Source organism: Salipaludibacillus keqinensis (assembly GCF_003226325.1).
GTDB classification, from domain to species: Bacteria; Bacillota; Bacilli; order Bacillales; family Salisediminibacteriaceae; genus Salipaludibacillus; species Salipaludibacillus keqinensis.
This window is the reverse complement of sequence record NZ_PDOD01000001.1, coordinates 1095756-1442008: the sequence shown is the minus strand read 5'-3', so window position 1 is coordinate 1442008 and position 346253 is coordinate 1095756. Positions and strand designations below refer to the sequence as shown.

Genomic DNA, 346253 nt, shown 5'->3' with positions numbered 1-346253 from the left:
AAGACACAGGCACCCGCGTGAACGAAGCGAGAACAGAACAAGCTCTTGCTACCTCTTCAAGCGTAATCGGCAGTGCTTGTCCATACTGTCTCACGATGTTAAGCGATGGAACAAAAGCGAAAGAAGTAGAAGAAAACGTTCAGACACTTGATGTTGTTGAAATTCTGGAAAGATCATTTGTGAGAAAAAAGGAAGCTACAGCAGTGTAAAGTAAAGGGCCCCGAAAAAACGGGAGACTCTGCGGAAGAAGCAATTGCTAGATCCCCGTCGTGCAGAGCTAAGCGCATTTATATTAATTCAATTGCACCTGCAATTTCCTAGAAAGATGACTAAGTCCATGAAGTCGTCTCACATATTCCCGCTTAAACGAATTGGAGACAAAAATATGTTAAAATGGGCAGCGTTATACCTCGGATCAACTGCAAGTGATTTTGTTACTGGGTCATACAAGTGTCGTCGTTGTTGGTTCTCACTTATAAATGTGTAACCAGAGTTAAAACGGAAAGAACTGAATTATAAAGGAAAGAGGTCATAACGTTGCAAACCGTGCGATCAAAAAGAGGGAAAGAAATTAAGCCCACATTAAAAAACGAAAATTTATTTTTTGGCGCACTGTTTTTAAACGTATTAATTACTGTCATGAATACAACGATGTTTAATGTTGCCATACCATCGATTACTACGCAGTTTAACTTAACGGCAACATTGGCATCTTGGGTGGTAACAAGTTATTCTGTTGTCTTTGCGATAGGAACAGTGATGTATGGCAGGCTAACAGGTTTGTATCCAATTAAAAGGTTGTTCACAATTGGTTTAATTTTACTAGGGATTGGCTCAACCATTGGTATATTGGCAGATTCCTATTATTTATTAATAGTTGCCAGATTAATACAGGCAGCAGGGACATCATCAATCAGTGCATTAGGTATGATAGTAATTACCCGCTATATTCCAGAGGGAAGGAAAGGAGCAGCTATGGGGAAGGTAGCTGCTGCTTCCACATTAGGATTCGGTTTGGGGCCTCTTGTCGGTGGTCTACTTACTGAATACTTCGGTTGGAGATTTTTATTTGTTGTCAGTCTTATCGGTGTCTTAATGATTCCTTTTTACCGTATGAATGTCCCCAATGAGGAGCGACCTAAAGAACACTTTGACTTTAATGGATTATTTTATTTATGCATTGGTGCTATTTCTCTTTTACTTTTTATCACAACTGAGAATGTAGTCTTTCTTCTGGGAATTGGCTTTCTTTTGATATTTTGGTATCATATTCAAAATACTCAACAACCATTTATCGCACCGAGTTTAATGAAATCAAAAACATACTTAACCATTATAGCTATAGGATTTTTAATCTTTTTTATTAATTTTTCAATTTTGTTTATTAGTCCATTGTTGTTAGCAAGTGTACACGAAGCATCCGTGGCTAGAATTGGATTTATCATTTTTCCTGGAGCGATCTGCTCCGCACTTTTATCGATATTAATTGGCAAATTGCTTGATCGCATCGGTGTGATTCCTATCATTGGCGGAGGAATATTATTGATGTTTCTTGCTGTATTTCTGTTTTCGAGCTACAGCTATCTTTCTGAATGGACAATTCTTTTTTTCTATCTTCTCTCGAGCTTAAGCTTTGCTTGTATAACAATGGGACTACCGAACTTTCTATCTAATTCATTAAAACCAGACCAATTCCCTTCAGGGTTTGGAATCCTGCAATTGTTACAGTTTTTCGGTGGAGCCACGGGTGTATCTGTTTCCGGGAAAATACTGGATATGGGAACAAGAGAATCACTTCAAATTAATTTCATTTGGAAAAGTAGTAATTATGTATACAGCAATGCGTATTTTTTATTAATGATTTTAGCACTCATTGCGGGTATCGTATTTTATTTTTTAAAAAAACATGAAAGTAGGAGCACTCTTCTATCGAAGGAAATGTGACTGTGGAAAAGAGAATTTTTGCTGGCCTTGCGGAGATTAGTTTAATAATCATGATTTAATAATATTAAAGGGTGCTCAATATTTTAATTTAGGCTTTTTATGTTTTAGAAAGGGTAAGAAACACTTTCAATTCAATTTTTTTAAAGGATGTAATTTATAAGAATTAATTTTACAAAGAGGTGCTTATCTATAATTACTTATTAATCAAATGTAATATGATGAAATTCAATTCAGGATATTATGGTAAGAGTTAAAATTATAACAATAGATGGTACTCAAACACTTGGAATAATGATATAAATATTACGGAAACAACAAGAATTTTGGATGAGGGGCAGACCTTTATCTCATAACTATTTGATCCCTTCCCTGACCTGATCCCCAGTGTTTTAAAGTACCAGGGGCCAGCGATCTTTACTTCAATATATTAACTAAAAGGATATAACCTTTGTAAATCTTTTATAAACTCTGGATGAATTTCACTTTCAGGACGAATTTCTTTCATTAATTGAATGCCTTTCTCTATTGAATCAACTATGTTGAATTCTAATAATACTCCTAATGCCACACTTCCAGTGCGGCTTTTACCACCTTTTCAATGAAGGACTACTTGTTTGTCCCCCTTATAAAATTGTATTACTTCAGTTACTGCTTCTTTAAGGAGCTTTGTTTGGTTAGGTTCTCCGTCGATTAAAGGGACATTCCTATAGATAACGTTACCTGGAATAGTATCTTCTTTTGCCTCTGCTCGTAAATCTACAATAGCCTTTACATTTTCATTCTTTATCACATCATTAACCGCAGGTAAACCACAAACAAATATGCCATTTATCAATGTTTGATAATCAATATTCATTTTCTCCCTCCAATAATATATAATTTTCTCTTTACTTTAAATAAACCAATTCCATTTTGCAAATATGTACACTGTTCTCTTTCATAAACTTTTTAAAACTGTAAAGGTTTTAATTATTTCCTGTTCGTTTTTGTTATTAGTCCATGTTGAATAACATACATTGACAGTAAACTTTATGTTACATGGAAGGAGAAGACTGCCTTGAATAGATCATTACTAAGTTCTCTTAGAGAAGGTGGATTGATATTCTATGCAAGGCATGGGGAAGCGACTGTAGGCATGGATTTACCCTCTTTCCATTATCAAAACTGCTTAGCCCAAAGAAATCTTTCTGAAGAGGGACGTAGGCAGGCTATTTACTATGGAAAAATTCTTCGCGCCCTACAAATACCTATTCAATCCCCTGTTTCGACTAGTCCATTCTGTAGGACAATAGAAACTGCACAGTTAGCATTTGGAAGTGGTAACGTTATAGTTGATCCTTTTTTGGCTGATTTATATAGGTTAAGTGGGGATTTATCTAGTAGAGATAGACAAAGAATCTTGGATAATCTTCAGGCTATGTTGGAAAAAAATCCAGAAGGAGGAGGCAATAAAGTTATTGTTGCTCATAGTTTCCCAGTAGGAGTTGGTCTAGGTCAAATACCTGATATGGGAACTGTGATTGTAAGGCCCAAAGGAGAAGGACACGGTTATGAAGTGATTAGTCAACTATCTCTAGAAGATTTTAGTATATTATGTAGTTAGTAAGAAAGTCTCTTTACCAGAAAAACATAGTTGAATCGTATTATATAGGGTAAACAAGAAAGTAGAAATAACAGTACATATAACTCTTAGGTGCCTGACCTTCATTATTTTAAAGCACTGGGGGTCAGGCACCTTTACTACGTTTGAGAGAAATGAAGAAGAAGCTTCATTGATGAGACAAGTAATAAGCATATTCCAATGGCTTTTTATAAACGGGTTCTATGTCAATACTGTCTTTATCTACTAAGAGATGATACATTGATTTTTGGATTTTTCCGTTTACTTCGATGATCCAGATGCTGCCGCTTTCATCTATGGCTAGGTCAATTCCTGTTTCGCCAAGCAACCCTGTCTTCGCCTCAAGGGCTTGACTTGCTGTAATACAAATTTGGTGAATTTCCTCAATGACGGAATTTCTCACTGTCGGGTCACAAAATAAAGTGCTGAGGACTTTGTTCATCTCTACTATTTTTTCACTGCAGTTTGTAATAAAAAAGCTGTAAAAAGCGATTCGACTGATGCCGTTTGTAATCCCCCAGTCGCCATTTCTATTCTTTTGCACGAGCATTCTTATATCCACAAACTTTCCATCCGCCTTTGCAAAATTAATTTTCTCCTGAATCAAATATTTCCTCTCGTTGGTAATTTCAACGATTTTTTCTGAAAAGGACTGCTCATCACGGTAGGTGTACCTTGGTTTTAACGTGTTCTGATAGATCTTATACTCGTTGTAATCTGTGACCTCCAGTAAATAGATGTGTTTTCCCTGGTAGCCGTAACACGGCTTTAAGATCAAATGCTTGTTTTTCCTCAGCTGTTTCATTAATTCTTCCGGATCATATAAACGTGTGCCCGGCAGGTGTTTTTTCAGGCTCGTTTCGGTAAGAAGCTTGTAGACCTTCCATTTATTAAAATACGTAATGCAGTTAAAGCATTTTTTTTCGCCAATATATTTTTCCAGGCGCTGAATGGTTTTCCCCTGTTTCCGGTAACAGCGGTTATATACCCCATCCGGGAACGGAAAATTCTTCGTTATCCACTCACTTTTTTCAAAGCTTCCACCGGAAATTCTCTTCTTCTTCCAGTCGATATCCTTTGGAGTGAACGAAAAGAGCTCAATATTTAAATCCCATTTAAAACGGTCATATTTTTTCAAAAGTTTTCTCCGCTGATTCCTCTTCAGAACCATAATACCGATTAGCGGTATCTTTTCCATGCGGGCATCACCTGCCTCTCCATTACTGAGTTCGTATATTATATGAAGGGGAAGGGGAAGTCGTATGGGGCAGAGAACATAAACATTTGCCGGGTTCAAAAACACCGTATTCATCATCTCTTATAGTAAGGACAAAAAGGAGCTGAGCATAATGGGGTTTACTGGAGTAACTGCCCGGGCGTATGTCACAAACCTTGGCAGCGGTGATGTTTACGTGTTCAATACATCAAATAATGCGCTCATTGGCATCATTGACGTTGACGATGGGCCATATGGCGCAGCGGTCACACCAGATGGCTTAAGGGTGTATGTGACAACGATTGTAAATGGCACTGTCAATGTGATCAGTACAGCCACAAACACCGTCATTGACACTATATTAATCGGCTTTTTTCCCGGCGAGCTGGTTATTACACCTGATGGCACACGAGCTTACGCCGTATTGATTGGGGAAGATGCTGTGGCTGTAATTGATACAGAAACAAACACTGTAATTGAAAAAATAGAGGTCAGGGACGGTCCATATAGTATAGCGGTCACTCCCGACGGCACACGAATATATGTTTCACATTTTGGCGACGATTTTGTTTCCGTGATCGATACAGATACAAATACTGTCGTTGACAGTGTTACGGTTGGTACCTTCCCGACTGGTATAGCGATCACACCTGACGGCACGCGCGCTTACGTCATAAACGGTGGGGATGAAAATGTATCGGTGATCCAGCTTGACGACAATACGGTTTCAGGCCCCACGATACCGGTGGGATTTGATCCAAGGCAGATTGTAATTACGCCTGATGGAACGCGGGCGTATGTGACAAATTTCAGAGACGATACGGTAACTGTGATCGATACTGTAAACGATCTGGCTATAGACACGATACCAGTTTTAGACGGACCATTGGGCGTGGCCGTCGCACCGGATGGAACACGTGTATATATAACCAATGCAAACGCAGATTCCGTTTCGGTCATAAGAACAGCTGACAATACTGTGATTGATACAACGGGGGTGGGGGATGACCCTAATTTCGTTGCCATCAGTCCACCGATATTGGAGTGACTTTTGGTGCCTGGAGTTACTTGAAATTTGTGAAAGGTCAAAAGTGATAATTGCAAGTGGCTGACCCCTGGGTCCAGTGAATTAAAAAAGTCTAAATATAATATTTCGTTGTAGAAGTCAGTAAAATTGTTAATAGACATACATTTACCGTCTGAGCCGAAGTGGTCTATAACTTTAGATTTTCAGCCTCGTCAGGAGGTTAAGTGTTTAGCTCTGGAGTGTGGCTGTGGGGGACTAAAATAGTTCATAAAAAATACCTTCTACAAATTTATTGTAGAAGGTAGATCTGTAACGGTACTCCCCAGTGGTCTCATTTAATAGCTCCAAAAGGTTTATAGTTATTTCAATTTAAAGACCTTTGGGGATAGCTTGTATAGTTTCACTTAAAAAGTAAGTATTTGGCGGGACCGTGTGGGAATCGAACCCACCGGAGACGGCACGCGCCTCCCTGAAGGTTTTGAAGACCTCGGCAAGCACCAGCTACACATCCGGCCCCATGAATGTGATATTTGCTTAAATGAGTAAATGTTTTTGACCAACAAAAGATATTATATCACGAGAACGAACCCGTTGCCTATACATAGAGCCGAAGATTTTCGGGAGTGGGTTAGCTTTGTCAGAAAAACTCTCCTGATTTCCCTAATGACGCGTCAGTTTACGATATCTTCAATCGTGATATGTTAAAATAAAAGAAGATAAGAGTGCATTATGTTAGGGAAATTGGAGGGGACAAGATGTCAAAACGATTTTATACCATTGGTATGGCAGGACATATTGATCATGGGAAAACGACATTAACTAAAGCGTTGACAAATATAGATACAGATAGATTAAAGGAAGAAAAAGAGCGGGCCATTTCCATTGAGTTAGGCTATGCTCCTTTGACATTAGATGATGAGTCACAAGTGTCGGTCATCGACGTCCCAGGACATGAAAAGTTTATTAGGCAAATGATTGCGGGAGTGGCGGGGATCGATTTAGTTCTTCTCGTCGTGGCTGCAGATGAAGGTGTCATGCCTCAAACGGTGGAGCACTTAGACATTTTGAATCTGCTTGGAATTCATCAAGGACTAATTGTTGTCACAAAAATGGATCAAGTGGAAGAAGAAATGATTGAACTCATTGAAGCAGACATTTCAGATCAAGTTGAAGGGACATTTTTTGAAGGGTCTGAGTTAGTCTTTGTCGATAGTCTTTCACAAAAAGGCATCCCCGAACTGCGTGAAATCATTAAGCAAAAACTATCGACAATTCCGGTGCGAGATGCCAAAGGGGCGTTTCGACTGCCTATAGACCAAGTATTTTCCGTTCACGGCCAGGGCACAGTAGTTAGAGGTACGGTGTATGAAGGGGAAGTACGTGAAGGAGACACATTGGAAATTCTTCCACAACAAAAGAAGGTTCGTGCGAGGCAGCTTCAAGTTCACCATGAACCACAGAAATCAGGCCGAGCAGGCCAGCGTGTTGCAGTGAACTTGGGCGGGATATCGAAACATGAATTAAATCGCGGAGATGTGCTTGTTTCAACGCAACATTACAGCACGACGAATACTATTGATATTTCCTTGGACACGGTAGATCAATTAAAATACCCTGTGAAACAACGAGGCTATATCAAATTACATATTGGAACTGCAGAGGTTTACGGAAAGATCGTTTTCTTCGATCGAAATGAGTTATCAGAAGATAAGAACGTCCTCTGCCAACTTCGACTAGATGACCCTGTTGTAACAAAACGGGGCGACCGCTTTATTTTACGCAGACCATCTCCAATGGAAACGATTGGCGGCGGGGTGGTGATTGATCCTCAAGGGGAGAAATATAAATTCGGTGAAGCGACGATCGAAAAGTTGCAGCGTAAAAAAGAAGGTTCTCCAGAAGAACGACTGATGGACTTATTGAAACTTAAAAAGGCATTGTCCAAAAAAGAAGTATGTGCAGAATTGTCACTGTCTGACGATGATTTCAATGAATTCGTTAACCCCCTTTTGGAAGAAGGAACTCTCCTTCGTTTTGGCAACCATTACTTATTAGCGAAGACTTATGAAGAAATGCTTGAAATCATCGAAGAGGAATTACTCACGTATCACAACGAATTTCCATTAAGAGACGGCATGGAGTTAGCTCAATTAAAGCAAGATTTAAATCCATACGGGAAAGAGATAGCCTCATCAGTCATTGATCAAGCAATTACCGACGGTCGTATGAAAAAAAGAGGCTCCGCTGTCGCTTCGACCACATTTGAGCCGGGATATCCTAAACAGTGGGAGAAACGAATGAAGCAAGTGGAGGAAACACTAATGGATCAACAGTTAGAAGTCGAACCCTTCAGTGTCATTTTGGAGCGTGCAGGGCTTCCTGATCAATGGGCGCAAGAGTTAAAACATTTCCTCGTTCGTCAGCAATGGATGAAGGAATTAGATGAAAAGCATCTAGTATCGGCTAAGTCATTTACCAAAGCGTTAAGTGACTTGTATGACCAGACAGGAGAGCGATTTACTCTACAAGAAGCAAAGCAAACGTTAGGTTTGACTCGCAAGTACTTAGTGCCTTTAATGGAATTGGTCGACAAAAGCGGCTACACAAAACGAGAGGACCAGGAGCGTGTTTGGGTCAAAGAACCAGGGAAGTAATTGAGAACGAGTGGGATAAGCTTAATTTTTCCAGGGAAGAGGTGGAGTAAAAAGTATAACTCGCTTCCAAAATTTATCGTCTTTTCTAGTAAAACTGGTATAATGTAAGAGTAATTGTTCATGAACTCATAGGGGTTGGCTTCATCTCCGTGAAAGGGGGTGATGCCTATGGTTACATTTGCAGAGACGTTAACGTTAATGATCTCTTTTGGGATGTTAATTGTTGCCGTTCTGGCATTTAACCATAAAAAATAAGCCCCTCTGAGTTAACGGCTCAGTAGATCAAGGGCTTATTTTATGGTCACCATCTACGCCAATCCCCTTTGAAGGGAACTGAACGATTACAGACCGTTAGTGTTACAGCACTAGCGGTCTTTTCTTAGTATTATTATACACTGGTTTTGTTAATTTAATCAACGATTTGTTGACATGATAGCAAAGAGGAAAAATGACCCTGACGAGAAGCGTTTAAATTTATAGCGGGGTGTCTTCTTCTATTATAGAGGCATCTCCTTCCGTATCAACGTCTATCTCTTCTTTTTTTATCGTTTCAGTTACTTGTTCCACGTCGTGGACTTGACGTTTAGAGAGGGTCACTTCATTCACTTTTACCGGCTGTTTGTTTATTTCTATCTGTTCTTCTTTTAAAGGAATTCTGTATTCTTCTTCATCGCCCGCTTCAACGACTAATTCTTGACGTTTAACAGGAATAGTAAATGTTTTATCTTCCTCTACGACTTCTTTATGAACATTTACTTCACCTGTTTGAATACGATTTTTTCTTATGTCTAATTGTTCTTCTTTTAATTGAATCTTCTCCTCATTAGCCTCAGTTATATCTCCATTAGAGGTATTTCTTTTCGTTGTGAATGTATAACTCATTCCTCCAACAGCGGCTCCTAGAACGGCCCCACCTGAAATTGGAACATTCATGAGCCAACCAATGACAGCACCTATGATCGCTCCGATGATCAAATATTTAGCCATATGTCCTCCTTAAAGGCTGCTTTAAAAGTATCGAATGGAAAAAGAGGGTGACTAAAGGGTTGAGGCACCTTTATGTCACCCTCAAATAACCTATCTTCTATCAATAGTTGTATCACCTTTCGCTTCAACGTCTACCTCTCCGTTTACATCGATATCTGCAACTTCTTTGTGGATGGTATCTCTGACTTGTTCGGTTTCTTCAACAGACCGCTTTTGGGCAGTAACTTCACCAGTAACGACCGTATGCTTATCGGTTTCTACGGCCTCGGCAGTAACCGGGATGTGGACCTCTTCCTCTTCCGTGATCGGTTCATTTGTAGGTTGATGATTGATTTCTCTTTGCTCAATGACGACTTGATCATGTGAAACGGGAACATTTACCGTTTGTTCTTCCTCAATGACATCTTTGTGAAGAGTCACATTACCCGTTTCATTGCGATGTTTGTCAATATCCAGTTCTTCTTCGCGAAGGTCGAGGTGCGCCGCCTCGTCCGCAAATTCTGTATCTGCCTCTTGATCACCTTGACGCCTCTCTTTACGCGTCTCTTCTTTTCCATAAAACCAGTCAAAAAAGCCCATAGCGAAATCCCCCTAAGAATTGAATTTAAAAAGGTGTACAGCCATTATCATTCCCTTTGTAAAGAGAGATATCCTTGGAAGAAAATTCTGTGTGAATCAATTTCCCAAAGGACATATAAATGAGATGGCGTTCATTATAGAAATGGAGAACATTTATGTAGAAAATATGGTATAAATAAAGCGAGAGACATGATGAATGGTCAGGTGGTGAAATCCATGGATCAACAAAAAAAGCAAACGACAGATCATGATAAGCTTGTTCGAGAATGGTTTCAAACTAAAAATGTAGAAGTTACTTTATCTGTTCCTGTAAAAATAGGGAAAATAAAAAAAGGTTCTTTTTATGCCGTTTTTTCAGATATCTATTTATATTTGTTCGAAGTGATTGATGACCGGGACGTGAACCTTTTAGAAAAGCATCCATGGGAAGATTTTGAACATGTGATGATGAATCCTTCTTGGTTCAAGCTGCGCGTCATGTTGGACCAAACCGTTGATCTTTCTTTTTCTAAAAATCAAGACCGGGTGATGAATTTCTTGACTAAAAAGCAGGAATTGAAAACATGGGAATTCGAACGGAATTGGTGGAGCAGAATGTTAGGAAAGTAAGCCAAAAAAATAAAACCAGCATATAAAAAATACCTCTACTCATTGTCCACTGAATAGGGGTATTTTTGTTACGCTATGATCGATTTTTCCGAAAGTTTCGACAAATATTTTCTAGAGCTTTAATGACCGGATCATTGGCCTGTTTCTTCCGATAAATAAATGAAAATTTCCGAGAGGGAGTAAATTCATGGATCACTTGGACTCTTTTATCTTCAACCGCTTTATGTACAGATAAATACGACATAACTGAAAAACCAAGTCCGTTTTCTACAAAGGCCAGCACCGCTCCTGAGTCTTGCACAGTAGCGACTGGCTTCAAGTCTTTGATGTTTTCTTTTGTGAGCAAACTTTCCATTTCTTTTCTCGTGGCACTATTTTTCTCGCGAGAAACGAACGGCATCTGACAAATGGTCTTGATATCAGTATCTTTATCCCATTGAGGTGGTGCGATGAGAACGAGCCGGTCATTATAAATGGGGAGACTGGCTAACGTTTCTGGAACCTCTTCAGTTCCTACGAAGCCTACATCACATGTTCCTTTTGAAACAAGATCTATAATCGACATCGTGCCACCAGTCTGGATATGATAAAAAAGGTCTGAATACGTTTCGCTTACATGCTTAAGAAAGGATGGAAGTAAATGGGTGATAGGAACAGTACTAGCACCTATTTTAACAAGACCTGACACTTTCTCTTCTGCAAGCTTTACTTCAGCCTCTAAGCTATCTAGGTCTTTTAATACTTTTTTTCCACGATCGTACATGATCTGTCCAGCTCTAGTTAAGGAGAATTGGTCTCTTTGGAGAAGGGTAGTACCGACTTCGCTTTCTAACAGTTTTAATTGTTGACTGACGGCCGGTTGACTCATACCTAATTTTTTTGCAGTCAAGGAAAAACTTTGCGTTTCCATCAGGGTAATAAACGTTTCCATGCGTTTTAGGTTCATGGGGGAGACTCCTTGTATAAAATAATTGAAGAAAAAGACCGCAATGAAGCGATCTTTTTTATTTTGGCTACCTAGATTTAACAGCTGGGTTGGCTTCATATCAGATAAAGCTAATCGTGTTTTATTTCAAGACGTAAATAGATTTCTCTTTTTTCTCTGTGACTCTTCCAATAATTTCAGCACTAAAAGGAGATTTTTCCTTCATTTCACTTACGTATCTGTCTGCTTCTTCCTCAGGCAGGCTAATCAGAAGTCCTCCACTAGTGATTGAATCACAAAGGATGAGTTGGTCGTGCTTTTTTAGCGATTGATCGTACTGGATATTGTCGTCCAACCATTTATGATTATCTCTTGCTCCACCGGGGATCACACCATTCTTAGCATGATTCACAGTTCCGTCAATCAGTGGGATATTCTTATAGTCAATTTCGAAACTAACATCGCTACCATTAGACATCTCATATCCATGACCGAGTAATCCAAACCCTGTTACATCAGTTACGGCATGGGGATGATAGTTCTTGAGAACTTCAGCGGCCACTTTATTCAAGGTAGCCATCGTTGTTGTTGCTGTTTCTTCTTCTTCTTTAGAAGCTTTTCCAAATTTTATTGCTGTAGTAAGGATACCAACACCTAAAGGTTTCGTTAAGATTAATTGATCTCCTGGCTTCGCACCAACATTTTTGAATATTTTGTTTGGATGAACGACACCCGTACAGCTTAATCCGAATTTAGGCTCTTGATCGTCGATGGAGTGACCTCCAGCAATGACCGCTCCTGATTCTTTAACTTTATCAGCAGCCCCTTTTAAAATCTTCGCAAGCATATCGTGTGGAAGCTTTTTAATTGGGAATCCAACAATATTTAATACCGTCTTTGGTTCACCACCCATGGCATACACATCACTCAATGCGTTAGCTGCGGCGATTTGTCCGAACATATATGGATCGTCGACGATAGGCGTGAAATAATCGACCGTTTGCACTAATGCAATATCGTCTGTTAATTGATACACACCGCCATCATCTGAAGTGTCAAGCCCGACGAGGAGTCGCTCGTCTTGATCTTTTGAAGGTAAATGACGCAAAACTTGCGCCAGGTCGTCAGGACCAATTTTGCATCCTCATCCTGCTTTTTTGGTCATTTGCGTTAACCTTTTTTCTGAAGAAAATAGATTTTTTACCATGTTCTGAGCCACCTCCTTTTTTCTAGTTCTCATTATAAACCTTTTTATTGACCTCCGACAAATGATCTTTTAAAATGAGTTCAAATCAACAAAAATTCACAAAACTTTCACAAAGGAGTTTTTCCAATGAAATTAAAGGTTACAGTAGAATTTTGCATGCAGTGAAACTACGCCCCTAAAGCTGCGAGTTTCGCAGAGGACGCGTTTGAGGATTTAAGAACAGACATCGAATCAATGGAGCTAATCCCAAGTTCGGGTGGAGCTTTTGAAATTTCAGTGAATGGAAAGAAGATATACTCCAAGTGGGAAACAGACCAATTCCCTGATCATAAGGAAGTCATTAATCAATTAGAATCCATCAAGAATTACGGGAGTTAATCGAATAATAGCGAGCGCAACAACAGTAAGAAGGAGCGCCACAGATCGAGTGGAGAGCGCAACATAAATAAGAAAGAACGCCACAAATCGAGTAGCAAACACTACAAAAGAAGAAGAGCGCCACAAAGCGAAGGAGAACTAGGCTCTTTTCAGTGGCGCTTATAATTGGTTTTCAACTTGTCCTACTTTTTGTATAATAAGAATTGGGAGTTAATAAATGCATCGATGAAAGGGGAGAGGGAAACATGGTGAAAATCTTTATTAAATGGCTAAGTGTCGGGATCGGCATTGGAGTTGCTATTTATGCTGCCGGATTTGCGAAGGATTACAGGGAACAGCAAGAAATTGCCCGCGAAAGAGAAACGTTTGGTAAAGGGGAATAAATATTACATATTAGCACATATATGTAAGCGTTTTGAGTTATGATCGTCACAACTAAAATTTTATATGCATGCAAATTGAAAAAGGTGGTCTCTAAAGACCACCTTTTTCTCGAGTGAATTTGTGTTTCTTCTAGGGTAAAGTCGATGTTTATCTTTTGTTAACACCTCATTACTTTCGTTTAGTTACATTCCTTGCCGATGCTGTTGCTTTCATACGTTATTCAAGCGAACCACCCCTCAAGGTACATATAAACGAAACCTTCAAAAACATTCACTCGTTTGAAGAAGGTCATTGACCTGTCTTCAGTAAATAGAATAACCAGATTAAGTAACGTTTATAATAGGTAATTATAGGAAAGTGAGGCTGCTTATGAGCTTATTAAAAAAATTGCCACCTGTTCATGAAGTGCTAGACTCAGAAGAATTGTCCATAATCCATCGCACATATGGTGTTCCGAAATCGCTATTAAAAGAATGGACTAATGAAGAGTTAGGTCAACTTCGCCAACAATTATTGAACGAAGAAAGTACATCTTTTCGGTCTTGGTCTCGAGAAGAATATACGTCATTTATTCATAAGCAACTTCAACTTCGAGCGAAGAAGTACCATCCTTACATACTCAGAAGAGTCATTAACGGTACTGGTACGGTTTTACATACAAACTTAGGGAGAGCTCGCCTGAGTGAGAGAGCGATGAATCAAGTCATACAATCGTCGAAATACTACTCAAATTTAGAATACAACATCAGTTCGGGAGGTCGCGGTTCTCGGCACAGCATTATTGAAGATCTTCTCATAAAAGCTACGGGTGCCGAAGCTGCCATGGTGGTAAATAATAATGCTGCAGCGGTTTACTTGATATTACGTGCATTGACAAAAGGCTCGGAAGTTGTTGTTTCAAGAGGAGAATTAGTGGAAATAGGTGGCTCTTTCCGTGTTTCTTCCATAATGGAAGAAAGTGACGCCACTCTCGTTGAAGTAGGCACTACGAATAAAACTCACCCTTATGATTACGAGCATGCCATTACAGACGAGACAAAAATGTTTATGAAAGTCCATACGAGTAATTTCAAAACCATCGGGTTTACTGAAGAAGTGTCTGTTAAAAAACTAAAAGAAATTGCCCGTGAAAACAAGGATCAGGCCCCGATTATCGTTTATGAAGATTTAGGAAGCGGATCGCTTTTTCCTTATATGAACGAAGGCATCGGTGATGAACCGATGGTTAAACAATCGATGTTGAACGGGGCAGATTTGATTTCTTTTAGTGGTGACAAACTTCTAGGTGGACCTCAGGCTGGAATTATCGCAGGTAGCAAAGAACTCATCACTAAGCTGAAAAAACATCAGTTAGCACGTGTCTTGCGTGTTGATAAAATGACGTTAGCAGCTCTTGAAACGACACTGTTTGATTATGTCTATGACCGTGACGCCATGAAAGACATTCCTGCGATCCGCGATATCATGAAAACACAGCAGGAGATTTCCACTCAACTGGACCAATTTATCACTCGTATCCAAAAAAAATACGATACCCTTTCGTTTTCAAAAGAAAAAGACGTTTCGAAAGTAGGCGGAGGAACCATGCCCACAGAAGAGCTACCTACATGGGGATTCACTGTGGAGAAACAAAGGACGTCGGCTAATGATGTGGAGGCTTTCCTAAGAAAGGGAAAGATTCCTTTGATCGGAAGAATTAAAGAAGACAGGGTTTTTATTGACTTTCGAACGATCACTGAGGAAGAGATGGTGATCATGGAAACACTTCTAGCAGACTTAGATAGACATAAGTAAAGAGAGGGATTATCCCTCTCCATTTGTCTGTGACACGTGGTTTTTCTTCTTTGTTTTGTGAGATCCTTTCATTGGTGCCGGTTGACCAGGTTGTTCTCCTTCAGATTTAGGGTTTGACCGTCGCTGGCTTTTGAACGTGTTTTTCTCCAAGACATAAACCTCCTTTATGGTTTTTCATTCTTTTAGCATACTCTGATCATGAAAATCCATACTATAAATGATCGCCATGAAAATAAAGGGGGAATGCATCTATGCCTTATGAGAAAAACAAACGGCAAGCGTTTGAACACGCCCAACAAGCATATACACAATTAGAAGAAGCCGTGACTCAACTGGATCCTTATTCGCCGGAATTCGGGCACCAAGTCAAATTGGCTGAACAGGAAATAAATGAAGCAACCCAAATCATTAACAAAGCTTATTCCGTTGCTTCAGAGCATCAAAAAAGGCAGCTTGATCAATATGCTCAAGAATTGGAACAGTTTAAATTTGAACTTAAGAATTGACTGTATAAATTGTCGATCCAGCTTCGTTTAAGAAGCTGGATTTTTTTGTTAATATCCATGAGGGTTCAGAGAGTTGCTAAGCGTAATGAAAGCAAAGTGAGCGTTTTCATATACAGGTATGAGGGGAAAGTGTTATAGTGTTATAGTGAAAATGTGACAAATTTTCGAAAAAAGGTTTTAGACAATTAAGAAAATGTATTATATGATAGTACTTGAAGGAGGGAATACATATGACAAAAGAAAATCAAGCATTGTATAACTCAAAGAAAACCTTTGATGTGAATGGAGAAACGTATCATTATTATGACCTAAAGGCGATTGAAGACGCCGGACTTGGAACCGTTACCAACCTTCCTTATTCAATAAGGGTCCTTTTAGAGTCTTTACTAAGACAATATGATGGTAAAGTCATAAAAGAAGAACACGTGGAGAATCTGGCTAGATTTGGTACAGATAAAGTAAAAACGATTGACGTACCTTTTAAGCCTTCTCGTGTTATTTTGCAAGACTTCACTGGTGTTCCTGCCGTCGTTGACCTTGCCTCTTTACGTAAAGCAATGGCAGACATGAATGGTGATCCAAAAGAAATTAATCCAGCGATTCCAGTGGATCTCGTTGTAGACCACTCTGTCCAAGTAGACGCTTTCGGGGGAGCCAATTCCCTCATGCGTAATATGGAATTGGAATTTGAACGGAATGAAGAGCGTTATAAGTTCTTAAACTGGGCTCAAAAATCCCTTGATAACTATAGAGCAGTGCCACCTGCTACCGGTATTGTTCACCAAGTGAACTTGGAATACTTAGCAAATGTGGTTCAAGAAGCGAAAAACGAACAAGGTGAGAAAGTGGCCTATCCTGACTCATTAGTTGGAACGGATTCCCACACAACGATGATCAATGGCTTAGGTGTTCTAGGCTGGGGTGTTGGTGGAATTGAAGCCGAAGCTGGCATGCTGAAGCAACCATCTTACTTCCCTGTTCCTGAAGTTGTAGGTGTGAAGTTACAAGGGGCTATGCCTGAAGGCGCTACTGCAACTGACTTAGCTTTGAAAGTGACGCAAATTCTTCGTCAACAAAGTGTTGTTGGGAAGTTCGTAGAATTCTTCGGTCCTGGACTGGCTGACATGACATTAGCTGATCGCGCAACTATCTCCAACATGGCACCTGAATACGGGGCAACTGTTGGTTTCTTCCCTGTTGACGATGAAACATTAAATTATTTACGTTTCACTGGTCGAAGTGAAGAGTTGGTTCAGCTTGTTGAGAAATATACGAAGGCAAATGGAATGTTCTATACTCCTGGTGAGGGAACTGATCCTGAATTTACGAGAGTTGTAGAGGTTAATTTATCTGAGATTGAGCCGAATTTATCTGGTCCTAAGCGTCCACAAGATTTAATTCCATTGTCTCAAATGAAACAAGAGTGGCAAAAAGCATTAACTGCACCTGTTGGAAACCAAGGTTTTGGCTTATCTCCAGAAGAAATTGCCAAACAAACTGTGGTTAAGCATCCAAATGGTAAGAGTTCTACGCTAAAAACTGGTGCTGTAGCTATTGCTGCGATTACAAGCTGTACAAATACATCTAACCCTCACGTTATGTTAGGGGCAGGTTTATTAGCGAAGAAAGCGGTAGAAAAAGGCTTGAATGTTCCTGATTATGTTAAAACAAGCTTAGCACCAGGATCTAAAGTTGTAACAGGTTACCTAGAGAATGCAGGATTAATGTCTTACCTCGATCAACTTGGCTTCAACCTTGTCGGGTACGGCTGTACAACGTGTATCGGAAACAGTGGTCCTCTTCCAGAAGAGATTGAAAAGGGAATTGCTGATGAAGATTTAACCGTTTCTTCTGTATTAAGTGGTAACCGTAACTTCGAAGGACGTATTCACCCATTAGTGAAAGCGAACTATTTAGCATCTCCTCCGTTAGTTGTGGCTTATGCATTAGCAGGTACGGTTGATATTGATCTTTATAATGAACCACTAGGTCAAGATCAAGATGGCAACGATGTATTCTTCCAAGATATTTGGCCGTCAAATGCTGAAATTCAAGACATGATGAAGCATGCGGTAGATCCAAAGTTGTTTAAGAAGGAATACGAACGAGTATTTGATGATAACGAAGAATGGAACAAATTAGATACTCCTGAAAGTGATCTTTATACTTTCGATTCCGATTCAACATATATCCAAAATCCGCCGTTCTTTGAAGACTTATCTCCAGAGCCAGAAGATGTGAAGGAGTTAAAAGAGCTTCGAGGCGTAGCGAAGTTTGGTGACTCTGTTACTACGGACCATATTTCACCTGCAGGCTCTATTGCGAAAAATAGCCCTGCCGGAAAATATCTTATCGAAAAAGGTCTTTCGCCAGCACAATTCAACTCATACGGTTCTCGTCGAGGAAACCATGAGGTGATGATGCGTGGTACGTTTGCTAATATCCGTATTAAAAACCAACTTGCTCCTGGAACAGAAGGCGGTTATACGACGTTCTGGCCAACAGGTGAAGTCATGGCCATTTACGATGCATGTATGAAGTATAAAGAAACAGATACAGGCTTAATCGTTCTTGCAGGTAAAGATTACGGAATGGGTAGTTCTCGTGACTGGGCTGCAAAAGGAACAACGTTATTAGGAATCAAGACAGTTATTGCAGAAAGCTTCGAGCGTATTCACCGCAGTAACCTAGTTCTTATGGGCGTTCTTCCATTACAGTTCAAAGCGGGTGAAAATGCCGATTCACTAGGTCTTACAGGAAAAGAGCACTTCAATGTGAAGGTGACTAACGATATTCAACCTCGTGATCACTTAACAGTAGTGGCGACAAATCCTGAAAATGGTAAAGAAACAAGCTTTGAAGTATTAGCTCGCTTCGATAGTGAAGTAGAAATTGACTACTATCGTCACGGCGGGATCTTACCAATGGTTCTTCGTAACACATTGGCAAAAATTAAAAAGTAACTAATAAAAGGTGTCCCATTACGGGGCACCTTTTTTGTATAATCATAGGGTTGATTTGAACTTAATTCTGCTCAAAATTAAATGAATTATGCTAAATCACAATTCAGTGAATGCGGATCGTATAAATCTCTCTTATGACGATATACTAACTCGTAGCATGTTTATAAGAAGTAGGTGATGAGAGTGTTTGATTTTTGGCAAGGTGCTGAAGGTCTTTCGATTTCGGGCTTTTTAATAAGAGCAGGAATTGTCTACATATATATTTTTCTTCTGATCAAAGTGTTAGGGCAACGCTCGATGACAACAATGAATCCGATTGATTTTCTATTTGGTGTCATCATAGGTGATGTTGTGGGAGAACCGCTATCAGATGGAGAATTGCCACTTGCAGGTCCTCTTTCTGCGGCTGCTTTTATTGCTGGTATTCACTTGTTTTTATCTTATATCGCGTTAAAAACGCCTCGATTCCGCCGAATAATAGAAGATGAACCAATCATACTCATGGAGAAAGGAATCATTCTTCATAAGGAAATGTCTAAAGCCAAAGTGACGGTCGAATCGTTAATGATGGATTTAAGGTTAAATAATTCCATCGATTTAACAGAGGTTGATTATGCCGTGTTGGAGTCAAATGGACAAATTAGTGCCATCAAAAAATCAAAGTATGACTCGTTAACACCTGATGATGTAAATAAGGAAATTGCGGATAAAGGCTATCCAACAGTACTCATTCAGGACGGGCATTACATTGACGCTAATATCGAAAAAGTGAAATCAAGAAAATGGGTGGATGAACAAATTCAATTACATGGCTTTAATCATGTGAAAGAGATATTTTTGATGACTTTAGATGGGGCAGGTAAAGTTTATTTAAGTAAGAAGAATCCTTCTATGTAAAAGGCTATAGTATAAATGGTCTGACATCTGGCTGATAATGTAAATGATGATCTAAGTGGAAGGAGGAAGAGTGATGAGGAAAAGAATGAAACAGAAATACGAAGAATTATTTAAACAAAACGTTTCTACATTGATGAAAGATGAGAAGGAAATGGCCAAGATCGAGGAACGAATTGATAAGCGCCACATGGACCGGTTAGGGAATGAATAACATAAGCCGAAAAGGAGGTGTTATTTTTGGGAGGAAATCGAAATAAGTCCGAACAATATAGACCTGATCATTTAGGTACACAACCAAGAAAAAGCGATTCCAACAAAGGAAAGAAAATGAATACTAAAGGCTCTGAACAACCAGATTACGTACCTGAAAAAGGGAAATAATAGCGGGTCTTTCGTTACAAAGGAACAGGACTTTCTGTTCCTTTTTCTTGTGTTCTCAGCTTCAATTCGGTTCCTTTCTTTAAACTAACGATGGGGGCGGAGAAACTTTACTTGTCAAACCTTCAATCCCGTATGATAATGGAGCAATGGAACGTAACATTGTAAGGAGTGCACCCATTGGCCAATTATCAGAAAAAGAAGCAAACCTTTCCAACCCCATTCATTGTATTTACTTTCATCGTTTATATGTCGATGTTGTTCTATGTTACATTATTTGCATGGAATTTTGGATCATCATTCGGTCCTCATGGCCCTGGCGGAAGAAACTATAATTTAGAACCATTTTTAAGTATTTACAACATTGCTGTATATAGTGAAAATTGGGTTGCTCCATTCAGAATTTTAGGCGGAAACGTGATTTTGTTTATTCCATTTGGATTGCTTTTTCCTATCGTCGTGGAGCGTATCCGCAAATGGAAAAGGGCTACAAGTATAATATTAACAGTTATTCTTGCTATGATGCTTTCCGTGTTTATTGAAGTGAACCAATATATCTTTACATACAGGGTAGCGAATGTAGACGATGTGATTTTAAATACGTTAGGTGGACTAATCGGAGCCGTAAGTTACAGGATCTTAAGGTTTGTTAAAATTGTTTAATTAAGAAGAAAAGCATTCTCACGTCAAAACATGAGAATGCTTTTATCTATTTATTTTTCATTTTCGGTTAGAGGTTGATTGTTTATCGCTTGTTTCTCAACTTTTCTAAGCCAAAGCTTGTACCCAGAATAAACAATAGCTAGAAAGATTGTGTAAATGACAATCATATAAATCAATTCGATTGGATCAGTCACAATCGTGTGACCGACAAAGGCAAACAGTGTCATAGAAGGGATTTTTCCAAGCCCAGAACCTATGGCGTAGATGACAAACCTTACACGACTCAAAGCGGCATAGGCGTTAATGATAATGGACGGAATGACTGGAATCATCCTCATAATGGTGATGGACATAAAGGCATTTCGCTCAAATAATAAGGTGAGCTTCTTTGTTGCTGAAAACTTCAATAAAATTTTTGTGCCAAGAGTATGAAAGCCGCCATAGCGAATAAGTGAAAAGAATAAGATGGACGCCAATGTAGAGCCAACCCATATAATAACTGCTCCTAGTCCAGGTCCGTATACTGCGCCGATCACACTCCCAACTAAAGGGTATGGAATGACCGGGAACAATGACATGGTTGTGGCGATGATGATCGTCAGAAAGACATGGTCTTGTTCATTATTTTGAATCCAATGGAGTAACGACTCATGATAAAATACAAGAGCAAGTATGACGAGAGTACTTCCTAATAGAACGAGGCCTTTTCGGTACATAACAGATCTCCTTTGCATAATGACAACAGCATTATTATACACGATGATACGAGTGGTTGTCATAACAAGAGAACAAACCTATTTATTTTCAGGTTACTCTAATTTCAATGTAGATGTTATTCTATGAATGACGATAGCCATCTTCAAATAGCCAAAATAAGATATATTTCCATTAGTGGAGAAAAAGGGGAATCGATTCATGAAGCGTTTATTAATTAACAAGCCTTGGCTTGTTTATGTGATGCTTGCCCTATCAACAAGCAGTTGGGGAAGTGCATTTATAGCAGGAAGTTATGCTACGGAAGATTTAAGCCCATTAGTTGTCGCTTTTTTCAGGTTCTTTTTTGCTGCGATTTTACTCATTCCAATTATGCTTTTCATGGATAAGGGAAGTCGGAGACCACAAGGGAAAGAATGGATTCTTGTCAGTTTGCTTGGATTAACAGGCATTGCTCTTTATAATATTGCCTTTTTTATAGCTACACGTGATGCTCCGATTGTGAAGAGTTCATTGTTTATTGCTTCAAACCCTATATTAATTGTCGTTCTTTCAGGGCTTTTTCTAAAGGAAGCCATTACTAAACGGAACATTATAGGGTTAGTATTGGCATTAACAGGGGCAACGATCATTATAACGGAAGGACAGTTCCAACAAATTATTGAATCAGGATTGGCACCAATTGACTTGGTCTTATTGCTGGCTGTTGTCTGTTGGGCATTGTACAGTGTTTTAGGAAAAGTTGCCTTGCAAAAGCTGAGTTCAATCACGACTACGACCTACGCCGTAGTTATTGGAACGTTGATGCTTTTTCCGTTTGTTTTTGTGGAAACAACTATTGAGGAACTACAGCAAGCTAGTCTGTTAACGTGGGGATCCATTCTACATATGAGTTTGATTGTTTCCGTCCTTAGTTTTATCATGTATTATCAAGGAATTAAAATGATTGGTGCTGCTAGAGCGTCTATTTTCATTAATCTCATGCCGTTGTCGGCAGTTATTTTAGCTACGATCCTTCTAGGTGAAAAGTTATTACTTGTACATATTGTAGGTGCTCTATTAGTGATTAGCGGCGTAACCTACGGCACGTGGAAAGTGAGACCAAAGGAAAAACGAGGTGAAAAATATGGAACAATCTCTTCAAGGTTTTGAGCATTTAAAATCCTCTTTAATAAAATGGCAAAGGACTCCTTCCCATCAATGGAAAGAAGGAGAATTGGCTCGTCTGTTAGATTCGTTTCAACAATTTTATGATGAGGAAGATAAAGAAGTTAAGCAGTTAACTGGTGAGCTTAAAGCGATGGTTGCAGCTGCAAGATTTCTCCGGAAAAAGGAGTGGGACACTCGAGTGGATCAAGAATTGATAGAGGCATTTGAACAATCACCTTCTTCTACGTTCGTGTCTGAGTTGTTTATTCATTTAGTATTAGATTTAATGAACGAACCTTGGTTTGACGAAGAGTTACCTAAAATTAGAGAAACAGATCATAGCCAAGGGAAGCGAAAATCTATCGACCATTTATTGATGTTGTTACACAAAAGCAAAGCGTGGCACCAACAACTTTCAACGAAACAAGACAGAATGAAACAGGCATTAGAGAATCAAGTAAGCGATCAAGATGTTGAAAATGCAGCTCTTTCATTGAAATTATTGAATCAAATAGGGAATTCAATAGATGCGGTGATCGCTTCAGCTGAAGGGTATCGCGAGACGATCAGTGGCATTTATTCTTCAAAAGACAAAAAGTCTCAAATGACTGAAAAAATAAAGGAATTGCAGCAACAGATCGAAAAATGGGAAGAATGGCGTCAATCTTTAGGAGAATCGGAAAGCCATGCCCTTGATGAATTGACTTCGATGGTCGGCATTGAAGAGGTCAAAAACAAAGTGAAGACGTATTATTACTATTTAGAATATCAACGTGAACGACAGCGACAAGGATACCATTTTGCTAATGAACGCAACTTGAATATGATTTTAACCGGAAATCCCGGAACTGGGAAGACGACCATTGCTCGACTTTTAGCTAAGATTTATCATCAGCTTGGCGCCTTGCCGAGAGAAAATGTTGTCGAAGTGGATCGTTCTCATCTTGTAGGAGCCTATGTAGGTCAAACTGAAGAAAAAACAATGAATGTAATACAGGAGGCCGTTGGTGGTATTTTATTTATTGATGAAGCTTACAGTTTAAAACGTGAAGGAGCCAGTGGAACTGATTATGGACAGACGGCCATTGATACGATCGTCTCAGCTATGACGAGCGGAGAGTATGCAGGTCAATTTGCTGTAATCTTAGCAGGATATCCGGATGAAATGCGAACCTTTCTCTGGAGTAACCCCGGTTTGCGAAGTCGGTTCCCGGAAACTAATCATATCCATCTGCCTGATTTTTCAATGGAGGAACTAGTGGAAATCGCTGAGCATGTGGCGTTAGATAATGACTATTCTTTAACTGAATCTGCTTTGAAACAACTGAGAAAACAAATCGATAAAGAAAAAGTAGATGAGAACTTTGGTAATGCACGAACGGTCAAGAATTTAGTTTTAGACGCGATATTCCAACAAGGATCCAAAGCTGCTCAAGAAAAGGATTATTCGAAAGACACCTTTACCATTCTTGACGAAGAAGCCTTTTTAATGGATGATCGCGCGGAGACGGATGAAAGTCAATCGGGTGAGAATAAATTACATCAATTAATTGGTTTAGACAATGTGAAGGAAGAAGTGAGAAAACTTGCTTCCTTTGTGAAAATACAAAAAGAACGGGAGGCGAAGGGTCTTCCTATCGTACCTGTTCAACTTCATGCTGTTTTCTCCGGCCCTCCCGGCACGGGGAAAACGACCGTTGCCCATATTTACAGTCAAATTTTGCACGAATTAGACTTGCTAAAGCGGGGACATGTGGTGATTGCTGGCAGGAGTGATCTGGTCGCCGGTTACGTAGGTCAAACGGCGATCAAGACAAAGAAAATCATCCGTGAAGCTCTGGGTGGAGTTCTATTTATTGATGAAGCTTACTCGTTGATTCATCAGGGAGAACAAGATTTCGGACGAGAAGCGATTGATACGTTAGTGGAAGAAATGACAAAGCACGAAGAGAACCTTGTCGTCATTTTAGCTGGTTACTCAAGTCCAATGAGTGCATTGTTAAATAGTAATCCTGGTCTAGCTTCACGCTTTAAAAAATCCATCTCATTTGCAGATTATAAAGGATTGGAACTGGTGGAAATCCTTGAGTATTACATTGAATCATTCGGATATGAACTAGAAGATCAGGCGCGAACTTTATTAAAAGAGAAATTAAGTCAAGATCCTCCAGAAGGAAATGCAAGAGCAATGAAAGATTTAGTAGAAGACGCAATCCAAAATCAAGCTTACCGATTGATTTATGATGAGAATCATCGAGGAGCCCTTTCTAGTTTAACGTCGAAAGACTTTTCCATCATTAACGAAGAGGAGAGAAATTAAATGATTACTACAACAGTTGTCCCAGTAAGGTATGCTGAGACAGATCAAATGGGTGTCGTATATCATGCTAATTACTTAGTATGGTGTGAAATTGGTAGAACTGCGCTCATCGAAGAATTAGGTTTTCGATACGCAGATATGGAAAAACGAGGTGTCATGTCTCCAGTGACCAGTTTGCAAATGAATTACAAATACCCAGCTAAATATGGTGAATCTGTCACAATCCATACATGGATCGAATCATATAACGGCTTTCGAATTAAGTATGGTTATGAAATTCTAAATAGTGAGGAAAAACCTTGTCTAAATGGGACGAGCGAACATGTGTTAGTGAATGCTGAAACATTCAAGCCCATCAAAATAAAGAAAAACTTTCCCGAATGGCATGAGGCCTACGAAAAACACAAGAAATCAACAGACGAACCACATACAAAATAAGTGTGAATGATTTTCAAGATGACGAACAGACTATGGATGTACAATCTATGAAGGAGGAGTTCGTTATGGCTAAAAAAGACGATCGTTCAAACAATGTTGAAAGGTTACAATCAATGGTAGAGAATACCGAAGAAAATATTAGAGAAGCACAATCAACGATGGAGAATGAACATTTATCTGAACAGGATAAACAGGCGATTCAAGCGAAAAATGAAAAGCGAAACCAAAGCATTGAAGCATTTAAAAATGAAATCGCCGACGAGCAAGGAGATCGGGAAAACGGAAGAATTTAATTCTAAAGATTACCTAACCTGAATGCTACAGCATTCAGGTTTTTCTCTAGTTTTTATATAGATAAGAAACACGTGTAAAAGGGAAAAAACAGGGGAAAACATGTAACATCAGCTGACAATTGAGGGGATAAGTCTTGAATCCATCTGGATTCTATTATTAAATAGGAGTGTGAAAGGAGATTCGAGATGGCATTTGGAGTATCAAAACACGAATTATCCCTTTGGAAAAAACAAGCAAGTGAAGGCAATATCTCATTTTTAACTCATTTCTGGTATGATGCCCGTTTTCCCCAATATAAAACAGTGACGAAAGCCGCCTGTTCTAATCGAGAAACATTGGTCAGCTGGGGAAAAAATCACGGTTTAAAAGAATCGTGGATTCATGATCGGGACCCCTTTCCTCATTTCGATCTCATCGGAGAAACAGAAAAAGTAATCTTAAAAAAAGAAGGGTGCGAGGAGAAACTAATCCGTTTGGAAGAAAAATTGAATTCCAACTACACCCGTTAGTATGTAATTAACTTTGAAAGGAATGGTAAGGAATGCTTAATCTTCAACAAGATATTATTGCGACTTTAAAAGTCAAGCCATCGATTGATATTCAAGATGAAATAAGGACTAGAGTCGATTTTTTAAAGGCGTATTTAAAGAAAACGGGTTTAAAAGGATACGTTCTAGGAATTTCAGGAGGACAAGATTCCTCTTTAGCCGGTAAATTGATCCAACAAGCAATGGAAGAGCTAAACCAAGAAGAAGATACGGATCACTATACATTTATTGCTGTTCGTTTACCTCATGGTGTTCAAGCAGATGAAGATGATGCGCAAATGGCTCTTGATTTCATTAATCCGTACCAACGGGTAAGAGTGGATATTAAACCAGCTGTGGACGCCTCCTTTGACCAATTTCGAGATGGGACTGGAGAGGCCATGAGTGATTTTATTAAAGGGAACACGAAGGCGAGAGAACGAATGAAAGTCCAATATGACTTAGCGGGACACTACCAGTGTTTAGTCGTTGGTACGGACCATGCAGCTGAGGCAGTGACAGGTTTCTTTACGAAACATGGAGACGGCTCCTGTGATATTGCTCCTCTATTCGGATTAAACAAGCGACAAGGGAAGGCGATATTAAAAGACTTAGGCGCACCAGAAGCACTATATGAAAAAGCACCTACAGCCGATCTGGAAGACGACAAGCCTTTATTATCTGACGAGGAAGCATTAGGGATTACCTATGAGCACATAGATGATTATCTTGAAGGAAAAGACATCCCCGACGATGCTAAAGCTAAGTTAGAAAAACAGTATAAAATAACTGAACATAAGCGTCAGCTTCCTGTAACTCGATACGATCACTGGTGGCAATCATAATATGATGAGTGAATACACAAATCAAAAGGCAGATATTCATATGCACTCCACAGCCTCAGATGGTGGCTACAGACCGGATGTGTTAATGGAATTGTGTGCAAAAGCAGGTCTTAATATCGTTTCTTTGACGGACCATGACACTACTGCTGGTCTTGAGACGGCTCGTTTAGTTGCCGAAAAGCACGGACTGCAATTTATTGATGGAATTGAACTGTCCACCAGGACGAACGGAGTAAGCGTAGATATTCTAGGCTATGGCTTTGATATTCATAATAAAGTACTGCAGGATAACTTGGCTTTTCACCGCAATATGAGACAAGAACGAATGGACCGGATGATTGAGAAATGTCAGGAGAATCATTTAAATATCTCGATTGAACAAGTGAAAGCCGAAGTAACAGGGGAGACCTATTCTCGTCCTCACTTGGCCAAAGCGCTAATAAAACAAGGGTACGTAGAATCTGTTCATGAAGCTTTTGACAAATACTTAGGCTATGGAAAGCCTTGCTACGTGTTTAAAGAAAACGAAATGAATCCTCAAGAGGCCATTTCTTTGATTCACAAGGCGGGCGGAATAGCTGTCGTTGCTCATCCTATTTATTACGACCTAGACGATCAGATCGTTCAATGGTTTGAAGAAGAAGATTTAGACGGAATAGAAGTGTATCATCGCGATCATCAACCAGAAGATGTTGAACGGTTCTTACAACTTGCTTATCACGCAGAAAAGCGTTTAAACAGAACGGTCTTTAAAACAGGCGGATCAGATTTTCATCATGAATCGTTTGGAAGAGCAGGGGAACAGTTAGGATTAACGAAACTCCCTTATGAACAAGGATTAAGAATTTTAGATTTTGCACAGAAAGCCTGATTTCTTCAGGCTTTTTCTGTTATGTTGTCTATTGTGAAGCCTCTTTTTATCGTTTGAAGAATTTAGCTCAATCTGGCGAAGTTCAAAGACCGTGGTATAATATTAATAGACAATAGAGAAAACGTTTGAAAAAGGGGGGCTTTTGATGGACCCATTAGACATCATTGAAAATGTATCTCATGTGTTTCCACATTTTCAACCAATTATGAATTCTGAAGAGTATAAAGTGATCGGGTACGAAGTTTTAGGTCAGATAGAGATAAACGGAGAAGCTCAATCATTAGCGCCGTTTTTTTTGGATGCAAATGTTCCCGTGGATTATAAGTGGGAAGTAGATAAAGAGATTTACCATAAAGCAGTCAAGCAAGCTCTAGACGATCCAAGTCAACCAAAGCTGTTTTTTAATATCGATCCTACGACCTTAGTCCAACTGGATTGTCTCGAGGAACTAATGGAGACTTTTGAACGCTTCACAAAACAAGGTCTTAATCCGAACAGGGTTGTTTTTGAGTTTAGAGTAAATGATTATAGTGGAGATTTCAATGATTTAAGCCACATGCTTTTATACATAAAAGCTAGCGGTTACCAAGTGGCCTTGGATGATATACGAACACATGACACAAATTTAGATTTTTTCTCTAAATTGGAACCGAATATGATTAAAGTTGATTTATCTGATTTAAAGGAAGGAATGAACTTTTTCTCCTACAAAGATGTCTTAAATGCTTTAGCTACTTTCTCAAGAAAAATAGGAGCTGCACTTCATTTTAAAGGCATCCAAAGTTTTCACCAACTCCATACGGCTTGGAAACATGGCGGTAGATATTTGCAGGGGAGCTATTTACAAAATCCAGCAAGTCATTTTATTGATCCTTTTTCCTCTAAGGCCATATTGGAAGAAACGATTCATTCTTTTATTGACATGGCTCACCGCAAACTTCAGCGACAAATTGATTTTATTCGCTCAATGGATAACGATATCGCTGTGAACTTAAAAGGTAAACAATTGACTACGGAAGAATTGGTTGAAGTGATCGCCCGAGCGACCCAAGCCGTTTCTTTCAGAGTCTATATTTGTGATTTATATGGCTATCAAAAAAGCGCCAACTGGCTGAAACTCGAAAACAATCAGTGGCACCAAGACTTACAAGCTAAAGGAAAAAATTGGAGCTGGCGAACCTATTTCTTAGATCAAATTATGCAAATGAGACATAGGAAAATGGGGATGCTGTCAGATAAATACCGCGATATTGAAACCAATGATCTTATTCGAACGTATTCGTATCCTGTAGATGACCAGCAATATGTATTTATTGATTTGGATCCGGACTTTCTATATGAGAACGATTGGTTGCGATAATTTGGTATTTCCGATGTATTTTCTGATTGGGAAAGGGATTATTGTATGAAATCTGTTTGGAAACTTAAAGGAATGTTGTTCTTTTTTCACTCGTCAATGACGATTATGATTAGTTATTTACCTGTTTATTTTCAATCTCTTGGTCTTACGGGCAATCAGATTGGTGTTCTCCTCGCTGTAGGGCCAGCTGCAGCGATAATTGCCCAGCCTTTTTGGGGATTTATGAGTGATCGCTTGAAAACGGTGAAGCGTATTTTATTGCTTTGTTTGTCCAGTGCTTTAGCGGTTGGATTTATCGTGTTTCAAGTGGCTGAATTTATCTTATTGTTGCCCTTGTTATATATGTTTTTCTCTTTTATGTCACCTGCAGGGGGACTAGGAGACAGCCTCGCTCAAAAAGTGTCGATTCAAAGAAGTGTGTCATTCGGAAGTATTCGGATGTGGGGCTCGTTAGGGTTTGCTTCGGCTTCTTTAGTGGGCGGATATATTTTAAGTGCCATTGGCATTGCTAATATCTATTACGTATACGCCTCCTTTCTTGTCGTTGCTCTTATCTTTACATATTTTGCGCCAGACAGTGTGCCGTCGAAAAAACCGGTTAAACTATCTAGTGCATTTAAATTAATGAAAAACAGGCAATTAGTTATTTTCTTTTTGCTAATTTTATCAATCAGCTTAACTCATAGGATGAACGATTCTTTCTTAGGATTATATATCATTGAATTAGGCGGAAATGAATCAATCATAGGTTTAGCTTGGTTTATTGGCGTAGCAACAGAGGCAACTGTATTCGCTTTTAGTGTTTATTGGTTAAGAGGCTATCATCCTTTAACTTACATTTCTATTGCTGCTTTTATCTATGTACTAAGGTGGCTTCTTATGTCGTTTGCTCCAGATCCTACTTTTCTTCTGTTTGTCCAAGTTCTGCACGGGCTAGCGTTTGCAACATTTTATTTAACTGCCTTCCAATTTGTTTCTAAATTGGTACCGGAAGAATTAGAGTCAACGGGACACTTGTTATTTATTTCAGTGTTCTTCGGTATTTCTGGCGTCATTGGTTCTATTCTTGGGGGAGTAATTATTAACTCCTTTGAAGTTCGCAGCCTTTATTACCTCATGTTCGGCTTGGCACTTGTTGGATTATTCAGTTCGTTGATCTACCGTTATTTTTATTTTAAACGAATCAATAGGGAAGCGGCTGTCGGTAATTAACGGCGAAACGTGGTCAGTTGAATGAACATGGTTTGCGCCAAGACGGTACCAGCCCTTCACTTGACTATAAAATGTAACAAACTATATAAGGAGGGAACGGTAATGATAGGATGGATTGCGATAGGTGCGTTGGTAGTTGTTGTCTTGCTTTGGATTTCAGGTTACAACAAGTTAGTTAAATTTAGAAATTGGGTGGAAGAGTCGTGGGCGCAAATTGATGTTCAGTTGAAACGTCGTTATGATTTAATTCCTAACCTAGTAGAAACGGTCAAAGGCTACGCGAAACATGAAAAAGAAACGCTCTCTCAAGTGGTGGAATTAAGAAACCAATTAGGGAAGCCAAACATGGATCGAAAAGACCAAATGGAAGTGAATGATCAACTAAGTGGTGCATTAAAAAACTTATTTGCTCTTAGAGAAGCTTACCCGGATTTGAAAGCAAATCAAAATTTTTCGATGCTTCAAGAGGAATTGACGCAAACGGAAAATAAAATCGCTTACTCTAGGCAACTTTACAATAATACGGTAATGAAATATAACACGAAAATTCAAACGATCCCAACAAACATTTTGGCTTCTGTCCACGGTTTTGGTAAGCGAGATATGTTAGAAGCAACAGCTGAAGAACGCCAAAATGTCCAAGTGAAGTTTTAATTGCAGGTGGTCATATGATTTTATATGAACAAATCCAAAAGAACAAAACGAAGACGGTGTTTATCGTTATTGTTTTCATTGCCTTTCTTCTAGCCGTAGGAGCAGCTTTTTCTTATGTGATGTATGGAGATTTCGTCATGGGGATGGTGTTATCCAGCTTACTCTCGATCGTCTATGTATCGATTATCCTTGCCTCAAGTACAAATGTTGTTATGAGAATGAATCATGCAAAAGAAATTAAATCAGCTGAAGATCACCGTTTTCTGTGGCACACAGTTGAAAATATGGCAATGGTTGCAAGAGTACCAATGCCAAGAGTGTTCATCATTCGAGATTCGTCTCCTAATGCCTTCGCAACAGGCTTATCGCCTAAAAGTGGAGCCGTAGCCGTTACTTCAGGTTTAATGGAAACGTTAAACCGTGAAGAACTAGAAGGTGTCGTGGCACATGAAATCGCCCATATAAAAAATTACGACGTAAGGTTATCTACTATAGCGTTAGCGTTAGTATCGGTGATTGCAATTATAAGTGACATAGGATCAAGAATGATGTTCTTCTCGCGAGGGAGCAGGAATCAAAAGCAAAGTCCAGTTATCTTAATTATAGCCCTTATACTCTTGATCGTCGCGCCGATTATAGCGATGATGATCAATATGGCTATCTCGCGAAATAGGGAATATTTGGCGGATGCCAGTGCGGCAGAATTAACTCGAAATCCGTGGGCGCTTGCTTCAGCGTTGGAAAAAATCACTGGTGTAAAGACTCCTGTGAAAGAAGCGTCTAACTCGTCAGCGCCTCTTTATTTCTCAGATCCAATGAAGAAAGGCTTTAAAGGGTTATTCTCTACCCACCCGGATCCAACAGAAAGAATTCGCCGCCTTAAAAACATGTAAATAAGAAATTTCAGGAAGGCCTATGTGAAAACGTAGGCCTTTTATCTATTTTTCGTCTATTCGATTTATCTAATTCAAAAGTCATGTGATATATGATATATTAATAATGGTCTGAATATCGAGGAATTCAGATAGTGCATAAAGCAGGCGAAGCTTTTGAGAGAATTAATCAGTCTATTGTGGATGTGTCTTCACAAATTCAAGAAGTCTCAGCGATATCTGAAGAAATGTCCGCAAGCTCACAACAAGTTAGTGCAACCGTAGAGGATCTGGCCAAAATGGCAGAAGAAACATCTGGACAGTTCCAAGGGGTTAAAACGAGAACAGATCATCAATTAGCCTCCATTCAAGAAATATCTTCTTCCGCAGTAGAATTGCATCAATTATCTCAAGAGCTCAAACACGAAGTAGAAAAATTTAAAGTTTCATAAAAGAAGCAGGCACAAGCCTGTTTCTTTTTCTTTTTAATAGCAAGTTAGTTATAATGAACAAAAGAACCCGTTACCAACTTTTTAATAGGTGTGATGTGATGAAAAAAGTATTCATAATATTCTTTGTAGCAATAACTATTCTAGTGATCCTGTTTAATTGGGAATGGGTCGTTCAACTTAGAGAAGACAATTTAAGCTATTTTACAGAAGAATTATTTCCTGAGTTAGGCTGGCGTATTTTATTAATCACCCTTCCGCTCATGATCGTTCAAAATGTAGTCACTTTATTCCCAATTCTCATTTTAATATTAATACATTTTATCTCTTTTGGTATGGTACCTGGTTTTATCATTAGTTTAATCGGAACGAGTTTAGGAGCTTTTGTCTGCTTTTGGCTCACAAGGTCGGTTAGCGAAAAGAAGGTGCAAACATACTGGGAAAAAAATGAAGAAAAACTGTCCTATATTTTCAAGTTAATCTCTTCCTATGGCGTCTTTATGCTTGTGGTGTTGCGAAGTATTCCCGTTATGCCTAGTAATTTAATTTCTATCGCTGCGGCAGTAAGCCCCATAAGTACTCGAGATTACGTGTGGTCTACGGTTTTAGGAAATATATCTATGGTTTGGTTGCTAAGCTTACTGTCTGCCCCTTTATGGATGATCGACAATCATTATCTAGCTTATTTATTAGGGTACGTCTTTTTTGCTTTAGTCGTTTCTATGTTTTACTTTATTAAATTTTATCGGCAGAAATTAAAGGGTTATTAGCATCAGAGAATAACTCTTATGGAGGTGACAGGGAAATGAGTCTACTTGGCATGTTTACTCCGTTTGAAAGTGGATTTTTTCTGTTTTTTATCGTTCTAATTATTGCCGTAGCGAGCTTGTTTTATCGAGAACGGTGGAATAGAAAAGTGGTTATTCACAAAAAGGCAGCTAATCAGATTTTATCTGAACATGATTTCCAATCATTCTCTCCGCCAATGATTTCTCAATTAATTTACGGAAGAGGAGCATATACTCGTCATATTACTGCGGGCTTGTTAAATTTAGTGCGTAAGCAAATACTGACATTAAATAAGGACGCTCGTGGCCCAACGTATTATTTTTCTGTAGATGCTGCCAAAGAAAAGCCACATTCTTTAGATGAAAAGTATTTATATGACTGGATCCTTTATGAAGTAGGGAATGATGGAGTGTTTTATGTTGACGATCTTTATTTCTATACTCAAGATGATGAGAAACGAGAGCAGTTTCTTCATCGGTTATCCGATTGGGAACAGACAATGCAACATGAACTAGAAAAAAAGAAATTCATCGTTAAGTTCCCAGTCTTTAAAAAAGTTCTTTTCGCTCTCTCTATTCTGATGATTTTACTTGGAAGCGGATTGATCATTTCGTCTCCCTTTCTTAGTATCTTGTATCTTGCGGCAGGAGTTACAACGTTTATTACGATGTTGGTCTCCTCTTCAAGGACTCATAAGGGTCTTTTAGAATATAATAAGTGGAGGCCTTTTGTTGAAGACTTGCAGACTTCTTCTGATTTGAAAGTGGAAGATGAAAATAAACTTACTGCCAGTTTCGTCTATGCGATTGCTTTTGGATTAAAAGATTCCTATGTGAAAAAATTCCCAATTAGGGAAGCAACTCAGTTGTCATTAAAAAATGATCAGTTCCCCCTCTACTTTGCAGCAGGATCGGGAACAACGATATTTTCTTTAGAAGGAATAAAGTTGGTCGATGATTTAGAAGCATCCTTGGATCAAATCGTCTCACCTGTTGGATTTAATGATGGAGAGGGGTCAGATGGATCGAGCCAATTAGTTGATTAGAGAGAATGTCTTATCGACATGATTGTTTTTTAAACTGATTCATCACGTAAGGGTGAAGGACCCCTTGAGTAAATTTGTAAATAGTCCAAGGGAGTCTCGGTCTGAAATGGGTAAGAGCAGTAGCTATCGTTTTTTTCGAAGGATCACTAGATAAGACAAACCAGAGCCTCCCCACGGGGGCTTTTTGTTTATCTGTTTTATTTAATACCCCTCTTTTAATGATCCATTCACTAATATACATTTGCTCAGTCACATTCGTTTTTTCTAAAACTAAAAGAGGAAAAGGGATTCCTCGTAAGTGAAAGTGAGCTTCTTGCCCTTTGATTTTCACCTTAATCAACTTTTTCGTGAATGAAGAGAGCCATGAAAAATAGTGATAAGCCCAATCGTCAGCTTCTATAGATCCATACGTGTCCCAACATTGAACGGACGTAACTGTATGTTTAGATCGTTGGATGGCTACTTCGAATTTATCATTATCCGAATGAACAAATGAGACCGGGTTAGTCAAAGAGCCTTGGTGTAGATGTTCAAGTGTGTCGTTGCTGTGAATAGAGAGAGCCGTGTTTGTCCTTTTAGCCACAGTTAAAAAAAGGTCGATCATGAACTGATTAATGGTCTTCTGGCTGCCTTGAAGGAGAGAGTCATTTGTATAGACGGGCTTCTGAAGAATGATCGCGTCGTATAATTTCATAAGATGATAAATTCCTTTTAATGAGATTGGGATCCCATTATCAAGGTCATGAGCATGAAAATGAAGGGAATTTACAACAACATCTGGTTCGGATTCTATGTAAATGGAGGGGGTAGATTTCTCTCCTATAATCAATACGTTCGTCATCGTTCCTCACCTCACCTTTTTTGATCAATATATCACAAAATAACGTCAGAAATATCCTTTTTAAAGAATTAACGACTGTTTTTTCAAGGAATAGAAAGGAAATGGGTGTGACGTTGAAGAAGAAGTAGTAAGATAGAAGTGGTAAGATTTTTTTGTTGAGGAAGGAGTTCTAATTATGAAAACATTTCGATTGTGTTCGTTAATGATTTTATTTGACGAAGAGATCGTCAAAGATAAAAACATGAAGGGGAAAGAAGTTCCACTTGTTGAAGGGTTAATCATCAATAAAGAAGAAGCAGAAAAAAATTGGCTTTTAGAAGCCGTTCTAGATCCTGAATGGGAAGCATTCTTTACAAATTATTTAAATACGAAACAATCATTTATGACGGAAGTAACGATTACGAAAAGAACCAATGATCCAGCTACCCTTGTGTGTGATGTGAATTCTATTCATAAGTTAGAAGATCACATTGTCGTTCATTTAGAGGGCATGCTCGTTGTAAAGAAAGATGATCTCTCTGATATGCTCATAAAAAACCTTATCGACGAAGGATATCAAGGAGATGAATTATATACAGAATATCGGCGCAGAAAGAAAGACCGCGGGAGGGCTATTCAAGGAATTCTATCTAACGCATACGAACAAGTAAAAGAAAAAGGCTTCTACAAAAGTGATGCCGAAAAAGAATAGCGGGTTTACAACGCCTCCTTATTGCTTAAGGCGGCGTTTTTGAAAGGAACCGGCGAGGGGAGGAGGGGATTTGCTTGAAAATTATTGATGCCCATGTTCATTTATCTCATATTGAGTCATTTCATCACACAGCGAAGAGACTATCACACATTGATTATTCCTATCGAGGATTAAAAAAAGAGATGAAAGAAAATAATATTTCTTTAGCTATTGGAATGGGTCTTCGTGAATTAGAAGGAGGGGAAGGTTTTCCCGATTCTGCTCCTTCCTCTCCAATGGGGCTTGATATGCTGCCTTCAGAAGGAACTGACGTCGTTTATTGCGCGGGAATTAACCCATATCGTTTGAAGCGGGCTGACCTCAATCAATTAACAAAAGAACTATTAAAACCGGAAGTGGTCGGCATTAAAATATACTTAGGTTATTATCCTTTTTATGCATACGATAAAGTATACGAACCGGTTTATTCACTGGCGAAAGATTTCAATGTTCCTGTTGTTTTTCATACAGGGGATACATACTCTGAACGCGGGCTCCTTAAATACGCCCATCCATTAACTTTGGATGAGGTTGCTGTAAGACACAGGCAAGTGACCTTTGTCCTTGCTCATTTCGGAGACCCTTGGATGCTTGATGCAGCTGAAGTGGTTTATAAGAACCGTAACGTATTTGCAGATCTATCAGGGCTCATCGTGGGAGATGAGAGAGAAGTGACTCGTATTGTGAATACCCCACATTTTTTTGATCATTTTAAAAACGCCTTTGCCTTTTGTGATCACTACGATAAATTTATGTTTGGTACAGACTGGCCGTTAGTTCGAATGGAACCGTATATTGAGTTTATTCAATCGCACATCCCTTCGTCGGCGTGGAATGATGTTTTCTATAATACTGCTCTTCACGTGTTTCCGAAAATCAAATCACATCCGTCTTTGAAATAAGCGAACTACTGTACTTCTTTTTTTCCATAAGTAAACAGATCTTCAATTTGCCGACTGACTTGATTTTTCAAGTGTGCATTTAAATACTTAGCGGTAAGGACGTACCCTCTAAAAAATATAGTGTATTCAGAGAAGGTTGCATCGTATTCATTAAGTTGAATTTTAAGCCCAAGACGCTTCATTTCAAGTTTAGTTGAATAAAGCTTGCGACTAAGTCGGTGCAAAGTGATTTCCAACAAACGAATATAAGGATCTTTCAACTTTAATGGAGTCTGGTCCATTCGTGCCAAGTCGATCTCCAACACTTTACGAGCCATCTCAAGCAAGATGTATGATTCTGTGAGCCGTTCTTCTGATGCTGTGAGTTTGGCCATTGACAGTACCTCCTTTTGTTCTTATATTTCCATTATGCGAACATTAGTTCTTATTATTATTCTACTCCATTCTTTAAAATAGTCAAGAAAAATACGAACAGAAAAATCACGAGAAAAAAGGAGCACCCTTTATCTCGTGATTCCACTAACTGATTATCGTTCATTCATTAGCCAACTGTGGAATCTTGCTGGTCAAATTCTAATTTCAACTGTGGGAATAAAATATTATTTTCCAGGTGAATATGTTGGAACATATCTGATTCCAATGCTTCTAGCCGTGTAAATGTTAATTTATAGGTTGTGCATGCCCCTTCTGGTAAGGTAAAATCATTGGTGATATGTCGAATCTTTTTTAATAAGCTACCTGCAGCCTCGTGCTCAGCCTCCAGTTCATCTATGCGCTTCACGGCTTCATCATAGTCGGATTGCGTTTGGCTTTGTTCGTATTGGTAAATAGCCGGAAATACGATCTGCTCTTCTTTGACCATGTGCTGTTCTAGTTCCAATTTTAAATGATGGAACAATGTGTGCAGTTCTTTTAGTTCAGGATGAGAAGATCCATGAACTCTGAATATTTTTGTTACATAAAAACTAAGATCTGGTAATTCTTCAGCTAAGTAACCGTGATGCTGTTTAACAACATGATTGATTAGTGACCCGTAAGACGCTGTCGTCCAATCTTTTCGGTCGTTTTCTGATCGTTCTTTGGCGTTCTCAAAGAGTGTCTGTAAAGCTTGAAGGATCGTTGCTTCATCTAGATTTTTTTCAGCAATTACTTCGTTAAGCGGACGTTTTCCACCGCAGCAAAAATCGATGCGATATTGCTTGAACAATTCGTCTGACCGGGGGATTTCAATGACTAGATCTCGGACCATAGCTTCTCGGTTAATGGTTGTCTTCATAAGTAATTCCTCCTCTATGTGATCTGCTTTCATTGTAGTAGAACGTGCCAAGTTCCGCGGTGATATGTATCACCATAAATAAAAACGATCATGATTTTTGAAGAAAATAGGTAAATAATTCTTTACAAAAAATGTTGCACATGGTTTAACAATAGAAGAGGGTTGCGCTAAAATGTAAAGTTCGACAGGCTTTCAAGGTGAAAATAGGCTTCAGAACCTTCTAAAGTAAAAGTAAATAGAAAAAGAGGAGTTTTAGAAATGAAAAAATCAACGAAGTATCTCGCAAGTTTAGGGATTAGCACACTTGTCATCTTGTCCGCATGTGGTGACAACAATGATAATAATGAAAACCAAGAGATGAATGAGGAAACAACTGAGCAAACAGACGTAAATAATGAGCAATCGGATGAGAACAATCAATCCAGTGAAAATAACGAAACAGCCATGGATGAAGAGACTCCGTCAAGAGACGAGACACCGGATGATTACCCTCAATTTAACGATGAAGTCGCTGAAGACGAAAGAGAAGCGATTATTTCAACGAATATGGGGGATATTCATATTAAGTTGTTCCCTGAAGTGGCTCCAAAAGCAGTAGAGAATTTTCTTACGTTAGCGGAAGAAGGCTATTATGAAGAGGTCATCTTCCACAGAGTCATTGAGAATTTCATGATTCAAGGTGGAGACCCTACAGGAACTGGCTCGGGGGGAGAAAGTGCCTTTGGTGGTTCCTTCGAAGATGAGTTTGATACGTCTGTCGCTCATTTCCAAGGGGCATTATCGATGGCGAACAGTGGACCGAACACAAACGGAAGTCAATTTTTCATTGTACATGCTGATTCAGAGGGTCTAAATGAAGAAGCCTTTGAAGGAATGGCTAGTCAAGGAATGACTTTTCCAGAAGAAACAGTTGAGAAATATTTAGAAGTAGGTGGCACGCCGCACCTTGATTTTGGACACACAGTCTTCGGCCATGTTATCGGAGGCATGGATGTTGTGAATGAGATTGCCACAGTTGAAACAGAGCCAGTGGATCGTCCCGTAGATGAAGTGTATATTGAATCTGTTGAAGTGATTGATTAAATCAAATAAAGCGTTGAGAAAAAGGCTGGTCCTAGCGCCAGCCTTTTTTTCTATGCTATTTTAGCTTGATCCGCGGAGCTAAGGTCTTATTCGTTATTCGTTCGTTAATATTACCGAAGAGTATGAGTCTATCTGTAACGTTCCATCTTCTTCTAAAGAAGATGTATCAGACTCACTGTAATAGAGGACATTGGCTTCGTCCTGTTTAGAAATATCTACACTCGTTAACTCACCACTTAAATTATGAATAACAAGAAGCCTTTGATCCCCAGATTCACGAATAAATGATACGATGCCATTACCTTCCGTTTCAGATTCAAGAAGTTCACCATACAGAAGCGCGGGTTGGGAGCGTCTTAAATGAATCCACGTTTGATAGTGACGCCATAAAGACCCATCATCTTCTTTCATTGACTCAACAGAAGGGGGATCGTCACGGTTGTAACGAGGTTGAATCCATCTCGTCTGACCTTCTGAAGGTTCATCATACCAAAGCATCGGTTCACGAATGTGCTCATCGGGCTTTTGACCTTCCATGCCAATTTCCTCGCCGTAATAAATAAAAGGAGAGCCAGGTAAGGAAAGAAGGAGAGAGGCAGCCATTTTGGCTCGTGAGTCATTTCCTTGTAGTTGACTCATGACGCGATCAATATCATGATTCGTTAAAAATGTGGCATCGATATAATCTTCGGAATAAGAATCATAGCGATCAAGCACCCCTAGTAATGAGGAGACAAGTCTCGATCCTCGCTCTTGTCTGACAGCCTGAATCATGTCTTCTCCTAAGTCGAAGTTAAATGTTGCATGAAATCCCTCTTCCAAATAGGGTCCAGTAACTTGAGGAATATCCCAAACCTCACCAACGAGAAAAACGTCTTCCTTTACAGCTTCCATTTCTGAACGAAATTCAGCCCACCATTCCAAGTTTTTATCATTTTCTCCTGGATAAATATGCTTAGCGGCATCTAAGCGAAAGCCATCCACACCAACATCTTCTAACCAAAAGCGCCCAATATCATAAATTTTTTCTCGGACGTCTGGATGGTCCATATTTAAATCAGGCATTCCTTCCCAAAATACACTCATATATTGGTTTGGTTCTTCGCCGTGCCAAAGGTTTTGTCCCCATTCTCCTCGATCATTAACATTCGTGTCTTCATCAGCCCAAATGTACCAGTCCCTATAAGGACTTTCTTTATCATTCAGCGCTTCCTGGAACCATTCATGTTCGTAACTGGAATGATTGACGACGAAGTCCATGATCACTTTGATATCCCGTTCATGGGCTTCTTCTATAAACTCACGAAAATCCTCCAATGTACCGTAATCGGGGTTGATATCATAATAATCTGTCACATCATAACCGTGGTACGTAGGTGACGGATTGATTGGCATGAGCCACAAAGCCTCCGCTCCCAGCTCATCTAAGTAATCTAACTGTTTCGTCATCCCACCGATGTCGCCAATCCCATCTCCTGAAGAGTCATAAAAGGCCCGTGGGAAAATTTCATAAAACACAGTCTCAGGAAAATAATCAATAAGTTCAATGGAATCAGATGGAAAGTCTACAGGAGTGTAAACTTTGTTGTCTACCTCATTTTCAGGTTCTACGTCATTTTCATCAACAGGCTCACTACAAGCTGATAAGAATATCACTGCCATTCCAGTGAAAAAATACGGTCTTATGTTCTTCAATAATACCACCCCTTATGAAAGCGTTTGCTCTATCTATTTTAGCCTAGTATAGGTGTGTAATCAATTTATTTCCAACTAGTAAGTTATGTTTTTACAACCGATTGCGCTAAAATGCAGCAGCTAGATCAACGTCTCTTAAATAAATTTTAATTGACACTCCTTATGTACCGGTGTACTATTTATCTAGTACACTAGAACATATGAAAGAATGGGGGGGATTTACATGAAACCTGCGATTGAATTAGCTCATGTAACGAAAAATATTGGGAATAAAACGATTATTGACGATGTGTCACTAATGATGTATCCAGGAGAAGTTTATGGACTTTTAGGTCCTAATGGAGCTGGGAAGACGACTACAATCCGGATGATGGTGGGCTTAATGAAAACAACGAGGGGAAAGATTACGATCTCAGGCAAAGATTTGCACGAGGATTTTGAAGGAGCGGTCTCTAAAGTAGGGGCGGTTGTTGAAAACCCTGAAATGTATGACTACTTAACGGGGTATGAAAACCTCATTCATTATCAGAGAATGTCAAAAGGCGTTTCAAAAGAAAGACTTCAAGAAGTCGTTAATCTTGTTGATCTCTCTAAAAGAATTCATGAAAAAGTAAGGACCTACTCCCTTGGAATGCGACAACGTCTAGGGTTAGCTCAAGCCTTATTGCATAAACCGGATTTATTGATTTTGGATGAACCGACCAACGGATTAGATCCTGCAGGTATAAGAGAAATTCGTTCGTACTTAAAAAAATTAGCCCATGAAGAAGGGATCTGCGTCGTCGTTTCTAGTCATTTACTTTCAGAAATGGAGAAAATGTGTGACAGAATAGCTGTGATTCAAGAGGGAAAAATTATTCAAGTGTCTCACGTAAACGATTTCGTTAAACAGGTGGAAGATCAGTGGTATTTAGAAGCTGAACCAAAGGAAAAAGTGATAGCACTACTGAAAAAAGATCATCATCTTGAAATGAAGACGAAAGATAAAGGATTTCATTTAAAAATAAAAAGAGAAAACATTCCAGCGTTGTTAAATCGCCTTACCTCAGAAGAAATTTCTGTCTATCAAATAAGAGAAGCAGATAAAAACACATTAGAAGAGCAATTCTTGATGTTAACAGGAGGGGGTCACTCATGAATATATTCACAAACTTAGTTCGAAATGAATCGATGAAAATTTTCAAGAAAACAGGAACAAGAGTCATGTTTGTCATTCTATTCGTGTTAATCATCGTGGGCGGCTTAGTGACAAAATTTCTTGATAACGAAGCGCTTGAAGGAGGAGATTGGCAAACAAATCTACAACAACAAATGGCTATGATTGAACAACAAATAGAGAGTGGGGAAGTTCCTCCACAGGCGGTGGAAGAGTTACAAGAACAATACGAACTTTACACGTATCATTTAGAAGGAGATATTGAACCGTTAAATTCGTCTCACCCTTGGAATTATGTCGTGACGAATCCTCCATTTGTCACATTTATAACAATGTTTACAGTGATTGTTGCAGCTGGAATCGTAGCCGGTGAACATAGTAACGGTACCGTGAAATTATTGCTCATTAGACCGGTTAAACGATGGAAAATCCTTTTATCGAAATGGATCGCTACGATGTTCTTCTCCATTTCGATGTTGATAGCCCTTATTATCTTTTCGGTCATTACTAGTTTTGTCATATTCGGACTGAATTTAGAGCCGAATAGGGTTGTTGATATAGTTGGAGGAGAAATTCGTGATATGCATGTATTCAGTTATGGTGGAGTGCTGTATGGACTTTCGTTTATTGAATTAGTAATCTTGACGACCTTTGCATTTATGATTGGCACAGTTTTCCGTAACCAGTCTCTATCTATCGGCCTCTCACTCGTTCTATTATTTACAGGCGGACAAATTACATTTTTACTAAGCAGTTATGATTGGATGAAATACTTTTTGTTTGCTAATACGTATTTGGCTCAATATTTCAGAGATAGTCCGATTATTTCGGGGATGACACCGCTTTTTTCAGTTACAATCCTTCTCATTTATTTTGTTCTATTCATGCTTATCTCTATCGTCACCTTTACGAAAAGAGATGTGGCCGATTAAAAGTTTTGATAGAATAGGGAGGGATGTTAAGAAGTAACCTCTTAAGGAGGGGAACGCCATTGGGGCTTAAATTTGATCATAACCGTCCCATCTATATTCAGCTGATGGAGTATTTATATGGGCAAATATGCCGATCTGAAATGAAACCGGGAGAGAAACTCCCTTCTGTCCGGGAACTAGCTGTTAAAGTGGGGGTTAATCCCAATACAGTATCAAGAACGTACATGGAAATGGAACGTACTCATATCGTGGTCACAAAAAGAGGCCAAGGGACGTTTGTTACTGAAGACGCAAAGACTATTCAGGAACTGAGAAAAACAATTGCCGATCAGCAAATTGATGATTTCATAGTCATGATGAATCAAGTAGGACTGAGTAATGAAGAAATTTCTCAATTAATGCTTGAAAAGCTGAAGAAACGAAGGGAGGAGAAGGAATGACTCCGCCTCTAATAAAGTTGAATCAGGTGAGTAAAAAATATTTAAATCAAACAGCGTTAACAAATATCACCTTCCAATTAACAAAAAGCGGTATTTACGGGGTGATTGGCCCGAACGGAAGTGGTAAAACGACCCTTTTGAAAATAATGGCAGGACTTTTAAGGTCGTCTAAAGGGACTGTAGAAATCATGGAGAAACCAGTGACTAGGCTTTCCTCACAGCATATCGCATTTTTATCAGAGGCTGATTCACTCTATTCATTTCAAACCGTTAACCAAATGGTTGATTTTTGCCACAATGTGATGCCCGACTTTTCTAAAGATAAAGCGTTGAATATGATTCAGTCGCTAAACATTGAGAAAGACAAGAAAATAAAACATCTCTCAAAAGGGAACAGGGCTAGGGTGAAAATTGTCCTTACTCTTTCACGACAAGTTCCGGTCCTTCTTATGGATGAACCGTTATCGGGCCTTGATCCGTTAGTGCGTGAAGATATTTTACGTATGATTGTGATGAATGTAGATGTGGAAGAGCAAATACTTGTTTTATCTACTCATGAAGTATCAGAAGTGGAACCTTTCTTGGACCATGTCATTTTTATGAAGAACGGAACATGCTTGTTAGAAAAGAGTGTAGAGCAATTAAGAGAAGAAAAAGGTCAATCAGTCGTTGAAGCGATGAGGGAGGTGCTCTCTTAAATGTGGTTAGCTCTAGTAAAAAAAGAGTGGCAGGAAAGCACTTTTCGATTTTTAGTATGTTTAGCGCTCTTGACGATTGTCTATGTGTTCATTTATACGATGATGGCAACGGCTACCCCATTAGTTGTCTTCATAGGTGTTGTCGTTGTCCTTCTACATGTTTTTTATTTGTTTTTGACCTTACTGGCTTCGTTAATTAAGGAATGGAAAGAGCATACGAGTCACTTATGGATGAATCTTCCTGTGCCTGGGTGGAAATTATTATCTGCTAAAGTCGCAATAGGATTTAGTCAGTTCATGATTTTAATCATCTATGGCATGGTTGCAGTAGATATAATGTTGCAAAAGCTTATCAATTTAAGCTTCGCTGGTTCAGGAATTGATTATACTGAATCATTGAACATTGGCTTGAACTTGTACAGAGAGTTAAGCCCTTGGATAGTATTAATGATTTCTCAGGGGGCCCTTCAATTAGGATTAGCAGCGTTGTTTATTTTTGTCTTCTCGAAAGTGATTCGACCTTTTGGTTGGCTTATTGCTATTATTATTACATTTGCCGCAAATCATCTATTATCTGCAGTGAAAAACACCGAAGGATACCAAACGATCACCCAGTGGGTTCCACTTCTAGATGGACAGCAAGTTCATGAGAAAGTAGCTATACATTTGCTTCAGCCCGTGGAAGCTGAACTGAATGAACAAATTATTCAAACCATTTATCTTGGTCAAGTTGTTGCAGAAGTTTTGTTTATTCTCGTTGTCTTCTGGATGATTACGTGGCTATTTGACCAAAAAGCAGAGCTATAATAAGAAAAAAGAAGAGGGCGTCCCTCTTCTTTTTTCTTATGTACCTATTAGTCTCGAATCGCATAATAGACCATCAAAATGAGTGTAGCAAAAGCTAAAATAATAAAAGGCCCTTCAAGTAAAGACGCTCCATTATCTCCATTTTCCTCTGCAAATACTTGAGTCACAGGAGTAAGAAGAAGAAATAGTGCTAAAAATCCTAAAGAAAACATTTGCTTAAACATCTTTAATAACCCCCAATCTAACAAACAAGTCTCACTATATATTATAGAAGGATTGTTCTAAGGAAGCAATTGAAATCTATCAATCAATTAATAAGGACTTTAGTAACAGGTATTATCAAGGTATTTAGAAGGAAATCATGGAAATTAGCAACTAATAGTGGTAATCTGTTCTTATGATGTTTTCTACATGTATTGACTGGGGCCACTGGCTAGAGGAGGAGCAACAATGAACGAAGAACATAAAGGAATTTTATTAGAAAGTGGAACGAATGAACTAGAAGTGATCGTTTTTGAAGTAGGAGCAGGTATATTCGGGATTAATGTGATGAAAGTCCGAGAGATTATTCAGCCTTTAGATGTAACCATTATGCCTCATTCTCATCCCAATGTGGAAGGGGTCATTAGATTAAGAGATGAAATCATTCCTGTCATCGATTTAGCAAAAGCCATAGGATTCCAACAATCAGAAAATCCAGGACAAGATAAATTAATTGTATCAGAATTAAATCAAGTCAAAGTAGCTTTCCATGTCCATTCAGTTTCTCGCATTCATCGTATTTCATGGGAGCAAATTGAGAAGCCAAATAAACTTAGTCAAGGGTTACAGGATTTAACCATTGGTGTCATTAAAATGGATGACAATATGATTTTATTGCTGGATTACGAAAAAGTGGTTTATGATATTATGCCTGAAGCAGGAATCTCATCAAAGAAATTAGAAGGAATCGAAACAAAGGATCGCTCGAATAAAAAGGTCCTTATAGCGGAAGATTCCCCGATTTTAAGACAATTATTAAAAAATACACTCAACGAAGCAGGGTACAATCAATTAGTCTTTACAGAAGATGGTAAAGAGGCGTGGGAGTACCTAAAAGATGCTTCAAAAGAAGATGTAGAATTATTAATTACTGATATCGAAATGCCTTTAATGGACGGCCACCATTTAACAAAGAGGGTTAAAGAACATGCTGAACTAAAGAAGCTGCCAGTGATTATCTTTTCTTCTCTTATTTCAGGTGATTTGTTCCATAAAGGGGAGCGAGTCGGTGCTGATGCCCAAATTAGTAAACCTGAGGTGGGAAAACTCGTGCAAAAATTAGACATGTTATTACAACTATAAGAACTATAAGAATGAAAAGACGGTCCTTCTCAAGGCTGTCTTTTTTTGGGTTGTCTGTTATATAATACTTTGTATTTTTCAGACACATTTCATGTCCTATTAGAATAATATAAGATAAATAGAAGATAATATGCATATAATGATAGGGATAAGACCAATTATCATATAAATAAACAGAATTGTTTTAAAACAATGGTTGTATTTGAAATGTTGTTATAGTACAATGAAGTCAAATAAACAGATGGAGGGATTTTACCATGTTAATGTCCAGTACAGAATTTTTCAGCAACCTGCCCCCGAAAGAATGTTCTAGATGTGGTGAAGTAGTCGACGAAATGCACGAGTGCTATTCGAATGAATGTCTAGAGTGTGAATCTGAAATTAGATAACAAACTATTCCGCTTTCTTATGAAAGCGGTTTTTTGTTGTAGCTCAACGTCGTCAACATGAGAGTTTGGAGACGAACAGAAGAGGCGTCTCAGCTGAACGTCGTCAACATGGCAGATTGGAGACGAAAAAGGAGCGCGTCTCTGCTTTTAAACATTTTCTCAATTAACATAGTGTAAACACATGAAAATCGTCAAATTCTCAAAACGCTTTAATATAAATTCTATCTATCAAACAATAAGGATGCTTTTGACATATGGCCTCATGTATAGAGGGAGTCCCAAAAGATTTCGGGACTCCCTCTTCGGTCAAATTTATGCTTTTTCAAGGCTAAGCATCGCTTCCATATCCTCCCTTGCGTTACTAATAAGTTTTAAGCCAAATGTCTCCACAAGGTGGTGCAGGACTCCTTCTGAAATGAAGTCTGGAGGCGTTGGTCCAATTCGGACATCCTTGATTCCTAAACTGAATAGTCCTAAAAGAATAGCGACCGCTTTTTGTTCGAACCAAGATAGAACGATGCTAACAGGTAATTCATTGACGTCGCATTCGAAAGCTTCAGCTAATGCTTGGGCAATCTTAATTGTCGAACCTGAATTGTTACACTGACCTAGATCGATATACCGTGGAATATCAGTTCCTGGAACGGTTCCATAATCAACATCATTGAATCTGAATTTCCCACAAGAAGTGGTTAAAATCACCGTTTCAGGTGGCAATGAGGTGGCTAACTCTCGATAATATTCTCCACCTTTTCCGGGGGAGTCACAGCCAGCGATCACGAAGAATCGTTTGATTTTTCCAGCCTTAATAGCATCAATAATTTCTGGTGCCAGTCCAATAACCGTTTCATGATGGTATCCTGTTGAGAGGGTAGCATCTGATTTCATGTCTGCTTCAGGCAGTTCTAATGTTCGCTCAATTAACGGGCTGAAATCGTTTCCTTGAATTTTAGTAACGCCTTCTAACCCTGCCACGTTATATGAAAAGAAACGATCAGCATAGGAACCTTTAATAGGCATTACACAATTTGTTGTAGCGAGTATTCCTCCAGGGAATTTTTCAAAAAGGCGACGTTGATCAAACCAGGCTTTACCGATATTCCCCTTTAGATGTGCATATTTATTTAAATGAGGATACCCATGGGCGGGCAACATCTCTGAGTGCGTGTATATATTGATCCCTTTTCCTTCAGTTTGTTTCAACAATTCTTCTAAAGCAAATAAATCATGTCCTGTGACGACAATCGCTTTACCTACGACATGGTTTTGTGAGACAGATACAGGGGATGGGACTCCCAAACGGTCAGTGTGCGCTTTATCAAGGAGATCCATGACTTTAACCGTTGCAGTTCCCACTTCCAAAGCCATATTAATATTCTCTTTCATATTGAAATTTGAATTGGTTAACGTAGTATAAAGGGCTTTTTGCGTAATCCCATCTACCTCGGGATCTATGTAACCTAAAGACCTAGCATGGGTGGCGTATGCTGCGACCCCTTTTAAACCATAAATAATTGTATCCTGAATACTGGCTAAGTCAGGATCTTTTCCACAAACACCCATGATCGTGCAGCCACCTGTGGGTGTTTGTTCACATTGATTGCAAAACATTTCAAAATCTGTCTGTTTCATATTGTGTACCTCCTTCTTTGCTTATCTATAATCATCTTATAACGGTTAGAGCCACTTCACAGTGATACAAATCACTAATAGGGAGGGTTCATAAATCTGTCAAAACTTCCTTTGGAAAATGAAATAGACAATGTACGTGACAAATACAAACTGAACAAAGAGACATGGAGAAGAACGAGTTTAGCATAAAATAAGAGGAGGAAAGGGAAGAAAAAGGAGCGAGGTCCATGATCATAAAAGAAGACAAAGATAATATTATCTGTATCGAACAACATGAACATGCTCTTATTTCAGGTCAATTTGTGCATAAATGGAATGAGGGGCTTTTCCCTGGGCTTCATTTGAAGTCATCTGTAGAATATGCCATTACGAATCATGATCGCAGTTGGATCCCGTTAGATCGAAAACTGGTGTACTTGAAAGAAAAGGGAAGCATGGCATCATTTATTGATTATCCTTTAAAAAAGAAAATAGAAGCATATAGACGGGGAATAGAGCAATTGTTAACAGAGGATATCTATGCAGCATATTTAATCAGCTGTCATTATGCCAGTTTCTTTAAAGGAAAAAAAGATATTTTAGGAAAACAATTCATGGCGTCTGAAGAGGCAAGGCAAGAACAATTACTTGAAAAAATGATCTTGCAAGACCCGAAGCTTAGTAAAGAAATGCTAAATTTTCATTTTGAGCTCCTTCAACTTTGTGATAATTTATCTTTATATTTATGCATGAACCGCTGGGGAGCAAAGAAGCAGGAAGAAGTTGAATGGTTTAGAGATGGTTTTTCTCAACAACTAGCTCCTGTATCAAATGAAGTCTTTCAGGCAAACTGGGAATCGGAGACCCAAGTGAGACTAAGCCCTTTTCCTTTCAAAACGGAAACGTTACATGTCTCCATCCCATATAAAGTGTTGAGTAAACAAGACCTCCACCGCAAAGATTTACAAGAAATCTATCGAAAGATTCCCTATGACTATCACGCTGTGATTATAAGAAATTAGCTGTCACGAAATCGAAAATAAATATTTATATAAACAAAAAAATATGAACCTAATCTTCATAAAGGGGATTAGGTTCATTTTCATTCAGTTCATTAAATGTAAGGTGTTGCGTGTTTTGTTTTCAATGTCACCCAGCGTCGTTCCACTTCATTTTCAAATTCCGTTAGCATGTCTTTGTTTTCTTCTTTCAACATATGCTTGGTTTTACCCATATAGCTTAGCCATTCAGAAAGGTCAATTCGTTTTTTCTTTGCGTCTGGGTTATACGTGATAGTTGTTTCGCCACGCTCCACTTCATAAAGAGGGAAGAAGCAAGATTCTACAGCGGCTTTCATAATTTTTTCTCCGTCGCGATCTTCAGACTTCCAGTTTAACGGACAAGTGATCAAGATTTTACCATAAACCATGCCTACATTTTGAGCATACCATTGGGCTTTTGCGGCTTTCTTGATCAAATCTTGCGGATAGGCTTCTGTTCCCGTAAATACATAGGGAATGTTTGTAGATGCCATGATTTGTGCAGTATCTTTATGGTGGAAAGGTTTCCCTTGCTTTTCTTTTCCTACAGACGTTGTACTTGTCATGTGACCGAGAGGTGTAGAATAAGACATTTGCGAACCGGTGTTCATATATCCTTCATTGTCATATTCTAAAATAATCATTTTATGATTCCTTAGCGCTGTCCCGATCGCCGATCCCATCCCAATGTCCATCCCACCGTCACCAGTAATCATTACAAAGGTAAAGTCCTCGTCAATATCTACTTCACCGCGGTCTTTCATTTCGAAAAAGGCTTCGACGGTTCCAGATAATGTGGCTGGACCATTTTGGAACAAGTTGTGCAAGAATGGCTGTTTATGAGAACTGTATGGGTAGGCACTAGTTACAACATAGCCACAACCGGTGTGGAATAGAATGACGGCGTCCCCTTCGATCCCCTTGAAAAAGAGTTCCAACCCTGGGAAAATACCACATCCAGGACAGGCGCCGTGCCCAGAGGCAAAACGCTTCGGTTTGGACGTTAATTGGCGAAGAGGAGGAATTCTCACCTTCAATTTATTTGTTTCCTCATCTTCAGTGACGTTAATTAATCCAGTTTTGTAAGTGTCACCTGTCATAGGTTCAATGACTTGCTCCAGTTTCTTTTCAGGATCTCCAGGCTGGACACCGTAATAATCAAAAGGTTTTTTGATCGTGCCAGTTTCTGCCGCTTCCATTGCCATATCAAAGAATGCCTCTGCATCGTCTGCATAGAAATCTTTTCCACCCATTCCAAAGGCACGGCTTAAGACGAGGGTATTGTTTTCTGGATCTTCTTGAAGGGCGGACTTTAGCTCATGAGTTAAGTTCGCACCTTTTGCGCCGTAAGAATCAGCTCGTTCGCCTACTAAAACAGCCTTTACATTTTTTAGCGCTTTGCGAATATCTTCAGCAGGGAAAGGTCGAATGATATTAGGGCTGAGTACGCCGGCTTTCACGCCTTTTGCTCGCAAACGATCGACTACATCTTTGGAAGATTCCGCAGCTGAATTCAAGAGAAAAACAGCGACTTCCGCGTCGTCCATATCGTATTGGTCTAAAATCTCATATTTTCTTCCTGAAAGTTCTTCATAATCAGCCGCTATTTCTTGATAGACGTCATAAGCTTTGTAAAGGGCTTCTGACTGTTGAAAATGATTATTCATTAAGTCGTCGCCATTCATATGTGCACCAATTGTTACTGGTTTTTCTTTATTAATTGATGTTGGATACCCTTTTGGTGCTTCTCCTACAAACCCTTGAACGGTTTCCCGATCTTTAAACAAGTCCACTTTACGTTTCTGATGGGAAGTGTAAAATCCGTCATAAGCAACAATGACTGGCAAGCGGACATCTTTATGTTCAGAAAGCTTTAAAGCCATAATATTCATATCATACACTGCTTGAGGAGTGCGAGCGGTTAAGATGACCCACCCTGTGTTTAAACCGTAATACAAATCGGAATGGTCGCCACGAATGTCTAAAGGTCCACTCACGGCACGGGTAACTAAGTTCATCACCATTGGAAAGCGAAGGCCAGATTGAACAGGGAGCTGCTCAATCATATATAGAAATCCATTGGCACTAGTAGCATTAAAGACTCGGGCACCTGTTGTGGCTGCGCCGAAACAAATACCGGCTGATCCATGTTCACCATCAGCGGCAACTAATTCGATATCGTGCATGCCTTTGGATTTCATCATATCTAAATATTGTGCTACCTCTGTTGAAGGGGTGATTGGAAAATACCCCATAAGATGATAATTTATTTGAGCGGCGGCCATCGCAGCCATTTCGTTTCCTGATTCAAATGTTGAAATTTGCACGGCTTTTGTTTGGTTTGAGATGTTTTCTTCGGTCATCGCCATTATTTAACGCCTCCTGTTACAAGTGGGAATTTTTGACTGACACGGTTTGCTTCAGCATAGCCTTTTATTTCTTCCATATCAGCTAACGCATCTGTAGGACAGGCATCTACACATTTTAAACAACCTTTACAGTATTGGTAGTCGATTCCCTTTAGGAACATTTGAGGGCGCCCTCGTTTATCTTCCCCTTTTTCCCATACGAAGCAATAATCAGGACAAACTGTGTCGCAGGCGGCGCAATGAATACAACTATCAGATTTATATTCAGGTAAGAAACCTATTCTAGATCCACTTAAATCTTTTTGGATACTATTGGCTTGAGCAGAAATGATGCCGCCAATTTCTTGCGTTTCGTAACCAAGTCGAGGCTGAACTCTCTTAAATTCTTTGCTTTTTGCTTCACTAGGTACATCGTATTTTTTGAACTGAACTTCCTCATATCCACGATTGAATGTACGAATATTCGGTTCCACCAAATGAGGGTATTTCTTTTCAAATGTTGTTCGAATGACATTTCGCATATGATCTGCATCTAGAAAATCCAGAATACGATAGAGAGCACCGAGCATAGCCGTGTTAACTTTTGTTTTTTCTTCATGAGCAATTTTCAAAGCATCTACAGCAGCAAGTGTGCCGTAATCTAAGTTTAAATCTTCTTTAATGATGTCAAAATCACTTTTTGTATTTACTAATACGACCCCATCTGCATGCAAACCACTGACTACATCAACCATTTTGTACAGAGCCTCATGAAAAACGCCAATCACATGAGGTTGTTCAATAGGTGAGTGATCTCTTATGTCAACATCAGGATCACAAAAACGAACAAATGATTTCACTGGCGACCCTTTTTTCTCTGATCCGTAAGACGAGAAATTAGAGCCATTTAAGCCTAAGCCCAGTACCCCCGCTTCAGCTAACATTTTCCCCGCTAAGTTAGCTCCGAGACCTCCAATAGATTCGAGCCGAATTTCAAAGAAACCGAGCTCATTCTTTTTTGGTAAAATAGACATTACGTAATCCCCTTTCAAAGAAATTGACTAACTCCCTAGGTTCAAGTATAGAAAACGATTGTATAAAAAGATATGATATAAGTCACAAATTCACAGAATGTTTGAATTTAGAAAATGCTACACTTTTTTTGAAAAGGATAAAACCTTTGATTGTTCTAAGTTTCACATAGTGGTTTTTTGTATAACAGGTCTACTGGGAGTATTAGTACAGGATAATACAGATTTCATGATTGAATAAATATTAATATATAATAATAATTATACAATTATTAGAAGGAGAATGAGTATGACGGATATGATTAGAAAAGCAGAAAATTGGGTCATGCAGTTATTTGAAGGGGATTCCACGGGCCACGATTGGTACCATACGGACAGAGTGAGAAAAAATGCTTTGAAAATAGCAGAAGAGGAGGGAGCAGACCCTTTTATTTGCGAATTAGCGGCTCTGTTACATGACGCTGGTGATGATAAATTTCACCCTTCAGAAGAAGAGGGGAGAAATTTCGTCCTAAACTGGCTTTCACAACAGGATCTATCTATGAAACGAGTTCATCAAGTGATGAGCGTAATGGATACGGTATCGTTTAAAGGAGGCCATAATTCACCTCCAGCTAGCCTTGAGGGAATGGTAGTGCAAGACGCGGACCGCTTGGATGCAATTGGTGCAATTGGTGTAGCCCGGTGCTTTATGTTTGCAGGGCATAAAGGAGATGCGATGTATTTGCCAAGTGAACAACCGAGAGAGGATATGACGAAGGAAGAATACAGACTGGGAGCGTCAACGGCGATTAACCATTTTTATGAAAAGTTATTGACGCTGTCTTCTCAGATGAAGACAAGCACAGGAAGAGAGATGGCTCAACGTCGTCATGCTTATTTAGAACATTTTTTAGAACAATTTTATGAAGAGTGGGAAGGACTGAGATAAGCACTAACAAAAAATAGATTGAAATAAATCGTTAAAGGGTAGATTACAACAGAAAAAGTTTTTAGGAAGAGGTGTTAAGGATGAAATTGCAAGGAAAAAAAGTACTCACTGTCATTGAGCATGAATTTGAAGACTCTGAGCTGATTTATCCACATTATCGTCTTCAAGAAGAAGGAGCGATCTCTCACATTGCGGGAAAAGAAGCAGAAACAACTTATACAGGTAAAAACGGAGTGCCAGTCGTTTCGGATTATTCCTTTGAACAAATTAATATAGAAGAATATGATGCCATTCTCGTGCCAGGGGGATGGGCGCCTGATAAACTAAGAAGATATAAAGAAGTTCTTGCTATGGTTACGTACATGCATGAACAAAAAAGAGTCATCGGTCAAATTTGTCATGCAGGATGGGTGTTGATCTCTGCTGATATATTGAAAGGTAAAAATGTGACCAGCACGCCAGGAATTAAAGACGATATGGTGAATGCTGGAGCTACGTGGCATAATGAAGAAGTGGTTGTAGATGGACCGCTCGTTTCAAGTCGCAGACCGCCTGACCTTCCTGCTTATGGAAGAGCGTTAGTTGAGGCGATAGCTAAATAGATGTGTTTGAAGGAGGCAGGGATCCTGTCTCCTTTTCCTTATTCTTTCAGAGTTTCCTTAATTACAGTAGAATAGGATATAGAAAAGATAGTTGACCAAATTAACGGAGGATTTCAAGATGCAGCCAACGACCGAATGGATAGACAAAATGAATGAAGCCACTTTTAATCTTGATGAACGAAACCCTCATATGAACCATCCCTGTATTCACGAGTATTTGGATTACTACTCATTTAATCTTGTTAACTTTGATTTATATCAATGTGGGCACGTGTGTTCTCATGAGAAAGATATCTTTATTCAGGCATTTTTGAAGACAAAAGCGAAAGGGACGGTGTTATTTGTTCACGGGTATTTAGATCATTCTGGGGGTTTAAGCCGCACGGTGAATAATTTATTAGCCAATGGCTATGAAGTCGTCACGATCGATTTGCCTGGACACGGGTTTTCTCAAGGGGAATCAGGAACCATTGCAGCCTTTGATGAATATGTTGAAGCTGTTGAAAAAGGGGATCGATTTATTCGTGATAGACTGCAACGGTCAAGAGTGATCGGATTAGGGCATAGTACTGGCGGCGCCATTTTGTTTCATGCCGCTAGTGAAAAGAAGGTCTTACTAGAGAGGTTGATATTAGTCGCGCCTTTATATTTTCCTTATCGGTGGAACTTAGTCAAAGGCACGCTGAAGATGCTTGGGAAGTATATTCCTAAGCAAAAAAGACGCTTCAAGAAAAATTCCCAAGACCTTCTGTACCAGAAATTCATTAAACAGGATCCTTTGCAAGTTAAGTGGTTGAAGTCGGACTGGATGAAAGCAATGGAGCAGTGGCAGCACTATATTATCAAATGCCCAGTTCTGACAATACCAGTCTATTTCTTGCAAGGTGAGAAAGATACCACCGTTGATTGGAAGAAGAACGTACACTTCTACAAACATAAGTGCCAAAATTTACAAGTGGCTATCTTTCCGTCTGGTCGCCACCAATTATTAAATGAACGAGAAGAAATCAGAATTCTTGTTCATGAACGGATGAGATCTTTTTTAAATAGCGTGTGACCTGTTTTGGCCATAAAAAATAATATCCCTCCTATTATTAGTACGATAAGGGAGCTAACTAGAAATGGCAGGCCCCAAATTTCAGCGACGGTCCCTGAAATAAACGAACCCGCTACTACCCCTAAAGAAAAGCAGGCATAGAAAATACCGTATGCTTTCCCTCGGTCAATTTTAGTCGAAACGTCTGCAACAATTCGATTCATTGACGGGAAGATAAAAGCAAAACCAAGACCATACACAATCATTGCGAATGTAACGATGGTTACTGAATGAAAGATACTAAGAGCAATTAGTGAGGCCCCTATGAGGGCTATCCCAGTTATAATCAACATCATCGGCTGAAAACGATCAAACAATTTGTTTATTGGAGTTAAGAAAACAATTAAAGCTACGATGCCAAAAATACTTAACAAAAGTCCTGTAGTGGAAGAAGTTAATCCCATAACCTCAACTTTTAAAGGTAGCGCAAAGGCCAGTGTCCCATTACTTACCATTAGGGCAAAAGCCGAAAGACAAGCTTGAATCAACAAAGGCTGTTTTAAAAGAGGTATAAAGTGGGACAGGGACATACTTCCAAGCTCCGGAGCTGAGTAAGACTCTTTGACATACTTCACTATTAGAATCGAAGTTATGATGAACAGAGATGAAACAAGGATAAATACATAGTCAATGGATGAGACAGAAGCAATGACCCCACCTAAGGCAGGTCCAATAATTGCAGCCGTTCCTATGCAAGCACCTGTATAGGCCATGGTCTTCCCACGCCCTTCTTTGCCTGTAGAATCTCCAATGTATGCGAAAGCTGCAGGAATTAAAGCCCCTCCAGCTAAACCGTGAATGAGTCTTACTACAAATAGTTGTCCCCCTGATTGTGCTAATGGATAAAAGCATAAGATGACCGCAACGAGGATCATGGCCGTTAAAAGTATTTTTTTCCGTCCGAAGCGGTCAATCCAATGTCCACCTAAGACATTACCGATCATATTGGATAGGGAATAGACGGCGATGATCCCCCCTGTAAGAATATGAGATGCTCCTAACTCTTGGGCGTAAGGTGTGATAATTGGTAATTGAATAAAAGTATCTAAAAATGCTACAACAATAATAATGTATAAGAATTTCGTCATCTCGTTTACCTCTCTTTCTTTCTCTACTATACAATGATTAAATTTCCATAGTAAAGAAACCTGCAAAACACAAGATTCTAAAATATGTTAAAGTAAAAGGATCAATGGTTTACATTCAAATGTAAATCTTGTTGAAGTATTCCTTTATGAGGTGATATGATTGATGCAAAAGACAACTGAAACATTTGTCGATGCGCTACTAAAAGGTGATCATGCTGCCTCTTTGCGTATTGTGCAAAATCAACGAGAACATCACTCGAGATTTACTATATATAACGAATTGATTACACCTGCTATGCACGAAATAGGTATGCTGTGGCAACAAAACAAAATTACCGTTGCTGATGAACACCTTGCTACGGCTGTGTGTGATTTTGTGTTATCGCAAACGGAGTATGACCTCGTTCAACATTCCGACTTTCAAGAAACAACTCCTAAAGCGATGTTTTTCACCGTGCAAGATGAGTACCACTATCTAGGTTTAAAGATGGTATCTATCTTGTTTCGCGAAAAGGATTGGAATGTAAAGTACTATCAATCCAATCTATCCATTGATCATGTCATGGAACAAGTTGAAACATGGAAGCCGGCAGTAATTGGTCTATCCTTTGCTCTCGCTTATCGAATTGAGGCATTAACAGCATATTTAAAGAAATTCAGTGAACTTGATTATGAGCCTGAAATCCTTGTGGGAGGTCGCTTAATGCATCAGTATGACTTCTCATCGATTGGACCGCCTAACACCACTTTCATTGAAAATTTAAATGAACTACAAACTTGGTTTAACAAAGATAAAACGATTAGGCGGGATGACTCGGATGGAAAAGCGAATACCTCTTCCGTTATTTAGAATAACTCAAGACTTTCAAATCGTTGAAAGATCTGATCAAGCAGAACATACTTTCCAATACACGAATGATTTACTGGACATTGTTGATGCTGATAGCCACGATAAGTTAAAGGCGATGTTGGCTCACGATGTTGAACAGTTGGATTTCGAACTGAATCTGATCACAAAGCATTCACCGCTTGCATTATACAAAGCATTTATTCAGAAGAGCGGGGAAGAAGCTTTTTGTCTATTTGTCCCTATAGAGGAACAATATCAGCTTGTTCAAAACCAATTAACAGACATGCAAAACAGACTAAACGATACGAACTTCCAACTATTCGAGAAGAAAGAGAAATTCTCTAAAATGGTTGACCGGTCAAATGAATTATCGGGTCCCTATATTGAATTGAGTGATAATCTTGGATTATTACCAGTGTTTGGAGATTTGTCCGAAGAAAAACTTGTCGCCATAAAAGATAATGTTTTTAAGAGGGCGTATGTCAGCCAGCCTGAAAGAGTTTTAATCGACTTTACGGGAGTTGGAAATATTCAAGAAGAGGGTGTAAGGGAATTAAAAGACTTAATTCTTGTCTTTGAACAAATGGGCATTCATGTTGTTATGATCGGTTTATCGCCTAGACATGCTCTGCACTTAAAACCATATCGAAATGAATTACAAATTGATTTCGCTCATTCAGCAAAAATCGCCATTAAAAAATGGCTCATAGCAGAATATTTATAAAGGAGCTGTCCCAAAAGTACAACTTTTGAGGACAGCTCCTTTTTGTATTGTCAAAACTGTCATTAGAAATTCACTATCTGCGACGTTTTCCGCATCATAAAAGCAAATAAATTGTCAGTATTGTAGGAGATAAACACATGGTTTGTAGAAACTTATTGACTTTTTATCAGAATTTTTGAAATAATGTGATAGTAATAGTGCAATTACATAAAATTGGGAACTGAAAGTGTTGCTATGATCAAAAGTGTAATTAAAATTTCTAAAATAAGGAGGAAGGAAAGTGTCGACACTCATTATCTTTTGGATTTTTGCGATAGTAACGGTTGTATTAACTATTAAATATAAAAAGCCGATTTTACTTATGCTACCTTTTTTTGCGATGGGTGCTTATTTAGTCATTCAAATTGCACTGGTTCCTTTACCATTTATGGAAACGGTAAGGTTTATTTTTAGCTTGAGATAGGTGAAGGGAGGATGAATAAATGTCCCACACAGTAGAAAGTGAGAAACAGGCCTCTCTTCGATGCAGAGCATGTGAAAGTGGACAAGTTATGATTATTTCAAAATATCGTTACTTTATCATGACGTCAATTTTTCCTGTAATCGTTACAGTGGCGATAGCATTCCTATTCGATTTACTCTTTTTGTTATTTATTCCGGCACTCCTATTAATGAACCTGATGATCGCTGAACGAAAAACTCCGTTACTTATTTGCCAAAATTGTCGAAAGCGATCGAGAGGGCATCTCACAAAAACAGCTAATCCCCATAACTGAATTAACGGAGTAGATATTTATTACATAAAATGAAAGCGTTTACTTTATTCCTCGATAACATAGTTGAGTCTAATGAAAATGGGAGGGGATACATGCCATATTTAATTGATATCAGTTCCTATAATATTCGTTAATGATGGACTAAAAAAGTATTAAGGAGGTTTTGGTCGATGAGAAAGATTGAAAAGGATGTAGCGGATAGATATTTTAGGGCACGAGTGAAATTAATAGTGACTTTTTTAACGATCGGTTTTCTCGTTTCGTTTGGTATTGTGTTCTTTGCGGAACCTCTGAATCAAAGTGGTATTTATATTTTGGGAATGCCTGCACATTATTACATGGGGGCTCAGGGAGCCGTCGCAACGTTTATTGTTTTGTTATTTTTAAATGCTGTGATCAACGATCGAGTAGATAGGAAATTCGGGATTGATGAGTCTCGTAACGAACAAATCAGCGGAGGGGGATCAGACCATTAATTGAAAAAAACATTTTCGACTTGATGGATAAAATAGTTGAATTTTAAGGAGGTAACCTTTAGATGGATCAACAAGCCTTAGTTTCTCTCACGCTGATTATTTTGACATTTGCTCTTTACATTGGCATCTCGGTATATCACCGTGCAAAAGTAACATCTGACTTCTACGTCGCAAGCCGGGGAGTCCCTGCATTTTGGAACGGGATGGCCATCGGTGGGGATTGGATGAGCGCAGCGTCATTTATCGGGATGGCAGGAACGGTCATGCTGATGGGCTATGACGGGTTAGCTTACATTATGGGGTGGACCGGAGGATATTTGCTTCTAACCTTTCTCCTTGCGCCACAACTTAGGAAATTCGGTCGTTTTACAGTACCAGAATTTATCGGAGACCGGTTTGATAGTAACGTGGCTCGATTAATTGCAGCAATTGCAACGATTATCATTAGTTTTACTTATTTAATCGGACAGTTGGCAGGTTCGGGGGTTGTGATAGGCCGACTACTTAGTATACCTTCTTGGATTGGTGTATTAATCGGTGTATTTATTATAGCTATTTATGCTACTCTCGGGGGAATGAAGGGGGTAACGTGGACACAAGTTGCCCAATATCTTATTTTAATTACGGCATATGTCATTCCCATTGTGTTTATGTCATTACAAATAACTGGTAATCCTCTTCCTTGGCTTACATATGGAAGTGTCGTCGATAATTTAGGGGCGATTGATAGAGAGCTTGGCTTATCTGAATATTTTGCCCCTTTTGATGAGGGCAGTCGCGCCCAATTTTTAGCTTTACTCTTTACGTTAATGGTAGGAACAGCGGCCCTCCCACACGTGATTGTAAGGTTCTACACGGTCTCGACGATGAAAGCAGCTCGCTGGAGCGGGGCATGGGCATTATTATTCATCGGGATTCTATACTTGTCGGCTCCGGTTTACGCAGCTTTTTCTCGCTTTGTCATTATGAACGATGTTGTCGGGCAGCCCCTTGATGACCTACCTGCTTGGACAGAAGCATGGGTGAATACTGGGCTGCTTGAAATAACTGCTTCAGGTGAGCAAGGCGAGCTCATGTGGGAAGACCTTATTATTGATGCTGATATTGTCGTCATGGCCACACCAGAAATTGCTAACCTTGGTACATTTGTTATCGGGATGATTGCAGCAGGTGCGATGGCAGCCGCTTTATCAACTGCGGGCGGATTGCTCATCACCGTATCATCCTCCTTTGCTCATGACATTTACTATCGTCTCGTTAACCCGAAGGCGACGGATGCAAGGCGCTTAAAAGCAGGTCGAATTGCTATCTTCGTTGCAACTATAGTCGCTGGTATACTTGCCCTTGATCCGCCGGGAGTGATCACTCAAATTGTTGCATGGGCTTTCGCTTTGGCAGGTGGCACATTCTTTCCAGTACTATTCCTTGGAGTGTGGTGGTCAAGAATTAATTCAAAAGGTGCCGTTGCTGGTATGCTAGGCGGATTGTTCACTACGCTCATTTATATCTTCTTGGCGATGAACGGCTTTATCCTCTTTGGGATAGAAGATACAGGTGCGGGTGTGTTCGGTGTTACCGTTAACTTCATTCTCGTATTTGTAGTTTCACTATTGACAGAAGATCCACCGCAACACTTGAAAGATGAGGCGATTAATTTAAGGTACCCTGAGCAAATGACGTATGAAGAGGGAGAGGTATGGATGGATGATTCTTCAGGAAAATAAAGAATTTATGAGTATGGTGGAGAACCATCCGATTTTTAGCGGCGCAGATGCCGCTGAATTTCGGTTGTTACTTGAACGTTGTATCTTATATTCCTATCGAAAAAATGAAAAATTACTGTATGCAAAATCTCCTCGAGAAGGACTTTTGCTAATTTTAGAAGGAATTACAGAAGTCTGCGTACATACGGGATCACGGCGAGAAAACCGAGAAGTCCTCGAAGTACTTGAAAAAGGAGAAATGATTGGATTTTCCAGCCTTGCTGATTTTCTAGGGGAACCTAATCCACATGAACATACGTTTACAGTAGAAGTCCATGCGTTCGAACCATCGGTCTGTCTACACATTCCATATGAAGTGCTCGAAGCTAGGTGGCATGAAGAAGACGTGAGAGAATATGTCCTTCGTCAAGTGGCTGTCAGGCTGCGTGAAATTTATTCATCACTAGCTGAACAAGTGAAACTTGCACACCAGTGGGGGGAAAGTGAGGCTTTTATCCGGCGTGTTCAAGACTTAATGAGCGAGCCTGCCTTAAGTGTGGTTGAGACAACACCGGTTCATGAAGTGGCGAGAAAAATGGTTGAAGCAGGAACAAGCTCCATTCTTGTTATAGATAAAGAAGGACATTTGTTCGGGATCATTACCGAAAAAGATCTCGTGCAACGTGTCGTTTCCGTAGGTAACAGCGATTTTAAAACCGCAGGTGAAATCGCTACAACCGATTTGGTTACGATTCATCGCAATTCCTACTACTATGAAGCGATGTCCAGTTTTCTCATGAATAGCGTTAAACACTTACCTGTAACTGACGATGATCTTCGTCCCGTAGGTATGGTGACATTATCAGACATTCTACGAAAGAAAAATCGTGGTCAATTTAATATATTACAAGAAATCGAATCTGCAGACGAAGAGACGTTACCTGAAGTGAAAAATGCTATATATAGCGTGTTACAAAATTTAGTTGAAGACGAGATGCCGACACTTCATATAATGGATGCTATAACATCGCTCTATGATCGTCTTGTGCATCGCTGTGTTGATCTTGCTCTAGAAGAAGTGAAAAAAAAGCTCGGTCCCCCTCCTGTAAACTTCGCCTTTTTCCTCATGGGCAGTGGCGGTCGTGCTGAGCAATTTCTATTGACGGATCAAGACCACTTTCTTGTTTTTGAAGAAACTGAGGATTCTGAGGAAGAAAGTGTAGATATGTACTTTAAATTTTTTGGTGAGAGAATTACCGCCTGGATGGAGCATGCTGGATACAAACCTTGTGATGGGGGAATGATGGCAAGCTTTTCAGCTTGGCGTGGGAGCATTACGAGGTGGCAGAAGCGTTTGAGAACATGGGGTCTTCGTGCCACAAATGATAATATTCTCCTTGGTCACAACTTCTTGTCTTTTCGCCACCTCTATGGGGATGAAAAGGTTCATGATCACTTTACAAGAATGGTCAACGATCAATTGGAAAAATCAAGTATTTTCTTGTATCGGGCAGCGGTGGAAGAAAAACAAAGACCTGTTCCAACATTAGATCATCCGATTCGTGCTCTGTTTCGTATGAAAAAAGAAACAATTGATATTAAAATGAGTGTGCTTTTTCCGTTCCACCATGCCCTGCAAATCCTGAGCGTTAAACACGGCATAGTCGAAGGGACTCCTACTCAGCGAATAAAGCGCCTAACTGAAGATGGCCTCTTCAGCGAAACCTTTGCCGATGAACTGCAATTTGCTTATGAGGTTATCCTTCGAATTCGTGTTTCACAAGCTTGGACCGTTTACATGCAAGGAGAGAAACTTTCAAGTAAAGTCTATTTTCGGCAAATGAAAACACGTGACAAAGAAGAACTAATGCTTGCATTAAAAACTATTCGTTCTTTGCAAAACCACTTGCTCGCATCTTACGGAATGCAATAAATGTAATAATTAGCGACGCAGAGGAGAGAGCCCCCATGATGTTTTGGAAAAAGAAAAGGCTAAGTTACCAGCTAACGTATGAGCAACCGCTAAATACACCCATTCGTGATCTGTCAATCATAGTTTTTGACACCGAAGCGACAGGATTTGCCGTCGGCGCTGATGACAGGTTAATAGAAATTGGTGCGGTTCAAGTTGACGGGCTGACCGTCACCGATCAAACTTTCCAAACGTACGTGAATCCAGAACGGGACATTCCAAAAGATATTACAGAACTGACAGGTATTCAAATGAAAGACGTAGAAGGCGCTCCTACTGCTATTGAAGCGATTGAATCGTTCTATCAATACATGGAAACATCCAATAGCATCGGATGGGTAGGGCATTACTTAGCCTTCGACGTCCTTGTCTTGAAAAAAGAACTTAAGCGTGAAAAATTCAGTTTCGATGAACCACTTGGGATAGATACTCTTGATTTGATTGGTTATCTTAGCCCCTCATGGGATATGCAGGATCTTGAACATTACGCGCGCACCTTTGGTACCAACATTTACAAGCGTCATAGTGCGTTAGGAGACGCGCTGACTACCGCAAACCTATATGTCGAATTGTTACTCTACTTGGAAGACCGTGGTAAAACGGTTCTTGGCGATCTTATAGTGTTAACAAAAAAAGACGGAATTTATCCAGTTTGATAGTTCATATATTTAGACCGGACTGGCCGTTCTCTTGAGTAGAACGGTCACTTTTCTTTTTTCCTTTATAGTTCATGATATTTTCTATGTATATTTGTGGATTGCAGAACGTATATTCGCTATACTATACGAAGAGCGGGAGGGAATAACATGTTTGGTAAAAAGACATTAGTTGAACTAATTGAGGAGTTGCGAAAAGATTCTCAAGTGACTCATTGGCACGAGATTCCAGAAGAGAATGCGAAGTCAGTGGAGATGCCAGCTGATTTGGATGATAAAATTACAAACGCATTAAAAAATAGATCCATCTCTCAACTATATACTCATCAGAAGAGTGCTTATGAACGAGTGATGGCTAAAGATAATGTTGTAGCCGTAACCCCGACTGCTTCTGGGAAAACGTTATGTTACAACTTACCGGTTTTGCAACGACACATGAATAACCCTGAAGGAAGAGCTCTTTATATTTTTCCGACGAAAGCGTTAGCGCAGGACCAAATGGCAGAATTGAATGAAATCATTGATGAGATGGAAGTGAATATCAACAGCTACACGTATGACGGGGATACACCAGCCAATATTAGGCAAGTCGTACGAAAAGCAGGGCATGTGGTCATTACCAATCCCGATATGCTCCATGCGGCCATTTTACCTCATCACACGAAATGGATCTCTTTATTTGAAAATCTAGAAACAATTGTGATCGATGAATTACATACGTACCGTGGAGTTTTTGGCTCCCATGTAGCCAATGTCATTCGCCGGTTAAAACGAATATGTGCTTATTATGGCAGTAAACCTACGTTTATTTGCACTTCGGCAACGATCGCAAATCCTGAAGAGCTTGCTTCTGAGCTCATTGGTGAGCCTGTTCGTCTTATAAATAATAACGGTGCACCTAAAGGGAGGAAACACTTTGTTTTCTATAATCCGCCGATCGTTCATAAACAATTAAATATTCGAAAAAACGGAACGAAAGTGGTCAATGAATTAGCCTCCCGTTTTTTAAAGGAGAAAATACAAACGATAGTATTTGCTAGAAGCAGAGTTCGAGTGGAGATCATTCTTAGTCATTTGCAAGAACTCGTTAAAAATGAAATCAACAGGCAATCTATTCGTGGATACAGAGGTGGATATTTACCTAAGCAACGCCGGGAAATTGAGAGAAGTTTAAGGAGTGGAGAGACTATTGGGGTTGTCAGTACAAATGCCCTTGAGCTTGGAGTAGATATTGGTCAACTTCAAGTATGTGTGATGAACGGCTATCCGGGGTCGATTGCCTCTAGTTGGCAACAGGCAGGCCGTGCTGGCAGAAGACAGGATGAGTCCATGGTGATTATGGTCGCGAACTCCAGTCCTCTTGATCAATATTTGTTTCAACACCCTGAGTATTTCTTCGAAGGGTCTCCAGAAACGGCAAGGATTAATAAGAATAATTTAATTATTCTTGTGGATCACTTGAAATGTGCAGCTTATGAATTGCCGTTTCATCGAGGGGATACGTTTGATGGGGAAGATGTTGCTGAGATCCTTGAATACCTGACTGATGAACGGGTCTTGCACGAAAACAATGAACAATGGTTCTGGATGAATGATGCCTTTCCTGCTCATAATATTAGCCTTCGTTCTGCTGCCCAAGAAAATGTGGTCATTATCGATCAGTCCGTTGTGGAAAATCATCGTGTGATCGGGGAAATGGATACTTTTAGTGCAATGACTCTTCTTCACGATGAAGCGATCTATTTACACGAAGGAACGCAATACCAAGTGGAATATTTGGATTGGGATGAGAAGAAAGCCTTTGTTCGAGAAGTGGATGTGGAGTATTTTACGGACGCTAATTTAGCAGTGAAGCTCAAGGTGCTAGAAATTGATAAACAGGATGATGTGGGCCAATACTCCATTCAATATGGTGATGTGATGGTGACAGCGATGGCAACAATCTTTAAAAAGATCAAACTTGAAACCTTTGAAAATATTGGCTCAGGACCCATTCATTTGCCTGAGCAAGAGCTCCATTCAAACGGGCTGGCCTTGACTCTTTCAAAGGATGCTTTTGCCAGTGAAAAAGAAGACCATATTGAACAAGTACTCATGGGTATGGCCCATGTTCTTCAACACGTCTCTTGTGTTCATGTCATGTGCGATCGGAATGACCTCCATGCTGTGCCTGAAGTGAAAGCGATTCATTCTGAGCAACCTACCGTGTTTTTATATGATCGGTATCCTGGGGGAGTTGGTTTGAGTGAGAGTGTGTATGGACAGATAAATGAAATCATAAAAGAATGTCTGGATTTTGTCTGGAATTGTGCTTGCGAAGGCGGTTGTCCCTCGTGTGTGGGTGTTGCGTCAGTTGATCCAGAGGCAGAAGTGAAGAAGTGGGTATTAAAGATACTAAGTCAAACGGTTACGTATGAGTAATGATCAATAGACCTTTCTGAGTGAACATTTAAAAAATGATAGGTCATTGCACGGTTTTCGGAGAAGAGCTAAACCTCTTACGACAGTTACTTAAAAAAATCAAAGGATATAGATATCTTACTAGAAAGCTTTGAGACCATTCTCGGCTTTCTTTTTCTCTATTATTTTATGATAAACTATACATAAATGTACATGATCAAGTGAGGTAGGTGATCTAATTGAGTATTAAATCAAAACTATTGCGAATGAAAAATCATTTGCAAGTTGAGGATAAAATCGAACGACCGGTTGAAGAGTTAAAAGAAAGGATAGAAGTTAAAAAATTTGACCAGGGAAACGGTATGGAGACTGAGTTTAAAGAAATGGGCTTTGAACCGTTCTACTTTGATGGTGAACGATCCTATAGAAAAAGATTGTTATATCCTTTTGACGGAGAAAGAGACCGTTTGTTAGTAGATTCATTTCATCGGCTGAAATCATTTTGGGAAGAGAACGACCATGATCACCCTCTATCTTTTCGTGGAAAGTCTTTGGACCGCTTGTTGTTTTTTGATACGGAAACGACTGGTCTGTCTACAGGAGCCGGAAATGTCATCTTTTTAATTGGATATGCCAGACTAACAGAAGAAGGAATTGAAGTGACGCAGCATTTGCTAGAAAGTCCATCAGATGAAGCGGCATTTTTGTCAGGCTTCCTAGAGGATTTCGCTGAAGATGATTACTTAGTCAGTTACAACGGAAAATCGTTCGACTGGCCTCAAGTCAAGTCCAGACATGCCTTCATTCGAAAACAATTACCAAAGCTCCCTTCCTTTGGACATATTGACTTACTTCACAGTGCTAGAAGGTTATGGAAGCATGAGCTACCTTCATGTAGGCTGTCCATAGTAGAAGAACACAAATTACATATTTATCGCAAGCATGACATTCCAGGGAGTATGGCCCCTATTTTATATTTTGATTATTTACATGATAAAGACCCTCTTCATCTAAAAGGGGTAATTGATCATAATGACCAAGATGTCAGGTCATTGGTGTATCTATATGAGGAAATTGCAAGGAAACTGTTCTTCTCGAAAGAGGTCAGGTCTTCGTCTATGGAACACTTTTATATAGGAGATTGGTTCGAAAAGCTGTCTATGTATGAGTGGGCTGAGACCCATTACAAAAAGGCGATCGAATGTTCGACTCAGTCATTTTCCCAAGGATATTTCCGCCTAGGACTACTTTATAAAAAAATGGGAGAAAAGAAGAAGGCGATTGATAATTTGGAAACATCTATTGACAAGTCAGCTTTTCCTCCTGTGGAGGCGTGGATAGAGCTTTCTAAATACGCTGAACACGATGAAAAGAACGTGGCTAAGGCGCTGACCTATGCTAAAGAAGCTTATTCTTTATTGAAAAAAGCAAATCGAGTGACGGAGAAGAAGAAAATAAAGCAGGTTGAAGATTTAAACAATCGTTTAAAAAGATTGGAAATGAAAAAGGCTAAACAGATGGGAGGTTGAATAGATGGGTGAACAAGAAAGATACGAAGAAGTCATACGAAATTCTTTTCCTTTTGATCTTTTAAGTGAAGATCAATTTAAAATGATGATCGAAAAATCAGAACGTAAGTCTTTTCAAGAAAATGAATATGTCTTCCATGAAGAAGATGAAGAAGTAGAGGTGTTCTTTTTATTGAAGGGGTTAGCTAAAAATGTCCTTCACCGAGAGAACGGCAAAGAATTTTCGGTTCGCTTCTACTATCCTGGAGACTTAATTGGATTAATGATTTTGCTTGCAGGAGGACAAATGAACTTCTCAGTGCAAGCTCTTGAAAATTGTGAGACAGTGAAATTTAGAAAGAGTGTTTTCTTAAAGATCATGACCGAGAACGAATCTTTCTCTGAAGTTGTTTTAACAGGAATCGGAGAACGTATGAAATCGTTGTATGATGAAATAAAAATAGAACGCAACGAGACAGACGCCGAAAACATTGGTTTGTTCAGGACGAGAGTCCATACAATCATGGAGCGGGCAAGATTGATTAACGAACATCGATCATTAAAAGAGAGCGCTCGGTTGATTACAGAATGGAATACAGCAGGTCTAGTCGTAGTTAATCAACAAGAGGAACTAAAAGGGGTCATCACTCAACAGCATATTATTCGCGGATTACTCCAAGGTGATGGTGATAAACCAGTAAGAGATTGGATGGAAAAGGAGCCTCATACAATTCAAGAATATGCATTCAGCTATGACGTCCTAACTTTCTTTAAAGATGATTATATTGATTTAGTCCCTGTCATGAAAGGTGAGCGCGTCGTCGGAATATTAATGGCTGAATCATTCTTGCAATTGCAGGATTCTAAATACTTAAACCTCTCCTATCGTTTACAGCATGCAAAGAAAGTAGCTGAAATCATTGCTCTGGCACCTAAAAACAGCGAAGATTTCCTTTTATTTACAGAAGCGTTGTTAAATGAACGGACACACCCGACAGAAGTGTGTGAGTTCATCTCTAATTACAATGATCAAATTCATCGTAAAGTCATCAAATTCGCCTTGAACGATATGAGAAACGAAGGGTACGGAAAACCTCCTGTGAATTATTGTTTTATCGTCATGGGGAGTCAAGGGAGAAAAGAGCAAGCGTTTAGTACAGACCAAGACAACGGGCTCATCCTTGGGAATTACCAGCACCTAGCGAATAAAAGGGAAGTAGAGGAATTTTTTCATCGGTTTGCTGCTAAAGTGAATCAAGGATTGGCAGACTGTGGATTCCCTGAATGTACCGGAGGCATTATGGCAAGGGAGCGGAAGTGGTGTCGGGAGTTGAATGAGTGGAAGGAAGAAGTAGGAAAATGGATTAAGCAAGCAGATGCTCAAGAAGTCCGTGATTTCACTATTTTTATTGACTATCGACCAATATATGGAGACTTCACTCTAGCTGAAAAGCTGAGAGATGAAATTACGAAACCTGTCCAACAAGGAAAGTTGCTTCATGCGATGTTGATGAAAGATACGATCCGATTCCGTGTGCCTATCAATCCACTAGGTAGAATTTCAGTTAAAGGGAAGAAGAAAACGATCGATTTAAAAAAATCAGCTCTTATGCAAATCGTTAACGGAGTGAGAATTTTCGCGATCCGTTATGGGATCAAAGAAGTCAGTACGTTTGCGAGACTAGATATGTTAGAGAAATTGGAAGTCTTTCATCCTAGAGATGTTAAGAATGCCAAGCTTGCCATGGATTACTTGCATTTCTTTCGAATTCAGGCAAATATCACTCAACTTAGAGAGGAAGAGTTTCTTTCTAACATGATTGCTCCGTTATCTTTAGAAAAAGAAGAGAGAAAACAACTGAAAGAATCGCTGTTTATCGCTAAACGACTACAGCAAATGAGTGAACTTAGCTTTGCTAAGAATCGGGGAATTTAAAAATGGAAGCATCTGTCATACAAATTTTCAAGTATCTATTATACGATTGGCATCAATTTAATTATTCTCAAAAGCAATGGGTCAAACAAAACCATGATAAATTCCATGACATTCACGACCAGATGGAGCAAGGGTTACTCAATTCAGATTTAATAAAAAAGCCGATAAGAGATATCCCCTTCACGGTGTTTGATCTGGAAACAACGGGTTTTTTTCCTAAAATAGGGGATGAAGTTATCTCTATAGGTGCGTTAAAAATGAACATGAATCAAATGGAATTTCCAGAAAGTTTTTATGAAGTGATCTCTCCAATCAAGATGGCTTCACTCAATATTCGGACTTTAACGGGGTTATCAATGTCAGAAATTCGGTCAGGAAAACCGTTCCCCGTAGGTTTTTTAAATTTTTGGGAGTTCTCTCGATCATCTGTTGTCGTTGCACACCCAGCCAGCTTTGATGTGAATTTTCTTAAGGAGATGGCGCATCGATGGAAGTTACCTCCCTATAATCCTGTTTCGATTGATTCTTATGAAATGGCGAATTTTTTGTATCCCAATAACAGAAACAGTCTTGATGAGCTAGTACACCACTTTGGAGTAGAGGAGAAATTAAGGCATCATGCCTTAAATGATGCACATATGACAGCAGAAGTGTTTCAATATCTTGTTAATGAATTAGAAAAGAAAGGGATTTATACGATCGATGATTATTGGCAGGCATGTAAAAAGCCTCGCTCATAAGCGAGGCTTTAAAGAAAAGTTATTTATCAGGTCTTGGGCCAGGATCTAAACCGGTTGAAGAAACGGTCATTTTTGGTTTAACTACCACATCATTTGTTACACGCACTTGACATGAGAGGCGACTCGATTCATCTAGGCCTTTTGCTTGGAAAGCTTTTTGTTCCACTTCTGTGAGGGGGCCAAATTCTCCGCTTGTCACATCTACTCGGCAAGTGGTACATTTCGCTTTTCCGCCGCATCGGTGGAGAATATCGATGCCATGATCTTCAAGGGCAAGCACTAGTTTTGTTCCGGATTCTGTTTCAAATGGTTCGTAACCTTCCACAATGATTTTTGGCATATCAAGGCCTCCTTTTATTTATTTAAATATTCCCTAGCTACAGAGGAAATAAACTTAAATATATTTCCCGGGTAAGCGCATAATATATGATTTTTCGCGGGAATTCAAACGAAGACAACAATAAAATGAAAGAAATATCATCTTTTTTGTAAAAACTTGACGTTTCTTCGAAAAAATGATTGATCTTTTGTAGATTATTCATTATATTATTCCATGGAGCATCTTATGACTGATGCATATAAGAGAGAGTTAGGGTGGGGAATAAATTATGGTAAAGATTTTTCTAGGCTTATTTTTTGTATTAATTGGAAGTACTTTTGTTCTTTTTCAGTAAAATTAGGTTATTACACTAGTACATGTTCGGTTAGGTAAACATAAGTTGATATTGAACCTATTTTAAAAGGAGGATATCATATGTTTGGACATCGCTCATGTAAAAGACCACAAGTTTTAAACACTCAATTTTGCCCAACTCAGCAAAGTGTTCGGGAATTCAATTGTGATTACATTGTACCTGTTGTGCATCCACGACATACAACGAATGTTGTAAATCACCGCTATAATTTCCAACACAGTTTCCCACAGACTGAATCTACCGTGAATCGTATTTTTAATACGCAGTCGATGGCAGGCCCTGGAGGACCTGGCCAAGTAGCTGGAGCGGCTACAGGCCCAGGAGGCTTTGGAGGCCCAGGTCAAGTTGGAGGAGTTGGAACTGGCCCTTGGGGACAAGGACCAGGCTGGGGTCACAAAAAGTCTTGCTGGTAAGATTTTCAATCCTTAAGGCGAATCAGTGCAAACTGATTCGCCGTTATTTTTAGTTAAGGTGAATAAAGAGAGGAGTGTTCGAACATGTATGAAGTACTGGCTATTACCGGGTACAAACCTCATGAAATTGGTATATTCAATGAAAAGCACGAACAACTTCCTTATTTAAAAAAAGCCATATCTAAAAAAATCCAACAATTAAAAGAAGAATTTGATATAAAATGGATCATTACAAGTGGGCAACCAGGTGTTGAACTTTGGGCAGCAGAAGCGGCTATCAATCTCAAAGAACACTATCCTGACTTGAAAGTAGCTACTTTAGCTCCGTTTCATGAGCAAGAAGAACGTTTTTCAGAACCTGTTAAGAAATTATATTTAAACGTTTGGAATTCCAGTGACTACCGTGATTTTATCACTAAGCGTCCGTATGACAATCCTGCACAACTAAGGATGAAAAATCAGTTTATCGTTGGGAAAAGCCACGCAGCACTTGTTTTATTTGATGAGGAAACAGATGGAACGCCTAAATTCTTTCTTTCATACGCTCTTAAAAAACATGAGAATCAGGACTATCCTATCATCTATTTAACCCCTGATGATATTGAGGAAATGATCCGTGAGGACATCAGTGACCAAAGCTGGAATTGACAAGTGAGCTTTATTCTGAAAAAATGGAAGGTAAATGAATGTACATATGAGGTGAACAACTGTGGATAAAAAACAAGTTTCACAATTAACTAAAAATGAGATATATGAAAAAGATTTTAAATCAAGTATGCGTGGATATAATCAAGATGAAGTGGATCAGTTTCTAGATGAGATTATCAAAGATTACGAGGCGTTTGAAACGCGTATTCAGTGGTTGGAAAAAGAAAACGAGAGATTAAAAAAAGAAACGACAACTTTAAGTGAGCAAACCAAAAAACAGCCTGCACAGCCTTCTACGGGGAATACGAATTATGATATTTTACGGCGTTTATCCAACTTGGAAAAACATGTCTTCGGTAGTAAACTATACGATTGATCAAGAGTATAGCTTTATGGAAGGAGCTCATTTGATTGATTGAAGTCTATATTGATGGGGGAAGTGCTGGTGACCCTGGTCCTTCTGGTGTAGGGGTTTTTATTAAAGGAAACGGCCACGTCATTCGTCATTCCTTCTCTTTGCCTAACATGTCTAATCACGAAGCTGAGTTCCATGCGTGTATTAAAGCGTTAGATGTTTGTATAGATCATGGTTTTAAATTAATTTCTATTCGATCGGATTCCAAGGTCGTGGTGGATGCCATTGAAAAAGAATATGTGAAAAACACGAAATTCAAGCCGTTGTTGGAAAAGATCTTAGCGGATATGACTAATAATTTCGATTATGCCTTTATTAAATGGATTCCAAGTAAACAGAACAAAGAAGCAGATACTTTAGCGAAAGAAGCGATTCAACTTTCATTGGGAAAATCTTACGATTGATAAATTGGTGGCTCCTATGTTATGATAAATCATGTTGTTTTAAACGACATCTATTTGTGTTTGGGTAATCGCTGCATCGTTTAGATGTAGAGGAAAGTCCATGCTCACACAATCTGAGATTGATTGTAGTGTTCGTGCCTGACGAAGTCATAAGTCAGGGTAGTCTTTTATAAAGGCTAACGGCAGGTGACTTACCTACGTTCTTTTGAATACGGTATGCGAACCTTGAAAGTGCCACAGTGACGAAGTCTGACTGGAAACGGTCAGAGTGGAACGAGGTAAACCCCACGAGTGAGAAACCCAAAATAAGGTAGGGGCACCCTTGAGAAGGAATTGAACGGATCAAGGGACAGATGAATTCTGTAGACAGATGATTACCACCTCCGTACGAGGGATGACCCCCGTTTGCAGTACAAGAGGTACAGAACATGGCTTACAAAACACAAATGGCGTCTTTTAATGAATACTATGGCTCCACGATGGAAATTCATCGTGGAGTTTTTACTTTCTTACAATACATACGGTATAATATGAGTGGATCTAGAAAGGGTTGAATGAGATATGACTAAAGTAAAATTAATCGCAACAGCCGCAATGGGTTTAGAAGCAATTGTTGCCAATGAAGTGCGTAAATTAGGATATAAAAATGTCATCGTTGAAAACGGAAAGGTTATTTTTGAGTCGGATCTGAAAGGAATTGCCAGAGCAAATTTATGGCTACGATCTGCTGACCGTGTCAAAATTTTAGTAGGGGAATTTCGGGCAGAGAGTTTTGACGAACTGTTTGAGAAAACCAAAGCCCTTCCATGGGCAGATTTCATTTCAGAGGATGCTGAATTTCCTGTTATTGGTCGTTCTGTAAAGTCAGCTTTGTTTAGCATCTCTGACTGTCAGGCTATCGTAAAGAAAGCTGTTGTAGAAAGTTTGAAACAAAAATACCAAATTCAATGGTTTGAAGAAAAGGGAGCTTTCCAGAGAATAGAAGTAGCTATTCACAAAGATATAGCAAGCTTAACGATCGATACAAGTGGGACGGGCTTGCATAAGCGTGGCTACCGGTATCTTCATAATGAAGCTCCGTTAAAAGAAACGATGGCAGCAGCCATGATTCAGTTAACGAACTGGCATGCTGATAAGCCTTTTTATGATCCGTTTTGTGGCTCTGGCACCTTGCCTATTGAAGCAGCGATGATCGGGCAAAATATAGCCCCTGGGATCAATCGTTCATTCGCGTATGAAGAGTGGAATTGGTTCGAGCAACAGTGGATTGATGAAGCTCTAGAGGAAGCTGAAGATTTGGCAAATTATGATCAACCTTTGGAAATTTTAGGTGGGGATATTGATCATAAAATGATTGATCTTGCTAATAACAATGCGATGGAAGCAGGCTTTCCTGACCAAATTACGTTTAAACAAATGCAAGTGAAAGATTTTACGACCAAAAGAGAATCAGGCGTTGTCATTGGGAACCCACCTTATGGTGAGCGAATGCAAGAAAAAAATTATGTTGAGAATTTATATCGGGAATTAGGAAAGACGCTTCGTCCACTTGAGACTTGGTCGGTATACATCATTACCTCTTATCCTCACTTTGAGAAGCTGTATGGAGATAAAGCGACGAAAAAACGAAAACTTTACAATGGAAATATAAAAACAGACTTTTATCAATATTGGGGCAAGCGACCGCGTAAATAAAATGATACTGATCAAGACCAATTAGGAATCTTCCTTTTTGGTCTTTTTTTATGGACTGAAGTCACCCTCTGGCATTTCTTCTGTGATGCAATATTATTCTGAAGATTATTCTTAAGAATACCTTTGTTGTAACCATCATATACTACATACGAATACAAAATGTAGAAAGGGTGATTTGAATGACAGAGGATTATCAAACTATAGAACAAATTGAACTAGCGATCAAAGCTGCTGAAAGAACGGTTGGGCAGGCAACCATGAGTATGGATGAGGACCAATTAAATAATGCAACGATGGCATTAGAGCAAGCAAAAAAGCAGTTAGAACAGGCTAAAATGCAAAACATGAATCACGAAACGTGGCAATATTCCACTGCCATGATTAATCGTCTGTCTCATCAGGTAGAAGAGGCAAAGGAATAATTACAGGTTAATCCCTATAAATATGTATCTATTTTTCGAATCTTGATCCGAACCCCTTGTACTTCAAAAACGGTACAACGTATAATGGAAGTATTAGGGGGTTGGTTGAATGGATCATTCCATGAAAGATAAATTAGGACGACCTTTAAGGGATTTACGTATTTCCGTAACGGACCGCTGTAATTTTCGCTGTCGGTACTGTATGCCGCCGGAGATTTTTGATAAAAATTTTAAATTCTTACCTAAAAATGATATTTTAACATTTGAAGAAATTACTAGAGTTTCAACTCTATTAACAAACCGGGCAGGAATTCAAAAGCTTCGAATCACTGGTGGAGAACCATTGATGCGACATGAGGTCTCACGCTTGATTTCGATGCTGAATCAGATTGAAGGTATTGATGATATTGCTATGACAACAAATGGTGCTCTCTTACCAATGCATGCAAAGAAGTTAAAGGAAGCAGGATTGAAAAGAGTGACCATTAGTCTAGATTCGTTGGATGACAAAAAATTTCGATACATCAATGGTAGAGATGTTGGTGTAGATAAAGTGCTAGAAGGAATTGAAGCTGCGCAAGAAGCAGGCTTAGGCGTGAAAATGAACATGGTTGTAAAAAGAGGCATGAATGAAGAAGATATTCTGCCGATGGCCCGATATTTCAAGGATACAAATGTCATCCTTCGCTACATCGAGTATATGGATGTGGGAAATTCTAATGGGTGGAAGCTAGATCATGTAGTCAGTAAAAAAGAGATCTACTCGATCATTAATAAAGAATTACCGATTGAACCTGTTGATCCAAACTATACTGGTGAGGTGGCAGATCGATTTAAATTCAAGGATAGCGGCCATGAAATTGGGATTATATCCTCTGTTACAGATGCTTTTTGTTCCACGTGTTCAAGAGCGCGTCTATCGGCAGATGGGCACCTCGTGACATGTTTATTTGCTTCAGGGGGCCATGATTTACGTGATATATTAAGATCTGGAGCTAGTGATGACGAAGTGGCAGATGAGATTCAACAGATCTGGGAAAACAGAGACGATCAATATTCAGTTGATCGACTGCGCCACACGGACAAAACCCAAATGAAAAAAATTGAAATGTCTCATATAGGTGGATAAAAAAAGCAAGAAGAGAACTTTCTCTTCTTGCTTTTTTAACTAGGATTCGTTACATCTTCTATTCGTTTGTTTTCAAAGGTTACTTCTCCATAATCTTCGTTGTAATCGATGATCATGCCATCAAAGTACCATTGATCGTCTTCAGCAACACAGAAGTTCAGACCTCTTTTTTGTAAGCTTATATAGTCATGATCAGGAATACCAAGATACAGGCCAGCTGAAAACCCTCCCGAACCAACACCGCCAATTCTCACGAAAAAAGAAAGACTATCTCCATCAGTTAAATTTAGTTCATTTTTATAAAAGTCTATTGCTTGATCTGTAATCGTAAATTTCACTTTGATTCATCCTTTCACTAAATCGTTTTATCCTTTTAAGTATATCAAATGAATAGTTGACCTGCTTTAAAATGAATTTTAGTGAATTTTCAGTTTAGACAAGGTATGATAGAAGTTGGGGACTTTAATAATGATGTTCCTCAATACATATTACTAAAATTCGAAAGGGGTTTGACACATGACAACAAATGTCACGTCTTTAGAACAAGATTTTCTAGATTATGTGAAGAAAATAAGTCATTACAACGAAGCTGTCGGTTTAATGGCTTGGGATTTACGTACGGGGGCACCAAGCAAAGGAGCTTCCCAACGGTCCGAAGTGTTAGGATCGCTCTCCTCTGAAATATTTAGAATGTCTACTTCAACCGAAATGAAGAACTTTCTAACGGCTTTGCGCAAAGATTCTGAGTGGGGAAAATTAGGTGATATCACGAAGGCCACTGTTGAAGAGTGCGAGAAACAATTGAAGAAGTTTGAAAATATTCCTCCAGCTGAGTACAAAGAATATGTCATTCTTACTTCCAAAGCTGAGAAGGCTTGGGAGTCTGCGAAGAATCAAGGGGATTTCAAATCTTTTCAACCTTATTTAGAAAAAATTGTTGCCTACAACCGTAAATATGTAGAATGGGTCGGATATGAAGGAAACAAATATAATGCTCTTTTGGATGATTACGAACCAGGATTAACCGTCGATGTGATTGACGAAGTTTTTGGGAAATTAAAAGAAGCTCTCGTTCCACTTGTTAAAGAAGTGACTGAAGCTGCGGATCAACCTGAAACATCCTTTCTCTTCAAAGATTTCCCAGCTGGAAAACAAGAAGCATTAAGCAGAGAAATTTTAGAGAATATGCAATATGATTTTGATGCTGGACGCTTAGATACGACCGTACACCCTTTTGCAATAGGATTAAATCCTGGAGACGTTCGTGTGACAACTAAATATGATGAAAAGGACTTCCGAACAGCCGTATTTGGAACGATTCATGAAGGTGGTCATGCATTATATGAACAAAATGTAGATGAGAAATATGTAGGAACGCCGTTATGCACGGGGACTTCTATGGGGATTCATGAATCTCAATCATTGTTTTGGGAAAACTTCGTTGGACGTCACCACTCCTTTTGGGAAAAGTATTACGACTTATTGAAAAAATACTCAGAAGGTCAATTTGATGAGATAGATTTAGAAACGTTTTATCGCGGAATAAACGTTGCAGGTCCATCGCTTATTCGTATTGAAGCTGATGAAATGACGTACTCTCTTCACATTATCGTTCGGTATGAGCTAGAGAAGGCTCTCATTAATGGGGAGCTGGAAGTTCAAGACTTACCACAAGCCTGGAATGACAAAATGGAGGAAATGTTAGGAGTGCGCCCATCTCATGACGGAGAAGGAGTTCTACAAGATGTTCACTGGCCAAGTGGTGCGTTCGGATATTTCCCTTCCTATGCTTTAGGTTACGTCTATGCTGCTCAATTAAAGCAGGCCATGTTGAGAGATCTTCCTAATTACGATTCATTACTTCAACAAGGGGAATTGGCTCCAATTAAAGAGTGGTTTACAGAGCATGTACACCAATTTGGAAAAAGCAAAAAACCTTTGGATATCTTACACGATTCTACAGGCGAAGGGGTAAACCCCAACCATTTAATTTCGTATTTACGAGATAAATACCGTAAAGTTTATCGTTTAGACTAATAGATACAAGAAAGAAGTTACCATTCATTTGTGTGACTTCTTTTTTTTATTTTCAAGAAAGCCCCCATGCATAGAAGAAAGGCTCTTCTGTTCGAAAGCTGATATTTCATCGGTGGAGACAAGTTTTCCTCAACATATTCTAAATGAAAATAATCAGTTGCTCTATTTTTATTTTTAGGCTACCAAATAAGCAGGTTTAAAGATGACGAAAAAAGAGAAGATAGGTAAGTACTTCTGTGTTTAAAATCATATATCAGGGGATCCAGTTTACGTTGAAATAGGAGAAGGAGTTGAACATATGCATGATCAAATTTACTAATGTCTCAAAGATTTTCCCAGATGGGACAAAGGCAGTTAATGACATCAGTTTTGACGTGGAAGAAGGCGAGTTTTTCGTCATTATAGGTCCAAGTGGTTGTGGGAAAACGACTACAATGAAGATGATTAACCGGTTAATTGACTCATCGAAAGGATCCATTCATATTCAAAACAAAAATATTCTAGAAATGAATATTAAAAAATTGCGCTGGAATATTGGTTACGTTTTACAACAAATCGCCCTTTTCCCTCACATGTCTATCAAAGAAAACATCGCGATCGTTCCGGAATTAAAAAAATGGTCCAATAAAGATATTCATAAACGAGTAGACGAATTACTAAATATGGTAGGTCTAGACCCTGATACATACAGAGACCGAAAACCTAGTGAACTTTCAGGAGGCCAGCAGCAACGAATTGGAGTCATACGCGCTTTAGCAGGAAATCCTGATATCATTCTTATGGATGAGCCTTTTAGTGCGCTTGATCCTATTAGCAGAGACCAACTGCAAAAAGATATTCAGTCTCTCCAAAAAGAGATCAAAAAAACGATTGTTTTTGTTACTCATGACATCGATGAAGCCCTTGCATTAGGAAGCAGGATTTGTGTCATGAAAGATGGAGAAGTCGTTCAAATTGATACGCCTGAGAAACTATTAAAAAAGCCAGCAAATGACTTTGTCCGCGAATTCCTAGGGGAGAGACAAGATCCTTGGGCAGATGAAGTCTCTGAACTATTACCTGCTAGTTCCCCTGAATCTAATCATGAGACACATGAGGGGCCTTATGTGGCTTACACGGCATCCATTCGGGAAGCTCTAGAAAGATTAAAAGAATCTAACGCTGATTCAATACCTGTATATGATGAGAAAGATTACAAAGGACAGATAGGTTATAAAGATATTACACTTTATTTGGAACAGAGTAATACCTCGGTGAAAGGAGGGGATTCTGCGTGATAAATGGATCTATTCAACCTTTCTTTCAACTGGTTCAGCAAAGACAGGACCTTCTCCTAACAGCTTTATGGGAGCATATTCAAATGTCACTCATTTCGTTACTGATTGCTGTTTTCATTGCCGTTCCCCTTGGAATTATATTGAGTCATTACAGAAAAGGGGCGGAACCGGTTATTGGAACGACAGCTGTGTTGCAGACGATACCGAGTCTGGCTTTATTAGGCTTTCTCATTCCCTTCTTGGGGATTGGAACAACTCCCGCTATTGTCGCATTAACGGCGTATGCTTTAATGCCTATATTAAGAAATACTTATACTGGCCTTAAAGAAGTAGACCCCGCTTTGATGGAAGCTTCACGGGGCATGGGAATGGGGACATTGCAGCAACTGCATAAAGTGCAATTACCATTAGCTATGCCAATGATTATGGCTGGGATACGGACAGGTATGGTTCTCATCGTTGGAACGGCAACCTTAGCTGCATTAATCGGTGCCGGTGGACTTGGGGACTTGATTATGCTAGGAATTAATCGCAGCAACAATTACTATATCTTAATGGGCGCAATTCCTGCAGCACTGTTGGCACTTGTCATAGATACGGTCTTGAGAATTACAGAGAAAAAGTCCAGAGGGTCTACTCTCATGCCAATATTTGTTGTGATTGGTGCAGCGTTACTACTTGTGATCACTCCGCCAATTCTTAATGCAATTGGTAGTTATGGCGATGAGCAGTCTGAAGAGATTGTTATTGCTGGCAAATTGGGCGCGGAGCCTGAGATCATTATAAATATGTATAAACTTTTAATTGAACAAGAAACAGATTATGAAGTGATTTTAGAGCCTGGAATCGGCACGACAGATGTTGCCTTCCAAGCATTGTTAGCCGAAGATATAGATGGATATTTTGAATTCACTGGAACGGCTATAGCTGATTTATTAGGTGAAGATCCAGTGAGTAATGATGAACGTGAAGCCTTTGAGCAAGCAAGGGAAGGAATGTATGAAGAGTATCAATTAATATTCCTTGAGCCTATGGGGTACCAAAATACTTACGCATTAGCTGTGACTGAAGAAATGGCTGATGAGTTAGGTCTCGAAACGATCGCTGATCTCCAAGAATACCAAGATGATCTAACGGCAGCATTCACTGTGGAGTTTGCTGATCGTTCAGATGGATATCCCGGAATTCAAGATGTGTACGGCATAGAATTTTCGGACGTGCAAACCATGGACCCAGGATTAAGACTAGGAGCTTTAGTTTCAGGAGATGCAGAAGTGATCGATGCTTATTCTACAGATTCTTATATGCGTGAGTATGACCTTGTTGCATTAGAAGACACGGAAAGTCTGTTCCCACCATTTAATGGGGCACCTTTATTTAGAGAAGATGTCATTAACACCTATCCCGAAATTGAAGAGATTCTTAATCAACTGGAAGGCATGATAACTGAAGAAGAAATGCAAGATATGAACTATCGTGTAGATGAAGAAGATGAGAATGCTTCTGATGTTGCTAGAGATTACCTTGAGAATGAAGGATTATTAAACAACTAAGTAGAAAAAGGAAGAGAGCAGACTGTTGCTTTTTTCCTTTTTCTCTGTTTATTAGGTATAATGGGAGGTAAAAGATCATTGGTTTGTCAAATTGGGGAGGGTGATAGAATATGTTTAAAAAAATTCTATTAGCAGGGGATGGTTCGCCACATTCCATTCGAGCTTGTGAGAAAGCCATTTATTTAGCAAAACACACAGAAGGTTCATCCATCACATTTATTCACGTTGTCGATGATGTTCCATCCCAGGCGGATGTTATGGACGCTGAAATGAGACCTCGTGACATACCGGATCACCGTAAAGCAAGAATTCTTCCACTTCAACAGAAAATTGAAAGCGAAAATATTAGTTTAAACGTTAAACATGCTTTTGGAGAACCAGGTCCAACGATTGTTCGAGAAGCTAATGATGGAAACTACGATGTAGTCGTAATAGGAAGTCGTGGACTCAACCAATTTCAACAGATGGTATTAGGTAGCGTCAGTCATAAAGTGGCCAAACGAGTCCATTGTCCTATTCTTATTGTGAAATAGAAGCAAATTACTGGAGGGAAACATAATGGAAAATCCAACACAAAACCAAATCAAAGAGATATTAGAGCAATCAAAGAGAATTGCGATTGTTGGCCTTTCAAATAGGCCGGATCGAACATCTTACCAAATCGGGGAAGCCTTATTACGAGCAGGGTATGAAATTATTCCTGTTAACCCGACTATTGATGAAGTATTTGGTATTAAAGCAGTTTCGTGCGTAACAGAAATTCAAGGTTCGATAGATATAGTGAATGTATTTAGACGAAGTGAACATTTAGTAGATGTAGCTAATAAGACTGTAGAAACGGATGCGAAAGTTTTCTGGGCTCAATTAGGGTTATCTAGTGAGGAAGCATATACCATCATTAAAGATGCGGGTAAAACGGCGATTATGGATCGATGTATAAAAGTGGATCATGCTATCTTAGTTAAATAGATGGATGAAAACAGCCTGAAAAGGGCTGTTTTTTTACTCTTAATGTGTGGTGAAAATCCCTAATAAAGTTGACATAACGATAGTAACCCTTTAATTTTAGTAATAGTCATTAAATTGAATTAGCCATAATTTTCATTAATAATTATCGAAACAACGGATTAGTTGTGTTATGTTAGATAATAGCCTAAGAACGGAACGAATTAGAGAGGGGTTAGAAGCATTGTCAACAAAACGAGGATTTGAGTATAACGATGATGCCATACAAGTACTAGAGGGATTAGACGCTGTTCGCAAACGACCAGGGATGTATATTGGAAGTACGGATCACCGCGGACTACATCACCTCGTATTTGAAATCGTTGATAACTCAGTTGATGAAATTTTAGCTGGTTACGGAAACACGATCACAGTTAAAATACATAAAGATAACAGTATTAGTGTCATAGATGATGGAAGAGGTTTTCCAACCGGAATGCATAAAACGGGAAAGCCCACTCCAGAAGTTATATTAACAGTCCTCCATGCAGGAGGGAAATTCGGACAAGGTGGATATAAGACGAGTGGAGGTCTTCATGGTGTTGGGGCTTCTGTTGTTAATGCATTGTCCGAATGGTTAGAAGTGACCATTCACCGTAACGGTTCTATTTATCGTCAGCGATTTGAAGGAGGCGGTAAGCCTGTTACCACGTTGGAAACAGTCGGTAAAACACGTAAAACTGGAACGACCGTTCACTTTAAACCGGATCCTACGATATTTAGTACGATCTCATATCATTACGATACGTTAGCTGAAAGACTTCGGGAAGCAGCATTTCTTCTTAAAGGAGTTAAAATTGAACTCATTGATGATCGTTCTGATCAAGGTGTTGATAAGGAAACCTTTCAATTTGAAACGGGATTAGAAGCTTTCGTAGGTTATTTAAACGAAGAAAAAGAAACATTGCACCCTGTTGTCTCATTTGAGGGACAACAAGATGAAATAGAAGTAGACTTCGCTTTTCAATATAATGACGGATTTACAGAGAACACGTTATCTTTTGTTAATAATGTTCGAACAAAAGATGGCGGGACTCATGAGCTAGGCGCCAAAGCCGCTGTCACAAGAGCAGTAAATGAACATGCGAGAAAACTTCAGTTGTTAAAAGACCGGGACAAAAACCTCGATGGAAACGATATTCGAGAAGGATTTACAGCGATTATATCTGTTCGTATTCCTGAGGAGATTCTTCAATTTGAAGGTCAAACGAAAGGAAAACTAGGCACACCAGGGGCTCGCTCTGCTGTGGATGGCGTGATTTCCGAGAAATTAGCTTATTTCCTAGAAGAAAACCCGGATATCAGTAACAATTTAATCCGCAAATCAATCAAAGCCTCTCAAGCAAGAGAAGCAGCTAGAAAGGCAAGAGAAGATGCCAGAAGCGGAAAGAAAAATAAACGAAAAGACGCTATGCTTAGTGGAAAGCTAACCCCTGCTCAGTCGAAAAATCCTGCAAGAAATGAATTGTATCTTGTGGAGGGGGACTCTGCTGGTGGTTCAGCCAAACAAGGACGAGACCGGAAATTCCAAGCAGTTCTGCCACTTCGGGGAAAGGTCATCAACACTGAAAAGGCAAAACTGGCCGATATTATGAAGAATGAAGAAATACGGACAATTATCTATGCAATAGGCGGAGACGTCGGTCCAGACTTTGATTTAACGAATATTAACTATGATAAGATTGTCATTATGACCGATGCAGATACCGATGGAGCACATATTCAAGTTCTATTACTAACGTTCTTCTATCGCTATATGAGGCCGTTAATAGAAGCGGGAAAGATTTATATCGCGCTACCTCCACTATATAAGGTGAGCAGAGGAACAGGAAAAAAAGAGAAAATTGAGTATGCGTGGGATGAAGGTGGCTTAAAAGAGGCTATTGGAAAAGTTGGTAAAGGCTACATTTTACAGCGTTATAAAGGTTTAGGGGAAATGGATGCTACTCAGTTATGGGAAACGACGATGGATCCCGACACAAGAACGTTAGTTCGGGTGACGATTGATGATATAGCTAGGGCTGAACGGCACATTTCCACGTTAATGGGGGATAAGGTCGAGCCTCGTAGAAAATGGATTGAGCGTAATGTCGCTTTTGGTTTAGACGAAGAAACAAACATTTTAGATAATGATCACTTATTAGTGACAGAGGAGGAGTAATCCTTGGAAGAAAAAGAGCGCTTTTTGGACCTTCCTCTTGAAGATGTTCTAGGGGACAGGTTTGGACGATACAGTAAATATATTATACAAGATAGAGCTTTGCCAGATGCTCGAGACGGATTGAAGCCCGTTCAGCGAAGGATCCTTTTTGCGATGCATGTGGATCGTAATACTGCAGATAAACCGTTTAGAAAATCTGCGAAAACGGTTGGTAATGTTATTGGTAATTATCATCCTCACGGGGATTCCTCTGTATACGAGGCAATGATTAGACAAAGCCAAGACTGGAAAATGAGACATCAACTTGTACAAATGCATGGGAATAACGGTTCTGTGGACGGAGACCCGCCTGCTGCTATGCGTTATACAGAAGCAAGACTTTCTAAAATTGCTTCTGAAATGCTTCTAGATATTGAAAAAGACACCGTCGATTTCATGCCTAACTTTGATGATTCTCAAGAAGAGCCAGTTGTATTACCAGCTAGTTATCCTAATTTACTGGTGAATGGGTCGACAGGAATCTCAAGCGGTTATGCGACAGATATCCCACCTCACCACTTGGGTGAAGTGATAGAAGCTGCTATTTATCAGATGGAACACCCTGAGTGCACCGTCGATGACTTGATGCATTATATTAAAGGACCTGATTTCCCAACAGGGGGAGTTCTTCAAGGCGTTGAGGGCCTTAAAAAAGCTTACGAAACAGGAAAAGGAAAAATCATTCTTCGTGGAAAAGCGGAAATTGCAAGCTTACGTGGAGGCAAAGAACAGATTGTTATTACAGAAATTCCTTACGAAATCAATAAAGCTAATTTAGTAAAAAAAATGGATGAGCTGCGCTTAGACAAAAAAGTGGACGGCATCGCTGAAGTAAGAGATGACACGGACCGAACAGGTTTACGGATCGTTATTGAACTGAAAAAAGAAGCAGACGGGAAAGGGATTCTTCACTTCCTTTACAAAAACACAGATTTACAAGTGGCTTATAATTTCAATATGGTGGCTATTTTCAAAAAAACGCCTCGCTTACTCGGTTTGAAACATATGCTAGACGCCTATATTACCCACCAAAAGGAAGTTGTCACTAGACGAACAAATTACGATTTAACGAAAGCGAAAGAACGAGCTCATATCGTTCAAGGGCTTATTAAAGCCATCTCCATCTTAGATGAAGTGATTGATACGATTCGTGCGTCAAAAGACAAGAAAAACGCAAAGGATCGTCTTCAAGAAAAGTTCCAATTTACTGAACCACAGTCCGAAGCGATTGTGAACTTGCAGTTATATCGTTTAACCAATACTGATATTACTACTTTACAAGAAGAAGCAGACGAATTAACGAAATTAATCGAAAAGCTAGAAAAAGTTTTAGCTAGCGATAGGAATCTGATTAACGAAATAAAAAAAGAGCTCAACAAGATCAAAAAGAAGTACGATAACGATCGAAAAACAGTCGTTGAAGCTGAAATAGAAGATTTGAAAATCAATTTAGAAGTAGTAGTTCCTTCAGAGGACGTGAGAGTGACTGTAACGAAAGAAGGATACGTTAAACGCTCTAGTCTTCGTTCATTCTCTGCTTCGAATGGAGAACCACCGGGAATGAAGGAATCAGATAGACTTCTTCATTCCATGGAAATTAACACGACGGATACGTTGTTGTTATTTACAAAAAAAGGGTCTTATCTTTACTTACCTGTCCATCTTTTACCAGAGATCCGTTGGAAAGATAATGGTCAGCATGTCGCTAATTTAGTTTCGATGGATCAAACGGATGAAATACTTAGGGCTATTCCTGTACGACAGTTTGAAGAGGATAAGTATTTGTTGTTTGCAACTAGGAATGGCATGATTAAAAGATCTTTATTGAAAGATTACAAAGCACAGCGACATTCGAAAGCATTAATGGCAGTGAAGCTTAAACAGGAAGATGAAGTCATTCACGTGTCCATGACAGACGGCAACCAAGATATTTTTCTTGCTAGTAAATTTGGCTATGGCCTGTGGTACAGTGAAAGTGAAGTAGGTATTACAGGACAACGAACAGCTGGTGTCAAAGCGATTAACTTAAAAGAAGGCGACCAAGTAATGAGTTGCCATACATTTGGGAGTGAACAAGTACCATGGGTGTTTTTATTAACACAACGGGCAGCATATAAAAAGATGAGTTTACGGGCATTTGAGAAGTCAACGAGAGCAAAACGAGGGGTGGTTATGCTGAAAGAATTAAAACGGCAACCTCACCAAGTAGCGTATGTTCATTTAGTAAGCTCTCAAGACATTGTCCATGTTCAAACAGAAAAGGGTTCACACGACTCAATCGAGGTACGCTCAGTACGAACAAACGATCGATATACGAACGGTTCTTTCTTATTTGATACGAACAACACGGGGGAAGTAAAAGATTCCTGGGTCGAACCAGGAAACCAACCTGATAAACCTGCACGAGATTCTTTGGGGGGAAGGTTAGCCTAGCCTCCAGAAACAATAAATACCATGACACCGCCATACTTTTGGCGGTGTTTTTTATAATAAAAGAAGTTGATTATAATTTTATTATGTAAACTAATAATGCTAAAAACGAAGGGAGGCAGTGATCATTTGAAGTTAGAAAGTAAAACAGCAAAAGATCCTTCTGCTGTAGTTGAACAGAAGATTGTAAGACTTCTAGGTAAAGGTCACCGGAAAGCCAGCAGTTTGATATTTTTGACGATGCATGGCGAACCGTCCTCAGGAAGGGAGTAAAACTAGTTAAAAACATATTGAGGTTGAGCAAAAAAGAAAAAAATGAACAAGGTAGTTAGTTTGTATAAAATAGACCAAATGATTTCATTGATTCGTTTTATAAGAAAAGAATCATACTTGCTAAGATATTATAATCGAGATGAAAATATCAAAATTAAATAAAAATAGAAATAATCATAAAAAATTTAATTCTGTCTCAAAACATTAAGTTTACTTAGTCATTGAGACTAAAGATTTGTTTTGTTCAATTGGTTCCTATAATTTGTGTTATGTAAACTAGGATTAAATTTTAAAAGAACCAAATAATCTTCTTGTAGTTTACAATGAAGTTAATCCCCTCATTAAGTATTGATTAGCTTTTTCTTGAACAAAATCAGGTTTATCTATTTACTGTCGATGTCTTCATTTTCTGTTCCTTAACCTGTCCAAGGTGCCTCTTCAGACAAGTTTTTGAGCCACCTTGGACAGGTTTTACACCTACTAATTGGAACCTGGAATTCTACATCCTTCAGGTCCACAGTCATCCCTTTCAACATCTCTTTCTTTCTTTAATTGTTCGTTTTGCCATTCAATATCGATCGTTGGTTCAAACTTTTCTGGATAACGTATATACCATCGCTGTTTTCGAATGAGGAAATTGTCAGGATCGTACCGTAACGCCTCGTCTAACTCTTTGAGTGCTAGTTCTCTTTTGTGTTGATTCATTAGTTCCATTGCTAATTTAAATTTTGTGATCGCAAGCTCGATTTCTAGAGGATTTTCTTTTTCAATCGGTTCATAATAAACATCGTCCAAGGTTACTGTATCGACTTTCTCAGTGATAAGATCTTCAAGCGCTTCCACATGCTCTTCGTTCGTCACATGGAATCCTTGTTTAATGAGCCGAATAATACCGTTTTCGTCAATGAATATCCCATTAGGAATAATTTTCATGCCAAAAAAAGATGATAATTTATTTTCTGTGTCGACGACCGTTTTAAATGGCATTTCATCTACATAAGGTTTAACAACATTTGGACCTTGAATGTCTACTGAGACCGAGAGAATCTCGAAATTTTGTTCTTTGTACTTTTCATAAAATTGCTGCCACCCTGACAGCTGTTCACGACAACGTCACCAAGAAGCCCACATGAAAATGAGTGTCTTCTTTCCTTTCAGCTCATGTGAAGAGAACGTTCCCCCATCTAATGTTTGTAACTCTAAACTTGGAAATGTATTTAATAACACAAATGACTCCTCCTTATTCCTTTTCTAATTGTATTCCTAATCCATCTGCAAGCCTATTTACAAAGTTAAAATAGGCTGTAATTTGACACATATCTAATATGGCACGATCGGAATAGCCTTTTTCTTTTAATACGTTTACATCTTCATCTGTTATACTGTTAGGTTGCAAGGTAAGTTTTTCAGCATATAGTAATATTGCCATAGTTTTTTCATCTAAATCGGCCCCAGAATAGTCTTTTTTCAACTGTTCGACTAATTCATCATCTTTCGTAAGCATATGGAGCGCCGCCCCATGATGGGTCATTCAATAGTGACAGCCATTTATTGAAGATACGGTTGTAGCAATCATTTCTCTTTGTGATCGGCTCAACGGTGATTTTTTGAACATCAAGGTTTTATATAAACTAAGATGCGCTTCCAAGGATTCAGGAAATAAACTAGAAGCTTTCAATATATTCGCAACCCTTCCACCTAGCTTGTCATAAATCTCTTGCAGTTGTCCTTCTGCGTCGTTCTCATCAATTAATTCGATATAACTCACAATACCACCACCATTCCTTAATCTAGTATTAATTTATATAAGTTAGTCACTATGATACATGTCTTAGAGATTATTTAAAACTATCGATATACTTTTTATCTATATAGTTTTTTAATCGCCATGGAAATTTTCCTGATAAACTCATTCCACCATACAGAAGAAGGGCACGTCTATTTCCTAATGACAAGATCGATAAAAACCGGTTCTGTGGTTTAAAATACTCGAAAGGTTCCCTCTTGATATAACGAAGCACATTTTTATAAAGGATGGGAGCTTGTTTTATCGCATATACGCCATTTTTAGGTAAGTTGGGATAGTCTATTAATGTAGCGCAGTCTCCAGCTGCAAAAATGTTTTCGTAATCCATTGACTGTAGTGAATTCGTAACCATTAAAAAACCTTTGTCATCCGTTTCAAGTTCACTTCTTTTAAACAGGTTAGAAGATTTGGGGCCTGTCAGCCATAAGATTTTCTCATAACTTAATTCTTTGCCATTGTTAAAATGAATAGCACGGTGATTAATAGAATCAACTTTTGAATTTGTTAATAGGTTAATGTTTGTTTTCTTGAATTTTTCAAACAGTTTTTCTGATGTCTTTTTGTCTTCGCTTTCTAATAACCGTGATGCGGTGACTAGAGTTATAGGAGATTGTATTTTGCGATTATTTCTCCAAGCATGAATAGAGAAACTTAACTCAATCCCAGCAATTCCGCCACCTACAATAACGGGTTTAGAAGCTGACCGAACATGTTCTATTGTTTGAGTAAACCGATTATTTGGTTTAATGAATTGTGCATGACTCATAATATCCGATTTTTCTGACCCTAATGTTTCAGAACCAATATCAAACGAGATGATATCATAATTAACCGTTTCTTCCCCTTTTAATGTTACATAATTTTCGTTCGGATGAATTTTCACAACGGCATCTTCTATAAATGTGACTGTTGCTTTTTTTGATAATTTCTGTAAATCTAAACGAATATCCTCCTCTTCATAAAGCCCCTCTGCGTATCCCGAGAACATTCCAGAGTAATATTGATAAAGACTCGGCGAAATTAGAATGACTTCTAACCCATCGAGACGATTGTTGCTAAGTTGTTTAATAAAATGAAGGTGAACATGTCCCCCTCCGACTAATACGACTTTAATCATAAACTTCAGCCTTTCCCGTATTGATCACTTTAAATCGGATATCATCTTAAATTTGTCTTTTATAGACTAAAACACCAATTGGCTCTAACATGTTCAACGGAATGAATTTCGCAGTAGTTTAAAGTTATCTTACCATCAAAGACAAGCATCGGTGTAGTTATCTCCCCTCTAATCTTCATGAGTTCTTGAGCACTGGTGAAATCATGTAGTATATTTTTTTCTATATACTTCATACCAATACTTTCTAATTTTTTTTTCGCTAATTGGCAGTGACTACATCCTGTTATTGTATATAGGATTGGTTTATTCATGATCAAGTCCCTCCAATAAATTTTGTACAATTACCATTTCTTAAACTACCAATTTTCCTAGCCAGTTAATTAAAATAATTACATCACATTCCTTTAAAAATCTCTGTAGGAGAAAGTACTTTTTAAATCCTCTAATTGCGGTATAATGAGCTTTATTCGATCTTTGATTAACAAGAGGTGAAATTAATGGATAAATTATCTTTATTATCACAAATTAGTTTATTTGATGAACTTCCTTTGGAAGAATTGAAAGTCATAGACAACATGAGCGAAATGAAACCAATAAAAAAAGGTACTATGATCTTATCTCCCGATCGCCCAATTGAAGCGCTGTTTTTACTTAAACAAGGACAAGTTCGGCTTTTTCGAAGCAATCAACACGGAAAGCAGTTTACTGTAGATGTACTTGTTGATGGTAATATCTTTGGTGAGACCTCTTCTTTAACATTAACAGACGATCAAATATATGCCGAAGCTATGACTGATTCTTACGTATGTATTATTAGTAAGAATCAATTTGAAGACTTTATTGAAAAGAACCCCAAAATAGCGCTGAAATTAATAAAGATCCTTTCCTCTCGCTTAAAAGAACTATACAGCTTAAGTGAGAAAATTGCTTTGAGTGATGTAAAATACAGACTTTTATATTTACTATTACATTTAAGTGAGAAGACTGGGAAAAGAAAAAACGAGTGGCAATCCATAAATATGAAGTTAACTCACCAGGATCTTGCTAATATGATTGGTTCGACTAGAGAAACAACAAGCGCTGCGATTAGTCAGATAAAAAAAGAAGGATTTATAAAGAAAAAATTACTAATACACGTAAATGCCGATAAAGTAAAAGTATTTTTAGAACGATATTAACAGTTATTATTACGTATAAACTCTGGTGCATTGCTTGCTCTAATGTTTAAATACTCTGTCGACCGGAAATGGTAAAGAAGTATAAAGGAGTAACAAAGCAAATTTAATGAAATATTTCTCAACAACGTAATTTAGCTTACGTTAAAAGAACATTTATTTTGTTAAGCTCTAAGTGTAAGTAGTAATGAAGGAGGATTATTCAATGAGCAAAAAAATGACATTTCAAGTAACTGGTAAGACGGAAAACATGAGGGCCGACTTACATTCGAACCAACATCAAATTACAATAGATGAGCCTGCAGAAATGGGTGGAACCGATAAAGGTCAAGATCCAATGTCTAATTTATTAGCTTCCCTAGCCGGCTGTGAAAATGTGATTGCCAATATGGTTGCTAAGGAAATGGATTTTGACCTACAGTCAATTGAATTTGATGTACATGGAGAATTAGATCCTAGAGGTCTTATGGGTGATAAAAATGTACGCCCTTATTTTGAAAAAGTACAAGTTAATGCAAAAGTGTCTACTGAAGAATCTCAGGAACGTATCGATGAGCTTAAAGAGAAAACAGATGCAAGATGTCCTGTTTTCACAACTCTTAAAGCAGCGGGCGTTGATTTAGATGCAAATTGGACTAAAGCTTAATACACCATTGAAAACCAGATGCATAAAGCACCTGGTTTTTTGTATTTAATTTATATCTATACATAATATGCACTTAAGTAAAATTCTCCATTATACCTGTATGAAAAAAGTAAATTTGTGTATAGATAAATCGATTATAAAAGAAATGAAGATTATACCTTATGATTACATTACAATTTTATTGCAAAAGGTTTAAACCTGCCATTGTTCGTACTATCTCCATTTATTTGTCTATATGGATACCCTAAGAAGGTAAATTTAAGGGGGATTACAACAATGGATGTAATTATTCACTCAAAACTTAAGAATTTTGTCGTGGCTCTCTGTGCGGTGTTGCCCTTTTTCTTTTTTTATCCTGTATTTAGTGAAGCTGCTAATGAAACGAACTTAGGAGATAAGTTGTTAGGTAATGGGAAAGTTCATTCTGATGTTGCTGAATTACAAGAACTCCTTGATGATAGAGGTTATTTAGAAGAAGATGCTAAAGAAGGTGCATTCGACCGCACAACAAGTGAAGCAGTGAAGACCTTCCAAGAAGAGACTGATATTTTCGTAGATGGATTAGCGGGTCCTCACACCATTGGAGCATTATTAATTTTGCAAGACGGTGATCAAGGGTCTGTCGTCGAAGCATTACAAGAAGATCTAAATAAACTTGGGTATTACCAAGGGCAGATCGATGGAAAGTTTGGTCCTATTACCAACAAGGCAGTCAAAGACTTTCAAGCCTCTCATAATATTACCGTAGATGGATTAGCAGGCCCTGAAACGTATGGTGCTATACATACCGCTGTATTACAGACTGGTTATGTAGTTACTGAAAATGAAGATGATTCCGATCAGTCCTCCTCTTCCCCACTTTCAAACAAAACTGAATCTAAAGAAGAGTCAGTAATTGAATCGTCAGTGAGCGAGTCGGAAGAACTAGAACAAGCGGATGAACCAGTGACTACTGAAACGTCTTCTGAACCAGAAGTGGAACAAACTGTGGAGGAATCTGAAGATAATAAATCAGACGAATCTGAATCCGCTGAGACAGAGAATGCTGAGAATGACGTATCGACGGAGCAATCTTCGTCTATGAAAGGTGTAGATATGACTGTCGAAGCAACTGCCTACACAGCATATTGCAATGGATGTTCTGGAATTACCTATACTGGATTAGATTTACGAAATAATCCTGATAAAAAAGTGATTGCAGTAGATCCCAATGTAATTCCTTTAGGCTCTAAAGTTTATGTTGGAGGTTATGGGACAGCGATAGCAGGAGACACCGGCGGGGCCATTAAAGGGCACAAGATTGATTTGTTTATGCCAAATCAAAGTGATGCACTTAGTTTTGGACGACAAACAATCCAAATCACGATTCTCGAGTGATCAGCAAATAACTGCTTAAATATAGAAAGAGGCAAATAGCGGGCTCATTTAACCCACTATTTGCCTCTTTTCACAATTTCTTTCAGTTTGTGAATTTTTGATATCTCCACATTTTATACCGATAACGAATCGTGCACCCTATACAGTAACCCATTAATGCTAAAGTGGCAGCAAGTACCACCATTATGCTAAATACATATCCTAGTAGTGTAAATTCAATCTGGAAAAAGAGGATAGAAAGGCCAATGCTTATCGTTGCAATCCATTGATTAAATAATTGTTGATCTCGATCTTCCATATCATACTCTTTAAATGGTTTTTTTAACAAGCTTTTTCCCACCTGAATGATGGGGCTTTTCTTTGTTATTAAAGTAATCACGCCTATTAAAAACGGAATAAGTAATATCCAATTGGAAAATATTAAACCAGTCATTACGCTAATGATAATGAAAGACTGATTGAGCTGAACGAGCGGTTTTGGGATATTCACAGAAAACGCCTCCTTTACTAATTTAATTATACATAAATTCAGATAAGATAACTAGGGATTTAAGTCCTGATTTACTGCCCCCTCCCCCTTATACCAAAAGAAAGTACTAAGAAAATTTCCAAAAAAGTATTTAAAAAGCAAACCTGTGCACACAGGTTTGCTTCGATGATACAAGAGTGAGTTTATAGAGGTTTTCGACCTGCAAATCCTTCACTTTCCCCATGATAGTGAGTAATTTCTTTCTCTCCCTCTTTCCAGCAAAGTAAAATTTCTTCGTCTTCTTTTACGGACAAAAAGTCAATCAATCCAGGGTCAATTCCTTTTAATTGTGCACCTGTATTTTGAATATTGTTCACGTGCAATTGGGCCTGCATTTCCAAAAATTCAAGTTCACTTTCCATCTTGAACAGGGATCCAGTATCGGTTTGAACAGACTCATTTGCAGTTTTCAATTTATTTAAATGGCTCAATTTATCATCAAAGTCACCTTGTAATTCTCTTAATTTAATTAATTCTTGCTCCATTAACGGAATCAAGTGGTTGGCTTCTTCTAGAGTAAAGTATTTTTTAGCCATGTTTACACCTCCAGTTCATTTCAGTATAGTAGATATTGAACATTCAATAAAGAAATATGCATAGATTTACAAAATTTTTCAGAAAATGACCTTTTGTTATCTGAAACTACATTTTATCTAACTTTAAAAGGAGTGTTTCGATGGCTGAATGCAATCTAGATCATTCGTTAGAAGACGTGAAAAACAAGTTTAATAACCAACAAGAGTTTCTGCCAGATTACTTAGTTAAAGAGTGGCATCAATTCTTAAAGAAAAGTCTAACTCAACCAACTTTGAACGAAGCTTTCCATTTATTAAAAAAATATGATCTAATTACAAAAAAAGAGCAGGAAATTAGAGATAAGCAGATGATAGAATTATTCTCCAAGCACAATATGTAGAAATAAATTAGTGTGAAAAAGGAAGCTCCTCTTTACGAGAGCTTCCTTTCTTTAGACATATCTTCTTTTAACTTATTGATCAAATATAGTTTAGAATTTCAACGATAAGGTATAGATCTCCGCCGAACCAAATGAAAAGTGCTAATGCAAACGAGACGGTTCCTTGAAAAAGAAAGAGGAATCCCCAGATGAAGGATGGAACTTTCGTTTCTTTTTCCAGTAAAGCAGCATCCCCTGCAGAGTGTCTATCTTTGATACTGATAACAAATATAATCCAAGTACTCAAGAAAGCTTGAATAACGATGACCCCACCGATAAGTGTGAGTACGTGTTCAAATACACTCATAAATCCATTTGTATAAATGAAATAAAGACTTGCCAAGACAGATAAAACCCATACCCACCCAACGGCATTACGTACCCAAAACAATAAATTATAGACTAGGATCACAGCTAAAACCATAGCTAATTGTTCGTACCAGTCTTGTGTCAGACCATAAATGATAAACACGCTAAATAAGGATGCCGCAGGATAACCTGAAAGTAAAGTTAAAATTCTTCCTCCTACACTTCTATGCCTTGTAATCGCTAAGCCTCCAGTGTTCGAGAAAAGGGAGATTGATTCAACTCTTCCACCAGTAAGAATAGCCGTTACTGCATGTCCCGTTTCGTGAATCATTGTGTTAAATAGTTTAATGTACGGTCCAACTAAAGGTATATAAGATAATATGGCAATAAGAACGACAAGAATGAAGAATTCTACTATAGGATCCAAAAAAACACTCCAGTCTACCTATAATTCCTTGAAAAGTAATTAAGAGAACAAAACAAATTGTTTTTTCATTATGATGAGAAACAGAACTTCTCTATCGCTCTGGCTACTCCATCTTCATTATGTGAAGTAGTTACCCAATTAGCTTGATCTTTAACGATTTGCTGAGCGTTGCCCATAGCCACACCGACACCCGATTCTTTAATCATAGCCATATCGTTTAAACTATCCCCAACTGCTAAGACATTTTCCATTTCGCAGCCTAATTTTTCACACAGCTTAGTTAACGCAACGGCCTTGTTGACTCCTGCAGCGTTTATTTCGATGTTAGTTAAACTTGAGTTACTTACTTCTAATTCGTCATGCTGAGATAACAGATCAAAAATAGTCTTTCTGACTTCGTCATCCTCTATGTCAAAACCAAATTTTAACCAATCGAAATTAGGAATATCTTCGGGCATCTCATTTTTCCAAACTTTATCTACAGACGCAGCCCAATGGTTTGTCTGGTGTTTGTTTCTCAACTCCCACATCATTTCAATGAGTTCACTCTTTAACTCACTTCGATCCACAAGTTCGCCTGATGTATGCCATATTTCACTACCATTTCCAGTAACTAAGTAAGATGTTAGATTTAATTCTTTTGCATAATCTTCGCAAGCCATCAATGAACGACCAGTGCACAGAACTACATCGATCCCCTGTTTCTGGGCTTCTTTAATCATACTGCGATTCAATTCAGAGACTTCATGATGCTCATTGAGTAACGTGCCATCCATATCTAAAGCAATTAATTTAATTTGAGGGCTTGTCATATTGATCTCCACACTTTCTAATACGAGAGGATTACCCGTAAATAAAATAAAGTATTGTTAATATCAACGCTGGAATAAAAGTGGCGGCATATATTATTGAAAGGTTTGTAAAATGTTTCTTTCTTTTCTTATCATAATTTTCGTCACTTGGATTCATTCCAACTAAAATTGTACCGATTAATGCACCGATACAAACAATACCGGCGATAACCAAATAAGGGGTCATGTTCACCGTTATCACAACCTTTTCATATGGTGAAATAAACTAATATGAATTACAGAAGCAAATAAATAAAAAGCAGGAACCTAAAATAGATACCTGCCTTAGCTACCTGAGATCAAGCTAATTGTTACGCCCGAGTAATATTTCTCCCATAATAAATTTCATCCATTTCATGTTTTAACTTTGCAGCAATTTCTTTTTGCTCATCGTAATATAATTCGTTTTTCTTGTAACCAAACAAATAGTTATCTAAGTCAAACTTTTTAAGTTTACATTTCGTATGAAAGATATTCTCTTGATAAATATTTACATCAATCATATCAAACTCATCTTTCACTTCATCGGGAATGTAATTTTGAATAGAATTAATGTCGTGGTCTATAAAAAGCTTATTCCCGTTAATATCTCTTGTGAATCCTCGTACACGATAGTCCATTGTCATAATATCTGTGTCAAAGGAATGGATCATGTAATTGAGAGCTTTAAGCGGAGAAATTTCCCCACAAGTAGACACATCGATATCAGCTCTAAACGTGCTTATTCCTTCTACTGGATTGTATTCAGGATACGTATGCACAGTAATATGACTCTTGTCTAAATGCAATACTGCAGCTTCAGGTAAGGGTCCTGGGGATTCTTCAAAGGCAGAATCGGGCGCTTCTTCCACTGGCCCTTCTGAAACGAGCATGGTTACACTTGCTCCTTGAGGTTCATAATCTTGTTTAGCAACATTCAGAACATGAGCGCCAATAACACTGGCTACATCTTTTAAAATGGAAGTTAAACGCTCGGCATTGTATTGATCATTAATATACCGAATGTAAGCTTCTCGTTCTTCTTTCGTTTTAGTAAAACACACATCATACATATTGAAGCTTAATGATTTTGTTAAGTTGTTAAAATCGTGTAATTTAATTCGTTGTTCAGGAGTTAATTTCAAGAGTTCATTCCCCATTTTTTTAAATAATATATGTACCATTTATTATATGATGTTAGGAGTTATTATTGATCATTGGACTATTTGTTCTGACAGTCTGCAATCAAACACCAAGTAATAACTAATCCCATAGAAATAAATCGTACTCGGTCATTTCCAGCTAGTTGTACAAGTTAAAAGTCAAAAGGATGAATTTCAACTAATCACTATTTATAGTTTACTTTAACCATGAGTATTATATCAAATACAATGGGAAATGAGAATATTAGATACGAATTATTTGAAAGAAATGAAAAGAAGAGGTTTGTTCTTTCTGGGAGTATATATAGAAATGCGCGTGATGATTTTTTTGTGGATGAATATAAGCTACTTTTCTTCCCAATTTATATCAGGAAAAAAAGTAGCCTCAGTTTCTGTAGAAGAATTTATTGAGCACAGTGTGAGGTGTTCGCTAAAGGGTTACAAAGGTAATAACAGTCATTTCTACTCTGCAATAGGTGTATTGATTCCAGGAACAGTAGGTGGCCTGTCAATCAAATGGGTTAAATGACTAACAGCTTCCTCTGCATCTTCTCCCGTAGCTACAACAGTAATTGTTTCATTTTGCTTCATCCCGATTAATCCGTTGACTAGGCCAAGAACGCATTTAGAGTTATAAGCTGTATTGTTTTTGTAGATATATACATCACTCGTATATTCACTACTCGCATGTACCAGTGCCAATACCTGTGTGATCGTGCACAATTCTTGCAGTCTAAGTTCTTTTGTTATTTTCATCACACTGCCTCCTTATCACTCTATGATCGTTCTTAACGTTATTATAATGTGTTCCGTGTTTTATTACCTGTTTTTGTTAGACAATATACCAGACTTATTCATCGGGACACTTTTAAGGGTAAGAGGTGAGCCCCTTCGCTTCCCTTGAAGGAGCTCTTCTGAATAACTAAATAAAGCAATTAAATCCAAGAAAAAGGTGGGGGCTGCTTATCATCACTATCTTCTTTCTCGTCGCTACTTTTTAACTCCTTCGAATTTTCTTCTGTATCACTTTCTTTTGGCTCACTATCTGCTACTGGTCTCTTACCAAACATAATCTCTGTCCACGGATCTACAGAAGGTTTATTATTTTCGTCCTTTTCAGGTTGATTAACTTGGTCGGTCTCGTGATTATCCATTGTTCGTCCCTCCTCCATTCAAAGTAATCTCCTTCATATTGTATTCGATCAAGTACGGTCTGATTGGGCTCTTGGGATGAGGATTGATCTTGAGAAAGTGTATATAAAAAAAGGATAATTGAGGATTTCCTCAATTATCCTTTCAACTTATTCTTCTTCAAGTATCTTGTCTAAAATAGAAGTATCGACAAAACCATCGAGATCTGGATCTTCATCCATAAATTCAAGTTCATAAGAGGCGTTAGCCCATTCTTGAAGAGCATCAGCATGAGTTTCTGTTGTTACTTCCATACGCTGCCAAGCTTTTTCTAAAACATGCTCAGGTAAACGAGTTTGAGTAAGTCCATAGATCAAATCATTTACCGTTTCTAACGTATCTTCTTCATTATTTTGTGCAAATTCAACTGATCGGTTGTGAGCTCTTAACGCTTGTTCCACTTGTTCCGGATTTTCGTCGATAAATTCTTGGGTTGTAACTAAAACGACGCTGGCCAGTTCTTCACCTAGAAAAACTTCATTCCACTCTGTAACAACATTAGCATTGTGTTCTTCCACAAGAAGAGTTCCCCAAGGTTCAGGTGCCGCTGCGGCATCAATTTGTCCTTGTTCAAACATAGCGACCATGCTTGCAGGGTTTACTCTTGATTGATGTTCCACTTCTCCATTACGGCGATTTGTTTTCATCCCTTTTTCTTGAAGCATAATTTCCAGTTGGACATTATGGGTGCAACCATTACCAGGTGTGCAAAATGATTTTCCGGGAAAGTCTTCTAAACTGTGAATACCTGAATCTTCTCTCGAAACAATTAATGTAGCTCCGTTCGCTGCAGCACCAATGACTACCACATCTCCACCAGACAAGTAATAGTTAATGGCAGGACCAGGGCCAACATATCCTAAGTCAATAACACCTGTATCTAAAGCGTCAATAAAATCATTCCCATTAGGATAGTTCAAAAATTCTACTTCACCATCTATTTCATCTGAAAAATACCCTTTTTCTTTACCAATAATCCCGGCTGCATGATCCAAGTTAGGGAAATAGCCAATATTGACCTCGCCGCCCCCACTTTCTGAACTACCAGTTGTTTCATTACCTGAATTTTCTTCGCCAGCCCCACATGCTGAAACCACCAATATTGACGCAGTTAGAGCTAAACCACTTAAAATCTTTTTCATCCATTTTTCCTCCTTGTTTTATGAACCTGAATTTGTTAAACCCCAACGTGATAATACTTTTTTTTCAATTTTGCTAAATAGAAAATATTCTACAATTAATCCGATACATGAAATGATGATCATGATCGCTACGACCAAATCCATATTAAAGAAGTCTCTGGCGTCCATCAATGTTCGCCCTAATCCCCCCCGACCGATAAGTTCAGCGGCCATGAGTGCTCTCCAACCGAATGCCCATGCTAGTCTTGCGCCAGTAAGTGCAGAGGGAATGGAAGCGGGTAACATTACTTTCCAAATTAATTCAGTGTTTTTATAACCCATTGTCTTAGCGGCCCTTAATAGTATTGGCTGGACGTTCTTAATTCCCATTCGAACGTTTAAGGTCATAGCCCATGTACCACCAAGAATAACTACGAAGTAAATCGCTCCTGCCCCACCTTGGAAGACCACGAGGGCAATTGGGAGCCATACAATACTAGGAACAGATTGCAAAGCAATAACAAGTGAACCTAAAGTTTCATCAGCGATCTTAGAAACACCTAGTAAAACGCCTAAGAATCCTCCAATTAAAACCGCTAAAGTAAATCCAATAACAATGCGTTGTAAACTTTCCGCTAGCGCAGTCGCTAAAATCCCTGTCTCAAATAATCCTATATATAGTTGCTGCACCGAGCCAGACGGAGAAGGAAACAAAGAAGTTTGTTGTGAATAAATTCTAAATATGATTTCCCATATTACGATCAGTGCCGTAAAGAAGGCTAGCCTTCTGAGAGTTGAAGTCATCTCCCATCTCCTCCTTCATCACTTTTTCGATTTCTCCACCTAAAATAGCCATGATGTCCTGTTCTAGTTGAATGAATTCTGGAGAAGCCGGCACACGAGGTCTCGGTAAGTCAACCGTATATATTTTTCTAATGCCACCTGGACGTGTGCCCATCAATACAATCCGATCGGAGAGTAAGATGGATTCACGAATATTATGAGTGACAAAGAGGATGGTTTTCTTTGTTTCTTCCCAAATATACTGAACTTCCTTATGAAGCATCATTCTCGTTTGTTCATCTAAAGCACCAAAGGGTTCATCCATAAGTAATACTTTCGGATCCATTGACAATGCTCTGGCAATGGCTACTCTTTGTTTCATGCCTCCTGATAGTTCATGAGGATATGAATGCAAAAATTTACTTAAATGAACAAGCTTTAAGTATTTTGTTGCGTGTTCTTTTGCTTCTTCTTTTTTCATTTTTTTATTAATGGCAAACATGACGTTTTCTAATACGGTAAGCCAAGGCATTAATGCTGCTTCTTGAAATACGACTCCCCTGTCAGAGCCTGGCTCCTTGATTGTCGTATCACCAACTTTGACCTTCCCACTTGTAGATTGGTCTAGGCCAGCGACAATATTTAATAACGTAGACTTACCACATCCAGATGGTCCTAATAAGGAAACAAATTCTCCAGGTTCAACAGTGAGAGACAAATCTTTAAATACTGTGAATGATTGATTTTTTTCTTTATTAGGGAAGGTTTTTTCTACTTCAGTAATCATAACCCGTTCCATTTTTCTCCCCCTATAACGACTAATATTATTTATCCTATAATCTTACTCGGAATTAATAGTATAAGTATATGATGAAGACATAAAGAGTGTCAACGATTTTTTGTGAATTACTTAAACTGTCTCTCCTGTATTGAAAATGTGCACATGAAAAGACCATAGCATACTAGCTACGGTCTTAATTTCAAATTGATCATTGATAAGATTTTTTTGATTCACACTCGTTTTTGTAGTTATCCCGCTCCAGTTTATAGATTTGTCTTCGTATAGCATTCCAATCTTCATTTGCAAGCGATGACTTTCGTAGCTTTTCAGTGATATCCTTTAATTCATCGAAATCTATTTGCTCTCCATCCTCTAGCTGATGTTTCATCTCACAAATTTCTTCTTCAATCTTCTGAGTTGAGTCATCCCATGAGAAAAACAAATTTTCCGGCTCGATTTCTTCTGATAAAATATGTTTCACTTGAAGGACCTCTTTCTTAGATCCTACTATGGAGATGTCCGTAGCATGTAGGGTCACTTCTACGGACGTATCTTCTACCTCAACCGTAAGATACTTCATTTTTTTTGCGATTTTTTTATTAAATATGTGCTCTAATACATAGGATAGTGCGATAAAACAATACCAGACAGGTTTTTTAGGATCATGGATATGAGCTGGCAAGTCATAGTCAGATAAAATCGTTTTAATTTCTTCTAAAACATCATCATATTTGCCTTTCCGGATCATGACAGCAAATTGTTCCTGAGTGTGCATCTTTATAATACTAGGTAATTTAATTAAAGGGATAATAATAACCAATAACATGGATAAAGAACCTAGCACCAACGCATAAGGATAGCCCATCACCATTTGTTTCAGAATGGAATAATCTGGATCTCTGTTTTCAATCTTTGTTGATGCGTAACCTACCGCAAGGGGCAAGAGAACCGCTAAACTAATGGAAACAATGCGAATAATGGTCTCGTCATCAGGTATAAACGGGATAAACATTTCGGCTAAATCTGGGAAAAAGACAGAGATTGCTATGTAAATCCAATACAACGATACAATACCCATAAAACTCATAACTGAACTGTCCTGGGTAGGAATTCTCCCAAAAAATGTGAGAGTAGCCATGCTAAAGAATTTACTTAGAATCTTAGCAATGGCAGTCATAATAATTCGAATATACGGCATTCTTTCCACCTGTTTCTTTGTAAGATTTAAAATTAATGGCTTGAGTATCAGAGGCAGCAAACTACCTCTGAATATATAAGGTCTTATTAGATGTACCCTTTTCTCATGAGGGTAAACACATAAACGGTTCATATTAAAACTAATTAACAATTATTTTGCGCACTTTAAAATCACGTATCCTAACTGATCTTTGTATCGCTTCGTTAATTTCATATGTTCATCTAACGTGTTTAAACATTCTTCCTCAAGGTTCACACTAAGGGACAGGTCATATAATGGATCGTCAAGATCTAGTTGTTCTTTTGCTTCGATTAATTCAATATTTAAAAATCCGGCTACTTTCAATTTTTCAATCCACTCATTTGCAGTGAAACAAGAATGCAAATTATAAAACGATTGAACCTCTCGCATTTCTTGGTTGGACAATAAGTCCAACAAAGCCATTTCATTCATGATGAAACAGCCATCTTTTTTCAGCACGCGGTATATTTCTTTTAATACGATATCAGTATTCAAGAAAGTTAGCACAGATTCAGACAGAACGAAGTCAAATTCATTTTCGGAAAAGGGTAAGTTTTCTAACGACCCTTGATGAACTTTCGCATGACTGAACTCTTTTAATTTTTCTCTGGCTTTTGAGACCATCCCCGTGTGTTGGTCAATAGCTTGCACCTGACAGCGATAAGTCTTTGCTAAAAAAACCGACGTCTCCCCAAGACCACATCCTGCATCTAATACATGAGATTCAGGTTGAATCGCTTCCTTTGATAAGAGTGATCTTGTTAAAGGCATCCCTCCAGGGTGCGCACCTGTTACTTCTAATTTGGCCAATACATCTAAATAAGAAAACTTTGTCATCCGTCTCCCCTCCCTGCTGTACGATATTCATATTCATACAAGGAGGTTACGTAAAAACCGTCCCGAATCCTTGAATTTTAAAGGATTCGGGACGGTTAACTGTAGTTATTTTGTGTTTTTCTTCTTTGCGCGATTTTGTTCTTCAGATAAGACTTCTCCTGAATCAGCGTCTCCTGGTGACTTTCCTAAAGGATTCACACTTCCTGTTTTAGTTGAAGAACTCTGTCGCCCTTTTTGGTCATAAGGTTTCCCCAATTTGATCACCTCCATCGTCACCTTTAAGGTAACCAGAGGATGATCCATTTATGCCGTGGTGATCATTCCAACGCTTTAAGAGCAGATAATTCCTTTTTCATGCCATCTTGTTCGTTCTTATCTAGAATAGCATCAAAACGTAAACTTTCTTCTTCGATTCCTTTTAATAACCGATCTTTTAACCGGGCTTCCATCATTGCTAACGAGTCTTTTGCTGCGTTTTGGAAGAGACCGTCATAATGGTTTATAAAAGAAGAAGCTTCTTCGGCCCCGATTGAAACTAGCTGTTCTTTTAATTCTTTTATTTTCCCATTCTCGAAGAAATCTTTTTTAGATTTCAAGAAAGGAAAATAAGATTTCCCGTCGATCATAAAAGTCACATCTGAAATTTTCACATCTAGCTCCATATGCTCTACGTCTTCTTCTACATATAAATAAGGCAACTGCTCGGTAATCTGTAGCTTCTCAGCTGATAACCACCGTTTGCTAGCTTGTTTCATCGCATTTTCTAACCGAATGGCTACAGCTTCTAGCTCCTGTTTTAAAAATCGTTCACCAAGGCCACGCCATTCTTGGATAGCGCTTATCAGCTGATTGTGAAGTTCTTTCTTGTTATCACCTGTTAATACTGAAACATTAATGGCTACTGGGAAGTAATCATTTAAAACAAATTTTATTCGTTGACGAAGGTATAATGAGAATTGGTCTAATTCGTGAAGAACTTCCTCGACAGTTTGGTTCATTATCAGCGATTCCACTCGATTCGTTTCATCAGAAGCCAATTTTTTAACCCTCTTTTGCTTCTCCACCTGTGCTTCCTTGTCTTGATTCATAAACGTTACAGTATCTGAAATTTTATTGGTATATTGCTGAACTTGATGTTGAAGAATTTCGAAACTTAATAGCTTTAATTCTAAGATCGTCCGTTCGTAAAATGTTTTTTCGAATGATGCAAAGCTTGATTGGCGCTCTAGGCCTGATTGTTTTTCTTGTAATCCCTCTCTACTAGAAAGGTCATACAATCTAGGGTGATCAATCCCATTTCGCTTTAATTGTTCTCTTACATGGTGCTTAACCCCTTGTAATTCCCCTTTTGTTTCAGAAAGGTCAGAGGCATTGATAATAAAATAAAGTTTATCTTGCCCGAAGCTTTCATTCACTTTTCCCATTTGTTGGAGGAAATAGTGGTCTGCTTTTGAAAAAGCGTGATTATAGTATGTTAAATAAAATACAGCGTCTGATTGTTTTAATTGCTGAAAAGCAACATTTGTATGTCTGGCATGGATGGAATTCACTCCGGGAGTGTCCACAAGCACAATCCCTTGGTTTGTTAGTTGACAATCATAATATAATGTCACTTTCTCAACTAAACAGGCGTTTTTCTCCTCTGCTACATATGGCTGCAGCTCATCCAAGGAAACGGTCAACGTTTCTCCAAAAGTCATGGAACTGTTTTTCAAACTGGATTGAATGACGGACAAATAGTTCGCACTCGTTTTTTGCCAGTTGGACACAAACGTTTGTTTATTAGGGTTCCATTGGTCCTTCAAAGAAATTAAGTCTAATTCTAGATCAAGCGAGTGGCTAATTGATTTTACCTCGTCTGTCAACGATTCTTTACTTTTAATAGAGATGACAGCTGTCCCATGGGGATAATTAGTTTCGGACTGTTTGACAGTTATCACGGTTGCAGTGGTCGGATGAGGAGAGACCGGCATGACGTCCGCTCCTAATAGGGCATTTGCGAAACTGGACTTTCCCGCACTAAAGGCACCGAAAAGAGAGATCACATACGTTTGATCTTGATTCCGTTGAATTCGCTCGAGTAATTGTCTTCTCTCGTTTTGTAACAATGGCGAGTCAGCCCTGTACTGTAATATTTCTTTCACTTGCTTCATCCAAGTGGTGCTTTCTTCTTCAGAGAACTGCATGAGATAACTATCAGGATCATTTTCTTCCTGTCGATCAATAACGGACTCGGAAGGCATCTCTACTTGATCAAACGTTTCGCTTACTTCTAATGGATAATCAAGGTTTATCGTATGAGAAAGTTCTTTATAGAAGGATTCGTTAATTGAAAGATCTTGAATCCGTTTATCCATTTCATGAAGTAGTTTCTCATAAGTTTGATTTATATGATTGATTTTCCGTTCATAGGGCTCTAATTCTTTCAAGGTTTCCAACTTCTCTTCAATGTTTTTTTGTTGGATGGCATAGGTTTCTTCCAAACCGTCAATTTGTAGCTCTAACGCTTTGTTCGCTTTCGTTTGAATCTCTTTCACAATTTTATTTGTGACTTCTTTCGTATAGGTGTAAACATAGTCCCTATTAAAAGGGCCTGTCTTTACCTGTTTATATAGCCATTCTCCAGACATGTTGATATTCAAATTTCTGACTGCTTGATTAAATTCGTCTTCATTAGTTAATTGTTTACGATCCACAGCATAGAAATACTGTTGCACATGGAATAATAATTGTGATTTTATTTTGTCTTGTAGTTCTTGCAACAACAAATCTAAGCGGCGCTCTTGTTCTTCTTTCGTTTTCTTTTTTGAAAAGAGCAACCCTTGTTTAAATCCTGGTTGGACCGATTCCAACCAATTTCTTACAAGTTCTGTCGTTGTATAAGGAAATAACGTAACGTTTTTGTATAAACGATTCATTTCTTTTTGATACGTCTCTCGAATAACGCCCTCATAATTTTTCGTTTCAGCTAGTTGTCTATATAGGGATTCTTGTTTATCTAGATCACTCGCTTGATACCCGGCTGACTCAAGTGTTTCGTGAATTTGCCTGACTTCCTCTTGTCCATCTTCTGAGATCCGGTTTTTTACAGATTGGTAAAATCCTTTCTCAAGGAGGACGTGAGAACTATTCGTAAGAGTGTGGCTATGATAAAGCAATGACTTCAAATGCTGTTCAAAAGTCGAAAATTGATTGGCAGGATGGTCCATATATTTCATGGAAGTAAAGTATAAATCGATAAAGTCAATGTTCCATTGAGTTAACATTTGCTGAATCGACTGTTTAAACGCCTCTAATGATATTTCAGATTCTTCGTGCTTGTCTATTTGGTTAATAATAATGAAAATGGGCTTTTGTAAAGAGGAAAGTTGTTTCAAAAAATAAATATTTGTTTCCGATTGCACATGGTTGTAGTCCATCACATAGACAATTAAATCTGTCGTGTAAAGTTGTTCCACGGTGACAGCTTCATGATTATCATCTGTAGAGTCTACTCCTGGAGTATCGACAATACTTCCTGCTGATCCTAAGAAAGGTAGAGGAGCATGGATCGTCATTCCGGAGGATCTATTACCATCCATTCCCCATTGGCGTACTTTCTCCCAAGGGATATCACCGTCAAAGAACAAGTCTTTTTCTTTTTCGTGCGTATGTAATGTCAACGACAGATCTCCTTGACGAATATGAATCAAATTGGCGCTTGTAGGTATTGGGCTCGTTGGCAAAACCTCAGCTTTTAATAAATGATTAAGAATAGTGGATTTTCCTGCTGAAAAATGCCCACAAAAAGCCACTTCAAAATGGTCTTGCAACTTTTTTTTGTTTATACGATCATACCGAAATTTCTCTTCTGTTGAAAAAGGCACGATACTTTGGGTGTCTGAAATCTTTTCTGTCGATGTTTTCACTATTTTCACCGTCCTTGTCACTTTTACTATAACGAAATTTCTGACAGAAAGGAAGGAAAAAACCAACCACTCAAAAGTGGTTGGTTCGTAAACATTAAGAATATTTTCTGAATACTAACGAAGCATTGTGTCCTCCAAAGCCTAGAGAATTAGAAAGTACCACGTCTACATTGGCTTCTCGGCCTGTATTTGGAACATAATCAAGGTCCACACCTTCATCAGGGGTCTCATAATTTATAGTAGGAGGAATCAATGAGTCTTTAATTGTTAATAAAGAAAAGATGGCTTCGATAGCCCCTGCGGCACCTAATAGGTGACCGGTCATTGATTTCGTCGAACTGACAGCTAAATGATGAGCATGTTTACCAAATACTTCTTTAATAGCGATCGTTTCATATCGATCATTATAGGACGTTGAGGTGCCATGGGCATTAATATAATTTACCTCATCAGTAGAGACCTCTCCGTCATTTAAGGCTAATTTCATTGCTCGCTGGCCGCCTTCCCCATTGGGAGCAGGAGTTGTAATGTGATGAGCGTCACCCGTTGCCCCATAGCCAACGATTTCACCATAAATATCAGCTCCTCTTGCTAGAGCATGCTCTAATTCTTCTAATATGACAATGCCTGAACCCTCTGCAATAACAAATCCATCACGATCTTTATCAAAAGGACGGCTGGCCTTTGCAGGATCGGGATTAGTAGATAAAGCCGTCATATTTGAGAAACCTGCTAGAGTCATTTCGGTGATGGAAGCTTCTGCCCCACCTGCAACCATGATGTCAGCATCCCCTTTTTGAACAACTCTGAAAGCATCCCCGATAGAATTAGCTCCTGAAGCACAGGCCGTCACGGAACAATTGTTCATTGCCTTAGCTCCAAGCTCTATAGAAACTCGACCTGCTGCCATGTCAGGAATGAACATTGGGATAATAAATGGACTGACACGTTTAGGACCTTTTGCTAAAAACTTTTTGTGCTGTTCCTCAAACTCATCTAACCCACCAATACCTGAACCAATCCATACACCGATTCTTTCTGCGTCTACATTTTCTCCTACATGGATACCGGCATCTTTGACAGCCATTTTACTCGCAGCGACCGCGAATTGAGTGAACCTAGCCATTCTCCGTGCTTCTTTGAAATCCATATGATCTTTTGCAACGAAGCCCTTCACTTCTGCTGCTACTTTTACTTGATATTGACTCATATCAATTCTTGAAATGGTTTCGATTCCCGATTTTCCCTGTTTAATATTTTTCCATGTTGTATCTACATCATTGCCTAAAGGACTGACCGCCCCTACTCCTGTTACGACGACTCGTTTTTTCATGTTTGCTCTCTCCTTGCTGTTCTGAATTAAATACTGTCAACATACAATTAGATTTTCGTTTCTCCGTAAAATACTGCTAGCATAATGATGTAAAAAAGAATTTAAGACTTAGTCATAATATCTACTATCTATTATCTTAACGCAAGTAAAGAAGATAATGAAGATGATATTGCAGAAAATCTACTTATGTTTTTTGTTGAAATCTTGAAAAGGAAAGAATGAGCATAGGAAGTGAGTACCGTGTAACCACGGGGCAAGAGATTAAGTGTTATCTATTTTCAACTTCTCTCTTCAATTTAGGCCATGTAATCTCTTGTGTATTCACGACGTGCCAATCTGCTTTCATCACTGCTGAATCACGACCGACACCTATAGAAAACATCGATGTTTCCTTAATCGCCTTTATCCCAGCCTCACTATCTTCTATCGCTGCACATTCAGAAGGATCTATGTTTAGTTCCTGAGCTGCTTTCAAGAAAATTTCAGGGGCAGGCTTCATATTCTTTACCTCTTTAGCTGGTACGATGGAATCGAAATAGTCGATGATTTGCAAATTCTCCAAAACGGTTTGAGCGTTTGAACTTGAAGAGGCTATAGCAGTAGAGATATGATTCTCTTTGAGCTCGTCCAAAAAAGAAATCATTCCTGGAAGAACGTCCTCTTTAGTTAAGGTCTGTATATACGATTGATAATGTTTGTTTTTAAGATTGCCTAAATGTTCTATGTCTTTCTTGCTATAGGGTTGCTCTGTTTGCTTGAGCAGCTGTTCAATCATATGCCCACGGTTCATCCCTTGAAACTGTTGGTTCATTTTTCTTGAAAATGGGACATTTAGATGTTCGGCGACTTTTTTTGTGGATAAGTAGTGAAATTCCACTGTGTCAGCTAACACCCCGTCTAAGTCAAAAATGACTGCGTTGATCGAAGTCATATCATTTTCCTCCTTAAAGGACGAACCCTTTAAGTTAGAGCAGCCAACTTGAATATCGACTCTCGCTCTTTTCACTTAGAAGGATCATCGTATATACTAACATTATCTTTTTATTCACTAATTTCTAGATGGAGAGGATTATACCGATGGAAAAAGAAAAATGGATAATGGTTGCAATTACAATGGGACTTGTCTTATACCTTGCTTTCTCCTTTGAACTAAGTCACCAATATCCTTATCTCATGACAGTCCTGATCATTTTTTCTTTCTCATTAATAAGTTTCTTTGCATTTATGAGAGAGATTAGCCGGTCATGGCTATTAAAAGGTTTTATAGTCAATGGAGTCCTTGCCATGCTTTTGCCTTTTTTTGAAGGTATGGGTCTTCTCTGGGTAACTATGTTAATGTTGGCTATTTTAAGCTTGATCTTATGTGCGGTGTATCTATTAAAACAAACTAATTGAGGAACGTAATCATATGATTCAATAATAGAAATCCTGTACTGAGCATATCGGCGCAAGTGATATGTTATTCATTATCAAATGTTGGATTCAATCTTTTTTCTTTAATTGTCTTTCTAAGATCTTCTCTACAATCGACCAAGGGAGAACAGATTTCAAGAAAATAGCTAATTTAATTCCTTTTCCTACTGGGTATCGGAACTTTGGTTTATCTTTTTGGCAAACGTGACATAGGAGGTCTACCACTTTTTCAGGTGGCTCAGAAGACAGTCCTTGTTCTGTAGCATATTCGTTCATAAAAGCCATCAGTGACTGGTATTCTTGTAAATCGGAATGAACGGCGCCATCGATTCCTTTTTGCCAAATCGATGTTTTAAATGAGCCTGCTTCAATTAAAGATGTGTAAATGTTAAATGGCTTCAGTTCAAACCGAAGGGACTCGCTGAATCCTTCAAGGGCAAATTTTGATGCGGCATACGGACCTAAGCCTGGTAAACCAATACGCCCACTGATGCTTCCCAGTAAGATGATCTTTCCGCTTCTCTGCTTTCTCATGAGGGGAATAAATGCTTTTGTGACTGCCACAGATCCAAAGAAATTCGTTTGAAATTGTTTCTCCCATTGCTCTATCTCCACTTCTTCAATAACTCCCCCCTGAGTAAATCCGGCATTATTGATTAGTATATCCAAGCGTCCATAGGTATCTTGAATATAGTTCTTAAGTTCTTCAATGTCAGTTGAATCCGTTACATCTAGACGGTGAATGTGAAGGTTTTTCTCAGAAATCTTTTGTTTCCGAGCTTCGTTCATTAATAGGGCTGACCCTTCTACATTCCGCATGGTTGCTATGACTGTGTAATGTTTTTTGGCTAAGGCTAAGGCTGTAAGAAAGCCGAAACCGCTGCTCGCTCCAGTAATCAACACGATTTTACTGGTCATTTTGAATTCCTTTGTTTGAAGCTGTTGTCGATTTATGCTTTTGGACCCATTGTCTTTCAAAGTCTTCATGGGGGATTATTTGTTTAGCTAAGTCTCTTATTAATGTGATTTCTTCTTGTTTACACAGGTTGACATTTTTTTGATACATGTTTAAGTGATCCACTTCGGCTAAATATTTAACGGTTATATTCTTGACCCCTTGCTGATCAGCCAAAAAAGCTTTCGTATGACCATCAATTAACACTAGTTCTCCGTTGTATTTAATTACAGGTAGAGGATCACTCTCTATTTCTTCCGCTTGAAATCCTTCCATAATAAGCGTTCTTAACTTATTTCGGTTCAAATACAATTGACTCGGTTGTAAATCTATTAACTCAACACTAAGTCTCATCTCTTATACACCTCAAGTCTGTTTATTTAATCTAAAACTAGTATAATATGAATTGGTCAAGGGGAAAAACTTCTGTATCCACCCATGCTCTTTTATATAATTTGAAAAGAGAGAATTCTATCTTCAATTAAATGATATTCCCAACATCTAACTTGTCTAAGTAAATACCACTGCATAGTAATGAAATTCAAATGTAAAAACAGATAGAATGACAATAAGGAGGCGGTTCCTACGGCACAGCAATGGTTATATCGAAGTTTAGGAGTAGTTTGCTATGTGACGGCTCTCCTTTATTTAGTTGGTCAATTCAATGATATCACTTGGTTAACCACCTTTTATAGTACATTAGCGGCGTTGTTGCTCATCTTTGCAATTTACAGCATCTCTATATTAAATCGGCTCGTTGTCATCGTGCTAATAACAATAGGTACAACCATCTTTTTCACTGAAGGGGCCTCACTTCAAACGTCTATCCAGGGTTTTGGACAAAATATTAGTCTATTAGCCTTGTTTGTCTTGATTCCATTAATAGGTACATTTATGTCAACAGCAGGATATTTATCGGCTTTAAAAGAAAAAGTGATAGAGCGTGAACAGTATGGAGGGAAGCATCCTTACCGATTGAGTTACATTCTTGTAGCAACCATCGGAACATTATTGAATTTTGGAACGTTAGCCATAGTGAAGCGAATTGCCGATGAAAGTTTTTCCTCATTTAAAGAACGGAAACTTATGTTACATATGATGAGAGCCTTTGCCTTTTGCATGCTTTGGTCTCCTTACTTTGTAAATGTGGGTCTTGTCTTGGTTCTCTTTGATGTGTCTTGGTTTGACATTGGTTTATTTGGATTTATTTTTGCTCTTATTTACATGGGCATCAGTGTGGTTATGCTACCACGCATTTCTTTTAAGGATGATCCTAATGTAAATTCTCCGGTGAAAACGAAAAAATTCAAACAAAAAAAATTATCATTAATTCCATTTATCACATTTTCGACCGTGCTGATTAGTTTTTCTTTAATCCTAGACTATATTCTTGAGGTGAATATGCTTACCGTAGTTTCACTAACTGCTGTTGTTCTACCTCTTATCTGGTCTGTATTCTTTGGATTATTCAAAGAATTTGTTCAAGAAGTCTATGGGCAGGTTCTGATCTCCTTCCTGAAATTCAAAAATGAGTTAGCGATTTTCATAAGTGCAGGATATTTTGGAGTGGCGATTTCTTTAACAGATCTTGGAGAAGTGATCTCAGCTATGCTATTTACATTTTCCCTTGGTTCGGTTTATTTATTTACACTTTTTATAATTATCATAACGATTTTCATGGCTCAAATTGGCGTTCACCCAATTATCATTGTCATCGGTATAGGCAGTGCCCTTTCTCCGCAAACTTTTGGAGTTAGTTCAGAATACTTAGCGTTAACCCTGCTTCTTGCATGGACGCTAGCCACTCAAGTTTCACCTTTTTCCGGTCAAATGCTTATGGTCTCTCAATTAATACGAACACCTGCGGGAACGATTGCAAAACAAAATGCTTTCTTTATATTCGTTTGTTTTTTAATACTCCCGTTTGTTTTATTTATCTTTCATAAACTTCAGTTGCTTACATTTTAAACTTCTTGGCAAAGTCGACCTCGATTTACCGGTCTCACTGACTTCAAAGGAAAGATTCCATAATCTACTTTCTACTAAAGATCCTGTGTTTAAATAAATGTCAGACTGTATAACTAATAAAAAACTGATCCCTTAATTGCGGAATCAGTTTTTATTAGTTTATTTTTCTTCAATGACGTCGTACTCGCTATGTTTGAGGACGGTTCTTGGCTTTGTTCCGTCTTCTAGTCTAATATCAAATTCCACAGAAATTGAATTGTTGTAAGCTGAAATAACTTTTGCTTGTTTTCCTTTGAATTCTCCTGCGGTCACTTTCACAGTATCTCCAGAATTCAACAACGGTTCTTCTTGCTCTGGCATAATGTTTCCTCCTTCAAAAATCGATCATTCATTTATGATCTTTTCATCGAAATAAGTTGTTCTAGAATGTGATAATAACCCCTCAGTATGCTGAGGTCAAGAACTTATAAAAAAAATCTTAGAACTTATGTTCTTGAACTTGAAATCGTCATTGAATCTAGGTTGATCTTAGCGCCTACTTTCATTAAGAAATCAACGCCAATGACACCATCTTCATTAATAGAGCTAATTCCTAATGGGAATTCACTTACTTTCAATGGTCCCACGCTGATTGAATCCATTGTTTCAGTTTTCTCGTAAGTTTGTGGATCCATTCCCAGTTTCTCTGCTAATTCATGAGAAATTATCGAACTGGGCGAACTTGTGTCGATAAGCATTCTCTCTGTTGTATGTACTTTCCCCTGGAATTTCAGTCTCATTTCAGTATATAATTTTCCATCATGACATTGAATACCTTTCATTAAATTCACCCTCTTTCTCTCAGTTTGCTTACGTTATATTTTACCACATTGTGAGTTAACTGAGATGATAAAAATTTGCATCAGGCTTTTACGGCATTTCTTCATTCTTAACCCAAGAAACAGAATCCCCTTCTTGAATTTCTCCACTGTTTAAAACCACGCCATACGCTCCTCCACGCCAATGCTCTTTCAACGCATTTTTCAATCCAGGAAGAGCTTCGTCCATTCGGTAACACGGTGTAGTTTCCCCATAAATCTTAATCTGACACGGACCTACTTGTAATGTTTTTCCTTTTGAGTGTGCTAATCGAATCCCTTTTAGCATCAAATTTGCTCTCCGTGTGGCTGGAGATAATTTTTCATTAAATTGATCCATAAGCTCAGTCCACACTTCTTCTTCCATTAAAGTGATTTGTCTTTTTCCTCCTTGATCTGCATTGTTTTCAAGTCCCTGATTTTCGACCAATCTACCGGAAATTTCTTTATCCATCGGTCCTCTACTCATTTGTTTTATCCATATAGCACGCAATTCTCCCATGCGCTCCCTCCTGTTCCTCGTTGAATTCTTTGTTTAATTCGTGTATCCATAATAAGATAATACCATGTTATGCTTTACGAGCACATTTATGATCATACTAAAGGTGGGAAGAAATGAATGTAAAAATGATGGCAAGTTTCGGATTCTTTATTCTAATCTATTCATTATTGAATGGCTATATTGGTTGGAACCTTTTCGTGTGGATGGAAGCGACTTTTCAATTGAATACCTTGTGGCCTCTTGTAGTTTTAATGATATTTTTATCATACGCTTATTTGTTCGGTCAGGTATTTAAATCTTTATCTTTATTGAAAACGATAGGAGCTTGTTGGTTTGCTTGTTTTCAGTTCGGTTTAATTGTCTTTCCTATTGTTAATCTCCTATATTGGATCGTAAGTTTATTTGCCGTCCCTGGCGAACAATTTGTTATCATCGCAGGTTTCATTGTTTTCTTATTGTTTTTAAGTTACATCGGTATTGGTTTGTATAATGCTTACCAGCCCATTGTGAAAACATACCAATTTCAGGTTCCCCGAAAAAACGCAAAACGACGGTCTTTACGTCTGGCGATTGCTTCAGATATGCATTTTGGAGGCTTGTCTGGCAAGAATCATGCTAGAAGACTTGTACGATCGATCAACAAAATAAATGCAGATTTAGTGTTGTTTCCTGGGGATTTGGTAGATGATGATCCTGATGTGTTTAAACAGAAGAGGATGGATCGAACACTTAAACAAATTAGATCAAAGTTAGGGATCTATGCTGTTCTAGGTAATCACGAATACTATGGTGGCAAAATCAAAGAGTTAACAAAGATCATGAAGCATATAAACGTGCATATCCTGCAAGACGAATCCGTTTTAGTGGATAATAGCCTTCAAATTATCGGAAGAAAAGATAAAACCGATCGAAAGCGAAAAACGATTGATGAACTTCAGTTATCTGCAGGGCAGTCTCACCCTGTCCTTGTTCTTGATCATCAACCTACGGATTTAGAAGCGATTATGAAAAGTGGCGCGGATATTTTATTGTCTGGTCATACTCACCGCGGACAAATCGCCCCGAACCAGTGGATTACAAAAAAAATATTTGAACTGGATTGGGGCTATAAAAAGAAGGAAAACTTACATGTGGTTGTGTCTTCTGGTTTTGGGTTTTGGGGTCCGCCGATTCGAATCGGCAGCCGATCAGAGGTGGTACAAATTGATGTCACATTTATTGATTCCCCTTAGCATTCTTAGAAAAAGAAAAAATGATTTTTTTCTGTTCATTATTCCATTGCAATGCAGCTGTGAATATTTTATCGTTTTTACGAAAGCCTTCAATCATTTCCGTTTCACCTTTGCTCAACAATAACTTCACCTGCTTCACAGGAATCGTTTGATGTAAGATCGTTTTAGAGAGGGTGAACTTGCAAGCTCCCTTCCTATACTCTGAACAGCCGTAAAACTTTCCTTTATCGATGACATGACCTTTGCATACTGGACAAGAGCCTACCTTGGAAGAGGAGGTTCTTTTTTTTCCTTTCCATGCTGGTTTGCTTGATTGAATCTTTTCTAAATGCTCTTTACTAAACGACCACTCAGGTGATCTCGCTAAGGCGTCATTAATGATCGACGAACAAAGTTGTTTCGCTTGCTCCAAGAAAGGTTCCATGGCGGCCTTCCCATCACCTATTTCAGCTAGACGTTGTTCCCATTTAGCCGTCATTTCAGGAGAAGCTAAGATAGATTGACCAACCGCTGCAATTAAAATACGTCCCTTTTCCGTAGGGTAGACCTGATTTTTTGTAACTTCAATATAAGAGCGATCCTTTAAAATTCCGATAATTCCTGCTCTCGTTGCCTCCGTACCTAACCCTTCTGTTTCAGCCATGACTTTAATGAGACTTTCATCATCCATATGTTTCCCCGCTGATTTCATCAGAGTAATTAAATCGCCTTCAGTAAAGCGTTTAGGGGGCTGAGTTTTGCTCTCTTTGTGATATACCTTGCCCACAACACCTTGGTTGCCTTCTTCAAGCAAAGGGAGTGTTGCTTCTTCCTTCGAATGTTTTGTTCTGTCTTGCGAAAAAGGAATCACCTTTCGCCAACCTTCTTTTTCTACTTGTTTTCCTTTTGAACGAAATGTTGCTCTTCCATCAACCAATGTTTCTATTGTCGTATAGTTCATTTTGCAAGGATCATAATGGGCTGCAATGAATTGATCAATAATCATTTTATAAATTTTTTTCTCTTCATCGCTAAAGTTGTTAGGGTCAATCACTTGTTCTGTTGGGATAATGGCGTAATGGTCCTTTACTTTTTTCTCATTTACATAACGCTTATTCCCATTAAGTGAAGGAACAGGTAGAGGGAACAAAGATTGATAGCTAGGAAGATCTTTTATTTTAGACAAAATTTCTGGAAACATCGAAGTCTCTTCTCTCGTAATGAAATTAGAATCTGTTCTAGGATAAGAAATATATCCTTTTACGTAAAGTTTCTGAGCGATATCCAACGTTTTTTTGGGTGGAAATTTAAACCGTTTATTTGCAAGCGATTGTAAGGATGACAGATTAAATAAATAAGGAGGTAAAAGATCCTTCTGGTTTTTAGAAACCTTTTGAACTTCTGCTTTCTTTCCTTTACAGAAAGCCGAGATTTTCTCAGCCTTGCTTGATTCGGTCAACCGAGAGTCTCCTTCTTTGTGCCACGTTCCTTCATATAAATGCTCATGAACCGAGAATGTTGCTTTTACTTCCCAAAAGGGTTCAGGCTTAAATCGTTCAATTTCTTCTTCTCTTTTGACAATCAATGCTAGTGTTGGCGTTTGAACTCTCCCTGTCGAGAATACATCTTGTGCACCATGTTTCTGGAGGAGAAGTGTATAAGCTCTGGAAGCATTCATTCCTATTAACCAATCCGCATAGGCGCGACTTATGGCTTCGTTAAAGAGAGTACGCGTTGTTTCTTCATCAACCAACTGAGCGAATCCCTTTTTAACTGCGTTGGCTGTTAACGACGAGATCCAAAGTCGTTTCATCGGTTTGTTATTTTTACTCTGTTGCAAGACTAAACGAACGATGGCTTCCCCTTCCCTCTCAGCATCACCTGCAATAATGACTTCCTTAATATCAGGGTGATGTACAAATTCTTTAATGACTTTAAACGCCTTCCATTTACTTTTAATCACGCGATACTTGAATTGTTCTGGAATGATGGGGAGTCCATCGATGTGCCACTTCTTCCAAGAGGAATTATATTCTTCTGGAGGAAGCAACTCACACAAATGTCCGATCGCCCATGTAACTATAGCTCCCTCAGGAAAGAGTTCACACTTTTTAACTTGGATATGATCTCTTTTTTTTTGACTGGGAAAGGGAGCAGCCAATTTTTCTCCTTGATCAGGCTTTTCAGCGATAATGAGTTTCATAACGTTTCACCTATTCTTGAGTATTTTCATTTTGCATAGTTGTGTACGGCCGATTCTTTTTTTAAGGGAGGTGTGCTTAGGAAGTGGATTGCTAAGGGGGATGTTTCAAGTGTTGTCAGAACGTATGTTTCATTTTATCACACTGATACGTTTATTTCCACGAAAAAAAGGGAGAATATCCATCCTCCCCACTCTTTTCCATATCCTTAATCTTCTTGTGTTAAATAAGTCATGCCATCTTTTTGAGTGACCTTTTTCTCTTTTATTAATTTACCCATCGCTCTTTTAAAGGCGGCTTTACTAAGCTTAAAGGTTTCACGAATCTCGTCCGGAGACGATTGATCACTAAATGGGATCTGCCCATTATTGTCCCGCAAAAAATCAAGGATTAGTTCTGAATCTTGATCACGACTTTCTAAAATAAGTGGACGGAGCGATACGTTTAACGTTCCATCGTCCTTTACGTCAATAATGCGACCATTGACTAATTGTCCAAGTCTCGGTTCTTGTTTTCTTTCATTTTGGTGGATAAAGCCTCGAAATCCCTCTTCAGTAATAAGAAAAGATCCTATCTTAGAAGCTCTGTAAATGTATCCCGTGGCCGTCTTATGAAGCAACTCTTTTGGTGCTTGATCTCTTTCTTGTTCTATAATGTCTTCGGTTACCGGCTTAGCAATAAGTTTCCCTCTTCGATCATGGTCTAATTTAACAAACAAATGGTCTCCACGTTTCGGCCACACCGATAAATGGAGGGGCAAATCGTCCTTTGATACTAAGATATCTTTTGGCAATCCGATATGTACGAAAACTCCTAATTCCTCAACCACATCTACTACTTGTACCCAATCGTAAGTTCCTAATGTAACTTCGGGGATCGTCATCGATGCTACAAGTTGATTTTTTTTATCTTCATAAACAAAGGCTTCGATCTCTTGACCGATGGATAGTGTTTCTTTCGCTTCATTTTGATGAAGCAACACTTCTCTGTTTCCTAATTTCAACACATACCCTGCTGGAGTTGTACGGGCGACTGTGAACTGATCAATCGTACCCGGTGTTAATTTATACATTTAAACATGCCTACTTTCTTTTTTCATTTCTGTTTATTATAGCTGATTATCGAGCTATATGAAAATATTATAATAAGTATAGGATTAATCTTCTGCTAATCCAATTGAGCCAATCCGATATTGAACGATTTGTTCAGATTTTGATCAATTTTAAAGACTGAAGAAAGGTGTCCTCTCCTCAGTCTTGAAAGTCATTATATTAACAAATTAAACAGATCTTGATCTTTATTAATTTCGATATAAGAAAACCCGTTCTCTTCCATCCTATGAATGAGTGGAAAATAATCTTCCTTTTGTTTTAATTCTATTCCAACTAAGACGGGCCCTTTATCACGGTTGTTCTTTTTCGTATATTCAAAACGGGTGATATCATCTGTTTCACCTAAAACTTCCGTTAGAAATTGTCTTAATGCTCCGGCCCTTTGGGGGAAATTCACGATGAAATAGTGTTTAAACCCGTCATATATGAGAGATCGCTCTTTAATTTCTTGCATTCTATCAATATCATTATTTCCACCGCTCACAATACAAACAACATTTTTGCCTTTAATCTCCTCACGATATTCATCTAAGGCAGAAATAGATAGTGCTCCGGCGGGTTCCGCGACAATCGCATTTTCATTGTAAAGGTTTAACATCGTTGAACAAACTTTTCCTTCAGGGATCACGACGATATCATCGACAACTTGTTTAGCGATATTAAACGAAATCTCTCCAACCCTTTTTACGGCAGCCCCATCTACGAATTTATTAATCTTATCTAACGTCACTACTTCACCTTTTTTGAGTGACTCTTTCATTCCAGGTGCTCCCTCTGGCTCAGCTCCAATGACTTTAGTGTGTGGGCTAATGTTCTTAAAATACGTCCCTACACCAGAAATGAGACCGCCGCCGCCGATACTCATGAAAATATGTGAGACAGGTTCATCCATTGCTTCTAATACTTCCATACCAACAGTACCTTGCCCAGCGATGGTACGGCAATCATCGAAAGGGTGGATAAAGTTCATATCATGTTCTTCACAATAAGAAATGGCCTCTTTAAAAGAATCGTCAAATGTATCACCAGTTAACACGACTTCAACGAAAGGATCACCGAAGAATTCCACTCGGGATACTTTTTGACGAGGGGTAGTACTAGGCATGAAAATTCTTCCTTTAACACCGAGGGCTTTACACGAATAAGCAACCCCTTGAGCGTGATTACCAGCACTTGCACATACCACACCATTTTGTAAGTCTTGGTCTGACAATCCTTGCATTAAATGATAGGCGCCTCTTAATTTAAATGAACGGACAACTTGAAGGTCTTCTCTTTTCAAGAAAACATTGGCGCTATATTTTTCAGAAAGGATTGAATCTCGTTGCAACGGTGTATTCACAACCACGTCTTTTAAGACCTGATGAGCAATTAATATATCTTTTACTTGAACGGTATTAGTCACTGTTTTCTCCATTTCCAGAACCCTTTCTTTCCTCAGAATATTAAAACTAATCTTAACACATTCTTAAACAAGAAAAAACAATCATAATCGAAACATTTTAATTAAATTGAATATTTCGTCAATTTGTATGCGCTTACATTTTATTATTTTAAAAATCCCCTATTCTTATGTTGCTGTACAATCTTTCTTTCGAAAAGTTCATAAGGATTAACGCCCTAACTATTATTAAAATTTGGCTAATTTTAAAAGTATAGGAAAGAGAGTGTCAGCCAAATAATGAATTAGTCTGTTTCGGTAAGAATCGGAATATGACGATTTTTTCCACTATGGATTATTTCTGCTTGCACGTTGATATCCTTTAACGATTCTTTTGTTAAAGATAATTCTTCTTCTTCTGTTAATTTGTGCCATGCTTTAGGGTCCTTTTTAAATAATTCATTACTAAAATGATAAATATCTGCTTTATTTTCCAACCCTTTCTCATAGGTCATACGGATTTCATTTTCAATCGTTTTTGTGGCTTCTTTTTTAATAAAATCAAGGGATTGTTGTTTATCCATCTCAAGAATTCCTCCTGATACCTTTACTTCTATGGTAAAGAATACTTGCCCATTTTCTATCGTAGAGGTTATTTTATGCTCTGGATTTTTCATCATAACGACAGCGAAAGATTCGTCCTCTTTCTTAATTTGAACTGGCGTTCGTTGCGTCTCTTCTTGCATCCACCTTAATCCGTACATATCACCGCCTTGAAGAGTACCGCGGTACTCTTCACCAAAAAGACTACTCACCCCTAGAATATTTAATGTAGGATGCTGTCCATCGTGAGAGTGCCAGCGCTCTTCTACCGTTAAACAAGGGATATTTGCAGATTTCCCAGGTTCATTTAGTTCGAGAATAAAGCGATGTTTTCGTTTAGGGGCTACGTAAGAGCTTTGTGAATACCCATCTGTAGGGTTTCCTAAAGTCCCGAGAACAGGTGAAGCCTCTAAAAAAGGGGATACGGTTAAAATGTCGTCAATATTAGATTTTGTGGAAAAGACCCATGGTGTATAGCGTATTTCATTAAATCTTAAGAAATCATCTAAAAGTTCAGTCATACCGGTATTCAACGCCGCTTCTGTAAAAACGACCGCTGATAAATGGCCCCAGTAAATCCGTTGAGGAGTCGACCTATATAATTCGTGTATGGCTTTTACAGGAGTTGATCCAACTCCTTTGGCAACAACTGTTTCCGCCGTCTCCCCTGTGGGTTCCACTTCCTTCGCCATTGTACTAAAGTTCATTATTTGAATGTAAACTTCATATTTTTCATCAACATAATCAAGCCCCACCCCATGAACATAGTACATTCTTTCTATCTCGTTTGCATTTAAGCACCCTGTTAAGAATAAAAATAAAAGTATTATAGGAGTGATCTTTCTCATCATTGAACCTCATTTCCTAGTAGAATCTTTTGTATTTAAAAAATCAGGCCTAGCCTGCTTCTTTTTCGCTGAAGAATTTAATATAGTGTCCTTGAAATCTCGGAAAGAACTGAGAGGTGATAAAGGGACTAAATAAGGTATTCCGAAAGACCGTAAATTAGCCATATATAACAAAATGGAAAAAGCACTAATCAAGAAACCAAAAATTCCTAAAAAGCTTGATATGAAAACAACAATAATCCTTAAAATACTAAATACGCCTATCATGGATTGATTTACTAAAGTAAATGTGGCAACTAAAGAAGTAGCAATGACAACAATAAGTCCTGGATTGGTAAATCCAGCCCTAATAGCAGCATCTCCAATAATTAACCCTCCTACAACGGTTAACGTTTGTCCTATTGCTGAAGGCATTCGTGAACCGGCTTCACGGAACAACTCAAATAAACCAAGCATTAGAAGCGCTTCAACGGCTGTTGGAAATGGTACCCCTCTCCTGGAAGTTGACAGGGTTGCTAGTAAAAGAACAGGAATTTGATCTTGATGATACGTTGTTATTGCAACCCAAAACCCTGGCAGAAAAATAGCTATCGATAAGCCGATAATGCGAAGAATTCTTTCAAAGGAATTATAAAACGAGATATATTCCGCATCTTCCCCACTTTTTAAAAGCAAGAATAAATTAACTGGTCCAACTAGAACAGTAGGTGCGCCATCAATTAACAAAATAAACCGTCCTCTAAGAAGGGCATTTGCTGAATAATCTGGGCGTCCTGTATATTGAAGACTAGGTAATACTTGAAATCTTTCAGAAGACAACATTTCAACGAGTGTATTCGAGTTCATTAAGCCATCAATTTTCAATGTTTTAAGTCTTTTTTTCACTTCTTTAAGAATAGCGGGGTTAATAATATCATTGACATACATAAGACCAACTTCTGTATGAGACCTATCTCCAATCGTAAATGATTCATATTTTAACGACTCTGTAGGAAGTCTTTTTCGAATAAGCGCTACATTCACTTTGATATTTTCAATAAAACCGTCTCTTGCACCTTTTACAGAAACTTCTGCATTCGTTTCTTCTGGATTTCTCCCTGGAATTTCAGAAATATCAATAGATAAGGTATATCCATTTGAAGGGAAAAAAACTAATAAATTTCCTTTAAAAAGTTTGATCGGTAAGTCTTTTCTTTCGCTTATTTCAACAATGGCAGAGAGTTTCATTTTTTCGATCATTTCTTGTTTGTCGAACTTCTGCGCTGTTCTAAAATACCTATCTAGTCTTGGTATGATGTCATCTTCTATCAAATGTGTGTTCGTTAATCCTTCAGAATATAAAAATATAACCTTTTCTTCATTGCTAGGTGATGTAAACGTCATTTCATCTACACTTACGTCACCACAAGACTTAAATGTTTCTTTGATAGTATCTTCTGTAATGAGTTGTGACTGAGAAGAATGAGAATGTCTTTCGTTTTTTGATGAGTTTGTTAACCAATTAAGCAGTTTCATGACGTTTCACCTCTTTTTTACTTCCTGGAATAAATGAAATGACTAATAGAATTACCGTTAGGACAATGAAATAGATAAGGGTTCCAGGTAAAAAGAATTGATTTATGAACGAGAGATATTCCATGTCACTTTTTGGAATTTGAGTAATCCATAGCATGGTAAGATACAATCCGATAACGATCATGGTTTTCCATTTCCTGTTATAGATCGGGATAATTTGAGTAATCAAATAGATTAAAAATGAAACTCGAATAAAAGTTCCTGATAACCATTGGAAAATGGAAAGGAAGTCAATTTGCTCAACAAACCGCCCCATAGAGACTATAGCCCATTGCTCATATGTTGGAAAACGAAGCCGCTGCATTTCTTCTACACCGAATTCCATGAAACCAGCTGATAATGGGCCAATAATTAAAACTGATACCAAAAATGTAAATAGAAGTAAATGCCAATATTTGATTTGATTTTTAATTCGATGTTGAATACATACAATTATTACCATTTCTCCTAAACCTGCACTAGGATAAACCATACCGGAAAAAACAGGGGAATAACCTTTCTCTAAAATAGGTAGTAACAAAGAAGCATCTTTATTTGGCATATTCGCCAACATCACAAATAACCCTAGAAGGACAATGACAGGTAATAAAACCCCATTTAAGATAGCAATTGTTCTTAAATTAGTGAGACTCGTGAGCAAACATAAAATAGCAATTGAACCCATAATTATTAGATCAGGTGTTAATGGTAAATACGTAATGGAAGTCCACTTTGCTAGTTCTGTCGTACTGTGCGTTGCAAGAAGCAACAAAACGCTGCATATCGATAAGCAGGTTATTATTGCTATCACCTTCCCTACTCGCCTAGTTATCCATTGATAAATGGGTACTCCATTCATTTTATTCAAGAGATAATAAATCAATAGAAGCCAAATAGCATGTAATGCAAAGGAGAAAATAACAGAAATCCATCCATCTCTTCCAGCCGTTACACTTAATGGTGGAATAATAACCAAGTGATTTTTCAATCCAATTGTTGTGTAGAAAATCAATAGTAGATATAGACGACTTACCTTATCTTCGCCCATAAGACATTCACCTCTATCTATTTGCTTCAGCTTATCCTTTCCTATATAGGATAAAATTATCACTATTTGTTCAATCAACTTCCCTCTTATTCTTTTCTCATGTATGCTGATAATAATAACTATCACTCTAGGAACCGGAGGAAATGACGATGAAAAAATGGGCATTTATTTCAGACTTTGACGGTACGATATCGAAAAAGGATTTTTATTGGATCATTATTGAGAAGTATTATCCAGAAGGAGAAGCGTTATTTCACCAATGGAAAAATGGCGACATGAAAGACATTGAGTTTCTAGCGACAATATTCGGTTCGATTAATCAAACAGAAAAGCAAACGTTGAAAGATATTCATGAGATACCGATTGATGAACATGCAATCCCTTTCATTCGAGCTGTTCAAGAAGCGGGTGGTGACTTTTATATATTGAGTGCGGGGACTGACTTCTATATTCAACATATTTTAAATGAAAAAGAGCTAACCAATGTCCAAGTTTTTTCAAATAAAGGATACTTTAAAGAAAATAATGTTCACATGGATATAGATCCTAATGAGTGGCATTTCTCTGATAGGTATGGGATTGATAAATCGGTCGTTATTCAACACATTAAAGAAAGTTACGACCACGTATTTTATTTCGGAGATAGTGAACCGGATTCCCATCCAGCGAAATATGCAGATACGATGTTTGCTAAAGATGCGTTAATTATGATCTTAAAAGAACAAGGAGTTCCTTATATTCCTGTGCGTGATTTCAAGGACGTCAACAGATTTTTGAGCGAGGAAGGCTGGTTGAAAGATGAGTAATCAAGGGATAAGTATTCCGATTCCAAGTATTCTAAACATCGCTCACGGGTCTCTTGAGCAACTTGAATCGCACTTGATGAAGCATCATTTTCATAAAGTGGTCATCTTGTTTGACCAGTTTTCTTCCGATCATTATCAACAGATGATAGTTGGGAATCTTTCTAAAGTGGAAGCGGATTGTTTAACATTACAGTTGGATTCTGACATCCAGCAACTGATAAACAAGGCCTTTGAGATGGAGAGATATGATGCTGTGATTGCCTTGGGCGGAGGTTCCATTATTGACTTTGGAAAGTATATAGCCTTTTCTAGAAGAAGTCCGTTTATAAGCATCCCGATCTCTCCTTCCAATGACGGGTTTGCCAGTAGCAACTGTTCTTTAATGGTGAACGGGAAAAAAACGACCGTTCCTGCCCAAGTCCCATTTGGTATCATAGCGGACTTATCTATTATAAAGACAGCTCCAAAACCTTTTATCTTAGCAGGCATAGGGGATTTAATGTCCAATATCACGGCCCTTTACGATTGGACATTTGAAGAGGAAAGTGAATGCAGTCATGTGAATGCCTTTTCTGCCATGTTAAGTAAAAAAGCAGTCAATAGTTTTATTCGAACACCTATGAATGATCTCAGTGATCCGGTTTTCTTGAAAGAATTAATGAGTTCTTTAACCATGGGAGGCGTATCTACGGTCATTAGTGGGAATAGTGCTCCTATTAGCGGCTCTGAGCATATGATTTCCCATGCCCTTGACAAAACTTCTAAGCAACCACAAATGCATGGGATTCAAGTAGGAGTGTGTACGTATTTAATGTCTTTGGTTCATGAACACCGCGTAGATAGGATGAGAAAGGTGTTCAGTCGGACAGGCTTCTTTGATTATGTAAAGGAGTGCCCCTTTGATCTAAAAGAATTCCAGCACGCCATCCAAATTGCTCCTACGATGAAGCCAAAGCGATATACATATCTACACGAGAACAAATACAGAGAGAAAGCTTGTGAATTACTTGAGACAGATTCCTTTCTTCAAGAAATAGTGATAAGCTCGTGACCATTATGGTCTCGGGCTTATCTCATCTTGGCAAGGTGTGCGTAGACATCTTTTAAGTTAGTGAATCCTAACTGGGTAACTTGATCCACACACTTCGCCCACATTTCAGCAGTCATCTTGGCATCATACAAAGCGTGATGGCGGTTTGCAGCGTTAATTCCATAATGCGCACAACATTCTTCTAATGTAATCAATTCACTCATGGGCTCAATCAGTTTCGTTAAAAATGAGGTATCCAGTAATCGATGTTCAAACCTCGTTTTAAATAAAGACCATGTCATGTGTTGCATGAACAATTTTTCGTGACTTGCATGGTGTGCTACTAGGGAATGGTTATGAATGTACTTGAAAAAGTCAATTAATACTTCTTCAGCTGGCGGAGCATCCATCAGTTCATTTGAAGTGATCCCGGTTATTTTGTTAATCTTTTCTGACACAGGCTCTTCACTTTTAATAAGTGAGTAAAAAGGTTTCTCCTCAGATACCTTCGTTCCTTCTACCTTTGTTGCACCGATAGATAAAATTCTGTCTCCTTTTTGAGGGTAAAAACCGGTTGTTTCAATGTCGAATACAACAACCGTTAATTGAGAAAAAGGAATATGGAGATGATCTTGCTGTTTCAAAGATTTCTGTAAACGACGAAGATAGGCCATTTTAGCAGGGTCTCTCTCACTAATGGCATTATTCGTAGTCATCATACCGGATAACTGTTTTAACCACTGACCCATGGGATTCATTGAGAACCCTCTTCTCTACCTTTGTTTTTCAATTGTTTCATGACTTGTTTCATTAAAGAATCACCTTGATCGATCCACTTTTTAATCTGAGTCTTATCTTGTTTGGACAACCTTTCAACTTCAAGAAAATGAACATTATCATAATTTTGGGATACTTTTGTTTTACTCAAACGGAATTGTAACGCCTCTTTAAAAGCTGATAGAGCATCATTTTCTAAGAATGAACAATTTTCTAGAGCTTGAAACCTTCCTATTGTCGAAGGTTCTTCTATTTGTTCGAGATAAGCTGACAGTCTTAATGCATTTACAAATGGAAATAAGACCGTTTCTTTAAAATTAATCATGCCTTTATTTTTCCCTTTTTGTACTGGGATTAATTGTCCGAACCATCCAACGCTTTTTTTTGAGCTTTCTACATTATCGCCCATTCGTTTTAATAGGTGTGGTTGATCTTCCAATCGAGTAAAGATTTGTTGTTTTTTGTTTTGTAGAAACTCTTTATTACCAATTAGCACGCGAGCATCTATGAAGATGGACGTATTCCGCAGACTTTCCCATGATTCTTCGTCTAGCCACTGATCTATTTGTTCTTTCCACTGTTTACAGGAGCGGCACCATAGAGGATTGTTTGCCATGACTTTTCCTTCACATTTCTCGTAACCGCAAATGCTTAACCCTTCTACAATTTCTTCGCCTAATTTCAAGAAATAATCTTTGGCAGCCTCTTCTCCTTCGAAAATAAAGCCATGATCCTGATCACTCCAAATAGATTGTTCACATCTTCCTGCACTTCCCATAACAATAAAAGCGAAGCGAGCAGGTGGTTTCCCCTGCTCACTTTCCAACTTTTTTATAGACGATAAAATTACTTTTGTCATTATCTCGTCGTGAAATCGGTTTAATTCCTCGTGATTCTTGCTTACTCCATGAATCTGTTCATCTCTCCATTTTCTTAATTCTTCATATGTTTTAAACTCTTCGTCAATCTCTTTAAAAGAATTCTTATTTGAATACATTAAGCACCCGGCTTTTCTATTTTGTCATTAGACTCCTTGATATTTTCAGGATAACCGTAGCTTCCGTGTTCACTTAAATCAAGTCCAACAATTTCTTCTTCTTCTGTGACACGGATCCCACCCATCACTTTGTCCATCACTTTAAGAATAACAAATGCAACAACAAAAGCGTAGATACCAGAAACGGATACACCGATAAATTGAACGCCTAACTGAGTGAATCCACCGCCGTAGAAAAGACCAGCAGATCCTCCATTCATTTCTGCCAATGCTGTTGTAGCAAAGAACCCTGTCGATAATGTTCCCCAGATACCAGCGACACCATGAACAGATAAGGCGAAGATTGGATCGTCAATTTTCGCTCTGTCAAAGAACACCATACTGAAGTGAACGATAAATCCGGCAATTAAACCAATGATTACTGCGGCCCATGGAGCCACAAAAGCGGTAGACGCGGTAATTGCAACAAGCCCCGCCAGTGCACCGTTTAACATCGTAGGAACATCTGCTTTACCAGTAATCATTGATACGATTAACATGGCTGCGATGGCACCTGCTGCTGCTGCAAGTTGAGTTGTTAATGCCACATATCCGAAAAAGGCTCCGTCTACTTCAAGGGTACTACCACCGTTGAAACCAAACCAACCTACCCATAAAATCAATACGCCTAAAGCTGTGTATACTTGGTTGTGACCTGCTAAGTCATTTGATGAGCCATCTTTATTGTATTTACCAATACGAGGCTTTAAAATGATCGTTGCAGCAAGTGCTGCCATGGCCCCAGTTAAATGAACTACTGTTGACCCAGCGAAGTCTTGTTTTCCAAGTCCTGCTAACCAACCGTCTCCCCAAATCCAATGAGCTACTACAGGATAAATAAGTGCTGAAAATAAGATGGCAAACACGATATAAGCAGATAATTTCGCTCTTTCAGCAAAACCACCAAAGGCGATTGTCAATGCGATGGCCGCAAAAGCCAATTGGAACATGAAGTCTACAGATCCAGCTAAACCATCAACTACAGAATCAAAATCACCATAAAAGAAATCAGACATTCCAATAAATGCGTTTCCTTCTCCGTAAATAAAACCGTAACCTACTGCCCAGAAAACCAATGAAGCAATCCCTACCGTGAAAATTGTTTTACCGGCAATGTGACCAGCGTTCTTCATTCGGGTCGAACCTGCTTCAAGGAGAATGAACCCACCTTGCATTAATAGAACCAAAGCAAAACATACAATAATCCAAACGTTATTCAGTAAAAAAATCTCATCCACTTTCATCACTCTCCTCAAAAGATTGTGTCAGTTTATTTGCCAACTGATCATAGACTTCAGTATACAGACAGAAAATTCTGAAACAATGAATTTGTCAGATAATTTAACACACTTTATAAAAGTAAGCGTTTTCTGTGTTTTTAAGTTAAAAAAAGCTGGACTTGAGCGAATTAGCCAAGTCCAGCACTTTGAAACTTAAATACATAATCTTATTTATGAAAGTGACACGCAGTTTAATGATGGAACACTTCTAACACAGCTAACGAGAGAAGTCTTTTTGATAGTCTTCCATTCTATTAGTATAGGCTCTTCCTTTCTTCCTTCTATTCAGCCATTGTTGCTCTATATATCCTGTTCCTAATAAAACACCTGATACGATCAAGGTAAAGCCGATTAATTGTGAATAATATATCGGTTCTCCAAGTAAAACAAATGACCCTATAAGTGCAAAAAAGGGTACAAAATTATTGAAAATGGCTGTTTGACCAGCCCCTATTTTCTGAATGGCAGCGTTAAACAGAAAATGACCTAGACCGGTAGCGATAATTGCAGATGAAAAGAAAACGATCCAAACGAGTGGTTGTGATACTGCCATTGAAGATGCACTGGCAGGTTCTATTACCCAGCTCAGTACAAGTAAACTTCCTGATCCGATTAATAACATCATTGCTGTTAGTTGTCGCGACGAAAGAGTCGATGTCACTTTCTTAATCAGAATAAATGAGAAAGCTTGCGACACCATAGACATAAACACAAAGAGATCCCCTTGTGAAACACTAGTCACCCCTTGTTCCGGGTTTAATACGACAAATGACACGCCCCCGAACCCTAGTAAAATACCAATAAATCGAATCTTAGTTAAGCGGTCACCAAGAAATAACATAGCGAATATGGCTGTAGTAAGTGGGATAAGCCCTAGGATGAGCGATGCGTTTGAGGCCGTCGTCTCTACTAGACCAATAGCTAACATGGAATGATGAGCAATTTGCCCAAAAACAGCAGCAAAGATTGTGAATTTCCATTCTCTTTTTGTTAGTTTTCTTAAATCTTTCATAAAATAGAGTATGACCAATGCAAATAATCCAGCTGTACCGATCCTCAGGCCTTGCATCATTACTGGAGAAAAAAATTCTACTAAATACTTAATTGCGACGACATTAAGACCCCATATGATCATGACCATCATAAGGAGCAAATATGTACTTAAACGATTCAATGCTTTCCCTTCTTTCTATGTATCAAAGTAAACCTCGAAAGATCATACCACACTTTTACTCAATTTGTTTTCTGAAAACTATCGAAGCTGATATGTTCACGTGATAAAATATATGATTGGATTTACTTCCTCACCATTAAGGAATAGAGGGACTATAAAGACAATATAACTCATGATTAAGCTGGAATTGGTGGGATTAACCTATGAAAAGTCCTGGAATGATTAAAGAAATATTTATTTTGCGAAGTATTGGTTGTTTAAGCATCGTCTTACTTCACAGCATTCATATTGCATTAACCACTGTCCCTATTAGAGAAATGGGGGAACTGGCTGCGATTTTTTTCGATTCAATACAAATGATTTTATACTATGGGACACCAATGTTCATTTTCATATCTGAGTTTCTCATTTCGTACTCTTACCGAAACCGAGAAATTCCCGGCCATTTCTTGAAAAAAAGAGTCCGGTTCATTCTCGTACCTTACTTTGTAATGGCTATCTTCTATTCCCTGCCTTTTTTAACAAACGGTTTAGAGGCTTGGTCGATTAAGCTTGCTATAAACATCCTTATAGGAGATTACCACGGATATTTCATATTAATTATTTTTCAGTTTTATCTTTTCCATTATTTCTTTCATCGGTATTTGAAAAACTTGAAACCGATTCTTGTTCTATCTGCGGCTTTGGTTATTAATGCTTCCTATTTAATGATTTTTAACTTTACTCCCCCACCTGAGACTATACCGTTTTCTACATATATTTGGGAGCGGTTCTATTGGGTTCCCCTATTCGGATGGATTTTCTATTTTGCTTTAGGGTATTATTCAGGTTTGTATTATGAAGCCTTTATTCGTTCTCTAGTCAAGTTTCGATATCTCATTATTATTGGGCCTTTATTAACAAGCATTTTACTACTTTATTTGTATCACTCTGGCTTAGTATCTGTCCATAGTTCCAAACGGACTGACATCCTACTTCATACGACAATGTTCAGTTTGTTTTTGTTTTATGTTACATCTAAAATAAAAACACCACCGAAGGTCCTTGTATTCATTAGCCAATATTCGTTTGGTATTTACTTACTACATTATTTTTATATTTTCTTGGCTGACTACGTGTTTCGTTTATATCCTATTGATATTGGCGTGACCTACATTCTATTGCTATTTACCTTTAGTATTTTCAGTTCAATTATAACGATCTTTTTCATGAATAAATGGAAATACGGTTATTTAATTATAGGTAAAGTCGGTGCACCTTACGTGACGCCTGACAAATAAACAAAAGGAGCATCTAGCAGGATGCTCCTTTTGTTTATTCAGATCTTTTCGCGTCCAAAATTAACTGTAAAAGCTGTAATCGTTGCAAATCATTGACACTGCTTCTTGTAATCCCGAAAGTGAGCCTGTTTGAATCTACTCTATTGACGAATACAAGATCCAATTCTGGAATGATGTCAATCGATTGACCATATCTTCCAACGGCGGAGTACATTTTCAAATCACTGAAAGGGGATTCGGTGGCTACCCACCATAAATATCCATAATCAAAGATTCCGTTGGAAGTAACTTCTTGATGAGGGGACGTACTCTCCTCAATCCATTGCTCAGGTATAAGTTGTTCCCCTTCCCATTGGCCTTTTTGTAAATACAGCTGGCCGAACCTTGCGAAGTCACGAGCCGACATTCTAAACAAGTAGGAAGGGTGCTTGGAGCGGCGATTTTCGTACTTATAGTTTGTATGACTAAGCTCAAAATCTTCCATTCCGATCGGATCAGCTATTTTAGTTTTGAAATCTTCAAATACATCTCTTTCTGTCTGTTCATTGTAAATCGTACCTAATACATTAAAGTCCCAATTATTGTAATAATAATATTCACCAGGAGAATAAGCCCCACGATTTGGTCTGGCTCTTCTCATTCCCCACGACTCTTCTCCTGCTGGTAAATAGACACCAGATGTGGCGGTTAATAGATGATTAACTTGAGCCTGCTTCTCCAATGGATTCAAAGGTGGTTCATCGTCTATCTCAAGTTGACCCAGTGTTTGTTCCAATGATAAATTTCCCTTGTAGTGTTCAATTCCTATTAAGGCACTTAAAAAGCTTTTGCGGACTGAATGGGCATTTGTACTTTTCGTTACATCACCCCACGCGAACAATACTTTTCCTTCGTGTATGACCATGGCAGCTGTTGAATTAATGGAATCATAGTACCTGCGAGCTTGCTCTAAGGCCTCTGGATTCCAGCCCGCCTCCTCCACACTGTCATGAAATTCCCACGTTGTTGTTTGATCTGATTCTATAGAGTAATACACGTAAATAAACAACCCCACTAGTATAATAATGATGATAATTAACAGAGCTATAATTTTGTTGAACAAATCGATCATCCTTTAACTATGCGTTCACCTATGAACAATATACCATGTTATACTGTCATCTACCATGAATATCACGGAGAGAAAGGAATGTTCACAGAGTCACAATTTTAATTGACTCCAATGAAAAAAACTGATAGGATCATTTTATTCATAAATAAAAAGCAGGCAATGATGGTTATGGGTCAAACTATAGCAAGAGCCGCTTCTGGAGAGTCCGTAGACATTTGCGGCGCCGAAGGATTCACAATCTCAGGCAAAAGGACAGAAGATTACGATGTTTCTACAGACGTCGTTATATCATTCTTTGCCCTTTGAGATTGGAGCCTACTCCAATCTTTTTTTCATTTTTGATGATCTTCGCTCCCATCAAGGAGATATCATGTAGCTCTCCAAAAGTGATTTTTAACTTGTTGAAGGAAAAGGTAGTCAAATTTTTTTCGATTTACTCTACTTAATTACAATCGAGGTGAGAATATGGAACAAAAAAGAGCAGTTGTCAGTGTCGTTGGAAAAGATCAAATTGGTATTATTGCTAAGGTGACCACTTGTTTGTCAGAAAATAAGATGAACGTCCTGGATATTAGTCAAACCATTTTGCAAGATTTCTTCACGATGATGATGATCGTCGATGTATCTGAAGCCGAGGATTTAGCTAAACTTCATGATGATCTGGATAAAGTGAGTCAAGAACTCGGATTGAAGATTGACATCCAATTAGAAGATATTTTCCAAACGATGCATAGAATATAAAAGGAGCGTTCCCTAATGAATTTAGCTTTTACTGAAATTCAAGAAACCATTCGAATGGTTCAAATGGAGAGTCTGGATATACGAACAGTTACCATGGGCATTAGTTTGCGTGATTGTATAGACTCGGACTTTGACTCTATGAACAACAAGGTTTATGAAAAGATAACTAGCTATGCTGGTCAACTTCGGCCAGTAGCAGAACAAGTAGAAAAAGAATATGGTATTCCAATCATTAATAAAAGAATTTCGATTACTCCTGTTGCAGAACTATTAGGACATGCTTCTAAAGACCAAGCTGTTCAGCTAGCTAAAACGTTAGATAAAGCTGCCCGAGATTTAGGAGTGGATTTTATTGGTGGTTATTCTGCTCTTGTACATAAAGGGATTACAAAAGGCGATCAAACCCTTTTGGAAGCCCTACCTGAGGCTCTAAGTGTTACAGAGAGAGTATGCGCTTCGGTTTCTGTAGCGACAACAAGAACAGGAATTAACATGGACGCTGTGAAACAAATGGGTGAAATTATCAAAGAAGCGTCAGAGCTTACGAAAGACGCCAACGGCATCGCTTGTGCTAAACTCGTAGTATTTTGCAACCCGGTTGAGGACAACCCCTTCATGGCTGGTGCCTTTCACGGAACTGGCGAAGGTGAAGCAGTGATTAATGTCGGCGTAAGTGGGCCGGGTGTCGTATTAAATGCATTAAAAAGGCATTCAGATGCGGATTTAGGAGAAATTTCAGAAGTCATTAAACGTACGGTTTTCAAGATCACCCGAGCAGGTGAAATGATTGGGCGTGTCGTAGCAGAACGATTAAGCCTGCCTTTCGGAATTATGGACCTCTCATTGGCTCCCACTAATGCCATGAACGACAGTGTTGCAGAAATTCTAGAGGAAATAGGTCTGGAGCGTGTAGGTACTCATGGTACGATTGCAGCGCTTGCTCTTATGAATGATGCCGTGAAAAAAGGCGGCGCTATGGCAAGTTCATATGTAGGTGGTTTGAGTGGTGCATTTATTCCTGTAAGCGAAGATAACGGTATGATTAAAGGAATTGAAGATGGGGCCTTAAGTTTATCGAAATTAGAAGCAATGACTTGTGTGTGCTCTGTTGGTTTAGACATGATTGCGTTGACAGGTGACGCTTCGGCCTCTTCTCTTTCCGGATTGATTGCAGACGAAATGGCTATTGGTATGATCAACAAGAAAACCACAGCAGTTCGTGTCATTCCAGTGCCCGGTAAAAGTGAAGGAGAAATGGTTGAATTTGGCGGACTATTAGGGCGAGCCCCGGTTATGGGTGTGAATCCATTCAGTTCAGAGAAATTAATTAATCGTGGAGGAAGAATTCCAGCTCCATTGCAAGCACTAATAAATTAGCCGCTTCACGTAAAGTAAGTAGTAAGTTGTAACTTAGGAGCTAGACCATAGCGTTTAATAAGAAAAAACGCGCCAGTCTTGGCGCGTTAACTTTCTTCAATCCTATCGAGCACTTCCCCACCATGGTCTTCCACTATTTGAAATACTATCTGTCTGTACTGTAAAAACTCATGCGATGCTGGCATGTCAACTTGACGCCCATCTTGAGTTGTCAAAGTGAAATGTGAAAAATATTGATTGTTATCTTCATCTGAATAAGGTTGTATCTGAATGATCTCTTCCCATAAGTATGAAGTCTCAGACGTTTGAAGCGTGTGATTGTAATGGACCCCGTTGTCATCTAAATAATAATAATTCATTACACCGAGGGCACTCATTGGAATAACAGCCAAAGAAATAATCACGAAAATCCATCCGATTCTTATTGTCATATTTTTCTTATCCATGACATATTTGATGATCATATACAAAACGGAAGCAACAGGAATCATTAACATCCCACCAATGAAAATCACATACGCGCTTGTAGGTGTTGTTCGAAACCAATAGTCTCTAGAGAAATAAAATACATCTTGCAATATGTAAATGATTATTATCGGTAAAAATATAGCGCTCACTGTAACGATAATACTGATTACAATTAGTCCCTTCTGCAAATCATCCTGATCAATCTGCAATTTACGAAACATGGTATCACCCCCTAATCCTTTTCCATTTTACAATTATTTACGTATATTTAAAAGAATAGTTTCAATTTTATTAAATTTCTATAAATTGATTGACAACTCATTTTTATTATCAGATAATTGTAAAAACTTCATTCGGGATTGAACACCCTTGCTTCTCATGAGAATAGTAAATGATCTAGTACTAATAGAGATTGGAATCCATCGGCTGAAAGATTCCATTAGCGGCTGCCATTGAACCTGCTCATGCATTTTAGAAGCACGTTTTACTTACGTTACGAGTTTTCAAGAGGACACAACGGATGTGTCAACAAAGGTGGTACCGCGGAGCAAATGCTTTCGTCCTTTCATAGGGTGGAAGCATTTTTATGTTTTCTAAGTATAGAATGACTTATTATAGCCTTTTCTACAATTCCAAGAGGTCTAAGGAGGTTTTATCTCATGAGAAAGTCGAGAATCATCGTCAAAATCGGTAGTAGCTCTCTAACAGAAAAGGCAGGTCACCTTTCCACATCGAAAATAAATTATTACGCCGCACGGATCTCCCAATTAACCAATGAAGGCCATCAAGTGATTTTGATCTCTTCTGGCGCAGTAGCGGCTGGATTTAAATTATTAGGTTATCCATCGCGTCCTGTGACCATTTCCGGTAAACAAGCAGCGGCTGCCACAGGACAAAGCTTGCTTATGCAACGATATGCGGAAGCTTTCCATCAACAAGAGCTCACCTGTGCCCAGTTATTATTAACAAAAAATGATTTTATAAATGAGGAGCAATATAGCAATGCCTCCAATACAATCAACGAACTTTTGAAACGCCGGATTATCCCAATTATTAATGAGAATGATTCGACAATCACGGATGAATTGACTTTCGGAGATAATGACATGTTATCAGCCTTGGTGAGTGGATTTCTCCATGCGGATCGGCTCATCATCTTAACAGATATTGATGGAATCTATAATGATAATCCCTTGAAAAACCCTCATGCAAAAAAATATCATCAATTAAATGAAATCACTGAAGAAATCTTATCGCACGCTCAAGGGTCATCTACAAAAATTGGTACAGGGGGAATGGCTTCAAAGTTACGAGCAGCAAAAACCGCCCTCTCACTAGGTGTACATGTTTTTATTGGGACAGGAAACGATGATCGTTTATTGATTAATATTTTAGAAGGACAAGGAAATGGCACCTATCTCTCCCCCACTTCTTTAAAAGTGATGAGAAATAAAAAACAATGGATCGCCTACCATTCCAAATCTAACGGGAGAATTTACATTGATGATGGAGCGGAAACAGCTATGTTAAAGCGAGGAAAAAGCCTGCTCCCTATAGGAATTACTTCAGTTGAAGGGGATTTCCAGCAAGAAGACGTCATTGAAGTATTTAATCAAAAGGGCCTTATGATAGGCAAAGGGAAAATTAATTATCATGCTAAACACCTTCAGAAGATAATTAGTGAATCTGAAAATAAGAAAACAAAAAGAATCGAAGCCATTCACCGTGATCAATGGATTCCTTATTAATGAAGTGTGTTGTATTCGTTCAGATCAACTCTTAACTCAATTTTCAAATGAATTTTAACCTAAAGTAAAAATGGAGGAATATGAAGATGAATGAAGTTGTTGAAAAAGCGACCATTGCGAAAGAACAAACAGTTCAATTGTCGAACAGGTCATCTAAGGAAAAAAATGATGCTCTCCGGTTTATTGCAACTAAACTCGACGAACAATCTGATTATCTTCTCAGTGAGAATCAAAAAGATGTAGATGCTGCGATTGAAAAAGGTGCCTCAGCAGCCATCGTCGATCGCCTTACTCTTTCTCAAGAGCGAATTAATGACATGATAAAATCTATTCATCTTTTAATCGAACTTGACGATCCAATTGGAAAAATTCAATGGGAAGATATACGACCTAATGGATTGAATATCAAGAAAGTAACCGTCCCTTTAGGGGTTATTGGCATGATTTACGAGGCCCGTCCAAATGTAACCATTGATGCGGCAACTCTCTCAGTCAAAACCGGTAATGCTATCCTTTTACGTGGCAGTACCTCCACTCTTCATTCGAATAAAGCGATCGTCTCTTCAATCCATCAAGGGCTTGAACAAAGTACAATACCAAAAGAGTCCGTGCAATTAATTGAAGAACCTGATCGCGAATTAGTGAAAGATTTGTACCATCGTAAAGACTTAATTGATGTACTTATACCACGGGGAGGCAAGGTGCTTATTGATACCGTTGTCCAGCAGTCCAGTGTTCCCGTTTTAGAGACAGGCGCAGGAAACTGCCACGTGTATGTAGATGAATCGGCTGATGTTGACATGGCTATTGAGGTGATTATCAATGCAAAAACTCAAAGGCCTTCTGTTTGTAATGCATGTGAAACGATTATTGTTCATGAAAAGTGGGCAGAAAGACATTTTAATGCGTTAATCAATGAATTAAAACAGTGTAACGTTGGTTTGAGAGGCGATGAAAAAGCAACTCAATATGATGCTCGAATCAATGTAGCTAACGAGCTAGATTGGGAAACAGAATATTTGGATTTAACACTTGCGGTCAGAATTGTGGAGTCGATCGAAGAAGCGATTGGACATATTCGCGCGTTCGGTACAAAGCATTCAGAAGCTATTCTATCTGACCAGGCAGAGAACGTGGAATTATTTTTCAATAACGTAGATGCCTCAACGGTTTATCACAATGCATCGACGCGTTTTACAGATGGTTTTGAATTTGGATTTGGCGCTGAAATTGGGATCAGTACCCAAAAACTTCATGCTCGAGGGCCTATGGGTCTTGAAGCATTAACAACAACCAAATATCACGTGTATGGTCAAGGTCAGATTAAATAACAGTTACTAAAAGTGTTGGTGTGAAAGATTCTCACCTGAAACTCATCATACTTAGTTTAAATTTATCTGGTGAGAAGAAATCTTAAGAAATGCTACTGGTTTCGATCATCGAGACTTAAAATAATCATAGGTTGGACGTACTCAATCTCACCAGAGATATCTTCAACAAAATAAGTCTTCCCTTCTTGATTATCCAAGTAAGTTAGCAAAGGAGAGAAAGGTTTATCCACAGATACGGCCGAGACTTCGCATTCTCTTCCATCCTTAAGTAAAACTACGGCTCCTTCAGGAAGGGGGACGAAATATTGTTGCCAAAACTCGATAAAACCTTCTGTGGAAGTGCCAATTTTTTCGATACTTAATTGGTAAAATTCCAGAGGGTTTATCGATTTTTTCCAAAAAGCTTCATTTAACCAATAAGCAATTTGTTCGCAAATATACACGAGATGCTCTTTAGAAATATGATCTGGGTGTGGGTTTAGGTGTTCGGTTCTCTTTTCAATAAAGGCATAATTAACTTTTTGAATGAAATCGCAACTCATTTTTTCTTTCCAATTGGGATCAGTTAATGAAGGTTCAGGGAAATAATAATTGTCTCTCATCTCATCTAAATCTATACCTAGCTCCTCAACAAATGTGATTCGTTTTAAAAAAAGAGTTAATTGATTGGCTAATAGTTCCACGTCCCTGGCTGAACTTGTTTGTTGCATCCGATAAATGAAGTAGGTCTGTTGTTCGTTTGTTAATCGTTTCATGTGCTCGGTCGTCAAAATCGTGCCTTTACGAATGAGGAGATGATTAAACTGATCGTAAATGTCACTCTCTAGTTCCATACCTGGAAATAAATCATGAATGGAGATGACTGAATCATGCATAGGCGTTTCCCCTTTTCGTTTGCTTCTATTCCAATGAAGTCTTTTAATTACCGCTAGTATATAAGAATAATCGTCATGGTACACTATAAAACGATTCAGATCGTTAAAATAAAATTATTTTCAGATAAAAGGTGTATAGTAACTTTAAGTATGATACAGTTGTATAGTTGAAATACTTTACACAAGAACAGGAGCGTTTTATTAATGAACAAACGACAAGATATAAGGAACATTGCAATTATTGCCCACGTAGACCACGGGAAAACGACTCTCGTCGATGAAATGTTAAAGCAATCAGGGACATTTCGTGAAAATGAACAAGTAAACGAACGTGCTATGGATAATAATGACATTGAAAAAGAACGTGGGATTACCATTCTCGCTAAAAATACGGCGGTTAATTATGAAGGCACACGAATTAACATCATGGATACACCAGGACACGCTGATTTCGGTGGCGAAGTTGAACGGATTTTAAAAATGGTTGATGGTGTTCTTCTCGTTGTTGATGCATTCGAGGGTTGTATGCCACAAACTCGCTTTGTATTGAAAAAAGCCTTGGAGCAAAAATTAACTCCAGTAGTAGTTGTGAATAAAATTGACCGTCCGATGGCTAGACCTGAAGAAGTTATTGATGAAGTGCTTGATTTATTTATTGAATTAGGTGCTGATGAGAGTCAATTGGACTTCCCTGTTATTTATGCTTCAGCTATAAACGGAACATCTAGCTTGAGTCCTGACCCTGAAAAACAAGAGAATCAAATGAAAGTGTTGTTTGACACAGTAATTGATTCCGTTCCAGCACCAATTGATAATTCAGATGAGCCTTTCCAATTTCAAGTAACGATGCTTGATTACAATGACTATTTAGGTCGTATTGGTGTAGGTCGTGTATTCCGCGGGACTGTCCGTAAAGGGGATCAAGCTGCTCTCATCCAACGTGATGGAACGGTTAAAACTTTCCGTATCTCTAAATTGTTCGGTTTCCTTGGTCTGAAGCGTCTTGAAATTGACGAAGCAAAAGCAGGCGATCTTATTGCTATTGCTGGTGTTGAAGATATCATGGTTGGCGAAACGATTTGTCCTGTGAATCATCAAGACCCTATGGAATTGGTCCGTATCGATGAGCCGACTCTTCAAATGACTTTCCTTGTCAACAACAGTCCTTTTGCTGGGCGTGAAGGTGATCATGTTACGAGCCGTAAAATTGAAGCTCGTTTAATGACTCAAGTAGAAACAGATGTTAGTTTAAATGTTGAAAACACAAGTTCACCAGACGTTTGGAAAGTTGCAGGACGTGGCGAACTTCACTTGTCCATCTTGATCGAGAATTTACGTCGTGAAGGATATGAACTTCAAGTTTCAAAACCCGAAGTTATTATTCGTGAAATTGACGGCAAACGTTGTGAACCATACGAGAGCACTCAAGTAGATGTTCCTGAGGAATATACCGGGGCCGTTATGGAATCACTTGGTGAGCGAAAAGGTGAACTAGTGAATATGGTTAACAAGGGTGATGGACAAGTTCGTATGGACTTCCTCGTTCCTTCTCGTGGTTTAATTGGATATACAACGGAATTCATGGCTCAAACAAAAGGTTACGGGATTTTAAACCATACGTTTGATAGCTATCGTCCAATCGCTGAAGGTTATGTAGGCGGTCGTCGTCAAGGGGTATTAGTGTCTATGGAAAATGGAAAAACGACTCCTTACGGAATGTTACAAGTGGAAGACCGAGGAACTCTTTTCGTTGAGCCAGCCACTGAAATCTATGAAGGTATGATTGTAGGCGAGCACAATCGTGATAATGACATTACTGTTAATATTACGAAGATGAAGCAACAAACGAATATTCGCTCTGCTACGAAAGATCAGACAGTCACGATGAAAAAGCCACGGACTCTAACATTAGAAGAAGCTCTTGAGTTCTTAAACGATGATGAATATTGTGAAGTAACCCCTCTATCCATTCGTTTACGTAAGAAAATTCTCGATAAGAGTACTCGTGAGCGAGAAGAAAAGAAAAAGAAATTAGCAGTTAAAGAATAAATAATGGCTAAAAGCCCTATATATCAAGGACCTCAACAGTTTTGTTGAGGTCCTTTTTTCGCATTCCCTTTCATACCAAGGATAAATGTGGTTTTTTATTTGAAAAGCGGTGGAATATATACGATACAGGAGATATAAATAAGATACTGCCCCTAAGCACCACTTAGCTATAGAGATCCACATATTTCCTCATTCATGAAGATTAACCATGTTTGATTATTTCACACAAAGTCCCTATCATTATTAATGTTCATTGCTTTGGGATGAATATTGCTGAAAAGGAGGAATGCACACCTCTTTTGACAATAAAATAAAAAGGTGGGTATATTACTATGAGTAAAAACACAACGGCAGTATTAGAAACATTATCGTTAGAGCAACCAACGAAAGAAGACGGTCAAGGAATGTGGGCACTGGCCAAAAAGACTTCGCTTGATCTTAATTCAGCATATAAGTATATTATGATGGCTGAATACTTCTCTGAAACATGCGTTGTTGCCAAAGAACGAGGTGAAGTCGTTGGTTTTATCACAGGATTTATTCAGCCGGAACACCCAGATGTCATCTTCGTATGGCAGGTTGGCGTAGATTCATCTCAACGCGGAAAAGGGATCGGCTCCAAAATGTTAAACGAATTGATTTCAAGAGATGGTACGAAAGAAGTTCGCTACTTGGAGGCAACGATTACAGAAGACAATAAGGCCTCTCAGTCTTTATTTAAACGACTAGCTAAAGAAAACGATACGTCTTTTGAAGTATTAGAATGCTTCCCTGCTGATGTCTTTCCAGAAGAAGGACAGGAAGCGGAATATACGTATCGAATCGGACCTTTCAAAAAGTAAGGCGATTAATTAAACTACCTATCGAACATTAAAAAGACGGAGGGAATTTAAGAAATGACTAAAAACGGTTTAGAAATTATTGAAGAACTTGAGTCTTGTGTAAGAAGTTACGTAAGAGCTTTTCCAACAGTATTTACAAAAGCTCGAGGATATAAAATGTGGGATGAAGATGGTAAAGAGTATATCGACTTTTTCTCTGGTGCAGGTGCGCTAAACTACGGTCATAACGAACCGAACATGAAGAAAAAGCTCGTTGAGTATATTTTAGATGATGGAATTACCCATTCATTAGATATGGCTTCCTCAGCTAAAGCAGAATTTCTAGAAAAATTTAACGAAGTCATCTTGAAACCAAGAGACCTTGACTATAAAGTGATGTTCCCTGGCCCTACAGGAACAAACACAGTTGAAAGTGCGTTAAAACTAGCAAGGAAAGTTACCGGTCGTACGGAAATTATTAGTTTCACAAACGGTTTCCACGGTATGACCATTGGTTCCCTATCTGTAACAGGTAACTCAATGAAGCGAAGTGGAGCTGGAATTCCACTGCACAATACAGTTACGATGCCTTACGACAATTTCGTAAGCGATGAATTGGATACACTAGAATATCTTGAACGTTTTCTTGAAGATAACGGAAGTGGTGTTTCTATTCCTGCTGCAATTATTCTTGAGACCGTTCAAGGAGAAGGTGGAATTAATGCCGCTCGCTTTGAATGGATCAAAAAAGTAGATGAAATTTGTAAGCGATGGGGTATTCTCTTGATCATCGATGATGTTCAAGCAGGGGTTGGTCGTACAGGTACATTCTTCTCATTCGAACCAGCTGGAATTAAGCCTGACATTGTATGTCTTTCTAAGTCTATCGGTGGTTATGGCTTACCACTAGCCTTAACGCTCATTAGTCCTGAGCTTGATCAATGGAAACCTGGTGAGCATAACGGAACTTTCCGTGGGAATAACCACGCATTCGTTACAGCTACTGAAGCTTTAACTTATTGGGAAGATCCTACTTTCGAGAAAAGCATTCAAGATAAATCTGCAACGATCACGAAATTTTTGGAAAACATGATCGAAAAGTACCCTGAAATGAAAGGTCATTTAAAAGGGCGAGGATTTATGCAAGGTATTTCCTCTGATGTGGAAGGATTCAGTGAAAAAGTTGCTGAAGAAGCATTTAATCGTTGCTTGATCATGGAAACTGCAGGAGGACACGACCAAGTATTTAAACTCTTCCCACCTATCAACATTGACGAAGCAGGTCTTGAAAAAGGATTTGAATTAATTGAAGAAAGTATTAAAGAAGCGATCAAACAAATGAATCTTGAAAAAGATACAGTAGCAAACTAATTATTGATCACACTTAAGGAGGCTATTTAATCATGAAAGTAGTTAAACTAGAAGATATTATTGGAACAGATCAAGAAGTAAAGGGTGAGAACTGGACGAGTCGCCGGTTGCTTTTAAAGAAAGACAACATGGGCTATTCTGTTCATGACACAGTGATTAAAGCAGGTACAGAGACTCACATCTGGTACAAAAATCATTTAGAAGCAGTATATTGTATTGAAGGAGATGGTGAAGTTGAAACATTAGCTGATGGTAAAATTCACCCTATCTCTGCTAATATGATCTATGCTTTAGATAAGCACGACGAGCACTTACTTCGTGCTAATACAGATATGAGAATGGTATGTGTCTTTGACCCACCCATCACAGGAAAAGAAACTCACAATGAAGAAGGCGTCTATGAATTAGTTGACGACGAAGAGTAATATATATACAACAACCAGCTGCCTTGTGCAGCTGGTTGTTTTCATGTATATGAGAAAGCAGAATGTTCTCTATGAGCGATTACTATACATACTATGATAAACTGGGTAAAGATTGCACAGGAGTTGAAGCAAAATGAAAGAGTGGAAACCGTTTATAGAATCCTTGTTCATTGCTATCTTAGGTGGAGTGATTTTTCATTATTTAACCCTTCCCCTCCCCTGGATGCTTGGACCTCTAACAAGTGTCATGCTATGGCAAGGCTTCACTTCAAGAGCACTTATTTGGCCCATCGCTCTTAAAAATTTCGGGTTAATCATATTAGGAATTTCATTCGGTTTATATTTTACACTAGAGACACTACAAGTATTAGGACCATATTTTATTCCATATATCGTTATTACAATTTTGTTGATTTTAATTAGTATCATTAATAGCTCTTTTGCAGCAAGGTTTATGAATATTGATCAAAAGACCAGTGTGTTTGGTTCGATCCCTGGTGGACTGACAGAGATGGTTATTGTTAGTGAATCTTTAAAAGCGAATGCCGGACACGTCATGGTTTTTCAAACTATTCGCCTTATCATTGTTTTATTTACCGTTCCTTTTATTATTTTATACATGTTTTCAAGTGAACCGAGTGCTGGCTCAATGATTATTGTGGATACGGGGACAGAATTTTTTTCTTGGCATATTTTGTGGTTCTTCTTCCCCATTCTGCTCGCTGTAAAATTTAAAGAGTTACTGCCTGCCGGGATCATGATTATTCCTCTCATTATGACAGCAATGATGAATATAGGACCGATGCAAATACCTTCGATCCCCACAGCTATCTTTCTTGGGGCGCAGCTTTGTGTCGGAGCATCCCTTGGAAAAAGCATCTCAATCAAAGATGTGAAATACGCTGGAAAATTTGGTATCGTTTATGCCGGCTTAGCTTTAATCTTAATAGGTGTCTCTTTTGGTTTTGGTTATATACTTTATATCACTACTTCAATGGATTTAACGACTGCTCTTCTAAGTACAGCACCAGGCGGATTAGTCGAGATGGTATTAACTGCTTCGGTGGTAGGTGCAGACCCAGCTATTGTTTCATCCCTTCAATTAACAAGAATCATCTTCATTATTTTATTTGTCCCTGCTGCTCTCAAATGGTATTTCAATAGAAAAACACACAAAAAAGCAGCATAAATGGATATTCTCTCCTTAAAAAAGATGCATCCTGTCTTCCTTAAGGGGAGTTTTTTATTTTCAGAAAAGCTCCTAAAGTTCGATGGTAAAAAGCTTTCGATCCCTTCTAGAGACTGAAATCGTCAATAGCATCATCGATCTCTTCTTGAGATATACCAATATACTTCAATGTGACGCTTTGGGATGAATGGTTAAAGATTTTTTGAAGCATAGATGCATCATTGTATTTTTTATAAAAGTGATAACCGAACGTCTTTCGCATCGTGTGCGTCCCCACATATTCAGCTCCAGCTTCTTCGGCCGCATATTTCAGGATTTTATATGCCCTGTCTCGTTGGATAGGTTCTTTCGTCATATTAGAAGCGAATAAGTACTCTTCGTCACTCATGGCCATCGTATAGTCCATAATATACTCTCTAATCTCTCGATTTAAGGGAAACCGTTTCGCTTTATTGGTTTTTTCTTCAATGATATTAATGTATCTTTTCCCTCGCAAATCCCCTACTTTCAGAGGAAGGATATCTCCAACTCTCAATCCCGTATTCAATCCAAGCAAAAACATAAAATAATCTCTATACGAACGGCTTCTTAAAATTGTTTTCATCTTTTCAATGATCCACTTTTCCCGAATAGGTTCGACTGTTCGAGGTGTCATGGCAATGAGAGCTTGGAAATCAGATTTCATTTTCAAGGGTCTCTTTCCTCTCATCTTCAATTCGTTTAAGCGTTTCATCCGATGTTTTGTTTGATGGATTCCAAATCTATCTGTTAGCTTTTTAAATTCTCTTTCTGTAAGAAGAATATATTCAGCGTATTTTTTCTTATCTTCTGACTTTAAATCACTCATGAGCAACTCCCCTAGTTTAAATATCTTAAGCTTATCTTATCATACAATGACTCTCATTTAGTATTCTTATTGAACGAAATTTTTCAAGTTATATATCCAGAGTTTATCCTCCTCAAACAATTGATATAAAAGCGTTTATGGCGTTAATTATCACTGATTTAAATTCCCTTAGAATACAAAATGAGTATTTTGTATTCTTAGGGAATTGCGAAAAAATTGAGAGGGCTTTTTTTCAGGTCCCCTCTCAGATTCATTCTATATAGTGAAATTTCAACATTTAAGTAAATGAGACTTGTATAACCAAGTTGACAGAATAACGAGCTTAAATGGGTGCTGAAGTGTCTAAATTTGAGTTATGCTTGCCTCTCTTTAGTTTCATGAATATTCTGTAAAAAAGAAGAGATTTCCTTTTTGTCAGTCAGTCGAAAAACGTTTCGTTGATAAGATGATTTTTCAAACTTGTCTAATCTGACGTTCATTTGCTTTTTTCGTTCGCTGTAAGTTTTAATAATGAATTGGAGGAATTCTTTATCCATTTTTTCTGTGCATCCCTCCCCCATATCTTCTCTGTTGTTTCCTAAATTTGTTAGCCATCTTTTCAATACTCGGTACAGACATGTACGAAGGGGTAACTCTAAATAAATAATCGTATCTGCCTGTGAAGCTCGTATGTCAAATGTAGAGCCGTAATTCCCCTCGATAATCCATGTGTCTTTTTTGACGAGCGTCTGTTGGGCAGCTGAGAATTCATCTATAGTCGCTTCTACCCATCCGGGATTCCAGAAATAGCGATCAAGATGATAGACAGGTATTGTCAGTGTTTCACTTACTTCTTTAGCGAATGTAGACTTTCCAACCCCCGCAGATACTCCTACGACCATAATTTTTTCCATAACATCTCCTTAATTCTAAGTTTATAGAAATAAATACTACTTATCAGTTTATTATATTAAAAACACTTTCGGTAACTCGTACAAAGTGTTTACCTGTTAATTACGCTCTCTAAGATAATAGGTTTCAAATTCTCCATTATTTGAAGAGACTAAGCTATTCAAGTAGAAGGATTACGGAAAAATATTGTAAGATGATACTAATAGAATGTACTCGGAGGTGAGCAAATTGAAAAACATTGTGCTATTTGATGGAGTTTGCAATATGTGTAACGCTAGCGTTCAATTTATTATTAAACGTGATCCGAAACAACGATTATCTTTTGCGTCTTTGCAAAGTGATTTCGGACAAAAGATGCTTAGTAAATATCATTTGGATAAAGATATAGATAGCGTCGTCTTCATTGACGGTCGTGGAAGAATACATGGAGAATCAACAGCCGCCCTCCGAGTCGCTAGGCAACTGAAAGGCGGCTGGAAATTGCTTGCTGTCTTTTTAATCGTTCCTCCTGCTTTGAGAAATGTCATTTACCGTATTATTGCTAGAAACCGGTATCGTTGGTTCGGTAAAAAGTCAGAATGCATGATCCCTACAGCTGAGCAAAAGGAAAGGTTTTTAGACTAATCGACTGGTGAAACTTATTGTCAATGAATGAATGGCCTCTTTCTTCAGACTTCGCTCAAGATCGGATCATAACCCTCTTTAAAAGACGGGTAAATATCTGGGTGTAAAATCGCAGCTATTTTCATGAGGCCAACGAGTAATCTTGGTGAAGGACGACAAAAAAGCGGCTCTTCTAGTATATATAACTGATTATTTTTCATTGCGGTCAGCGATTCCCATTTTGGTCTTTTTTCGATGAGCTTAGGCTGAACTCGATGGTGGTTCACCCCTACCCAGATAATAGCCATCACATCTGGATCGCGCTTATATACTTCATCCCAATTTGTTTGTACACTCGCTTGATCATGATCAGCAAATAGATTCTTACCTCCAGCAAGTTCGGATATTTCAGTAAGCCAGTTGTCTTTTCCAGGGGTGAAGACTGGTTTTCCCCACCACTCCCAATAAATAGACTTAAGAGTAGTAACTTTCTTACATAACTCCTTATATTCATCGAAGCATTGATTAAACTTCTCATAAACTTTAGCTGCTAGTTTTTCATTGTCTGTTTTTTCACCAAGCCATAATAATTGCTGTCCAATCTCTGATAAGGAAGTAGGGTTTGGAACGATCACATAGGGCAACTTAAACTTCTTCAAAGCTTCGATATTCTTTTCCATGCCAGGTACTGTCAGGGAGGCTAAGACTAAATCAGGCTTCAAGGCTTCAACTTTATTCATATCAATGGACAAATCTGGTCCTAGACGTGGCAACTCATTGATAGATGCAGGCCAATCTGAATAGTCATCTACGCCAACCAAATGATCTTTAAGCCCTGTATAAACGACTAATTCCGTGTTACTGGGACATAGTGAGACGAGACGCAAGACTTCACCACCTTTAAGAATGTTTTTTCCGTAAAGCTTTCCTTTCTGCTTGAGGGACGCATTGAAAACAAACTATAACTTCTTCGTCTCTTTCATTTATATAAGTAGTAGGTGAACGTAATCTCCCTCTACAGAAATCGCAAGTACGTTTTCGTTTGAACCATGAAAACATAAACTCTCTCCTTTTTTTATAGATACTTCGTCAAACTTTTATTAAGTGGTATTTGATTTCAATAAACCCTATCTTATTTTTACTCGAATACCGTGTTGATTCATTTCACTTAACACGAGCTCTTCATCCCATGTGATCTTTAATTGATTCGTATCGATCGCTTTTACCTCTTCTATATCAATGACAATTTGTGATAAATCGCGACTAATCCACGTAGATTCCTCGCCAGCAAGGAGTTTCTTTTTGTAACGATTGAATGCTGGGTCTAGTTCGTCAATATTTTTAAACACTTGTTTAAGATCCCCGTATTGTCTGATGAGCGGCAAAGCTGATTTCTCCCCTACCCCTGGGCATCCTGGGATATTATCACTTGAATCTCCTAAAAGGGCTTTTACGTCCACCCATTGAGAAGGGAGTATTTCAAACTCCTCTTGAAAACTATCAGATGAATAGACTATTTCTTGCTTTTTCTTAGACAAAATTTGTGAAGTCGTTGGATTTAATAGTTGAAACAAATCACGGTCATTACTGTAAATGTATGTTTGACCAAATTCTTCTGTACTCCAAATTGTTGAGAACGTTCCAATGATATCATCCGCTTCAAATCCAGGTACATGCAGTTGATGAACACCTAGTTTATCCAGAAGCTCTACCGTTAAATGATACTGCTCAATTAACGGTTCCGGTAAGTCATTTCTCTGGGCTTTATAAAAGGAATATTGCTGATTTCTCGCAGTATCTTCTCTTTTTCCATCCCACGCTACGGAAATATGACTAATGTCATAATGACGGGTCAACTGAAATAACTTCTGAAAAAATACGCGAGCCGCATTTACATATTGCCCTCGATCGTTTTTAGATAATTGATCGTCGCTCCGTCCATAAGATGTTGCAAAATAACCACGACTTAATAGATTGAATCCATCGATCAGTAATAATGTTTGTTGCTTCATGTTATTTCTCTCCTGTCATAGATAAATAATTGGTTAGTTCACGCCAAGATTCAACTTTCTCGTTAAATGTTTTTACGTTTCTTCCTGGTACGGGACTTGAAGAAGGTAGTTTCTTGAAAGGAAGAGCTGGAAGTGTGTGATTTTTACTATACTTTCGAAATGAATCATATGCCTTCGTTCCATTCAATCCAACCCATTGAATAGTCGGGTAATTCTTTAGAAGTGTTCTTATATCATTCATTTTTTCATCACGAATAGCCGAATCTAAGCTACCTTTTCGTTCGCATGATGCTATAACATCCCATAGAGCGATCTTTTTATCTTTTAGAAACTGGCGTTTATCATCGTAATTCCGTGTCGAAATATCTGTTTGGAATAGTTCGTCTAGAATAAACCAAAAATGATTTCTTGGATTACCATAATACTGCTGTCGTTTCAATGATTGTTCTCCTGGCATAGATCCTAAAATAAGAATATTTGCTCCGGGAGCTATAATAGGATCCATTGATTTAAGTTGATTCAACAGTCTTCCTCCTTACTTTAGATCCTTCTCCGTGAATGGGCTCATCTGTGGCGACGGCGTTTTTCAACTTTCTTTGCATATACCCGATTCCTTGGCAATCAAGCAATGGGAAGTCAAGCGCCGCCCCAGGTTCAAGAATAGTATCAAGAATGGGAAGGTACTTCTTCCCTGTTAATACCACATAACGTTCGTATTGATGTAACGATTTAGTGTAGAGTTGTTTTGATAATTGATCGGAAGTGATTACTTCTTCAGTATTCATTGAAAAGCTGACATCGTATGGGCCTGGTACGAGATCTTCCGGACGCAAAAATCCGTGCTTAGCAGAAAGAATCACGTAATCTTGAAGAAATTGATGGGCATACGATTTGCATAAATGATGGAACGTTCCTATGTAGGCTTCGTCTGCAGGAACGGCTTGCTTTTTTGGGTGTTTAGACCATATTTTCTTATTGCCACACGGGATAATGCACAATTCATTCATCTTGACGACACCTTCTTCACGCTTGATCCCTATATCGTATCACATAATATTTAGTGAGACTCATGAAAACCTCTTAAAAAGAATGCAAACAAAGAAGCACAAAAGCCACTCTGTTAAACAGAGCGGCTTGATATTTAATAAACCGAACGAACCTTCTCGCCTGCCGAACAGTCACGCAAATTCGTTCGTTTATTAACTATTTATATGACCATTACTTTTACACCTTGGTTGATTAACTGATGCATCAATTTAGCTTCCACAGCTTGGTCAGTAATAATACAATCGATCTCTCTAAAGTCGGCAATTTTAACAAAATCGGTTTTCCCGAACTTTGTATGGTCGGCAAGCACAAAGACCTCTTCCGCCTGCCTGATCATTTGCTTTTTCATCGCAGCGTCCTCATCATGAGCAACAGTGATCCCGTTATTTGATATCCCTACCACTCCGATAAAAGCTTTATTAACAAAAAATCGGGAGAGAGAATGACAAGCTTCCACCCCATACATATACAGATGGCTTTTATGAAGTTGTCCTCCAACTAAATGAACCGTAACAGACGGAAAAGGCGCTAACACATCAGCTTGATGAATCGAATTTGTAACGACTGTGCACTCTTTTTCACTTAAAGCAATGGCGCACGTTTGCACTGTTGTAGAGGCATCTAAAATAATTCGGTCATCTTTTTCAATTTCTGCCGCGGCCATCTTACCAATTTGTTTATGGGCATCTGTTAATTTTTTTAGACGTTCGTGGTAACTGGCAATCTCTCGTACGATTGGCGATCGCATAGCCCCACCACGGGTTCGGATGATTTGATTATTGTTCTCTAAACGGACGAGATCCCTTCTCGCAGTATCTTTTGAGACTTGAAACATGTCGCAAACCTTTTCAATTTGAATCGAATCGTGCTCAGTTAAATAGTGTTTGATAGCTTCTAATCTTTCACCTTGGTTCACAAGGATCCGCCCCCTTTAGATAAGTAAATTATAAGTTATTTACGCATGTTATTCAATGATTAATAATTAATTATAAGTTTTTACATTATATTAATACTTTTAGAAATGTAATTAATTATGTTGTATGATAAATATAAGGACGAATAAGGAGGTTACATGGATGGATATATCGATCGAAGCTGCAACTTTTTTGCGAAAATTGATGGTGAAACAAAACAAAAATACAATCGTCATCGGCTATAAGAAGAACAAACGGTGAGGAGCATCTGACTTTCGGCTGACTCTGGATGAGTTGCCTGCAACCACGGATACTGAAACACATCATGGAATAACAGTATGGATCGATCCATCTGCAAAAGAACATAGTCATCGTTTAACTATATCTTACACAAACGGGAAGATCGTATTAACAGATGAGAAGTCATAAAAACGTGACGAACAAAACATTCGTCACGTTTCTGAGAGGCTATTTCATTGCTAAACAATCATTTATTTGAGCCGGAATTTCTTATAACTTGTAGTGTAAATAAGATCGCACCAACTAATAAACAGGCAAAACTCACATAGATGAAATTCCATTTTACAAATGTGAAAATAGGAGTTAATTCTGCAATGATAGGCGTTTTTTCAGGATATCTCCACATGACGATCGAAGCCGACATATTTTCCAAAAAATCAAAAACAACTCCTCCAAAAGGAAGCAGATGTAAGTATTGAAATAATGGATAGCGATTCACCTTTCGAAAGAGTACCGTTAAAGAACTGGATAAAAAGAATAAATAGACGAGAGGCCAAACAATATCAAAAGTGAACCTCGATACAACATAATAATTTCTACCTTCTTCCCCGTATTCATCCGCAAGATGATAAAGTTCCGATGCAGAATACCAATAGGATCCATCAGGGGACTCTCCTGTTCCTGTAATGTTTTTCGTATACGCTGCAACTTGAGGAAGAACGAATATCATGAATAATAGAAAAATGATCAGTGAGGCAAGCCAAGTTTTAAGGCCGATTTTCTTATATAAGATCTTTGAAATCTGTGATAATAAGATCAAACTATTCTCCCCCTTTTTTATTCATATTAACATGAAATTCCAGCGTGTTATAATGAGGACATTCGTAATAATGAATAAATGACCTTATATTGGAGGCTTAAATGAAACACATAACAACCATTCCCTATCCAGTTATATTTGGATTGGCAGGAGCGTTTAGTGGCGCAGCTACAATACTTGTCGTTGGTAAACTGCTCATAGGCTCACTTCCTTGGTTGATTGCCATAGGTGTATTTATCGTCTTATTCTGCTTTATTCAACTATTCAATGGCTACTTAAAGAAAAAAATTAATCAATAAAAAATCCCACTCGGTCGTGAGTGGGATGAACGCCTTATTTAATCTGCACTGTCCAGTTAAATGGATCAGGTAGCTTTCCTGTTTGAATACCAGTTAACGTCGTATAGAGAGATTTTGTTAACTCCCCCGTTTGTCTTCCGTTAATAATCAACGTTTCATCATCCCAACTTAATTCTCCTATGGGAGATACGACAGCTGCGGTCCCTGCGCCAAAGGCTTCTTCTAAAATACCATCTTTGTAGGCTTGATGTAATTCCTGCATGGAGATTTTCCGTTCCACCACGTCAACGTTCCAGTCTTTTAATAGCTCAATAATTGATTTTCTAGTGACACCTTCAAGTATACTATCGTTTAATTCAGGAGTGATTACCTGTCCATCAATCTTGAAAAACACGTTCATACTTCCCACTTCTTCAATATATTTCTTTTCTACCCCGTCAAGCCACATTACTTGGGCATGACCTTGATCAGCAGCTTTCTCTTGAGCATTATATCCACCAGAATAATTCCCACCCGTTTTGGCTGTTCCAGTTCCACCGCGGACTGCTCTCGTGAAATGACCTTCCACTTGAATACTGACAGGGTGAATCCCTTCAGGATAATAAGAACCAACGGGTGCTAGAACAATCATCAGTTTATAGCTTTTCGAAGGAGCAACAGATAAACTTGGCTCCGTTGCGATGATGAACGGACGGATATACAACGATGTTCCTTCTGCTCTAGGAATCCAGTCCTTTTCAAGAGAAAGCAACTCTTTTAAATACTCCAAAAGCAGCTCTTCACTTACCGGTGGAATACTTAACCTTGCATTCGAACGATTTAACCTTTTCAAATTTTCCTCAGGTCTAAATAGTTGAACATCACCTTGTGTATTTATATAAGCTTTCAACCCTTCAAAAACAGACTGGCCATAATGAAAAATCATCGCTGCAGGCTCTAGCGTAATAGGGGCATAAGGGACAATTTGCGGTTGAAACCAACCTTTATCTCTCGTATACTCCATCGTAAACATATGGTCAGTGAAAGTTTTTCCGAATTGTAACTTGTCTGGATCCGGCTTGGCTTTCTTATTCGGGTTTTCTTGGATGTCTAGTTTTGTTTCGATCATTTGCACCACTCCTCAATTTTCTTAACGAACCTCATGCGACAAAGAACACTTTACTTATTACGTATTAGTATTCAGAGGGTTTTTAATTACTTCCCTTTAACGCGTTAATGTTCTTTATTTTAACATGATTAGGAGCATAGACAAACCGTTTTTTTAGAAAATTCGCTAATTTTACTTATTCATGGCTTGCATGGCTAATTCCAATTGCTCTTTTACTTGTGTTTGAGAAGTTCCTCCAAAGCTATGTCGATTAGCAACCACTTGTTCTGGAGCTAAAACATGATAAATGTCTTCTTCAAAATGATCACTGAATGTTTTATATTCTTCCATAGATAAATCGAGCAAGTATTTTTGATTATCGATCCCGTATAGAACTATTTTTCCAATGACTTCATGGGCTTGCCTGAATGGAACGCCTTTTGTTACGAGATAGTCAGCAATATCGGTCGCGTTTGAATAGTCTTCTGACACCGCTTGTTTCATATTGTCTTTCTTCACCGTCATTGTTTCAATCATAGGGGCCAGCATCATCAAAGATGCTTCTAACGTTTCGACTGTGTCAAACATTCCTTCTTTGTCTTCTTGCATATCTTTGTTGTAAGCGAGAGGAAGTCCTTTCAACACCGTTAACAAACCAATGAGATTTCCATATACTCTTCCTGTTTTTGCTCTCAGAAGCTCTGGTACATCAGGATTTTTTTTCTGAGGCATAATACTTGAACCAGTGCAAAAGGAATCATCTAATTCTATAAATTGAAATTCTTGACTACTCCAAATGACTAATTCTTCTGCCAATCTGGAAATATGCATCATCATGATCGATGAGACACTCATGAATTCTAGGATGAAATCTCTGTCGCTTACGGCGTCCATGCTATTTGGATACACATAGTCAAAGCCTAATTCATTAGCAACTTGATGGCGATCGATAGGGAACGTGGTTCCAGCCAAGGCTCCTGCTCCAAGAGGGGATCCGCTCACGCGTTTCAAACTGTCAATAAGACGTTCTTTATCACGCTGAAGCATCCAAAAGTAAGCTAGCATGTGATGAGCAAAAGAGATCGGTTGAGCTCTTTGCAGGTGTGTGTAGCCCGGTAGTATCGTTTCCACATTTTCTTTTGAAATAATGAGGATAGCTTCTTGAGTCGACTTAACCAGTTCAATAATCTCTTCTGTATGCTTTTTCAAATAAAGATGCATATCCGTAGCAACTTGGTCGTTTCGACTACGGCCAGTATGAAGTTTCCCACCTAAAGGACCGATTTCGTCTATGAGGAATTTCTCAATATTCATATGTATGTCTTCATGTTCAACAGAGAAAGCAAGCTCATTATTATTTAATTTCGATTGAACACTCTTTAATCCATTCACGATCGTTTCCGCTTCCTCTTGAGTCACCGTTCCAGTAGTAGCAAGCATGTTCACATGGGCAATGCTACCTTGAATATCTTCATTTGCAAGCTTCTGATCGAAGGAAATTGAAGCTGTTTCCTTTTCTACTAGCTTATTCGTTTCCTTTGTAAATCTACCGCCCCAAAGCTTTGACATTTTCTAATCCTCCCTCTATGAATGGATGGCTAACCTTTCCTAAAAGGTTAGCCATTTAACACTAATTATTGATGTGTATTTTGAAATGCTGGTTTCTTATTATTTACTTGAGAATACGTTTTTGTTGATAAGCCCCAAAGTTTGATAAATCCTACAGCGGCGTTATGATCAAATGCATCCCCTTTAGAATACGTGGCAAGTTCTTCATTGTAAAGACTGTTGTCAGAATGTCTAGCGACAACCATGTGTGTGCCTTTCCAAAGTTTCACTTTTACTTTCCCGTTCACATTCTTTTGCGTTTCATCCACAAATCCTTCTAACGCATTTTTCAATGGTGAGTACCATAACCCATCGTAAACGAGCTGTGTCATTCTTTGATCAATTTGCGTTTTATATTGTGACACTTCTTTTGTAAGTGTTAAGAATTCCAATTCCTTATGTGCATTAATTAAAATAAGCGCTCCAGGGTTCTCATATACTTCTCTTGCTTTGATTCCAACTAATCTGTTTTCAATATGGTCAATTCGGCCAACTCCGTGCTTACCGCCCAATTGATTAAGCTGTTGAATGATCTCAACCATAGAAGAAGATTGACCATTAATGGCAACAGGCTTCCCTTCTTTAAACTCTACTTCTACATATTCAGGCTCATCTGGCGCATCAGCAATAGATGCCGTCCACGCAAAAGCTTCTTCTGGAGCTTCTTTCCAAGTATCTTCTAAAACGCCAGCTTCGCACGCTCTTCCCCAAATATTCGCATCTATTGAATAAGGTTTTTCTAAATTCACTGGTACTGGAATGTTCTTTTCTTTTGCATATTCGATCTCCTGCTCTCTATTCATTCCCCATTCACGAACAGGAGCAATAACTTCAAGATCTGGATTTAATGCTTGGATTGAAACTTCAAATCTCACTTGGTCATTTCCTTTTCCTGTGCACCCGTGAGCTACAGCAACAGCACCTTCTTGTTCAGCGACTTCAACTAATAATTTAGAAATCAAAGGTCTTGATAGGGCAGATGATAAGGGATATTTCCCTTCATACATGCAATTGGCCTTTAACGCTGGTAATAGATATTCTTCAGCTAATAACTCTTTAGCATCGATAATTACGGCTTTATCCGCACCGACCTCTAATGCTTTTTCTTTTATTGCTTCTAAATCTTTCCCTTCACCAATTTCTAGGCCAAGAGCAATGACCTCATAATCATATTCTTCTTGAAGCCATTTAATAGAAACGGAAGTATCTAAACCTCCTGAATAAGCTAATACAACTTTGCCTTTACTCATAGCGAATCTCTCCTTGATTTAGTATTTTTATCTATCCTAACGCATCTTTATGCATATGTCTACAAAAAAATAATTATTTCATTAATTTTATTAGCAACGCTTTTTGTGCGTGAAGACGATTTTCAGCTTCGTCAAACACAACAGAGTGCTCTCCGTCAATGATTTCAGCAGTTACTTCTTCTCCGCGATGAACCGGGAGACAGTGTAAAAAAAGATAATCTTTTTTTGCATATGCAGCCAGTTGTTTATTTATTTGATAAGGTTGAAAGTGTTTTTTCCTTGTCTCTTGCTCTGCTTCCTGCCCCATACTTGTCCAAACATCTGTAACGATCACATCGGCCTCTTTTACTGCCTCTTTAGGATCCGAATGGAAAGATAAAATGGCTTCATGTTGTTTTGCCAATTCACTGGCATCCTTGAATATTTGGTTGTCTGGCTCGAAACTATCAGGACTAGAAACAGCCATGTTCATTCCAGTTAATGCTGCCCCTTGTAATAACGAATGGGTCATATTGTTGTTCCCGTCTCCGATATAAGCAAGTTTCAACCCCTTCAACGGACCTTTATTCTCGTAAATCGTGAGTAAATCAGCCAGAACTTGGGTTGGATGATGGGTATCGGTCAAACCGTTAATGACAGGTACGGAAGAGTGTTCCGCAAATTCCTCTATCGTTTCATGGTCAAATGTTCGGATCATTAACCCGTCAACATAACGTGACAAAACCTGTGCAGTATCCGATACAGTTTCTCCACGGCCTAATTGAATGTCTTTAGAACTTAAAAATAAAGCATGCCCTCCAAGCTGCATCATGCCTACTTCAAAGGAAACTCTAGTTCTTGTAGAAGACTTTTCAAAGATCATCCCCAGTGTCTTACCTTGTAGATGAGGATGAGGAATCCCTTGTTTTTGCTCTTGTTTTAATACTAAGGCTTCTTCTATCAATTCGGTGATTTCATCACAAGTTAAATCTGATATTGTTAATAAGTGATTGGTGTTTAATTTCTTTTGTAACGTATTAAGCTGGTCTACATTTCCCATCCTGCATACACCTCTTCTTCCCTTCTCATTTTTTTAACGTATTCTTGGATAGCTCTCGGAGTCTCGTCTATCTCTTCTCCATGGCCCCACATAGAATCCAACGTTTCAAGACTAGTAAAATACGGAACTTGATATTTCACAGATAATTCTCGGATAAAAAATCCTATTTTTTCTTTTTCTCTTCCTTGACTTGGAATGTTTAACACAAGATCAGGAGGAGTTTCCTTCCAAAAGTCTAGTAAATCTTGTTTGTTTTTCGTCATCATCACTACGGAAATTCCTTCTTGCTGTAAATATTGAGCCGTACCCGTCGTTGACGTTATTTCTGCGCCAACCTGAGAGAATTTTTTTATCACGGATATACTCTCTTTTTTCATTCGATCAGATACTGAAACGAATAACTTCAACGACTGGTCTTTTGAATGATTTGGATAAGTCGCACACGAAGAAATTTTATTCATTGCCTCTTGTTTTGTAAATCCAACACCGATAATTTCACCTGTAGACTTCATTTCTGGTCCAAGAACGTGATCAACGCCTTTTAGTTTTGAAGCTGAAAATATAGGTGCCTTAACCGTATAGTAGTCGGGTTCATCCATTAATCCTATAGATGGAGTTAAATCTTTGAGCTCCCAACCTGTTTGTACTTTCACGGCCCAATCAATCATCGGAACTCCTGTTACTTTACTGATGATCGGAACCGTTCTCGAAGCTCTAGGATTCACTTCTAGCACATGGACCGTATCATGATCAATGACAAATTGAATATTCATAATCCCTATGACGGGAACTGTTGATGCGATTTTTTTAGTATGTTCGACAAGTGTATCCTTCACTTTCTTTGACAAGGAGACTGGAGGGAAAATGGTCGTACTGTCTCCAGAATGTACGCCAGCTTTTTCTAAATGTTCAAAAATGCCAGGAATAACGATGTTCTTTCCATCACTTATCACATCTACTTCACACTCAAGTCCGGGCACATATTGATCGATTAACAGAGGCCAGCAGCGATCATTTGTATCTTCTTGCACTCTATTAGCATATTGTTTTAATTCTTTTTCGTTATAACATATAAACATCGATTGACCTCCTATAACGTAGGAAGGTCGGATCAATACAGGGAATCCAATTGACTTGGATAAATGGTCTAAATCTGATGGTTTATAAGCCATATCTCCTGAAATGTGAGGAATATTTAACATGTTTAACAAATGATAGAATTGTTCTCTATCTTCAAGTTGATCAATGTGATCAGGAGTCGTTCCTAATACGTTGACGCCTTCTTCTTCCAATGTATTTGCCAGGTTAATAGCCGTTTGACCACCAAATTGGATCAAAACACCTTCAACACTCTCTTTTCTAATAACGGCTAGCACATCTTCAGCTGTTAAAGGTTCAAAGTATAATCGGTCTGCAATAGAATAATCAGTACTTACTGTTTCGGGATTATTATTCATCACGATCGCCTCGTATCCCATTTCCTTAACGGCGAGTGCTGCATGAACAGAACAATAATCAAATTCTACTCCTTGACCAATTCGGATGGGTCCAGAGCCAAGAACGAGAAGTTTTTTGTTTTCAGGATGAACGACGACTTCATCTTCCCCGTGCCAAGTTGAGTAATAATAAGGGGTGACCGCATCAAATTCCCCTGCACAGGTATCAACTAATTTATAGGAAGGATGCATATTCATCCTTTTATATTCAGATCTTATCGCCTTTACATTCACTTGAAAAATCGAAGCGAGTCTTTCATCGCTAATGTTTAATTTTTTTGCTTTTAGAAATAAATCCGAAGACATGTTGTCCCATCCAATATGGGCTAATGATTGTTCAAACTGAATGATTCGTTCAATTTTTCGTAAAAACCAGTAATCAATTTCAGTTATTTTTTGAATAAGTTCTAATGGGTATTTACGAACAAATGCTTCTCCAATTGCAAATAGTCGCAAATCATTTGCCACTTGTAAACATTGTGTTAATTCTTCATCCGATTTCTTTTTCATACTAGGCCAGTGTAAACTGTGAATATTTAGTTCAAGTGAGCGGACTGCTTTATTCAGTGCTCCTTCAAACGTTCGATCAATGGCCATCACTTCACCAGTCGCTTTCATTTGTGTACCCAGTGTGCGATCAGCTTCAGGAAATTTATCAAATGGAAAACGAGGAAGCTTCACCACAACATAATCCAATGCAGGCTCAAACGATGCATACGTATTGCCTGTGATAGGATTGATAATTTCATCTAGCGGGTAACCGACGGCGCACTTTGCAGCGATTCTGGCAATGGGATATCCTGTGGCTTTAGATGCTAGAGCTGAAGATCTACTGACCCGCGGGTTTACCTCAATAATTGCGTATTCGTTTGAATTTGGATGTAAGGCAAACTGGATGTTGCACCCGCCAACCACATCCAACGCACGAATCACTTTCAGAGAAGCGGTACGTAACATCTGGTATTGGTGATCTGAGAGTGTTTGCGATGGTGCCACGACGATAGAGTCTCCAGTATGAACGCCAACGGGGTCCATATTCTCCATGTTACAGACGATTATACAAGTATCATTCGCATCTCTCATAACTTCGTACTCGACTTCTTTCCAACCTTTAATGCTTTTTTCAACTAAAACTTGGTGAATGGGACTTAAGGTTAAAGCTTGTTTTAATAAATGTCGAAACTCATCTTCATTGTAAGCAAAGCCTCCGCCCGCGCCTCCTAACGTATAAGCTGGACGTAAAATGACTGGAAAACCTATATTCTCGATAAATGCCATGCCATCTTCAAACGTTTCAATGATGCTAGATTCAGGGATCGGTTCATTTAAATCCATCATTAATTGCCGGAATTGTTCTCGATCTTCTCCCTTTTGAATAGATGGAACAGAAGTCCCTAAAAGTTCAACTTGATATTTATCTAATATTCCTAGCTCGTGAAGCTCAACAGTTAAATTTAAGCCTGTTTGGCCTCCTAAACTACCGATCATGCCATCAGGATTTTCAATAGCAATAATCTTTTCGATGGTGGAAACGTCTAACGGTTCCATATACACACGATCAGCAATCTTTTCATCTGTCATGATAGTAGCAGGATTATTATTAACGAGAACGACTTCAATTCCTTCTTCTTTCAAAGCTAAACATGCTTGAGTTCCTGCATAATCAAACTCTGCTGCCTGACCGATCACAATAGGTCCAGAACCTATGACTAATACTTTTTTTAAAGAGTCACGCTTCCACATAATTTTTCCCCTCCTGCTGAAACCACTTGGTCGATGAATTGTTGAAAAATATAAGTCGTATCACTTGGCCCAGGGTGCCCCTCTGGGTGGAATTGTACTGATTGTATTGGTAAGTATTTATGCTTTATTCCTTCGAGAGACTTATCATTGACGTTGCGGAACTGAATTTGGAAAATACTCTCATCTACACTCTCTTCTACAACAACGTAACCATGATTTTGGGACGTCATTGTCACTTTACCTGAAAGAAGGTCTTTTACTGGATGATTCCCTCCGCGATGACCAAAAGGCATTTTCACCGTTTTAGCGCCATAAGCAAGAGCTATCAGTTGATGTCCAAGACAAATGCCAAGGGTAGGATATTTTTCTGTCAATGCTCTAATCGTTGAAAAGGACGAAGTTAGTTTCATCGGATCTCCTGGCCCGTTACTTAATAGAATCCCATCTGGCTCAAGTTCGTCAATCTTATCTAGTGGCGTATTGTATGGGACGATCGTTACGCGACACTGTTTATCCAAAAGAGCATCCAAGATTGATTTTTTATAACCATAATCAACAAGTACCACATGAGGGCCATGCTTTTGAAATGTTTGGAATTCTTTCACGGACACATGATCGACTAGAGGAATGTGTGGATCCTCCAGGACCTTTAAATGGTCGTGACTTTCTTCTTTAGAATGGACTAGCTTGCCTTTGACAGTTTGATGCTTTCGAATTGCTGCAACGAGCGCTCTTGTATCAACATTTTTTAAACCAGGTATGTTTTCTTCTTTTAATTGGTCTTCAAATGAATGAGAAGATTGAAAATGGCTTGGTTCTTCACATAGTTCATTTAAAATCACACCTGAAACAGCTATGTGCTTAGATTCATGGTCTTGCTCATTTAATCCATAATTTCCTATTAAGGGATAACAAAATGAAAGGATTTGACCGGCGTAGGATGGATCAGTCATCATCTCTTGATAACCTGTCATGCTTGTATTAAAGACAACCTCTCCATACATCTCTTTCGTTGATCCTATCCATTCGCCTTCAAATATTTCTCCTGTTTCCAACACTAAATATCCTGTGTTCATAGAGAAACCTCCTTTTCTTGTGCAATAAATACTTCGTATAATGTTGTTAAGAAGTAGTTAACCTCTTCGTCAGAAGTGTTAAGAGGGGGCAAGATTCTTATAACGTTTGGCCCTGCAACGAGAACTAAAATATTGTATCCTCTGAGGGTTTTGAGGAAGTCATGTACCGCACCATCCATTTCAATTCCAATCAGCAGCCCTTTTCCTCGAACGTCTTTGATAAATGAGAATTTTCTATCCCATGAAGCTAATTCCGAGAATATTTTCTCGCTTTGTCTTTGAACATTTTGCAGGATGTTCGGTTGTGAAATTGTTTCTATGGTTGCTAAGGCAGCTGTCATGGCTAAGGGGTTCCCTCCAAACGTGCTCCCGTGTGTTCCTGGTTGAAAGGAAGTGGCTACATGCTCTTTCGCTAACATGGCCCCAACAGGAAATCCTGAGCCAAGTCCTTTAGCGAGCGTCATCACATCAGGTTCTATTTCAAACTGTTCATAAGCAAATAACGCGCCCGTTCTTCCTGCACCTGTTTGCACCTCATCTACAATGAGCAAGATATCTTCTTGCGAGCACAATTTGGCTATTTTCTGTACCCATTCTTTGTTAGCAGGGCGAACGCCTCCTTCTCCTTGAACCAGCTCAAGGATCACAGCGGTGGTTTTTCCATTATGAATCTCGTCTATGGATTCGATGTCATTAAAAGGTAAATAACGAAATCCTGGAGTAATGGGGGTAAAACCTTGATGAATTTTCTCTTGAGCCGTAGCAGCAAGTGTCGTTCCTGTTCGCCCATGAAATGACTCAGTGAAACTGACGATTTCAGTCCTTTCACTGTTCCCTTGATCTTTGGCGTATTTTTTAGCTAACTTAATGGCTGCTTCATTCGCTTCGGCCCCACTGTTACAAAAGAAGGATTGAGTGAAGCAACTTAATTCCGTTAGTTTAGTAGCTAATGCCTGTTGAGCGGGTATATCAAATAAATTTGAGCAATGCCAAAGTTGATCCATTTGTTCCGTGAGTTTCCCATGAACTTCAGGAGGTATGTGACCAAGGTTCAACGTAGCAATCCCTGATGTATAATCAAGAAATTTTTCTTCTTGATCAGTCCATACATAGCTCCCTTTTCCTCTTGTTAACGTAAGAGGGAGCCGCTGATACGTATTCATAATAGAACGATCATTAGCTGTCATTGCCATATCAGACATTGTATACCTCCTCTCGAATGATTCTCGTGCCAGCATCAAGGCCATCCATATAGGTCAGCAGATCTTTCGGCTTTGAGCCGTTTAGAATGACTGCTTCTTTCACGCCAGCTTCAAGGACACTTAAAGCCGACTGTACTTTTGGAATCATTCCACCTGTGATGACTCCTTTTTCAATCAGCCTATTTATTTGTACTTTTGTCAATTTTGGATGAACGATCGAACCCTGTTCTGTTTCTTCCATCACTCCAGGAATATCACTTATAAATGCCAGTTTTCCATTTAAGGCTATGGCAATGGATGCGGCGGCCATGTCGGCGTTAATATTGTATTTTTGTCCAGAGGGATCAATACCAATCGGCGATATTACGGGAATTGCTCCTTGGCCGAAAATAGAGTGTAACCATGCAGGGTTTACTGATTCCACTTTCCCTACAAAACCGAGTCTAGGATCGACTTGCGATACCGTTAACAAGGGACCATCAATGCCGCTTAATCCAATACTTTTGCCTCCTATACGTTGAATATTGGAAACGATTCGTTTATTCAATGAACCACTCAGCACCATCTCAGCTATTTTCAGCACTTCATCTGTAGTCACACGGAGTCCGTTCACGAACGTGGAGGAAATCTCCCATTTTTTTAATGCTTCAGTTATTTCTGGCCCCCCACCATGGACGAGAACTGGTTGATAATCAGTCTCTTGTTTCATTTTCACAAGAGTTTCATAAAATGAATCTGATAATTTATTTAATACACTTCCACCAATTTTTATAATGATAAATGTCATAATTCTCTCCTCACGTGCGATAAGATGCATTGATTTTCACGTATTCATACGTGAGATCGCATCCCCACGCTTTTGCTTCTGCCTCGCCATCTTGTAAGTCGATAATGATTTGAACTTGTTCTTGCAATAAGTAGTTTTTTCCTTCCTCTTCATCAAATTCCACTGGTAATCCATCAGTCACAACAGGAATTTCCCCTAATGAAACACACACTCTGTCAGGATTTACAGGCTGTTCACTGTACCCAATAGCACAAACGACTCTGCCCCAGTTGGGATCTGCTCCGTAAACAGCAGATTTTACTAAGTTTGAGGAGATTACTGCTTTGCCTACTTGATTGGCAGCGATGTCTGAAGGGGCACCTTTCACAATTACTTCTATAAGCTTTGTAGCTCCTTCCCCATCTTTGGCTATTTGTTTCGCTAATTCCTCACTAACATAGCGCAATGCCTCAACAAATAGTGCCCATTGCGGGTGGTCTTCTGAAAGTGGCTGATTTTGTTGCAATCCATTTGCTAGAAGGAGGACTGTATCATTGGTACTGCAATCCCCATCGACCGTAATCATATTAAACGTCTTGTTGGTTATGTGATTTAAAGCCCGTTGTAAACTATCTGGATCTACTTCGGCGTCTGTTGTTAAATAAGCAAGCATCGTAGCCATGTTAGGATGAATCATTCCGGATCCTTTCGCAGCACCGCCAATGGTGATCGTCTTTCCATCGATTTCAACCTCTACCGCAAAATGTTTTGTACACGTATCTGTCGTTAAAATGGCTTGTTCAAACCGATCAGTTGATTGGTTTTCTTTAAGATCCATTGAACGAATGGCAGATGATATTTTCTCCATTGGTAAATGGACACCGATTAATCCGGTGGAGGCCACTGCAACGTGATGAGGTTTGACTGACAATTTTTGAGCAGCTAATTGTTGAGTTTCTAGTGCATCACTCATACCTTGAGCTCCTGTACAGGAATTAGCTACGCCCGAATTGACAACGATTGCCTGCAACTTTTGATCAATGGCGATACTATCTTTTGTCACTTTTAAAGGGGCAGCTTGAAAAGAGTTCATTGTATAAACTCCCGCAGCCGTTGCAGGAACATCTGAATGTAGCCAACCGAAATCTAGCTTTGATTTTCTAATGCCACAATGTAAACCACCTGCCGAAAACCCTTTTGCGCTAGTTACATGACCTTTCTTTACAAATTGAATCTTTGATTTTGAAGTAGTAACCACGGTAACCTCTCCTTTCTTTTATGGGAACACTGGTATTTGACGTAATCCTAGATCAACAGGCCAGCCATTCATCAGGTTGGCGTTTTGTATTGCTTGACCCGCTGCCCCTTTTACGAGGTTATCTATCGCAGAAATGACCACAAGCTGACGAGTCCGTTCGTCAATATACACTCCGATATCACAGTAATTACTGCCGTAGACTTCTTTAGTAGCTGGATACGATTCTAAATTTCTAACTCTAACAAACGGATGAGATTGATAGAATTTTTGATAGATTTCATGAACTTCTTGCACGTTGATAGATTGATTTAATCTTCCATACATCGTGCAAAGAAGCCCTCGTGTCATAGGGATAAGGTGAGTCGTCATATTTATAACCACCGATTGGTTTGCTTCTTTTGATAAGTATTGTTCAATTTCTGGAATATGTTGATGTTTGCCAATCTTATAAGGTTTAACATTTTCATTCGTCTCTGAAAAATGAGTCATGATGGAAGTTTTTCTTCCAGCTCCTGAAACTCCTGTTTTTCCATCAATAATAATGGAAGAAGTGTCGATTAAATCGTTCTGAACGGCCGGGATCATACCTAGCAAACTAGCCGTCGAGTAACACCCTGGATTTGAACAGATGTGAGCACCTTGGATTTCGTTTGGATAGATTTCCGAAAGACCATACACCGCATTGTCTAAAAGATTTTGGCTAGCTGGTTTCCCACCGTACCATTTCTCATAATCGGACGGATTCGACAGCCTTAAATCACCTGACAAATCAATGCATTGTATCGGTGAATCGAGAAATTGAGGTAACATTTCCTTTGTGACACCTGCTGGGGTAGCAAAGAATACGATGTCTATTTTGTCACGAATCTTTATGAAATCGAACGCTTCCAAAGGAGCATCGATGTAAGTTGCTAAATGAGGATACATCTCTTCTAATAAATGCCCTTCTTGAGATTGAGAGATAATTTGAGTTAATTTTAAGTAGTCATGTCCTTCTATAAACCTGATTAACTCAAGAGCGCCATAACCCGTTCCACCTACAATTGCTACGTTCTTCAAAGTGCGACCATCCTTTCGCATATCTATATATGATTTAATTCATTATTATACTTACAGGTACATATATATGCAATCTATTTATGAAATTTATTTAATTTTTATACAAAATTATTTTCAATTAACCTAATAAAATCAACTTTTACAGTTAGTTCGTTGCATAAAAAAACACCAAGTATCAATTATACTTGGTGTTTCCTTGGATATTTTGTTTATAAAATTGGTGAAAGAAGTCTAGAGATAGATTCTTTAAATGAAATCCATTTCGACCGTTTATTATATAACTCTTCCGTTAATCTTGTTGAGTCAAGCATGTCTTTTTCAAATGCTTGGGCTAAAATTTCTGACGTTTCTTGGTCATAGATAAATGCATTTATTTCAAAGTTTAATTTGAAACTCCTCATATCAATATTAGCTGTACCTACGGAGTTCATTTTTCGGTCAACTACAATCGATTTGGCATGAATAAATCCTTTATCATAAATATAAATTTTAGCTCCTGAACCTAACAATTTTCCAATGTGGGAAAGAGTTGCCCAATATATAAATGGGTGATCGGGCTTATTTGGAATCATAATTCTTACATCCTTCCCCGTCAATGAAGCGACTCTTAATGCATCTAATAAACTTTGATCAGGAATAAAATAAGGTGTTTGAATGTAGATCGACTCTTGTGCAGTCATAATCATTTTCATATATCCATTTTTAATTTGCTCCCATTCTGAATCTGGTCCACTGGAGACCATCTGTACGGTAGCATTTCCTTGATTCGTTTTCATTGGGAAGTATCTTGGTTCATAATCAATATCATTCGGTTTTGACGCTTGATTCCAATCCAATATAAACCTCGTTTGCATTGGATCAACAGCATTTCCTTCAATGCGTAAATGAGTATCTCGCCAATACCCGAATTTTTTACTCTTACCTATATATTCGTCTCCCACATTGAAACCACCTACATATCCTATTTGTCCATCTATAATGCACAACTTACGATGATTACGGTAGTTCAGACGAAAGTTCAATAACGCGAAGCGGGACGGAAAGAAAACTCCCACCTCTCCTCCTTCTTCGATCAGGCTTTTAAAATGCTTCACTCTAAGTTTTCGAGATCCGAGCTCGTCATAAAGGATTCGAACGGTAATTCCTTCTCGAGCTCTTTCTGTCAGTGCATCTATCAATTTCTTTCCAAGTTGATCATTACGAAAAATATAGTATTGAATATGAATGTGATCTTGTGCTTGTTTAATGTCTGCTATAAGTTGATCAAATTTCTCTTTTCCATCGGTGAGAACGTCAATCTTATTGTCTTTTGTTAAAATAGCATCATTATTGATCAAATGCATATAAATCAAATCTCGGTAAGGATCAACATTTTCATCATGGTATTTAAACTCAGGGTTTCGGATTTGTTCAATTTGTTTCGTAATGATATCCGCAATACCTACTTTTTTTATTCCTGCCCAGTCAAACAAACGACTTCTCGTTAAATTTTGACCAAGAAATAAATAAATCACAAACCCTAAAAATGGGATGAAAAATAGAATTAATACCCATGCCCAAGTGGCTGAAGCGTCTCTTCTTTCAATAAATATGATAATCCCTGCGAAAAGAATATTAAAAAAGAATAAGACCACTAAAAAAATAGAAAGTATATCCATACGTCCTCCAGTTTAATAAAGCATAAATGCTTTAAGTACTCTATGATGATATTTTTTACTGAAAAGTAGAAAATATCAAGAACAGCCTTTCCCTCACCCCCTCTACCTCTGAGTCCTTGAATAGCTTTTTCCTCATGATTCAACTGATATCCTTTAATAAAATCATGTTTTTTCTGTATGTTTCACTTTTGTATTTTATCTTATTAACCCTCGACCTGTATATGTTTATCTTTTATGTTGTTAGTGGTTTTAACTTTGATTCAATGGATTCTCTTTGATCTTCAAAATAAGGGGGTAAAGCTAAATTTTCCCCAAGTGTTTCAAACGGCTCATCCCCTTCAAACCCTGGTCCATCGGTAGCTAGCTCAAATAATATTCCATTTGATTCACGGAAATAAACCGATCGGAAATAATATCTTTCAACAAAACCAGAATTCATCATTCCATGTGACTCTAAGTGGCGAACCCATTTATGAAGATCTTCTTCATTTTCAACTCGAAAAGCTACGTGGTGAACACTTCCCCTTCCAGGTCTTTCAACGGGTAAATCTTCTCTTCCACTTACGTGCACTTCCGCTCCTGTTCCTCCTTCGCCAGTCGAGAATACGACGACTTCATGCCCCTCTATCTGAAATCGTCCTGTTTCAATAAAGCCTAAAACTTCAGTTAATGTTTTATACAATTTCTCCGGGCGAGGTACGGTTAATTGCACTGGACCAAGTCCAGTGATCCCCTTGTCTGTTGGGACTGGACTTTGATCCCAAGGAACTCCTCCCTTGACCCCTATATTTCGTTCATCGGAAATTAATTGGAGTCGTTGGCCTTCAAAATCTATGAAATCAACAACATTTCGTCCATATCTGTTTTGTATGCCTTCGTGCTTCACCTGATATTTATTGAAACGATCAATCCAATAATGAAGAGCTTCGTCCGTCGAGACTCTTAATGCTGTTTGACTAATACTACGGGTCCCTTGGTAGGTTCTTCCCGCATTGGGTATTTCAAAGAAAGTCAAATCTGTCCCTGGGTTGCCTCTTTCGTCTGCATAAAAAAGGTGATACATGCTCGTATCATCTTGGTTTACTGTTTTTTTAACTAATCGCATACCTAGAATTTTTGTGTAAAAGTCATAGTTTTTTTCTGCATTAGCAGTTAGAGCTGAAACATGGTGGATTCCTTTTAATGGTTTCATCATTTATCCCTCACTTATTGAAATGGTTTCTCTGTAATGTAGTATTCTATAAAAGCATGCCCTGTCACGAGAAATAATGATCACTTAATGTTTGGAAGACTCCTTCTCCTGAGACTCTCGTCGTATATCGAATACTGATCCTTTTTATGACGACAAACCTAATAAGCTCCCTTATTTAAATCCACCTTCAGTTCTCACGAAATAAAGGTGGATTTGAAGATTGTCATCAAATATTAATTTTGTATGCTAAAGTTATTCAAGTTCTTTATCAAGAAATGTATAGAAGTCTACCCATTCATCAATCACTTTCGAAGTAGGTTTGCCTAATCCATGACCGGCTTTTGATTCTAATCGTAAGACAAGCGTTGAAGATGGATCAGCTTGGTCTGATAGGGTAGCAACGAATTTTTTTGCATGGGCTGGAACAACTCGATCGTCACTCTCTGCGGTCGCTACGAGAAGTGATGGATACAACTGACCTTGCTTAATATTATGCAGAGGAGAGTATCGATATAAAAATGAAAAATGATCTTTGTTCTCAGGATGACCATATTCAGGAATCCAATAACTTCCAATTGTAAATTTGTGATAACGAAGCATATCAATGACGGGAACTCGACAGATAACAGCTCCGAACAAGTCTGGTCGCTGAGTCATACTCGCTGCAACAAGAAGGCCTCCATTCGATCCACCCATGATCGACAGCTTCTTCGAATTGGTGTAGCCTTCGTCTATGAGCCATTCACTCGCAGAAATAAAATCATCAAAGACATTTTGTTTGTTTTGTAGCATTCCAGCACGATGCCATTCTTCGCCCAGTTCGCCTCCGCCGCGAAGGTTAGCAACAGCGTATACACCGCCTTTCTCTAACCATCTAAGAACTGCAGGATTAAACGACGGGGTCAGACTAATATTAAATCCTCCATATCCAGTTAAGATCACAGAGTTCTCGCCACTTAGAACTATGTCTTTTTTATGGGTAACAAACATTGAGATGGTCGTCCCGTCTTTTGATTTGTAGAAGACTTGGTTTGTTTCATATTCATCAGTGTTGAACGAAAGAGTAGATCGGGCAAACTCTTCTATTCCTTCATTATCTAAGTTATATTGGTAAATGATTCCTGGATTTAAAAAAGAAGCGATACCAAAATAAACGTATGGATCATCTGCTGAACAAGTTACGCCTGTTAATGAACCTGTTTGTGGAAGAGTGACTTCATGTAAATACTGTCCGTCCGCGCGGATGATATGAATTTCGTGTCTTGCGTTCTTTAAATATGTGACAACAAACATTCCGTTAGCAAATTTTGCATCAGTAATGACGGAATCATTTTCTGGAGCTATTTCTTTTATGAGTGGCTCCCCACTGTCGTCAAGATTAATTGACACAATCTTTCCTTTTGGAGAGTTAAGGTCTGTTTTAAAGAAAAAGGTAGAACCGATATTACCAGCAAATGAGTACTCGGCATCTTGTTGGTCAAATAACCGAAGGAAAGATTGCGTGGGGGCGCCAATCCTCCTAAAATAAAATCGATTAGCTGAAGCCGTTCCTTCACTTATATGCAAACATAGATACTGACCATCTTCTGTTACAAAAGGAGATAAGAGCAACTCATCGTTTTCTGGATGTTCATAAATAAGCTGGTCTTCCGTTTGAAACGTATGAAGAGAATGATAATATAGCTTATTAACATACTTATCATTTCCTAAACCTTCTTGCTCATCAAGATCAAATCGACTATAATAAAAGCCTTTTTCATCAGGAGTCCAAGCAATATTCGTGAACTTTACATGATCAATTTTGTCTGGTAAATCATGTCCCGACTCCAAGTCCTTCACTCGGATTTGCTGCCAGTCGCTCCCATGTTCGGAAGTAGAATAGGCAAGATAGCGACCTTGTTTGCTCACTGCTGTTTGGATCAACGCTACTGTTCCATCCTCTGACAAAGAGTTTGGATCTAAAATAACTTTATTCACGGCACCTCTTTTCATATATAAAGAGGCTTGATTCTGTAATCCGTCATTCTTTTGATAGTATAATGTATCTTTTACTTTAACAGGAACAAAATACTTCGGGTAGTCCCACATTTCAGTTAACCTTTTTCGATCTTCTTCTTCCGTTTCACTCTCTGAAAAGTAGTGAGATGATTTTTCTTTTTGGGTATGACTCCATGCGATTGTATCTTCATCAAGTTCATTTTCAAGCCATCGAAACGGATCTCTCACTTCTTGTCCAAAAATATGATCTGCAGTATCGGTTTTTTTCATATGGTTCTCCATAACAATCCCTCCATTTATAGTAATATTGTTGCATTGAACCATTCGTTCGTACGTTTAATCAAGGATATAACGAACAAACCATTGGTATGGTAAAAGGCTTTCTTTATTAGATAAATTAGCGGTAAATACCACCGCTAATTGCTGTTCAGGAGATATAAATAAAAACTTCCCTCCCCTTCCTGCAGCATAATAAAAAGCTGGTTTCTCATCACTTACCCACCAATGGAATCCATAAGCTTGCTTCCATTTATCCGTTGAAACGTGAGGTCGGGTCGCTTCTTCTATCCAGTCAGCCGGCAGTATCTGTCTGTCATTCCAAATACCCTTCTGTAAATATAATACTGCATATTTCATCGCATCTATCGGAGTCATATAGAGGCCATAGCCTCCGATGGACACATGGTCAGATGATTTCTTCCATTGATAATCATCAATCCCTAACGGCTGAAATAAGTATTCATTTGCAAAGTCTTGTGTCGATTTTCTTGTTGCTACTTGAAGAATCGCGCTCAATAGATGAGAATCTGAATTATTATAAACCATTTTTTCTCCAGGCGAATGTTTTAATGGTTCATTTAAAATAGTTTCAGTCCAATTTTCTGAAGTCGCCACATTCGTCCATTTCCTTGGATCAAATCCTGAAGTCATTGTCAACAAATGACGAAGAGTTATTTGATTCACTTCGCTTGACTGACTTTCTCTAGGTGAAAAAAAATCCGAAAGAGGCTGTTCGAGCGAAGTTAAATAACCTTTTTCCAAAGCAATTCCTATAAGTGAAGACAGGAAAGATTTTGTTACGGAATTCACTTTATGTAGTTGAGTAGCTAATTTAAGTTTTTTCTCAAATGTGTAAACAAGGACATTATCTTGGTAGATCAAGCAAGATTCCATTTGCTCGTGCTCAAACTGTTGTTCAAGTTTGTCTATGTTATTTTCTTTTAAACTTGAATGTGATAAAGATTTAGATGGAAAAAAAGATGAATCAATTTTAGGCATTCCCCATCCTGCTCCCTTCTAAATTAAATGTCTGTTATTGCCATTCCCTGTTCTTTAGTTAGGTAATCCTGCTTCATTAATTCATTGAAAAAGGACCACTCCACTTAGAAGTCGCCCTGTCGGTTTTAATATTATGACCAGTTTTCATAAATAAACAAATCTCTGCCAGATTGGACTCGTTCTTGTTTATATCTTTTCGGGTGTTTCTTATAAAATTTCTGATGTTCTTCCTCAGCCTCATAGAACGTAGTTGCTGGTAAAATTTTAGTCACTATTGGATCTTTAAAAGGACCGTCTGTTTTCATTTTCAATAGAGATTGTTCAGCTAACTGCTTTTGTTCCTCATCATGGTAAAAAATCGCCGAACGATACTGAGGACCTCTGTCTATAAATTGTCCCCCGTCATCGGTTGGATCAATTTGTGGCCAAAAGATTTCCAGTAATTGATGATAAGAAAAAACAAAGGGGTCATATGTAATTTGAATAACCTCATAATGACCGCTTTTTCCAGTTTGAACTTGATTATAAGTTGGGTAAGTAAGGTGGCCGCCAGAATAACCAGAAAGAACTTCCTTAATACCTGGTAACTCGTCGAATGGCTTGACCATACACCAGAAACAGCCTCCGGCAAAGGTCGCTTTTTTGAAATTCTTTCTTGTCATCGATCATGCCTCCTTCGATCACAAGAGCTTTTAAAATTAATCCTTCATCGTCAATTTTTGTCCTTTTTCTAAAAGCTCATTTGATACGTGAGATAAATTTTTAGTCGATCCAGCTAATTCCTTTACAGAGTCAACAATGAGATCCAATTCGTTTTTATTCGTATGAAACATTTCATTGTAGTTTTCCATTTCGATTTTAACACCTGCAAAGCTAGATTTCACGTCATTTAACTTTTTGTCTGATTCACTTGTTGCTTTGTTCATCGTAGATAAGGACTCTACTAGCTGATTTGTATTTTGATTACTTTCAGATGATAAGTCGATAATTGATTGCGTAATCTTTTTAGAGTTTTCGGCTAACTTACGAACTTCATCAGCTACAACAGCAAAGCCTTTTCCTGCTTCTCCAGCTCTAGCTGCTTCTATGGAAGCATTTAAAGCAAGCAAATTGGTCTGATCGGCAATTTGTTCTATCTGACCCGTCATGTTGGATATATCTTCTGAAATTTTCTTCATCTCTTCCACTTTCTTTGTTCCCCGGTCCATTTGGTCCAGTAACACTTTAAACGAAACTGTCATTTCTTCAATATTCTTTTCGCTCGTTCTCGTTAAACTTAAAAGATTTTGATTACTTTTCATCGTCATTTCTGTATCTCGACTAACTTTCTCTGCACGGCCCGCTGCTACTTCTAGACCAGCTTCATTTTCATCGACCATCGCAGCAAGTTGTTGGCTAAGGCCATTAAGTTCTTCCTGAAGACTTCGTTGTTCTTGATTTAAATCGACAATTTGTTGAACTTTACTATCGATATATGTTTCTACAACAAGTTGAGCGTCTAAATTCATGACATCCGTCAAAGCAATAAGAGTGTTAGATAATTTATCTGGATCTTGAATGTATAGTTTCACTATTTGAGGGATTAATAAACTATTAAATGCTTGATAAGTAGCTAAGAACCAACCGACTGGTAGTTCCCCGCGGTTGTGAGTTGCGCCAATTCGTTTTCTTACTTCTATATATTTCTCATCTATACTTCCAGCTAATAAAGTGTCTAAGTACATAGAAAATACTTGCTTCAATCTTTCTCGCGATGAATGAGTTTCAGCAATGACGACCAATTCTTTAAATTGATACACATGATCTAAAACCATATCAAGAAACTGATCTTTCATTTCTAATACATGAGGCTTTAATTATTGTAATACTGCCAATTTTTCTTTTGTTACATTCATATACTTTAAGCGATTTTCAATCGTTTGGTCTTGAAGTGATACCTTTATCCCATTTGAATAATTAAATTCAGGATTATAGTCGGATTTTTTATTACGATTTGCCTTCATAGTAAAAATACCCATTGGTTATCTCCTCTTTTATGTAACTTTTGTTTAAGTTCTTTATACCTATTGTAAACCATTTCATGGATAAATCAACTATGTTTATTTATTAAATTCTTTATGATTGAGGCTTTAGGCAATAAACAGTATATATCTATTATACTTTATTACTTTAACACAGCACAATAAAAAAACACTTCAAGTGAAGTGTTTTTTTACAAATATAGTAAACGATGTTGTGGTTATTTAGTGATTTTTGTATGAATGTGCTAGGTTTTGTTCTGTTGAATCAAAAACCATTTATTCTTCAAATAAATATAAAAATTCTTCGTATCCTTCTTCTTCCATTTCCTCTTTCGGTATAAACGACAATGCTGCTGAATTCATACAATATCTTAATCCTGTGGGCTCTGGTCCATCAGTAAATACGTGACCTAAATGAGAATCTGCGAATTTACTTCTTATTTCTGTCCGTCTTATGAGGAGATGCCAATCATCTTCCTCGACAATCGTTTCTTCTAAAATCGGTTGGGTAAAACTTGGCCAACCTGTATCTGAATCATATTGATGGGTGGAACTAAATAAAGGTTCTCCTGATAAAATATCTACATAAATGCCATCTTCGTAGTGGTTCCAATAAGCGTTTCGGTAAGCTGGTTCGGTTCCATCTTCTTGAGTAACCTCAAACTGAATAGGTGTTAAACGCTCTTTTAATTCTTCTTCATCTTCTTTTTCATATGTTCTCCAAAATGCGATATTCTCCTCTTCAGGCATGGCTACTGTATAATTTCGTTCATGTTCTTCCCAATGTTCATCCAAAAATTCATCTCTGCCTGAATTAGAACGATAAAATTCATATCTAACTGGATTTTCTTTATAGTAATTTTGGTGATAATCTTCTGCACGATAAAAAGTAGTAGCCTCAGAAATGGTGGTTACAATCGGATCACTGAACCGGCCAGATTGTGATAGCTGCTCTTTAGATTCTTCAGCTAGCTGCCTTTGTTCTTCATCGTAATAAAATATCCCTGACCTATAGGGTTCTCCCCGATCAACGAACTGACCTTCATCGTCAGTCGGATCGATTTGTCGCCAAAAAACTTGCAATAAATCTTCATAACTGACCATTTCAGGATCAAAAATGACTTGAACGGCTTCAACATGACCACTATCACCACTCGCAACATCTTCATATGAAGGGTTTTCTATCTCCCCTCCTATATAACCAGCTACAACCTCATTAACTCCTTCAATATTCTCAAACGGTGGCTCCATGCACCAGAAACATCCACCAGCAAATGTAGCTACTTCTCTTGTGTCTTCTTCTGATAATTCTATAGGTTCGCTACCATAAGAACGGGATGTGAAATAGTCGTATACGATAGGAATAAATATTACGCTTAATATAGCAAAGACAGAAACGATGGTGAAAATGACTAGTTTTTTCACCTGCCGACCCCTCCTTCTTGATGTACTTTATTATATTGGCTACGTCTTAGCTATTATTATACTTATTTTCTTTTGAAAACTCATGAATAGCGACTTACCTTCTTTATAAAAGACACTAAAAAGCCTGAAAGCTAAGCTTTCAGGCTTTTGCTATATCAATTAATTTCCTTTTATAACTAAATCCACATCAATATTGCCTCTCGTTGCTTTAGAGTACGGGCAGAATTCATGAGCTTTATGAGCTAATTCTTCTGCTTCAGATTGACTTACACCTGAGATATTAACGTGAAGAGTGACACCAATTTTAAATCCTCCGTCAGAAGGATCTTTAATTAGGCTGACTTCACCAGTAATTTCTGAATCAATTTCTTTCTTGTCTTTGGAGGCCATTAAATTCAATGCACCATCGTAACATGCCGCGTATCCAGCAGCAAATAACTGTTCTGGATTAGAGGCGTTGTTAGGAAGATCTCCTCCCTTAGGCATAGACAAGTCAACATCAATTACACCATTATCTGACTTCACGTGTCCTTCACGGCCACCTTTAACCGTTGCAGTTGTTGAAAATACTTTCTCAGCCATACTCAACACTCCTTCATTAATTTGTTAAATTGTCCTACAACATACTATATTTACTTTTTCAGAGAAATCTAAACCCCTTTTCATTTCGGCCCAACTATAAAGATATAAATGATTACCTATTTTCATTCATAATTCAAGAAAGTTCTCTCCTGTAAACATTCAATTCTTAGTCAAATATTGTACCGACTGTTATACTTAATTTCAGATAATAAACCAATCCATTAATATAAATAAAATCTTCAAAGGAGACATTTTTCATGAGCCACATAACATCATTGTTTACTTTCTCAGACAAGGCAAATATCCCTTACTACGAATTTCCTAGCGAAAGAAAGACGAATAAAGTCCTTCTATGTATTCATGGAATTACTTCTGAATTGGATCAATTATTTAAAATGGCTGAACTCCTACGATCAGAAGTAAGCATTGATATTCATATCCCTGTTTTAAGAGGCTATACATCTTTTGAGTCGGGTAAAGGAGATCTTAATGAACAAGGACGGTATGACCTAGACTTGCAAGAAATGATAGATGAATTATCCAAAGAGTATGAGGAGATCTTCTTGTTAGGGCATTCAATGGGAGCAGGAAATCTTCTCCGGTATTCCTTGGAACAACCGTCTAATCATATAGTTGATATTTTCCTAGTTTCCCCTTTTATACATCCTAGTTTAGATGTGTTTCATGATAACAATGGTGATCAAAAAGAAGGGGATTACGAAATATTTTTCAAACGGGCAGCGGCACTGAGCATGCTTGATCGACTGAACGTTCATTTTTTCTCTTACTTACCCGTGGTAAAAATTCCATTACGTGAAATTCCTTACGACGAAACATCAACTGTCAAATCTTACACTTTAAGTTTCAGGTTGATGATGTCTAGGTTTATTAAAGACCCGTCCATATTGAACTCGGCTCCTCTACACTTTTATCGAATATTCTTAGGCTCCCAGGATGAAGTGATCAGTGGACTAAAGTTCAAAAAGTATTGGGAAACAGAAGTGGGAGGCGATGTTTATCTCGCTAGCACCCATGACCACAATAGTATTTTAACTAGTAGCGAACTGATCAATGACTTGATTCGAAGTGTAAATAAGTCATTCGTTTAAGCTCTCCTTTGTTGAAAAACTTCTTTTCCGTTTTTGACAATTGTAAGAAAGAGGGAAAGTAACGGCGGAAATGTCGGGTTCGTTGCTTTTCCATTAGCTATTCTTTCCAACTGTTGACTGTACCAAGTTAATTCCAGCATGGCTCTTTTATCAATAAAAGGAATTCCAGTCTTGATAGGAGCTAACTCTAATAGAGGAACGTGATTATGTAGCAACTTATTAGGGTAATCTGGATAAACAGCCAAAGGTCTAGCCAATCCAATAAAATCTGTTGCCTTATCTTCCAAAGCTTCTTCCATTCCTTTTAATGACCGAAAGCCACCTGTTACGACTATCGGGATGTTTGATTGCTGCTTCAATTTCTCTGCATATTCTATAAAGTAAGCCTCTCTTTTAGCAGTGGAAGGTTTAATACTTTTCCCTGTCATTTCCGGATTCTCATACGTCCCGCCAGAAATTTCTATCAGGTCAACTCCTAATTGATCCAATTGGTCAATAACATAACTTGATTCCTGCTCATTAAAGCCTGCTTTCATAAAATCAGAACTATTAATTTTCACTCCAATTGGAAAATCACTACCTACTTTTGAACGAATCGTTGAATAAATTTCCTTTAAAAACCTGAATCTGTTTTGAACACTCCCTCCCCACTCGTCTTTTCTCTGGTTATGGTGTGGAGAGAGAAACTGGCTGATTAAATAACCATGAGCAGCATGAATTTGAACACCTGTAAACCCTGCTTCTTTAGCTAATTGAGCTGTTCGTGCAAATTTCTCTATTATTTTTTTAATTTCTTCTGAAGTGAGTGCTCTGCACGTAGGGAAAAAACGTTGTAATGCTGGTTCAAAAGGAATGGCGGAAGGTGCAACGGCTTCTTTAACAACTCCTTTAAATACTTGCTTGCCAGGATGGTTGATTTGCATCCATAATTGAGTACCATTCTTAGTTCCAGCCTTTGCCCAATCTTCAAATAGATTTAAATGATCTCCATTTTCTAGGACGACATTTCGTGGTTCTCCTAAAGCTTTCCTGTCTATCATCACGTTACCCGTCACAACAATACCTGCGCCTCCCTCAGCCCAAACTTTATAAAGTTCAACGATTTGTTCAGTAGGAAGATGATTGCGTGAGGCCAAACCTTCACTCATGGCAGACTTAAATATTCGGTTTTTCACAGTAATATGTTTATTTAAAGCGTACGGTTGGAAAAGATATCTCCCGTCAGACATAATACACCCTCTTTCGAATACGTTAATGAACTTCAACAGTGATCAGATTATATGTTAATAAAACCATTAGATTCTACTTGTTCAGGTATTTCCAGGTGGTCTGTTCCTTCAATTTCTGGCAACACCCCTCTTATCTTTCTAATGACTGTCTTTTTTCCTTTTAGCCAATCTTCGAATGAGAATCTGACTTTCAGGGCATCAACGCCTATTCCTACATTCACTTCTAAATTCTTCGTATCATAAACAGCCGTATGGATTGTACCTGACCAATTCCTATAATCTAATTTACAGATCCCGTATTTTCGATCGTTTAAAAATTGAAAGATATTTTCAGCAGACGGTTTACCCTTTTGAAAACGCTGAAGCTTTACCAATCTAGACTGGGATTCTTCAATTTTATAACGATTTTCATTCAATTTTGTTAACGTTTGAAAGTGATTTGTGCAGGCTCCTAAATGTTCATCCATTACATTAACGCCTTTTGAAGAGGCTTCAACAACCATGCTATTCCCTGACCGATCAGCTAACGAATAATTAAATGCATGTCGATGAGGAATGTCTTTTAATCTTTCGACAGCTTGAGAAACATTTTCGCAAGAATCTAATACAAACCGAGCAATGCTCGTACATATGAAGCCGTCTTCTGGCCTTAATCGATTCACGAAGTGGTAGCCTAAAGCTAATCCTTTTTCATTCATACCATCCATTCTCCCTATCATTCTTTGAGCAAACCCAATATGAGCGAATCCATGGTTAGGTTGCCAGAGAACAAAACGTCCATCATACGTTTTGGGGTGATAATCATAGTTCCTGCCATAGACGCCATCCTTCATAATGGCGCTGCATCCGGATTTTTTCCAGCTTTGCTGATAGCCTCCATACTCATGCATCACATCTTGTACACTCCACCCTAATTCATCTGCTATTCCTTGAACCTCTTCTATGAGAGAAGGAGAGTATGTGTGCATAAACTGTTTAGCGACCTGATAGTCCGACGTATATTTTCGAATGGATTTTTTTCGGCGGTTCAGGTGTTTTTGGAATAGAGGTGTGTCTTTTAATGCTTTAGCTTGGTTCACACCAAATGTATAAGCGTTACCTCGCCCCTGGAGAACGTTCACTTCAATTTTCATCATTTCAATACTCCTCTATATATATGAATAGACAACATTCTCTATATTAATGTCATTTCATTGCCGTTGATGATATTTAGGACAATTATACAGAGAATAACTAGAAAAACAAAAGATTATGAATGAAGAAAAAGCAGGCGCTTTTTGTTATCAGCCCCTACTTTTTATGAATTCATCGAACCACTACAAATCATCAAACCCATTGTCTTCGGATACTTTTGTGTATTGTCGTGATTTTTGTTCGAAAAAGTCCGTCTTCCCTTGATTCACATTTTCGTATACTTTCATCCATTTCATTGGGTTTGACCGATGGCCTTCAAAAGGACGCTCAACGCCTAATTCATTAACCCGTTTATTTGCCATGAATTTAATATAATCCTCTAAATCACTTATTGGAATTTCAGGGATGTTGTTCCCAATAATATGATGTGCCCACTTAATTTCCAACTCGGTAGCCTCTATAAACGTTGATTGGACGAAATCGTCTATTTCTTCCGATTGTAATTTAGGAAATTCAACACGGAGTTCTTTGAATATATTAGCAAATAGATAGACATGGAGCTGTTCGTCTCTATTTATATAATTGATCATCGTTGAAGTAGAGACCATTTTTTGATTTCGAGCCATATGGTAAAAGAAACTAAATCCTGAATAAAAGTTCAGTCCTTCTAAAATGACATCATATACAATGGATTTCAATAGAGTTTCAGGTGTTGGGTTGTTAATAAACGATTCATACCCATGAGCGATAAAATCGTTTCTCTCTCTTAAGACCGGATCATGCTTCCAGTATTCAAAAATTTCGTCTTGTTCATCTTTGTTAACGAGACTAGATAAAACGTAAGAGTAACTTTGATTGTGAACGACTTCTTGAAAGGCCAATACAGTCATGAGTGCATTTAAGCTTGAATCGGTTAAATATTTAGAAACATGCATGGCATAATCGGTTTGAATACTATCTAGAAACGCTAGTAAACCGATGATTTTCTTAAAAGCTTCTTCTTCTTTAGTAGACAAATCGGCAAATTGTTTCACATCTGAATTCATATTAATTTCAAAAGGTGTCCAGAAGTTTCCTAACATGTTTTTATATAATGGATAGGCCCAAGAAAAACGAACATCATCCCAATTTAGCACGTTGGAACTTTCGCCTAAAATAATACCGGTGGAGGCGTTTGGGGCCTCCACATTGTACAACTTTCTTTCAGTTAATTTTGTCATTTTATTCCCTCCTGTTAACTTGAGCAGCTCTCACAATCTTCTAAGTCACTTGAAGTTGATCTAACATAATAAGTAGTTTTCAGGCCGTTTTTCCATGCATCCATATGAAGAGCTAATAACTCTTTCGCTTTAATTGTATTTTTTACGTATAAATTAAACGATACGGATTGATCAATATGTTTTTGACGGGCACCATTTTGCTTTATGCTCCAATGCTGATCAATTGAATGGGCTGGTTTGTAATACCATGTTGTATCTTTATTCAAATTTGGTGCTGTGACAGGAATTTTATAGTTTTTCTTTTCTTCAGCATACTCTTTTCTAAAAATAGGGTCGATGGAAGCCGTAGAGCCCGCAATTAAAGACGTACTAGAGTTAGGAGCAACAGCCATTAAGTAACCATTGCGAAGTCCATATGTTTTCACTTCTTGCTTTAACGCATTCCAACGTTCTGACTGATAACCTCTCTGTTCAAAATACTCTCCTGTGTGAAAAGTGGATCCCTTAAATACAGAATAAGCTCCTTTCTCTTGCGCTAATTCCATACTTGCTTTTACTGTGTAATAATGAATAACTTCGTAAAGTTCATCTGCATATTGAACAGCCTTGTTAGACTCCCACGGTATTCTCATTTCAGTAAGTAAATGATGCCAGCCAAATGTCCCAAGACCGATAGCTCGGTATTTCTGATTCGTTATTTGTGCCTGTGGAACTTCGATTGTATTCATGTCTATGACGTTATCAAGCATACGAACTTGGATTGTAATTAACCTTTCTAGTACATCATCTTTTACCGCTGTAGCTAGGGAGATTGAGCTTAGATTACACACCACATAATCTCCTGACTTTTTCTTTGTGATGATTTCCCCATCAGTTGTCCAATGTTCAGTTATTGTTGTTGAACTCATATTTTGCATAATCTCAGTACATAGATTAGAGGAATAAATCATACCTTTATGACGATTGGGGTTAAGCCTATTTACAGTGTCTCTATAAAACATGTAAGGCGTTCCTGTCTCTAATTGAGCAATCATCACTCGTTTCATGATATCTATAGCCGGCACTTTAATAGAGGATAAGTCTTCATTGGCAACGCAAGCATCGTAAGACCTTCTGAAACTCCCTTCTCCTTCTTCTTCATCATAGAAGTCTTCTAAAGAGAAACCCATCACTTGACGAACTTCATGAGGGTCAAACAAATGCCAATCTTGTCGCGCTTCAACTTTTTCCATAAATAAATCAGGAATGCATAATCCAGTAAATAAGTCATGGGTTCGCTGTCTCTCATCGCCATTATTTAACTTGGCATCTAAAAACGAGAATACATCTTTATGCCACACATCCAAATAGACAGCGACCGCTCCTTGACGCTGACCTAATTGATCTACACTAACAGCTGTGTTGTTTAATTGTTTCATCCAAGGTAGAACTCCAGATGACGTTCCTTTAAACCCTTTAATAGAAGATCCTTTCGCTCTAATTTTACCTAAGTAAATACCTAATCCCCCCCCATTTTTACTGACAGTCGCTGCATCGGTATTACTATCAAAAATACCTCTTAAGCTATCATCGACTGTATCAATGAAGCAACTAGATAATTGACCGTGAGTTTTCCCTGCGTTAGCTAAAGTGGGGGTAGCTACAGTCATATATAAATGAGAAAGAGCCCAATATGCTTCTTGAACGAGTTCAATTCGTTTATTTTCTGGCTCATTACTCATTAAACTCATGGCAATAATCATGAATCTCTCTTGAGGTAACTCTAGTAATTCTCCGGTATGACTTCGAGCCAAATAGCGATCAGCTAGTGTTTTCAGACCGATATATGTAAATTTATCGTCTCGGTCAGCCACTAATGATTCTCCTAGCTTTGTTAATTCTTCTAAAGTGTATTTAGTAAGCAGATCCTTTTTATAAAAACCTTTGTCCACCAGTTGAAGCACTAGTAGATGAAATTTTTCATATGCCTCGACTTGTCTGTTCATGGACACTTCTTCATACAGCTTGTGACAATATAGAGTTGAAGCGACATATGTCCAATCAGCTTCGGCTGCTGATAACTGATCTAGTGCAGTAACAACTGGGATCGTTTCTGCAGTGATGTTATTGTTATTAAGTAAGTTTAGTCTTGTTAAAAATGGTTCCCATGTAAGGTGTGGAAATCGTTCTTTTAATTGTTCAATAATTTCGTTTATTCCCCTCATCTTCAAAGTGCTTTCCATTACGTTCATCATCCTTCCAAAAATCATCTTTAATTGATTAAGACCTTACAATTACTCAACAAAAAAACCTTCCTGATTTCAGGAAGGTTAATAAGAACGGCAGTTTCAGAATGGTTTCCGAAAGATAAGCCCACGTACAAAAAGGTAAGTGGTCATCTACCGTTTCTCATTCTCAACCCCCGAAGATCAGAAACTGGAGAAAATCAAGGCAGGTCTCCTGACTTATGCTTCGTCCTACTTTGAGCCTTCCCGTATAATCGCCATGTCCATGACACTCTTATACAGTGGTTATCTCATTTCGTCCACATTTACAGTTGCGGGGACAGTCCCGGAATTGAACCGGGTTCCCTATTAAGCCTTACTTGAAGGCACCTTGTTTTCTATAATATGAAATTATTCATCTATATATTGATCATTACCGATAAGTTTTATCAATATATCGATATGTTCTAGATTAACTCACTTATTTTATTATTGCAAGTGACTATTTTACATTACTTTGTTATCCGTTGATCAATCCCGATCAGCTAGCATTGAGATTAGGTAGATGAAGATTTTCTACACAAGATTTTTAAAATTAAATGTACTTAAACATATTGAAATTTATCTTTATATTTAGTAGAATATCGAAATTGTGAGTTTCTATATTACAACATTTCGAGAGGAGTCATTACCATGGTCGCCCCTGCATTATTAGATCCTAAGCAGGAAAATAACAAAGAAAAGATAATTGAAGACTATGAGGAATTAGAGTTTCAAATATTTCGTATGCAAGAGAACATGAAAGAAATCGCTAAAAAATGGAATGTACTTGGGATAGATCAAACCCGAAAAGAAAATTGGATTATTATTTATGCCTCGGACGATGGAAATGTATGTAAAATCATGGCGCATGATTGCAATCGTCCATTTTTAGGGAAGTGGGATTTTTCCATTCACGCCCACTACAAAGATGATTATCACGTTCAAATAGATGATATTCGCGGAGAAGAAAATCGCGGATACGGTTCTGTATGTATGAAATTCTTAAAAGAATATACTATGGAACAAAACGTTCATACTATTTCAGGGAATATCTCGGATCGAGATTGGGATCACGTGGATAGACTCGTTCACTTTTACAAAAAGCATCGATTTCATATTGATATTGAACCCACTGACAAATCAGGGAAAATATATTGGACACCTTAGTGAAACTGCCGAGGCTCACCCTCGCCTCGGCAGACACCTATTTAAGCGATTATTAGACATCCCATGGAAATGGATCCTCCATACCTTTCCAGTCTGAGGACAATTCTTCATCGGTTAATAAACACGAATCAAGTGATTGAATAATCGTTTCCTTATCCATATCTATTCCTATGAAAACAAGCTCGTTTTTCCTGTCGCCATACTGTTCACTCCACTCAGCAACCATATCAGGGTTATCTTGAAGGAATTGCGATTGCTTTTCTAATGACATGGATCCTACCCAAAAAGAAACGGGGTCTAAAGAAACGGAAGGTCCAGCTTGAGAAAAGAGCAAAGCTAAATCATTCCTTGTTGCACACCAAGCAATCCCTTTCGCTCTCACCACTCCTTCTGGAAATTGATCTCCCCATTCGAAAAACCGCTGAGAATGGAACGGGCGATCTCGTTTATATACAAAGGAAGTAATCCCATATTCATCCGTTTCAGGAGTGTGTTCTTCTGCCTCGAGCTCTTTTAGCCACCCAGCAGACATACTCACTTCTTCAAAATTAAACAAGCCAGTGTTTAATATCTCGGACGCTGGGATTTTACCGTCTATTGTTTTGAGAAGTTTCGCATCAGGTTGCAACTTCCTTAATACTTTTTCAAGAGATTTTAATTCCTTCTCAGAAATCATACCTGTCTTATTTAATACAAGTACGTCACAAAATTCAATTTGATCAACTAAGAGATCTGAAACATCTCTGATATCATCATCTGAACTTGCTTGCTGTCTCTCCAATAAACTTTCCCCAGACTTATAATCATGCCAAAAACGGTTAGCATCAACAACTGTGACCATGGTATCTAATTTGCAAGTTTCTGTTAAATCAACTCCAACTTCTTCATCAATGTACGAGAACGTTTGAGCAACAGGTACAGGTTCCGAGATTCCGGTCGATTCGATGACAATATAATCAATATCTCCTTTTTTGGCCAGTTTATCTACTTCAAGAAGCAAATCTTCTCTTAAAGTACAGCAAATGCATCCATTGGACATTTCTACAAGTTTTTCCTCTGTTCTGCTAAAGCCATTATGTTCCACAAGTTGGGAATCTATATTGATTTCACTCATGTCATTGACTATTACAGCGACTTTTTTCCCTTCACGATTAGATAGTATGTTATTTAGAATCGTGGTTTTTCCGGCACCTAAATAGCCACTAAGAACGGTTACAGGTATTTTAGAGTTCATATATAACTCTCCTTTTTTAAATCGTAATAATTACTATTTAAATCTTACAAACATATTGTATGATTGTAAAGTGTTTTTACTAACAATCTAAATAAGGTCATGAATTAAATATCTAAAATCATGCTTATATCGGTTCCTGTGGAAAGCTTAGAGTCGGAAAAAAAGGCCAAGTATTATAAAATACCTGACCTTAAAGAAAAGTTAGCTAGAGAATGTAAACCCAACAGAATCCAGTTTAGTTTGTAACTTAACGAAATAATCATTTGAGAGTCTTCCCTTAGCACCTCTTAAAATTTCCGTAGCATAATGCTCAGGTGGTGCTGTACAAGGATGCTTGTCGATCACAGAAAATGTAAGAACATCTTCGTGGATCTCTCCTTTGATTTCAACGTCAATAAATGTCGGTCGATAATTGTTAGAATGAACTCCTTCTCTTACAAACAAGTATTCAACGGCATCACGAGGGATAGTGTACACGATTCCCTCTACATAGTCCTCCCCACTAGCTTCTTTAATATCAGCTCGGGCCCCGTCTGGCCTTGGAAACGAATAAAGAAATTCATATCCTTTCACCCTACCTACAGCCACTTCTTTGGAAAAATGATCCAGCATTCCTGCTTGTTTGATTCTGGCAGTATCCATACAAGATCCATACGCAAAGTATTTTACTTCATTAAAGGACGTGTACCATTGATTGACTTTCCAATCTTGAAAAGGAATGTGGTGAACTAAATGTTCATCGTTTTCAGCATTAAGTACATATACCCAAGCATCAATAATTCCAATATCTGTTTCAACCTGTTTTTCCTGTCGTTCATAAAGGTTATCTTTTCTGCCAGGTGTGTAACCTTCAAGAACATCTAAATTTGCTAGTATATTATCATCTACGTTATAGATTTCACCATAAACGTAAGACTCCCCTTTTAACATTAAGGCTGGATACCCTTGGCCAGTATTAAATAAAGACCCTTTTAATTTAGCTTGTTGAGAAACAAGCTTAGCTCTTTTTAATAATCCATGGTTACTTTCGTTTTTTCTTAAAGTTCCGTAAACAAAAACATTGGTATCCTTCATACTGTCCCTCCCTCTATAAAATCTATCATCTCAACAGACCTTCCCTTTAAGTCTGCTAGCCAAGAAGTTTCTTTCACAGATGAATATAATTAGTCTACTATATATTCTAGACAAGAAAAACATCTCCCCTATTAGAAGGAAGATATTTATCTTTAATTAAAATGACTGTGTGAAGAATGACTTCACTATCTCCATTTCGAAACTATTGATGTACATACTTCAATATTCTTGCAGGATTTCCACCAACTACAGCATAATCAGGGACGTCTTTTGTAACAACAGATCCAGACCCTATAACTGCATTATTGCCAATCGTTACCCCTGGATTAATAATTGCACCTCCACCGATCCACACATCATGACCAATGACTACCGGTTTGCCAAATTCTTTTCCAGAAGACCGCTCTGTTGGATCTAAAGGGTGTGTGGCAGTGTAAATTTGTACTTGTGGTGCAATCATACACCGATCACCAATCGTAATTGAGCAAACATCTAAAAAGGTACAATTAAAATTAGCAAAAAAGTCATCTCCCACGTGAATATTGGAACCATAATCACAGAAAAACGGCGGTTCAAGAAATACGTTCTTACCTGCTGAGCCAAAAAGTTTTCTGAGTAATGATTCTTTCCCCGTATAATCAGTTACCGCTAACTCATTTAGCCATTTCATCATTTCTCTTGCGTTCTCTCTTTCCTTTAATAATTGTGGATCGGCAGGTTTATAAAGAGAACCCTGTAACATTTTTTCTTTTTCAGTCATATCGTTTACCTCTTTCTAAGAGTTTAGTTTACATAATAAAATTATCGTAACCTTTATGCTTTTTCAATTAGCTTGATTCTTTTTAAAGATAATTCTCTTAATTTATGATTCATTTCTTTTTGATCGCTTTGTAATTGGTCCAAGGTTTGACTCACTAATTGGTTCGTTTCTTCAATTTGACTAGCAGCTTGGGAAATCTTATCATGAACCATCCAATTTACAATGATCCCATCAAAGAAATAATCTGCAAATGTTAGTAACTCTCCAATTTCTAAATCTACTTTCATATGGTTTTGGATATCAATCAATTCATCTTGAAATTGTCTTAAGCGCTTTTCGGCTGTATGGACTGTTTTTTTGGCTGAATCTAAATGGCTGTGTTTGACCGCAGTAGTGATTAAACCACCACCAAATATATCGAAAGTTGACCATCCTTTCGCTCTATCAAAAGAGGTTCCAGCTTCGTTTAATGCCCTTTTAGCTATTGTACCGGCTTCAATAGCTTCGTCAAATTCTTGAACTGCGCCCAAAAGCTCAGCCTCTTTATCTGTTATGTCATAGAGCTCTTCACTCCATATGCTTTCACTGTCATGGATTAATTGTTCTTTACGTTCAAGTAAGCTATTATAATCTTTTGCCATATCACCTAATGATGTTATGTGAGATTCATAATCAGCTAATTCTTGTTGAAGTTCTTCTAGCATTTTATAAGCTTCCTGGTATTGTAGTTTCGCAATGATCACTTCTTTTTCATATGTGTTTAATTTTTCTTGTTTATTACCAGCAATCGTAGCGAGAACGTTTGATAACGAGAACCCTTGCAGTTTTTCAACATCTTCTTTTTCAGCGATAAGCTTTTCTTCTAAGTGAAGCACTTTCTTCTCTTTAGAATTTACTTGAGTATGTAATCGTTCAGTATGTTCTTTCCACTTTTTTTCTCTTCTCATTTTCTCTTTCATTTCAACAATTTCTTCATTTAAGCTTTTCATTTTTATCACTCCTAACTTTTCTTTTATACGTTTGCGATTAATATTCGTTTCATTTAAAAAAACTCGCTCCTAATTATCATTAGGAACGAGTTATTTTACATCTTACTTTTCGTATCAAATGCATCCCGCAGTCCGTCACCGATAAAGTTTATCGCTAGAACTGTCAGTAAAATGGCTAAACCAGGAGGTACCCAAGCTTCAGGGTGTTGAGTTAGCACTCGCAAACTTCTTGCTTCTGTTACCATATTCCCCCACGTCGGAGTGGGTTGAGGAATACCAAACCCGATAAAACTAAGGCCTGATTCAATGATAATTAGTGTAGCCATCATAATCGTAGCATTAACGATAATTGGACCAACAGCATTTGGCAAAAAGTGTTTGACAATAATTCTTAAATCAGAACAACCAATAGACCGCGCTCCAATTATATATTCTTTCTCCCTTAAAGATAAGAACGTTCCACGCAAAATTCTCGTAATGTTAGGCCATGTAGTTAAGGCAATGATTGTAATAAAAATACCAATCGTGACTCGGTCTAATATGGCCATTACTGTTAACACTAGTAAAAGGAAAGGGAAGATTAACATTAAGTCAGCAGCCCTCATAATGAAACTATCCACTTTACCACCATAAAATCCTGACAAGGATCCTAAAACTACTCCAATGGCTAATGTAAACAACATTGCGAAGAATCCAATTAATAGTGAAACTTGAGAACCATAAACCAGTCTTGAGAAATTATCACGGCCGGAACTATCTGTACCAAGCCAATTTTCTCCACTTGGCTTCTGCATAACATTGATTAAATCTGATTGCCTTGGATCGTGCTGAGCTAATAGCGGTGCAAATACAGCTATACTCACCATGATAATTATAATGACAATCCCTGCAACTGCCAATCGATTACGAAGGAAGCGACGCATGGCAAGTTGTAAAGGACTTTTGCTTTTTTCTACTTCTGGGGTTGGATTCGTTGACTGACTTTTTTCCAATGCGCTCACCTCAATCGTAACGTATTCTCGGATCGACTATTGCATAAAAGATATCTGCTAGTAGATTTCCGACTAAAATAGTAACTGCTAAAATCAAGTTTATCGCCATTATTACTGGATAATCTCGATTTTGTATTGAATTAAGAAACAGCGTTCCTAATCCAGGATAATTAAATACGGCTTCTGTAATAACCGCCCCACTTAATAATGTTCCAAATTCAAAACCTAGAAGAGTTATGATGGGAATCAACGCATTTCTAAGTGTGTGCTTATATAGAACAGAGCTTGGACCGAGACCTTTTGCTCGAGCTGTACGGATAAAATCGCTACCCATTACTTCAAGCATTTCCGTTCGTAAATATCGCATGTAAATAGCCGTACTAGCTAAGCCTAATGTAAAGCCAGGCAAGATTAAATGGCGAATTTTATCAATGAAATATTCAAAACCGGTGAGACCAACTGAAGAAACAGTCCCTTGTGAAGGGAACCATCCCAATTGAAAAGAAAAGAAATAAATCGCTATAAGAGCTGCGAAAAAGTTTGGTGTTGCAAGACCGAGAAAAGCAAACGTCGTTGCACTATAGTCAAGCAACGAATACGGTTTTTTAGAAGAATAGATCCCAATAGGAATGGCAACTAATATAGTAACGCCTAGTGCAAATAAAGATAAGTATAGTGTATTCATGATACGAGATGTTACCAGATCAGCTACGGAACGGCCGGTATAATGCATTGACTGACCGAAATCTCCAACTGCCACTGAACTTAACCAGTTCCAATATTGAACCGGTATCGGGTCATTTAATCCTAAAGCTTCTCTTCGCTCTTCCAATACTTCAGCTGGAATATCAGGGTCTAAAATTTCCCCACTCAATGGGTCACCAGGTGCAGCTTGTGCTAAACCATATACAACAATGGTAACCAAGAAGAGCATAGGAATAAATTGTAAAACTCTTCTAGTGATGTATTTATACATGCTATGTTCCTCCTACTCAATAAAAGGGGGCGTATGGCTGGTCTCGACCATACGCCCAACACTCATTTATCGTTAGATTGTATTATTGTTCTAACCACCATAGATGTGCATCATCTAGAATTTGGTGAGTTTTAAAAGTAATACCATGTAGATTGGCATTGTGTGCATAGATTACATTTTGAGAGTAAAGAGGGATAACAGGAAGCTGCTCTGAGAAATACTCGCTCCACTCGTTATATTTTTCTTCTCTGTAATCTTGATCAAATGCATCCGGAGCAGTGATTGCTTCTAGCATTAATTGATCAAAAGTTTCATCATCATATCGCGGATAGTTGTATGCCGCAGTTGAAAGGAAGTATCCAGATGGGTCTGGATCTCCAGAAGCTAAACTCCAACCTGCAAGGAACATATCCATTTCTGTATCATTTTCTTCGACTCTGTCAAAGTGAGCACTAGCTTCACGTGGGCTGTTCAAATTCACTTGAATACCAACTTCTTGAAGGTTTTCTTGAATGATTGGTGCAACACGTTCACGAATTTCGTTACCTGTTGGATAATCAAGATTTAATGTGAACTCTCCACCTTCTGGGTTCGTTCTGAAATCTCCATCCCACTCATATCCTGCTTCGTCCAAAATTTCATTTGCACGATCTACATCATAGTCGTATTTAATTGGAGCATCTTCATTATACGCCCATGAAGCTTCAGGGAAAGTGGCATGCATGACTTGTCCTGCACCATACATTAAACCGTCTACAAATCCTTCACGGTTAATTGCATGAGCAATGGCGCGACGTAGTTCTACATCTTGAACTTTTTCATTTGGCACCCAAGTATCCTTATCAAGAAGACTATCGTTAGGTCCGTGATGATGTTTAAATGCCATATATTGGTAACCTAAATCTTGCATTTCTAAAATTTCTACATTTTCCATAGCTTCCACATCATCAGCGTCAGCAGCTGGTACACCACCAGGACGGTTAAGCAAATGTAGTTCATCGTTTTGAAGCATACCAGTCATAATTGCTTCATCCACTACTTGCCAAACGACACTATCCAAGTAAGGTGCTCCTTGCCAATAATCTTCATAACTATCAAGAATATATTGCTCTCCTTCTTGATAATCAGTCAAGTTAAATGGACCTGTTCCAATGATTTCATCAGCAGTGTAAGCACTTGAATGCTCTGCCATTTCACCAACTGGAATATCTCCTAAGATATGTTCTGCTACAATATAGAAGCTAGTATCAGCTAATGCCTTAATATTAGGATCAGTAAAAGTAAATTGAACTGTATGATCATCAATGGCTTCAACACCTTCAAGTGTATCAGCATCTCCAGCTACGTAATCTTCGTACCCTAAAAGAGTGCTTGCATAGTTCGTTCTCACCCCACCAGCAGAAACGTAGTCAGGATCCGCAATAGATGTATAAGTGAATACTACATCATCAGCTGTAAACGGTTCACCATCATGCCATGTGACATCTTCTTCTAAGTAATAAGTTAACTCTGTAAATTCGTCATTAAATTCCCAATCATGGGCTAAGCTAGGAATAAATTCTAAATTTTCATCTTGTTTTACAAGACTTTCAAAGGTAAGATCCAAAATGTTTGCATCATACGCAGTAGTATAGAATAATGGGTTAAACTGATGGTCTGGTGCAGAGTACATACCTGCTGTGATCGTTCCACCAGATTGGGCCTCACCAGCCGGTTCATTATTCTCATTGTCATTTCCGTTGTTATTGCCGTCTTCATTTGACTCATTGTTATTTTGTTCATTAATTGCCTCTTGACCATCTGTTTCGTCATTGTCCGGGCCTTCTGCATTATTATCTCCACACGCAGCTAGTGCCATGCTTGAAGATAAAAGCAGAACGGATATGAGCCATGTACTTTTCTTCATTTCGTCAATTCCCCCTATTTTTTATTCACTTACTGATTCAAAGAAAAACATCCCTGAACGATTCCTTGCTGTTCTAGCCTCACCTCCCTAAAGTCATCTAAATGATGTGTAGCTGTTATACCTTATTCTACTTTCACCACGGGCTCTGGTTCAGTATATAAATGACAAGCTACATAATGTTCTTCTCCCATATGGGTCAATTCAGGACGTTCTACTTTACAACGGTCATGGGCTTTAGGACACCGTGTGTGAAACGCACATCCCGTAGGAGGATTAGAAGGGCTAGGTAAATCCCCTTTTAATGGAGTCTTTTCACGAACGTTAAGGACATCTGTTGAAGGTACGGCTGCAATTAAAGCTTGAGTGTAAGGGTGAAGCGGTTTGTCATACAAAGAATCTTTAGGCGCTATTTCGGCTAATCGTCCTAAATACATGACCCCTACACGATCACTGATATGTTTAACAACACTTAAGTCATGGGCAATGAATAAATAAGTGAGATCAAATTCATCTTGTAAATCTTCCATTAAATTCAATACTTGTGATTGAACGGAAACGTCTAAAGCTGAAACGGGTTCATCCCCAATAATGAACTTTGGTCTTGTCGATAAGGAGCGTGCTATACCAATTCTTTGACGCTGGCCTCCTGAAAATTCATGTGGATATTTGCCCCTTGCTTCTGGGCCTAATCCTACTTTTTCAAGAAGGTCGACAACCATTTTTTTACGATCAGGCTTAGATAACGTATTTTGAACGATCATTGGTTCTTCAATTAGTTCCCCTACACTCATTCTTGGATTAAGTGAAGCGTACGGGTCCTGAAAAACCATCTGCATATCTTTCCGGTACGGTCGAAGTTTTCCTTGCCTTAATCCAGAAATATCTTCGTTGTTATAGATGATTTCTCCATCCGTAGGATCAAGTAAACGTAAGATCGTACGACCTAGAGTAGATTTCCCAGAGCCTGACTCGCCGACAATTCCTAATGTTTCTCCTTTGTAAATCGTAAAGCTAACGTCGTCAACAGCTTTTACGTGGCCAACTGTTCGTTGCAACACTCCGCCTTTTACTGGAAAATATTTTTTTAGATTTTTAATTTCAAATAATATATCTTTTTCAACAATTTCTTTAGACATGAGTAACTCCTTTTCCGCTGCCATCGTACAATACACAGCGGACTTTATGGTTTAAGCCATCCTCAATTAAATCAGGTACAGCTTCTGTGCATTTATCCATAGCATGTTTGCATCTTGGTGCAAAACGGCAGCCTTGAGGGAAGTTATGTGCCGGTGGAACCATTCCTGGTATCGATTCAAGTCTTTCAGAATCCTGATCGATTTTTGGCATACTATTTAATAGGCCAACTGTATAAGGGTGTTTCGGTTTTACAAATAATTCTTTCACCGTGCTGGTTTCTACGATTTGACCGGCGTACATTACTGCGACTCTATCTGCAGTTTCTGCAACCACCCCCAAATCGTGGGTAATCATTAATATGGAGGATCCTGTTTTCTTTTTCATATCTAGCATAAGATCAAGAATTTGTGCCTGGATGGTCACATCTAAAGCTGTCGTTGGCTCATCCGCAATAATAAGTTTTGGAGCACATGATAATGCCATGGCAATCATAGCCCGTTGCCTCATTCCCCCTGACAATTGGTGGGGATATTCATGAAAGATATCCTCTGCTCTAGGAAATCCAACAAGTTTTAGCAGTTCGATCGTTTGTTTTTTTGCTTCTTTCTTCCCTAATTTCTTGTGTTTACGCAAAGGTTCTGAAACTTGAGTCCCAATAGTAAAAACGGGATTAAGGGAAGTCATTGGCTCTTGGAAAATCATTGCCACGTCATTTCCTCGCGTTGCAGTCATTTGCTTTTCCGATAACCCTAATAAATCTACTCCATCTAGCTCTATTGACCCTTCCACAATTTTCCCGGGTGGTGAAGGAATCAGTTGCATGATAGAAAGAGCAGTAATACTTTTTCCACTACCTGACTCTCCTACAATAGCTAGCGTTTCACCTTTATTAATATGAAAGTCTATGCCATCAACGGCTTTTGCCACTTTCTGTTTATCAATTCGAAACTGTGTTTTCAATCCTTTAACATCTAAAATTCGTTCGTTACTCATTCGTACACCTCAAATCAAAAAATATAGTGGAATTCTCTACCTTGTATGAACATTCTTCACGATCTCATTAGTTGGAAATGAAATGGATAATAAAGTTAATATTCGGATAATTTAAATGACAGTGTCATCATTTTCTGGAACGTAAGAAAATGTATCTTTGTATTGTTTCAATTCTACATTGATTTCTTCACTTTCAATTCCCTCTATACTAGCTAGCTTTTTATTTGCAAAATCCATTAACTCTTCATTGCTTTTAAAATAAGCTTGAATAATAAGATCGTGAGTTCCGGAAAAAGCCCCTACAAATCGAACTTGAGGAAATTCTTTTAATTGAGCAGCAATTTCCTCGTGTTTACCTAGTTTTGTTGAAATTCCAATAATCGCTTGAACATTCAATCCGATTTTATTGGGGTTTGTGTGAATGACAAACTCAAATACGCGATCTTTCAACATTTGGTTAATCCGGCTTCGAACCGTCCCTTCACTTACTTTTAACATCTTGGCAATCTGACTGTAAGAATAACGACCGTTATCTTGCAAATAGCCCAAGATGAGCAAATCTTTTTTGTCTAATTTTCTCATATCATCACTTCTTTTAATAAATTCGAATTAATTTAGCTTAACATTTACGATTTTTTTAGAATCTACTACATATTCTGTGTTTTTCGACAATTAATAATAACGTAAGTATAATAGATTGATTTTATAAAAACAATATAAAATTTAAAATATTTTGTAAAATTATCTACCAAGGGTTAAATAAAATGCAATAATTAAGGGGAAATGAAGAGTTTGTGTGGTATTCTACGAATAATCAGTAACATCTACTTAATTTATTTCTTTCATTAAATTAACGTTAGTTAGAGTAGGGAATTCTATAAACAAAAGGTGTGCAGAGTCTTCTGCACACCTTTTGTTAGTTATATTATACCCCTTTATAGGCCAGGCGATATATTTGAGCTAATTCAGTTACAAGAGGTAACTTAGGATTTGCGGTCGTACATTGATCTTCAAATGCGCGGTCTGCTAAATAGTCTACTTTCTCTTCAAATACTTTTTTATCAACACCGCAGGCTTCTATACTCATAGGAATATTTAGTTCTTTCGCTAATTGCGTGACAGCTAGAGCAAGACTCTCCACTCCTTCTTCAGTGGTCTTGGCTGGTAAACCTAGCATTCTAGCAATCTCAGCATACCGTTCATCAGCAATAAAATGGTTGTATTTCGGGAAAGCTGTGAACTTTCTAGGTTTCGTTGCATTATAACGAATCACGTGTGGCATTAAAATCGTATTGGCCCTTCCATGAGCAATATGGAATTCAGCTCCCAATTTGTGTGCCAAACTATGATTAATACCCAAGAATGCATTAGCAAAGGCCATACCTGCTATCGTAGAAGCGTTATGCATCTTTTCCCGCGCTAATTCATTATTTCCATTTTGATACGCTTGAGGTAGATATTCAAATACTAGCTGAATCGCTTTGATCGCTAAACCATCTGTATAATCATTTGCCATAACTGAAACATAGGCTTCAATTGCGTGAGTTAACACATCCATTCCAGTGTCTGCTGTGACAGATGGCGGAACAGATTTGACATACACAGGATCGATAATGGCCACATCAGGAGTTAACTCATAATCAGCTAACGGATATTTCACATTGTTTTCTTTATCCGTAATGACGGAAAAAGAAGTTACTTCTGAACCTGTACCAGAGGTGGTAGGGATAGCTACAAATTGAGCTTTCTTTCCTAGTTTAGGGTATTTAAATACCCGCTTTCTAATATCAAGGAATTTCTGCTTTAATCCGTGAAACTCAAGATCAGGATGCTCATAGAAAACCCACATTCCTTTTGCTGCATCCATGGCAGACCCTCCGCCTAGAGTAATGATAACGTCTGGTTCAAAAGCCTTCATCATGTCTGCTCCAGCCATTACTGTTTCAATAGAAGGATCTGGCTCTACGTTAGAAAAAATTTCGTATTGAACTTTATCTTTCCGTTTATTCAAGTAATAAAGTACTTTATCTACGTATCCCATTTTTACCATGATTTCGTCTGTTACAATCATCGCTCGGGAGATATTAGGCATTTTCTCTAAATATTGAGTTGAATTTTTCTCGAAAAACACTTTAGGTGGAACTTTAAACCACTGCATATTATTTTTTCTCATCCCTATTTTTTTAATATTTACTAAATTAATTGTACCGACATTTTGCGAAACTGAATTATGCCCGTAAGAGCCACACCCTAGCGTGAGTGATGGAATATAGCCATTATAAATGTCTCCAATAGCTCCTTGAGAAGATGGAGAGTTAGAAATGATACGACCAGCTTTCATTCTCATACCGAATTCACGAATCACTTCTTCATTGCCAGAATGAATGACAGCAGAATGACCCAGACCGCCAAATTCAAGCATCTCTTCTGCTCGTTTGAATCCTTCTTGCTGAGAGGAAACTTTGAAACAAGCTAACACCGGACTTAATTTTTCTCTTGATAGCGGTGATTCTGGCCCAACAGTTTTTAATTCAGCAATTAAGATTTTCGTCTCATTGTTTACGTCTACTCCTGCCATATTTGCAATTTTTGCTGCCGGCATACCTACGATGTTTGGATTGACAGCACAAGTATCTTCATTAATTACTAACTTTTCAACTTTCTTCCTCTCTTCGTCCGTTAGAAAATGACAATTATTATTTTTCAATTCTATTTTAGTTTCCTCATAGATATCTTTATCGATAATAACAGCTTGTTCAGAAGCGCAAATCATTCCATTGTCAAACGTCTTAGATAAAATTAAGTCGTTTACTGCTTGTTTTACGTTAGCTGTCTTTTCGATGTAACAAGGAACGTTTCCAGGTCCAACACCCAGCGCAGGCTTCCCTGTGCTATAAGCTGACTTGACCATACCAGCCCCTCCAGTTGCTAATACGACCGCTACACCAGGATGATTCATTAACTGCTGTGTCCCTTCAATAGAAGGTTTAGTTACCCATTGTATACATCCTTCAGGTGCTCCTGCTTTCAATGCTGCTTTGTACATGATTTCCGCTGCTCTTGAACTGCACTTTTGTGCAGAAGGATGAAATGCAAAGATAATAGGATTTCTTGTTTTAATTGAGATAAGAATTTTAAACATCGTTGTTGAGGTTGGATTTGTCACAGGCGTAACACCAGCAACCACTCCTACAGGTTCAGCGATTTCTACCATTTCTTCGTGTTCATTTTCATGAATAATCCCTACTGTTTTATCATACTTAATCGCATGGTAAATGTATTCAGTTGCGAAAATGTTCTTGATAATCTTATCTTCGTAAACGCCTCTTTTTGTTTCTTCCACTGCCATTTTAGCTAGTGGCATGTGTTGGTCTAACCCTGCTAGTGCCATCTCTTTAACAATGTGATCAATTTTTTGTTGGTCAAAATTTAGAAATTCTTGGTGAGCTTCTTTTCCTTTCATCACAAGGTCATTAATCATGCTTACCGTTTCATCTACTTTGCTCATTTTTTTCTCATTTACAGCCATTATAATTCCTCCTAATATATTGTGATATTATTCACAAGTTTTCTTAAAAAAATTGGCCTTTCTCTTATGTTTTGCTTTCTTGATTACAATTGTATTATATCTCGATTTGTATAAAGAGAAAATGACTATTTTGTGAAAAGTTTCACATTCACAATGTTAACGCATTCATTATGACACTTTATTGACGATTATATTTCCTTGTTGATTTAATCTTCTACTCCTGCATAACACTGTTAAATTCAGAAAAACTAGCATTAACAATATTGTAATACATTTCTGTTAAAACCTATTTACCTTCATTTCCGAATAGGATAAGATATTATCTTGTGTGACATATAATAAAGAAGGAGTTTTTCTATGGATATTGTAGATCAAATTACTAATTTACAGCTGTTAAATCAATTTTGGATTCTTTTATTTTTTCTTATACCAATGGTTATCATTTCAAGGACAGTGGTGGCTGGAACCCGGTATTCCCCTATCTTAATTATCGTCATATTCGGTTTAGCCATGGGTTACATCCTCGTTATAAGTGATGTTGCTACCCCAGGTTTAAGTGAATTTCCTTTTGTAAACTTGATGGCTAGTACAACAATTATTGCCCTTACCGTCTCATTCTTTGTTGGTGGTCAGGAATTACGTAAAATTTTAGGGAACAAAAAAGAAATTGAAGATAATATGGTTGTCCCTTCTGAAGAGGAAACGGTTCTTGGTACAACACGTACACAATTTATTTTCATCCTTCGTTCTTTCTTTTTACTACTAGGGATCGAAGGCCTAATTAGACTTATTCTCGGAACTGGTCAAGATGCTATGCTAAGTTCCTACTACCCTCTTATTGCTTACATTGGTTTAGTAGGCGCAATTATATTCATTGATAACAAAGCTCGGATCGAAAATAAACGATTGTATATTCGCAAAGGCCTTTTAGAAATCACCGGTATTGTCCTTGTTCTTTATCTTTCGTATCAAGTTGCGCAATTCATTCAACCGATGATTGCTCTTCCGCAAATCTTCTTTGCTATGATGATTGCCGCTGCCCTAGGTGCTGTGTTATACCGTTGGACGTTTGGCCCGACGATCAGAGCACTATTATTTGGAGGAATTCCAGTTGTTTTAGCCGGTAACTTTATGATTGGTGGTTCTAGGATTGGAGAAGCTTTCACGATTGATGGGATGAATGCAGTTTTAGCTTACGGATTTTTCGGTCAATTGTTATGGATGTTCGGTGGAATTGCTTTGATCATGTATTTCGCTAAAACGGCTCATGCACGAAACTTAGCTCCAGGAATGGCAGGAGCCTTGTCTCATTCGGGCTTAACGGGAGCTTGTACTGCTGGCGATTTCGGAAACACAGCTGCAAAAAGAGCACCAATTATGATTAACATCCCATTCTTTGGTCACATTTTTGTGTTTTCTATTTTAGCTATCAGCGCTGATCGCGGAAGTTTATGGTTACTTCCTTCCATTATATTAGTATCCATTGGTGTGTTATTAACAATCTTAGCTTTACGGAATTTAAGAAAAGCTAATGGAAATGACAAACGAGAAGTGAACGCATTGATGCAGTTCTCATTTGGCTGGCAAATATGTGCTGTTTTCGGAGGGCTAACTCTACTTAGTTTAAGTTCTATGCAAATGGATTATGGGGCGATGGCTCAAACAAGTGCGATCTCTCACTTTGGTTTATTTGCTGCTATTCAAGAAGGAATGTTCGGTGCTGACGCTGCATCTCTTATCCCTTTCATCTTTTCTATGCCATTCCTTGTACATCCACTCGTATTCTTTATGTTCGGGAAAGCAATGGAAAATGATGGTGAGATGCCAATTAAACCTGTTTACATCTTTTGCTTAATTGGTGTGATTGGTGTAGCTGGCGCTTTAATCTTCTTTTAAAAGTTCATAAAAAAACATTCCACTCAACTCAACTCTAGTGGAATGTTTTTTTATATAGGTAGTGAATTATCAATCGTTAATGCTCCTAATTAAACGTATTGGAACACACGCTTTTTTGATGCTTTAATCAACATGCTTAGACTTATGAGTTTCTGAATGAAGTATTCTAAATCACTCGAAGTATATTCATTCAGCCTAAAAATATGATTTTCATGCAGCCCCCATCTTTGCAAAATCAAGCTAATCCTTTGCATATCATTATCATTTATAGAATGGTCCAGGAGGGGGATTTCTGTGAATATTACACCTGTTTTCCAGTCAATACAAGATTCTAAATCCACATTAAAGGCGAATACATTTGAATCAGTTGGTTTTCTTTTCGTTTGATGTAGTTCATCCAGGTAGATCCGAATATAACGAGGCCATTTCAAAGTTTTTGAATCATATTCGTAAGACAAAACGATAGAACCTTCGTACTTCAATTCATGTCTGTAATAAAGTTGAAAATCTCGTTTTTTACAATTTTGTAAATCTTCTTCGTCTTGGCACGTTTCTTCATCTCCGACGAGAAGAGAAAAATCAAACCAACCCGTATTCAAATCTTCGTTTAGCAAACTCTCAGTGAAAAGAATCATTTGCTGATGTACCTCATCTCTCACATCTTGCTCTTCTGGAAATCCTTTTTGCATTTGTCTATCAATTCCAATGACTTCTTGCAATTTATCTTCAGTGATTTCTAGCCACCGAATTTGTAATTGGTCTAATAATTGCTTATATCTTCCAGCGATTTTCTTACTGGATAGAACATAAGACTGCGTGGAATTTTTGTAATTATTTTTAGCTAATTCATCGAAAAATTGGCCAAGCTCAACTTTAGTAATTGACTTATGAAAATAGAATAAGGTCCATTGATTCTGCAAATGATCTTCATAACGTAGTTTTGTGCTTTCTCGATCATAGGAAGTGACTGCGCTTATATATGAAAAGGCTGAATCGATCATTTCTGGATGTTTTTTCATCAGAAGTACGATGTCATGATCTTTGTACATACAAACATCCTTTCTTAAAACCTATTGATTATCATCCACTTATTCATTTAACCTCTTCCATATTTGAATAAACCTGTTTAATTTATCTAATTAAGTTTTTCAAGTGATGGCACAATAGCAAATGAAAATGCTTATTTTTAGATAAGCCTATATTGCTTAAGAAGAGTTAGGGCCTACGCCCTCTTTAAGTAGAAAGTTTAGGATATCAACTTGCTTGCTCATAAGATTTCAGGTCTGCTTCTAAAGGTTTAAGCATGATCCATCTGAAATAAATAAACGCCATAGTAAGGATCAGTGCCGATAACAGAAAAGGTAAATAATAATTTTGTGCGGCTAAGACGAAGCCTGTTAAATAAGCCCCAATGGTGGAGCCTATATTCTTTCCAATCAATCTTAAAGCTGCGTGAAGACTTCTTTCTTCGTCTCCTGTGGCTTCCATGGCTTTACCTTCTACAACGTTATTCAAGGAATTAAATCCTCCATTTCTTAAAAGAAAGAAAAAGATAAAAGCAGTTAAAGGTAAAACTAAAGCTAACAAAATAGTGGTAATAATAGATAGGAAGAACATGGCATAAGCCACTCGTTTAAGACCCCATTTTTCTAAAAGAATAGGTATGGAAAGAGCCGTTAATGAGGCGACAAAACCATTTGCGGTTAATAACCATGCGACAAGTGTATCGCTCCATTCGAATCGAAACGTTAAAATTACGTTGTAATATGGTATAAGTACTGCATGGGACATACCTGCAAATACCGAAAAGCCGACAAAAATAAGTGTATGTTTACTCGGTCGATACTGTAACATTTTTTTGAACCATGAGAGACTATGACGTTCTTTTATTTCTTTCCGAGGTCTATCTCCTTCATACGGCAGAAAAAGACGAGCAGTAGCTACAATCGTCATACTAACAGTCATCACTAAAAGTGTATTTTGATAGTGGTCGTGGTTTGTATCAATTAGCGAAGGGAGGTATCCCCCAAGTAATGTACCAAGGCCGATAAACATCGTGAAAAAGGCGAACATTAAGTTGTATGTCTGGGTTTGTTGTTTTTTGGTCTTACAATAGCGGAAGAGCAAAGGGATTTCAGTACTGATCATCATCGACATACCTAAAGATACGCTGGCTTTTCCTGTGGCAAAATGCGTAATATCTGTTCCTAAAGCCATTACAAGATGACCAATAGCAATGGCATATAAACCGGAGACTAAGACTCGTTTTCTACCGTATTTATCAGCTATGATTCCAAAAGGAATAGCCCCTAACGCTACAATCAATGTCCCCATTGCTAGGATCGTACCAATTTGAACTTCAGAAACACCATGAGAGAGCATATGTAAGTTAAACAGTAACTGGTTCAATCCAAATGCAATTCCTAAAAAAGGTTCACTTCCAAGAAATTTTCTGACGCCAGAAGGAAGTTGCCATAATTCTTTAATGTAAGTTCCCATCAATAGCCGATCCTTTCCTAACTCGCACGATACTTAGTGTTATTTATAGTATCATACTAGAAAGGTCTTCGCTTGATAGACGAATAGCCGTTGATGACCTCTAAATTAATTATTAGTTGTCATTCATTCAAAAATTGAATGTTTCTATGAATACAGTACGTAATATAAGATATTGAACCTCCTCTTTTTGGCTCAGTCTTAGTAACGTATGCACTCTTTAAAACTTTAGAAGTAAGATAATAAAAAAATATATAGTTCAAATGCTTAAGAAACTCGTAATTATGACCGATAGATGTTATAATTTTCATCGTAATTTAACGCAGAGGATGAGATAACTATGATTAATGTATCAAATGTCAGCTTACGTTTTGGAGACCAAAAGCTGTTTGAAGATGTAAATATTAAATTCACTCCAGGAAATTGTTATGGTTTGATTGGAGCGAACGGTGCGGGAAAGTCTACATTCCTTAAAATTCTATCAGGTGAACTAGATTCACAAAGTGGAAATGTCAGCTTACCTCCTGGTCATCGCATGGCCGTATTAAAACAAGATCACTTTAAATATGGTGATGAAATTGTACTTGAAGTTGTCATGATGGGTCATGAGCGATTATTCGACATCATGAAAGAAAAAGATGCTATTTATATGAAGCCTGATTTTTCAGATGAGGACGGAATGAAAGCCGCTGAATTAGAAGGTGAATTTGCCGAAATGAATGGTTATGAAGCAGAATCAGATGCCGCTGTGCTTCTTAAAGGTTTAGGGATTCATGAGTCTCTCCACAGCAAAAAAATGTCAGATCTGACAGGTGGAGAAAAAGTAAAAGTGTTGCTTGCTCAAGCACTTTTCGGTAATCCAGATGTCCTATTGTTAGACGAGCCTACCAACGGACTGGATATTGAGGCTATTCAATGGCTTGAAGAGTTCTTGATTAATTTTGATAACACCGTCATTGTAGTTTCCCACGATCGGTATTTCTTAAATAATGTATGTACACACATTGCGGATTTAGACTTTGGCAAGATCCAAATTTACGTAGGGAATTATGATTTCTGGTACGAATCAAGTCAACTTGCGCAAAAGATGGCGCAAGAGCAGAACAAAAAGAAAGAAGAAAAAATCAAAGAACTTGAAGCCTTTGTTGCCCGTTTCAGTGCGAACGCCTCGAAATCAAAACAAGCGACTTCAAGAAAAAAATTATTAGATAAGATCGAATTAGACGATATCAAGCCATCGTCAAGGAAGTACCCATATGTCGCTTTTAAACCAGAGCGTGAAATTGGAAATGATCTCTTAACTGTAGAAGGACTATCAAAAACAGTAGATGGAGAAAAATTGTTAGATAATGTAAGCTTCACGTTGAATAAAGACGATAAAGTAGCTCTAGTTGGACCTAATGAAAATGCTAAAACATTGTTAATGCAAATTCTTGCTGGTGAAGTTGAGCCAGATAGTGGGTCGTATAAATGGGGAGTAACTACTTCACAATCTTATTTCCCTAAAGATAATTCTGCATATTTTGAAGGGTGCAATTTGAGCCTAGTTGATTGGCTTCGCCAATATTCTCCTGAGGATCAAACGGAAACATTTCTTCGCGGATTTTTAGGTAGAATGCTCTTCTCAGGTGAGGAAGCAAAAAAGAAAGCCAGTGTTTTATCAGGGGGAGAAAAAGTTCGCTGCATGCTCTCTAAAATGATGTTAAGCGGTGCGAATGTATTGCTTCTTGATGAACCAACAAATCACTTGGACTTAGAATCGATTACAGCTTTAAACAATGGTTTAGTAAACTTCAAAGGGTCATTGATTTTCACTACACATGACCACCAGTTTAACCAATCTATTGCAAATCGTATTATTGAGATCCGTGATCAAGGGGTATTCGACAAAGAAATAACTTACAATGAATACCTTAAGTTAAAAACAAAAACAAAATAATTTATACGTAGGTGTCCCTCAAATCTTCAAATAGGGACACCTCTTTTTTTTCAGTTCAATTACTAATATCACTTGAATCTTTCTTGCATTAAAGTAAGTCGCTCATGGTCCATTTCACCAGATTGTACCGATTGCATATCAAAATCAATGCCCAATTTTGTTTGATAATCATCTCTAAGCTCTTCGAACAAAATACCAGTTACGAGACCATGATGTTCCCGCAAACTCTGAATGGCTGCATCTCGCGTGTGGAATGGCTCCTCAATGGATATGAGTCTTTCCTTATAATAATCATACGTATTGACCTTGTTGAAAGTGACGCAGGGGCTGAAGATGTTAACGTGGGAAAAACCCCGGTGTTCAATGGCACGTTTGATGATGTGAGTGAGTTGTTTAATATTTCCTGAATATCCTTGTGCGACAAAAGTGGCTCCATTAATTATTGAGGTACAAACGGGATCCACAGGATATTCTTTGTTTTCAGATGAAGCTGATTTCGTTACAAACCCATGTTCGCTACGGGGAGAAGTCTGTCCCTTAGTGAGCCCGTATATACTATTGTCCATCACAATATAGGACATATCAATATTTCTTCTGGAAGCGTGTACAAAATGACCTAAACCTATGCCATAGCCATCACCGTCTCCACCTGACGCAATGACCTTTAAATTCGGATTACCCATCTTTACCCCTTGGGCAATGGGAACTGAGCGCCCATGAATCGTGTGAAAGCTATTGCTACGAATGTATTCTGATACTTTACCAGAACATCCAATTCCTGATATGATAGCGAATTCATGTGGCTCATAGCCCAATTCAATCATGGATTTTTGAATCCCTGCCATAATACTAAAATGACCACATCCCGGGCACCAAGTCGGAGCGTCCCCACGCAAATCTTTCATCGTAGCCATACTCACACCACCTTCTTCATTTGCTCGAGCAATGTTTTGATCATAAAGGGATTCCCATCAAACTGAACGATAGATTCGGCCTGATTATGAATTGGTAAATGTTGTTTTAACAATATTAATAATTGGCTCGTATAATTATTTTCAATTGTAATGATCCGTTTGTTCTCAAATAGATCACTTAATTGTTCGAGGGGGAGTGGATAAAGCTGTTGAATGTGGAGATGGGCATAGGTTTCTCTTCCCTGTTCATTTAATTTAGTCATAGCCTCATTGATTGCACCGAACGTAGAGCCCATACCTACTAGTAAAATATCAACTTCTTTAGGGGAAATGCCAGTCGAACTTTGCAGCTTGAAAGGTTCTTGAATCATAGCCTCTTTCGTTTTTTCTAAACGTTTCCGCATCATTTTAATTCTTAATTCCGGATCTTCAGTGATATAGCCATCCTCCCCATGTTCATTTGAACTTGTTAAATGCAAACCGTTTTTCATCCCAACTAGTGGCCGTGGAGAAATGCCATCATCGGTAAATCGATAGCGGGAGAAAAAGTCTTCTTTATACAATTTTAGTTCCTCTTCCGTTAATAATTTCCCTCGATGAATCTCAACCCTTTTTGAATTGAACGAAGGCACTGTCATCTTGTTCATGGATAACCCTAAATCTAAAGCAACAATCACAGGGCATTGGTAATACTCTGCTAAATTAAAACTTTCTGCTGCTATATAAAATGCTTCTTCAATTGTGGATGGGTACAAGACGATTCTAGGGATTTCCCCATGAGTACCGTATATCATATGCTGCAAATCACTTTGTTCATGTTTCGTCGGAAGCCCAGTTGAAGGCCCACCTCGTTGGGAATTAACGATCACAATAGGCACTTCGCTCATCCCTGCCATCCCAATCGCTTCTGTTTTCAAACTTATTCCGGGTCCTGAAGTGCTTGTCATTGCTCTGACACCACTGTAATTTGCTCCAATAGCTAAACAAATCCCCGCTATCTCATCTTCAACTTGCATAACTGTCCCGCCCACTGCAGGAAGTTCTTTTGCAAGCCATTCCATAATTTCACTTGCTGGCGTAATTGGATAAGCACTTAAAAACCTGCATCCTGCCATCAAACTCCCAAATGCAGTAGCTTCATTTCCAGACATGAAGAGTTGATCTTTAAGGTCAGCTTTTTCTAGAGGTGAAACAAGATGTGATAGAAAATTGGTTGTTAATTCATAGCCTTTCGCCACAGCCTGAATATTGGTTCTAATGACTTCTTCTCCTTTTTTCTCGAAGATCTCTGAAATAAAATGATTTAACAACTCTTTTGGTAAATCAACAAGTGCTGAGCTAATCCCTATGGCAATCATGTTTTTCGCTAAAGGATTTCCAAGTTCAGAGGCAAGCTTTTTTAAAGGAACGGTAAAAATATCATACTGTTTTTCTTCATTTCTGATAAGATTTTCCACTGTACCTTCTTGGATAATCAAAGCACCTTTCGATAAGTTGGACTCGTTTTTTTCTAGAGACTCTTTGTCTAAGCACAAGAGAATATCAATTTCATCCCCAGCGTAATAGTTCCGTTGTATTGTAGCTTTTAATTTATAATTTGTGTGTCCTCCTTTAATACGAGACATAAACTGTTTGTAAGTTGAAACTGAATATCCATATCTAACTAAAGTGCGTGCAAATAACTCCCCTGTAGAATCAATACCCTCCCCTTGCTGACCTCCAACCATCCATTCAATCGAAGTTCTCATCTTTTCCCTCCCTTTTATATTGAAAATTGCTAATTATCTGAATTTTAACATGATGAACGTACTATGTGAAATAATTCTTATGAATTTAGATGATAGTTTTACACATACATATGAATTCTAGTTTTTCTTAAAGTGAATATAGGACCATAATGTGCGTAGTTTCTTTCATCATAGTCCACTGCTTTTACCTTTTCTTTAACTCTATTTATGTTTATTAATTTTAATACAAAAAACGCTACTCATAAAAAGAGCAGCGCTTCAAGAGAATGATAGAAGCTAAGAAGGCAATGAACGGGGTACCGGTTGATATCGTTCTGAACCAGTGATAGCGTCTATGTTTATATACCCATATATGTGTGGTGACATAATCCCAGATTCATGGACATCTTCATAGATAATCACACTTTCTAATTTATTAGTATCAATAGTTAATAAGATTAAGGGTTCACCAAAGAGCATTAGCTCGTTGACTAGGTCTTTTAATTGTCCAGGATTAGCACAAGGGATATAACCTATCTCATCAAAGTCATCTGGCCAGTACTCGTCATCTTGTTTGGCCAACTCCCATTGATTTTCAGTTAAAACGTAGTAAATCATTATGATCTCCCCCCTTCAATACAACTTGCTCGTCGTTATTTTCTATATTTATTATAACCAACTGAAATCGAAATTTGGTGTCAAACTAATGACATTTAAATATATTGCCAAATTCACGTCCATTTTATGAACACAAATATAAAACACCCTCGCTAATGCGAGGGTGTAATGAAATCATGTCGTTGTAAACTGTTCTTCTTCTGTTGATCCTTTTAGTGCTGTTGTTGAAGACGTTCCTCCCGACACAACGGTTGAAACTGCGTCAAAATAACCTGTTCCTACTTCACGTTGATGTTTCGTCGCTGAATAACCATCATTTTCACTTATAAATTCTGCTTCTTGTAGCTTTGAATACGCTGTCATACCGCTTTCAAGATATCCTTTAGCTAATTCAAACATACTATGGTTAAGGGCATGGAACCCTGCAAGAGTAACGAATTGAAATTTGTAACCCATCTTACCTAACTCTTTTTGAAACTTTGCGATAGTGACGTCATCTAGTTTCTTTTTCCAGTTAAATGACGGAGAACAATTATAAGCTAACAATTTTTCAGGATACCGTTCATGAATAGCTTCTGCAAATAGCTTCGCTTCTTCTAAATTCGGTTCAGATGTCTCACACCAAATGAGATCTGCATAAGGCGCATAGGCTAATCCACGACTAATTGCTTGATCAATTCCCGCCTTTGTCCGATAAAAACCTTCGGTAGTTCGTTCGCCATAAATAAATTCATGATCGTTTGCATCAATATCACTTGTAATTAAATTTGCAGCATTAGCGTCAGTCCGAGCAATGATGACTGTAGGTACACCTGATACATCAGCAGCTAATCTAGCAGAAATTAAATTCTTTACAGCTTGTTGGGTAGGGAGCAATACTTTCCCCCCTAAATGGCCACATTTCTTTTCGGATGAAAGTTGATCCTCGAAATGAACAGCAGCCGCGCCCGCTTCAATCATTCCTTTCATTAATTCAAATACATTCAGCTGTCCTCCGAAACCTGCTTCGGCATCTGCGATAATTGGAGCAAACCAATCTCTTTTTGCTCCTCCTTCACTATGTTCTATTTGATCGGCTCTCATCAACGCTTGATTAATTCGTTTCACAACATGAGGAACGCTATTTGCAGGATAGAGACTCTGATCTGGATACATATGCCCCGAAATATTTGCGTCTGCAGCTACTTGCCAGCCGCTCAAATAAATAGCTTTAAGCCCTGCTTTAACTTGCTGCACTGCTTGATTCCCTGTTAATGCTCCTAGAGCTGCAATATAGTCCTCTTCATGAAGCAAACTCCATAGCTTCTCGGCACCCCTTTTAGCTAATGTATGTTCTGGCTGAATAGATCCAGATAATTTGTAGACATCTTCTTCAGAATAAGGCCTTTCCACTCCTTTAAATCGCTCACTCTTCCACGTGCTGCTTAGTTGTTTAATCATCTCTTCTTTTTTCATTTAAACCCTCTCCTTTAGTTTAATCACTTTTTCATAAGCTGGAATCATCATAAATTCCTACAATTTCTCTTTCATTACTGTTAGGCCAAATCATTTCCACACGACGGTCTCCAATATCGTCTGGGATAGATACAATCTGCCAATCTTACACTCGAATATGTTTTGTTTCAGTTAAGTAATGAGGAAGCAATCCTCCACCGCTTTCAGCTTGCCTATCTTTCTTTAGTTGCAACAATTGATTTCGCTCGTCTCCATAGCGTTTAGGGAGATCTTTCAAAAAACGATCGCTCCTTTCTCAAAAGAAAATTACAATTTTTTGGAGGACGTTCCATAAAAGTAATCTTTAGCATGATGAATCATCCTCCTCTTTACTGTTGTAATACAGAAAGTATTATGTAATGTATTGTATAACAGATAGAATAAAATGCAACCCTTTTTTTGAAAATTTATCCTGTTAATTTGACAAAAAAATCTCAAAGCTTATTACGATAAGCTTTGAGACATTAAAATTCACAAACTATTTTAAAGTTCTTCCAAGGAAATTCGACTTCCTCTGCCTCCTGATTCAGCTTGAGTAACCATGAGTTTTCTCGGTAACCTTTCTTTTAATTCTGGCACATGACTAATCACACCTACTGAAAGTTGATCTGTATGGAGGTGCTCTAGCGCTGTAACAACAGTTTCTAATAACTCAGGATCCAAAGTACCAAACCCTTCATCTAGAAAGAAGAATTCTAGAGCATGCTCCCCTCTTAATTGAATGGAAGCAGATAAAGAAAGAGCTAATGCAAGAGAGGTAAGAAATGTTTCTCCTCCAGACAACGTTGTTACAGGTCTCTTAATACCGCCATTGGCGTCATCTCTCATAATAAACCCGCCGTTTGAATCAACTTCGATAGCATAACGACCTCTCGTTAATACTCTTAATCTCTCAGAAGCTAGTCGGCTCACTTGGATAAGTTGTTCTTCTGCGATAAACTCTACAAATTCTTTCCCCCTGAATACTTTGTCTAGTTTATTTAGTTTTCCATGTAGCGTTTCAAACTCAAGTCTTTCCTTTTCCAATTCTTCATATCTCGCAGCTCTCTTCAAGATTTCATCTAAATGATGCTTGGCCGCTCCTAAATCTGTACGCAATTGTTCTAACTCTTTTTTAGCTAGTCGGTAACTCTTCTCTATTTCAGAGAAAGCATTTTCTGACAAGTCCCCCCTTTTTAGTTGTTGTTGAAGTTGCTTTTGTTTTATAGAAACATCTCTTTGTTTGTTCTCAAATAAAGACACTTCTTCTTCCCATTCATCAATTAGGGAAAGGTCTGTCTTCCAACTTTCAACTTCCGTAATTTCGTTGAAAAATGAATCTTTTATTTGTTCGTCCCAACGGGAAACTGAACGTTCAAAACGATTAAGGGCTTCTTGAAAAGAGTGAGTAGACTCTGCCGACTCGATCTCAGCCAACTTCATTCTCTTTTCTGTTTCTTCAAGCCTTTTGTTCGATTCTGTTACATCTTTGTTAATAGCTGTTAGCTTTGTTTTGTATGACTCAACAAGTTGATCTAAATCTTTTCCTTCCGTAATTTCGTGAATTTCCTTCTCCATATCTTTTATCGTATTCATACGCTCGTTGTGTTCAGATTCATACTTAGAGCGATCGACTAAAGCTTGCTGAAGTTCGTCATTTAATTCATCACGTTTAAGAGAAATTCCCTCAATAATTGGGATACTTTTCTCTATTCTTTGCCTTAGCTCATCTGATTGTTCTTCACGACTTCGAATTTCTTCTGCCAATTGGTCAACCTGATTGTAAGGTATGTTCGGAAATTGTTCTTGCCAAAGGGTTAATTCTTTTTCGAGTAACTGAGACTTGTCCTTTTTGTCCTCTAATAGTTCATTTAAACGATTGTCTAGCTGTTTTATAACAAGATCTAATTTATTTAGCTCTTCTTTAGAAGTTGACCATTCGTTTACTTCATTCTCCCAATGATTTAATAGTTTCTCGATGGCTTCGTGCTCTTTGTTCCATTGTTCTGACCAGTTTTCCCATTGATGAGAAAAGGATTCATCCGAGATAGGGGGTAATTCTAATTGATCATCTATCATGTTATCTTCTTCACTTGTCAATTCAGGTTTAACGGGAGAATGCCTTGCTGTCTGATTTAGTTTCCAAACAACTTCGTCCATGGATTTCTCAAGTTTTTGAGCTTGTTGCTCTTGCTCTTTCAACGTTTCCTCTTTGCGGAAATGGTCAGAAAGATCTTTTTCTAAGGCTCCCACTTGTACTCCACTATGTTCTTGATGAGAGGTGCCACAAACAGGACATGGTTGCCCATCTTTTAACGTTTTTCTCAGATCATGGGCAGCACGCTCTAGGCGTAAAGTATCTTGTTCAGCTTTGATCCTTTCTACACCCTTCACCACTTTATGCAACATATTCTTTTTTTCCATAATGAGGTTATACCAGCGGTTCACTTGAATGAATCGGTTATTCAAATGTTGCTGTTTCCGTTCAAGTTCAGCTTGAACAGTCTTCCATTGACTAGTTAATGTTTGTTTTTCTTTTTTTAGGCTTTCTTCCTGTCTCGACAATTCAGCTATGTTGTCTTCTAAACTCCGAACTTTATGCTTGTGATCAGTAGCTTTCTGCATTTGTTTTTTTTCTTCTGAATTCGGATTAACAGAAGATAATTGACGTTTTAAGTGATTTTGGCCTTCTTCATATTTAGATCGCTTTCTTTTTGCTTCATCTTGTTCTATCTTCAGCTTTTCAATTTGTTTAGATAATGACTGTAATCTTTCGTTGATTCGCGATGCATCGGATTTACGTTTCGTCAATTCTTCTGTCTTTGCTTTCATTTGATTCAGTTTTTCTACTTTCATTTCCAATGGAAGTTGAAGAGATTGCTGCTCTTTGACCGCTCTTTCGTATTCTGATTTAGAGCTGATTAGATCTTTTTCTATCTTAGAAACTAATTCTTTTGATTGCGATTCTTTTACTTTCCAGATATTTATTTGTTGCTTACTTTCTGTCACTTCCTGTACATAAGGATATAAAACATTCGCTTCTGAAGCTTTACGAATGTCGCTTTTTCTATTTTCGATCTCTTCTTTCATTTTCTTTAATTCATTTTGTTCCTTCATAACCGATTGCAGTTGCAAAGACCACTCACGCCATTGTTTTGCTTGATCATACTGCTCTTGTTCATATTCAACTGTGGATTCTTGTTTAGTAATACTATCTCTTAAATGGCTTACCTTTAGTTTGGCGCTTTCCACTGCTTCATTAGAGGCTTCTCCCAGCCCCGCCTGCTCTTTTTCAATTAACTCTTTTTGATGATTAGCAGCAGTCAATCTACGACGAAGCTTGTAATTTAATTCATCTCCGTATTTTTCTAAGTGAAATAGCCTTTGAAGCATTTGTCGGCGTTCCGTCCCTTTTAATGACAAGAATTCTGAGAACTTCCCTTGAGGAAGTACAACGGCCCGAGTAAAATCATCGATAGATAACCCTAACAAAGACTCTACCTCACGAGTGACATCCCCCGCTTTATCTGCTACAACAGAAGCGTCCCCAGTTAAATCTATAAATCTTGCAGTAGCCTGGCGAAGCCCGTCCTCTTTCACCCTTTTAAATGTTCTCTCTACTTTATATCGGTTCTCTCTCTCTCCTCTTCCAAGTGAAAAAGTAAAGGAGACTCCCAATTGATCTTCAGCATGATTTAATATGCCTTGCGTATTGCTTGGAGCTCGCTCCACTTTTCCATACAAGGATAGCGTCATGGCGTCTAAAATAGACGATTTCCCACTGCCAGTAGGACCGAAGATGCCAAACACGCCTCCTTCGCAAAGAGCAGCAAAGTCTACCACTTGCTTCTCTCGAAAGCTATGCAGTCCTTGTATAGTCAATTCTATCGGTCTCATGAAGCTCCCTCCTCTTCATTGACGATTTCTAAAAACAGGTGAGTTAAGTCCTCATCAGGACTCGCCCCACCCGTTTGTCGTTCGTAGAACTGCTTAAACAATTCATCTATCGCCACATGCTTTCTCTCAGGACCTGAAATCTGCTCTTGTTCAGGAAAAATCGGTCGAATATTTAAAAGTCGAGGATAATGCTTTTTTAAGCGATGGATGTCCTCCATCGAAGGCGTGTCCTTCATATGAATATCAAGCTCAATCCACGCATCTGCATCTAATCGTTGGTCCATCCAAGTATGAACTTGTGCCAGTCCTTCTGTCGCTTTCCATTTCACGAGAGGACGACCTGATTGTAAAAATACTTCTCTTATGTCCGCTTTCTCGCCTGGTAGTGCATCAACAATTGTTACCGACTTTGCATAACCTGCTTCTGAAAAACTAAATGCTAAAGGAGAGCCAGCATAACGGGCAGGTGCTTTAGAACGATGAATATTTTGTGGCCGGTGAAGGTGCCCTAAAGCTGTATAATGGACGTTCTCTGGAAGCTGGTTAGCTCGAACGGTATACGCCCCACCCACTTCAATAGGTCGTTCAGATTCTGTACTAGATCCTCCTGCAACAAATAAATGGCTCATAGCCACACAAATATCTTTGTTAGAAAATGATGACGTGAGCTGATTAAATATATCGCTTATCCTTAGATCATAAGCCTCTCTAATGGCTAGTTCGTCATTAATCTCAGTAAAACTCTCTTTCAATCGTGATTCAGACGGATAAGGTAGTCCTGCAATACATAGATCTGCCTCACTACCTTCAATCGGAATCCGAAGAGGATGAATCGTAGGATATCCTTGAATATAAATACGGTGCTTTCTAAGGAGCGTTCTGGCTGCAGCCAACCGCTCAGGATGATCATGGTTTCCTGCAATAATAACGACTGGGCGTTTACCATGATCGGAAAGACGAGCCATACTTTCATAAAACAATTCTTCGCCCTTGGCAGGAGGATTGACGGAATCAAAGACATCTCCCGCCATTAATACGGCATCTATTTTTTCGTCTTCAGCAATCTCGATTAATTCATTGAAAAAGGCTTCGTGCTCATCATGCCTGTCTCTGCCTTCAATCGTTCTTCCTATATGCCAATCAGAAGTGTGTAATAATTTCATCGTTAAGCTCCCCTTACATTTTGATCAAGTAATCTCCATCAAACAAGTATAAATAACACTCACTTACAGGTTCAGACCAGCTATCAGAAAGAGCACGACGATACAATTCAATCTGGTAGCGGTACTTATCTTTGAAGTGGCGTTTGACCTCATCTGCAGAATGATCTTGAAATCTTTGTTTTACATTGTCTGTTTTATAATCTACTAAAATGAGTTGGCCATCTGTACCTCTGAAGGCAGCATCGATCATACCCTGTACAAATACATAGTCGTCTTCTTTTTGTTCCCAAGTAGTATAAGCTTCTGAAGCCGGGATGCGAAAGCTGAACGGGATCTCCCGGTAAATATCGGAAGACGCAGACATAGCCATGCCAATAGACGATTGTAAAAACTGGACAATATGCTCAACATTAATTTGCTCTGCTTCTTCTAACGTGAAGATTTCTTTTGAAACAAGACGGTCTCTTTCGGCTGTCACAGATTCGAGCGAAGCTTCGATAGACAATGGAAGATGTTGCATCATCGTGTGCATGATGGTTCCCATCTCTGCAGATTGAAAAGATTTTTGTTGTAAGAAATTAGGACGATCAGCGTACTTAGACTGAAACCCTGTAGCTAATAATTGTTCACTATATTCATCTTGCATTTCGCGCTTCAGGTCACTTACTGACTGCTTTGCGCGGTGCGTCGTAGCATCCTTATAAGGATAGCGCCACTCCAACTGAGCAGTCACACGCTCTTTATCTTCCGATTCAAGCGGAACAGATTCTAATAACCGAACCTGCCTTTCAGTTTCATGGCTTGGTAAAATCTCTGTTATTCCTTCTTCTTGTAAAACATCCTTATTAACAATATCGATCTGCCATATAGAATCATCACGAAAAACATAATCCAAGATTTCACCCTGATCGATCTCAAGTTTATCTAATAAAGTTTGAGATGATTGATGTCGTAATACGGCTGGAGCAATCCAATCCAAGAATGAAGAGGCTTTTTGCCTGTTTCTATTCGGTAAAAGCCACTGTGGTTGATTGATAGATTCTTGCCACTTATCAAAAGACTTCTCCACGTCTTTGACTGTTCCAATTAAATAAATTTTTTCTTTTGCACGAGTCATTCCTACATATAGAACACGCATTTCTTCTGCCAACGATTCAGCTTTAATTCTTTCTTTTATTACTTGTTGCGGAATCGTTGGATAAGCTAAGCGTAATTGAGGATCAATTCGTTTCGATCCTAGCCCTAGTTCTTTGTGCAGCAAATAATCTCCACGTAAATCTTGCCGGTTAAACATTTTGTTCATTCCAGCCATGAAGACTACAGGGAATTCCAATCCTTTACTTTTATGGATCGTCATCATGCGAACCACATCTTCTTGTTCCCCTAAAGCTCTTGCTGTACCTAAATCATCGCCCCGTTCTTCCATTCGATCGACAAATCGAAGGAACCTAAATAAACCGCGAAATGACGTTGATTCATACGCTCGGGATCGATCGTATAGCGCTCTTAAATTAGCCTGTCGCTGCTTTCCTCCAGGCATTCCTCCGACGTAATCGTAAAATCCTGTATCTTGGTATAACTGCCATATTAATTCTGATAATGATTTTGAACGGGATATCTTTCTCCATTGAATCAATTGTGTAATGAATGAATCACACTTATCTCTCAGAGAGATATCTTCATTTGTGGAAGCTCCTGCTACTTTTAACGCTTCATAGAAAGAGGATCTTTTGGCAAATAATCGGATTTGAGCTAGTTCTTCTTCTGTCATATGAACGATAGAAGAGCGAAGGACAGAGGCAAGAGGTATATCTTGATACGGATTATCAATGGTTTTTAATAACGACAACATCACTCGAATTTCCACGGCATCAAAATATCCAGTAGAAAGCTCAGCATAAACAGGGATCCCTGCTTTTTTACATTCGTCCATAATTGTTTCTGACCAAGGCATAGACCGCATCAAAATGACCATGTCCCGGTATGTAATTGGACGAGTTTCTTTCGTGTTTTTATCGTAAACGGGATATTGTGTTTGAATCATCTTTTTCATTTCAGCAATCATGGCTCTTGCTTCTAGTTGAGAGGTTTCTAACTCTTCTTCCATCGAATCCTCACTTGGATCATCTGTCTCTTCTGTTGACCCTTCAATCGGTTCCCCTTTATTGACGAGAACAACATTTGCTTCCAAACCTGATTGAGTTGGATATTCCATATTCCCGAGTTTAAGTTCAGCTGCATCATCATAAGTGATCTCTCCCACTTCCTCGTCCATGATTTGTCTGAAAATAAAGTTGGTTCCATCCAAAATTTCTGAGCGACTGCGGAAATTCTTAGATAAATCAATTCTCATTCCTTCACCAGAACCATCCAGCTGAAATTGTTTATATTTCTTCATGAATAGCGTTGGTTCTGCTAAGCGAAAACGATAAATAGACTGCTTGACATCCCCTACCATAAATAAGTTATCACCCTTGGACAAAAGGGAGATGATCGTTTCTTGAACAAGGTTCGTATCTTGATACTCATCTACAAGCAGCTCTGAGAAAAAGTCAGCAAATTCTTGAGCAGCTTTAGAAGGTGACACGAATCCTTTCTTTAACTCATCTTGGTCAGTCAGAATTTCTAAGCATAAATGCTCTAAATCACTGAAATCAAGGACACCCTTATCTCTTTTCTCAAACATATACCTGTCAGAAAAACGCTTAACAAGACCCGATAATTTTTTTAAAGTAGGGCCCATTAACTGTAAATCCTCTAATATCACTTGAGGTGGTAGTTGAAAAAAATGATCTTTACATTGAGTAACCATTTCTTTTGCTTCATCTCTGAAATTCTTTGCTTTTTCTTTCAAGGCGTGATCGACGGCATCTTTTTTAGAGATGGAAGGAATCCGTCCAAAATGAATGCTTTGGAATCGTTCATACATGTCTTCCCAAGTTGACGCTGCAGATAAATGTTGGAGTTGAGTTAACTCATCCACGAAAGTATCTGCATATTTATACGGCCCTTCAGGTTCTTTCGTGATCTGAAGCCCTTGTTCAACAGCCGAAGCAGCATAGGACAGTTGATTTCGTACATGGTGAAGGGCTTCTTTTGCCCACGACAATTCTCCAACGTCACTCACTTGTTTCAACTCATAATTATCAATAATCCCGTCTAACCATTGGAAAGGTTGTGGGTGAGATCTTGAAAAGGAGAACAAATGAAGAACCAGGCTCCGTAGTTTATCATCACTTCGATCACCGCTATATTGATCAACTAAATCAAAAAATACTTGGTTGTCATCTTTTCCATACTCTTCTTCAAACATGTCATCAATGACTTCTTCTCTAATCAACTGTCCTTCTGTATCATCCAATATACGAAAATTCGGATCTACTTCTACTTCGTAGTAATACTTTCTAACTACGTTCATACAAAAGGAATGCAAGGTCGATATATTCGCTCGATGCAACAAGGAGAGTTGCCTTCTTAAATGCAAAGAACGGGGATCAGTTGCAAGCTTTTTTTCTATTGCTTCGCCTATTCGGTGGCGCATTTCAGCTGCAGCAGCATTAGTGAACGTGACAACGAGAAGGCGGTCTACGTCTATAGGAATGTCTGTATCCGCTACTTTTCTAATGATACGTTCAACTAGTACCGCTGTTTTACCACTGCCAGCGGCGGCGGCAACTAGGATATTATTTCCTTCTGCAGAAATTGCTTTCCATTGATCATCAGTCCATGTCACATCACTTGGTTTCGGTTGAATCTTCATTGCTCGCTCCTCCCTCGTCACGCAATAACTCTAAAACTTCTTCATTGGATTTGCCTGTTATATAACGGTATTCATTTGTTTCGATACTTGGATCAAACTGACAAAATGATTTGTAAGAACAAAACGTACACGGTACTTTTTGCTTCTTTTTGTAAGGTTTAAGATCAATGTCTCCTTGTAGAATTGATTCGCCTACTTTTTTCACGTGCGTTCGTAAATAGGATCGCAGGATCTCATAGTCATTCTGAGAAATTACTTTCGAATTGGAATAGGGTTGACCATCTTTCTTTAAACCAACAGGGAGAATATCTGATCGACCGCTTTCCAACGTTAAATCCATTTGTTTAATTGCCTGAAGAGACGAAGAAAGTAGACCCTTCATTTTAAATTCTTTTAAAATCTTCGCTTCAATTTGTTCTAAGGAGAGCTTCTGATCCGCTTGAATCATTGGGTTGTGCACGTGGAAATACAACACCCCCGCTGGCGTTACTTCTGTACCTAACCATTGCTTAGAGTAACTGACTACGACATCTAAATAAATCAGCATCTGCAAGGCTAGTCCTTCGTAAACCTCATCGAGCTTGATATCTTTAGAACTAGATTTATAATCTAGAATTCTTACATAGACGCCTTCCGTATCTTCCGCTTTGTCGACTCGGTCAATTCGGCCAATTAACTCTACAAGATGTCCGTTCTCTAATTCAAAGGTGAGAGGTGGTAGCTGTTGCTCGGGGCCAAAACCAACTTCTAATCCCGCTGGTGAGAATCCAGTTTTTCTTGCCTGCTCAGCTAAAACGGTCGAAGCTCTGGCGACCACTTCCTCTAGTTTCTGTTGAATATAATTAAACCGGTTTGAACTAAGTAAGATTTCTCTTTGAATTTTAGGGGCTAAGTTCCCAACGATTTGTTTCGACATTGACTGAGCCATGTCATTAGATAAATTAGCAAAATCTTTCCCCTCTTGACGCAGTGCTTCTGCCATCTCTTTTAATGCAGCGTGAAATAGTGTACCTATATCTGGAGCTTCAAGTTTAAACGTCTCTCTTTCCTTGAGTCTTAATCCATAATTTGCAAATTGTGAAAAAGGACAGCTATTATATTGTTCCATTCTGGAGACGCTTGTTTTCAAAGTTGAGCCATAAAGGGCTTCTGTTAATCTTATTGGTAATTTTGAAGGTTGGTTTTGATAATGTAAGCTTTGCAACACACGAGAAGCCTTCCCCTTCCAAATGGGGTGAACTACATACCAATTGTAAACATCCCACCACATGGTCGATAAAGGATATCCCCGTTTCCACCCTTGAAGTTGTTGCGTTAAATGGGACAACGTTTTTTCTGGGTGAGTAATAAATGAGATTTCTTCATTTTCATTAACTTCAGTAGGTGAATCAAAGGCTACTTCTACTTTCATAGCTGGAAATAGATCATGAATATGATTCAGCATCATTGAGGGCTGTAAGCTTCGACCTTCTTCGTCAGCTAATGGATAGGTCAAGTATAGTTTCTCTTTCGGTATTGCTTGTGTCATATATATTAAGAAAGATTCGTTTAATAATTGACGTTGAGCGCCCGGTGCTAAGTTCAAACCCTGTTGACCTAAAAGTTCTCGTTCGTCTTCAGAGATCATACTGCCTTCATCTGGCTTAGCAGGAATCACTCCATCATTCACTCCCATGATAAATGCACAGCGGATATCAGATAATCTGGACATTTCCATGTCCGCAATCACCACTTGATCAAACGCTGGAGGGACAATTGAAAAATTCATCCCTTCCAATCCGGTATCGATCATTTTCATGAAGAGATCAAATGACACTTCTTCATCTCCGCTAACTTCTACCATCTGGTTAATTAGATGAATGATTTCTCCCCACAATTGATCATGTTCTCTAGCTTGACGCAAATCATTCGCCTCTAAGCTATCATCTCTTAGCTGCTCAAGCTTTTCAGGTGCTTGAACGTCTTCTAACAGTTGAAACACGACTTGACAGTATTGTGAAACCGTTTTGGCCTTTTTCATTCTTTTTTGGAACTGAACTAGTGGAGAAATCAATTGTTCGCGTAATTCATTGATTTCTTTTTCAAACAATTGCTCACTTTTCGTTTTTTCTGCTTCATGTTCTGCAGTCGTAGCCATCCGTTGATAGGTCCAAGGTTCTTTTACGTACCATTTCTTCCCCTGTATACCGTAGGAAAGAACATAGTTTTCCAGTTGATCTACTTGCTCACGCGTGTCAGTATTTCCTAGTGGAAAAAGTATTTCTGTTTTGAATGTGCGGAATACTGCTTCATAACGCCAGTGACGCTGAACAATTTCAAGAGAGGAGCGAATGAACTCGACTAACGGATGATTTAGGACTGATCGCTTTTGGTCTGTAAAAAATGGAATATGTTCATCTTTAAAGATCGTTTCGAAATAATCCCCGTATTCTCCCATATTTCTTAGCAAAATAGCGATTTCCCCGAAACGAAAACCCTCTTCTCTAACTAAGCGAATAATCTCTCTGGAAACCCGTTCCACTTCTCCCCTTCTATGAACAGCACTAATCACGTGAATCCCATCATGGTCCTCTGTTGGAACAGGGGGACGGACATGTTGATTTTCTTCCAAGTAAGCCAAACCGTTAGACTTAAATCTTTTAGAGTGATCAAATACCGAATTAGACACATCTTCTACACCTGTTTCATCGCAAAGGATAGATAACTGCTGGTATGTATTTGCTGTTTCGAAAAATAAGTCTAAAGGATGCAGAATATCACCTTTTCCTACAGGGGCATCCAACGTTAAGGAAACGTTGACGTTTTTCACTGTTATTAGTAAAGATCGAAGTACGTTCAGTTCAATAGGGGTAAAGCTATGAAACCCGTCGATAAAAACAACAGCATCTTTTAAAATAGATGATTCGGGTATTTTTTCCGCTAATAACTGTAAGTAATCTTCTGAAGCAATATATTTCTCTTTTAACTCTTTTTCAACTTGTGACAAAATAATATAAATATCATGAAGCTTGTCTTCAAGCGTTCGTTCCGTAGCAGATTCTTGGTGCGTATCTTTGATTTTCTCCATTTCAACCTGAAGGATTTCCGAGTCTATGTCATATCGTTTAAATTCAGTTAGCATTTGTTCTAATTGATCGACAAACCCTTGACTAACCGTTGCTTTTTGGAATAATTGAAATTGGCCTTTCTCCCGTTCAATGATCTTTCTCAGTAACATGTGAATCCCTGTTTTATCAATATGGTATCGAGTAAGACCGCCTGTTTCTTGTAAAATCCTTAAAGCCAGTCGAGTGAAACTCAGCACTTGGGTTCGTGTTATCCCTCGCCCCATTTTCGTCACAAGGTTTCGCTCTGCCTGAAAAGTCATCTGCTCGGGTACAAGATAAATAATTGGTGGACCCACAGGATCTCTTTTCATTTCGTTTATCATTTCTTCTTGCATTTTAGATGTTTTACCTGTCCCTGATCGTCCAATAAAAAAACGCACTCCCACATTAATCCCCCCTACATTGTCCGTCTACACAATCATATGTTCGTACTCTCATTGTATCAAAAAACAACATGATACAATAGACTCCTTATGAATAAGCTACCATGAAATGAACAATGAGGTAGCTTGTTCATTTATTAATTCATTATAAAACTCATAAATAATTTCGATATGTAAATTTATTTTAATTTCTAAGCTGCGCAAACAAATAATAGAACCTATGATTAGAAATATATCCTTGACAATCTATCATGATATAATTAATAAACAAAGAAGTTGTCGATACGGAGTGAATCCCATATGAAAGTAAAAACACCTAAGAAGCCGTGGATTGGCGGCCGAGTCCTTAAAACTGGGATTGCCGTTTTTATTACATCGCTCATTTGCTTAGCTTTGGACCTGCCGGCTATTTTCGCAGTCATTACGGCCATTGTTACGATCGAGCCTACGACACACGACTCAATTAGAAAAGGTATCATCCGCTTTCCTGCCTCTGCTATAGGCGCTGGATTAGCAGCTAGTACGGTTTATTTTTTTGGCGAAAGTCCACTTACATATACTTTGGCAGCCACTTTAACGATCATTCTCTGTCAAAAATTAAAGCTTTATGATGGCACATTGGTTGCAGCATTAACATCAGTTGCTATGATTCCTGATTTACAAGATTATTTATTTTTGTCTTTTTTAATTCGACTTGGTACAACTTCTATCGGGATTACAGTTTCTACGTTAGTCAATGTTCTCATATTGCCTGCTGACTATTTAGATAATATCGAGCGTCGAAACCATCAACACCTTTTACAAATGAAGAATACGCTTTACGAATCACTAAATCGGCTTTTGAATGTTTCACCACAAGACAAGAAAAATCATTTATCCTATGAAGTCATGCAACGAGAACTAGCTAAAACAGACCAATTACTCCACTATCAAAGAAAAGAGCTCCGTTACCATCGATTTAAATTTAAAAAATATAAGCACTATATCACATTAATGAAAACAATGACTTTTTTGCAAAGAGCCATTTTACATTTAGGTAACCTACAATATTTGCCTAGGAAAATGATATTCTCAGAATATGAACAACTGCTTCTCACTAGAGCTAAAACAGAGTTTAATCAGTTGCTCGACAATATGGACAAACCGATGGAAGATAGCTATTTCCAATTCATCGATGAATTGAATCAACACCTGCGATATGAGTTTTCATACTCCCGCTCCTCACCTAGACTTCAATTGCATGAATATCAATTGAGTGGCAAAGTCATCTTATTCTATGAACTATTAGCCATTCATGACTTACTAGAGGATCTTCATCACCATATTTTAACGATAAGACAGAAAGAAAGGAATGGTCAGTAATTTGACCATTCCTTTCTAACCTCTCTAGGGATATTCTTTATCCTCTGCTCGATTTTCTTTTTTTGTAGAATCTATACAGCATTCTTCCAGCTTTAAGCATAATCAATAACTTTGGAATACGCATCGTTTATCACTCCTCCTTTGAAGTTCCACACTCTCTTGATGATTTATTTCAACCATGGGTAGTCATCTTTTTTATCGAAAATAACACTCCTCTTTTTTTGAGTAAACCAATTATTTACATAAGCATTTCTCGGTCCCAAAAAACGGAATCCGTCTAATAAATTATAAGGCCACCAGCCTACGCCGGAGATATTGAGCATATGTTTATAATGTAAAATCGGATGTCTCTCTAGCCTCTTTAACGCAAACATCCTGCCCTTCTGATACCACTTGTAAGGCCAAGCATAAGCAATGGCAGACATATGACTAAGTCTGGACAGTCGGTCAGATCTTTTCTTTCTGACTTTCTCATAATACTTAAGGTGTTTAGGATTAAGCTGATTTTCTCTGAACATCCATACGTAAAGTTCCCCTAGAACAATTGCGTCTTGTATAGCTAAGTTCATTCCCTCTCCTGCCATCGGATGGACCGTATGGGCCGCGTCACCAATAATAGCAGCATTCCCTTTGACGTATCGGTTGATATTATGTCGAATAGGAATCATTAATTGAATTTGTTTCCAACTTTCAATGGCTCGTACACCATCTTTTAAAGCAGGTTCAAATCGTTCAAATGGCTCGTAAAAACTTTCTAAACCTTGCTTTTTCATTTGTTTATACTCGCCAGGTTTAATGAGCATCACACTCCGGACTTGATTATCAGGAAGAGGAAAGAGGCCGATAAACGATTTATGGGATGCATACATTCTAGCTTCAGTAAAATTTTCTGGTCTGGGAAAGGTAACAGTTAAGAACTGATGATTGTATTGTGTTGTGATTACATGCTGGTTCATTGCTTTTCTCATTAAAGATGACCTGCCCTCTGCCCCTACAAAAAACTTAGCCTCTACCTCTATAACTTCGTTTTCGAACTGCACATTCGCTTTATTAAACTGCTCATTTTTTTCATCCATTTCCGTAAACCCTTCAAACGTAGCAGGGTTCCAATAGTGAAAACTGTCATACTTTCGAGCTTGATCTAACACGAGTTTTTTTAGTTTTTCATGAGGAATCATTCTCGCTTCTGGAAATTGGCTATGCAATCGCTCATATTCAAGGGGAATATAAAGACCTTCTTCCAGAGATCCATCTTTTTTCTCCTTCATTTCATAAGTATGGATGACTGGAAGTGAAAGACTTTCATTAACAACCATGTCTGAAATTCCCATTTCTTGAAACCCTTCTAGTGACTTAGGTTGCAACAATTCTCCTTTATATATCTTTCCAGGTTGTTTTTCTTTCTCTATAACAAGCACTTTTATATTCGCTTGGGCGAGTTTCAAGGATAAGGTTAGGCCACCGATCCCCCCACCAATAATTACAACATCAAATTCACTTAAAATTTGACTCACCTGCCTTCGTCTCTGTACCGAACACTGCTTTTACAGTTTTTCATCTGGCAATAAATCAATATCCATATTTTTCTTTTTCATTATTTTTCTAATCATGACTGGGATTGAAAAAGCAATTAAAAACATAGCTCCTGTAATGATTAACATCGTTGCATTTAATTCTACAAACGAAGCACCGAGAAAATTAAAGGCTAGAGTCCCTGGAATCACTCCCACCATAGTAGCTAAAAGATATCTCTTAAAGGGAATTCGAGATAGAGCTGATAAATAAGTGACAAAATCAAAATTGATCACCGGAATTATCCTAAGAGCCATGACATAGAAAAAACCGTTTTCTTCAATTTTCTTTTGAATCAGTTCTCCCCGACCACGCCATTTCTTTTGTTGGAAATTAGTACCTAATTTCCTAATTAAAAAAAAGGATAAAATAGCTCCTGCCAAGGAACCAATATACGTAACGATGGGTCCTAAAATAGGCCCAAATGATAACCCTCCTGCAATAGCTAGGATAGAAGCTGGAAACAGTACAAATGGACGGAGACTGAAAATAAGGATGAATATTAAAGGTGCCCAAATACCAAAAGACAATACGGCAAATTGGATTTGTTCGGGATGTAAATCGACGTGAGCTTGATTAATATAAAGTAGTAAACCGATTAATAGTGCGAAACTTATAATTTTAATTAGCAATTTTTTGGGCATGTCCTAGATGGCTCCTTTATCCATGTCTTATCTATATCCTCTATATAACCGTTATTAATGATCATTAACCACAGTTCTTTAAAAATCAATTTCTCACTACTGAGACGTGGATTCTGAACAGGCTATTTTCAAACATCAATTTAACTTTTCTATTGCCCCTGCAACATTATAATCTTCAAGACACAGTTCCGTTTCACTCCCAAGAGCTAACCTCGCAAGTTCAGCTCCTAAAAATGGTCCGGAAGTGAGACCTGATGCCCCTAAACCATTGGCAAATAACAATCTTTCTACGTCAGGGACGGCGCCAATAACAGGAAGGAAACCTGGAGTGAACGGTCTAAATCCTACCCTTGTTTCGAGCACTTCTCCATCAGCCAAGCCTGGAGCAAAAGTAAAAGCTTCTCTAAATACTTCTTCCAAACCACCTGCAGTTACTCTGGAGTCAAAACCTTTGTCATTTTCACGCGTAGCGCCAATAACCACTCGTCCCTCTCCAAAATGCAGTAAATAGTAATCGTTCGGAGGTATCACTACTGGCCATCCACTATTCTCAATATCAAGTTTAAGATGAACAATTTGTCCTTTCTGAGGTTTAACTAACACCTTTATGTTTAACTTTTGTAATAAATCATTCGCCCAAGCACCTTCTGTTAAAATTACTTTATCAGATGTTAACTTTGTTTTCCCGACTGTAACACCAGTAACTTGGCTATTTTCAACGATTAATGAAGCATTATCCCTTATAACTTTAACACCTAATTTTTTAGCTGCCTTTAAGAGTGAGTCACGGAGGGCTCTACCGTCTACTCTTGCTCCTCCAGAAACGTGAACTGCCCCATAACCTTCTGCTAGTAAAGGAAAATGCCTTCGCGCTTCTAGAGGTGACAAGCGTGTAATCTCTCCTATTTCAGGGGCGTCCTCCCGTCTTTTAATCGCTCTTTCCTCCATTTTATCTAATTTATTTGTATCGTGATGAAGGCTTAATGCACCCACTTTAGCATATCCTGTGTTCTTTTCATTTACGTCTTCTAACTGTTTAATCAATTCAGGATAATAGCGTGCGCCTGCCTTAACTAGTCTATACCATGGTTTATTCCTACGTTGAGACAACCAAGGGCAAATAATGCCTGCACCAGCACTAGTTGCCTGACCTGTGTCTCGTCGATCGACAAGTGTCACTTCGGCACCTTTTAAAGCAAGGTGGTAAGCAGTAGACGCACCTAAGATCCCTCCGCCAATAACAATAAAAGAATTCATATATAACACCTTTTTCTATTGATTTTCGTTACTTTAAACGTATTTTACATGACGAGTACCTTACTCTCAACGAAGAGGCTTTAAAAGAGTTTGTTCATCAAAATGAATTGTTTCTGTTTCAGCTTATCTATGACGTACTAAAATGGGATTTATGATGATCGATGATCTCTATAAAAAAGATAGATAAGCGACCCGTACACGGAAAAGGAAGGTGAACGATCTCTTAAACAGATGTTTCACAAGCTATTCAACGCTTTATTTCAGGACTGGTCAAAATAATCTCTTCATGTTTAACATTTCCTATTAAAGGAAACAGACACCCATAACTAATTCCAATTAGTTTTCAAGTATTTAGAATTTCTCACTTCAAAAGTATTGCAAAGTTATACGTTCTTTGGTAAGGTGAAGTCAAAGTTCATAATATTTACTTCAATTAATTTGAAGTGAGTTTAGAGGTGCAAAGGTCATCAGTACATGAATTGAGGAGTTTGAGCTCCTACGACATTTGTGGAAAGGGGCAGTTGCCGAAGCAGCGAACAGCTCAAACGTTTGTTGTTGGGTCTGTATTAAATAAATGCAGAACTGTCGTATAGTCAAAAGACTATATGGAGGGCTATCTCACGCTGGATTTCCGTTTAATTACACTTTCTGGCAGCAACGAGACCCTCGTTGTTGCTTTTTATATTCCTTTAAAACGGTTGTTCATGCGATTTAGCTCTATTCAGGAACTTCAAGTCGCCTTTAAGGTGACAAATCTTTTGAATAGAGGTGTTTTACATGAATTTTGGACAAGTATTAACAGCCATGGTCACTCCATTTGACCAAGAAGGAAACGTCGATTTTCAAGCAACAAAGGATTTGATTCAGCACTTATTAGCTAACGGGTCTGATGGAATTGTTGTCGCTGGAACAACAGGCGAATCTCCTACATTATCCATTCAAGAAAAAGCCGAACTTTATGAATTTGCAGTTGAAGTGGTTGATGGCAGAGCTCCAGTCATTGCTGGAACAGGTACAAACAGCACAAGAGCAGCAATAGAATTAACAAAACTGGCTACATTAGCTGGAGTTGACGGTGTGATGCTAGCAACCCCATATTACAACAAGCCAAGTCAAGAAGGTATGTATCTACATTTCAAGGCAATAGCTGAGTCTACTCACCTACCAGTCATGTTATATAACGTCCCTGGACGAAGCGCAGTGAATTTAGTGCCTGAAACGGTCATTAGATTATCTGAAGTTGACAATATCGTATCAATTAAAGAAGCAAGCGCAGATTTAGATGCTATGTCAGAAATTATCGACAACACTCCCGAAGATTTCACTCTTTACAGTGGCGATGACAGCCTTACTTTACCGATCCTTTCTATTGGAGGTCACGGTGTTGTATCGGTCGCATCTCATATTATTGGAAATGAAATGAAGGCGATGGTTTCTGCTCATCAAAATGGAAACCCACAATACGCTGCTTCCCTTCATAGACAATTGCTTCCAATTATGAATGTCCTGTTCAGTGCTCCAAGTCCAACGCCAGTGAAAGCTGCCCTGGAAATGACAGGTGTAAAAGTTGGTTCAGTGAGATTACCGATGGTTCCTCTAACCCAAGAAGAATCGCAACTAGTTTTCCAAACGATCCAGCACAAATTATATTCATCAGCTGTGTAATGTTAAACCTCCACTTTCTAGTGGAGGTTTTTTAATCTTATTGTTTCCTAGCCAACTCTTGCAGCTTTAAAGAAGCAGACCTGCACACATCTTTCGTCTCTTCGATCGTCATTTGAAAATGTTCTGCAGTTGACTCTACAGGTGTTTTCCCGTCAACCACTAGTCGACCAGTTCTTTCAAGGTTGGTTTTTTCTATTCCCCTAAAATAACGATACACTGATTTCTCAGGTTCCGGCAGTCGTTTAATCAATTTATCTCGCAATTCGAAGTAAGCCTCTTTCTCATAATTACTCACAACTACTCCCCCCCACTCTCGTAATAACTTGAAAGTCTAAGGTTACTTTCGATATCGCTTATAAAAAAACCTTCCTTCATTCTATTTTTGGCATTCGCCTCACTGAGGTTCCAGAACAAAATTCTTATCTGTTATAGTCATTTATTAATACACAGACTGACAACTTTTCTATAATTATTGCGCTAACACCTTCTCATTCCCAAGCTTTCTCATCAAATAGCGTTAGTTTAATTATACCTGTATCACTAACTGGATGTTCCTGTTATACATTTCATGAAAGTGTCACATTTATCTCTTGTTGTAAGCGGTTTTAACTTTTATACTTGAATTAGATACAAAGTGTGAACCGATTCACAATACTTCTGCCTAAAAAGACAAGACTTAAACACTTATTTTATGGAGGCGTTAAAAATGGGTAAAACAATGGAAAAAGTTAGTCACCCTGCATGGATGAACTTCAACAGCGGTCATTGGGAAAAAAACATCGATGTTCGAGATTTTATTCAAAAGAATTACACTCTTTACACGGGAGATGAGAGTTTCCTCGAAGATGCTACGGAGGCGACTGATCAACTTTGGGAGCAAGTGATGCAGTTAACAAAAGAAGAACGTGAAAATGGCGGTGTGTATGACTTAGATACAGAAATTGTCTCTACGATCACTTCTCATAAAGCAGGATATTTAAATCAATCCACAGAAAAAATAGTCGGAGTTCAAACAGACGTCCCTTTTAAACGTTCCATGCAACCTTATGGTGGAATTAGAATGGCTAAAGCCGCATTGGAATCTTACGGCTACGAACTTAATGAAGAAGTTGAGAGGATCTTTACCGATTACAGAAAAACTCATAACCAAGGGGTTTTCGATGCCTACACTCCTGAAATGAAACTAGCAAGAAAAGTAGGGATTATTACAGGACTTCCTGACGCCTATGGCCGTGGACGAATTATCGGTGATTACCGTCGAGTCGCTCTATATGGGGTGAATTTCCTGATTGAAGGTAAAAAAGAAGAATTAAACAGCCTTTCAGGGAAAATGTCAGAAGAAGTGATTCGCTTACGAGAAGAAATCGCTGAACAAATTCGCGCACTAGCCGAATTAAAGCAACTAGGGTCCATTTATGGATTTGACATTTCTGAACCCGCAAAGAATGCAACAGAAGCATTTCAATGGTTATACTTTGGCTACTTAGCCGCCATCAAAGAACAAAATGGTGCTGCAATGAGTTTAGGAAGAGTGTCAACATTCCTAGATATTTATATTGAAAGAGATTTAGCTAACGGAACCCTTTCTGAACAATCCGTTCAAGAATTAGTCGATCATTTTATTATGAAGTTACGCTTAGTAAAGTTCGCCCGAACACCTGATTACAATGATTTATTTAGCGGTGATCCAACTTGGGTTACAGAATCCATTGGGGGCGTTGGTGTTGATGGTCGGCCACTCGTCACGAAAAGTTCTTTTAGATTTCTTCATACGTTAAAGAACTTAGGACCTGCACCAGAACCGAACTTAACGGTTCTTTGGTCTCCCTCTTTGCCAGAACCTTTTAAACACTATTGCGCAAAAATGTCGATTGATACTAGTTCTGTTCAATACGAAAATGATGAAATCATGCGTCCTGAATACGGTGATGACTACGGAATTGCTTGCTGTGTATCTGCGATGGAAATCGGCAAACAAATGCAGTTCTTCGGAGCACGTGCCAACATCGCAAAAGCACTTCTCTACGCTATCAATGGTGGCGTAGATGAGAAAATGAAGATCGATGTTGTTCCGGGAATTGAACCGATCACATCAGAGTATCTCGACTATGATGAAGTAAAGAAAAATTATGATGTCGTTCTTGACTGGTTGGCTGACCTTTATATTAATACGTTAAATATCATTCACTTCATGCACGATAAATACAGTTATGAAAGAATAGAAATGGCCCTTCACGACAAAGAAATCCGACGTACGATGGCCACAGGAATCGCTGGTTTATCTGTTGCTGCGGACTCACTAAGTGCCATGAAACACGCGAAAGTGAAAGTGATTCGCGACGAAGATGGCTTAGCTGTCGATTATGAAATCGAAGGAGACTATCCTCAGTATGGGAACGACGATGATCTCGTAGATGACATCGCTAAAGATCTAGTGATTAAATTCTCTAAAATGCTTAAGAAACACGAAACTTATCGCAACGCCGAAACAACTATGTCCATTTTAACGATTACGTCCAACGTCGTTTATGGTAAGAAAACAGGCAACACACCAGATGGACGTAAAGATGGCGAGCCCTTTGCACCCGGAGCTAATCCGCTACACGGACGAGATAAAAAAGGCGCTTTAGCTTCACTGAATTCAGTCGCTAAAATGCCTTACGAACATTCTCTAGATGGCATATCTAACACGTTCTCTATCGTCCCTAAGGCATTGGGAAAAGAAGAAGATGTACAAAAAGCAAATCTCTCTGCTATTCTTGATGGTTATTCTGAAAAACAAGGTCACCATTTAAATATTAACGTATTTAATCGGTCTACACTGTTAGATGCGATGGAACATCCGGAAGAATATCCACAACTAACGATTAGAGTTTCAGGTTATGCTGTCAACTTTATCAAACTCACTCGTGAACAACAAATTGATGTAATCAACAGAACGTTCCACGAATCGATGTAAATGTAACTCGTAAGCTTCGGGGAGGTCTTCTTACAAGACTCTCCCCTACTTTTTTAGGGGGTCATGTTATGGAAGGAAGAATTCATTCAGTAGAAACATCTGGGATGGTGGATGGACCGGGGATCCGTTACGTTATCTTTACTCAAGGATGTTTGTTACGCTGCCAATATTGTCATAATCCTGATTCTTGGGATCGAGATGGAGGAGAAATGAGAAGTGTCTCTTCTTTAGTAGAAGATATTAAAAAATACCTTCCGTATATGAAACATTCCAATGGTGGAGTCACAGTTAGCGGAGGTGAACCACTACTTCAACTGGACTTTCTTATCGAGTTGTTTAAAGAATGCAAAAAAATAGGCATTCATACAACCATAGATAGTTCCGGCGGATGTTATTCAACGGGCGCTGATTTCCAAATAAAATTCAAAGAACTGCTCACATATACAGATTTATTTTTAGTAGATGTAAAGCATATTGATGACAGCAAGCATCGGAAATTGACCGGGGTATCCAACAAACACATTTTAGAATTCGCTAAAAAATTATCAGAAGAGAAAGTCCCAGTATGGATCCGGCACGTGCTTGTACCAGGAGTTTCAGACAATGAAGAAGATTTAGCCAACCTCTCTTCTTTTATTTCTACATTATCAAATGTCAACAAAGTAGAAGTTCTTCCCTACCATAAGATGGGCGTCTATAAGTGGAAAGAGTTAGGTTTAACCTATCCATTGGAAGGGGTTGAATCACCTACTGAACAGGAAGTGAATCGTGCGAAGACTCTCCTTAATGCAAAATAAAGTACTAGTGTATACAACAAACCCAGTCGGAACTTCGACTGGGTTGTTTTTTTACTTTAAATTAGGATAACGTAATCGAAGGAGTCTGTATACATTTTGCACGATAACCTTCGAAACAGCATAAAACGGAATGGCCAATATGAGCCCAATCAAGCCTGCGAGATTCGCTGCCAAAATCAAAAGTAAAATAATCGTTAATGGATGGATACTTAACTTATGTCCCATAACATTAGGAGAAATGAGATTACTCTCAATCTGTTGGATGACTACAATGGCAAGAATAACCCATAATGCCGTGATCGGTTCATTAAAAAAGGCGACAAATACCGCTGGAATCGTCCCAATAAACGGTCCAATAAATGGAATGAGATTCGTAAACATCGCAATCAAAGCTAAAATAAGCGCGTAATCTACTCCGATAATTAAATAAGCAATTAAGGAGAGAATTCCCACGAATACACTGACGATCGCTTGCCCCTGGATGTAAGCACTTAGTGTACTATCCATGTCTTTCATAATCTTCTCGCCTTCTTTAGTTTGCTCTTTAGGAAGAAAATGAAGAATGTTATCCGGTAGTTTATCTCCATCTTTTAACAAGAAAAACAGAACAAAAGGCAATACCACCAGAAGTGTTACAACATTCACTAGCATGCTGAAGAAAGTTAAAAGGTTCCCACCCATATTTGAAAGGATATTCGAAAAGTTATCTGTAATCGCAGATGGATCAAACTCTTGAAACGCTTCTTCATTTTGAATTCTAGTAACCCATTCATTTTCCATCATATTGTTTAACCATTCTTCCATATCATCGATAATGTTCGGCACGTTGTCTACGAAATTACTGATTTGATTAACAAGAATTGGTCCAACAAAAGTAATTAAAGTCGCTGCTAGTCCTGCAAACAAAAGGAAAATGATGACGATAGAAAGAACATGAGGCATCACCCTCCCCATTAACCTGACCAACGGCCTTAATATGTAAAAGAGCACGCCCCCTACAATTAATATTGGAGCCAAGGAAGTAAAAGCAACGGCAATCGGATGAAATAAAAACGGCACTTCTGTTGCTAGATTAACTGCTATTAAAATTAAAACGATACTATATAAAAATAGAAACCACTTAGATTTTGGCATAGACTCCCCCCCTGCTGACTTTATTCTATCTACTATTCCCATGTTTTGTCTATCTTGAAACAACTTTTTTATTTCAATTATGTATGACTTAAAAAGGAAACGAAGTAAGATTAACTACGATCTATTCCTTTTTAAGCGTTAACAGATTTATTTCAGGAGGATTCAAAAAGCGAAAATTCAAGAAACCGACAGCCCTGCTGCTACCTAACCCCGCGCTTACATATTGCTTTAATCCGTCATATTCCCAATAACCCATGACTCTATCTTGAGGGGGAAGAAGACCATAGTTATCGTAATAGGCTTCTGGGACCATCAATGCCCCTAGAAAAGGCAACCGGATCTGTCCTCCGTGATAATGGCCGGCAATGTGCAGGTCGTAGTCTCTAAAATGAACAGAGGGGTCTTTTTGATATATGTCAATTCGTTGATCTACGAGCGGATAGTGGTATAAAGATATGAGAATGTCTTCATTGCTTAAGTCGTTGATCGTCTTCATTTCTTCATAAAGGTTGATAAGGTGCTCATCATCTGGTTCCTTCGCACTTTGAGATGAAGACTCTAATTTAGCAATTTCATCATAGGGATCTTTCAGTGAGATCTCAAATTCTACAAAGTGAACAGAAGCTTCACCAACGTCCATTGGATAGATGGATTCTAACGGTCTCACACCTCTATCAGCCATCCCTTTCACAAAGTCATGCTTGTCACTTGTCCTTGCTGAAATAGGTTCAAAATGATTAGGATCTGTATTTCCAGACACGAAAAGAGCATGATCAAGATTGTTTATACCATCAAGCAAATCATAAGTTGGGTTATAATTTTGACTTTGAGCGTCATCCAACATGTCACCAGTGAATACAATCGCGTCATATTCTAAACTGTTGACTTTATCTATTAATTTCCGTTGATTTTCTCCAAAAGTCTTTTCATGGAGATCGGTTATTTGCAAGATAGTGAATCCATCCAATTCTTCAGGCAAATCATCTATACCAATGTTCTCTTCACGAACAATAATTCTTTGATTATCCCACAGAGTATAAACCATTAAGATACTTCCACTTACAATAAAAAATCCTAAACCCCATTTGATCCATCTCATTTGCATACACTCCATTAAGGTTTTGTCTGTTGAAATCCTTTAAATGGGGATTTAGTGGCATGACCTTGCTGTTGAATTCCCTCACGACCAATCACCTTTTTTATAGTTAACAATAATATTTTTATGTCTAATAATAAACTCTGATGATCTACATAATGAACATCGTAGTTAAACGTTTCCTCCCAGCTCAATGAATTCCGTCCATTCACTTGAGCCCATCCTGTAATCCCTGGCTTCACCTCATGTCTGCGACTCTGTTCTTTCGTATACAAGGGCAAGTAATCCATCAATAATGGACGCGGTCCGACTAAACTTAACTCCCCCTTTACCACATTAATTAATTGAGGTAACTCATCTAAACTCGTAGATCGTAGGAACGCCCCAATCGGAGTCAAGCGCTGCTGATCATTTAACCATTGCCCCTGCTCATTACGCTCGTCGGTCATTGATCTGAATTTCATTAATGTGAAAGGTCTTCCATTTAACCCAGGCCGTATTTGTTTAAACAACACAGGCTTTCCAATTTTCAATCTGATTAAAAGAGCAACCGCAATCATTACCGGAGACAACAAGAGTAATAATGTGATTGATGCAAATAAATCTATTAGTCTTTTAATCATCTTCTTCCCCCCAAGTGTTGTATTTTCACTTAATTATTAGCAAGAGATTTTGTTATCGTTTGATAACCTTCCGGATTTCCTTTTTGCCATCGCCAAGCATCTTCACACATTGTGAAGAGATCTCGTTTCGCGATCCAAAGTAGCTTTTCTTTTGCTTTACTTGGATCGGCATAACTTAATGCTATATCCCCTGCCCGACGATTTATTAGTTTATATGGTATTTCATTTCCAATAACTTGTTCAAAACATTGAACCATTTCTAGAACACTCGTGCCTCTTCCAGTACCTAAATTAAAAACTTCGATACCAGACTGTAAAATATTTTGTTCAATCGCCTTTATATGACCAATAGCCAAATCTACTACATGGATATAATCTCTAACACCTGTTCCGTCAATCGTAGGGTAATCTCCCCCAAAAACTTGTAAACACTCAAGTTTGCCCGCTGCCACTTGTGTAATATACGGAACGAGATTATTTGGAACCCCGTTAGGATCTTCGCCTATTAATCCACTTTCATGAGCCCCTATTGGATTAAAGTACCTTAATAAAGTGATATTCATCTGTGAATTTGCTACACATACATCTCGTAAAATTTCTTCTATCATCCATTTAGTTCTACCGTAGGGGTTCAATGCCCCTAAAGGTAAGTTTTCACTTAAAGGGACCTGCTGGTTATTACCATAAACTGTGGCAGATGAACTAAATACTAAATGATGTATCGCAAATTCATTCATAAGATTCAATAGATTTACTGTGCTCATAAGATTATTTTGGTAATACATTAAAGGATTTTCTACGGACTCCCCAACTGCTTTATATCCGGCAAAATGTATAACACCATCAATCTTTTCTGTCATGAAAACTTTTCTCAATGCTTTCCCATCTAACATATCTGTATCGTACAATGTTAAGGTGCTATTTGTAATTTGTTTTATTCTATTGATCACCTCTCGATGACTGTTTGAGAAGTTATCAACTATGATGACTTCATAGCCTTGATTCAATAATTCAACACATGTGTGACTTCCAATATATCCAGCACCGCCTGTAACTAGGATTTTCATTATTTGCCTCCTTTGCATGTCATCATAAAACTATTTACAAATATGCATAAATACAAAAGATACACAAAAAAACCTTTAGGTATTGTTTCATCCTAAAGAGAAAAGGAATTTCATTTATTATACTGTATATAAAATTCAGTTTTGTGATTTAATACATTTTAATTATCATGCTTTAGTAAACAAAAAAACGATACACATTTCTGGCTGTATTATAAAATGGTTTTGGTAATTTATTTAATTGAGTAATTAAAAACAATGTTCTTTTAGAAAATTTAGAAGTTTCTTCTCCGAAAGAAAGTAACCCCATGGTTTCTTTAGAATACAATTTATTTGTTTCCATGCAATAAACTGGTTTTTGTGTTAATTCATGAATTTTAAATGCTTCCACATGACTGCTCTCATAGAAAAGTTCTTGTTTTGAGTTATTCAATGCCTCTGCTTTATGAATTGCATTCATATTTAGTTTTTGTCTTTCTTCTTTTGATGGAAGGTCTAACATAATTAAAAATTCGTACTCAATTTCGTTTTTCAATAACCAGCTTTCTGTTTCCTTTCGATATTTTTCTAGCCTGCTAGTTACTAAGTATTTAATCTTACCTTTTGGCTTTAACAGCAGGGCTGCATTAATCAGAAATTCTTTATATTTTTCTCCATCATCATCCTGTTCTCCTGATGGATCAACACATAAAACACCATCAATATCAAAACAAGAGTTACTAGTGAAGTTTTCGTGGAATATATTCCATTCAAACGCAAAATCCCCTGGTATATATTCTAAAAAATTATCCACATCATTTCTTAACGGTTTAGATGAATATATACATATAGTTGATATAGCTTTTTTTACTAAATTAGGGACTCTATTTATTTTCTCATTAAAGGAATGACCAGAGTCGTTTGTGTCTTCAACCAATAATATTTTTTTTGCTTCAAAAGGATATTCGATATTCACTTTAGGGTTTCTGGAAATACCAGCTTTCAATTTATGGTTACAGGTAAATGTTTCTAAATCACAACAATGTTTGTTTAAATATAGAGCTATCATATATGCAGGAACCATTCCAGCCTCTGAAACGCCAACAATTAAATCATAGTCTTCCCCTTGCAATAAAGATATTTTATTAAGAATTAGATTACTAAGGTCGCTATATGTCTTGTAAATCATAACTTTTCCTCCTTAACATATAAAAGACGTTACTGTACCAATAAAAATATAAATATACTTATTCTAAATTTAAGGTTATTACTCGTTTTAACTTAAGAATTAGTTCAAATACAATTATTAATTAATTTTAATACTCCGCTTTAAAAATACATAGTAAGTATAAAAATTATAAAATAAATTCCCTAATACATGCCTTCTAATATGAATATTTCAAATATCTATAAAGGTGAGTATCCTTTAATTATGTTGGTCTATAATATAGTTTCTGTTATCTTTATTAGTCAATTTTTTTTATTTCTTTTAACGTGTGATCTCTGGAACCATTGTCAACTACTATTATTTCTATACCTTTGAACCATTGATTTATTATAGAGTTAAAGCATTTTTGAATATTAAATGCTTAAACAATCAAACTCACTTTAGGCACCTTTCAATATCCAATAAAATTATTTTAACTAATAAAACGATATAGACTTCTAAGTGAGACATAAACAGGTTTTGGCAATTTCTTTAACTTACATATCATTAATATAACAAATGCTTTTTTAGATAGTTTTGAGCCGTGAAATGCTGTAATGATATTTCCTTTAGAATATATTTCATTTGTTTCCATACAATAAACCGGCTTTCTTGTTAAATCGTGGATTTTTTGAGATTCTTTTTTATCATATGAAACATAAAGTTCATTTTTTGATTGACTATATATATGAGCTTTATATTTAGTTGCCTCTTCCCAGAAGTTAGCATTAATTTCTGGGAATTCCTGGGACATAATTAAATTATCGTACTCTATTCCTTGTTTTTCTAACCATGAGTGTGTTTCATTACGATATTTTTCTGGTCGATTGGTGATTAAACAATTTACTTTTCCAGAAGGAACAATTAACGGTGGAGCATTTAGTATATATTCAATATAATTACTATTGTTAGTTTTTTGATCATCACTTGGTTCTAAACATAAAACCCCCTCAATATTGATACAATATTTTTTTACGATTCCACAATGAAACAAATGCCATTCCGAAACTCCAGGACCTGGGTGATACTCAAAAAAAATATCAATATCATTTCGAGATTTTTTCGATGAATAAATTGCAAGTGTAGTAATTTTAATTCTTTTATTTTCCGGAATATGTTCTAATGAATTTGCCATGGAACCACCGCTAGATATACAATCATCTACAAGAAGAACGTTTTGACAATCATGTGGATATTGTAAAGGGGAAGTTTCATTTAGTTCCTGTTGAGTATTTCTTATAAATGAATGTAAGTCACAGCATTTAATATTTAAATATTGAGCAATAATATAAGCAGGTACCATACCACTTCTTGGTATACCAACTATTAAATCAAATTTTTTAGTCTGAAGAATTGATAAATTTTTCTTTATTACGTTTCTTAAATCTAAATAACTTGTATAATTCATTCAATTCCCTCCTTTTAAAAGAATTTAGGAAATCACCGTTTTATTTAATTTATTTTCTATAGCAACAAGGTTTGCTTTATTTAGTTTAAATACAATATCGCAGTTTTCAATAGTACTTAATCTATGAGCAATTATTATTAGTGTTTTGTCTCCTTTTAATCCATCAATAGCTTTCATAATTTCTTTTTCTGTTCCATTGTCTAAAGCGGAAGTTGCTTCGTCCATAAATAATATCTCTGGATTATGATAAAGCGATCTAGCAATACCAATTCGTTGTCTTTGGCCACCAGATAGTTTTACTCCTCGCTCCCCTACTTTTGTTTCTAACTGGTCTGGCAAATCTTCTACAAATTGCTTTAATTGTGCTTGTTCTAAAGATCTCCACACTTCTTCATCATTGATCAAGGAATCTTCTATTCCAAACGCAACATTTCCTCTTATAGAATCATCTGACAAAAAAATCACTTGAGGGATATAGCCTATTTTTTGCTGCCAAACTAACTTTTGAACAGCTAATGGTTTATTATCAACAGTCACACTGCCTTTATCGGGTTCCAATAATCCTAAAATAATATCCACTAAAGTGGTTTTCCCAGCACCTGATTCCCCAACAAATGCTACTGATTTACCTATTGGAATTGTTAAAGAGATGTTTTTTATAGATTCTATTGATTGATTTGGGTAACGAAATGTTATATCTGTAAGTCTTATAGCATTTTTATAAATCCGTTCATTACTATTTATTAAAGCTGTTGTTTGTCTAGTTAAATTTTCTTTTGAATTGTTATATATCAAGTCTTCATATATTACTGTTAGTGCTGGACGATTATACCGAATAGCGGTAATCATAGCTACCACTCGATTAATGGAAGGCATTAAGCGAAATGCTGCCATAGCAAAAAGAGACATCGTTGTTATAAGTTCTGTTGTATTTGACCCCTGCATAATAATAATTAGCATCGAAAATAATACAATAGTAACCAGTAAAGTTTCTATGAATAATCGAGGAATTTGCTCCATCATTCTCATGTAAAGGTTATTTTTAGCTTTTAATTGACTCTGTTTACTATAAGCATTTACAAAAAAGCTCTCTTTACCTGAAACTTTAACTTCTTTACTAGCGCCTAGTCCTTGATTTACCCATTTAATCATAGAACCAGTAACTCTTTGTTCTTCAATTCCTAAATCGTTAATTTTCTTTCTAAAATACTTATAAAACAAAAGTACACTAGTAGATAAAAGAATAGATGCAGTTATTGTTACTCCCGGTGCGTTAATTAGTAATAGCAATAATATGCAGCTAATTACTAATATTTCTGTAAATAATTGAAATCCAGACAATACTATCCCTTGAAACACCTTAGGTACTTCCTCATTTACATTACGCAAAAGATCTGAAGTATTTCTTTGTAAATGAAATGTATATGGTTTAATTAAATATTCTCTCAATAATCTTCTAGAAAGCTTTACTTGTTGATTAAATATTACCTTGTATTGAATATAATGAAATAAAAGTAAATATATATTTTTAATTAAAAATGTTAATAATAGTACTAATATAGAAAAAATAATAAACGAAGTTGCCGATTGAAAATTAAAATATTCGTAAAGCGAGTTTAATATGCCTGGCTGATCAATAATTTCGGGATTTGTTACTATGCTAACTAAAGGTACTATTAATCCAATACCAATAGTCTCAAGGAAAGCTGCTACAAACATCATCATTAATAATAATAGTAGTTTTTTCTTTTCTCTTTTATTAAAAAGTTTCAAAAGCTTATTTACATCTCTCATTTTTTCACCTTTAATTTGTGACATTTTTAAATTTTAGATGTTTGCTATTTTGTGAAGTTCAAATTGTGGATTACACGATTCTTCTATTAAATTGTTTGAAAAAACTTTCGATAGTTCTTTATTCATCAATAAAGTTTTTAAAGCTTTATAAATTTCTTCTTGATCAATTTCTACAATTAAGCCAGTTTTATTATTTTTAATTTGTTCCTTTGCCCCCACAAAGTTTGTAGTTACTATCGGTTTATATAAGATTCTAGCTTCATATAAAGTTATACAGTATCCCTCGTGTCTAGATGGTTGAACATATATATCACATTGATTTATATAAGGATAAGGATTAGGATCAGAACCTAATAATATGAAATGTTCTTGAAGATTTCTATCAGATATTAATTTTTCAAATTCACTTCTTGAATTCCCATCTCCTAGGCAATACCAACGAACGTTATAACCTTCCTCAATGAGTTTAGCAAGCACATTTACAGCTAAATCTTGACCTTTCTCAGAAGTTAATCTACCAACAGTAAGAATTCTAATTCCATTAAAATTATCCTTGAATCCGATTCCTAATTTAGCATATTCAAGGATAACTTTAGGAGATACGATGTTATACATAACTTCTGTTTTGTCATATATGTTAGGAACTAAATTTATGAGTTTATCCTTCGCTTCATTTGAGACAACGTAGGTTTTATTAAATTGCTTATAATTTTTATTAGCAAATTTTTTGTCAAATCCGATTTTAGTTATATCAAAATGAATCCATTGTATCTTCTTTTTTGCGTGGATTTTCTCCAAAACAAAATAGCTTATGAAGTCCATTGGACCTGCATAAGCTACGGCTATGTCATATTCCTCTTCTATATTCGGGAATTTTTTTGTTATAAAGTTAAAAAAAATATTTTTATTTTTGCTGACTCTTGAAACAATATAATAACTTATTAATGAAATTCCTTTAATGATTTTACCTTTTTTCATAAGACCCCTTGACGTATTTCTAAGTGGATCATTTAATATTGGTTTGATCTCTTGATAATAATCAATATATTGAACATTGACATCTGAGGGAATTTGGTCAAGAAAGCCTCCATATTTTTCAAGCATTAATATAGTTATATCAAATTGATCCCTCGGTATTTCAGTTATCATATTAAGTAAAGCTTTTTCAGTTCCTCCAATATTCATGTTAATGAGCATAAATAATATTTTCTTTTTCATATTGCACCTTTTTTTTCAATTAAGGGTTTAAGAAAATTTGTCAGTTTATCAAAATGTTTTATTGAAACAGCTGTCATATCTTGTGTATTAATAGTATTCTTAAAAGCTTCATTAATCATTTTTTCTTCATGTTGTAAGTTCAATTCATTCATAGGAACTTTCACTTTATCAATTGAAAGATCTTCAAGTATATTCATCGTTTTCTGACTGTATATGACTGGCATTAATCCAATTCCAAATAATAAAGCAACAATATTAGCATGAAATCTGGCTGCTATGAACAAACTAAATGAAGCTATTGTAGTTAAAGTTTCATTTATATCACCTTTATAAACGTAAGTTGTTACGTATTTTCTTGTTTGAGCACTTAAGTTTCTCTTCACTTTCTCTATCACTTTTAAATCTCCCTCTTTTTTACAAAAAGACATTAGACAGCACATATACCCTTTACTGACTAGCATTTCAATAGATTTCGTTGTACTTAGAATGTATTCCTCGTAATACTGTGATAACCCTAGTTTATGATTTACATCAATTATCGAATACCCTACAACTTTTTTTGGATGTACTTCTCTGTATTTTTCTACATCCATTGAAAATACGATGTCTGGCGCATAACGAACTTGTGGCAGATGTTTAAATAGCTCGAATGAATAATAATCTCTAAAACATACATCTTCACACAGTTTAAATAAATACTCATAATCCTTGAAAAACTTAAATGAGTTATAAGGACCAAAATTTGCTCCTATAATATAAACAGGTTTTTTTCTTTTAGTAAATTCTTCAATCATTTTAAGTCGATCCATGTACAATGACCCATGATAACTTTCTTCTCTAAAAATAGAACCTCCTATAAATAGAAGGCCATCTTGCTCTTGAGCTATTTTTTCATAATTTGTTATCGTATCTTTCAATTTAAGCCGTTGAAATACTTTGTTAATAATAGAATAATCTCTAGTTTGTACATTCTCATATTGAGATAAAAAATCTTGGTATTCTCTACCTAAATAATTCAAGGTCAGAGTTGTCTTGGGATATCTACGGGCGAGTATATCTAAAAATAAATCATCCCCTAAATTAAATTGTAAATATATATCTACAAAGAGTTTTCTCACTTAATCTCCCCCTTTATATTCATCCTTCCGTTAATGCATAAAATTTCTCGATTTGGTCAATGGAACTATAAGGTTTTTGCCTAATTAAATTATCATTTATATTCATGGCAAAATTTGAATCTTCAATAAACCTAAGAACTCCAGTAAATATACTTTCTATGTTATGTTCTACAATTAATCCATCTATTTCATTATTAATAATTTCTTTAGCAGTAGGAAAATTTGTACATACTATTGGCCTTTTTAGTATTTTTGCTTCGCAAATAGTTAATCCGAAACCTTCCTTTATTGACGTTTGAACATAAATGTCACAGTGCTTCATATATGGATAGGGGTTTGATTTTTTACCTAATAATTTAATATTTTCATTCAGTTTATAATCATTGATATACTTTTCGATTCTTTGTCTATCTGGTCCTTCACCTATAATGAACCACTTAAATTTAACACTCTTATCAGATAATAACTTGGCCACTTTGACAGCTTTGTCATAAGACTTCACTTTATCTAACCTTCCAACTGACAGAATATTTAGTTCTGAATGACCATATTCGGGGACAATAAATTTATTTGCTAATTTTATAATGATAGCTGGATCTATGATATCTTTTATTAGGTGAGTTTTATATTTATACTCTGGTCTTAAATTAGCCATTGAATTGTTTGTATTATTAGAAACTGTGACTATCCTGTCTATCTTTTTATACGACTCAAAATCTAATTCTTTATCGTAAAGAGTATTTACATAGTCTGTATTAACCCATGCTAATTTTTTTCTAGCCGAAATTTTATCTGAAACATAATAGGTTGGCATTCCTTGACTGTAAGCGATAGCAACATCGTAAACTTTTGATAACGGCTTTATTAATCTTTTAATATTAGCATAAACAACCTGTTCAGTATGAAGAGGTTTACTTTTTAAATTGTTTAACCGAAGGTTGACTGATGTCTTAATTCTATAACATTTAAATAAAAACTGTTTATTAGAACCTTTTCTTTCTTTCAAGAATTGAAAATACTTCGGTGGTTGGATAAGATTAACTTGTTTAGGCAATAAATTTATCAGATCCCCTTTTCCACTTAATATCATTAGGTCAATTTGATATTTTTGAAAATCTATTTGATTTAATAAAGTTACCAAGCTTTTTTCTGCTCCACCTATGCAGAGAGAATCTATTATAAATAGTAACTTTTTCATACAATCACTTTCTTTCTATCTATCAATTCTCTTTTAATTCTCTTAACCTTAGAAAAATATATACCGTATAAGACAAGCATTTTTAAATAATTTAATTTAATGAAATAGATATAAGGCTTATAAAGATAATGGACAGTTGTAAATTTATCTTTATAAGCCTTTATATATGGTTCATTTAATAGATTAGTCATTAGAGTATAACTCGTATGATAAGTGTTTTCTGGGAGCTCAAGTAAAGAAATAATCAAAGATTGGATCTTTCTAGAAATAATTTTTTTTACAGTTGATTTTTCTATATTCGATTTAAAAAGAATTTTTTCTATTTGTTTCCAAACTGTAAGATAATTTTCAAGATATTCAATGTTAATTTTTGCACTTATACTATTTTGATTTAGTCTGTTATAGTGATATTGAAATTCATCAATATAAGTGAAACACTCACAGTTTGATGCATATTCTAATACAAATACTAAATCTTCGCACATAAATAATTCACTTTTTAATTTCAACCTATGCTGTTCTATTAAATTTCTTTTAAATAATTTACTCCAAAGAACTCCTCCTGTACCTTCACACATTGTGAGCAACATTCTTTTTGCAGAATTTGTATCAGACAAATTAAAATCTGAATGAATTTTAATCCCAAATTGAGACACATCCTTATATCCGCTACAAATCAAATCACTATTAGAGGTCTCCATCTTTTTAACTAATAGTAAAATATAGTTTTGCTCTACTTTATCATCAGCATCAATAAAAGCTATATAATCACCCGTGGCATGCATTAGACCTGTATTTCTTGCATCAGCTGGTCCACTGTTAATTTGATAATAGTACTTAATTCGCTTGTCCTTTTTTTGAAATTCTTGAACTATTGATTCACTTTTATCGATTGAACCATCATTAACAACGAGGATCTCGATATTTGAATATGATTGATTAATGATACTTTCTATACAAAACTCTAAGTACTTTTCTGCATTATATACTGGTACTATAATACTTACTTTAGTGGACATGTACGCCTCCTTTTCTATCCCATCAGCTGATATAAATTTTCTAGCTCTCTACTATTACTATAGTTAGTTTTGCGACAATTTAAGCTCAAGTTTTCTCTTAATTCACTATTTTCAGAAAGAACTTCTAATCCCTCAACGATTCCATTTATTGATAATTCACATATAAGTCCGTCGTATCCATTTTTCACTTGACTAGATGATGTTGAATAATTAGTTATCATTACAGGTTTTGAAAGAATTTGCGCCTCTATGACCGTAACTGATTTTCCTTCGTACCTAGATGGTTGGACATATAAATCTGCAGCTCTAACAAATGGATATGGATTAATCTTTTTTCCCAATAAGATAAAACTTTCAGATAGATCAAGCTCTTCAATTAGCTTTAGTAGTTTTTTCTCGTCCCCACCATATCCTATAATATACCAAACTGCGTCAGTTCCTGATCGATCCCTAAACAATTTCAAAGCCCTCACGGCGTTATCGAGGCCTTTTGCATGGGATAACCTTGCTACTGTAACAATTTTAAACCTTTTATCTTTAGTTAAAGGGTTGCTCACTTCATTAATTGACATTTTTTTAATGAACTCAGGAGATGTGATGTTCTCCATCACACATACTTTATCTTCTAAGAAATTATATTTTTTTAAAAATGAGGTTTTGCAAGAATCTGAAACAGATATTATATGATCAAACTTCATCCAGATGCTCTGGTCTTCTTCAATATCTGTTTCAATATTAGAATAATCTGTATGAATCCATGCTATTTTTTTAGTTGCTTGAACTTTATCTGCAACGAAATAATGTGGCCATAAGTAGCTTATGGCTACATCATATTCTTTATCCAGATCTGGTAGTAATTTCATAGCGTGTTTCCACATTAATTGCATTTGGTAGTATCCTGGCTCTTGAATACGGCTTAACTTCCCTGAAAATTCTGCGCTCAATTTCGCCCTCATTCTTGCGAAGCTTATTCTAAATTGCTTATCTTTAATTAATTCTTTCATAGATTTTCGGAATGTAGTGTATTCTGATATTTCCTTTAAAAGATTCACTTTTCTAGGTATTTGGCTCATGAAATCACCTTGATGTCTAAACAACATTAAATCCACTTGAAATTTATCATAATCAAAATGTTCTAACATACTGATTAAGCTGCGCTCTACTCCACCAACTTCCATATCATATGAAGCTATTAATATTTTTTTCATGAGCGCCTCCTAAAACTTTGATGCAAGTCTTCTGAATTTATAAATGGTGTTTCCCCCGATTACTTTAGATAATCCCAATTTCATATTGCTTTTCAAACGATCTTTAGGTGATAACCAACTTTTATGAAAGTGATGGGTGCAATAACTATCTTTGGTTTTGAAATTCCGGCAGTTAATGTAATCATATGGAGAGAAATAATGTTGGGGATAAAATGCGCCCAGTCCTTCTAGTTCTTGATAGTCTCCATTTTGTTTAAGTCCTAATTCGAGAAGCATCTTTGTAACGATGGCTACATTTGTAGAAGTGTCTTTTGATCCATCATCATTTATAAATCCTTTGGTGTCATAGGAATCTAGAAATGATTTAATGAATTCGTTCCCTTTACTACTGCCAATCGTACTTGTAGCAATATAATTTTCTTGTTCGAAACCCCAAAACGAATGATGATGTAGCAAATCATCAAATGATTTATACACTTCTACATCCGTATCTAAATAGATCCCTCCATCATTGAATAGAGCGTAAACCCTTACGTAATCACTCACAAAAGCGTAATTCTTTGTTTCATATGCTTCTTTTACATACCTGTTTATATTTAAGTTAAAATTTTCTTCATTCCATTCAATTATTTGATAATCTTGTAAATGATTTCTCCAACTCGCTATACACTTTTGTACAATTTGAGGTTTTTCTTTTCGACCAAACCAACAGTAATGAATGATTTTCGGAATACTTGTACTTATTTCTTCCATTCAGAGCACCTGCCCTAGTTTGAGAATTATTTAAATTGAGAAACATTAATGACTATCAATTTTTCTCTCGATTGTCTTACACCCATGATGCTGCCACTCAATAAACTCAATCACTTTCTTGTATTCTTCCAATTGTACTTTCGTAATTCCTTGTTTTTTTAATTTGAGAATGAATTCTGCTAAATCTTCATCAACTATTGAATTTAACTGATTGGAAGGTTGGATTCCCAAAATAGATATTAATTGTTCATCTAGCACACTAGCTAGTTTTTCTAGAACTTTAATTGACGGGTTTTGATTAATATTTCTCTCAATATTACTTAAATTAGATTTTGAGATGTTAGCTCTCTCAGCCAGTTCGGTCAGAGTCAACCCCTTTTTCCTTCTGAAAAGCTGAATATTGTGTCCGATCATTTAGTTGTACCTCGATTTCCAGGATTTTATATAATCGCCTCCCGATCTTTTGAATGAGACAGACATTCGATGACGCACTCTATCACGCGCTGCTGGTCATTCATAGTTAAATTAGATCCTGACGGAAGACAAAGACCACTTTCAAACAACCTTTCTGCTATATTGACACCAGGTTGGTGCGAAAAATATTCTGTTCCTTTAAATAGTGGCTGTAAGTGAAGAGGCTTCCACACTGGCCGAGCTTCAATTTGATGATGATTTAAGTAATTGACCACTTCTTCAGATGTTATCCCGCTAATGAATTCATCTATCGTTATCGCCGTCAACCACCTTGTGGAAAATGATCCTTTGTATTCTGGCATGAAGGAAATACTATCAAGTTCTTTAAATGCTTTTGCGTAATTCTCAAATACTTCACGTCGTTTCATTACTCGGGAATCTAAAGATTTTAATTGTCCTCTGCCAATTCCCGCTAAGACGTTACTTATTCGATAGTTGTAACCTAATTCACTATGTTGGTAATGAATGGCTTGATCTTTTGCTTGAGTAGAAAGAAATCTCGCTTTATCTAATGCATTCAGTGAATTTGAGACAAGCATCCCACCACCAGATGTAGTAATGATTTTGTTGCCGTTAAATGAAAGAACTCCAAACTCACCCATGGTTCCCGTTTGATTTCCATAGTAAGTAGCCCCTAGAGATTCCGCTGCATCTTCAATGACCGGGACTTCATAATGGTGGCAAAGCTTAAGAATTTCTCGCATTTTAGCACTTTGACCATATAAGTGAACGACGATTAAAGCTTTCGGCAAATTACCTTTCATAGAGGCATTTTGTAGTGCTCGTTCTAAGGCTTCAGGTGACATGTTCCATGACTCCAATTCGGAATCAATAAAGACTGGCTCAGCACCTAAATAAACAATTGGGTTTGCGCTGGCTGTGAAAGTCAATGTGGAACAGAAAACTCGGTCGCCTTTTCCAACTTTTAATAGTGACAACGCTAAATGAATGGCTGAAGTTCCGGAGCTTACAGCTGCTCCTCCATTAACACCTAAATAGTCAGCCATTTCTTGTTCAAAAGCTTGTATGTGTGGTCCTACCGGAGCAATCCAATTAGACTGAAAGGCTTCGTCAACGTAAGCTTGTTCTGCGCCAGAGAGATGCGGCGGCGACAAGTAAATTTTACTTAACTTTGTATTTAACAATAAGATCCCCCACTTTCTTTTTCACTTTGGCAGGAACACCGACAGCAGTAATAAACGGTGGAATCGAATGAATAACGGTAGAACCTGCTCCAATAACTGACCATTCACCTATCGTCTTACCAGGAATGACTGTGGAATTCGCTCCTAAATGAACACCTTCTTCTATAACCACATTTCCTGTTAATGTGGCATGAGGCGAGAGATGTACGTAATCTCCAACACGATTATCATGCTCGATAATGGCTCCACTATTAATGATTGCATGATGCCCCACAGTTGAATCTGCATTAATCACAGCGTTTGCCATCACCACTGTCCCAACTCCTAACGTTGCACTAGGACTAATCTCGGCAGATGGGTGAATGAGTGTTGTATAATCCTCTGGCTCTAATTGAAGTGTTTCAACTATTTTCTTGCGAATCTCGTTATGACCTACCCCTATAATCCACTTCACCTCTTGAAATGTTTGTCGGATAACAGGAGCAAAGGAAAGGGGCGCATAAAATACATCTTGCTCTATATACATGCTTTTATGAATGTCATCAAGATATCCAATGACTTTTACAGTCCCATCACGGTTGGCAATATCTGTTAATACTTTACTGTGTCCGCCCTGACCGACTAAGACTAAATTCATCAACGATCTCCCCCCTTAGTCTTGAAAAAAAAGAATATAATCACTTCGGTATTGAATATTCAAGGTGATGATATATTCGTATATAAAAAATCCTAAATACAATAGGACGATCATATAGTAGACGAAAGTCTGCTCTTTTCGAGGAAAGATTTTCACGACCCATGAAAGCAAAATTAAGTTGAATAAATCGAAATAAATAGCAAACCTAGCAAAAATCCAATTCTGAGTTGAGATGAGCATAAACACAGCACATAACATGGACAAGTTGACGATATAATCACTTTTTGGAAACAGTTCTCTCAGGCGGTGCCTGCCAATAAATGCAAGAATCAGTGGAGCAGAGGATACAGCTACTCGTAAGACGTTCGCTCCTCCTTCCTCAAATTCTGAGTAACCACCATATTGAGTGTCTGAAATAGCGGAAAACAATAACTCTGATATTTGATGGTAACCTGCTACAGATATTACGGCTAATAATAAAAAACCCATGGTTCCCCACGACCAAGCTTCCCTTCTCACCAGGAAATAAATAGGAAGAAGAACGAGTGCGCTTTGGTGAAATGTAGATGCTAATAAGACAAGAGCAGTGAATTTAAAAAAGTGCCCGTCTAAAATAAACTTAGTCCCTGCAAAAATGATTGCAGCAGCTATATACTGTCTCATTCCGTTCATAGACACGAGAAACATTCCTGAAGCAATAAACACATATAAACTTAGTTCGAACAACCGTGAATATTTATAAAGGACACCTACGATGAGAGATAATGTGATAAATGCAGAAATAAAAATAAGCACCTGTCCGTCATTAGTGTACTGTTGTAAGATGAGTTGCAAGACACCAAATCCTCGATCCTTCCCTTCCATTACAAAGTTCAATGTAATTTTATTAGATTCGAACATCTGTCTGTAAACGTAGGTGTCGCCAATATTTCTCCTCAGTCCAGATACTAAAACTAAACTAGTCAATGCTAGCAATGCGAAAATCACATTTGGTTTGATTGGTACGCTTCCAGGGGTAGATTCTACGTGTTGAACAGGTCGAGAAAAGTATCTGGCTGTTAAAGAAACTCCAAATACTGTAGCAAGGTTTAACCATAAAATTCCCATAAGAGAGATCCTTTCTACATCTTCAATGTCTTAACATGAATATAAAAAAATAAAGCCGCACCTATTGGCATAGCGGCAATGGTTAGACCCTTAAGTGGTGTCTCCTTTAGAAAATTCTTATTTCGGCTCAATAAAGAGCTGGATACATAATGGATACATTGACGATATTTAAACTTCCACTTTGCACGAGAAAGGAGCATTAATTGCTTACGGTAAAAAGCAAAACCTTTAGGATTTTTTTTATATTGTTTAAACATATTCATGCTAGACCCGTCAGGTCGATAATCAACAATACAGACCACCTTATTCATAAGCAATAAAGGGAATTCCTCATCTAATTTATAATACTTATAAGCAAGACCTACGTACGATTCATCTGCGAATAAAGGATAAGGGTATTTTCTTGTTATGGTCGATCTGTATACGAGTTTCTTATCTCCTGTCACACCATGCGTGTGATAAAGATCAAAGAGCGTTGCTGATGTTAAATGACTAGGAAGTGAAGTTCCGATCACTTTTCCTTGTTCATCTGCATTCAATGCTACAAAGCCACTGACTTTGTCTGAACCGTTTTTCTCCCAGAAAGACACTATGTTTTCAACTGCTTGTTGATGGAAATAATCATCCGAATCAAGACAAACATTCAATTCCGTTTCTATTCGTTCATACGCCGTATTATGGGCACCATGCATCCCTTGATTTGCTTGTTTCACGTATTGGAGATCTATTTTTCCTTCTTGGATCCACGTTTCGATTAATTCACTCGTGTCGTCCGTTGAACCGTCATCAATCACTAACCAAGTAAAATTTTGATTTGTCTGTCTAACAAGACTTTTGTAACATTGATCCAGACAATAAGCGCGATTATACGTGGGCGTGAAGATTGTTAGCTTCTTCAAGAGGAACGACACCTCCTATCTTATTTATATAAAAATTCTCCAGCTCATTTGCTGTAGTAGTAATATCGAACCCTTTACTTGTTAATGAACTTCTTTGATTGAATCTGTTAGGCTGGGTTCTATCAAAACGAGCGATTTCATCCAACCACGATTTTTGATTCTTCAGAGAAAGAAACTGAACTAGATTCAAATTTAAATCAACATCCGGCGTAATCGTTTCTGACGCAAGACAAGTCAACCCTGAGGTCTGGGCCTCAATTAACGCTACAGGCATGCCTTCATGAAAAGATGGAAACAAGAGTAGATCTAAAGCAGATAATACTTCTGGGATGTCACTTCTTACGCCCGTTAAAATAACAAATTCATCTAGATTCAACTTCCTAATTCTTCTCTCAATCCTATCTCTTTCAGATCCATCACCAACTAAAACCAATCTTGCTTGTTTATTTCTCTTTATAACTTGAGAGAATAGTTGCAAACTGAATAAATGGTTTTTTTGATGATTAAATCGACCAATTTGCCCTAATACAAGATTATTTCCATTTAGTCCCAGTTCTTTTCTTACTTTTAGTCTGTTTCTTCGGTTAAATAGATAAGCGTCCACATCAATACTATTGTTAATTAGGAAAAACGTTTTCTTTTTATCTTTAAATAACCATTCTCCTGCTTGCATTGAACAAGCAAAACGATCTGTTGCTGCTTCATTCAATTTATTTCCAATATGCCATTTATAAAGTTGAACCAATCCGTTCCCCTCACTTGATGTATTATGGCTGTGAGCAATCCGAATCGGAACATTGTTATTCTTTGCAGAAGTTAGAATCATTCCGCTCATTTTGTCCATGTGTGAATGAATAATCTTGTATAAAGGATGGTCGTTGAAGAATTTATCTAATAATTGACGATATTTTTTAGGTCCAACCTCTGTAAGATAAGGAATTCTGTGAATGACTCCGCCTAATTTTTTTATCTCTTGATCAAACACTCCCTCTTTAGAGGTTAAAAAATCAAATTGAACTTTTGAGCGGTCGATATGTCGGTAAAGATTCATGAGAAATGTTTCCGCACCTCCTCGATTCATATTCACCACTGCATGCAACACCCTTATTGGACCGCCCATTGTTGAACACCTTCTTCGCTCATATATTTAGAATAAACATCGGTTAATTCTGAGACTACTTGGTCAATGCAATAATAATCAGCCATCATTTTTCGACCAGCAGAACCGTATTTCTTTCTTAACTCGTTGTTAGTGACTAGATGAATTATTTTCTCTACAAAAAGTTCTTCTTGTTCTTTAGGAATGATCCAACCGTTGACGCCATTCTTAATCAATTCTGTATGGCCTCGATTCACTGTTGCTACAATAGGAAGTTCACATGACATGGCTTCCATGATATTGACTGGAAGACCTTCTCTAATGCTCGAAGCCACTGCCAGATCACACGTGGGTAGTAGATAATCAATATCGTCTCTTAGTCCCATGAACGTGACACAATTTCTAATCCCGAGCTTATCTGATAAAAGTTTACAAGCTGAGTCATCTCCATGACCTGCTAACAATAGTTTCACATGTGGAACTCTATGTTTTAATTTAGCCATCACTTTTAACAAAAGCTGTTGGTTTTTGTTTTTGTTAAACTCTGCAGCATAAAACAATAAACAATCGTTAGGATGATATCCTAACGATTGCTTCCTTAACAATTTTTCTTTTTCACTAATTGGTGTAAACCGATCAACATTCACGCCTACACCATGAACATGCTTGATTTCTTTAGCAAAAAAGTGGTGAGATGAAGCCAGCTTAAAATCTTCCTGATTAATTGTAATTAGGGTGTCTGTCAAAGAGGATAAAGCCCATTCTACAGGATAATACAGCATCCAGTTCTTTAATGGAGCGCCTTTACAGAAATGAAAACCATGAGCTGTATAGACACTTTTCGTTCCTTGCGAGATTCTACTTGTTCTTGCAGCTAATCTTGCTAATACTCCACCTAATGGGGTGTGGCTATGAATAATTGAATAATGATTCTCTAACATGATCGATTTCAGTGCTTTATAGGCGTGATAATTGTTTACTTTAAAAGGAGATCGCTCGATAGGGATGGTATATTTTTTGTCTGTATATTCTAAAGGATGATTTCCCGAAGCAGCCACGTGAACTTCCCATCCCCTATCCTTGAACCATTTCATCATAGGCAAGTGAAAAGCTTGGAAGTGATAATCAACAGTGGCACAAAAAAGGATTTTTTTGTGTCCCACAATTATCCCTCCTTTTTCGAGTGAACGGATTGCCTTTCAAGGACCTGTGATAAATAGTCAATGAGTTGGCCCCGGAGCGTATCATCTTTCAAAGCAAAATCAATCGTTGTTTGAATAAACCCGAATTTTTCTCCTACATCATATCTTTTTCCTTCGAACTGATAAGCAAAGACTGATTCAATATCGGCTAACCGGGCGATCGCATCTGTTAACTGGATTTCATCCCCTGCTCCTGGTTTTTGAGTAGACAGTAACTGAAAAATATTTGGTGTTAAGATATAGCGCCCTAAAATAGCTAGATTAGAAGGTGCGTCAAGGGCAGACGGCTTCTCTATAAGTCCGTTTACTTGGCATATTCTATCAAACATTTCTCCAGGGTCTACAATTCCATAGCGATGGATCTCTTTTTCCTCTACGGGCTGAACACCTAATATGGAAGCTTGATGTTGCTCAAACTGATTAATCATCTGTTTTAGACAAGGTTCTTTAGCCTCGACGACATCATCTCCTAATAAAACGGCAAAGGGCTCGTTTCCAATAAACTTACGGGCGCACCAGATAGCATGACCTAACCCTTTCGGTTCTTTCTGTCGAATATAATGGATATCCACGATATTAGAAGATTTTTGAACTTTTTTAAGTAACTCTGTTTTCCCTTTTACAAACAGCGATTGTTCTAATTCAAAGGCATGGTCAAAATGGTCTTCAATTGCTCTTTTCCCCTTACCGGTGACGATAATAATGTCTTCGATACCGGACTCCACTGCTTCTTCAACGATGTATTGAATCGTTGGCTTATCCACAATAGGCAGCATTTCTTTTGGCATAGCTTTCGTTGCCGGTAAGAATCTCGTCCCTAACCCTGCAGCGGGTATTATCGCTTTTTTCACTTGCATTTATAACTCCCCCATTCTTTATCAAGCTTCTACTGATACAATCTCTCCAGACTTTTTCGCTACCTCTTGGGAACCATTTGTTAATAACAGCAGCTCTTGGCGTAAAGTTTCTTTATCATATTTTTCAAAGCTCGCGATGAATTCTTCAATGACTTTCAGATCTATTTCAGAAGACCTTCCTAAATAAATTTTCGGGAAAATTTGTTTTTCATGAATTTCATCTTTGTTTAATAACTCTTCATATAGCTTTTCTCCTGGTCTTATTCCTGTAAAATTTATTTTGATATCATGAAGTGAATTTCCACTTAAGGAAATTAAATTTTTGGCCAGATCGACGATTTTAACTGGCTTACCCATATCTAATACGAATGTTTCTCCCCCATCTGCGAGGCATCCCGCTTGAATAACTAACCTTGATGCTTCAGGAATTGTCATGAAATACCTGACCATTTCAGGGTGAGTGACGGTGACAGGACCTCCCTTTTCTATCTGCTTTTTAAAAAGAGGAATCACACTTCCATTGCTGCCGAGAACATTTCCAAAGCGAACCACGGTAAAGGTAGTACTACTAGAACTGTTCATTTGTTGAACGATCATCTCCGCTAACCGTTTTGTTGCCCCCATAACGCTGGTAGGATTAACTGCTTTATCTGTAGAGATCATGACAAAAGTTCTTACGCCGGCAAGTTTTGCTGCTTTTGCCACATTCATTGAGCCGATTGTATTATTCTTCACCGCTTCTTCAGGGTTACGCTCCATTAAGGGAACATGTTTATGCGCCGCAGCATGGTACACCACTTCCGGCCTCCAATAGGAAAGAATCTTCTGCATTTTTTTGGCATCTTGAATATCAGCAATCTCCGTAGCTATGGTTATATTAGTTCGTTTAATACGTTCTTTTAGTTCCATCTCAATGTGATAAATGCTGTTCTCTCCATGCCCAAGAAGAACGAGAGTCTGAGGGGTATAGTTTATGATTTGGCGGCAAATTTCAGAACCAATAGATCCCCCTGCCCCTGTTACTAATATCACTTTATTAGTGATTGAATCTTGAATTAAAGTATTATCTAACTCAACAGGCTTCCGTCCGAGTAAATCTTCGACAGATACATCTCGAAAATGATTTACAGAAACCTTTCCCGTGAGCAAATCTTCAATCATCGGTAAAATTTGAGTTTTCACTTTCACGATTGAACAAGCTTTGTAAATCTTTTGTAAGCTGTACCTATCTAATGAAGGAATCGCAATAATGATTTGTTGAATTTCATATTTTTTTGCTAATTCAGGGATATCATTTGTTCCACCAGCTACAGGTAAAGAGAAGATATCCAACTTTTGCTTACTAGGATCGTCATCAATAAACGCCACCGGTAATAAATCACAATCCCCGCTGTGTAATAACTGACGAGCTACCATTCTTCCAGCAGATCCCGCACCAATAATTAATGTTCTCTTTCTTCTATCTTTATAATTCTTAATTTTTGACTTAACCATTCGCCCCCAGAACCTTGATCCGCCAATGGAAACCACCATTAACAACCAAGTAACAAACAGAATGCGGTATTGAATGTAGCCGAAGCTCATTAATTGGATGAAACCAATGAAGATAACCGAAAATGTCAGCGTTTTTAATATCATTGTTAGTTCTCCAACACTGGCGAATTCCCAGGCTCGGCGATTTAATCTAAAAAAATAAGAGAAAAAATGATAACTTAGTAAAATAATGAAACAGGATAACCAAAAATTAGTGCTAAAATAAATGCTTGGTTCATTGATGATGATAAAACTTGAAAAGAAAGCACAGAGTATAAAGAAGGAATCCATTAATATAAATAAGCTTGTCCTTTTTTTGTAACTCATATGTCGCCTCCTTTCATAGTAATGGCAAAACAAAACCGTTCTTAATAAAGGACTTATTTTATATTTTCACCCATTTAAATCATGAATTTCTAATAGATTCAAATGCGTGAAAATTAAAATATGGGCCTTAAACCCACCCCCACTCCACACTAACGACGACTGGCGTCTAAGGTTCATAACCCACAGCATGGACGAGTACCTCTATTGATATAGGATAAGAGGTTTTTCCTTTAATTCTTAATAACGAACAAAATAATTAAAAAAATTTACCTGTTTTTCAGACGACTTAATAACCCGTATCTCTTGTCGTTGTAGATGACTCCAAGAACATTCGCTCCATAACTTATAAGAGCTTGTTTAGCTTCGCATAAATCTTGAGCATTTGTTTTTTTATTGCGAACAATCATGATTGTACCATCACATTTACTAGACAGAATTTTGCCAGACTTAGCTTTGAGAATCGGTTCTGTATCGATCAATACAAAATCAAATCTTCTTTTAGCTTCAAGCAGTAAATTATTCATAGCTGAAGAGTGAATAAGCTTCACTATCTGATTCGAATAAGGGCCAGTTGTTAGTAGATGCAACCCTTCAAATTCAGTCGTATTAATCGTGTCGACGAGTTTCTTTTGGCCTAAAATGACATTGCTTAAGCCAATATCAGATTTGATTTGGAACAATTTCTCTAAAGACGGCTTTTTAAAGTTGCCGTCGATCAAAAGCACTTTTTTTCCTTCTCTTGCCATAGTTAATGCCAAATGACATATTGTTGTCGTTTTCCCTTCCCCATCTTCTGGAGAGCTGAACGAAAATGTCCGATAATTTTCTTTAAAGGAAGAAAATTCTAAGTTCGTTTTAATTCGTTGAAATTCTTCATTTAGAATAGCACCTGATTGTTGATAAAAATGTAACATATGCTTTTTAGATTTTGTCCTAAACAATCGTTTCACCCCTTAGTGCGCCTCTTTTAGTCTTTCTCCCACTTTGCTTCATCGTTGACCTGGTCACTTTAGATACAGTTCCTAGGACAGGTAATTCGGATACGCTTTCCACCTCACGTTCAGATCTTAGTTTAGTATCGAAAGTGTTCCATAGGAGGGCGAGCCCAACTCCTAGTAACGCACCTAAGATAAATCCGTAGTAATTTATTCTATTATTAGGTGTAAACACTTGACTAACTCCTTGATTTAAATCAGCTTGTGAAAGAACTTCAATCTCAGAATAGCCTAAAGTATTGTGAACAACCTCAGGAAAGACTGATGTCAACGTATTCGCTATCGTTACTGCGTGTTCTGCAGATAAATCCTGAACACTTACTTTGATGATTTGTGATCCTTCAACAGCTTCTGAAGAAACTTGTCCTGAAAGCTGGCTTACTGATCGTTCAATAGCTAATGTCTCGGCGACCACTTTCAAGACAATCGGTTCACTGACGAGTGCGTTCATCGTATTCATATTCACTTTATCTTCAGACACAATGATAGAGGATGTGGCAGAATATATAGGGACTGGTTGATTATCTGAGAAATAATGATAACCCGCACCACCGATAGTCAATGTCATGATGACGATGAGCCACCATCGCCTAATCAAGGCCACAAAGAAATTTTTAATTTGGATTTCGTTCGTTTTACTAGAATTCATCTAACCCCACCCTCCCGCTCCCGTGCTAAATATGGAACGAATTTTGTATATTTAGCTCGTTTATCACATTTTAATTCTTAATAACGAACAAGTCAATACAATTTCCCTATTTTTTCATTTGAACATAGCAGAACTTGTAAATCATTTGATTTTATTTTTAAAAATTATCTTTGTGTGTTAGTTTTTGTGATAGAATATTCTCTATATTCAGCTAATACATATTTTAGAAAAAAGGAGAAGTGAAAAAGTGGAAACAGTAGAAAACATCATTAATCAAGTTAGCGGTTTAGTATGGGGATTACCTCTCATAATTTTACTCGTTGGAACTGGTCTTTATTTAACGATTCGATTAACCTTTTTCTCTTTTCAACAGTTACCCTATGCCTTATCTTTAGTTTTTAAAAAAGGGGATACGAAATCAAAAGGAGACATCACTCATTTCCAGGCACTTATGACGGCTTTAGCCGCCACGGTCGGGACAGGAAACATAGCAGGTGTTGCTTCTGCTGTCGCTGTCGGAGGACCTGGTGCAGTATTCTGGATGTGGATTACAGCTTTTGTCGGAATGGCAACAAAATATAGTGAAGCCATTCTTGGTGTTCATTATCGTGTGAAGAACGAAAAAGGTGAAATGTCCGGTGGACCAATGTATTATATTGAAAAAGGATTGAAAATGAAATGGTTAGCCGTTATCTTCGCCGGGTTCGCAGCTGTTGCCGCTTTCGGTATTGGAAATATGGTACAGTCTCATGAAGCTGCCGGGGTTGCGAGTCAGAACTTTAATATTCCTGTTTGGGTTACTGGTCTTTTCCTTGCAGTTCTTGTGGGACTTGTTATTATAGGTGGAATTCGCAGCATCGGTAAAGTAGTTGGCGTCGTTGTTCCGGTAATGATTATTTTTTATGTAGGAGCAGGTCTTCTCATTGTTCTCATGAACGTAGCCGACGTTCCAAGTGCGTTCGGACTTATTTTCACGGATGCATTTACAGGGCAAGCCGTCGCAGGGGGCGCTGTTGGAGCAGTTATTCAACAAGGGGTTGCCCGTGGTATCTTCTCCAATGAGGCCGGTCTCGGTACTGGTGGGATTGCCGCCGCTGCTGCAAAAACAGATTTGCCTGCAAGACAAGCACTCGTCTCAATGACTCAAGTATTTATTGATACAATTATCGTTTGTACGATTACAGGGTTAGCTCTTGTTATGAGTCAAATGTATTTAAGAGCAGATGAATTCGATAGTTCAGCCCAGCTCACCTCCGCTGCCTTCGAACAATTCCTTCCAGGTTTTGGCGGTTATATTGTGGCTATTGCTTTACTATTCTTCGTGTTTTCAACTATTATTGGTTGGTCTTACTTCGGAGAGAAATGTTTCACTTATCTATTCGGTGGAAAAGCATCCATGCCTTACCGCATCGTATTTGTTATTGCGCTGTTTGTAGGGGCAGTCGTTTCTCTTGATATCGTTTGGGGCTTTGCAGATGTGATGAATGGACTTATGGCATTCCCGAACTTAGTGGCCCTACTCCTTCTATCGGGTGTAGTGGTTAATGAAACGAAAAAGTTCAAAAAGAAGCGTCAAGAAGAAAGAGAACAAGCAAGACAAGTAGGATAATCACTAAACCGCCTCTTCATTGAATGAAGGGGCGATTTTATTTATTGACCTCAGTATAATTATTACAAGCAATCAATACAAAAGCGACTTAATCGAAAAGGATTAAGTCGCTTCATGAAAGATTATTCAAATAATGTACTAACTGACTCGTTACTTTGCACTCGCATGATTCCTTCTGCTAATAAAGGACCTATCGAGAGGGATGTGATCCGATCATCTTTCTTATTATCTGCTTGATAAATTGAATTGGTTATAATCACTTCTTTTAACTGAGATTCTCTAATTCTTGACACTGCAGGTTCAGATAAAACCCCGTGAGTACAACACGCATAGACTTCTTTGGCTCCGTTCTGTAATAATGCCATAGAACCCGAGGTCACCGTTCTCGCTGTATCAATCATATCATCGAGAATAATCGCTGTTTTTCCTTCAATATCTCCGATCACATTCACTCCATGGACGGAATTGGGATCTTCATTTCTTTGTTTATCTAAAAAAGCAATAGGAGCATCTAACTTATTTGCCAACCCTCTAGCCCTAGCTGTTCCAGCATTTTCAGGTGCGACAACGACAATATCTTGTAACTTCTTCTCTAGAAAATAATTAGCTATAAGCGAATTCGCTTTCAACTGATCTACAGGTATATTGAAAAAACCTTGGACCTGCGGAGCATGTAAATCAACTGAAATAACTCGAGAGGCACCAGCTGATTCTAACAAGTTAGCAATTAATTTTGCAGTAATAGGTTCTCTAGAACGGGCTTTTCTATCTTGCCTTGAATAACCATAATACGGCATAACTACATTAATCGTTTTAGCCGAGGCTCTCTTTAACGCATCAATCATAATAAGAAGTTCCATCAAATATTCATTTCCCGGCTCTCCCGTCGATTGAATAAGATAGGTATCAAAACCTCTAACGGTTTCCTCAATATTCATCTGAACTTCGCCATCGCTAAACCTTTTTATAGAACTTTTGCCTAGTTTGATTCCAATATGTTCAGCAATTTCCTCAGCCAATGGGACATTAGAATTCAGTGTGAAAAGTTTCATTGTTGATGAATCTCTTTCTATGCTCATGATTCCCCTCCATACAACTTAATAAGATAAAGCTATTTTATCACACTGAATGAGATGTGTTGAAGATATCTCGAAATTATTTAGTCGATCCATCGAAAAGTTTGTTCATCATCATTTGGTGTAATTAGGCTAAGTAGAGTAATTCTTTTGTAAGTTCCTGCTCGTTAAATTATGACTTCGCATGGAAGATTCTTCTACACATAACTAAAATACCCCATCTGTTAAACAAATGGGGATGCTTTACTTATTTCTTTTTCTAGCGTCGTCTGGTCCTTCTAATTGAGTTGCACCTTTGTAGTGTATAGATTGATCGCGATCACTCTCAACTTTTTTCGACTGCTTTAGCTTTTTTTCTTGACGGTCCCTGCCCAATTTCACCACCTCCTCTGCAAAATTAGTATGATAGTAATTGTATATACTTATACGAAAAGGTATAATTTACTTTGTATGGTTATCATTTATTTCAAAGAATTTGTTCACACCAACGAATAGCCAACATTTCCACTTCTCTATTATCCTTCCTAACTAAGGATTGATGTACTAAAAAAGATGAAACAAGTAAAGGAAGCAAAAGATCTGCAAACAAAACCACTAACATTGTTTAGCAGACGCAATGTCAAAGAAAAAGCAATTGAATGAGGACGTGATTACTTGTTGAAAAGAAATATACCTAATGGCATCACGATGTCAAATCTGATTTTTGGTTTTTTATCGATAGGCTCTTCGTTTTTAGGGGATTATCAAAATGCAGCAATCTTCATCTTAATTGGGATGATGTTAGATAGCATGGATGGTTGGATGGCCAGAAAACTAGGAGTAGAATCCGCATTCGGGAAAGAATTAGATTCCTTGGCTGATATTGTAACGTTTGGAGTTGCACCAGCCATTCTTATTTTTGGCACGACCTTTTCAAATATGGGCATGATAGGCTTGATTATTGCTGGTATGTTCCCCGTTTTTGGTGCGATAAGATTAGCAAGATTTAATATTGATGAAGAAACATCAACGAAAGGTTACTTTACTGGCGTTCCAATAACTGCCGCTGGTGGAGTGATTGCATTATTGACGATTTTTAATTTTATCGTTCCTCAAGCAGCCCTTTCGGCTATTTATACTTTGTTATGCGTATTGATGGTCAGCAAACTGAAAATCCCCAGTCTTAAAGAAGTTCCAATTCCTAAATATGGAACGATTATCACTGCGTTGCTTATTTCACTCTTAGTGGTAACAAGATACAATGCTTCTATTGAGTACTCTAATTGGATCATCGTTGCTATTTTAGTATATTTAGCGTTTATGCTTATACACTTTTTGCTAAAGAAAAAACGCTTAAGTACGAAATAGCTGATTTTTAAGCCGAGCGTGATAAATTAAATGTAATGGAACCTTTGCTTTCTGAAGAACATCTTCTAAGCAAGGGTTCTTTTTTAAGTAGTTAATCAAACCCGTCAAATTAAATGGACATGTTGGTTTTATGAAGAATTATAGTTTATGCAACCCTCCTTGTAGTTCTTTATTTCTCTCACGAAACAAGTAACTAACCAGAAAAAACATGCACCCAATGTGGATGCATGTTTCCTTTATTTCTCTTAGTAATTTTCTTTCGTATCAAAGCGATCGGCCGGTGAATCTGATGTCCCATGATCATCTATTTTCTCCCAAGAGTCTTGCCTTAGCTCTTCTTTGTATGAGGTATTGTTCGGATCTAACGGACTAGTTACACTTTCTTCTACTGGTCTTTTTTGTGATCTGCTATTTTCTTGAGCATGATCCACACAATATGCAGTCATGGGAATAAGCTCTAAACGTTCAAAAGGAATTTCATTGCCGCACTCTTGACAGATTCCATATTTGCCTTCATCTATCAATGTTAACGCATCGTTTACTTCTTCAAGTTTGTTAGCCGTATTTTGATCTATCGCTAAATCTCTTTGACGTTCGAATAGCTCTGTTCCATGATCCCCAGGATGGTTTGTAGCATGAGAAAGTTCATCCGTTTCTATGGAATTGTCTTGGTCACTATCTGTTTTATTAAGTGTTTCTTCATAATCTTTTTTCACATCTAATAATAATTTGTGTAATTGGTCTATCTGACTCTTTTTCATTGAAATTTCGCCTCCTAAATTCACGACAAATAGTTTAAAATCATTCATATCATGTTATTCACCTATTAAACACTCCTTAAACATAGCTGTTTAATACATAAAATCAGAAAATTGTTGAATTATGAGGAAAAATATTGTAAGATTTATATGATATAAATACTTAAGTAAGTATTTCTATTTTAGGGAAATTAATTATTGGAACGTTTGTGGCAAAACTATGGAAACATAGTGACGCAAAGCTAAAGGGGCTAAAGCAATTCTATTGATTGCTATGCCAGCCAGTTGCCGTTTCAGGATTCACATCCTGTTACTAGGATGTGCTTTTTGTTTTTATAAACATATAATTCCTATGCAGGCAATGAGCTGACATAGTATGATTATTTAATTTGTAATCTATACTTGAGGAGGCTTATGCATGATTAATATTAACGATTCCCGAGTGAACACCTTTCATTTTAATGTCATGTTTAACGATCCGAAAGACATGATCTTTTACTCTTTAAAAGAAAGCATTGATAACTATTTAAATAACTCTCGCGATAATAACCTTATCTCTATTGATAATGTTGAGAAAAAGAACTGGGTCTTTTATGCCGTAGAAGGATATAGCGAGCAAACAAAAGAATTTTTGGAAAAGCAACTCCATTTAACTGATGAACATTCAAAAACTGTCCTCGTTGTTCAAAATACAGATGATAAACAATTGCTGAAATATTTACTATTACCTATTAATGGAATCGTTTCTCTTTCATTACTTAGTTCTCATTCGGACTTTGTACTGGAATCCATTTTAAAAACAGGTGTTTATTTAGATCAAGACTTGCACAAAGATATAAGTTGTGAGCTGGCTTTCTTAAAGTCCTATTCTACGCCTATTAAACAAATGCATTTAAATAAAAATAAAATTACCGTTGACCTTACTGAAAGAGATCATCAAGTTCTTCAACTTCTTTTAGAAGGAAATAACAACTCAGAGATCGCAGAGAAAATGCATTTCGCTCGGTCGACCGTTTCAACCATTATGTCCTCCTTATTAAAAAAGATGAAAGCTAAAGATCGCACAGATGTGACTGTAAAGACGATTCGCAATGGATGGGTCGATTGCTACAGATAAAAATGTATAACCTTCATATAATAAGAGCATGTCTTTTGAGAGACATGCTCTTATTATTGATATTGTTTTTGAAAAAGGACAGCTTACATCCTGGATTGGAGCAAACTGTTCGTAGGCAAAACCTTTGGAATTATGTTGATCTCCCAGATCAAAGCAATCTCACCAATTGTGCATCAACATAAATCTAGAAAATAGTTATAATTTATAAAATCACATCATTCAGCACTGTCTTTCCTCTGAATGCATGTTTCTACCGATTCAAATCTTTCAATATATCTCTGTGTGAGTAAGAATCTTATATTACCAGCCCCCTCAATTTAAACTATTTAATATAAGATAAACCTACAATGATTAACAGTACAAACATCACAACGATGAGGATAAAAGTCATAGTTTTACCACCTGCCTCTCAAAAGCCTTTATGCTTTATTCTATGTCCACAACCTAGTACTGATTGGACAAATTCAAATAGCAGGTGATCATGGCGACTTCTCTTTATAATTTTTAAAAATTAACTTAGAGCGAACGAAAATGGTTTTATAAATTCTTTCTATATAAAAAAAGCAGCCAAAAAGGCTGCTTTAAAATAAATGCTCAAGGATAAAAGTCACCTTAACCAAGTTATCGAACTGTCAGTCAATCTTCCAAATCTACATATTGTTTGAAGTCATCAACAGAAATAGCCAAGCCTACTTTCGTTCGCGATCCGTCATGGTCAACTCTTGTCGTAGCATACACGACGCCAATCACGTTACCATCTTGATTGATAACTGGACTTCCACTGCTCCCTTGATAAATAGGTGCATCTAGCATGATGACTGGTTCTTCTCTACTTTGAGTCGTTGTTGTACCTATTAGAGTCCCTTCATTGGCAATGTAATTAAAGAAAAGTGGATTGCCAATGACATATACACGCATGGTCTCATCCCAAGTTTCTTCAAACTCCAGAATAGGCGGTGAATGATCTGTGTCTTGAATGTCTATTTGTAAAATCGCTATATCAATGTCTTCATTTGATTCGATTACCTCTGCTCGATAACTTTCTCCATTCTGAAAAGTTACTGTCGGTTGAGGATCGTTATTAAGCACGTGTTCGTTTGTCATGATGTAACCGTCATCTGATATGTAAAATCCTGTTCCTTTACTATTTCCAGCTCTAACTACAACAATAGATTCTTTATATAACTGTACCTCCTCGTTATTTGATAGCTCTTGAGAAGTAGCTATAAAGTCGATCGCCGGTAAGTTGAACAATCTTGGCCACATAGCAAATACATTGCTTAATAAGGCAATAGTGAGAAGAGAAGCTATCCCAATTTTCAACCCTCTTCGTTTCTTTTTCGGTTTTTTAATTTCTTGTTCCTCTTCCTCTGGGTGAAAAAATTCTTCTTTTGTATAATACCTTTCGCCATCAAAGAAAAGCTCTTCTTTCTCTTTGAACGTGTGATCATTATCGGTGTTTTGGTTATTTTCATTTTCCTCTTCGTCTCTTGAGTCGTTAATCGGATCTCCCTCCAGTACAGAGCTATTTAAAGTCATAGTTTATCATAAACAATCTAATTTAGCGCGGCTATATTGACTGAAGAGTGACCTTTCATTGTTATCTAGTTCAATTCACTGTAAAATATACCTTTGGATAATATAGTATAAATGAGGTGACCACATGAACAATGAACAACACCCGAATGAGACCATTGCAACAACTACTACCCACGATAATAATGTGAAGGCAATTATTTCAGCTTTTTTAGGAGCACTATCAGTATTATTTTTGCTCTTTATCGTTTTCATTGGAATGATCCTTGGTTTTCTTAGTATTCTCTTCGGTATTATTGCCCTAGTTGAAATGAAGACTACAAAGCAATATGGAAAGGGTATGGCTATCACTGGGATCGTATTAAGCTCCATTACTATAGGTTTACCTTTACTAGTCATTGCCTTTGCAGCTTTTGTGTTATAAACATAGGTCAATGCCAACAAATTATCTCTGTAATTGGTAAGAAACAGCCACACCAAGTCTCAATTGGTGTGGCTGTTTTAACTATTAGAAGTTAAGATTTAGCTTTCTCTCTATCCTTCTTCATTTGTTTACTTCTTAACTGACCACATGCCGCATCAATATCAGAACCTTGTTCATGACGAACACCACATTGAATGCCATTCTTCATTAAAATATCGTAAAAAGTTAGAATGGATCCTTTTTTACTTTGTTTATATTGAATATATTCATCCACCGGGTTATAAGGAATTAGATTTACATAAGAGAGACGTTTCTTATCTTTAATTAATTCCACTAACTGTTGGGCATGTTCTGGCTTATCATTAACGCCATCTAAAAGAATATATTCAAATGTAATTCGTCGATTTGTTTTTTCTAGGTAATAGTCAACTGCTTCCATCAGTTTTTCGATCGGTTGAGCTTTATTTACTTTCATCACTCTTGAGCGTAGCTCGTTATTAGGCGCATGTAACGACACAGCTAAGTTGACCTGAAGTTTCTCTTCAGCGAATTGGTAAATCTTTTTAATAATCCCACTTGTTGATACGGTAATGTGTCTAGCTCCAATCGCCAAACCACGATCACTATTCACAACTCGGAAGAAATTCATCATGTGGGTGTAATTATCGAAAGGCTCACCTATTCCCATCACAACAATATGACTTACTCGTTCCCCGTCGTTTGCCTCATCCATGCTGTGCTGAACATTCATAATTTGCTGAACGATTTCCCCGCTTGTTAAATCACGGTCCTTTGACAGTAAACCGCTAGCACAAAAACTACATCCAATGTTACAGCCAACTTGTGTAGTTACACAAACAGAAGAACCGTAATGAAATCTCATGAGTACAGTTTCGATTAGATTACCGTCACTCAGTCTAAATAAAAATTTTTCTGTACCGTCTTTAGACTTTTGTTTCGAATGTAACTCCAATGTTTGAATTGAAAAATTGTCTTCGAGAAGCTGAATACAATCTTTTTTCAAATTCGTCATTTCTTCAAAGGATTTTACTCGTTTAATATATAACCAGTCCCATACTTGAGTAGCGCGGAAAGCTTTTTGGCCTTGTTCCGTGAACCACGTCTGCAACTGTTCGAATGTTAATCCATAAATGGATTCTTTCTTCATTTAGAAAACCTCATTTCACTTCTTTATCGTTCAGAATATTTTACTCTATAAACGATTTCACTTCAAGCCATCAGATATTATCTCAATTTCTCAATAGAATTTCAAGTATCTCTTCTTATTATCTAAATAAATCTCAAATATTATGGAAAATCACACAAAAAAAGTGCCAGCTTGAGAAAGCCGCACCCTACCTCAGAAAAAAAAAAAAAATTATGTCTGTGTTGCTTCGTTTGGAAGAATATTTCTTCTTGTTATTTCTTCTTCAAGAATTTTAATGAATTCCATGTCTAAATTTAATTTTTTTGCATTACTATAAACCTCAACTAATTGATCATTCTCTAATTCTTTAATCGATGTAGACATCGCACAACCCCTCCACTTGTCTTACTTATGTCGGTTGCACTACTTGCTCCAAACTATTCAAGTGCCCAAATACAAATAGTTTTTCATTGCATCAGTAAGCATGTTAATAGGTAATCATCATCATAATAAATACCACAATGCCTGAAAACCAAACGCAAAATTAAAAAGATTTGCTTGATTGCTAGTATATTTAATTATATTATACTACAATTTTTAAATTTGAAAAGAACAAACGTTTCCCTTTATGGAATTATTTTACACAAATGTTCATTATAAAGATTTCTCCTCTTTTGCATGTTCTATCATATGATTGATTACTTCCCAAACCTTTTCTAGTCTATTAGGATCGATGGCATAAACAGGAAATAGAGAATAGCCAAAAAACTGTTTTATTTGTGTTTTTAAAGAGGGTTTATAACCAGTTGGTTTCATAAGATCAGTTTTATGATTAATATAACAGCCAGTTATTTTACTAAAGCGATCTGAAGTGCATAAATCATAGTATATGTTTGCCATCTCTTCGGTCTCTAGGGCAAAAAAAGTTTGTACCTCGGCCGCAACTCTCCACAAAGACTTTAGATTTTGTTTAGCTTCTTTACTGAGTTTCACTGCAGGAATCTGCACTGCATTAACTTTAATATTATTCATTTTGAATTCTTCGGCCATCTTGAAAGTGAGCATTAGTAAAGCCATTTTTGAATCACCATATTTTTTGTAGGCATTGTACTTCTTTTTAGAAGGGACTGGGCCCGTGAGACCTTCAATGTCAATCGTTCTTTTAGGGTCAAAAAAATGCTTGATATTTGTCGTACAGGCATTAAGAATTCTAGGATCACTTGACCGTCTCATTTTGTTTCGAAAGAGCTGAGACATAAAGTAAGGACCTAATGTGTTCGTAGCAAAACTCAGTTCAATACCTTGATCATTGACCTGGTATATTTTCTCACTATGATTGAAATAAGCTGCATTATGAATAAGGATATCTACTGCATCGTATCGCTTTTCTACAATCTCACAGAATGATCGAATAGAACGAAAAGAAGACATATCTACTTCTAACAAGTCTACTGTGGTTGATTTGGTAGACCTCCGTATTTCATCATGTGCTTTTCTGCCTTTTTCCATATTTCGGCATGCCATGATGACTTGATAGCCTTCTTTCGCAAATCTTTCTGCAGCAGCTTTACCTATTCCAGAATTTGCTCCAGTAATTATGACTATAACCTGTTTCATTCCCCCCTACCTCCTTCTGGTGAATATAACTATGATTTCTATGTAAATTAGCCGAATCCTTTAAAATATTTAGATTCACAGGATCTAATTTTTTTAAAACGGGTATAAAAGAACTATAGCGTACCCCTAATAATTAGATAGAAGGAGGTATAAGTATGGGTTCTGGGCAAGAAATTCAATGCGAGAATTGCTTTTATTCCATTGACACTCGTTTAGGGGTGGATGTAACACATTTCCCCTTTGATGTTTGCCTTAAATGTCTCCCTCGCCAGGATCAACACGGGTTTAAAGAATTGGCTCAGCAACAAACCATTCATCGTTTTGAGTTTTCTTATGAATTATTTCAATGTACAAAGCACCATTTGTTCGAAAAACCTGTGTTGACCGTGATTTATGGTGAAGATCAGACTTTCACTACCTTCAACAGATGCCCATACTGTAGAAGCATTGGATCACGGATAGAGAAAGCTTTAGATTCAATTGATGCCTTATCTTGTCCGTTTTGCAAAAAAAAGAAGCTGCGTACCTCTCAAAAAATTTTATGATTTCCACGCGAACTTTTCTATTGATTTACTAGTCTTTTACTCTTTCTTTCCAGTCTGACTCCTGTTAATCTAATAGAAACATATGTTTGAACTAGGAGGGAATTATGAATTTTTTATCATTAGATTTTGAAACTTCTTCGAGGCAAAGAGGTAGCGTCTGTGCGATAGGGCTAGTGAACGTAGTCAATGACGAAATCGTTGAAGAGAAATATTCTCTCGTTCGACCTAAAGATCCTTATTTTGATCCTATGTGTGAGAGTGTTCACGGGATTAGTTGGGAAGACGTGAAAGATTCGCCCACGTTTGAAGAGCTTTGGCCAGAGTTGGTTGATTACTTTCAAGACAACCTTGTGATCGCGCACAACGCGAGCTTTGATATTAGCGTTCTTCGACACGTGTTAGATCAATATCGTCTACCTTATCCAACGATGGAATATAACTGCACAGTTAGTATCGCCAAAAAAACATGGCCGGAGTTTTACAATTACAAGCTAAATACGATTGCTCATCAGTTGGATTTGACTTTTGACCACCATCACGCTTTGGAAGACGCCAGAGTAGCTGCTAATATATTACTTAAAGCTTCAGAAATTCATAACGCGTTTGAGAAAGAACAACTTTTAGAAAAACTGAACATCAGTAACGGATTATTATCTCCGGAAGGTTACATAACCCCAGGGATGAACAAGAAAAACCAACAAGCGGCGAAAAGAAAGCTGAGTAAAAGAGGCTAATTTCCTCTTGCTCAGCTTTCTTTTTGTAATTTAGTAGCTACATTTTGTAAGCTTATAAAAAGAACACATTGTGTCAAAATCTCATCAATCTCACGTTGTTTCCGTATTTTTCCTCTTTATAAACTTTCCTCCTTGGGTCGTTAACGTCACACCCAAGATTACAATAGCCGTTCCTGTTATATGCATTGTGGTAATCTCCTCTCCTAGCCAAACGTACGCACCGATCATCGTAAACACAGGTAGAAGGTTTAAAAAGACCGATGATTGCGAAGCTCCTAGCTTATCTACTGCTCGGTTAAATAAAATTAATGCAACAAATGATGGGAAAATACCTAAATATAATAATCCCGTGATTAAGTCCGTTTGAAACAACTCGGGTACTCCAAAGATGAGCCATTCACCTACTACAAATGGCAGCAAGACCAAAAGCGATATCCCTGTCATAACAAAAAGAGCGGCAAAAGGAGGAAAACGATACATATACATTTTTACCAGAATGGAATAGACTGACCAAGAAATTATGGCACCAATCATAATCCCATCACCTATATTCCAATCCATTGACGCCAGTTGAAAAAGGCGTCCATCAACTACAACCCAAATGGCTCCCATGACGGACAAAATTACACCGAACCATTGCACATTTAATAGTCGTTCTTTCAAAACAAAGGCACTTAAAATGACGGTTAGTGCGGGAATGATTGTTTCTAATACAGCAACGTTGGAGGAGGTAGTAAATTGAAGTGATCCATAGATGAACGTATTAAAGAACGTCACACCAGCAAGCGTCATCCATAAAAAAGGCCATTTATACTCAAAGAAAACTCCTCTGTTGATCCATGTTTTTTTCCAAGCAATTGGCAGCACGATCATAAAAGCAATGAGTAATCGAAAGAAAGCAATCGTAAAAGGTGGTAGCTCATTAATGGCTTTCCCTACGAGTATGTTCCCTGAATAGAATATAACAACTAAAATCATTAATATGTAGGAATAAAAAATAACATCCCTCCGTTCTTCTTGAATATCTATAAATGAATTTTAAGAACAGTTCTTAATAAGACTGTTAATTAACGATAAACAAAACAGTCATTATACTGATCATTAATCCAACCAAAAGCAGTGAATGAACATGATCTTTGTTGTCGCGTTTATATAAGTATTCTTCTATACTTCTTGATGAAAAGATAAGAAGACCCATGAATGGGATGACGAATTTAGAATAAACGTTAAAAAACCTTTCGCTTGGAAGAGATGCCAAAAGTGGAATGGACAATAGAAGTAGTCCCAATACTGTGATTTCAAACGCCAAAAAATATTTTTGTCTATTTTCGAATACGTCTTTGAAGAAAGTCTCTATCATGGGCTTTCCATGTCTTTTTCGCAAGATCAAATCTATCGTTAAGTATATGAAAAACAAGGTTATGATAAGTAGAATCGTTATATTCAATGACATCACACCTGCCAAACCGGTTAACCATAGCTTAACATACTCATTAGTTAGTTTTCTGCAAGTCTTATTAATTGCGCTCTCAGATTGCTTTTCTTAAACTATAGATACTTAACTTAAGGAGGTTCGTCATGACAACAGTTCACGATTTTTCCGTACAAAAACCGAATGGTGAAGAAATCTCATTAGATTCTTATCAAGGTAAACTATTGATCATTGTAAATACAGCAACGAAATGTGGACTAGCTCCACAATTTAAAGAGTTAGAAAAGTTGTATCAAAAATATAAAGATCAGGATGTGGAAGTCCTTGGTTTCCCTTCCAACCAATTTATGAACCAAGAGCCTGTAGAAGATGAACAGATGGAGGAAACTTGTGAAATGAACTTCGGTGTTACGTTCCCCTTATTTAAAAAAATCAATGTAAATGGTAAAGAGGCACATCCATTATATAAACACTTAAAAGAGAAAGAAAAAGGGATGCTCAGCTCTGAAATCAAATGGAACTTCACTAAATTTCTTGTTGATCAAGAAGGTCACGTCGTCAAACGTTATTCGCCTCAAACATCCCCATCGAAAATAGAAAAAGATCTTCAAGAGAGACTTAAATAGCAATATAGATAAGCCATCCCTTCTTCGTTTTAAGCAACTGAAGGGATGGCTTAATTCACTCCTATATTTCATTACATATCCTAGCTGGATTTTCTAAACCTTGCTCATTAATGGTATTTTCTATTTCAGATTTTAAATGGTAGCCATGAACAATATACCCTTTTCTCTTTAGAAACTTCACACTCATATTTACCTCTACCTTATCAGAGGCAATAATCACAACTTCTCGTTGAGTGATGTCCCTGAAATGCCTTGTTAAATATGCAAGAGGCATATTCAAGCTTCCCTGCACCGGAGAATGATGAGCTGTTTGAAACTGACGCACATCTACAATGAGATATGGTTTCATTGGACCTACTTCTTGCACACTTATTTCTTTTAAACCTTTAACTGGTACATAACGAAGAGCCGCTGCGTAAATCAATACAACGAAGCTTATTAAAAAAATGAATACTGACATTTTTCATCCCTCATTAAAACTAATCATTTGATAAAGTCATTTTAAACTCCTTTTATTTTATACCCATATAGGTATTTTGTCTACTATAAAACTCTCTTCATTAAGTGACCCTTAAGGGCCATTTCTTATATCAAATAAAAAAAGCCTAACAAGCGTAAAAAAACTTGTCGGCTTCATTAGTTTAAAATATTGGCCAGTTTTTCTCTTTGGCGATTTGTAACATGTCATCGTTCGGGTTTACAACAATTGGCTGATTGACAAATTCAAGTAATGGCAAGTCGTGTTCACTATCAGCATAAGCCCATAATTCCTCAAGGGAACCATTTGCTCCATTTGCAGCAGCAGGATTTTGTCCAAGCCAATCTACTATTCTTCTTACTTTTTCTTTTCCATTTACGATGGTTCCAATTTCACCGGTACAGAATCCCTTATCATCGAACAACAACTCTGTACTTATGACATGAACATCTAAATTAAGTTCTTTAATAAAGGCTTGAAGAAATGGATGAAGGGCGCCTGATAATACGACTACTTGATCTCCATTCAATTGATGCTGTCGAATTTTACTAATTAGTTCATGATGAACCTCAGCTATTCCTTCTAAGACAAGAGATTGAAAAAACTGTTCTAATTCTTCTTCCGTTTTATCTTTGAAAGACTTAGCGAAAGATTTAAAGAAAGTATGTCTTAATGCCTGCTTACCTTTCAATACACCAAGTACCACGGATCTCACTAATCCTTGTCCTACAATGAACCAATCTTTGACAGTAAACTCTCTTTTAGCTACTTGAAACATCGCTTTAAAAGAATTCCCACGATAAAGGGTTCCGTCAAAATCAACAGTCACAACAGCCATCCTGATCACCTCATCCCTTATTTTAAATTAAAATGGTTTAATTGTAAATTAATTGAAGGTATAATTGTGCATTATGTAGAAATATGTGAGGAAAGACATAGTACAATATCTACTTAACAAGTGAGCCATCCAACAATTTACTAAAGGACGTGTTACCTTTCATGAGAAACATAATAATCATAAGTCTACTAGGGATTCTATTACTTGCAGGGGGAAGCTTTTATTTCGTTACTCAATATTTGAATAGCGCAGAAACAGAATCAACAGACCAACAGAATACGATTGAAGCGGTTGAAAATGATAATCAGGACAATGAAAATGGTGGTTTAAATGATTCAAATAGTAACCAAGAGGAAAATAATAATGAAATAGAAGACTTTGAGTATGAGGAATATGATGAAGCAGTCGCTTATCAAAGTGATCAAGAAGAGAGAGTAAACAATATTATACTAAAGCAACACAATTACTTGAATGACAAGGCTGGATGGGGTGGCGCTGAGTCATTTGATCATGAAGAATTACAAAATGACGAGGACTGGCAAGCTCTAAGAGACGATATCAACTACTTGAAAAATGATGGATTTGCCGAGTCCAAAATATTAATTGATATGAAAAACGCTCATAGTATGGCCGACCTTGTAGAAAACGGTGACTCCATGGCATTGCGGTTTTTACATCGCATTTTCCATGATTTAGATATGGATATTAATGAGACAGATGCTGATAGATATTGGAATGTCACTCATGCATTCGGAAGTGGAAATAATCATGAAATTATTTATGCATATTTGACAGGTGACCAAGAGTAAAAGGTACGTCTAAAGAAGTTTCTTTAGACGTACCTTTTATAATTGCATGAAAGGATTTTTATTTATATCTACCCACAGATCAGAATTCTCCAAAGCTGCTGCTAATTGAAAGAGTAGATCTTCTCTTCCTCTTGCTCCCATAAACTGAACTCCTACAGGTAATCTCTCTGCTGTTTCATAAATAGGTACACTCATGGCAGGCTGACCAGTTAAATTAGCTAGTTGCGTAAATGGAGTTCTTTTTAAACTTTGCTGAATCAACTGATCAATCATATCCGTTTTCAGTAACACTTTTCCAGCTTGTAGTTTCGAGACAAGTTGTATGAGTATCTGTTCACTTTTCTTCAAATCTAATTCACCAATGTGTGCTTGAAGCATTGCAGTCGTTGGCGTCATGTAAAGATCATAAGTGTCATGGAAAGGCTCCATTTTTATTGCGGCTTCATCCCAAGTCCGTAACCTCAATACAAATTCTTCAGCTGATATTGCTCTCCCAAGCATACCTATTAGCCACGTTACAGGTTCTACATCAGCCATGGTGACTTTTCTTCCGATAGACTTTTCTAGTTCTTTTAGCCGAGCCGCCACTTCTCCAAAATAAAGAGTCATATAGCTCTTAGCTAAGTCTTGTCCATTAACTGGTGCATGACGTTCTTCTACTTCGTGTCCTGCAGCTTCTAACCATTTTGCTGCTTGCAAAACGGCTTGTTTACACTGGTCATCTACAGGAGTACCGATTGGTGATTCTACAGAAAAAGCGATTTTTAACGGTTTCTTCAATGGTCTTTCCAGTGTATCTATATAGCGCTCTTTGAATGGTGGAGCATGGAAAGCCCTTGTATTCTCTTCTAGATTCAGTATATCTAGACATGCCGCACTATCTCTAACTGACTTAGATAAAACATGTTCTGCAGATGCTCCTTGCCACACACGGCCACGTTCCGGCCCAGAGGGTGTTCTACCTCGTGTTGGTTTCAGACCAAATAAACCGCTATAGGCTGCCGGGATTCGAATAGACCCACCTCCGTCATTTGCTCCTGCAATGGGTACCATCCCTGAAGCCACTGCCGAAGCAGAACCCCCACTAGATCCACCTGGGGTTACTCTTAAATTCCAAGGGTTTCTAGTTGGACCATACATAGCTGGCTCTGTAACACCCATAAGAGCAAATTCGGGGACATTTGTAAGTCCTAAGATATTGATTCCTGATTGCTTTAACAATTTAGAGTAAGTGGAATCCCTTGTGGCACGATAACCCTGCAATACTTTAGTACCTTCTGTAACAATTTCTCCTTCTATTTCTTGAGTGATGTTTTTCAATAACATTGGTACACCGAGTAACGGACCTGATTGTTCGCTTAAGTCACAAGAAACAATCGCCTTTTCGTAAAACTTATTGATTACTGCATTCAGCGCAGGGTTAAGTCCTTCAATTCTTGTAATGGCTTTTAAAATGACTTCTTTTCTAGTCACTTCTTTATTCCTGATCAGTTCTGCCAATCCCATTGCATCATATTTTTCATAATGAAAATCCTTCATGACTCTCCCCCTTGTACACTCTCGTACATAGGTTTTCGATACCTGCACCTCTTTCTCCTTCTATATGAAATGGAACCTAAAATAAAATAAAAGAAACTGTACCATTATCAAGCGGTTGATTCTCATGTGCAGGTTACCACCAGCTCGTGTAATACAATTTCTCCTTATTAAAATCAAAAGTAGCCAGTAAATTTCTTAATTCTACTTTCGTTCGTTTAATTTCATAAAAAAAGTATTGATCGTACTCCGTACTTCCAAAAAAGAACCCTTCTTTAGTAGGAAGTAAATAGGGGGCGCGCTCATTTTGTCTTAAGACAGAACGACAACAGTGATATAACTTTGTTAAATCTTGGAACGTAACCTCGAACATGCCACATTCATCTACTCCTTCTTGAATATTCGTAACAAACCAGTGATGAATTTGATTTGCCTTACGCCAATATAACACTACATGTTCATTACTAATTTGATCCGGTTCAACTAGGTCTTTCTTAATTAAATACATATCCAAACCCACAACAATCATCTCCTCTAATTAGCGATCGGACCATTCAAGAAGACTGTTGCTTTAATAATATATTTCACAATCTGTTTAAAATAGAATGCTAAAGAAAGATGTTGAGGTATTATCCTTATGTATATGAAAGTAAAGAGGGTGTGAAATATAGTTGAGGTAAACGTAAAAAGGAATGGGGAAGTCCTGCAACCTATGCAGTATCTTTTGCTAATATAATTTAAATTCAAGCGACCTCTTATGGAAGATCCGTCATTAATAGTATATAGGAGTTTCACTCAAAAGGGAATACACGTTCTTATAAATGATACGATTTAGAGCAGTTTCAAATTATGGAATTGCTTGTAACGTTAATTTCGTAAAGGCGTTACATTCCCCTACCTTCCCGTACATAACCTACCCAATAACTTATACATTGGTATCTTTTAGACTAAAAAAAAGGACTTATATAATAGCAGACTTCAAAATGTGAAATGAATAAAACTTTATCTCTTATATAAATCAGTTTATAATAGTAGAGATATCAATAGAATGTGACATAGATTCTTTACGCTTTTATCCGATTAGCGCTGTAAAATAAAATTGTTTAACAGAGTTTAAATATTGCACAGTATTCAATAGATAGATTTTTCCTCTTCCTGCTCACTCTATTGAGATAAATATTGAAAGGAGAAACTAAGATGAACGATCGAGAAATCCTTGAGCTACTGGTTAAAAAAATGGATGACCTCTCCACTGAAATGAACGGCCTAAAAAATGAAATGGGTTCAGTAAAAGGTGAAGTCGGTGGATTAAAAGATGAAGTATTCAGCATGAATCATCGTCTTTTCAGTTTGGAATCGAAAGTTGGGTCGATTCAGGAGCAAACTGCGGTTAATACCGAGTTACACTCAGCCGTGCATGACCTTCAAAAAAACGTTCAAAATCATGATGCAGATATAAAACTAATTAAAAAGCTACTTATTCAGTAAAACGAAAGGGGAGTCTCTCGGAGAAACCCCTTTCGTTTTATTATTATACGCCTCGTTTGTTTCCCCATAATAATGTGTGCAATTGAGGTAACACTTTGACATCCGCTAATTCACTATCGGCCATCGTTTTATCTGTCAGCCACTCGTACTTGTTCAATAGTTTATATGTTAATTCAGCATCATCTATAGTAGATAAATCATCATTACCTACTTGTAAAAACATCTGAATGTTAGAGTATCTTCTTGCCACCATTTTCGCATACTCATAATCTTTGTTATCGAACACAACGACCTTAAGGCTTATATGAGCTTTCCTTCCTCCATCTTCAAGTCGAGAAATGATCTTATCTAAAACTTGAAAGTCTGTAACCATTTTTGAGCTGGGAGGCTTCGGTGAAATAGTTAAATCATCAATAGTTAAAAACCAATCTTGCCAAACGCTCCCTTGAGTTTCCAATGCTATTCTTATTTGATTGTCATTCAAGATCTTAACAAACTCTTGTAAATTTTTTAATAAAGCAGGGTTTCCACCTGATATCGTCACATGGGAGAAGTTCCCTTTTGCTAGCTCGTTTAACTTCTCCCAAATATCACTAGCAGTCATCGATACAATATCGTCTTTAGCACTTCCGTCCCAAGTGAAGGCAGAGTCGCACCAAGCACATGAGTAATCACAACCAGCCGTCCGAACGAACATGGTTTTCTGGCCAATGACCATTCCTTCCCCTTGAATTGTCGGACCGAAAATCTCTAATATAGGAAACTTATTCACCTTCCATCCACTCCCGCCTAGCTTCAGCATAACTTGTTGGGGTTTCAAACAATCGAACGAATTCAACTCTAGCACCTTGATCTTTTCTAAGAGACTCATTGCTAAAGATAGCGTCAGCCATTTTTTCATAAATCCAGACAACCATATTTTCAGCGGTTGTGTTCATAGGTGGAAGGGTTTCATTAATATACCTGTGATCTAAATGAATTTCAATCTCATCTTTCCATATTTGTTTAATATCACCAAAGTCAATCATCAATCCTACTGAATCCACATAACCACTAATTCCAAAGATTACTTTATACGTATGTCCATGCAAGTTTTTACATTTCCCTTCGTAACAATGCAAATGGTGCGCTGCATCGAACGTAAACTCTTTACTGACTAAGACTCTTTTAGAATGGTACTTTAATTGGTCTTTATGGATATCTTCATTTATCTTTTCAAGATTTTCTACTATTTTAAAACCATACATATACGATGACCTCCTTATCTTTGTAAATACGTTTCTAGTCCTCTTCTTCTTAAAATACAGGCAGGACATTCTCCACAACCGTCAGAAATAATCCCGTTATAGCAAGTAAGAGTTTTATTTCTTACAAACTCAAAGGCTTCAAGCTCATCTGCCAGCGCCCATGTTTCAGCTTTATCTAACCACATTAATGGGGTGTGAATCACAAACTGGTGATCCATAGAAAGGTTTAGAGACACATTAAGAGACTTTACGAATACGTCACGGCAGTCAGGATAACCACTAAAATCTGTTTCGCACACTCCTGTAACTATATGTTTCGCTCCAATTTGTTTAGCTAAAATGGATGCAAACGATAGAAATAAAAGGTTTCGTCCTTCTACAAAAGTCGAAGGAGGCTCACCGTCTGATTCTTTTATATCAATATCATTTCTCGTTAGCGCACTAGGTGCAAGCTGATTTAATAACGACATATCGAGGACAGTATTCTTCACATTCAATTCGTCGGAGATGGTTTGTGCAACATCTATTTCTAATTTATGTCTTTGGTTGTAATCAAAGGTAACAGTTTCCACTTCTTTGAAGTTATTTAAAGCCCAGAATAAACAAGTCGTGCTATCTTGGCCACCACTAAACACAACTAGTGCTTTATCATTTTTCATGAATAAATCCTCCACTCATTTTTATTGCAAAAAAAAGACACCAAACCCCTAAGGATGTGGTGTAACAGACAGTTCCTTAGTTTTTTATAGAGGGTATTAGCTAGAACCTCTCCCGAAATAATCGGATTTTATAAGAGTTGAGTGCTTCAACTTATGATTATATCATAGTTTTATGTTTTCAACGATATTATCCTTTCTCCGGTCCGAAAGTAAAATAAAACGCCCTAAAGATATTTAAAGGGCGTCTATAACTAGTAAGATCATTATTGGTGAACAGGAGATTTTTCCAATTGATGACTGATTTCTTTAGATCGATTCATAGCACCTTCTATGGCAGCTTTAATTGCTTTTCCACCACCATTTTCTGCTAATGCTTCAAGACCAGAAGCAGTCGTTCCGTTTTTGGAAGTAATGTTTTTTCTTAACTGGGCGGGAGACTCTTCACGTTCAAGCATCATTTTAGCAGCGCCAAGAATCGTCTGTGCACCAATTTGTCTAGCTTGAGAAGGGTCCATGCCATTTTCATTCGCTATTTTTTCAATATTTTCCATAAGGTAGTAATAGTAAGCAGGCCCACTTCCCGCAATCCCAGTGAATAAGTCCATTTGGTCTTCTTCAATGACATAGACTTCTCCGATCGCTTTAAGAAGGGCTTTCGCTAACTTTACATTTTTCATTGTTACGTTTTCACCAGGAGAAATTGCTGTCGCAGACTCTTGAATCATACTTGACGTATTAGGCATGACACGGATCACTTGTTGGTCTGCTTGTAAATGTTCTTCCATAAAAGAAGTAGAAATTCCTGCTAGAACACTCATCACTACTTGATTTGGTCGTATTTGATCCTTAATAGATAATAGGCACGTTTCAGCATCTTTCGGTTTCATTGCTAGGATAATAACGTCCACAGAATCGATTGGAAAACGGTCTCTTACCATTCCTTGAATACCATATTTATTATGCAATTCAAGCAAACGTTCTTCATCGCTACGATTTGTCACAATCACTTGTTCTGGTTCGAGTGTTTTCGTTTCAACAATCCCAGATATCATTGCTTCTGCCATATTTCCTGCTCCAATAAAAGCAACACGTAATTTAGTAGCCATTGATATCAAGCTCCTCTAAGTTAATAGTATTTTTCTTACCGTCCATTTAACAATCTGCTTCCTATCGTAACACTTTGAACGATCACTTCAAGGGGTATTTTTAAGCGAATGAGGATCAAAGGCAAAAAGTGAATGAAAGCGTCACCATCTGAGGGTTAACTTACTTAGATCACAATATTTGACGATTAAGAACATGAGAGGAGCTTAGAAGGGAATCAATCACAACAAAAAAAGCCATGATTTCTCATAGCTTTCCCAAATGAAAGTACTTTAAAGTTATTCTCTATACGCCTCATGCTTCACATCCGTCACAAACATCTTGCCCGGTTCATGAGTGATGACGATGGGGAGTTTAGCATGTAAGATTGCCTGTTGTGGAGTAACCCCACAAGCCCAAAAGACTGGAATTTCGTTCTCCCTAATTGTCACTGTGTCCCCATAATCGGGTTTCCTTATATCTACAATACCGATTTCACTTGGGTCGCCTGCGTGAATAGGAGATCCGTGAACAGAAGGGAATTTCCCAGTAATTTTAATTGCTTTATCTACATCGGAAGCCGGAATAGGCCGCATAGAGACAACCATGGGTCCAGAGAAGGGCCCTGACGGAACTGTTTGAATGTTCGTTTTATACATGGGAACTGTAACATTTTCTTCGACATGTCGGAGTGTTATGTTCTCTTCTTGCAAGGCTGATTCGAAAGTGAAGCTGCACCCAATGAGAAATGTAACAAAATCACTTTGCCAATAAGGGCGGATGTCGCTAACAACTTCATATTGACCATCAGACCGATACACTCTGTATTGAGGGACATCAGTTCTTATATCTGCGTCCTTTGCTAAAGCGGGACTGAACTCCCCTGGTGCAAGTTCATCTAAAAGAGGACACGATTTAGGATTGAGCTTGGTAAACTCTCGAAATTCATCAGCGTACTCTTTCGGTAAAATCACCACGTTCGTTTGAATATAAGACGGTAAATAACCACTTGTCGTTCCTTGGTGCTTTCCACTACGGATTAAACGTCTAATTGAATCAGGCAATATGCACACCTCCATAGATATTCTACTAAGTAGTTTTAAGATATCTGTTAATACTATCAATAAAATAATGTAAACACTAGTAACGCGGTAACAACTGTATTTATTAATTAAGTTGGTCTATGTTTATAGGAAATGAAGATAAATCATCCCATCCGTAAGCCCATTCAGTTAGTTCGGTTCCACCTATGGTCGTTTTTTTGTCGTAAACTTTTTCTCCTCCTAAATGATTGTAAAACGAACATGAGTGATGTCCCTTAAATGTCCATAATGCGATAGATGAATGATGTAAAGAGACTAGATGATGAACAACACTTTCGAAAAGCTTCTTGCCGAACCCTTTCTGTTGGTTATTAGGGTGTACATAAAGTCCATAAAGTTCCCCAGTATATTTCATTCTTAATCGGGCATCTCTCATCGTACCTCCTAATGCAAAACCTACAATCTTCCCTTCTTCATTCTCGACGACAAACGTCATCGAACCACCTGAAGTGGACAACGGAATATTTTTAATCCACCTTTGTTCACGATCCTTATAAGAAAGGTTGTTTAAGAGATCAGAAGGCAAAATCCCTTCATATGCAGACCTCCAGCAGTCCACATGCACTCGTGCCATTCCTTTAGCATCTTCAACCGTTGCTTTTCGTATGTTCATTTAATTCACCCCTTTAATAAATAATTTCACCGTTGATGTCTTACGTGTTGAAACCATCTTGGTTTATCGTAACTAAATTAACGTATGTATTAAATTGTAGAGAAAAAAATCCCTCTTTGCACGAGGGATTTCAGTTTCGTTAGGCCTCATCTTCTACAGCACTAAAATCATGAGCCCAGACCTTCATATCGTCTTTCCAAGGCATTCCAGGATGAATGGACAAAATGGATTGTTTATAGGCTTCAAGATTTTCATAACCTTCCTGGTTAGCAATTTCATCGGTCAGATCCCCGAGCGTCTGTCTGTATACTCGTTCTACCCTGAAAGACTTGCCTTCTAAGTGCATAATTTCCCCTGGATCAGCATACCTTCCATTTCTTCTCGTAGCTGTTTTCTTTCCTTGAAGGACTTTCTTTATATCTTCAGGTTTAGTAATCATTCTGTCAATCTCACACGTTTTTGGCGGTAATGGTTCATTGTTTGTCATTTTGATTTCCCCCTTCTTTATCCACCATCTATTTTACTCGAAAACACTCATTTATAAAACCGTCAGCCAGTTAATGTACACTATAATTTCTGAGGATCTGTTTAAAACTTCTAATAACTTTCACTTGTTGGCATAAAATTATTAATTTCGAAGTGATTCGATAAAAAAACACATAAATTTTAAACGATCGTTTAAAAACTGATTTTTCAGACGATAACTGTCATAACATCTTTGAATTGAAGATTCTTTTGATAAAATAAAACGACGCCTCCTGTTAAGGAAGCGTCTTTTAATTGTTCCGGTAACGTGGGCACATTTCAGGCCCGCCTACCTCACAATTCTTACTGTTGATCGTCTTTAAATTGCATATACACTACTTGAGTACTTAGGAAATCTTCTAAGCCATGTTTTCCATCTGCTCCACCGATACCAGATTTCCTAAATCCTGCATGATAACCTTGGACAGCCTCGAAATTTTCCCGGTTAACAAAAGTTTCACCGAAACGAAGACCATTTGTCAGTTTCATCGCTTGATGATAATTCTCAGTATAAACAGACGAGGATAGGCCATATTCCGAATCATTTGCTTTATCAATAACCTCATCAAGAGTTTTATACGTAACAATCGGTAAGACGGGACCAAAAATTTCATCTCGAATAATCGCCATGTCGTGAGATACATTCGTTAACACTGTTGGTTTATAAAAATAACCCTTTTCTGTGTTTGCTGGTTCTCCACCTGTTTCTACTTTTGCACCTTGCTCTATCGCTTCTCTTACCATTTCATCTACGTCTTCCAACCGATCCTTACTAACAAGTGGCCCCATATCCAAACTGGTATCATTTAATGGATCCCCATAGGTCACTTTAGACATAGAATCAGTTATTTTTCTGGTGAATTCTTCCGCAACGCGTTCATGAACATATACTCTTTCGGCGTTAGTACAAGCTTGTCCAGCATTAATAATTCGACTCTTCGTGATATTTTCTACTGCTAAATCGAGATCAGCGTGTTCTGTCACGATGGCAGGTGCTTTCCCGCCAAGCTCTAAATTCACTTTTGTGATATTTTTCGCAGCAGCTTCCATCACCTTAACCCCCGCTGGAATGCTGCCTGTCATGGTGACCATGGCTACTTTTTCGTGTGATGCCATCACGTTTCCAATCGTTGAGCCTTTTCCAGTGATATAGTTATAAACTCCTTTAGGCAAAATGTCCATTTCGTGAACCATCTTCGTGAATTCAGCTGCTGTGTTAGGCGTTTGTTGACTAGGTTTTAAGACAATTGTACAACCGGCAATAAGAGAGGTTGCCACTTTTCTCGCAAGAATAAAGACAGGGAAATTCCATGGAACAATCCCTGCTACCACACCTATAGGGCGTTTATGGATAAAGATATTTTCATTTGGCCGATCACTCGGCAAAATTTCTCCTTCGATTCTTCTTGCCCACTCTGACATGTATTGAAAGTAATCGATTGCTAAATCCACTTCTCCACTAGCCATCTCATAGCTTTTTCCTTGCTCTTCTATTAATAGATCTATGAATCTATCCCGTTGATCTTTAAGTTTCAAACCAATATCACGAACGATTTGGCCACGTTCATTAGAGGGAACCTTCTCCCATTCCTTTTGAGCCTGAAAAGCCGCATCTATTGCTCGATTCGCATCTTCTTCAGTTCCATTAGGAATCCTTGAGATAACTTCCTCTGTAGCTGGGTTGAGAATATCGATCGTTTCACTTGATGTAGAGTTCATGTATTCACCATTAATATATATTTGATGCTGCTTCATGGAAAAAGCCTCCTCTTAATAATATAGAAGACTTTTCCCTAATTTGGTAAGGAACTAAACATTCTCTTTCCAGTCGGCTGAACAAGAGATGTTTTTGGCTGAACACATAGGAAGTTTGGCTGGACAACAGCATACTTTGGTCGAACAACTCCAACACATAAAACGAATGAACAACTTTTGTTCCTTATTTAAAATGTATTTTTATTGATTTGTTACCTACCTAGTTATTATTTCCCCCCACTCATCTACAAGCATGCCATAAACGATATGATCGACATAATGATCATAAAGCCACTCGGCTTGCCTAATACTACCTTCTTCAACGAATCCTAGTCGCTCAGGTATCGCCCTGCTTTTATGGTTACCTTCTGCAGCGCGGATGTCTACTTTATTTAATCTTAGCTCTCGGAATGCGTAGTCAGTTAATGCCCAAACGACTTTTGTCACGAGACCCTTTCCTTGATACCCTTCACCCAACCAATATCCGATGTGAGCTGTTCGATTGGACCAGTTAATCTCATTGTATCCTGACACACCTATAATTTCTCTTTTAAATACAATGGCTGTAATCATTGTTTTCTGTTCGGCAAAACCTGTTAAACACTCTTTAATATAGTTCATCGTATCCTCTAGTTTAGTTACATAATCGATCCAAGGTAGCCACTCTCGCAAATAATTCCTCGATCTGTTCGTTAAATCAAATATGGCTTCTGCATCTTGATAGTTTATTAATTTTAGAGATAAGTCCTCGTCAATATTGTAAACAAACATGTTCTTCCCCCCTGATTTTAAATGATACTCTGTGTTAATTTGACTTTATTTATGTTTGAAAAGCTGGAGTATCGAATATGTAAATAATAAAAAACACCTTAAAATCATGATCACTCATGGAGAATGACCTTGTATTTAAGATGTTTATCCTCGTAGCTATCTTTTTTCATTAGTTTTTCAATTTAGGGTCAAGGGCATCTCGCAGCCCGTCACCGATCATGTTGAAGCCTAATACGACTAGCATGATCGAGAATCCCGGAAACAACACGGTCCAAGGAGCACTTTGAATGTATTGTCTTGAGTCAGATAACATCCTTCCCCATTCTGCAGTGGGTGGTTGGGCACCTAAACCAAGAAAACCTAATGCCGCTGCTTCAAGTATTGCCGTACCAAATCCAAGGGTAGCCTGCACAATAATTGGCGCTAGGCTATTTGGCAGAACATGATGAAAGAGAATTCGACCGCTTTTCATGCCTTGAGCTTTAGCTGCCATGATATACTCTTCTTCTCGAATAGAAATAACTTTTGAGCGAACAAGACGTCCAAAAATAGGAATATTAATAATGGCAATTGCTATTAATGCATTTTGTAAGGAAGGCCCTAATATAGCTACAATTGCAATGGCCAGTAAAATACTTGGAAATGCCAGCATAATATCAAATATTCGGGAGATGAGCATGTCGATCCATCGCCCAAAATACCCGGCCACAATGCCTAATAACGATCCAAATATCAATGCTCCTGTCACTGCGAAGAAGCCAACCATAAGAGATATTCTCGCTCCATAGACAATTCGTGTAAAAATATCTCGCCCTAAATCATCCGTACCAAACCAATATTGAGCTGAAGGTCCTTGTAATCGGTCTGTCGCATTCATTGTTTGATAGGAATTACTTGTTAAAATAGGTGCAAATATCGCAACCAAAATGAAAAATACAATGATGATGAGGCCTACGATCGCAAGTTTATTTTTTTTCAACTGCCAGAAAGCTTCTTTCCAAGGTGAAATTGATTCTTCTTGGACGACTTGTGGGTCTTGATGTTCAGGGCCTGGCATAGGTTGTTTGTTAGTAGGAGTGGTCATTTCCATTTATCTCTTCCCTCCTTTTCTTTAATATTTAATTCTAGGGTCGATATAGCTATAAAGTAGATCGACGATTAAGTTAATAAATACGAACATCGTTGCGATGACGATAATCCCTGATTGGATAACTGGATAATCACGATTGCCAATCGCTTCATATACGTAGCGCCCCACTCCAGGCCAGCTAAAGATAGTCTCTGTTAATATGGCTCCTCCTAAAAGTGTTCCCGTTTGAAGACCTACTACTGTTAACACGGGGATGACAGCGTTTTTGAACCCATGACGATAAACAACAGATAAATCCCTTGCACCTTTCGCCTCAATTGTTCGAATATAATCTGATCGAAGAACTTCAAGCATACTGGATCTCGTCATTCTTGCAATGATCGCCATTGGAATCGTACCGAGAGCTACCCCGGGAAGAATAAGGTGCTTGAACGAAGTCCAAATCTGATCAGGGCGTCCGTTAATCATGGAATCTACGAGATAAAAGTGAGTTACAGTTTCCACTGGATCACGAGGATTCCCTCGTCCGAATGCCGGTAGCCAGCCTAATTCTTGAGCGAAAATCCACTGTTCCATCAATCCGAGCCAGAAAATAGGCATCGACACACCTACCAGTGCAATAAGCATACTAGCATAATCAAAAATAGAATTTTGCTTCCAAGCACTGATTATTCCTGCGTTTACGCCTACGATAATGGCAAAAACCATGGCAAAAATAGTCAATTCAATTGTTGCAGCTAAAAAAGGCCAAATTTCAGACGAAATCTCTCCCTTTGTTCGAAGAGACGTCCCTAAATCTCCTTGGGCAAGTCCCATCATATAATTCCCGTACTGTACAAAATAAGGCTCATTCAAACCTAACTGCTCTTCAAGCTGTTCAATTGCCTGAGGTGTCGCTTGTTCTCCTAATATTGTTTGCGCGGGATTTCCTGGAATAAGATGAATGATCGAAAAGGTAATTAACGACATTCCTATTAAAACAGGTATGAGCATAAGTATTCTTCGAATAGTGTACGAAATCATAGAGATCACCTCTAGCTTTCTTTCATCGTATGTAGATCAAGAGAGAGTTTCACCCGTTTTTTTCTAAAAAAAGGGCAGTCGAGAAGAGTAACGGGAGAACCCGAATGAAATCTCTAACTGCCCTTAATTGAATCGGTGATTACTCTGCTAATTCAACGTGCGTTAATGGCTCACTAGTAGATAAGTGAGGCACATAATTCTTAACTCGCTCATTACCAGCTAAAACAGGAATAGAATGAACTAACGGAATCATCGGAGCATCCTCATGAATGATTTCTTGAGCCTGTTCGTACAATTCTGCACGCTCTTCTTCATCGATGCTTGTTTTTGCTTGGTCTAAAAGAGCATCCACTTCGTCGTTGCGATAGAAGTTTCTATTCCCTCCTGGAATGGCATCAGAATGTAACAAATTTCCAAAGAAATAATCAGGGTCTCCATTCGTACCAGACCAGCCAAGCATGAATAAATCTTGCTCCCCTTGTTCAGTACGCTCTAAATATGTGGCCCATTCCATAGAAACAATATTAGCTGTTACTCCAATATCAGCGAAGTTTGCTTGCATAACTTCAGCAGCTCTTTGAGGATCTGGCATATATGGACGAGCAACTGGCATGGTCCATAAATCAAATTCTAAACCGTCGCCGTAGCCAGCTTCTTCAAGTAATTCCTGCGCCAACTCGGGATCATATTCATATGGTTCAATGTTATCGTTATAGCCTAAATAAAGAGGTGGAATAATATTTTTCGCAGGTTCCGCTAAGCCAGCATAAAGAACGGCAATTAATGATTCTTTGTCAATGGCATGATTCAAAGCTCTTCTTAGAACAGGATCGTCAAACGGTTCTTTATCTGCGTTAAATCCTAAATAACCAATATTGTTTGTAGCACGTTCAAACATAGTTATCCCTGGTTCCCCTTCAATAGCCTCAACATCATCAGGGTTCAGTCCGTCCATAATGTCGATCTCTCCTGATCTTAAAGCAGTCAGACGAGCAGAGTTGTCTGGGATGACTTGGAAAATAACTGAATCAAGCTTCGGTAAACCTTCTTGCCAATAATCTTCATTTTTTTCTAATACGATACTGTCATCCTTGGACCAACTAATAAATTTAAATGGTCCTGTTCCAACTGGGTTTTCGTTAATACTGCTTCCATACTCTTCAAATGCTGCTGGAGATGTGATCGCAAAATAACTCATACCCATGTTTTGTAAGAAAGAGCCTAGCCTTTCTCTTAATACAAACTCTATTTCGTAATCTCCAAGTACGTTTATTTCCTCAATGACGTGTCCATCATCACCTTCAAAACCACCAAATTGTGTTCCGTAAACGCTGTAAGCATAACCTTCATCGGCGAAATGGTATTCGTGATCAGGATTTGCCCAGCGCTCAAAATTTAATTTAACAGCATCAGCGTTGAAATCTGTTCCATCATGGAACGTAACCCCTTCTCGCAAATGGAAAACAAATCGCAGCCCATCATCTTCAACATCCCAATCTTCTGCTAGGCCTGGACCAATTTCAAACGAATCTTCATCGAACTGCAAAAGTGACTCGTAAATTTGTTGCGTGACACGAGAAGATTCTCCGTCGGTTACACTTGCATAGTCAAGACTTACTGAATCTCCCCCTCTGGCAAAGATCAGTGTTTGATCCTCAGCCATTGTTTCATTGTTAGCTTCGTTATTCGTGTTGTTTCCATCGTTGTTAGCCTCATCATTGTTGGCCTCTTCAGCGTTATTGTTCGCTCCCTCAACATCATTGTTGCCTGCATTCACTTCATCGTTGTTTTCTCCTGCATCCACTGGTTCATTGTTGTTGCCGCAGGCGGCTAATCCAACAACGAAGACCAATGCTAGAAGAAGTAACCAAGCCTTTCTCATTCCCATTACTTTTCCCCCTTTAAATTTGTGGTAGTGCTAATGTAAATCTGTAGCTAGTCATTTAGTTATTTTCCTCGCTATATAAATGACAGGCTACAAAATGGTTATCAGAGTATTCTTGAAATTCAGGACGGACTTGTTTGCATATATCCATACAATCCGGACAGCGAGTGTGAAAAGCACATCCAGAAGGTGGGTTGGAGGGGCTAGGAACATCTCCTTCTAAAATCATTCGTTCCTTTTTAACATCTGGATCAGGATTAGGAACGGCAGATAGTAATGATTTAGTATACGGATGAAGCGGATTGTTATAAAGTTCTTCGTTCCCTGTTAATTCAACCATTTTTCCTAAGTACATCACTCCAATGCGATGGCTGATATGTCTAACAACACTTAAGTCGTGAGCGATAAATACATAAGTAAGACCAAATTGTTCTTGAAGGTCTTCCATTAAATTCAATATTTGTGATTGAATCGAGACATCTAATGCGGAAACAGGTTCGTCACAAACGATAAGTTTCGGATTGACAATGAGCGCTCGAGCAATACCAATCCTTTGTCTTTGACCGCCGCTAAACTGATGAGGATAGCGGTTGGCGTGTTCACCAGGCAGCCCGACGATTTCCAATATATCTCGTACTTTTTTTTGCCTTTCCTCTTTGTCACCTATCCCATGTATAAGCAGCGGTTCTCCAAGAATTTTCTCTACTTTATGGCGTGGATTCAAAGAAGCGTATGGATCTTGGAAGATAATTTGCATATCTCGCCTTTTTTTTCTCATTTCCTCATCATCGAGCTTGGTGATATCCACACCGTCGAAAATCACTTCTCCTTCGGTTGGTTCGATTAATCGGAGCAAGGCTTTTCCAGTGGTTGATTTTCCACATCCAGACTCCCCTACAATCCCTAACACTTCTCGTTCATAGACTTCGAAAGAAACGTCATTGACGGCTTTTACTTCTCCAATTTTCCGAGAGAAAACTCCACCAGTCACCGGGAAAAATTTTTTTAAGCCTTTAACTTCTAGCAACGGTTTCGGCATGGACAGTGGCTCCTTCCTTTTCATAGAGGAAGCAACGGCAATGGTGTCCCTCGTTCAATGGTAATAATTCCGGGTTTTCCTTGAGACACCGATCAAAAACGTCACCACATCGTGGAGCAAACCGACACCCATTCTGAATCGACCCCGGTTTTGGTACATTTCCGGGAATAGAATAAAGTCGTTTATCTCGTTCATGCATTTTAGGTAAAGAGCGAATGAGCCCTCGAGTATAGGGATGCTTCGGATCCTTTAAAATGGTTCGAACTGTTCCCTGTTCCACAATCTTACCTGCATACATCACTGCTACTCGATCACACATTTCTGCTACCACACCAAGGTCATGAGTGATCATCATAATCGCCGTTCCTTTTTCTTTATTTAATTTTTTCATCAGCTCTAATATTTGTGCTTGAATGGTTACATCTAAAGCGGTCGTTGGTTCGTCAGCGATCAGAACTTCAGGATCACAAGACATGGCGATCGCAATCATTACTCTCTGCCTCATGCCACCAGATAATTGATGTGGGTATTCGTCAACCACTTCATCTGGACGAGGGATTCCCACCAGTTTCAATTTATCTACAGCTATTTGTCGAGCCTGTTTTTTTGTTACTTTCCGGTGTAACTTCACAGCTTCAATGATCTGAAAGCCGATTGTAAACAAAGGGTCAAGAGAAGTCATGGGTTCTTGAAAAATCATCGCTATTTGGTTTCCGCGAATCCTTCTTAGTCTTTTTTTACTGATTTTAACCAAATCTTCATCTACTTCATTGCCAGCTTTTTGCTGTCGAAACAAAATTTCTCCCGCGACTATTTTACCAGGAGGATTCGGTACAAGACCCATGACTGATAGAGAAGTCACACTCTTTCCACAGCCAGATTCGCCTACTATTCCTAATACTTCTTTTTCATGAATAGCAAAGCTCACATCATCTACCGCAGGTATTTCCCCTCGGTCCGTAAAAAAGTGCGTACTGAGATGGTTTACTTCGAGCACTGGTTTATTCAAAAGTCTCTCCCCCTAACTGTTTGAAGGATATAACGTCCCACTTGAGTGATATAGATTAATAGGTTGATCATGACATAGTCATTCTTAAGATATGTATTGAAATGTCAAAATAGGAAATCTACTGTATAGAAATAAAAATACTATATAATCATAATTAATGCAATACAATTTTTAGAATTTTGAAAAACTTATATACGTTTTATCTTTATACTTTCGGTCTCGATTTTATCCCTGTGTAATCCTATATAAAAAGTATATAATACTGCATAATTAGACAATTTACGGTGTTTTTTCCGCATAAAAAAGGCCTCCTGTTAAATAAATAGGAGACCTAATCACTTTGTTTATATAATAATTGTCGGATATTGTCGAACGAACCTTTTGATCAGTTTTCTTTTTTAGAAATTTTCAATGCTTGTTTAATGCCGTTTTTAAAAGAAAATTTCCCGTACATAAGAACTCCGCCTTTATATATACGTGCCGCAAGTACATTTATTAGAATCGCACTGATTACGAGGATGGCAATAATTAATGTTACTTCCGAGATAGGTACCGTTCCCATCCCTATGCGAAGGAATAAAAGTTGCGGGGTGAAGAAAGGAATATAAGACAAAGCTTGGATAAACATTGTATCTGGTGCGTTCAGTCCATACATGGAAATAAAGAACGCGATCATAGCAAGAAAGATCAATGGTTGAATCGCTTGGTTTACCTCTTCGGCTCGACTGACTAGAGCGCCAAGCATAGCTGCAATTCCACCATAAACAAAGTAACCAAGAATAATAAATACTAGGGCATAAATAATTAGAGAATAATCGATTACTTCAGTGAAAATCATTTGAAGAAATTCTTCCCCGCTCATATAAGAACCTAACCATACAGCTCCAGCAAGGATGGTTAAATTCACCATTCCAGCTAAACCAATTCCCATTAGTTTCCCAAGCATTTGAGTAACGGGGTTAACACTGGAAACAATTAATTCCATAACGCGAGAAGATTTTTCAGTCGCCACTTCTGTAGCGATCATGGAACCAAATGTGATGACAATCAGATAGATCGCAAATACAAGACCATAGACCATCCAATAAGCCTGCATATGTGATTCTTGCGTTTGCACTTCCCCTTGTTCACTTAAAGGGAGTTCAGAGAAAGTGACCGGATTAAAAATCATGGCTAACTCTTCTTCATTCAAATCTAATTCTGAGGTGACTAGCGTTTCTTTGGCACGCTGAACATCTTGGTTCACCTCTTGACCTACTCTGAAATCAGAACCTTCCCCGTAGAACTCTGCTTGTAAATCACTCGGATGGCCAAAAAGAGCCAGGGCATATTCATAGTCTTCTCCAGACGCTTCTTCAATGGCGTCATCAACACTACCGTCAGGAAAATGAACATAATTATATGAACCATCTTCCATGGATTCTAACATGGCTCCAAACTGTCCACCATTCTCTGTTTCATCAACAACGGCAATATTTGGCGTGTCCTCGGTTTCCTCACTTTCGAAATTTCCCAAGATATTGTTTAAATTAAGAATACCAATTATCAACAAAGCCATGATCCCTGTAGCAAATATAAACGCTTTCGATTTCAACCTTCTTGAAGCTGTATGCGTGAAAGTTGTCCAGAAGTTATTCATGAGCGTCTTCACCTGCCTTATCTATAAAAATATCATGGAGTGACGGTTCTTCTACCTCGAACTTCCGAACAAAGCCCTTTTTTGCAATGTGATGAAAGATACTCTCAGCGATATCTTCACTTTCCACTTTCACTATAGCCCCGTCTTTACGTTTATCTAAAGATAAAACACCTGGAACAGAATGAAGGAAATCTAAATCATAGTCGGCTCGAATGCTAATGCTTTTCATTCCATAAGAGCGTTTAATTGTTTTTAAATTCCCTTGAAGAACGGCTTTCCCCCTTTTTAGCATAATGAGATCCTCGCATAACTCTTCTACATTCCTCATCTGATGACTGGAAAAGACGATCGTTGTTCCTTGTTTCTGAATATCTAGAACGGCTTCTTTTAACATATCTGAATTTACAGGATCAAGTCCGCTGAACGGTTCATCTAAAATTAATAGCTCTGGTTTATGAATAACTGCAGCCATAAATTGTATTTTTTGCTGGTTACCTTTCGATAATTCTTCTATTTTTTTATTCTCGTACTCGGGCACTTGAAACCGGTCGAGCCAATGTCGCATTTCTCTCAAGATATCCGGCTTTTTCATGTTGTTCAATCTCATTAAATAGATTAATTGTTCCTTTACCGTCAGTTTAGGAAATAACCCTCGTTCCTCTGGTAGGTAGCCTACTAGATGCGTCCGCTTATAAGACAGACGGTCTTTATCCCATGTTACAGAGCCAGCAGTCGGATCAATTAGACCAAAAATCATACGAAAAGTGGTCGTTTTACCAGCTCCATTAGCTCCAAGCATTCCGAACATATCACCTTTATTCACAGATAGTGAAATATCATCTACAGCTTGGTGCTCATCAAAACGCTTCTTTAAATGATTAATTTCTAATGTCATTATTTCTTTCTCCTCCTTGTTCTTTTACCAGTAAACGTAATATTTCTGAAAAATCTAGTCCCTTTTGCATCACAATCTCGTAATCTTCATTTCTAATACTGTTCACCGTTTTCTCCATGTCTCTAGTGGTAATCTCGCACAAACGTTCATCATGATGTACGTTAACAACCTCTGAGAAGTTTCGAACCTTTTTGGCGTCTCCATGCGCCCAGATTCGGCCATAATTTTGCTTGAGTTGATCTTTTTCGTAAGACCCCGTCAATTGACCTTGATTCATGCAAACGATATAGTCAGCAAATTCTTTTACTTCTTCAGGTACATGACTGGCAAATATAATCGATCTTCCTGAATCTGCTTCTAAGTACGAGACCCATTCATCTCGCATCATTTCTTGACTTTCCATATCGACTCCTGAAAGAGGTTCATCCATGACAAGTACTTTCGAATTGCGAGAAAGAGCTAACATTAGAAGGGCTAGCTTTTGCATACCTACCGATAAAGAATCAAATCGCTTGGTCATTGGTAGTTGAAAACGCAGGGTTAACCTCATAAATTCATCTTCATCCCATGTCTCATAACCAATTTTATACAGATGAGTAAGTTGTTTCAACGTAAATCTTTCAAAACCGATGCTTGTTTGAGGAACATACGCCATCTTTTCTTTCCACTTTGTATCAATTTCCTTTTCATCAAAACGATTGATGCTTCCTCCATCAGGAAAAACCATCCCAGTAAGAAGTCGAATGAAAGTACTTTTTCCAGCTCCATTATTCCCAATTAAAGCCGTAACTGTACTAGGTTCAACTTTAAAATTTATGGGTCCTAGCTTAAACTGATCATCGATATATTTCTCTACTTCCTTAAACTGAATCATCGTCTTTTCTCTCCTTTAATAAGATTTCAAACCAGTTTAATAATTCTTCATCTGTATAGCCATAACTTTTCCCTGTATGGATTGCTTCTTTTAATGCGACTTTTACTGTTTGTTTTTTCTCAGAATCTTGATCTACTAAGTTTATTTCAGCTACGAACGTCCCTTTGCCTTGAATGGTCTTAATGTATCCTTGCTGTTCCAAGTTCTGATAGGAGCGACGTGTGGTAATGACACTGCATGACAACGCCGTAGCAAGTTTACGAATGGACGGAAGACCAGTTCCAGCAGGAAGATTTCCACTTACAATCAAGGTTTTAATTTGAGATTCAATTTGGTCATAAATTGGTGTCCGGCTTTTTTCATTTATTTGAATAGGTAATGAGTTAGACATAATGATCCACTCTTTTCAATCTCGATTGCCTACTACTGTTCCAATATAGAAATCTTAGAATGACGCTGAAATTGCTAAGAAGAAAGGTCACTATCGAACGGGACCAAAACAGTTCTCTCTCAATCTTTACTGCTACGTATTTCAATTGTCATTCTCCTCTCTATACGTGATAATCAGTTTTAAGCATATATTTTTTCATATACAGGCTCCATAGGAATAACATCAGCATACTTACTGGCAAAATCATTAATGGAAGCAAGATTGGCGCTTCAGATACTCCAATTAATATCCATTCTAAAAGGAATTGATCAGTAGAAAATCTAATTAGTAACAAAGCTCCTAAAAGACAAATTAGAACAATGGCATTAAATATGAAAATATATAATTTTGTCATAGTAGCACCTGGTTCAGCTGCTACGATAAATCCTGCATTCCCTAACACCATCAAGATCCAAACCGCTGAAAATGAAAGATAATTTGGAAATAATGTGGCGATTTCTCCTCCTGACAGGAAGAAATAAAAAGAAACTAAGAAGATTAAACTCGAAGTGAAGCTCAGCATACATATCGTTAGAAAACGAGAGATGATGACTGTCTTAATTGAAAATGGGATCTGCCTAAGAAGGATTTGAACAGGGGCCACATAGAAATTACTTTTTACTTCCTTAATGGAAAATGAGTAATATCGAAACAAGTAAATATTTGCTCCAATGCCGATGACTAGTAAAAAATCAACAATCATCGTAGTTGGCTCCTCTAGAAGGAAACCAGGCAAAACTTCAGCGAATAACCATCCGAATATTAAAGCTGTCATGACATTTAATAAATAGTAATGTAAAGGTGTTTCCTTTAATTCAAATAAGATTAATGTTTTACAATGCCGCCAATTCATTTTTAACCCTCCCAGATGTTAAAGTGTGCGCACCAACTGTTTATATCTATATACACACTAACACACCTATATTTGTTTTTACAAGTATCCATTTCACTTTTTTTTGTGAATATAAGATGAGGGAAGGTATAAATGTATAAGTTTTGCTAGCCTAGAATGAGCATCTGTAATACTTTAAGCAAATAGAAAAAGACCTTAAGAACGTGTCTTAAGATCTCTTCCATACAACATTTAATATTGTCCTAGCAGACCTTTCTTCATAGCAATTTTCTCGCACAGGTGGAAGACAAAGAGTCCTATTACTAAGTAAACGGATGAATTTAGGATTAAGACACCAAAATCACTCCACGGCATTTGGGTAAGGGTAAGATTGTTGATCATCACTTCTCTTACCATATTTACCCCTTTTACAAATGGAGCAAAAACAAGCATGGGGGCTACAGATAAAGGGATAAATACGAGGCCCATTAAGATAAATTGAAATATTTGTAAAAATGCTTGTATTTGCTTCACAATAATCGCTAATCCAGCAATCATATAACTAACACCGATCATGCTTACCATGGTAACGAGAATAATTGGTATTGTTGTCATCGGATTTAAATTTAGCCACTGGCCTGAGGTGCCCATGGCGGCAAACAGTAGAAGAGTCATCAAAACCGATTGCAACACAAATTGTCCTATCATTCTAGTAAGCATGATTTTCCATACGCCCATTGGTGACATATACAATTGTTCAAGTGTTCCACGCATGGCCTCAGTCACCACAGAAAAACCAATGAAATTCATCGTCATCATGGTTAAACTCCAGAACACGACACTTACGATCGAATATTGAACATTAGCATCAAAACTAGCAGGGTCACCGACAAACATAATTCCAAAAAAGGCTGCAAGGAAAATGATATAGAAAGTAAGCAACAATGCGAGTGTATTTGGCAAATAGCGTTTCATTTCAATGTATTCCATTCGAACATTTGCTTTCAGTAAATTAAGCCATCGCATAGTTTCTTTCTCCTTTCACGACTTTCATAAACACCTGCTCAAAATCAATGGATGCCCGGTCAATGCTCTCCACGATTGTTCTTTCAGCTTTGAAAATTTCTATGAGATCATAAATATCATCACTTCGTTCTAAATTTACCTCTACAAGTGCTTGCAGTGGGCCCCTCTTATACGTACATAAAGGAAATGTGGATAAAAGCTGACTTTCTTGGTTCTCGGTTAAAGGATTACCTAGTTTAATTGAATATGCTCTAGTTTCAAATAATTCGAGTAAATTGTTGACTTTTTCGTCTACGATAACCGTTCCTTGATTAATAATCGTTACCCGATCGCAAAGTTCTTGAACAACAGGCATATCATGAGAGCTAATGATAATCGTCCGGCGATCCTCTTTTACAATCGTTTTAAGAATTTCGCGTAATTCGTAACTTATTTCAACATCTAGTCCAAGCGTTGGTTCATCAAGTAAGATCACCTCAGTGTTAGCTAATAAAGCTACGGCAATGGCCAGTTTCTGTTGCATACCTCGTGACAACCCATTGACGAGTTCATTTTCTTTTCCTTTAAGCCCAAATTGGATGATGAGCTTCTCAATCTGATTCGTCATTTCCCTTCGTGATCGGCCTCGATTGCCAGCGAAATATTCCATATTCTCACGAACCGTCAATCTCCAATAAAGGTTGCGATTTCCCTCAAGGACAGCACTAATATGACGCAATGCCTTTAATCGATCTTTTCGAACATCCATCCCGTTAATATGGATAGAACCTTGATCCTGGGCTAACAAACCACAAATCATTTTTATCGTCGACGTTTTTCCAGCTCCGTTTGGTCCTAATAAACCTAGAACTTCGCCCCGATAGACGTCAAAGGAAATATCGTTGACGGCAGTAATAGACTCTTTCGTTTTCCTTTTCACATACGTCTTACTAATGTTTTTTACTTCAATGACCTTTTCCACGAGCCCTTCACCCTTTCAAGCATTTTGCGATTAAATCTTTCAACAATCTTAGTATAATTTGAAAAGTCTGAGAATTACACTTGCTTAAGGAGGAACTTATCTCAGACTCCAGATGGAGATTGAATTACGTATCAAGAAGAATTTCAGATAACTATCGTGTTGGGAAAAGGGTCATGCTAGGTAGGTGATAACGTTGTAGCACACCTCTATTAATCAAGACGTAAACCTTTGCAAACTGGAGGAACTTCAGACAAGAAGCAAAAAGAAGGAGCCCCCAAGGTATACTTTTGGAGGCTCCTTCTTTTTTCATCGGGTAAAGACGACTATGCGCCTCTACTGGCTGTATCTTCTTTCTCATTATACTTTTGAAGAAATGAAATGGCTTGTTCGTTAAATTCTGCACTTTTCTCAAGATTGCATACATGACCGCAATTTTCTAACTCTATTAATTGACTTGCTTGATCACTTGGGATATGTTCCTTTAAAAACTTAATAAATAAATGGTCTTCGCTGCCTGAGATGTATAGTCGGGGCACGTGATATTTTTGGATATTTTCAGAGATTGTTTGAACATACTTCGTCATCTCGAACCACCTGAAAAATTCCTCTTGCTTCATTTTTTTCGCCTCTTCTATAAACATTGAACGGGAAACTTTGTGATTATTTCTTGGCATCATGATATGGGCAAACATTTGATAGAGCCACATATATGGCACATATTTTTTTACCATATGACCGGCTGACAGTAGTATTTTAGAAAAAGTGTTGAATTTCAAAATCATACCGCCTAAAACAGCTGCATACATTCGGTCTTGATAGCGTTTTATTAAATGGTGGATGATAACCGATCCTAGTGAAATACCGATAAAATGGGCCTTCTTAATATGATGTTTATCCATAATATTGACAATCATATCGGTGCATAAATCGAATGAATATCCTTCCTCCCATTTTTCCATCGAAGGATTAGGGTAATGTCCTGGTAGATCAATGGTCATGACGTTAAAACACTTTTTGAAATGCTTGATCTGCTTGTACCAAATTCGCGAATTGCCTCCGATTCCATGAAGAAGGACTACCCATGGAGCCTTAGGTAACTTTTTATTTTCAAATATCTGGTGGTTTAGTTCAGTATCAGGTAAAGACATAAGTTCTTCCTTTCTGTTACGCTCATTCAAGTTGTCTAAATAATTTAAATAAATATTCTTTACTCAAATATTAAGTATACCATCCTACTCAAGGTACTAGAGACCGAATTTTATGGTAAAAACAGGGCTCTATCAGCTATCTAATACGTTTCAAGAAAAACCGCACAACAAAAGGCTGTCATTGTTGACAGCCTTTTGGATATTGCAATATCTTCTTTTGTTGTTTTCAAAAAATACTACTCTGGTTTGCGAGTTGGATCTTCCGTAGACGTTAGCGGGACTGTTCCTAAACTTTCAGTGATAATAAGAATTTTCCCTTCGTCAATCCCTGAAGCATATTTGTCAGCTTCGTCGCCACTTAGACCTAATTGGGTTAATCTACTCTTAGTATCATTGGATAGATCTTTATGACCTTTGAACAAGTTCACTACTTTATCCCAAAAACTTTCTTCTTGAGTTTCATCTGTACCGAACTTTTCCATATGTTTCGTATGGGCATCAGTTTTTCTTGCTACCTCCACTAATTTATAATCTTCTTTCGTTACAATCGTGATCTGCTCTGGTTGTTTACCTTCTTCACGTAGGCGTTGAATCTCTTGAATCGTTTCATCTACATTATTGTAAACTCCTACAATATCTGTTCTCATGATCGATGTCCTCCTCTATAACTTCCTTGAATCTAGTACTAGGTAAGCTCTTCCCTTTGTGAGGAGTTTTAAACCAAGACACATTTCACCAACGACTCAACCTTGACCTTAGTCTTTGAACTCCCCTTTTAAAGGTAAAATGTCCTCTATCCATATTTTTTCGTCACGTTCCTCGTTTAGCTTAGGTCTTTTGAGCATTTGTTCGAAATTAGCTGTCTGGCCCTCTGTATGTTCAAATGAGGATAGCTGTGATAACGCAAATTGGGCAAAATCCCGGATCATAAATGTGAAAATATAATCTACTAAATCATCATTCACATCATACAATTTAGCGTTCTCCAACACGAGTTGGGCGTATACGGTTAAAGTAAATAATTCTCCTAAGTGAAGCATGAATGCTTTATCTTGCTGTTGTTGGCTAGTGAGCGGATGTTTTTCAAGCATGCCCCGGAATGTTTTGACTTGTTCTAAGAAAATACGCACATTAGGTAACTCCACTCCCTCATAACAACTTAGATTATTTGGGAAAGTGACTTGTGAAAGCTTCCCTGTCGTCTGGTGGAAAAGATTTGAATCATCTTTGGCATCGCGACGGATTGGAATTTCAGGATAGGTTTCGTCATGAAAGAAATAGTTCTCCATGAACTTAATCACTAGAGCCATATTGACATGACTCGTTCCTTCTAATCTAGGGATCATACCGATATCACGAATAGCCGACTCCATATAGGTGTCCTGCTCGAATCCTTTAGCCGCTACAACATCCAAAAGCATGTCTATGACATTCATACCCTCTTTTGTAACTTTCATTTTTTGAATCGGATTGAATAACAAATAACGTCGATCCTTCTCAGAAGATGAACGGAAGTAATCAACAGCTCGCAACGCAAATAATTTCATAGCACAGATTCTCGCATACGACTCAGTAAACAACTGCTTTACATGCCTGAAGTCCGTCACCTTTTGCCCATATAATATCCTCTCATCCGCATGATTTATAGCCTCATAAAAGGCATGTTGGCATATGCCTGCCGAGGCAAACCCAAGTTGAAATTTGCCTATATTCACCGTTGATAAAGAAGAATCCCACGCATCTTTTCCTGTTGATAAGATATCACTCTCTCGTACGGGATAATCGTCTAGAGCAAATTCACCTACATAGGCGGACCTTACACCTGAAGTATGGATTTTCTTTTTTAGGTGATAATTCGAGTGCTTAGGATCCACGGCAAAGAACACGAACTCATCCGTCTCTGCTATTCTTCCAAATACGGAGACGAGAGCCGCTTCGTTAGCATTGCCAATATAATATTTCGAACCACTCCCTCTATAGAGACCATCTTCCTGTTTATGAAGCTTCATTTGATTCGAGTATAGGTCTGCGCCATGTTTTTTTTCAGACATACCAAAGGCAAAGATCCCTCCATCCTTTAATAATTGTCCTGTTTTCTCTTTCACTGAATCATTGTCTGACATCCAAATAGGTCCAAGTCCTAGAATCGTCACTTGATAACAGTATTGATAAGACAAACCGTAAAATGCTGATAATTCACTGAAGTCACAAATTCTAGAAAGATCAAAGCGGGAATCGTATTCACCTGTCCCCGATGGTGTAAGTAGGGTAGCAAAAATTTGTTCCTTTTTGATAAAATTGATAAAATCCTTATACCATTGTGAACCTTGATCTTCCTCTTTGATTTTGGCCAGTCCTTTACGTTCAAAGAATTCAATCGTTTTGTTCATGACATTCGTTGTTTCGTTATCGTTAGCACGCGATTGATATTTTTGCGGATTGATAAATAACAAACTAACCCCTCCTTATTTATGAATGAATCATCATTCATATCTATTCGATATGGAGGGGTAGAATCTCCTGCTAAATAAAAAAACTTAGAGAATGTCATTCTCTAAGTTTTTTAGGATTATCTAGTTTTTAGTTCTGACCATGTTTCTTTCAACCATGCATCAAATTCAGGTCCTTTTTCACCTTCATACGTATCGTATAAATCTAGTCGCATCTTTTTGACTTTTTCTTTGAAATCCTCGTATGAATGATCTCTAGGTAGACTCTTTTTAATTCTTACTAGAATCTTTTTCGTTCCTTTTATTGGATCTTCATTTTTCCGCTCGGGCATCGATACGTCTTCGCCTATGTCTTGAAGATTGCGATATGCGGCCAAGCGCACGCTATGAACTGGATCACCTTTCATGCTGTGATGCAACAATTCAATCGTTTCGCGGTTCTTCCAATTCCCTAGTTCTTCCACAGCATCTAATCGCTCACGCCAGTTGGCTTTTCTATTTACGGATTTTTTTAATTCGGCGAAATTTGGTGGTAAATCTGTTCTTGTTTCGTTAGTACTCAAACTATTCAATCCCTTTCATCTCATGGTAAAACTCTGATACAGAATTTTCTATTCTCTATTGTACCATCTTTTCATGAATATCAGTCTTATTCATCCTAATTTTGTTTCTAGTTTAATTTTGATATTGATTTGAAAAAAAATAACATAAAGGTCGCGGGTAGGTTTTCTAAATCGTCTTTAGCATAGACTAATCTTCAATAAATAAAAAAGAAGATTCTTCCGTTAACGACAAAATAAATAATTTCAGCAAATCTTTTGTAGCCAGCAAGTCTGTCATATCGATCACTTCAACAGGCGAATGGGCATAGCGAGAAGGTATGGACAGCACACCTGTTGGAATGCCTTGCTTAGACAGACTCATAGCCCCTCCATCGGTTCCTATTCCTGGGAAGATCTCCATTTGATATGTAATCTTGTTGGTGGTTGCTAAATCAACTAGGTGATCTTTCACGGCTGGGTGAGAGATTAAACTAAAGTCCATGACTTTAATACCTGTTCCTTCTCCTATTGCCAGCGTATCGTCCATCGTTTCTTCAGGTGTGTCGCTAACAGCTGTCGTATCAATAGCAATAGCAACGTCAGCTTCCACTTGGTGCGCTGCCACTTGGGCCCCTCGCAATCCTACTTCTTCTTGAACGGTAAATATCGCCGTCAGTTTCCCGCAAAAATCAGCTTGATCTAATTCTTGCAAAACTTGAATTAAAACTGCACATCCGGCTCTGTCGTCAAATCCTTTCCCTACAAATCGACCCGTTGCTTCATTCCCTAAATAATCAATACTCGGCGCCCAAGTAATCGGTGAACCAATTTCTACACCTAAATCCATGGCGTCTTGTTTATTTTTAGCACCTACGTCTATGTATAACTGTCGATGGTTCCTAACACGGCTAGCATCATCAAATTTTGCGAAATGAGCTGAAATGCTTCCGATCACTCCAATGAGCAATCCTTTTTTCGTTCTAATTTGAACCTTTTGCGTTAATAAGTTGCGATCATCATTCCCTCCTAATTTTTCGAAGCGAATGAGTCCACTGCTCTCAATTTTCTTAACGATAAATCCTACCTCATCCATGTGAGCTGTCATCACCATGGAAGGTCCAGGTTGATTGCCGTTCTTTGTAGCGATGACGTTTCCTAATGCATCTACACTGACTTCATCTACTAGAGAAGTCACGTTGTCCCTTATCCATTTGGAAACGGGTTGCTCATGTCCGCATGGCCCGTGTAAGTCAGTAAGTGTTTCAAGTAATTTTTGCATGATTGATCCCCCATTCTGATATTTAGCTAAATTATACCTTTTTATTTAGGAAAACGAAATATTTAACGAAGAATAGAGGCGTCGTAAATTTACGGCGCCTTTAATTTCTAACATGGAGATTCATAAGACTTTACTTAAAAACTCTTTTGTACGTTCCTCCTTAGGATGTTCAAAAAATGCTTTAGATTCGCCTCTTTCTACTATACGGCCTTCATGCATATAGATCGTGTAATCAGCCACTTCTTTCGCGAATCCCATTTCATGGGTGACAATGATCATCGTCATCCCTTCTTTAGCAAGATCTTTCATTGTTTCGAGAACTTCTCCCACCAGTTCAGGATCTAACGCAGAAGTTGGCTCATCGAACAGCATAATATCAGGTTTCATGGCTAGGGCACGGGCGATAGCTACCCGTTGTTTTTGACCTCCTGAGAGCTTTGAAGGATAGACATGATATTTATCACCTAATCCGACCTTCTCTAAGAGGGCTTTCCCCTCTTTTACGGCAGTAGCTTTGTTTGTTTTCTTGACCATCAATGGGGCCTCTGTCACATTTTCCAATACGGTTTTATGAGGAAATAAATTGAAGTGTTGAAAGACCATCCCCACTTTTTGCCGCACTTCGTTTAAGTTGTGGGTCTTTGGTTCAATTTGATCTCCTTCAAAAATAATCACGCCGTCATCTTTGATTTCTAGAAAGTTTAAACAGCGGAGCAGGGTGCTTTTACCTGAACCACTGGCTCCAATTAAACAAAGAACATCTTTTTCATTTACTGTTAAATCAATGTCCTTTAGTACGTGTAAATCTCCGAAGGACTTATTTAATTTTTCAACACGGATCATTTCTTTCATAAAAACTTCCTCCTATTTCTCACTCTTCGCCATACGTTTTTCCACTTCGTTTACAATGACTGTAAACACCATGACTAACAATAAGTAGTATAACGCAACAATGATGTATGTTTCCATTGTATTTAGCGTTCCTGCGGCAATCCCTTGTGCTGTTCGAAAGAGCTCGTCCACTGCCACGAAGGCTGCCAGCGAGGAATCTTTTAAGCCGATAATAAATTGATTTCCTAGCGGAGGTACCGCTCGTCGCAACGCTTGAGGCATGATAATTCGCCGCATGGTCACTCCTTCAGACATGCCTAGAGACCTACCTGCTTCCGTCTGTCCTTTATCAATTGACTGAATCGCTCCTCGGAAAATTTCAGCAATATAAGCTGAATTATGAACTGCTAACGCAAGAGCCGCCGACCAAAAGGCAGAAAGCATAATGATTTGTGAGAACCCATAAAACAACGCAAATATTTGGACAATCAAAGGGGTCCCCCGAATGATGGTAATATACCCATTAGCGATCATCCTAAATAAACGAACAGGCGATAATTTAAGTAATGCAAAAATAATTCCGATGACTGTTCCAATGAGAATGGAAGCTATAGTTAGCTGAATCGTAATAATCGCAGCCTTTATGAAAAAAGGGTACGTTCTCATCAACTCACTGATAAATGTGCCAAAATCGAAAACGCTGCCCACAATCATTTTACTTCACCTCAAATAGTGACTCACATGTACAATCAATTACATCACATGTGAGCCAGCTTTAATGGATTATTCCTGACTTATATCTTCATCAAAATAATGTTCACTAATTTCTAAATAGGTACCATTATCTTTTATTGTTTGTAAAGCTTCATTTATAGCCTCAAGCAACTCTTCATTTCCTTTTTTCACTGCAATACCTACATGCTCAACGTCAACCAACTCTCCTGCCATGACTATATCAAGGTCTTGCTCTTCCAAGTTAATAAGTCCAATTAGCCGATCAGTAACAACGGCATCATGACGCCCTTGATCTAAAGATTGTAAAGCAACAACATCTGAGTCATAGGTGGAAACGTCTGTCGTATAATCCTCAATCATAGCTTCGTAAGTTGTAGCCAAAGCTACTGCCACATTGACGTCTTCTGTAATATCGTCAATTGAAGCAATATCGCTATCTGGCCTGACATACACTTGAGCACCAGAAATGTAATAAGGGTCTGAAAAATCAACCGTTTCTTGTCTTTCCTCGGTAATGCCCATACTTCCAATAATCGCATCATACCGGTCATCTTGAAGACCTGGTATAATTCCAGAAAATGAGATGCGATAAGGTTCTCCCTCGTAACCTAGTTCTTCTGCGATCGCCATACCAATATCTACGTCAAACCCGGTTAATTCCCCGTTTTCATCTACGTAACTAAACGGTCGGTACTCACCTGATAAAGCATAAACAAATGTTTCTCCATCCAACGTTAGATCATCATTTCCCTCGTTTTCATTTCCACCTCCAATCTCATCGTTATTATCACCACATCCTGCTAAGAACACCATGCCTAATACACCAGTTACAAGTGACCACTTTTTCAGACTGTAGTTCATGTTTTATCCCCCTTTTATTTTTTCTCCCTGCGGAGTGATTACTATGAAAAGCGTTGTCTACTTAACAGGATCTACCTATTATTATGATGATAATGTTTCAATTGTCAGAATTGTCCGTATTTTACAAGTAAATAGTACCATTATTACTTATAGAAAACTACATAATCTGGAAAATATTAATTTTCTGTTTCCAATTTGTGCTGTTTATAAATGGTTACAGAGACTTGAAAATCAAAAAAAATAAACCTACTAAACATCATGTGGCATAATCTTACAAGTCACATAAGTTTAATAGATTTACTCAGTTGTTTCCTAATTACTCCTTCTCCACATTCCAGAACAACGCTACAGTTCCTTCACCCGCATGGACGGCAATGGAAGAACTGATTTCACCAACTATAATATCTAGATCAGGAATTTGCTCTTTTATGCTTTTTTCTAGTTCCCTGGCTTTTTCTAGTACATTTCCGTGCATGATCGCTACTTGTTTTACACTTTCCTCGTCGTAAGACTGCTTCAGTAATTCGATCATTCTATTCGTCGCTTTTTTCTCAGAACGAACACGCTCAAGTAATCCTAATTCCCCTTCGGCATTAATAGAAAGAATCGGCTTGATTTTCAGTACGTTCCCTAATAGAAATTGCGCACCGGACATTCTTCCTCCTTTATAGAGCTGCTCCAAGTTCCCTAATAAAATGTAATTACGGGACCTTCCTACTTCTTCTCTTAGTTCATGAGCAATATCCTTTACGTCTCTTCCTGCTTCAGCAAGGGTGATTGCTTTAGTTATTAGCTTCGTCATCGCAAATGACAGGGAATAAGAATCAACAATTTCAACATCAAAGCCTGCTTGGTCCTTGCCGGCGGTTGAACTAGAAATTGTCCCGCTTAATTTGTTTGAAACATGAATAGAAATAGCTGCATCATAATCTTGCTTCAATTTCTCGTATAAATCTTCAAATTTTCCTATTGATGGTTGAGAGGTTTTAGGTACTTTCTTATTATTACGGATCATTTCATATAATTGATTTGAAGATAAATCTACCCCGTCCTCGTATTCTTTTTCATCAGAAATCACTACGATCGGTGCTACATAAACATCGGGGTGCTCCTTTAATTCTTTCGGTAAAAAGGCTGTACTGTCTGTGACAAATGCTATTTTTTTCTCGCTCATTTAAATCCCCCTCGTTTTTAGAATCGTTTGTTTCATTTAAGTATACTTCGAATATGGGACAATACCAAGTGTTAATATCAGGTACTAAATTATTTTGATTGGGGCAAGACAGATTCTTAGTTTAATAATCATTTAGATTAGGGTTGAAAATGATCCAATAGATAGAAAAGTCCAACATCGGAGTTTAACGACGTTCACACAGTGATCGTAGTCTGTTCGTCTCCAACTTGAGAGTTTAGAGACGTTCACACAGAGATCGTAGTCTGTTCGTCTCCAACTTGGGAGTTTAGCGACGTTCTCACAGAGATCGTAGTCTGTTCGTCTCCAACTTGAGAGTTTAGCGACGTTCACCCAGTGATCGTAGTCTGTTCGTCTCTAATTTGAGAGTTTAGCAACGTTCACACAGTGATCGTAGTCTGTTAGTCTTCAACATGGGAGTTTAACGACGAACATGATGCGTTTCCCACACAATAATAAAAACTCTAGACATCCATCTAGAGTTTCTAATAAAGTATCCACTATTGATCTTCCTTTTTACCGCCCCAGCCCTAGCCAGATTTGCCTAAATAATAAAGGAATCCAGCTGCAGAAAGCACGCCTAAGCTTGCTAAGACTAGTTCCAAATCCTATTCCTCCCATTTAGAGTTTAATTAATTTTACCCTAACGAAATAAAATCTAATTCTCCCCAGTTTTCGGAGTCAGTAATGATCTTCTTTAATAGTTCATAGCCTAATTTGAAATCTTCCACATGGGCAACTTCTACAGGGGAGTGGGAATAACGTCTCGCAAACGTAATCGCTCCAGCAAGAACTCCTTCACGTTCCAAATGAACCGCGGCTAAATCTGTAGTGGCACCTGTCATAACCGCTAATTGATACGGAATATTTAGTTCGTCCGCATAACGAAGAAGCAAGTTTTTCACTTGAGGTGACATAATATTACCTCGGACTGAGCCTCCCGCCAAAGCAGGAAATACAGGCCCTTTGCCAATTCCCACAGGATAACCGCTGTTCATACTATCTGGTGTATCAGCACAAGGGATCGTATCTAACACCAACGCGAAGTCTGGGTTTACTTTGTAGGTAGCTACTTTTGCACCACGGAGTCCAACCTCTTCTTGAACCGCGATGACACCTACTAGTGTCCCTGAAAAATCTCTCTGGGTGTAGAGCTCTTTAAAAAGCTCTAAAAGAACCACACAACAAGATCGATTATCTATCGATTTCCCACAAATTAAATCTGGATTGGTAAATGACTCAAGCTCACTAATATAAGAGATCGAGTCCCCTATTTGTATGCCCATCCTATAGACTTCTTCTTTAGACGAGGCACCCACGTCCACGTATAATTCACTCATGGAAGGGATTGTTTTTCTTTCTTCTGGCGTTTGAAGGTGTCCCGCTTTCACTCCGATGACCCCGAAATGACCGTTAACATTTACTTTACGGCCAATGAGCAGAGATTCAATCACGCCGCCAGTTCGTTCAATTCTGATAAACCCTTGATCGTCAATGTCACGGACAACACAGCCAATTTCATCAGAATGAGCTGAAACCATCATTTTAGGACCGGGATGATCCCCGTGAATGTACGCATAAATATTCCCCATATGGTCCACTTCCACCTCATCAGCAACCGGTGTAAATAATTCCACTAACGATTTCACTACGCTCATTTCTTGTCCAGGCGTTCCTTGAATTGAAGCTAAATCACGCAATTGTTCTATAAATGTTTGTTTATTCATGTTTTTTTGCCCCTTTCAGCGCTAAAAATGTATTTGTTCATCATGTGTACGTTTTGATTTCCCGTTCTGTTAGAACCATATCACTTTTACATAAAGGACATTTTTTTCGTTGATCTTCTGTTTTTTCATTAGCATCCTTTCTTTTCCACACAAAACATACAGAGCTTGTACATTCCCAAACAAGTCCTTTAACCATTTTGGCATCACGCTGAGGCTTTGATTTTCTGCCCTGCTGAACTTGAACTCCCTGTTTAGGCCTAACAGTTGTGGTTCCATAGGCTTTCATTAAAAATCTAGAAATAGCTACGGGTTTCCCTCTGTACATGGAGGGTGAACTAATAAACAGTTCCTGCTGCGCCCTCGTAATCGCGACATACGCGAGTCGCCGTTCCTCTTCGAGTGCAAAGTCTACTTTTTGTCTACCTTCTCCAGGCAAGAGCAAGTCTTTTCTCTGATCAGCTTCAAGAGAGGAACTATGGGGCAAAATGGTTTCTGAAGCGCCTATCCAATAAATGACTGGATACTCTAACCCTTTGGATCGATGAATAGTCATTAATGTAACGACGTCAGCATCTGAATCCTTCTTACGACGAGCCATTTGATTATTTTTATCAATAATGTCATCAACAAATTGAAGATATGATTTTACCGTATCGAATTTTTTCGATGATGCCTCTAACTCTGCTAACGTTTCGGTTATCATTTCTTTATCGATCGTTATCGTTTTTCGATCATCCGCTTCTAAATACTTGTCGTAAAACTTTCGTATTTCTTTGATTGCTGACATTGGAGTCATGGAATGAAGTCGCCTCACGATTGCTAGTCGCTTACTGATTTGCTTTCGTTGGAAATCTTTAAGTCTAGGGAGATTTAACAGTTGGTTTAATGGCTGACCTTCAGGATTTATGAGCTCTTGCGTTTCGATAAACTGCATCGTTTTATCCCTACTCAGGTAAAAACTTGGGAGTATACTTGAAATGGCTGCTACATTTTGTGGATTCATCGATAACCTTAAGTAATCAAGAACCGGTTTAACAATACCCTGTTCATAAAATGTTTCGCCTCTCGTAAACGTGACGAATGGAATGTCTTTCAAGACGAGTTGATCAAACATCGCACGACTGCTCGTTGCCGTACGATGTAAAATCGCCATATCCTTGTACTTCCACTTTCCGGATTCTACGTCTTTAATCACCTGCTCAATGATCAAGCTCGCTTCTTCATCCGTCGTATCAGGACGTAAATAAACAGGCTTTTGATCAGCATGTTTATTTGCTTTCAATGTTTTCTCATGCCTTTTTTGATTATGTTTAATCACCTGATTTGCCAGCGTGACAATATTTGCTGTAGATCGGTAGTTTACGTCTAAAGTGATTGTTTTTGCGTTCAAGAAGTCGCGAGCAAAGTTCAAGATAATGGAACTATCTGCCCCGTTAAAACTAAAAATGGTCTGATCATCATCGCCAACGACGAACAAATGGTTAGACGGTTTGGCGATCATTTTCATTAATTCATACTGAATCGGATTCGTATCTTGCCACTCATCACATAAAATAAAAGGAAATCTTTGTTTCATCGAAGTAAGCAATTTGGTGTTTTTTCTTAACAAGAAGTAGGCTTCTAACAACATATCGTCAAAATCAAGATAGTCATAGCTTTGTTTCCACGATTCATAGTCTTTTAGGATGGCTTTGACTTCTTTTTCAACAGGGCGTATGGACGGCATATCTTCCACTGTCTTCATATTATTTTTGAAGGAAGATAAGATCGAAAGCAACGTTTCAGGTTCATAAGCATCCTGCAAACCTCGCCGCTTCAAGATCATTTTCACAGCGATTTGCTTTTGTTTGTCACTGTTTAACACTTTCTGATGAAACCCTTGGCTTTTCAAGAGCCGGTAAAAAATAGAGTGGAAAGTTCCCGTGGTCAGATCATAAACTAGTTGGCGAGAGAGTCCCGGGAAAGAGATCATTCGCTCTTTTATCTCTTCTGCTGCTTTTTTTGTAAAGGTTACGAGGAGAATATTTTTAGGATTCACTTTTTGCACAGAAATTAAATAAGCTGCTCTTGAGGTTAGTACTCGTGTCTTGCCGCTTCCTGCTCCTGCTAAAACGAGCGCGGGTCCCTCTAGGTGACGCACCGCTTCAATTTGCGGTCTATTAAGGTAGGTCCCGGCTGCTTCGAGAGCTCTAAAATAAAAAGCATCAAAATCGTTGTTTGATACGAGTTCAACACTGGTTTCAAACGATGCAGGTTCAGCTGGATCTAGCTCATGTTGCGCTGCTCCATGAGGGAATGGAGTAAAACTAGTTTTATTACTCATATATTATCACCGACTATCATCTAAATTTCTAGGATCGTATTCATTCGCACAGTCTGAGTCTAGTAGACTCAAAATGGAAACACTCCCTAAATGAATGAACGATAAGAAATTATTTTAACACATATATGAGCTTAGCCTGATAAAAAGGATTACGCATTGAACCCTCCATTGTTTTTAACAAGTCGATTTAAAACAAAGACCCGATTTAATAAAAACTTGCACCCTAACTCCTAAGAGCAGGATACAAGTCTTATCCACGTTCTAGTAACTTTTCTCTAGTTCATCGACTAAATGACCAACGTAATCGACAGCTTTTTGGATTGGCTCAGGTGTAGACATATCCACTCCTGCTAGTTTCATTAATTCCAGCGGCTTCAAAGTCCCTCCAGCTTTTAAGGCTGTTAACCAACGATCTACAGCCGGCTGACCTTCTTCTTGAATCATTTGTGCTGCCGCCGTGGAAGCCGTTAACCCTGCAGAATAAGTATACGGGTATAGTCCCATATAATAGTGTGGTTGACGCATCCAAGTCAGTCCTGCACCTTCGTCAATTTCTACAGCATCTCCCCAGAATGATGATAGTAAGTCTTGTTTTTGCTCTGAGAGGAGCTTTGCTGTAATCGGAGTCCCTTTGTCTGCCAAGTCGTACACCCGTCGTTGCAACTCCCCTTCGAGAATGTGCGTTACAAAGTTATGGTAGTAAGTCCCTAATGACTGGAGAATCACCCAACGTCGCATCCGTTCATCGTTTGATTGGGCGATAATATGCTGACTTAATAACATTTCATTCATCGTTGATGGCGCTTCTATAAAGTACCTCGACGGACGAGTATTTGAAATTCGCTGATACCGGCCGGATAAACGAAAGTGTCCTGCATGTCCTAATTCATGAGCTAGCGTAAAGGCGTTTCTCATGGAGTCGTCCCACGTCAACAGAATATACGGATGAACGCCATATGGACTTGAGCAAAATGCCCCTGACCTTTTTCCGATGTTATCTGCTAAATCCACCCAACGATTTTCTACGCCTTCTTTCATAATTTCCATGTATTCCGTACCCATAACTTCCAACGATTCTAATATAAGTTTCGTGGATTCTTCATACGTCGTTTCCGGATCGAAATCTGGATCTAACGGTGCTTTTAAATCGCAATAATACATCGTTTCCAAACCAAGCATCCGTTGCTTTAACTTCGCGTATCTTCTCATGTGTGGAGCCAATTCAGTCAGAATGGTATCCAACTGGTTATGGTACATCTCTTTTGTTACTTGCTGGTCTTGTAACAACATATCCGTCGCTGACTCATAATTTCGAAGACGGGCTTCAACAACTTGTTTTTTAACTTCTGTTGCATAGGTCGCGGCGTAAGTATTTTTATATTGATGCAGGGTGTTCGTAAACACTTCATAAGCTTTGCGACGTAATTCAGTGTCTGGTGATCCTTCGTATGTTGGAAAGGAATTGAACGTCAGGGGATATTCTTTTCCGTCCTCTGTTTTAAAAGAAGGGAACGTCATATCCGACGTTTTGCTCCGTTCGTAAATCATGAATGGTGCATCAAGAACCTCTCCGAATTCAGCTAACACTTCTTCCGCATCATATGAAAGTTTATGTGGTTTTGTTTCTAATAGATCCATGATTGTCTTATGGAATTCTTTCAATTTCGGTTCTTCATTTATGTATCCTTCTGCCTCTTCTACTGTTAATTGAAGAATTTCAGCTTCAATAAATGCTGTACTGGCACTGAATGTAGATAACATCGAACTCACACGAGCGGCATTGGCTTGGTTTGTTGGGTCGGTGCCGTCCTCTGAATTCCGTAAAGAAGCAAACGTCGCAACTCGCATGACACGTTCACTTAAGGCATCTTTTGCAATTAGGCAGGCTAATAATGTCGACGCACTTTCTGTCAACTTACCTTTGTACTTTGTCACTGTGCTCAGATCATTTTGAACGGACTGTAATTCTTTCTCCCACTCATCCTCCGTTTCAAATAAGTCGTTTAGATTCCAAGTGTGTTCAACCGGTACCTCAGATCGTTGTAGTGTTTCTTTATATTCTTTCGTCATAAACTCATTCCCCTTTCTTATTTACGAGCTTAATTATTCTTTCCGTGCACAGGTGCTTCTGTCGACAACAATGTTTCGTTAACCGAAATATACAATGTCATTATATCGAAAAAATCAGAATATTGAAATGGTTAAACGTGATTTTTTTGATATATTCCTGTTTTCATTCCTCTTTAAGATAGCAGTTGGTTATCTTATTACTTCTAATTGTCTTATTGGATTCATTTAATTTAGAGACAAGCTTTCACAAGGGGGAGAGAAATGTTCTTACTATTAATAAGACAAATTGTATTAGGCTTATCGATTGCGGCTCCTATTGGACCGATAAATGTTGAAATTATCCGTAGAGGAATCAATCAAGGTTTTTGGCCGTCGCTCCTAGTTGGTGCTGGTGGAATGAGTGCGGACCTACTCATTATGTTTCTTATGTACCAAGGGTTATCAAGTTTTTTGACATTAAGTAGTGTGCAATTGGTGTTATTAACGTTTGGCGCGTTCGTGTTGACCTACACCGGATTTCAAGGTCTGAAGCCTAAAGGTGATACGTTACACCTTTCAACAGAAGACTTGCGCGATCTTGATGAGAAGAAAGATTTACTCGGATCTTATCTAACTGGAGCAACGATTGCTGCTTTTAATCCGTTAAATCTGCTTTTTTGGCTTGGCATTTACGGCTCAGTGTTAAGTGAGTCTTTTCGTAATGAGAATGTTCTTCAAGCTTTTTATATTAATAGTGCCGTTTTTATTGGGATTGGGTTATGGAATTTAAACTTGGCTCTGTCTGTTTTTTTCGGAAAAAAGATGTTGAACCCGTTCATACTAAAAGGGATCTGTATCGTCGCAAGTGCTGTGTTACTTGGATGTGGCTTATATTTCGCATTGAAAGCGACGATGCAACTGAAAGAACTTATGAGCTGATTGCTGCCGAATACCACTCGTGTATTTTTGGATGTCTTCAATCATTCCAGCACATACTACGGTCAAAAGGCAAAGGAGTGGATAGAAATGAATCTAGACGTATCGACTATAAGCGAGCAGATGCCGGAGTTCGAAAACCATGAGCAAGCTAGAGCTTGGTTTGAAGACCAATTTCAAGAGAGGTTTTCTCTTCAAAATATAGAGGAACGAGACGGTTTGAATGTTTATTCTTATCATCTTATTAAACAACCAGAACTGTATCAGCGTTACATGGAAAGCTTCGCAAAACCTGTTAAACATGAAATCACAAATGCCTCTACGTTTGAAAGTTACGCTACAATTGAAATCACAGAAACTGGAGACACGTATTTTTTAAGTTAAGGAATTTGTCTCCGGGGCACCCCGGTACTGTTAGTCAGACTTTTTTCGATAAATATCATATACATCCCTAGTATCTAAAACGCCTCCAAATATTTATCGTCATTCGAGTATCTGTTGCATACATTTTATAAAGAACTAACACTCGGAGGTGCTCGAAGTGATTCATACAGTGAAACCAGGGGAAACATTGACGCAAATATCCATCGATTATCGTACACCTATAACCGACATCATTATGGCTAACCCTACAATCAATCCGAATGTGATTTACCCGGGACAATCGATTGTTATTCCAGGTTTCCCCCCTATAGAAACGCTCCCCTATCAACTTGAAGTGTCTGTAAGCAATCGTTGGCTAAGACTATTTAGAGATGGCCAATTACAAAAACAATACCCGATTGCCGTGGGAAGAATCCTGAACGAGACACCAATTGGGGATTTTATCGTAATCAACAAAGCCCCGAATCCCGGAGGTCCTTTTGGAACCATGTGGATGAGCTTATCGAAACAATATTATGGTATACATGGCACGAATGATCCCAGCTCCATCGGCCAGGCCGTTTCAAGAGGCTGCATTCGTATGTACAACCAGGATGTAGAAGAGTTAGCGAGTATAATCCCGATCGGTACGCCTGTGTCGATTCGACCGTAAAAATTGAAGATTTAAAGGAAGCTGGTCCAGATCCTCCCCTAAGTCAAATGAGCCTTATTCAAGCTAATTTTCATATGTATACCAATTTATATTAACTTCCCTTTTGTAATTTTCATGGATTGAAGTGTCCATCCAAGCACGATGAGTCTAGTCTACGTTATAATAATAATATATCTTATAAAAGTATACGATGTTCCTATTGAACCATTTCAATTTAGTAACTAAGGAGAGGCTATGATGAGTACAAAAACAAAAGTGGCACAGCGGAGATTAGGTAAATCTAAAATGAAAATTTCTGCTTTAGGTTTAGGTTGCTGGCAATTTAGCAAAGGACAAGGATTCGTCGGACGTTTTTGGCCAGACATGCCACAGGAAGATATTAATGACATTGTTAAAATGAGCCTTGAGGGCGGGATAAACTGGTTTGATACAGCAGAGGTCTACGGTAAAGGACAATCTGAGCAGGCTTTAGGTGAAGCGTTAACGAACCTGAATGTTCCTGAGGACCAGGCGTTAATTGCCGACAAATGGTGGCCACTCATGCGTGGGAGTTACTCGATCACTAGTACAATAGATAAGCGAATAGAAGCACTAAATGGACGAACGATAGATTTATATCAAGTTCACCAGCCCTTCTCACTATCCAGTGTAAAAGCTCAAATGAAAGCAATGGCTGAACTCATTCGAAATAACAAGGTTAGACATGTGGGCGTCAGTAATTTCAATGAATACAAAATGCGAGAAGCACAGCAGGTCCTTCAAGATGAAGGCTACTTCCTTGCTTCAAACCAAGTAAAATATAGTCTACTTGATCGTAGAATTGAAAAAAATGGTGTGTTGGACGCTGCTAAAGAGTTAGGGATTACAATTATTGCTTATTCTCCATTGGAGCAAGGGATTCTTTCAGGGAAATTCCACAAGAATCCAGAGTTAATCTCAAATATTAGCGGTCCAAGAAAATATAGCAGTCTCTTTAAACCTTCAGGGCTAAGGAAAACAAAACCCCTTGTTGAATTGCTTGAACAAATGGCTGAAAAATATGGCGTGAGTGAAACGCAAATTGCTTTGAACTGGCTAATTCATTATCATGGAAATACTGTTGTAGCCATTCCCGGTGCCTCAAAAAAACACCATGCGAAAGAAAACATTGGTGCGCTGCAATTTATCCTGTCGGATGAAGATATGGATGCCATCGAACAAGCCTCAAGAAAAGTAGCTAGATTCTAAAAAGTGCCTGCTCTCCAACCATCTCGGCTGGGGAGAGGCACTTTTTCATGTTAATAGATTACTTTTCCACATGGAATGGGCACTTTCCTATGATCGGCTCTGCGTCGTCACCGATGAAAAATTGCTTCCATTCATTATGAGTCGGATCTCCGTAATGACTAATGTCTGGGTGTTTAGGCAAGTTATCCCACACTTCTACCCTCTCTCTTACTTTCTCTCTCGACATCACGCCACCCTTCTCAGTTCCTTCTAATCCTTTAAATATTCGGCGGGGCTGAAACCCTAGCACAAGGCTGTTACCTAAATCACGGGTCTTTCTTTGCTTGTATGCCGGAGCGTTACCAAATACAAAGATTGGCTCTTTTTGAAAATGAAAATCCCACAAATAGTGCTCCGGATCTTTTGGTTGATCACTCGGCCATGCCGTTTGATCTTGACGATGAAGATATTGCAAGATGTCCCAGAAATAGTCGCGGTAATATTCAATACTTTTTTCTTCTTTTTCCGGTTCAACAAAAACAAACAAGCCGTGTCTTGTCAATTTCGGTTTGTTAAACAAGCTTAAGAAATCACTTAACGTATCTGGAAGTGAGGACCAATCTTGTTGACTAATATAGGAATAGCGGAGCTCTCCTTTATTTTCTCCCGTCTGTCCGAAATAGCACGGGAAGTCTTTCCGAGTAACGATATCATGAAACGTAGCGTATTCTTTATGAAACCAATCGGGATGATGACCCGCTTGTTGAATATCTGTTTGTGTCAACAGACGTGAGTATGTCGTTTTCATATGAACCTCCTGTGTTCTTTTAACGTTTGTATTCAATTCACATATTCCCATTGGTTCTTACAATTAAACAGGAGTATCCAAGTTCTTTAGGTTGAGGACTATCTTTTCAGATTTGCTAACTTGATGATCCCCTTCTATGGTCGAATGATTACTTCCACTTCCGCAGCATCTCTTCCCGTTTTGATCACTGAAAGAATTTGTTTGGCTACTGTTTCAATGGTTAATCCCGATGTTTTTTTGGCAGCTGAAACACCGCCAAAATCTGTTTGAACAAGTCCTGGAGACACGGTCGTCACTCGTATACCGTATTCTTTCCCTTCTATGTTCATCGATTGAGATAACCCTAAAAGGCCAAATTTACTTGCGCAATATATAGTTGCCTTCTCTCTCCCATGATAAGCAAGGTCTGAAGCAATATTAATGATTTGACCTCCCTTACCTTTCATCATAATTTTATAAGCTGCTTGGCTGCATAGAAAGGCTCCCTTTAAGTTGGTGTTTATTTGCGTGTCCCAATCTTCCTCCGTCATATCCTCTACAGGCTTAAACACTCCGACACCGGCATTATTTATAAAAGTATCAATACGTCCATAAGTCTCATAGATTTCATTTATAACTTGGGAAACTTCGTTCATAGAGGTAATATCGCATATGTAACAATCTAGATCACCTGACGAGCCTAATTTCTGTTCAAGATTTCCTATGGATTCTCTTGTTTTTGCTAAAACGATGGTTTTTGCCCCTTCTTGAAGGAGAAGATTTACAACTCCTTTGCCAATGCCTCGCGTTCCTCCTGTGATCACAATCACTTGGTTTTCAAGCATCTAACCCACATCCTTTTCATTGAAATGACAGATATATCCTTCAATTATAAAATATTTAGCGATGATTTTCTTAAAAGTCAATTTTCTCCACTAATTATATCAAACTATCGTTAAAAAAGATCATTTGAAAGCGGCCATGAAATGTATATCATGCATGGCTAAATTAATTTTTTATTCATTTGTGAAAGCGTTATATGTATATACATATCAACCTTCTATCGTCGAACAAATTAGACTATATAATGTTTTCTGAAAATAACGGTTGTCTTTCTTTCTTTAAATAGTTAAACTATTCCCTATCGTGTAAAAATTGAACAGCGTTGAGGTGACTTATTATGATGACTTTTTTATTAGCAGTAGTACTTCTAATTGTCGGGTATATCGTATATTCGAAAGTAGTCGAACGAATTTTCGGTATAAACGACCAGCAACCCACACCAGCGTATGCTAAAGGGGATGGCATGGACTATGTTCCCATGAGTTGGTGGAAAGGCAGTTTAATTCAATTATTAAATATCGCCGGACTAGGTCCGATATTTGGTGCTATTTTGGGAGCCCTATATGGCCCAGTAGCATTTATCTGGATTGTGATCGGGTGTATTTTTGCGGGAGCCGTTCATGACTATTTCTCAGGAATGTTATCCCTGAAACATAACGGCGAACAATATCCATCGCTAGTAGGTAGATACTTAGGCAAGCCAATGCAAGCATTTATCAATATTGTTTCGATCTTACTGATGATTCTTGTTGCTGCCGCTTTTACAGCAGGACCTGCGCAGCTTATTTCAGAACTGACACCACTTAGTTTTATTGCTGCAATCTTCATCATCTTCGGCTATTTCTTGATGGCGGCTCTATTTCCAGTGAACAAAATCATTGGAAAAATTTATCCCATTTTTGGCGCAATATTAATTTTTATGGCTGTATCAGTTGGGGCTGCCTTGCTACTCAGCTCACATCAAGTACCGAACTTAACATACGCCAATCTCCATCCGGAGAATTTGCCTGTCTGGCCATTGTTGATGGTGACCATCTCCTGTGGCGCTATTTCAGGCTTTCACAGTACGCAAAGTCCCATCATTGCTAGGACACTGAAAAAACAGTCTGACGGCCGTAAAGTGTTTTATGGAGCTATGATTGCTGAAGGGATTATCGCTTTAATTTGGGCTGCTGCGGGGATGACATTCTTTGGGGGCACGGACGGTCTACAAGGAGCATTAGCTGCTGGCGGACCTGCTGGAGTTGTCAATGAAATTTCCATTAGTCTCCTTGGTACGCTTGGTGGTATTTTAGCCATTCTAGGTGTGATCATCTTACCAATTACAACTGGGGATACAGCGATTCGTTCCTCTAGAATGATGGTCACTGCTCTTTTAAAGAAAGGCATAAAACATACGAAAGGCAAAGGAATCATTATTATTGCTACAATTATCGTCACTGTGCCTGCTTTCTTGTTGTCTACCATTGACTATACTTTCTTGTGGCGTTACGTTGGCTGGACAAACCAGCTAGTCGCCACTGTCATGCTTTGGACGGGGGCCATTTACTTGCTTATCAATAACAAATTCCACTGGATATGCAGTGTTCCTGCCATGTTTATGACAGGTGTCGTTTGCACGTATATCTTTTATGCCCCTGAAGGGTTTAATATGGATTACACCCTGTCCATGATTTTAGGAGCCTTTTTCACCATAGTGATCGCCGTATGGTACGTACGAAAGATCATTTCTCATAGCAAAGATCAGAATCGTTTTTCGAAAGCATCTTAATTTCTAGTATTTTAATACAAAATTGATTTAGTTTGAGTCGGAAGAATCCTATTAGTTTCTAGGCACTTCCGACTTTTTTACTATTAACTTTAGAGAGTTTCGACTCCGAAGAAATTTCACAATTTTCTAAATGAGAGCATTTAAATTTAGGTTTTTTATGTTAAAATAAGTAAAATAAAGTCATGAAATGTCGTTCAAATAAAACAAAGGAGGGTTACATTATTCAACCTAATAGAGAAGAATCATCTTCGAATGCAGTGAGTGTGGATAGAAGAGCAGGTGGATTTATAAGGATGCTTGCCTTCTTTTATGATTTGGTGGTGCTCGCTATGGTGTTGTTTATGTTTGGCGCGGCTTCCACATTGTGGATGATGGTTTCTACTGACAGCCCGTTTATCTCTGACCCGGTGGGAACACGAGAATTTATCTTTGAAAACGAATTCCATTTATACTTAATCAATTGGGTTGTGCTAGGAAGTGTCTTTTTATTTTATCAATACATATATCCAATGTTTAAACGGCAAACGATTGGCATGCAGATTACAGACATTACGATTGTAGATGAACATGAAAGAAAAATCTCCAAAATAAAATATGTACAGAGAGAATTATTGAAAATCCTCTTATGCCCTGGATTTTTCTTTTCTTTTGGAAAAGACAAAAGAGCGCTGTATGATAAATTAAGCAACACGTACCTGATGAAATAATTTGGCTATTTAAAAAGGACAGGTCTTGAGATTAAAAACATTCAAGTCCTGTCCTTTTTATTGTAATAATACTAAATCAGCTTATAGTTTAAAAACCTTTGCTTAAATCCACTTCGTTCAAAAGAGGTTGATCCTTCTCCAATCGATCTAACGTTTCTAGAAAACAATCCACCCCTTCATTAGGTGTTGTCACAGCGGAGATGTGGGGTGTGACGGTTACTTGAGGATGCGCCCAGAAGGGATCTTCTTTCGGAAGCGGTTCTTCGTGGAAGACATCCAACACGGCAAAGCGAACGTTCTTCTTCGTTAATGCTTCTAATAAGTCTTGATTTGAAACCGATTCTCCCCTGCCAACATTGATAAACATGGCCTCGTTCATATGACTAAAAAGAGTGGAATGAAACATCTCTTTTGTTTTCTCAGTTAACGGCATGGTATTGATCACATACTCTGTTTTTGCCAATATGTGAGTGTAGTCCGATTCAGATGAAAAGACATCTTGAAAATGATCTTTCTTATTCCCACTCAAGGATACTCCATACACTTTCACGCCAAAGTAGGATAAAGTTTTAGCTACTTCCTGACCGATCACTCCTGTTCCATAGATAACTGCTTGTTTTTCGTGTAAGGGAATAGGTACCAGTGGATTCCAATCTTTCTCGTTCTTTAACTCCTCGTACGTATCGTGTTTCTGTACGTCACCTAATATGTAGCTTAAACAATACTCGCTAATCTTCTGACCGAAGGAACTGATCGTTCTCGTTAACACCACATCTTCTTTCCATGGCTCACCTTGAAGGATTTTGTCTACACCCGCTCCAAAGGAATGAACCCATTTCATATTTGCAAATGAAAAATTATCAGGTCGTTTGAATGAGACAAATCCATCTGCCCAGAGATAATCTTCCTCAACAACATCCTCTTCTGATCTGAAGCGGAATTGTTTCTCCTCGTTCACTCTCTTGTCATTTAAAATAGACTGGATGTCTTTATACATTGGACTAACGAATAGAATATTCTTGATATCCATGAATGGTTTCTCCTTATATGTTTCTAGTATTTTCAGGTTTCTTTTCTAATCTTGAAACGATTTGCCGACATTCATCAAGAGAATCGTATTCTTCATTTGACAGTGTTCTTATATGAGCCACTTCGTTTCTTACGGCTCTTAATTGAAACAACTTGTCTAATTCATCTTTCGTGAAGGTGTGATTAAACATGGGGCTACTGAAATAAAACGAAACTGTATCAAAATAAAACATTTCGTCTAATGGCATGGACAATTCAGACGCTCGATCCCAGTTCATCCCATACTTTTTATATAGCTTTGATTGTATATTAGCTTTTAAGATTGTTTCGATTTCATAAAGCTTTTTGTAAGCCGAAGTCATATAATCTACGTCATTTTCAAACATCACTCTAGCACTCCTATGCATTCAATTTCCGGGCCCTCTTTGTACTATTTAACTTTGAGTCTACTATACAACCATACTTTTGTATCAATCTCTTATTTAAGTCTAGCAAATATGAGCGCTAGATGGTACAAAAGCGAACGATGTTTTACCATCATTCGCTTTAAAGTGAATATTATCCTCTTCGTTCCATGAGATTAACTCCAATTCCCATACAAACGACACCAAAAAGGAGTAGAAAACTGAGAGGCTGGGCGATCTCTTGAAATGTTCGATCGTAAATTGCCAGTCCTTTCAAAGCCTCAAGTGCGTAGAAAATGGGCATGCCTTGTGAAAAAAACAAGACAATGTCATTCGTCACAATTTCAACTGGCCAAAATGCTCCACCTAACATAGCGATTGCTGTCGCTACAATAGGAATCACTGCTTGGAGCTGTTGTGACGATTTAACGAGCCCCATGAGAAGCATCCCAAGGGCCACAATCGCAAAGGCATAACAGCCAATGACAAGAAGCATTGTGCCAAAGCGCTCACCTAAATCAAATCCTAACCCAAATTTAAAAAGTAAAAATACGACAAGAATTTGAGCATAGCCGATTGTAAAACAATAGAGAAGGTGACCGATGTATAACTGCCACTTTCGAAGAGGAGAAATGATTAACCTGTCCCACGTCCCCCATCGTTTTTCTTCAGCAACATTCAATAAGCTAAACATCATTGTGTAAATTGAAAAGAATAGGGTCATTCCAAACAGCGTCTGTAATTGATTATCGTAAATAAATGCTTCTTCATTTCCAGCTAATGCTTCTGTATTCACTGTAAGAACTGGAGAGTCTTTAGCCTCTTCTACCTCATTGCGAAAAGACTCATCATCAAACGCTTCCTCTACTTCTCGTAGCCGTAATTCATTTCGGAAAACTTGATGCACATGCCCTTCCAAAGAAACACGCCTAGGATCATCAGTGGCTACAATCATTTGAAAATTGTCGTCATCAATGGATAAGGCAAAATTTACTCTTCCTTCCTGTAGTTCGTTTTGAACATCTTGTTCACCTTTGAGGATAAAGTGATATTCACCCTCCTCGTTTAGTTGTCCAATCCAGGCCTTTACCTTTTCTTCATCAGCTGATTCATTAGCGAAGGTCGAGACCGTCTGCTGTTGGTTACGATCAACTCCGGCCAGTGTGAAAACGAATAACACGGTTAGTAAAAAGAACGACACGACCATCACTGGCGTCCTTCTGAATCTTTGCCATTGTAATAAATAGACTGATTTCATGACGGTTTCGACCTCCTTTTTGGAAAGATGACAATGCTAAGCAATACGACCCCCGAGGTAATCATCAAAATACGAACTAATGAACGTATCACAGTCGTTCCTTCATAGCCTTGTAACCATTGCAAATATGCGGTAAGCCCCGCTCCATTAGGAGTCCAGCTTCCAAGGAATGTGAAAAATTCAGGCATATTCTCAGTAGGAAAAAAACTTCCTCCAACAAACGCAAACAGGGAAACCACTCCCCCTGAAAATATAGCCGATACTGCATCACTATCATAACGGACAGAGATGGACGTCAATAGCATCGACAGTCCTCCGACACAGAGAGAAAGTATGGCAGAAATCCCGGCAATTCCGAGCCAAAAATTTACAGACACAGGGTTGAATGCTTGGAAGACAAAGGTTGATAAAAGAAACAGGATAACAAGTTGCAAAAAGGAGATAAGCGTTCCAGAGACAAACTTTCCACTTAAATAAGTCATAGGGTGCGTTCCTGATAACAATATACGGTGGAAAACATGTTGCTTTTTTTCTACAAAAGCTTTACTCGCTAAGGTTGAACTCACATATAAAATGAACATGACTGCTATACCTAAGGCATAATATTGCAAAGAGCTCACAGGCTCCCTCGTGGAAATCGTATCAATTCCACCAAGAGAAACTTCTTCTACTTCGCTTAAATTCGTTCCTTCGCTCCCTGAGGCCATAGCTATGGCATACTCAAAATTTAGCTCTTTTACAAACTGCTGGATGATGTCGTGAAAAATATTCGCATGAAGGGAACCACTTTCATTCATCAAAATTCTTAGTTCACTCCCCTCCCCTTCATCAAGAAGCATTTTCTGCAAGGAGTCAAAGGTAAACCCATCAGGAATCGTTAAAGCGGCGACAATTTCCTCTCGTTGAATGAGCTCTTTTGCTTCATCTATATTTGTCACGTCTTTCACATTAACCATTTCAGAAAGATCACCTTCTTCAAGCATCGTGTAAAGGAGCTGAGTTGGACTGGTCTCCCGTGCCACATCTGTAAGTGAAGCTATGGACTCAAATGGCAGGGATTTATTTTCCAATTCTTCAATAAATAAAGCAATTCCCTCTTCTTCATGGTCTTCTTGTAAGATCGCCACGTCCATGTGTAAAGCAGCAGTATCACCTTCAAAAATCCCCCTTAAAGCGAACCCTAAAATACCTATCAAAATAAAGGGCATCAATAGGAGAACGATCAACTCGGTACGATCCCGCATCATAATTTTTAAGTCTTTTAAGATAAATGGAATCATATCAAATCCCCCTAATCTCGAAGCTTTCGACCTGTTAGATGAAGGAACACGTCTTCTAAAGTTGGCTCTTGGACGGAAATGTTTATAACTTGTGCCTCGTGTCGTTCGGCGATGTGAAAGACCTTCCCTAATAGCCTGCTACCTTTAGGGACGATCAATTTCAACCCCTTGTTTGTTTCAAGGGTCTGTAAAATAGTTTCATCCCCCTTTAATTCTCTCGTTAAGGAAGGGTATTCTCGGTCCAGTTCAATTAAAATGGCTTCTTCGCTAGATAGGATACTTTTTAATTCATTTTTTGTCCCGGACGCTATCACTTGGCCGTGATCCATTACATACACTCGGTCACACAACCGCTCTACTTCTTCCATGTAATGACTTGTATAAAGCACCGTTATCTCTTTTTCTTCGTTTAGCTGACGAACCATATCGAGAATATAGCTTCGAGATTGGGGGTCAATTCCTACCGTTGGCTCATCCATAATGAGGATTTCAGGATTATGAAGAAGAGCCGCGCCAATGTTAATTCGGCGCTTCATTCCACCAGAATACGTATTCACAATGTCCTTTTGCCGATCTGATAAACCTAGTAAACTCAAAACTTCTTGCACGCGAGATTCTAATTTTTTCCCTTTCAATCCATAAATACGACCGAAGAACTTCAAGTTCTCATAAGCAGTTAACTCTGGGTACAGCGCAATCTCTTGAGGAACAATACCGAGAACTTCTCGAATCGTATTTGGGTTTTTCAGGACGCTTTTTCCATTTAATCGAACGTCTCCCTCAGTGGGTGACACGAGTGAAGCGATCATGGAAATGGTCGTCGATTTCCCTGCCCCATTTGGTCCTAACAGACCGACCGATTCCCCTCTCTCCAAAAATAAATTCACCCCGTTCACAGCAACTTTCCCTTTATATACTTTGCGCAATTCTTCTGTTTCTAACATGAGCTACTCCTCCTGTCTATCGCTTTGATTGGTTCATTATATAAAGAAAGAGACAGCGCCTCCACTGTCTCTAGTCACGTATTTCCAATTAATAAATGACTTTAGTCATATTATATTATTTCTTTGTTAAACAAGATGATGCCGGATGGCGTAAATGGCTAATTGAGTCCGGTCTCGCAGCGCTAATTTATCTAAGATGACACTGATGTGATTTTTTACGGTCCCAACTGAAAGACATAGCTCCGACGCAACTTCCTGATTATTACGTCCATTGCCGACTCTTACAATAATCTCGACTTCACGAGGCGTTAAACTAGGATCCACTTCTTCTTTGACTGGAGCTTGATTTAAAAGGCGTGGTAGTACTTTCGCGGCTACATGATCTTGTAAACTTACCCCCCCTGCTAAACAGCTTCGAATGGATCGAATCAGTTCGTCGGCTTCCGCATCTTTTAACATATATCCACTAGCTCCGGCTCTTAAAGCCTCCAAGGCATAATCATCATCATTGAAAGTAGTTAACATGAGAATTTTCCTGTCAGGCCAAAGCCGATGGATTTCTCGTGCAGCTGTTAACCCGTCCATAATTGGCATGCGAATGTCCAAGATCACCATATCGAAATGATGGGTTTCACAAAAATCCACTGCTTCTTTGCCGTTTTTTGCCTCTTTTAACACTCGAATGTCGGTGTCCGTTTCAATCATCATTTTCAAGCCTTGACGCACCATCCCTTGGTCTTCAGCTAATAAAATATCAATCACCACTTCTCACCTCTTTTGCTACTACTGGGAGAATTCCTTCTACAATAAACCTTCCATCGTATACTCTCACGTTCAATGTACCTCCAGCCTGTTCGATTCGTTCTCTCATCGAGGTGATCCCGAAACCTTCTCGGAAGGATATGTCCTTTGTCGTGCGATGACTGACTTCAAAACGGAAAACAGTCCCCCCAAGTGACTCAAACATGATCATCACATCTTTCGTTTCACTATGTCTCATCATATTCGTTAATGCCTCTTGGACCGCTCGATAAACGGCGATAGATTGATCGTTTCGAAGGGGAGCTGATAAGGCACCATGTTTAACTGAGAAATGAACTTGTAAAAAACTTTCCGCTTCTAGTTTACGGATAAGCCTGATAATTGCCCCTAATCCTCCCACTTCATCTTTTTTCAACGCCTTAACCGCACTTCTCGTTTCCTCTAGGCTGTCCTTCGCCAATTGCTTTAAGCTAGCAATCTCAGAAGCATTTTCTTCATTTGCTTGCATTCGATAAACCTCAAGTTGCATAAGAAGAGCCGTGAGTTTATGACCGACTGAATCATGGATTTCGCGGGCAATTTGCGTTCGCTCCTCACGCCTTGCCATGCTCTCCCCAGCCGAGACCGCCCGCTTCAGTTTACGAAACTCTGTCAGGAGGGCCTCATGCTGATCAGCAAGTTCACGTTCCCGGTGAAAACTCTTGTAATATATCACCGACATCATGGCTAAAAAAAGCGAATATAGTGTCAAAAATATTGGAGGGAGTGATGGTAGATTTAGAAATGCCGGGAGATATAATCCGACAAGAAGAAGAGAAGCGACTACATAGATATGGTAGGAACGCAGCCGATAGACAGCTTCGCCTAAAATCATCGTCGTTAAAATGAGAGGGTAAGGATTAGCTTCACCCCCCATGTGAGGCCAAAATATCACCGTTAATCCGACGCTCATGCAACTTAATAAGACCATCTGTAAAAATTTATTCTTATTAAAAAGAGGTAACAAAAAATATAATGTGAAAAATACGGCACTTAGTGCTATGTTAAAGGGGTGATCTAGGATACCATTTGTCCCGTGGGAAAGCGCTATAATCCAAGTCACGAATAATAATCCAAACCATACCCAAAAATATCTCATTTATAGACCCCATCCCTGTACTTATCTATTTCTCATCATAGCAAAAGCTCTTTCTAAAGAACACTCCCTTTAGCAAGTAAAAGTCAATTCGAAGTCATTCAAAGAATATAATTACAGCTACTAAAGGATCTAATTACATTTGTTAAATCGTCATGAATGACAAAATCCTTTGACAAGATCATCATAATCCTGTAAATTATCCTATGGACGAACAATTAAAAAGTAATTCGACTATAACATTCGTTTTTAGGAGTGAAAGTAATGGATAATGCCTTTGATTACGAAGATATTCAACTAGTTCCAGCAAAATGTGTGGTAAAAAGCCGATCAGAATGTGATACGACTGTGACATTAGGTGGACGCTCATTTAAACTTCCTGTAGTTCCTGCAAATATGCAGACGATTATTGATGAGAAAATAGCCATATTTCTAGCTGAAAACGATTATTTTTATATTATGCATCGCTTTGAGCCTCAGAAAAGACTTTCCTTTATTCAGGATATGAATGAACGGGGCCTATACACGTCTATCAGCGTTGGCGTGAAAGAAGACGAATACACTTTCATCCAACAGTTAGCTAAAGAACAGCTTTCTCCTGATTATATTACTATTGATATTGCTCACGGTCATTCTAATGAAGTGATTGAAATGATTGGCTTTATTAAAGAACATCTACCTGAAAGTTTTGTGATTGCCGGAAATGTAGGCACACCAGAAGCGGTGAGAGAATTAGAACATGCTGGTGCAGACGCCACGAAAGTGGGAATTGGCCCAGGTAAAGTGTGTATTACAAAGATTAAAACAGGGTTTGGTACTGGAGGTTGGCAACTTGCTGCTCTTCGTTGGTGCGCAAAAGCCGCATCGAAACCTGTCATTGCTGACGGCGGGATTCGAACTCATGGAGATGTAGCTAAATCGTATCGGTTTGGTGCTACGATGGTGATGATCGGTTCGTTGTTTGCCGGGCATGAAGAATCACCTGGAGAAACGTTCGAAAAAGATGGAAAGCTATTTAAAGAATATTTCGGATCTGCTTCCGAATTTCAAAAAGGCGAAAAGAAAAACGTAGAAGGTAAAAAAATGTATGTGGAGCATAAAGGCTCGTTAGAAGATACGCTGCAAGAAATGGAACAGGATCTTCAATCGTCTATTTCTTATGCCGGCGGCAGAAATTTAGAAGCCATCCGACACGTGGATTATGTTATTGTGAAGAATTCGATTTTTAATGGAGACAAAGTCTATTAAATGATTGTCTCGACTAATAAAGTATTTATTGAGGGTGTCCCCATGAGTCTTACTTTGGGGGCACCCTCTAAACATGAGGTCATATGTGAAAAGTAATGAATCTCTTTGTTCGGGGCCAATCTCTCATGTTAGCGACGTTCAGCTACAATTCTTCCTCTGGTCGTCGCCAATCTCTCATGTTAGCGACGTTCAGCTGCAACTCTTCCTTTGTTCGGTGTTAATCCAATCGCTCGTTTTATACACTTTTTCATCAATGTAACCCACAGCTTGATAATTAAAAAAGGCTGCCCCCTATCTAAGCCAATTTTACACGACTATGGGACAACCTTTTATTGTTTGGATTTAGCTAAAAAATACTTTGTCTACGTTGTATTTTGCTTTTAGAGTATTGACCAAGTATGTTTCGTAGATCTCTCGTTCCATCGGATCATCGATGATACATACCTCAATTTTTGTCACTTCTTTGCGGTGGTTTTTTATAACCGATACATTGTCGTCAAAATGCTTTTTGATACGTTGTCTTAACTTTCTTGCTTTTCCTACAAACAAAAGCTCATCCTCGGCATTATAAAACATGAAAATGCCGCCTTTTTCTCTTGTGATCAGGTGAAATTCAGTAAATCCGTATGTGTGGCTTCCTTCAGGATTCTCTTTTTTAGTAATGGTGAGATCCGGCTTTGGTATGGTGATGTTAATCATTGTACGCTCACTTCCTCTATCATTATTCTTATAGCATCCTATCACACATTGTTCTCCCATGCCAATCAGGAATTTTAGGTGATGAACTTCCAAACAAGGTTCCACTATTTTCTGATTACCTTTATGTATCGTAAGAATGATTCTATTTTCAGCATAGGACGAAGAAATTTGTGCATAGCCCCACTATTTTTGTGCATAGATTCTCCATTTTTCATCATAGACCACTACTTTTGTGCATAGAACCGATGCGTGACCTCTGCCGCACAAAAAAAGCAGCCAAATCGACTGCCTTTCCTTCAATTACATTAAATTTTGTAAAAACAGGCGGATGACTTCCGCTCCACCGATCATCGTTCCAATGGTGCTCCCGATATTAGTTAAAACAACGACAAGTAATATGCGCGTCACTTTGTTGTCTCTAAAGCCTTTGAAGTTATAGACGTCATCTTGCAGACTTTCAAAGTCGCTCACATTTGGGCGCCTGAAATAAGTCTGGGCAATTCCTGCAAACCAACCGGCAGCTAGAAGCGGACTTAATGAGCTAAGTGGTGCTACCACTAGAGCTGTTAATATAGCCATGGGATGACCAAAAGCAATCAACGCACCTAAAGCTGAAAAAGAGCCGTTCCAAAGCACCCAACTGATGATTTGCTGCAATCCGGCAGCGGGATTTGCGTACAACGTATAGGCAATGATACTAATAATTGCTAGTGGAATGGACCAAGCCAATATTTTTGGGACGACCGATTTTGGTGGTCTCTCTTCTAAAGCTTTTAGATCATGATCCTTCTTAATTTCTTCCTTTATACCAGGAACATGAGCCGCTCCTAGAACAGCGACAATTTTTTTCCCTGGTGCATCTTTAATCATCTGAGATAAATATTGGTCTCTTTCATCAATAAGAGGGACCTTTAATTTTGGAAATGACCTGGTGAACTCTTCAAGAACAGAGTTCAACATATCTTCGGATTTCATCCGTTCTAATTCTTCTTCTGAAACTTTCTCGTTGTTGAAAATACTTGCAACGGTAGAAGTGATTAATTTTGCCTTTCCCCATAAGCCGATCCCTGACCAAATTCTTGCGAAGGTAATTTGAATATTCCGATCAGCAAGAACGACTTCACTTCCTAATTCATTGGCCGACTCAATCCCTTGAATCATCTCAAGCCCTGGCTTGATGCCTAGCTGTTTAGCCATTCGTTTTTGAAAAGCAGAAATAAGCAAATTCATTAAGAGTAACGAGGCTTTCTTTTCTTTAATGACTTTGAAAATATCCATGTCCTTCCACTGACTATCTTCCATGACTGCTTTATATCGTTGTTCATCTAGTTCTACACAAACTGTATCTGGTCTTTCAGCTTCGATCACTTCTTTTACTTGCTCCGCACTGTGCTTTGAAACGTGAGCTGTTCCGATAAGGATTAATTCCTTACCGTCCATCGTTAGTCTTGTAATGTTTTGTTCTGACATAACTACCCTCATCTGTTCGTTAAATTTTGTACCATATTCGTTTATCCTTCTTCATTATATCGCTAACCTTGTCCAACTGTTAGTATTATATGAAAAACGATCATTGTCAATCACCCACTTCGTGAACTTAACATCCCTTGCCCTGCGTCAACCTTCTCTGAATTCCTCTTAATCAAAAAAAACTACATCATTTGCTCCACAATTCTTTCTATTAAAAATCGAATTCACGGTCCCCTAGTGTAAGTTCTCCATGTAAAACTTTTGTAAATTTTTCTAGCCATGGAGGAGAATTCCCTTGGACAATCGTATTATGTAGGATAGGACTATCATTTATAGGAGGTTATTTAATTATGCCAGAGCATACTAAGATTTTTGCTCACAGGGGATCTGCAGGGACCCATCCTGAAAATACAATGGTTTCATTTGAAGCGGCCTTGAATGCAGGAGCTGACGGCCTGGAATTTGACGTTCAGTTAACGAAAGATCAAGTCCCCGTCGTGATTCATGATGAAACGGTCAATCGTACGACGAATGGAAAAGGCTGGGTTAAAGACTTGTCTTATGAAGAGTTAAAAACACTCGACGCAGGGAGTTGGTTTGATTCAACTTTTAGTCACGCTACAATTCCTTCCCTTGAGGAGTTGTTTCAATGGGCCTCTCATAACTCGATGGCTCTAAATCTAGAACTGAAGAGCGGTCTTATCCGCTATCAAGGAATAGAAAAAATCGTAGTAGACCTCATTCATACATATCATTTAGAAAAACGAGTTATTATCTCTTCCTTTAATCATTACAGTCTAGTAGAAGTTCATCGACTGAATCCGAGCATTGAAACAGCGATTTTATTTATGGAGGGGTTATACGAGCCTTGGAAGTATGCTAAAGGAATCGGAGCTAGCAGCTTGCATTGTTATTTGCCGGTTGCCGTGCCAGAACTGATTCAAGGCGCAGCAGATGCCGGCACGCCCGTTCGTCCTTTCACCGTCAATGAGGAAGCACACATGCGCGGACTCATGAGAGGAGGATGCGCTGCCATTATCACTGATTGGCCTGAAAAAGCGGTTCAAATTAGGAGTCAAACTCTAGAGAAGTAGCTTTGAAATGGAGGCGAGATGATGACAGAAGGCAAGCCTTTTTCGTACGGGAAGATCTTTGCTATTGGAAGTGGTTTCTTTGCTTTAACTCTCGTTTGGACCTTTTATAATGCTTACATGCCTCTCATTCTTGGCGACTATATCGAAAGTAGAGCGATTCGCGGGGCGATCATGGGGTTGGACAATTTACTTGCAGTGATTCTTATACCGATTATTGGCACATGGTCTGATAAGGTGGATACTCGGATTGGAAACAGACTTCCCTTTATTGTCGTTGGTATGCCTTTAGCTGCGCTTTTTTTCATTCTCATCCCTTATGGTGCCATGGTGACAATATGGGTTCTTCTGTTCGTAGATATTATTTTCTTATTAGCTATGACCATTTATCGTGCACCTGTGATCGCTTTGATGCCTGATCATACCCCTTCAGAAAAACGATCGACCGCAAATGGGATCATCAATCTTATGGGTGGGATTGGAGCGCTCATTGCACTCTTTGGTTTATCGACCCTTTATGGTATTGATCGAGCTTATCCTTTTATTGTAGCGGGACTGCTCTTGTTTATAGCGTTTATCTTTCTTTATTTTTCAGTTGACCGAAACCCTCCATATGTGGAGAATACTGCAGACGATTTGGAAGAAACTCGAGCGTCTAAGTCCTTTTTCCATGGGTTGAGTCAGCTGAAAAAACCTTCTTTCAGGGGCCATGCCTTTATCTTGTCGGCGATCTTTCTGTACTTTATCGGCTATGCAGGCCTAGAAGCGCAATTCACCGTTTATGCAGTGGAATATTTGAACATGGACGCCAGTGCAGCTGGGTTCACGCTAGGATTTTTCAGTCTAGCCTTCGTGATCTTTGCCATTCCGGCAGGCCTTCTCGGAAGTAAGCTTGGAAAAGTCCCGATCATGCTCGTTGGTTTAGTCCTTTTACCGCTTATTTTTATTTCCGTTCCTTCTCTCCCACTACTAGACGGGTTGTTCCCTGGTCTTAACCAAGTGCTACTATTACAAATCGTTTTGTTCACCGGTGGCATTGCTTGGGCTTTCATTAACGTGCAGGCCTATCCTTTAGTAGCCGATCTTGGGGGTAAAAATAGAATTGGTTTTTTCACTGGACTGTATTATTTGTTTTCCATGAGTTCTTCCATCGTCGCACCAGGATTGTTAGGCTTAATGATGGACCTCTTCTCTCACCCTGCCTTGTTTTATGGTGCAGCGACAACATTTGTCATCGCCTTCTATTTTTTAAGAAAAGGGAGCATACTGATCCGAGGACAATAAGCACGTTCTCGGAGAACTATTAGATTATGGTTAATACCAAACCGCCTTCCCTTGTTTCGCAGATTCATAGGCACATTCGATCATTCTTGACAAAGCGATTCCAGTATCGATATCAAACTCTGGGAGATGTGTTCTCTCAGGTGATGAAACCAACCTTACAAATTGAGCACTGGGCATCTCTTCAGACGCTGGCAAATGATCGTTAGAGACGGCAGTCAATTCTTCATGATCCTGGAGGTGATTGGATTGTAAAAACATCTTGAAATGCCCTGCGCCTTTACCGGTAATCAAGACACTCCCTTCTGTACCGATGATTTCTAGTAAATTATCTAAGCGACTAGATACATAGGATGTGTGCGCCGTTCCAATCGCCCCTTCTTCAAACTCAATGATCGTCGTTGAATTTTCATCACTACCCGTCCCGTATAATTCATTCATTAAGCACGTCACTTTTTTCGGATTCCCGCAAAAATACGGAAGAAGATAGAGGCCATGACAGCCCAAATCCAATGTCACTCCCCCACCAGTCTCTTCTTGATTGAACCAGTAAGCAGGCAGCATTGTTTTATCCACGGCAGCTTGATGGGTTCGCCTAAAATAAACGCCCGTTACTTTCCCTAGCTTCCCCTCTTCTATGAGATCTTTGGCATAGCGGTAAGTCCCATAAACTTTGGACTCTAATGACACAACAAACTTCACGTTGTTTTCATCTATGGCCTCTTTGATCTCCAAACAATCCTCCACCGACAGTGCCAGTGCTTTATCTGAAAAAATATGTTTCTTAGCCTTTGCACAACGGATGATCACCTCTTTATGTATCGTTGTAGCTGCTTCAACTATGACGGCATGAATGGACGGGTCTTGAAGGACCTTGTCTAATTCCGATTCGAATGGCACATCAAACGTTTCAGCCATCGCCTTCCCCCTCAATTCGTCATCATCCCAAACGACCGTTAAGTTCGCTTCTCCTGTGTTTAACGCATCTTGAACAAACCCTTCCGTATGGACGTGCCAGGCCCCCACTAATGCTAGATTTATCATATGCATCCTCCTATAGCTGTTCTTTACTAGATTTGTTTACAAATAATTCTATTTAAAATGATTTTACTTTATCAGTTCACTTCTTGTCAGGTTATTCATTAAATCAATATCATTCATATTTGAGAAGTTGAAAAATCCTCACTAAAGCCTCTCTTTCATTTGCTAGAAACCTTTTTTAGCATTAAGATGAAAATATAGTCAAAAAATGTCGATATATTAAGAGAGGGGAGCTGAATTGAATATGAAAGAACCACATTTCATTACGAAATCAAAGCTTTTATGTCAAGAAAGCGGAATGGATCCGAATGTCATTGCTTCCCCGAAAAAGTTGTTATCCAACGAGGAAATGAAGAATAAAAGACAGTCATATCATGAAATATTGTCGGTCGTTAGTTTCTTCTCTCATAAACTATTGAAATCCTTGGAAGGCACGCCCATCTTGGTCGTCATTTCTGATTCTGAAGGGTATTTGTTAGAAATGGCAGGTGACGAAACTATCAAGCTAACAGTTGAAGAGTTCGGCATTAAAAAGGGGAGCCTGTTTACGCAAGAAGATACAGGAACGAATGTTATTAGCTTGGCATTACAACAACGACACCCAATAAGTTTAATTGGGGAGCATCATTACCATACGTTTCTTCATGAAGTGGCTTGTTACGGAACCACATTCCATTATACAGATGAAGATAATTTACTAGGCAGTGTGTGTATCATGATGCCAATTCAGTTTCAAAATCCCTTGTATTTAACGATGCTATCTCAAGTGGTCGATTCAATTGAGAGAGAGTTACTTCTTAGAAAACAAAACCACAAACTAAATATCATGAATCAAATCATGCTAAGCAGAACGAGGAATGGTATTGTCATCACAGATGAACATGGGGTGACCACAGAGTTTAATGACTTTGCTCAAAAAATTTCAAACCGGAGCCGAGAATCTGTTCTAGGACGGAGCATCTATGATTCAGAATTAACGGGGCATTTTTTCAAACAAGTCATCGAGAAGGAAGCAAAATTTGAGAATGAAGAATTAAACTTTATCAACCAAAACGGAGATCGAGTTGTTTGCTTGTTTGATGCTCAACCCATTTACAGAGATCACAAGATTATTGGTGCTTTTGGGCAATTCAGAGATATTACCGATCGATATTTAATTGAAGAGAAATTTAATTATTTAGCTTTTCATGATGATTTAACAGGTTTACCTAACAGACGCTACATTCAAGACGAAATCGAAAAAGAGATACATAATAACAAACTTGGAGACAAATTGAAGTTAGCCGTTCTATTTATGGATATCGATCGGTTCAAAGTGATCAATGATACTTTCGGTCATTCTAAAGGTGATTTACTGCTTACAGATGTGACAAACAGATTAAAGAATTGCTTGCAACCTAATATTGAACTTGCCCGTATGGGAGGCGACGAATTCATATTTTTGTTTAAAAACTACGAAAATGAAGAAGAAATCGAAAAGCTCGCTAACCTTGTTATAGAGAAATTTCAGGAACCCTTCACTATTAGTTTAAATGAAATTCATATTACTGCTAGCATTGGGATTTCAGTCTATCCTGCTATGCCTATATCATTTGAATCTTTCATGATTTCTGCTGACACGGCGATGTATGAAGCCAAATCTCAAGGTAAGAACCGCTACGTCGTTTACACATCAGATATGTATCACAGCTCTATGGAAAAACTGAAGTTGGAAACCGATCTAAGAAATGCATTGATTCATGATGAATTGGTCCTTCACTATCAGCCCCAAGTTTGCAATCATTCGGGCGAACTCCTTGGCGTTGAAGCATTATTAAGATGGAATCACCCAACGATGGGAATGATTTATCCTGATAAATTCATCTGGTTAGCCGAAGAAACCGGTCTGATTGTTGAAATCGGAAAATGGGTGATCTCAGAAGCGTGTATGCAAAATAAAAAGTGGCAGAAAGATGGGTACAAGCCCATGAAAATGTCTGTCAACCTTTCCTCCGAACAGTTTTTCAGAGCTAGTTTAGTCGGATTTGTCAAAAACGTGTTACAAGAAACAGGGTTGGCTCCTAGCAATTTAGTGTTGGAAATTACTGAATCGATGGCTATGGATTTTGAATACTCTTTAAATGTGCTAAGAAAGTTAAAACGATTAGGTGTGTGCATTAGTATTGACGACTTTGGTAAAGGATACAGCTCATTAAATTACCTCAAGAAATTTCCTATTGATAGCTTGAAAATTGATAAATCATTTGTGAGAGATATTTTAAAAGATGACGACGATGTGAATATCGTGAAAGCGATCATTACATTAGCTCATAATTTAGGATTAAGAGTCATTGCAGAAGGAGTAGAAAGAAAAGAACAACTGGAATTATTAAAAAGTTATGATTGTGATGAAATTCAAGGTTACTTGTTTAGCAAGCCTATTTCTGCAGAAACATTTGAAAGTCGGTACTCTTCTTTATTATCGGATATAAAATTGCTGTGTTAATGAGAGGGATGAAGTTTGTATGGAAAGTGGTGCTTCAATATTAGCTAGGAATTTCAAGGCTTGGGGAATAGATCATATATTCGGTATACCAGGGAAAGCGATCTCGCCATTGATCTTTGCATCTGATCAACACGATATTCAGTTTATATTAAGTAAACACGAGACTGGCGCGGGCTTCTCTGCCGCTGGCTACTCTTTAATGAGTAATAACTTAGGCGTTGCTTTAGGCACATCGGGGCCTGGTGGCACGAACTTACTCACAGCGGCAGGGCAAGCAAAAGCTTCACACGTTCCTCTTCTGATCATTACAGGACATCCCAGTATGAAAGATACAGGTAAAGCTATGGGGCAAGACTCTTCCGTTTTCGGGACCGATTTGGTTGAAATGTTTAAAGCGGTAACGAAATTCAGTGTTCGAGTTGAACGAGGAGATTTATTAGAAATCTATTTACAACATGCGCTGGAAAAGGCAATATCGGGAGTTAAGGGTCCCGTTCATTTATCAATCCCTTTTGATATTTTAATAGAAGAAATCGAACCCTTTCATTTAGAGCTGCCTGTTTTAACTGAACTGGTGTCCCCTTCTATTCGCCATGTATTAGAAAGATTAGAAGCTGCCCAACGACCATTGATGCTTTTAGGAAAAGGTGTTCATTCAAGTAGAGCCTATGAAGAGGTCAGACACTTAGCAGAAACTTGGAATATTCCCGTTATCACCACACCTGGGGGGAAAGGAACATTTATAACCCATCATAAGCTCTCTCTTGGGGGCCTTGGCCTAGGTGGCACGCAAGAGGCGAATGATTATCTAGCTGGTGGCGTTGACTTGTTATTAGTCATTGGAAGTAAGCTCAGTGATATGTCCATCGTCGGACTATCACAAGACGTGTATCCGAAACACTTGATCCATTTTGATTATGAACCTACATTTATTGGGAAAACGATTAATGTTCCGACGACTCCTGTTTTAGGAGACATCCGCTCTAATTTGTCACTCATTCTTGAATATGCGGAAGAACACGATTCAATCTCGTACCTCCTTCCTAAACAAGTGAATACTATCTCGGAAGATCCGGGGACTGAACGAATGTCAGCCGCCACGTCGCTAAAAGTGATTCGAAACGTGCTTCCAGACCACTCGATTGTTTTTGGAGATGATGGCAGTCATTCATTTTATGGCATCAGATATTTTGATATCCATGAGCCTGGTACATTCTATTTCGATGACGTCTTCGGAGCGATGGGGCACGCTATTGGTTATTCGATCGGGGCAAAACTAGCATCACCTGCGCAAACGATTGTCTGTCTCGTCGGTGATGGCTGTATGTTCATGCATGGGACAGAAATTTCCACAGCCTTAAACTATCACTCGCCTGTGCTTTTTATTGTATTAAATAATGGACGGTTAGATATGGTAGAGAAAGGTATGAAAAAAATGATCGGAAAGTCGATTGGTGCCGTTTATGACGCTCCTTTAGATGTATCTATGTTTGCAGAATCGATGGGAGTCAGATCATTTAAATGTCATACACCGACAGACGTTTCCGAATCAATTAATCTATCATTAGCACACATTGAAACGATGAATCAACCAGCAGTCGTCGAAATCTTGGTTGATGAAAACGAAATTCCACCAACGATGGGGAGGCAATAACATGAACAAGGAAGAACGATACGATTTAGGAATAAAAACCCTTAAAAAGATGATTTCTGATGAGTCACTAAACACGATTGGAAATATGAAAAATATCTCACCTGATTTTTGGGACATGATCGTTGGTTTCGGTTATGGCGAGGTCTATGCAAGAGAAGGATTATCTTTATCTAAGAGAGAAATTGTCACCATTACAAGCTTAATCACTCAAGGTGCCTTTGATCAACTAGAGTTTCACATCAGGGCCGCCTTACAAGTTGGCTTATCCGAGAATGACATCATAGAAATTATTATTCAATGTGCTGCCTATGTCGGGTTTCCAAAAGCTTGCCAAGCGATGATTATCGCAGGGAAAGTGTTTCAAGAAAAGGAATAAATACAGCTCATATAACAGAATCGTTTTTGATTTCAGGGAAATCGAAGGGGTTCTGTTTTTTTATGATGATTTTCTGTCAAAGTGTTCCTATGAAGCGTATTCTTCCGTTTAATTCATGGGCTGTGCATCCTCACTCTAACGATTGGAAAATTAATGAATATTATCCAATGAAAGACGCAATCTAATCTGTAGACTGCTGGTGAATGGGAGATGTGTAGGATGGATTCAGTATTGCTTTCACGGATGTTATTCGGGACCTCAATGGCCTTTCATATTATTTTTGCAACATTAGGTGTTGGTGTGACGTTAATGATCTTTTTCGCGGAGATCTTGCATTGGATCAAAAAAGATCGTGACTACGGCGTCATGGCGAAACGATGGACGAAAGGTTTCGCCATTTTATTAGGTGTGGCAATCCCCTCTGGAACGATTGTTGGCGTGATGCTGTCTTTACTATGGCCAGGGTTCATGGAGATTGTCGGGAAAGTCATTGCGGTTCCCTTTCAAATTGAAATTTTTGCTTTTTTCCTTGAAGCTGTGTTTATGTCGATTTACGTTTATGCAGCTGATCGTTTATCTAATGTGATGCGAATTGTCAGCGTTGCCTTTGTAGCCTTCGGAGCCTCCTCTTCCGCTTTTTTAATTAATATTGCCCATTCGTGGATGAATACACCTCGAGGATTTGACGTTGTTGATGGGGCGATCACTGATATAGATCCTTGGGCTGCCGTGTTGAATCCGAGTATGGCTGTAACGTCCAAACACGTATTAGCTACAGCTTATATGACAGGCGCCTTTGTACTTGTGTCCATCGCAGCTTTCAGACTCCTGAGAAAAACGAGCTCAGGACAAGAACGAGCCTATCACAAAAAAGGGTTGATGTTAGCATTGGTGATTGCCCTATTGGCAAGTTTATATACGGCTACAAATGGTCATTCAACAGCAGGTATGCTTCATGAGGAAATGCCGTTAAAATTAGCCGCGGCAGAAGGACTCTTTGAAACACAGGCCAATGCTCCCCTAGCTATTATGGGTATACCTGACGTGGAAGCAGAAGCGGTCGTTGGCGGAATTGAAATTCCAGGAATGTTAAGTTGGCTAGCTACGGGCTCTTCAGATGGTGTAGTCCAAGGCTTAAATGACTTTCCGCAAGATGAGTGGCCGCCATTATTTGTTCATACTCTTTTCAATCTCATGGTCGGGATTGGATTTTCCCTGATCGGAATTGCTGTCCTGGCTTTGGGCTGGGCAATTGTTTTTAGGCGGCGGAATTTGCCTACGTGGTTGTTAGTTGTGCTAGTCACTACGGGCCCCCTTTCAATGCTTGGAATTGAATTCGGCTGGATATTCAGCTGTGTCGGACGACAGCCTTGGACGATTTACGGATTCCAGCTAACGAGTTCGGCTGCTACGAATTCAGGGAATGTGGGTATTTTGTTCTTCCTTTTCATTAGTTTATACATCATGCTTCTCGTCATGACAGGACTTGTATTAAGATATTATTTTGCTAGAAATCCAGTGTATAAGGATCTACAAGCACCACAAGGGGAGGCGTTTTAAAGATGACCGAACCGTACGTTGCCATATTGATTATCTGGGTCTTTCTATTTGTTTATGCGATCGCCGGTGCCATTGACTTTGGTGCAGGGTTTTGGGCGATGTATTATTCGAAAAAAGAAACAAACGCCACGATTCTTGCTAACAGGTATTTGACTCCTTCATGGGAAGTGACGAACGTATTTCTTGTTCTTTTAGTCATCGCCATCGTTGGCTTTTTTCCAGGCGCCGCCTTCTACATGGGGACATTAATGATCCTTCCCTTCAGCTTTGTGCTCATTCTGATTGCCATCAGAAGCGCGTTCATGGTGTTTTCTTTCATTGTGAAAAAATACACGAAATTGCTTGTTTATATTTCAGGAATAACCGGACTATTAATTCCTGCATTAATGATTGCCATTCTTCCTATGGCCATCGGGGGTTTTATCGGAGGTACCGGAGAACGGCAATATATATTATTTGATCAATTGTTTACAAGCCCAACGTTATATACTCATATCGGCTTCGGTTTAACTACTGAGTTGTTTTTATCTGCTCTATTATTGAGCGACTATGCCCGTGAATCAGGCTCTGAAGAAACGTATGCCGTGTATCGAAAAAATGCAATTATCTTAGGACCGATCACGTTGTTTTTTGCAATTACGGCTTTACTCACCTTGATTCCCCAGGCTCCGTGGATGGTAGAAACGATGATCGACATTTGGTATTTATTTGCCTTATCACTTGTAGCTGCCGCCATTGGATACAGCGCCTTATGGTGGCCATCAAAAAAACAAAAGCCTGGACGTGCCAGAGTGGCTGTCATTTTTACTGTATTGCAGTTTGGCTTGGCAAGCTTTGGGTACGGGTATTCACACATGCCTTACATTCTCTACCCCGAACTGACTGTCTTTGACGCTTTTACCGATCCTACAATGTTTAGGTGGCTCTTATACGGCTATGCAGGGGGACTGGCCTTACTTGTTCCTGCTTTCGTCATATTTTGGAGGTTATTTATGAAAGACAAAAAGTATTTGCAAGCTGAGAGTGGTGAGGGGAATGGGTATTAGTCCTTTCTTGAAGTGTGTAATGGAGAACGATAGCAAATAAGGATGAACCTTCGGGACACTCTTCTCAACCAACTTGTTTTCTTTGAGGAATAGGCGTGTTCAAAAGACAAGTTTCAACGTGATTTAAATCAATAGCATAAACAGACGTCCAAACGTCCACTATAAATAGTATAAAGTTATTTTTGAAGGGGAGGCAAAGCTTATGGAGGAATCAGACCAAGCCGTTGAAAAACGATTTACGGCAGCCGGTTTGCGGCCAGAGCAGCTGGAGAGTCTCATCGCATTTGAACAAGATTTCAGAAAATCTACTCACAAAGATATTGTCCTGATTGCTTATGAGAAGGATGACTTGCGTTGAGAAATCTTAATTGAACTGAATGCCCTAAAAGAGGAGGTAATGGCATGAGTGACAAAAAAGATCATATTAAGAAAAACATCAAAGCTGAACTAGGTGGCATGAGCCTTTATGGTACGACCAGCAATATGGAAGTAGAAGGATATGAAATGTCTGGCGATATCGAAAACGCTGGGCAGCTTGATAAAGGGTTCAAACGGAACAAGGAACACGACGGTGAAGTGGCTGATTTCATTGTAGACGAATTACCTAAAGAAAAGAACAAGGACGGCGGCTATGTACTTGATCATGTGGATGATGAAGATACAGAGTCTCAAACGAGAGAAGACAATATCAATCATTAGGAAGAACCGTTAAAGTACTCCTACCTTGGAGTACTTTTTTGTATATCAGCTTTATTTAAATGGATCTATTTTCTTCACACGAAAAAAATCCTCTAATACTTGGCTAAGATACTCATATGGAGTGGTCTCCACCTGTCCATATCCTTTCAGTGTATAAATATGAGTGGCATTTGGTAATTCCGTGCGTAACTGCTTTCTTAATTTCTCCCCTGCTTCATCGGCATCCACAAGAATATATACGTCCAAATTCTCTATAGGATAAATGAGTGTCTCCAGTTTCTCTTCACTTAAAGTTCCATAAGTACAAATGACTTCCACAGGTTCATCAAGTAGGAATTTCACCCTCTTCCGGTCATTCTTTCCTTCAACAATTAAAATTTTATCATCCATGATCTTCATCTCTTTTCTCAGGTTGTTTTCAAGTTTTACTGGCAAAAATCGTCTTCAGGCACCTTACTCCACCCTATTTTTACAAATTTTAATGATCAATTCAATACTTGCTTTTCTTGGAGTAGAAAACATGTAAACGTTCACAATTTTGGCACACTATTTCTGTAGAAAATAGGTTATTATATAAGTAAGAAAAGAAAACAGTTAACCTCTTAGGAGACTCAGCCATGCGGTTGGTTCCCATAAAAACCAACAATTTCAAAATCAATCTGAATGGACACAGCACTGGTAGCAAGATGAAATATGATTTATTTACGAGGCTGTGAGACTCTTCATTAAAAGATTGTTTTGAAAGCATCTGCAACAAGGTGAAAAATCATTTAGGTATAGTTGTTGTTTTCATTGTTCGTCCAGAAGAAAGAATAAGGATCCGCTCCTCTGGAGTGAATGCACCAAATCGGATTGATCCATCCACCTTCGAGGACAATGCAATGGAACACTGCTAACTTCCTTTTCCAACGCACCTTAAAGCAGAAAGGTGATCAACGGAAGCAACTCACTTTTCATCTGAAATTCACGAAAAGTAAGCATGCCGGTTCTGAATCAGGAGCCATAGTTGAGTCAAACAATGAGATTGAAAAGTGAAATGGTTGGGTCCCCTAAGGTGTTAACTTAAAAGCCATCCTCCAAATTTGGAGGATGGCTTTTATTGTGTCATTCGCAAGACCCTTAAGTTCGCTTTACATTTGTCATTTTTATTTTACTCTTAGGAATTGCTGGAATTTCGGTCATACTAAACGATAAATCTTGTTCAGGCAAAGTATAGTCGAGATGATTCACGAGATAATTTAAACTTTCTTTTAGAATATCGATCGTAATCCACTCTCCTGCACAACGGTGCCCTATATCAAATTCTCCTCCGCCTTGAGGAATGAAATTAAACGGGCTTCCTGACCATTCCGCAAATCGTTCCGGTTCAAACCGATCTGGATTGTCCCAATCATCTGGATGATGGTTAGTTCCATATAAATCCAGTAGCGTTAACGTATCTTTTTCAAATGTGTACCCTTCCCACGTAAACGTCTCTTTGACTTTCGCTGCAGTAAAAGGGAAGAATGGGTAATAGCGCCGAACTTCTTGAATAAACCATTGGAGTTTATCCTCTTCACCTTCGGCCAACGAAGTGACCTTTTCTGGATATTGATTGATGGCTAAGCCAGTAAAGGCAATATAGACTGAAATCGCCACGATTGGACGAAGAAGGTTAATTAATTCCACTGCAACGATGTTTTCGTCCAACAACTTCCCTTCATGGTCTTTATGCCAGGTAAAGGCATATAAAGCTCGTCCTTTTTCAACTTCTCGGTCATTCGATCGTACTTCTTCAACTAACGTTTCAATCCATTTTTCTGCCTTGGAGCGTGCTCTCCATCCTTTAAAATGATTCAAATTCACTTCTGCCGGTGTCTCAAACATTTCACTGAGTAGATCTGCTCTATCTTCTACTTCTTCTTCTTTTAAAGGAACGCCTGTCCATTCACAGGCTACTTTCGTTAATATTTTTTTCACTTCTTCGTAAAGGACAATCTCGTCTTGAGACTCCCAGTCTTTCGCAGCTTTTTCCCAATGGGTTTTCGTCAGTTGTCGAATTTCTTTTAAATCATCTTTAGACATTAACGACATAAACATCGCTTTACGGTGTCGGTGGGCCTCACCGTCCAAGCCTTGAACACCCCCTTTGCCAAAGAGAGTTTTTTGGACAGGTTTTGGAGCAGCTCCTTCCCGTTTAAACTTATCATTGTCATAAAATACTTTAGCCGCTTCACTCCCAGAAAGGCAAATTGCTTTTTCTCCTAACAACTTTGTCTCAAATACATTCGATTGCATCGTATGACGTCGGTTAATAATAAATTGATAGCCCTCCTGTAAAAGGCTTAAAGTGTGGTCTAATCCTTTTTCTTTCGGCATGTTTTTTTGATTACTCATACAATCCCTCCAAGATTTCATTCATAACTTCATGCACCCATAGTTATTCCACTATAATGGGTCAGTAAAACCTTTTATTAACAGTAATATCAGCAATAGCCAATCCCAGGTTTCGCTTATATTTTGCCCGGCTTCAGAAAACAATAATGAAAAGGAGGGATCACGGTGAGTACTAAAAACAAAACCATTTCAGGCACGGACATTGAGGAAGTCAAACGATTGAATAGCAAATCAGGATTAACTTACAATGAAGCCAAGGCTGCATTAGCTAGTCAGAAACAGATGAAGCAACAAAAACCATAATTAACTCCCCCCCCTTCGTACGTTTAAACTATGTTCAAAGGGGGGGAGCCAATACGTATATTAATAATGACGTTAGTCCAATCAAGTGATAAAATTCAAACGCTTTTTGCTTCCCGAATAGATGTTTAAAAACGTGGTCATGATCTCTAGTGCTTTTAAGTTTGGCTGCATACATGACCGAAGAAAAAGCTCTTACGAACCCAAATAACAAACCTAGCCAAAACCCAACAAAAGGTGTGAGAAACAATCCTATATACACATACATCAACCAAAAACTCACATATGGAATGTATGTAAATACTCCTGCACCAAGTATACTCCCCCATATCGTCATATTAAGAAATGGTGAACGATCAACCCACGATGGCGGAACTTGCCACTTTCGTTGAGGATGGGGCACTTGAACTATACCGACGCTCTTTAACAGGTAGACACCTAGGATCACGCTAAATAAGATCCCCTGAACATGATCAGGTACAAGGAAGGCCCCGACATGCACCATAAGTGAAATCACCAATCCAAATAAAGCACCTGCGAGCAAACTGACGAAAATATAAGTCAATGATTTTAGCCAAAAATAAGTGAGTTTTCTTCCCTCACCGAGGGAGGCAACCGCCAAGGTTACGTTCATCCCTCAGGGCGTTCGAGTAGAACTAACTCCAGACACGACCGCCAAAAAAGCGAGCATTGCATATTCCATCATTTTTCACCTACCAATCCATGAAATGAAAACACCCACAATCGGCGGGGGAAGGTTGAAACGGTGAATTCCAACTAGGCGTGCAATCACAACAGATGATATTACGGCCTCGAAATGTATCACACCAACATCCTGTGACTCTATACCCCCAGCTGTGAGAAGGCTGAAATCCCTCCGGACATCGTCCCTCTAATCCCATCCCTTCGCTACACTCCTTGCTACAAAACTGACCATTCGGCAGATTACAATATCCTTTATATACCTGGTGTTCACACCAAGAGGGCTGAGCTTTTCGAGATCCTGTGAATCGTGAAGAAAAAAACGTCATCATTCGAAAAAACCAACTAGAAAAAAACTGATCCATATCCATCGTTCTACTCGTCTTCCTAGCTATGTCAGCAAAGAAGCTCTTTTGAATCAGACCTTCTATCATCTTTCTTCCTCCTCCACGATTTTTTGTTCATTCACCAGTAACGTGCCAATCATCTGGTCGATTTGTTGTGCGTTACCACAAAGTCCCTTATCTTTTATCAACCCGTCATCGAGAGCGAAGGCAAATGGCGTCACCCTTACCTGAAAACGATTGAATAATTCTTGGTTACGATCCCAAAAGCGTTCTCCATAAATGATTTTTTTCTCTATGAGAGTGTTGACCTCATCCTCTTCTCCGACAAAGACAACACAAAAATGGACTTCATCCTTGTATGTTTCATACTTGAGATTCCAATCTTCTACTAACTCCTCACATGGTTTACAGCGAGGTGAAATAAACACCAAAAGAGTCGGTTTATTACCTGCATTATTAATCGACACTAATTTATGATCAGAAAGTGACCACGCTTGAACAGAAGGGATCTTTTTTCCTAAAGCCAATCCGTCTCTAGCGATCGATTCACCAGTGCTTAAATAAACTTGACCAAATTGACGGAAGATCAGGAACAGACAGAAGAACGTGATGAGTTGGCTAAACAATAGAAACACAATGGCATAAATCAGTAATTCCTCCATCATCGTCTCCTCTCCTTTCATTTTCCTAAGCGAGCCATATTTTCTTTGTAAATGAACCACATTTTTTGTGAAAATAAAAATAGAATTGTTAGTCCCGTGCCAGTTATTACGGCAGGCACAGTTATCTCCAACAGAACATAAGAGTGCATCACAGCTACAAATCCCACTAGAATGAAGAGATAAATAATTTTGCCCCCCGTAAAGCGATCCACCTCTGCCTCCAATAATCGGCCATAACAACTGCAACTGATCTGTTTCCCCGTCCTCAACACACTCCTGACGGCATAGCTAAATAGAGTCAATAACACGATGATCACTAAGATCCCATAAAGACGTGAATGATGATAAAGAAGAAGACTCGCTCCGATTAATTCTATTAAAGGGATACAACCACCGAAAAGAATGGCTAAGCGCTTAGGTAATAATTGAAATTGTTGAACGGATTGCACAAATAATTTAATTGAAATGAGTTTTGTTACCGCCGATAAAGTAAAGAGACTTACTAGGTGAATGACAACAACACTTGCCAGCAACGGCTGCGCCTCCCTGACAATCGATTTATTGTTATAATTTATGAAAATTAAATAAAAAAGTGCCTGACCCCCATTGCGTTCATGTTTCACCGCAATGGGGGTCAGGCACCGACAAAGAGTTATCCTCGTGGAAAATAATATGCTTTTCGTTTGATAAGAAGGCTGAATGTGACAAAGGCGACGAGTGACAAGACTACAGGAATAACCACAGCATGAACACCTAATAGATCTCCATAAGTAGAATTGTATTGAAAAATAACTATATACGAGACAATCCCCGTGATCATGGAAGCAAGAGCACCATATTTATTTCCATACTTCCAATAAAGTCCTAACACGACTGGCCATATAAACGCCGCTTCCAAACCACCAAAGGCAAATAAATTCAGCATAATGAGTAACTCAGGTGGATTGATTGCTAAGAAGAAGACACCAATTCCAAGGGTTCCAGTTACCCCCATGCTCACCTTCATAATGTGCTTATCTGATGCTTCTGGTTTTACATAATTAAGGTAAACATCTTTTACAACAGAAGAACTAACTAGTAATAATAACGAATCTACGGTCGACATCATTGCCGCAAGTGGCGCTGCTAAGACGAGACCGGCGAGCCAACCTGGTAACACTTCAAGGGCAATCAGTGGAATCACTTGATCTGCCACCTCGATCCCCGGAAGTACAGGTCTAGCAAAAACA

The 346253-nt window shown here is 38.2% G+C and carries 333 protein-coding genes, 1 tRNA gene, 1 other RNA gene, 4 pseudogenes and 6 riboswitches (1 of these 345 only partly in view); of the genes and pseudogenes, 130 read left to right on the top strand and 209 right to left on the bottom strand.

The features are described from left to right. Nucleotides 1-209 (top strand): annotated as a pseudogene (locus tag CR194_RS07190) (hypothetical protein); the annotation flags it as partial. Nucleotides 210-546: 337 nt separating this feature from the next. Next, on the top strand, nucleotides 547-1944 hold the full coding sequence (locus CR194_RS07185; RefSeq protein WP_233254270.1) for an MFS transporter: 1398 nt from the start codon (nucleotides 547-549) through the stop codon (nucleotides 1942-1944). Between the two features lie 427 nt (nucleotides 1945-2371). On the opposite strand, the gene CR194_RS20400 is transcribed toward CR194_RS07185, so the two are convergent. Continuing rightward, complete coding sequence (locus CR194_RS20400; RefSeq protein ID WP_199228129.1) at nucleotides 2372-2512, bottom strand: hypothetical protein; 141 nt, start codon at nucleotides 2510-2512, stop codon at nucleotides 2372-2374. Nucleotides 2513-2539: 27 nt separating this feature from the next. Next, nucleotides 2540-2800: a hypothetical protein gene (locus tag CR194_RS07180; RefSeq protein WP_110608917.1), complete on the bottom strand. Its 261-nt coding sequence runs from the start codon at nucleotides 2798-2800 to the stop codon at nucleotides 2540-2542. Nucleotides 2801-3001: 201 nt separating this feature from the next. Here CR194_RS07180 and CR194_RS07175 point away from each other — a divergent pair, with 201 nt between their 5' ends. After that, nucleotides 3002-3547 (top strand): histidine phosphatase family protein, encoded by a 546-nt coding sequence (locus CR194_RS07175; protein WP_110608916.1) that lies wholly within the window; start codon nucleotides 3002-3004, stop codon nucleotides 3545-3547. A 166-nt stretch (nucleotides 3548-3713) separates the two neighbouring features. Here the strand turns inward: CR194_RS07175 and CR194_RS07170 are convergent, their stop codons facing one another. Then, nucleotides 3714-4862 (bottom strand): YheC/YheD family endospore coat-associated protein, encoded by a 1149-nt coding sequence (locus CR194_RS07170; protein ID WP_158282198.1) that lies wholly within the window; start codon nucleotides 4860-4862, stop codon nucleotides 3714-3716. Between the two features lie 52 nt (nucleotides 4863-4914). Here CR194_RS07170 and CR194_RS07165 point away from each other — a divergent pair, with 52 nt between their 5' ends. Beyond that, nucleotides 4915-5829, top strand: a complete 915-nt coding sequence (locus tag CR194_RS07165; protein WP_110608914.1) for a YncE family protein — start codon at nucleotides 4915-4917, stop codon at nucleotides 5827-5829. A gap of 399 nt (nucleotides 5830-6228) precedes the next feature. Here the strand turns inward: CR194_RS07165 and CR194_RS20245 are convergent. After that, nucleotides 6229-6325, bottom strand: a tRNA-Sec gene (locus tag CR194_RS20245). Nucleotides 6326-6563: 238 nt separating this feature from the next. On the opposite strand from CR194_RS20245, the gene selB reads away from it, so the two are divergent. After that, the gene (selB, locus tag CR194_RS07160; protein WP_110608913.1) at nucleotides 6564-8462 is read left to right on the top strand and encodes a selenocysteine-specific translation elongation factor; all 1899 of its coding nucleotides are present in this window, start codon (nucleotides 6564-6566) and stop codon (nucleotides 8460-8462) included. A gap of 162 nt (nucleotides 8463-8624) precedes the next feature. Next, on the top strand, nucleotides 8625-8717 hold the full coding sequence (locus CR194_RS20510; protein WP_233254254.1) for a putative holin-like toxin: 93 nt from the start codon (nucleotides 8625-8627) through the stop codon (nucleotides 8715-8717). Between the two features lie 219 nt (nucleotides 8718-8936). Here the strand turns inward: CR194_RS20510 and CR194_RS07155 are convergent, their stop codons facing one another. Beyond that, nucleotides 8937-9449 (bottom strand): YsnF/AvaK domain-containing protein, encoded by a 513-nt coding sequence (locus CR194_RS07155; RefSeq protein ID WP_110608912.1) that lies wholly within the window; start codon nucleotides 9447-9449, stop codon nucleotides 8937-8939. Between the two features lie 90 nt (nucleotides 9450-9539). Further along, nucleotides 9540-10028: a YsnF/AvaK domain-containing protein gene (locus CR194_RS07150; RefSeq protein ID WP_110608911.1), complete on the bottom strand. Its 489-nt coding sequence runs from the start codon at nucleotides 10026-10028 to the stop codon at nucleotides 9540-9542. A 216-nt stretch (nucleotides 10029-10244) separates the two neighbouring features. Here CR194_RS07150 and CR194_RS07145 point away from each other — a divergent pair, with 216 nt between their 5' ends. Continuing rightward, a complete protein-coding gene (locus tag CR194_RS07145; protein ID WP_110608910.1) occupies nucleotides 10245-10637 on the top strand; it encodes a hypothetical protein in 393 nt (130 codons plus the stop codon). A 73-nt stretch (nucleotides 10638-10710) separates the two neighbouring features. On the opposite strand, the gene CR194_RS07140 is transcribed toward CR194_RS07145, so the two are convergent. Together CR194_RS07140 and selD are read right to left on the bottom strand one after the other, a co-directional pair. After that, nucleotides 10711-11583, bottom strand: coding sequence for a LysR family transcriptional regulator (locus CR194_RS07140; RefSeq protein WP_158282197.1), 873 nt, complete (start codon nucleotides 11581-11583; stop codon nucleotides 10711-10713). 121 nt (nucleotides 11584-11704) lie between these two features. After that, nucleotides 11705-12769, bottom strand: coding sequence for a selenide, water dikinase SelD (selD, locus tag CR194_RS07135; protein ID WP_110608908.1), 1065 nt, complete (start codon nucleotides 12767-12769; stop codon nucleotides 11705-11707). 177 nt (nucleotides 12770-12946) lie between these two features. On the opposite strand from selD, the pseudogene CR194_RS07130 reads away from it, so the two are divergent. The 3 genes and pseudogenes from CR194_RS07130 to selA all read left to right on the top strand — a co-directional run. Beyond that, nucleotides 12947-13147, top strand: a pseudogene (locus tag CR194_RS07130) (Rdx family protein); the annotation flags it as partial. A 245-nt stretch (nucleotides 13148-13392) separates the two neighbouring features. Continuing rightward, nucleotides 13393-13530, top strand: a complete 138-nt coding sequence (locus CR194_RS20240) for a hypothetical protein (protein ID WP_158282196.1) — start codon at nucleotides 13393-13395, stop codon at nucleotides 13528-13530. Between the two features lie 370 nt (nucleotides 13531-13900). Next, nucleotides 13901-15325: an L-seryl-tRNA(Sec) selenium transferase gene (gene selA / locus CR194_RS07125; protein ID WP_110608906.1), complete on the top strand. Its 1425-nt coding sequence runs from the start codon at nucleotides 13901-13903 to the stop codon at nucleotides 15323-15325. A gap of 9 nt (nucleotides 15326-15334) precedes the next feature. On the opposite strand, the gene CR194_RS07120 is transcribed toward selA, so the two are convergent. Beyond that, nucleotides 15335-15475: a small acid-soluble spore protein P gene (locus CR194_RS07120; RefSeq protein ID WP_110608905.1), complete on the bottom strand. Its 141-nt coding sequence runs from the start codon at nucleotides 15473-15475 to the stop codon at nucleotides 15335-15337. A 101-nt stretch (nucleotides 15476-15576) separates the two neighbouring features. Between CR194_RS07120 and CR194_RS07115 the strand changes: the two genes are divergently transcribed. The 6 genes from CR194_RS07115 to CR194_RS07090 all read left to right on the top strand — a co-directional run bounded on the left by CR194_RS07115 (nucleotide 15577) and on the right by CR194_RS07090 (nucleotide 20732). Next, nucleotides 15577-15831 carry a hypothetical protein gene (locus CR194_RS07115; protein ID WP_110608904.1) on the top strand — a complete coding sequence of 85 codons (255 nt, stop codon included), beginning with the start codon at nucleotides 15577-15579 and terminating at the stop codon, nucleotides 15829-15831. 230 nt (nucleotides 15832-16061) lie between these two features. Further along, nucleotides 16062-18794: an aconitate hydratase AcnA gene (gene acnA, locus CR194_RS07110; RefSeq protein ID WP_110608903.1), complete on the top strand. Its 2733-nt coding sequence runs from the start codon at nucleotides 16062-16064 to the stop codon at nucleotides 18792-18794. A 183-nt stretch (nucleotides 18795-18977) separates the two neighbouring features. Beyond that, the gene (locus CR194_RS07105) at nucleotides 18978-19691 is read left to right on the top strand and encodes a DUF421 domain-containing protein (protein ID WP_110608902.1); all 714 of its coding nucleotides are present in this window, start codon (nucleotides 18978-18980) and stop codon (nucleotides 19689-19691) included. 73 nt (nucleotides 19692-19764) lie between these two features. After that, nucleotides 19765-19902 (top strand): FbpB family small basic protein, encoded by a 138-nt coding sequence (locus CR194_RS07100; RefSeq protein WP_110608901.1) that lies wholly within the window; start codon nucleotides 19765-19767, stop codon nucleotides 19900-19902. A gap of 26 nt (nucleotides 19903-19928) precedes the next feature. Next, the gene (locus tag CR194_RS07095; protein WP_110608900.1) at nucleotides 19929-20072 is read left to right on the top strand and encodes an acid-soluble spore protein N; all 144 of its coding nucleotides are present in this window, start codon (nucleotides 19929-19931) and stop codon (nucleotides 20070-20072) included. A gap of 177 nt (nucleotides 20073-20249) precedes the next feature. Beyond that, complete coding sequence (locus CR194_RS07090) at nucleotides 20250-20732, top strand: VanZ family protein (RefSeq protein WP_233254253.1); 483 nt, start codon at nucleotides 20250-20252, stop codon at nucleotides 20730-20732. Nucleotides 20733-20782: 50 nt separating this feature from the next. Here the strand turns inward: CR194_RS07090 and CR194_RS07085 are convergent, their stop codons facing one another. Then, complete coding sequence (locus tag CR194_RS07085) at nucleotides 20783-21448, bottom strand: TVP38/TMEM64 family protein (RefSeq protein ID WP_110608899.1); 666 nt, start codon at nucleotides 21446-21448, stop codon at nucleotides 20783-20785. 199 nt (nucleotides 21449-21647) lie between these two features. On the opposite strand from CR194_RS07085, the gene CR194_RS07080 reads away from it, so the two are divergent. From CR194_RS07080 to CR194_RS07015, 14 genes are all read left to right on the top strand, one after another. Next, nucleotides 21648-22598, top strand: coding sequence for a DMT family transporter (locus tag CR194_RS07080; protein WP_110608898.1), 951 nt, complete (start codon nucleotides 21648-21650; stop codon nucleotides 22596-22598). Next, nucleotides 22573-24915 (top strand): AAA family ATPase, encoded by a 2343-nt coding sequence (locus CR194_RS07075; protein ID WP_233254252.1) that lies wholly within the window; start codon nucleotides 22573-22575, stop codon nucleotides 24913-24915. The genes CR194_RS07080 and CR194_RS07075 overlap by 26 nt, the downstream gene beginning before the upstream one ends. After that, nucleotides 24916-25353, top strand: coding sequence for an acyl-CoA thioesterase (locus tag CR194_RS07070; RefSeq protein ID WP_110608897.1), 438 nt, complete (start codon nucleotides 24916-24918; stop codon nucleotides 25351-25353). Between the two features lie 65 nt (nucleotides 25354-25418). After that, nucleotides 25419-25646: a small acid-soluble spore protein Tlp gene (tlp, locus tag CR194_RS07065; RefSeq protein WP_110608896.1), complete on the top strand. Its 228-nt coding sequence runs from the start codon at nucleotides 25419-25421 to the stop codon at nucleotides 25644-25646. Between the two features lie 186 nt (nucleotides 25647-25832). Continuing rightward, nucleotides 25833-26156, top strand: coding sequence for a hypothetical protein (locus tag CR194_RS07060; RefSeq protein ID WP_110608895.1), 324 nt, complete (start codon nucleotides 25833-25835; stop codon nucleotides 26154-26156). A gap of 32 nt (nucleotides 26157-26188) precedes the next feature. Next, nucleotides 26189-27019 carry an ammonia-dependent NAD(+) synthetase gene (nadE, locus tag CR194_RS07055; protein WP_110608894.1) on the top strand — a complete coding sequence of 277 codons (831 nt, stop codon included), beginning with the start codon at nucleotides 26189-26191 and terminating at the stop codon, nucleotides 27017-27019. Nucleotides 27020-27023: 4 nt separating this feature from the next. Next, the gene (locus CR194_RS07050; protein ID WP_110609006.1) at nucleotides 27024-27890 is read left to right on the top strand and encodes a PHP domain-containing protein; all 867 of its coding nucleotides are present in this window, start codon (nucleotides 27024-27026) and stop codon (nucleotides 27888-27890) included. A gap of 145 nt (nucleotides 27891-28035) precedes the next feature. Beyond that, entirely contained in the window at nucleotides 28036-29250 is a 1215-nt protein-coding gene (locus tag CR194_RS07045) for an EAL-associated domain-containing protein (RefSeq protein WP_110608893.1), read from the top strand. Nucleotides 29251-29295: 45 nt separating this feature from the next. Then, entirely contained in the window at nucleotides 29296-30462 is a 1167-nt protein-coding gene (locus tag CR194_RS07040) for an MFS transporter (RefSeq protein WP_110608892.1), read from the top strand. A gap of 102 nt (nucleotides 30463-30564) precedes the next feature. After that, the gene (locus tag CR194_RS07035; protein WP_199228128.1) at nucleotides 30565-31116 is read left to right on the top strand and encodes a LemA family protein; all 552 of its coding nucleotides are present in this window, start codon (nucleotides 30565-30567) and stop codon (nucleotides 31114-31116) included. A gap of 17 nt (nucleotides 31117-31133) precedes the next feature. After that, nucleotides 31134-32009 (top strand): zinc metalloprotease HtpX, encoded by an 876-nt coding sequence (gene htpX / locus CR194_RS07030; protein WP_233254268.1) that lies wholly within the window; start codon nucleotides 31134-31136, stop codon nucleotides 32007-32009. A gap of 134 nt (nucleotides 32010-32143) precedes the next feature. Continuing rightward, nucleotides 32144-32440, top strand: coding sequence for a hypothetical protein (locus CR194_RS07025; RefSeq protein WP_158282195.1), 297 nt, complete (start codon nucleotides 32144-32146; stop codon nucleotides 32438-32440). A gap of 98 nt (nucleotides 32441-32538) precedes the next feature. Beyond that, entirely contained in the window at nucleotides 32539-33207 is a 669-nt protein-coding gene (locus CR194_RS07020; RefSeq protein ID WP_158282194.1) for a TVP38/TMEM64 family protein, read from the top strand. A gap of 35 nt (nucleotides 33208-33242) precedes the next feature. Beyond that, nucleotides 33243-34271 carry a DUF2207 family protein gene (locus CR194_RS07015; protein WP_110608888.1) on the top strand — a complete coding sequence of 343 codons (1029 nt, stop codon included), beginning with the start codon at nucleotides 33243-33245 and terminating at the stop codon, nucleotides 34269-34271. A gap of 10 nt (nucleotides 34272-34281) precedes the next feature. On the opposite strand, the gene CR194_RS07010 is transcribed toward CR194_RS07015, so the two are convergent. Beyond that, nucleotides 34282-35112, bottom strand: a complete 831-nt coding sequence (locus CR194_RS07010; protein WP_110608887.1) for a hypothetical protein — start codon at nucleotides 35110-35112, stop codon at nucleotides 34282-34284. Nucleotides 35113-35287: 175 nt separating this feature from the next. Here CR194_RS07010 and CR194_RS07005 point away from each other — a divergent pair, with 175 nt between their 5' ends. Together CR194_RS07005 and CR194_RS07000 are read left to right on the top strand one after the other, a co-directional pair. Further along, on the top strand, nucleotides 35288-35803 hold the full coding sequence (locus CR194_RS07005) for a YwpF-like family protein (protein ID WP_110608886.1): 516 nt from the start codon (nucleotides 35288-35290) through the stop codon (nucleotides 35801-35803). A 74-nt stretch (nucleotides 35804-35877) separates the two neighbouring features. Next, nucleotides 35878-36744: an amidohydrolase family protein gene (locus CR194_RS07000; protein ID WP_110608885.1), complete on the top strand. Its 867-nt coding sequence runs from the start codon at nucleotides 35878-35880 to the stop codon at nucleotides 36742-36744. A 5-nt stretch (nucleotides 36745-36749) separates the two neighbouring features. On the opposite strand, the gene CR194_RS06995 is transcribed toward CR194_RS07000, so the two are convergent. Both CR194_RS06995 and ric read right to left on the bottom strand, forming a co-directional pair. Continuing rightward, a complete protein-coding gene (locus CR194_RS06995; RefSeq protein WP_110608884.1) occupies nucleotides 36750-37118 on the bottom strand; it encodes a hypothetical protein in 369 nt (122 codons plus the stop codon). 167 nt (nucleotides 37119-37285) lie between these two features. Next, complete coding sequence (gene ric / locus CR194_RS06990) at nucleotides 37286-38020, bottom strand: iron-sulfur cluster repair di-iron protein (protein ID WP_110608883.1); 735 nt, start codon at nucleotides 38018-38020, stop codon at nucleotides 37286-37288. 258 nt (nucleotides 38021-38278) lie between these two features. Between ric and CR194_RS06985 the strand changes: the two genes are divergently transcribed. Beyond that, entirely contained in the window at nucleotides 38279-39103 is an 825-nt protein-coding gene (locus CR194_RS06985; RefSeq protein ID WP_110608882.1) for a peptidylprolyl isomerase, read from the top strand. 93 nt (nucleotides 39104-39196) lie between these two features. Here the strand turns inward: CR194_RS06985 and CR194_RS06980 are convergent, their stop codons facing one another. Further along, nucleotides 39197-40798 (bottom strand): alpha-amylase family glycosyl hydrolase, encoded by a 1602-nt coding sequence (locus tag CR194_RS06980; RefSeq protein WP_233254251.1) that lies wholly within the window; start codon nucleotides 40796-40798, stop codon nucleotides 39197-39199. A 223-nt stretch (nucleotides 40799-41021) separates the two neighbouring features. Here CR194_RS06980 and CR194_RS06975 point away from each other — a divergent pair, with 223 nt between their 5' ends. The 5 genes from CR194_RS06975 to CR194_RS06955 are packed head-to-tail and all read left to right on the top strand — an operon-like array spanning nucleotide 41022 to nucleotide 44831. Beyond that, complete coding sequence (locus CR194_RS06975; protein WP_110608881.1) at nucleotides 41022-41936, top strand: ABC transporter ATP-binding protein; 915 nt, start codon at nucleotides 41022-41024, stop codon at nucleotides 41934-41936. Then, nucleotides 41933-42886 carry an ABC transporter permease subunit gene (locus tag CR194_RS06970; protein WP_110608880.1) on the top strand — a complete coding sequence of 318 codons (954 nt, stop codon included), beginning with the start codon at nucleotides 41933-41935 and terminating at the stop codon, nucleotides 42884-42886. The genes CR194_RS06975 and CR194_RS06970 overlap by 4 nt, the downstream gene beginning before the upstream one ends. Nucleotides 42887-42945: 59 nt before the next feature. Continuing rightward, nucleotides 42946-43326 carry a GntR family transcriptional regulator gene (locus tag CR194_RS06965; protein ID WP_110608879.1) on the top strand — a complete coding sequence of 127 codons (381 nt, stop codon included), beginning with the start codon at nucleotides 42946-42948 and terminating at the stop codon, nucleotides 43324-43326. Nucleotides 43327-43352: 26 nt separating this feature from the next. Continuing rightward, nucleotides 43353-44024, top strand: a complete 672-nt coding sequence (locus CR194_RS06960; RefSeq protein ID WP_158282193.1) for an ABC transporter ATP-binding protein — start codon at nucleotides 43353-43355, stop codon at nucleotides 44022-44024. Further along, nucleotides 44025-44831, top strand: a complete 807-nt coding sequence (locus CR194_RS06955) for a hypothetical protein (protein ID WP_110608877.1) — start codon at nucleotides 44025-44027, stop codon at nucleotides 44829-44831. It begins immediately after the preceding gene. 47 nt (nucleotides 44832-44878) lie between these two features. Here the strand turns inward: CR194_RS06955 and CR194_RS20235 are convergent, their stop codons facing one another. Next, entirely contained in the window at nucleotides 44879-45055 is a 177-nt protein-coding gene (locus CR194_RS20235; RefSeq protein WP_158282192.1) for a hypothetical protein, read from the bottom strand. Between the two features lie 226 nt (nucleotides 45056-45281). On the opposite strand from CR194_RS20235, the gene CR194_RS06950 reads away from it, so the two are divergent. Together CR194_RS06950 and yhfH are read left to right on the top strand one after the other, a co-directional pair. Then, on the top strand, nucleotides 45282-46175 hold the full coding sequence (locus CR194_RS06950; RefSeq protein WP_110608876.1) for a chemotaxis protein: 894 nt from the start codon (nucleotides 45282-45284) through the stop codon (nucleotides 46173-46175). Between the two features lie 257 nt (nucleotides 46176-46432). Beyond that, nucleotides 46433-46564, top strand: a complete 132-nt coding sequence (yhfH, locus tag CR194_RS06945) for a protein YhfH (protein WP_110608875.1) — start codon at nucleotides 46433-46435, stop codon at nucleotides 46562-46564. A gap of 312 nt (nucleotides 46565-46876) precedes the next feature. Here the strand turns inward: yhfH and hcp are convergent, their stop codons facing one another. Beyond that, nucleotides 46877-48175, bottom strand: a complete 1299-nt coding sequence (hcp, locus tag CR194_RS06940; protein ID WP_110609003.1) for a hydroxylamine reductase — start codon at nucleotides 48173-48175, stop codon at nucleotides 46877-46879. 248 nt (nucleotides 48176-48423) lie between these two features. On the opposite strand from hcp, the gene CR194_RS06935 reads away from it, so the two are divergent. Continuing rightward, nucleotides 48424-49197: a DUF3891 family protein gene (locus tag CR194_RS06935; protein WP_110608874.1), complete on the top strand. Its 774-nt coding sequence runs from the start codon at nucleotides 48424-48426 to the stop codon at nucleotides 49195-49197. Nucleotides 49198-49289: 92 nt separating this feature from the next. Here the strand turns inward: CR194_RS06935 and CR194_RS06930 are convergent, their stop codons facing one another. Together CR194_RS06930 and CR194_RS06925 are read right to left on the bottom strand one after the other, a co-directional pair. After that, entirely contained in the window at nucleotides 49290-51584 is a 2295-nt protein-coding gene (locus CR194_RS06930) for a thiamine pyrophosphate-dependent enzyme (protein ID WP_110608873.1), read from the bottom strand. Next, nucleotides 51584-52597, bottom strand: a complete 1014-nt coding sequence (locus CR194_RS06925) for a 2-oxoacid:acceptor oxidoreductase family protein (protein ID WP_110608872.1) — start codon at nucleotides 52595-52597, stop codon at nucleotides 51584-51586. The genes CR194_RS06930 and CR194_RS06925 overlap by 1 nt, the downstream gene beginning before the upstream one ends. A 286-nt stretch (nucleotides 52598-52883) precedes the next feature. On the opposite strand from CR194_RS06925, the gene CR194_RS06920 reads away from it, so the two are divergent. From CR194_RS06920 to CR194_RS06910, 3 genes are all read left to right on the top strand, one after another. Then, nucleotides 52884-53525, top strand: a complete 642-nt coding sequence (locus CR194_RS06920; RefSeq protein ID WP_110608871.1) for an HD domain-containing protein — start codon at nucleotides 52884-52886, stop codon at nucleotides 53523-53525. Nucleotides 53526-53605: 80 nt separating this feature from the next. Beyond that, the gene (locus CR194_RS06915) at nucleotides 53606-54127 is read left to right on the top strand and encodes a type 1 glutamine amidotransferase domain-containing protein (protein WP_110608870.1); all 522 of its coding nucleotides are present in this window, start codon (nucleotides 53606-53608) and stop codon (nucleotides 54125-54127) included. A 118-nt stretch (nucleotides 54128-54245) separates the two neighbouring features. Continuing rightward, nucleotides 54246-55184, top strand: a complete 939-nt coding sequence (locus CR194_RS06910; RefSeq protein ID WP_110608869.1) for an alpha/beta fold hydrolase — start codon at nucleotides 54246-54248, stop codon at nucleotides 55182-55184. On the opposite strand, the gene CR194_RS06905 is transcribed toward CR194_RS06910, so the two are convergent. Then, nucleotides 55148-56311: an MFS transporter gene (locus CR194_RS06905; RefSeq protein WP_110608868.1), complete on the bottom strand. Its 1164-nt coding sequence runs from the start codon at nucleotides 56309-56311 to the stop codon at nucleotides 55148-55150. The two genes, CR194_RS06910 and CR194_RS06905, sit on opposite strands and share 37 nt — an antisense overlap. Before the next feature lie 163 nt (nucleotides 56312-56474). Here CR194_RS06905 and CR194_RS06900 point away from each other — a divergent pair, with 163 nt between their 5' ends. The 12 genes from CR194_RS06900 (at nucleotide 56475) to CR194_RS06845 (ending at nucleotide 70052) form a co-directional block, all read left to right on the top strand. Then, nucleotides 56475-57161 (top strand): cobalamin B12-binding domain-containing protein, encoded by a 687-nt coding sequence (locus CR194_RS06900; protein ID WP_110608867.1) that lies wholly within the window; start codon nucleotides 56475-56477, stop codon nucleotides 57159-57161. Next, a complete protein-coding gene (locus CR194_RS06895; protein ID WP_110608866.1) occupies nucleotides 57130-57885 on the top strand; it encodes an STAS domain-containing protein in 756 nt (251 codons plus the stop codon). Before CR194_RS06900 ends, CR194_RS06895 begins: the two co-directional genes overlap by 32 nt. Before the next feature lie 280 nt (nucleotides 57886-58165). After that, nucleotides 58166-58348 (top strand): hypothetical protein, encoded by a 183-nt coding sequence (locus CR194_RS06890; RefSeq protein ID WP_110608865.1) that lies wholly within the window; start codon nucleotides 58166-58168, stop codon nucleotides 58346-58348. A 19-nt stretch (nucleotides 58349-58367) separates the two neighbouring features. Further along, nucleotides 58368-58661, top strand: a complete 294-nt coding sequence (locus CR194_RS06885; RefSeq protein ID WP_110608864.1) for a hypothetical protein — start codon at nucleotides 58368-58370, stop codon at nucleotides 58659-58661. Between the two features lie 170 nt (nucleotides 58662-58831). After that, the gene (locus CR194_RS06880) at nucleotides 58832-59137 is read left to right on the top strand and encodes a DUF4212 domain-containing protein (protein WP_110608863.1); all 306 of its coding nucleotides are present in this window, start codon (nucleotides 58832-58834) and stop codon (nucleotides 59135-59137) included. A 62-nt stretch (nucleotides 59138-59199) separates the two neighbouring features. Then, the gene (locus CR194_RS06875) at nucleotides 59200-60861 is read left to right on the top strand and encodes a sodium:solute symporter family protein (RefSeq protein ID WP_110608862.1); all 1662 of its coding nucleotides are present in this window, start codon (nucleotides 59200-59202) and stop codon (nucleotides 60859-60861) included. Next, nucleotides 60842-62773: a DUF294 nucleotidyltransferase-like domain-containing protein gene (locus tag CR194_RS06870; RefSeq protein ID WP_110608861.1), complete on the top strand. Its 1932-nt coding sequence runs from the start codon at nucleotides 60842-60844 to the stop codon at nucleotides 62771-62773. Before CR194_RS06875 ends, CR194_RS06870 begins: the two co-directional genes overlap by 20 nt. Nucleotides 62774-62811: 38 nt before the next feature. Next, nucleotides 62812-63468 carry a 3'-5' exonuclease gene (locus CR194_RS06865; protein ID WP_110609002.1) on the top strand — a complete coding sequence of 219 codons (657 nt, stop codon included), beginning with the start codon at nucleotides 62812-62814 and terminating at the stop codon, nucleotides 63466-63468. Nucleotides 63469-63618: 150 nt separating this feature from the next. Next, nucleotides 63619-65889, top strand: coding sequence for a DEAD/DEAH box helicase (locus tag CR194_RS06860; protein WP_110608860.1), 2271 nt, complete (start codon nucleotides 63619-63621; stop codon nucleotides 65887-65889). A 218-nt stretch (nucleotides 65890-66107) separates the two neighbouring features. After that, complete coding sequence (locus CR194_RS06855; protein WP_110608859.1) at nucleotides 66108-67397, top strand: ribonuclease H-like domain-containing protein; 1290 nt, start codon at nucleotides 66108-66110, stop codon at nucleotides 67395-67397. A 4-nt stretch (nucleotides 67398-67401) separates the two neighbouring features. Continuing rightward, the gene (locus tag CR194_RS06850) at nucleotides 67402-69312 is read left to right on the top strand and encodes a DUF294 nucleotidyltransferase-like domain-containing protein (RefSeq protein WP_110608858.1); all 1911 of its coding nucleotides are present in this window, start codon (nucleotides 67402-67404) and stop codon (nucleotides 69310-69312) included. Nucleotides 69313-69314: 2 nt separating this feature from the next. Beyond that, the gene (locus CR194_RS06845; protein WP_110608857.1) at nucleotides 69315-70052 is read left to right on the top strand and encodes a 3'-5' exonuclease; all 738 of its coding nucleotides are present in this window, start codon (nucleotides 69315-69317) and stop codon (nucleotides 70050-70052) included. A 19-nt stretch (nucleotides 70053-70071) separates the two neighbouring features. Here CR194_RS06845 and CR194_RS06840 read toward each other — a convergent pair whose 3' ends face one another. Continuing rightward, complete coding sequence (locus CR194_RS06840; RefSeq protein WP_110608856.1) at nucleotides 70072-70392, bottom strand: 2Fe-2S iron-sulfur cluster-binding protein; 321 nt, start codon at nucleotides 70390-70392, stop codon at nucleotides 70072-70074. Nucleotides 70393-70806: 414 nt separating this feature from the next. Between CR194_RS06840 and CR194_RS06835 the strand changes: the two genes are divergently transcribed. The 9 genes from CR194_RS06835 to moaA all read left to right on the top strand — a co-directional run bounded on the left by CR194_RS06835 (nucleotide 70807) and on the right by moaA (nucleotide 75873). Continuing rightward, a complete protein-coding gene (locus CR194_RS06835; protein WP_110608855.1) occupies nucleotides 70807-71160 on the top strand; it encodes a CotD family spore coat protein in 354 nt (117 codons plus the stop codon). Between the two features lie 84 nt (nucleotides 71161-71244). Next, entirely contained in the window at nucleotides 71245-71808 is a 564-nt protein-coding gene (locus tag CR194_RS06830; RefSeq protein ID WP_110608854.1) for an SLOG family protein, read from the top strand. A 61-nt stretch (nucleotides 71809-71869) separates the two neighbouring features. Continuing rightward, a complete protein-coding gene (gene gpsB / locus CR194_RS06825) occupies nucleotides 71870-72184 on the top strand; it encodes a cell division regulator GpsB (protein WP_110608853.1) in 315 nt (104 codons plus the stop codon). A gap of 35 nt (nucleotides 72185-72219) precedes the next feature. Further along, the gene (locus tag CR194_RS06820; protein ID WP_110608852.1) at nucleotides 72220-72627 is read left to right on the top strand and encodes a reverse transcriptase-like protein; all 408 of its coding nucleotides are present in this window, start codon (nucleotides 72220-72222) and stop codon (nucleotides 72625-72627) included. Nucleotides 72628-72683: 56 nt separating this feature from the next. Beyond that, nucleotides 72684-73068: RNase P RNA component class B (gene rnpB / locus CR194_RS06815), an RNA gene on the top strand. Next, entirely contained in the window at nucleotides 73056-73181 is a 126-nt protein-coding gene (locus CR194_RS20675) for a hypothetical protein (RefSeq protein WP_269845700.1), read from the top strand. The genes rnpB and CR194_RS20675 overlap by 13 nt, the downstream gene beginning before the upstream one ends. A gap of 7 nt (nucleotides 73182-73188) precedes the next feature. Then, nucleotides 73189-74322 carry a THUMP domain-containing class I SAM-dependent RNA methyltransferase gene (locus tag CR194_RS06810; RefSeq protein WP_110608851.1) on the top strand — a complete coding sequence of 378 codons (1134 nt, stop codon included), beginning with the start codon at nucleotides 73189-73191 and terminating at the stop codon, nucleotides 74320-74322. Between the two features lie 179 nt (nucleotides 74323-74501). After that, nucleotides 74502-74744, top strand: coding sequence for a DUF2564 family protein (locus tag CR194_RS06805; protein WP_110608850.1), 243 nt, complete (start codon nucleotides 74502-74504; stop codon nucleotides 74742-74744). Between the two features lie 109 nt (nucleotides 74745-74853). Further along, a complete protein-coding gene (moaA, locus tag CR194_RS06800) occupies nucleotides 74854-75873 on the top strand; it encodes a GTP 3',8-cyclase MoaA (RefSeq protein WP_110608849.1) in 1020 nt (339 codons plus the stop codon). Nucleotides 75874-75908: 35 nt separating this feature from the next. On the opposite strand, the gene CR194_RS06795 is transcribed toward moaA, so the two are convergent. Beyond that, nucleotides 75909-76211 carry a HesB/YadR/YfhF family protein gene (locus tag CR194_RS06795; protein ID WP_110608848.1) on the bottom strand — a complete coding sequence of 101 codons (303 nt, stop codon included), beginning with the start codon at nucleotides 76209-76211 and terminating at the stop codon, nucleotides 75909-75911. Between the two features lie 178 nt (nucleotides 76212-76389). Here CR194_RS06795 and CR194_RS06790 point away from each other — a divergent pair, with 178 nt between their 5' ends. The 8 genes from CR194_RS06790 (at nucleotide 76390) to CR194_RS20230 (ending at nucleotide 86648) form a co-directional block, all read left to right on the top strand. After that, nucleotides 76390-77910 carry a carboxypeptidase M32 gene (locus tag CR194_RS06790; protein WP_110608847.1) on the top strand — a complete coding sequence of 507 codons (1521 nt, stop codon included), beginning with the start codon at nucleotides 76390-76392 and terminating at the stop codon, nucleotides 77908-77910. A 302-nt stretch (nucleotides 77911-78212) separates the two neighbouring features. After that, nucleotides 78213-79187 carry an ABC transporter ATP-binding protein gene (locus CR194_RS06785; RefSeq protein WP_110608846.1) on the top strand — a complete coding sequence of 325 codons (975 nt, stop codon included), beginning with the start codon at nucleotides 78213-78215 and terminating at the stop codon, nucleotides 79185-79187. Beyond that, on the top strand, nucleotides 79184-80740 hold the full coding sequence (locus tag CR194_RS06780) for an ABC transporter permease/substrate-binding protein (RefSeq protein ID WP_269845699.1): 1557 nt from the start codon (nucleotides 79184-79186) through the stop codon (nucleotides 80738-80740). Before CR194_RS06785 ends, CR194_RS06780 begins: the two co-directional genes overlap by 4 nt. A 110-nt stretch (nucleotides 80741-80850) precedes the next feature. Next, complete coding sequence (locus tag CR194_RS06775; protein ID WP_110608845.1) at nucleotides 80851-81273, top strand: universal stress protein; 423 nt, start codon at nucleotides 80851-80853, stop codon at nucleotides 81271-81273. A 25-nt stretch (nucleotides 81274-81298) separates the two neighbouring features. Then, nucleotides 81299-81709: a CoA-binding protein gene (locus tag CR194_RS06770; protein ID WP_110608844.1), complete on the top strand. Its 411-nt coding sequence runs from the start codon at nucleotides 81299-81301 to the stop codon at nucleotides 81707-81709. 220 nt (nucleotides 81710-81929) lie between these two features. Next, nucleotides 81930-83906, top strand: coding sequence for a DNA topoisomerase IV subunit B (gene parE / locus CR194_RS06765; RefSeq protein WP_233254250.1), 1977 nt, complete (start codon nucleotides 81930-81932; stop codon nucleotides 83904-83906). A gap of 3 nt (nucleotides 83907-83909) precedes the next feature. After that, nucleotides 83910-86378, top strand: coding sequence for a DNA topoisomerase IV subunit A (gene parC / locus CR194_RS06760; protein ID WP_110608842.1), 2469 nt, complete (start codon nucleotides 83910-83912; stop codon nucleotides 86376-86378). Between the two features lie 96 nt (nucleotides 86379-86474). Then, nucleotides 86475-86648: a hypothetical protein gene (locus CR194_RS20230; protein WP_158282191.1), complete on the top strand. Its 174-nt coding sequence runs from the start codon at nucleotides 86475-86477 to the stop codon at nucleotides 86646-86648. Nucleotides 86649-87128: 480 nt separating this feature from the next. On the opposite strand, the gene CR194_RS20505 is transcribed toward CR194_RS20230, so the two are convergent. From CR194_RS20505 to CR194_RS06735, 5 genes are all read right to left on the bottom strand, one after another. Further along, nucleotides 87129-87746 carry a TlpA disulfide reductase family protein gene (locus CR194_RS20505; RefSeq protein ID WP_233254266.1) on the bottom strand — a complete coding sequence of 206 codons (618 nt, stop codon included), beginning with the start codon at nucleotides 87744-87746 and terminating at the stop codon, nucleotides 87129-87131. Between the two features lie 15 nt (nucleotides 87747-87761). After that, on the bottom strand, nucleotides 87762-87875 hold the full coding sequence (locus CR194_RS20845) for a TlpA family protein disulfide reductase (protein WP_408640731.1): 114 nt from the start codon (nucleotides 87873-87875) through the stop codon (nucleotides 87762-87764). A 13-nt stretch (nucleotides 87876-87888) separates the two neighbouring features. Continuing rightward, nucleotides 87889-88416 (bottom strand): carboxymuconolactone decarboxylase family protein, encoded by a 528-nt coding sequence (locus CR194_RS20785; RefSeq protein ID WP_332888660.1) that lies wholly within the window; start codon nucleotides 88414-88416, stop codon nucleotides 87889-87891. A 70-nt stretch (nucleotides 88417-88486) separates the two neighbouring features. Then, nucleotides 88487-89572 carry an NAD(P)/FAD-dependent oxidoreductase gene (locus CR194_RS06740; protein WP_110608838.1) on the bottom strand — a complete coding sequence of 362 codons (1086 nt, stop codon included), beginning with the start codon at nucleotides 89570-89572 and terminating at the stop codon, nucleotides 88487-88489. A gap of 59 nt (nucleotides 89573-89631) precedes the next feature. Further along, nucleotides 89632-89883, bottom strand: coding sequence for a glutaredoxin family protein (locus CR194_RS06735; protein WP_110608837.1), 252 nt, complete (start codon nucleotides 89881-89883; stop codon nucleotides 89632-89634). A gap of 186 nt (nucleotides 89884-90069) precedes the next feature. Here CR194_RS06735 and CR194_RS06730 point away from each other — a divergent pair, with 186 nt between their 5' ends. The 3 genes from CR194_RS06730 to CR194_RS06720 all read left to right on the top strand — a co-directional run bounded on the left by CR194_RS06730 (nucleotide 90070) and on the right by CR194_RS06720 (nucleotide 92770). Next, complete coding sequence (locus CR194_RS06730) at nucleotides 90070-90750, top strand: Crp/Fnr family transcriptional regulator (RefSeq protein WP_110608836.1); 681 nt, start codon at nucleotides 90070-90072, stop codon at nucleotides 90748-90750. Nucleotides 90751-90952: 202 nt separating this feature from the next. Continuing rightward, entirely contained in the window at nucleotides 90953-91393 is a 441-nt protein-coding gene (locus CR194_RS06725) for an OsmC family protein (protein WP_110608835.1), read from the top strand. 276 nt (nucleotides 91394-91669) lie between these two features. Further along, nucleotides 91670-92770, top strand: a complete 1101-nt coding sequence (locus CR194_RS06720; RefSeq protein ID WP_110608834.1) for a peptidoglycan-binding protein — start codon at nucleotides 91670-91672, stop codon at nucleotides 92768-92770. 82 nt (nucleotides 92771-92852) lie between these two features. On the opposite strand, the gene CR194_RS06715 is transcribed toward CR194_RS06720, so the two are convergent. Next, entirely contained in the window at nucleotides 92853-93260 is a 408-nt protein-coding gene (locus CR194_RS06715) for a DUF4395 domain-containing protein (protein WP_110608833.1), read from the bottom strand. Nucleotides 93261-93442: 182 nt separating this feature from the next. Further along, a complete protein-coding gene (locus CR194_RS06710) occupies nucleotides 93443-93835 on the bottom strand; it encodes a DUF2203 domain-containing protein (RefSeq protein WP_110608832.1) in 393 nt (130 codons plus the stop codon). A 140-nt stretch (nucleotides 93836-93975) separates the two neighbouring features. Between CR194_RS06710 and CR194_RS06705 the strand changes: the two genes are divergently transcribed. Further along, complete coding sequence (locus tag CR194_RS06705; protein ID WP_110608831.1) at nucleotides 93976-94215, top strand: group-specific protein; 240 nt, start codon at nucleotides 93976-93978, stop codon at nucleotides 94213-94215. 79 nt (nucleotides 94216-94294) lie between these two features. Here CR194_RS06705 and CR194_RS06700 read toward each other — a convergent pair whose 3' ends face one another. From CR194_RS06700 to pgmB, 15 genes are all read right to left on the bottom strand, one after another. Further along, nucleotides 94295-94990, bottom strand: coding sequence for a M50 family metallopeptidase (locus CR194_RS06700; protein ID WP_110608830.1), 696 nt, complete (start codon nucleotides 94988-94990; stop codon nucleotides 94295-94297). Between the two features lie 68 nt (nucleotides 94991-95058). Beyond that, nucleotides 95059-95814, bottom strand: coding sequence for a Cof-type HAD-IIB family hydrolase (locus CR194_RS06695; protein ID WP_408640730.1), 756 nt, complete (start codon nucleotides 95812-95814; stop codon nucleotides 95059-95061). A 19-nt stretch (nucleotides 95815-95833) separates the two neighbouring features. After that, nucleotides 95834-96028, bottom strand: a complete 195-nt coding sequence (locus CR194_RS06690; protein ID WP_110609000.1) for a hypothetical protein — start codon at nucleotides 96026-96028, stop codon at nucleotides 95834-95836. A 124-nt stretch (nucleotides 96029-96152) separates the two neighbouring features. Next, the gene (gene speD, locus CR194_RS06685; protein WP_110608828.1) at nucleotides 96153-96965 is read right to left on the bottom strand and encodes an adenosylmethionine decarboxylase; all 813 of its coding nucleotides are present in this window, start codon (nucleotides 96963-96965) and stop codon (nucleotides 96153-96155) included. Between the two features lie 480 nt (nucleotides 96966-97445). Then, nucleotides 97446-97739 carry an HPr family phosphocarrier protein gene (locus CR194_RS06680; RefSeq protein ID WP_110608827.1) on the bottom strand — a complete coding sequence of 98 codons (294 nt, stop codon included), beginning with the start codon at nucleotides 97737-97739 and terminating at the stop codon, nucleotides 97446-97448. 179 nt (nucleotides 97740-97918) lie between these two features. Next, the gene (locus CR194_RS06675; RefSeq protein WP_110608826.1) at nucleotides 97919-98137 is read right to left on the bottom strand and encodes a hypothetical protein; all 219 of its coding nucleotides are present in this window, start codon (nucleotides 98135-98137) and stop codon (nucleotides 97919-97921) included. Nucleotides 98138-98284: 147 nt separating this feature from the next. After that, a complete protein-coding gene (locus CR194_RS06670) occupies nucleotides 98285-99316 on the bottom strand; it encodes an aliphatic sulfonate ABC transporter substrate-binding protein (protein WP_110608825.1) in 1032 nt (343 codons plus the stop codon). 18 nt (nucleotides 99317-99334) lie between these two features. Then, nucleotides 99335-100099: an ABC transporter permease gene (locus tag CR194_RS06665; protein WP_110608824.1), complete on the bottom strand. Its 765-nt coding sequence runs from the start codon at nucleotides 100097-100099 to the stop codon at nucleotides 99335-99337. After that, nucleotides 100032-100877, bottom strand: a complete 846-nt coding sequence (locus tag CR194_RS06660; protein ID WP_110608823.1) for an ABC transporter ATP-binding protein — start codon at nucleotides 100875-100877, stop codon at nucleotides 100032-100034. The genes CR194_RS06665 and CR194_RS06660 overlap by 68 nt, the downstream gene beginning before the upstream one ends. A 190-nt stretch (nucleotides 100878-101067) precedes the next feature. Next, nucleotides 101068-102057, bottom strand: coding sequence for a hypothetical protein (locus CR194_RS06655; protein ID WP_110608822.1), 990 nt, complete (start codon nucleotides 102055-102057; stop codon nucleotides 101068-101070). 150 nt (nucleotides 102058-102207) lie between these two features. After that, complete coding sequence (locus CR194_RS06650) at nucleotides 102208-102915, bottom strand: class I SAM-dependent methyltransferase (protein WP_110608821.1); 708 nt, start codon at nucleotides 102913-102915, stop codon at nucleotides 102208-102210. 105 nt (nucleotides 102916-103020) lie between these two features. Next, nucleotides 103021-103170, bottom strand: a complete 150-nt coding sequence (locus CR194_RS20215) for a hypothetical protein (protein WP_158282190.1) — start codon at nucleotides 103168-103170, stop codon at nucleotides 103021-103023. 62 nt (nucleotides 103171-103232) lie between these two features. Continuing rightward, nucleotides 103233-106823, bottom strand: coding sequence for a dynamin family protein (locus CR194_RS06645; RefSeq protein ID WP_146035918.1), 3591 nt, complete (start codon nucleotides 106821-106823; stop codon nucleotides 103233-103235). Between the two features lie 94 nt (nucleotides 106824-106917). Next, nucleotides 106918-108156 (bottom strand): beta-ketoacyl-ACP synthase II, encoded by a 1239-nt coding sequence (gene fabF, locus CR194_RS06640; protein WP_110608819.1) that lies wholly within the window; start codon nucleotides 108154-108156, stop codon nucleotides 106918-106920. Between the two features lie 268 nt (nucleotides 108157-108424). Then, on the bottom strand, nucleotides 108425-109087 hold the full coding sequence (gene pgmB / locus CR194_RS06635) for a beta-phosphoglucomutase (protein WP_110608818.1): 663 nt from the start codon (nucleotides 109085-109087) through the stop codon (nucleotides 108425-108427). A gap of 146 nt (nucleotides 109088-109233) precedes the next feature. Between pgmB and CR194_RS06630 the strand changes: the two genes are divergently transcribed. Further along, on the top strand, nucleotides 109234-109551 hold the full coding sequence (locus tag CR194_RS06630) for a hypothetical protein (RefSeq protein WP_110608817.1): 318 nt from the start codon (nucleotides 109234-109236) through the stop codon (nucleotides 109549-109551). An 87-nt stretch (nucleotides 109552-109638) separates the two neighbouring features. On the opposite strand, the gene CR194_RS06625 is transcribed toward CR194_RS06630, so the two are convergent. Continuing rightward, on the bottom strand, nucleotides 109639-110487 hold the full coding sequence (locus CR194_RS06625; protein WP_233254249.1) for an SDR family oxidoreductase: 849 nt from the start codon (nucleotides 110485-110487) through the stop codon (nucleotides 109639-109641). Next, entirely contained in the window at nucleotides 110477-110878 is a 402-nt protein-coding gene (locus tag CR194_RS06620) for a hypothetical protein (RefSeq protein ID WP_110608815.1), read from the bottom strand. Before CR194_RS06620 ends, CR194_RS06625 begins: the two co-directional genes overlap by 11 nt. Before the next feature lie 276 nt (nucleotides 110879-111154). On the opposite strand from CR194_RS06620, the gene CR194_RS06615 reads away from it, so the two are divergent. Then, nucleotides 111155-112492 (top strand): hypothetical protein, encoded by a 1338-nt coding sequence (locus CR194_RS06615; protein WP_110608814.1) that lies wholly within the window; start codon nucleotides 111155-111157, stop codon nucleotides 112490-112492. Between the two features lie 159 nt (nucleotides 112493-112651). Here the strand turns inward: CR194_RS06615 and CR194_RS06610 are convergent, their stop codons facing one another. The 3 genes from CR194_RS06610 to CR194_RS06600 all read right to left on the bottom strand — a co-directional run bounded on the left by CR194_RS06610 (nucleotide 112652) and on the right by CR194_RS06600 (nucleotide 113851). Next, nucleotides 112652-112852 (bottom strand): KOW motif domain-containing protein, encoded by a 201-nt coding sequence (locus tag CR194_RS06610; RefSeq protein WP_110608813.1) that lies wholly within the window; start codon nucleotides 112850-112852, stop codon nucleotides 112652-112654. 125 nt (nucleotides 112853-112977) lie between these two features. After that, the gene (locus tag CR194_RS06605; RefSeq protein ID WP_110608812.1) at nucleotides 112978-113313 is read right to left on the bottom strand and encodes an aspartyl protease family protein; all 336 of its coding nucleotides are present in this window, start codon (nucleotides 113311-113313) and stop codon (nucleotides 112978-112980) included. Between the two features lie 88 nt (nucleotides 113314-113401). After that, nucleotides 113402-113851 (bottom strand): MOSC domain-containing protein, encoded by a 450-nt coding sequence (locus CR194_RS06600; RefSeq protein WP_110608811.1) that lies wholly within the window; start codon nucleotides 113849-113851, stop codon nucleotides 113402-113404. A 113-nt stretch (nucleotides 113852-113964) separates the two neighbouring features. Here CR194_RS06600 and CR194_RS06595 point away from each other — a divergent pair, with 113 nt between their 5' ends. Further along, a complete protein-coding gene (locus CR194_RS06595; protein ID WP_110608810.1) occupies nucleotides 113965-115083 on the top strand; it encodes a metallophosphoesterase in 1119 nt (372 codons plus the stop codon). Here CR194_RS06595 and CR194_RS06590 read toward each other — a convergent pair. The 6 genes from CR194_RS06590 to CR194_RS06565 all read right to left on the bottom strand — a co-directional run bounded on the left by CR194_RS06590 (nucleotide 115067) and on the right by CR194_RS06565 (nucleotide 123809). Continuing rightward, nucleotides 115067-117265, bottom strand: coding sequence for a DNA topoisomerase III (locus tag CR194_RS06590; protein ID WP_110608809.1), 2199 nt, complete (start codon nucleotides 117263-117265; stop codon nucleotides 115067-115069). The two genes, CR194_RS06595 and CR194_RS06590, sit on opposite strands and share 17 nt — an antisense overlap. Before the next feature lie 206 nt (nucleotides 117266-117471). Further along, nucleotides 117472-118335, bottom strand: coding sequence for a CvfB family protein (locus CR194_RS06585; protein WP_110608808.1), 864 nt, complete (start codon nucleotides 118333-118335; stop codon nucleotides 117472-117474). Between the two features lie 194 nt (nucleotides 118336-118529). Continuing rightward, nucleotides 118530-119792, bottom strand: a complete 1263-nt coding sequence (gene ilvA / locus CR194_RS06580; protein WP_110608807.1) for a threonine ammonia-lyase IlvA — start codon at nucleotides 119790-119792, stop codon at nucleotides 118530-118532. A gap of 269 nt (nucleotides 119793-120061) precedes the next feature. Further along, nucleotides 120062-121207 (bottom strand): Ger(x)C family spore germination protein, encoded by a 1146-nt coding sequence (locus CR194_RS06575; RefSeq protein WP_158282189.1) that lies wholly within the window; start codon nucleotides 121205-121207, stop codon nucleotides 120062-120064. 9 nt (nucleotides 121208-121216) lie between these two features. Then, nucleotides 121217-122722, bottom strand: coding sequence for a spore germination protein (locus tag CR194_RS06570; protein WP_110608805.1), 1506 nt, complete (start codon nucleotides 122720-122722; stop codon nucleotides 121217-121219). Next, complete coding sequence (locus CR194_RS06565) at nucleotides 122709-123809, bottom strand: GerAB/ArcD/ProY family transporter (RefSeq protein WP_158282188.1); 1101 nt, start codon at nucleotides 123807-123809, stop codon at nucleotides 122709-122711. The genes CR194_RS06570 and CR194_RS06565 overlap by 14 nt, the downstream gene beginning before the upstream one ends. A 149-nt stretch (nucleotides 123810-123958) precedes the next feature. Between CR194_RS06565 and CR194_RS06560 the strand changes: the two genes are divergently transcribed. Continuing rightward, a complete protein-coding gene (locus CR194_RS06560; protein WP_110608803.1) occupies nucleotides 123959-124615 on the top strand; it encodes an MtnX-like HAD-IB family phosphatase in 657 nt (218 codons plus the stop codon). Beyond that, a complete protein-coding gene (locus CR194_RS06555; protein ID WP_110608802.1) occupies nucleotides 124608-125666 on the top strand; it encodes an iron-containing alcohol dehydrogenase family protein in 1059 nt (352 codons plus the stop codon). Before CR194_RS06560 ends, CR194_RS06555 begins: the two co-directional genes overlap by 8 nt. Nucleotides 125667-125683: 17 nt before the next feature. Here the strand turns inward: CR194_RS06555 and CR194_RS06550 are convergent, their stop codons facing one another. The 4 genes from CR194_RS06550 to CR194_RS06535 all read right to left on the bottom strand — a co-directional run bounded on the left by CR194_RS06550 (nucleotide 125684) and on the right by CR194_RS06535 (nucleotide 129912). Next, nucleotides 125684-126394, bottom strand: coding sequence for an exonuclease domain-containing protein (locus CR194_RS06550; protein ID WP_233254248.1), 711 nt, complete (start codon nucleotides 126392-126394; stop codon nucleotides 125684-125686). Nucleotides 126395-126399: 5 nt separating this feature from the next. Then, nucleotides 126400-127419 (bottom strand): DUF294 nucleotidyltransferase-like domain-containing protein, encoded by a 1020-nt coding sequence (locus CR194_RS06545; RefSeq protein WP_110608800.1) that lies wholly within the window; start codon nucleotides 127417-127419, stop codon nucleotides 126400-126402. Beyond that, nucleotides 127419-128696, bottom strand: a complete 1278-nt coding sequence (locus tag CR194_RS06540) for an ammonium transporter (protein WP_110608799.1) — start codon at nucleotides 128694-128696, stop codon at nucleotides 127419-127421. The genes CR194_RS06545 and CR194_RS06540 overlap by 1 nt, the downstream gene beginning before the upstream one ends. A gap of 259 nt (nucleotides 128697-128955) precedes the next feature. Then, on the bottom strand, nucleotides 128956-129912 hold the full coding sequence (locus CR194_RS06535; RefSeq protein ID WP_110608798.1) for a DMT family transporter: 957 nt from the start codon (nucleotides 129910-129912) through the stop codon (nucleotides 128956-128958). A gap of 203 nt (nucleotides 129913-130115) precedes the next feature. Between CR194_RS06535 and CR194_RS06530 the strand changes: the two genes are divergently transcribed. Beyond that, nucleotides 130116-131192, top strand: coding sequence for an acyltransferase family protein (locus CR194_RS06530; protein WP_110608797.1), 1077 nt, complete (start codon nucleotides 130116-130118; stop codon nucleotides 131190-131192). A 34-nt stretch (nucleotides 131193-131226) separates the two neighbouring features. Here the strand turns inward: CR194_RS06530 and CR194_RS06525 are convergent, their stop codons facing one another. Further along, nucleotides 131227-132303: a serine hydrolase domain-containing protein gene (locus CR194_RS06525; RefSeq protein ID WP_233254247.1), complete on the bottom strand. Its 1077-nt coding sequence runs from the start codon at nucleotides 132301-132303 to the stop codon at nucleotides 131227-131229. 186 nt (nucleotides 132304-132489) lie between these two features. Next, nucleotides 132490-132569: riboswitch (glycine riboswitch) on the top strand. Between the two features lie 199 nt (nucleotides 132570-132768). On the opposite strand from CR194_RS06525, the gene CR194_RS06520 reads away from it, so the two are divergent. After that, a complete protein-coding gene (locus CR194_RS06520) occupies nucleotides 132769-133044 on the top strand; it encodes an ACT domain-containing protein (RefSeq protein WP_110608795.1) in 276 nt (91 codons plus the stop codon). 15 nt (nucleotides 133045-133059) lie between these two features. Further along, nucleotides 133060-134421, top strand: a complete 1362-nt coding sequence (locus CR194_RS06515; RefSeq protein WP_110608794.1) for a PFL family protein — start codon at nucleotides 133060-133062, stop codon at nucleotides 134419-134421. 86 nt (nucleotides 134422-134507) lie between these two features. On the opposite strand, the gene CR194_RS06510 is transcribed toward CR194_RS06515, so the two are convergent. Next, nucleotides 134508-135110, bottom strand: coding sequence for a hypothetical protein (locus CR194_RS06510; RefSeq protein WP_110608793.1), 603 nt, complete (start codon nucleotides 135108-135110; stop codon nucleotides 134508-134510). A 438-nt stretch (nucleotides 135111-135548) separates the two neighbouring features. Here CR194_RS06510 and proB point away from each other — a divergent pair, with 438 nt between their 5' ends. Continuing rightward, nucleotides 135549-136637 (top strand): glutamate 5-kinase, encoded by a 1089-nt coding sequence (gene proB, locus CR194_RS06505; protein WP_110608792.1) that lies wholly within the window; start codon nucleotides 135549-135551, stop codon nucleotides 136635-136637. Nucleotides 136638-136723: 86 nt separating this feature from the next. Continuing rightward, complete coding sequence (locus CR194_RS06500) at nucleotides 136724-137968, top strand: glutamate-5-semialdehyde dehydrogenase (protein WP_110608791.1); 1245 nt, start codon at nucleotides 136724-136726, stop codon at nucleotides 137966-137968. 92 nt (nucleotides 137969-138060) lie between these two features. Here CR194_RS06500 and CR194_RS06495 read toward each other — a convergent pair whose 3' ends face one another. Beyond that, nucleotides 138061-138843, bottom strand: coding sequence for a hypothetical protein (locus CR194_RS06495; RefSeq protein WP_110608790.1), 783 nt, complete (start codon nucleotides 138841-138843; stop codon nucleotides 138061-138063). 204 nt (nucleotides 138844-139047) lie between these two features. Between CR194_RS06495 and typA the strand changes: the two genes are divergently transcribed. From typA to CR194_RS06470, 5 genes are all read left to right on the top strand, one after another. Further along, nucleotides 139048-140892, top strand: a complete 1845-nt coding sequence (gene typA / locus CR194_RS06490; protein WP_110608789.1) for a translational GTPase TypA — start codon at nucleotides 139048-139050, stop codon at nucleotides 140890-140892. Nucleotides 140893-141224: 332 nt separating this feature from the next. After that, nucleotides 141225-141734 (top strand): diaminobutyrate acetyltransferase, encoded by a 510-nt coding sequence (ectA, locus tag CR194_RS06485; RefSeq protein ID WP_110608788.1) that lies wholly within the window; start codon nucleotides 141225-141227, stop codon nucleotides 141732-141734. A 54-nt stretch (nucleotides 141735-141788) separates the two neighbouring features. Continuing rightward, nucleotides 141789-143084: a diaminobutyrate--2-oxoglutarate transaminase gene (gene ectB / locus CR194_RS06480; RefSeq protein ID WP_110608787.1), complete on the top strand. Its 1296-nt coding sequence runs from the start codon at nucleotides 141789-141791 to the stop codon at nucleotides 143082-143084. A gap of 32 nt (nucleotides 143085-143116) precedes the next feature. Continuing rightward, on the top strand, nucleotides 143117-143509 hold the full coding sequence (locus tag CR194_RS06475; RefSeq protein WP_110608786.1) for an ectoine synthase: 393 nt from the start codon (nucleotides 143117-143119) through the stop codon (nucleotides 143507-143509). A 133-nt stretch (nucleotides 143510-143642) separates the two neighbouring features. Continuing rightward, nucleotides 143643-144698, top strand: coding sequence for an AbrB family transcriptional regulator (locus tag CR194_RS06470; RefSeq protein WP_110608785.1), 1056 nt, complete (start codon nucleotides 143643-143645; stop codon nucleotides 144696-144698). A 106-nt stretch (nucleotides 144699-144804) separates the two neighbouring features. Here the strand turns inward: CR194_RS06470 and CR194_RS06465 are convergent, their stop codons facing one another. Both CR194_RS06465 and CR194_RS06460 read right to left on the bottom strand, forming a co-directional pair. Next, the gene (locus CR194_RS06465) at nucleotides 144805-145545 is read right to left on the bottom strand and encodes a site-specific integrase (protein ID WP_233254246.1); all 741 of its coding nucleotides are present in this window, start codon (nucleotides 145543-145545) and stop codon (nucleotides 144805-144807) included. Nucleotides 145546-145898: 353 nt separating this feature from the next. Then, the gene (locus CR194_RS06460) at nucleotides 145899-146438 is read right to left on the bottom strand and encodes a P-loop NTPase family protein (RefSeq protein WP_110608784.1); all 540 of its coding nucleotides are present in this window, start codon (nucleotides 146436-146438) and stop codon (nucleotides 145899-145901) included. A 226-nt stretch (nucleotides 146439-146664) separates the two neighbouring features. Here CR194_RS06460 and CR194_RS06455 point away from each other — a divergent pair, with 226 nt between their 5' ends. Beyond that, the gene (locus tag CR194_RS06455) at nucleotides 146665-147060 is read left to right on the top strand and encodes a thiol-disulfide oxidoreductase DCC family protein (protein ID WP_110608783.1); all 396 of its coding nucleotides are present in this window, start codon (nucleotides 146665-146667) and stop codon (nucleotides 147058-147060) included. A 44-nt stretch (nucleotides 147061-147104) separates the two neighbouring features. On the opposite strand, the gene CR194_RS06450 is transcribed toward CR194_RS06455, so the two are convergent. From CR194_RS06450 to CR194_RS06430, 5 genes are all read right to left on the bottom strand, one after another. Continuing rightward, entirely contained in the window at nucleotides 147105-147926 is an 822-nt protein-coding gene (locus CR194_RS06450; protein WP_110608782.1) for a cobalamin-binding protein, read from the bottom strand. A 240-nt stretch (nucleotides 147927-148166) separates the two neighbouring features. Further along, nucleotides 148167-149051 (bottom strand): 5'-3' exonuclease, encoded by an 885-nt coding sequence (locus CR194_RS06445; protein WP_110608781.1) that lies wholly within the window; start codon nucleotides 149049-149051, stop codon nucleotides 148167-148169. A 1-nt stretch (nucleotide 149052) separates the two neighbouring features. Continuing rightward, nucleotides 149053-149574 (bottom strand): DNA-deoxyinosine glycosylase, encoded by a 522-nt coding sequence (locus CR194_RS06440; protein WP_332888659.1) that lies wholly within the window; start codon nucleotides 149572-149574, stop codon nucleotides 149053-149055. After that, nucleotides 149561-150058: a DUF6884 domain-containing protein gene (locus tag CR194_RS06435; protein WP_110608779.1), complete on the bottom strand. Its 498-nt coding sequence runs from the start codon at nucleotides 150056-150058 to the stop codon at nucleotides 149561-149563. Before CR194_RS06435 ends, CR194_RS06440 begins: the two co-directional genes overlap by 14 nt. A 200-nt stretch (nucleotides 150059-150258) precedes the next feature. After that, nucleotides 150259-151014 carry a DeoR/GlpR family DNA-binding transcription regulator gene (locus CR194_RS06430; protein WP_110608778.1) on the bottom strand — a complete coding sequence of 252 codons (756 nt, stop codon included), beginning with the start codon at nucleotides 151012-151014 and terminating at the stop codon, nucleotides 150259-150261. Between the two features lie 292 nt (nucleotides 151015-151306). Between CR194_RS06430 and CR194_RS20670 the strand changes: the two genes are divergently transcribed. Further along, the gene (locus tag CR194_RS20670) at nucleotides 151307-151441 is read left to right on the top strand and encodes a hypothetical protein (protein WP_269845698.1); all 135 of its coding nucleotides are present in this window, start codon (nucleotides 151307-151309) and stop codon (nucleotides 151439-151441) included. A 58-nt stretch (nucleotides 151442-151499) separates the two neighbouring features. Here CR194_RS20670 and CR194_RS06425 read toward each other — a convergent pair whose 3' ends face one another. Next, nucleotides 151500-152072 carry a hypothetical protein gene (locus CR194_RS06425; protein WP_110608777.1) on the bottom strand — a complete coding sequence of 191 codons (573 nt, stop codon included), beginning with the start codon at nucleotides 152070-152072 and terminating at the stop codon, nucleotides 151500-151502. Nucleotides 152073-152173: 101 nt separating this feature from the next. Here CR194_RS06425 and CR194_RS06420 point away from each other — a divergent pair, with 101 nt between their 5' ends. Further along, on the top strand, nucleotides 152174-152371 hold the full coding sequence (locus tag CR194_RS06420) for a hypothetical protein (protein WP_110608776.1): 198 nt from the start codon (nucleotides 152174-152176) through the stop codon (nucleotides 152369-152371). 34 nt (nucleotides 152372-152405) lie between these two features. Here the strand turns inward: CR194_RS06420 and CR194_RS06415 are convergent, their stop codons facing one another. The 20 genes and pseudogenes from CR194_RS06415 to CR194_RS06330 all read right to left on the bottom strand — a co-directional run bounded on the left by CR194_RS06415 (nucleotide 152406) and on the right by CR194_RS06330 (nucleotide 176109). Continuing rightward, a complete protein-coding gene (locus CR194_RS06415) occupies nucleotides 152406-153479 on the bottom strand; it encodes a branched-chain amino acid aminotransferase (RefSeq protein ID WP_110608775.1) in 1074 nt (357 codons plus the stop codon). Nucleotides 153480-153650: 171 nt separating this feature from the next. After that, nucleotides 153651-155027 carry an argininosuccinate lyase gene (gene argH, locus CR194_RS06410; RefSeq protein ID WP_110608774.1) on the bottom strand — a complete coding sequence of 459 codons (1377 nt, stop codon included), beginning with the start codon at nucleotides 155025-155027 and terminating at the stop codon, nucleotides 153651-153653. Nucleotides 155028-155092: 65 nt separating this feature from the next. After that, nucleotides 155093-156316: an argininosuccinate synthase gene (locus tag CR194_RS06405; RefSeq protein WP_110608773.1), complete on the bottom strand. Its 1224-nt coding sequence runs from the start codon at nucleotides 156314-156316 to the stop codon at nucleotides 155093-155095. A gap of 73 nt (nucleotides 156317-156389) precedes the next feature. Then, complete coding sequence (gene argF, locus CR194_RS06400) at nucleotides 156390-157355, bottom strand: ornithine carbamoyltransferase (protein WP_110608772.1); 966 nt, start codon at nucleotides 157353-157355, stop codon at nucleotides 156390-156392. Beyond that, entirely contained in the window at nucleotides 157343-160594 is a 3252-nt protein-coding gene (carB, locus tag CR194_RS06395) for a carbamoyl-phosphate synthase (glutamine-hydrolyzing) large subunit (protein ID WP_110608771.1), read from the bottom strand. Before carB ends, argF begins: the two co-directional genes overlap by 13 nt. Then, entirely contained in the window at nucleotides 160573-161670 is a 1098-nt protein-coding gene (locus CR194_RS06390; protein WP_110608770.1) for a carbamoyl phosphate synthase small subunit, read from the bottom strand. The genes carB and CR194_RS06390 overlap by 22 nt, the downstream gene beginning before the upstream one ends. Beyond that, nucleotides 161667-162872, bottom strand: a complete 1206-nt coding sequence (locus CR194_RS06385) for an aspartate aminotransferase family protein (RefSeq protein ID WP_110608769.1) — start codon at nucleotides 162870-162872, stop codon at nucleotides 161667-161669. The genes CR194_RS06390 and CR194_RS06385 overlap by 4 nt, the downstream gene beginning before the upstream one ends. Further along, on the bottom strand, nucleotides 162865-163659 hold the full coding sequence (argB, locus tag CR194_RS06380; RefSeq protein ID WP_110608768.1) for an acetylglutamate kinase: 795 nt from the start codon (nucleotides 163657-163659) through the stop codon (nucleotides 162865-162867). Before argB ends, CR194_RS06385 begins: the two co-directional genes overlap by 8 nt. A 10-nt stretch (nucleotides 163660-163669) precedes the next feature. Next, a complete protein-coding gene (argJ, locus tag CR194_RS06375) occupies nucleotides 163670-164896 on the bottom strand; it encodes a bifunctional glutamate N-acetyltransferase/amino-acid acetyltransferase ArgJ (protein ID WP_110608767.1) in 1227 nt (408 codons plus the stop codon). A gap of 18 nt (nucleotides 164897-164914) precedes the next feature. Continuing rightward, the gene (gene argC / locus CR194_RS06370; protein WP_110608766.1) at nucleotides 164915-165955 is read right to left on the bottom strand and encodes an N-acetyl-gamma-glutamyl-phosphate reductase; all 1041 of its coding nucleotides are present in this window, start codon (nucleotides 165953-165955) and stop codon (nucleotides 164915-164917) included. A 209-nt stretch (nucleotides 165956-166164) separates the two neighbouring features. Continuing rightward, nucleotides 166165-167613, bottom strand: a complete 1449-nt coding sequence (cls, locus tag CR194_RS06365; RefSeq protein ID WP_110608765.1) for a cardiolipin synthase — start codon at nucleotides 167611-167613, stop codon at nucleotides 166165-166167. A 232-nt stretch (nucleotides 167614-167845) separates the two neighbouring features. Further along, on the bottom strand, nucleotides 167846-168805 hold the full coding sequence (locus CR194_RS06360) for a ring-cleaving dioxygenase (RefSeq protein ID WP_233254245.1): 960 nt from the start codon (nucleotides 168803-168805) through the stop codon (nucleotides 167846-167848). Nucleotides 168806-169057: 252 nt separating this feature from the next. Next, entirely contained in the window at nucleotides 169058-171085 is a 2028-nt protein-coding gene (locus tag CR194_RS06355; protein WP_233254244.1) for a prolyl oligopeptidase family serine peptidase, read from the bottom strand. Nucleotides 171086-171139: 54 nt separating this feature from the next. After that, nucleotides 171140-172081: a serine hydrolase domain-containing protein gene (locus CR194_RS06350; protein ID WP_110608763.1), complete on the bottom strand. Its 942-nt coding sequence runs from the start codon at nucleotides 172079-172081 to the stop codon at nucleotides 171140-171142. A 131-nt stretch (nucleotides 172082-172212) separates the two neighbouring features. Then, nucleotides 172213-172743 (bottom strand): peptide-methionine (S)-S-oxide reductase MsrA, encoded by a 531-nt coding sequence (gene msrA, locus CR194_RS06345; RefSeq protein ID WP_110608762.1) that lies wholly within the window; start codon nucleotides 172741-172743, stop codon nucleotides 172213-172215. Nucleotides 172744-172779: 36 nt separating this feature from the next. Further along, complete coding sequence (locus CR194_RS20500; protein ID WP_269845704.1) at nucleotides 172780-173289, bottom strand: methyl-accepting chemotaxis protein; 510 nt, start codon at nucleotides 173287-173289, stop codon at nucleotides 172780-172782. Between the two features lie 267 nt (nucleotides 173290-173556). After that, nucleotides 173557-173925 (bottom strand): annotated as a pseudogene (locus CR194_RS20495) (protoglobin domain-containing protein); the annotation flags it as partial. Nucleotides 173926-173937: 12 nt separating this feature from the next. Further along, nucleotides 173938-174099 carry a hypothetical protein gene (locus CR194_RS20210; protein WP_158282187.1) on the bottom strand — a complete coding sequence of 54 codons (162 nt, stop codon included), beginning with the start codon at nucleotides 174097-174099 and terminating at the stop codon, nucleotides 173938-173940. Nucleotides 174100-174378: 279 nt separating this feature from the next. Then, entirely contained in the window at nucleotides 174379-175527 is a 1149-nt protein-coding gene (gene msrA / locus CR194_RS06335; protein ID WP_110608760.1) for a peptide-methionine (S)-S-oxide reductase MsrA, read from the bottom strand. Between the two features lie 159 nt (nucleotides 175528-175686). Next, entirely contained in the window at nucleotides 175687-176109 is a 423-nt protein-coding gene (locus CR194_RS06330; RefSeq protein WP_110608759.1) for an organic hydroperoxide resistance protein, read from the bottom strand. A 257-nt stretch (nucleotides 176110-176366) separates the two neighbouring features. On the opposite strand from CR194_RS06330, the gene CR194_RS06325 reads away from it, so the two are divergent. Beyond that, entirely contained in the window at nucleotides 176367-177218 is an 852-nt protein-coding gene (locus tag CR194_RS06325; RefSeq protein WP_110608758.1) for an alpha/beta hydrolase, read from the top strand. Here CR194_RS06325 and CR194_RS06320 read toward each other — a convergent pair. The 4 genes from CR194_RS06320 to CR194_RS06305 all read right to left on the bottom strand — a co-directional run bounded on the left by CR194_RS06320 (nucleotide 177215) and on the right by CR194_RS06305 (nucleotide 183035). Further along, the gene (locus CR194_RS06320) at nucleotides 177215-178447 is read right to left on the bottom strand and encodes an NADH:flavin oxidoreductase/NADH oxidase family protein (protein WP_110608757.1); all 1233 of its coding nucleotides are present in this window, start codon (nucleotides 178445-178447) and stop codon (nucleotides 177215-177217) included. The genes CR194_RS06325 and CR194_RS06320 overlap by 4 nt on opposite strands. A 47-nt stretch (nucleotides 178448-178494) precedes the next feature. Further along, a complete protein-coding gene (locus tag CR194_RS06315; protein WP_110608756.1) occupies nucleotides 178495-179583 on the bottom strand; it encodes a C45 family autoproteolytic acyltransferase/hydolase in 1089 nt (362 codons plus the stop codon). A 180-nt stretch (nucleotides 179584-179763) separates the two neighbouring features. Beyond that, nucleotides 179764-180801, bottom strand: coding sequence for a ribonucleotide-diphosphate reductase subunit beta (locus tag CR194_RS06310; RefSeq protein ID WP_110608755.1), 1038 nt, complete (start codon nucleotides 180799-180801; stop codon nucleotides 179764-179766). 14 nt (nucleotides 180802-180815) lie between these two features. Next, nucleotides 180816-183035, bottom strand: coding sequence for a ribonucleoside-diphosphate reductase subunit alpha (locus CR194_RS06305; protein ID WP_110608754.1), 2220 nt, complete (start codon nucleotides 183033-183035; stop codon nucleotides 180816-180818). A 178-nt stretch (nucleotides 183036-183213) separates the two neighbouring features. Continuing rightward, nucleotides 183214-183414, bottom strand: a riboswitch (cobalamin riboswitch). A gap of 284 nt (nucleotides 183415-183698) precedes the next feature. Here CR194_RS06305 and CR194_RS06300 point away from each other — a divergent pair. Further along, nucleotides 183699-184214, top strand: a complete 516-nt coding sequence (locus tag CR194_RS06300) for a hypothetical protein (protein WP_110608753.1) — start codon at nucleotides 183699-183701, stop codon at nucleotides 184212-184214. Between the two features lie 52 nt (nucleotides 184215-184266). On the opposite strand, the gene CR194_RS06295 is transcribed toward CR194_RS06300, so the two are convergent. From CR194_RS06295 to adhE, 11 genes are all read right to left on the bottom strand, one after another. Then, complete coding sequence (locus CR194_RS06295) at nucleotides 184267-185448, bottom strand: GTP-binding protein (protein ID WP_110608752.1); 1182 nt, start codon at nucleotides 185446-185448, stop codon at nucleotides 184267-184269. A gap of 201 nt (nucleotides 185449-185649) precedes the next feature. Beyond that, a complete protein-coding gene (locus CR194_RS06290) occupies nucleotides 185650-186522 on the bottom strand; it encodes a gamma-glutamylcyclotransferase (protein WP_110608751.1) in 873 nt (290 codons plus the stop codon). Between the two features lie 202 nt (nucleotides 186523-186724). Continuing rightward, nucleotides 186725-187282: a sugar O-acetyltransferase gene (locus tag CR194_RS06285; protein WP_110608750.1), complete on the bottom strand. Its 558-nt coding sequence runs from the start codon at nucleotides 187280-187282 to the stop codon at nucleotides 186725-186727. A gap of 53 nt (nucleotides 187283-187335) precedes the next feature. Next, nucleotides 187336-188271 (bottom strand): hypothetical protein, encoded by a 936-nt coding sequence (locus tag CR194_RS06280; RefSeq protein WP_110608749.1) that lies wholly within the window; start codon nucleotides 188269-188271, stop codon nucleotides 187336-187338. 95 nt (nucleotides 188272-188366) lie between these two features. After that, the gene (gene opp4C / locus CR194_RS06275) at nucleotides 188367-189272 is read right to left on the bottom strand and encodes an oligopeptide ABC transporter permease (protein WP_269845697.1); all 906 of its coding nucleotides are present in this window, start codon (nucleotides 189270-189272) and stop codon (nucleotides 188367-188369) included. A gap of 1 nt (nucleotide 189273) precedes the next feature. Continuing rightward, nucleotides 189274-190239, bottom strand: coding sequence for an ABC transporter permease (locus CR194_RS06270; RefSeq protein WP_110608748.1), 966 nt, complete (start codon nucleotides 190237-190239; stop codon nucleotides 189274-189276). An 82-nt stretch (nucleotides 190240-190321) separates the two neighbouring features. Further along, entirely contained in the window at nucleotides 190322-192145 is a 1824-nt protein-coding gene (locus CR194_RS06265) for an ABC transporter substrate-binding protein (RefSeq protein ID WP_110608747.1), read from the bottom strand. A 122-nt stretch (nucleotides 192146-192267) separates the two neighbouring features. Then, entirely contained in the window at nucleotides 192268-193281 is a 1014-nt protein-coding gene (locus tag CR194_RS06260) for an ABC transporter ATP-binding protein (RefSeq protein WP_110608746.1), read from the bottom strand. Next, nucleotides 193274-194275 carry an ABC transporter ATP-binding protein gene (locus CR194_RS06255; RefSeq protein ID WP_110608745.1) on the bottom strand — a complete coding sequence of 334 codons (1002 nt, stop codon included), beginning with the start codon at nucleotides 194273-194275 and terminating at the stop codon, nucleotides 193274-193276. Before CR194_RS06255 ends, CR194_RS06260 begins: the two co-directional genes overlap by 8 nt. 111 nt (nucleotides 194276-194386) lie before the next feature. Further along, nucleotides 194387-194857 (bottom strand): Lrp/AsnC family transcriptional regulator, encoded by a 471-nt coding sequence (locus CR194_RS06250; RefSeq protein ID WP_110608744.1) that lies wholly within the window; start codon nucleotides 194855-194857, stop codon nucleotides 194387-194389. A 343-nt stretch (nucleotides 194858-195200) separates the two neighbouring features. Beyond that, nucleotides 195201-197804, bottom strand: coding sequence for a bifunctional acetaldehyde-CoA/alcohol dehydrogenase (gene adhE, locus CR194_RS06245; RefSeq protein WP_110608743.1), 2604 nt, complete (start codon nucleotides 197802-197804; stop codon nucleotides 195201-195203). A gap of 357 nt (nucleotides 197805-198161) precedes the next feature. On the opposite strand from adhE, the gene CR194_RS06240 reads away from it, so the two are divergent. Continuing rightward, nucleotides 198162-199700 carry a hypothetical protein gene (locus CR194_RS06240; RefSeq protein ID WP_110608742.1) on the top strand — a complete coding sequence of 513 codons (1539 nt, stop codon included), beginning with the start codon at nucleotides 198162-198164 and terminating at the stop codon, nucleotides 199698-199700. A gap of 89 nt (nucleotides 199701-199789) precedes the next feature. On the opposite strand, the gene CR194_RS06235 is transcribed toward CR194_RS06240, so the two are convergent. Together CR194_RS06235 and CR194_RS06230 are read right to left on the bottom strand one after the other, a co-directional pair. Then, complete coding sequence (locus CR194_RS06235; protein ID WP_110608741.1) at nucleotides 199790-200749, bottom strand: hypothetical protein; 960 nt, start codon at nucleotides 200747-200749, stop codon at nucleotides 199790-199792. 205 nt (nucleotides 200750-200954) lie between these two features. Then, the gene (locus tag CR194_RS06230; RefSeq protein ID WP_110608740.1) at nucleotides 200955-202199 is read right to left on the bottom strand and encodes an MFS transporter; all 1245 of its coding nucleotides are present in this window, start codon (nucleotides 202197-202199) and stop codon (nucleotides 200955-200957) included. 337 nt (nucleotides 202200-202536) lie between these two features. On the opposite strand from CR194_RS06230, the gene CR194_RS06225 reads away from it, so the two are divergent. Continuing rightward, complete coding sequence (locus CR194_RS06225) at nucleotides 202537-204135, top strand: ABC-F family ATP-binding cassette domain-containing protein (RefSeq protein ID WP_110608739.1); 1599 nt, start codon at nucleotides 202537-202539, stop codon at nucleotides 204133-204135. A gap of 68 nt (nucleotides 204136-204203) precedes the next feature. Here the strand turns inward: CR194_RS06225 and CR194_RS06220 are convergent, their stop codons facing one another. The 9 genes from CR194_RS06220 to addB form a co-directional block, all read right to left on the bottom strand. Then, nucleotides 204204-205049, bottom strand: a complete 846-nt coding sequence (locus CR194_RS06220; protein ID WP_110608738.1) for a thiamine pyrophosphate-dependent enzyme — start codon at nucleotides 205047-205049, stop codon at nucleotides 204204-204206. Between the two features lie 2 nt (nucleotides 205050-205051). Then, nucleotides 205052-206797: a 2-oxoacid:acceptor oxidoreductase subunit alpha gene (locus CR194_RS06215; protein ID WP_110608737.1), complete on the bottom strand. Its 1746-nt coding sequence runs from the start codon at nucleotides 206795-206797 to the stop codon at nucleotides 205052-205054. A gap of 276 nt (nucleotides 206798-207073) precedes the next feature. Next, the gene (locus tag CR194_RS06210) at nucleotides 207074-207394 is read right to left on the bottom strand and encodes a DUF952 domain-containing protein (RefSeq protein WP_110608736.1); all 321 of its coding nucleotides are present in this window, start codon (nucleotides 207392-207394) and stop codon (nucleotides 207074-207076) included. A 174-nt stretch (nucleotides 207395-207568) separates the two neighbouring features. Next, on the bottom strand, nucleotides 207569-208849 hold the full coding sequence (aceA, locus tag CR194_RS06205) for an isocitrate lyase (RefSeq protein ID WP_110608735.1): 1281 nt from the start codon (nucleotides 208847-208849) through the stop codon (nucleotides 207569-207571). 145 nt (nucleotides 208850-208994) lie between these two features. Continuing rightward, on the bottom strand, nucleotides 208995-209126 hold the full coding sequence (locus CR194_RS20665; RefSeq protein WP_269845696.1) for a hypothetical protein: 132 nt from the start codon (nucleotides 209124-209126) through the stop codon (nucleotides 208995-208997). Nucleotides 209127-209371: 245 nt separating this feature from the next. Continuing rightward, complete coding sequence (locus tag CR194_RS06200; protein ID WP_110608734.1) at nucleotides 209372-212764, bottom strand: AAA family ATPase; 3393 nt, start codon at nucleotides 212762-212764, stop codon at nucleotides 209372-209374. After that, entirely contained in the window at nucleotides 212761-213927 is a 1167-nt protein-coding gene (locus tag CR194_RS06195; protein WP_110608733.1) for an exonuclease SbcCD subunit D, read from the bottom strand. Before CR194_RS06195 ends, CR194_RS06200 begins: the two co-directional genes overlap by 4 nt. 13 nt (nucleotides 213928-213940) lie before the next feature. Then, nucleotides 213941-217687 (bottom strand): helicase-exonuclease AddAB subunit AddA, encoded by a 3747-nt coding sequence (gene addA / locus CR194_RS06190; protein ID WP_110608732.1) that lies wholly within the window; start codon nucleotides 217685-217687, stop codon nucleotides 213941-213943. Further along, the gene (addB, locus tag CR194_RS06185) at nucleotides 217662-221180 is read right to left on the bottom strand and encodes a helicase-exonuclease AddAB subunit AddB (RefSeq protein ID WP_110608731.1); all 3519 of its coding nucleotides are present in this window, start codon (nucleotides 221178-221180) and stop codon (nucleotides 217662-217664) included. The genes addA and addB overlap by 26 nt, the downstream gene beginning before the upstream one ends. Before the next feature lie 297 nt (nucleotides 221181-221477). Between addB and CR194_RS06180 the strand changes: the two genes are divergently transcribed. After that, nucleotides 221478-222539 (top strand): FUSC family protein, encoded by a 1062-nt coding sequence (locus tag CR194_RS06180; RefSeq protein WP_110608730.1) that lies wholly within the window; start codon nucleotides 221478-221480, stop codon nucleotides 222537-222539. Nucleotides 222540-222706: 167 nt separating this feature from the next. Here the strand turns inward: CR194_RS06180 and CR194_RS06175 are convergent, their stop codons facing one another. The 3 genes from CR194_RS06175 to CR194_RS06165 all read right to left on the bottom strand — a co-directional run bounded on the left by CR194_RS06175 (nucleotide 222707) and on the right by CR194_RS06165 (nucleotide 226012). Further along, nucleotides 222707-224053, bottom strand: coding sequence for an FAD-dependent oxidoreductase (locus CR194_RS06175; protein ID WP_110608729.1), 1347 nt, complete (start codon nucleotides 224051-224053; stop codon nucleotides 222707-222709). Nucleotides 224054-224083: 30 nt separating this feature from the next. After that, on the bottom strand, nucleotides 224084-224755 hold the full coding sequence (locus CR194_RS06170; RefSeq protein ID WP_110608728.1) for a TVP38/TMEM64 family protein: 672 nt from the start codon (nucleotides 224753-224755) through the stop codon (nucleotides 224084-224086). A gap of 135 nt (nucleotides 224756-224890) precedes the next feature. Next, nucleotides 224891-226012, bottom strand: a complete 1122-nt coding sequence (locus CR194_RS06165) for an NAD(P)/FAD-dependent oxidoreductase (RefSeq protein WP_110608727.1) — start codon at nucleotides 226010-226012, stop codon at nucleotides 224891-224893. 442 nt (nucleotides 226013-226454) lie between these two features. Further along, a riboswitch (Lysine riboswitch) is annotated at nucleotides 226455-226636 on the top strand. Between the two features lie 153 nt (nucleotides 226637-226789). On the opposite strand from CR194_RS06165, the gene dapA reads away from it, so the two are divergent. Next, nucleotides 226790-227677, top strand: coding sequence for a 4-hydroxy-tetrahydrodipicolinate synthase (dapA, locus tag CR194_RS06160; protein WP_110608726.1), 888 nt, complete (start codon nucleotides 226790-226792; stop codon nucleotides 227675-227677). Nucleotides 227678-227714: 37 nt separating this feature from the next. Here dapA and CR194_RS06155 read toward each other — a convergent pair whose 3' ends face one another. After that, on the bottom strand, nucleotides 227715-227972 hold the full coding sequence (locus tag CR194_RS06155; RefSeq protein ID WP_110608725.1) for a hypothetical protein: 258 nt from the start codon (nucleotides 227970-227972) through the stop codon (nucleotides 227715-227717). A gap of 411 nt (nucleotides 227973-228383) precedes the next feature. Between CR194_RS06155 and pflB the strand changes: the two genes are divergently transcribed. Both pflB and pflA read left to right on the top strand, forming a co-directional pair. Then, a complete protein-coding gene (pflB, locus tag CR194_RS06150; RefSeq protein WP_110608724.1) occupies nucleotides 228384-230636 on the top strand; it encodes a formate C-acetyltransferase in 2253 nt (750 codons plus the stop codon). A 68-nt stretch (nucleotides 230637-230704) separates the two neighbouring features. Further along, complete coding sequence (gene pflA / locus CR194_RS06145; protein WP_110608723.1) at nucleotides 230705-231433, top strand: pyruvate formate-lyase-activating protein; 729 nt, start codon at nucleotides 230705-230707, stop codon at nucleotides 231431-231433. Between the two features lie 51 nt (nucleotides 231434-231484). Here pflA and CR194_RS06140 read toward each other — a convergent pair whose 3' ends face one another. The 25 genes from CR194_RS06140 to CR194_RS06020 all read right to left on the bottom strand — a co-directional run bounded on the left by CR194_RS06140 (nucleotide 231485) and on the right by CR194_RS06020 (nucleotide 257176). Further along, the gene (locus CR194_RS06140; protein ID WP_110608722.1) at nucleotides 231485-232567 is read right to left on the bottom strand and encodes an AI-2E family transporter; all 1083 of its coding nucleotides are present in this window, start codon (nucleotides 232565-232567) and stop codon (nucleotides 231485-231487) included. Between the two features lie 121 nt (nucleotides 232568-232688). Then, nucleotides 232689-233666, bottom strand: a complete 978-nt coding sequence (locus CR194_RS06135) for a metallophosphoesterase (RefSeq protein ID WP_158282186.1) — start codon at nucleotides 233664-233666, stop codon at nucleotides 232689-232691. A gap of 14 nt (nucleotides 233667-233680) precedes the next feature. Beyond that, nucleotides 233681-234286 (bottom strand): sugar transferase, encoded by a 606-nt coding sequence (locus CR194_RS06130; protein ID WP_110608720.1) that lies wholly within the window; start codon nucleotides 234284-234286, stop codon nucleotides 233681-233683. 29 nt (nucleotides 234287-234315) lie between these two features. Beyond that, on the bottom strand, nucleotides 234316-235353 hold the full coding sequence (gene galE, locus CR194_RS06125) for a UDP-glucose 4-epimerase GalE (protein WP_110608719.1): 1038 nt from the start codon (nucleotides 235351-235353) through the stop codon (nucleotides 234316-234318). 172 nt (nucleotides 235354-235525) lie between these two features. Then, nucleotides 235526-236518 (bottom strand): phosphoribosyl transferase, encoded by a 993-nt coding sequence (locus CR194_RS06120; protein ID WP_110608718.1) that lies wholly within the window; start codon nucleotides 236516-236518, stop codon nucleotides 235526-235528. A 277-nt stretch (nucleotides 236519-236795) separates the two neighbouring features. Next, nucleotides 236796-236909, bottom strand: a complete 114-nt coding sequence (locus CR194_RS20840) for a glycosyltransferase (protein WP_199228141.1) — start codon at nucleotides 236907-236909, stop codon at nucleotides 236796-236798. Between the two features lie 60 nt (nucleotides 236910-236969). Next, the gene (locus CR194_RS06110; RefSeq protein WP_110608717.1) at nucleotides 236970-237944 is read right to left on the bottom strand and encodes a phosphoribosyltransferase family protein; all 975 of its coding nucleotides are present in this window, start codon (nucleotides 237942-237944) and stop codon (nucleotides 236970-236972) included. 24 nt (nucleotides 237945-237968) lie between these two features. Next, nucleotides 237969-239762, bottom strand: coding sequence for an ABC transporter ATP-binding protein (locus tag CR194_RS06105; protein WP_233254243.1), 1794 nt, complete (start codon nucleotides 239760-239762; stop codon nucleotides 237969-237971). Between the two features lie 9 nt (nucleotides 239763-239771). Then, nucleotides 239772-240956 carry a glycosyltransferase gene (locus tag CR194_RS06100; protein WP_110608715.1) on the bottom strand — a complete coding sequence of 395 codons (1185 nt, stop codon included), beginning with the start codon at nucleotides 240954-240956 and terminating at the stop codon, nucleotides 239772-239774. Continuing rightward, complete coding sequence (locus CR194_RS06095) at nucleotides 240953-242074, bottom strand: polysaccharide pyruvyl transferase family protein (RefSeq protein WP_110608714.1); 1122 nt, start codon at nucleotides 242072-242074, stop codon at nucleotides 240953-240955. The genes CR194_RS06100 and CR194_RS06095 overlap by 4 nt, the downstream gene beginning before the upstream one ends. 19 nt (nucleotides 242075-242093) lie before the next feature. After that, on the bottom strand, nucleotides 242094-243272 hold the full coding sequence (locus CR194_RS06090; RefSeq protein WP_110608713.1) for a glycosyltransferase: 1179 nt from the start codon (nucleotides 243270-243272) through the stop codon (nucleotides 242094-242096). Then, a complete protein-coding gene (locus CR194_RS06085) occupies nucleotides 243269-244291 on the bottom strand; it encodes a glycosyltransferase family 2 protein (protein WP_110608712.1) in 1023 nt (340 codons plus the stop codon). The genes CR194_RS06090 and CR194_RS06085 overlap by 4 nt, the downstream gene beginning before the upstream one ends. 14 nt (nucleotides 244292-244305) lie before the next feature. Then, nucleotides 244306-245499, bottom strand: a complete 1194-nt coding sequence (locus CR194_RS06080; RefSeq protein ID WP_110608711.1) for a glycosyltransferase — start codon at nucleotides 245497-245499, stop codon at nucleotides 244306-244308. A 9-nt stretch (nucleotides 245500-245508) separates the two neighbouring features. Next, the gene (locus CR194_RS06075) at nucleotides 245509-246252 is read right to left on the bottom strand and encodes a glycosyltransferase family 32 protein (protein ID WP_110608710.1); all 744 of its coding nucleotides are present in this window, start codon (nucleotides 246250-246252) and stop codon (nucleotides 245509-245511) included. A gap of 45 nt (nucleotides 246253-246297) precedes the next feature. Beyond that, the gene (locus tag CR194_RS06070) at nucleotides 246298-246666 is read right to left on the bottom strand and encodes a helix-turn-helix domain-containing protein (RefSeq protein WP_110608709.1); all 369 of its coding nucleotides are present in this window, start codon (nucleotides 246664-246666) and stop codon (nucleotides 246298-246300) included. A 26-nt stretch (nucleotides 246667-246692) separates the two neighbouring features. Beyond that, nucleotides 246693-247871: a DegT/DnrJ/EryC1/StrS family aminotransferase gene (locus tag CR194_RS06065; protein ID WP_110608708.1), complete on the bottom strand. Its 1179-nt coding sequence runs from the start codon at nucleotides 247869-247871 to the stop codon at nucleotides 246693-246695. After that, nucleotides 247849-248508 carry an acetyltransferase gene (locus CR194_RS06060; RefSeq protein WP_110608996.1) on the bottom strand — a complete coding sequence of 220 codons (660 nt, stop codon included), beginning with the start codon at nucleotides 248506-248508 and terminating at the stop codon, nucleotides 247849-247851. The genes CR194_RS06065 and CR194_RS06060 overlap by 23 nt, the downstream gene beginning before the upstream one ends. Nucleotides 248509-248523: 15 nt before the next feature. Then, entirely contained in the window at nucleotides 248524-249615 is a 1092-nt protein-coding gene (locus CR194_RS06055; RefSeq protein WP_110608707.1) for an EpsG family protein, read from the bottom strand. 14 nt (nucleotides 249616-249629) lie between these two features. Then, the gene (locus CR194_RS06050; RefSeq protein WP_110608706.1) at nucleotides 249630-250514 is read right to left on the bottom strand and encodes a glycosyltransferase family 2 protein; all 885 of its coding nucleotides are present in this window, start codon (nucleotides 250512-250514) and stop codon (nucleotides 249630-249632) included. Next, a complete protein-coding gene (locus CR194_RS06045) occupies nucleotides 250480-251634 on the bottom strand; it encodes a glycosyltransferase (RefSeq protein WP_110608705.1) in 1155 nt (384 codons plus the stop codon). The genes CR194_RS06050 and CR194_RS06045 overlap by 35 nt, the downstream gene beginning before the upstream one ends. Continuing rightward, entirely contained in the window at nucleotides 251619-252776 is a 1158-nt protein-coding gene (locus tag CR194_RS06040) for a glycosyltransferase family 4 protein (RefSeq protein ID WP_110608704.1), read from the bottom strand. Before CR194_RS06040 ends, CR194_RS06045 begins: the two co-directional genes overlap by 16 nt. Before the next feature lie 2 nt (nucleotides 252777-252778). Next, entirely contained in the window at nucleotides 252779-253672 is an 894-nt protein-coding gene (galU, locus tag CR194_RS06035) for a UTP--glucose-1-phosphate uridylyltransferase GalU (RefSeq protein WP_110608703.1), read from the bottom strand. A gap of 21 nt (nucleotides 253673-253693) precedes the next feature. Beyond that, the gene (locus CR194_RS06030; protein WP_110608702.1) at nucleotides 253694-255532 is read right to left on the bottom strand and encodes a nucleoside-diphosphate sugar epimerase/dehydratase; all 1839 of its coding nucleotides are present in this window, start codon (nucleotides 255530-255532) and stop codon (nucleotides 253694-253696) included. 266 nt (nucleotides 255533-255798) lie between these two features. After that, nucleotides 255799-256473: a CpsD/CapB family tyrosine-protein kinase gene (locus CR194_RS06025; RefSeq protein ID WP_110608701.1), complete on the bottom strand. Its 675-nt coding sequence runs from the start codon at nucleotides 256471-256473 to the stop codon at nucleotides 255799-255801. Then, nucleotides 256466-257176, bottom strand: a complete 711-nt coding sequence (locus CR194_RS06020) for a YveK family protein (protein WP_110608700.1) — start codon at nucleotides 257174-257176, stop codon at nucleotides 256466-256468. Before CR194_RS06020 ends, CR194_RS06025 begins: the two co-directional genes overlap by 8 nt. A 247-nt stretch (nucleotides 257177-257423) precedes the next feature. Between CR194_RS06020 and CR194_RS06015 the strand changes: the two genes are divergently transcribed. Beyond that, the gene (locus CR194_RS06015) at nucleotides 257424-258785 is read left to right on the top strand and encodes an alanine/glycine:cation symporter family protein (RefSeq protein WP_110608699.1); all 1362 of its coding nucleotides are present in this window, start codon (nucleotides 257424-257426) and stop codon (nucleotides 258783-258785) included. A 122-nt stretch (nucleotides 258786-258907) separates the two neighbouring features. On the opposite strand, the gene CR194_RS06010 is transcribed toward CR194_RS06015, so the two are convergent. Both CR194_RS06010 and CR194_RS06005 read right to left on the bottom strand, forming a co-directional pair. Beyond that, on the bottom strand, nucleotides 258908-259864 hold the full coding sequence (locus CR194_RS06010) for a ribose-phosphate diphosphokinase (RefSeq protein ID WP_110608698.1): 957 nt from the start codon (nucleotides 259862-259864) through the stop codon (nucleotides 258908-258910). A 240-nt stretch (nucleotides 259865-260104) separates the two neighbouring features. Continuing rightward, nucleotides 260105-260236 (bottom strand): YpzI family protein, encoded by a 132-nt coding sequence (locus CR194_RS06005; protein ID WP_110608697.1) that lies wholly within the window; start codon nucleotides 260234-260236, stop codon nucleotides 260105-260107. A gap of 279 nt (nucleotides 260237-260515) precedes the next feature. Here CR194_RS06005 and pssA point away from each other — a divergent pair, with 279 nt between their 5' ends. After that, nucleotides 260516-261208, top strand: coding sequence for a CDP-diacylglycerol--serine O-phosphatidyltransferase (gene pssA, locus CR194_RS06000; protein WP_110608696.1), 693 nt, complete (start codon nucleotides 260516-260518; stop codon nucleotides 261206-261208). Between the two features lie 245 nt (nucleotides 261209-261453). On the opposite strand, the gene CR194_RS05995 is transcribed toward pssA, so the two are convergent. Beyond that, entirely contained in the window at nucleotides 261454-261969 is a 516-nt protein-coding gene (locus CR194_RS05995; protein ID WP_158282185.1) for a TraR/DksA C4-type zinc finger protein, read from the bottom strand. 198 nt (nucleotides 261970-262167) lie between these two features. Continuing rightward, nucleotides 262168-262259, top strand: a riboswitch (cyclic di-GMP riboswitch). Nucleotides 262260-262384: 125 nt separating this feature from the next. Here CR194_RS05995 and CR194_RS05990 point away from each other — a divergent pair. Next, complete coding sequence (locus CR194_RS05990) at nucleotides 262385-263083, top strand: response regulator transcription factor (protein WP_110608694.1); 699 nt, start codon at nucleotides 262385-262387, stop codon at nucleotides 263081-263083. A gap of 322 nt (nucleotides 263084-263405) precedes the next feature. Here the strand turns inward: CR194_RS05990 and CR194_RS05985 are convergent. Both CR194_RS05985 and CR194_RS05980 read right to left on the bottom strand, forming a co-directional pair. Then, nucleotides 263406-263486: pseudogene (locus tag CR194_RS05985) on the bottom strand (YjcZ family sporulation protein); the annotation flags it as partial. Nucleotides 263487-263719: 233 nt separating this feature from the next. Beyond that, nucleotides 263720-264622: a trypsin-like peptidase domain-containing protein gene (locus tag CR194_RS05980; RefSeq protein ID WP_110608693.1), complete on the bottom strand. Its 903-nt coding sequence runs from the start codon at nucleotides 264620-264622 to the stop codon at nucleotides 263720-263722. 124 nt (nucleotides 264623-264746) lie between these two features. Here CR194_RS05980 and CR194_RS05975 point away from each other — a divergent pair, with 124 nt between their 5' ends. Continuing rightward, nucleotides 264747-265043, top strand: coding sequence for a DUF4190 domain-containing protein (locus tag CR194_RS05975; RefSeq protein ID WP_110608692.1), 297 nt, complete (start codon nucleotides 264747-264749; stop codon nucleotides 265041-265043). A gap of 91 nt (nucleotides 265044-265134) precedes the next feature. Here CR194_RS05975 and rlmN read toward each other — a convergent pair whose 3' ends face one another. The 3 genes from rlmN to CR194_RS05960 all read right to left on the bottom strand — a co-directional run bounded on the left by rlmN (nucleotide 265135) and on the right by CR194_RS05960 (nucleotide 267807). Further along, nucleotides 265135-266211, bottom strand: coding sequence for a 23S rRNA (adenine(2503)-C(2))-methyltransferase RlmN (rlmN, locus tag CR194_RS05970; protein ID WP_110608691.1), 1077 nt, complete (start codon nucleotides 266209-266211; stop codon nucleotides 265135-265137). 210 nt (nucleotides 266212-266421) lie between these two features. After that, entirely contained in the window at nucleotides 266422-266574 is a 153-nt protein-coding gene (gene sda, locus CR194_RS05965) for a sporulation histidine kinase inhibitor Sda (protein WP_110608690.1), read from the bottom strand. 20 nt (nucleotides 266575-266594) lie between these two features. After that, nucleotides 266595-266677: riboswitch (cyclic di-GMP riboswitch) on the bottom strand. Between the two features lie 167 nt (nucleotides 266678-266844). Further along, the gene (locus tag CR194_RS05960; protein ID WP_110608689.1) at nucleotides 266845-267807 is read right to left on the bottom strand and encodes an SDR family NAD(P)-dependent oxidoreductase; all 963 of its coding nucleotides are present in this window, start codon (nucleotides 267805-267807) and stop codon (nucleotides 266845-266847) included. A 155-nt stretch (nucleotides 267808-267962) separates the two neighbouring features. Between CR194_RS05960 and CR194_RS05955 the strand changes: the two genes are divergently transcribed. Both CR194_RS05955 and CR194_RS05950 read left to right on the top strand, forming a co-directional pair. Beyond that, nucleotides 267963-268352, top strand: a complete 390-nt coding sequence (locus tag CR194_RS05955) for a hypothetical protein (protein ID WP_110608688.1) — start codon at nucleotides 267963-267965, stop codon at nucleotides 268350-268352. Nucleotides 268353-268456: 104 nt separating this feature from the next. Beyond that, complete coding sequence (locus CR194_RS05950) at nucleotides 268457-269086, top strand: 3'-5' exonuclease (RefSeq protein WP_110608687.1); 630 nt, start codon at nucleotides 268457-268459, stop codon at nucleotides 269084-269086. Between the two features lie 90 nt (nucleotides 269087-269176). On the opposite strand, the gene CR194_RS05945 is transcribed toward CR194_RS05950, so the two are convergent. Together CR194_RS05945 and CR194_RS20835 are read right to left on the bottom strand one after the other, a co-directional pair. Beyond that, nucleotides 269177-270064: a DMT family transporter gene (locus tag CR194_RS05945; protein WP_233254242.1), complete on the bottom strand. Its 888-nt coding sequence runs from the start codon at nucleotides 270062-270064 to the stop codon at nucleotides 269177-269179. An 85-nt stretch (nucleotides 270065-270149) separates the two neighbouring features. Then, the gene (locus tag CR194_RS20835; protein ID WP_110608685.1) at nucleotides 270150-270539 is read right to left on the bottom strand and encodes a DUF4181 domain-containing protein; all 390 of its coding nucleotides are present in this window, start codon (nucleotides 270537-270539) and stop codon (nucleotides 270150-270152) included. A gap of 125 nt (nucleotides 270540-270664) precedes the next feature. Between CR194_RS20835 and CR194_RS05935 the strand changes: the two genes are divergently transcribed. Further along, nucleotides 270665-271144, top strand: coding sequence for a glutathione peroxidase (locus CR194_RS05935; protein WP_110608684.1), 480 nt, complete (start codon nucleotides 270665-270667; stop codon nucleotides 271142-271144). Nucleotides 271145-271205: 61 nt separating this feature from the next. Here the strand turns inward: CR194_RS05935 and CR194_RS05930 are convergent, their stop codons facing one another. Beyond that, a complete protein-coding gene (locus CR194_RS05930) occupies nucleotides 271206-271604 on the bottom strand; it encodes a sulfurtransferase (protein ID WP_110608683.1) in 399 nt (132 codons plus the stop codon). Nucleotides 271605-271785: 181 nt separating this feature from the next. Continuing rightward, on the bottom strand, nucleotides 271786-272460 hold the full coding sequence (locus tag CR194_RS05925) for an HAD family hydrolase (RefSeq protein WP_110608682.1): 675 nt from the start codon (nucleotides 272458-272460) through the stop codon (nucleotides 271786-271788). 161 nt (nucleotides 272461-272621) lie between these two features. On the opposite strand from CR194_RS05925, the gene CR194_RS05920 reads away from it, so the two are divergent. Then, the gene (locus CR194_RS05920) at nucleotides 272622-273269 is read left to right on the top strand and encodes a hypothetical protein (RefSeq protein WP_146035915.1); all 648 of its coding nucleotides are present in this window, start codon (nucleotides 272622-272624) and stop codon (nucleotides 273267-273269) included. Nucleotides 273270-273305: 36 nt separating this feature from the next. On the opposite strand, the gene CR194_RS05915 is transcribed toward CR194_RS05920, so the two are convergent. Both CR194_RS05915 and CR194_RS05910 read right to left on the bottom strand, forming a co-directional pair. Beyond that, nucleotides 273306-274808, bottom strand: coding sequence for an amidase family protein (locus tag CR194_RS05915; RefSeq protein WP_110608680.1), 1503 nt, complete (start codon nucleotides 274806-274808; stop codon nucleotides 273306-273308). 133 nt (nucleotides 274809-274941) lie between these two features. Continuing rightward, nucleotides 274942-275325: a hypothetical protein gene (locus CR194_RS05910; protein WP_110608679.1), complete on the bottom strand. Its 384-nt coding sequence runs from the start codon at nucleotides 275323-275325 to the stop codon at nucleotides 274942-274944. Nucleotides 275326-276002: 677 nt separating this feature from the next. Between CR194_RS05910 and CR194_RS05905 the strand changes: the two genes are divergently transcribed. Further along, nucleotides 276003-276293 carry a hypothetical protein gene (locus CR194_RS05905; RefSeq protein WP_110608678.1) on the top strand — a complete coding sequence of 97 codons (291 nt, stop codon included), beginning with the start codon at nucleotides 276003-276005 and terminating at the stop codon, nucleotides 276291-276293. 43 nt (nucleotides 276294-276336) lie between these two features. On the opposite strand, the gene queE is transcribed toward CR194_RS05905, so the two are convergent. The 33 genes from queE to pepF all read right to left on the bottom strand — a co-directional run bounded on the left by queE (nucleotide 276337) and on the right by pepF (nucleotide 311910). Continuing rightward, nucleotides 276337-277065 (bottom strand): 7-carboxy-7-deazaguanine synthase QueE, encoded by a 729-nt coding sequence (gene queE / locus CR194_RS05900; protein WP_110608677.1) that lies wholly within the window; start codon nucleotides 277063-277065, stop codon nucleotides 276337-276339. Beyond that, the gene (gene queD / locus CR194_RS05895) at nucleotides 277058-277540 is read right to left on the bottom strand and encodes a 6-carboxytetrahydropterin synthase QueD (protein WP_110608676.1); all 483 of its coding nucleotides are present in this window, start codon (nucleotides 277538-277540) and stop codon (nucleotides 277058-277060) included. The genes queE and queD overlap by 8 nt, the downstream gene beginning before the upstream one ends. A gap of 14 nt (nucleotides 277541-277554) precedes the next feature. Beyond that, nucleotides 277555-278199: a 7-cyano-7-deazaguanine synthase QueC gene (gene queC, locus CR194_RS05890; protein WP_110608675.1), complete on the bottom strand. Its 645-nt coding sequence runs from the start codon at nucleotides 278197-278199 to the stop codon at nucleotides 277555-277557. A 70-nt stretch (nucleotides 278200-278269) separates the two neighbouring features. Further along, a riboswitch (PreQ1 riboswitch) is annotated at nucleotides 278270-278315 on the bottom strand. A 147-nt stretch (nucleotides 278316-278462) separates the two neighbouring features. Continuing rightward, a complete protein-coding gene (proC, locus tag CR194_RS05885; protein ID WP_110608674.1) occupies nucleotides 278463-279305 on the bottom strand; it encodes a pyrroline-5-carboxylate reductase in 843 nt (280 codons plus the stop codon). A gap of 276 nt (nucleotides 279306-279581) precedes the next feature. Then, entirely contained in the window at nucleotides 279582-280361 is a 780-nt protein-coding gene (locus tag CR194_RS05880; RefSeq protein WP_110608673.1) for a putative hydro-lyase, read from the bottom strand. Nucleotides 280362-280449: 88 nt separating this feature from the next. Next, nucleotides 280450-280998, bottom strand: a complete 549-nt coding sequence (locus CR194_RS05875; RefSeq protein ID WP_110608672.1) for a GNAT family N-acetyltransferase — start codon at nucleotides 280996-280998, stop codon at nucleotides 280450-280452. Between the two features lie 139 nt (nucleotides 280999-281137). Further along, entirely contained in the window at nucleotides 281138-281485 is a 348-nt protein-coding gene (locus tag CR194_RS05870; RefSeq protein ID WP_110608671.1) for an ASCH domain-containing protein, read from the bottom strand. Between the two features lie 341 nt (nucleotides 281486-281826). Beyond that, nucleotides 281827-283278: an aldehyde dehydrogenase gene (gene aldA, locus CR194_RS05865; protein WP_110608670.1), complete on the bottom strand. Its 1452-nt coding sequence runs from the start codon at nucleotides 283276-283278 to the stop codon at nucleotides 281827-281829. A 216-nt stretch (nucleotides 283279-283494) separates the two neighbouring features. Next, nucleotides 283495-284049: a GNAT family N-acetyltransferase gene (locus CR194_RS05860; RefSeq protein ID WP_110608669.1), complete on the bottom strand. Its 555-nt coding sequence runs from the start codon at nucleotides 284047-284049 to the stop codon at nucleotides 283495-283497. Nucleotides 284050-284218: 169 nt separating this feature from the next. Next, nucleotides 284219-285106: a nickel transporter permease gene (nikC, locus tag CR194_RS05855; RefSeq protein WP_233254265.1), complete on the bottom strand. Its 888-nt coding sequence runs from the start codon at nucleotides 285104-285106 to the stop codon at nucleotides 284219-284221. Nucleotides 285107-285160: 54 nt separating this feature from the next. Next, nucleotides 285161-286162: an ABC transporter permease gene (locus CR194_RS05850; protein ID WP_110608667.1), complete on the bottom strand. Its 1002-nt coding sequence runs from the start codon at nucleotides 286160-286162 to the stop codon at nucleotides 285161-285163. Nucleotides 286163-286301: 139 nt separating this feature from the next. Then, complete coding sequence (locus CR194_RS05845; RefSeq protein ID WP_110608666.1) at nucleotides 286302-288050, bottom strand: ABC transporter substrate-binding protein; 1749 nt, start codon at nucleotides 288048-288050, stop codon at nucleotides 286302-286304. A 55-nt stretch (nucleotides 288051-288105) separates the two neighbouring features. Beyond that, nucleotides 288106-289086, bottom strand: coding sequence for an ABC transporter ATP-binding protein (locus CR194_RS05840; protein ID WP_110608665.1), 981 nt, complete (start codon nucleotides 289084-289086; stop codon nucleotides 288106-288108). Next, entirely contained in the window at nucleotides 289061-290095 is a 1035-nt protein-coding gene (locus CR194_RS05835) for an ABC transporter ATP-binding protein (protein ID WP_110608664.1), read from the bottom strand. The genes CR194_RS05840 and CR194_RS05835 overlap by 26 nt, the downstream gene beginning before the upstream one ends. Before the next feature lie 385 nt (nucleotides 290096-290480). Further along, complete coding sequence (locus tag CR194_RS05830; RefSeq protein WP_110608663.1) at nucleotides 290481-291734, bottom strand: ABC transporter permease; 1254 nt, start codon at nucleotides 291732-291734, stop codon at nucleotides 290481-290483. After that, entirely contained in the window at nucleotides 291727-292629 is a 903-nt protein-coding gene (locus CR194_RS05825; RefSeq protein ID WP_110608662.1) for an ABC transporter ATP-binding protein, read from the bottom strand. Before CR194_RS05825 ends, CR194_RS05830 begins: the two co-directional genes overlap by 8 nt. After that, nucleotides 292613-293503, bottom strand: coding sequence for an ATP-binding cassette domain-containing protein (locus CR194_RS05820; protein ID WP_110608661.1), 891 nt, complete (start codon nucleotides 293501-293503; stop codon nucleotides 292613-292615). Before CR194_RS05820 ends, CR194_RS05825 begins: the two co-directional genes overlap by 17 nt. After that, the gene (locus CR194_RS05815) at nucleotides 293490-293894 is read right to left on the bottom strand and encodes a GntR family transcriptional regulator (RefSeq protein WP_110608660.1); all 405 of its coding nucleotides are present in this window, start codon (nucleotides 293892-293894) and stop codon (nucleotides 293490-293492) included. The genes CR194_RS05820 and CR194_RS05815 overlap by 14 nt, the downstream gene beginning before the upstream one ends. A 160-nt stretch (nucleotides 293895-294054) precedes the next feature. Next, nucleotides 294055-294786: a hypothetical protein gene (locus tag CR194_RS05810; RefSeq protein ID WP_110608659.1), complete on the bottom strand. Its 732-nt coding sequence runs from the start codon at nucleotides 294784-294786 to the stop codon at nucleotides 294055-294057. Nucleotides 294787-295017: 231 nt separating this feature from the next. Then, nucleotides 295018-295791, bottom strand: coding sequence for an ABC transporter permease (locus CR194_RS05805; protein ID WP_110608658.1), 774 nt, complete (start codon nucleotides 295789-295791; stop codon nucleotides 295018-295020). Continuing rightward, on the bottom strand, nucleotides 295778-296752 hold the full coding sequence (locus CR194_RS05800; RefSeq protein WP_110608657.1) for an ABC transporter ATP-binding protein: 975 nt from the start codon (nucleotides 296750-296752) through the stop codon (nucleotides 295778-295780). The genes CR194_RS05805 and CR194_RS05800 overlap by 14 nt, the downstream gene beginning before the upstream one ends. 323 nt (nucleotides 296753-297075) lie before the next feature. Then, complete coding sequence (locus CR194_RS05795) at nucleotides 297076-297930, bottom strand: alpha/beta fold hydrolase (protein WP_146035914.1); 855 nt, start codon at nucleotides 297928-297930, stop codon at nucleotides 297076-297078. Nucleotides 297931-298136: 206 nt separating this feature from the next. Next, nucleotides 298137-298547 (bottom strand): general stress protein, encoded by a 411-nt coding sequence (locus CR194_RS05790; RefSeq protein ID WP_110608655.1) that lies wholly within the window; start codon nucleotides 298545-298547, stop codon nucleotides 298137-298139. Nucleotides 298548-298655: 108 nt separating this feature from the next. Next, the gene (locus tag CR194_RS05785; RefSeq protein WP_199228125.1) at nucleotides 298656-300353 is read right to left on the bottom strand and encodes an acyl-CoA dehydrogenase; all 1698 of its coding nucleotides are present in this window, start codon (nucleotides 300351-300353) and stop codon (nucleotides 298656-298658) included. A gap of 116 nt (nucleotides 300354-300469) precedes the next feature. Beyond that, a complete protein-coding gene (locus tag CR194_RS05780; RefSeq protein ID WP_110608654.1) occupies nucleotides 300470-300913 on the bottom strand; it encodes a HEAT repeat domain-containing protein in 444 nt (147 codons plus the stop codon). Between the two features lie 187 nt (nucleotides 300914-301100). Then, nucleotides 301101-302171 (bottom strand): M42 family metallopeptidase, encoded by a 1071-nt coding sequence (locus CR194_RS05775; RefSeq protein ID WP_110608653.1) that lies wholly within the window; start codon nucleotides 302169-302171, stop codon nucleotides 301101-301103. Nucleotides 302172-302291: 120 nt separating this feature from the next. Beyond that, nucleotides 302292-303023: an amino acid ABC transporter ATP-binding protein gene (locus tag CR194_RS05770; RefSeq protein WP_269845695.1), complete on the bottom strand. Its 732-nt coding sequence runs from the start codon at nucleotides 303021-303023 to the stop codon at nucleotides 302292-302294. 12 nt (nucleotides 303024-303035) lie between these two features. Further along, nucleotides 303036-303716, bottom strand: a complete 681-nt coding sequence (locus tag CR194_RS05765) for an amino acid ABC transporter permease (RefSeq protein ID WP_233254241.1) — start codon at nucleotides 303714-303716, stop codon at nucleotides 303036-303038. A gap of 69 nt (nucleotides 303717-303785) precedes the next feature. After that, on the bottom strand, nucleotides 303786-304598 hold the full coding sequence (locus CR194_RS05760; RefSeq protein WP_110608652.1) for a transporter substrate-binding domain-containing protein: 813 nt from the start codon (nucleotides 304596-304598) through the stop codon (nucleotides 303786-303788). Nucleotides 304599-304914: 316 nt separating this feature from the next. After that, nucleotides 304915-305772: a DegV family protein gene (locus CR194_RS05750; RefSeq protein WP_110608650.1), complete on the bottom strand. Its 858-nt coding sequence runs from the start codon at nucleotides 305770-305772 to the stop codon at nucleotides 304915-304917. Nucleotides 305773-306428: 656 nt separating this feature from the next. Beyond that, complete coding sequence (locus CR194_RS05745) at nucleotides 306429-307517, bottom strand: M42 family metallopeptidase (RefSeq protein ID WP_110608649.1); 1089 nt, start codon at nucleotides 307515-307517, stop codon at nucleotides 306429-306431. Nucleotides 307518-307557: 40 nt separating this feature from the next. After that, nucleotides 307558-309840 (bottom strand): UvrD-helicase domain-containing protein, encoded by a 2283-nt coding sequence (locus tag CR194_RS05740; RefSeq protein WP_110608648.1) that lies wholly within the window; start codon nucleotides 309838-309840, stop codon nucleotides 307558-307560. A 261-nt stretch (nucleotides 309841-310101) separates the two neighbouring features. Continuing rightward, nucleotides 310102-311910 carry an oligoendopeptidase F gene (gene pepF, locus CR194_RS05735; protein ID WP_110608647.1) on the bottom strand — a complete coding sequence of 603 codons (1809 nt, stop codon included), beginning with the start codon at nucleotides 311908-311910 and terminating at the stop codon, nucleotides 310102-310104. 261 nt (nucleotides 311911-312171) lie between these two features. On the opposite strand from pepF, the gene CR194_RS05730 reads away from it, so the two are divergent. From CR194_RS05730 to CR194_RS05715, 4 genes are all read left to right on the top strand, one after another. Next, nucleotides 312172-312828, top strand: a complete 657-nt coding sequence (locus CR194_RS05730; protein WP_110608646.1) for a LysE family translocator — start codon at nucleotides 312172-312174, stop codon at nucleotides 312826-312828. 87 nt (nucleotides 312829-312915) lie between these two features. Then, the gene (locus CR194_RS05725; RefSeq protein ID WP_110608645.1) at nucleotides 312916-313209 is read left to right on the top strand and encodes a hypothetical protein; all 294 of its coding nucleotides are present in this window, start codon (nucleotides 312916-312918) and stop codon (nucleotides 313207-313209) included. A gap of 157 nt (nucleotides 313210-313366) precedes the next feature. Further along, nucleotides 313367-313861: a L,D-transpeptidase family protein gene (locus tag CR194_RS05720; protein WP_110608644.1), complete on the top strand. Its 495-nt coding sequence runs from the start codon at nucleotides 313367-313369 to the stop codon at nucleotides 313859-313861. Nucleotides 313862-314098: 237 nt separating this feature from the next. Then, complete coding sequence (locus CR194_RS05715) at nucleotides 314099-315088, top strand: aldo/keto reductase (protein WP_408640729.1); 990 nt, start codon at nucleotides 314099-314101, stop codon at nucleotides 315086-315088. 58 nt (nucleotides 315089-315146) lie between these two features. Here CR194_RS05715 and CR194_RS05710 read toward each other — a convergent pair whose 3' ends face one another. Together CR194_RS05710 and CR194_RS05705 are read right to left on the bottom strand one after the other, a co-directional pair. Continuing rightward, nucleotides 315147-315875 carry a YqcI/YcgG family protein gene (locus CR194_RS05710; RefSeq protein ID WP_110608642.1) on the bottom strand — a complete coding sequence of 243 codons (729 nt, stop codon included), beginning with the start codon at nucleotides 315873-315875 and terminating at the stop codon, nucleotides 315147-315149. A 134-nt stretch (nucleotides 315876-316009) separates the two neighbouring features. After that, nucleotides 316010-316699, bottom strand: a complete 690-nt coding sequence (locus CR194_RS05705) for an SDR family oxidoreductase (protein WP_110608641.1) — start codon at nucleotides 316697-316699, stop codon at nucleotides 316010-316012. Between the two features lie 335 nt (nucleotides 316700-317034). Between CR194_RS05705 and CR194_RS05700 the strand changes: the two genes are divergently transcribed. Both CR194_RS05700 and CR194_RS05695 read left to right on the top strand, forming a co-directional pair. After that, nucleotides 317035-318468 carry a carbon starvation CstA family protein gene (locus CR194_RS05700; RefSeq protein WP_110608640.1) on the top strand — a complete coding sequence of 478 codons (1434 nt, stop codon included), beginning with the start codon at nucleotides 317035-317037 and terminating at the stop codon, nucleotides 318466-318468. Nucleotides 318469-318650: 182 nt separating this feature from the next. Then, nucleotides 318651-319175: an RDD family protein gene (locus CR194_RS05695; protein WP_110608639.1), complete on the top strand. Its 525-nt coding sequence runs from the start codon at nucleotides 318651-318653 to the stop codon at nucleotides 319173-319175. Nucleotides 319176-319263: 88 nt separating this feature from the next. Here the strand turns inward: CR194_RS05695 and CR194_RS05690 are convergent, their stop codons facing one another. The 7 genes from CR194_RS05690 to CR194_RS05660 form a co-directional block, all read right to left on the bottom strand. Further along, the gene (locus tag CR194_RS05690) at nucleotides 319264-320205 is read right to left on the bottom strand and encodes a D-2-hydroxyacid dehydrogenase (protein ID WP_110608638.1); all 942 of its coding nucleotides are present in this window, start codon (nucleotides 320203-320205) and stop codon (nucleotides 319264-319266) included. 13 nt (nucleotides 320206-320218) lie between these two features. After that, the gene (locus CR194_RS05685) at nucleotides 320219-320590 is read right to left on the bottom strand and encodes a hypothetical protein (RefSeq protein ID WP_110608637.1); all 372 of its coding nucleotides are present in this window, start codon (nucleotides 320588-320590) and stop codon (nucleotides 320219-320221) included. A 172-nt stretch (nucleotides 320591-320762) separates the two neighbouring features. Next, the gene (locus CR194_RS05680; protein WP_110608636.1) at nucleotides 320763-321866 is read right to left on the bottom strand and encodes an ABC transporter permease; all 1104 of its coding nucleotides are present in this window, start codon (nucleotides 321864-321866) and stop codon (nucleotides 320763-320765) included. Beyond that, nucleotides 321863-323146 (bottom strand): ABC transporter permease, encoded by a 1284-nt coding sequence (locus CR194_RS05675; RefSeq protein ID WP_110608635.1) that lies wholly within the window; start codon nucleotides 323144-323146, stop codon nucleotides 321863-321865. Before CR194_RS05675 ends, CR194_RS05680 begins: the two co-directional genes overlap by 4 nt. Before the next feature lie 11 nt (nucleotides 323147-323157). Continuing rightward, nucleotides 323158-324090: an ABC transporter ATP-binding protein gene (locus CR194_RS05670; protein ID WP_110608634.1), complete on the bottom strand. Its 933-nt coding sequence runs from the start codon at nucleotides 324088-324090 to the stop codon at nucleotides 323158-323160. Between the two features lie 126 nt (nucleotides 324091-324216). Beyond that, complete coding sequence (locus tag CR194_RS05665; RefSeq protein WP_110608991.1) at nucleotides 324217-324852, bottom strand: response regulator transcription factor; 636 nt, start codon at nucleotides 324850-324852, stop codon at nucleotides 324217-324219. Further along, nucleotides 324845-325990, bottom strand: a complete 1146-nt coding sequence (locus CR194_RS05660) for a sensor histidine kinase (protein WP_110608633.1) — start codon at nucleotides 325988-325990, stop codon at nucleotides 324845-324847. The genes CR194_RS05665 and CR194_RS05660 overlap by 8 nt, the downstream gene beginning before the upstream one ends. 261 nt (nucleotides 325991-326251) lie before the next feature. On the opposite strand from CR194_RS05660, the gene guaC reads away from it, so the two are divergent. Next, the gene (guaC, locus tag CR194_RS05655; RefSeq protein ID WP_110608632.1) at nucleotides 326252-327235 is read left to right on the top strand and encodes a GMP reductase; all 984 of its coding nucleotides are present in this window, start codon (nucleotides 326252-326254) and stop codon (nucleotides 327233-327235) included. Between the two features lie 342 nt (nucleotides 327236-327577). On the opposite strand, the gene CR194_RS05650 is transcribed toward guaC, so the two are convergent. Next, nucleotides 327578-327934: a nucleotide excision repair endonuclease gene (locus CR194_RS05650; RefSeq protein WP_110608631.1), complete on the bottom strand. Its 357-nt coding sequence runs from the start codon at nucleotides 327932-327934 to the stop codon at nucleotides 327578-327580. A gap of 300 nt (nucleotides 327935-328234) precedes the next feature. Continuing rightward, nucleotides 328235-329404: a TraB/GumN family protein gene (locus CR194_RS05645; protein ID WP_110608630.1), complete on the bottom strand. Its 1170-nt coding sequence runs from the start codon at nucleotides 329402-329404 to the stop codon at nucleotides 328235-328237. Nucleotides 329405-329754: 350 nt separating this feature from the next. Between CR194_RS05645 and CR194_RS05640 the strand changes: the two genes are divergently transcribed. Together CR194_RS05640 and CR194_RS05635 are read left to right on the top strand one after the other, a co-directional pair. Further along, nucleotides 329755-330498 (top strand): glycerophosphodiester phosphodiesterase, encoded by a 744-nt coding sequence (locus CR194_RS05640; RefSeq protein WP_110608629.1) that lies wholly within the window; start codon nucleotides 329755-329757, stop codon nucleotides 330496-330498. Between the two features lie 21 nt (nucleotides 330499-330519). Next, complete coding sequence (locus tag CR194_RS05635) at nucleotides 330520-331779, top strand: MFS transporter (RefSeq protein ID WP_110608628.1); 1260 nt, start codon at nucleotides 330520-330522, stop codon at nucleotides 331777-331779. A 30-nt stretch (nucleotides 331780-331809) separates the two neighbouring features. Here the strand turns inward: CR194_RS05635 and CR194_RS05630 are convergent, their stop codons facing one another. Continuing rightward, on the bottom strand, nucleotides 331810-332820 hold the full coding sequence (locus tag CR194_RS05630) for a Gfo/Idh/MocA family protein (RefSeq protein WP_158282183.1): 1011 nt from the start codon (nucleotides 332818-332820) through the stop codon (nucleotides 331810-331812). 241 nt (nucleotides 332821-333061) lie between these two features. Between CR194_RS05630 and CR194_RS05625 the strand changes: the two genes are divergently transcribed. The 7 genes from CR194_RS05625 to CR194_RS05600 all read left to right on the top strand — a co-directional run bounded on the left by CR194_RS05625 (nucleotide 333062) and on the right by CR194_RS05600 (nucleotide 340637). Beyond that, nucleotides 333062-335302, top strand: a complete 2241-nt coding sequence (locus tag CR194_RS05625; RefSeq protein WP_199228140.1) for an EAL domain-containing protein — start codon at nucleotides 333062-333064, stop codon at nucleotides 335300-335302. Nucleotides 335303-335321: 19 nt separating this feature from the next. Then, a complete protein-coding gene (locus tag CR194_RS05620; RefSeq protein WP_110608625.1) occupies nucleotides 335322-336956 on the top strand; it encodes a thiamine pyrophosphate-binding protein in 1635 nt (544 codons plus the stop codon). Nucleotide 336957: 1 nt separating this feature from the next. Then, nucleotides 336958-337332 carry a carboxymuconolactone decarboxylase family protein gene (locus CR194_RS05615; protein WP_110608624.1) on the top strand — a complete coding sequence of 125 codons (375 nt, stop codon included), beginning with the start codon at nucleotides 336958-336960 and terminating at the stop codon, nucleotides 337330-337332. Nucleotides 337333-337551: 219 nt separating this feature from the next. Next, entirely contained in the window at nucleotides 337552-338892 is a 1341-nt protein-coding gene (locus CR194_RS05610; protein WP_110608623.1) for a cytochrome ubiquinol oxidase subunit I, read from the top strand. Nucleotides 338893-338894: 2 nt separating this feature from the next. After that, nucleotides 338895-339938 (top strand): cytochrome d ubiquinol oxidase subunit II, encoded by a 1044-nt coding sequence (locus CR194_RS05605; protein WP_110608622.1) that lies wholly within the window; start codon nucleotides 338895-338897, stop codon nucleotides 339936-339938. 202 nt (nucleotides 339939-340140) lie between these two features. Further along, a complete protein-coding gene (locus CR194_RS20205) occupies nucleotides 340141-340296 on the top strand; it encodes a hypothetical protein (protein WP_158282182.1) in 156 nt (51 codons plus the stop codon). A 44-nt stretch (nucleotides 340297-340340) separates the two neighbouring features. Continuing rightward, a complete protein-coding gene (locus CR194_RS05600) occupies nucleotides 340341-340637 on the top strand; it encodes a hypothetical protein (protein ID WP_110608621.1) in 297 nt (98 codons plus the stop codon). Nucleotides 340638-340688: 51 nt separating this feature from the next. Here CR194_RS05600 and CR194_RS05595 read toward each other — a convergent pair whose 3' ends face one another. Next, nucleotides 340689-341027 carry a toprim domain-containing protein gene (locus CR194_RS05595; RefSeq protein WP_110608620.1) on the bottom strand — a complete coding sequence of 113 codons (339 nt, stop codon included), beginning with the start codon at nucleotides 341025-341027 and terminating at the stop codon, nucleotides 340689-340691. Nucleotides 341028-341395: 368 nt separating this feature from the next. Here CR194_RS05595 and CR194_RS20200 point away from each other — a divergent pair, with 368 nt between their 5' ends. Further along, entirely contained in the window at nucleotides 341396-341533 is a 138-nt protein-coding gene (locus CR194_RS20200; protein ID WP_158282181.1) for a hypothetical protein, read from the top strand. Nucleotides 341534-341756: 223 nt separating this feature from the next. On the opposite strand, the gene CR194_RS05585 is transcribed toward CR194_RS20200, so the two are convergent. After that, nucleotides 341757-343013, bottom strand: a complete 1257-nt coding sequence (locus tag CR194_RS05585; protein ID WP_110608618.1) for a cytochrome P450 — start codon at nucleotides 343011-343013, stop codon at nucleotides 341757-341759. Between the two features lie 165 nt (nucleotides 343014-343178). On the opposite strand from CR194_RS05585, the gene CR194_RS20395 reads away from it, so the two are divergent. Further along, nucleotides 343179-343316, top strand: a complete 138-nt coding sequence (locus tag CR194_RS20395) for a hypothetical protein (protein WP_199228124.1) — start codon at nucleotides 343179-343181, stop codon at nucleotides 343314-343316. Between the two features lie 34 nt (nucleotides 343317-343350). On the opposite strand, the gene CR194_RS05580 is transcribed toward CR194_RS20395, so the two are convergent. The 4 genes from CR194_RS05580 to panF form a co-directional block, all read right to left on the bottom strand. Continuing rightward, nucleotides 343351-343878, bottom strand: a complete 528-nt coding sequence (locus CR194_RS05580) for a hypothetical protein (RefSeq protein WP_158282180.1) — start codon at nucleotides 343876-343878, stop codon at nucleotides 343351-343353. Nucleotides 343879-344445: 567 nt separating this feature from the next. Next, entirely contained in the window at nucleotides 344446-345027 is a 582-nt protein-coding gene (locus CR194_RS05570) for a TlpA family protein disulfide reductase (RefSeq protein WP_158282179.1), read from the bottom strand. A gap of 14 nt (nucleotides 345028-345041) precedes the next feature. Continuing rightward, nucleotides 345042-345557, bottom strand: a complete 516-nt coding sequence (locus tag CR194_RS05565; protein WP_158282178.1) for a MauE/DoxX family redox-associated membrane protein — start codon at nucleotides 345555-345557, stop codon at nucleotides 345042-345044. Between the two features lie 119 nt (nucleotides 345558-345676). Further along, nucleotides 345677-346253, bottom strand: partial view of a sodium/pantothenate symporter gene (gene panF, locus CR194_RS05560; protein WP_110608613.1) — the final stretch only. The gene runs 875 nt beyond the window's last position; 577 of the gene's 1452 nt are visible here — the last part of the coding sequence; its start codon lies beyond the right edge, outside the window; the stop codon is at nucleotides 345677-345679.

What these genes read in the sequence shown, in the direction of transcription:
- CR194_RS07180 (WP_110608917.1), bottom strand. Translation starts at nt 2,800, where the DNA reads ATGAATATTGATTATCAAACATTGATAAATGGCATATTTGTTTGTGGT.
- CR194_RS07165 (WP_110608914.1), top strand. Translation starts at nt 4,915, where the DNA reads ATGGGGTTTACTGGAGTAACTGCCCGGGCGTATGTCACAAACCTTGGC.
- selB (WP_110608913.1), top strand. Translation starts at nt 6,564, where the DNA reads ATGTCAAAACGATTTTATACCATTGGTATGGCAGGACATATTGATCAT.
- CR194_RS20510 (WP_233254254.1), top strand. Translation starts at nt 8,625, where the DNA reads ATGCCTATGGTTACATTTGCAGAGACGTTAACGTTAATGATCTCTTTT.
- CR194_RS07155 (WP_110608912.1), bottom strand. Translation starts at nt 9,449, where the DNA reads ATGGCTAAATATTTGATCATCGGAGCGATCATAGGTGCTGTCATTGGT.
- CR194_RS07150 (WP_110608911.1), bottom strand. Translation starts at nt 10,028, where the DNA reads ATGGGCTTTTTTGACTGGTTTTATGGAAAAGAAGAGACGCGTAAAGAG.
- CR194_RS07145 (WP_110608910.1), top strand. Translation starts at nt 10,245, where the DNA reads ATGGATCAACAAAAAAAGCAAACGACAGATCATGATAAGCTTGTTCGA.
- CR194_RS07140 (WP_158282197.1), bottom strand. Translation starts at nt 11,583, where the DNA reads ATGAACCTAAAACGCATGGAAACGTTTATTACCCTGATGGAAACGCAA.
- CR194_RS20240 (WP_158282196.1), top strand. Translation starts at nt 13,393, where the DNA reads ATGGTGAAAATCTTTATTAAATGGCTAAGTGTCGGGATCGGCATTGGA.
- selA (WP_110608906.1), top strand. Translation starts at nt 13,901, where the DNA reads ATGAGCTTATTAAAAAAATTGCCACCTGTTCATGAAGTGCTAGACTCA.
- CR194_RS07115 (WP_110608904.1), top strand. Translation starts at nt 15,577, where the DNA reads ATGCCTTATGAGAAAAACAAACGGCAAGCGTTTGAACACGCCCAACAA.
- acnA (WP_110608903.1), top strand. Translation starts at nt 16,062, where the DNA reads ATGACAAAAGAAAATCAAGCATTGTATAACTCAAAGAAAACCTTTGAT.
- CR194_RS07100 (WP_110608901.1), top strand. Translation starts at nt 19,765, where the DNA reads ATGAGGAAAAGAATGAAACAGAAATACGAAGAATTATTTAAACAAAAC.
- CR194_RS07085 (WP_110608899.1), bottom strand. Translation starts at nt 21,448, where the DNA reads ATGTACCGAAAAGGCCTCGTTCTATTAGGAAGTACTCTCGTCATACTT.
- CR194_RS07080 (WP_110608898.1), top strand. Translation starts at nt 21,648, where the DNA reads ATGAAGCGTTTATTAATTAACAAGCCTTGGCTTGTTTATGTGATGCTT.
- CR194_RS07075 (WP_233254252.1), top strand. Translation starts at nt 22,573, where the DNA reads ATGGAACAATCTCTTCAAGGTTTTGAGCATTTAAAATCCTCTTTAATA.
- CR194_RS07070 (WP_110608897.1), top strand. Translation starts at nt 24,916, where the DNA reads ATGATTACTACAACAGTTGTCCCAGTAAGGTATGCTGAGACAGATCAA.
- tlp (WP_110608896.1), top strand. Translation starts at nt 25,419, where the DNA reads ATGGCTAAAAAAGACGATCGTTCAAACAATGTTGAAAGGTTACAATCA.
- CR194_RS07060 (WP_110608895.1), top strand. Translation starts at nt 25,833, where the DNA reads ATGGCATTTGGAGTATCAAAACACGAATTATCCCTTTGGAAAAAACAA.
- nadE (WP_110608894.1), top strand. Translation starts at nt 26,189, where the DNA reads ATGCTTAATCTTCAACAAGATATTATTGCGACTTTAAAAGTCAAGCCA.
- CR194_RS07050 (WP_110609006.1), top strand. Translation starts at nt 27,024, where the DNA reads ATGAGTGAATACACAAATCAAAAGGCAGATATTCATATGCACTCCACA.
- CR194_RS07045 (WP_110608893.1), top strand. Translation starts at nt 28,036, where the DNA reads ATGGACCCATTAGACATCATTGAAAATGTATCTCATGTGTTTCCACAT.
- CR194_RS07040 (WP_110608892.1), top strand. Translation starts at nt 29,296, where the DNA reads ATGAAATCTGTTTGGAAACTTAAAGGAATGTTGTTCTTTTTTCACTCG.
- CR194_RS07035 (WP_199228128.1), top strand. Translation starts at nt 30,565, where the DNA reads ATGATAGGATGGATTGCGATAGGTGCGTTGGTAGTTGTTGTCTTGCTT.
- CR194_RS07020 (WP_158282194.1), top strand. Translation starts at nt 32,539, where the DNA reads ATGAAAAAAGTATTCATAATATTCTTTGTAGCAATAACTATTCTAGTG.
- CR194_RS07015 (WP_110608888.1), top strand. Translation starts at nt 33,243, where the DNA reads ATGAGTCTACTTGGCATGTTTACTCCGTTTGAAAGTGGATTTTTTCTG.
- CR194_RS07010 (WP_110608887.1), bottom strand. Translation starts at nt 35,112, where the DNA reads ATGACGAACGTATTGATTATAGGAGAGAAATCTACCCCCTCCATTTAC.
- CR194_RS07005 (WP_110608886.1), top strand. Translation starts at nt 35,288, where the DNA reads ATGAAAACATTTCGATTGTGTTCGTTAATGATTTTATTTGACGAAGAG.
- CR194_RS06995 (WP_110608884.1), bottom strand. Translation starts at nt 37,118, where the DNA reads ATGGCCAAACTCACAGCATCAGAAGAACGGCTCACAGAATCATACATC.
- ric (WP_110608883.1), bottom strand. Translation starts at nt 38,020, where the DNA reads ATGAAGACAACCATTAACCGAGAAGCTATGGTCCGAGATCTAGTCATT.
- CR194_RS06985 (WP_110608882.1), top strand. Translation starts at nt 38,279, where the DNA reads ATGAAAAAATCAACGAAGTATCTCGCAAGTTTAGGGATTAGCACACTT.
- CR194_RS06975 (WP_110608881.1), top strand. Translation starts at nt 41,022, where the DNA reads ATGAAACCTGCGATTGAATTAGCTCATGTAACGAAAAATATTGGGAAT.
- CR194_RS06970 (WP_110608880.1), top strand. Translation starts at nt 41,933, where the DNA reads ATGAATATATTCACAAACTTAGTTCGAAATGAATCGATGAAAATTTTC.
- CR194_RS06955 (WP_110608877.1), top strand. Translation starts at nt 44,025, where the DNA reads ATGTGGTTAGCTCTAGTAAAAAAAGAGTGGCAGGAAAGCACTTTTCGA.
- CR194_RS20235 (WP_158282192.1), bottom strand. Translation starts at nt 45,055, where the DNA reads ATGTTTAAGCAAATGTTTTCTTTAGGATTTTTAGCACTATTTCTTCTT.
- CR194_RS06950 (WP_110608876.1), top strand. Translation starts at nt 45,282, where the DNA reads ATGAACGAAGAACATAAAGGAATTTTATTAGAAAGTGGAACGAATGAA.
- yhfH (WP_110608875.1), top strand. Translation starts at nt 46,433, where the DNA reads ATGTTAATGTCCAGTACAGAATTTTTCAGCAACCTGCCCCCGAAAGAA.
- hcp (WP_110609003.1), bottom strand. Translation starts at nt 48,175, where the DNA reads ATGTTTTGCAATCAATGTGAACAAACACCCACAGGTGGCTGCACGATC.
- CR194_RS06935 (WP_110608874.1), top strand. Translation starts at nt 48,424, where the DNA reads ATGATCATAAAAGAAGACAAAGATAATATTATCTGTATCGAACAACAT.
- CR194_RS06930 (WP_110608873.1), bottom strand. Translation starts at nt 51,584, where the DNA reads ATGGCGATGACCGAAGAAAACATCTCAAACCAAACAAAAGCCGTGCAA.
- CR194_RS06925 (WP_110608872.1), bottom strand. Translation starts at nt 52,597, where the DNA reads ATGTCTATTTTACCAAAAAAGAATGAGCTCGGTTTCTTTGAAATTCGG.
- CR194_RS06920 (WP_110608871.1), top strand. Translation starts at nt 52,884, where the DNA reads ATGACGGATATGATTAGAAAAGCAGAAAATTGGGTCATGCAGTTATTT.
- CR194_RS06915 (WP_110608870.1), top strand. Translation starts at nt 53,606, where the DNA reads ATGAAATTGCAAGGAAAAAAAGTACTCACTGTCATTGAGCATGAATTT.
- CR194_RS06910 (WP_110608869.1), top strand. Translation starts at nt 54,246, where the DNA reads ATGCAGCCAACGACCGAATGGATAGACAAAATGAATGAAGCCACTTTT.
- CR194_RS06905 (WP_110608868.1), bottom strand. Translation starts at nt 56,311, where the DNA reads ATGACGAAATTCTTATACATTATTATTGTTGTAGCATTTTTAGATACT.
- CR194_RS06900 (WP_110608867.1), top strand. Translation starts at nt 56,475, where the DNA reads ATGCAAAAGACAACTGAAACATTTGTCGATGCGCTACTAAAAGGTGAT.
- CR194_RS06895 (WP_110608866.1), top strand. Translation starts at nt 57,130, where the DNA reads ATGGAAAAGCGAATACCTCTTCCGTTATTTAGAATAACTCAAGACTTT.
- CR194_RS06885 (WP_110608864.1), top strand. Translation starts at nt 58,368, where the DNA reads ATGTCCCACACAGTAGAAAGTGAGAAACAGGCCTCTCTTCGATGCAGA.
- CR194_RS06880 (WP_110608863.1), top strand. Translation starts at nt 58,832, where the DNA reads ATGAGAAAGATTGAAAAGGATGTAGCGGATAGATATTTTAGGGCACGA.
- CR194_RS06875 (WP_110608862.1), top strand. Translation starts at nt 59,200, where the DNA reads ATGGATCAACAAGCCTTAGTTTCTCTCACGCTGATTATTTTGACATTT.
- CR194_RS06870 (WP_110608861.1), top strand. Translation starts at nt 60,842, where the DNA reads ATGATTCTTCAGGAAAATAAAGAATTTATGAGTATGGTGGAGAACCAT.
- CR194_RS06865 (WP_110609002.1), top strand. Translation starts at nt 62,812, where the DNA reads ATGTTTTGGAAAAAGAAAAGGCTAAGTTACCAGCTAACGTATGAGCAA.
- CR194_RS06860 (WP_110608860.1), top strand. Translation starts at nt 63,619, where the DNA reads ATGTTTGGTAAAAAGACATTAGTTGAACTAATTGAGGAGTTGCGAAAA.
- CR194_RS06850 (WP_110608858.1), top strand. Translation starts at nt 67,402, where the DNA reads ATGGGTGAACAAGAAAGATACGAAGAAGTCATACGAAATTCTTTTCCT.
- CR194_RS06845 (WP_110608857.1), top strand. Translation starts at nt 69,315, where the DNA reads ATGGAAGCATCTGTCATACAAATTTTCAAGTATCTATTATACGATTGG.
- CR194_RS06840 (WP_110608856.1), bottom strand. Translation starts at nt 70,392, where the DNA reads ATGCCAAAAATCATTGTGGAAGGTTACGAACCATTTGAAACAGAATCC.
- CR194_RS06835 (WP_110608855.1), top strand. Translation starts at nt 70,807, where the DNA reads ATGTTTGGACATCGCTCATGTAAAAGACCACAAGTTTTAAACACTCAA.
- CR194_RS06830 (WP_110608854.1), top strand. Translation starts at nt 71,245, where the DNA reads ATGTATGAAGTACTGGCTATTACCGGGTACAAACCTCATGAAATTGGT.
- CR194_RS20675 (WP_269845700.1), top strand. Translation starts at nt 73,056, where the DNA reads ATGGCTTACAAAACACAAATGGCGTCTTTTAATGAATACTATGGCTCC.
- CR194_RS06810 (WP_110608851.1), top strand. Translation starts at nt 73,189, where the DNA reads ATGACTAAAGTAAAATTAATCGCAACAGCCGCAATGGGTTTAGAAGCA.
- CR194_RS06805 (WP_110608850.1), top strand. Translation starts at nt 74,502, where the DNA reads ATGACAGAGGATTATCAAACTATAGAACAAATTGAACTAGCGATCAAA.
- moaA (WP_110608849.1), top strand. Translation starts at nt 74,854, where the DNA reads ATGGATCATTCCATGAAAGATAAATTAGGACGACCTTTAAGGGATTTA.
- CR194_RS06790 (WP_110608847.1), top strand. Translation starts at nt 76,390, where the DNA reads ATGACAACAAATGTCACGTCTTTAGAACAAGATTTTCTAGATTATGTG.
- CR194_RS06785 (WP_110608846.1), top strand. Translation starts at nt 78,213, where the DNA reads ATGATCAAATTTACTAATGTCTCAAAGATTTTCCCAGATGGGACAAAG.
- CR194_RS06775 (WP_110608845.1), top strand. Translation starts at nt 80,851, where the DNA reads ATGTTTAAAAAAATTCTATTAGCAGGGGATGGTTCGCCACATTCCATT.
- CR194_RS06770 (WP_110608844.1), top strand. Translation starts at nt 81,299, where the DNA reads ATGGAAAATCCAACACAAAACCAAATCAAAGAGATATTAGAGCAATCA.
- CR194_RS20230 (WP_158282191.1), top strand. Translation starts at nt 86,475, where the DNA reads ATGCTAAAAACGAAGGGAGGCAGTGATCATTTGAAGTTAGAAAGTAAA.
- CR194_RS06740 (WP_110608838.1), bottom strand. Translation starts at nt 89,572, where the DNA reads ATGATTAAAGTCGTATTAGTCGGAGGGGGACATGTTCACCTTCATTTT.
- CR194_RS06735 (WP_110608837.1), bottom strand. Translation starts at nt 89,883, where the DNA reads ATGAATAAACCAATCCTATATACAATAACAGGATGTAGTCACTGCCAA.
- CR194_RS06730 (WP_110608836.1), top strand. Translation starts at nt 90,070, where the DNA reads ATGGATAAATTATCTTTATTATCACAAATTAGTTTATTTGATGAACTT.
- CR194_RS06725 (WP_110608835.1), top strand. Translation starts at nt 90,953, where the DNA reads ATGAGCAAAAAAATGACATTTCAAGTAACTGGTAAGACGGAAAACATG.
- CR194_RS06720 (WP_110608834.1), top strand. Translation starts at nt 91,670, where the DNA reads ATGGATGTAATTATTCACTCAAAACTTAAGAATTTTGTCGTGGCTCTC.
- CR194_RS06710 (WP_110608832.1), bottom strand. Translation starts at nt 93,835, where the DNA reads ATGGCTAAAAAATACTTTACTCTAGAAGAAGCCAACCACTTGATTCCG.
- CR194_RS06705 (WP_110608831.1), top strand. Translation starts at nt 93,976, where the DNA reads ATGGCTGAATGCAATCTAGATCATTCGTTAGAAGACGTGAAAAACAAG.
- CR194_RS06690 (WP_110609000.1), bottom strand. Translation starts at nt 96,028, where the DNA reads ATGACCCCTTATTTGGTTATCGCCGGTATTGTTTGTATCGGTGCATTA.
- CR194_RS06680 (WP_110608827.1), bottom strand. Translation starts at nt 97,739, where the DNA reads ATGAAAATAACAAAAGAACTTAGACTGCAAGAATTGTGCACGATCACA.
- CR194_RS06675 (WP_110608826.1), bottom strand. Translation starts at nt 98,137, where the DNA reads ATGGATAATCACGAGACCGACCAAGTTAATCAACCTGAAAAGGACGAA.
- CR194_RS06670 (WP_110608825.1), bottom strand. Translation starts at nt 99,316, where the DNA reads ATGAAAAAGATTTTAAGTGGTTTAGCTCTAACTGCGTCAATATTGGTG.
- CR194_RS06665 (WP_110608824.1), bottom strand. Translation starts at nt 100,099, where the DNA reads ATGACTTCAACTCTCAGAAGGCTAGCCTTCTTTACGGCACTGATCGTA.
- CR194_RS06660 (WP_110608823.1), bottom strand. Translation starts at nt 100,877, where the DNA reads ATGGAACGGGTTATGATTACTGAAGTAGAAAAAACCTTCCCTAATAAA.
- CR194_RS06655 (WP_110608822.1), bottom strand. Translation starts at nt 102,057, where the DNA reads ATGCCGTATATTCGAATTATTATGACTGCCATTGCTAAGATTCTAAGT.
- CR194_RS06650 (WP_110608821.1), bottom strand. Translation starts at nt 102,915, where the DNA reads ATGACAAAGTTTTCTTATTTAGATGTATTGGCCAAATTAGAAGTAACA.
- fabF (WP_110608819.1), bottom strand. Translation starts at nt 108,156, where the DNA reads ATGAAAAAACGAGTCGTCGTAACAGGAGTAGGGGCGGTCAGTCCTTTA.
- pgmB (WP_110608818.1), bottom strand. Translation starts at nt 109,087, where the DNA reads ATGACTTCGATCAACGCAGTCATTTTTGACTTAGACGGGGTGTTAGCT.
- CR194_RS06630 (WP_110608817.1), top strand. Translation starts at nt 109,234, where the DNA reads ATGGAAAAAGAAAAATGGATAATGGTTGCAATTACAATGGGACTTGTC.
- CR194_RS06625 (WP_233254249.1), bottom strand. Translation starts at nt 110,487, where the DNA reads ATGACCAGTAAAATCGTGTTGATTACTGGAGCGAGCAGCGGTTTCGGC.
- CR194_RS06620 (WP_110608815.1), bottom strand. Translation starts at nt 110,878, where the DNA reads ATGAGACTTAGTGTTGAGTTAATAGATTTACAACCGAGTCAATTGTAT.
- CR194_RS06610 (WP_110608813.1), bottom strand. Translation starts at nt 112,852, where the DNA reads ATGCCAGAGCAAGAAGAACCGTTGTTGAATTCTGGAGATACTGTGAAA.
- CR194_RS06605 (WP_110608812.1), bottom strand. Translation starts at nt 113,313, where the DNA reads ATGAAAGGTATTCAATGTCATGATGGAAAATTATATACTGAAATGAGA.
- CR194_RS06600 (WP_110608811.1), bottom strand. Translation starts at nt 113,851, where the DNA reads ATGGGAGAATTGCGTGCTATATGGATAAAACAAATGAGTAGAGGACCG.
- CR194_RS06595 (WP_110608810.1), top strand. Translation starts at nt 113,965, where the DNA reads ATGAATGTAAAAATGATGGCAAGTTTCGGATTCTTTATTCTAATCTAT.
- CR194_RS06590 (WP_110608809.1), bottom strand. Translation starts at nt 117,265, where the DNA reads ATGAAACTCATTATCGCTGAAAAGCCTGATCAAGGAGAAAAATTGGCT.
- CR194_RS06585 (WP_110608808.1), bottom strand. Translation starts at nt 118,335, where the DNA reads ATGTATAAATTAACACCGGGTACGATTGATCAGTTCACAGTCGCCCGT.
- ilvA (WP_110608807.1), bottom strand. Translation starts at nt 119,792, where the DNA reads ATGGAGAAAACAGTGACTAATACCGTTCAAGTAAAAGATATATTAATT.
- CR194_RS06575 (WP_158282189.1), bottom strand. Translation starts at nt 121,207, where the DNA reads ATGAGAAAGATCACTCCTATAATACTTTTATTTTTATTCTTAACAGGG.
- CR194_RS06570 (WP_110608805.1), bottom strand. Translation starts at nt 122,722, where the DNA reads ATGAAACTGCTTAATTGGTTAACAAACTCATCAAAAAACGAAAGACAT.
- CR194_RS06565 (WP_158282188.1), bottom strand. Translation starts at nt 123,809, where the DNA reads ATGGGCGAAGATAAGGTAAGTCGTCTATATCTACTATTGATTTTCTAC.
- CR194_RS06560 (WP_110608803.1), top strand. Translation starts at nt 123,959, where the DNA reads ATGAAAAAATGGGCATTTATTTCAGACTTTGACGGTACGATATCGAAA.
- CR194_RS06555 (WP_110608802.1), top strand. Translation starts at nt 124,608, where the DNA reads ATGAGTAATCAAGGGATAAGTATTCCGATTCCAAGTATTCTAAACATC.
- CR194_RS06550 (WP_233254248.1), bottom strand. Translation starts at nt 126,394, where the DNA reads ATGGGTCAGTGGTTAAAACAGTTATCCGGTATGATGACTACGAATAAT.
- CR194_RS06545 (WP_110608800.1), bottom strand. Translation starts at nt 127,419, where the DNA reads ATGTATTCAAATAAGAATTCTTTTAAAGAGATTGACGAAGAGTTTAAA.
- CR194_RS06530 (WP_110608797.1), top strand. Translation starts at nt 130,116, where the DNA reads ATGAAAAGTCCTGGAATGATTAAAGAAATATTTATTTTGCGAAGTATT.
- CR194_RS06525 (WP_233254247.1), bottom strand. Translation starts at nt 132,303, where the DNA reads ATGATCGATTTGTTCAACAAAATTATAGCTCTGTTAATTATCATCATT.
- CR194_RS06520 (WP_110608795.1), top strand. Translation starts at nt 132,769, where the DNA reads ATGGAACAAAAAAGAGCAGTTGTCAGTGTCGTTGGAAAAGATCAAATT.
- CR194_RS06515 (WP_110608794.1), top strand. Translation starts at nt 133,060, where the DNA reads ATGAATTTAGCTTTTACTGAAATTCAAGAAACCATTCGAATGGTTCAA.
- CR194_RS06510 (WP_110608793.1), bottom strand. Translation starts at nt 135,110, where the DNA reads ATGTTTCGTAAATTGCAGATTGATCAGGATGATTTGCAGAAGGGACTA.
- proB (WP_110608792.1), top strand. Translation starts at nt 135,549, where the DNA reads ATGAGAAAGTCGAGAATCATCGTCAAAATCGGTAGTAGCTCTCTAACA.
- CR194_RS06500 (WP_110608791.1), top strand. Translation starts at nt 136,724, where the DNA reads ATGAATGAAGTTGTTGAAAAAGCGACCATTGCGAAAGAACAAACAGTT.
- CR194_RS06495 (WP_110608790.1), bottom strand. Translation starts at nt 138,843, where the DNA reads ATGCATGATTCAGTCATCTCCATTCATGATTTATTTCCAGGTATGGAA.
- typA (WP_110608789.1), top strand. Translation starts at nt 139,048, where the DNA reads ATGAACAAACGACAAGATATAAGGAACATTGCAATTATTGCCCACGTA.
- ectA (WP_110608788.1), top strand. Translation starts at nt 141,225, where the DNA reads ATGAGTAAAAACACAACGGCAGTATTAGAAACATTATCGTTAGAGCAA.
- ectB (WP_110608787.1), top strand. Translation starts at nt 141,789, where the DNA reads ATGACTAAAAACGGTTTAGAAATTATTGAAGAACTTGAGTCTTGTGTA.
- CR194_RS06475 (WP_110608786.1), top strand. Translation starts at nt 143,117, where the DNA reads ATGAAAGTAGTTAAACTAGAAGATATTATTGGAACAGATCAAGAAGTA.
- CR194_RS06470 (WP_110608785.1), top strand. Translation starts at nt 143,643, where the DNA reads ATGAAAGAGTGGAAACCGTTTATAGAATCCTTGTTCATTGCTATCTTA.
- CR194_RS06465 (WP_233254246.1), bottom strand. Translation starts at nt 145,545, where the DNA reads ATGAGTGATTTAAAGTCAGAAGATAAGAAAAAATACGCTGAATATATT.
- CR194_RS06460 (WP_110608784.1), bottom strand. Translation starts at nt 146,438, where the DNA reads ATGGAAAAAATTATGGTCGTAGGAGTATCTGCGGGGGTTGGAAAGTCT.
- CR194_RS06445 (WP_110608781.1), bottom strand. Translation starts at nt 149,051, where the DNA reads ATGAAGCAACAAACATTATTACTGATCGATGGATTCAATCTATTAAGT.
- CR194_RS06435 (WP_110608779.1), bottom strand. Translation starts at nt 150,058, where the DNA reads ATGAATGAATTGTGCATTATCCCGTGTGGCAATAAGAAAATATGGTCT.
- CR194_RS06420 (WP_110608776.1), top strand. Translation starts at nt 152,174, where the DNA reads ATGAAACACATAACAACCATTCCCTATCCAGTTATATTTGGATTGGCA.
- CR194_RS06415 (WP_110608775.1), bottom strand. Translation starts at nt 153,479, where the DNA reads ATGATCGAAACAAAACTAGACATCCAAGAAAACCCGAATAAGAAAGCC.
- argH (WP_110608774.1), bottom strand. Translation starts at nt 155,027, where the DNA reads ATGTCAAAGCTTTGGGGCGGTAGATTTACAAAGGAAACGAATAAGCTA.
- CR194_RS06405 (WP_110608773.1), bottom strand. Translation starts at nt 156,316, where the DNA reads ATGAGTAAAGGCAAAGTTGTATTAGCTTATTCAGGAGGTTTAGATACT.
- argF (WP_110608772.1), bottom strand. Translation starts at nt 157,355, where the DNA reads ATGGGAAATGTAGACCAGCTTAATACGTTACAAAAGAAATTAAACACC.
- carB (WP_110608771.1), bottom strand. Translation starts at nt 160,594, where the DNA reads ATGTGGAAGCGTGACTCTTTAAAAAAAGTATTAGTCATAGGTTCTGGA.
- CR194_RS06390 (WP_110608770.1), bottom strand. Translation starts at nt 161,670, where the DNA reads ATGAACACAGGATATTTAGTGTTGGAAACAGGAGAAATATTTGAAGGC.
- CR194_RS06385 (WP_110608769.1), bottom strand. Translation starts at nt 162,872, where the DNA reads ATGTCTGATATGGCAATGACAGCTAATGATCGTTCTATTATGAATACG.
- argB (WP_110608768.1), bottom strand. Translation starts at nt 163,659, where the DNA reads ATGACATTTATCATTATAAAAATTGGTGGAAGTGTATTAAATAAATTA.
- cls (WP_110608765.1), bottom strand. Translation starts at nt 167,613, where the DNA reads ATGGATATACTTTCTATTTTTTTAGTGGTCTTATTCTTTTTTAATATT.
- CR194_RS06360 (WP_233254245.1), bottom strand. Translation starts at nt 168,805, where the DNA reads ATGAAACCATTAAAAGGAATCCACCATGTTTCAGCTCTAACTGCTAAT.
- CR194_RS06355 (WP_233254244.1), bottom strand. Translation starts at nt 171,085, where the DNA reads ATGGAGAACCATATGAAAAAAACCGATACTGCAGATCATATTTTTGGA.
- CR194_RS06350 (WP_110608763.1), bottom strand. Translation starts at nt 172,081, where the DNA reads ATGCCTAAAATTGATTCATCTTTTTTTCCATCTAAATCTTTATCACAT.
- msrA (WP_110608762.1), bottom strand. Translation starts at nt 172,743, where the DNA reads ATGACAAGAAAGAATTTCAAAAAAGCGACCTTTGCCGGAGGCTGTTTC.
- CR194_RS20500 (WP_269845704.1), bottom strand. Translation starts at nt 173,289, where the DNA reads ATGGACCGGGGAACAAAGAAAGTGGAAGAGATGAAGAAAATTTCAGAA.
- CR194_RS20210 (WP_158282187.1), bottom strand. Translation starts at nt 174,099, where the DNA reads ATGGGTATTTTTACTATGAAGGCAAATCGTAATAAAAAATCCGACTAT.
- CR194_RS06330 (WP_110608759.1), bottom strand. Translation starts at nt 176,109, where the DNA reads ATGGCTGAGAAAGTATTTTCAACAACTGCAACGGTTAAAGGTGGCCGT.
- CR194_RS06325 (WP_110608758.1), top strand. Translation starts at nt 176,367, where the DNA reads ATGAGCCACATAACATCATTGTTTACTTTCTCAGACAAGGCAAATATC.
- CR194_RS06320 (WP_110608757.1), bottom strand. Translation starts at nt 178,447, where the DNA reads ATGTCTGACGGGAGATATCTTTTCCAACCGTACGCTTTAAATAAACAT.
- CR194_RS06315 (WP_110608756.1), bottom strand. Translation starts at nt 179,583, where the DNA reads ATGATGAAAATTGAAGTGAACGTTCTCCAGGGGCGAGGTAACGCTTAT.
- CR194_RS06310 (WP_110608755.1), bottom strand. Translation starts at nt 180,801, where the DNA reads ATGACAAAATTAACTGAAAGAAAGTTGTACAATGTGGAGGCCCCAAAC.
- CR194_RS06305 (WP_110608754.1), bottom strand. Translation starts at nt 183,035, where the DNA reads ATGATGAACGTAATGGAAAGCACTTTGAAGATGAGGGGAATAAACGAA.
- CR194_RS06300 (WP_110608753.1), top strand. Translation starts at nt 183,699, where the DNA reads ATGGTCGCCCCTGCATTATTAGATCCTAAGCAGGAAAATAACAAAGAA.
- CR194_RS06295 (WP_110608752.1), bottom strand. Translation starts at nt 185,448, where the DNA reads ATGAACTCTAAAATACCTGTAACCGTTCTTAGTGGCTATTTAGGTGCC.
- CR194_RS06290 (WP_110608751.1), bottom strand. Translation starts at nt 186,522, where the DNA reads ATGAAGGATACCAATGTTTTTGTTTACGGAACTTTAAGAAAAAACGAA.
- CR194_RS06285 (WP_110608750.1), bottom strand. Translation starts at nt 187,282, where the DNA reads ATGACTGAAAAAGAAAAAATGTTACAGGGTTCTCTTTATAAACCTGCC.
- CR194_RS06280 (WP_110608749.1), bottom strand. Translation starts at nt 188,271, where the DNA reads ATGAAAAGCTTAAATGAAGAAATTGTTGAAATGAAAGAGAAAATGAGA.
- CR194_RS06270 (WP_110608748.1), bottom strand. Translation starts at nt 190,239, where the DNA reads ATGTATAAATACATCACTAGAAGAGTTTTACAATTTATTCCTATGCTC.
- CR194_RS06265 (WP_110608747.1), bottom strand. Translation starts at nt 192,145, where the DNA reads ATGAAGAAAAGTACATGGCTCATATCCGTTCTGCTTTTATCTTCAAGC.
- CR194_RS06260 (WP_110608746.1), bottom strand. Translation starts at nt 193,281, where the DNA reads ATGTCTAAAGAAATTGTTGAAAAAGATATATTATTTGAAATTAAAAAT.
- CR194_RS06255 (WP_110608745.1), bottom strand. Translation starts at nt 194,275, where the DNA reads ATGAGTAACGAACGAATTTTAGATGTTAAAGGATTGAAAACACAGTTT.
- CR194_RS06250 (WP_110608744.1), bottom strand. Translation starts at nt 194,857, where the DNA reads ATGAGAAAATTAGACAAAAAAGATTTGCTCATCTTGGGCTATTTGCAA.
- adhE (WP_110608743.1), bottom strand. Translation starts at nt 197,804, where the DNA reads ATGGCTGTAAATGAGAAAAAAATGAGCAAAGTAGATGAAACGGTAAGC.
- CR194_RS06240 (WP_110608742.1), top strand. Translation starts at nt 198,162, where the DNA reads ATGGATATTGTAGATCAAATTACTAATTTACAGCTGTTAAATCAATTT.
- CR194_RS06235 (WP_110608741.1), bottom strand. Translation starts at nt 200,749, where the DNA reads ATGTACAAAGATCATGACATCGTACTTCTGATGAAAAAACATCCAGAA.
- CR194_RS06230 (WP_110608740.1), bottom strand. Translation starts at nt 202,199, where the DNA reads ATGGGAACTTACATTAAAGAATTATGGCAACTTCCTTCTGGCGTCAGA.
- CR194_RS06225 (WP_110608739.1), top strand. Translation starts at nt 202,537, where the DNA reads ATGATTAATGTATCAAATGTCAGCTTACGTTTTGGAGACCAAAAGCTG.
- CR194_RS06220 (WP_110608738.1), bottom strand. Translation starts at nt 205,049, where the DNA reads ATGGCTACGATGAAAGATTTGCGTGGGGACGCTCCGACTTGGTGCCCG.
- CR194_RS06215 (WP_110608737.1), bottom strand. Translation starts at nt 206,797, where the DNA reads ATGAGAACTTCGATTGAATGGATGGTTGGAGGTCAGCAAGGGGAGGGT.
- CR194_RS06210 (WP_110608736.1), bottom strand. Translation starts at nt 207,394, where the DNA reads ATGATTTACTACGTTTTAACTGAAAATCAATGGGAGTTGGCCAAACAA.
- aceA (WP_110608735.1), bottom strand. Translation starts at nt 208,849, where the DNA reads ATGAAAAAAGAAGAGATGATTAAACAACTAAGCAGCACGTGGAAGAGT.
- CR194_RS06200 (WP_110608734.1), bottom strand. Translation starts at nt 212,764, where the DNA reads ATGAGACCGATAGAATTGACTATACAAGGACTGCATAGCTTTCGAGAG.
- CR194_RS06195 (WP_110608733.1), bottom strand. Translation starts at nt 213,927, where the DNA reads ATGAAATTATTACACACTTCTGATTGGCATATAGGAAGAACGATTGAA.
- addA (WP_110608732.1), bottom strand. Translation starts at nt 217,687, where the DNA reads ATGAAGATTCAACCGAAACCAAGTGATGTGACATGGACTGATGATCAA.
- CR194_RS06180 (WP_110608730.1), top strand. Translation starts at nt 221,478, where the DNA reads ATGAAAGTAAAAACACCTAAGAAGCCGTGGATTGGCGGCCGAGTCCTT.
- CR194_RS06170 (WP_110608728.1), bottom strand. Translation starts at nt 224,755, where the DNA reads ATGCCCAAAAAATTGCTAATTAAAATTATAAGTTTCGCACTATTAATC.
- CR194_RS06165 (WP_110608727.1), bottom strand. Translation starts at nt 226,012, where the DNA reads ATGAATTCTTTTATTGTTATTGGCGGAGGGATCTTAGGTGCGTCTACT.
- dapA (WP_110608726.1), top strand. Translation starts at nt 226,790, where the DNA reads ATGAATTTTGGACAAGTATTAACAGCCATGGTCACTCCATTTGACCAA.
- pflB (WP_110608724.1), top strand. Translation starts at nt 228,384, where the DNA reads ATGGGTAAAACAATGGAAAAAGTTAGTCACCCTGCATGGATGAACTTC.
- pflA (WP_110608723.1), top strand. Translation starts at nt 230,705, where the DNA reads ATGGAAGGAAGAATTCATTCAGTAGAAACATCTGGGATGGTGGATGGA.
- CR194_RS06140 (WP_110608722.1), bottom strand. Translation starts at nt 232,567, where the DNA reads ATGCCAAAATCTAAGTGGTTTCTATTTTTATATAGTATCGTTTTAATT.
- CR194_RS06135 (WP_158282186.1), bottom strand. Translation starts at nt 233,666, where the DNA reads ATGAGATGGATCAAATGGGGTTTAGGATTTTTTATTGTAAGTGGAAGT.
- CR194_RS06130 (WP_110608720.1), bottom strand. Translation starts at nt 234,286, where the DNA reads ATGATTAAAAGACTAATAGATTTATTTGCATCAATCACATTATTACTC.
- galE (WP_110608719.1), bottom strand. Translation starts at nt 235,353, where the DNA reads ATGAAAATCCTAGTTACAGGCGGTGCTGGATATATTGGAAGTCACACA.
- CR194_RS06120 (WP_110608718.1), bottom strand. Translation starts at nt 236,518, where the DNA reads ATGATTTACAAGACATATAGCGACCTTAGTAATCTAATTCTTAATAAA.
- CR194_RS06110 (WP_110608717.1), bottom strand. Translation starts at nt 237,944, where the DNA reads ATGAATTATACAAGTTATTTAGATTTAAGAAACGTAATAAAGAAAAAT.
- CR194_RS06105 (WP_233254243.1), bottom strand. Translation starts at nt 239,762, where the DNA reads ATGTCACAAATTAAAGGTGAAAAAATGAGAGATGTAAATAAGCTTTTG.
- CR194_RS06100 (WP_110608715.1), bottom strand. Translation starts at nt 240,956, where the DNA reads ATGAAAAAGAAAATATTATTTATGCTCATTAACATGAATATTGGAGGA.
- CR194_RS06090 (WP_110608713.1), bottom strand. Translation starts at nt 243,272, where the DNA reads ATGAAAAAGTTACTATTTATAATAGATTCTCTCTGCATAGGTGGAGCA.
- CR194_RS06085 (WP_110608712.1), bottom strand. Translation starts at nt 244,291, where the DNA reads ATGTCCACTAAAGTAAGTATTATAGTACCAGTATATAATGCAGAAAAG.
- CR194_RS06080 (WP_110608711.1), bottom strand. Translation starts at nt 245,499, where the DNA reads ATGAAAAAAATATTAATAGCTTCATATGATATGGAAGTTGGTGGAGTA.
- CR194_RS06075 (WP_110608710.1), bottom strand. Translation starts at nt 246,252, where the DNA reads ATGGAAGAAATAAGTACAAGTATTCCGAAAATCATTCATTACTGTTGG.
- CR194_RS06070 (WP_110608709.1), bottom strand. Translation starts at nt 246,666, where the DNA reads ATGATCGGACACAATATTCAGCTTTTCAGAAGGAAAAAGGGGTTGACT.
- CR194_RS06060 (WP_110608996.1), bottom strand. Translation starts at nt 248,508, where the DNA reads ATGAATTTAGTCTTAGTCGGTCAGGGCGGACACAGTAAAGTATTAACA.
- CR194_RS06055 (WP_110608707.1), bottom strand. Translation starts at nt 249,615, where the DNA reads ATGGGAATTTTATGGTTAAACCTTGCTACAGTATTTGGAGTTTCTTTA.
- CR194_RS06045 (WP_110608705.1), bottom strand. Translation starts at nt 251,634, where the DNA reads ATGGGCGGTCCAATAAGGGTGTTGCATGCAGTGGTGAATATGAATCGA.
- galU (WP_110608703.1), bottom strand. Translation starts at nt 253,672, where the DNA reads ATGCAAGTGAAAAAAGCGATAATACCCGCTGCAGGGTTAGGGACGAGA.
- CR194_RS06030 (WP_110608702.1), bottom strand. Translation starts at nt 255,532, where the DNA reads ATGAGTTACAAAAAAAGGACAAGCTTATTTATATTAATGGATTCCTTC.
- CR194_RS06020 (WP_110608700.1), bottom strand. Translation starts at nt 257,176, where the DNA reads ATGAATTCTAGTAAAACGAACGAAATCCAAATTAAAAATTTCTTTGTG.
- CR194_RS06010 (WP_110608698.1), bottom strand. Translation starts at nt 259,864, where the DNA reads ATGAGCATAGAAAGAGATTCATCAACAATGAAACTTTTCACACTGAAT.
- CR194_RS05995 (WP_158282185.1), bottom strand. Translation starts at nt 261,969, where the DNA reads ATGAAAAAGAGTCAGATAGACCAATTACACAAATTATTATTAGATGTG.
- CR194_RS05990 (WP_110608694.1), top strand. Translation starts at nt 262,385, where the DNA reads ATGATTAATATTAACGATTCCCGAGTGAACACCTTTCATTTTAATGTC.
- CR194_RS05980 (WP_110608693.1), bottom strand. Translation starts at nt 264,622, where the DNA reads ATGACTTTAAATAGCTCTGTACTGGAGGGAGATCCGATTAACGACTCA.
- CR194_RS05975 (WP_110608692.1), top strand. Translation starts at nt 264,747, where the DNA reads ATGAACAATGAACAACACCCGAATGAGACCATTGCAACAACTACTACC.
- rlmN (WP_110608691.1), bottom strand. Translation starts at nt 266,211, where the DNA reads ATGAAGAAAGAATCCATTTATGGATTAACATTCGAACAGTTGCAGACG.
- sda (WP_110608690.1), bottom strand. Translation starts at nt 266,574, where the DNA reads ATGTCTACATCGATTAAAGAATTAGAGAATGATCAATTAGTTGAGGTT.
- CR194_RS05960 (WP_110608689.1), bottom strand. Translation starts at nt 267,807, where the DNA reads ATGAAACAGGTTATAGTCATAATTACTGGAGCAAATTCTGGAATAGGT.
- CR194_RS05955 (WP_110608688.1), top strand. Translation starts at nt 267,963, where the DNA reads ATGGGTTCTGGGCAAGAAATTCAATGCGAGAATTGCTTTTATTCCATT.
- CR194_RS05950 (WP_110608687.1), top strand. Translation starts at nt 268,457, where the DNA reads ATGAATTTTTTATCATTAGATTTTGAAACTTCTTCGAGGCAAAGAGGT.
- CR194_RS05945 (WP_233254242.1), bottom strand. Translation starts at nt 270,064, where the DNA reads ATGATTTTAGTTGTTATATTCTATTCAGGGAACATACTCGTAGGGAAA.
- CR194_RS20835 (WP_110608685.1), bottom strand. Translation starts at nt 270,539, where the DNA reads ATGTCATTGAATATAACGATTCTACTTATCATAACCTTGTTTTTCATA.
- CR194_RS05935 (WP_110608684.1), top strand. Translation starts at nt 270,665, where the DNA reads ATGACAACAGTTCACGATTTTTCCGTACAAAAACCGAATGGTGAAGAA.
- CR194_RS05930 (WP_110608683.1), bottom strand. Translation starts at nt 271,604, where the DNA reads ATGTCAGTATTCATTTTTTTAATAAGCTTCGTTGTATTGATTTACGCA.
- CR194_RS05925 (WP_110608682.1), bottom strand. Translation starts at nt 272,460, where the DNA reads ATGGCTGTTGTGACTGTTGATTTTGACGGAACCCTTTATCGTGGGAAT.
- CR194_RS05920 (WP_146035915.1), top strand. Translation starts at nt 272,622, where the DNA reads ATGAGAAACATAATAATCATAAGTCTACTAGGGATTCTATTACTTGCA.
- CR194_RS05915 (WP_110608680.1), bottom strand. Translation starts at nt 274,808, where the DNA reads ATGAAGGATTTTCATTATGAAAAATATGATGCAATGGGATTGGCAGAA.
- CR194_RS05905 (WP_110608678.1), top strand. Translation starts at nt 276,003, where the DNA reads ATGAACGATCGAGAAATCCTTGAGCTACTGGTTAAAAAAATGGATGAC.
- queD (WP_110608676.1), bottom strand. Translation starts at nt 277,540, where the DNA reads ATGTATGGTTTTAAAATAGTAGAAAATCTTGAAAAGATAAATGAAGAT.
- queC (WP_110608675.1), bottom strand. Translation starts at nt 278,199, where the DNA reads ATGAAAAATGATAAAGCACTAGTTGTGTTTAGTGGTGGCCAAGATAGC.
- proC (WP_110608674.1), bottom strand. Translation starts at nt 279,305, where the DNA reads ATGGCTACTAAATTACGTGTTGCTTTTATTGGAGCAGGAAATATGGCA.
- CR194_RS05880 (WP_110608673.1), bottom strand. Translation starts at nt 280,361, where the DNA reads ATGGAGGTGTGCATATTGCCTGATTCAATTAGACGTTTAATCCGTAGT.
- CR194_RS05875 (WP_110608672.1), bottom strand. Translation starts at nt 280,998, where the DNA reads ATGAACATACGAAAAGCAACGGTTGAAGATGCTAAAGGAATGGCACGA.
- CR194_RS05870 (WP_110608671.1), bottom strand. Translation starts at nt 281,485, where the DNA reads ATGACAAACAATGAACCATTACCGCCAAAAACGTGTGAGATTGACAGA.
- aldA (WP_110608670.1), bottom strand. Translation starts at nt 283,278, where the DNA reads ATGAAGCAGCATCAAATATATATTAATGGTGAATACATGAACTCTACA.
- CR194_RS05860 (WP_110608669.1), bottom strand. Translation starts at nt 284,049, where the DNA reads ATGTTTGTTTACAATATTGACGAGGACTTATCTCTAAAATTAATAAAC.
- nikC (WP_233254265.1), bottom strand. Translation starts at nt 285,106, where the DNA reads ATGCCAGGCCCTGAACATCAAGACCCACAAGTCGTCCAAGAAGAATCA.
- CR194_RS05850 (WP_110608667.1), bottom strand. Translation starts at nt 286,162, where the DNA reads ATGATTTCGTACACTATTCGAAGAATACTTATGCTCATACCTGTTTTA.
- CR194_RS05845 (WP_110608666.1), bottom strand. Translation starts at nt 288,050, where the DNA reads ATGGGAATGAGAAAGGCTTGGTTACTTCTTCTAGCATTGGTCTTCGTT.
- CR194_RS05840 (WP_110608665.1), bottom strand. Translation starts at nt 289,086, where the DNA reads ATGCCGAAACCGTTGCTAGAAGTTAAAGGCTTAAAAAAATTTTTCCCG.
- CR194_RS05830 (WP_110608663.1), bottom strand. Translation starts at nt 291,734, where the DNA reads ATGAATAACTTCTGGACAACTTTCACGCATACAGCTTCAAGAAGGTTG.
- CR194_RS05825 (WP_110608662.1), bottom strand. Translation starts at nt 292,629, where the DNA reads ATGACATTAGAAATTAATCATTTAAAGAAGCGTTTTGATGAGCACCAA.
- CR194_RS05820 (WP_110608661.1), bottom strand. Translation starts at nt 293,503, where the DNA reads ATGATTCAGTTTAAGGAAGTAGAGAAATATATCGATGATCAGTTTAAG.
- CR194_RS05815 (WP_110608660.1), bottom strand. Translation starts at nt 293,894, where the DNA reads ATGTCTAACTCATTACCTATTCAAATAAATGAAAAAAGCCGGACACCA.
- CR194_RS05810 (WP_110608659.1), bottom strand. Translation starts at nt 294,786, where the DNA reads ATGAATTGGCGGCATTGTAAAACATTAATCTTATTTGAATTAAAGGAA.
- CR194_RS05805 (WP_110608658.1), bottom strand. Translation starts at nt 295,791, where the DNA reads ATGCGATGGCTTAATTTACTGAAAGCAAATGTTCGAATGGAATACATT.
- CR194_RS05790 (WP_110608655.1), bottom strand. Translation starts at nt 298,547, where the DNA reads ATGAGAACAGATATTGTAGGAGTTTACAATAATGTAGATGAAACGATT.
- CR194_RS05775 (WP_110608653.1), bottom strand. Translation starts at nt 302,171, where the DNA reads ATGCAAAAATTACTTGAAACACTTACTGACTTACACGGGCCATGCGGA.
- CR194_RS05770 (WP_269845695.1), bottom strand. Translation starts at nt 303,023, where the DNA reads ATGAAAGAAATGATCCGTGTTGAAAAATTAAATAAGTCCTTCGGAGAT.
- CR194_RS05765 (WP_233254241.1), bottom strand. Translation starts at nt 303,716, where the DNA reads ATGATTGTGGGCAGCGTTTTCGATTTTGGCACATTTATCAGTGAGTTG.
- CR194_RS05760 (WP_110608652.1), bottom strand. Translation starts at nt 304,598, where the DNA reads ATGAACTACAGTCTGAAAAAGTGGTCACTTGTAACTGGTGTATTAGGC.
- CR194_RS05750 (WP_110608650.1), bottom strand. Translation starts at nt 305,772, where the DNA reads ATGAGCGAGAAAAAAATAGCATTTGTCACAGACAGTACAGCCTTTTTA.
- CR194_RS05745 (WP_110608649.1), bottom strand. Translation starts at nt 307,517, where the DNA reads ATGAATAAACAAACATTTATAGAACAATTGCGTGATTTAGCTTCAATT.
- CR194_RS05740 (WP_110608648.1), bottom strand. Translation starts at nt 309,840, where the DNA reads ATGAGTAATAAAACTAGTTTTACTCCATTCCCTCATGGAGCAGCGCAA.
- pepF (WP_110608647.1), bottom strand. Translation starts at nt 311,910, where the DNA reads ATGACGAAAGAATATAAAGAAACACTACAACGATCTGAGGTACCGGTT.
- CR194_RS05730 (WP_110608646.1), top strand. Translation starts at nt 312,172, where the DNA reads ATGTTCTTACTATTAATAAGACAAATTGTATTAGGCTTATCGATTGCG.
- CR194_RS05725 (WP_110608645.1), top strand. Translation starts at nt 312,916, where the DNA reads ATGAATCTAGACGTATCGACTATAAGCGAGCAGATGCCGGAGTTCGAA.
- CR194_RS05715 (WP_408640729.1), top strand. Translation starts at nt 314,099, where the DNA reads ATGAGTACAAAAACAAAAGTGGCACAGCGGAGATTAGGTAAATCTAAA.
- CR194_RS05710 (WP_110608642.1), bottom strand. Translation starts at nt 315,875, where the DNA reads ATGAAAACGACATACTCACGTCTGTTGACACAAACAGATATTCAACAA.
- CR194_RS05705 (WP_110608641.1), bottom strand. Translation starts at nt 316,699, where the DNA reads ATGCTTGAAAACCAAGTGATTGTGATCACAGGAGGAACGCGAGGCATT.
- CR194_RS05700 (WP_110608640.1), top strand. Translation starts at nt 317,035, where the DNA reads ATGATGACTTTTTTATTAGCAGTAGTACTTCTAATTGTCGGGTATATC.
- CR194_RS05695 (WP_110608639.1), top strand. Translation starts at nt 318,651, where the DNA reads ATGAAATGTCGTTCAAATAAAACAAAGGAGGGTTACATTATTCAACCT.
- CR194_RS05690 (WP_110608638.1), bottom strand. Translation starts at nt 320,205, where the DNA reads ATGGATATCAAGAATATTCTATTCGTTAGTCCAATGTATAAAGACATC.
- CR194_RS05685 (WP_110608637.1), bottom strand. Translation starts at nt 320,590, where the DNA reads ATGTTTGAAAATGACGTAGATTATATGACTTCGGCTTACAAAAAGCTT.
- CR194_RS05680 (WP_110608636.1), bottom strand. Translation starts at nt 321,866, where the DNA reads ATGAAATCAGTCTATTTATTACAATGGCAAAGATTCAGAAGGACGCCA.
- CR194_RS05675 (WP_110608635.1), bottom strand. Translation starts at nt 323,146, where the DNA reads ATGATTCCATTTATCTTAAAAGACTTAAAAATTATGATGCGGGATCGT.
- CR194_RS05670 (WP_110608634.1), bottom strand. Translation starts at nt 324,090, where the DNA reads ATGTTAGAAACAGAAGAATTGCGCAAAGTATATAAAGGGAAAGTTGCT.
- CR194_RS05660 (WP_110608633.1), bottom strand. Translation starts at nt 325,990, where the DNA reads ATGAGATATTTTTGGGTATGGTTTGGATTATTATTCGTGACTTGGATT.
- guaC (WP_110608632.1), top strand. Translation starts at nt 326,252, where the DNA reads ATGGATAATGCCTTTGATTACGAAGATATTCAACTAGTTCCAGCAAAA.
- CR194_RS05650 (WP_110608631.1), bottom strand. Translation starts at nt 327,934, where the DNA reads ATGATTAACATCACCATACCAAAGCCGGATCTCACCATTACTAAAAAA.
- CR194_RS05645 (WP_110608630.1), bottom strand. Translation starts at nt 329,404, where the DNA reads ATGTCAGAACAAAACATTACAAGACTAACGATGGACGGTAAGGAATTA.
- CR194_RS05640 (WP_110608629.1), top strand. Translation starts at nt 329,755, where the DNA reads ATGCCAGAGCATACTAAGATTTTTGCTCACAGGGGATCTGCAGGGACC.
- CR194_RS05635 (WP_110608628.1), top strand. Translation starts at nt 330,520, where the DNA reads ATGACAGAAGGCAAGCCTTTTTCGTACGGGAAGATCTTTGCTATTGGA.
- CR194_RS05630 (WP_158282183.1), bottom strand. Translation starts at nt 332,820, where the DNA reads ATGATAAATCTAGCATTAGTGGGGGCCTGGCACGTCCATACGGAAGGG.
- CR194_RS05625 (WP_199228140.1), top strand. Translation starts at nt 333,062, where the DNA reads ATGAAAGAACCACATTTCATTACGAAATCAAAGCTTTTATGTCAAGAA.
- CR194_RS05620 (WP_110608625.1), top strand. Translation starts at nt 335,322, where the DNA reads ATGGAAAGTGGTGCTTCAATATTAGCTAGGAATTTCAAGGCTTGGGGA.
- CR194_RS05615 (WP_110608624.1), top strand. Translation starts at nt 336,958, where the DNA reads ATGAACAAGGAAGAACGATACGATTTAGGAATAAAAACCCTTAAAAAG.
- CR194_RS05610 (WP_110608623.1), top strand. Translation starts at nt 337,552, where the DNA reads ATGGATTCAGTATTGCTTTCACGGATGTTATTCGGGACCTCAATGGCC.
- CR194_RS05605 (WP_110608622.1), top strand. Translation starts at nt 338,895, where the DNA reads ATGACCGAACCGTACGTTGCCATATTGATTATCTGGGTCTTTCTATTT.
- CR194_RS20205 (WP_158282182.1), top strand. Translation starts at nt 340,141, where the DNA reads ATGGAGGAATCAGACCAAGCCGTTGAAAAACGATTTACGGCAGCCGGT.
- CR194_RS05600 (WP_110608621.1), top strand. Translation starts at nt 340,341, where the DNA reads ATGAGTGACAAAAAAGATCATATTAAGAAAAACATCAAAGCTGAACTA.
- CR194_RS05595 (WP_110608620.1), bottom strand. Translation starts at nt 341,027, where the DNA reads ATGGATGATAAAATTTTAATTGTTGAAGGAAAGAATGACCGGAAGAGG.
- CR194_RS05585 (WP_110608618.1), bottom strand. Translation starts at nt 343,013, where the DNA reads ATGAGTAATCAAAAAAACATGCCGAAAGAAAAAGGATTAGACCACACT.
- CR194_RS05570 (WP_158282179.1), bottom strand. Translation starts at nt 345,027, where the DNA reads ATGATGGAGGAATTACTGATTTATGCCATTGTGTTTCTATTGTTTAGC.